The organism is Microbacterium sp. RU33B, from assembly GCF_900155915.1.
Lineage (GTDB): Bacteria > Actinomycetota > Actinomycetes > Actinomycetales > Microbacteriaceae > Microbacterium.
The window spans coordinates 56,223-511,429 of the sequence record NZ_FTPO01000002.1 but is presented as its reverse complement, the minus strand read 5'-3'; the positions used below and the strand labels follow the sequence as shown (position 1 = coordinate 511,429).

428 protein-coding genes, 7 tRNA genes and 2 pseudogenes (2 of these 437 cut by a window edge) are annotated in these 455,207 nt (G+C 69.6%); 214 read left to right on the top strand and 223 right to left on the bottom strand.

Features of this window, described 5'->3' with window-relative positions; genetic code table 11:
* The 3 genes in view from B0B14_RS12040 to hutI are tightly spaced (each overlapping or abutting the next) and all read left to right on the top strand, a layout consistent with a single transcriptional unit that may run on beyond the window.
* Positions 1-369: the final stretch of an allantoate amidohydrolase gene (locus tag B0B14_RS12040; protein WP_076682116.1), read on the top strand. The gene continues 831 nt to the left of window position 1, outside the view; the window shows 369 of its 1,200 coding nt (coding positions 832-1,200); its start codon lies off the left edge, out of view; its stop codon occupies positions 367-369.
* A complete protein-coding gene (locus tag B0B14_RS12035) occupies positions 366-1,673 on the top strand; it encodes a formimidoylglutamate deiminase (RefSeq protein ID WP_076682114.1) in 1,308 nt (435 codons plus the stop codon). Before B0B14_RS12040 ends, B0B14_RS12035 begins: the two co-directional genes overlap by 4 nt.
* Entirely contained in the window at positions 1,670-2,830 is a 1,161-nt protein-coding gene (gene hutI, locus B0B14_RS12030; protein WP_076682112.1) for an imidazolonepropionase, read from the top strand. Before B0B14_RS12035 ends, hutI begins: the two co-directional genes overlap by 4 nt.
* A gap of 64 nt (positions 2,831-2,894) precedes the next feature.
* Here the strand turns inward: hutI and B0B14_RS12025 are convergent, their stop codons facing one another.
* Positions 2,895-3,455 (bottom strand): GNAT family N-acetyltransferase, encoded by a 561-nt coding sequence (locus B0B14_RS12025; protein WP_076682111.1) that lies wholly within the window; start codon positions 3,453-3,455, stop codon positions 2,895-2,897.
* A gap of 165 nt (positions 3,456-3,620) precedes the next feature.
* Positions 3,621-4,079 carry a MarR family winged helix-turn-helix transcriptional regulator gene (locus B0B14_RS12020; RefSeq protein ID WP_076682109.1) on the bottom strand — a complete coding sequence of 153 codons (459 nt, stop codon included), beginning with the start codon at positions 4,077-4,079 and terminating at the stop codon, positions 3,621-3,623.
* 58 nt (positions 4,080-4,137) lie between these two features.
* On the opposite strand from B0B14_RS12020, the gene B0B14_RS12015 reads away from it, so the two are divergent.
* Positions 4,138-4,506: a VOC family protein gene (locus B0B14_RS12015; RefSeq protein ID WP_076682107.1), complete on the top strand. Its 369-nt coding sequence runs from the start codon at positions 4,138-4,140 to the stop codon at positions 4,504-4,506.
* A 551-nt stretch (positions 4,507-5,057) separates the two neighbouring features.
* Positions 5,058-5,924 carry an AraC family transcriptional regulator gene (locus B0B14_RS12010; RefSeq protein ID WP_076682716.1) on the top strand — a complete coding sequence of 289 codons (867 nt, stop codon included), beginning with the start codon at positions 5,058-5,060 and terminating at the stop codon, positions 5,922-5,924.
* 65 nt (positions 5,925-5,989) lie between these two features.
* Here the strand turns inward: B0B14_RS12010 and B0B14_RS12005 are convergent, their stop codons facing one another.
* The 4 genes from B0B14_RS12005 to B0B14_RS11990 form a co-directional block, all read right to left on the bottom strand.
* Positions 5,990-6,394: a VOC family protein gene (locus B0B14_RS12005; RefSeq protein WP_076682105.1), complete on the bottom strand. Its 405-nt coding sequence runs from the start codon at positions 6,392-6,394 to the stop codon at positions 5,990-5,992.
* Positions 6,395-6,476: 82 nt separating this feature from the next.
* Positions 6,477-6,902 (bottom strand): NAD(+)--rifampin ADP-ribosyltransferase, encoded by a 426-nt coding sequence (arr, locus tag B0B14_RS12000; protein ID WP_076682103.1) that lies wholly within the window; start codon positions 6,900-6,902, stop codon positions 6,477-6,479.
* A 183-nt stretch (positions 6,903-7,085) separates the two neighbouring features.
* Positions 7,086-7,811, bottom strand: a complete 726-nt coding sequence (locus tag B0B14_RS11995; RefSeq protein WP_143733714.1) for a leucine-rich repeat domain-containing protein — start codon at positions 7,809-7,811, stop codon at positions 7,086-7,088.
* Positions 7,812-8,136: 325 nt separating this feature from the next.
* Positions 8,137-9,171 carry a zinc-binding dehydrogenase gene (locus B0B14_RS11990; RefSeq protein ID WP_076682099.1) on the bottom strand — a complete coding sequence of 345 codons (1,035 nt, stop codon included), beginning with the start codon at positions 9,169-9,171 and terminating at the stop codon, positions 8,137-8,139.
* A gap of 88 nt (positions 9,172-9,259) precedes the next feature.
* On the opposite strand from B0B14_RS11990, the gene B0B14_RS11985 reads away from it, so the two are divergent.
* Genes B0B14_RS11985 through B0B14_RS11975 form a run of 3 tightly spaced genes read left to right on the top strand, consistent with a single transcriptional unit; the run spans position 9,260 to position 11,767 of the window.
* A complete protein-coding gene (locus tag B0B14_RS11985) occupies positions 9,260-9,448 on the top strand; it encodes a DUF2256 domain-containing protein (RefSeq protein WP_076682097.1) in 189 nt (62 codons plus the stop codon).
* Positions 9,441-11,027 carry a cryptochrome/photolyase family protein gene (locus tag B0B14_RS11980; RefSeq protein ID WP_076682089.1) on the top strand — a complete coding sequence of 529 codons (1,587 nt, stop codon included), beginning with the start codon at positions 9,441-9,443 and terminating at the stop codon, positions 11,025-11,027. The genes B0B14_RS11985 and B0B14_RS11980 overlap by 8 nt, the downstream gene beginning before the upstream one ends.
* Positions 11,024-11,767 (top strand): SDR family NAD(P)-dependent oxidoreductase, encoded by a 744-nt coding sequence (locus B0B14_RS11975; RefSeq protein WP_076682088.1) that lies wholly within the window; start codon positions 11,024-11,026, stop codon positions 11,765-11,767. The genes B0B14_RS11980 and B0B14_RS11975 overlap by 4 nt, the downstream gene beginning before the upstream one ends.
* A gap of 15 nt (positions 11,768-11,782) precedes the next feature.
* On the opposite strand, the gene B0B14_RS11970 is transcribed toward B0B14_RS11975, so the two are convergent.
* Both B0B14_RS11970 and B0B14_RS11965 read right to left on the bottom strand, forming a co-directional pair.
* Positions 11,783-13,000: a MinD/ParA family ATP-binding protein gene (locus tag B0B14_RS11970; protein WP_256714374.1), complete on the bottom strand. Its 1,218-nt coding sequence runs from the start codon at positions 12,998-13,000 to the stop codon at positions 11,783-11,785.
* Between the two features lie 117 nt (positions 13,001-13,117).
* On the bottom strand, positions 13,118-13,552 hold the full coding sequence (locus B0B14_RS11965; RefSeq protein WP_076682084.1) for a hypothetical protein: 435 nt from the start codon (positions 13,550-13,552) through the stop codon (positions 13,118-13,120).
* A 161-nt stretch (positions 13,553-13,713) separates the two neighbouring features.
* Here B0B14_RS11965 and B0B14_RS11960 point away from each other — a divergent pair, with 161 nt between their 5' ends.
* A complete protein-coding gene (locus B0B14_RS11960) occupies positions 13,714-15,561 on the top strand; it encodes an AMP-dependent synthetase/ligase (RefSeq protein WP_076682082.1) in 1,848 nt (615 codons plus the stop codon).
* Between the two features lie 14 nt (positions 15,562-15,575).
* The gene (locus tag B0B14_RS11955; protein ID WP_076682080.1) at positions 15,576-16,481 is read left to right on the top strand and encodes a DUF1295 domain-containing protein; all 906 of its coding nucleotides are present in this window, start codon (positions 15,576-15,578) and stop codon (positions 16,479-16,481) included.
* Between the two features lie 21 nt (positions 16,482-16,502).
* Here B0B14_RS11955 and B0B14_RS11950 read toward each other — a convergent pair whose 3' ends face one another.
* Positions 16,503-16,793 (bottom strand): hypothetical protein, encoded by a 291-nt coding sequence (locus B0B14_RS11950; RefSeq protein ID WP_143733713.1) that lies wholly within the window; start codon positions 16,791-16,793, stop codon positions 16,503-16,505.
* Positions 16,794-16,835: 42 nt separating this feature from the next.
* On the opposite strand from B0B14_RS11950, the pseudogene B0B14_RS16965 reads away from it, so the two are divergent.
* The 3 genes and pseudogenes from B0B14_RS16965 to B0B14_RS11940 all read left to right on the top strand — a co-directional run.
* Positions 16,836-17,606, top strand: a pseudogene (locus B0B14_RS16965) (alpha/beta-hydrolase N-terminal domain-containing protein); the annotation flags it as partial.
* Positions 17,607-17,665: 59 nt separating this feature from the next.
* Complete coding sequence (locus B0B14_RS16220) at positions 17,666-18,622, top strand: alpha/beta-hydrolase family protein (RefSeq protein ID WP_306169507.1); 957 nt, start codon at positions 17,666-17,668, stop codon at positions 18,620-18,622.
* A gap of 14 nt (positions 18,623-18,636) precedes the next feature.
* On the top strand, positions 18,637-19,386 hold the full coding sequence (locus tag B0B14_RS11940) for an EI24 domain-containing protein (protein ID WP_076682714.1): 750 nt from the start codon (positions 18,637-18,639) through the stop codon (positions 19,384-19,386).
* Between the two features lie 14 nt (positions 19,387-19,400).
* Here the strand turns inward: B0B14_RS11940 and B0B14_RS11935 are convergent, their stop codons facing one another.
* The gene (locus B0B14_RS11935) at positions 19,401-19,835 is read right to left on the bottom strand and encodes a DUF6855 family protein (RefSeq protein WP_076682076.1); all 435 of its coding nucleotides are present in this window, start codon (positions 19,833-19,835) and stop codon (positions 19,401-19,403) included.
* Between the two features lie 151 nt (positions 19,836-19,986).
* On the opposite strand from B0B14_RS11935, the gene B0B14_RS11930 reads away from it, so the two are divergent.
* Positions 19,987-20,733: a YqjF family protein gene (locus B0B14_RS11930; protein ID WP_076682075.1), complete on the top strand. Its 747-nt coding sequence runs from the start codon at positions 19,987-19,989 to the stop codon at positions 20,731-20,733.
* Between the two features lie 162 nt (positions 20,734-20,895).
* A complete protein-coding gene (locus tag B0B14_RS11925; RefSeq protein ID WP_256714373.1) occupies positions 20,896-21,336 on the top strand; it encodes an SRPBCC family protein in 441 nt (146 codons plus the stop codon).
* Positions 21,337-21,383: 47 nt separating this feature from the next.
* On the opposite strand, the gene B0B14_RS11920 is transcribed toward B0B14_RS11925, so the two are convergent.
* Positions 21,384-21,971: a TetR/AcrR family transcriptional regulator gene (locus tag B0B14_RS11920; protein WP_076682071.1), complete on the bottom strand. Its 588-nt coding sequence runs from the start codon at positions 21,969-21,971 to the stop codon at positions 21,384-21,386.
* A 60-nt stretch (positions 21,972-22,031) separates the two neighbouring features.
* Positions 22,032-22,772, bottom strand: a complete 741-nt coding sequence (locus B0B14_RS11915) for a glucose 1-dehydrogenase (RefSeq protein ID WP_076682069.1) — start codon at positions 22,770-22,772, stop codon at positions 22,032-22,034.
* A gap of 868 nt (positions 22,773-23,640) precedes the next feature.
* On the opposite strand from B0B14_RS11915, the gene B0B14_RS11910 reads away from it, so the two are divergent.
* The gene (locus B0B14_RS11910; RefSeq protein WP_076682066.1) at positions 23,641-24,558 is read left to right on the top strand and encodes a DUF3800 domain-containing protein; all 918 of its coding nucleotides are present in this window, start codon (positions 23,641-23,643) and stop codon (positions 24,556-24,558) included.
* 1,043 nt (positions 24,559-25,601) lie between these two features.
* On the top strand, positions 25,602-26,249 hold the full coding sequence (locus B0B14_RS11905; RefSeq protein ID WP_256714372.1) for an N-acetyltransferase: 648 nt from the start codon (positions 25,602-25,604) through the stop codon (positions 26,247-26,249).
* A 71-nt stretch (positions 26,250-26,320) separates the two neighbouring features.
* On the opposite strand, the gene B0B14_RS11900 is transcribed toward B0B14_RS11905, so the two are convergent.
* The 4 genes from B0B14_RS11900 to dnaB form a co-directional block, all read right to left on the bottom strand.
* Complete coding sequence (locus tag B0B14_RS11900) at positions 26,321-26,752, bottom strand: hypothetical protein (RefSeq protein ID WP_143733712.1); 432 nt, start codon at positions 26,750-26,752, stop codon at positions 26,321-26,323.
* 29 nt (positions 26,753-26,781) lie between these two features.
* On the bottom strand, positions 26,782-27,027 hold the full coding sequence (locus tag B0B14_RS11895; protein WP_076682060.1) for a hypothetical protein: 246 nt from the start codon (positions 27,025-27,027) through the stop codon (positions 26,782-26,784).
* A gap of 46 nt (positions 27,028-27,073) precedes the next feature.
* Positions 27,074-27,565: a hypothetical protein gene (locus tag B0B14_RS11890; protein WP_076682058.1), complete on the bottom strand. Its 492-nt coding sequence runs from the start codon at positions 27,563-27,565 to the stop codon at positions 27,074-27,076.
* 381 nt (positions 27,566-27,946) lie between these two features.
* The gene (gene dnaB, locus B0B14_RS11885; protein ID WP_076682056.1) at positions 27,947-29,323 is read right to left on the bottom strand and encodes a replicative DNA helicase; all 1,377 of its coding nucleotides are present in this window, start codon (positions 29,321-29,323) and stop codon (positions 27,947-27,949) included.
* A gap of 591 nt (positions 29,324-29,914) precedes the next feature.
* Between dnaB and B0B14_RS11880 the strand changes: the two genes are divergently transcribed.
* A complete protein-coding gene (locus B0B14_RS11880) occupies positions 29,915-30,826 on the top strand; it encodes a hypothetical protein (protein WP_083710573.1) in 912 nt (303 codons plus the stop codon).
* A gap of 84 nt (positions 30,827-30,910) precedes the next feature.
* Positions 30,911-32,200, top strand: coding sequence for a chaplin family protein (locus B0B14_RS11875; protein WP_076682054.1), 1,290 nt, complete (start codon positions 30,911-30,913; stop codon positions 32,198-32,200).
* Between the two features lie 193 nt (positions 32,201-32,393).
* Here the strand turns inward: B0B14_RS11875 and rplI are convergent, their stop codons facing one another.
* The 5 genes from rplI to B0B14_RS11850 all read right to left on the bottom strand — a co-directional run bounded on the left by rplI (position 32,394) and on the right by B0B14_RS11850 (position 35,449).
* The gene (gene rplI, locus B0B14_RS11870; RefSeq protein ID WP_076682052.1) at positions 32,394-32,846 is read right to left on the bottom strand and encodes a 50S ribosomal protein L9; all 453 of its coding nucleotides are present in this window, start codon (positions 32,844-32,846) and stop codon (positions 32,394-32,396) included.
* An 11-nt stretch (positions 32,847-32,857) separates the two neighbouring features.
* Entirely contained in the window at positions 32,858-33,112 is a 255-nt protein-coding gene (gene rpsR, locus B0B14_RS11865; RefSeq protein ID WP_005054609.1) for a 30S ribosomal protein S18, read from the bottom strand.
* Between the two features lie 65 nt (positions 33,113-33,177).
* The gene (locus B0B14_RS11860) at positions 33,178-33,708 is read right to left on the bottom strand and encodes a single-stranded DNA-binding protein (protein WP_076682050.1); all 531 of its coding nucleotides are present in this window, start codon (positions 33,706-33,708) and stop codon (positions 33,178-33,180) included.
* Positions 33,709-33,713: 5 nt separating this feature from the next.
* A complete protein-coding gene (gene rpsF / locus B0B14_RS11855; protein WP_076682048.1) occupies positions 33,714-34,097 on the bottom strand; it encodes a 30S ribosomal protein S6 in 384 nt (127 codons plus the stop codon).
* Positions 34,098-34,255: 158 nt separating this feature from the next.
* Entirely contained in the window at positions 34,256-35,449 is a 1,194-nt protein-coding gene (locus tag B0B14_RS11850; protein WP_076682046.1) for an acyl-CoA dehydrogenase family protein, read from the bottom strand.
* Positions 35,450-35,514: 65 nt separating this feature from the next.
* Here B0B14_RS11850 and B0B14_RS11845 point away from each other — a divergent pair, with 65 nt between their 5' ends.
* Both B0B14_RS11845 and B0B14_RS11840 read left to right on the top strand, forming a co-directional pair.
* Entirely contained in the window at positions 35,515-36,528 is a 1,014-nt protein-coding gene (locus tag B0B14_RS11845) for a hypothetical protein (RefSeq protein ID WP_076682710.1), read from the top strand.
* Positions 36,525-37,718 (top strand): hypothetical protein, encoded by a 1,194-nt coding sequence (locus tag B0B14_RS11840; protein WP_076682044.1) that lies wholly within the window; start codon positions 36,525-36,527, stop codon positions 37,716-37,718. The genes B0B14_RS11845 and B0B14_RS11840 overlap by 4 nt, the downstream gene beginning before the upstream one ends.
* Positions 37,719-37,721: 3 nt before the next feature.
* On the opposite strand, the gene B0B14_RS11835 is transcribed toward B0B14_RS11840, so the two are convergent.
* The 5 genes from B0B14_RS11835 to B0B14_RS11815 form a co-directional block, all read right to left on the bottom strand.
* Positions 37,722-38,111: a DUF779 domain-containing protein gene (locus B0B14_RS11835; protein ID WP_076682042.1), complete on the bottom strand. Its 390-nt coding sequence runs from the start codon at positions 38,109-38,111 to the stop codon at positions 37,722-37,724.
* Between the two features lie 64 nt (positions 38,112-38,175).
* Positions 38,176-39,723 carry an acetaldehyde dehydrogenase ExaC gene (locus B0B14_RS11830; RefSeq protein WP_076682040.1) on the bottom strand — a complete coding sequence of 516 codons (1,548 nt, stop codon included), beginning with the start codon at positions 39,721-39,723 and terminating at the stop codon, positions 38,176-38,178.
* A gap of 90 nt (positions 39,724-39,813) precedes the next feature.
* Positions 39,814-41,196 carry a GAF domain-containing protein gene (locus B0B14_RS11825; RefSeq protein WP_076682038.1) on the bottom strand — a complete coding sequence of 461 codons (1,383 nt, stop codon included), beginning with the start codon at positions 41,194-41,196 and terminating at the stop codon, positions 39,814-39,816.
* 164 nt (positions 41,197-41,360) lie between these two features.
* A complete protein-coding gene (locus tag B0B14_RS11820; RefSeq protein ID WP_076682036.1) occupies positions 41,361-42,788 on the bottom strand; it encodes a CCA tRNA nucleotidyltransferase in 1,428 nt (475 codons plus the stop codon).
* Positions 42,789-42,797: 9 nt separating this feature from the next.
* Entirely contained in the window at positions 42,798-44,342 is a 1,545-nt protein-coding gene (locus tag B0B14_RS11815; protein WP_076682034.1) for a DUF7059 domain-containing protein, read from the bottom strand.
* Between the two features lie 102 nt (positions 44,343-44,444).
* On the opposite strand from B0B14_RS11815, the gene B0B14_RS11805 reads away from it, so the two are divergent.
* From B0B14_RS11805 to B0B14_RS11785, 5 genes are all read left to right on the top strand, one after another.
* Complete coding sequence (locus B0B14_RS11805; protein WP_143733711.1) at positions 44,445-46,640, top strand: DUF6049 family protein; 2,196 nt, start codon at positions 44,445-44,447, stop codon at positions 46,638-46,640.
* A complete protein-coding gene (murJ, locus tag B0B14_RS11800; RefSeq protein WP_076682028.1) occupies positions 46,637-48,226 on the top strand; it encodes a murein biosynthesis integral membrane protein MurJ in 1,590 nt (529 codons plus the stop codon). The genes B0B14_RS11805 and murJ overlap by 4 nt, the downstream gene beginning before the upstream one ends.
* A gap of 85 nt (positions 48,227-48,311) precedes the next feature.
* A complete protein-coding gene (trxB, locus tag B0B14_RS11795) occupies positions 48,312-49,316 on the top strand; it encodes a thioredoxin-disulfide reductase (protein WP_076682026.1) in 1,005 nt (334 codons plus the stop codon).
* A gap of 78 nt (positions 49,317-49,394) precedes the next feature.
* Positions 49,395-49,718, top strand: coding sequence for a thioredoxin (gene trxA / locus B0B14_RS11790; RefSeq protein WP_076682024.1), 324 nt, complete (start codon positions 49,395-49,397; stop codon positions 49,716-49,718).
* 199 nt (positions 49,719-49,917) lie between these two features.
* A complete protein-coding gene (locus B0B14_RS11785; RefSeq protein ID WP_076682708.1) occupies positions 49,918-50,346 on the top strand; it encodes a YciI family protein in 429 nt (142 codons plus the stop codon).
* Between the two features lie 20 nt (positions 50,347-50,366).
* Here the strand turns inward: B0B14_RS11785 and B0B14_RS11780 are convergent, their stop codons facing one another.
* Positions 50,367-50,714: a tryptophan synthase subunit alpha gene (locus B0B14_RS11780; RefSeq protein ID WP_076682021.1), complete on the bottom strand. Its 348-nt coding sequence runs from the start codon at positions 50,712-50,714 to the stop codon at positions 50,367-50,369.
* A 38-nt stretch (positions 50,715-50,752) separates the two neighbouring features.
* Here B0B14_RS11780 and B0B14_RS11775 point away from each other — a divergent pair, with 38 nt between their 5' ends.
* Positions 50,753-52,057 carry an RNA polymerase sigma factor gene (locus B0B14_RS11775; protein WP_076682019.1) on the top strand — a complete coding sequence of 435 codons (1,305 nt, stop codon included), beginning with the start codon at positions 50,753-50,755 and terminating at the stop codon, positions 52,055-52,057.
* On the opposite strand, the gene B0B14_RS11770 is transcribed toward B0B14_RS11775, so the two are convergent.
* From B0B14_RS11770 to rpmH, 8 genes are all read right to left on the bottom strand, one after another.
* Complete coding sequence (locus B0B14_RS11770; RefSeq protein WP_076682018.1) at positions 52,042-53,034, bottom strand: ParB/RepB/Spo0J family partition protein; 993 nt, start codon at positions 53,032-53,034, stop codon at positions 52,042-52,044. The genes B0B14_RS11775 and B0B14_RS11770 overlap by 16 nt on opposite strands.
* Positions 53,034-53,954 carry a ParA family protein gene (locus B0B14_RS11765; protein ID WP_083710570.1) on the bottom strand — a complete coding sequence of 307 codons (921 nt, stop codon included), beginning with the start codon at positions 53,952-53,954 and terminating at the stop codon, positions 53,034-53,036. Before B0B14_RS11765 ends, B0B14_RS11770 begins: the two co-directional genes overlap by 1 nt.
* Positions 53,955-55,454: 1,500 nt before the next feature.
* Positions 55,455-56,096 (bottom strand): 16S rRNA (guanine(527)-N(7))-methyltransferase RsmG, encoded by a 642-nt coding sequence (rsmG, locus tag B0B14_RS11760; RefSeq protein ID WP_076682016.1) that lies wholly within the window; start codon positions 56,094-56,096, stop codon positions 55,455-55,457.
* A 22-nt stretch (positions 56,097-56,118) separates the two neighbouring features.
* On the bottom strand, positions 56,119-56,628 hold the full coding sequence (locus B0B14_RS11755) for a Jag family protein (RefSeq protein WP_076682014.1): 510 nt from the start codon (positions 56,626-56,628) through the stop codon (positions 56,119-56,121).
* Between the two features lie 28 nt (positions 56,629-56,656).
* The gene (gene yidC, locus B0B14_RS11750) at positions 56,657-57,793 is read right to left on the bottom strand and encodes a membrane protein insertase YidC (protein WP_143733727.1); all 1,137 of its coding nucleotides are present in this window, start codon (positions 57,791-57,793) and stop codon (positions 56,657-56,659) included.
* A 6-nt stretch (positions 57,794-57,799) separates the two neighbouring features.
* Positions 57,800-58,156, bottom strand: a complete 357-nt coding sequence (gene yidD, locus B0B14_RS11745; RefSeq protein WP_076682010.1) for a membrane protein insertion efficiency factor YidD — start codon at positions 58,154-58,156, stop codon at positions 57,800-57,802.
* On the bottom strand, positions 58,153-58,488 hold the full coding sequence (rnpA, locus tag B0B14_RS11740; protein ID WP_076682008.1) for a ribonuclease P protein component: 336 nt from the start codon (positions 58,486-58,488) through the stop codon (positions 58,153-58,155). Before rnpA ends, yidD begins: the two co-directional genes overlap by 4 nt.
* Positions 58,489-58,496: 8 nt before the next feature.
* Positions 58,497-58,634, bottom strand: a complete 138-nt coding sequence (gene rpmH / locus B0B14_RS11735) for a 50S ribosomal protein L34 (protein ID WP_026302947.1) — start codon at positions 58,632-58,634, stop codon at positions 58,497-58,499.
* A 316-nt stretch (positions 58,635-58,950) separates the two neighbouring features.
* On the opposite strand from rpmH, the gene dnaA reads away from it, so the two are divergent.
* The 10 genes from dnaA (at position 58,951) to B0B14_RS11685 (ending at position 69,669) form a co-directional block, all read left to right on the top strand.
* Entirely contained in the window at positions 58,951-60,360 is a 1,410-nt protein-coding gene (gene dnaA, locus B0B14_RS11730) for a chromosomal replication initiator protein DnaA (protein ID WP_076682006.1), read from the top strand.
* 441 nt (positions 60,361-60,801) lie between these two features.
* Positions 60,802-61,953, top strand: coding sequence for a DNA polymerase III subunit beta (gene dnaN, locus B0B14_RS11725; protein WP_076682004.1), 1,152 nt, complete (start codon positions 60,802-60,804; stop codon positions 61,951-61,953).
* A 57-nt stretch (positions 61,954-62,010) separates the two neighbouring features.
* A complete protein-coding gene (gene recF / locus B0B14_RS11720; protein ID WP_076682002.1) occupies positions 62,011-63,183 on the top strand; it encodes a DNA replication/repair protein RecF in 1,173 nt (390 codons plus the stop codon).
* The gene (locus tag B0B14_RS11715; RefSeq protein WP_076682000.1) at positions 63,176-63,685 is read left to right on the top strand and encodes a DciA family protein; all 510 of its coding nucleotides are present in this window, start codon (positions 63,176-63,178) and stop codon (positions 63,683-63,685) included. The genes recF and B0B14_RS11715 overlap by 8 nt, the downstream gene beginning before the upstream one ends.
* Before the next feature lie 123 nt (positions 63,686-63,808).
* Positions 63,809-65,845 (top strand): DNA topoisomerase (ATP-hydrolyzing) subunit B, encoded by a 2,037-nt coding sequence (gene gyrB / locus B0B14_RS11710; RefSeq protein WP_076681998.1) that lies wholly within the window; start codon positions 63,809-63,811, stop codon positions 65,843-65,845.
* 47 nt (positions 65,846-65,892) lie between these two features.
* On the top strand, positions 65,893-68,532 hold the full coding sequence (gyrA, locus tag B0B14_RS11705; protein WP_076681996.1) for a DNA gyrase subunit A: 2,640 nt from the start codon (positions 65,893-65,895) through the stop codon (positions 68,530-68,532).
* The gene (locus B0B14_RS11700; RefSeq protein ID WP_076681994.1) at positions 68,529-68,930 is read left to right on the top strand and encodes a DUF3566 domain-containing protein; all 402 of its coding nucleotides are present in this window, start codon (positions 68,529-68,531) and stop codon (positions 68,928-68,930) included. Before gyrA ends, B0B14_RS11700 begins: the two co-directional genes overlap by 4 nt.
* 49 nt (positions 68,931-68,979) lie before the next feature.
* Positions 68,980-69,053, top strand: a tRNA-Ile gene (locus B0B14_RS11695).
* A gap of 16 nt (positions 69,054-69,069) precedes the next feature.
* A tRNA-Ala gene (locus B0B14_RS11690) sits at positions 69,070-69,142 on the top strand.
* A 104-nt stretch (positions 69,143-69,246) separates the two neighbouring features.
* Entirely contained in the window at positions 69,247-69,669 is a 423-nt protein-coding gene (locus B0B14_RS11685; protein ID WP_076681992.1) for an NUDIX hydrolase, read from the top strand.
* A 22-nt stretch (positions 69,670-69,691) separates the two neighbouring features.
* On the opposite strand, the gene B0B14_RS11680 is transcribed toward B0B14_RS11685, so the two are convergent.
* Positions 69,692-70,111, bottom strand: a complete 420-nt coding sequence (locus B0B14_RS11680) for an aminoacyl-tRNA deacylase (RefSeq protein WP_076682706.1) — start codon at positions 70,109-70,111, stop codon at positions 69,692-69,694.
* A 68-nt stretch (positions 70,112-70,179) separates the two neighbouring features.
* Positions 70,180-70,770, bottom strand: a complete 591-nt coding sequence (locus B0B14_RS11675; protein WP_076681990.1) for a DNA helicase — start codon at positions 70,768-70,770, stop codon at positions 70,180-70,182.
* A gap of 96 nt (positions 70,771-70,866) precedes the next feature.
* Between B0B14_RS11675 and B0B14_RS11670 the strand changes: the two genes are divergently transcribed.
* Complete coding sequence (locus B0B14_RS11670; protein ID WP_076681988.1) at positions 70,867-71,424, top strand: peptidylprolyl isomerase; 558 nt, start codon at positions 70,867-70,869, stop codon at positions 71,422-71,424.
* A gap of 11 nt (positions 71,425-71,435) precedes the next feature.
* A complete protein-coding gene (locus tag B0B14_RS11665; protein WP_076681986.1) occupies positions 71,436-72,359 on the top strand; it encodes a rhomboid family intramembrane serine protease in 924 nt (307 codons plus the stop codon).
* 84 nt (positions 72,360-72,443) lie between these two features.
* On the opposite strand, the gene B0B14_RS11660 is transcribed toward B0B14_RS11665, so the two are convergent.
* Positions 72,444-72,680, bottom strand: coding sequence for a cell division protein CrgA (locus B0B14_RS11660; protein ID WP_076681984.1), 237 nt, complete (start codon positions 72,678-72,680; stop codon positions 72,444-72,446).
* Between the two features lie 94 nt (positions 72,681-72,774).
* Here B0B14_RS11660 and B0B14_RS11655 point away from each other — a divergent pair, with 94 nt between their 5' ends.
* The 3 genes from B0B14_RS11655 to B0B14_RS11650 are packed head-to-tail and all read left to right on the top strand — an operon-like array spanning position 72,775 to position 74,311.
* Positions 72,775-73,533, top strand: a complete 759-nt coding sequence (locus B0B14_RS11655) for a class E sortase (protein ID WP_076682704.1) — start codon at positions 72,775-72,777, stop codon at positions 73,531-73,533.
* A complete protein-coding gene (locus B0B14_RS16590) occupies positions 73,533-73,688 on the top strand; it encodes a hypothetical protein (RefSeq protein ID WP_179085315.1) in 156 nt (51 codons plus the stop codon). Before B0B14_RS11655 ends, B0B14_RS16590 begins: the two co-directional genes overlap by 1 nt.
* On the top strand, positions 73,685-74,311 hold the full coding sequence (locus B0B14_RS11650) for an anthranilate synthase component II (protein ID WP_076681983.1): 627 nt from the start codon (positions 73,685-73,687) through the stop codon (positions 74,309-74,311). Before B0B14_RS16590 ends, B0B14_RS11650 begins: the two co-directional genes overlap by 4 nt.
* 13 nt (positions 74,312-74,324) lie before the next feature.
* On the opposite strand, the gene pknB is transcribed toward B0B14_RS11650, so the two are convergent.
* The 7 genes from pknB to B0B14_RS11615 all read right to left on the bottom strand — a co-directional run bounded on the left by pknB (position 74,325) and on the right by B0B14_RS11615 (position 83,207).
* On the bottom strand, positions 74,325-76,025 hold the full coding sequence (gene pknB, locus B0B14_RS11645; RefSeq protein WP_083710568.1) for a Stk1 family PASTA domain-containing Ser/Thr kinase: 1,701 nt from the start codon (positions 76,023-76,025) through the stop codon (positions 74,325-74,327).
* A 92-nt stretch (positions 76,026-76,117) separates the two neighbouring features.
* Positions 76,118-77,839: a protein kinase domain-containing protein gene (locus tag B0B14_RS11640; RefSeq protein ID WP_083710567.1), complete on the bottom strand. Its 1,722-nt coding sequence runs from the start codon at positions 77,837-77,839 to the stop codon at positions 76,118-76,120.
* Entirely contained in the window at positions 77,836-79,293 is a 1,458-nt protein-coding gene (locus B0B14_RS11635) for a peptidoglycan D,D-transpeptidase FtsI family protein (protein ID WP_076681981.1), read from the bottom strand. Before B0B14_RS11635 ends, B0B14_RS11640 begins: the two co-directional genes overlap by 4 nt.
* 1 nt (position 79,294) lies before the next feature.
* A complete protein-coding gene (locus B0B14_RS11630; RefSeq protein WP_076681980.1) occupies positions 79,295-80,692 on the bottom strand; it encodes an FtsW/RodA/SpoVE family cell cycle protein in 1,398 nt (465 codons plus the stop codon).
* Positions 80,689-81,927: a PP2C family protein-serine/threonine phosphatase gene (locus B0B14_RS11625; RefSeq protein ID WP_076681979.1), complete on the bottom strand. Its 1,239-nt coding sequence runs from the start codon at positions 81,925-81,927 to the stop codon at positions 80,689-80,691. Before B0B14_RS11625 ends, B0B14_RS11630 begins: the two co-directional genes overlap by 4 nt.
* Before the next feature lie 18 nt (positions 81,928-81,945).
* Complete coding sequence (locus B0B14_RS11620) at positions 81,946-82,473, bottom strand: FHA domain-containing protein FhaB/FipA (protein WP_076681978.1); 528 nt, start codon at positions 82,471-82,473, stop codon at positions 81,946-81,948.
* Positions 82,470-83,207 (bottom strand): FHA domain-containing protein, encoded by a 738-nt coding sequence (locus B0B14_RS11615; protein ID WP_076681976.1) that lies wholly within the window; start codon positions 83,205-83,207, stop codon positions 82,470-82,472. Before B0B14_RS11615 ends, B0B14_RS11620 begins: the two co-directional genes overlap by 4 nt.
* A 157-nt stretch (positions 83,208-83,364) precedes the next feature.
* Between B0B14_RS11615 and B0B14_RS11610 the strand changes: the two genes are divergently transcribed.
* Positions 83,365-83,448: transfer RNA gene (locus tag B0B14_RS11610), tRNA-Leu, on the top strand.
* A gap of 52 nt (positions 83,449-83,500) precedes the next feature.
* Here B0B14_RS11610 and B0B14_RS11605 read toward each other — a convergent pair.
* Positions 83,501-83,992 carry a GNAT family N-acetyltransferase gene (locus B0B14_RS11605; RefSeq protein ID WP_076681974.1) on the bottom strand — a complete coding sequence of 164 codons (492 nt, stop codon included), beginning with the start codon at positions 83,990-83,992 and terminating at the stop codon, positions 83,501-83,503.
* Positions 83,993-84,030: 38 nt separating this feature from the next.
* On the bottom strand, positions 84,031-84,672 hold the full coding sequence (locus B0B14_RS11600; protein WP_076681972.1) for a GntR family transcriptional regulator: 642 nt from the start codon (positions 84,670-84,672) through the stop codon (positions 84,031-84,033).
* A 323-nt stretch (positions 84,673-84,995) separates the two neighbouring features.
* On the opposite strand from B0B14_RS11600, the gene B0B14_RS11595 reads away from it, so the two are divergent.
* Positions 84,996-85,202: a cold-shock protein gene (locus B0B14_RS11595; RefSeq protein WP_076681970.1), complete on the top strand. Its 207-nt coding sequence runs from the start codon at positions 84,996-84,998 to the stop codon at positions 85,200-85,202.
* Between the two features lie 109 nt (positions 85,203-85,311).
* On the opposite strand, the gene B0B14_RS11590 is transcribed toward B0B14_RS11595, so the two are convergent.
* Genes B0B14_RS11590 through B0B14_RS11580 form a run of 3 tightly spaced genes read right to left on the bottom strand, consistent with a single transcriptional unit; the run spans position 85,312 to position 89,365 of the window.
* Positions 85,312-87,387 (bottom strand): bifunctional lysylphosphatidylglycerol flippase/synthetase MprF, encoded by a 2,076-nt coding sequence (locus B0B14_RS11590; protein ID WP_076681969.1) that lies wholly within the window; start codon positions 87,385-87,387, stop codon positions 85,312-85,314.
* 24 nt (positions 87,388-87,411) lie between these two features.
* The gene (locus B0B14_RS11585; protein ID WP_256714371.1) at positions 87,412-88,668 is read right to left on the bottom strand and encodes a hypothetical protein; all 1,257 of its coding nucleotides are present in this window, start codon (positions 88,666-88,668) and stop codon (positions 87,412-87,414) included.
* 1 nt (position 88,669) lies between these two features.
* On the bottom strand, positions 88,670-89,365 hold the full coding sequence (locus B0B14_RS11580) for an HAD hydrolase-like protein (RefSeq protein WP_076681965.1): 696 nt from the start codon (positions 89,363-89,365) through the stop codon (positions 88,670-88,672).
* Positions 89,366-89,461: 96 nt separating this feature from the next.
* Here B0B14_RS11580 and B0B14_RS11575 point away from each other — a divergent pair, with 96 nt between their 5' ends.
* Positions 89,462-90,754 carry an alpha/beta hydrolase gene (locus B0B14_RS11575; protein WP_076681963.1) on the top strand — a complete coding sequence of 431 codons (1,293 nt, stop codon included), beginning with the start codon at positions 89,462-89,464 and terminating at the stop codon, positions 90,752-90,754.
* Positions 90,755-90,761: 7 nt separating this feature from the next.
* Here the strand turns inward: B0B14_RS11575 and nucS are convergent, their stop codons facing one another.
* Together nucS and B0B14_RS11565 are read right to left on the bottom strand one after the other, a co-directional pair.
* Positions 90,762-91,457 carry an endonuclease NucS gene (gene nucS, locus B0B14_RS11570; RefSeq protein WP_076681961.1) on the bottom strand — a complete coding sequence of 232 codons (696 nt, stop codon included), beginning with the start codon at positions 91,455-91,457 and terminating at the stop codon, positions 90,762-90,764.
* A 29-nt stretch (positions 91,458-91,486) separates the two neighbouring features.
* Complete coding sequence (locus B0B14_RS11565; RefSeq protein ID WP_076681959.1) at positions 91,487-92,719, bottom strand: MFS transporter; 1,233 nt, start codon at positions 92,717-92,719, stop codon at positions 91,487-91,489.
* A 60-nt stretch (positions 92,720-92,779) separates the two neighbouring features.
* On the opposite strand from B0B14_RS11565, the gene B0B14_RS11560 reads away from it, so the two are divergent.
* The 7 genes from B0B14_RS11560 to mnhG all read left to right on the top strand — a co-directional run bounded on the left by B0B14_RS11560 (position 92,780) and on the right by mnhG (position 100,220).
* On the top strand, positions 92,780-93,826 hold the full coding sequence (locus B0B14_RS11560; RefSeq protein WP_076681957.1) for a LacI family DNA-binding transcriptional regulator: 1,047 nt from the start codon (positions 92,780-92,782) through the stop codon (positions 93,824-93,826).
* Positions 93,827-93,943: 117 nt separating this feature from the next.
* Positions 93,944-96,886, top strand: coding sequence for a Na+/H+ antiporter subunit A (locus B0B14_RS11555; protein ID WP_076681955.1), 2,943 nt, complete (start codon positions 93,944-93,946; stop codon positions 96,884-96,886).
* Positions 96,886-97,443 carry a Na(+)/H(+) antiporter subunit C gene (locus tag B0B14_RS11550; protein ID WP_076681953.1) on the top strand — a complete coding sequence of 186 codons (558 nt, stop codon included), beginning with the start codon at positions 96,886-96,888 and terminating at the stop codon, positions 97,441-97,443. Before B0B14_RS11555 ends, B0B14_RS11550 begins: the two co-directional genes overlap by 1 nt.
* Positions 97,440-98,999, top strand: a complete 1,560-nt coding sequence (locus tag B0B14_RS11545; RefSeq protein WP_076681951.1) for a Na+/H+ antiporter subunit D — start codon at positions 97,440-97,442, stop codon at positions 98,997-98,999. Before B0B14_RS11550 ends, B0B14_RS11545 begins: the two co-directional genes overlap by 4 nt.
* Positions 98,996-99,589: a Na+/H+ antiporter subunit E gene (locus B0B14_RS11540; RefSeq protein ID WP_083710566.1), complete on the top strand. Its 594-nt coding sequence runs from the start codon at positions 98,996-98,998 to the stop codon at positions 99,587-99,589. The genes B0B14_RS11545 and B0B14_RS11540 overlap by 4 nt, the downstream gene beginning before the upstream one ends.
* Positions 99,586-99,861, top strand: a complete 276-nt coding sequence (locus B0B14_RS11535) for an MrpF/PhaF family protein (RefSeq protein ID WP_076681949.1) — start codon at positions 99,586-99,588, stop codon at positions 99,859-99,861. The genes B0B14_RS11540 and B0B14_RS11535 overlap by 4 nt, the downstream gene beginning before the upstream one ends.
* Positions 99,858-100,220, top strand: coding sequence for a monovalent cation/H(+) antiporter subunit G (gene mnhG / locus B0B14_RS11530; RefSeq protein WP_076681947.1), 363 nt, complete (start codon positions 99,858-99,860; stop codon positions 100,218-100,220). Before B0B14_RS11535 ends, mnhG begins: the two co-directional genes overlap by 4 nt.
* A gap of 33 nt (positions 100,221-100,253) precedes the next feature.
* Here the strand turns inward: mnhG and B0B14_RS11525 are convergent, their stop codons facing one another.
* The 7 genes from B0B14_RS11525 to B0B14_RS11495 form a co-directional block, all read right to left on the bottom strand.
* Complete coding sequence (locus B0B14_RS11525; RefSeq protein ID WP_179085314.1) at positions 100,254-102,863, bottom strand: penicillin acylase family protein; 2,610 nt, start codon at positions 102,861-102,863, stop codon at positions 100,254-100,256.
* A 143-nt stretch (positions 102,864-103,006) separates the two neighbouring features.
* Positions 103,007-104,824, bottom strand: a complete 1,818-nt coding sequence (locus B0B14_RS11520) for a YhgE/Pip family protein (protein ID WP_076681946.1) — start codon at positions 104,822-104,824, stop codon at positions 103,007-103,009.
* The gene (locus B0B14_RS11515; protein WP_076681944.1) at positions 104,821-105,471 is read right to left on the bottom strand and encodes a hypothetical protein; all 651 of its coding nucleotides are present in this window, start codon (positions 105,469-105,471) and stop codon (positions 104,821-104,823) included. Before B0B14_RS11515 ends, B0B14_RS11520 begins: the two co-directional genes overlap by 4 nt.
* Positions 105,471-106,091 (bottom strand): helix-turn-helix domain-containing protein, encoded by a 621-nt coding sequence (locus tag B0B14_RS11510; protein ID WP_076681942.1) that lies wholly within the window; start codon positions 106,089-106,091, stop codon positions 105,471-105,473. The genes B0B14_RS11515 and B0B14_RS11510 overlap by 1 nt, the downstream gene beginning before the upstream one ends.
* Before the next feature lie 42 nt (positions 106,092-106,133).
* On the bottom strand, positions 106,134-107,576 hold the full coding sequence (gene argG / locus B0B14_RS11505) for an argininosuccinate synthase (RefSeq protein ID WP_076681940.1): 1,443 nt from the start codon (positions 107,574-107,576) through the stop codon (positions 106,134-106,136).
* Between the two features lie 66 nt (positions 107,577-107,642).
* The gene (locus tag B0B14_RS16585) at positions 107,643-108,680 is read right to left on the bottom strand and encodes a Pr6Pr family membrane protein (RefSeq protein ID WP_076681938.1); all 1,038 of its coding nucleotides are present in this window, start codon (positions 108,678-108,680) and stop codon (positions 107,643-107,645) included.
* Complete coding sequence (locus B0B14_RS11495; protein ID WP_076681936.1) at positions 108,673-109,365, bottom strand: Pr6Pr family membrane protein; 693 nt, start codon at positions 109,363-109,365, stop codon at positions 108,673-108,675. The genes B0B14_RS16585 and B0B14_RS11495 overlap by 8 nt, the downstream gene beginning before the upstream one ends.
* Before the next feature lie 130 nt (positions 109,366-109,495).
* Between B0B14_RS11495 and B0B14_RS11490 the strand changes: the two genes are divergently transcribed.
* Together B0B14_RS11490 and B0B14_RS11485 are read left to right on the top strand one after the other, a co-directional pair.
* Entirely contained in the window at positions 109,496-110,782 is a 1,287-nt protein-coding gene (locus tag B0B14_RS11490) for an adenylosuccinate synthase (protein WP_076681934.1), read from the top strand.
* Complete coding sequence (locus B0B14_RS11485) at positions 110,783-111,958, top strand: lactonase family protein (RefSeq protein ID WP_076681932.1); 1,176 nt, start codon at positions 110,783-110,785, stop codon at positions 111,956-111,958.
* Positions 111,959-112,139: 181 nt separating this feature from the next.
* On the opposite strand, the gene B0B14_RS11480 is transcribed toward B0B14_RS11485, so the two are convergent.
* Entirely contained in the window at positions 112,140-113,327 is a 1,188-nt protein-coding gene (locus tag B0B14_RS11480) for an AI-2E family transporter (protein ID WP_076681930.1), read from the bottom strand.
* An 82-nt stretch (positions 113,328-113,409) separates the two neighbouring features.
* Here B0B14_RS11480 and B0B14_RS11475 point away from each other — a divergent pair, with 82 nt between their 5' ends.
* Positions 113,410-113,721, top strand: a complete 312-nt coding sequence (locus tag B0B14_RS11475) for a chorismate mutase (protein ID WP_076681928.1) — start codon at positions 113,410-113,412, stop codon at positions 113,719-113,721.
* 41 nt (positions 113,722-113,762) lie between these two features.
* Positions 113,763-114,842, top strand: a complete 1,080-nt coding sequence (locus B0B14_RS11470) for an ATP-binding protein (RefSeq protein ID WP_076682695.1) — start codon at positions 113,763-113,765, stop codon at positions 114,840-114,842.
* Positions 114,843-114,902: 60 nt separating this feature from the next.
* Here the strand turns inward: B0B14_RS11470 and B0B14_RS11465 are convergent, their stop codons facing one another.
* The 7 genes from B0B14_RS11465 to purL form a co-directional block, all read right to left on the bottom strand.
* On the bottom strand, positions 114,903-115,589 hold the full coding sequence (locus tag B0B14_RS11465; RefSeq protein WP_076681926.1) for a hypothetical protein: 687 nt from the start codon (positions 115,587-115,589) through the stop codon (positions 114,903-114,905).
* Positions 115,586-116,500, bottom strand: a complete 915-nt coding sequence (locus B0B14_RS11460) for an ABC transporter ATP-binding protein (RefSeq protein WP_076681925.1) — start codon at positions 116,498-116,500, stop codon at positions 115,586-115,588. The genes B0B14_RS11465 and B0B14_RS11460 overlap by 4 nt, the downstream gene beginning before the upstream one ends.
* A complete protein-coding gene (locus B0B14_RS11455) occupies positions 116,497-116,883 on the bottom strand; it encodes a GntR family transcriptional regulator (RefSeq protein ID WP_076681923.1) in 387 nt (128 codons plus the stop codon). The genes B0B14_RS11460 and B0B14_RS11455 overlap by 4 nt, the downstream gene beginning before the upstream one ends.
* Positions 116,884-117,033: 150 nt before the next feature.
* Positions 117,034-117,951, bottom strand: a complete 918-nt coding sequence (locus tag B0B14_RS11450; protein WP_076681921.1) for a hypothetical protein — start codon at positions 117,949-117,951, stop codon at positions 117,034-117,036.
* A gap of 39 nt (positions 117,952-117,990) precedes the next feature.
* Positions 117,991-118,839: a hypothetical protein gene (locus B0B14_RS11445; protein ID WP_076681919.1), complete on the bottom strand. Its 849-nt coding sequence runs from the start codon at positions 118,837-118,839 to the stop codon at positions 117,991-117,993.
* Positions 118,840-118,858: 19 nt separating this feature from the next.
* Positions 118,859-118,990, bottom strand: a complete 132-nt coding sequence (locus tag B0B14_RS16800; RefSeq protein ID WP_256714370.1) for a hypothetical protein — start codon at positions 118,988-118,990, stop codon at positions 118,859-118,861.
* Positions 118,991-119,119: 129 nt separating this feature from the next.
* A complete protein-coding gene (gene purL / locus B0B14_RS11440; RefSeq protein WP_076681917.1) occupies positions 119,120-121,456 on the bottom strand; it encodes a phosphoribosylformylglycinamidine synthase subunit PurL in 2,337 nt (778 codons plus the stop codon).
* A 122-nt stretch (positions 121,457-121,578) separates the two neighbouring features.
* Here purL and B0B14_RS11435 point away from each other — a divergent pair, with 122 nt between their 5' ends.
* Both B0B14_RS11435 and B0B14_RS11430 read left to right on the top strand, forming a co-directional pair.
* Positions 121,579-121,947, top strand: a complete 369-nt coding sequence (locus tag B0B14_RS11435; protein ID WP_076681915.1) for an ArsR/SmtB family transcription factor — start codon at positions 121,579-121,581, stop codon at positions 121,945-121,947.
* Positions 121,948-121,949: 2 nt separating this feature from the next.
* Positions 121,950-122,930 carry an SRPBCC family protein gene (locus tag B0B14_RS11430; RefSeq protein WP_076681913.1) on the top strand — a complete coding sequence of 327 codons (981 nt, stop codon included), beginning with the start codon at positions 121,950-121,952 and terminating at the stop codon, positions 122,928-122,930.
* A 58-nt stretch (positions 122,931-122,988) separates the two neighbouring features.
* Here the strand turns inward: B0B14_RS11430 and B0B14_RS11425 are convergent, their stop codons facing one another.
* On the bottom strand, positions 122,989-124,095 hold the full coding sequence (locus B0B14_RS11425; protein WP_076681911.1) for a fatty acid desaturase family protein: 1,107 nt from the start codon (positions 124,093-124,095) through the stop codon (positions 122,989-122,991).
* Positions 124,096-124,248: 153 nt separating this feature from the next.
* On the opposite strand from B0B14_RS11425, the gene B0B14_RS11420 reads away from it, so the two are divergent.
* Positions 124,249-125,142 (top strand): TerC family protein, encoded by an 894-nt coding sequence (locus B0B14_RS11420; RefSeq protein ID WP_076681909.1) that lies wholly within the window; start codon positions 124,249-124,251, stop codon positions 125,140-125,142.
* 109 nt (positions 125,143-125,251) lie between these two features.
* Here the strand turns inward: B0B14_RS11420 and B0B14_RS16205 are convergent, their stop codons facing one another.
* The 10 genes from B0B14_RS16205 to B0B14_RS11370 form a co-directional block, all read right to left on the bottom strand.
* Complete coding sequence (locus B0B14_RS16205; RefSeq protein WP_083710565.1) at positions 125,252-126,217, bottom strand: hypothetical protein; 966 nt, start codon at positions 126,215-126,217, stop codon at positions 125,252-125,254.
* A gap of 161 nt (positions 126,218-126,378) precedes the next feature.
* Positions 126,379-127,056 carry a response regulator gene (locus tag B0B14_RS11410; RefSeq protein ID WP_076681907.1) on the bottom strand — a complete coding sequence of 226 codons (678 nt, stop codon included), beginning with the start codon at positions 127,054-127,056 and terminating at the stop codon, positions 126,379-126,381.
* Complete coding sequence (locus tag B0B14_RS11405) at positions 127,053-129,566, bottom strand: DUF4118 domain-containing protein (RefSeq protein ID WP_076681905.1); 2,514 nt, start codon at positions 129,564-129,566, stop codon at positions 127,053-127,055. The genes B0B14_RS11410 and B0B14_RS11405 overlap by 4 nt, the downstream gene beginning before the upstream one ends.
* A 13-nt stretch (positions 129,567-129,579) precedes the next feature.
* Positions 129,580-130,191: a potassium-transporting ATPase subunit KdpC gene (gene kdpC, locus B0B14_RS11400; protein ID WP_076681903.1), complete on the bottom strand. Its 612-nt coding sequence runs from the start codon at positions 130,189-130,191 to the stop codon at positions 129,580-129,582.
* Positions 130,192-130,215: 24 nt separating this feature from the next.
* Positions 130,216-132,372 carry a potassium-transporting ATPase subunit KdpB gene (kdpB, locus tag B0B14_RS11395; RefSeq protein ID WP_076681901.1) on the bottom strand — a complete coding sequence of 719 codons (2,157 nt, stop codon included), beginning with the start codon at positions 132,370-132,372 and terminating at the stop codon, positions 130,216-130,218.
* A 1-nt stretch (position 132,373) separates the two neighbouring features.
* Entirely contained in the window at positions 132,374-134,056 is a 1,683-nt protein-coding gene (gene kdpA, locus B0B14_RS11390; protein ID WP_076681899.1) for a potassium-transporting ATPase subunit KdpA, read from the bottom strand.
* Positions 134,056-134,145, bottom strand: coding sequence for a potassium-transporting ATPase subunit F (locus tag B0B14_RS16380; protein WP_076681897.1), 90 nt, complete (start codon positions 134,143-134,145; stop codon positions 134,056-134,058). Before B0B14_RS16380 ends, kdpA begins: the two co-directional genes overlap by 1 nt.
* A gap of 259 nt (positions 134,146-134,404) precedes the next feature.
* On the bottom strand, positions 134,405-134,875 hold the full coding sequence (sufU, locus tag B0B14_RS11380; protein ID WP_076681896.1) for a Fe-S cluster assembly sulfur transfer protein SufU: 471 nt from the start codon (positions 134,873-134,875) through the stop codon (positions 134,405-134,407).
* On the bottom strand, positions 134,872-136,176 hold the full coding sequence (locus B0B14_RS11375; RefSeq protein ID WP_076681894.1) for an aminotransferase class V-fold PLP-dependent enzyme: 1,305 nt from the start codon (positions 136,174-136,176) through the stop codon (positions 134,872-134,874). The genes sufU and B0B14_RS11375 overlap by 4 nt, the downstream gene beginning before the upstream one ends.
* Positions 136,177-136,215: 39 nt before the next feature.
* Positions 136,216-138,297 (bottom strand): APC family permease, encoded by a 2,082-nt coding sequence (locus tag B0B14_RS11370; protein ID WP_076681892.1) that lies wholly within the window; start codon positions 138,295-138,297, stop codon positions 136,216-136,218.
* Between the two features lie 86 nt (positions 138,298-138,383).
* Between B0B14_RS11370 and B0B14_RS11365 the strand changes: the two genes are divergently transcribed.
* Positions 138,384-139,460 (top strand): VanZ family protein, encoded by a 1,077-nt coding sequence (locus B0B14_RS11365; protein ID WP_076681889.1) that lies wholly within the window; start codon positions 138,384-138,386, stop codon positions 139,458-139,460.
* Here B0B14_RS11365 and B0B14_RS11360 read toward each other — a convergent pair.
* The 3 genes from B0B14_RS11360 to B0B14_RS11350 are packed head-to-tail and all read right to left on the bottom strand — an operon-like array spanning position 139,429 to position 143,443.
* Positions 139,429-140,643 carry an amidohydrolase gene (locus B0B14_RS11360; RefSeq protein ID WP_076681885.1) on the bottom strand — a complete coding sequence of 405 codons (1,215 nt, stop codon included), beginning with the start codon at positions 140,641-140,643 and terminating at the stop codon, positions 139,429-139,431. The genes B0B14_RS11365 and B0B14_RS11360 overlap by 32 nt on opposite strands.
* Positions 140,644-140,682: 39 nt before the next feature.
* Positions 140,683-141,702, bottom strand: a complete 1,020-nt coding sequence (locus B0B14_RS11355) for a LacI family DNA-binding transcriptional regulator (RefSeq protein WP_076681882.1) — start codon at positions 141,700-141,702, stop codon at positions 140,683-140,685.
* Positions 141,703-141,751: 49 nt separating this feature from the next.
* Entirely contained in the window at positions 141,752-143,443 is a 1,692-nt protein-coding gene (locus B0B14_RS11350) for a glycoside hydrolase family 13 protein (protein ID WP_076681879.1), read from the bottom strand.
* Positions 143,444-143,498: 55 nt separating this feature from the next.
* On the opposite strand from B0B14_RS11350, the gene B0B14_RS11345 reads away from it, so the two are divergent.
* Entirely contained in the window at positions 143,499-144,017 is a 519-nt protein-coding gene (locus B0B14_RS11345) for an adenine phosphoribosyltransferase (protein ID WP_076681875.1), read from the top strand.
* A gap of 6 nt (positions 144,018-144,023) precedes the next feature.
* On the opposite strand, the gene B0B14_RS11340 is transcribed toward B0B14_RS11345, so the two are convergent.
* Positions 144,024-145,421 carry an amidohydrolase family protein gene (locus B0B14_RS11340; protein ID WP_143733710.1) on the bottom strand — a complete coding sequence of 466 codons (1,398 nt, stop codon included), beginning with the start codon at positions 145,419-145,421 and terminating at the stop codon, positions 144,024-144,026.
* Between the two features lie 205 nt (positions 145,422-145,626).
* On the opposite strand from B0B14_RS11340, the gene B0B14_RS11335 reads away from it, so the two are divergent.
* Entirely contained in the window at positions 145,627-147,132 is a 1,506-nt protein-coding gene (locus B0B14_RS11335; protein ID WP_083710563.1) for a nucleobase:cation symporter-2 family protein, read from the top strand.
* Between the two features lie 58 nt (positions 147,133-147,190).
* Here B0B14_RS11335 and B0B14_RS11330 read toward each other — a convergent pair whose 3' ends face one another.
* Genes B0B14_RS11330 through B0B14_RS11310 form a run of 5 tightly spaced genes read right to left on the bottom strand, consistent with a single transcriptional unit; the run spans position 147,191 to position 150,338 of the window.
* Complete coding sequence (locus B0B14_RS11330) at positions 147,191-147,850, bottom strand: peptidylprolyl isomerase (protein WP_076681872.1); 660 nt, start codon at positions 147,848-147,850, stop codon at positions 147,191-147,193.
* Between the two features lie 30 nt (positions 147,851-147,880).
* Positions 147,881-148,792, bottom strand: coding sequence for a factor-independent urate hydroxylase (gene pucL / locus B0B14_RS11325; RefSeq protein ID WP_076681869.1), 912 nt, complete (start codon positions 148,790-148,792; stop codon positions 147,881-147,883).
* A gap of 2 nt (positions 148,793-148,794) precedes the next feature.
* Entirely contained in the window at positions 148,795-149,154 is a 360-nt protein-coding gene (gene uraH, locus B0B14_RS11320) for a hydroxyisourate hydrolase (RefSeq protein ID WP_076681866.1), read from the bottom strand.
* Positions 149,151-149,672, bottom strand: a complete 522-nt coding sequence (gene uraD / locus B0B14_RS11315; protein WP_076681864.1) for a 2-oxo-4-hydroxy-4-carboxy-5-ureidoimidazoline decarboxylase — start codon at positions 149,670-149,672, stop codon at positions 149,151-149,153. Before uraD ends, uraH begins: the two co-directional genes overlap by 4 nt.
* A 51-nt stretch (positions 149,673-149,723) precedes the next feature.
* Positions 149,724-150,338, bottom strand: coding sequence for a helix-turn-helix domain-containing protein (locus tag B0B14_RS11310; RefSeq protein ID WP_076681861.1), 615 nt, complete (start codon positions 150,336-150,338; stop codon positions 149,724-149,726).
* Between the two features lie 186 nt (positions 150,339-150,524).
* Between B0B14_RS11310 and B0B14_RS11305 the strand changes: the two genes are divergently transcribed.
* The 7 genes from B0B14_RS11305 (at position 150,525) to B0B14_RS11275 (ending at position 159,740) form a co-directional block, all read left to right on the top strand.
* On the top strand, positions 150,525-152,177 hold the full coding sequence (locus B0B14_RS11305; protein WP_076681858.1) for an NCS1 family nucleobase:cation symporter-1: 1,653 nt from the start codon (positions 150,525-150,527) through the stop codon (positions 152,175-152,177).
* Complete coding sequence (locus B0B14_RS11300; RefSeq protein WP_076681856.1) at positions 152,174-152,899, top strand: aspartate/glutamate racemase family protein; 726 nt, start codon at positions 152,174-152,176, stop codon at positions 152,897-152,899. The genes B0B14_RS11305 and B0B14_RS11300 overlap by 4 nt, the downstream gene beginning before the upstream one ends.
* Before the next feature lie 178 nt (positions 152,900-153,077).
* Complete coding sequence (gene allB, locus B0B14_RS11295; RefSeq protein WP_076681853.1) at positions 153,078-154,454, top strand: allantoinase AllB; 1,377 nt, start codon at positions 153,078-153,080, stop codon at positions 154,452-154,454.
* Positions 154,455-154,487: 33 nt separating this feature from the next.
* Positions 154,488-155,579 carry an acetamidase/formamidase family protein gene (locus B0B14_RS11290; RefSeq protein ID WP_076681849.1) on the top strand — a complete coding sequence of 364 codons (1,092 nt, stop codon included), beginning with the start codon at positions 154,488-154,490 and terminating at the stop codon, positions 155,577-155,579.
* Entirely contained in the window at positions 155,572-157,179 is a 1,608-nt protein-coding gene (locus B0B14_RS11285; RefSeq protein WP_256714369.1) for an AtzH-like domain-containing protein, read from the top strand. Before B0B14_RS11290 ends, B0B14_RS11285 begins: the two co-directional genes overlap by 8 nt.
* Positions 157,179-158,441, top strand: coding sequence for a pyridoxal-phosphate-dependent aminotransferase family protein (locus B0B14_RS11280; protein ID WP_076681846.1), 1,263 nt, complete (start codon positions 157,179-157,181; stop codon positions 158,439-158,441). Before B0B14_RS11285 ends, B0B14_RS11280 begins: the two co-directional genes overlap by 1 nt.
* A 3-nt stretch (positions 158,442-158,444) precedes the next feature.
* The gene (locus tag B0B14_RS11275; RefSeq protein ID WP_076681843.1) at positions 158,445-159,740 is read left to right on the top strand and encodes an allantoate amidohydrolase; all 1,296 of its coding nucleotides are present in this window, start codon (positions 158,445-158,447) and stop codon (positions 159,738-159,740) included.
* A gap of 46 nt (positions 159,741-159,786) precedes the next feature.
* Here B0B14_RS11275 and B0B14_RS11270 read toward each other — a convergent pair whose 3' ends face one another.
* The 7 genes from B0B14_RS11270 to B0B14_RS11240 form a co-directional block, all read right to left on the bottom strand.
* Positions 159,787-160,692, bottom strand: a complete 906-nt coding sequence (locus B0B14_RS11270; protein ID WP_076681838.1) for an ABC transporter permease — start codon at positions 160,690-160,692, stop codon at positions 159,787-159,789.
* Complete coding sequence (locus B0B14_RS11265; protein ID WP_076681834.1) at positions 160,689-161,495, bottom strand: ABC transporter permease; 807 nt, start codon at positions 161,493-161,495, stop codon at positions 160,689-160,691. The genes B0B14_RS11270 and B0B14_RS11265 overlap by 4 nt, the downstream gene beginning before the upstream one ends.
* Positions 161,496-162,317 carry an ABC transporter ATP-binding protein gene (locus B0B14_RS11260; protein WP_179085313.1) on the bottom strand — a complete coding sequence of 274 codons (822 nt, stop codon included), beginning with the start codon at positions 162,315-162,317 and terminating at the stop codon, positions 161,496-161,498. It abuts the gene before it with no gap.
* Positions 162,318-162,322: 5 nt separating this feature from the next.
* Complete coding sequence (locus B0B14_RS11255) at positions 162,323-163,432, bottom strand: ABC transporter substrate-binding protein (protein WP_076681831.1); 1,110 nt, start codon at positions 163,430-163,432, stop codon at positions 162,323-162,325.
* A 109-nt stretch (positions 163,433-163,541) separates the two neighbouring features.
* Entirely contained in the window at positions 163,542-166,295 is a 2,754-nt protein-coding gene (locus tag B0B14_RS11250; RefSeq protein ID WP_076681827.1) for a molybdopterin-dependent oxidoreductase, read from the bottom strand.
* The gene (locus B0B14_RS11245; protein WP_076681824.1) at positions 166,292-167,116 is read right to left on the bottom strand and encodes an FAD binding domain-containing protein; all 825 of its coding nucleotides are present in this window, start codon (positions 167,114-167,116) and stop codon (positions 166,292-166,294) included. Before B0B14_RS11245 ends, B0B14_RS11250 begins: the two co-directional genes overlap by 4 nt.
* 45 nt (positions 167,117-167,161) lie before the next feature.
* Entirely contained in the window at positions 167,162-168,217 is a 1,056-nt protein-coding gene (locus B0B14_RS11240; RefSeq protein WP_076681820.1) for an XdhC family protein, read from the bottom strand.
* A 50-nt stretch (positions 168,218-168,267) separates the two neighbouring features.
* Here B0B14_RS11240 and B0B14_RS11235 point away from each other — a divergent pair, with 50 nt between their 5' ends.
* Positions 168,268-168,831 (top strand): nucleotidyltransferase family protein, encoded by a 564-nt coding sequence (locus tag B0B14_RS11235; RefSeq protein WP_076681817.1) that lies wholly within the window; start codon positions 168,268-168,270, stop codon positions 168,829-168,831.
* Positions 168,832-168,841: 10 nt separating this feature from the next.
* Here the strand turns inward: B0B14_RS11235 and B0B14_RS11230 are convergent, their stop codons facing one another.
* A complete protein-coding gene (locus tag B0B14_RS11230) occupies positions 168,842-169,762 on the bottom strand; it encodes a 2-hydroxyacid dehydrogenase (RefSeq protein ID WP_076681814.1) in 921 nt (306 codons plus the stop codon).
* A gap of 84 nt (positions 169,763-169,846) precedes the next feature.
* Here B0B14_RS11230 and B0B14_RS11225 point away from each other — a divergent pair, with 84 nt between their 5' ends.
* Positions 169,847-170,278 (top strand): DUF1761 domain-containing protein, encoded by a 432-nt coding sequence (locus B0B14_RS11225; protein WP_076681811.1) that lies wholly within the window; start codon positions 169,847-169,849, stop codon positions 170,276-170,278.
* Positions 170,279-170,319: 41 nt separating this feature from the next.
* Here B0B14_RS11225 and purQ read toward each other — a convergent pair whose 3' ends face one another.
* Positions 170,320-171,027 (bottom strand): phosphoribosylformylglycinamidine synthase subunit PurQ, encoded by a 708-nt coding sequence (gene purQ / locus B0B14_RS11220; protein ID WP_076681808.1) that lies wholly within the window; start codon positions 171,025-171,027, stop codon positions 170,320-170,322.
* A complete protein-coding gene (gene purS, locus B0B14_RS11215) occupies positions 171,024-171,272 on the bottom strand; it encodes a phosphoribosylformylglycinamidine synthase subunit PurS (protein WP_076681805.1) in 249 nt (82 codons plus the stop codon). Before purS ends, purQ begins: the two co-directional genes overlap by 4 nt.
* A 244-nt stretch (positions 171,273-171,516) precedes the next feature.
* On the opposite strand from purS, the gene B0B14_RS11210 reads away from it, so the two are divergent.
* The 6 genes from B0B14_RS11210 (at position 171,517) to B0B14_RS11185 (ending at position 177,668) form a co-directional block, all read left to right on the top strand.
* A complete protein-coding gene (locus tag B0B14_RS11210) occupies positions 171,517-172,794 on the top strand; it encodes an ABC transporter substrate-binding protein (RefSeq protein ID WP_076681802.1) in 1,278 nt (425 codons plus the stop codon).
* 88 nt (positions 172,795-172,882) lie between these two features.
* Positions 172,883-173,911 carry a carbohydrate ABC transporter permease gene (locus B0B14_RS11205; protein ID WP_076681799.1) on the top strand — a complete coding sequence of 343 codons (1,029 nt, stop codon included), beginning with the start codon at positions 172,883-172,885 and terminating at the stop codon, positions 173,909-173,911.
* Positions 173,908-174,822, top strand: a complete 915-nt coding sequence (locus B0B14_RS11200) for a carbohydrate ABC transporter permease (protein WP_076681795.1) — start codon at positions 173,908-173,910, stop codon at positions 174,820-174,822. Before B0B14_RS11205 ends, B0B14_RS11200 begins: the two co-directional genes overlap by 4 nt.
* Before the next feature lie 7 nt (positions 174,823-174,829).
* Positions 174,830-176,329, top strand: a complete 1,500-nt coding sequence (locus tag B0B14_RS11195) for a GH1 family beta-glucosidase (protein ID WP_372236636.1) — start codon at positions 174,830-174,832, stop codon at positions 176,327-176,329.
* A 20-nt stretch (positions 176,330-176,349) separates the two neighbouring features.
* A complete protein-coding gene (locus B0B14_RS11190) occupies positions 176,350-177,366 on the top strand; it encodes a LacI family DNA-binding transcriptional regulator (RefSeq protein WP_076681789.1) in 1,017 nt (338 codons plus the stop codon).
* Between the two features lie 80 nt (positions 177,367-177,446).
* Positions 177,447-177,668: a tautomerase family protein gene (locus tag B0B14_RS11185; protein ID WP_076681786.1), complete on the top strand. Its 222-nt coding sequence runs from the start codon at positions 177,447-177,449 to the stop codon at positions 177,666-177,668.
* A 25-nt stretch (positions 177,669-177,693) separates the two neighbouring features.
* Here the strand turns inward: B0B14_RS11185 and B0B14_RS11180 are convergent, their stop codons facing one another.
* The 4 genes from B0B14_RS11180 to B0B14_RS11165 form a co-directional block, all read right to left on the bottom strand.
* Positions 177,694-178,575, bottom strand: coding sequence for a VOC family protein (locus B0B14_RS11180; RefSeq protein WP_076681782.1), 882 nt, complete (start codon positions 178,573-178,575; stop codon positions 177,694-177,696).
* A 107-nt stretch (positions 178,576-178,682) separates the two neighbouring features.
* Positions 178,683-180,002, bottom strand: coding sequence for a uracil-xanthine permease family protein (locus B0B14_RS11175; protein WP_076681780.1), 1,320 nt, complete (start codon positions 180,000-180,002; stop codon positions 178,683-178,685).
* Between the two features lie 84 nt (positions 180,003-180,086).
* Positions 180,087-181,031 (bottom strand): phosphoribosylaminoimidazolesuccinocarboxamide synthase, encoded by a 945-nt coding sequence (locus tag B0B14_RS11170; RefSeq protein ID WP_076681776.1) that lies wholly within the window; start codon positions 181,029-181,031, stop codon positions 180,087-180,089.
* An 18-nt stretch (positions 181,032-181,049) separates the two neighbouring features.
* Positions 181,050-181,388 (bottom strand): hypothetical protein, encoded by a 339-nt coding sequence (locus tag B0B14_RS11165; RefSeq protein WP_076681773.1) that lies wholly within the window; start codon positions 181,386-181,388, stop codon positions 181,050-181,052.
* A 71-nt stretch (positions 181,389-181,459) separates the two neighbouring features.
* Between B0B14_RS11165 and B0B14_RS11160 the strand changes: the two genes are divergently transcribed.
* From B0B14_RS11160 to B0B14_RS11150, 3 genes are all read left to right on the top strand, one after another.
* A complete protein-coding gene (locus B0B14_RS11160) occupies positions 181,460-182,083 on the top strand; it encodes a PadR family transcriptional regulator (protein ID WP_076681769.1) in 624 nt (207 codons plus the stop codon).
* Complete coding sequence (locus tag B0B14_RS11155) at positions 182,080-183,642, top strand: MFS transporter (RefSeq protein ID WP_076681766.1); 1,563 nt, start codon at positions 182,080-182,082, stop codon at positions 183,640-183,642. The genes B0B14_RS11160 and B0B14_RS11155 overlap by 4 nt, the downstream gene beginning before the upstream one ends.
* A gap of 75 nt (positions 183,643-183,717) precedes the next feature.
* Positions 183,718-184,221 carry a hypothetical protein gene (locus tag B0B14_RS11150; RefSeq protein WP_076681763.1) on the top strand — a complete coding sequence of 168 codons (504 nt, stop codon included), beginning with the start codon at positions 183,718-183,720 and terminating at the stop codon, positions 184,219-184,221.
* Between the two features lie 36 nt (positions 184,222-184,257).
* On the opposite strand, the gene purD is transcribed toward B0B14_RS11150, so the two are convergent.
* The gene (gene purD, locus B0B14_RS11145; RefSeq protein ID WP_076681760.1) at positions 184,258-185,529 is read right to left on the bottom strand and encodes a phosphoribosylamine--glycine ligase; all 1,272 of its coding nucleotides are present in this window, start codon (positions 185,527-185,529) and stop codon (positions 184,258-184,260) included.
* A gap of 87 nt (positions 185,530-185,616) precedes the next feature.
* Here purD and B0B14_RS11140 point away from each other — a divergent pair, with 87 nt between their 5' ends.
* A complete protein-coding gene (locus B0B14_RS11140; RefSeq protein ID WP_076681757.1) occupies positions 185,617-185,973 on the top strand; it encodes a sterol carrier family protein in 357 nt (118 codons plus the stop codon).
* Positions 185,974-186,098: 125 nt separating this feature from the next.
* Positions 186,099-186,473, top strand: coding sequence for a potassium transporter Trk (locus tag B0B14_RS11135; protein ID WP_256714368.1), 375 nt, complete (start codon positions 186,099-186,101; stop codon positions 186,471-186,473).
* Between the two features lie 12 nt (positions 186,474-186,485).
* Here the strand turns inward: B0B14_RS11135 and B0B14_RS11130 are convergent, their stop codons facing one another.
* Positions 186,486-187,097, bottom strand: coding sequence for a zinc-binding alcohol dehydrogenase (locus B0B14_RS11130; protein ID WP_076682683.1), 612 nt, complete (start codon positions 187,095-187,097; stop codon positions 186,486-186,488).
* A gap of 177 nt (positions 187,098-187,274) precedes the next feature.
* Between B0B14_RS11130 and purM the strand changes: the two genes are divergently transcribed.
* Genes purM through B0B14_RS11110 form a run of 4 tightly spaced genes read left to right on the top strand, consistent with a single transcriptional unit; the run spans position 187,275 to position 191,495 of the window.
* On the top strand, positions 187,275-188,318 hold the full coding sequence (gene purM / locus B0B14_RS11125) for a phosphoribosylformylglycinamidine cyclo-ligase (protein ID WP_372236645.1): 1,044 nt from the start codon (positions 187,275-187,277) through the stop codon (positions 188,316-188,318).
* 33 nt (positions 188,319-188,351) lie between these two features.
* A complete protein-coding gene (gene purF / locus B0B14_RS11120) occupies positions 188,352-189,815 on the top strand; it encodes an amidophosphoribosyltransferase (protein ID WP_076681750.1) in 1,464 nt (487 codons plus the stop codon).
* 37 nt (positions 189,816-189,852) lie between these two features.
* Positions 189,853-191,079, top strand: coding sequence for an MFS transporter (locus tag B0B14_RS11115; protein ID WP_076681748.1), 1,227 nt, complete (start codon positions 189,853-189,855; stop codon positions 191,077-191,079).
* Between the two features lie 50 nt (positions 191,080-191,129).
* Complete coding sequence (locus B0B14_RS11110; RefSeq protein ID WP_083710560.1) at positions 191,130-191,495, top strand: TIGR02611 family protein; 366 nt, start codon at positions 191,130-191,132, stop codon at positions 191,493-191,495.
* A gap of 3 nt (positions 191,496-191,498) precedes the next feature.
* On the opposite strand, the gene B0B14_RS11105 is transcribed toward B0B14_RS11110, so the two are convergent.
* Positions 191,499-191,699 (bottom strand): DUF3073 family protein, encoded by a 201-nt coding sequence (locus tag B0B14_RS11105; RefSeq protein WP_076681744.1) that lies wholly within the window; start codon positions 191,697-191,699, stop codon positions 191,499-191,501.
* 160 nt (positions 191,700-191,859) lie between these two features.
* Between B0B14_RS11105 and B0B14_RS11100 the strand changes: the two genes are divergently transcribed.
* Positions 191,860-192,396, top strand: a complete 537-nt coding sequence (locus B0B14_RS11100) for a universal stress protein (protein WP_076681740.1) — start codon at positions 191,860-191,862, stop codon at positions 192,394-192,396.
* Between the two features lie 111 nt (positions 192,397-192,507).
* Here B0B14_RS11100 and B0B14_RS11095 read toward each other — a convergent pair whose 3' ends face one another.
* Both B0B14_RS11095 and B0B14_RS11090 read right to left on the bottom strand, forming a co-directional pair.
* On the bottom strand, positions 192,508-193,122 hold the full coding sequence (locus B0B14_RS11095; RefSeq protein ID WP_076682680.1) for a PadR family transcriptional regulator: 615 nt from the start codon (positions 193,120-193,122) through the stop codon (positions 192,508-192,510).
* Positions 193,122-193,964: a DUF4097 family beta strand repeat-containing protein gene (locus tag B0B14_RS11090; RefSeq protein WP_076681737.1), complete on the bottom strand. Its 843-nt coding sequence runs from the start codon at positions 193,962-193,964 to the stop codon at positions 193,122-193,124. Before B0B14_RS11090 ends, B0B14_RS11095 begins: the two co-directional genes overlap by 1 nt.
* 179 nt (positions 193,965-194,143) lie before the next feature.
* On the opposite strand from B0B14_RS11090, the gene B0B14_RS11085 reads away from it, so the two are divergent.
* Positions 194,144-194,902: a MerR family transcriptional regulator gene (locus B0B14_RS11085; protein ID WP_076681734.1), complete on the top strand. Its 759-nt coding sequence runs from the start codon at positions 194,144-194,146 to the stop codon at positions 194,900-194,902.
* A gap of 59 nt (positions 194,903-194,961) precedes the next feature.
* On the opposite strand, the gene B0B14_RS16580 is transcribed toward B0B14_RS11085, so the two are convergent.
* Positions 194,962-195,126, bottom strand: coding sequence for a hypothetical protein (locus B0B14_RS16580; protein WP_179085312.1), 165 nt, complete (start codon positions 195,124-195,126; stop codon positions 194,962-194,964).
* A 170-nt stretch (positions 195,127-195,296) separates the two neighbouring features.
* Here B0B14_RS16580 and B0B14_RS11080 point away from each other — a divergent pair, with 170 nt between their 5' ends.
* The 3 genes from B0B14_RS11080 to B0B14_RS11070 are packed head-to-tail and all read left to right on the top strand — an operon-like array spanning position 195,297 to position 197,091.
* Positions 195,297-196,268 carry a DNA topoisomerase IB gene (locus B0B14_RS11080; protein ID WP_076681730.1) on the top strand — a complete coding sequence of 324 codons (972 nt, stop codon included), beginning with the start codon at positions 195,297-195,299 and terminating at the stop codon, positions 196,266-196,268.
* Between the two features lie 9 nt (positions 196,269-196,277).
* Positions 196,278-196,700 carry a fluoride efflux transporter FluC gene (locus B0B14_RS11075; protein ID WP_256714366.1) on the top strand — a complete coding sequence of 141 codons (423 nt, stop codon included), beginning with the start codon at positions 196,278-196,280 and terminating at the stop codon, positions 196,698-196,700.
* 13 nt (positions 196,701-196,713) lie between these two features.
* Entirely contained in the window at positions 196,714-197,091 is a 378-nt protein-coding gene (locus B0B14_RS11070) for a fluoride efflux transporter FluC (protein WP_076681727.1), read from the top strand.
* Positions 197,092-197,095: 4 nt separating this feature from the next.
* On the opposite strand, the gene B0B14_RS11065 is transcribed toward B0B14_RS11070, so the two are convergent.
* The gene (locus B0B14_RS11065; protein WP_076681724.1) at positions 197,096-197,497 is read right to left on the bottom strand and encodes an AMP-binding protein; all 402 of its coding nucleotides are present in this window, start codon (positions 197,495-197,497) and stop codon (positions 197,096-197,098) included.
* A 283-nt stretch (positions 197,498-197,780) separates the two neighbouring features.
* Between B0B14_RS11065 and B0B14_RS11060 the strand changes: the two genes are divergently transcribed.
* Positions 197,781-198,404: a TetR/AcrR family transcriptional regulator gene (locus tag B0B14_RS11060; protein ID WP_076681722.1), complete on the top strand. Its 624-nt coding sequence runs from the start codon at positions 197,781-197,783 to the stop codon at positions 198,402-198,404.
* A 122-nt stretch (positions 198,405-198,526) separates the two neighbouring features.
* The gene (locus B0B14_RS11055) at positions 198,527-201,754 is read left to right on the top strand and encodes an efflux RND transporter permease subunit (protein WP_076681718.1); all 3,228 of its coding nucleotides are present in this window, start codon (positions 198,527-198,529) and stop codon (positions 201,752-201,754) included.
* 28 nt (positions 201,755-201,782) lie between these two features.
* On the opposite strand, the gene B0B14_RS11050 is transcribed toward B0B14_RS11055, so the two are convergent.
* Complete coding sequence (locus B0B14_RS11050; RefSeq protein ID WP_076681715.1) at positions 201,783-202,406, bottom strand: antibiotic biosynthesis monooxygenase; 624 nt, start codon at positions 202,404-202,406, stop codon at positions 201,783-201,785.
* 58 nt (positions 202,407-202,464) lie between these two features.
* Complete coding sequence (locus B0B14_RS11045) at positions 202,465-203,286, bottom strand: hypothetical protein (RefSeq protein WP_076681712.1); 822 nt, start codon at positions 203,284-203,286, stop codon at positions 202,465-202,467.
* Positions 203,287-203,757: 471 nt separating this feature from the next.
* On the opposite strand from B0B14_RS11045, the gene B0B14_RS11040 reads away from it, so the two are divergent.
* Positions 203,758-206,007: a DEAD/DEAH box helicase gene (locus tag B0B14_RS11040; RefSeq protein ID WP_076681709.1), complete on the top strand. Its 2,250-nt coding sequence runs from the start codon at positions 203,758-203,760 to the stop codon at positions 206,005-206,007.
* A 54-nt stretch (positions 206,008-206,061) separates the two neighbouring features.
* Here B0B14_RS11040 and B0B14_RS11035 read toward each other — a convergent pair whose 3' ends face one another.
* The gene (locus B0B14_RS11035; protein ID WP_076681706.1) at positions 206,062-206,562 is read right to left on the bottom strand and encodes a hypothetical protein; all 501 of its coding nucleotides are present in this window, start codon (positions 206,560-206,562) and stop codon (positions 206,062-206,064) included.
* 74 nt (positions 206,563-206,636) lie between these two features.
* Entirely contained in the window at positions 206,637-207,701 is a 1,065-nt protein-coding gene (locus tag B0B14_RS11030; protein WP_076681703.1) for an Rv2578c family radical SAM protein, read from the bottom strand.
* A gap of 216 nt (positions 207,702-207,917) precedes the next feature.
* On the opposite strand from B0B14_RS11030, the gene B0B14_RS16795 reads away from it, so the two are divergent.
* Together B0B14_RS16795 and B0B14_RS11020 are read left to right on the top strand one after the other, a co-directional pair.
* Positions 207,918-210,038 carry a D-alanyl-D-alanine carboxypeptidase family protein gene (locus B0B14_RS16795; RefSeq protein ID WP_256714365.1) on the top strand — a complete coding sequence of 707 codons (2,121 nt, stop codon included), beginning with the start codon at positions 207,918-207,920 and terminating at the stop codon, positions 210,036-210,038.
* 189 nt (positions 210,039-210,227) lie between these two features.
* A complete protein-coding gene (locus tag B0B14_RS11020) occupies positions 210,228-211,391 on the top strand; it encodes an acyl-CoA dehydrogenase family protein (protein WP_076681700.1) in 1,164 nt (387 codons plus the stop codon).
* Between the two features lie 57 nt (positions 211,392-211,448).
* On the opposite strand, the gene B0B14_RS11015 is transcribed toward B0B14_RS11020, so the two are convergent.
* Positions 211,449-212,126 (bottom strand): GNAT family N-acetyltransferase, encoded by a 678-nt coding sequence (locus B0B14_RS11015; protein WP_076681697.1) that lies wholly within the window; start codon positions 212,124-212,126, stop codon positions 211,449-211,451.
* A 168-nt stretch (positions 212,127-212,294) separates the two neighbouring features.
* Here B0B14_RS11015 and B0B14_RS16665 point away from each other — a divergent pair, with 168 nt between their 5' ends.
* On the top strand, positions 212,295-213,137 hold the full coding sequence (locus B0B14_RS16665) for a hypothetical protein (RefSeq protein WP_143733709.1): 843 nt from the start codon (positions 212,295-212,297) through the stop codon (positions 213,135-213,137).
* Between the two features lie 140 nt (positions 213,138-213,277).
* Here the strand turns inward: B0B14_RS16665 and B0B14_RS11005 are convergent, their stop codons facing one another.
* The 6 genes from B0B14_RS11005 to B0B14_RS10980 all read right to left on the bottom strand — a co-directional run bounded on the left by B0B14_RS11005 (position 213,278) and on the right by B0B14_RS10980 (position 219,239).
* The gene (locus B0B14_RS11005; RefSeq protein ID WP_076681690.1) at positions 213,278-214,492 is read right to left on the bottom strand and encodes an LCP family protein; all 1,215 of its coding nucleotides are present in this window, start codon (positions 214,490-214,492) and stop codon (positions 213,278-213,280) included.
* Between the two features lie 113 nt (positions 214,493-214,605).
* The gene (locus tag B0B14_RS11000) at positions 214,606-215,442 is read right to left on the bottom strand and encodes an energy-coupling factor transporter transmembrane component T (protein WP_083710558.1); all 837 of its coding nucleotides are present in this window, start codon (positions 215,440-215,442) and stop codon (positions 214,606-214,608) included.
* Positions 215,439-217,235: an ABC transporter ATP-binding protein gene (locus tag B0B14_RS10995; protein WP_076681687.1), complete on the bottom strand. Its 1,797-nt coding sequence runs from the start codon at positions 217,233-217,235 to the stop codon at positions 215,439-215,441. The genes B0B14_RS11000 and B0B14_RS10995 overlap by 4 nt, the downstream gene beginning before the upstream one ends.
* Before the next feature lie 68 nt (positions 217,236-217,303).
* A complete protein-coding gene (locus B0B14_RS10990) occupies positions 217,304-217,855 on the bottom strand; it encodes an ECF transporter S component (protein ID WP_076681684.1) in 552 nt (183 codons plus the stop codon).
* Between the two features lie 55 nt (positions 217,856-217,910).
* Positions 217,911-218,900, bottom strand: coding sequence for a pirin family protein (locus B0B14_RS10985; protein WP_076681680.1), 990 nt, complete (start codon positions 218,898-218,900; stop codon positions 217,911-217,913).
* A gap of 12 nt (positions 218,901-218,912) precedes the next feature.
* Positions 218,913-219,239: a GNAT family N-acetyltransferase gene (locus tag B0B14_RS10980; protein ID WP_076681676.1), complete on the bottom strand. Its 327-nt coding sequence runs from the start codon at positions 219,237-219,239 to the stop codon at positions 218,913-218,915.
* Between the two features lie 109 nt (positions 219,240-219,348).
* Here B0B14_RS10980 and B0B14_RS10975 point away from each other — a divergent pair, with 109 nt between their 5' ends.
* The 5 genes from B0B14_RS10975 (at position 219,349) to B0B14_RS10955 (ending at position 227,141) form a co-directional block, all read left to right on the top strand.
* Entirely contained in the window at positions 219,349-222,009 is a 2,661-nt protein-coding gene (locus tag B0B14_RS10975; RefSeq protein ID WP_083710557.1) for a DEAD/DEAH box helicase, read from the top strand.
* Entirely contained in the window at positions 222,006-222,542 is a 537-nt protein-coding gene (locus B0B14_RS10970; RefSeq protein WP_076681673.1) for a DUF1697 domain-containing protein, read from the top strand. The genes B0B14_RS10975 and B0B14_RS10970 overlap by 4 nt, the downstream gene beginning before the upstream one ends.
* Positions 222,543-222,573: 31 nt before the next feature.
* A complete protein-coding gene (locus tag B0B14_RS16570) occupies positions 222,574-223,209 on the top strand; it encodes a hypothetical protein (RefSeq protein ID WP_076681670.1) in 636 nt (211 codons plus the stop codon).
* 94 nt (positions 223,210-223,303) lie between these two features.
* A complete protein-coding gene (recQ, locus tag B0B14_RS10960) occupies positions 223,304-225,313 on the top strand; it encodes a DNA helicase RecQ (protein WP_076681667.1) in 2,010 nt (669 codons plus the stop codon).
* 46 nt (positions 225,314-225,359) lie between these two features.
* Positions 225,360-227,141 carry a glycoside hydrolase family 3 protein gene (locus B0B14_RS10955; protein ID WP_256714364.1) on the top strand — a complete coding sequence of 594 codons (1,782 nt, stop codon included), beginning with the start codon at positions 225,360-225,362 and terminating at the stop codon, positions 227,139-227,141.
* On the opposite strand, the gene B0B14_RS10950 is transcribed toward B0B14_RS10955, so the two are convergent.
* Entirely contained in the window at positions 227,138-227,932 is a 795-nt protein-coding gene (locus tag B0B14_RS10950) for a glycoside hydrolase family 16 protein (protein WP_179085311.1), read from the bottom strand. The two genes, B0B14_RS10955 and B0B14_RS10950, sit on opposite strands and share 4 nt — an antisense overlap.
* A 221-nt stretch (positions 227,933-228,153) precedes the next feature.
* Between B0B14_RS10950 and B0B14_RS10945 the strand changes: the two genes are divergently transcribed.
* The 15 genes from B0B14_RS10945 (at position 228,154) to B0B14_RS10875 (ending at position 252,973) form a co-directional block, all read left to right on the top strand.
* Positions 228,154-230,259, top strand: a complete 2,106-nt coding sequence (locus B0B14_RS10945) for an acyl-CoA dehydrogenase family protein (RefSeq protein ID WP_076681664.1) — start codon at positions 228,154-228,156, stop codon at positions 230,257-230,259.
* 49 nt (positions 230,260-230,308) lie between these two features.
* Positions 230,309-230,881 (top strand): DNA-3-methyladenine glycosylase I, encoded by a 573-nt coding sequence (locus tag B0B14_RS10940; protein WP_076681661.1) that lies wholly within the window; start codon positions 230,309-230,311, stop codon positions 230,879-230,881.
* 76 nt (positions 230,882-230,957) lie between these two features.
* Positions 230,958-231,560 carry a TetR/AcrR family transcriptional regulator gene (locus tag B0B14_RS10935; protein ID WP_076681657.1) on the top strand — a complete coding sequence of 201 codons (603 nt, stop codon included), beginning with the start codon at positions 230,958-230,960 and terminating at the stop codon, positions 231,558-231,560.
* Between the two features lie 11 nt (positions 231,561-231,571).
* Positions 231,572-233,821, top strand: coding sequence for an LLM class flavin-dependent oxidoreductase (locus B0B14_RS10930; RefSeq protein ID WP_076681653.1), 2,250 nt, complete (start codon positions 231,572-231,574; stop codon positions 233,819-233,821).
* 164 nt (positions 233,822-233,985) lie between these two features.
* Positions 233,986-234,219 (top strand): CopG family transcriptional regulator, encoded by a 234-nt coding sequence (locus tag B0B14_RS10925; protein ID WP_143733706.1) that lies wholly within the window; start codon positions 233,986-233,988, stop codon positions 234,217-234,219.
* Complete coding sequence (locus tag B0B14_RS10920; RefSeq protein WP_076681647.1) at positions 234,216-234,644, top strand: TA system VapC family ribonuclease toxin; 429 nt, start codon at positions 234,216-234,218, stop codon at positions 234,642-234,644. Before B0B14_RS10925 ends, B0B14_RS10920 begins: the two co-directional genes overlap by 4 nt.
* A gap of 176 nt (positions 234,645-234,820) precedes the next feature.
* Positions 234,821-237,166, top strand: a complete 2,346-nt coding sequence (locus tag B0B14_RS10915; protein WP_076681644.1) for an ATP-binding cassette domain-containing protein — start codon at positions 234,821-234,823, stop codon at positions 237,164-237,166.
* A 171-nt stretch (positions 237,167-237,337) separates the two neighbouring features.
* Complete coding sequence (locus tag B0B14_RS10910; protein ID WP_076681641.1) at positions 237,338-243,391, top strand: Ig-like domain-containing protein; 6,054 nt, start codon at positions 237,338-237,340, stop codon at positions 243,389-243,391.
* Positions 243,392-243,445: 54 nt separating this feature from the next.
* On the top strand, positions 243,446-244,417 hold the full coding sequence (locus tag B0B14_RS10905; protein ID WP_076681638.1) for an AAA family ATPase: 972 nt from the start codon (positions 243,446-243,448) through the stop codon (positions 244,415-244,417).
* Positions 244,417-245,664, top strand: coding sequence for a DUF58 domain-containing protein (locus B0B14_RS10900; RefSeq protein WP_076681634.1), 1,248 nt, complete (start codon positions 244,417-244,419; stop codon positions 245,662-245,664). The genes B0B14_RS10905 and B0B14_RS10900 overlap by 1 nt, the downstream gene beginning before the upstream one ends.
* The gene (locus B0B14_RS10895) at positions 245,661-248,078 is read left to right on the top strand and encodes a transglutaminase-like domain-containing protein (protein ID WP_083710556.1); all 2,418 of its coding nucleotides are present in this window, start codon (positions 245,661-245,663) and stop codon (positions 248,076-248,078) included. The genes B0B14_RS10900 and B0B14_RS10895 overlap by 4 nt, the downstream gene beginning before the upstream one ends.
* Positions 248,075-249,178: an RDD family protein gene (locus tag B0B14_RS10890; RefSeq protein WP_076681631.1), complete on the top strand. Its 1,104-nt coding sequence runs from the start codon at positions 248,075-248,077 to the stop codon at positions 249,176-249,178. Before B0B14_RS10895 ends, B0B14_RS10890 begins: the two co-directional genes overlap by 4 nt.
* Positions 249,175-250,032, top strand: coding sequence for a PP2C family protein-serine/threonine phosphatase (locus B0B14_RS10885; RefSeq protein WP_076681628.1), 858 nt, complete (start codon positions 249,175-249,177; stop codon positions 250,030-250,032). The genes B0B14_RS10890 and B0B14_RS10885 overlap by 4 nt, the downstream gene beginning before the upstream one ends.
* Positions 250,029-251,309, top strand: coding sequence for an FHA domain-containing protein (locus B0B14_RS10880; protein WP_076681625.1), 1,281 nt, complete (start codon positions 250,029-250,031; stop codon positions 251,307-251,309). The genes B0B14_RS10885 and B0B14_RS10880 overlap by 4 nt, the downstream gene beginning before the upstream one ends.
* Positions 251,306-252,973, top strand: a complete 1,668-nt coding sequence (locus B0B14_RS10875; protein ID WP_076681623.1) for a serine/threonine-protein kinase — start codon at positions 251,306-251,308, stop codon at positions 252,971-252,973. The genes B0B14_RS10880 and B0B14_RS10875 overlap by 4 nt, the downstream gene beginning before the upstream one ends.
* Before the next feature lie 52 nt (positions 252,974-253,025).
* Here B0B14_RS10875 and B0B14_RS10870 read toward each other — a convergent pair whose 3' ends face one another.
* The 3 genes from B0B14_RS10870 to B0B14_RS10860 are packed head-to-tail and all read right to left on the bottom strand — an operon-like array spanning position 253,026 to position 256,285.
* Positions 253,026-253,484 carry a recombinase family protein gene (locus tag B0B14_RS10870; protein ID WP_076682665.1) on the bottom strand — a complete coding sequence of 153 codons (459 nt, stop codon included), beginning with the start codon at positions 253,482-253,484 and terminating at the stop codon, positions 253,026-253,028.
* A gap of 52 nt (positions 253,485-253,536) precedes the next feature.
* Positions 253,537-255,267, bottom strand: coding sequence for a cation:proton antiporter (locus tag B0B14_RS10865; protein ID WP_076681620.1), 1,731 nt, complete (start codon positions 255,265-255,267; stop codon positions 253,537-253,539).
* 7 nt (positions 255,268-255,274) lie between these two features.
* On the bottom strand, positions 255,275-256,285 hold the full coding sequence (locus B0B14_RS10860; RefSeq protein WP_076681617.1) for a malate dehydrogenase: 1,011 nt from the start codon (positions 256,283-256,285) through the stop codon (positions 255,275-255,277).
* Between the two features lie 88 nt (positions 256,286-256,373).
* Between B0B14_RS10860 and B0B14_RS10855 the strand changes: the two genes are divergently transcribed.
* Both B0B14_RS10855 and pip read left to right on the top strand, forming a co-directional pair.
* Entirely contained in the window at positions 256,374-257,249 is an 876-nt protein-coding gene (locus B0B14_RS10855) for a KPN_02809 family neutral zinc metallopeptidase (protein WP_076681614.1), read from the top strand.
* Positions 257,246-258,220 carry a prolyl aminopeptidase gene (gene pip, locus B0B14_RS10850; RefSeq protein WP_083710555.1) on the top strand — a complete coding sequence of 325 codons (975 nt, stop codon included), beginning with the start codon at positions 257,246-257,248 and terminating at the stop codon, positions 258,218-258,220. The genes B0B14_RS10855 and pip overlap by 4 nt, the downstream gene beginning before the upstream one ends.
* Positions 258,221-258,399: 179 nt before the next feature.
* Here the strand turns inward: pip and B0B14_RS10845 are convergent, their stop codons facing one another.
* The 7 genes from B0B14_RS10845 to B0B14_RS10815 form a co-directional block, all read right to left on the bottom strand.
* Complete coding sequence (locus tag B0B14_RS10845; protein WP_076681610.1) at positions 258,400-260,094, bottom strand: GMC family oxidoreductase; 1,695 nt, start codon at positions 260,092-260,094, stop codon at positions 258,400-258,402.
* Positions 260,091-261,905 (bottom strand): aldehyde dehydrogenase family protein, encoded by a 1,815-nt coding sequence (locus B0B14_RS10840; protein ID WP_083710554.1) that lies wholly within the window; start codon positions 261,903-261,905, stop codon positions 260,091-260,093. Before B0B14_RS10840 ends, B0B14_RS10845 begins: the two co-directional genes overlap by 4 nt.
* 94 nt (positions 261,906-261,999) lie before the next feature.
* Positions 262,000-263,436: an MFS transporter gene (locus tag B0B14_RS10835; protein ID WP_076682659.1), complete on the bottom strand. Its 1,437-nt coding sequence runs from the start codon at positions 263,434-263,436 to the stop codon at positions 262,000-262,002.
* 127 nt (positions 263,437-263,563) lie between these two features.
* Entirely contained in the window at positions 263,564-264,808 is a 1,245-nt protein-coding gene (locus tag B0B14_RS10830) for a kynureninase (RefSeq protein ID WP_076681608.1), read from the bottom strand.
* Complete coding sequence (locus tag B0B14_RS10825; RefSeq protein WP_076681605.1) at positions 264,798-265,769, bottom strand: amidohydrolase family protein; 972 nt, start codon at positions 265,767-265,769, stop codon at positions 264,798-264,800. Before B0B14_RS10825 ends, B0B14_RS10830 begins: the two co-directional genes overlap by 11 nt.
* Positions 265,766-266,644, bottom strand: a complete 879-nt coding sequence (gene kynA, locus B0B14_RS10820) for a tryptophan 2,3-dioxygenase (protein WP_256714363.1) — start codon at positions 266,642-266,644, stop codon at positions 265,766-265,768. The genes B0B14_RS10825 and kynA overlap by 4 nt, the downstream gene beginning before the upstream one ends.
* A gap of 33 nt (positions 266,645-266,677) precedes the next feature.
* Positions 266,678-266,941 carry a glutaredoxin family protein gene (locus tag B0B14_RS10815; RefSeq protein WP_076681599.1) on the bottom strand — a complete coding sequence of 88 codons (264 nt, stop codon included), beginning with the start codon at positions 266,939-266,941 and terminating at the stop codon, positions 266,678-266,680.
* A 149-nt stretch (positions 266,942-267,090) separates the two neighbouring features.
* Here B0B14_RS10815 and B0B14_RS10810 point away from each other — a divergent pair, with 149 nt between their 5' ends.
* From B0B14_RS10810 to B0B14_RS10790, 5 genes are all read left to right on the top strand, one after another.
* Positions 267,091-268,155 (top strand): ABC transporter substrate-binding protein, encoded by a 1,065-nt coding sequence (locus B0B14_RS10810; protein WP_076681594.1) that lies wholly within the window; start codon positions 267,091-267,093, stop codon positions 268,153-268,155.
* Positions 268,152-268,916 (top strand): ABC transporter ATP-binding protein, encoded by a 765-nt coding sequence (locus B0B14_RS10805; protein ID WP_076681591.1) that lies wholly within the window; start codon positions 268,152-268,154, stop codon positions 268,914-268,916. Before B0B14_RS10810 ends, B0B14_RS10805 begins: the two co-directional genes overlap by 4 nt.
* Positions 268,913-269,779 (top strand): ABC transporter permease, encoded by an 867-nt coding sequence (locus B0B14_RS10800; protein ID WP_076681589.1) that lies wholly within the window; start codon positions 268,913-268,915, stop codon positions 269,777-269,779. The genes B0B14_RS10805 and B0B14_RS10800 overlap by 4 nt, the downstream gene beginning before the upstream one ends.
* Positions 269,780-269,855: 76 nt before the next feature.
* On the top strand, positions 269,856-270,308 hold the full coding sequence (locus tag B0B14_RS10795; protein WP_076681587.1) for an RrF2 family transcriptional regulator: 453 nt from the start codon (positions 269,856-269,858) through the stop codon (positions 270,306-270,308).
* An 80-nt stretch (positions 270,309-270,388) separates the two neighbouring features.
* Positions 270,389-271,534, top strand: a complete 1,146-nt coding sequence (locus tag B0B14_RS10790) for a glycosyltransferase (protein WP_076681582.1) — start codon at positions 270,389-270,391, stop codon at positions 271,532-271,534.
* Positions 271,535-271,547: 13 nt separating this feature from the next.
* On the opposite strand, the gene cysN is transcribed toward B0B14_RS10790, so the two are convergent.
* From cysN to B0B14_RS10775, 3 genes are read right to left on the bottom strand one after another with little or no spacing between them, the layout of a single operon-like run.
* Positions 271,548-272,792 (bottom strand): sulfate adenylyltransferase subunit CysN, encoded by a 1,245-nt coding sequence (gene cysN / locus B0B14_RS10785; RefSeq protein ID WP_076681578.1) that lies wholly within the window; start codon positions 272,790-272,792, stop codon positions 271,548-271,550.
* Positions 272,792-273,712 carry a sulfate adenylyltransferase subunit CysD gene (cysD, locus tag B0B14_RS10780; protein WP_076681577.1) on the bottom strand — a complete coding sequence of 307 codons (921 nt, stop codon included), beginning with the start codon at positions 273,710-273,712 and terminating at the stop codon, positions 272,792-272,794. The genes cysN and cysD overlap by 1 nt, the downstream gene beginning before the upstream one ends.
* Entirely contained in the window at positions 273,712-274,467 is a 756-nt protein-coding gene (locus tag B0B14_RS10775; RefSeq protein ID WP_179085310.1) for a 3'(2'),5'-bisphosphate nucleotidase CysQ, read from the bottom strand. Before B0B14_RS10775 ends, cysD begins: the two co-directional genes overlap by 1 nt.
* Before the next feature lie 191 nt (positions 274,468-274,658).
* On the opposite strand from B0B14_RS10775, the gene B0B14_RS10770 reads away from it, so the two are divergent.
* From B0B14_RS10770 to B0B14_RS16790, 5 genes are all read left to right on the top strand, one after another.
* Positions 274,659-275,702, top strand: coding sequence for a sulfite exporter TauE/SafE family protein (locus tag B0B14_RS10770; protein WP_076681575.1), 1,044 nt, complete (start codon positions 274,659-274,661; stop codon positions 275,700-275,702).
* Positions 275,699-276,880 carry an adenylyl-sulfate kinase gene (cysC, locus tag B0B14_RS10765; RefSeq protein ID WP_083710553.1) on the top strand — a complete coding sequence of 394 codons (1,182 nt, stop codon included), beginning with the start codon at positions 275,699-275,701 and terminating at the stop codon, positions 276,878-276,880. The genes B0B14_RS10770 and cysC overlap by 4 nt, the downstream gene beginning before the upstream one ends.
* Positions 276,881-277,025: 145 nt before the next feature.
* Entirely contained in the window at positions 277,026-278,522 is a 1,497-nt protein-coding gene (locus B0B14_RS10760) for a carbohydrate binding domain-containing protein (protein ID WP_083710552.1), read from the top strand.
* Between the two features lie 45 nt (positions 278,523-278,567).
* Complete coding sequence (locus tag B0B14_RS10755; protein ID WP_083710551.1) at positions 278,568-280,001, top strand: Wzz/FepE/Etk N-terminal domain-containing protein; 1,434 nt, start codon at positions 278,568-278,570, stop codon at positions 279,999-280,001.
* 138 nt (positions 280,002-280,139) lie between these two features.
* Entirely contained in the window at positions 280,140-287,435 is a 7,296-nt protein-coding gene (locus B0B14_RS16790) for a PKD domain-containing protein (RefSeq protein ID WP_256714362.1), read from the top strand.
* 104 nt (positions 287,436-287,539) lie between these two features.
* Here the strand turns inward: B0B14_RS16790 and B0B14_RS10745 are convergent, their stop codons facing one another.
* Together B0B14_RS10745 and B0B14_RS10740 are read right to left on the bottom strand one after the other, a co-directional pair.
* Positions 287,540-288,424: a sulfotransferase family protein gene (locus B0B14_RS10745; protein ID WP_083710549.1), complete on the bottom strand. Its 885-nt coding sequence runs from the start codon at positions 288,422-288,424 to the stop codon at positions 287,540-287,542.
* Positions 288,421-289,959, bottom strand: coding sequence for an oligosaccharide flippase family protein (locus tag B0B14_RS10740; protein ID WP_076681559.1), 1,539 nt, complete (start codon positions 289,957-289,959; stop codon positions 288,421-288,423). The genes B0B14_RS10745 and B0B14_RS10740 overlap by 4 nt, the downstream gene beginning before the upstream one ends.
* Before the next feature lie 110 nt (positions 289,960-290,069).
* On the opposite strand from B0B14_RS10740, the gene B0B14_RS10735 reads away from it, so the two are divergent.
* From B0B14_RS10735 to B0B14_RS16365, 6 genes are all read left to right on the top strand, one after another.
* Positions 290,070-290,675: a hypothetical protein gene (locus B0B14_RS10735; RefSeq protein WP_076681558.1), complete on the top strand. Its 606-nt coding sequence runs from the start codon at positions 290,070-290,072 to the stop codon at positions 290,673-290,675.
* Between the two features lie 302 nt (positions 290,676-290,977).
* Complete coding sequence (locus B0B14_RS10730) at positions 290,978-291,961, top strand: aminoglycoside phosphotransferase family protein (protein WP_143733705.1); 984 nt, start codon at positions 290,978-290,980, stop codon at positions 291,959-291,961.
* On the top strand, positions 291,958-292,926 hold the full coding sequence (locus B0B14_RS10725; RefSeq protein WP_218642084.1) for a sulfotransferase family protein: 969 nt from the start codon (positions 291,958-291,960) through the stop codon (positions 292,924-292,926). Before B0B14_RS10730 ends, B0B14_RS10725 begins: the two co-directional genes overlap by 4 nt.
* The gene (locus tag B0B14_RS10720) at positions 292,923-293,834 is read left to right on the top strand and encodes a glycosyltransferase family 2 protein (RefSeq protein ID WP_076681556.1); all 912 of its coding nucleotides are present in this window, start codon (positions 292,923-292,925) and stop codon (positions 293,832-293,834) included. Before B0B14_RS10725 ends, B0B14_RS10720 begins: the two co-directional genes overlap by 4 nt.
* On the top strand, positions 293,831-295,186 hold the full coding sequence (locus tag B0B14_RS10715) for a hypothetical protein (protein WP_076681555.1): 1,356 nt from the start codon (positions 293,831-293,833) through the stop codon (positions 295,184-295,186). Before B0B14_RS10720 ends, B0B14_RS10715 begins: the two co-directional genes overlap by 4 nt.
* Positions 295,187-295,418: 232 nt before the next feature.
* The gene (locus B0B14_RS16365; RefSeq protein WP_218642083.1) at positions 295,419-296,105 is read left to right on the top strand and encodes a LamG domain-containing protein; all 687 of its coding nucleotides are present in this window, start codon (positions 295,419-295,421) and stop codon (positions 296,103-296,105) included.
* A gap of 18 nt (positions 296,106-296,123) precedes the next feature.
* On the opposite strand, the gene B0B14_RS16960 is transcribed toward B0B14_RS16365, so the two are convergent.
* From B0B14_RS16960 to B0B14_RS10685, 6 genes are all read right to left on the bottom strand, one after another.
* A complete protein-coding gene (locus tag B0B14_RS16960; RefSeq protein WP_372236644.1) occupies positions 296,124-296,522 on the bottom strand; it encodes a glycosyltransferase in 399 nt (132 codons plus the stop codon).
* A 176-nt stretch (positions 296,523-296,698) separates the two neighbouring features.
* Positions 296,699-297,214: a glycosyltransferase family protein gene (locus B0B14_RS10705; RefSeq protein WP_083710604.1), complete on the bottom strand. Its 516-nt coding sequence runs from the start codon at positions 297,212-297,214 to the stop codon at positions 296,699-296,701.
* Between the two features lie 58 nt (positions 297,215-297,272).
* Positions 297,273-298,802 (bottom strand): sugar transferase, encoded by a 1,530-nt coding sequence (locus B0B14_RS10700; protein WP_076681553.1) that lies wholly within the window; start codon positions 298,800-298,802, stop codon positions 297,273-297,275.
* A 249-nt stretch (positions 298,803-299,051) separates the two neighbouring features.
* Complete coding sequence (locus B0B14_RS10695) at positions 299,052-302,765, bottom strand: SCO7613 C-terminal domain-containing membrane protein (protein WP_076681552.1); 3,714 nt, start codon at positions 302,763-302,765, stop codon at positions 299,052-299,054.
* Positions 302,762-303,028, bottom strand: coding sequence for a helix-turn-helix domain-containing protein (locus tag B0B14_RS10690; RefSeq protein ID WP_076681551.1), 267 nt, complete (start codon positions 303,026-303,028; stop codon positions 302,762-302,764). Before B0B14_RS10690 ends, B0B14_RS10695 begins: the two co-directional genes overlap by 4 nt.
* Entirely contained in the window at positions 303,028-303,504 is a 477-nt protein-coding gene (locus B0B14_RS10685) for a DUF2975 domain-containing protein (RefSeq protein ID WP_083710548.1), read from the bottom strand. Before B0B14_RS10685 ends, B0B14_RS10690 begins: the two co-directional genes overlap by 1 nt.
* 154 nt (positions 303,505-303,658) lie before the next feature.
* On the opposite strand from B0B14_RS10685, the gene B0B14_RS10680 reads away from it, so the two are divergent.
* The 3 genes from B0B14_RS10680 to B0B14_RS10670 are packed head-to-tail and all read left to right on the top strand — an operon-like array spanning position 303,659 to position 307,106.
* Positions 303,659-304,963 carry an aminotransferase class I/II-fold pyridoxal phosphate-dependent enzyme gene (locus B0B14_RS10680; RefSeq protein ID WP_218642082.1) on the top strand — a complete coding sequence of 435 codons (1,305 nt, stop codon included), beginning with the start codon at positions 303,659-303,661 and terminating at the stop codon, positions 304,961-304,963.
* Positions 304,960-305,862, top strand: coding sequence for a dihydrodipicolinate synthase family protein (locus B0B14_RS10675; RefSeq protein ID WP_076681550.1), 903 nt, complete (start codon positions 304,960-304,962; stop codon positions 305,860-305,862). The genes B0B14_RS10680 and B0B14_RS10675 overlap by 4 nt, the downstream gene beginning before the upstream one ends.
* The gene (locus tag B0B14_RS10670) at positions 305,859-307,106 is read left to right on the top strand and encodes an MFS transporter (RefSeq protein WP_218642081.1); all 1,248 of its coding nucleotides are present in this window, start codon (positions 305,859-305,861) and stop codon (positions 307,104-307,106) included. Before B0B14_RS10675 ends, B0B14_RS10670 begins: the two co-directional genes overlap by 4 nt.
* Here B0B14_RS10670 and B0B14_RS10665 read toward each other — a convergent pair.
* From B0B14_RS10665 to B0B14_RS10655, 3 genes are all read right to left on the bottom strand, one after another.
* Positions 307,089-307,691 (bottom strand): DUF2812 domain-containing protein, encoded by a 603-nt coding sequence (locus B0B14_RS10665; protein WP_076681549.1) that lies wholly within the window; start codon positions 307,689-307,691, stop codon positions 307,089-307,091. The genes B0B14_RS10670 and B0B14_RS10665 overlap by 18 nt on opposite strands.
* Positions 307,688-308,014: a PadR family transcriptional regulator gene (locus B0B14_RS10660; RefSeq protein ID WP_076681548.1), complete on the bottom strand. Its 327-nt coding sequence runs from the start codon at positions 308,012-308,014 to the stop codon at positions 307,688-307,690. Before B0B14_RS10660 ends, B0B14_RS10665 begins: the two co-directional genes overlap by 4 nt.
* A gap of 74 nt (positions 308,015-308,088) precedes the next feature.
* Complete coding sequence (locus tag B0B14_RS10655; RefSeq protein ID WP_076681547.1) at positions 308,089-308,739, bottom strand: GntR family transcriptional regulator; 651 nt, start codon at positions 308,737-308,739, stop codon at positions 308,089-308,091.
* A 168-nt stretch (positions 308,740-308,907) separates the two neighbouring features.
* Between B0B14_RS10655 and B0B14_RS10650 the strand changes: the two genes are divergently transcribed.
* Positions 308,908-309,273 carry a hypothetical protein gene (locus tag B0B14_RS10650; RefSeq protein ID WP_076681546.1) on the top strand — a complete coding sequence of 122 codons (366 nt, stop codon included), beginning with the start codon at positions 308,908-308,910 and terminating at the stop codon, positions 309,271-309,273.
* Between the two features lie 24 nt (positions 309,274-309,297).
* A complete protein-coding gene (locus B0B14_RS10645; protein ID WP_076682643.1) occupies positions 309,298-309,690 on the top strand; it encodes a DUF5684 domain-containing protein in 393 nt (130 codons plus the stop codon).
* 52 nt (positions 309,691-309,742) lie between these two features.
* Here the strand turns inward: B0B14_RS10645 and B0B14_RS10640 are convergent, their stop codons facing one another.
* From B0B14_RS10640 to B0B14_RS10595, 10 genes are all read right to left on the bottom strand, one after another.
* Positions 309,743-310,390 (bottom strand): VOC family protein, encoded by a 648-nt coding sequence (locus B0B14_RS10640; RefSeq protein WP_076681545.1) that lies wholly within the window; start codon positions 310,388-310,390, stop codon positions 309,743-309,745.
* Between the two features lie 121 nt (positions 310,391-310,511).
* Positions 310,512-310,685: a CsbD family protein gene (locus B0B14_RS10635; protein ID WP_076681544.1), complete on the bottom strand. Its 174-nt coding sequence runs from the start codon at positions 310,683-310,685 to the stop codon at positions 310,512-310,514.
* Positions 310,686-310,724: 39 nt separating this feature from the next.
* A complete protein-coding gene (locus B0B14_RS10630; RefSeq protein WP_076681543.1) occupies positions 310,725-311,339 on the bottom strand; it encodes a hypothetical protein in 615 nt (204 codons plus the stop codon).
* Entirely contained in the window at positions 311,336-311,920 is a 585-nt protein-coding gene (locus B0B14_RS10625) for an Asp23/Gls24 family envelope stress response protein (protein ID WP_076681542.1), read from the bottom strand. Before B0B14_RS10625 ends, B0B14_RS10630 begins: the two co-directional genes overlap by 4 nt.
* Positions 311,917-312,312 (bottom strand): hypothetical protein, encoded by a 396-nt coding sequence (locus tag B0B14_RS10620; protein ID WP_076681541.1) that lies wholly within the window; start codon positions 312,310-312,312, stop codon positions 311,917-311,919. Before B0B14_RS10620 ends, B0B14_RS10625 begins: the two co-directional genes overlap by 4 nt.
* Positions 312,312-312,500, bottom strand: a complete 189-nt coding sequence (locus B0B14_RS10615) for a DUF2273 domain-containing protein (protein ID WP_076681540.1) — start codon at positions 312,498-312,500, stop codon at positions 312,312-312,314. Before B0B14_RS10615 ends, B0B14_RS10620 begins: the two co-directional genes overlap by 1 nt.
* Positions 312,497-312,988, bottom strand: a complete 492-nt coding sequence (locus B0B14_RS10610) for an Asp23/Gls24 family envelope stress response protein (RefSeq protein WP_083710547.1) — start codon at positions 312,986-312,988, stop codon at positions 312,497-312,499. The genes B0B14_RS10615 and B0B14_RS10610 overlap by 4 nt, the downstream gene beginning before the upstream one ends.
* Before the next feature lie 135 nt (positions 312,989-313,123).
* Complete coding sequence (locus B0B14_RS10605) at positions 313,124-313,441, bottom strand: hypothetical protein (protein WP_076681539.1); 318 nt, start codon at positions 313,439-313,441, stop codon at positions 313,124-313,126.
* Positions 313,438-314,028 (bottom strand): Asp23/Gls24 family envelope stress response protein, encoded by a 591-nt coding sequence (locus B0B14_RS10600; RefSeq protein ID WP_256714361.1) that lies wholly within the window; start codon positions 314,026-314,028, stop codon positions 313,438-313,440. The genes B0B14_RS10605 and B0B14_RS10600 overlap by 4 nt, the downstream gene beginning before the upstream one ends.
* The gene (locus B0B14_RS10595) at positions 314,025-314,588 is read right to left on the bottom strand and encodes an RNA polymerase sigma factor (RefSeq protein ID WP_076681537.1); all 564 of its coding nucleotides are present in this window, start codon (positions 314,586-314,588) and stop codon (positions 314,025-314,027) included. Before B0B14_RS10595 ends, B0B14_RS10600 begins: the two co-directional genes overlap by 4 nt.
* 207 nt (positions 314,589-314,795) lie before the next feature.
* Between B0B14_RS10595 and B0B14_RS10590 the strand changes: the two genes are divergently transcribed.
* From B0B14_RS10590 to B0B14_RS10580, 3 genes are all read left to right on the top strand, one after another.
* Positions 314,796-315,785, top strand: coding sequence for a bile acid:sodium symporter (locus B0B14_RS10590; RefSeq protein WP_076681536.1), 990 nt, complete (start codon positions 314,796-314,798; stop codon positions 315,783-315,785).
* An 86-nt stretch (positions 315,786-315,871) separates the two neighbouring features.
* Complete coding sequence (locus B0B14_RS10585) at positions 315,872-316,471, top strand: GNAT family N-acetyltransferase (protein WP_076681535.1); 600 nt, start codon at positions 315,872-315,874, stop codon at positions 316,469-316,471.
* Between the two features lie 447 nt (positions 316,472-316,918).
* Positions 316,919-317,989, top strand: a complete 1,071-nt coding sequence (locus tag B0B14_RS10580) for a phospholipase D family protein (RefSeq protein ID WP_076681534.1) — start codon at positions 316,919-316,921, stop codon at positions 317,987-317,989.
* Here B0B14_RS10580 and B0B14_RS16955 read toward each other — a convergent pair.
* Complete coding sequence (locus B0B14_RS16955) at positions 317,986-319,281, bottom strand: DNA adenine methylase (protein WP_372236643.1); 1,296 nt, start codon at positions 319,279-319,281, stop codon at positions 317,986-317,988. The two genes, B0B14_RS10580 and B0B14_RS16955, sit on opposite strands and share 4 nt — an antisense overlap.
* Before the next feature lie 407 nt (positions 319,282-319,688).
* On the opposite strand from B0B14_RS16955, the gene B0B14_RS10565 reads away from it, so the two are divergent.
* Together B0B14_RS10565 and B0B14_RS10560 are read left to right on the top strand one after the other, a co-directional pair.
* Positions 319,689-320,858, top strand: a complete 1,170-nt coding sequence (locus B0B14_RS10565) for a site-specific DNA-methyltransferase (RefSeq protein WP_143733703.1) — start codon at positions 319,689-319,691, stop codon at positions 320,856-320,858.
* A gap of 47 nt (positions 320,859-320,905) precedes the next feature.
* Positions 320,906-323,104, top strand: a complete 2,199-nt coding sequence (locus B0B14_RS10560) for an NACHT domain-containing protein (RefSeq protein ID WP_218642080.1) — start codon at positions 320,906-320,908, stop codon at positions 323,102-323,104.
* Positions 323,105-323,514: 410 nt separating this feature from the next.
* Here the strand turns inward: B0B14_RS10560 and B0B14_RS10555 are convergent.
* The 3 genes from B0B14_RS10555 to B0B14_RS10545 all read right to left on the bottom strand — a co-directional run bounded on the left by B0B14_RS10555 (position 323,515) and on the right by B0B14_RS10545 (position 323,836).
* Positions 323,515-323,587, bottom strand: a tRNA-Phe gene (locus B0B14_RS10555).
* A 74-nt stretch (positions 323,588-323,661) separates the two neighbouring features.
* A tRNA-Asp gene (locus B0B14_RS10550) sits at positions 323,662-323,735 on the bottom strand.
* Positions 323,736-323,760: 25 nt separating this feature from the next.
* Positions 323,761-323,836 (bottom strand) — tRNA-Glu (locus tag B0B14_RS10545).
* Between the two features lie 219 nt (positions 323,837-324,055).
* On the opposite strand from B0B14_RS10545, the gene B0B14_RS10540 reads away from it, so the two are divergent.
* Positions 324,056-325,390: a M23 family metallopeptidase gene (locus B0B14_RS10540; RefSeq protein ID WP_256714360.1), complete on the top strand. Its 1,335-nt coding sequence runs from the start codon at positions 324,056-324,058 to the stop codon at positions 325,388-325,390.
* Between the two features lie 71 nt (positions 325,391-325,461).
* On the opposite strand, the gene B0B14_RS10535 is transcribed toward B0B14_RS10540, so the two are convergent.
* Positions 325,462-325,995 (bottom strand): inorganic diphosphatase, encoded by a 534-nt coding sequence (locus tag B0B14_RS10535; RefSeq protein ID WP_076681529.1) that lies wholly within the window; start codon positions 325,993-325,995, stop codon positions 325,462-325,464.
* Between the two features lie 122 nt (positions 325,996-326,117).
* Between B0B14_RS10535 and tilS the strand changes: the two genes are divergently transcribed.
* The 4 genes from tilS (at position 326,118) to B0B14_RS10515 (ending at position 329,773) form a co-directional block, all read left to right on the top strand.
* Positions 326,118-327,113: a tRNA lysidine(34) synthetase TilS gene (tilS, locus tag B0B14_RS10530; protein WP_076681528.1), complete on the top strand. Its 996-nt coding sequence runs from the start codon at positions 326,118-326,120 to the stop codon at positions 327,111-327,113.
* A gap of 31 nt (positions 327,114-327,144) precedes the next feature.
* A complete protein-coding gene (locus B0B14_RS10525; protein WP_143733702.1) occupies positions 327,145-327,417 on the top strand; it encodes a hypothetical protein in 273 nt (90 codons plus the stop codon).
* The gene (locus B0B14_RS10520; RefSeq protein ID WP_076681526.1) at positions 327,414-329,300 is read left to right on the top strand and encodes an alpha/beta hydrolase; all 1,887 of its coding nucleotides are present in this window, start codon (positions 327,414-327,416) and stop codon (positions 329,298-329,300) included. The genes B0B14_RS10525 and B0B14_RS10520 overlap by 4 nt, the downstream gene beginning before the upstream one ends.
* Positions 329,301-329,362: 62 nt before the next feature.
* On the top strand, positions 329,363-329,773 hold the full coding sequence (locus tag B0B14_RS10515) for a hypothetical protein (protein WP_076682638.1): 411 nt from the start codon (positions 329,363-329,365) through the stop codon (positions 329,771-329,773).
* Between the two features lie 3 nt (positions 329,774-329,776).
* Here B0B14_RS10515 and B0B14_RS10510 read toward each other — a convergent pair whose 3' ends face one another.
* Positions 329,777-330,316 (bottom strand): DUF937 domain-containing protein, encoded by a 540-nt coding sequence (locus B0B14_RS10510; protein ID WP_076681525.1) that lies wholly within the window; start codon positions 330,314-330,316, stop codon positions 329,777-329,779.
* Between the two features lie 104 nt (positions 330,317-330,420).
* Between B0B14_RS10510 and hpt the strand changes: the two genes are divergently transcribed.
* The 11 genes from hpt to lysS all read left to right on the top strand — a co-directional run bounded on the left by hpt (position 330,421) and on the right by lysS (position 340,799).
* On the top strand, positions 330,421-330,972 hold the full coding sequence (gene hpt, locus B0B14_RS10505) for a hypoxanthine phosphoribosyltransferase (RefSeq protein WP_076681524.1): 552 nt from the start codon (positions 330,421-330,423) through the stop codon (positions 330,970-330,972).
* Between the two features lie 145 nt (positions 330,973-331,117).
* Positions 331,118-333,124 (top strand): ATP-dependent zinc metalloprotease FtsH, encoded by a 2,007-nt coding sequence (ftsH, locus tag B0B14_RS10500; RefSeq protein ID WP_076681523.1) that lies wholly within the window; start codon positions 331,118-331,120, stop codon positions 333,122-333,124.
* A gap of 9 nt (positions 333,125-333,133) precedes the next feature.
* On the top strand, positions 333,134-333,727 hold the full coding sequence (gene folE, locus B0B14_RS10495) for a GTP cyclohydrolase I FolE (protein ID WP_076681522.1): 594 nt from the start codon (positions 333,134-333,136) through the stop codon (positions 333,725-333,727).
* An 11-nt stretch (positions 333,728-333,738) separates the two neighbouring features.
* Positions 333,739-334,551: a dihydropteroate synthase gene (gene folP, locus B0B14_RS10490; protein ID WP_076682636.1), complete on the top strand. Its 813-nt coding sequence runs from the start codon at positions 333,739-333,741 to the stop codon at positions 334,549-334,551.
* A complete protein-coding gene (folB, locus tag B0B14_RS10485; protein WP_076681521.1) occupies positions 334,524-334,970 on the top strand; it encodes a dihydroneopterin aldolase in 447 nt (148 codons plus the stop codon). The genes folP and folB overlap by 28 nt, the downstream gene beginning before the upstream one ends.
* On the top strand, positions 334,967-335,500 hold the full coding sequence (gene folK / locus B0B14_RS10480; RefSeq protein WP_076681520.1) for a 2-amino-4-hydroxy-6-hydroxymethyldihydropteridine diphosphokinase: 534 nt from the start codon (positions 334,967-334,969) through the stop codon (positions 335,498-335,500). Before folB ends, folK begins: the two co-directional genes overlap by 4 nt.
* Positions 335,497-335,964 carry a DUF3180 domain-containing protein gene (locus B0B14_RS10475; protein WP_076681519.1) on the top strand — a complete coding sequence of 156 codons (468 nt, stop codon included), beginning with the start codon at positions 335,497-335,499 and terminating at the stop codon, positions 335,962-335,964. The genes folK and B0B14_RS10475 overlap by 4 nt, the downstream gene beginning before the upstream one ends.
* 148 nt (positions 335,965-336,112) lie before the next feature.
* Positions 336,113-336,610, top strand: coding sequence for a PH domain-containing protein (locus tag B0B14_RS10470; protein WP_076682633.1), 498 nt, complete (start codon positions 336,113-336,115; stop codon positions 336,608-336,610).
* Between the two features lie 248 nt (positions 336,611-336,858).
* A complete protein-coding gene (locus B0B14_RS10465) occupies positions 336,859-338,484 on the top strand; it encodes a PH domain-containing protein (RefSeq protein ID WP_143733701.1) in 1,626 nt (541 codons plus the stop codon).
* Positions 338,481-339,197, top strand: a complete 717-nt coding sequence (locus B0B14_RS10460) for a DUF2520 domain-containing protein (protein ID WP_076681518.1) — start codon at positions 338,481-338,483, stop codon at positions 339,195-339,197. Before B0B14_RS10465 ends, B0B14_RS10460 begins: the two co-directional genes overlap by 4 nt.
* Before the next feature lie 78 nt (positions 339,198-339,275).
* Positions 339,276-340,799, top strand: coding sequence for a lysine--tRNA ligase (gene lysS, locus B0B14_RS10455; RefSeq protein ID WP_076681517.1), 1,524 nt, complete (start codon positions 339,276-339,278; stop codon positions 340,797-340,799).
* A 9-nt stretch (positions 340,800-340,808) separates the two neighbouring features.
* Here lysS and B0B14_RS10450 read toward each other — a convergent pair whose 3' ends face one another.
* Positions 340,809-342,005 carry a DUF4192 family protein gene (locus tag B0B14_RS10450; protein WP_076681516.1) on the bottom strand — a complete coding sequence of 399 codons (1,197 nt, stop codon included), beginning with the start codon at positions 342,003-342,005 and terminating at the stop codon, positions 340,809-340,811.
* Between the two features lie 133 nt (positions 342,006-342,138).
* Here B0B14_RS10450 and B0B14_RS10445 point away from each other — a divergent pair, with 133 nt between their 5' ends.
* The 3 genes from B0B14_RS10445 (at position 342,139) to B0B14_RS10435 (ending at position 344,684) form a co-directional block, all read left to right on the top strand.
* Positions 342,139-342,345 (top strand): hypothetical protein, encoded by a 207-nt coding sequence (locus B0B14_RS10445; RefSeq protein ID WP_076681515.1) that lies wholly within the window; start codon positions 342,139-342,141, stop codon positions 342,343-342,345.
* A gap of 56 nt (positions 342,346-342,401) precedes the next feature.
* The gene (gene cls / locus B0B14_RS10440; protein WP_256714359.1) at positions 342,402-343,868 is read left to right on the top strand and encodes a cardiolipin synthase; all 1,467 of its coding nucleotides are present in this window, start codon (positions 342,402-342,404) and stop codon (positions 343,866-343,868) included.
* Positions 343,869-343,961: 93 nt separating this feature from the next.
* Positions 343,962-344,684 carry a hypothetical protein gene (locus B0B14_RS10435; RefSeq protein WP_076681514.1) on the top strand — a complete coding sequence of 241 codons (723 nt, stop codon included), beginning with the start codon at positions 343,962-343,964 and terminating at the stop codon, positions 344,682-344,684.
* A 116-nt stretch (positions 344,685-344,800) separates the two neighbouring features.
* Here the strand turns inward: B0B14_RS10435 and B0B14_RS10430 are convergent, their stop codons facing one another.
* Both B0B14_RS10430 and B0B14_RS10425 read right to left on the bottom strand, forming a co-directional pair.
* Positions 344,801-345,037, bottom strand: a complete 237-nt coding sequence (locus B0B14_RS10430) for a helix-turn-helix domain-containing protein (RefSeq protein ID WP_076681513.1) — start codon at positions 345,035-345,037, stop codon at positions 344,801-344,803.
* Positions 345,037-345,660: a hypothetical protein gene (locus B0B14_RS10425; RefSeq protein ID WP_076681512.1), complete on the bottom strand. Its 624-nt coding sequence runs from the start codon at positions 345,658-345,660 to the stop codon at positions 345,037-345,039. Before B0B14_RS10425 ends, B0B14_RS10430 begins: the two co-directional genes overlap by 1 nt.
* Before the next feature lie 192 nt (positions 345,661-345,852).
* Between B0B14_RS10425 and B0B14_RS10420 the strand changes: the two genes are divergently transcribed.
* Positions 345,853-348,375 carry an ATP-dependent Clp protease ATP-binding subunit gene (locus B0B14_RS10420; RefSeq protein ID WP_076681511.1) on the top strand — a complete coding sequence of 841 codons (2,523 nt, stop codon included), beginning with the start codon at positions 345,853-345,855 and terminating at the stop codon, positions 348,373-348,375.
* A 54-nt stretch (positions 348,376-348,429) separates the two neighbouring features.
* On the opposite strand, the gene B0B14_RS10415 is transcribed toward B0B14_RS10420, so the two are convergent.
* From B0B14_RS10415 to B0B14_RS10400, 4 genes are all read right to left on the bottom strand, one after another.
* Positions 348,430-349,407 (bottom strand): zinc-binding metallopeptidase family protein, encoded by a 978-nt coding sequence (locus tag B0B14_RS10415; RefSeq protein WP_256714358.1) that lies wholly within the window; start codon positions 349,405-349,407, stop codon positions 348,430-348,432.
* Between the two features lie 71 nt (positions 349,408-349,478).
* Positions 349,479-350,369, bottom strand: coding sequence for a transglutaminase family protein (locus B0B14_RS10410; protein ID WP_076681510.1), 891 nt, complete (start codon positions 350,367-350,369; stop codon positions 349,479-349,481).
* Positions 350,366-352,876 (bottom strand): circularly permuted type 2 ATP-grasp protein, encoded by a 2,511-nt coding sequence (locus B0B14_RS10405; RefSeq protein ID WP_256714357.1) that lies wholly within the window; start codon positions 352,874-352,876, stop codon positions 350,366-350,368. Before B0B14_RS10405 ends, B0B14_RS10410 begins: the two co-directional genes overlap by 4 nt.
* 26 nt (positions 352,877-352,902) lie before the next feature.
* A complete protein-coding gene (locus tag B0B14_RS10400; protein ID WP_076681508.1) occupies positions 352,903-356,262 on the bottom strand; it encodes a transglutaminase family protein in 3,360 nt (1,119 codons plus the stop codon).
* 72 nt (positions 356,263-356,334) lie between these two features.
* On the opposite strand from B0B14_RS10400, the gene B0B14_RS10395 reads away from it, so the two are divergent.
* Complete coding sequence (locus B0B14_RS10395; protein WP_076681507.1) at positions 356,335-356,916, top strand: amino-acid N-acetyltransferase; 582 nt, start codon at positions 356,335-356,337, stop codon at positions 356,914-356,916.
* Positions 356,917-356,997: 81 nt separating this feature from the next.
* Entirely contained in the window at positions 356,998-357,681 is a 684-nt protein-coding gene (locus tag B0B14_RS10390; protein ID WP_256714356.1) for a hypothetical protein, read from the top strand.
* A gap of 70 nt (positions 357,682-357,751) precedes the next feature.
* Here B0B14_RS10390 and B0B14_RS10385 read toward each other — a convergent pair whose 3' ends face one another.
* Positions 357,752-359,290 carry an amino acid permease gene (locus B0B14_RS10385; RefSeq protein WP_076681506.1) on the bottom strand — a complete coding sequence of 513 codons (1,539 nt, stop codon included), beginning with the start codon at positions 359,288-359,290 and terminating at the stop codon, positions 357,752-357,754.
* A gap of 154 nt (positions 359,291-359,444) precedes the next feature.
* Here B0B14_RS10385 and B0B14_RS10380 point away from each other — a divergent pair, with 154 nt between their 5' ends.
* The 6 genes from B0B14_RS10380 to B0B14_RS10355 all read left to right on the top strand — a co-directional run bounded on the left by B0B14_RS10380 (position 359,445) and on the right by B0B14_RS10355 (position 365,336).
* On the top strand, positions 359,445-360,800 hold the full coding sequence (locus B0B14_RS10380; RefSeq protein ID WP_076681505.1) for a glutamine synthetase family protein: 1,356 nt from the start codon (positions 359,445-359,447) through the stop codon (positions 360,798-360,800).
* Positions 360,781-361,548, top strand: a complete 768-nt coding sequence (locus B0B14_RS10375; protein WP_083710541.1) for a gamma-glutamyl-gamma-aminobutyrate hydrolase family protein — start codon at positions 360,781-360,783, stop codon at positions 361,546-361,548. The genes B0B14_RS10380 and B0B14_RS10375 overlap by 20 nt, the downstream gene beginning before the upstream one ends.
* Positions 361,545-362,903, top strand: coding sequence for an aldehyde dehydrogenase family protein (locus B0B14_RS10370; RefSeq protein ID WP_076681504.1), 1,359 nt, complete (start codon positions 361,545-361,547; stop codon positions 362,901-362,903). The genes B0B14_RS10375 and B0B14_RS10370 overlap by 4 nt, the downstream gene beginning before the upstream one ends.
* A gap of 88 nt (positions 362,904-362,991) precedes the next feature.
* Positions 362,992-363,765, top strand: a complete 774-nt coding sequence (locus tag B0B14_RS10365) for a 3-oxoacyl-ACP reductase (protein WP_076681503.1) — start codon at positions 362,992-362,994, stop codon at positions 363,763-363,765.
* A gap of 115 nt (positions 363,766-363,880) precedes the next feature.
* Complete coding sequence (locus tag B0B14_RS10360) at positions 363,881-364,597, top strand: FadR/GntR family transcriptional regulator (protein WP_076681502.1); 717 nt, start codon at positions 363,881-363,883, stop codon at positions 364,595-364,597.
* 322 nt (positions 364,598-364,919) lie between these two features.
* Positions 364,920-365,336, top strand: a complete 417-nt coding sequence (locus B0B14_RS10355) for a dehydrogenase (protein ID WP_076681501.1) — start codon at positions 364,920-364,922, stop codon at positions 365,334-365,336.
* Between the two features lie 3 nt (positions 365,337-365,339).
* Here B0B14_RS10355 and radA read toward each other — a convergent pair whose 3' ends face one another.
* Positions 365,340-366,707, bottom strand: a complete 1,368-nt coding sequence (gene radA, locus B0B14_RS10350) for a DNA repair protein RadA (protein WP_076681500.1) — start codon at positions 366,705-366,707, stop codon at positions 365,340-365,342.
* Positions 366,708-366,777: 70 nt separating this feature from the next.
* Between radA and B0B14_RS10345 the strand changes: the two genes are divergently transcribed.
* Positions 366,778-367,239, top strand: coding sequence for an SRPBCC family protein (locus tag B0B14_RS10345; protein ID WP_076681499.1), 462 nt, complete (start codon positions 366,778-366,780; stop codon positions 367,237-367,239).
* 47 nt (positions 367,240-367,286) lie between these two features.
* Here B0B14_RS10345 and B0B14_RS10340 read toward each other — a convergent pair whose 3' ends face one another.
* The 3 genes from B0B14_RS10340 to B0B14_RS10330 are packed head-to-tail and all read right to left on the bottom strand — an operon-like array spanning position 367,287 to position 370,141.
* Positions 367,287-368,240, bottom strand: a complete 954-nt coding sequence (locus tag B0B14_RS10340) for an L-lactate dehydrogenase (protein ID WP_076681498.1) — start codon at positions 368,238-368,240, stop codon at positions 367,287-367,289.
* A 43-nt stretch (positions 368,241-368,283) separates the two neighbouring features.
* Positions 368,284-368,715, bottom strand: a complete 432-nt coding sequence (locus B0B14_RS10335) for a hypothetical protein (RefSeq protein ID WP_256714355.1) — start codon at positions 368,713-368,715, stop codon at positions 368,284-368,286.
* A gap of 52 nt (positions 368,716-368,767) precedes the next feature.
* Positions 368,768-370,141 (bottom strand): MFS transporter, encoded by a 1,374-nt coding sequence (locus B0B14_RS10330; RefSeq protein ID WP_076681497.1) that lies wholly within the window; start codon positions 370,139-370,141, stop codon positions 368,768-368,770.
* Between the two features lie 78 nt (positions 370,142-370,219).
* On the opposite strand from B0B14_RS10330, the gene B0B14_RS10325 reads away from it, so the two are divergent.
* Positions 370,220-370,309: transfer RNA gene (locus tag B0B14_RS10325), tRNA-Ser, on the top strand.
* A 153-nt stretch (positions 370,310-370,462) separates the two neighbouring features.
* On the opposite strand, the gene B0B14_RS10320 is transcribed toward B0B14_RS10325, so the two are convergent.
* On the bottom strand, positions 370,463-370,876 hold the full coding sequence (locus B0B14_RS10320) for a tyrosine-type recombinase/integrase (RefSeq protein WP_083710540.1): 414 nt from the start codon (positions 370,874-370,876) through the stop codon (positions 370,463-370,465).
* Positions 370,877-371,150: 274 nt separating this feature from the next.
* Here B0B14_RS10320 and B0B14_RS10315 point away from each other — a divergent pair, with 274 nt between their 5' ends.
* Positions 371,151-371,684, top strand: coding sequence for a hypothetical protein (locus B0B14_RS10315; RefSeq protein WP_076681496.1), 534 nt, complete (start codon positions 371,151-371,153; stop codon positions 371,682-371,684).
* Positions 371,685-372,023: 339 nt separating this feature from the next.
* Here B0B14_RS10315 and B0B14_RS10310 read toward each other — a convergent pair whose 3' ends face one another.
* The gene (locus B0B14_RS10310) at positions 372,024-373,268 is read right to left on the bottom strand and encodes a glycoside hydrolase family 1 protein (RefSeq protein WP_076681495.1); all 1,245 of its coding nucleotides are present in this window, start codon (positions 373,266-373,268) and stop codon (positions 372,024-372,026) included.
* A gap of 235 nt (positions 373,269-373,503) precedes the next feature.
* Here B0B14_RS10310 and B0B14_RS10305 point away from each other — a divergent pair, with 235 nt between their 5' ends.
* Genes B0B14_RS10305 through B0B14_RS10290 form a run of 4 tightly spaced genes read left to right on the top strand, consistent with a single transcriptional unit; the run spans position 373,504 to position 378,907 of the window.
* Entirely contained in the window at positions 373,504-375,078 is a 1,575-nt protein-coding gene (locus B0B14_RS10305) for an ABC transporter substrate-binding protein (RefSeq protein ID WP_076681494.1), read from the top strand.
* Positions 375,079-375,132: 54 nt separating this feature from the next.
* Positions 375,133-376,074, top strand: coding sequence for an ABC transporter permease (locus B0B14_RS10300; RefSeq protein ID WP_256714354.1), 942 nt, complete (start codon positions 375,133-375,135; stop codon positions 376,072-376,074).
* Entirely contained in the window at positions 376,071-378,068 is a 1,998-nt protein-coding gene (locus tag B0B14_RS10295) for a dipeptide/oligopeptide/nickel ABC transporter permease/ATP-binding protein (protein ID WP_083710539.1), read from the top strand. Before B0B14_RS10300 ends, B0B14_RS10295 begins: the two co-directional genes overlap by 4 nt.
* A complete protein-coding gene (locus B0B14_RS10290) occupies positions 378,065-378,907 on the top strand; it encodes an ATP-binding cassette domain-containing protein (protein ID WP_076681493.1) in 843 nt (280 codons plus the stop codon). Before B0B14_RS10295 ends, B0B14_RS10290 begins: the two co-directional genes overlap by 4 nt.
* Positions 378,908-378,920: 13 nt before the next feature.
* Here the strand turns inward: B0B14_RS10290 and B0B14_RS10285 are convergent, their stop codons facing one another.
* On the bottom strand, positions 378,921-379,832 hold the full coding sequence (locus B0B14_RS10285; RefSeq protein ID WP_083710537.1) for a LysR family transcriptional regulator: 912 nt from the start codon (positions 379,830-379,832) through the stop codon (positions 378,921-378,923).
* Between the two features lie 156 nt (positions 379,833-379,988).
* On the opposite strand from B0B14_RS10285, the gene B0B14_RS10280 reads away from it, so the two are divergent.
* The 5 genes from B0B14_RS10280 to B0B14_RS10260 are packed head-to-tail and all read left to right on the top strand — an operon-like array spanning position 379,989 to position 385,442.
* Positions 379,989-380,534, top strand: coding sequence for a quercetin 2,3-dioxygenase (locus B0B14_RS10280; protein WP_076681491.1), 546 nt, complete (start codon positions 379,989-379,991; stop codon positions 380,532-380,534).
* Positions 380,535-380,538: 4 nt separating this feature from the next.
* Positions 380,539-381,309 (top strand): alpha/beta hydrolase, encoded by a 771-nt coding sequence (locus B0B14_RS10275; protein WP_218642079.1) that lies wholly within the window; start codon positions 380,539-380,541, stop codon positions 381,307-381,309.
* A gap of 32 nt (positions 381,310-381,341) precedes the next feature.
* The gene (locus B0B14_RS10270; protein WP_076681490.1) at positions 381,342-382,298 is read left to right on the top strand and encodes a nucleoside hydrolase; all 957 of its coding nucleotides are present in this window, start codon (positions 381,342-381,344) and stop codon (positions 382,296-382,298) included.
* Complete coding sequence (locus B0B14_RS10265) at positions 382,295-384,562, top strand: alpha-L-rhamnosidase (protein WP_076681489.1); 2,268 nt, start codon at positions 382,295-382,297, stop codon at positions 384,560-384,562. Before B0B14_RS10270 ends, B0B14_RS10265 begins: the two co-directional genes overlap by 4 nt.
* A complete protein-coding gene (locus B0B14_RS10260) occupies positions 384,555-385,442 on the top strand; it encodes an alpha/beta hydrolase fold domain-containing protein (protein ID WP_256714353.1) in 888 nt (295 codons plus the stop codon). Before B0B14_RS10265 ends, B0B14_RS10260 begins: the two co-directional genes overlap by 8 nt.
* A gap of 15 nt (positions 385,443-385,457) precedes the next feature.
* Here B0B14_RS10260 and B0B14_RS10255 read toward each other — a convergent pair whose 3' ends face one another.
* On the bottom strand, positions 385,458-386,273 hold the full coding sequence (locus B0B14_RS10255) for an IclR family transcriptional regulator (protein ID WP_076681487.1): 816 nt from the start codon (positions 386,271-386,273) through the stop codon (positions 385,458-385,460).
* An 18-nt stretch (positions 386,274-386,291) separates the two neighbouring features.
* On the bottom strand, positions 386,292-386,846 hold the full coding sequence (locus B0B14_RS10250) for a carboxymuconolactone decarboxylase family protein (RefSeq protein WP_076681486.1): 555 nt from the start codon (positions 386,844-386,846) through the stop codon (positions 386,292-386,294).
* A 125-nt stretch (positions 386,847-386,971) separates the two neighbouring features.
* Here B0B14_RS10250 and B0B14_RS10245 point away from each other — a divergent pair, with 125 nt between their 5' ends.
* From B0B14_RS10245 to B0B14_RS10215, 7 genes are read left to right on the top strand one after another with little or no spacing between them, the layout of a single operon-like run.
* The gene (locus tag B0B14_RS10245) at positions 386,972-387,763 is read left to right on the top strand and encodes an SDR family NAD(P)-dependent oxidoreductase (protein WP_083710536.1); all 792 of its coding nucleotides are present in this window, start codon (positions 386,972-386,974) and stop codon (positions 387,761-387,763) included.
* Positions 387,764-387,792: 29 nt separating this feature from the next.
* The gene (locus B0B14_RS10240) at positions 387,793-388,572 is read left to right on the top strand and encodes an SDR family NAD(P)-dependent oxidoreductase (protein ID WP_076681485.1); all 780 of its coding nucleotides are present in this window, start codon (positions 387,793-387,795) and stop codon (positions 388,570-388,572) included.
* Positions 388,573-388,603: 31 nt separating this feature from the next.
* The gene (locus tag B0B14_RS10235; RefSeq protein WP_076681484.1) at positions 388,604-389,479 is read left to right on the top strand and encodes a fumarylacetoacetate hydrolase family protein; all 876 of its coding nucleotides are present in this window, start codon (positions 388,604-388,606) and stop codon (positions 389,477-389,479) included.
* Positions 389,476-390,324: a fumarylacetoacetate hydrolase family protein gene (locus B0B14_RS10230; protein ID WP_076681483.1), complete on the top strand. Its 849-nt coding sequence runs from the start codon at positions 389,476-389,478 to the stop codon at positions 390,322-390,324. The genes B0B14_RS10235 and B0B14_RS10230 overlap by 4 nt, the downstream gene beginning before the upstream one ends.
* A 50-nt stretch (positions 390,325-390,374) precedes the next feature.
* Complete coding sequence (locus B0B14_RS10225) at positions 390,375-391,187, top strand: nucleoside hydrolase (RefSeq protein ID WP_179085307.1); 813 nt, start codon at positions 390,375-390,377, stop codon at positions 391,185-391,187.
* Positions 391,184-392,422 carry an alpha-L-rhamnosidase N-terminal domain-containing protein gene (locus tag B0B14_RS10220; RefSeq protein ID WP_076681481.1) on the top strand — a complete coding sequence of 413 codons (1,239 nt, stop codon included), beginning with the start codon at positions 391,184-391,186 and terminating at the stop codon, positions 392,420-392,422. Before B0B14_RS10225 ends, B0B14_RS10220 begins: the two co-directional genes overlap by 4 nt.
* A gap of 49 nt (positions 392,423-392,471) precedes the next feature.
* Positions 392,472-394,439, top strand: a complete 1,968-nt coding sequence (locus B0B14_RS10215) for a glycoside hydrolase family 30 beta sandwich domain-containing protein (protein WP_076681480.1) — start codon at positions 392,472-392,474, stop codon at positions 394,437-394,439.
* 49 nt (positions 394,440-394,488) lie between these two features.
* Here the strand turns inward: B0B14_RS10215 and B0B14_RS10210 are convergent, their stop codons facing one another.
* From B0B14_RS10210 to B0B14_RS10190, 5 genes are all read right to left on the bottom strand, one after another.
* Positions 394,489-395,523 carry a family 43 glycosylhydrolase gene (locus B0B14_RS10210; protein WP_076681479.1) on the bottom strand — a complete coding sequence of 345 codons (1,035 nt, stop codon included), beginning with the start codon at positions 395,521-395,523 and terminating at the stop codon, positions 394,489-394,491.
* Positions 395,520-398,156 carry a glycoside hydrolase family 78 protein gene (locus B0B14_RS10205; protein ID WP_083710534.1) on the bottom strand — a complete coding sequence of 879 codons (2,637 nt, stop codon included), beginning with the start codon at positions 398,154-398,156 and terminating at the stop codon, positions 395,520-395,522. The genes B0B14_RS10210 and B0B14_RS10205 overlap by 4 nt, the downstream gene beginning before the upstream one ends.
* A 1-nt stretch (position 398,157) precedes the next feature.
* Positions 398,158-399,033 (bottom strand): carbohydrate ABC transporter permease, encoded by an 876-nt coding sequence (locus tag B0B14_RS10200; protein WP_256714352.1) that lies wholly within the window; start codon positions 399,031-399,033, stop codon positions 398,158-398,160.
* Positions 399,034-399,036: 3 nt separating this feature from the next.
* Complete coding sequence (locus B0B14_RS10195; protein WP_076681477.1) at positions 399,037-399,921, bottom strand: carbohydrate ABC transporter permease; 885 nt, start codon at positions 399,919-399,921, stop codon at positions 399,037-399,039.
* 75 nt (positions 399,922-399,996) lie between these two features.
* Positions 399,997-401,310 (bottom strand): ABC transporter substrate-binding protein, encoded by a 1,314-nt coding sequence (locus tag B0B14_RS10190; RefSeq protein ID WP_256714351.1) that lies wholly within the window; start codon positions 401,308-401,310, stop codon positions 399,997-399,999.
* A gap of 187 nt (positions 401,311-401,497) precedes the next feature.
* Here B0B14_RS10190 and B0B14_RS10185 point away from each other — a divergent pair, with 187 nt between their 5' ends.
* Positions 401,498-402,547, top strand: a complete 1,050-nt coding sequence (locus tag B0B14_RS10185) for a LacI family DNA-binding transcriptional regulator (RefSeq protein WP_076682609.1) — start codon at positions 401,498-401,500, stop codon at positions 402,545-402,547.
* 37 nt (positions 402,548-402,584) lie between these two features.
* On the opposite strand, the gene B0B14_RS10180 is transcribed toward B0B14_RS10185, so the two are convergent.
* Positions 402,585-403,256, bottom strand: coding sequence for a glycoside hydrolase family 16 protein (locus tag B0B14_RS10180; protein WP_143733698.1), 672 nt, complete (start codon positions 403,254-403,256; stop codon positions 402,585-402,587).
* Between the two features lie 688 nt (positions 403,257-403,944).
* On the opposite strand from B0B14_RS10180, the gene B0B14_RS10175 reads away from it, so the two are divergent.
* A complete protein-coding gene (locus tag B0B14_RS10175) occupies positions 403,945-407,127 on the top strand; it encodes a glycoside hydrolase family 3 C-terminal domain-containing protein (protein WP_083710532.1) in 3,183 nt (1,060 codons plus the stop codon).
* 73 nt (positions 407,128-407,200) lie between these two features.
* On the opposite strand, the gene B0B14_RS10170 is transcribed toward B0B14_RS10175, so the two are convergent.
* Complete coding sequence (locus tag B0B14_RS10170; protein ID WP_076681473.1) at positions 407,201-407,683, bottom strand: alpha/beta hydrolase; 483 nt, start codon at positions 407,681-407,683, stop codon at positions 407,201-407,203.
* A gap of 331 nt (positions 407,684-408,014) precedes the next feature.
* On the opposite strand from B0B14_RS10170, the gene merB reads away from it, so the two are divergent.
* Positions 408,015-408,419, top strand: a complete 405-nt coding sequence (merB, locus tag B0B14_RS16660; protein WP_306169505.1) for an organomercurial lyase — start codon at positions 408,015-408,017, stop codon at positions 408,417-408,419.
* Positions 408,420-408,457: 38 nt separating this feature from the next.
* Positions 408,458-408,670, top strand: a complete 213-nt coding sequence (locus B0B14_RS10160) for a three-helix bundle dimerization domain-containing protein (RefSeq protein ID WP_076681472.1) — start codon at positions 408,458-408,460, stop codon at positions 408,668-408,670.
* A gap of 9 nt (positions 408,671-408,679) precedes the next feature.
* On the opposite strand, the gene B0B14_RS10155 is transcribed toward B0B14_RS10160, so the two are convergent.
* Together B0B14_RS10155 and B0B14_RS10150 are read right to left on the bottom strand one after the other, a co-directional pair.
* On the bottom strand, positions 408,680-408,886 hold the full coding sequence (locus B0B14_RS10155; protein ID WP_076681471.1) for a three-helix bundle dimerization domain-containing protein: 207 nt from the start codon (positions 408,884-408,886) through the stop codon (positions 408,680-408,682).
* Between the two features lie 124 nt (positions 408,887-409,010).
* Entirely contained in the window at positions 409,011-409,886 is an 876-nt protein-coding gene (locus B0B14_RS10150; protein ID WP_076681470.1) for a helix-turn-helix domain-containing protein, read from the bottom strand.
* Positions 409,887-409,986: 100 nt separating this feature from the next.
* Between B0B14_RS10150 and B0B14_RS10145 the strand changes: the two genes are divergently transcribed.
* The 3 genes from B0B14_RS10145 to B0B14_RS10135 are packed head-to-tail and all read left to right on the top strand — an operon-like array spanning position 409,987 to position 412,777.
* Positions 409,987-411,210 carry a multidrug effflux MFS transporter gene (locus tag B0B14_RS10145; RefSeq protein ID WP_076681469.1) on the top strand — a complete coding sequence of 408 codons (1,224 nt, stop codon included), beginning with the start codon at positions 409,987-409,989 and terminating at the stop codon, positions 411,208-411,210.
* A 13-nt stretch (positions 411,211-411,223) separates the two neighbouring features.
* On the top strand, positions 411,224-412,243 hold the full coding sequence (locus tag B0B14_RS10140; RefSeq protein WP_076681468.1) for a zinc-dependent alcohol dehydrogenase family protein: 1,020 nt from the start codon (positions 411,224-411,226) through the stop codon (positions 412,241-412,243).
* Between the two features lie 9 nt (positions 412,244-412,252).
* Positions 412,253-412,777, top strand: coding sequence for a cyclophilin-like fold protein (locus B0B14_RS10135; RefSeq protein WP_143733697.1), 525 nt, complete (start codon positions 412,253-412,255; stop codon positions 412,775-412,777).
* A gap of 9 nt (positions 412,778-412,786) precedes the next feature.
* Here B0B14_RS10135 and B0B14_RS10130 read toward each other — a convergent pair whose 3' ends face one another.
* Positions 412,787-413,245, bottom strand: coding sequence for a GNAT family N-acetyltransferase (locus B0B14_RS10130; protein ID WP_076681466.1), 459 nt, complete (start codon positions 413,243-413,245; stop codon positions 412,787-412,789).
* A 225-nt stretch (positions 413,246-413,470) separates the two neighbouring features.
* On the opposite strand from B0B14_RS10130, the gene B0B14_RS10125 reads away from it, so the two are divergent.
* Entirely contained in the window at positions 413,471-413,752 is a 282-nt protein-coding gene (locus B0B14_RS10125) for a hypothetical protein (protein WP_076681465.1), read from the top strand.
* A 10-nt stretch (positions 413,753-413,762) separates the two neighbouring features.
* Here the strand turns inward: B0B14_RS10125 and csrA are convergent, their stop codons facing one another.
* From csrA to B0B14_RS09985, 28 genes are all read right to left on the bottom strand, one after another.
* Positions 413,763-414,005 carry a carbon storage regulator CsrA gene (gene csrA, locus B0B14_RS10120; protein ID WP_076681464.1) on the bottom strand — a complete coding sequence of 81 codons (243 nt, stop codon included), beginning with the start codon at positions 414,003-414,005 and terminating at the stop codon, positions 413,763-413,765.
* Between the two features lie 18 nt (positions 414,006-414,023).
* Positions 414,024-416,072 (bottom strand): flagellar biosynthesis protein FlhA, encoded by a 2,049-nt coding sequence (locus B0B14_RS10115; protein WP_076681463.1) that lies wholly within the window; start codon positions 416,070-416,072, stop codon positions 414,024-414,026.
* The gene (locus B0B14_RS10110; protein WP_076681462.1) at positions 416,069-417,160 is read right to left on the bottom strand and encodes an EscU/YscU/HrcU family type III secretion system export apparatus switch protein; all 1,092 of its coding nucleotides are present in this window, start codon (positions 417,158-417,160) and stop codon (positions 416,069-416,071) included. The genes B0B14_RS10115 and B0B14_RS10110 overlap by 4 nt, the downstream gene beginning before the upstream one ends.
* Positions 417,157-417,918, bottom strand: a complete 762-nt coding sequence (locus B0B14_RS10105; RefSeq protein ID WP_076681461.1) for a flagellar biosynthetic protein FliR — start codon at positions 417,916-417,918, stop codon at positions 417,157-417,159. The genes B0B14_RS10110 and B0B14_RS10105 overlap by 4 nt, the downstream gene beginning before the upstream one ends.
* A gap of 1 nt (position 417,919) precedes the next feature.
* A complete protein-coding gene (fliQ, locus tag B0B14_RS10100; RefSeq protein WP_076681460.1) occupies positions 417,920-418,195 on the bottom strand; it encodes a flagellar biosynthesis protein FliQ in 276 nt (91 codons plus the stop codon).
* Positions 418,192-419,052 (bottom strand): flagellar type III secretion system pore protein FliP, encoded by an 861-nt coding sequence (gene fliP / locus B0B14_RS10095; RefSeq protein ID WP_076681459.1) that lies wholly within the window; start codon positions 419,050-419,052, stop codon positions 418,192-418,194. The genes fliQ and fliP overlap by 4 nt, the downstream gene beginning before the upstream one ends.
* Complete coding sequence (locus tag B0B14_RS10090; protein WP_083710530.1) at positions 419,049-419,456, bottom strand: FliO/MopB family protein; 408 nt, start codon at positions 419,454-419,456, stop codon at positions 419,049-419,051. The genes fliP and B0B14_RS10090 overlap by 4 nt, the downstream gene beginning before the upstream one ends.
* Positions 419,457-419,505: 49 nt before the next feature.
* A complete protein-coding gene (gene fliN / locus B0B14_RS10085; protein ID WP_076681457.1) occupies positions 419,506-420,165 on the bottom strand; it encodes a flagellar motor switch protein FliN in 660 nt (219 codons plus the stop codon).
* Positions 420,162-421,088, bottom strand: coding sequence for a flagellar motor switch protein FliM (locus B0B14_RS10080; protein WP_143733696.1), 927 nt, complete (start codon positions 421,086-421,088; stop codon positions 420,162-420,164). The genes fliN and B0B14_RS10080 overlap by 4 nt, the downstream gene beginning before the upstream one ends.
* Before the next feature lie 76 nt (positions 421,089-421,164).
* Positions 421,165-421,980: an OmpA/MotB family protein gene (locus tag B0B14_RS10075; RefSeq protein WP_076681456.1), complete on the bottom strand. Its 816-nt coding sequence runs from the start codon at positions 421,978-421,980 to the stop codon at positions 421,165-421,167.
* On the bottom strand, positions 421,977-422,780 hold the full coding sequence (locus B0B14_RS10070; RefSeq protein ID WP_076681455.1) for a motility protein A: 804 nt from the start codon (positions 422,778-422,780) through the stop codon (positions 421,977-421,979). Before B0B14_RS10070 ends, B0B14_RS10075 begins: the two co-directional genes overlap by 4 nt.
* Complete coding sequence (locus B0B14_RS10065) at positions 422,780-422,998, bottom strand: flagellar FlbD family protein (RefSeq protein WP_076681454.1); 219 nt, start codon at positions 422,996-422,998, stop codon at positions 422,780-422,782. Before B0B14_RS10065 ends, B0B14_RS10070 begins: the two co-directional genes overlap by 1 nt.
* 123 nt (positions 422,999-423,121) lie before the next feature.
* On the bottom strand, positions 423,122-424,279 hold the full coding sequence (locus tag B0B14_RS10060; RefSeq protein WP_076681453.1) for a flagellar hook protein FlgE: 1,158 nt from the start codon (positions 424,277-424,279) through the stop codon (positions 423,122-423,124).
* A gap of 27 nt (positions 424,280-424,306) precedes the next feature.
* Positions 424,307-424,729, bottom strand: coding sequence for a flagellar hook assembly protein FlgD (locus B0B14_RS10055; protein WP_076681452.1), 423 nt, complete (start codon positions 424,727-424,729; stop codon positions 424,307-424,309).
* A 13-nt stretch (positions 424,730-424,742) separates the two neighbouring features.
* Positions 424,743-426,125 carry an NlpC/P60 family protein gene (locus B0B14_RS16355; protein WP_076681451.1) on the bottom strand — a complete coding sequence of 461 codons (1,383 nt, stop codon included), beginning with the start codon at positions 426,123-426,125 and terminating at the stop codon, positions 424,743-424,745.
* Positions 426,122-426,544: a hypothetical protein gene (locus B0B14_RS10045; RefSeq protein WP_076681450.1), complete on the bottom strand. Its 423-nt coding sequence runs from the start codon at positions 426,542-426,544 to the stop codon at positions 426,122-426,124. The genes B0B14_RS16355 and B0B14_RS10045 overlap by 4 nt, the downstream gene beginning before the upstream one ends.
* Positions 426,541-427,839 (bottom strand): FliI/YscN family ATPase, encoded by a 1,299-nt coding sequence (locus tag B0B14_RS10040; RefSeq protein WP_076681449.1) that lies wholly within the window; start codon positions 427,837-427,839, stop codon positions 426,541-426,543. The genes B0B14_RS10045 and B0B14_RS10040 overlap by 4 nt, the downstream gene beginning before the upstream one ends.
* Positions 427,839-428,447 carry a FliH/SctL family protein gene (locus B0B14_RS10035; RefSeq protein WP_076681448.1) on the bottom strand — a complete coding sequence of 203 codons (609 nt, stop codon included), beginning with the start codon at positions 428,445-428,447 and terminating at the stop codon, positions 427,839-427,841. Before B0B14_RS10035 ends, B0B14_RS10040 begins: the two co-directional genes overlap by 1 nt.
* Positions 428,437-429,441 (bottom strand): flagellar motor switch protein FliG, encoded by a 1,005-nt coding sequence (fliG, locus tag B0B14_RS10030; protein WP_076681447.1) that lies wholly within the window; start codon positions 429,439-429,441, stop codon positions 428,437-428,439. The genes B0B14_RS10035 and fliG overlap by 11 nt, the downstream gene beginning before the upstream one ends.
* Positions 429,438-431,075 carry a flagellar basal-body MS-ring/collar protein FliF gene (fliF, locus tag B0B14_RS10025; RefSeq protein WP_076681446.1) on the bottom strand — a complete coding sequence of 546 codons (1,638 nt, stop codon included), beginning with the start codon at positions 431,073-431,075 and terminating at the stop codon, positions 429,438-429,440. The genes fliG and fliF overlap by 4 nt, the downstream gene beginning before the upstream one ends.
* Positions 431,075-431,377 carry a flagellar hook-basal body complex protein FliE gene (gene fliE, locus B0B14_RS10020; protein ID WP_076681445.1) on the bottom strand — a complete coding sequence of 101 codons (303 nt, stop codon included), beginning with the start codon at positions 431,375-431,377 and terminating at the stop codon, positions 431,075-431,077. Before fliE ends, fliF begins: the two co-directional genes overlap by 1 nt.
* Positions 431,377-431,769 (bottom strand): flagellar basal body rod protein FlgC, encoded by a 393-nt coding sequence (locus B0B14_RS10015; protein ID WP_076681444.1) that lies wholly within the window; start codon positions 431,767-431,769, stop codon positions 431,377-431,379. The genes fliE and B0B14_RS10015 overlap by 1 nt, the downstream gene beginning before the upstream one ends.
* Entirely contained in the window at positions 431,766-432,110 is a 345-nt protein-coding gene (locus tag B0B14_RS10010) for a flagellar basal body rod protein FlgB (RefSeq protein ID WP_076682605.1), read from the bottom strand. Before B0B14_RS10010 ends, B0B14_RS10015 begins: the two co-directional genes overlap by 4 nt.
* Positions 432,111-432,206: 96 nt before the next feature.
* Positions 432,207-432,485 carry a hypothetical protein gene (locus tag B0B14_RS10005; protein ID WP_076681443.1) on the bottom strand — a complete coding sequence of 93 codons (279 nt, stop codon included), beginning with the start codon at positions 432,483-432,485 and terminating at the stop codon, positions 432,207-432,209.
* Positions 432,482-432,871 carry a flagellar export chaperone FliS gene (gene fliS / locus B0B14_RS10000; protein ID WP_076681442.1) on the bottom strand — a complete coding sequence of 130 codons (390 nt, stop codon included), beginning with the start codon at positions 432,869-432,871 and terminating at the stop codon, positions 432,482-432,484. Before fliS ends, B0B14_RS10005 begins: the two co-directional genes overlap by 4 nt.
* Before the next feature lie 2 nt (positions 432,872-432,873).
* Positions 432,874-434,250, bottom strand: a complete 1,377-nt coding sequence (gene fliD, locus B0B14_RS09995; RefSeq protein WP_076681441.1) for a flagellar filament capping protein FliD — start codon at positions 434,248-434,250, stop codon at positions 432,874-432,876.
* Between the two features lie 75 nt (positions 434,251-434,325).
* On the bottom strand, positions 434,326-435,150 hold the full coding sequence (locus B0B14_RS09990) for a flagellin N-terminal helical domain-containing protein (protein ID WP_076682603.1): 825 nt from the start codon (positions 435,148-435,150) through the stop codon (positions 434,326-434,328).
* Positions 435,151-435,231: 81 nt separating this feature from the next.
* A complete protein-coding gene (locus B0B14_RS09985) occupies positions 435,232-436,029 on the bottom strand; it encodes a sigma-70 family RNA polymerase sigma factor (protein WP_076681440.1) in 798 nt (265 codons plus the stop codon).
* A gap of 213 nt (positions 436,030-436,242) precedes the next feature.
* Between B0B14_RS09985 and flgN the strand changes: the two genes are divergently transcribed.
* The 9 genes and pseudogenes from flgN to B0B14_RS16950 all read left to right on the top strand — a co-directional run.
* Positions 436,243-436,725, top strand: coding sequence for a flagellar export chaperone FlgN (gene flgN / locus B0B14_RS09980; protein WP_076681439.1), 483 nt, complete (start codon positions 436,243-436,245; stop codon positions 436,723-436,725).
* A gap of 13 nt (positions 436,726-436,738) precedes the next feature.
* Complete coding sequence (gene flgK, locus B0B14_RS09975; RefSeq protein WP_076681438.1) at positions 436,739-438,142, top strand: flagellar hook-associated protein FlgK; 1,404 nt, start codon at positions 436,739-436,741, stop codon at positions 438,140-438,142.
* A 26-nt stretch (positions 438,143-438,168) separates the two neighbouring features.
* Positions 438,169-439,050, top strand: coding sequence for a flagellin N-terminal helical domain-containing protein (locus tag B0B14_RS09970; RefSeq protein WP_076681437.1), 882 nt, complete (start codon positions 438,169-438,171; stop codon positions 439,048-439,050).
* Positions 439,047-439,418, top strand: coding sequence for a flagellar assembly protein FliW (locus B0B14_RS09965; protein ID WP_076681436.1), 372 nt, complete (start codon positions 439,047-439,049; stop codon positions 439,416-439,418). The genes B0B14_RS09970 and B0B14_RS09965 overlap by 4 nt, the downstream gene beginning before the upstream one ends.
* 104 nt (positions 439,419-439,522) lie before the next feature.
* Positions 439,523-440,362, top strand: coding sequence for a helix-turn-helix transcriptional regulator (locus B0B14_RS09960; RefSeq protein ID WP_076681435.1), 840 nt, complete (start codon positions 439,523-439,525; stop codon positions 440,360-440,362).
* Positions 440,363-440,472: 110 nt separating this feature from the next.
* A complete protein-coding gene (locus tag B0B14_RS09955) occupies positions 440,473-441,405 on the top strand; it encodes an SDR family oxidoreductase (protein ID WP_076681434.1) in 933 nt (310 codons plus the stop codon).
* A 43-nt stretch (positions 441,406-441,448) separates the two neighbouring features.
* Positions 441,449-442,129 (top strand): PhzF family phenazine biosynthesis protein, encoded by a 681-nt coding sequence (locus B0B14_RS09950; protein ID WP_076681433.1) that lies wholly within the window; start codon positions 441,449-441,451, stop codon positions 442,127-442,129.
* 40 nt (positions 442,130-442,169) lie between these two features.
* Positions 442,170-444,065 (top strand): amylosucrase, encoded by a 1,896-nt coding sequence (locus B0B14_RS09945; protein ID WP_083710528.1) that lies wholly within the window; start codon positions 442,170-442,172, stop codon positions 444,063-444,065.
* Between the two features lie 296 nt (positions 444,066-444,361).
* Positions 444,362-445,369: pseudogene (locus tag B0B14_RS16950) on the top strand (sodium:proton exchanger); the annotation flags it as partial.
* 207 nt (positions 445,370-445,576) lie between these two features.
* Here the strand turns inward: B0B14_RS16950 and B0B14_RS16945 are convergent.
* From B0B14_RS16945 to B0B14_RS09925, 3 genes are all read right to left on the bottom strand, one after another.
* Complete coding sequence (locus B0B14_RS16945) at positions 445,577-446,494, bottom strand: cytochrome P450 (RefSeq protein WP_372236642.1); 918 nt, start codon at positions 446,492-446,494, stop codon at positions 445,577-445,579.
* Between the two features lie 282 nt (positions 446,495-446,776).
* On the bottom strand, positions 446,777-447,955 hold the full coding sequence (locus tag B0B14_RS09930; RefSeq protein WP_076681431.1) for an NAD(P)/FAD-dependent oxidoreductase: 1,179 nt from the start codon (positions 447,953-447,955) through the stop codon (positions 446,777-446,779).
* Positions 447,952-448,143 (bottom strand): ferredoxin, encoded by a 192-nt coding sequence (locus B0B14_RS09925; protein WP_076681430.1) that lies wholly within the window; start codon positions 448,141-448,143, stop codon positions 447,952-447,954. The genes B0B14_RS09930 and B0B14_RS09925 overlap by 4 nt, the downstream gene beginning before the upstream one ends.
* Positions 448,144-448,256: 113 nt before the next feature.
* Between B0B14_RS09925 and B0B14_RS16910 the strand changes: the two genes are divergently transcribed.
* On the top strand, positions 448,257-449,135 hold the full coding sequence (locus B0B14_RS16910) for a helix-turn-helix transcriptional regulator (protein ID WP_143733693.1): 879 nt from the start codon (positions 448,257-448,259) through the stop codon (positions 449,133-449,135).
* Between the two features lie 55 nt (positions 449,136-449,190).
* On the opposite strand, the gene B0B14_RS09915 is transcribed toward B0B14_RS16910, so the two are convergent.
* A complete protein-coding gene (locus B0B14_RS09915) occupies positions 449,191-449,412 on the bottom strand; it encodes an Rv0909 family putative TA system antitoxin (RefSeq protein WP_076681428.1) in 222 nt (73 codons plus the stop codon).
* A gap of 189 nt (positions 449,413-449,601) precedes the next feature.
* Here B0B14_RS09915 and B0B14_RS09910 point away from each other — a divergent pair, with 189 nt between their 5' ends.
* Both B0B14_RS09910 and B0B14_RS09905 read left to right on the top strand, forming a co-directional pair.
* Complete coding sequence (locus tag B0B14_RS09910; protein ID WP_076681427.1) at positions 449,602-450,105, top strand: thioredoxin family protein; 504 nt, start codon at positions 449,602-449,604, stop codon at positions 450,103-450,105.
* A 10-nt stretch (positions 450,106-450,115) separates the two neighbouring features.
* Positions 450,116-450,856, top strand: coding sequence for a cytochrome c biogenesis CcdA family protein (locus B0B14_RS09905; protein WP_076681426.1), 741 nt, complete (start codon positions 450,116-450,118; stop codon positions 450,854-450,856).
* Between the two features lie 12 nt (positions 450,857-450,868).
* Here B0B14_RS09905 and B0B14_RS09900 read toward each other — a convergent pair whose 3' ends face one another.
* From B0B14_RS09900 to B0B14_RS09890, 3 genes are all read right to left on the bottom strand, one after another.
* Positions 450,869-452,020 carry a sensor histidine kinase gene (locus B0B14_RS09900; protein WP_076681425.1) on the bottom strand — a complete coding sequence of 384 codons (1,152 nt, stop codon included), beginning with the start codon at positions 452,018-452,020 and terminating at the stop codon, positions 450,869-450,871.
* Positions 452,007-452,750 carry a response regulator transcription factor gene (locus tag B0B14_RS09895; RefSeq protein WP_076681424.1) on the bottom strand — a complete coding sequence of 248 codons (744 nt, stop codon included), beginning with the start codon at positions 452,748-452,750 and terminating at the stop codon, positions 452,007-452,009. The genes B0B14_RS09900 and B0B14_RS09895 overlap by 14 nt, the downstream gene beginning before the upstream one ends.
* 104 nt (positions 452,751-452,854) lie before the next feature.
* Complete coding sequence (locus B0B14_RS09890; protein WP_076681423.1) at positions 452,855-453,262, bottom strand: NUDIX hydrolase; 408 nt, start codon at positions 453,260-453,262, stop codon at positions 452,855-452,857.
* A 156-nt stretch (positions 453,263-453,418) separates the two neighbouring features.
* Here B0B14_RS09890 and B0B14_RS09885 point away from each other — a divergent pair, with 156 nt between their 5' ends.
* Together B0B14_RS09885 and B0B14_RS09880 are read left to right on the top strand one after the other, a co-directional pair.
* On the top strand, positions 453,419-454,900 hold the full coding sequence (locus B0B14_RS09885) for an SDR family oxidoreductase (protein ID WP_076681422.1): 1,482 nt from the start codon (positions 453,419-453,421) through the stop codon (positions 454,898-454,900).
* Entirely contained in the window at positions 454,894-455,112 is a 219-nt protein-coding gene (locus tag B0B14_RS09880; RefSeq protein ID WP_083710527.1) for a putative acetyltransferase, read from the top strand. The genes B0B14_RS09885 and B0B14_RS09880 overlap by 7 nt, the downstream gene beginning before the upstream one ends.
* Positions 455,113-455,116: 4 nt before the next feature.
* Here the strand turns inward: B0B14_RS09880 and paaI are convergent, their stop codons facing one another.
* Positions 455,117-455,207: the end of a hydroxyphenylacetyl-CoA thioesterase PaaI gene (paaI, locus tag B0B14_RS09875; RefSeq protein ID WP_076681421.1), read on the bottom strand. Its footprint extends 344 nt past the window's final position; 91 of the gene's 435 nt are visible here — the last part of the coding sequence; its start codon lies beyond the right edge, outside the window — the gene reads right to left on this strand; the stop codon is at positions 455,117-455,119.

Here is a 455,207-nt window from a genome sequence, read left to right as displayed (position 1 = left end):
GCATGGCTCGACGTGCGCGCCGACTCCGAGAAGGACACGCGCGACATCGTGGCGGAGATCGCGGCCGGCGTGGCGGAGGCCGCCGCGGCGGAGGGGTGCGAGGCATCCGTCGTGGAGGAGTCGTACACCGGCGAGGTCTCCTTCGACCCCCGGCTCCGCGATCGCCTGGACTCCGCCCTCGGCGGCGTTCCGGTGCTCCCGACCGGGGCGGGGCACGACGCCGGTGTGCTCGCGGCGCACGTGCCGACGGCGATGCTGTTCGTGCGCAATCCCTCGGGCATCTCGCACGCACCGGAGGAGGGCGCCGACGACGCGGCGATCGACGCCGGGGTCGACGCGCTCGTGTGCGCGATCGAGGAGCTCGCGTGAGGGTCTGGGTCGACCGGATGCTGCGCGGCGGCGAGGTCATGCGCGGGGTGCTGTTCGACGCGGATGCCACCGGCACCGTCGTCGCCGAGACCTCCGGGGTGCCGCGTCCGGACGACGCCGTCGCACTCCAGGTCGCCGCACCGGGTTTCGCGAACGCGCACTCGCACGCGTTCCACCGGGCGCTGCGCGGCCGCACGCACGAGTCCGGATCGTTCTGGACCTGGCGCGAGCTCATGTACCGCGCGGCCGGGCGGCTCACGCCGGACCTCTACCGCGAGTTCGCGACCGCGGTGTTCTCCGAGATGGCGGCGGCGGGGTGGACGAGCGTGGGCGAGTTCCACTACGTGCATCACCGACCCGACGGCACGCCGTATCCGGATCATGCGATGGAGATCGCACTGGCGGATGCCGCCGAGGCGGCCGGCATCCGGCTCGTCCTGCTCGACACGCTCTACCTGGCAGGGGGCATCGGCCGTCCGCTCGCGGCGGAGCAGCTGCGGTTCGGGGGTGGATCCGTGGATCGCTGGCTCGAGCGCTGGCACGCCCTGCGCGCCGAGCTCGACGGCCGGTCGCCGCTGGTGACGATAGGCGCCGCGCTGCATTCGGTCCGCGCCGTGCCGCGCGACGCGTTGTCGGCCGCGGTGGGCGGGCTGCCGGCATCCGTCCCGCTGCACATCCATCTCTCCGAGCAGCCCGCCGAGAACGACGCGTGCGTCGCCGCGCACGGCCTCACGCCCACCGCTCTGCTCGCCGCGGAGGGCGTGCTCTCCCCCCGCCTCTCGGTCGTGCACGCGACCCACCTCACCGAGGCCGACATCCGGATGCTGGCGGATGCCGGAGTGACCGCGGTGTTCTGCCCGACCACGGAGGCCGATCTCGGCGACGGCATCGGGCCCGCCCTCGAGCTGCATGACGCCGGAGTGCGCATCGCCGTGGGGTCGGATCAGAACGCCGTCGTCGATCCGCTGCTCGAGCTGCGCGCGCTGGAGGCCGGAGAGCGCATGCGCTCCCTCCGCCGGGGCCGGTTCACACCTGCGCAGCTGTGGCGGATCGGCTCGGACGACGGGTACGCCGCCCTCGGCCTCCCGGCGCCGGCGCGCCTGGGCGGACCGCTGGATCTCGTCGAGATCGACGCCCGCACCGTGCGCACCGCGGGCGGAGCGCTCGAGCAGCTCCCGCTCACCGCTACCGCCTCCGACGTGCGCCGCACCGTGATCGGCGGCAGAGTGGTGTCACGCGACAGCGACGACACCGCCGACGCGCTCCAGCGCTCGATCGCATCGCTCTTCGGGGAGGCGCCGTGACCACCGAACTGCTCACCGGCATCGCCGAGCTCACGACGAACGATCCGCGGTTCGGTGGGGTGACCGGGCGCCTGCTTGACGCGGCCGTGATCCTCGACGGCGAGACGATCGCGTGGGTCGGACCGGCTGTGGACGCTCCCGCCGCCGATCGGCGCACCGACCTGGGAGGCCGGGCCGTGCTGCCGGGTTGGGTCGACGCGCACACGCATCTCGTGTTCGCGGGAGATCGGTCGGACGAGTTCGAGCATCGGCTCGCAGGCCACGCGTATGAGGCCGGTGGCATACACACCACGGTGGCCGCCACGACCGCTGCCTCCGATGAGGAGCTGCGCGCGAGTCTCGCCGCCCGCCGGGCGGTTGCGACGAGCGCCGGCACCACGACGATGGAGATCAAGACCGGCTACGGACTGGATGTCGCGCAGGAGGCACGCCTCGCACGGCTTGCTGCCGAGGTCACCGAAGAGGCCACATTCCTCGGCGCGCATGTCGTTCCGCCGGGCATCGACGCCGATGGGTACGTCTCGCTCGTCACCGGCGACATGCTCGCCGCGGTGCGCCCGTTCGTCCGCTGGATCGATGTGTTCTGCGAGCGCGGGGCGTTCGACGCCGACCAGTCCCGTGCGGTGCTCGAGGCTGGGCGCGCCGCCGGTCTGGGCCTCCGCGTGCACGGCAATCAGCTCGGCGAGGGACCGGGAGTCCGCCTCGCTGTCGAGCTGGGCGCGGCATCCGTCGACCACTGCAACCATCTGTCGGCCCAGGATGTCGACGCGCTCGGATCGTCGTCGACCGTCGCGACGCTGCTGCCGGCCTGCGACCTGAGCACGCGGGAGCCGTTCCCGCCGGCCCGCGAGCTGCTCGCCGCCGGAGCCACCCTCGCGCTCGCGAGCAACGGCAATCCCGGCACCTCGAACACCACATCGATGGCCTTCTGCGTGGCCACCGCGGTGCTGCAGATGCGCCTGACCGTGGAGGAGGCGGTGTGGGCCGCGACCGCGGGAGGTGCCCGCGCGCTGCGACGCACCGATGTGGGGGCGATCGTGTCCGGGAACCGCGCCGACCTCCACGTCATCGACGCGCCCTCCGTGTCGCACTTCGCGTACCGCCCGGGGATGCACCTGACGCACGCGGTCTGGGAGCGCGGTCAGAGGGTGGTCTAGGTCCTCTTCGCCGAGACTTGCGAGAGCTGTTCACCGCTGGACATCGTGTCGTGCGACGGCGTGGTCACAGCTCCCGCCGCATCACCCAGCGCTGGGCGCCGCCCGAGTGTGCGTCCGTCGCCTGATGCCGGACGAAGCCGTGGGCCTCGAAGAGACGGACCGTTCCCACGTAGCCGGAGATCGAATCCACCCGCTCACCGGTATCGACCGGATACCCCTCGACGATCGCCGCGCCGCTGGAGCGCGCATGGTGGACCGCCCCTTCCAGCAGGTCATGCATCAGCCCGCGCTTGCGGAACCCGGCCTTGACGACGAAACAGACGATGGACCACGGGTCGCGATCCTCGTCGAGATGCGGGATGGTGCGCGAGTTCATGAGCCGCCGATAGGTGGACTTCGGAGCCACCGAGCACCAGCCCGCGACCTGGTCTTCCATATAGACGAGCACCCCCGGACCCGGGGTGGTCGAGCACTCGGCGCGCATGTAGTCGATGCGCTCCGGCATCGCCAGGCGCGCATCCCGGTAAGACATGCAGACGCACCCACCGGCTCCCGGTTTGCGCGGCACCATGAAGGTCGCGAAGTCGTCCCAGTGGTCGGTGGCGGGCAGAACCTGAACGGACATGAACGAACGCTAGTGGGCACCACGGACACGCACGATGAGCTGATGTCCGATGCGGCAGAAGTCACCCACCTCGTGTGCTGTCGTGTCGACAGTGGCGCGTCGGGTTCTGTGGCAGTGCGCGTCCAGCTCGATCAACTCGCGCACATTGACCGCTTCGCGACCGGGCTACGCGCTCTTGCCGTCGTTCCGCAGGGAGTGGGTCATGGTGTGAAGGATCTTGAATGCAGTGGTCTGTTCGTCCTCCGTCAATCCGCTCAGCATCCGCATCTCGACAGCTCGGACCGCGACGGTCGCCGTCGCCAGGCTGCGCCGACCACGAGGAGTGAGTGTGGTCGGAAGGGCCTTTCCCACCGGCGCTTCCGTGGCTCTGGTCACGTAGCCATCTCTCTCCAACGCCTGAAGGAGGACGTTCATCGACTGTCGCGTCACAAAGGTTCCACGTGCCAGATCGGAGTTGGACAGGCCCGGTCGCTGCTCCAGCAGTTCGAGGCAGGCGTAGTGCGTGATGGTCATGCCGAGCGGACGGAGGACCGTCTCCATGGCTGCGCGGAGAGCGCTGGCGGCCTCCTTGAGCAGATATCCCAGCGAGGTCTCCAGGTCGATGCCGACGTGGTCTTGACTCATGTCAGTATTCTGACATACAGTACGGTGTAAGTTAACTGACACGAAGAGGACGTTCCCCATGCCGGTCACAGGCCCAGACTTCATCTCCCTTCAGGTGCGCGATCTCGACGCGTCACAGGCGTTCTACGAGAACTACCTCGGCCTCGTCCGCTCTCCGGCCGGACCGCCACATGCCGTCGTCTTCCAGACAGCCCCCATCGCGTTCGCGCTGCGAGACATCGTCCCCGGCACGGATCTGACCTCCGTCACTCAGCCCGGGATAGGCACTGCGATCTGGCTGCACGCCACGGATGCGCAGGACATTCACGATGCCTTGGCCGCCGGCGGCCACCGAATCGTCTCCGCCCCGATCGACGGCCCGTTCGGTAGAACATTCACGTTCGCCGACCCCGACGGCTATCACGTCACTCTCCACGATCGCGCGTGAGCCGCGGGGCGGCGTTTGGTGCGCTCGGCGAAGAGACTCGACAGTCACAGCGAACTCGTGAGGCGACCCATCGAGCATCCCAGCGCGAAGTCCGAGAGATTCCGTTCGAGGATCCGTCGCATGGTGGAGGCAATTCTCCTCGTCGTTGCATAGCGTGATGGGCGGAGGCGACTGATGCAAAGCACATGGGCAGCGAAGATCTTCGGAGATCGGGAGGATCCGCGGAGGAGACTTCAGGTCCTCTTCGGCGGCGAGATACCGGCCGGTGGGCAACCGCCCGCGCCCGCGCTCACGTGGGCGCTCAGCGTCGTACCGGCTGATATCGCGACAGACAAAGACACGGTGGCGGCCACCAAGCACCTGCGCGCCGCCGAACCTCGCCTGACACTGCGTGCGGCCACTTTCCTCGCTCACCACATCGCGACGTAGCGACAGCGCGATGTGGTGAGCACGGCGTGACGTCCTCACATCGAAGCCGATGATCAGAGCGGACCGCGATAGTAGGGTGCCCGGCGAGGCCACCCGGAAGTGTGGATGTCGAAGGGGGCACCATGATCGCGGAGCTGAACAGGCTGATCGAGTTCGTCGAGACGCATCTCGACGACGACATCGATGCGACGTCGTTGGCGACCGCTCTCGGCACCACGGAGTACCACCTGAGGCGGATGTTCTCGTCACTGTCGGGGATGCCGCTGTCGGAGTACATCCGGCGACGTCGGATGACCGTCGCAGCGGCGGAGATCCTCGGGAACGACGAGATGCTGAGCATCGCGGTGCGCTACGGCTACGGCTCCACCGAGGCGTTCAGCCGAGCGTTCCGGGCCGTGCACGGTGTGGCGCCGGGTGACGTCCGACGCGATGGGGGCCCCCTTCGAACACAACCACAGATCAGGTTCCGCCTGACCGTCGAAGGGAACATCACCATGGACACTCGCATCGTCGACCGGCCGGCATTTCGCCTTGTGGGGCATGCCGTCCGACTGCCCCTCATCCACGAAGGCATCAACCCGCACATCCACGCACATATCGCATCACTGCCTCCGGCCGCGCACTCCCGCCTGAAGGCCCTGAGCGACACCGAGCCGAGCGGTCTCCTCCAAGTGAGCGCAGATGTCGACCCGGACTACGCCGAAGGCACCGAACTCACGTATCTGCACGGCGTGGCGATCTCCGCGGAGACCGACGCACCCGATGATCTCGACGTCATCGAGGTCCCCGCAGGCACGTGGGCGGTGTTCCGCACCGAAGGCGACCACCCCGGCGCGCTGCAGGCGGGATGGGCTGCCACGGCGACCGATTGGTTCCCGTCCAACCCGTGGCGACTTCGCCCCGGCCCGTCCCTCGTCGCCGTGCTCGACCGCGCCGAGGACTTCAGCACCGCGACCTGTGAGCTCTGGCTTCCCGTGGAACGTGCCTGACCGAGCGCGACCCGCCACGCGCGGCGCACCGCCGGCGGGATGGCGAGCACGTGGATTCTTGTCGTTCAGGAGCTGCTTGGTCCGGGGTTGTGCATGAACTCGATGCGGATGCCGTTGTCTTCCTCGACGAAGGATGCGTAGTAGCGATCGTTGAACCGGGGATAGTTCTTCGGTTCCCGGACGACGGTCCAGCCGGCGGCTATCGCGATCGCATGCAGGCGATCGACCTCCGCTCGGGAGCTGACCGCGAACGCGAGGTGCTGCCATCCGACCTGGCCGTGCCGGTGCACCGTGCCGACGGACTCACGTGCGAGGCGAACGATGAACTCGGTCTCGCCCTCCGCGTACCAGGAGGCTCCGTCTTCGCCGTCGGTGCGTTCGAGGCCCAGCGCCGTCAGGATGGGATCGAACTGACTGATCGCACGGGCGACGTCGTTGACACTCACACCGAGGTGATCGAAGAGAGGCACCCCTGCAGTCTGTCGCGATCCCCGGCCCCGATCTACCGCGAGCGACAGCGCCGCCGCCCACGGGACGACGAGTTGTGTTCATCTAGTTGATGATCTCGGCGTCGCTTTCTCGCAGCGCGGCCAGCCGCGCCCGCCAGGTGTTGAGCGCTTCGGGGCTCTGCCGTGTCCACTCGGTGGTCTCTTCGACGACGATCAGGGGCGCGGCCGTGCGGAAGGAGCGGGTCGGATTCCCCGGGAACTTCTTGTCCGTTACGTTCGGGTCGTTCTCGAACTCGCCGGTCGGCACAACGACGTAGACGTGGGGGCGGGCACCCGCGGGACCGAGCATCGCCGCGATCTCCGCCGCAAGTCCCGCACCGTCGCGGAGCGCGGTGAAGTAGATGTGGTTCATGATCACCTCGGGCTTGTAGTTCGAGGGGTAGCCCGCGGTGAGCCGGTCGCCAGGTCTGAGCGCAGCTCGCGTTCCGTGGAAGAACGGGCCTTCGTCGAGAGGAGGGGTCTCAGCCATCGCGCAATTGTGGGTCCGAGGTCAACGCCCTCGCAAGTGAGCGCCTGCGCTTCCCCCGTCGACGGCCGCCTACAGCCCTCACCGTGCGATGCCCGTTTTGGGGATCGCTCATCGGGCCTCGCACCGAGTACTCCTAGTCCCTCTGCGACTATTCGGTTCGAGCTGTCTGCGTGAGTCTTGGAGCTACTCAGTGTCGGCTAGGTCGTATCGGTAGAGGTAGATCTGGTCGTCCTCGTCCCGCCGGTAGTCGCCGATGCGTTCCCCACGGTACCACTCGTACGTCCGGCCTGCCTTCCGGTCCTCGCGCGCACGTTGGAGGCCGGGGAGCGCCCACTCGAGATCGACCATGCTTGGGGTCATCGTCTTCCGAATCTTCTCGATGGCGCTGACCCACATCTCCTCGACCCACACCAGCTCCAGGAGGGGGCTGTAGTCGAGCTCGTCTGGGATGAGCATCAAGTCGAGCCGGCGGAGCGCTCGCAGACTGGTGAGGAACTCGAGGGATCTCGTGTGCTGCCGGATGTTCGAGTGTCCTCCACCGATGCGCAGTTGGCGCAGCCCGACAAGGGTTCCGATGATCGAGTAGTCGTCGAGTCGCCACGTGCCGCCGAGCTCGAGATCCTCCAGTTTCGTCAACGCGGCAAGTGGAGCGAGGTCAGTGACAGAGGTGGCAGACTCGAGATGAAGGTCAATGAGTTCAGTCATCCCTTCCAAAGCGCCGAGGTTGTCGTACACCCCCCACGAAATTCCGAGGCTACGCAGTTGAGTTTGGGCTGACAGTGCGTCAAAGAGCCGCTTCGGCATCCGCATGTCGAATGCGAGATCCCAGATACCGGTCGGGCCGCTCTCGAAGAACTCACACCAGTCGTCGATGAGCCGCGCCTGCTGCCTGGAACTCAGCTCAGGCAAGCTCCATGTCGACACCGTAACGGCCGCCTGGCCGGAGTAGTGCTCCGGTCGCCCCAACACTGCCGCACCACGTCTGCGAATGGTCAACTGACACTCCAAGACTCGGCGCAAAGGGTTGCCGCCCTCAAGAGGATGGAAACAGGGTATCCGTGCTGGGCCGATGCAGCCGCCCGATTTGCCTGTGACGGAACCACGTATGCCGTCGCTCGTGGTTGCGCTTGCGGGCGCGCATCCCAGGTAACGGGGATGTCTCCACGCAACGATGACACCGCACCATATGGACATGTCGAGCCGATGGCCCCACTCGGCTGCTCCCGCACCCGCCTCAGAGGCGCGGATCGACCATCGTCATCCCCACCGGCGCAGCGCGGTCGAGCACGGGGAGGCGCGCGGCGGCCTCTTCGAGCGAGATCGTCTCGTGGATCAGCTCCTGCGGGCGGAGGGTCCCGGAGGCGATGAGCGCGAGCATCGCGGGGTAGTCGGCGGCCGCCATGCCATGGCTCCCGAGGATGTCGAGCTCCCACGCGATCGCGCGCGCCATGGGGATCGGGGAGAGCCCGGATGCGGTGGGAAGAAGACCGATCTGCACGTGGCGACCGCGCCGGCGGAGGCTGTGGACAGCGTCGGCCGACGTCTGCTCGCTGCCGACGGCGTCGATCGAGACGTGGCTGCCGCCCGTCAGGGCGTGCACCTCGGACGCGACGTCGCGTCCGTCGGCCACGACCACGTGCTCCGCGCCCAAGGCCCGAGCGGTATCGAGAGCCGCGGGCGTGCGGTCGACGGCGACCACCCGAGCGCCGAGGGCGTGCGCGATCATCACGACGCTGAGTCCGACACCGCCGGCACCCACCACGGTGACCCATTCCCCCGGCTGTACGCGCGCTCGCCCGGTGAGTGCCCGGAACGCCGTCGCGAAACGGCATCCGAGCGCGGCAGCGGCCTCGAACGACACCGCATCCGGGATCGCCACGAGATTCGTGTCGGCCGCGTGGAGGGCGACCCGCTCGGCGAACGAGCCCCAGTGCGTGAAACCGGGCTGCTGCTGATCCGGACACACTTGCGCGTCGCCCGCGCGGCACCACTCGCACCGGCCGCATCCGCAGACGAAGGGAACCGTCACCCGGTCGCCGCGCGTCCAGCCGCGCACGCCGGCTCCGACGTCGACCACGACGCCGGCGAGCTCGTGTCCGGGCACGTGCGGCAGGGCGATGTCCTCATGCCCGACCCAGGCATGCCAGTCGCTCCGGCACAGACCGGTCGCGCGCACCTCCACGACGACGCCTCCCTCGGGGGCGACGGGCTCGGCGACATCGCGCACCGACAGCGGTGCGCCGACGGCATCCATCATCAGCCCGCGCATGGGTGTCCTCTCGAGCGTCTTGCGATGTCTCCACGCTAGCGACCCGGGCCCCGGCCCCGGCCCTCTCTGCCGCACCTAAGCTGGCCCCATGGCGCGCGCCCGCTCCGATTCCGCCCCCGGATTCCGGGGCAACAAGGCCGCGCTTCCGAGCAAGACGTGCGCGACCTGCGGGCGCGAGATGACCTGGCGACGCCGCTGGGCCTCGAACTGGGACGAGTTGCGTCACTGCTCCGAGAGATGCCGTCGCGAGCGCACCTCCAGGAACGCCGATGGATGACGCCGGAGCGGGGCCGCGGCGGCTCGTGGTCGTGCTCGGTGACCAGCTCGACCCCGAGGCGAGCGGCTTCGACGGATTCGATCCGGCGCTCGACGCCGTGTGGATGGCGGAGGTGGAGGATGAATCCACCCACGTGTGGAGCAGCAAGCCCCGCACCGCGCTGTTCCTCACGGCGATGCGCCACTTCGCCGAGGAGCAGCGAGCCGTGGGGCGGACGCTGCATTACACGGCACTCGACGACCCGGAGAACCGGGGGTCGCTCGCGACCCAGCTCGCCGCCGACCTGACGCGGCTGCGGCCCGAGTCGATCGTGATGACGGCCCCCGGCGAATGGCGGGTGCTGCAGGCCATGCGCGAGACGGCCGCCGCCGCCGGCATCCCGCTGGATGTGCGTGAAGACCGGCACTTCCTCTGTTCCGTCAGCGAGTTCGCCGCCCACGCACGCGGCCGGAAGAGCCTGCGGATGGAGTACTTCTACCGGGAGATGCGGCGTCAGCACGGCATCCTGATGACGGCGGACGATCGCCCGGAGGGCGGGGACTGGAACTTCGACGCCGAGAACCGGCGCCCGTTTCCGGCGCAGGGGCCCGGGCTCGTGCCGCCCCGCGCGACCTTTCCGCCGGATGCGATGACGCGCGAGGTGCTCGCCCTCGTCGAGGAACGGTTCGCCGAGCATCCGGGGAGCCTCGACACCTTCGCCTGGCCCGTCACCCGCGCGCAGGCGCAGGAGGCACTCTCCCTGTTCGTCGAGGAGCGCCTGCCCGGCTTCGGCGACGCCCAGGATGCGATGTGGCCGGGCGACCCCTGGCTGTGGCACGCGCATCTATCGGCGGCGATGAACCTCAAGCTGCTCGACCCGCGCGATGTCGTGCAGGCCGCCGAAGCCGCCTACCGCGACGGTCGCGTGCCACTGGCGGCTGCCGAGGGATTCATCCGCCAGATCCTCGGGTGGAGGGAGTACGTGCGCGGGGTCTACTGGACGCAGATGCCCGGCTACGTGCAGCGCAACGGCCTCGACGCGCACGAACCGCTGCCCGACTGGTACTGGACGGGCGAGACGCCGATGGCATGTCTGCGGGATGCGATCGGCACGACCCTCGAGAACGGGTACGCGCACCACATCCAGCGCCTCATGGTCACGGGCCTCTACGCGATGCTGCTCGGCGTGGAGCCGGCCGAGGTGCATCGCTGGTATCTCGCGGTGTACGTCGACGCCGTGGAATGGGTGGAGCTGCCGAACACCCTCGGCATGAGCCAATATGCCGACGGCGGTCTGATGGGTAGCAAGCCCTATGCCGCGACGGGCAAGTACATCGCACGGATGAGTCCGTACTGCCGCACGTGCCCGTTCGACCCTGCGAAGCGCATCGGCGACGACGCCTGCCCGTTCACGACGCTGTACTGGGACTTCCTCATGCGCAACGAAGACGTGCTGGCAGCGCAGCCGCGGATGGCGCTCCAAGTGCGCAACCTCGCGCGCATCGACGAGGGCGAGCGCGAGGAGATCGCGGCGCGCGCCGCCATGATCCGGCGAGACGAGATCCCCGTCCCCGCCCACAGAGAATCGGAGCGAGCATGACCGACACCGACAGCACCATCGCCCTCGTGACCGGAGCGCGGGGCGGCATCGGCCGCGCGCTCGTCGCCCGCCTGAAGGCCAGGGGACTGCGGGTGGCGGCGGTGAGTCGCGACGCCGCGGGCCTTGCGGATGTCGACGCCGACGCCCGGATCGGCGCCGACGTGACGACACCCGAGGGGGCGGCCGCGGCGATGGAGGCGTGTCGCGCCGAACTCGGCGGCGCGCCCGCGTGGCTCGCCCACGCCGTCGGCAGCACCCTCATCGCGCCGCTGCACCGCACGAAGCCCGACGATGCCCGCGAGATCCTCCGCGTCAACCTCGAGAGCAGCATGTGGGTGCTCCAGGCCTGGATCGGGGCCCTCGGCGGCGAACCGGGGGCGGCGGTCTTCGCCAGCTCGGTCGTGGCGCGGATCGGGGTGGCCAATCACGAAGCCATCGCCGCCGCGAAAGGCGGGGTCGAGGCCCTCGCGCGCAGCGCCGCCGCCACGTATGCGGCGAAGGGAGTGCGCGTCAACGCCGTGGCGCCCGGCATGACCGACACTCCGTTGACGGCCGGGATGCTGCGCGCCCCGGTCATGCGCGAAGGCGCCGCGAAGCAGTACCCGCTCGGGGGTGTGCAGACCGCCGACGAGGTCGCCGCCGTCATCGACTGGCTGCTCTCGCCCGCCGCAGCGCGGATCACGGGCCAGGTGATCCCCGTCGACGGGGGGTTCACCAGCATCCGGCCCCTCGTCAAATGACGAGCGGCCCTCCGACTAGAGGCGGCCGGCGATCGTCGCGGCCACCGTCAGCCACGCGTCGCGCGTCTCGGGCGACAGCGACTCGAAGTCGATCGGACCGCCGTCGACGAGGGTCGAGTCGTAGGGCACGTGCAGGACACCCGAGGTCACCTGTCCGAAGTGCGAGTCGAGACGCGCCTTCAACCGGCGATCGGGCTTGCTCGACGGGGAGGCCAGCACGGTGACCGCTTCGTCGATCTTCTTGCCGAAGCCCTTCTCGCGCAGGCCGTCGAGCAGCCAGGCCGCACTGGCGGCGGTGTCTTCGCGCACCGTGGAGACGATCACAAGCTGGTCGGCGGCGGCGACCGCGGCCACCCAGTTCGAAGCGCGCATGTTGTTGCCGGTGTCGATCACGATGAGCCGGTAGTACCGCGACAGCATGCCGTGCAGGCGGTTGAACGCGTCGGCGTCGATCGTGGAGGATGCCGCGGCATCCTCGTCCGACGCCAGCACGTCGAAGCGGGCGTCGACCTGCGTGCGCACGTAGGTGTCGAGGTTCGCCAGGCTCGCGCGGCTCATGTCGGCGAACCGATCGAGGTTCTCCAGCAGATCGACGGCGGTCTGGTGGTGCGGAGTGCTCTGGGCGCGCCAGCCGAGCGTTCCCCGGGTCTCGTTGTTGTCCCACGCGAGAGTCGACCCGCCGCGCAGCGTGCCGAGCGTCGCCGCCAGGAGCAGCGTGCTGGTGGTCTTGTGCGCGCCGCCCTTGGGATTGAGGATCACGATCGTGCGCGACCCGTCGAGGCGCCGCTGCACAGCCCGCTCGCGTTCGAGGCGCGAGCGCTCGCGGCGGTTCGGGCGCGGCGAGATCTTGCCGCCGGTCATGCGGCGCAGCGCCCCCTGCCAGCCGATGGTCGCGCGATCCTTCGGCGGCCCGCCGCGCGAGGCGAGCAGATCGTCGACGGTGGGCTTGCGCGTCGTCGGCGCCTCGGCCGCAGGCTGCAGCGCTCCGGCGGCCGTGAGGGGTCCGGGCTCGGCGGCGGGCGCCGTGGTGCGCGCGGGAGCGCCGACCGCCGGCTCGCTGAACGAGCCGTCGGGCTGAACGATGAGGGCCGACTGGGCCGAGCCCTCGACGATCGTGGCCGTCACCGGCTGGCCTGCGGATGCCGCGCGCAGCCGGACGAACTCGACGATCCGCTCGTGCAGGGCACGGCTGTCGGCGGCGACGATCTGCTCGACGTCCTTCCCGACGCTCACCTCCGCAGAGGTCCCCGAGAGGATTCGTACGATCGGTTCCGCTGTGTTCGAGTCCACGAACGCTCCTTGCTCCCACGGCTCTCCGCGTGCGCGGGGGCCCTGAACAGCCTAGAGCGGTCAGGAGACGGCCGCCTGGACGAGCGCCGCGAACTTCTTCTCGACGGCAGGCGACCACGCCAGTACGGCGAACGCGACGGGCCAGCACTCGCCGTCATCGAGGTTCGCGGGGCCCTCGAAGCCGATCGTCGAGTAGCGCGTCTTGAACTTCGACGCGGGCTGGAGGAAGACGACCATCTTGCCGTCGGCGTTCGCGTAGCCGGGCATCCCGTAGTACGTCTTCGGGATCAGATCGGGGGCGACTTCGCTCACGACCTTATGGAGGCCCTCGGCGAGCGCCGCGTCGGCGGCGTCCAGCTTCGCGATCGCCTCACGCACCGAGGCCAGGCCCGCCTCGCGGTTCTTGCCGGCCTTCTGCTGCGCCCTCAGCTCCTTCGCGCGCTCCTTGACGGCATCCCGCTCCTCCTTGCTGAGCCCGTCGGACTTCTCGGCCATCGCCTTCTCCTCTCGCGTGACGGGGCGGTCATCGCCCGTACTGCCACGCTAGGGCGGGGAGGACGCGCGTGCTTCTCCGATCCTGATCGATCCGAACGACCGAGGGTTCCGAATGGGAGAGGGCGCCTGCCGACCGCGCCCCGACCGAGGAGGAAGAGCAGATGGGTGAGTCGACGACTCCGTCGCTGGTGGACCTGGACGGCTACCGCAACGTCACCGACCTGCTCCTCCGTCGCGCAGCGGCCGCACCGGACCACATCGCGTTCGAGGTGTCACAACCGGATGCCGCACCCGGGGCGCCGTGGCGCCCGGTCACGACCGCCGAGTTCACGGCGCAGGTGCAGGCTCTCGCCAAGGGCCTCATCGGCGCCGGCGTGCGCGCGGGTGACGCCGTCGCGATCATGGCGCCGACCCGCTACGAATGGGCGGTCGCCGATCTCGCCGCCTGGTTCGCGGGAGCCGTCGTGGTGCCCGTCTACGAGACGTCGTCGCCGTCGCAGGTCGACGCCATCGTCGCCGACGCCGAGGTGCGGCTCGCGATCGGCGGCGGCATCCGTCACACCGCGCTGCTGCAGACCGCACTCGCCCGCACGCCCGGCGAGACCCTCGGCGCGTGGACGATGGACGAGGCGGCCTCCGACGGCGACGCGTCGGGCACGCTCTCGGACCTCGCGGCGCGCGGCGCGACGGTGTCGGATGCCGAGCTCGAGCAGCGCCGCACATGGGCGGACCGGCACGACGCGGCGACGATCGTCTACACCTCGGGCACCACCGGCGAGCCCAAGGGCGCCGTGCTGACGCACGAGAACTTCCTCGGTCAGGTGCTCAACATAGCGGCCGCGTATCGCGAGATCGTGAACGACGGCGGCAATACCGTGATCTTCCTGCCGCTCGCGCACGTGCTCGCCCGCGGACTCCAGCTCATCTGCCTCGCCAGCGGGATGCGCATCGCGCACCTGTCCGATCCGACGACCGTCGTCGCGACGCTCGACACCCTCCGCCCGACCTTCCTCGTGGTCGTGCCCCGCGTGCTGCAGAAGATCCGCGCGGCGGCAGCCGGAAAGGCGGCAGACAAGGGACTGTCGCGCCTGTGGGCGGCGGCGGAAGCCACGGCAGTGGCGTGGGGCCGCCGGTCGGAGGGCGCCGACGCAGGCGATCCCGCCGCGGGGATCGGCCTGCGCCTGCGTCATCGGTTCTTCGACGCCCTGTTCTACCGGCGCCTGCGCGCCGTGATGGGCGGCCGGGTGGGCTACATCCTGTCGGGCGGCGCCGCGCTCGACGCCGAGCTGTCGCTCTTCTTCCGCGGGATCGGGGTTCCCGTGATCGAGGGCTACGGACTCACCGAGACCACGGCTCCGCTCACGGGCAACCTCCCTGGTCGCATCGCGTCGGGGAGCGTCGGCTCTCCGCTGCCCGGACTGACCGTGCGCATCGCCGACGACGGCGAGGTGCTCGCGCGCGGACTCGGGGTGTTCGCGGGCTACCGCAACCCGGCGCACAACGAGGGCGCCTTCCTCGACGGCTTCTTCCGCACCGGCGACCTCGGACGCCTCGACGAGGACGGTCGGCTGACGCTCGTCGGCCGCGTGAAGGACGTCATCGTCACTTCGCACGGCAAGACCGTCGTCCCGACCCGCTGGGAGAGCGCCGTGGAGGCGAGCCCGCTCGTCTCGCACGCGGTCATGGTGGGAGAGGGCAAGCCGTACCTGTCGGCCCTCCTCGTGCTCGACCCCGAGGAGACGCGGGCCTGGGCCGCGACCCAGGGCGCCCGCATCCCGTTCGAGGCCGCCCCCGGCATCCGCACCATCGACGATCCCGCCCTGCGTGCCCACCTGCAGCGCGCCGTGGATGCCGCCAACCTGCTCGTCGCCCGCAGTGAACAGGTGCGGCGATTCAGCCTCGTCTCCGCCGATCTCGAGGATCGCGGCCTCGTGACCCCCACGATGAAGATCAAGCGGAGCGTCGTACTCGATCGCGCCGCCGCAACGGTCGACAGCCTCTACCTCTGACCACGAAAGACATCATGACGACACCGGCCCCCTCCGCAGCGACCACACGATCGTCGCGCACCTCGCTGATCACGATCGTCGTCGTGCTGGTGATCGGCGCCCTCCTCGCCGTCGCCGGCAGCCAGGGCGGCGCGACCATCGGCGGTGTGCCGATGTTCGCCGCGGCCGTCACGGCAGCGTTCGCGATCCAGTTCCTCGCCTTCGTCCCGGCCGCGATCCTCCGGAGCGAACGCTTCTTCGACCTCACCGGCAGCGTCACGTTCGTCGTGATCTCCGTGGCGCTCGTGCTCCTCGCGCCGGCGCCCGACCTGCGCAGCGTGATCCTGGCGGCCATGGTCATCGTCTGGGCGCTGCGCCTCGGGTCGTTCCTCGCGATGCGGGTGCACGCGGCCGGCTCGGACGGACGCTTCGACGAGATCAAGGGCTCACCCCTGCGCTTCCTCCAGGTGTGGGTCATCCAGGGACTGTGGGTCTCGGTGACCGCCGCAGCCGCCTGGATCGCGATCAGCGCGGATGCCGGGGGTTCCGCACCGACCGACTGGCTCACGATCGTCGGCGTCGTCGTCTGGGCGGTCGGACTGACGATCGAGATCGTGGCGGACGCGCAGAAGTCGGCGTTCCGATCGGATGCCCGCAACAAGGGCGAGTTCATCCGCACCGGTCTGTGGTCGCGTTCGCGCCACCCCAACTACTTCGGCGAGATCGTGCTGTGGGTCGGCGTCTTCCTCGTCGCCGCCCCCGTGCTCTCGGGGTGGCAGTGGATCGCGATCCTGTCTCCCGTGTTCGTGATCCTCCTGCTCACCCGGGTCAGCGGCATCCCGCTCCTGGAAGCGCGGGCCGACGAGAAGTGGGGCGAGAGGGCCGACTACGTGGAGTACCGCGACACCACGCCCGTCCTGATTCCGAAGCTCGGCCGCTGACCAGGGCCCAGGCGGAGTCCGTCATCGGCGCCGGCTGCGAGGCACGTCGACGAGGGAGCCGGCCTGCAGGCGTTCACGCACCGCCTCCTCGACGTCTGCGGGGATCACCAGAGGCACGCCTCCCGTGGAGGCCTCCCATTCCGCGACCAGCATGACGCGGAGGCGAGCAGCGCTCAGCCCGGGGAACTCGTCGCCGAGGCGCCGCAGCGCCCCCCGGGTGTCGACCACGTAGGTGCCGTCGATCTCCACGGCGCTCAGCCCCTTCCGTCGCGGAGAGCCGCGCGCATCCGGAGCGCCGAGACGCCTTCGCATGCGTCGTCGTCGACGACCAGGACTGTCTCCGTACGCCGCGACATGGTGCTCCTCGCTCCCCGGGTGCCTCCGCCATCGGCTGATGGCGTGCGTCTCGCTATAGGTACGTTCCGCCGGAGGCGCGATTTCGGATGCACGAAGGCGCAGCGAGCCTTCGCTAGTGTGCAGTGCATGCCCCGCCTTCCACGGTCTGACGAACGTGGACCGACGAGACGCCGCTGGTGGCACCTCGATCCCGCGGGGGCGCTGTTCGGTCTGGCAATGGCGATCGCGTCGGTGACGCCGTCGCTGCTTCCCCGGCCCGCCCTGTTCCAAGGCGTCATCACCGCCGTGGCCTTCGCCGCGGGCTATCTCCTCGGCGTGGCGATCGGGAGCCTCGTGCGCCGCGTCGTTCGCGTGAGCCCGGCACCTCGGTGGCGGCGCGCTCTGTGGATCGGCTACATCGTGCTGTGGATCACGGCGACGGTCGTCCTCTCGGCGGCGGCGCTGACCTGGCAGAACGAGGTGCGTCGACTGGTCGAGATGCCACCGCTCGACGCGGCCGACATCGCCGCCTTCTTCGTCGCCGCCCTGCCGGCGGCGGCGCTGCTGATCGCGCTGGGAGAAGGCATCCGTCGTCTCTTCGGCTCGCTGCGACGCAGGATCGGCCCGCCCGTCGCGCTTCTCGGAACGGCGGCGGTGATCGTGGCCGGCGTGGCCGGCCTTACCGTCGTGGTGACGACCGCGATCGATGCGATCTACCTCGAGCGCAACGGCGATCCGGACGAGCTGCTGGTGGAGCCGCCGTCCGACCATCGCTCGGCCGGACCGGAGTCCGCGATCGCCTGGGAAGACCTCGGCAGGCACGGCGCTGACTTCATCGCCGGGGGCCCCTGGCATCCGAGATCTCCGCTCTCACCGGCGTCGAGGCGCGAGAGCCGATCCGGGTCTACGCGGGACTCGAGTCCGCCCCGACGATGCGCGAGCGCGCCGCGCTCGTCGTGGCCGAGCTCGAGCGCACGGGCGGCTTCGAGCGATCGGTGCTCGCCGTCGCGACGACGACCGGGTCGGGCTGGCTCGAGCCGCAGACGGTCGACGCGCTCGAGTACCTCCACGCCGGTGACACGGCGATCGCGGCGATGCAGTACGCGTACACCCCGAGCTGGGTCTCGTTCGTCTTCGATCCCGACGCCCCCGTCGATGCGGCGGCCGTGCTGTTCGACGCGATCGAGGCTCGGTGGCAGCAGCTCCCCGCGGACGATCGCCCGATGCTGGTCGTGTACGGCCTGAGTCTGGGAGCCCACGGAAGCCAGGCCGTCTTCGACGACGTCGACGAGCTCCGCTCGCGCACCGACGGCGCTCTGTTCGTCGGATCGCCCGGTGGCGCGCCGATGTGGCAGACCCTGCAGGCGGCTCGGGATGCCGGCAGCCCGGCCTGGCAGCCGGTGCTCGACGGCGGTCGGGAGGTGCGGTGGCTCTCGCGCGACGGCGATGACATCTCCGGCGTATGGGACAGGCCGCGCGTGCTCTATCTCCAGCACGCCACCGACCCTGTCACGTGGCTCGTGCCGGAGCTCCTCTGGAGCGCACCCGAGTGGCTCGACGAGGCACAGCGCGGCCCGGACGTCAGCCCGTCCATGCGATGGATGCCGGTGATCACCGCCGTGCAGGTCACGATCGACATGCTCGGCGGCGAAGCGGTGCCCGCACGGCACGGGCACAACTACGGCGACGTCGTGACGACGGCATGGCGCGCGGTCACCGGCGACGCCGGCCTCGACGCCGACGCGGTGGAGCGCATCCGCGACCTCATCGCGACCTACGCCTCCATTCCGCCCTACGCCGAGTGACCGAGGCGACGACGATGAGCGAGTTCACCCGCGGGATGGCCCTCCTGGGCGGAGGCTTCCGCTACTGGCGCCGGCGGCCCCGGCTCATGGCCCTCGGACTGATCCCCGCCGCGATCGTCGCGCTCTTCCTGCTGTCGGGTCTGATCGCGCTCGGGTTCTTCCTGCCCGGCATCACGGTCGGCCTCACGCCGTTCGCCGACGGCTGGCCCGGGCTCTGGGCCTCCGTCATCCGCATCGCCGTCGGGACGGCGCTGATCGGCGCCGCTCTCGTCGTCGTCGCGATCTCGTTCACCGCGCTTACGCTGCTGCTCGGCGAGCCGTTCTACGACCGCATCTGGCGGGCGGTCGAAGTCGAGCTCGGCGATCCGCCGCCCCCGGCGGACGGCGGCTTCTGGCAGTCGGTCGTCGACGGTGCGCGGCTCGTGGTGCGGGGCATCGGGGCCGCCCTCATCGCCGCGCTCCTGGGCCTCGTGCCCGTGGTCGGCGGAGCTCTCGCCACGGTCGCCGCGGTCGTGCTCACCGGACTCCTCCTCGCCGACGAGCTCTCCTCCCGCGCCCTCTCCGCGCGGGGGCTCGACGCGCGGGCGCGACGAGACCTGAGGCGGCGGCGACGCGCGCTCGTCCTCGGCTTCGGCGTCGCGACGCAGCTGTGCTTCATGGTGCCCGGCGGCGCGGTCGCGAGTATGTCGGCAGCCGTCGCCGGATCGACGCTCCTGGCGCGCGAACTGGTGGGCGCGCAGGAGCCCGTCGCTCCCGGCGGGTAGCGGAGACGTGGCGGCTAGGACGTGGCGTCGCCGACGGCCCTGATGCGATTGTTGCGCGGCTGGTGCTCGAGCTCGGCCAACCCCAGGGCCTCGAGAAGCGGCGGGAGATACATCCCGAAGCGACCGCGATAGCCCTTGCGCTGGCCGTACCAGCCACCGACGGGGTTGTCGGCGGATCGTCCCCACGCCTCGACCGTGTCCGGCGCCGGCTCCTTCTTCTCGTCCGAAGCGCCCAGCAGCATCCAGTCGCCCCGCCGCAGAAGCTCCGCGTGGAGATCGTCGATCGCCCGGGCGAGGTAGGTGAGCCTCGTCGACCCGACCTGGCACACGAGCAGCGCCGGATCGCTCTCGTCGTCGCGGTGGATCGTGTACTCCGACGACAGCGGCGCCGTCTTCAGAACCCAGGGATCGTCGGCGGTGCCCGTCCCGGACCAGTGCTGCGCGGTCATCGTGATGCTCCTGTCGTCGTGCGGTCGCGTTCCGGGGGTCGCGCACCTCGATTGTCGACCCGTGGGGGCGGCGGCGCCACCCCAGATCAGCGGCGGGCACCACCTGCGGCGTCACGACCCCGGACGGTCCGGAGCGCGCCAGGATCGACGTATGACCCCCACCGCGGACGCACCGCCCCTCCCTGGGCGGGCCGTGATCGAGCAGCGCTGGAGCGACGCCGTCTTCCTGCACTGGCGGGTGGATGGCGCGGAGGTCGAGCGGATGCTGCCCGCGGGCGTACGCGCCGACACGTTCGACGGCTCCGCCTGGATCGGACTCGTGCCGTTCGTGCTGTCCGACTTCCGCTTCCTCCCGCTGCCGCCCGTGCCCCTGATCGGGACGTTCGCCGAAGTGAACGTGCGCACGTACGGGATCGACGGCGACGGGCGCCGCGGAGTCGTCTTCCGCACTCTCGAGGCGGAGCACCTCCTCCCCGTCGCGGCTGCGCACGCTCTGTTCGGTCTGCCCTACCGCTGGGCCCGGATCGGTCGGAAGACGACAGACGACGGCCGCGTCATCGAGTACCGCTCGCGGCGACGCCGGGTCGACGGGCGATCCACCGGACCCGGCACACGGATCGCCGTTCGACGAGGCGACTCCGCCGTCGACACCGCGCTCTCGAGATTTCTGACGGCGCGATGGGGGTTTCACGAGACGCATCTCGGCCGCACGCGCTGGGCCGCGAACGAGCACATCGCGTGGCCCCTCGTCGACGCCGAGCTGCTCGATCTCACGGACGATCTCGTGGCCGACGCCGGACTCGGTGCTCTCGCTCGACGCCCACCGGACTCGGTGCTCGCGATGCCGGCCGGACACCCCGGGTTCCGCACCCGATTCGGTGCGCCGATCGCGCTCTGACGCGGCGACGGAGCGCATATCGGAGACCCACGTCCGCCGCCGAGGAAATGGAGGAAGGCGACGATGAGCCAGATCGGATCGCCGGACTGCCGTTGCGGTTGCTCGCTGCGTGGCTCAGGCGCGAGTCTTGTACGGCAGACCAGGGGAGGCCGGTTGTTCACCGTGAGCGAGACCGTGACCGTCGCGAGAGCTCGCGACGAGGTCTTCGCGTTCCTGATCGACGGGCGCAACCGACCGAGATGGGACGTCTCGGTCGTCTTCGAGAAGCTCACCTCTCCGCCGCCCGTGGGCGTCGGGAGCAGCATCCACTCCCGCCTGCGCGCGATGGGACGTGAGAGCGACTTCCACTGGCGCGTGACGCAGTTCGACGCCCCACGGCGCATGGCGACGCGGAGCACGTCCGGTCCCGTGCAGACATCCGTCGTCATGGACTTCGACGATCAGGATGCCTCCACGATGGTGCGGGTGACGCTGGAGGTGGAACCGGCCGGCCTCCTGCGCCTGGTCGAGCCGATGATCGCCGAGAACGTCCGCTCGACGCTGATCGCCGGCCTTGCGCGCGCCAAGGCGTTGCTCGAAGGTGCGGGCCCGCTCCCGAAGTGAGCGATCGCCGCGAGGCCCGGGGTGGACAGCCCGGCCGCCGGACGCCGTCACCCTCGCGGCCACCAGCGCGGCAGGAGCGCCGTGATCCGCGCGCCGGCATCGATGACATCGGCGTCGTCCGAGAGCGTCCAGACGTCGATCACGCCGACGAGGGCGCCGGCGATGAACGCCGCCGCCTCCGCGCGCTCGCGGGGGTCGTCGGGGACGCCCACGACGCGCTGCCGCGCGAAGACGCCGAGCGCCTGCTCGGCACGAGCCCGAAGGCGCCCCTCGAGCGCGGCACGGAAGGAGCCGCGCGAGTCCGAGGTCAGAAGCGCCCGGTAGACCGTGCGATCGTCGACGAGGTGGGTCAGCAGGTTGCGCAGCGAACCGAGATACCGGCGCGCGACCTGATCGGGTGTCTCTCCTTCTGCGTCGACGGCGACCGTCGCGATCCGGTCGAGATCGGCGGCGAACTCGGCGACGGCGAACTGACGCACGCCCGGCGCGTGGCCGTAGAACGTGGTGCGGTGCACTCCCGCCGTCACGCACAGCAGGGAGACGGAGACGTCGTCCAGCGTGTGCGTGGACAAGAGAGAGCGCAGAGCGTCGCGCAGCGCCAGCCGGGTGCGCGTCGTTCGCGGATCCTCAGCCATGGCTGCCTTCCTGGCGGCGGGTGGATGCTGCGGAGTCACGGCATCCACCCGATCATGATGTCAGGATCCGTAGTGCGCGAGACCGGCCGTCTCGCCGCCGTCGGCGACGAACTCCGCGCCGGTCGAGAAGCTCGACTCGTCGGACGCGAGGAAGAGGATCAGGTTCGACAGCTCACTCGCCTCGCCCATGCGGTGCAGCGCGACGTGGTTCTGCTCACTGGGCAGACCCTCGGTCATCGGCGTGCGGATGGCACCCGGGTGCACCGAGTTCACGCGGATGTTGTACTTGCCGAGGTCGAGTGCGGCGCCCTTGGACAGCCCGCGAACGCCGAACTTCGCCGCGTTGTAGCCGGGCAGCGCCTCGTAGCCCTGCAGGCCGGCCGTGGACGACACGTTGATGATCGAGCCCTTGCCGCTCTTCTTGAGCGGTTCGATCGCCGCTTTCGTGCCGTAGAAGACGCCCGTGAGGTTGATCGCGATCATCTTGTCCCAGTCCTCGAGGGAGTACTCCTCGATCGAGCCGAAGTTCGCGATGCCGGCGTTGTTGACGACGACGTCGAGTCCGCCGAATTCGTCGACTGCCGTCTGGACGGCGGCTTCCCATTGCGCGTAGTCGGTGACGTCGAGATGGACGTACCGTGCGGCGTCGCCCAGTTCGGCGGCGAGTGCCGTGCCCTCGTCGTCGAGGAGATCGCCGATGACGACCTTCGCGCCCTCTGCGACGAGCAATCGTGCGTGGGAGGCTCCCATTCCGCGGGCTCCGCCGCTGATGAGGGCCACTTTGTTGCTGACGCGTGCCATGGTGTGCAGCTTTCTCCTGGAGGAGTCCCGGATGCTGTCCGGGCCGTCGCTTCGTGAGCGACCGGATCTATTCTACATCTGTCGATTAGAGCGAGGCCGTGTCGGTCACCGATCACTGATCAGGTCGACTTGTCCGCTGAGGTCGTGGGAGACGCGGCTTGCCGTAGCGGTTGTTGGTGCGGGCCTAAAGCCGTTCGAGCAGGATCTCGATCGGCAGCGTTAGGGCAACCACCGCTGCGAACGGTCGTAGAAGCATCCGCATTCGGCATCGCCCGGCGTGGGGACGTGAGCGCGCGGTCCAGGGGCAGTCGCTCGAGTCCAATGCCCTCCGCCGGCGCGCGCGCTATGGTCAGCTGCCGACGACGACCAATCCATCCCCTGCGGTGAGTACGGTTCAACGGTGACGTCCGACACCGACGACCTCGCCGACATGGCGCTCACGCTGCGTTCACGCATGACCGCTGCGGGACTGGGAGTGGCGCCTGCGCCACCGTCATCCACCCGACCGCCGGACATATCGGCGTGGGGCTAACGACAGCCGTTGCAAGGCTTCGCGACGGCCACGCTGCGGCTTTTTGTCCTGCCCGGAGGCATATATGTCAACTATCTCGTGAACTGGGAGTTCACTGAGAACCCCTCCTCTCGCGGCGTGGCACCGGAAAACGCACGCGGGCGGTCTTTAGGATCCGATAGGCCGTAGGTCGCTCTTGAATCGGATCCTAAAGACCGCCCGCCCCCAACGTTGGTTGCCACCCCCGGCTTGGCCGGGTATAGTTCTTACCGGTAGCGAGTTCCACCGCGAGCCACGCGCCGTTTCCGAAAGCCCACCCTCCGGTGGGCTTTCGTGTTGTGGCGGTAAGTTTGAACCGTGCTGCTGGCGTATATCGATGAGTTCGGGCATATCGGCCCGTACATTTCGGAGTCCCACGCCAAGTTCAACGATCACCCGCTTTTCGGGTACGGCGGTTTTGTCCTCCCAGCCGATAACGTTCGCCACTTTGGAGGGCACTTCGAGTACCTCAAGGAGCGACTCCTTGAGTTCGAGATTCGGCGCGATGGGGCGCACGCGAGGCGATGGGAGAAGAAGGGTTCGTCGCTTCTCACGACTCGTAATCACGACAAGTACGGTCCGGAGATCAAGCGCACGCTCATCCGACTCGCCCGAAAATTGAAGTCACTCGACGGTCGGGCTTTCTATTACGGACAGGTGAAGCCCATCGGCTCTGCCAAGGAGACGGGCGAGACCTCGTCAGCCCGAAGCCTGCATGCGCTCCGGCAGGCGATCTTGAGGCTTAGTCAATACGCTGACCATCGCGATGAGAGCATCATGATCTTCACGGACTCCGTCGATAGTGGCCCGCGGCTGGAGGCAGTAATGGCGAGCGCTTCGTTCATCTATTCTGCGCCTCGACCCGAGTTGCGTCGTGTTGTCGAAGTGCCGATGCAGCTCGAGAGCCATCTCTACGGAACAACCCAGTACGCCGATTGGGTTTGTGCGTTGCTATCTAGGTCGACCCATCATCACCTCACCGCAGACTCTGAGTTCGCGTGGGCGCCGAAGCTCTTGCGTCAGACCGTGGGGTACAACTGCACGCCTGAGTCAAAGATTCGCGGTGGAGCCGGGGGGCGGGATCTTTACGCGAAGGATCTGTGCAAGAACGAGAGTGCTCTTGACGCGCCCGTCAGACTGCCCGCCCCGCGGCCGCGCGAGAGAACGCCACGAGGAATCGGGCAGCCAATCGGGATCGCACACCCCGAGCTGGCGGCGTTCCGCGACGCTCTGTGAACGACCTCATTAATCAATTCCATCTCCGCGGGCGTGGTCGGTGAATGGACTATGCCGGTCGCGCGCGATCGGCATAGTCCATCGGTGGCATCACTCCATGACGAACCTTCACCGCGCAGCGCCCGGGAGGGGAGGGCCCGAGCATCGGAATTCTCGCCCTCGGGCCGTTGCCGCGGCGTCTAAAGTGATGATTCTTGAGGCACCGCATTGCAGTGACCGGGGCTGGTCGCGGCGTTCTCCGCGCCGGCTCAGGATTCACGATAGGCGTGAACGTCGACTACTTCTGAGGTCAGGTGATGTGTGTCCTGCGTAAGCGGGCCCTTGTTCCCCTCCTTTCTTGTTCTGTTCGGAATCGGCTTCCTCCTTTTTGGGGACTGGTTCACGCAGTTGTTCACGCGTTGGAATGTTGCGGCGGGTGGTTGGCGTGTCGACTACGGGCGCAGCGTTCCCCGCTGGGCCGGGTATCTGTTGGGTGCTGCCAGCGCTCCGCTTGGTCTGGCGCTGATCGTGCAGTGGCTCATTCATTGCGGGCCCGGGATCGGTGACTTTTCTGCCACGGCGTGGTTGTTGGCGGCCGCGACGGTGGTGTTGGTGTTCGCCATTGTGTTCGCCGCGCTTCGGAGGAAGGCTGGGCGAGGGCGCGTGGATGGCGACCTGGTCGGGAATCCGCAACGCGGCGATGAAGTGTCAGAGTCGTCCGAGACCGTCCGCAGGGCTTTGGTCCAGCGGCGCACGGACGTGCTCTGGTATGTCGCCTTTGGGCTGTGTCGTACTGGTTCTCGTCGCGAACTCGGTGAGTGTCAGTCTGTGAAGTCACGGCGCATTCAATGCCCTGGAGCGCACGGGCCATCTTGCGAAAACCTGCGAATGGCTCGGGGAGCGGTCGGCGATCGAGCGTTTCCTTAGGACGGAACTGGTCACCCGTTGCATCCGCTCTATCGGGGGTCCGTGAGCAAGCGTCCCCGAGGGCATGGGTGACCGGTGCTCGCCTCGGACGGGAGAATTGATGCATGTCGCGACGCAAAGACGGTAGGCCTCGGTCGGTGACGCCCACAACGGGTCAGCATCCGACTGGCACGATCACCGGAAAGGCGACTGAGGTGCACACACGTGTGTCGATAACCGATCCCAAGCGCCGTGTCCCCGCCGGACTGAGGACCGACGAGTTCTTCTTGCGCCCCATCCTGGCCACGGACGCGGCGCGTGACCATGAGGCTGTCATGGAGACGCGTCTTGATCTGCGGGTTTGGGAGCAGTCTTCCTGGCCGGAGGACGACTTCACCGTCGAGGCGAACGGCCGAGATCTCGCCGACCTGGAGCGACGCCACGTGCAGCGTCGAGCGTTCACCTACACGGTGCTCGACCCTGGCGGCACCCAGTGCCTCGGCTGCGTCTACATCTTCCCGTCAACCGCCACGATCACCGCCGTGGCCGAGGACCCACGATGGGCGGAGGTCGACGCGGTCGTCTACTTCTGGGTCCGCAAGTCCCGGGTCTCCTCCAACATGGACGCCCGACTTCTCACCGCGATCAGGACGTGGATGGACGAGGACTGGGCACTCGCGCGCACCGTGTTCGTGACGAACGAACAGTTCGAGCGACAGGTTCACCTGCTCGACCAAGCGCAGCTGCAGCTGAAGTTCGAGCTCCGCGAGCCAGATAAACCCGGTACGTATCTGATCTATGGATGAGGCACCCCCGAGCAATCGAAACGATAGGCGAGCCGGTCAGAAGCCGGTCCTCCCGCGAACGCCTCAGATGTTCAGGTCGCGTTGTGCCGGGTGAACAGTTCGTCGAGCAGCGATCGCAACCGAGTGACCCCGGTGTGCGCTGGCAAAGACATGATCGCGTGCGCCTCGTTGGCATCGCCGGTTTCCTCGCCAGCGAGAAGATCCTCCAGGGTGACGCCGTCGAAGCGGATGTCTTCGAGCCTCGCGTCTGCTCCAAAGCCTGCCTGAATGTTCAGGTCCGTACAGGCCCCCTCATCCCCGTACTGGATCGTCGGCGCCAGATCTGGAAATCGTTGCCGAAACTCGTCGTGCGGAGCGCAGTAAACGATTCCGATCTTCTCTCCGACGCCCGACTGGCCCGCAAGGAATCCGTTTGCGGTCATCACCGGATCTAGTTCAGCGCAGATGAGATCGGCGAGGTCTTCTGGCGCTCGCTGACTTCCCACACGACGATCTTCGCGCATGCGTCTCTCCCATGCACGTTGCCAGTGGTTCACCGAACGGCAGGACGCTCCCTGGCGAGGAGAGCGAACACGAACGCGCCCACTGCGACGAGGGTCACGACCACTGCCACAGCCATCACGGTTGCGTCACCGGGGAGCATTGCGCATCCCGCCGCCGTGTCTTCGTAATCGCAGGTGCGCCACGGTTGGAAGAAGTAGACGACGGCCGCTATCGCCCCGACGAGGGCAATGAGTCCACTCCCGGCAACCAACCACCCACGCACTTTCGGGTTCACGTTTCGAGCCTACGACCCACCCGCTCCTGGGCACGCAGCCGGTGGTTCAGTGCTCGATTGTAGACGCGAGATCGTTCCGAAGGCTGGTGTAGAGGGAGCGCATGGTTTCAGGTTCACCGGGCCCGTCGAGCGGCAGCTCGAGCCGTCCAGCCTCCTGATACCTGAGGATCAGGCTGACTGCGCCGGGCCACTCGGCGAACGCGTCCTGCTCAAAGACACTCCCTCGAGCGACGAGGCGCACCGACTGGAGTGAGGACCGAGGGTAAACGTTGGTTACGAAGTCGGCGTCGTCATCCTTGGCTTTCGCGACCAGCGACTCGATCACAAGATGCTCAGTGAGCACGACGACCTGGCCCTTTCGATCACCGTAGCGAGCCGATAGGTGTTCAACAGCGAGCCCCTCGACGGCGAGAGTGAGCTCGGACAGCATCCGCCCGTACCAAACGGGCGGATGCGATGCGGTCAACGCTTGGAACCCGGCGTTCTTCTGAATCGCCGAGTTGAGGTCGCGTGCGAGGTTTCTCAACTCTTCGATCACGATGAGCGTCTCCTTTGGGTAACGGACAGTTCGAACCATAGCCCGTGCGACTTTGATCACGGGACAACGACAGCGCCTTACCGCCCCGCAGCGGCCGCGCCCGCTCGCGCCCGCAAGCAGGTCGACCTGCGTGCAGAACGGTCGATCACCGCGACGCTGCCGCGCGAACCACCTCGAGCAAGGATCCCGCGTCCCTCACGGAGCAACTGGGTTCGCGCAAGACCCGCCCGTAGCGGATTCGCAGTTGGGTGCGTCAAACGCAACACATGCGCTGGCGACGACACGATCGCAGAAGTGTGCCGAAAGGCCTTCGCCGGCGCTCGAAGTATCTATCCGGGCCTCGCGTGGACGAGTCTCCCTCTAAATGGACGGCCCGCCGCGTCAGGCGAAGTCCCCGCCCGGAGCCATGTCGGTGAAGCGCGAGAAGTGGCCCTGGAACGCCACCGTGATCGTGTCGGTGGGGCCGTTGCGGTGCTTGGCCACGATGAGGTCGGCCTCGCCTGCGCGCGGGGAGTCCTTCTCGTAGGCGGCTTCGCGGTGGAGGAGCACGACCATGTCGGCATCCTGCTCGATCGAGCCCGATTCACGCAGATCGGAGAGCGCCGGCTTCTTGTCGGAGCGCTGCTCGGCACCACGGTTCAGCTGCGAGAGCGCGACGACCGGCACCTGGAGCTCCTTCGCGAGGAGCTTGAGCGCACGCGAGAACTCCGAGACCTCTTGCTGACGCGACTCGACGCGCTTGCCCGAGGTCATGAGCTGGAGGTAGTCGATCACGACCATCTTGAGCCCGACGCGCTGCTTCAGGCGGCGGCACTTCGCGCGGATCTCGACCAGCGTCATGTTGGGGCTGTCGTCGATGTAGAGCGGCGCGTCGTTGATGCGCCCGCGGGTGGAGGCGACCGTCGTCCAGTCGCGGTTGTCGAGCATGCCCTTGCGCATCGACTGCAGCGGGATGGAGCCCTCCGCCGAGAGCAGACGCATGGCGATCTCGCTGCGCCCCATCTCGAGCGAGAAGAAGATCGTCGGCTTGTCGTGCTTGATCGCCGCCGTGCGCGCGAAGTCCAGCGCGAGCGTCGACTTACCCATGGCGGGTCGCGCGGCGATGATGATCATCTGGCCGGGGTGCAGACCGTTCGTGAGCTGGTCCAGACCCGAGAAGCCGGTCGGGATGCCCGTCATCTGGCCGTCGCGGCCGCGGGCGGCCTCGATCTCGTCGACCGCGGCATCGACGGCGATCGTCAGCGGCACGTAGTCCTCGGTCGCCTCTGTGCCGGTGACCGAATAGATCTCCGCCTGCGCGTTGTTGACGAGATCGAGCGCCTCGCCCTGACCGGAGTACCCCATCTGCACGATGCGCGTGCCGGCGTCGACGAGACGTCGCAGGAGCGCGCGCTCCGACACGATCGACGCGTAGTAGCCGGCGTTGGCCGCCGTCGGGACGATCGAGGTCAGGGTGTGCAGGTAGTCGGCACCGCCCGCGCGCTGCAGCTCACCCGTCTTGATGAGCTCGTCGGTCACCGCGACCACATCGGTGGGCTCGCCGTGCGAGTAGAGGGTCAGGATAGCTTCGTAGATCAGCTCGTGCTTGGGGACGTAGAAGTCGACCCCGCGCAGCGTCTCGATGACGTCGGCGACCGCATCCTTCGACAGGAGCATCCCGCCCAGCGCGCTCTGTTCGGCGAGGAGGTCGTGAGGGGGCGTGCGCTCGGGCTGGCGCGGCCCGCCGAGACGTTCCTCGGAGATGTCGGCGATCGACATGCGGCATGTCCTCCAGGAAAGTCTCGGTCGTGCGGGTGCCCGGTCGGGCGTGCGGGCGCGGAACGACGTGGATGCCTCAGCATCGGCGTTCTTCGTGCGTGCCCAGCCGAACACCGGGCTCCGACATCCGCTCCCCTGCGATGTCGCGCGTCACCCTCGACGGGTCGGAGCCCACGCTAGAAGAGGCCCTCCGGGGGTGCAAGTCAGCCTGTGGATAACGTTGTGGAGAGCCTGCGCGAAACGCCGTGCGCCCTGTGAACAACACCTGTGGACAACTTCGGTGGAACTCCTTGATATAGAAATTATTAGGCATGCCGACCAGCTGTTTTTCTTCGCACAGGCTGTGGATGGCGATGTGGTTGAAGTCCGGCTTGAAGGTTGTGATGTGCATCAGGGTTTTGCACAGGCAGGCGGTTCCGGGCTGCTGCTTCCCGGGGTGCGATCGCGCTCGCGTAGGCGGGGCCTGCCGTGTCCCCCTTTCGGCGGGAGGGGTGGACAGACCGAGCGGTCATCGCTAGCGTCGGACGTCCAGGCACCCATCAGGCGCTCCTCCGTGAGCGCGTCAACGTTCTTCTATTTCGGGAGCAGAACGTGGAGATCGTCACCTGGCGCGGGTTCGCATCCCTCGCTCGCCTCGCCCTCATCGGCGTCGGCGTCGCATTCGCGTGCGCGGTGATCTCCCTGCTCGTCGGAGTCGGCGGTGCGTCAGCGCATGCCGACGACGGAGAAGAACGCGGACTGCTGGGTGCCGTCACAGACCTCGTCGACGACACGACGTCACTCGTCGGCGCGACCGTCACCGAGGTCGACTCCGCGACCACCACGATCGTCGAGACCGTGGTCGCGGTTGTTCCGGCGCCCGCGCAGGCGCCTGTGCAGGCGGTCACGCAGACGGTGGGGGACGTCGCGGGTGTCGCCGTGGCCCCCGTGCAGCAGACCGTGTCGAACGGCGTCGTGGGCGCTCTCGCGCAGCCCGTGGTCGAGCTCGCGGTGCGGGTCCCCGTCGTAGGGGAGGTCGTCACCGGCCTGAGCCTCGACGCCGCCGTCTCGGCGGTCGGGGCGAGCGCGGACGACCTCCTGCGCACCTCCGTCGGCGCGCTCTCCGCCACGCCATCGGCGATCGGATCCCCCCGGCCCTCCGACACCGACGCGAACAGCGCAGCGGCCGGCCTCGCGCCGACGCCCGTGCTGGCAGCGTCGGATGCCGCCGCATTCGCACGGGCGGATGCCTCGGCACGGCCCTCGTCGCACGCGACCGCCGGTGCCCCCGGCCGGGCACCCGCCGTCGCGCCCATCCGCGACGACGCCCCCACAGACCCGAGGGGTGCGGTCTGCCCCTCCTCCCTCGTCGGCTCCTCCGCCGGCGGGATCGGCGCGGGCGCTTGGGCGCTCGTCGGACTCCTCCCCTTCGCCGCACACCGTGCCTGGGTGCGTCGAGCAGGGGCGGCGGACGATGACGCACCCCCACCGCCCTTCTTCGCCACCGACGTCTCTCCCGACTGAGTCGCTCGCAGCCGCCCATAGGGCGGCACGAGCATCCGTGCGCGCCGCGCACACCATCCGACTCACTCAACGGGAGACATCATCATGAACACCTTCATCTCGCGCGCCCTGTGGGGCACGCTCATCGCCGGCGGCGTCACGCTGCTCGGCGCGACCACCGCCCACGCGGCGGAGACCACCGGCGAGGGCGGCCTGCTCTCGGGGACGCAGGCCCTCGTCGAGGTCGCCCTGCCGATCACGATCAGCGGAACCTCGATCTCGCTGCTGGGCGACACGTCCAGTGAGACCGCGGCCGCCCCGGCACCCGCCGCCCCGGCACCCGCCGCCCCGGCACCCGCTGCGCCGGCCGTCACGACCAGCGGAGCGGATGCCGCGGCATCCGGCACCCAGGGCATCGTCTCGGTCGCCGTTCCGATCACCGTCAGCGGCAACGCCGTGTCGGTGGTCGGCGACAGTGCGAGCGAGTCGGCCGCACCCGCGGCGGCCCCCGCGCCCGCGGCTCCCACCGCATCCTCGACGACGGGTGCCGACGGCGTGCTGTCGGGCACGCAGGGGATCGTCCCCGTCGACGTGCCGATCACGCTGACGGGCAACGCGGTCTCGTTTCTGGGAGACAGCAGCTCGGCGGTCGCCCCGTCTCGGGTTCCGGATGCCTCGGCCCCGGCCACCGGCCCGGCCCCGGCCACCGGCCCGGGCGCGACCACGGACGGGGAGGACCGCGTCCTCTCCGGCACCCAGGTCATCGCCCCCGTCACAGCGCCGGTGAGCGCCACGGGAAACGCGATCTCCGTCCTCGGCGACAGCTCGTCGGCGGGCGGTGCCGCCCCGGCAGCCACGGCCGCAGCGGTCACCGGCTCGAGTGCGACGACCGACGGTGACGACGGCATCCTCTCCGGCACTCAGGTGGTCGCGCCCGTCGCGGCGCCGGTGACGGTCACCGGAAACGCGATCTCGGCGATCGGCGACAGCTCGTCGGAGGGCGCACGCGCTCCCATCGCGGCGGAAGAGTCCACGGAGCCGATGACGTCGGGTGAGGACTCCCTCGCGGGTGGAACGCAGCTCGCCGCACCGGTCGCCCTGCCGATCACGCTCAGCGGCAACGCGATCTCGGTCGTCGGCGACAGCACCTCGTCGACCCCGGCCACGCCGGTCGACCCCGGAACGCCGATCGACCCCGGAACGCCGGGGAACCCGGCGGGGCCGGGAACGACGGGCACGTCCGGCGTGGGCGCGAACGCGTTCACCGCGGGCTCGGGTTCGGCCGCCCTCGCAGCGACCGGCGGCGAGAACCCTGCGCTGCTCCTGAGCGCAGCGCTGGCGCTGTGCGCAGCGGGCACGCTCGCCCTCACCGTCCGCCGCCACGCCACCGCGTAGGGCGCCTCACGTCCGCGTGGGGACGGGGCCGTGCCTGGACCCGCCCCCACGCGGCGCTCGAACGACGCTCATGCCGCGAGCCCCCACGGGCCCGCGGCATGAGTCGCGCCCGCCGCAGACGACGGATGCCGCGACCCCCGAGGGGATCGCGGCATCCGTTCAGCCCTTCGACGGGCCCAGGTGTCGACGCGGATTACTTCGCGGCGACGACCTGCAGAGTGATCACGGCGGTCAGGTCGTCGCGGAGACGGACCGTGGCCTCGTGCTCGCCCACCGACTTGATGGCCGAGGGGATGGAGATCTTGCGCTTGTCGAGCTCGCCGAGCCCGGCCGCCTTGACGGCGTTCGCCACGGCCTCGGTCTTGACCGAGCCGAAGAGACGCCCTTCGGCGCCGGCCTTGACGGCGAGACGCACCTTGGTGCCCTCGATCGCGTTCTTGAGTGCCACGGCCTCTTCGTGGTCGTGGATCGCGCGCGACTCGCGAGCAGCGCGGATCGACGCGACCTGCTTCTCGCCACCGCGCGTCCATGCCACTGCGAAGCCCTGCGGGAGGAGGTAGTTGCGGGCGTACCCGTTCTTCACCTCGACGACATCGCCTGCGCCACCGAGGCCGTCGACCTCGTTCGTGAGAATGACCTTTGCCATGTCGCTACCCCTTACCGGCCGGCGCCGGCGTAAGGCAGGAGCGCCATTTCGCGCGCGTTCTTGATCGCCTTGGCGATCAGACGCTGCTCCTGCACCGAGACACCGGTGATACGACGGGCGCGGATCTTCCCGCGCTCCGAGATGAACTTGCGAAGAGTGGCGACGTCCTTGTAGTCGATGACGCCGACACGGATCGCCTTCGCGGGGGCCGCGTTCTTCGCGCCCTTCCGCGGCTTCCGACGGTCGCCGGTTGCCTTTCCAGCCATGGTGTTTCCTTAGTTTTCGTGCCGGATGCCGGGTGTCCGGGCATCCGTGATTCGAATGTGTGAGATCAGAACGGAGTGTCGTCGCCGTAGGCGCCGGGGGCTGCCCAGGCGTCGCCGCCCGCTGCGCCACCGGTGGACCCGGGGGTCGACCACGGCTCATCGGCGACCTGGCCGCGAGCCTGTCCGCCGCCGTTGCCGCCGCCGAACTGTCCGCCGCCGCCACCGCTGCCGCTCGCGGCGCGCGTGACCTGTGCGGTCGCGTAGCGCAGCGAAGGACCGATCTCATCGATCTCGAGTTCGATCGAGGTGCGCTGGTTGCCTTCGCGGTCCTGGTAGCTGCGCTGCTTGAGACGCCCGGTCGCGATGACGCGGGAGCCCTTCGTCAGCGAGCCGGCCACGTGCTCGGCGAACTCGCGCCAGACGCTCGCGCGGAGGAACAGCGCTTCGCCGTCCTTCCACTCGTTCGCCTGACGGTCGAACGTGCGCGGCGTCGACGCGATCGTGAAGTTCGCGACGGGGAGTCCGTTCTGCGTGTAGCGCAGCTCGGGATCGGCCGTGAGGTTTCCCACAACGGTGATGATCGTCTCGCCGGCCATGAGCCTTACGCGTCCTGCTTGACGGGCTTGGCGGGACGGGCCGCCTTGCGGGCCGCCTTCTCCTCCGAGCGCTGCTTCTCGGACTCGATCATGGCGATCGCCTCTTCGGCCCGGAGGACCTTGGTGCGCATGATCTGCTCGCTGAGACCGAGCTGACGGTCGAGCTCCTGGGTGGCCTCGCTGGTCGCCGTGAAGTTGACGACGGCGTAGATGCCCTCGGTCTTCTTCTGGATCTCGTAGGCGAGACGGCGCTTGCCCCAGATGTCGATCTTCTCGATGGTTCCACCATCGGCCGTGATGACCTTGAGGAACTTGTCGAGGTTGGGCGCCACCTGGCGCTCGTCGATCTCGGGGCTCAGGATGACCATGAGTTCGTACTGGTGCGTCACTAACCCACCTCCTTCGGACTAGAACGGCTGCCGGGCATTTCCCGACAGCAGGAGGGTGTGGTGCACGTGTCCAGGGCTTCCGCGCACAGGGGCGCTGCCGGACAACCCTCCTATGCTACCGGATGCCCGGTCAGGCGGCGAATCCCGCCTCGACGGGCTCAGCGGAATGCGGCGAGACCCGTGAGGTGCTGACCGAGCACGAGCGTGTGCACCTCGTCGGTGCCCTCATACGTGCGCACCGACTCGAGGTTCGCCGCATGGCGCAGCGGCGAGTGCTCGAGCAGGATGCCCTCGCCGCCGAGGATCGTGCGGGCCTCCCGGGCGATGGTGAGGGCTTCGCGCACGTTGCCGAGCTTGGCGAGGGAGATCTGCTCGGGCGTCAGGATGCCGGCATCCTTCCTCCGTCCGAGGTGGAGGGCGAGGAGCGTGCCCTTCTGGATCTCGACCGCCATGTCGGCGAGCTTCTGCTGCGTGAGCTGGAAGGCGGCGATCGGCCGGCCGAACTGCACGCGGCGGAGGGAATGGCGAAGCGCCGCCTCGAAGCTGTCGCGCGCCGCACCCATCGCGCCCCACGCGATGCCGTAGCGCGCCTCGCCGAGACCGGCGAACGGTGCGCGCAGTCCACGCGCGCCGGGCAGCTGTGCGGAGGCGGGCAGGCGCACGTCGTCGAAACGCAGCTCGGTCTGCACCGACGCGCGCATCGACAGCTTGGGCCCCAGCACGGCGACGGAGAGCCCCGGAGCATCCGTGGGGACGAGGAATCCGCGCACGCCCTCGTCGGTCTGCGCCCACACCACGGCGACCTGCGCGATCGAGCCGAGACCGATCCAGCGCTTCGCTCCGGAGAGCACCCAGTCGTCCCCCTCGCGGCGGGCGAACGTCGCCATGCTCGCAGGGTCCGACCCGGCCGTCGGCTCGGTGAGGGCGAAGCTCGCGATCGCCCGACCGCTCGCGAGTCGGGGCAGCCACTCCTGCTTCTGCTCCTCGCTGCCGAACCGGTGGATCGAGCTCATCGCGAGGGCGCCCTGCACCGAGACGAACGTCCGGATGCCGGAGTCGCCGGCCTCGAGCTCCATCGCGGCGAGGCCGTACTCGACGGCGGAGCGACCGGCGCAGCCGTACCCGTCGAGGCTCATGCCGAGCACACCCAGCTCTCCGAGCATCGGCGCGAGTTCGACGGGGAAGACGGCGCGCTCGTACCAGTCGGCGATGTGCGGTCGGATCTCGGCGTCGACGAACGCGCGCACGCGATCGCGGGTGGCCCGCTCCTCCTCGCTCAGCAGATCGTCGATGCCCAGGATGTCGGCAGCGGCGCGCAGTGCGGCGAGGTCGTCGGGGTCTCTCGCGGGCATGTGGGCCTCCTCGCCGTGCGGATGCCTCCATCTTGCCGCGCACGGCGCCGGGTAGCGTGGGCGGCATGGAGTGGACCGACGACGTCTCAGCCGGTGACTGGATCCGCGAGCGGCTCGTCGCCGACCACGAGGACTGGTCGACGATGCACATGGTCGTGCCGCGCGGCTTCGCGGCCTATGCGCGGATCTTCCACCCCGCGTCGCGCGACCGGCCGGTGGGCGAGGCATGGCCGGGTCTCCCCTATGCACAGCATCGCCGTGACTGGGATGCCTTCCAGAAGCGCAATCCCGAGATCGTCACCGAACGGGTGACCTGGCGTGAGACGGCACGTGCCCTCGGCACCACGATGCATCCACTCGCGCAGTGGGACCGCCTGGTGGCACCGGGCATCATCGTCGAGAACGAAGACGGACCCCGCGATGCCGCGGGCTGGCGCTACGGCGCGCCCCGCATGGGCGACCTCGAGCCCGACGTCGTCGCGTCGATCGCGCGACACCTCGCGGCGCACACGACGACCCCGGATGCCGGATTCGTCGCCCTCTGGGAGGGGTTCGGCGGAATCCTGGGCTTCCTGGGCGAGCATCCGTCGCGCGCGTTCTTCCAGATCGACGAGAGCTCGCCGGGAGACGTGACGTACGCGCCGCTCGCCACCCACAACGAGATGCTCTCCCGCTCCACGAAGGACCCCTTCAACAAGGTCTTCGCTCAGCCCACATGGCAGGAGGGCATCCTGTCGCGTGAGATCTCCGAAGGCCCGCGCCTGCAGCTGCCGCACCGCGCGCACGTCCTGTTCCGCGGGGGGATCGCCGAGCTGACCGACGACGACTGGGTGCTCCGGATGCCGTGGCGCGACGTCGTCGCGGAGTCGCACGGATTCCCGCCCGACGCGCACGCGCCGAGCCTGGTGTGGCCCGACGATCACGCCTGGGTGCTCGTGACGGAGGTCGACTACGACTCCACGATCGTCGGGGGCTCTCCCTCGCTCATCGCGGCGATCCTGGACGACCCGCAGCTGGAGGCGCTGCCCGTCTCCGAAGGGGCCGAGTTCGCCTGGACCGGCGACGAGGCCGGCTCGTGAGCGAGGGCGGCCGGCCGGCATCCGTCGCGTTCGACGCGCGCCCGCTCGTCGACCCGGTCGACCGGCAGGCGGTGCGCAGCTTCGCGCAGGAGCTTCGGGCGCGCGGGCTCGTCGGCTCGTCGTTCGGCGGCGCGACATCCGTCATCGCCATCGTGGTGATCTTCTTCGTCGTCTCGCTGTTCGGCAGCGTGTTCTTCACGGTCATCACGAGCGTGTTCGCCATGGCGTCCCGCGGCGGCACGGGCACGGTCTTCTCCGTCGCCGCGACCGTGATCCCGCTCCTGGTCGTCGGGGGCGCGGTCACGGTGATCGTCCTCACGCTCGTGCGCCGCTGGAACGGGTCGCGGGAACGCTGGTTCCGGCTGGACCGGTTCGCGCGCAGCAACGGGATGTCGTACCTTCCGCAGCTGGCCGACCCCGCCCTCCCGGGCATGATCTTCTCTCAGGGCGGCTCGAGGATGTCGAGCGACCTCGTGCGGGGGGACCGACCGCGGTTCGTCGAGTTCGCGAACTACCGCTACACGACGGGCTCCGGGAAGAACCGCACCACCCACGCCTGGGGCTACGTCGCCGTGAAGCTCGACGTGCCGCTCCCGCACATCGTGCTCGATGCGCAGAGCAACAACGGCCTGTTCGGCTCGAACCTGCCCACGACGTTCGACAAGGACCAGCGCCTGAGCCTCGAGGGCGACTTCGACCGGCACTTCGCCCTGTACTGCCCTGCGGGATACGAGGCGGACGCCCTGTACCTCTTCACGCCCGACATCATGGCGCGCTTCATCGACAACGCCGCCGCCCTCGACGTCGAGATCGTCGACGACTGGCTGCTCCTGTACGCCAAGCGCGACTTCTCCACGCTCGATCCGGCCACGTGGGCCTGGCTCTTCGGTGCCGTCGGGGCTCTGCTCGACAAGCTCGCCCAGTGGGCGCGGTGGCGCGACGACCGGCTCGCCTCCGTCGCGGCGGCATCCGTCTCGGCGGCGCCCGTCTCGGCCGCGCCCGGAGCACTCCCGTTCGCTGCGCCCGCCGCACTGCTGCGCCCGCCGCCGGGGGTCGCAGCACCGGGTCGACGGCTCAAGCGCGGGGTGCCGTGGGTCGCCATCATCGTGATGGGCGTCTTCGCCGTCCTGTGGCTGTTCCCTCAGATCCTCGGATTCTTCGGAGCCTTCGTCGGCGGGTTCCTGCGCTGACCCTCAGCGGAGCCCGAAGTACTCCAGCTCGGCGTCGTTCAGCATCCGCGAGCGGATGATGAACCGGTGGCCCGTCGGGCCCTCCACCGAGAACCCGGCGCCGCGACCGGGAACTTCGTCGATCGTGATGTGCGTGTACTTCCAGTACTCGAACTGCGCTTCCGAGATGTAGACCTCGATCGGATCGAGGCCGGTCACCTCGAGGGTTCCGAGATGCACGTCGCTCGGACCGGTGAGGAACATCCCGACCGGGAAGCACATCGGGGCGCTGCCGTCGCAGCAGCCGCCCGACTGGTGGAACATGAGCGGGCCGTGCTGCACGGTGAGCTGCCGCAGCAGCTCGCCCGCGGCATCCGTCACCGCCACCCGCTGATACGTGCCGATACTGACCATCGTGGTGTCCTTCCGGACGACGGGCGCCGCGCTGGGGTCGCGGCGCCCGTCCCTAGGGAGCGGATCAGAAGAAGCCCATGGCCCCTTCGGCGTACGAGACGAGGAGGTTCTTCGTCTGCTGGTAGTGGTCGAGCATCTTGAGGTGGTTCTCGCGACCGATGCCGGACTGCTTGTACCCGCCGAACGCCGCGTGTGCGGGGTACTGGTGGTAGGTGTTGGTCCACACGCGACCGGCCTCGATCGCGCGCCCGGCACGGTAGGCGGTGTCGCCCGAGCGGCTCCACACGCCGGCGCCCAGGCCGTAGAGGGTGTCGTTGGCCGTGTGGATCGCGTCGCCGAAATCGTCGAACGAGGTCACCGAGACGACGGGTCCGAAGATCTCCTCCTGGAAGATCCGCATGCTGTTCTGACCCTCGAAGACGGTCGGCTGCACGTAGAAGCCGTCGCTGAGGTCGCCGCCGAGGTCGACCCGCTCCCCGCCGGCGAGGACCTTCGCCCCCTCCTGCTTTCCGATGTCGATGTAGCTCAGGATCTTCTCGAGCTGATCGTTGGACGCCTGCGCTCCGATCATCGTCGCGGGGTCGAGCGGGTTCCCCTGGATGATCTTCCCGACCCGGTCGAGCCCGTCGCCGAGGAACTGGTCGTAGATCGAACGCTGGATGAGCGCGCGGGAGGGGCACGTGCACACCTCGCCGCCGTTGAGGGCGAAGAACGTGAAGCCCTCGAGCGCCTTGTCGTAGTAGTCGTCCTTCGCACGGGCGACGTCCTCGAAGAAGATGTTCGCGCTCTTGCCTCCCAGCTCCAGCGTCACCGGGATGAGATTCTGCGACGCGTACTGCATGATGAGGCGGCCCGTCGTCGTCTCGCCCGTGAACGCCACCTTGCGGATGCGCTTGTGCTGGGCCAGCGGCGCCCCCGCCTCGATGCCGAAGCCGTTCACGATGTTCACGACGCCCGCGGGAAGCAGATCGCCGATGATCTCGAAGAGGAACAGGATGCTGGCGGGCGTCTGCTCCGCCGGCTTGAGCACGACGCAGTTGCCGGCGGCGAGCGCCGGGGCGAGCTTCCAGGTCGCCATGAGGATCGGAAAGTTCCAGGGGATGATCTGGCCCACGACGCCCAGCGGCTCGTGGAAGTGGTACGCCACGGTGTCTTCGTCGATCTGGCTGAGCGAGCCCTCCTGGGCGCGCAGGACCCCGGCGAAGTAGCGGAAGTGGTCCACGACGAGCGGGATGTCTGCCGCCAGCGTCTCGCGCACGGGCTTGCCGTTGTCCCACGTCTCAGCCACCGCGATCGCCTCGAGGTTCTCCTCGATGCGGTCCGCGATCTTGTTGAGGATGTTGGCGCGCTCGGCCGGGGTGGTCCTCTTCCACGACTCGAACGCCCGCCACGCGACATCCACCGCACGGTCGATGTCTTCCACGGTGCCGCGTCCGACCTCGGTGAACGGCTTTCCGTTGACCGGACTGATGTTCTCGAAGTACTGGCCCTTGACGGGTTCGACGAACTCGCCGCCGATGTAGTGGCCGTAGCGCGGGCGGTACTCCGCGACCGAGCCGCGCTGTCCGGGGGGTGCGTAGACGCTCGAGACGCCCTCTTCGACGATGGTCATTGCTGTCTCCTTCGACGCTGTGACCGCGACTTCGGTGTCGCGTTGCGTCGACGGTAGGCCGCGCGACGTTGCATCGCGTTGCGCGTCGGATCAGGACCGTTCGAGTCTCTCCACGCGGGCCACGAGCCCCGCGCGCTTCGGCGATCTCGCCGGGAGCATGCCGAGGGCGAGTCTGAGCAGCTCCGCGTCGTCGGCGCCGGCATCGGTGTCGCAGAAGGCGAGGAGCACGTCGACGGATGCCTCGGCCATGAGCGCTTCGCGCAGCGCGGTGCGCACGGTCTCGCGGAACTCCTCGACGCCGGGCGCGGTGGAATCCGGCAGTGCGTCTCCGCGGTAGGCGGCGAGCGCTACCCGGTGCGCGCCGCGGTCGAGGAGCGACAGCACCTGGTGCGCGTCGGTGTCGAGGTCGGCGTCGATCCGATACGGCCGGGAGGCCGGCACGAGGTGCGGGGCGTGGCGTTCCAGCACCTTCCGCAGGCGCACCATCTCGGCGCGGAGGGTGACGGTGCCGTCGGCGCCGCCGTAGACGAGCTCACTGAGCCGCTCGGCCGACAGCCCCTGCCGATGCGTGGCGAGCACGAGGAGCAGCTCCGCGTGGCGGAGGCTCAGTTCGGACACGGTCTCGACACCGCCGCCGGAGAGCTCGAGGAGCGCCCGGTCACGACCCAGGACGCGCAGCGTCGCCCGGGGGGTCTCCGCCCGCGGCCGTGTACGGTGGCGCCGCGCGCCCCCGTCCGGTCCCGGAGCGCCGTCCGGCCCTTGAGCGCCGCCCGGCCCTTGAGCTTGTCGAAGGGCCCGCTCCCGCATCCGCGCGAGCAGCAGCTCGCCCTCGACCGCGCGCGCCGTGGCATCCACCAGCAGCTGCGCCTGCGGCGTGACCACGGTGTCGCCGCCGGTGACGTCGATGACGCCGAGGATGCGCCGCGTCTCGGGGTCGTGCACGGGCGCGGCTGTGCACGACCACGGCTGCACGTGCCGGTTGAAGTGCTCCGCGCCGCGGATCTGCACCGAACGGTCCAGCCGGATCGCCGTGCCGGGCGCGGCCGTGCCCACGGCATCCTCCGACCAGTCCGCTCCCGCGACGAAGCCCATGTCGCCCGTCAGCCGCCGGACCCCTCGATCACCCTCGACCCAGAGCAGGCGGCCCGACGCGTCGCCGACCGCGACGGCGACGCCCGACTCGCCGGGGTCGCCCGGGATGAGGAGGCTGCGGATCATGTCCATGACGCTCGCCAGCGGATGGGTGAGCCGCAGCTCCTCGAGTTCCTCGAAGGTGAGGGCAAGGGGAGGCAGCCCTTCGGCGCCGACGAGGCTGTCGATCGAACGGCGCCACGAGTCGCGCACGAGCGGACGCACGTCGAGGAGTCGGCGGTCTCCGTCGTTGCCGGCGACGAGCTCCTCGTGCGCGCGCTCGATGAGCAGGCGCGAGTTCTCGGGCGAGGCGTCTCGGCGCGGCGTCCACGGTGACGACATGGGGGCTCCGATCGGGAGCGGAGAGCGTGCGTCCAGTGTAGGTCGGCGTGCGGTGGGGAGGCCTGTGCCGTCGAGAACCGGAGGAGGAATACGCGTATCGACCCGCGCGGCGCGTGCGGCTCGGCGATTCTCCTGCGGTTCTCGACGCGGGGCGCGTCGGCGGCTCAGCCGCGGGCGGCCCACCACGCGCGCAGGCGCCGCTCGGCCTCGTCTTCGTCGAGCACGCCCTCGTCGAGCCGCAGCTCCAGCAGGAACCTGTACGCCTCGCCGACTTCGCGCCCCGGACGGATGCCGAGCACCTCCTGGATGCGGTTGCCGTCGAGGGCCGGGCGCATGGCGTCGAGCTGCTCCTGCTCGGCGAGCTCGGCGATGCGTCGCTCGATGTCGTCGTACGCCGACCGCAGCCGCGCGGCCTTCCGGCGATTGCGCGTCGTGACGTCGGCCCGCGTGAGGATGTGCAGTCTCTCGAGCTCCGGCCCGGCGTCGCGCACGTAGCGGCGCACGGCGGAATCGGTCCACGCGCCTTCGGCATAGCCGAAGAAGCGCAGGTGCTGCTCGACGAGCTGCACGACCGAATCCGTGGTGTCGGAGTCGAACCGCAGAGCCTGCAGGCGCTTGCGCGCGAGCCGCGACCCCTTCACGTCGTGATGGTGGAACGTCACGCCCCCGCCGGGCTCCAGGCGGCGGGTCGCGGGCTTGCCGATGTCGTGCAGCAGCGCCGCGAGCCGCAGCGGCACGTCGGGTGCGGTGTCCGGATGCCGCTCCCGCTCGAGCTCGATGGCCTGCTGCAGCACCGTCAGCGAGTGCTCGTACACGTCCTTGTGGTGGTGGTGCTCGTCCACCTCCAGGCGCAGGGCGGGGATCTCGGGCAGGAACTCGTCGATCAGACCCGTTTCGACGAGGATCCGGATGCCGCGCACGGGGTCGTCGGTCTGGAGGAGTCGCACGAGCTCGCTCTGGATGCGCTCGGGACTCACGATCGAGATGGTGCCGCGCAGCTGCGCGATCGCGTCGAGGGTCTCGGGGTCGACGTCGAATGCCAGCTGCGCCGAGAAGCGGGCGCCGCGCAGCATCCGGAGCGGGTCGTCGCCGAAGCTCACCCGCGGATCGGCGGGTGTGCGCAGGATGCCGCGCACGAGGTCTTCGACGCCTCCGGTCGGATCGACCAGCGACCGCCCAGGCACCCGGAGCGCCATCGCGTTGACGGTGAAGTCACGGCGGGCGAGGTCGCCCTCCAGCGTGTCGCCGAACTCGACGGTGGGCTTGCGGGTCGTGCCGTCGTAGCTGTCGGCGCGGAACGTCGTGATCTCGACCTGTTCGCCGGCGACCCGGGCGCCGATCGTGCCGAACGCCCGGCCGATGTCCCACTGCGCGGTGCTGATCGGGGTGACGATGCGCAGGATGTCGTCGGGACGGGCATCGGTCGTGAAGTCGAGGTCGTTGGTCTCACGACCGAGCAGAGCGTCGCGCACCGGTCCGCCGACGATCGCCAGATCGAACCCGGCGTCGGCGAACGCGCGGGCGACCGTCGCGACGACGGGAGACTCGGCGAGCGCGCCGAGGCGCTGCACGCCCTCGGCCATGTTGAGCATGGATCGAGCCTACCCAGCGCCGCCTGTGGCCACCGGCTCGGCGAACCGCAGCATCCCCGCGAAGACGAGCTCGCGCACCCGCGGCAGGAGGTCGGCGCGGAGCGCACCGGCATCCACCTCGAGCAGCTCCGCGATCGCGTCGACGAGCACGCCGACGCCGAGGTCTCCGTCGCACGCCCCCACGAGCGCGGCGAGGCCGGGATCGACTTCGAACGAGCGTCCGAAGCCTCCGCCCTGGCGCAGCTCGATGACGGTGGGGGCCTCGGCACCCGGCAGGTGGTGCCGCGCCTCGGTGACATCGCCGGCGACGACCAGGGCGGCCCGGGCGAGCTCGGCGTCCGTCATCGACGCCAGCACGTCGTGGGCGGCGAGCGCATCGGCGAGGTGCGGCCCGAGCTCTCCGCGCACGGGCTGCGGCAGTCGCTCGAATCGACCGAGCGTCGGCTCTCCGCCGACGGGTCGGCGCAGCAGCACGTACCCGAAGCCGATGCGCGAGACATCCCGCTGGGCGAAGTCGTCGAGCCAGGCGTCCACGAGCCGGGCGTACGCGGGCGTTCCGGGCAGGGTCGCGCCGTCGCGGATCCAGAGCTCGGCGTACTCCAGGGGCTCCAGGGTCTCGCGCTCGATCACCCAGGCATCCAGCGGCACCGCCGACCCTGCGACCCATGACCGCACGCGCTCGAGGCCGTCGACATCGCCCCGGGTCTCCCAGTTGCCCAGGAGCTGGGCGACGCCGCCGGGCTCCAGGTGCACCCCGACCTCCGACACGAACGCCTCGACGAGCGCGTCGCCGACGAGCCCTCCGTCGCGGTACTCGTAGGCCGGCACGCCCGCCGCCCGCGGGGTGATGACGAAGGGCGGATTCGACACGATGCGCTCGAACCGCTCGCCGGCCACGGGCTCGAACAGGCTGCCGGCGCGCGTCTCGATGCCGTCGACGCCGTTGAGGAGCGCGTTGAGCCGAGCGAACCGCAGTGCGCGCTCCGAGACGTCGGTCGCCACGACGGCGTCGCAGAATCTGCGCGCCCGCAGGGCCTGGATGCCGCATCCGGTGCCGACATCCAGCACGGATGCCGCGGGGGTCGGCAGGAGGAGTCCGGCGAGGGTGAGCGAGGCTCCGCCGACTCCGAGCACGTGATCCTCGGGCAGCGCCGAGCCGAGCGCGGCCTCGTCGAGGTCGCTCGCGATCCACCACTCGACGCTGCCGGCTTCGTCGGCGAACGCCTGGGGCCGCAGCAGCGCCGTCGGTGCGATGTCGCCGGCGGATGCCTCGGCCAGCCCGAGCCGTGCGAGTCCGTTGGTGCCGCACGCGGGAAGAGCCGCGGCGACGTCGGCGGTCGGCTGCGGCATCCCGAGCACGAACAGCCGTGCGAGCACCGCCAGCGGGTCGCGCCGACCATCCAGGGCGCGAAGCGCGGGGCCTCGGAGTCCCCGGACGATCGCCGTGTCGGCCGCTGCGCCCCACGCGGCGCGGATCGTGTCGGAGTCGAACCCCGCGGCGGCGAGGTCGGCGGCGAGCGCGCGGGACAGGGCGGGATCGGCGGTGGGGAGCACGAATCCATTCAACCGTGCCGGGCGTCCGGGGTGCTCGGAGGCGGGGACCGTAGAATCGCCTCGACCGTGCGGTCCGGAATCGCACAGGAGCGAAACCCATCCATGACCGTGACCCCCACGCCGCGCAGAGCGCCCCGACGAGCACCCAGCTCACGATGGGCGGCCGCCGTCCTCGCCGTCGTCGCGCTGCTGGCCCCCGTGACGATCGGCTCCCCGGCGATGGGCGCCGCCGCTGCGACGACCCCGTCGCCCACTCCGAGCGCCACTCCGTCGGGTGAGACCACGTTCACGCTGTCACCCGTCGGGAGCGGCATCGTGCGCCCCGGCGACGCGCTGACCGTGTCGGTGACGCTCGACAACGACACGTCTGCGGAGCTTCCGGCGACGCCGGTGACCCTCTCGCTCGGGGCGACGCCGCTGGCCGACCGCGCCGCACTCGCCGCCTGGCTCGCGGGAGACGGCGCGGGGCCCCTCGTTCCCGTGGGCTCGACCACGTTGGTCGCCGTCGCCCCGGGCGAAGCGGAGACCACGGGCGTCATGGTGGCCGCGACCGACCCCGTGCTCGCCGGACGACTGCCGGGTGTGTACCCCCTCGTGGCGACGTACGACGGGCCCGACGGGCTCCTCTCCTCGACGAGCGCGATGATCGTGCCCGATCCCGCCGCCGCCGAATCGCCCCTCGGCGTCGTCGTGCCGATCACCGCCGCCGCGCGCACGACGGGGCTGCTCACGACGGATGAGCTCGCGGCCCTCACGGCGCCCGAGGGAGCGCTCACGAGCGCCCTCGACGCGGTCGACGGCACGACGGCGATCCTCGCGATCGATCCCGCGATCCCGGCGGCGATCCGCGTGCTCGGCACGGCCGCACCGGCGTCGGCGACCGATTGGCTCGAGCGGCTGCTGGCGCTTCCCAACTCGCGGTTCGCGCTGCAGTTCGGCGATGCGGACGTCGTCGCCCAGCTCCAGGCCGGACTCCCGCGCCCCGCGAAGCCGACGTCGCTGCGATACGCGATGCTGTCGAGCACGTTCGCGGCGCCGTCGCCGTCACCCACCCCGACCCCCACCGCGACCACCGACCCCAGCCGTCCGACGTACCCCTCGCTCGACGAGCTCCTGTACATCGGCCCGGAGCGCACCGCCGTCTTCTGGCCCGGCGACGGCACGGCGACGGCGGCCACGGTCGCGACCCTCGGCGGCATCACCGTCGAGGATCAGCGGTCCCTCACGCTGCTCCCGTCCACCTCGACCACGGCGGGAGCCGCCGGCGCGACCGTCACGGCGCACCACACCGCGGCCGAGGCCGACGTCCTCGTCTACGACGCCGCGGTCTCCCGCGCCCTGCAGCAGGCATCCGTGCTCGATGACTCCGCGCTGCGCGGTGCCGAGCTCACCGTGGCCACCGCCTACCTCGCCTTCGCCCAGAGGGATGCCGGCGGCGCCGCCCTGCTGGTGTCGCTCGGACGCGAGACCGAGCGATCGCGGGTCGCGATGGGGGCGACTCTGCTCGCCGCGACGCAGGCACCCGGCGTCGTGTCTGCCGCACTGAACGCTCTCGAGCAGTCTCCGGCCGGCGTCGCGGAGGTGTCCGACGGCGTCACCGATCCGCAGCGGTCGGCGGCGGCATCCACTCTGTTCTCCGAAGAGGAAGGGCTCGGCCGGTTCGCCACGATCCTCGATGACCCGAGCCTGCTCACGGGCCCGGAGCGCACGGCGATCCTGCAGCTGCTGGGCGTCGGCTGGCTCCGCGACTCCGCCGCGTGGGCGACGGCCGTGGCCGACCACCGCGTTCAGACGACGGCCACGCTGTCCTCCGTCGGTCTTCTCCCGGTGCCCGACATCCAGCAGATCGGCCCGAACGCCGACATCCCGGTCTGGGTGCGCAACGATCTGCCGTTCGAGGTCAACGTCGTGCTGCACGCGAGTCCCGACGACCTCCGCCTCGACATCGAACGGTCGACGCCCGTGCGAGCCCGCCAGAACAGCAACACGCGCGTCCTGATCCCGGTGAACGCCCAGATCGGATCCGGCGAGGTGCAGGTCTCCCTCGAGCTCAGCAGCCCCACGTTCCAGCCCGTCGGGCAGGCGCAGGTCGCCCTCGTCACCGTGCGCGCCGACTGGGAGCGGTACGGCATCATCGCGCTGGGCACGATCGTGGCCGGCCTGCTCGTGATCGGCGTCATCCGCACGCTCCGCCGTCGGCGCGCGCGCAACAGCGGCCGCACGGTGGCCACCGACGCACCGCCGACCGACGGCGACGACCCGGAGGCTCGTGCCCCGCACTCCGAGGACGCCCTGTGAGCCTCGGTCGCGCGAGCGTGCTGATCGGAGCCGGCACGCTCATCTCCCGTGTGACAGGGCTGCTGCGGGCCATCGTGCTCGTCGCGGCGCTCGGCGCCGCCGCATCCGCCGACGCGTTCTCGGTCGCCAATTCACTGCCCACGAGCATCTACATGATCGTGTCGACGGGCATCCTCACCGCCGTGATCGTGCCGCAGATCGTCACCGCGTCGAGAGCCGACGACGGCGGCCAGCGCTTCATCTCGAAGCTCTTCACCCTCGGCACCGTCATCCTGCTCGCCGTCACCGCCGCCGCTGTGGCGAGCGCACCGCTTCTCGTGCGCCTCTACGCCGGGGAGTTCTCCGACACCCAGATCGAACTGGCCACGGTCTTCGCGTACTGGTGCCTTCCCCAGATCTTCTTCTACGGTCTCTACGCCCTCGTCGGCGAGACGCTCAACGCGCGGCGTATCTTCGGTCCGTTCACGTGGGCGCCGATCGTCAACAACATCGTGTCGATCGCCGGCTTCGGGCTGTTCATCGCGCTCTTCGGCGGCGGAGCGAAGGCCCCGGATGCCTGGACCTCCGGCATGATCACGGTGGTCGGAGCGAGCGCGACGGCCGGCATCGTCATCCAGACCCTGGTGGTGCTGCTCTTCTGGCAGCGCACGGGCCTGCGTCTGACGCCGGACTTCCGCTGGCGCGGGATGGGGCTGGGCAACATCGCCCGCCTCGCCGGCTGGACGTTCCTGATGGTCCTCGTCGGCCAGCTCGCGGCGATCGTGCAGTCCAACGTGTTCGCGACGGCGTCGGGCGAGGGTCCGGCGCAGACGATCGCCGGCAACGCCGGACTCATCTTCATCCTCCCCTACTCGATCATCGCCCTCTCGATCGGGACGCCGTACTTCACCCAGCTGAGCGAGCACGTCGCCGACCGACGCTTCGCGGAGGTGCCGAAAGACGTGTCCGCCAGTGTGCGGGTCACGTCGTTGCTCATCGTCTTCTCCACCGCCGCCCTCGCCGCGGCGTCGGTGCCGATCTCGCGCGTGTTCACGCAGTCGCAGGATCAGGCGGTGGATGCCGCGGTGGTGCTCCTGGGCTACCTCGTCGGCCTCATCCCGCTCGGCATCCTCTTCACGGTGCAGCGCACGTTCTACGCCTACAACGACACCCGCACGCCGTTCTTGTTCACGCTCGTGCAGGCGGTCGTCGCCGTCGTGCTCGCCCTGGCGGCCCTCCCGCTCCCGCCGGAGATCCGCGCGGCAGGCGTCGCGCTCGGGCAGTCGATCTCGATCCTCGTGCAGGTCGTGATCGCCACGGTGCTGCTGCGCCGCATCGTGGGGTCGCTGCGGGTGAGGATGTGGATGCTGTCCCTCGCCCGCTTCCTGGTCGCCGCGGTGCCGGCGGGCGCGGCGGGATGGGGGACCTTCGTGCTGCTGGGCGGTGCGGAGGGGTGGACGACGTCGTCGATCGTGCTCGGCGCCGTCGGCGCGATGCTGATCGCCCTCGTCGCCGCCGTGGTGTACTTCGGCGTGCTCATCGTGCTCCGCGCTCCGGAACTCGCCCCCGTGGGCACGATGCTGCGCCGTTTCCTTCCCGGACGCTGAGCATCCCGCCCCCGGACACCGCGAACGGAATGCACCGCGGGTACCCTGTGTTGAGTCTTCAGGAAGCAAACGTGAGGGGGCGCTGGTGCGTCAGGTCATCATCATCGGATCGGGTCCGGCAGGCTACACGGCGGCCATCTACGCCGCGCGCGCGAACCTCGCTCCGCTCGTCGTTGCGAGCTCGGTCGAAGCCGGCGGCGAGCTCATGAACACGACCGAGGTCGAGAACTTCCCCGGGTTCCCGGAGGGCATCATGGGGCCCGACCTCATGACCAAGATGCAGGAGCAGGCCGAGCGCTTCGGCGCCGAGGTGCTCTACGACGACGCGGTCGAGCTCGACATCGACGGTCCCGTGAAGCGCGTCATCCTCGGGTCGGGCAAGAGCTACGAAGCCGACTCGCTCGTCTTCGCCACCGGCTCCGCGCCCCGCAAGATCGGCATCGACGGCGAGACCCGCCTCTCCGGTCGCGGTGTGTCGTACTGCGCCACGTGCGACGGATTCTTCTTCCGCGAGAAGGTCATCGCCGTCGTCGGCGGCGGCGACTCCGCGATGGAGGAGGCCACGTTCCTCACGAAGTTCGCGTCGAAGGTCTACGTCATCCACCGTCGTGACGAGCTGCGCGCCTCCAAGATCATGCAGGAGCGCGCGTTCAAGAACGACAAGATCGAGTTCGTCTGGAACAGCGAAGTCGTCGACGTCCTGGGGACGGATGCCGTCACCGGCGTCACCCTCGAAGACACCGTCGACGGCACGCGCCGCGACCTGGCGCTCGACGGCGTGTTCGTCGCGATCGGCAACGACCCGCGCACGCACCTCGTGCACGGCAAGCTCGATCTCACCCCCGAGGGCACCGTGTGGGTCGACGGCCGTTCGTCGCGCACGTCGGTCCCCGGGGTGTTCGCCGCCGGTGATGTCATCGACCCGACCTACCGTCAGGCCGTGACGGCTGCCGGCAGCGGCACGGTCGCCGCCCTCGACGTCGAGCACTTCCTCGCCGCTCTCGGCGAGGCGGGCGCCCCCGCTGTGGATGCCTCGGAGATCGACGGACTTCCGGAGGTCGACGGCCGTCGCGCCGTCGACGCGGCCTGACGACCGACCGACGCGCGGAACAATCCTCCCGGATGCCGCGTTCCACCCTGTAGACGACTTTTCGACAAGGAGATCGACATGACCGCCAAGGCCACCACTTCCCGCACGTGGGACGAAGACGTGCTCAACGCCGAGGGCCCCGTCCTCGTGGACTTCTGGGCCGAGTGGTGCGGGCCCTGCCGCATGGTCTCGCCGATCCTCGACGAGATCGCCGCCGACAACCCCGACAAGATCACGATCCTGAAGCTGAACGTCGACGAGAACCCCGATCTCGCGATGAAGTACCAGATCACCTCCATTCCGGCGATGAAGGTCTTCAACAAGGGGCAGGTCGAGACCACGATCATCGGCGCCAAGCCCAAGTTCGCCCTCGAGCAGGACCTCGCGGCGTACATCGGCTGATCCAGCGACGCGTCGAAGCCCCGTTGACCTTTCCCAGGTCAGCGGGGCTTTCGCGTCCATGCCGTTCGCGGCATCCATCGAGTTTCCGACCGATGTGCGCCAGGATGTCGATCTGGGCTCCCGCCGTTCGACGTACGGGATGAGGCGGCCACGAGGGCATCGCCCGGGCCCGCGGGTCCACACACGAATGGAGCACGACATGCGCTGGATGCTGATCATGAACGTGGAGCCGGAGGCGGCGAGGATCGCCGCCGAGACCATGGACATGGCCGAGATGTTCGCCATCATGGGCGCCTACAACGCAGAGATGCAGAAGGCGGGCGTGTTCCTGAGCGCCGAAGGGCTCAGCGACCCGAAGGAGGGGTTCCACGTCGACTTCTCTTCGCAGCCGCCGGCCGTGACCGACGGTCCGTTCGCCGAATCGACGGAGTTCTTCAACGGCTACTGGATCATCGAGGTCGCCGACCGCGCCGAGGCGGAGCACTGGGCGCGGAAGTGTCCGCTCGGACCGGGTACGTCACTCGAGGTTCGCCGGATCAACGACCTCGCCGACTTCGACCTCGGGGAATCGGGAGCGGGCGCGGAAGCGCTCGCGAAGGAGCAGGAGTGGCGCGCCGCGAACGCGTGATCACCCTCTCCTGCGGTCTCTCACGACGCGTCGAGTCGCACCGTCGCATCCCAGCGACGGTGCGTCTCCCCGTCGCCGAGCAGCCGCCAGACGGCACGCGTCAGCGGCGGGTAGTCGAGCGCGATCTGTCGCAGGACCCGGTACTGGCGGGCCTTGTTGGGACGCACACCGCCGTTGGCCTCAATGTTCTCCGCCCGGAGCAGGAACACCACGAGCTCGTCGATGCTCGGCAGGTCCTCCATGAAGTCCCAGGGGTCCTCCCCTTCGCGGAGGCGCTCGGCGATGATGGCGGAGAGTTCGTCGGCGGCTTCGGCACGCAGGAGCTCCAGGCTCGCGCGGCGGCGCGGCTGGGGCTCGTGCGGCTGCATTCCTCCAGCCTACGACGGGTCGCCGACGAGGTGGCCCGATGACCGCGGGCTCGGATCCGGGATCCGGTCAGGCCTCGTCCGCCGGTGCGATCCGGGCCACCGAGATCGTCTGGCGAACCGAGTCCGCGCGCATCGTGGCCGCGCTGACCCGCTATACGGGCGACTTCGCGTGGGCGGAGGATCTTGCGCAGGAGGCGCTCGTCGAAGCCCTGGCGGCCTGGCCGTCGACGGGCATCCCCGACTCTCCGGGCGCCTGGCTGCTCTCCGTCGCCAAGCGCCGGGCGATCGACGGATGGCGGCGCCGCGAGCGGCTCGAGGCACGCGAAGGGCTGTTGGCCCACGATCTGCGGCTCGACGAGCGGGAGCATCCCGTCGAGAGCGCCGGTGACCCCGATGCGATCGACGACGACGTCCTGCGGCTCCTGTTCGTCGCGTGCCACCCGGTGCTGCCGGCTCCGGCGCGCCTCGCGCTGACCTTGCGCACCGTGGGAGGTCTCACGACCGAGCAGATCGCGCGGATGCTGCTCATGGGCGTCCCCGCGGTGCAGCAGCGCATCGTGCGCGCCAAGCGCGCCCTCGCCGACGCGGCGATCCCGTTCGAGGTCCCGGATCGCGCAGAGCGTCCCGCACGGCTCGCGAGCGTGCTCCAGGTCGTGTACCTGCTCTTCACGGAGGGCTACTCCGCCGCCGACGTCGAACGACCCCTCCGGCCGGACGTGGCCCGCGAGGCCGTTCGACTCGCCCGTCGGACCGCGGCTCTCGCCCCGCGTGAACCCGAGGTGCACGCCCTCATCGCCCTCATGGAGTTCCAGTCCTCGCGGTTCGCGACGCGCGTGGATGCCGAGGGCATCCCCGTCATGCTCGCCGACCAGGACCGCGCACGGTGGGATCGCGCGGCGATCGGCCGCGGTGACTCTGCACTCGCGAAGGCCCAGTCGTTCGGGCGCGGTCTGGGGTACTACGGGCTGCAGGCGGCGGTGGCGCAGTGCCATGCTCTCGCGCCGTCGATCGAAGCCACGGATTGGCCGCGCATCGTCGCGCTCTACGACGCTCTGGCCGCCCTCGCCCCGTCACCGGTGATCACGCTCAACCGCGCGGTGGCGGTGGCGATGGTCGACGGACCGGAACGCGCGCTCGAGATCGTCTCCGAGCTGGAGCCCGAACTCCGCGGCTTCCGACCCTTTCAGGCTGTCCGGGCGGAACTGCTGGAGCGGTCGGGGCATCCGGATGCCGCGGTCGCGGCCTTCCTGGCCGCCGCCGAGCTTCCGGGAAACCGCGCCGAGGCGACCGCGCTCCGGCGTCGCGCCGAGCAGATCTCCGGGTTCGGTCAGGCGGAGCCGTAACCCGACTCGCCAACTTCCTCGAGGATGCGGTTGAGATCCTGAATGGTGGCGAAATCGATCACGACCTGGCCTTTTCTTGCGCCCAGAGTGATCTTCACGCGCGTGTTGAGCCGATCCCCGAGTCGTTCGGCGACCTCGTCGAGGTGCGCGCGGCGCGCGCCGGCCTGCGGCTTCACGGTGCGGCGGGCTCCGGCATCCGGCGCCTTGGCCGCTGCCTCCGCCGCCCGAACCGACAGATCTTCGTTCACGATCTTGTCGGCGAGGCGCTGCATCGCCTCGACCTCGTCGAGCGCCAGGATCGCACGCGCGTGGCCGGCCGTCAGGACGCCGGCCGCCACGCGCTGCTGCACCGGGACCGGGAGCTTGAGAAGGCGGATCGTGTTGCTGATCTGCGGGCGCGATCGGCCGATGCGAGTGGCGAGCTCCTCCTGCGTGATGCCGAAGTCCTCCAGAAGCTGCTGGTATGCCGAGGCCTCCTCGAGCGGATTCAGCTGCGAGCGGTGCAGGTTCTCCAGGAGCGCGTCGCGCAGCAGGAACTCGTCCGCCGTGTCGCGGACGACGGCGGGGATCGATTCGAGTCCTGCTTCGCGAGCGGCGCGCGTGCGCCGCTCCCCCATGATGAGCTCGTAGGTGCCGTCTCCCGTGTCACGGACCACGACGGGCTGGAGCACGCCGAACTCGCGCACGCTGTGCACCAGTTCGGCCAGATCGTCGGCGTCGAACACCGAGCGGGGCTGACGCGGGTTCGGCACGATCGCGTGGGGGTCCAGGTGCACGAGACGCGCTCCGGGAACCTCCAGCAGCTCGACGACATCCTCGGGCGCATCGGCGACGGTCTCCGGTGCGGCACTCTCCTCGGCAGCCTCGGGCGTCGGAGCCCCGGGGAAGAAGACGTCGACGGGGCGCGCCTCGGTGGATGTGTCGCTGGTGGGGATCAGCGCGCCGATTCCCCGGCCGAGACCCGTTCGCTTGGCCATCAGGAGACCCCTTCGCTTTCTGTGGCGGATGCCTGAGCCTGCGTCGGCTCGGGTTCCGATGTATCTGGACCGGCGGCGGCTCGGCGAGCGAGCTCCACGGCGGCTTCCCGGTAGGCGACCGCGCCGGCCGACTGTCCGTCGTACGCGATCACCGTCTGCCCGAAACTCGGCGCCTCCGACACGCGCACGGAGCGCGGGATCACGGTCTTGAGCACCTCTGCCGGGAAATGCTGGCGCACCTCCTCCGCGACCTGCTGCGCGAGGCGTGTGCGCCCGTCGTACATCGTCAGCAGGATCGTCGAGAGATGAAGTGTCGGGTTCAGGTGCTTCTGGATCATCCGCACCGTTCCGAGCAGCTGGCTGAGGCCTTCCAGCGCGTAGTACTCGCACTGGATCGGGATCATGAGCTCATTCGCGGCAGTGAAGGCGTTGATCGTCAGGAGTCCCAGCGACGGTGGGCAGTCGATCAGCACGAAGTCGAGGTGCTCGGGGTGAGTCGCGAGATAGTCGTCGAGCGCCGTCTTCAGCCGGTGCTCGCGCGCGACCTGCGATACGAGCTCGATCTCGGCGCCCGCCAGATGGATCGTGCTCGGAGCACAGAGGAGGTTGGGGGATTCCGGGCTGACCTGGATGATGTCCGCCAGCGGGAACTCGTCGATCAGCACGTCGTAGACGCTGGGGATGTCCGCCGTGTGCGGCACTCCCAGCGCTGTGGAGGCGTTGCCCTGCGGATCGAGATCGATCACGAGGACGCGAGCGCCGACCGATGCCAGCGCTGCGGCGACGTTGACGGTGGTCGTCGTCTTTCCCACGCCGCCCTTCTGGTTCGACACCGTGAACACGCGGGTCTTGCCCGAGAAAGTCAGGTCGACACCGTCGAGAACCTTGCGGCGCGCCGTGAGATCAGCGAGTTCGCGCATGATCGGGCTGTCGTCCAGGGAGAAAGGTGCCGAGGCTGGGGATTCCTCGGGGTGAGTCACGTGTCCTGGTTCCTTCCGAAAGCGTGCGACGAGCGTGTTCCACTCTATGCGCTCGCTCCGACGCCCACTTCCCCGTTCGGCGTTGTTTCACGTGGAACATCAGGGTTCGGAAACCGGTGCGGGGGTGTTTCACGTGAAACGCACGATGTGACTGGCGTCGAACCGCGACGCGCGGTGATAAGCGCGCCCGCCCGCCGGGGCGGCCTATCCCGTCGGTGATCTCGCCGTGGAGTGTCGGGTGCGGTGTGTTTCACGTGAAACATTCCTTCGCCGCGACGCGGAGACCTGGCGGCGACGGGGTGCGGTTGTGCCATGACACAATCACGGAGCCGTGCTGAGCAGACGTGAGGCTGGCGCCACGTGGAGCGTGGAGCGAGTGTGCCGCAGTGAAGGACGCTGACGTAACCCAGAGTGAGCTCAGCAACGGCCAGGCGCCGGGAGCCGTTCAGCCGCGAGAAAGCGGTGGGAACCACCACGGCGCTCGCTTCCGCGAGCAGGCGGTACGACGCATGTTTCACGTGAAACACCGGCCCCCGCAGCCGGTACCCCCGCGATTCGTTCACGGCCCCACCTGCCATGGGACACAGTGGCGACGAGGTGAAGGCCGCTCGCTCTCGGGGAGGACTGGCCCTGGCCGAAGCGATGCTCGCGAGAGGCAGAATGCGCGTAGCGAAGTCAAGCACACCCCCAAGGCGTGTTTCGCGTGGACACAGAGCGGCCACGCAAAGCGCACCGGGTCGAGATATGCGCTGGGCGCCGCGCGGCCCACGCAAGAAGAGGTCTCTCAGGCAAGTGCGGTGGTCGCGCCGACCGCGCGCGGCGCGGGGTGTGTTTCTGGTGAGACGTCGCAGCCCCGCGGCCTCGCCGAGTGCTTCACGTGAAGACACCACGCGTACCTCTGCCTCCGCAGGAGAGCAGGCGCGATCGCCCCACGCCCCACCTCACCCACGGCCGACGACCCCATCGGTGCTCGCGGCATCAGTGCGCAGAATGCTCGGTATTCCGCGGGAGGTGGTCTCGCAGGATCCGACCGGCGCGACGAGGAGTGTCAGTCCGCGAGAAAGCACCAGTTTGAGCCTCGAGCCCTTGTCAGGTGTGCGGTCGAGCCATCCGTGTGTGCGTGAAGGGAGCACGGCGTTGACAACCAGATGTTTCACGTGAAACGCAGCGATGAACCACGCAGACCGGCGTGCGGCGTGGAGCCGAGTTCACAGGTCTGGGTCCCGCGTAGTGCGCTCAAGACCCGATATCCGACGTCGAGAGAGTCAGCGGAGGAATCACCTCACTGCGCAGCGCCTCTGGTGCTGCACTGTCGGCATCTCCACTGACGGCGGCGACGGCGACGCCACGACGCCGCGATGTTTCACGTGAAACGAAGGAGTTCGTCCCACGCCGCGACCGCCGGACGACGAACGGCGCGAAGGTGATTCACGTGAAACGTCAGTGCGCGGCGCGTACCGTCCCGCGGAACACGCGGGTGGGCTCGTCGAGCAGGTGGGCGCCCACGACCTCGACGCGGGCATCGGTCACGCGATGGCGCTTCAACTGCTTCGCAGCGGTGTCGATCTCCGCCTCGACGCTCGCGCCCTTCAGGAGAATGAGTTCTCCGCCATCTCGGACCAGGGGAGCCGTCACCGGCACCAAGGTCCGCAGCGCGCTCACGGCACGGGCGGTCACCGCATCCAGCGACGGGCCGGCCTTCCATTCCTCCGCGCGCGCGCGCAGAACGACGACGTTGTCGAGGCCGAGCTCCGAGACCTGCTCGTTCAACCAGGCCACCCGCCGTTCCATCGGCTCGATCAGCACCCACTCGACGTCTGGTCGGGCGATCGCGAGTACGAGGCCGGGCAATCCCGCCCCCGATCCGACGTCTCCGACGCGTCCCGTGAACAGGGGGGCGACCACGGCGCTGTTGAGGATGTGGCGCGACCAGAGGCGTGCGGGCTCGAGCGGACCGATGAGGCCTCGTTCCTCACCGAACCGCCCGAGCGCATCCGCGAAGGCCCGAGCCGGCTCGATCCGGTCGCCGAAGATCACCGCGGCCGCTGCCGGCTCCGGCTCGATCTCGATCAGGGAGGTCATGGATGTTTCACGTGAATCGGGATCAGGCGCGGCGAATGACCGTGTGCCGGTCGGCGCCTTCGCCGTACGACTCCGAGACGAAGCCGCGCTCTGCCACGACATCGTGCACGAGCTTCCGCTCGTAGCTCGACATGGCGGGCAGCGACGCCTGCGTGGCACCTTCATCGAGGCGCGCGATCGCGCGATCGACGAGCTGGGCCAGCTCCTGCTGACGCGTGTCGCGTGAGCCGCCGACATCAAGGATGAGACGTGAGAAGCGCCCGGTGCTGTTCTGCACCGCGATTCGGGTGAGCTCCTGGAGCGCCTGAACGGTCTCGGGATCGGCGAGGCGCGCGACCGAGCCGCCCTCGGGGGCCTCGATGGAGACATAGGCGCGTCCGGAGCGCACATCCAGCGCGAGGTCGCCATCGATATCGGCGATGTCGAGGAGCTCCTCGAGGTAGTCCGCTGCGACGTCGCCCTCCTGCTCGAGCTGAGCGACGGTCGGGGGAGTGCGCTCAGCGGAGGCCGAGTCGGTGATGGTGTCGGTCATGAGTTCCTCAGATGACGGGAGTCGTTGGTCAGGAGGGGGTCGATCCGGACGGCGAGGCATCCGGCTTCTTGCCCTGGGTGTTGCCGGGAGCGCCGGAGCCGGGCTTCTGACCCTGCTTCTTGGCACGCTGCTTGCTGACCGGCTGCTGGCGCTTCGGTGCCGCGGCCCGGGCCTTCTCAGCCTCTTCGAACAGACGCTGCTGCTCGGCCTGGTACTTCTCCATCGGCACGACCTTGCCCGACGAATCCAGGGCCTTGCCCTTGCGTGCGAGACGCTCCTCCCGCGCCTTCGCCGCGTCCGAACCCGGGGTGGGCATCTCGCGGATGACGAGGAACTGCTGCCCCATCGTCCACAGGTTCGACACGAACCAGTAGATGACGACGCCGAGCGGGAAGAAGACGCCCGAGAAGATGAAGCCGAGGGGCAGTACGTAGAGCATGATCTTCTGCATCTGGTACGCCTGGCCGGTCTTGGCCTCGGGGGAGAGGTTCTTCGAGATGATCTGGAGCTGCGTGTAGAACTGCGATGCGATCATCAGGACGACGAGAACGACCAAGATGATGACGGCCGTCGTGTTGGAGGAGTTGACCGCGTCGATCAGCGTCTCGTGCAGCGATGCGATCCCGAACAGCTTGGCGTCGTAGAACTGCTTGGTCAGCTCGGGACTCAGCAGACCGACACCGCCGATGCCGCTCTCGGCGTGCTTCTTGACGTCGCTGAGCACACTGAAGAGGGAGAAGAAGACAGGCATCTGAACGAGCAGCGGCAGGCAGCTCGAGACCGGCGTCGTGCCGTGCTTCTTGTACAGGGCCATCGTCTCGCGACTCATGGCCTCGCGGGAGAGCTGATCGCGCTTGCCTTTGTACTTCTCCTGGACTTTCCGCAGTTCAGGCTGGATTTCCATCATCTTGCGCTGGCTCTTGATCTGCCGCACGAACAGCGGGATAAGGGCCGTGCGCACGACGATGACGAGGCCGACGATCGACAGCACCCACGTGATGCCCTCGGCCTCGCCCATGCCGATCGCGGTGAAGAGCCAGTGCCAGGCGACGAGCACGAGCTCGACCAGCCACTTGAGAGGCCACAGGATGATGCCGAAGAGATCGAAGCCACCTCCGCCCGCGGCCGGCGTGGGGGAAGGTGTGGCGGTGGCGAGGAGATCCAGCAAGGATCAGTCCTTTCTCATGGGCACGACGAACCCGTGCGGGGTGAGGTCGTGACGGAAGTTCCTGTGGGGGCGCACATCGTCGATGCCGCCCTTCGCCCAGGGGTGGCAGCGCGCGAGGCGCGCCGCCGTGAGCACCGCACCCTTCACCGCGCCGTGCTGCTGCACCGCCGTGACGGAGTACGCAGAGCAGGAGGGGTAGTACTTGCAGACATCTCCGTACGTATGGGAGATCGTCGCGCGGTAGCCGTGCAGGAGGGCGAGCACCGCATTGCGCGGGAGCAGAGGCATCGACCGCAGCAATGACGACGTTTCGAGGTGGCCGTTCCCGGTCGCAGACACGGGAAGCGTGGCGGAACTCACGCCGCCCTCCGCTGCAGACAGCGGGACACTTCGTCGCGGAGCTCTCCGAAGGGAAGCGTGGCCGTCTCGGGCAGAGCCCGGATCACGATGTCGGCACCAGGCCGCAGCGTCGGAAGCGCCTCGGCGCAGACGGCCTTGAGTCGCCGGCGCACGGTGTTGCGCACGACGGCCGACCCCACCTGCTTGTTCACGATGAAGCCGAACCGCGGCGCGCGGGGATCATCGGATGCGAGGACGTACGTCACGGTGTGCGCGGCGGCACACCGACGGCCCCGACGGACGACGGCCTTGTATTCCGCTCCGCGGGTGAGCCGGTTCGGCCTCGCGAGCACCGCTCGGGTCAGGCCGAGAGCTCGGTGCGGCCCTTGGCACGACGGGCCGAGAGGATCGCACGACCGGCACGCGTGTGCATGCGGGCGCGGAAGCCGTGCTTCTTGGCGCGGCGGCGGTTGTTGGGCTGGAACGTGCGCTTGCTCATGAGATCACTCCGGATCGGGGGGTCACCCGAACGCTCAGACCGGGGACACGGCTACAGGGACTGCCAGAAGGCATAAGTCAACCGATTTAGGGTACGTCCGAATGTGCCAGAACTCAAACTGAGAGCCCGGGCGGGCATTATCCACAATGCGAACGTACACCCGTGGCACCGACACGCGGCGCGCGCCTACAGTGGAGTTTGCTCCCGGAAGGCCTGCTGACTAGCGTGGCTCTCCGGCAGTTATCCACAGGCTGGACGTGAGGCATCCTCCGGCGACCCGCAGACCTGAGGCGCATCATCACACCCCGGGGGGGACATGTCACCGCACGAGATTCCAGACGTGCCGATCTGGGCAGCCGTGCTGGAGGAGCTCTCCTCCGACGATCGCGTGACCCCGCAGATGCAGGGCTTCCTCAATCTCGCCGTGCCTCAGGGCATCATGAGCGGCACGCTCTACCTCGATGTGCCGAACGATCTCACCGCCGCGCAGATCAACAAGCGCATGCGGACGCCGATCATGGAGGCCATCACCCGTGCCGCCGTCGACGGCGAGGTGTCCACGTTCCGCGTCGTGGTCAATCCCGATCTGGCCGACGCCCAGCTCACCGCGCCGATCACGGTGCAGGAGTCGATGCCCGTCAGCGTCGCGCGCGCTCCGCTCGAAGAGGTGGCGGAGCCTGTCGCCACGCGCAGCGACACGCGACTGAACCCGAAGTACACGTTCGACAACTTCGTCATCGGGCAGTCCAACCGCTTCGCGCACGCGGCGGCCGTCGCCGTCGCAGAGGCGCCGGCGAAGGCCTACAACCCGCTGTTCATCTACGGAGACTCCGGGCTCGGCAAGACCCACCTCCTGCACGCCATCGGCGATTACGCGATGAGCCTGTATTCCGGCATCCGCGTCCGCTATGTCTCGAGCGAGGAGTTCACGAACGACTTCATCAACTCGATCGCGAACAACCGCGGCTCGGCCTTCCAGGCGCGCTACCGCGACGTCGACATCCTCCTGATCGACGACATCCAGTTCCTCCAGGGACGCGCCGAGACCCAGGAAGCCTTCTTCCACACGTTCAACACCCTCCACGACCACGACAAGCAGGTCGTGATCACGAGCGATGTCCCGCCGAAGCACCTCACGGGCTTCGAAGACCGCATGCGCAGCCGGTTCGAGTGGGGTCTGATCACCGACGTCCAGGCACCCGACCTCGAGACGCGCATCGCGATCCTCCGCAAGAAGGCGCAGAGCGAACGTCTCCACATTCCCGACGAGGTGATGGAGTACATCGCCACCGTCGTGTCGTCGAACATCCGCGAACTCGAGGGCGCCCTCATCCGGGTCTCGGCGTTCGCGAGCCTCAATCGCTCGACTCTCGACATGTCGCTCGCTCAGACCGTGCTGCGCGACATCGTGGACCAGGACGACGCCAACGTGATCTCGCCGACCGACATCATCACCGCGACCGCGGCCTACTTCAAGCTGTCCGTCGACGACCTCTACGGTTCGAGCCGGTCGCAGGCCGTCGCCACCGCGCGTCAGATCGCGATGTACCTGTGCCGCGAGCGCACGAGCCTGTCGCTGCCGAAGATCGGCCAGCTGTTCGGCAATCGCGACCACACGACGGTGATGTACGCGTACAAGAAGATCAGCGACCTCATGAAAGAGCGGCGCTCGATCTACAACCAGGTCTCAGAGATCACCACGCAGCTCGGCCGCGCCGGCCGCTGATCCTCCGGCCCTGCCGCGGATGCCGCGAGGAACATGACCTGCGCCGTCATATTCCTCGAAAAGTGCTTGACGCGCGTCGAGAACGACACCATCATGTGCGTTCTTCACAGTGTGGATAACTTGTGGATAACCCGTGCAGCGAGCACTCAGGCTGTGCAGAGCTGTGGATGACGCAGGGATCGCGACGATGTGTCCACAACCCGACCGGATGTGTTCACCACGGCGATTCCACATCTCACACGCGTGTAGTTCCCATGCGTCGGCAGGGATCGCCGGAGTTGTCCCCAGTTTCCACAGCGGTTAACACCATGACAAGAATTCTTCTTTGATCAATCCGATCCGATCACCTCTACGGGAAGCAGTGCGAAACACCTGGCGCATTCGCTTCGAAGCGGGCGGGCACTAGCATGGGGAACCCAGCCAGTAGTCGAGGGAGCATTCGTGAAGTTCCACGTCAATCGCGATGTGTTCAGCGAGGCCGTGTCGTTCGTTGTGAAGCTTCTTCCGCAGCGCAATCCGCAGCCCATCCTCGCCGGCGTGCTCATCGAGGCATCCGCCGATGGCCTGTCTCTCTCCGCCTTCGACTACGAGGCATCGGCGCGCACCACGATCGAGGCCACCGTCGACGAGGCGGGCACCATCCTCGTCCACGGCCGACTGCTCTCCGAGATCGCCAGCCGTCTGCCCAACGCTCCGATCCAGATCGAGGTCGACGACGACGGCGGCATCGTGCTGTCCTGTGGTTCCGCGCGATTCACCCTCGCATCGATGCCGGTGCAGGAGTACCCCGCGATCCCCGAGGTCTCCGGCGACTCGGGTGTCGTCCCGGCCGAGGACTTCGCCACCGCCATCGCGCAGGTCGCCTTCGCCGCGTCGCGCGATGACGTCACACCCGTCCTCACGGGTGTGCAGCTCGAGGTCAGCGGCACCAAGCTGAGCCTCGTGGCGACCGACCGCTACCGCGTCGCACTGCGCGACATCCCCTGGGATTCGGGCACCACGGCCACCGACGAGGCCACCACGGCTCTGGTCCCCGCCCGCACGCTCACCGAGGTCGGCAAGACGTTCGCGCACGGCGGCGACATCTCGATCGCGTTCTCCGGGTCGGGCGATCGCGAGATCATCGCCTTCACCGCCGGCAACAAGACCGTGACCTCGCTGCTCATCAAGGGCAACTTCCCGCCCGTCCGCCGTCTGTTCCCCGAGCAGACCGAGCACCACGCCGTGGCCAACACCGCCGAGCTCGTCGAAGCGGTCCGCCGTGTCGCACTCGTCCTCGACCGGTCCGCGCCGCTGCGCTTCACCTTCACGGCCGAAGGCGTGTCGATGGACGCGTCGGGCACCGAGCAGGCGCGTGCGACGGAGTCGGTCGACGCGACGCTTCTCGGAGAAGACGTCACCCTCGGCCTCAATCCGCAGTACCTGCTCGAGTCGCTCGCGGCCGTGAAGAGCGAGTTCGTGCGGATCACGTTCACGTCGAGCGACAACGCCAACAAGCTCAGTCCCGTCCTGATCACTCCGCAGACGTCGGTGGAGAAGTCGGGCGAGCAGTCGTTCAAGTACCTCCTGCAGCCCAATCTCCTCCTCCGCTGAGCGGGACGGCCACCTCGGCCGCCTGATCATGTCGGAGGCCGGAAGGAAGGTTGACCAGTGATCGTGGAGCATCTGAGTCTGGTCGACTTCCGCAACTACGCGGTCGCCGACGTGACGCTCGGTTCCGGTCCGAACGTCTTCGTGGGGCGCAACGGCCAGGGCAAGACGAACCTCGCCGAAGCGATCGCCTTCTTCGCGACGCTCGGCTCGCATCGCGTGTCCCAAGACGCGCCGATGGTGCGCGACGGGGCGGATGCCGCGATCATCCGGGCTCGGCTCGCCCACGGAGAGCGTCGCGTGCAGCTCGAAGTGCAGCTCAACAAGCAGGGATCGAACAAGGCCCGCGTCAACGGGGCGCCCGTGCGCACCGCGGAGCTCCCCCGTTATGCACAGGTCGTGCTCTTCGCTCCCGAAGATCTGCAGATCGTCCGCGGCGACCCGTCGTCGAGACGTCGTTTCATGGATCAGCTGCTCGTCCAGCGCTCGCCCCGGTTCGCGGGCGTGCTCTCGGACTACGACAGGGTGCTCAAGCAGCGCACGGCGCTGCTGAAATCCGCGAAGGCTCGGGGAATCCGGGGCGACGCGCTCTCGACGCTCGACGTCTGGGACGACAAGCTCGTCGCACTCGGCACCGAGCTCATCGAGGCGCGGCTCTCCTTGGCGGCCGACCTCTCCCAGCCGTTGGCCGCGGCCTACACGGCGATCGCCGGCGCGGACCATGAGCCTCGCATCGAGTGGGATCTCTCGGTCAGCGGCGCCGATCCCGAAGACGGCTCCCAGCGGCCGACGGCTCCGGATGCTGCGGGCGACGAGGCATCCATCGCCGATCGGTTCCGCACGGCGCTGGCCGCGCGCCGGTCGGCCGAACTCGATCGCGGTCTGACGCTGGTGGGTCCGCACCGCGACGATCTGATCCTGCGGGTGCGCGGACTTCCGGTGAAGGGCTATGCGTCCCACGGCGAATCGTGGTCGGTGGCCCTCGCCCTGAGACTCGCGTCCGCTGAACTGCTGCGCGCGGATTCCCGCCTGGGTGACCCCGTGCTCATCCTCGACGACGTGTTCGCCGAGCTCGACACCGATCGCCGAGCCCGGCTCGCTTCGCTCGCCGGAGACTACGAGCAGGTCATCGTCACGGCAGCGGTCGAGGAAGACGTGCCGACGGGGCTCCGCGCGCGCCTCGTCCGCGTGGAAGCCGGCACGATCAGCGCCACGGAGGAATCCGATGCGTGACATCTCCTCGGCATCCGGCACCGACGACGTGCCCGAGACGATCGCGACGTATCTGAGGCTCCGGGGTCTCGAGCCGTCGGCCCGCTCCTTCCGCCGCAAGCGCAGGGAGCGCAAGACCGCCGATGAGAACGAGCCGTTCACGTCCGGACGCGATCCGCGAGGAGTGGGCGATGTGCTGGCAGACCTCACCCGGCAGTCCGGGTGGGACTCGCAGCTCGCCCGCGAAGACGTCGTGCGCTCGTGGGAGGAGGTCGCCGGCGAAGACACCGCGCGTCACACCCGGCCGGTCGCATTCACCGACGGAACCCTCACGGTCCAGGCGGACTCGACGGCGTGGGCGAAGCAGCTGCAGATCATGCGCGCGCAGATCCTCTCCGAGATCGTGCGGAGGTTCCCCGCGGCCGGCGTCGAGAGCATCCGCTTCATCGGGCCGGACGTTCCCTCGTGGAAATGGGGTCCTAGAACGATTCCAGGGCGTGGCCCGCGCGATACCTACGGCTGAGACCAGTCAGATACCCTCCCGATCGATTTGAGGGCCTCAGAAGGCCGCAGAATGTTCCGAGAACGGGCTCGAGAAGGTAGACTCGAAAGGTAGTACGACCGACTTTTTGGAGCGCTCGAGCATATGACGTCCGTGAACCCCGACAGCGAGTCCGCCGAACCCGAATCGCGACCCGCTGGGGAGGTTCCCCACGAGTACGGCGCCGACGAGATCCAGGTCCTGGAAGGACTGGAGGCGGTCCGCAAGCGACCGGGCATGTACATCGGATCCACGGGTCCGCGCGGTCTGCACCACCTCGTGCAGGAGATCGTCGACAACTCCGTCGACGAGGCCATGGCCGGCTACTGCGACACGATCCTGGTGACGATCCTCCCCGACGGCGCCGTGCGCGTCGTCGACAACGGCCGTGGCATCCCGGTCGACATGCACAAGACGGAGGGCAAGTCCACCGTCGAGGTCGTCCTCACCGTGCTGCACGCCGGCGGAAAGTTCGGCGGCGGCGGATACGCCGTCTCCGGCGGTCTGCACGGCGTCGGCTCGTCCGTCGTCAACGCCCTCTCCACGCGCCTCGACGTCGAGGTCCACCGTCAGGGGTACGCCTGGCGCCAGACCTACACGAACGGCGGCTTCCCGGTCTCGCCGCTCGAGCGCGGCGAGGAGAGCGACAAGACGGGCACGACGATCACCTTCTGGCCCGACGACACGATCTTCGAGTCGGTGCACTTCGACTACGACACGCTCCGCACCCGCTTCCAGCAGATGGCCTTCCTCAACAAGGGCCTGCGCATCGACCTCGTCGACGAGCGACCCGACGAGGCGGCCGAGGTCGAGGTCGACGGAGCGCTCGTCCTGCAGCAGCCGAGCGACTCGTTCCTCTACGAGCGCGGACTCGTCGACTACGTCGAGTACCTCAACAAGACCCGGCACGCCGAGGTGGTCAACGACGAGGTCATCGAGTTCGAGTCCGAAGACCTCGTGCGCAAGATCTCGGTCGAGGTCGCGATGCAGTGGACGACGAGCTACACCGAGAACGTCTTCACCTACGCGAACGTCATCAACACGCACGAGGGCGGCACGCACGAGGAGGGGTTCCGCGCTGCGCTCACGACGCTGGTCAACAAGTACGCCCGGGCGAACAACCTCCTCAAGGAGAAGGACGAGAACCTGTCGGGTGACGACGTGCGCGAAGGACTCACCGCCGTCATCTCGGTGAAGCTCTCCGAACCGCAGTTCGAGGGTCAGACCAAGACGAAGCTCGGCAACACCGAGGCGAAGGCGTTCGTCCAGAAGATCGTCGGCGATCAGCTCGGCGACTGGTTCGAGCGCAACCCGGGGCAGGCCCGGCTCGTGGTGCGCAAGGCGATCGATGCGGCGACCGCCCGCATGGCCGCCCGCAAGGCGCGCGAGACGGCTCGACGCAAGAGCGTCTTCGAGAGCGCGTCGATGCCCGACAAGCTCAAGGACTGCACGTCGAAGGATCCCTCGATCAGCGAGATCTTCCTCGTCGAGGGGGACTCGGCCGGCGGTTCCGCCGTCCAGGGCCGCGACCCGCACACGCAGGCGATCCTGGCCCTCCGCGGCAAGATCCTCAACGTGGAGCGCGCCCGACTCGATCGCGCCCTCGGCAACAACGAGATCCAGGCGATGATCGCGGCGTTCGGCTCCGGCATCGGCGAGGACTTCGACATCGCTCGCGCCCGGTATCACAAGATCGTCCTGATGGCGGATGCCGATGTCGACGGCCAGCACATCACGACCCTCCTGCTCACGCTGCTGTTCCGCTACATGCGCGGACTCATCGAAGCCGGGTACGTGTACCTCGCGATGCCGCCGCTGTACCGCCTCAAGTGGTCCAACGCACCGCACGAGTACGTGTACAGCGACGTCGAGCGCGACGCACTGCTGGCCGACGGCGTCGCGAACGGCAAGCGCATCCCGAAGGACAATGCGATCCAGCGCTACAAGGGTCTGGGCGAGATGAACGACAAGGAGCTCTGGGAGACGACGATGAATCCCGAGTCCCGCACGCTCCGTCAGGTCACGATCGATGACGCGGCCGCCGCCGACCTCATCTTCACGACCCTCATGGGCGAAGACGTCGAGTCCCGCCGCCAGTTCATCCAGAAGAACGCGAAGGACGTCCGCTTCCTCGACATCTGATCGCCGCCGCGATCCGAGCAAGCGACACTTCGACCGAAAGTAGAGACATGGCTGACGAAGAGAACCCCACCGACGTCCCCGGCCACAACCACGGCCGCATCGAGCTCGTCGATCTCCAGGGAGAGATGCAGCGCAGCTATCTCGACTACGCGATGGCGGTCATCGTCGGGCGCGCGCTACCCGATGTGCGCGATGGACTCAAGCCCGTGCACCGCCGTGTGCTGTACGCGATGTACGACGGCGGATACCGCCCCGACAAGTCGTTCTCCAAGTGCGCCCGCGTCGTCGGCGAGGTGATGGGTCAGTACCACCCGCACGGCGACACCGCGATCTACGACACCCTCGTGCGTCTCGTCCAGCCGTGGACCATGCGCTACCCGCTGGCCCTCGGTCAGGGCAACTTCGGCTCTCCGGGCAACATGGGCGCGGCCGCCCCGCGCTACACCGAGACGAAGATGGCTCCCCTCGCGCTCGAGATGGTGCGCGACATCGAAGAAGACACCGTCGACTTCCAGGACAACTACGACGGACAGACCCAGGAGCCGACGGTCCTGCCGGCGCGGTACCCGAACCTGCTGGTCAACGGATCGGTCGGCATCGCGGTCGGCATGGCCACGAACATCCCGCCGCACAACATGCGCGAAGTGGCCGCGGGCGCGCTCTGGGCACTCGAGAACCCGGATGCCTCCCGCGAGGAGCTGCTGGAAGCGCTCATGCAGCGCATCAAGGGACCCGACTTCCCCACCGGTGCGCAGATCCTCGGGGTGCGCGGCATCGCCGACGCGTACCGCACGGGGCGCGGGTCGATCAAGATGCGCGCGGTCGTCGCCGTGGAGGAGATCCAGGGCCGCACGTGCCTGGTGATCACCGAGCTGCCCTACCAGGTGAACCCCGACAACCTCGCGGTCAAGATCGCCGAGCTCGCTCGCGAGGGCAAGATCACCGGGATCGCCGACATCCGCGACGAGACGTCCGGTCGCACCGGCCAGCGCCTGGTCATCGTGCTCAAGCGCGACGCCGTCGCCAAGGTCGTGCTCAACAACCTGTACAAGCACACGCAGCTGCAGGAGAACTTCGGCGCGAACATGCTGGCGATCGTGGACGGCGTGCCGCGCACGCTCCCGCTCGACGGCTTCATCTCGCACTGGGTCACTCACCAGATCGAGGTCATCGTCCGCCGCACGGCGTATCGCCTCCGCGAAGCCGAGAAGCGCATGCACATCCTGCGCGGCTACCTCAAGGCGCTCGATGCGCTCGACGAGGTCATCGCCCTCATCCGCCGCTCGCCCACGGCCGACGACGCGCGCACCGGACTGATGGAGCTGCTCGAGGTCGACGAGCTGCAGGCCGATGCGATCCTCGCGCTCCAGCTGCGCCGCCTCGCGGCGCTCGAACGCCAGCGCATCATGGACCAGGCCGCCGAGCTCGAGCGACTCATCGCCGACTACCACGACATCCTCGCGACACCGGCGCGCCAGCGCTCGATCATCACCGAAGAGCTCACCGAGATCGTCGCGAAGTTCGGCGACGAGCGCCGCACGGCGATCGTGCCGGGATTCGACGGCGACATGTCGATCGAAGACCTCATCCCCGAAGAGGAGATGGTGGTCACCGTCACCCGCGGCGGCTACATCAAGCGCACGCGCAGCGACAACTACCGCCAGCAGCACCGCGGCGGCAAGGGCGTCAAGGGTGCGCAGCTGCGCGCTGACGACGTCGTCGAGCACTTCTTCGTGACGACCACGCACCACTGGCTCCTGTTCTTCACCAACAAGGGCCGGGTGTACCGCACCAAGGCGTACGAGGTGCCCGAAGCAGGGCGCGACGCCAAGGGTCAGCACGCGGCGAATCTCCTGGCCCTCCAGCCGGGTGAGGAGATCGCTCAGATCCTCGACATCCGCGACTACGAGGTCGCACAGTACCTCGTGCTCGCAACCCGCAACGGCCTGGTCAAGAAGACGCGCCTGACCGATTACGACACGAACCGTCAGGGCGGGATCATCGCGATCAAGCTGCGCGGCGAGGCATCCGATGAGGGCGAGGAGTCCGACGACGATCTCGGCGACGGCATCGACGAGCTCGTGAGCGCGCTCCTCGTCGACGAGGGCGACGACATCTTCCTCATCAGCCGCCACGGCATGTCGCTCCGCTTCGAAGCGACCGACGAGGCGCTGCGTCCGATGGGACGATCCACGTCGGGTGTGAAGGGGATGTCGTTCCGCGAAGGCGACAGTCTGCTGTCGGCCTCGGTTGCGACCGAGGACGGTTTCGTGTTCGTCGTGACGGAGGGCGGCTACGCCAAGCGCACCCGGCTCGAGGAGTACCGCGTGCAGGGACGCGGCGGCCTCGGCATCAAGGTGGCCAAGCTGAACGACGATCGAGGGGTTCTCGCGGGCGGTCTGATCGCCTCCGAGGACGACGAGGTCTTGGTGGTTCTTGCCAGCGGCAAGGTGGTACGCTCTGCCGTGGCCGAGGTACCCGCGAAGGGCCGTGACACCATGGGTGTCGTGTTCGCCCGTCCCGACGACGACGATCGCATCCTTGCGATCGCGCGCAACGGGGAGCGTGGGCTCACCGAGATCACCGACCCGGATGCCCCCGCGGCCACCGAGTCCGGCCCCGAGGCCGAGTCCGTCGAAGGATCCGAGTCCTCCCCCGAGACCCCCGAGGAAAGTACTGACGCATGAGCACGGTAGCCGACAAGCTCGCCAAGAAGTCGACGAGCAAGACGAACGCGAAGCAGGTGCGCCTGCGCCTGGTCTACATCGACTTCTGGTCGGCAGTGAAGCTGTCGTTCCTGGCGGCCGTCGCGATCGCGATCGTCACCGTCGTGTCGTTCTTCCTCGTGTACCTGATCATCGACACGACCGGTCTCATCGGCAAGATCGATGAGTTCTTCCAGGGGATCACCGACGGCGCGTCCATCCGCGCCTTCCTGGGCCTGCCCCAGGTGATGGCGTTCGCAGCCATCGTCGCGATCCTCAATCTCATCGTCGTGACGGTCATGGGTGCCGTCATCGCCGGCATCTACAACCTCGCGGTGAAGGTCACGGGAGGCCTGCTCGTCGGCTTCACCTCCAACTGACGTCGATTTCGAGATTGCCCGCGAATCGGGTAAAGTCTTGGAGGTTGACGGGGGTATAGCTCAGGCGGTTAGAGCGCTTCACTGATAATGAAGAGGTCCCAGGTTCAAGTCCTGGTACCCCCACACATCACCGCACTACGGGGCCTTAACTCAGTTGGTAGAGTGCCTGCTTTGCAAGCAGGATGTCAGGAGTTCGAATCTCCTAGGCTCCACACGAAGAAGCCGCTCCGCGAGGGGCGGCTTCTGCCGTTCTCCGAGTTCTCCACGGTTGCGCGGTGGTCCGTCACGCGCGGTTCTCCGCTCGTTAGGGTGAAGCATGGATATGCGGGTGGCTGCTTACGCCGTCATCACCGACGATGACGGCCGCATCCTCCTGGCGCATTGGAACGAGGGCCGACGAGCCGCGTGGACGATGCCCGGAGGGGGTCTCGAACCGGGTGAGGATCCCGAACGCGCTGCTCAGCGCGAAGTGCGCGAGGAGACGGGGTACAAGGTGACGATCGGCGCCCTGCTCGGCATCCACTCGCGCGTGATCCCGCCCGGCCGTCGCATCGCCGAGGCGACGGATCCGCTGCACGCGCTGCGCATCGTGTACCGGGCCTATGTCACGGGTGGCCGTCTCCGCAATGAACTCGGCGGCTCGACCGACCGTGCCGAGTGGTTCACGCTCGCCGAGGTGAAGACCCTCCAGAGGGTCAAGCTGGTCGACATCGCCCTGGGCATGGCAGGCCTGGCCTAGGAGCGGTCCTGCGGGAGCGGTCCTACGGGAGCGGCTGCGAGATGTCGGCGACGACGGCGCCGTACGCGCGGATCAGGTCGTCCGCGTCGACGAAGAGGCTGTACCCGTGGGCACCGGCGCCCATCGCAACGCGCTCACCGACGATGCGCTCGTCGGCGTAGAGCGGCCAGTCGTGCGTGCTTCCGACCGGTGTGATGGTGCCCCGTTCGTATCCCGTCGCGGCGAGGGCGCGCTCCGGATCAGGGAGCTGCAGCTTGTTGACGCCGACGACGGCGCGCAGCTTCGGCCAGGAGATCGAACGATCCCCCGGCACGAGGGCGAAGAGGTAGGTGTCGTCACTGCGCTTGACGACGAGCGTCTTCACGATGCCCGCGGCCGGGATGCCGAGGAGCGCAGCGGCCTCCTCGAGACTGCCCGCTGCGGGCCGCTCGCGGATCTCGATGTCGAGCCCGCGAACGGATGCGGCCTCCGCGACGCGCTGCGTCGCGGAGGCCTGTCCTGCGTTCGAGGTCACGCGTCGGGAGCGCGCAGCGGGTCGTCGGCGACCCAGAGCTCATCGTCGGCGCGCAGCGTCTGCCAGGCCGCGTAGAGCACACCGGCTGCCGCGGCGATGCCGAGGACGATGGCGATGACGCTGCCGGCGCTCATGCTCTTCTTCGGAGCGGGGATCGAGACGGCGTTGACGCGCTTGGCCATCTTCTTCGACGCGGCGTTGCCGTACTTCTCGGCGCGCTTCGCGAAGTCCGACCAGTCGATCGACGCGGGGGCGCGACCGGCGGCGAGACGCTCGCGGGTGTCGGTCGCAGCATCCCATACCGACAGAGCCGAACCGACGATCGCGCCGGCAGCGGGGACGATGCCCTTGTTCACGACCTGCTTCGACACGGCCACGCCCTTGTCGACGTACGGCGCGGCGTAGCGTCCGTAGGTCTCCTGGACCTGGGGGACGACCTGCTCGCGGCTGTAGTTGCCGAGCTGACGACTCGCTTCGCGAGCGACGTGCGAGGCTTCACCCACGATCACCTGCTGCGACTCCCAGAGCTTCTGCGCCTGGTTCTGGAGTTTGCGGAGTTCCTTCTTGCGCTTACGGCTGAGGCTCACGGGGCTCTCCCTGCTGCTCGTGACGGTGGACTCTCCATCCTGCCAGACATACACGCGAGCGGGAGAGTTCCTACAGAACTCTGAGAGAATGGCCGTATGCCTCAGCACAGCGCGGTTGCGACCCTGCACACGAACCACGGCGACATCGTCGTCAACCTCTTCGGCGACCAGGCCCCCCTCACGGTGAAGAACTTCGTCGGCCTCGCCGACGGCACCGGCGCCTGGACCGACCCGGCCACGGGCAAGCCCGGCGAGGGCCCGCTCTACAAGGATGTCGTCTTCCACCGCATCATCCCCAACTTCATGATCCAGGGCGGCGACCCGCTCGGTCAGGGCGTCGGCGGACCGGGATACACGTTCAACGACGAGATCCACCCGGAGCTCACGTTCTCCCAGCCCTACCTCCTCGCGATGGCCAACGCCGGCCTCCGCCGCAACGCCATCACGGGCAAGGCCGAGGGCACGAACGGCTCGCAGTTCTTCATCACGACCGACCCCACCCCGTGGCTCAACGGCAAGCACACGATCTTCGGCGAAGTGGCCGATGACGCGTCGCGCGCCGTCGTCGATGCGATCAGCGCCGTCAAGACCGCTCCGGGCGACCGGCCGATCGAGCCCGTCGTGCTCGAGTCTGTCGACGTCGTCTCGGTCTGACACCCCCGCCCGTGTCGTCGGCCGACTTCTCCCGCAATCCCGACAACTTCTGCTACCGGCATCCGGATCGGCAGAGCTTCGTGCTCTGCCAGCGGTGCCTGCGCACGATCTGCCCCGAGTGCCAGACGCCCGGGGCGGTCGGCGTGATCTGCCCGGAGTGCATGGGTGAGCAGCGGAAGTCGGCGACGCCGGCGCAGAAGAAGGCCGCGCGGCGCGCGCACCTGCAGCCCGTCGCGATGCGCGACTCGCGGCCGCTCGCGACCTACGCGATCATCGGGATCACGGGCGTCTTCTTCCTGCTGCAGCAGATCCCCGGGTTCGGCCGCATCGTCGAGAACGCCCTCCTGTTCTGGGCGCCGCTGCTGTACCCGAATCTCTCCGGCACGTTCGAGCCCTGGCGGCTCGTGACAGCTGCGCTCCTGCACTCGGGGTTCTGGCACGTCGGGCTGAACATGCTCGCGCTGTGGATGATCGGCCGGAGCCTCGAGCCGCTGCTCGGCCGCAGTCGATTCCTCACGCTCTACGTGCTGAGCGTCATCGGCGGTTCGGTGGGTGTCGCGCTGCTGTCGTTCGGCACGCCCGTCATCGGCGCCTCCGGCGGCATCTTCGGCCTCTTCGGAGCACTGCTCGTGATCGGGCGTCACATCGGGGCGAACATCCGCGGCATCGCGATCATCATCGTGATCAACTTCGCTCTGCCGTTCGTGTTCGCGCTGGTCGGCGCGATCACCACGGGATCGTTCGCCGGCGCGCTGGATGCGATCCGCATCTCGTGGCAGGCGCATCTCGGCGGATTCGTCGCGGGGGCCGCCGTCGGCTTCATCTACGCGCGCACCCGCGCCGTACGTCAGCGCGGACTGCAGATCGGTCTGCTCGTGGGCTTCACGATCGCGATCCTGGCACTGCTGCTGGTGCCGGCATTCCTCTACCGCTGAGCACCGCACCGGATGCCGCGGCCTGCGCGGTGGGAAAGTTATCCACAGCTCTATCCCCAGGTGGGGAGAACTACACCGGTGTAATTAGCGCCAGCGGGTGGTCATCAGGAATCCGATGAACGCGATCCCGAAGCCGACGACGAGGTTCCACGGCCCGATGTCGGGGATCGGGAACGCCATGCCGCTGAGGTAGAACACCAGGACCCACACAAGTCCCAGAAGCATCAGGCCGATCATGATCGGCTTGAACCAGACGGGATTGGGCGCCGCATCGCCTTCGCTGCGTTCGACGAGTTCCTCGTCTTTACCTGATCGGGCCATGCACGAGATTCTACCTGCCCAGGCGCGACACAGTTTGCGCTCCTAGAATCGGAGTGTGAACGACACGGTGGGGGTCCGTGCGGGGGACGTGAGCATGCCCGCGAACACGCGTGCGCGCCGGGGCACCTCGGTGGTCGGCGTGCTCGGTGAGCTGCTCATCACCGCCGGTGTGCTCGTCCTGCTGTACGTCGTCTGGCAGCTGTGGGTCGGCGATTGGATCTTCGCCGCCCAGCGCAACGCCGAGGGCCACTCCCTCTCCCAGCAGTGGCAGCAGGAGTACGAAGACGCGCTCGTGCCCACCGCGGCGCCGGATGCCTCCGCCCCGCCGACGCCCGAGGTCGTCGAGCCGCCCGTCATGGCGCAGCCCGCCGACGCGGAGATCTTCGCGACGATGCTGATCCCGCGCTTCGGTGCGGACTACGCCGTCAACGTCGCCGGCGGCGTGTCGCGCGCCCGGACGCTCGACAAGATCGGGATCGGCCACTACCCGGGCGCGCCGATGCCGGGCGAGGTCGGCAACTTCGCGCTCGCCGCGCACCGCACCACGTGGGGCAAGCCGTTCAATCGCATCGCGGAGCTCCGCGTCGGCGACGCGGTCGTCGTGGAGACCGCGGACGGCTGGTACACCTACCGCTTCCGCACGCTCGAGTACGTGACGCCCGATGAGGTCGAGGTGCTGCTCCCGGTGCCGCAGATGCCCGACGTCCCGGCGGGTGAGCGGTTCTTGACCATGACCAGCTGCAGTCCGTTCTTCTCCATGGCCGAGCGGATCGTGGGGTACAGCGTCTTCGAATCGTTCACCCCCCGCTCGGCGGGACCGCCCGCCTCGCTCACGGACGGAGTCGACGCCTGATGTACGCCGCACTGTGGAACGTGCTCCCGGGACCCTGGTTCGTGCGGGTGCTCATCCTGCTCGTCGTGCTGGCGGCGGTGCTCTACGCGCTCGCGTTCTGGGTCTTCCCGTGGGTGTCGATGATCGTGAACCCCCAGGAAGTCATCGTCGAGTGACGATCCTCGTCGTCGACAACCACGACAGCTTCGTCCACACCCTCGTGGGCTATCTCCAGGAACTGGGCGCCGAGACGCAGCTGATCGAAGCCGATGCGATCGATTCGGATGCCGCGGCATCCGTCATCGCCTCCTTCGCCGGAGTGCTCGTGTCGCCGGGTCCGGGTTCGCCGGCCGACGCGGGCGCGTCGATCGCCGTCGTGCGGGCGGCGGCGGAGTCCGGCATCCCGCTCCTCGGCGTCTGCCTCGGACACCAGGCGATCGCCGAGGCCTTCGGGGCTCGTGTGGATCACGCGCCCGAGCTGATGCACGGCATGACCTCGGAGGTGCATCACGACGGATCGTCGCTGTACACCGGTCTGCCGGAGGCATTCGTCGCGACGCGCTATCACTCGCTCGCCGTCGTTCCCGAATCGGTTCCCGAAGACCTCGTCGTCACGAGCCGCACCGCCGGGGGCGTGATCATGGGCCTCTCGCACCGACGTCTGCCGGTGCAGGGAGTGCAGTTCCACCCCGAGAGCGTGCTCACCGAAGGCGGCTATCGGCTGCTCGGCAACTGGCTGGAGGGGGTCGGTGTGACGGATGCAGCCGCCCGCGGCGCGGAGCTCGCCCCGCACCGCTGAACAGTCGGCCGGGTCAGGGGCCGGTGCAGTATGCGAGCGAGACCGTCGACTTCACCGGCGCCTCGCCGGGAGCGATCGACTGCGACGCGACGGTGGCGCCGCCGGGGCTGGCCGTGCAGTTCGGATCGGCGAGGGTCTCGACGATGAGCTGCAGGGCTTCGAGCTCGCGCGTGGCGGCTTCGATCGTGTAGCCCGTGACATCGACCACGACGACGCGTCCGGTCGCGACCACCAGGTTGACCGTCGTGCCGACCGGGACTGTCGCGCCCTCGCGCTGGTCGACGGAGATCACGATGCCGGCGGTGAGGGACGGGTCGTTGCGCTGCAGGACCGTGCCCATCTCGAGCCCGACCGCGACGAGCGCGGCCTCCGCGGCGTCCTGGGTGAGCCCGGTGAGGGTCGGGACGATCGCGGTCTCCTCGCCCTCGGACACGTAGACCTCGATGCGCTGACCCGGGGAGAGCGACGCGCCCGCGGCCGGATCCGTGCGGATGACGTTGCCCTCCGCGACATCGCCGTTCGCCTCGTCGATGCGGAAGGCGACCAGATCGTTCTCGCCGAGGATCGTGGCGGCGCGCTCGTAGGTCATCGACGTGACGTCGGGCACGATGCGCGCGCTCGGCGGCACCGTGTTCTCGGCGGTGCGCAGCGTCAGCACCCAGAACAGGACGGCGATGAGGAGGACGGCGAGCAGTCCGACTCCCGCCCAGATCCACGCGACGGGCGGTCCCGCCTGCGTGCGCTTCATAGTGGTGTCGGTGCTGAGCTGGCGGAGCGACCGGGCGGTCTCGGCGGCCTGACGGGGGTTGGGCCCGTAGAGCTCGCTCGTGAGCGCGCCCACCTTGCGCTTGGACGGGGACTTGCCGTCGACGGTGGCGTCGAGCGCCTCCCGGAAGCCCGCGGCATCCTGATACCGCTGGAACGGATCCTTGGCGAGAGCCCGCAGCGTGACGGCGTCGAGCGAGCGTGGGATCGCCTCGTTGACCTCCGACGGCGCGAGGGGCGCTTCGCTCACGTGCTGGTACGCCACCGCCACAGGGGACTCGCCGCGGAACGGCTGACGGCCGGTGAGCAGCTCGTACAGGACGATGCCCGCGGAGTAGATGTCGGCGCGCGCGTCGACCGGCTCGCCCTTGGCCTGCTCGGGCGAGAAATACGCCGCCGTGCCGAGGATCGCCGTCGTCTCGGCGACGGTGGACGAGGAGTCCGACACGGCACGGGCGATGCCGAAGTCCATGACCTTGATCTGTCCGGCATCCGTCACCATGACGTTGCCCGGCTTGATGTCGCGGTGGACGACCCCGGCGCGGTGCGAGTACTCCAGGGCCTCGAGGATGCCGTCGACGTAGCGGATCGCGTCGTCGACGGAGACCGGACCGTCGGCCACGAGATCCTTCAGGAGTGCGCCGTGGACGAGCTCCATGACGATGAACGGCACCGGATGGACCGACCCGTCGGGATACGTCTCGCTGTCCTCGCCGGCGTCGTACACGCGGACGATCGCCGGATGCGCCATGCGCGAGGCCGCCTGGGCCTCGAGGCGGAAGCGGGTGCGGAACGCGTTGTCGTTCGCCAGGTCGCGATTCAGGACCTTGACGGCCACCTGGCGCCCGAGCGTCTCGTCGTAGCCTCGATAGACACTGGCCATGCCACCGCGGCCGATGAGTTCATCGATGCGGTAGCGCCCCGAAAGCACGCGCGGCTCAGCTGTCACACTCACTCCCTGGATGGAACAGAGCCCAGCCTAACCGACGACGGCCCGACCCCGCGGTCGGCAGGATCGGGCCGTCGTGCGTCAGGCGCCGCTCAGGGTGCTTCGCCGCCCTCCGGCGGAGCGGGAGCCGCCGCCTGGATGAGCGCGGTGACCTCTGGCGACGAGTCCGTCGTCCGAGCACCGCCCGAGCCGCCCGTGCAGGTGACGGTGTACTTCACGATGAGCGTCTGACCGTCGGCGTTGGTCGCGGTGATCTGACCGTTGCGGTCATTGGGGCCGAACGCGATGTTCGACTGTCCGTTCGCGAACGTGCCGTTCGTCGCCGAGAACCCGTAGGCGCTGACCTGGCCCGTGCCCGACGGGCAGGAGTAGCCCGCCCAGGTCAGGGTGAGCGCGCCGTTCGGCTCGACCGTCGCCGCCGAGAGCGTCGCGGCTGCGGGCGGCTGGAGCGAGGTCTCCTCGCCGAAGCACGTCAGAGTCAGTTCGTTCTCCGGAAGGAGGTTGCCCGTCGGGTTGATCGACTGCACCGTGCCGACGTCGCCCGCTGTGGGGGCCGCCGGAGCATTCTGGGCGACGTTGACGACCAGGATGCCGGCATCGCGCGCCGCCGTCTGGGCTGCGCCGCACTCCATGCCGACGAGACCGAGGGCGTCGACGTTGATGCGCTCCACCGTGGGTGTGGGTGTGGGCGTCTCCGACGGCGTCGTGCTCGCCGAGGTCGAGGTCGACGTGTCGGGCGCCGGCTCCTGGTTGGAGAAGATCGCGAAGAGCGTTCCGCCCAGCACGAGCACCAGGATCACGATGAGCGCGATGAGGGGCCACGTCCACGGGCTGCGCTTGCGCTCGGTCTTCTCCTCGTCCACCGGCGGCGCGCCCGGCGACGGCAGGATGCGCGTCGCCGCCTGCGTCTCCGAGGGGCCGAGCAGCTGAGTGAGGTCGTCGCCGGTGGATTCCCCGGTCGCGACCGCGGGCACCGCGGCGGCCGCGGCGGCGACATCCCCGCGGCGCAGCGCCGTCGCGGCGCGGGCGACGGCCGCGGACGATGCCGGCCGTTCTTCGGGCTTCTTCGCGATCATCGCCATCACGAGGTTCTGCACCGGCACGGCGACGGTCGGCGGGAGCGGCGGCGGCGGCTCGTTGATCTGCGCCATCGCGATCGCGACCTGGGACTCGCCCGTGAAGGGCCGCTTGCCCGCAAGGCACTCGTAGGCCACGATTCCGAGCGAGTACGTGTCGGTCGCCGGCGATGCCGGGTGTCCGGATGCCTGCTCGGGCGAGAGGTACTGGACGGTTCCCATCACCTGGCCGGTGGCGGTGAGCGGCACCTGGTCGGCGATGCGGGCGATGCCGAAGTCGGTGATCTTCACGCGACCGTCGGGGGTGATCAGCAGGTTGCCGGGCTTGATGTCGCGGTGCACGAGGCCGGCGGCGTGCGCCGACTGCAGCGCCGCGGAGGTCTGGGCGACGATGTCGAGGGTCTTGTCGGTCGAGAGCGACCCTTCGCGCTCGATGATCGTCGACAGCGCTTCGCCGGGGACGAGCTCCATCACCAGGAAGGCGGAGCCGTTCTCCTCGCCGTAGTCGAAGACGCTCGCGATGCCCTCGTGGTTGACGAGCGCGGCGTGGCGGGCCTCGGCGCGGAAGCGCTCGAGGAATCCCGGATCGCCCATGTACTCGTCTTTGAGGATCTTGATCGCGACGGTGCGACCGATCACGTGATCGGTCGCCTCCCACACTTCGCCCATACCGCCGATGGCGATCCGCGAGTCCAGCTCGTAGCGGCCGCCGAAGGTCACTCCCTGCGTCGGTCTCATCTTCCCAGCACCGCCTCCATGACCTGTTTCGCGATCGGCGACGCGATCGCGTTACCGCTTCCCGACTGCCCTCTGCCTCCGCCGTCTTCGACGACGACGGCGACGGCGACCTGGGGATCGTCGGCGGGGGCGAAACCGGTGAACCACAACGTGAATGGCTTGTCCGACCCGTTCTCCGCAGTGCCGGTTTTCCCGGCCACGTCGACGCCGTCTATTCTTGCACCCGACGCCGCCCCGGTACTGACATTGGCGACCATCATCCGCACCATCTCCTCGGCCAGATCCGTCTCGAGCGCTCGCCCGAACTCGGTGTTCTCGAACGTCTGCTGGACGGTGAGGTCGGGGGCGACCACCTGGTCCACCATGCGGGGGTTCATCACGACGCCCCCGTTGGCGATCCCCGCCGACACCATCGCCATCTGAAGCGGCGTGGCCGTGACCCTGCCCTGCCCGAAACCGGTGAGCGCCGTCTGCGGGTCATCGAGCGCCCGCGGGTAGCTCGACGCCGTCGAGGCGAGCGGGGTCGCGAACGACATGTTGAATCCGTACTTCTCGGCCTCGTCGCGGATCGCGTTGTCGCCGAGCTGCAGCGCGAGCTCGGCGAAGGGGACGTTGCAGCTGAGCCGGAGGGCGTCGGCGAGAGTCACCGTCTCGCCCGGTCCGCACGTGCCGCCGCCGGCGTTGTAGACGATGTTGTTCGACTGCGGCAGCGGGAACGAGGCCGGGTTGGGCAGCGTCGACGTGGAGGTCCAGTCGCCCGACGCGAGAGCGGCCGACGCGACGACGAGCTTGAACGTCGAACCCGGGGGGTTGAGGTCGCCCCCGATGGCCCGGTTGAACAGCGGATGCTGCACATTCGCCTCGAGCTGGTCGTAGTAGGCGTTCACGGCGGTGGCGTCGTGCGAGGCCAGCGCGTTCGTGTCGAACCCGGGGCTGGACACCATGGCGAGGATGCGCCCGGTCGACGGCTCGATCGCCACGACGGCGCCCTGCAGCTCGCCGAGCGCCTCGAAGGCGGCCTGCTGCACCACGGGGTCCAGCGACAGTGCGACGTTCGACCCGCGCTGGGGCTGACCGGTGACGATCTGCTCGAGGCGCGAGAGGAACTGCGATCCCGCCGTGCCGCTGAGCTCCTGGTTCATCGCCTGCTCGATGCCGGTCGTCGAGCCGAGGACGGGATTGATCCACCCCGTCACCTGGCCCCACATCGCGGCATCCGGATACGTCCGCTGCCAGGTGTACTTGTCGTTCGACGGAGTCGAGACGGCGATCGCGGTGCCGCTGGCGACGATCGCCCCGCGCTGCACCTGGTACGAATCCAGCAGCGCGCGCTCGTTCCGGGGATTCTCGGCGAGGGCCTCGGCCCGCACGACCTGGATCCAGCTCGTCGAGGCGAACAGGGCGACGAACATGAGCAGCATCAGGATGCTGAGGCGTCTGAGCTCTTTGGTCATGTCAGCCGATCACCACCCGGGGGCGGCTGCGCACGACATCCGAGATGCGCAGCAGCAGCGCGACGATGATCCAGTTCGCGACGAGCGACGACCCGCCGGCCGCCAGGAAGGGCGTCGTCAGACCCGTCAGCGGGATGACGCGGGTGACGCCGCCGACCATGATGAACACCTGCAGCGCGATCGTGAAAGACAGCCCGGTCGCGAGCAGCTTGCCGAAATCGTCCTGGCCGGCGAGACCGATCCGGATGCCTCGACTGGTGAACACCATGTACAGGCAGAGGATCGCGAAGACGCCCACGAGTCCGAGCTCCTCGCCGAGGCTCGGGAAGATGTAGTCGCTCTGCGACAGCGGGGTCAGGTAGGGCCGGCCCTGGCCGAGCCCTGTGCCGATCAGACCGCCCTGCGCGAGGCCGAAGATGCCGCCGACGAGCTGGAAGCTGCCCCCGCTCGCGTCGATCACCTCGGGGTTGAAGGCATCCAGCCAGTTCGTGAAGCGTCCTCTGACGTAGGGAAGCACCTGCGTCGCCGCGAGCGCACCCGCGACGGCGAGCACGACGCCGATCAGCACCCAGCTCGTCTTGCCGGTCGCGACGTACAGCATCGCGACGAACATGCCGAAGATGAGGAGCCCGGTTCCGAGGTCGCGCTGGAGCACGATGATGCCCATCGAGACGAGCCACAGCACCAGGAGCGGGCCGAGCTCTCGGGCGCGCGGCCAGGTCATGCCGAGGAAGCGGGTGCCGGTCGAGGTGAGCGACTCCCGCGTTCGCACCAGGTAGCCGGCGAAGAAGATCGCGAGGCAGATCTTGGCGAGCTCGCCCGGCTGGAACGAGAAGATGCCGAGGTCGACCCAGACGTCCGCGTTGGCGTCGGCGCCCAGACCCGGGATCACCGGCAGCAGCAGCAGTGCGATACCCGTGAACCCGGCGACGTACGTGTACCGGAACAGGAGGCGGTAGTTCTTCAAGGCGAGCACGACGGCGATCGTCGCGACGAGGGCGATCGCGACCCACGCGAGCTGACGCGTGGATGTGGCATCCCACCCGTGCACGTCGCGCTGGATGTCGATGCGGTAGATCATCGCGATGCCGAGCCCCGTGAGCAGCGTCGCGATGGGCACCACGAACGGATCCGCGTCGCGTGCCCGCAGTCGCAGCACGATGTGCAGCGCCAGGACGAGGGCCGTGAGCGCGCCGCAGTAGATGAGGAAGGTCGGCTCGATCTCTCCGAGCGCGCCGAGCTGCACCAGCGCGACGGAGGCGGCGTTGATCGCGAAGGCGAACACGAGCAGGGCGAGCTCGCGGTTGCGCTGCGTCTGCGGAACCCGGATGCGGCGCAGGGCCCGCACCACCGCGGTGTCGGAGCTCAGCGCGGCGGTGAGGTTCTCGGTCCCGCTCATCCTCCACCTCCCGATACCGTGCGGAGATTGTCGACGATGCGCTGCGCGTCGGCGAGCGAGCGCGCCGTGATCGTCCCCTCCACCGTCATGCGGTCGAAGTCGGGCAGGTCGGCGAGCACGATGCCGGTGTCTTCGTAGGCCACCGACAGCCTGATCGGCCCGATGTCCTGCTGAAGCCCGCGGAAGATCACGACGGTGTCGTCGTCGGCGCCGACGAAGTAGCGGGTCTGCGTCCACTGGTAGCCCGCGACCGCCGCGCCCGCCAGCAGTGCGAGCACCACGACGAAGCCGACGATCCATCCGATCCGCCGGCGGCGCGCCCGGCGGTGGTCCTCTTCGATGAGCTCCTCGAGGAACTCGGCGGCCGGCTCGAAGTGCGTCGGCTCGTTCGCCGCCTGACGGTTGGGGTGCAGCCAGCTCGTGCGGCCGGGCCGCGCAGCGGGGACCTCCACGCCGATCGGATTCGACGCCGAGCCGACGATGGTCGGGGTGCCCGAGAAGAGCGGATGCTGGCCGCCTACGTCGACGAGCACGATCGTGACGTTGTCGGGCGCACCGCCGTCGAGGGCCTGCTTCAGGAGCATGTCGGCGGTGCGGCCGGGCGCCAGTCCGACGCCGAGGGCCTTCGCGAGGTGCGGTTCGTCGACCACGCCCGACAGCCCGTCGGAGCACAGCAGCCAGCGGTCGCCGGGCTGCGTCGGCATGATGAACGTGTCGACCTCGGGATCGGGATCCATGTCGCCGAGCACCCGCATGAGCACGGACCGACGCGGGTGGTAGCGCGCCTCCTCCGGCGTGATGCGGCCCGAGTCGACCAGTCGCTGCACGAACGTGTGGTCGGTCGTGATCTGCGTCAGGGCGCCGTCGCGGTAGAGGTAGATGCGGGAGTCGCCGATGTGCGCGATGACGGCGTACTCGTCGACCATGATGAGCGCGCTGACCGTCGTTCCCATGCCCGCGAGCTCGGGTCGCAGGTTCACGGTCTCGATGAGCTCCGTCGCGGAGTCGGCGATGCCGTTCCGCAGCTCGCGCTCGGCCTCGGACGTCGACGCGTAGGGGTGGTCGAGGCGCTCCAGGAGGGCGATCGCGAGGCTCGAGGCGACGTCGCCGCCCGCGTGTCCGCCCATCCCGTCGGCCACGACGAACAGATTGGAGCCGGAATACCCGGAGTCCTGGTTGTTGGAGCGCACCTTGCCGGTGTGCGAGATCGCGACGCTCGAGCCCTGGAAGACCATCTGTGCGGGGTCCGCCCGCTACTTCCGCAGCTCGAAGGTCGTGGCGCCCACCTTGATGGGGGCCCCGACCTTGACCGGGACGGGAGCGGCGACACGGGCGCCGTCGTGCCAGGTGCCGTTGGTCGAGTCGAGGTCCTGCACCATCCACTGATCGCCCCACAGGACGAGGCGGGCGTGGTGGCTCGAGGTGTAGTCGTCGCGCACGACCAGGCCGGATTCGCTCGAGCGCCCGATGGTCAGCGGCTCGGCGCCGAGGGGCAGCTCGATGCCCGCCTTGGGTCCGCTCGTGACCACGATCCGCGAGACGGTGGAGGTGGTGGCCTTCGCGCCGGCACCGGATGCCGCGGCCGGGGGCGCCGCCTTGGGCACCACGGGAGCGGTCACCTGCGCGGCGGGTGCTGCGGTCGGCGCGGCGGCGGCTTCGGGTATCTTGCGCACCTTCACGCCGAACAGGTCGGAGCGCAGCGAGTAGACGACGGCGAAGACGAAGAACCACAGCAGCAGCAGGAAGCCGATGCGCAGGAGGAGCAGAGTGAGTTCGCTCACAGGGGACCGCCGCCTCGCAGGTCGAAAGCGCGCGTGACGTCGGCGGGGAGCGGCGGCTTGGGCGGCGTCGCCTGCGCGACGACGCGGAACACGATGTCGGTGCGGCCGATCGTGACGGTCGAGTCCGGGGCGAGCGGCGCCTCGACGACCTTGCTGCCGTTGAGGAGGGTGCCGTTGGTGGAGTTCATGTCGCGCACCATCGCGCGCTCGCCGTCCCAGAGGATCTCGACGTGCTTGCGGCTGGTGCCGGCATCCGGGATCGTGATGTCGGCGTCGCTGCCTCGGCCGATCACGGTGCGGCTCTTGACCAGCGGATGACGCTTCCCGTCGATGTCGACCACGCCGCGCCACGACACGCGTCCGCCCTGCGCCGTCTCGGACTGCACGCGCAGCGTGCCGGTCGAGAGCTGATCGTCCCGCACGATCGAGATCGTGACGGGTCCGGCGAAGGAGTACCCCTGCGACTTCGCGTGGGTGTGCACGAGCGTGTCGAGTTCGTCGCCCAGCGCCGGACCGATCGCGCGCATCTTCTCGTCGTCGGCGGGCGAGAGTCGCACGGTGAACGCGTTGGGGGCCAGGATGCGGTCGCGCGAGACGACGGCAGCCTTGGTGTCGAGCTCGCTGCGCAGGGCCGAGGCGATCTCCACAGGTTGGATGCCGCTGCGGAAGGTCTTCGCGAACGCGCTGTTGACGGCGCGCTCGAGACCCTTCTCGAAGCTGTCAAGTAGTCCCACGCGACTCCTCTGGCAGTCTGGCCGGTTCGGTACATGCTAATTGCACAGGCTGTGGACAGTGCGACGGTTCGTTCTGGACGTCGCCGATTCCGGCGGGGCGTGCCGTGCGTGATATCCTCGGGAGGTTGAGTACGCGACGTCTTCGGATGCCGCGGACGCGCGAGTGGCGGAATAGGTAGACGCGCTGGCTTCAGGTGCCAGTGCCCGCAAGGGCGTGGGGGTTCAAGTCCCCCCTCGCGCACCGACAAGAAGGCCCCCGGATCCCCGGGGGCCTTCGTCGTCGGCGGGTGCGCTCACACTCCGTCGAGAGCGGGGAGCAGGGCGTACACGATCTCCTCGGTGTCGCGTCCCAGCCCCGGGGCGAAGTCGACGTCGCGCGAGACCTCGGTGAACCCGTTCTTCTCGAGCACCGCGATCGATCGGACGTTGTGCGTGGCCACGCGTGCGAACAGCGGTCGCTCCGCCTCGCGGGAGACGAGAAGACGCAGAGCTTCGGTCGCGACGCCGCGGCCCCAGGCGTGGCGCGCGATCCAATACGACACTTCGCGGTCGCCGTCGATCGTGAAGGCCGCGATCGTGCCGGCGAACCCTCCTCGCTCGGTCACCACGAAGTAGGCGACATCGGGGTTCGGGCGCTGGCGTCCGATCCAGGCGTCGAAGGCCGCACGGTCGTCGGGATCCTCGGCGGTGAAGGCGGCCGCCTCCACGGACTCGGGGTCGCGCATCATCTCGAAGACGGCATCCAGGTCGTCGTCCTCGACGGGGCGGAGATCGATGTGACTCACCTCGTCAACGCTAGCGAGCCGGACTGTCGCGGGAAAGGTCACGCCGGAGTGTGAAGCGCACGCAGGAGACGCTCTGCTTCGTCGCCGTCGCGTGCCGCCAGAGCGTCGCGGAATCGCTCGAAGGCGGCGGATCTGTCGATCGGGCACGAGATCGCGGGGCGCCATGCGGCAAGGCTTCGACGGATGGCGAGCTCGCCTTCGCGCATGACGCGGAGGATCGCGGCGTTGTCGGCGATGTAGGTGAGGCGTTCGAACATCGCCGAACTCGCACGCAGGATGCCGGACATGTCGTCTTTCCTCGACGCGTCGATGACGTCATCCATCAGGGCGATCACCTCGGCGAGCTCCTCAGCGGTGCAGCGGGGCAGGGCGAGACGGGTGACATTACCCATCAGATGGACGAGGAACTCATGGGTGTCGGCGAGCACCTTCGGATTCGGAATGGACACGCGCGTGTAGCGGTTGGGAGCGACCTCGACGAGGCCCGCACGCTCGAGTCGCTGCAGAGCTTCGCGCACGGGCGTGCGGGAGACGCCGAGCCGCGCAGCGAGCTCATGATCGCGCAGATGCTCGCCGGGCTGGAGGGTGCCGTCGAGGATGGCTTCTCCGATGCGCGCGTACACCTCGTCGCCGAGGACGGCGCCGCGCGGATCGACGGGGGCGAAGTCGGCGATGGTCACAGTGCGATCAGTGTACGACTCCGTGAGACTCTCCTCAGATAAGCCTCTGCGATGTGTGCACAACCCGATATATCGGTAGAGTGTGGCAGTCACGCTCAGGCGTGACCTATCCGGGGGGATCCGTCGACGCCCGGGCCTGTGAGTCTCCGACTCGGCCCGGGCGTCCGATGGTCCAGGGGTCCGCGAGCACGGACCTTCCGGGGGGCGATGCAACGTTTGTGTCACCTTCCGTGACTTTTCCCTGCGGTTTCCCTGCTGATTGCCCTAGTGTCGGACCTGATCGGCGCGCACTGCGCCGGCAACCCAGCAAGGAACGGCAATTCATGAGCACGACCGGCACTGTCAAGTGGTTCAACTCCGAAAAGGGCTTCGGCTTCATCGCCCCCGATGAGGGTGGCGCAGACGTCTTCGCGCACTACACCGCCATCGAGGCGAGCGGCTACCGCGCGCTCGAAGAGAACCAGCGTGTGGAGTTCGAAATCGCGCAGGGTCCCAAGGGCCTCCAGGCAGAGAACATCCGCCCCATCTAAGACACCTGCTCCTGTCGATCGTCAGTCGACCTTCAGGGGCAACGCAGTACCCGAACGGGACACCGACGCATCGCGTCGATGTCCCGTTCTCTCGTTGCGGGCGGGTGGATCACTTCTCCGAGCCGCGGATGAGCTCGAGACCCGCTCCGGCGAACTGACGGATCGTGGCGTCGGGCAGGAAGGCCCGCGTCAGAGCCGCGCCGATGCGGGTGAGGTCGGCCTCGTCGCGGAAGAGGAGGTACATCGTCTCGTACCGAGGGTGGAACTTCTCCTTGAACCGGTGCAGCGACGCGAAGCCGTAGACGGGTTCGAGTGCGTCGGCGAGCTTGTCGCTGAGGTCGGCGATGACACCGGCGTCCGGCGGATACTCGTGGGCCAGCGGCGCGCCGGACAGCGACATGATCTGCGCTCCCTCTTCGGAGAACTGCTTCGCGGACGATCCGATGAGGAACTCCATGACGGGGCCGAACCCGCCTTCGCGCCGCCGCATCAGGTCGAGGGTCCATCCGTGCGCGACGCCGTCGGCGCCGTACACCGGGAGCCAGGACAGGAATCCGTCGACGTCGCCCTTCGGCGATAGGGCGAGGGCCAGCCGCACCTCGGGGTCGGCCGCCTCCTCGAGGGTTCCGAGGGTGAAACGCATCTCGGGGAGGTCCTTGTCTCCCACCCACATCTCCGAGATGGCGCGCACCTGCTGCTGCACGCCCCAGGTCTCGTCGGAGAGCCGGGTCATCCGGAAGGTCATCTCCTCGCGCTCGCCGCGATTGAGCGAGGTGCGCACCGCGCCCCACTGCTTGCCCGTGAATTTCAGGCCCGGCAGGTCGACGATCGTGTCGTCGGCCACGACGAGGCTGCGCCAGGACTCCCCGACGGCGCCCCGCGTCGCCTCCCCGGCGCTGAAGAAGCACGGCACGAGGCCGGCCGCCTGCGCGGCGTCGACGAACTCGTTCACCGACTGTGCGCGGGATGCCTCGGGACCGAGCGGATCGGCCAGGGCGAGCGCGACTCCGGCGCGCCGCTGATACGCGACGATCCCGTCGGTCGCGCGGAAGTAGTCGTTTCCGTCCCATGTGGTCATCCAGGACAGCGTGCCCCCGCCGTGGGTGCGCAGCATGTCCTTCACCTCGTCGAGCGAGGGAGCCGGCGCGGTGCCGAGCGTGGACTTGCGGCGCGCCCGGAAGGCGGCCCGCACCCACACGAGGTACACGAGGTAGAGCAGCCACATGATGCCGCTCGCGAGGGCGAGCTCGGTCTCGCCGTCGATGAAGCCCTCGATCCGCGCCTGGGACGCGATGACGATCCCGACCAGCACAAGCGCTCCGAGGAGGATGTTCAGCGATGCGACGACGATCGCGACGATCCACGCCCATCGCCGGCCGCGTCGGAGGCCGTTCGCGATGAGCAGGATGACCAGCAGGTCCACGGCGAGGTCGAGGAATCCGCCGGACACCGGCTCGGTCGGGCCGAAGGGACCGTCGGTGGGGACGATCGTCGTGACGATCTCGACCGAGCCGAGGACCAGGATGCTGGCGAGGGCGACGAGCCGCTGCTCGCGGACCGTCACGCGCTGCACCCGCAGCGTGCGGTCGACGAAGAGCACGAGGAGGACCGCGCACAGGTGCTCCAGATCGGCGAGCGATCCCCAGAAGAGCATCGCGATGAAGACGAAGCCGATCAGCATGAGCCAGGCGCGGACGCGCCAGGGCGCTGCGAAGAGCCCCACGGCCGCGGCGATGCAGGCCATCGTCCCGCCGGAGGCGCCGACGTCGAGCTGCGTGGCCTCGAACTGCGCCCACGCCCAGGGCGCCATCGACGCCAGCCACAGCAGCAGCGCCGTGGCGAAGATCGCGAAGAGCTGGCCGATCGTGAAGTACGCGAGGGCGACGCGCGAGCCGCGCTTCACCTCGAGGTACCCCATGCCGAGGAATCCGGCGATCGTGAAGATGTAGACGAAGGGCTGGTTGACGAAGAACGTGCCGGTGATCGGCGTCCACCACCGCCCCTCGAGCAGGGCGGGCAGGCCGTAGGCCACGGCGTCGAAGGTGGGCGTGTCTTCGAACGGACGCCACAGGCCCTGCCAGATGACGCCGACCGCGAGGATCGCGACCACCAGAGACAGGGTCGCCGGGATGCGGCGCGCGACCGAGAGGACCGGATGCGGGGGCGGGGGCGCGGTCTCGCTCATGTCTTCACGATAGCGATGCCCGCCTCAGGAGTCGGTCAGACGGGCGTAGTCCACGAGAGCCCACGCGTCCTCCGCATGCCGCAGAGCCCGTCGGGCGATGTCGAGGGCCTGGACCGGATCCGCGGACTGTCGCGCGGCCGCGAGGTCCTGCTGTGCCGAGCCGAGGCGCACGCGCGCATCTGCTCCGGCCCGGGCGTGCGCGACGGCCGCCTCGGCCTGCGCGATCGCGCTGCGGGCTGCTGCGAGCGTTCCGGGGAGTGCGGTGCGCGCGCCGCGCAGGCGCTGCTGAGCGGTGCGCGCATCCCCGAGCGCGAGGTCGAGGCGATCCCGCAGGCGGGCGACTCTGTCGACGGTGCGGGTCGGGCGTCGCGCGGCATCCTTCTCCAGCGCGGTGAGCTCGGCCTCGCAGGCCCGCAGCTCGGCCCCGAGGCGCTCGGACTCGGCCGGCTCGAGCTGCTCGCGGATCGTGAACGCCTGCCGGAGGGCGGCGCGCGCGGCGCCGATCTCACCCGGCACGGCCTGGGACGCCTGCGTCACGAGGCGATGCGTCTCCTCCAGCACGCGCACGTCGGCCTCTGCGCCGCGCAGAGCCCGTTCGGCGCGGGCGAGCTCGGGGAGCGCGTCGCGCGTGGGGTCGTCCGCCAGGGCGGCGGCGGCGTCGAGCAGCCGCTCGGCCTCGATCGTCTCGGTGACGGCGGTACGGGCTGCCGCGGCGGCGGGCTTCCACTCCGAGGCGTCGAAGTGCTCCGCGAGCTCGGCGACCAGGGAGTCGGGATCGCCCATGGTCGCTCGGAGGCGGTCGAGTCGCGTCCGCGCCGACGCGACCTGCGCCGCTGCCGACACATGCGTCCGCATCCAGTCCCGGTGCTCGGCCCGCGCACGCTCGATCGTCGCCAGCGCTTCGCCCGCGCGCCGCTCGATGCGGAGCGAGACGCGACGCACCTCGGAGGGGAGCGGGTCGGCATCCGTCAGCGCACGGTACTCGTCGAACGATTCGTCACGCACGTGCTGCGCGGTCAGCCGCGCTCGGCGGAGAGAGGACGGCGCCCCACCGCCGTAGAGGGCACCGGAGAGCCCGACCTCGACCTCGAGTTCGTCGACGGCGTCGTCGAGGCGCACGAGGGCGGATCCGGCCCGCGTGCGCTCCGCGGTCGCCGCGGCGACCGCCCTCGGGGAGCGGCGCGCACGGCGCAGCGCCCAGATCCCGACCGAGATCGCGATCGCGGTCACGCCGAACACGACGACCACCGGGATCACCCAGTCGAGCAGCGCGCCGAGCACGTCAGACCCTCGTCCCCGCAGGCGGGTCGTCGACGAGCAGAAGGGCCCGCAGCTCGTCGGCGGTCGACACCGTGGCCGCCGATCCCTCCGACTCGTGCGGCCAGCTGAACCCCCACCGCACGAACACGACGGGCACGCCGTTCGCGGCGCCCCCCTCGATGTCGTGATGCCGGTCGCCGATCAGCACGGGTCTGCTCGTGTCGGCGCCGGATGCCTCGAGACGACGGAGCGACTCGGCCACGATGTCGGCCTTCGTCGCCAGGGTCTTCTCATCGGGAGTGGCCCCGACGATCGCCGCCAGGTGCGGGGCGAGTTCGAAGTGGTCCATCAGCGCCGCGACCTGGAGCTCCGGCTTCGAGCTCGCCGTGGCCTGAGCGATGCCGGCGGCCGCGATCTCGGCGATGAGCTCGCCGATCCCGGGGTAGAGCTTCGCGCCCGTGGTGTACCCGTCGGCCTTGCCGAGCGTGCGGTACCAGCGCACCGCTTCCTCGGACTCGGCCGGCGTCATGCCCACGTTCGCCTGGAACGAGTCGTACATCGGGGGACCGATCCAGTGCACGAGCTCCGCGCGCGTCGGCGGTGTCTTGCCGAAGTGGTCGAGCGTGATCGTCAGGCGACGGAGGATGCCGTCCGACGCATCCACGATCGTGCCGTCGACATCCCACAGGATGCAGGTCCAGGGCGAGCGTGACGGCATGGTGTCCAGCCTAGGCATTGTCCTGCGGGCGGGATCGATTCTTCCCCGGCGGGCGCGCGCGGGTTAGTGTCGAAGTCCCCCACGCGAGGAGGAGCCATGTCGGCCTTCTGGAGCATGCCGGTCATCGACGGACCCCTTCCCTGGATCGTCTTCGCGGTCGCGCTCGGCGTTCTCGTCTGTCTGCTGTGGCGCCGATGGACGGCGCGCACCGCCCTGGTCGCCGCGGTCGCCGCCGCCGCCGGCGCCCTTGTCGCGCTCGCGGTGTATTTCGTGTCGAACGCGACCGGCGCCTTCGGCGACCCGCTTCCGCAGGAGGTGCTGTGGTGGGCGATGGGCGCATTCGCCGCGATCGGGCTCGCCATCGCGTCGCTGTGGGGCTCCGCGACCTGGCGCCGGATCGTGGCCGCGTTCGGCGTGGTGGTCTTCGCGATCGCGGGGGTGCTCGGCGTCAACGCCTACTACGGACTGAATCCCACGCTCGGCAGCATCTTCGGCATCGTGGTCGAGAATCCGATCGACATGCCGACGCCGGACCCGGATCAGACGACAGATGCCGGACCGCTCTACCAGTCGTGGAAGCCGCCGGCAGACATGCCCTCGAAGGGGCAGCGGGGCACGCAGGTCATTCCGGCGACCGTCTCGAGGTTCGACGCGCGGCCCGCGGGGATCTATCTCCCTCCCGCAGCGCTCGGGGAGGACGCGCCCGTTCTCCCCGTCGTGATCCTCATGATGGGATTCCCTGGAAACCCCGACGTGAGCTATGCCGCAGACATCCTCGACGACTACGCGGCTCGGCACGATGGGCTGGCGCCGATCGTGGTCGTGCCCGACCAGATCGGTCCATCCGGATCGGATCCGGCCTGCGCGGATTCGAAGGCCGTGGGCAACGCGATGACCTACATCACGGAAGACGTCGTCACCTGGATCAAGGGCAACCTCCGGGTATCTGCGGATCCGAAGGAGTGGGTGATCGCGGGCTATTCGAACGGAGGGGGCTGCGCGTTCAAGTACATGGCATCCGACCCGGATCTCTGGCAGAACCTGCTCGATGTCTCGGGAGAGGAGTTCCCCGGGTCCGAGGACATCCCGGCTGTCACGGCGTCGATCTTCGGCGGTGACGCGGCCGCCTTCGAGGCGTCCAAGCCGGAGAGCATCATGGCCACGAAACCGGGCCAGTACGAGGGGGTGACCGCCGTCTTCACGATCGGCGCGGTGGATCCCTGGTTCGTTCCGGCGTCCCAAGCCGCATCCGCGGCCGCGAAGGCAGCAGGGATGTCCGTCACCTACATCGAGATTCCCGGAGCGGACCACGGGGTGAGCGCCCTGACGGGTGGGCTCCAGCAAGGGCTGAAGCTCTTCTATCCCGTGCTCGGACTCTCCGCCCCGTAGCAGCAGGTCAGAACAGGCGCGGAGCGCCGGACTCGATGCCCTTCATGCCGTCGTAGTCGAGCGTGACGCACCGGATGCCGCGGTCCGTCGCGAGCACGCGGGCCTGCGGCTTGATCTCCTGGGCGGCGAACACGCCCGACACGGGGGCGAGGTGCGGATCGCGGTTGAGCAGTTCGAGGTAGCGCGTCAGCTGCTCGACACCGTCGATGTCGCCGCGCCGCTTCACCTCCACTGCGATCGTGCCCCCGGCCGGGTCGCGCAGCATGAGGTCGACGGGTCCGATCGCCGTGGGGAACTCGCGTCGCACGAGTGTGAGGCCGTCGCCGATGACGTCGACCTGCTCGGCGAGGAGACGCTGCAGGTCGGCCTCGACGCCGTCCTTCTGGAGTCCCGGATCGATGCCGAGCTCGTGCGACGAGTCGTGGATCACCTCGTAGATGCGCACCAGGAGCGCATCGCCGGTCTTGGCGTGCGTGACGCGCCAGTGCTCGACCACGCCCGCCGAGGCCGAGTCCGCGTCGGGAGCCTCGACGGTCAGGGTGCAGGGCGGAGACATCCAGTTGAGCGGCTTGTACGACCCGCCGTCGGAGTGCACCAGGAGCGATCCGTCGCCCTTGTGCACCAGCAGGCGCGTGGCCAGGGGCAGGTGGGCGGTGAGGCGACCCGTGTAGTCCACGGAGCAGCGGGCGATGACGAGACGCACCCGATGAGCCTAACGGCCGAACACGGGGCTCAGTGGTGGCCGGCGCCGACCTTCGAGCCCGCGATCGGCTTGGCCGCGCCGGAGGCGAGGCCCGACAGCGCGATCAGGCCCACGATGATCCACAGTGTCGGCAGCAGCCCGATCTGGTGGCTGATCCAGCCCAGGACCGGCGGACCGCACAGGAACGCGACGTAGCCGATGGTGGCGGCTGCGCTCACGGATGCCGCGGCCTTGGTGGGATCGTCGGCCGCAGCCGACATCCCGAGCGGGAAGCCCAGCGACGCCCCGACCCCCCACAGGGCGACGCCGATGAGCGCGATCGGGAACGACGGGGCCAGGATGAAGAGGATGAGGCCGGCGCCCGCCGTGATCGCCAGGATCCGCAGAGTCCAGACGCGACCGAACCTGTCGACGAGCGGTCCGCCGATCGCGCGGACGACGGTCATCGCGATGGAGAACACCGTGAGGGCGATCGCGCCCTGCGCCTGCGTCCCGTCGTGACCGTCGACGACGGCGAGCGGCAGCCAGTCGTTCGCCCCGCCCTCGGCGAACGCCATGCCGAGCATGATCGCCCCGATGAAGTAGATGCGCGGCTCGCGCCAGACGGCGAGCGTCGCGCGGAGGCGCTCCCGCCGTGTCGCGGGCGCCGCGTCGTCGTCGACGGGATCGTCGGTCGATTCGCGAAGCGGCACGAACGTGACGGCGACGACCGTGGAGGCCGCGACGACGGCCGCGACCGTCCACAGGTGCACTCCGACACCGATGCCCCACGCCGTCACGACGATGCCGAGACCTGCTCCGGCGACGGTGCCGAGGCTGAACAGGGCGTGGAACAGCGGCATGATCGTGCGCGACAGCTCCTGCTCGACCGCGGCGCCTTCGACGTTCATGACGATGTCGGTCGCCGCCATGCCGAGTCCCATGGTGCCCAGTCCCACGGCCGCCAGTGCGTAGGACGGCACCGCATCGGTGCCGAACCCCACGATCACCATCCCCGCCGAGAACGTCAGGAGCGCCAGGAGCAGGCTCCGCCGGGCGCCCCACCGCACGAGCATCAGGGGGGCGAGCGAGAGGCCCACGAGGGACGCGCCTCCGGACACGAACAGCAGGATCCCGACCTCGAAGTCGTTGATGCCGAGATTGACCTTGGCCGCCGGAATGCGCGACGCCCAGGCGGCGAAGCCGAGCCCGAGCACGAAGAAGACCGTGAAGATGGCGTTGCGCCAGGCCACGATCTTCGTCCGGGTGAGCGTCTCCTGCATCGCGCCAGAGTATCGAATCGATTCGACGCCTGCAAACCCGGTGGGTTACCATCGGGGGTCATGAGCACGCGCCGCGCAACCATCGCCGACGTCGCGCGCGAGGCCGGGGTCTCGCCGTCGACGGCGTCCGTCGTGTTCAGCGGCAAGACGCCGGTGTCGGATGCCACGAAGCAGCGCGTGCGGGATGCCGCGGCATCCCTCGGCTACACCGGACCCGACCCGCGCGCGGCATCTCTCCGTCGCGGCCGATCCGGGATCGTCGGAGTGGTCTTCGAGGAGCACCTCGGCCGCACGTTCCAGGATCCGGTGAAGATCCTCATGATGGACGGCCTCACCGCGGCCGTCGCTCCGCTGGGTGCGGGTCTGCTGCTCCTGCGCGATCGCGACGAGACGGCCGGAGCCCCCACGCTCACGACCGCGCCCCTCGACGCCGCCGTGCTGGTGGGCTGCAGCGGGATGCTGCGCGAGTCCCTCGATGCGGTGCGCGCTCGCGGCATCCCCGTGGTCGTGATCGAGGGCGATGCCGGTGAGGGCGTTCCGCAGATCGACCTCGACAACCGCGACGCCCAGCGCAGGGCGCTCGCGCATCTGCGCGCGCTCGGCCACGAGCGCGTCGCGATCGCGGCCCTGCCGGTGCGCGCCGGGTGGGAGCGCGGATGGCTCGACGGCACGGAGCGGTTCACGATCGACGTGACCCGTGATCGCCTGGCCGGGGCCCGCGATGAATACCCCGACGCCCCTGCGTTCGCCGCGGCGGCGAGTTCGATCGACGAGGGGCTGCTCGCGGGACGGGCGATCCTCGCCGATGCCGACCACCGACCCACCGCGATCGCCGCGCAGAGCGATCTGCTCGCTGCCGGTGTCGTGCGAGCGGTGGAGGAGGCGGGCCTGCGGGTTCCCGAAGACGTGAGCGTCACGGGGTTCGACGGGATCGTCGTCGACGGGCTCGCGCCGTACGAGCTGACGACGCTCGTCCAGCCGGCCGTGGAGAAGGGCCGGGCGGCCGGCGAGGCCGTCGCGGCGATGCTCGCGGGTGAGGATGCCGCGTCGCTCCGGTTCACGTGCGTCTTCCGCGTCGGCAACACCACCGCTCCGCCGCCGGACTGATCGTTCCGTGACGCCGATTTCGCTCCGCGGGAGAACGGCGCACCGGCGCGCCGGTAGAGTGGACACGAACCCCGAACGCCCGCGCCCTTCGGCCGCGACCCCCTGAGGAGGCCGCGCATGCTCGCACTGCTGGCCGCGTTCGCCATCCTCCCGCTGGTCCTCCCGTGGCTCGTCGGCCGCATCGGCGTCCGGGCGTTCTACGTCGCCGCGGTCCTGCCCGTCGTGGCGTTCGTCCAGGCTGCGCTCCAGGGCGGAGTCGTCATGGACGGCGGCGCACCGTTCGAGTCTTACGACTGGATCCCCGCTCTCGGCATCCAGCTCTCGATGCGGATGGACACGCTCGCGTGGGTCATGACGCTCATCGTGACCGGCGTCGGTGCGCTCGTGATGATCTACTGCCGCTGGTACTTCCGCGGCAAGACCGAGGGTGTCGGGCAGTTCTCCGCCGTCCTCCTCGCGTTCGCCGGAGCCATGTACGGACTCGTCCTGGCCGACGACATCGTGGTGCTGGTGATGTTCTGGGAGATCACGAGCGTGCTCTCGTATCTCCTCATCGGCTACTACAACGCGCGTGCGGCGAGCCGTCGCGCGGCCCTCCAGGCGCTCCTCGTGACGACGCTCGGCGGACTGGTCATGCTCATCGGCGTCGTGCTGATGGTCGTGGAGGCGGGGACGTCGAGCCTGTCGACGATCCTCGCCGAGGTCCCCACGGGGCCCATGGTCGACACCGCTCTCGTGCTCATCCTCGTCGGCGCGCTGTCGAAGTCGGCGATCTTCCCGTTCCACTTCTGGCTGCCCGGCGCCATGGCCGCGCCCACGCCGGTCAGCGCGTACCTCCATGCCGCGGCGATGGTCAAGGCCGGCATCTATCTCATCGCCCGCCTCGCACCGTTCTTCGCGGACTCCCCGGTCTGGCGGCCCATCGTCATCTCGCTCGGCGTCTTCACGATGCTGCTCGGCGGGTACCAGGCCCTGCGCGAGTACGACCTGAAGCGCATCCTCGCGTTCGGCACGGTGAGCCAGCTCGGCTTCCTGACGGTCGTGATCGGCTACGGCACGCGGGATGCCGCGCTCGCCGGCCTCGCGCTGCTCATCGGTCACGCGCTGTTCAAGTCGGCGCTGTTCCTCGTCGTCGGCGTCATCGATCGGCAGCTGTCGACCCGCGACATCCGCGAACTGAGCGGCCTCGGACGCCAGGCTCCCGTCACGGCGACCGCGTCGATCATCGCCGTCGCCTCGATGGTCGGCGTGATCCCCACGATCGGGTTCGTCGCCAAGGAGGCGGCGCTGACCGCCCTCCTGCACGAGGCGGTCGGCGGCGCACCGTGGGGCATCGTCGCGCTGATCGGCGTCGTCGTCGGATCGGTGCTCACGGCGGCCTACGGCATCCGGTTCCTGTGGGGAGCCTTCTGGACCAAGAAGGACCGGGACGGCGCGAAGATCGAGGCGACCCCCTGGCCCGACCCGCCCATCGGATTCCTCGGAGCCCCCGTGCTCCTGGCCGGCATCACGCTCATCGCGGGGTTCGCCTCGCCGCTGGTCGACGCGTCGCTGGCTCCCTATGCCGACACGGCTCCCGCGTCGACCCCCGGTGTCGCCGCACCCGAGTACGCGTACCACCTGGCCCTCTGGCACGGACTCGAGCCGGCACTGTTCCTCTCGCTGGGATCGATCGCTCTCGGCGTCGTCGTCTTCTTCCTCACGCGCAGGTTCGCCCTGCGCCGGGCGCTGCCCTTCACGGCATCCGATGTCTACAACGGCGTGCTGCGGGGCATCGCGAAGCTCTCGGTCTTCACCACGAGCCTGACCCAGACGGGTTCGCTGCCCGTCTACGTCGGCACGATCTTCGTCGTGTTCGTGGCGGCGGAGGGCACGGCGCTGTTCGCGAGCGCCGAGCTGCGAGCCCAGCTCGACGCGTTCCAGACGCCCATGCAGCTCGTGGTCGCTCCGATCATGATCATCGCCGGCCTCATCGCCGTCCGCGCCCGCAAGCGCTACACCGGCGTCGTGCTGGTGTCGGTCACCGGTCTGGGCATGGTGCTCCTGTTCGCCACCAGCGGCGCCCCCGACCTCGCACTGACGCAGATCCTGATCGAGACCGTCACCCTCGTCGCGTTCGCCCTCGTGCTGCGGCGCATCCCCGCGCGGATGGGCGAGCACAACGCGTCCGTGTGGCCCGTGGCCCGCGCGGTGCTCGGTGCCGCGGTCGGTGTCACGATGGCCGCCGTCGCCCTCGTCGCGACGGGCGCCCGGGTGGCCACGCCGATCTCGGAGCGGTTCCCGTCGCTCGCCTACGAGCTCGGCCACGGCAGGAACGTCGTCAACGTGGCCCTCGTCGACCTCCGCGGGTGGGACACGATGGGGGAGCTGTCGGTGCTGATCCTCGCGGCGACGGGCGTGGCATCCCTCGTCTTCGTCACCCACCGCTCCGATCTGCTCTCCGAGGTCAATTCGCTGCCGACGGCGGCGAACCGCACGCGCAGGCCCCTCGTGGAGACGTCGGAGGGCGTCCGCCCGCAGACGGCTGCGAACCAGGGCAACCGCCAGGCCTGGCTGATCGGCGGCCAGCGGGTGCGGCCGGAGAACCGCTCGATCATCCTCGAGGTGATCGTGCGCATCCTCTTCCACACGATCATCGTCGTGTCGCTCTACGTGCTCTTCGCCGGGCACAACCTCCCCGGCGGCGGCTTCGCGGGCGGCCTGATCGCCGGTATGGCGCTCGTCATGCGGTACGTCGCCGGCGGGCGCTACGAGCTCGGAGCCGCAGCTCCCGCGGATGCCGGCCGACTCCTCGGCGTCGGAATGGCCATCGCCGTCGCGTGCGCCATCGTCCCTCTGCTGTTCGGGCTCGCACCGCTGCAGAGCTGGTTCTGGGAGGCCACCGTCCCCATCCTCGGTCACATCGAGTTCGTGACGTCGACCCTGTTCGACATCGGCGTGTACCTCGTCGTCATCGGCCTGGTGCTCGACGTGCTCCGCAGCCTCGGCGCCGAGGTCGACCGGCAGACGCAGGCGCTCCGGCAGTCCCAGGAGTCGCGGGGCCGGGGGGTGAGCGCCTGATGGATGTCTCCCTGACCCTCATCGTGATCATGGCGGTGCTCTTCGCGTGCGGCGTGTACGCGATGCTCGAGCGCAGCCTCACCCGCGTGCTCATCGGGTTCCTGCTGCTCGGCAACGCCGCCAACCTGCTGCTGCTCATCGTGATGGGCCAGCCGGGGATCGCCCCCTTCTTCGGGGCGGGCGAGGTCGACGAGATGTCCGATCCCCTCCCGCAGGCGCTCACGCTGACCGCCATCGTCATCACCTTCGCCGTATCGGCGTTCCTCCTCGCGCTCATCTACCGCTCGTGGCAGCTCGGTCAGGCCGACACGGTGTCGGATGACGAGGCGGATGCCGAAGTGCGCGAGCGCAGTCTCGCCGCCGAAGAGGCGATGGACGACGAGGCGGATACAGACGCCGACGACGCCACGGACTTCGTCGGGACCGAGGCGGCTCCGATCCGCATCCTCGGGCACGGCGACTTCGCCGGTCTGCTCGACGACGCGCCCTCCGATCTGCCCGACCGCGGCCGCACCTCCGAAGGGCCGACCGCCCCGGGGAAGGGCGGTGACGCATGAGCGCCCTCGTGCCCCTGCTCGTCACGCTCCCCCTCCTGGGAGCGGCGATCGCCCTCATCGCCGGGCGCTACCGCCGGGTGCAGGTCGGGGTGTCGATCGCGACCCTCACGATCGTTCTCGTGATCGCCGCCGTGCTGCTGTACGCCGTCGACGTCGGCGACCAGGCGATCGCGGTGTCGGTGGGCGGCTGGCCGGTGCCGTTCGGGATCGTGCTGTACGTCGACCGTCTCGCGGCGCTGCTCGTCGTCGTGTCGAGCATCGTGCTGCTGGCCGTCCTCCTCTTCTCCGTCGGCCAGGGAGCCGCCGACAACGACGACGACACGCCGGTCTCGATCTTCCACCCCTCGTATCTCATCCTCGCCGCGGGCATCTTCACCGCCTTCATCGCCGGCGACCTCTTCAACCTCTACGTCGGCTTCGAGATCCTGCTCGTCGCGTCGTACGTGCTCATCACGCTCGGCAGCACCGAGAACCGCATCCGCACGGGCGTCGTCTACATCGTCGTCTCGCTGGTGTCGTCGGTGCTGTTCCTCGCGGCGATCGCGATGATCTACGGCGCCCTCGGCACCGTGAACATGGCCCAGATCGCCGACCGGATGACCGAGCTCCCGCAGGACACGCAGCTCGTCCTGCACCTCATGCTCCTGCTCGCTTTCAGCATCAAGGCGGCCGTCTTCCCGCTGTCGTTCTGGCTTCCCGACTCCTACCCCACGGCGCCGGCTCCGGTCACGGCGGTGTTCGCCGGACTCCTGACGAAGGTCGGCGTCTACGCGATCATCCGCACCGAGACCCAGCTCTTCGCAGACAACGACGTCAACTTCCTGCTGCTCATCGTGGCCTTCGCGACCATGATCGTCGGCGTTCTCGGCGCCGTCGCCCAGGCGGAGCTCAAACGCATCCTGTCGTTCACGCTCGTGAGTCACGTCGGCTACATGATCTTCGGTCTCGCCATCGCGACGCCGGCCGCGATCGGCGCCACGATCTACTACATGGTCCACCACATCGTGGTGCAGACCACTCTGTTCCTGGCCGTGGGTCTCATCGAGCGCCGGGCGGGCTCGACATCCATCCTCAAGGTCAAGGGACTCATGAGGGCGGCGCCCGTCATCGCGGTGCTGTACTTCATCCCGGCGATCAACCTCGGCGGGCTTCCTCCGTTCTCCGGCTTCATCGGCAAGTTCGCGCTGTTCGACGCGGCGGCCGAGGTGGGCACGCCCATCATGATGGTGCTCATCGTGGCGGGCATCGTGACGTCGCTGCTGACGCTCTACGCGCTCATGCGGGCGTGGAACCTGTCGTTCTGGCGCGAGGAGGACGACTCGGCCGAGACCGAGGCTCGCATCTCGTACCTCGGCGCTTCGCCCGCCGCGACCGAGACCGAGACCGAGCGGCGCGTCATCCCGAAGATCATGACCGCCGCCACGGCGGGCATGGTGGGCATGACGGTCGCGCTGACGGTCTTCGCCGGTCCGCTCTACACGCTGTGCGAGCGCATCGGCGACGCCCTGCTCCAGCCGGTCAGCATCTCGCAGATCCAGCAGGAGGCGGACGAGTGACCCCGGAGTTCGCGCACCGCCCCGCCAAGCGGGTGTTCCTGGCGGTCTGGCGTCAGCTGCCGTTCTTCGTGTGGCTCATCGCGCTGTGGATGCTGCTGTGGGGCCAGTTCACGGTGGTCGCGTTCCTGACCGGACTCGTGATGGCGATCTTCGTGACGCGGATCTTCCAGCTGCCGCCCGTCGAGCTCTCCGGCCGCGTGAACCTGTGGTGGGGACTCGTCTTCGTCCTGGAGTTCCTCGTCGCACTGGTCGTCGGCTCGCTGACGGTCACCTGGCAGGTGTTCGATTGGCGGCGCCGGCCGGGCACCGCGATCATCGCCGTGCCGCTGCGCACCGACGACGACCTCATCATGACCCACACGGCCGTGACCGCCTCCCTCATCCCCGGCTCGCTCATCGTCGACGCCGACCGCGACCGCCGCATCCTGTATCTGCACGTGCTCGGCGTGCGCAACGAGCGCGACCTCGAGAAGCAGCGCGCCGCCGTGGCGCACTGGGAGGAGCGGATCGTGCGCGCGGTCGGGTCGCGTGCCCAGCTGGCGTCGATGCGCAATCCGTCGCCCGCCCTGTCGAGGGGAGGACAGCGATGAACGTCCTGCTCATCGCCATCTACGTGGTCTTCGCCGTCGCCGCCCTGCTCACGCTCGTGCGCATCGTGATCGGACCGTCGATCCTCGACCGCGCCGTGGCATCCGATGTGCTCCTGACGCTCGTGATGTGCGCCCTGGGTGCCGAGATGGCGATCAATCAGCACACCCGCACGCTCCCGCTGCTGCTGATCATCGCCGCCGTCGGCGTGTTCGGGTCGATCTCGATCGCGCGGTTCGTCGCGCGTCGCGACCAGGAGGGGAGCCGCTCATGACGTGGGATGCCGCGCTCGATCTCACCGCGCTCGTGCTGATCCTCATCGGCGCGCTGCTGTGCCTGACGGCCGCGATCGGACTGCTGCGGTTCCGCGATGTGCCTACCCGCCTGCACGCCGCGACCAAACCGCAGGTGCTCGGGCTCGTGCTCATCTGCCTCGCCGTGGCCCTGTCGCTGCGGTCGTGGCCGGTGGTGGCGTTCCTCGTGCCCGTCGTGCTGATCCAGCTCGCGACGGCCCCGCTGTCGGCGCACATGGTCGGCCGGCAGGCCTACCGCAACGGCACGATCGACGAGGTCGGCCTGTACGTCGACGAGCTCGCCGACTCCAAGCGCACCCCGCCCGCGTCCGGAGGCTGAATCCGCCCCGGCGGAGGCGCCGAGCCCGACGGGTCAGCCCGCCGGAGTCAGCACCAGGGTGTTCGTCGTCGCCGCGTCCACGGCCTCGGGCGAGAAGGCCCACGGAGTGAGCTCGACGCGCTGCCACGCCGCCGTCTGGTCGATGTAGTTCGGGTGGAAGGCGTGGCCGCTCGTGCCCGTGAGGTGGTTCCACTGCGATGCGTCGAAGTCGGCCAGATCGACGATCATGCGCATCGAGGGCACGGTGGAGGTCGCGAACCCGCCGCCGATGCTCCACCCGGTGGCGTTCACGACCGATGAGCCGCCGCCGACCGGGAACGGCCCGCGATTGAAGAGCCACTCGATGGGGGCGATGCCGGACGCGCCGAACGTGTCGCTCGTCAGCTCGATCGCGTGCAGATCACCCCACTTCCAGTTGGCCGGGGTGTCGCCCTGCAGCTCCACGAGCCGGTCGTAGGCGTCGGTCGCGGCGAGGGCGAGCATCTCGTCGCGTCCGTCGACGCCGAGCTCCTCGTTCGTCCACCATGGCGACGTCGGATCGTCCAGGAGCGTGTCGACCAGCAGGAAGAGGCGGCCCTGATCCCCGTTCGGTGCGGGGTTCTCGCGTCCGCGGACGAAGAGGTCCTGCACGAGCTCGCTCCACAGGACGTTCGCATACGCGGCCGCCGCCGAGTCAGCGTCGTTCTGGGCGTCCCACTGCGCGAGGAGGTCGAGCGCGTCGCGCTCGGGACCGTCGACGTCGAGGTCGGCGGTCGCGGCGATCAGACGCTTGCCCATCCAGAACTCGTTGTCGGCCTGGATGTCGCGCAGGTCGGTCGCCGTCAGCGGACCGACGGCGATCTTGCGCTCGAGCAGATCGACGATGCGCGCGGCGCGCCATCCGTAGTCCCAGTCCGACGTGAGCGCGTACGGATACGTCGTGTCGACGATCGCGTTGTTGGCCGTCACGATGTATCCCTCGGGCGGGTTGTAGACCACGGGGAGGTCGTCGAACGGGATGAATCCCGACCAGTCGTACGTCGAATCCCAGCCCGGCTGCGGCAGCGAGCCGTCGCCGGCACCGCGGACGGGGAGCTTGCCCGGGGTCTGGTAGCCGATGTTGCCGTCGACGTCGGCGTAGATGAGGTTCTGCGCCGGCACGTCGAACCGGGCTGCGGCGGCGCGGAAGCCCGTGAAGTCCTGAGCGAGGTTCAGCGCGAAGATCGCCTCCGCCGTCGTGCCGGGGGTGAGCGCCGTCCACTGGAGGGCGACGGCGTACTCGCCGTCGAGGTCGTCGACAGGCGGCGCGGAGGTGCCCACCGAGCCCGTGTAGGGGTCGTCGGCGATCGCGGTGAAGTCGTCGGTCAATCCCGACACGATCGGTCCGTGCACGGTGGAGCGGATCTCGAGCTCGACGTCGTCGCCCCCGGCGACCTTGAGCGTCTCGGTGCGCGTCTCCAGCGGCACGAGGGCGCCGTCGCGCCAGTACTGGTCGCCCTCGATCTTCTCGAGGTACAGATCGGTCACATCGGTGGTGAGGTTGGTGAAGCCCCACGCGATGCGGTCGTTGTGGCCGATGATCACGCCGGGCACGCCCGAGAAGCCGAACCCGGCGACGTCGAACGGGCACGTCGCGGTGACGTTCTCGCAGCGGAGCCCGATCTGGTGCCAGACGCTGGGGAGGGATGCGCCGAGGTGCGGGTCGTTGGCCAGCAGCGGCATCCCGGTCTCGGTGAGATCTCCCGACACGACCCACGAATTGGATCCGATCCCCTCGCCCGCGTCGCCGACCAGGGCGCTGACGGCTTCGATCACTCCGTCGACCTGCTCCCACTCGATCGAGGCCGTCGCGACGTCGGTCGCGTCGGTCTGGAGCGAGGCGGGTTCGGCCTCCGCCCCGGGGATCGCGGAGATCTTCGGGACGATGACGGGATTGCGATCGAACGGATACGCGGGGTACAGCTCGGCGAGCTCGTCGGCGGTGTAGTCGGGAGCGAGGAGGGCGCGCTCGGTCTCGTCCTCGATGTTCGTGCGGAGGTCCCAGGCCATCGCCTTCAGCCAGGCGACCGAGTCGGCAGGCGTCCAGTCCTCGATCTCGTAGTCGGCGTTCTGCAGCCCGAGGACGGCGTACTCCAGCGACGCATCCGCACCCCGGTGGTCGGCCAGGTAGGCGTTGACACCGGCGGCGTAGGCCTCGTAGTACGACAGCGTCGCTTCGTCGAGGTTCTCGACCTCCTGCTCGGCGACCTCGCGCCACCCGAGGGTCCGCAGGAACTTGTCGGTGGCCAGCTGCGACTCGCCGAAGAGCTCGGAGACGCGGCCGCTCGTGACGTGGCGACGGAAGTCCATCTCCCAGAAGCGGTCCTGCGCGTGCACGTAGCCCTGGGCGAAGAACAGGTCGTCGGTCGTCTTCGCCGTGATGGAGGGGATGCCGAGGCTGTCGCGCTGCACGGTGACGGCGTCGCCGAGCCCGTCGACGGCGACGTCGCCGGCGACCTCGGGGAAGGAGCGCTGAACGGTCCACACGCCGACGGCGGCGGCCGCGACGGCGATCACGATCAGGCCGGCGAGGAGGCTGAAGAGCGAGATGCCGATGATCCGCCCGATCGATCGCTTCGGGCGCGGCTGCTCGACGGCATCGGGATCGTTCGTGGTCTTCGACATTGAAGTGCTCTTTCGAGGGATGCTGCCGTCCGGACTCGATTCCACCCAGAGTGAGCCCGGGTCTCGCGTGTTCGGGTCGCGCGGGACGACTTGCATCGTAACCCGAGGCGGCCGGATGCCGCGTCCCCGGTGGCGATCGGAGGTCAGCCGATCAGGCTCGGCTGCAGATCCCTCAGGGTCCGCCGGTGCGTCATGCGCGTGACCCCGATCGCCGCGAGCGCCAGCGCGCTCAGCATCCACAGGGCGAGAGCCAGCACGTCGCCGCCCACGCGTGCGATGTCGCCGCCGTACATCAGCTGGCGCATCGCGTCGACGACGTACCCCATCGGGAGCACGTGGTGCAGTGCCGCGAGCGGAGCCGGGAGCGTCTGCCACGGGAACGTGCCCCCGGCGGTCACGAGCTGCAGCACCATGAGGACGAGCCCGAGGAACTGCCCGACCGATCCGAGCCACACGTTGAGCGCGAGGATGATCGCCGCGTACGTGAACGAGGCCAGGACCATGACGCCGAGCGTGCCGAGCGGATGCACGAAGCCGAAGCCGAGCGCGAGGGAGAGCACGCCGAACAGCGCGATCATCCCCACCGCACCGAGGAGCGCGGGCGTGAGCCAACCGGCCACCGTGATGCGCACGGGCGAGTGCAGCGCGGTGACGGCCCGGCGCGAGACCGGCTTGACGATGAGGAACAGGGCGTAGATGCCGATCCACCCCGCGAGGGCGGCGAAGAACGGGGCGAGGCCCGCGCCGTAGTCCTGCGCGGAGGCCAGCGCGTCGCTCTCGACGGCGACGGGGTCGGCGATCGTCGCGGCCTGCTGCGCGCGGAGGTCGGCCGAGGAGTCGGGGAGGGCGGAGACCCCTGAGGCGAGTCCGTCGCGCAGCTGCACGGCGCCGCCGTCGAGGGCGCCGAGGCCGCCGGCGAGGGCGCCGGCCCCCTCGTTCAGACGTGCTGCTCCGGATGCCGCGGCATCCGCTCCGGCCGCGACCTGCGCCGCGCCCGCCGCGACCTGCCCCGCACCGGCGGCGAGGGCGTCGACCCGGTCGACGGCGGCCTGCACGCGGGAGTTGCCGCGCTCGACGGCGGCGGCGAGCGGATCGAGCTCGGCCAGCACGGCGTCGATCTGCGCCTGATCGAGCCCCCGGGCGGCGAGGGCGGCGGCGAGATCCGCACGTGCCTGCGGCAGCGCAGCCACGGCATCCTGCGCTGCGGATCCGGCGCGATCGGCGTAGCCGGCGAGCGTCTGTGTGCCCGCGGCGACCTGCGCGCTGCCGTCGGCCACCTGCGCCGCACCCGAGGCGAGCGTGCCCGTGCCGGTCGCGAGGTCGGCCGACCCGGTGCTGAGCTGCGTCGCGCCGTCGAGCGCCCGGGCGGAGCCGTCGGCCAGCTGCGCGGCACCGTCTGCGGCCTCGATGAGCTGTCCGCGGATGTCGGAGATCGCCGTCAGCAGTCGGGTGGCCGCCTCCGTTCCGACGAGCTCGGCCACCGAGCGCCGGATCCGCTCGACGGCCTGCGTGCCGATCGTGGAGGCCAGGTAGTTGTTCGCGTCGTTGGTCTCGAGGGAGATCGTGGCCTGGCGCGGGGCGTCGCCCGCGACGCTCGCGAGAGCCTCCGAGAAATCGGACGGGATCGTCACGGTGAAGTCGACGTCGCCGTCGCGGAGGGCGTCGGCGGCGGCCTGCCTCGACATCGGCCGCCAGTCGAACGCGGCGCCCTCGAGCAGATCCTCGGAGATGCGGTCGCCGTAGTTCGCCGCGGGCTCGTCGGCGGTCGCCGCGACGCCGGCGTCGTCGTTGATGAGGGCGACCGGGATGTCGCCGAACCGGCCGTACGGGTCCTGGTTCGCCCACAGGTACAGGCCGCCGTAGAGCACGGGGACGAGCATCAGCGCGATGAGCGCGATGACCGACATGCGCGTGGAGGTGAGGCGTCGCAGCTCGGCGGCGATCAGAGCGGGGATCTTCACCGCCGGCCTCCCGCCGCCAGGCGACGGGTCGGTCGCAGCCGCACCCGTGCGGTGCGCGGGCTGGGCGGCGCCTCGGCGACGACGGAGGCCGCCGCATCCCCGGCGATCACGAGCACCGCGAGACCGCGGGAGGCGAACTCCTGCGCGAGGCGCCACCAGTCGCGCGGGTCGCCGCCGTGGCGGTCGGGCGAGACGAGCACCGCGCCCTCCACGCCCGGTCGAAGGGCGGCGAGCTCGAGGAGGAGGCGGACGCGCACGGTCGGGTCGACGGCCGCGATCGGTACGCGCGCGAGAGCGCGCACGCCGTGCTCGTCGAGCCACCCGCGCACGGCCAGCGGGTCGGAGCGGTGCCCGGCGAACATGAGCTCCTCGCCCACGACGCCGGCCACGATGACGTTCGGCGCGGGATCGGAGACGTCGGGCGCATCGACGAGCGCCACACGCCGCCGCAGCGCCCCGGCATCGGGGACGCCGTCGATCGTGACGATGCCGGCCGACGGCCGCATCCGGCCCGACGCGATGAGACCGAGCACCGTGGGGCGCTGCTCCGTCTCGGCGACGGCGAGGCTGGCGCGGCCCGACGCGAACGCGACCGAGGTCGGCGGGAGAGCGCGGCCCTTGGCGACCTTCGTCAGCTCGACGCGCATCAGACCAGCACCTCGGGGTGTGCGTTCAGCAGTGCGTCGGCCTCGCGCCACGACATCCCGGCGATGCTCAGCACGGCGCGCACGGCGAGCGAGCGCGCCTCGGGCGACGAGGCATCCATCCGCGTGATCACGGCGCGTGCGGTCTCCTCGATCAGCCGCGCGAGCGTGGGGGCGGCGACGTCGGTGCGGAGCAGGTCGTCGTCTTGGCCGCGCCGCACGATCGCCACCACGGTGCGCCTCAGCGGCGCCAGGGCGTCGGCCGTCTGGTGAACGTGTGCATCGTCGAGCGCGATGGCCGCCGCGACCTGCACGTGGGACGCCTCCTGCCAGAGCAGGGAGGCGAGGCGGGCGAGGGCGAGCCGGGGGTCGGAGTCGTCGACGCGGAGGGCGATGTCGTTGAAACGGCGTGCGCCCGAGGCGACGACTTCGCGGATGAGGGCGTCGCGGTCTTCGAAGTGTCCGTAGAGCGCGCGTCGGGTGAGCCCGGCGGAGCGCGCGATCGCATCGATCGAGGCGTGCGGGTCGCGGGCGATGGTCTCGGTTGCCGCCACCAGGATGCCGGCGCGGTTCTCACGGGCATCCCTGCGTGGGCGTCGCGGAGCGGGGTCGAGTGTCGTCACTCACCCCACGGTAGTAACTTGCACACGAATGTGCAAGTTATATCAGTCGGCGCCGAAGTCGAACGACGCGGACTCGGATGCCTCGTCCACGGCGCCCGCGAGTCGCTCGCGCTCTGCGTCGTACGGCACCGCGTGCTCGGTGATCTCTTCCGCCCCGCCGGATTCGAGGGTGCCGAACAGCGCACCCGTCGGTCCGCCGATCAGACCCATCGCCGCGTACTGCTCGAGACGGGTGCGCGAGTCCGCGATGTCGAGATTGCGCATCGTCAGCTGGCCGATGCGGTCGGTCGGACCGAAGGCCGCGTCGCCGACGCGCTCCATCGAGAGCTTCTCCGGTCCGTACGACATCACGGGGGCCGTGGTGTCGAGGATCGTGTAGTCCTCGCCGCGGCGCAGGCGCAGCGTCACCGTTCCGGTGATCGTCGAGCCGACCCACTTCTGGATCGACTCGCGCAGCATGAGCGACTGCGGCTCGAGCCACCGTCCCTCGTACATGAGACGGCCGAGGCGGCGGCCCTGCTCGTGGTAGGTCGCGAGGGTGTCCTCGTTCAGGATGCTGTTCACCAGGCGCTCGTACGCGATGAACAGCAGCGCCATGCCCGGCGCCTCGTAGATGCCGCGCGACTTCGCCTCGATGATGCGGTTCTCGATCTGGTCGCTCATGCCGAGGCCGTGACGGCCGCCGACCCTGTTCGCCTCGAGCACGAGGGCGACGGGATCGGCGAACTCGACGCCGTTGATCGACACGGGCCGGCCCTGCACGAACGCGACCGTGACATCCTCGGTCTCGATCTCGACCGCCGGGTCCCAGAAGCGGACGCCCATGATCGGCTCGACGGTTTCGAGCGACACGTCGAGGTGCTCGAGCGTCTTGGCCTCGTGCGTCGCCCCCCAGATGTTCGCGTCGGTCGAGTAGGCCTTCTCGGCGGAGTCGCGGTACGGGAAGTCGTGGGCGACGAGCCATTCGCTCATCTCCTTGCGGCCGCCGAGCTGGGTCACGAAGTCGGCGTCGAGCCACGGCTTGTAGATGCGCAGCGACGGGTTGGTGAGCAGCCCGTAGCGGTAGAACCGCTCGATGTCGTTGCCCTTGTAGGTCGAGCCGTCGCCCCAGATGTCGACGCCGTCCTCCTTCATGGCGCGCACGAGAAGCGTGCCCGTGACGGCACGTCCGAGCGGCGTCGTGTTGAAGTACGTGCGTCCGCCCGAGCGGATGTGGAACGCGCCGCACGCGAGGGCGACGAAGCCCTCCTCGACGAGGGCGGTCTTGCAGTCGACCAGGCGCGAGATCTCGGCGCCGTACTCGAGCGCGCGCCCGGGGATCGCATCGATGTCGTCTTCGTCGGGCTGACCGAGGTCGGCGGTATAGGTGCACGGCACGGCGCCCGAGTCGCGCATCCACGCGACCGCGACGGAGGTGTCGAGACCTCCCGAGAAGGCGATGCCGACGCGCTCGCCGACGGGCAGGGAGGTCAACACATTCGACATGGGAGCCAGTCTAGTTGGGCGCGTTCCCGCGCGAATTCCGGGCCGCGGGCTGCGTTCTCGCGGCGGTCAGCCGTCGCTGCGATCCTCGGATGGCTCGGGGGTCTCCGTGTCGGGCTCGACGACTTCCGCCTCGACGGCGTCCGGTTCGACCATCTCCGCCTCGACGATCTCCGCCTCGACAGCGTCCGGCTCGACCATCTCCGCCTCGACGATCTCGACCCGGACGACGTCCGGTTCGACCATCTCCGCCTCGACGATCTCCGGTTCGACGACCACCGTCTCGGCGGCGGGCAAGGGAAGCGGGGCGGGGAGCACGGGGTCGGCGACAGCCGCCGCGACCGCGACCGACGGCAGAGCGACCCCGACCGCCTCGACTGCTCCGATCGGCTCGGCCCGCACGTCCTTCCGGCGTGCGCGCAGCCGTCCGATCCAGACCACGATGAGGGCGACGACAGCGGTTCCCACCGCGATGCCGCCGAGGGAGAGCAGGAGCGCGGGTCCGCTGTTGCGGTGGGGATCGAGGAACGGATACGGGTACCACCACGGATCGCCGGTCGTCGGATTCGTGATGAACGACGCCCGCACGAGCGTGTAGAGCACCCAGACGATCGGGAAGACGATGATGCCGACGACCGCCCCCCACGGGAGACGCCGGCGGCGGGGCCCGAGGAACAGGTCGAGCACGAAGAACGCCGGTCCGGCCAGGTGCAGGATCTCGTTCGACCACGGCACGACCGCACCGGGCTCGAGCTGGTAGCCGCGCAACAGGAGGTTGTAGACGACGCCGGTCACGATCATGTACGTCGTCACGCTCGCCAGCGCGAACGCGAGTGCACGGGGTTCGGATGCCGACCGCCGGCCGCGCGTCCAGAACCACACCACGGCCCACAGGAGCACGAGCACCGCGAGCAGGTTGGAGAGGATCGTGAAGAAGCTGAAGAAGTTCCCCACGATGGTCGGGACGTGGCGACCGTTCTGGACCGCACCGGTGAACGACTGGAAGGCCTGGGCGACGATCGCGGCCGCGATGGCGAGAGCCGCGATCAGCCGCAGCACCGTCCAGATCCGCGCCCCGGCGCCCGATCCGGTCGTCGGGTCAGGCATCGCTCCGCCGTGCCGCCCGGAAGCGACCGACCCAGATCACGAGCAGGCCGACTCCGATGATCGCCACGGCGATGCCCACGACGTAGCCGGCGACGCCGAGGAATCCGCCCGGCACCAGATGCGGATCCAGGAACGGATAGGGGTACCACCACGGGTTGCCGTTGGCGGGCGCGATGATGAGGTTCGCCCGCACGAGGGTGTAGACGACCCACACGATCGGGTAGATCACGATGATCCACACCGCACGCCACGGCAGCGCCCGCCGCTTCGGAGCGATGAACAGGTCGACCAGCAGGAACAGCGGGATCACGACGTGGAGGACCTCGTTCGACCAGAGCACGGTGACGCCCTGATCGAGCGCCACACCGCGCAGCAGGGTGTTGTAGACGATCCCCGTGATGACCATGTAGGTCGTCACGCATGCCAGGAGGATCGCGAACCAGCGCGGTTCCTCGGGCGACGAGCGATGACGCAGCATCCAGATCCCGCCGATGGCGAGGGTCACCGCCGCCGCCACGTTCGACTGGATCGTGAAGAAGCTCAGGAAGTTCGCGACGACCGTGGGGACGTGCCCGGCGTAGTCGGTGGTCGCCTCGAGCGCCCGCGACACGGTGCGGATGAGCTGTGCGACGATCGCGGCGACTCCCAGCGCCGCGGCAGCCAGTCGGACGTATGCGTAGACCATGGAGCCTCCTCGTGCGTTCACGCTAGCGGGCGATCTCGTCACCCGGGCGGATTCGCGCCGCACCGTGCGACGATCTCCGCCCCCGATAGGATGGGGTGTAACCCGTCCTCGAACGCCCCGGGGGGCTCTCATGCCAGGAATCGTCATCGTCGGAGTCCAGTGGGGAGACGAAGGAAAGGGCAAGGCCACCGATCTGCTCGGTGACCGCACCGACTGGGTCGTCAAGTTCAACGGCGGCAACAACGCCGGTCACACGGTCGTGATCGGCGATGAGAAGTACGCGCTGCACCTCCTGCCGTCCGGCATCCTCTCGCCCGGCGTGAATGCCGTCATCGGCAACGGCGTCGTGGTCGACCTCGAGGTGCTGTTCGCCGAGCTCGAAGCACTCAACGCGCGCGGCCTCGACACGTCGCGCCTGCGGGTCAGCGCGAACGCGCACATCATCACGCAGTACCACCGCACGCTCGACAAGGTCACCGAGCGGTTCCTCGGCAAGCGCATGATCGGCACGACCGGCCGCGGCATCGGCCCGGCGTACGCCGACAAGATCAACCGCGTCGGCATCCGCATCCAGGACCTCTTCGACGAGAACATCCTCCGCCAGAAGGTCGAGGGGGCGCTCGACCAGAAGAACCATCTGCTGCTGAAGATCTACAACCGTCGTGCGATCGCCGTCGACGAGATCGTCGACGACCTGCTGTCGTACGTCGACCGGATCCGTCCGCTCGTCGCCGACACCTCGCTGCAGCTCAACGAGGCTCTGGATGCCGGTGACGTCGTCGTGTTCGAGGGCGGACAGGCGACGATGCTCGACGTCGACCACGGCACCTACCCGTTCGTGACGTCGTCGTCCGCGACGGCGGGGGGCGCGGCGACCGGCTCGGGCGTCGGACCCAATCGCCTGGACCGCATCGTCGGCATCGTGAAGGCCTACACGACCCGCGTCGGATCGGGCCCGTTTCCCACCGAGCTGTTCGACGAGCAGGGGGAGTGGCTGCGCTCGCGCGGGTTCGAGTTCGGCACGACCACCGGCCGGCCCCGCCGCGTCGGCTGGTACGACGCTCCCATCACGCGGTACGCGACCCGCATCAACGGCATCACCGACCTCGTGCTGACCAAGCTCGACATCCTGACGGGGCTCGACGAGATCCCCGTGTGCGTGGCGTACGACGTCGACGGTGTGCGGTTCGACGAGGTTCCCGTCAACCAGTCCGACTTCCACCACGCCAAGCCGATCCTGGAGTACCTGCCCGGCTGGAAGGACGACATCTCGACCGCGCGCACGTTCGACGACCTTCCGATCGAGGCGCAGGACTACGTTCTCGCTCTCGAGGCCATGAGCGGCACCCGCATCTCGGTGATCGGCGTCGGCGCCGCGCGCGACGCCGTCATCGTGCGCCACGACCTCATCGACTGAATGCGGTTCCTCCTCGGCGGGTACACGGCCGACATGGGCGGCGCCGCCTCGGGCATCGGGGTGCTGCTCGCCGGGTCGGCCGATGACGCCCTCGCAGGCGGCTCCCTCGGCTTCACGGGCGATGCCGTGTCCACCGGGGGCTCGCCGTCGTGGGTCGCGCCGCATCCGTCTCTCGACGTCGTGTACGCGGCGCTCGAGGCATCCGGCGCCGTGCAGGCGTTCCGTCGCACGGGCGAGACGAGCTTCGCGGCGCTCGGCGCCCCGGTGCCGACGGGCGAGGCCACATGCCATGTCTCGGTCGCGCCCGACGGCGGCTCGCTGATCGCGTCGTGCTGGGGCGACGGCCGGGTCGTGCGCGTGTCGCTCGATCCCACCGGGCGTCCGTCCGCGCCCGTCGTCGCGGCGCCCGCGGTCGATCCGTACGGTCCGGATGCCGTCGCCCACGCCGAGTTCGCGGGCGACATCGATCTCGCCGCGGCGTCGCGTGCGCTGCGCGCCGCCGCGGGCGAGCAGTACGCGCATCTGCTGCCCGACCACGAGGCTCCCGCGCCTCCGCCCGAAGCCGTCGAGGGAGCGCGGCCGTCGCGGGCGCATCAGGCGCTCCACCTGCCCGGCGGCATCGTCGCGACGACCGATCTCGGCCTCGATCTGGTGCGGTTCTGGCGTCCGTCCGGAGGCGGGCTCCGGGCCACGCACCAGGTGTCTCTGCCGAAGGGCACCGGCCCCCGGCACATGCTGTGGCACCCGAGCGGACACCTCTACGTCGTGACGGAGCTCTCCTGCGAGCTGTTCGTGCTCGCGCCGGATGCCTCGGGCGCCTGGCGCATCGTGTCGGCGACGCGGCTCTCTCCCGCCACGACCCCGGGTGTCGACGTCGCGGCCGAGATCGCGGCCTCCCGCGACCACGCCGTCGTGTACGCCGGTGTGCGCGGCAGCAACACGATCGCGGCGCTGCGCGTGCGCGGCGACGGAGGAGAGCTCGAGTCGCTCGCCCTCGTGGAGTCGGGCGTGGACTGGCCGCGCCATCACAACGTCGAGCGCGACACGCTCCTCGTCGCCGGCCAGCGCTCGGACGAGGTCGCCTCCCTCGGGCTCGATCTGCGCACCGGCGTGCCCGGCCGGGTGCGGCACCGCGCGGCTGCGCCGTCGCCGACATGTCTCGTGCCGCTGCGCTGACGCCCGGCATCCGCGACTCGTGCACATCGACCCGACATCTGGGCCGAGGTGACCTTCCGCGACCGCAGCTCCTCAGTTCTCGCCGCGCCCCGGCGTGTCCGGCCCGCGACACGCCCGGTCCGCTCGATTCGTGAGGAGTTGCGGCGCGCGAGGGTGACCCGGCGGGAAGAGCCGGCACGAGCTAGGTCTTGGCGTCCTGCCTCGGGATGAAGACCTGCTTGATGATGAGCAGGATCGACGCCGTGACCGGGACGGCGACGAGCGCGCCCAGCAGCCCGAGCAGCGTGCCCCCGATCAGCGCGCCGATCACGACGAGCGAGCCGGGGATCGAGATTGCCTTGCTCATGACCCTCGGCGTGATCACGTACGCCTCGATCTGGATGTAGACGAGGTACGCGATCGCGAAGATGAGCGCCGCGATGGGGCTCGTGAACAGCGCCAGCACCGACGCGACGATCCAGTACAGCACCGGACCCACGAGCGGGATGATCGTGATCGCGAACGCCAGCACCGCCATCAGCAGCGGGAACGGCAGCTGCAGGAAGAAGTGCAGCAGGAATGCCACGATCGAGTTGAAGAACGCCAGCACGACCATGCCCATGAGGTAGCTGCCGACCGAGTCGGTGATCTCGTTGGTCATGGAGCGCACCTTCGGGCGGCTGCGGGCGGGGGCGAACTGCGTCAGCGCCTCCTTGATCGCGGGCAGCGACGCGATGAAGTAGAGCGTGAGCACGACGACGATCAGCCCGCCCGAGATCGCCGTCGCGATGCCGGCGCCCACCTGGAGAAGGCCCCCCGAGATCGCCGCGATGTTCGCCGGATTCGTGATCCAGGTCTGCAGGTCGGTGACCAGCGTGCCGAGTCCGTCGCCGAAGATGCTCTCGAGCCACGAGAAGAAGTCGGACTTCGTGAAGTTCGTGATCGTGGACGGGATGCTCGTGATGAACGCCGAGATCTGGCTGACCAGCGTCGGCACGACGAGCATCATGAGGCCCGCCAGCAGAACGCCGAACGTGAGGAAGACGATCGTGATCGCCCACGCGCGCTTCACGTTGCGGCGCATGAGCCACTTGATGATGGGATCGAGGCCGAGCGCGGCGAACATCGCGAAGGCGATGTAGATGATCACGGTGGAGATGTTCGCGATCGCAAGGCCCAGGAGAAGGGCCGCGAGACCGCCGAGCGTGAGCAGGAACCCGACGGCGAACGGACTGTCGAGGCGGGCCCAGAAGGGCTTGCCGCCATGATCGCTCGACGCGGTGGCCGCCGCCATGACGTCGGCGGCGTCGGCATCCGTCGTGTCGGCGGTCTGTGCGCGTACGGCCTCGGAGCCCGGCACGGGCTCGGAGGCGGGGGTCCCGTCCGTCATGGTCACACTCTAGAGCCGCGCACACTCGCGTGAGAGACACTGCGACCCCGGACGGCGACCGAGCCCGCGATAGGGTCGACGCGTGGACACCGCCGACAACACCGACGCAGAGGCGCTGCAGACGCTGAAGAGGCTCCGCGGGAGCATCGACAACATCGACGCCGCCCTCATCCATCTGCTCGCGGAGCGCTTCAAGGCGACGCAGCAGGTCGGCATCCTGAAGGCGGAGCACGGGATGCCCGCCTCCGACCCCGCCCGCGAGGAGCGTCAGCTGACCCGCCTGCGCGAGCTCGCCCTCGAGGCCGACCTCGACCCCGAGTTCGCCCAGAAGTGGTTCAACTTCGTCGTGGCCGAAGTCATCCGTCACCACACCGCGGCGGCCGACGGCCGCTGAGCTCTGGCGCCGGGGAGCCGATGAGCCCTAGCGTGGGCGTCATGGCCGACCTCCGCATCGGAACCCTGCTCGAGTCCGAGGAACACACGCCGGCGCATCTGCTGGCCAAGAGGCTCAACCGCCACACCTTCTGGTGCGGTCAGAGCGGATCGGGCAAGACCTACGCGCTGGGCGTGCTGCTGGAGCAGGTGCTGCTGCATACGAGGCTCCCCCTGGTCATCCTCGACCCCAACTCCGACTTCGTGAAGCTGTCCGACGTCCGCCAGGACGCGCCGGTCGATGCCGCAGATGCCCTCGGCTCCCGTGACATCCGCGTCTTCCGTCCCGGAGGAGACAACCCGCTGAAGATCCGGATGCTCGACATGCCGCTGCGATCGCAGGCGGCGGTCGTGCATCTCGATCCGATCCTGGACGCCGAGGAGTACAACGCGATGCTCTCCCTGGCGACCGAGTATCCGCGCATCAAGGACCATCACCTCGTGCCCCATCTGCGGGCGTCGGGGGCTGAGGTGATGCATCGGCTCGCGCTCCGACTCGAGAATCTCGGCGTGGCCGAGTGGGGTCTGTGGGCGTGGGGCGGCCGGTCGGTCACCGACGACATCGATGAGCGTCCCGACGCGACCGTCGTCGACCTGGGCGGGTTCGCCACGCAGGCCGAGTCGCGAGCGGCCGCTCTCGCGGTGCTCGACCATCTGTGGACGCACCGCGAAGAGCGCGTCGGTCGCCTCATCGTCATCGACGAAGCGCACAACCTCTGCTCCCCCGACCCGGTGAGCGCCGTCGATCAGCGACTGACGGAACTCATCGTGCAGATCGCCGCGGAAGGCCGAAAGTACGGGCTGTGGCTGCTGCTCTCGACGCAGCGGCCGTCGAAGGTGCACCCGAACGCGCTGTCGCAGTGCGACAACCTCGCCCTCATGCGCATGAGCTCGCCGCGCGATCTCGACGAGCTCGCCGAGATCTTCGGCTACGCACCGGGCGCGCTGCTGGAGCGCTCGCCGATGTTCGCGCAAGGACAGGCGCTGTTCGCCGGCGGCTTCATCGCCCAGCCCAGCCTCGTGCAGATGGGCGACCGCCTCACGCACGAGGGCGGCATCGACGTGCCCGTGCCGATCCGCTGACACCGTACGACGACGGATGCCCCGGACCCGTGCGGTCCGGGGCATCCGTCGTCGATGGATTCAGGGGATCGCGCGGCGCAGCGTCGCGAACGACACCGCGGCGAGCGCGGCGGCGAGCACGAGACCCCACAGCGTCAGGCCGAGCGCGCCCTGCACGAGGATCCACGTGATGACCTGCTCCCACACCTCGAGCCGCGTGATGAGGAAGATCGCGCCGACGAGGAGCGCGCCTATGCCCACGATGACGACGGTCAGCCAGAGCGTTCCGAAGCGCTTGAAGATCGTCGCCGCCCAGAAGCCCGTGATGAAGAACAGCATCGCGAGGACGAAGAACACCAGCAGAGCGCCCCACGGACCCGCGGCCCACAGCCAATCGAGGTGGAAGAACCAGCCGTTGACGCCCCATCCGCCGGTGGCGAGCTCGATCAGTCCGCCGATCACGAAGATGACGCTGAGCATCGCCGACGTCGCGGCCGCCGTCAGGAGCGTGCCGAGGAAGTACTCGCGCCGCGTGACGCTCATCGCCTGCGAGAACGGGAAGGTGCGGGTCAGAGCCTGGACGCCGACGGCGAGGAAGTACCAGAGCGGGGCGAACGAGCCGCCGCCGGCCTTCGGGCCGTCGAAGGGGATCATCGCGAAGATCGCGATGCTGAGCAGCCACGAGCCCGCGAGGACGATGAGCGGCACCCAGACGTAGGTCTGTCGGTTGACCAGCTGCATCCGGACGACGTTCAGCGTGCGGTTCATCGGAGTGCTCCTTCCGAGGTCATGTTCTCCGCCGCGGATCCGGCGGTGTGCTGGGTGGTGCGCACGATCAGCTGCTGCAGCGACACGGGAGCCGCATCCAGGCCCGCCGCCGTGAGGGCGGCCCGGTCGTCGGGCGTCAGGGCGCCGAGCACCGTGACCGACGAGACGCGGCCGAGGCTCTCGCGGTGGATGACCTCACGCCCGGCGACGAAGGCATCGACCGCGGCCGAGTCGCCGACGATCGTCGCAGCACGGTCGCGCACGGCATCCGTCTCCTCGTCCATGATGATGCGGCCGCGGTCGATGACGATGACACGCTCGAGGAGGTTCGAGACCTCGTCGATCAGGTGGCTCGAGAGGATCACGGTGCGCGGATGCTCGGAGTAGTCCTCGAGCAGCCGGTCGTAGAAGATCTGGCGGGCGACGGCGTCGAGTCCGAGGTAGGGCTCGTCGAAGAACGTGATCTCGGCGCGGGAGGCGAGGCCGATGATGACCCCGACGGCCGAGAGCTGTCCGCGGGAGAGCTTCTTGATGGCCTTCTTCAGGGGGAGCTGGAACTCCGCGACGAGACGGTCGGCGAACGCCTGGTCCCAGTGCGGGAAGAACAGCTGCGCCATCCGGAAGGCGTGCCGCGCCGTCGCATCGTCGGGGTACTTCTGCCCCTCGCGGACGAAGCACATCCGTCTGAGCACGCGAGCGTTCTCGTAGGGGTTCTCGCCGAAGACGCGCACCGTGCCGCTCGTGGCGAAGTTCTGCGCCGTGAGGATCGACATGACGGTGGTCTTGCCGGCGCCGTTTCGACCCAGGAGGCCGTAGATGGTGTCCTTCTCGATCGAGAAGCTCACATCGTCGGCGGCGAGGGTCTCGCGGTAGCGCTTGGTGAGGTTCTTCACCTCGATGACGGCGGTCATCGGCTGGTTCCTTCCGTGTCGGTGGATGCGGCCGCGCGGTCGCGGATGAGAGCGGCGAGATCGTCGGGACCCAGTCCCAGCGTCCGCGCCTCGGCGAGGAGCGGATCGATGTAGCGGTCGGCGAAGGCATCGCGGCGTTCCCCGAGCAGGCGGGCGCGCGCGCCTTCGGCGACGAACATCCCGATGCCGCGCCGCTTGTACAGCACGCCCTTCTCGGTGAGCATCGCGATTCCCTTCGCGGCCGTGGCGGGATTGATGCGGTGGAATGCGGCGAGCTCGTTCGTCGACGGCGCCTGGCTCTCTTCGGCCAGGGATCCGTCGACGATCGCCCCCTCCACGCTCTCCGCGATCTGGAGGAAGATCGGCTTGCCGTCTTCGATCACATCGTCCCCACTCAGTTGGTTAGTTACTTGACCAACTAACCATGCAACGAAGACAGCGATCTGTCAACCCTCGAGTGGGACGTGCGTCAGGAGCACGCGAACCGAGGATCGGCTCGCGGCGAGGCCTGCTGATGCTGAGGTGCGGTCAGGTCAGCGCGTGGTGCCGGGCGGCGTCTCGGGCAGCGGCTTGTGCTCACGCGAGGGCACGGGCCACTGCGCGGGTCGCTGAACAGGGAGCGGCTCGGGCGCGGGCGTCGCGGCGGGAGCGGCGGGCGGCGCGGCGGACGCGGATGCCTCCGGCGCGGCATCCGCGTCGGAGCCCGTCGTGATCTGGAGTGCGACCTGCTCCTCCAGGACGACGATCGCCTCATCGGAGAGGGAGATGAGACCGTCGAGCTCCTGGCGCACGCGGCGGTAGGCGAGCTGGCGCTCCGCCGGAGTCGCGGCCTGGTCGATCGCGATGGTCAGAAGCTGCTTGGCGGTGTCGAGGCGCTTGCGCTCGACCTCGCTGAACGTCGTGTCCTTGATGCGGCGGGCGTCGCGCTCGGCGAGGTCGAACGCCACCTCGTAGTCGGTCACGGCGGAGCGGTACTCGGAGAACTGCTCGTGCGTGAGCTTGGCCTTGGGCGATGCGGGGCGCAGTCCGTCGGCCACCCTCTTGGCCCGCAGATACGCGGCGGTGAGCGGCTGCCGGCCATCGCTCATGGCCGGGAAGGCGATCATCTTGGCGACGTCGAGCTCGTACTCGAGCCAGCGCTTGGTCACCGCGTCGTGCTCGGCGAACAGCCGCGACAGCTGGTCGGCCTGCGTGTCGCCCGTGGCCGTCGGCCGGGGGCTCGCTCCGGCGGCGACGGCGGCATCGATCGCCTGTGTGACCGGCGACGCCTGGCCGCTGCGGGCGGCGATCTGCGCCGTCTTCACCTGCGCCTTCGCCTTGATCACCTCGAGGCGGCGCTGGTGCCGACGCTTGGCACCGCGCTCCCAGGCATTGCCGACGCCCGCCAGCACACCGAAGAGGGGGAAGGCGAGCCACCAGTATTGCCCGATGAAATCGAACAGAGGCTCCACCCTGTCATGCTAACCGTCCGGGCGGCTCCTGGCTTGCGGTCAGGTCGGAGGAGGCGTCGCGCGCGTGCGCCCGGGCACGGGCCACACGGGCCGGGTGTCGGAGACCGGGGCGGACGGATGCCTGGCTCCCTCGCTCTCCGCGCGGGCCCGCTCCGCTGCGTCTCTCGTCTCGCGCGCGGCCGCCTCGGCGGCATCCCGCGCCTGCACGTGCCGGGCACGGGCCTCTTCGGCGCGCCGCTCTCGGGCAGCGACCTCGCGACGGGCGTCTTCTTCGCGGGCGAGCTGCCAGGCCGCCTGCTCCGCGGCGACGAAGGCCGCGTCGAGGGCGGACACGGCGTCGCGGTAGGCCAGGAACTGCTCCGCCGTGATGCGGGCCTCGGGTCCTGCGGGGCGCAGATCGACCGCGATGCGCTGCTGTCGCACGAACACCGCCGTCGGGGGGTGGCGCACATCGCTCATCGCGGGGAAGGCGATGAGCTTGGCGGCATCCGTCTCGTACGTGAGCCAGCGCGCCGTCACAGAGTCGTGGGCGGCGAGAACCTGCGCGAGCGGCAGCGTCGAGGCATGCCCGCGGGAGGCGAGCCGGGCGATGTCGATGCTCGCACGGCGCGCCTCGGCCGCGGCGACCGCGGCGCGCACGGCGCGGCGGGCGTTCGTGTAGCGCGCGTGCGCCGCGAGCACGTCGCGGAAGGTGGCTCGCCCGCCGAAGCGGTCGGCGCGGGCCGTCAGCAGCTCGGCCTTGGCCGCCTTCGCGGCGGTGCGTGCCGCCAGCACGGCCTGCTGTGCCCGCTGGTGCTCGAGCTTGGCGAGCGCGACTCCCAGATTGCGCGCTGTGGCGGGGCGTGACGGACGACCGCGGTCCGCCGGGTCACCCGTCCACGCCGTCATGACACAGGGAGGGGGTCGGTCACCCGAAGATCAGGGCGAACACGGTGGCGCCGCCGCCGACCAGGATGAGGGAGACGATCACGACCCACGCGATGATCTTGGTGCGCCTGGTGCGTGCGTCTGCGAAACCCGCGTAGTCGTCGTCGCTCATGCCCTCAAGTGTACGTCGGAGCACCGCGTGCAGCGGATGCGGCATCCGCTGCAGGTTCCTGCCAGCGCTTCGTCGCGCGACGGCGCACTCGCAGGAATCCGCCGCGGCCGCGCGGCGAGCACCCCTGCGTCAGCCGGCGACCGGCTCCGACACCGTGGCGCCGAACACGCCGGGGAGCGTGCCCTGCGAGAGGTCGCGCAGCTCGGTCAGCGGCACGGTGAAGACGCCCTGCACCTCGAGCGCCGCGGCATCCCCGTCGGCGGCCGCATCCGTCACGCCGATGCGGAGCACGGGGTAGCCGCGCCCGTCGCACAGGCCGCGGAACTTCACGTCGTCCTCGCGCGGCACCGACACGATCGCGCGACCGGTCGACTCCGAGAACAGGGCGGTCGCGGCATCCACTCCGTCGCGCTCCATGATCTCGGTCAGCCACACGCGCGCCCCGACGCCGAAGCGCATCGCGGCCTCGGCGAGCGACTGGGCGAGCCCACCGGAGGACAGGTCGTGCGCGGCCGATACGAGCGACTGCTGGCCGGCGGCGTGCAGCAGCTCGGCGAGCTTCTTCTCGTTCGCGAGGTCGACCGCCGGCGGCCGTCCGCCGAGGTGGCCGTGGATCGTGCCGGCCCAGGCCGAGCCGCTGAGCTCGGTGGCGGTGACGCCGAGGAGGTAGATGTTCTCGCCCGGATCCTGCCAGCCCGAGGGGATGCGGCGTGCGACGTCGTCGATCACGCCGAGCACGCCGACGACCGGCGTCGGGAAGATCGGCACGTCGCCGGTCTGGTTGTAGAACGAGACGTTGCCGCCCGTGACGGGGATGCCGAGTTCGAGGCATCCGTCGGCGAGGCCTTCGACCGCCTGCGAGAACTGCCACATGACCTCGGGGTTCTCGGGGCTGCCGAAGTTGAGGCAGTCGGTGACCGCGGCGGGTGCGGCGCCGGTGACGGCGACGTTGCGGTACGCCTCGGCGAGGGCCAGCTTCGCGCCCTGGTAGGGGTCGAGCTGACAGAAGCGGCCGTTGCAGTCGGTGGCGATGGCGAAGCCGAGGCCGGAGTGCTCGTCGACACGGATCATGCCCGCGTCATCCGGGAACGACAGGGCGGTGTTGCCCATGACGTAGTAGTCGTACTGGTTCGTGATCCACGCGGTGTCGGCCAGGTTGGGGCTCGCCACGAGCTGCAGGAACTGGCGGCGCAGCGTGTCGCCGTCGAGATCGCGCGGGAGAGCGGATGCCGAATCGTCGCGGAGCGCGTCGAGCCATACGGGGTAGGCGACCGGTCGCTCGTAGACAGGTCCGTCGACGGCGACCGTGGAGGGATCGACGTTGACGATCTCCTCTCCGTGCCAGAAGATCTGCAGGCGGCCGTCTCCGGTCACTTCGCCCAGAACGCTGGTCTCGACGTCCCACTTGCGCACGACCGCGAGGAACGCATCGAGCTTGTCGGGCGCCACGATCGCCATCATGCGCTCCTGGCTCTCGCTCATGAGGATCTCCTCGGGCGTGAGCGTGGGGTCGCGCAGCAGCACGTTCTCGAGGTCGACGCGCATGCCCGAGCCGCCGTTGGCGGCGAGCTCCGAGGTCGCGCACGAGATGCCGGCGGCGCCCAGGTCCTGGATCGCCTCGACGAGGTCGTCGCGGTAGAGCTCGAGGCAGCACTCGATGAGCACCTTCTCGGCGAACGGGTCGCCCACCTGCACCGCGGGGCGCTTCGTGGGGCCGCCGTCGGCGAACGTGTCGGACGCGAGGATGGATGCTCCGCCGATGCCGTCGCCTCCGGTGCGGGCGCCGAACAGCACGACCTGGTTGCCCGCGCCCACCGCGTTGGCGAGCTTGAGGTCTTCGTGGCGGAGCACGCCGACCGCGAGGGCGTTGACGAGCGGGTTGCCCTGGTACACCGAGTCGAACACCGTCTCGCCGCCGATGTTGGGCAGGCCCAGGCAGTTGCCGTAGAACGAGATGCCGCTCGTGACGCCGTGCACGACACGTGCCGTATCGGGGTGGTCGATGTCGCCGAAGCGGAGCTGGTCCATGATGGCGACGGGGCGCGCCCCCATCGAGATGATGTCGCGCACGATGCCGCCGACGCCCGTCGCCGCTCCCTGGAACGGCTCGATGTAGCTCGGGTGGTTGTGCGACTCGACCTTGAAGGTGACCGCCCACCCCTCGCCGATGTCGACGACGCCGGCGTTCTGCCCCATCCCCACCATGAGGTTCTTGCGCATCTCGTCGGAGACCTTCTGCCCGAACTGGCGCAGGTAGATCTTGCTCGACTTGTAGGAGCAGTGCTCGCTCCACATCACCGAGTACATCGCCAGCTCGCCCGACGTGGGGCGGCGGCCGAGGATCTCGCGGATCTGGGCGTACTCGTCGGGCTTGAGACCGAGGGCCGCGTACGGCTGCTCCTTCTCGGGAGTCGCGAGGGCGTTTTCGACGGTGTCGGCCACGGGGGCCGAAGGAGGGGTGGTCACGCGGCTCAGCTCCAGGATTCGGGGATGCCGGACAGGCTCAGTCTAGTTCTCCGCCGCGGTCGGCCGATGTCTGCGCGATCGGGGGTTGCGCTCGCGGCATCCGGGGTCTAACGTACAACCAAATGGTTGCACAACAGGAGCTCAGCGATGTCGAGATCGACCGTGTCTTCCACGCACTCGCCCAGGCGACGAGGCGTGACATCCTCCGCCGCACGATCGAGGGCGAGCGATCGGTGTCGACGCTCGCCCGTCACTACGACATGTCGTTCGCGGCGGTGCAGAAGCACGTGGCCGTGCTCGAGGCCGCGGGGCTCATCGTCAAGCGGGCCGAGGGCCGCGAGCGTCTCGTCCGGGCGGATCCCGAGATGATCGCCCGCGCACAGGCGCTGCTGCGCCACTTCGAAGACCTCTGGCGTGCCCGCATCGACCGCCTGGACGTACTGCTCGCCGAACCGGCATCCGAAACCAGCACCACCACCGAAGGAGAGTGACCATGCCCGTCACCGACGTCACCACCGACCCCGAGACCCTCACGCTGACGATGACGGCGGACTTCGCCGCCCCCGTCGAGAGGGTGTGGGGAGCATTCACCGAGCCGCGTCAGCTCGAGAGGTTCTGGGGCCCTCCCGGCTACCCCGCGACCTTCCCCGCCTTCGACTTCGCCGTCGGCGGTGTGGCGCGGTACTACATGACCAGCCCCCGGGGCGAGCGTCACCACGGCCGCTGGGAGTTCCTCGCGATCGAGCCGACGTCGTCCTTCTCGATCCTCGACTCGTTCGCCGACGAAGACGGCCGGCCCGTCGACGACCTGCCGGCGACCCGCACCGTGTACGCGTTCGAGGCGACGGCCGACGGTGCGCGGGTGGTCTCGACGTCGTACTTCCCCTCGGTGGAGGCGCTCGAGCAGCTCGTCGCGATGGGCATGGTCGAAGGTCTCACGATGGGCGTGAACCAGCTCGACCTCGTGCTGCAGGGGCTCCGCGACTTCGCGCAGGGCAAGGGCACGCAGACCGAGCTGCTCGACGACACGCATGTGCGCATCACCCGGCTCATCGACGGGCCGATCGATCTCGTCTGGCGCGCCCATCAGGAGCCCGAGCTGATCCAGCAGTGGCTGCTCGGACCCGACGGCTGGCGCATGTCGGCGTGCGAGGTCGACCCGTCGGTCGGCGGTCGCTACCGCTACGAGTGGGAGCCTCTCGACGCCGCAGCGGGTGAGCCGTTCGGATTCGACGGCGAGACCCTGCTGAGCGAGGCCCCGCGCCGAGCGGTCACCACCGAGCACATGACCGGCACCGACTTCCCGTCGACGCTGAACGACCTCACCCTCTACGAGGAGGACGGGGCGACGCTCATCACGCTGCTCATCGAGTATCCCGACCGCGAGACCCGCGACATGGTGCTGGCGACCGGGATGACCGACGGCATGGAGGCCAGCTACGCGCGCCTCGAGCGCACGCTCGTCACCGCCTGATCACGCGAGAACGGCCCGGCACCCGCATCTGCGGGGCCGGGCCGTTCGTCGTGGAAGCTCAGACGCTGCGGAACTGGCCGATCATCGGGCAGTCGAACGGATCGCGGGCGGACAGGCCCACCCGGTTGAGGTACGCGATGACGATCGCGTACGACTCGATGAGGCTCGTCTCGGTGTACGGGACACCGCGGGTCTCGCACTGCTCCTTGACGATCTCGCGGGTCTTGGCGAGGTGCGGGCGCGACATGCTCGGGAACAGGTGGTGCTCGACCTGGTAGTTGAGGCCGCCCATGAGGATCGTCGCCCACCAGCCCCCGCGGATGTTGCGCGACGTGCGCACCTGCTTGGAGAAGAAGTCGAGCTTCGCGTCGGCCGCGATGATCGGCATCCCCTTGTGGTTCGGAGCGAACGACGCGCCCATGTAGACGCCGAAGACGGCGAGCTGCACGCCGATGAACGCGAACGCCATGCCGAGCGGCAGGAACAGGAAGATCGGGGTGAAGAACAGGGCGAAGCGCAGCACGACGAGGCCGAGCTCCGTCCAGCGGCCCTTGACCTCGCCCGGGGAGAGCAGGTGCTTGAGGCCGAGGAAGTGCAGGTTCAGACCCTCGAGGGTCAGCAGGGGGAAGAACAGCCAGCCCTGGTGGCGCGTGATGACGGCGTGCAGGCCCTTGGCCTTGGCGGCATCCTCTTCGATGAATGAGATCGTGTCGATCTCGATGTCGGGATCCTTGCCGACCCGGTTCGGGTTGGCGTGGTGGCGGTTGTGCTTGCCGGTCCACCACGAGAGGCTGATGCCGACGACGCCGCTCGCGAGGATGCGGCCGAGCCGGTCGTTGGCGGGGCCCGAGCTCAGGATCGCCCGGTGGGCGGACTCGTGGGCCAGGAACGACACCTGCGTGAACAGGATGCCGAACGCCGCGGCGATGAGCAGCTGGAACCAGCTGTCGCCGAGCAGGATGAAGCCGGTGATCGCTCCGCCGAAGCCGACGGCGAGCAGCGCGCCGACGCCGATGTAGAACCACGGTGCGCGGGCCAGCAGGCCCGTCTCGCGGACGACCTGCGCCACTTCGGTGTAGGCGCGGGCGACGGGCGGGAAAGTTCCGGTGCCGGCGTACGTCTGGCGTACGGGGCCGAGTCGAGCTTCCGGGGCGATGGTGGCCATGAAGGCACCTACTTCGTTCGGATGCCGGCCTGGCGGCCGACGCTGAGCTACAGGCGGGTGCCCTTCACTGTCAGCAACGCTACGGGGTGCGTATTACCCGGCCGGAATGCATCACGCCTAGGTGAGCGGCATCGGCGCCCCTACGATCGATCCGTGGACTTCTCCTTCGCTTTCACGCCCGACCTCATCGCGGTGTTCCTGACGCTGTTCGTCCTCGAGATCGTCCTCGGTGTCGACAACGTCATCTTCATCTCGATCCTCGCCTCCAAGCTCCCCAAGGAACAGCAGGCCAGGGCGAGAAACCTCGGCCTCACGCTGGCGATGCTCATCCGCGTCATCCTGGTCTTCTTCGCCGGGTGGATCATCACGCTGAAGGAAGACGTCGTCGTCTGGTTCGGCATGGGCTTCTCGTGGAAGGACTTCATCCTCATCGCGGGAGGGCTCTTCCTCGTCTACAAAGCCGTGACCGAGATTCACCACAAACTCGAAGGTGCGGAGGAGGAGCACGGCACCGGCGGCGGCCGAAAGGCCATCACCTTCGGATCGGTCATCACGCAGATCCTCCTGCTCGACATCGTCTTCTCGCTGGACTCGGTGATCACGGCGGTCGGCATGACGGAGAACCTCGTCGTCATCATCACGGTCGTCGTGCTGTCGTTCGGGATCATGCTGTTCGCGTCGCGCTTCATCTTCAGCTTCGTCAACAAGCACCCCACGGTGAAGATGCTGGCGCTGTCGTTCCTGCTGCTCATCGGCGTCTTCCTCATCGCGGAGGGCTTCGGCATCAAGATCGACAAGGCATTGATCTACGCGCCGATGGCGTTCGCGATCCTCGTCGAGGCGCTCAACCTCATCTACTCGGCGAACAAGGCCAAGCGTGAGCAGAAGCGGCTGCACGCGGTGCAGCTGCGCCCGCAGTACCCCGACGTCGACGAGTCCGTCGCCGTCGCCGCGGCGCTGTCGAAGGGCGCCGGGTCGGTCGGCCTCTCCCGCAAGCCCGTCGCCGGCGACACCCCGGCGGGCGAGGAGCGCGCGGGCCTGGGCTGACCGTCAGGGGCTGGCCGATCTCGCGATCTCCCCGTGACCGCTGCAGATTCCTGCGAGGGCTGCGTCGCACGAAGGCGCGCTCGCAGGAAACTGCCGCAGTCGCATGGCCTCACCTGCCGGGACGCGGTCGCGCGGTCGGGAGTCCTGCGGAGCGGAGGATGTCGTAGAGCCGCTGTGGTCTCGTCAGAGCGGGCGTGCGCCACCGGGAGAAGGCGGAGACCTGCCGTCGGAGGTCGTCTTCACGATCCTTCTCGGCGAGCACGGCGTATTCGGGCGGACCGCCACCCCGGAGAGCAGGGTCGAGATACTTGCCAGCCCCGTCGAACTCGCCGATGTGCCGGTGATCGCGCCAGAAGAAGTCGACATAGGCATCCGACCCGCTGGAAAGGCGGAAGCATGTCTGCAGTTCGGGCGCGGGGAACCCCTGCACCGCAATGAGGACGCGGCTCTGAGACTCGCGGACGCTGTCGGCGAGGGACGTCGAGAACTCCGCGGCTCGCACGGCTCTGGCGGCCCCGCGACCCTGCCGATCCGCGGTGGCGGCGAGGAGAGCCGGTCGATCGACCGCGGCACCACCGGGGCGTCTCGCCCAGAGCGCCTGATCGGCCACCGCCACGGCATCGGTGAACCGCATCGCGGCGATCAGGTCGACCGTCGTCTGCAGCGGGGTCGTGACCGCATGCTCGCCCCAAGTGACCGAAGCGACGGCACCGAGTCGGCGCGAATGGCGACGGACGCCGCCGCTCGAGCGACCGCCCGAACTCGAAGCGATGCTCACGTCGATCGCATCCGGCCACGGCCCGAGGATGTCGATGCCGTGGAGCGCAGCCGCGGCGAAGTGCGAGAACACCTGACCGCGCTGCAACCGCGCGCTCGCTTCCCACACCCGTTGGGCGTGTCGAGCGAGCGGGGTGAGAGCGTTCCACGCGGAGCTCTCGACGAAGCTCCCACGCGCGATGCGGACGATCCTGCCCGCCTCGATCTGTGCGCGCAGACGGCGGTCGTTCACCGGTTCGCCGTCGTTCTCACGCCGCCGGTACACCGTGTCGAGGGGTGCACGTGCGATCCAGTTCATGCGAAGAGCGTCGCCCTTCGCGGCATCCGCTCTCACCCGGGCGATCGGGATCGGGGACTGCGTCCGACCGCTACGGGCTGTGGAGGACCCAGCGGACCGCCGAGTGCCCCACTCGCAGGAGACGGGCGCAGTCGGGCGTGCGGCGCCTTCGTCAGGACCCGTCAGGGCTCGAGGACGAGCCGGTACCCCATCCCCTGTTCGGTGATCAGGTGCGCGGGGTGCGCGGGGTCGGGCTCGAGCTTCTTGCGCAGCTGCGACATGTAGAGGCGCAGATACCCCGAGTCGCTGACCTGCTCGCTGCCCCAGATCTCCTTCAGCAGCGTCTGCCGCGTCACGAGCGCGCCCGCGTTGCGCGCGAGGAACTCGAGCATGCGCCACTCCGTGGGCGTGAGGTGCACGCGCACGCCGGCCCGGGTGACCGTCTTGGTGGCGAGGTCGATCGTCACGTCGGCGAACGCCACGGCGGGGGAGACGGATGCCTCGACCGCCCGCCGCGACAGGGCGCGCAGGCGCGCGAGCAGCTCGTCCACCTGGAACGGCTTGGTGACGTAGTCGTCGGCCCCGGCATCCAGCGCCTCGACCTTGTCGGCCGAGCCGGTGCGACCCGATACGACGAGGATCGGCGCGGCGCTCCACCCCCGCAGGGCGTGGATCACGCCGACACCGTCGAGACGGGGCATGCCGAGGTCGAGCATCACGAGGTCGGGATGCTCCTTGGCCGCGAGGGCGACCGCCGCCGCGCCGTCGGGGGCGGCGACGACGTCGTAGCCGTGCGCGGAGAGCGTGATGCGCAGCGCCCGCACGAGCTGCGGATCGTCGTCGGCGATGAGGATCTTCACGTCGGCGGCCTCTCGTCGGGAGTCACGGCGACGGGGAGCGAGATCACCATGGTGAGACCGCCGCCGGGGGTGTCATCGGGGGTCAGCGTACCGCCCATGCCTTCCGCGAACCCCTTCGAGAGCGCGAGGCCGAGGCCCAGGCCGACCGTGTTGTCGGTGTCGCCGAGGCGCTGGAACGGCGCGAAGATGTCTCCCCGGCGTTCGGGCGGCACGCCCGGACCGCGGTCGACGATGCGGATCTCGGCGGTGGCTCCGAGGCTGCTCGTGGTGATGAGCACGGGAGACCCGGCCGGGCTGTGGCGCTGCGCGTTGGCGAGCACGTTGACCAGCACGCGCTGCAGCAGCACGGGGTCGGCCTGAAGCGGACCCAGCTCGGGGTCGAGGGCGAGCTCGACGTCATCGGGACCGAGGGCGAGCTCGTCCAGTGCCGAGAGCACGCTGCCGGCCGCGTCGACGGGGGCGAGCGAGATCGCGAGCACGCCGGCTTCGACGCGACTCACGTCGAGAAGATCGGTGACGAGGCGCGACAGCGTGGTCAGGCTCTCGTCGGCCGTCGCGAGCAGCTCGCGGCGGTCGGCATCGGAGAGCTCGGAGCCGGCCGCGCGCAGCCCGCCGATCGCGGCGACCGCTGCGGCGAGCGGTCGGCGGAGGTCGTGGCTGACGGCGGAGAGGAGCGCGGAGCGCACCTGGTCGGTCTCGGCGAGGGCGTCGGCCTCTCGGGCCGTCGCGGTGAGGTCGGTGTGCTCGAGCGCGGCCGAGAGCTGCGCGACGATCGCGTCGACGAGGCGGCGCTCCGAGGCGTCGAGCGCTCCTCCGTGCAGCTCGAGCGAGGCGCGCGGAGTGCCGTCGGCGCTGCGGCCGACGGGCAGCACCTCCGTCTCGCCGCCCGGCTCGCCGTCGGTGGCGAGCACCGTGCCGTCGGCGGCGACCAGCCGGACGCCGGCGAGACTGAGCGATTCGCGCGTGCGGGCGATCATCGCGGGAACGGCGCTGCCGCCGCGGAGCACACTGCCGGCGACGGTGGCGAGCAGATCCGACTCCGCTGCGGAGCGGCGAGCCGCCCGCGCGGCCCGGGCGGCGCGGTCGACGACGAAGCTCACGAGCACCGCGATGACGACGTACAGCGCGAGGGCCCAGGCGTTGCGGGGATCGGCGACGGTGACCGTGTAGAACGGTTCGACGAAGAAGAAGTTGAGGGTGAACCCCGACATCACGGCCGCGAAGACGGCGGGCCAGATGCCGCCGACGAGGGCGACGACCACGACGAGCAGCTGATACGCCAGGACGTCGCTCGTGATGGTGTCTTCGGAGCGGATCGTCACGAGCAGCCAGGTCAGGAGGGGTCCGCCGGTCAGCGCGAGCGCGAGGCCGAGGAGGCGGCGCTTGAGGCTCAGCGCGCCGCCGGACAGCCGGGGGAGACGAAGGCCGCCGGCGGAGCCGTGCGTGACGATGTGCACGTCGATGTCGCCCGACTCGCGCACGACCGTCGCGCCGATGCCGGGCCCGGTCAGGGCCGCCGCGAGCCGGCTGCGGCGGCTCACGCCGATCACGAGCTGCGTGGCGTTGACGGATCGCGCGAAGTCGACCAGGGTGCGGGGGATGTCGTCGCCGACGACCTGGTGATACGTGCCGCCGAGGGACTCGACGAGCGACCGCTGGGTCGCCAGGTCGCCCGGACTGCCGGTGCGCAGGCCGTCCTGGCTCGAGACATGGACGGCGAGCAGCTCGCCGCCGGCCGACCGCGCGGCGATCCGGGCGCCCCGGCGCACGAGGGTCTCGCCCTCCGGCCCGCCGGTGAGGGCGACCACGACGCGTTCGCGCGCCTGCCACGTGCCGTCGATCCCGTGCTCGGCGCGATACGAACGCAGGGCGCTGTCGACCTCGTCGGCGAGCCAGAGCAGCGCGAGCTCGCGCAGCGCGGTGAGGTTTCCCAGGCGGAAGTAGTTCGAGAGGGCGGCGTCGATCCGCTCCGCGGGGTACACGACACCGGCCGCCAGCCGATCGCGCAGCGACTGCGGTGCGAGGTCGACCACCTCGACCTGATCGGCGGCGCGCACGACCGCATCCGGTACGGTCTCACGCTGCGGAACGCCGGTGATCTGCTCGACGACGCCGTTCAGTGATTCGATGTGCTGGACGTTGACCGTCGTGATGACGTCGATGCCGGCATCCAGGATCTCCTGCACGTCCTGCCAGCGCTTGTCGTTGCGCGAGCCGGGGGCGTTCGTGTGCGCGAGCTCGTCGACCAGGGCGATATCGGGCGCGCGCGTCAGCACGGCGTCCAGATCCATCTCGGTCAACTCGACCCCGCGGTGCGACACGACGCGACGCGGGAGGGCGGGGATCCCCTCGGTGCGCGCCGCGGTCGCGGCACGGCCGTGGGTCTCGACGACCGCGACGACGACATCGGCCCCGTCGTCGAGCAGCCGGCGGCCCTCCTCGAGCATCTCGTACGTCTTGCCGACGCCGGGGGCGGCGCCGAGCAGGATCCGCAACCGCCCCCGCTTCATCGTCTTCAGCCTCTCAGCCCTGCAGGTCGTCGAGCGCGAGGTTCAGCTCGAGAACGTTCACGCGGGGCTCTCCGAGGTATCCGAGGTCCCGTGACTGGATCTTAGACTCCACGAGCGCGCGGACCTCGTCCTCGCCCAGTCCGCGGGCCTCCGCGACGCGCGCCACCTGCAGCAGCGCGTAGGCGGGGCTGATGTGGGGGTCGAGCCCCGATGCCGATGCGGTGACCGCGTCGGCGGGGATGTCGGCGGAGTCGACGCCGTCGCGCTCGGCGATCGCCGCCTTCCGCTCCTCGATGGACGCGATGAGGTCGCCGTTCTCCGGACCCAGATTCGAGCCGCTCGAGGCGCCCCCGTCGTAGCCGTCGCCGGCGGCCGAGGGGCGGGACTGGAAGTACTCCGGCAGCGCCTCGCCGTCGGCATCCGTGAACGATTGGCCGAGGAGGGCGCTGCCCACCGCCGTGCCGGCATCGTCGCGCACGATCGAGCCGTTCGCCTGCCAGGGGAGGGCGAGCTGCCCGATCGCGGTGATGAGCGCCGTGTAGCCGACGCCGAGGACGAGGGTGAAGACGAGCATCGCGCGGACGGCGACGCCGGCGGTGCGGAGGGTGGTGCGGGTGCGGGACATGTCCGTATCTCCTGGGAGGCCGGGTCAGAAGCCCGGGATGAGGCTCACGACGAGGTCGATGAGCTTGATGCCGACGAAGGGGGCGACGATCCCGCCGAGACCGTAGATCAGGAGGTTGCGACTCAGGATCTGCGACGCGCTCGCCGGGCGATAGGCGACGCCGCGAAGCGCCAGCGGGATGAGCACGACGATCACGAGCGCGTTGAAGATGATCGCGCTGGTGACGGCGGATGCCGGGGAGCTCAGCTGCATGACGTTGAGCGCCGCGAGGCCCGGGAAGATCCCCATGAACATCGCGGGGATGATCGCGAAGTACTTCGCGATGTCGTTGGCGAGCGAGAACGTGGTGAGCGCGCCGCGCGTGATCAGCAGCTGCTTGCCGATGCGCACGATGTCGATGAGCTTCGTCGGGTCGCTGTCGAGGTCGACCATGTTGCCGGCCTCCTTCGCCGCCGACGTGCCCGTGTTCATCGCCACGCCGACGTCGGCCTGCGCGAGTGCCGGCGCGTCGTTCGTGCCGTCGCCGGTCATCGCGACGAGGCTCCCGCCCTCCTGCTCGCGCCGGATGAGGGCGAGTTTGTCTTCGGGGGTGGCTTCGGCGAGATAGTCGTCGACGCCCGCCTCCCGTGCGATCGCCGCCGCGGTGAGCGGATTGTCGCCGGTGATCATGACGGTGCGGATGCCCATCGACCGCAGTTCCGCGAAGCGCTCGCGGAGGCCGTCCTTGACGATGTCCTTGAGGTGCACGACGCCCAGCAGCGTGCCCGATCCCGACGGGTCGAGGGTCGCGACCACCAGAGGCGTGCCGCCCGACTGCGCGATCGCGTCGGCCTCGCCGGTGAGCTGCGCCCGCGTGCCCGCGGGGACGGGAGCGCCGGCCGCCTCGAGCCAGGCCAGCACGGCCGATCCGGCGCCCTTGCGCACCTGCGTGCCGTCCGAGAGGTCGAGCCCGCTCATGCGCGTCTGCGCGGTGAAGGGGACGATGGTCGCGCTCGGCGGCTGGGTGACCCGGATGCCGCGGGCGGCCGCCAGCTCGACGACCGACACCCCCTCGGGTGTGGGATCGGCGAGCGACGACAGGGCTGCGGCGCGGGCGAGCTCATCGTCGCCGACGCCCGGCATCCGCACGAAGTCGGACGCCCGGCGGTTGCCGTAGGTGATGGTGCCGGTCTTGTCCAGGAGCAGCGTCGTGACGTCGCCGGCGGCCTCGACGGCCCGCCCCGACATCGCCAGGACGTTGCTCTGCACGAGACGATCCATGCCGGCGATGCCGATCGCCGACAGCAGGGCGCCGATCGTGGTGGGGATGAGGCACACGAGCAGCGCCACGAGCACGGGGATCGACACGGGGGAGGCCGCGTACGACGCGATCGGGTTGAGGGTGAGCACCACGACGACGAACACGATCGAGAGGCTCGCGAGGAGGATGTTCAGCGCGATCTCGTTCGGGGTGCGCTGGCGCGAAGCCCCCTCGACGAGCGCGATCATGCGATCGACGAACGTCTCGCCGGGCCGCGACGTGATGCGCACCACTATGCGGTCCGACAGCACGCGCGTTCCACCGGTCACCGCCGAGCGGTCGCCGCCGGACTCGCGCACGACGGGGGCGGACTCGCCCGTGATCGCCGACTCGTCGACGGTCGCGATGCCGTGGACGATGTCGCCGTCGCCCGGGATGAGCTCTCCGGCCACCACGACGACGACGTCGTCGAGGGCCAGGTCGGAGGACGACACCTCCTCGGTCTCGGCGGCCGCGGCCGCGGCATCCGTCGACGCGTCGTAGGAGCGCACGCGCCGGGCCATCGTGCTCGTGCGCGTCTTTCGCAGCGACGCCGCCTGCGCCTTTCCGCGGCCCTCGGCGACCGACTCGGCCAGGTTCGCGAACAGCACGGTGAGCCAGAGCCAGACCGCGATGCCCCACGTGAAGCCGACCGGCACGCTGCTGCCGCCGGAGGCCTCGGGTCCGCCGAGGAACGGCTCGGCGATCGCGATCGCGGTCGTGAGCGCCGCCCCGACCCACACGAGGAACATGACGGGGTTGCGCCACAGCTCGCGGGGGTCGAGCTTGCGGAACGCGCCGGGGAGGGCCGCGACGAGCTGCGACCACCCGAACGAGCGCGCGGGAGTGCGGGGGGACGCGGCGACCGAATCGGGGACGGGGGTGAGAGTGGATGTGGACATGTCAGACGAGACCTTCCGCCAGGGGACCCAGCGTGAGAACGGGGAAGTAGGTGAGTGCCGTGATGACCACCGAGACGACGGCCAGGAGGCCGACGAACTGAGGGCGGTGCGTGGGGAGCGTCCCCGCTGTCGCGGGCACCTTCTCCTGCGCGGCCAGGGATCCTGCCAGAGCGAGGACGAGCACGATCGGGAGGAAGCGGCCCAGCAGCATCGCCACTCCGAGCGCCGTGTTCAGCCACGGCGTATTGGCCGTGAGCCCGGCGAAGGCGGAGCCGTTGTTGTTCGCTGCGGAGGTGAACGCGTAGAGCACTTCACTCAGGCCGTGCACACCCGGATTCCAGATCGAGGTGGACTCCATGTCGCTGCGGACCGCGGGGATCGCGAAGCTCAGCGCCGTGCCGGACAGCACGAGGATCGGCGTGACGAGGATGTAGAGGCTCGCGAGCTTGATCTGCGTGGGACCGATCTTCTTGCCGAGGTACTCGGGCGTGCGGCCGACCAGCAGACCGCCGACGAAGACGGCGATCACGGCGAGGATCAGCATCCCGTACAGCCCCGACCCGACGCCGCCGGGGGCGACTTCGCCGAGCATCATGTTGATCATCGGGATCATGCCGCCCAGCGCGGTGTACGAGTCGTGCATCGAGTTGACCGCGCCCGTCGAGGTGAGCGTGGTGGCACCGGCGAACAGCGTCGAGCCGAAGATGCCGTACCTGACCTCCTTGCCCTCCATCGCGCCTCCGGCGAGCTGGGGCGCGGTGCCCTGGCCGAGGGCCTCCAGCAGCGTCACCGCCGTGATCGAGACGACCGCGATGCCGGCCATGACGGCGAGGATCGCGTAGCCCTGGCGGTCGTCGCCGACCATGCGGCCGAAGGCACGGGGCATCGCGACCGGGATCGCGAGCAGCAGGAGGATCTCGAGCACGTTCGTCCACGGCGTCGGGTTCTCGAACGGGTGGGCGGAGTTGGCGTTGAAGAACCCGCCGCCGTTCGTGCCGAGCTCCTTGATGGCCTCCTGCGACGCGACGGGGCCGCCCGGCAGCACCTGCGTCCCCCCGGAGACGGTGGCCACCTCGGTGAAGCCGTTCACGTTCTGCACCACGCCCGCCACCATCAGGGCGATCGCGGCGACGACGGCCAGCGGCAGCAGGATCCGGGTGATCCCGCGGGTGAGGTCGACCCAGAAGTTGCCGATCGTGGCCGAGCCGTGCCGCGCGAAACCGCGGACGAGCGCGACGGCGACGGCCATGCCGACGGCGGCGGAGACGAAGTTCTGCACCGCGAGGCCGGCGAGCTGCACGGTGTAGCCCATCGTCAGCTCGGGCGAGTACGACTGCCAGTTCGTGTTCGTGACGAACGACACCGCGGTGTTGAACGCGAGGCCCTCCGGAACGGCGGGCAGGCCCAGGGAGTAGGGCAGAACGGCCTGGAAGCGCTGCAGCGCGTAGACGAAGAGCACGCCGACGAGGGAGAACACCAGCACGCCGCGGGCGTACGCCCGCCACGTCTGCTCGGCTCGAGGGTCGACGCCCACGACGCGGTAGAGCCCGCGCTCGACGCGGGCATCGCGCTCGCTCGAGTAGACGCGGGCGATCCAGTCGCCCAGAGGACGGTACAGCAGGCCGAGGATCAGCAGGACGGTGGCCGCCTGGAGGATTCCGGCCCAGATCGACGAGGAATCCATCAGAACCTCTCCGGCTTCACGAGGGCGATGACGAGGTAGACGACGGCAGCGACGCCGAGGGTGGCCGCGATGATCGAGAAGACGATCACAGCTTCTCCACCGCCGTGGCGATCAGTCCGACGATCGCGAACAGCGCGATCGTGGCAGCGAGGTAGAGGACATCCAGCACAGGAATTCCGCACAATCGGATCGGGTGGCCGCGCGACTGCTGTGGCGCGGGTGCCGTGGGGGCACGGAATCCGATGCAACACCGCCGCTCAGGGCTCGATCGGCATCCTCACGCAATCCATACGCGGGAGCGCACGACCCTCACGGTTCCTGCACGGAGGGCGGTCGGGTGGAGCCCGATCAGGCGGATGCCTGGGCCATCGCATCCTCGAGCGCGACCCAGGCGAGCATCGCGCACTTGACGCGCGCGGTGTACTTCGAGACACCGCTCAGGGCGGCGGCGTCGCCGAACTCGTCCTCGTCGAGCTCGATCGTGCCGCGCGAGCGCAGTGCCTCGCGGAATCGCGCGATGAGGGCGGATGCCTCGTGCTGCGTCAGCGTCCGGGGGGCGCCGTCGGCGTCGACCCGCGAGATCTCGGCGAGCATCGATGCGGATGCTTGCGAGATCGAGCAGCCCGAGCCCTCCCAGGTGACCTCGCTCACGGCGTCGCCGTCGACGCGCGCGCGGAGCGTGATCTCGTCTCCGCAGATGGGATTGCGCTGGTGGCTCGTGCCCGAGTGCGCGGTTTCGGCATCTGCGAGGCCGAAGCCGACGCGGCGCTTCGCGTGATCGAGGATGAGCTCCTGGTAGAGCGCTTCGAGGCCGCTCACGAGGCGACTCCGAAGAACGGGCGGATGCCGGCCACGGCATCGAGGAATGCGTCCACGTCGTCCTCCGTGTTGTAGAGCGCGGCGCTGGCGCGCACCGACGCGGTCATGCCGAATCGGCGGTGCAGGGGCTGCGCGCAGTGATGGCCGACGCGCACTGCGATGCCTCGGGCGTCGAGGAACTGGCCGGCGTCGTGGGCGTGCACACCGTCGACGTCGAACGACGACAGCGCGACCCTCTCGACCTCGCCGGTCCCCGACCCGCTCGCGGTCCCGGAGCCCGTCGAAGGGTCGCCGAGCAGCCGGATCCCCGGGATCTCCCGCAGGCCCTCGCGCATCCGCCGCTCGAGCAGACGCTCGTGGGCGTGGACGGCCTCCATCCCGATCGCGTCGAGGTAGCGCACGGCGGCCGCGAGGCCGATCGCCTGCGACACGGGCTGAGTGCCCGCCTCGAAGCGCTGGGGCGGCGGGAGGTAGTCGGCTTCGTCGAGGGTCACGGTCGTGATCATCGAGCCGCCCGTCAGGAAGGGGGGCAGGGCCTCGAGCACGTCGGACCGTCCGTAGAGTCCGCCGATCGCGTACGGACCGAGCATCTTGTGGCCCGAGAACACCGCCAGATCGACGCCGAGCGCCGGCAGGTCGAGCGGAAGGTGCGGGGCGGACTGGCAGGCGTCGAGGAGCGTGAGGGCTCCGGCATCCCGCGCCATCGACACGAGCCGGTCCACCGGGTTCACGATCCCGAGCACGTTCGACACGTGCGGGAAGGCCACGAGCCGCGTGCGACCGCCGATGATCTCGCCGGCGCGGTCGAGGTCGAGCGTGCCGTCGTCGTGCACCGGGATGTGGCGCAGTACGGCGCCGGTGCGGGCGGCGAGTTCGATCCACGGGATGAGGTTCGCGTGGTGCTCGCTCTCGGTCAGAACGATCTCGTCGCCCGGAGCGAGGGCGAAGCGCGTGCTGGCGGGCGCGCCGCGTCCGAGGGTGGCGTTGCCGATCGCGTACGCGGCGAGGTTGATCCCCGCAGTCGCGCCGCTGGTCCAGACGAGCTGCTCGGGCCGTGCGCCGACGAAGCCGGCGACGGTCTCACGGGCGTCCTCGAACAGCTCGGTGGCCTCGGCCGCGAGCGTGTGGGCGCCGCGGTGCACGGCGGCGTTCGCCGTGGTGAGGAATCCGACCTCGGCGTCGATGACCGCCTGCGGCTTCTGGCTCGTCGCGGCCGAATCGAGGTACACCAGCTCGGGCTGCCCCGCCAGCAGCGGGAAGTCTGCGCGCAGGGCCACGGGGTCGAGGGTCGCGGTGCTCACCCCTCCAGGCTACGCGGGATGCCGCGCCGGGGCGCGGGCTCAGTCGTCGGGGCGCTCGAGACTCGACCGCTCGACGACCGGCAGCACGTCGCCCGACGTGTCGACGAAGCGACCCGCACGGTCCTGCCCGGGAAGCGGACGCGACCGGCGGCCGTAGATGAGCTCCGACGAGTCGAGCAGCCAGGGCACGAGCGTGATCGTTACGCCGTGCATCATCATGAGCTGCTGCGCGATGCGTCGGGAGCGACGGTTGTGCAGGAACGTCTCCCACCAGTGCCCGACGATGTACTGCGGCAGGTACACCGTCACCACCGACGGGCCGTGCTTCTCGCGGTAGGCCCGGATGAAGGCCTCGATCGGCTGCGCGTAGTGGCGGAACGGCGATTCGATGATGACGAGCGGCACGGGGACGCGATGCTCGTCCCAGTCCTTCTGGACCTCGTCGGCGTCCTCCTTCGACACCGCGACATGGATCGCGAGCGTCTTGTCGTGCGTCGCGGCCAGGGCGTAGTCGATCGCCTTCGCCACGGGCTTCTGCAGGCGGTTCACCAGGATGAGCGCGAGGTCGCCGGTCGACCCGTAGTGCACGTCGTCGTCCATACGGGTCTCGTGCGCGACGTCGCGGTAGTAGCGGTGCACGCCGATCATGAGCGTCGCGAGGATCGGGATGGCGATGAAGACGAGCCACGCGCCGTGAGTGAACTTCGTCACCGTCACGATCAGCAGCACGAACACCGTCATGCCGGCGCCGATGCTGTTGATGACCAGGCCCGTGACCGCGGAGCGGCGTTCCACAGCGGCCCGCGGATCGCGCTTCGCCTCGATGCGGGTCGTCTCGCGCAGCGCTCGTCGCCAGTGCCGCACCATGCCGAGCTGCCCCAGGGAGAAGGAGACGAACACGCCGATGATGTAGAGCTGGATGAGGGTCGTCAGCTGCGCCTGGTAGATCACGAGCACCGCGATCGCGACGACGCCGAGGATGATCATGCCGTTGGAGAACACGAGCCGGTCGCCCCGCGTGTTGAGCGCCTTCGGCGCGTAGCCGTCGCGCGCGAGCACCGAGCCCAGGAGGGGGAAGCCGTTGAACGCCGTGTTCGCCGCGAGCAGCAGCACGCACGCCGTCGCGGCCTGCACGACGAAGAACGGGATCGAGCCCGCGCCGAACGTCGCGGACGCGACCTGGGCCATCAGGCTCGGCTGGGGGGTGGAGCAGTCGAAGCCGATCAGGGTGCAGGGGTTCTCGGCGTAGCGCACCCCCGCCAGCAGGGCGAGGAGCGTGAGCCCCGAGAACAGCAGGATCGCGATGATGCCCATGAGGCTCAGCGTCGACTGCGCGTTGCGCACCTTGGGCTTGCGGAAGGCGGGGACGCCGTTGGCGACGGCTTCGACGCCGGTCAGGGCGGAGCATCCGCTGGAGAACGCCCGCAGAACGAGCAGGATGACCGCGGCCTGCGACAGGCTCTCGGCCTGCACCGCGTACTGCGCGCTCTCGGCGACGGGGGTGTCGCCCAGCAGCCACCGGCCGAGGCCCACGACGACCATGACGGCGACCGACCCGATGAAGAGGTACGTCGGGATCGCGAAGACGAGGGAGGCTTCGCGGACGCCGCGGAGATTGACGATGATGATCAGGATGACGAAGCCGACCGCGAGCTCGACGCGGAACGGATTGAGCCCGGGGACGGCGGAGATGATGTTGTCGACACCGGAGGCGACCGACACGGCGACGGTCAGCACGTAGTCGACGAGCAGCGCCGACGCCACGACGACGCCGGGCACCTCGCCGAGGTTCGTGCGCGCGACCTCGTAATCGCCGCCGCCGGACGGGTAGGCCTTGATGAGCTGGCGGTAGCTGACGACGACCACGAAGAGCACGACGACGACGGCCACGGCCACCCACGGACTGAACGCGAGGAACGCCGTGCCGCCGATGAGCAGGATCATGAGCAGTTCCTGCGGTGCGTAGGCCACCGAGGAGAGGGCGTCGGAGGCGAAGATCGGCAGCGCCATCTTCTTGGGAAGCAGCTGATCGTCGAGCTTCTCCGACGTGAGCGGATCGCCGATCAGGATCCGCTTCGCCAGCGGCGTCTCGACGACCGATTCCGGGCTTTCGTCTGTCACGGCGTTCGACGCTACTCGTAAGGAAAGCGTGAGGACGGATCGATCGCGACATCCTCACGAAATCCTTACGCCCCTAGGCTCGGGGCGTGGATCAGATCTCTCTGGGCGTCCTGGCGATCGCCCTCGGGGTGGCGGCCGGGTTCGTCCTCTTCGTCCCGTTCGTCGCGGTCAGCTATCGCCGGCGCGGAACGCTCACGTTCGGGCGGTTCGCGCTGTGGGCGGCGTTCCTCGTCTACTTCCTCGCGATCTGGACGTACACCCTGCTCCCGCTGCCCGACCCCGACACCCTCCGGTGCGTCGGAACGAACCTGAACGTGCTCGAGTTCGTCGAAGACATCCGCGGCGCCGTCGCGCGACCCGGCAACACCCTCACCGATCCCGCCGTGCTGCAGCTGCTGTTCAACGTGCTGCTGTTCCTGCCGCTCGGCTTCTTCCTGCGGGTGCTCGGCGGACGCGGCATCCTGACCGCTCTCCTGGTGGGCCTCGGACTCTCCCTGTTCATCGAGACGACGCAGCTGACGGGCGTGTGGGGCCTGTATCCCTGCGCCTATCGCGTGTTCGACGTCGACGACATGCTCACCAACACGACGGGGGCGGTGCTCGGTTCGCTCGTCGCATTCGTCGTGCCCAAACGGCACCGGGGCTACTCGGCGGTCGCCGATCCGGATGCCCCGCGGCCCGTCACCCGCGGTCGCCGGTTCGTCGCGATGCTCTGCGACTGGCTCGGCACAACGATCGTGACGCTCGCCGCCGGCGTGGGCGTGCAGCTCTGGCTGGAGTACGTCGTGGGCGACCACGACGCCGTGCTCGACGGGCGCATCTCGGCGACGGTCGCCGCGGCGGCTCCGCTCGTGGTCTGGCTGGTGGTCGTGCTCGTGACGGGAGGCACGATCGGCGATCTCGCGGTCGAGCTGCGGTACCGCGGCGGACCCCTGCCCGCCGCCGTGGCGCGTCCGCTGCGCTTCGTCGGAGGAATCGGCGGCTATCTGCTGCTCGGGCTGGTCCCCGACTGGAGCGGGATCCTCGTGACGCTGTTCGGCGTCGTGAGCATCGTGCTGCTGTTCACCACGAAGAACGGCCGCGGTCTCCCCGGAGTGCTGTCGGGCCAGGCCGTGGTCGACGCCCGGGGGATCAGTCGAGGAACTCCCGTGCCGCCACGATGAGCGCGTCGACGCCCCGTTCGAGGGTCGGGTGGATGACCGGGGCGAAGAACGGCGAGTGGTTGGTCGGGATGTCGACCTCCACGCGCCCGGCGGCGGTCGCCGCCGCGAACTTCTCCGGGTCGACGCCGCCCCAGAACCAGTAGACGAGCGGTGCGCCGGACTCGCGTGCGAACCACGACACGTCTTCCGAGCCGGTGAACATTCCGGGGTCGATGACGGTGCCGTCGCCGAAGGCGCGGTCGAACGCGGTGACGAGCCGCTCGGTCGCCGCGACGTCGTTGATGGTCGGCGGGAGGGTGTGGTCGGTCACGATGACCGGCTCCTGCTCCGCACCGGATGCCTGGGCCTCGGCGCGCACGATGCGCTCGACCTTGGCGAGCACGCGCTCGCGGGCCTCGTCGTCGGGGTAGCGGAGGCTGAGCTCGAGCTTCGCCTCGGCGGGGATGATGTTGTTCTTCAGTCCGGCGTGGATCGAGCCCACCGTGACCACGGCGACGTGCCGCGGGTCGACCTCGCGCGAGACGATGGTCTGCAGGCGCATGACGGTGGCGGCCGCCATGACGACGGGATCGATCGTCGAGTGCGGGCGCGAGCCGTGGCCGCCCCGCCCGAGGAGCGTCACGGTGAGGCCGTCGGAGGCCGCCATCTGCGTGCCGCTGCGCACGCCGATGGTGCCGGCCGGAAGCGGGGTGACGTGCTGGCCGAGCACGATGTCGGGCTTCGGGAACCGCTCGAGCACGCCGTCGGCGATCATGGCCTGTGCGCCGGCGCCGTACTCCTCGGCCGGCTGGAAGACGGCGACGATCGTTCCGGACCATTCGTTCCGGGTGTTCACCAGTCGCTCGAGCGCACCCAGCATCGCGGTCACGTGCATGTCGTGCCCGCACGCGTGCATGACCGGCACGTCGGTGCCCGACGGGTCGGTGCCGCGGGCGGTGCTGGCGTAGGCGAGCCCGGTCTGCTCGGGCACGGGCAGGCCGTCGGTGTCGGCGCGGAGCCAGACCACGGGCCCGTCTCCGTTGCGGATGACGGCGGCGATGCCGGTCTTGCCGATGCCCTCCTCGAACTCGATGCCGAGATCGGCGAGGTGCTTCGCGATGACCCCCGCCGTGCGGGTCTCCTGGAACGAGAGCTCCGGATGCCGGTGCAGGTCGATGTACAGCGCCTCGAGGTCGATCGTCATGACCCGAGCCTATCCGCGCCGCCGCCGCCGGCGAGCGGGTCAGCCGTGGAGGCGGGCGGTGGACCCGCGCACGATGAGGTCGTACGGCAGCGAGCCGGGAGCCACGGGGAGTGCACCGCCGTCCTTCGCCTCGAGCTCCGCGAGGATCGCGTCGGCGGCCCGCTCGCCCTGGCCGAGGGGGAACTGGTCGACCGTGGTGAGGCGGAAGAACTCGCCCAGCTCGTGGCCGTCGATGCCGACCACCGAGAGATCCTCGGGCACGCGGTAGCCGAGCTCGCGCGCCGCCAGCAGCGCGCCGATCGCCATCTCGTCGGAGGCGGCGAAGATCGCCGTCGGGCGTTCGCCCGGCCTGCCGAGGAGCTGCTTCGCGGCGCGGAAGCCGCCCGCGACGGTGAAGTCCGCCGCTTCGTACAGCGACGTGCGCGCCGGGATCCCGGCATCCGCCAGCGCCTGCTCGAACCCCTGACGGCGGTGCGTGGGGATGTGGAAGTCGATGTCGTACTCGTGGCTGGCGCCGATGTGCGCGATCTCGCGGTGCCCGAGGGCGAGGAGGTGCTCGGTCGCCAGGCGGGCCACCGCGACGTCGTCGACGGTGAGCGTGGTCAGGCGCGGATTCGGTCCGCCGATCGCGATGACCGGGATGTCGAGCTCGAGCAGCCGGTCGGTCTCATCGTGGCCGAGCTCGATGGAGATCGCGATGACGCCGTCGACGCGCTGGCGGCGCAGGAAGGTCTCGAAGATGCTGCGGCGGGCGTCGTGGTCGGCCGTGAGGTTGTACAGCGTGATGTCGTAGCCGCGGCGCATGAGGGCGGAGGCGACCCCGCTCAGCACGGTCGAGAAGAACCAGCGGTCGAGGTAGGGCACGAGCACCCCCACGTTGCGCATGCGACCCGACGCGAGGCTGGATGCCGACGCCGAGACGACGTACCCCAGCGCCTGCGCTGCGGTCTCGACGCGGGCGCGCGTCGCCTCGGAGACGTGACCCCGACCACTCAGCGCGCGCGACACGGTCGCCGTCGACACGCCCGCGTGCCGGGCGACCTCGTCGATGCTGACCACGGTGTCCTGCCCTCGTCTCGGTGCGGAGGCCGGAGCTTCCGCGGGAATGTCAGTCGATCACGAACCATACCGTTGTATCGGACTCGACGGAGACGCCGTCGACGGGCGCGCTCGACGCGACGATCCGCACCGACCCCTCGACGGGCAGGGCGAACGGCTCCGTGCCGAGGTTGGCGGCGACGAACAGGCGCTCGCCGCGTCGGAGCGCGACGACGTCGACGCCCCAGTCGAGCCACTCGAGCGCGACCGACTCCTCGCCCAGCCGCTCGCCGGCGCGCACTGCCAGCAGGTGCTGGTAGAGCCGGAGCGTCGAGGCGTCGTCGGCCTCCTGCACGTCGCGGGCGTGCGATGCCCACTCGGCGGGCTGGGGCAGCCACGAGGCGCCGGACGGGCTGAAGCCGAAGGCCGGGGCATCCGCCACCCAGGGGAGCGGCACGCGGCATCCGTCGCGGCCGTAGCGCTCGCCGTCGGTGCGGAACCACGTCGGATCCTGGCGGGCTTCGTCGGGGATGTCGATGGCCTCGGGAAGGCCGAGTTCCTCGCCCTGATACAGGTAGGCCGAGCCCGGCAGCGCGAGCATGAGGGCCGTGGCGGCGCGGGCACGGCGCAGCCCCACCTCGGGGATCGGCTGGCCCGGCGAGTGCGGACCGATGCCGTGACCCTGCGGGTTCTCGGCCGTCAGCGCGAGACGCGACGCGTGGCGCACGACGTCGTGGTTCGACAGCACCCAGGTGCTCGGGGCGCCGACGGCGGAGTACGCGCGCAGCGACTCCTGGATCACGGCGCGGAGCTTCGCGGCATCCCACTCGGTCTCGAGGTACTCGAAGTTGAACGCCTGGTGCATCTCGTCGTGGCGCACCCACAGCGCGGTCTTCTCGATCGTGGGCAGCCACGCCTCGGCGCACAGCGCCCGGTCTCCGTCGTACTCCGCGAGAACCTTGCGCCAGTCGCGGTACACCGCGTGCACTTCGGGCTGGCCCCAGTAGGGGACGGATGCCGCGTCGCCGCCCATCGACCCGGCATCCGGGTCGGGCGTGTAGTCGGGCAGCCCGTCCTCCTTCATCAGCCCGTGGGCGACGTCGACGCGGAAGCCGTCGACCCCGCGGTCGAGCCAGAAGCGCAGGACGCGACGGAACTCCTCCCACACGACCGGGTTCGACCAGTCGAAGTCGGGCTGCGACGAGTCGAACAGGTGCAGGTACCACTGGCCCGGACGGCCGTCGGCCTCGATGACCCGCGTCCACGCCGGGCCGCCGAACACGGACTCCCAGTTGTTCGGGGGGAGTTCGCCGTGCGCGCCCTTGCCCTCGCGGAACATGTAGCGGGCGCGCTCGGCGCTCCCGGGAGCCGCGGCCAGGGCCTCCTGGAACCACACGTGCTGGTCGGACGAGTGGTTCGGGACGAGGTCGACGATGACCCGGATGCCGCGGGCGTGCGCAGCGGCGAGCATGTCGTCGAAGTCGGCGAGCGTGCCGAAGAGCGGGTCGACGTCGCAGTAGTCGGCGACGTCGTAGCCGGCGTCCTTCTGGGGTGAGCGCATGAACGGCGAGAGCCAGATGGCGTCGACGCCCAGCCGGCGGAGGTCGTCGAGGCGCTCGGTCACTCCGGGCAGGTCGCCGATGCCGTCACCGGAGCTGTCGGAGAACGACCGGGGATAGATCTGGTAGATCACGGCGGAGCGCCACCATTCGGAGCCCTGCTCCGAGCGGGCGGCGTGGTCGACGACGAGGGGAGAAGCCATCGGACCAGAGTACTGCAAGCGCTTGCAGTCGCACCTGCCCGCGTAGGGTGGTCCCGTGCAGAACGCCGAGCTCGCCCGTGCCGAATCGCTCATCACGACGATCCCCGATTACCCGGAGCCGGGAGTGCTCTTCCGCGACATCACACCGCTGCTGGTCGATGCCGCCGCCCTGCGTGCGGTGATCGACGCCATGATCGAGCCGTTCGCCGGTCGGTTCGACGTCGTCGCCGGCATCGAGGCCCGCGGCTTCCTGCTGGCCGGCGCCGTCGCCACCGCGGCGCAGGTGGGCCTGGTGCCCATCCGCAAGGCGGGCAAGCTGCCCCGGCCCGCGGCATCCGTCTCGTACGCGCTGGAGTACGGCACGGCCACGATCGAGGCGCACGACGACATGACCCCCGGCACGCGGGTGCTGCTGGTCGACGACATCCTCGCCACGGGCGGCACGATCCAGGCCGCCCACGAACTCGTCCCGGCGCTCGGCGGCGTCGTCATCGGCACGAGCGTGCTGATGGAGCTGTGCGCCCTGGGCGGGCGCGACGTCGTGGGCGACGTGCACGCGCTGTTCGAGGTCTGACCCGGATCACTCGGGCCCGGCGACCCGCCGTCCGCGCACGTGGACGGCGGCGACGGATGCCTCGCGCATCCCCATGAGCAGCGTGAACAGGTGCGCCTCCGGGCCCTGCTCGGCCGCGAACGACAGCGTCTCGGCGAAGCCGTCCTGTCGCGTCGGGTCGACGATCACGAAGTCGGCCTCCTTCCCGACGTCGAAGTTGCCGAACACGTCCTCCTGATCGAGCGCGCGAGCCCCCGCGAGGGTGCCCAGGAACAGCAGCTGTGCGGGATCGATGGCCGTGGCGAGCAGGCCCTCCTCGCTCATGTGCACCTTGAACGCGTCGTTGAGCACACGCGGGATCAGCCACTCGTCGCCCGCGCCGATGTCGGAGCCCATCGCGATCGTCACGCCCGAGCGCACCGTGCGCCGCCACGGCATCGTGCCGCTGCCGAGGAACTGCTGCGACGTCGGGCAGTGCGCGATCGAGGACCCGGTCTCGGCGAGGCGCCCGAGCTCGCGGTCGTGCGTGTGCACGGCGTGGGCCAGGATGCTGCGGCGCCCGAGGAGGGTCTCCCCGCCGCGCTGCGAACCGGTCAGGAAGAGACCGTCGTACGTGTCGAGGTAGTCGCGCACCCCGAAGACGTCTCGCACCGCGGCGATCTCGCCGTCGTCGGGGCGGTCGTTCTCGTTGAGGTGGGAGTGGAAATAGACCCCCTCCGCGCGCACCTCGCCGTAGAGATCGCCGAGTCGGCGCAGGGTCTCGGTGGTGACGGAGAGGCTGAACCGCGGCACGACGGCGACCTGGGCGAGGGCCCGTCGCGCCTCGACCGCACGACCGCTCGCCTCGACGCCGTGCCAGCGGTCGATCTCGTCGCGGGTCAGCGCGATCGCCTCGTCCTCGCCGGTCAGGAGGGCGGCGGCGGAGGGCGATCCGACCGTCTGGATGCCCCGGCCGCTCACGATGCGCAGACCGGCCTCCAGCGTCCGCCCGAACAGCGCGTCCTGCGCGGCGGGGAAGGCGGAGCCGAACACGAGCGCGGCGGTGGTGCCCACGGCCACACGACGGCGCACGAACGCCCGCGCGACGACATCGGCGTAGGCCGCGTCGCTCAGCCGTGACTCGGCGGGGAACACGCAGTGCTCCAGCCACTCCAGCAGCTGTCCGCCGCCGAACGCATCGGTCGTGAAGGTCTGCGGGAAGTGCAGGTGCGTGTCGACGAACCCCGGGAGGAGGCACCCGCCGGTGCGGATCACCGTGTCGCGCGCGAAGGCTGCGGGCACGTCGGCCCACGACCCCGCGTAGGCGACCCTCCCGGCGGCGTCGACGACGAGCGCGCCGTCCGGCTCCGAGACGAGATGATCGCGCGAACGCGGGAGCGACGGGGCGCCGGCGATGTGCACGAGGTGGCCGCGGTAGATCGTCATGCGTGCGCCTCTCCGGCCGATCGCGGTAGCGAGCCGACGTGTCGAGTGTCGAAGAAGTGGATTGCCGACATGTGACGTGACGGTTAATCCTCTGCGACAGGTGGGCCGGATGCCTCGCGGGCACGCGGTCTGTCCTTCTAGTCTCCACGGTAGCGACGAGGCGGATGCCCGCACCGGCGCCGCCTCCCGAGAGCAGGGAGAGCCGATGACCACGACGGAACGCGCGGCGCAGGACGCCGCCGACAAGGCGGCGAAGCGGGCCGCGCGCAAGGCGGACAACTCCGTCGACGGCATCCCTCCGCTCGCCCGGCTCTTCCCCCTCGGCCTGCAGCACGTGCTCGCGCTCTATGCGGGCGCCGTGGCGGTGCCGCTCATCGTGGGCGGGGCGCTGGGCTACTCCGCCGGCGACCTCGCCTTCCTCATCAGCGCCGACCTGTTCATCGCCGGGGTGGCGACGATCGTGCAGTCGGTCGGGTTCTGGCGCTTCGGTGTGCGGCTCCCGCTCATGCAGGGCGTCACCTTCGCCGCAGTCGGACCGATGATCGCCATCGGGACGCAGCACGGCATCACGGCGATCTTCGGTTCGGTGATCGCGTGCGGTCTGTTCATGGTGCTGATCGCGCCCTTCTTCGCGCAGCTGCTGAGGTTCTTCCCCCCGATCGTGACGGGGACGGTCATCCTGATCATCGGCCTGTCGCTCATGCGTGTGGCCGCGGGATGGATCGTCAGCGGCACGACGCCCGAAGAGCCCGGTGCACCGCCGATCAACGTCGCCTTCGCGTTCGGCACGCTCCTGTTCATCGTGCTCGTCGAGCGCTTCGCCCCGGCCGCGCTCGCACGGGTCTCGGTGCTGCTGGGTCTCGTGTTCGGCACGATCGCCGCACTGTTCGTGCCCGGGATGGTCGACTGGACCGGTGTCGGCGACGCCGGATGGTTCGCCTTCGTCACGCCGTTCCACTTCGGGCTGCCCACCTTCGAGCTCGCCTCGATCGTGTCGATGATCATCGTCGGCATCGTGATCATGACCGAGACCACCGGCGACATGATCGCCGTCGGAGAGATCGTCGACAAGCCCGTGACGCGTCGTCAGCTCGCCGACGGCCTCCGCGCCGACGGTCTGGGCACCGTGCTCGGCGGTGTCTTCAACACGTTCCCCTACACGGCATTCGCCCAGAACGTGGGGCTGGTCTCGCTCACCGGTGTGCGCTCGAGGTACGTCGCGACGATGGCGGGGGTGATCCTGGTGGTCCTCGGCCTCATCCCCAAGATCTCGGCGATCGTCGAGGGGGTGCCGCGCGCGGTGCTGGGAGGGGCCGGGATCGCCCTGTTCGGCATGGTGGCCGCCTCCGGCATCCGCACGCTCGCGAAGGTGCGGTTCAACAACAAGAACGTGCTGATCGTCGCGATCTCGGTCGGCGTCGCCCTCCTGCCCACGGTCACGCCGACGATCTACGACCGGTTCCCGGACTGGTTCCAGCTGATCTTCGACTCGGGCATCAGCGCGGGCGCCATCGTGGCGATCCTGCTGAACCTGCTGCTCAACACCGAGGAGATGCGACGCGAGCACGCGGACGATCCTGCGATCGGCGCCTCCGACGCCGTGCGCGGCCCGGCGGCGGCCGCGCTCGTGCACCCCGAGGCCGAGGGCACCGGGCTCATCGACACCGTCGTGCTCGACGAGAAGAAGACCACCGAGCCCGGAAAGGGCTAGGAGAAGGTGTGGTGGGGATGCCCGGGCCCGATCCGGGCGTCCCCACCCAAGGGCCGGATCAGCCGATCGTGACTGCGTCGATCACGACGGGGGTGGCGGGTGCTCCGCCGCCCGCGCCGCCCTCGACGCCGGCATCCGCGATCGCGCGCACGACGTCGAGGCCCGCGGCGTCCATCTGCCCGAAGACCGTGAACGACGGCGGGAGCTGCGTGTCCTCGTACACGAGGAAGAACTGCGAGCCGTTCGTGTCGGGGCCGGCGTTGGCCATGGCCAGCGTGCCCGCGGGGTAGGTCTCCGACCCGGAGAGCTCATCGCCGAACCGGTAGCCCGGGCCGCCCATGCCCGTCGCCGACGGGTCGCCGCACTGCAGCACGAAGATGTCGGAGGTCGTCAGCCGGTGGCATTCGGTGTCGTCGAAGTAGCCCTGCTCGGCGAGCGACACGAAGCTGCCGACCGTGCACGGCGTCGCGTCGGCGTCGAGGGTGAGCGGGATCTCACCCGCCGACGTGGTCATGACGGCGGTCACGGTGCCCGAGACCTCGGGCTCGGCCGGCGGCGGCGTCACGTCGCGGACGGCTCCGGGAGCCTCGGCGTAGGCGCAGGCGCCCGACGGCGCGGTCGTGGCATCCGGAACCTCCGCCGGAGTGCTCGTGGCGCACCCGGAGACCAGGCCGAGACCGAGGACGAGGAGGGAGATCGAAGCGAGGTGTGCGCGCATCCGACCAGCGTAGTTCGAGGAGCGGGCGACTCAGATCGACGACGGGATGTCGAGCCAGGCATCCGGAGCGCTGTCGACCCCTGCGCGCACCACGGTGCCCTCGATGAGTCCGTACGGTCGGTCCGCCGCGATGAACACCTCACCCGGATTCTCCAGGCCGAAGGGGGCGAGGTCGTAGACGAAGTGATGCTTGTTGGGCATCGCGAACTTCACCTCGGCGATCTCGGGGCGCGCCTCGATCGCCGCCTTGCCCATCGCGAAGAGGGTCTGCTGAAGCGCCAGGGAGTGCACCGTCGCGAACGTCGACAGCAGCACGGCGCAGACCTCGTCGTAGAGAGCGTTGTAGTCGATGCCCGCCTCGACGGCCGACGGCAGGAACCGCCACCGGCCGGTGATCGAGGTGGCCATGATGCGGTCGTCGGTCTCGACGAGCGTCGTGTACGCGTCGCGGGGGAATCCCGCGAACGCGCTGCCGGTCGATTTGAGCACCGTCAGGTCGGTGACGCCGCCCGTGACGTGCGTGGCGCCGTCGACGACCTGCACCGCCGCCAGCCGTGTGCCCTGGCCCCGGCGCACGAACGAGTGGTCGTGCGGTGCTCCGTCCGCGACGATGCGATCCCACTCGTACTGCTCGGCCTGCCAGAGCCCGCCGTCGATCCAGTCGAACGAGCCGACGAAGTGCTCCGAGAGCTTCAGGAGATACTCCTCGGGCGACGGGATGCCGTGCTCCTTGGCGAACGCGAACGCCGTGTTCTTCTGCGTGTCGGTCGCCACGACGAGCGCGTTGTCGCCCAGCAGGTACGAGTCGGCCAGCGCCGCGCCCCGCAGCTGCGAGGTCACGTTGAGGTCGATGATCTCGTGCCGGGCCGTGTCGCGCACGATGCGCACGACCCGGTTCTCGGCCTTGCCGTACTTGTTGGCGCCGAGACGGACGTCCACCATGGCTAGCTCCCTCTGTAGGTCGAATACGCGAACGGGCTGAGCAGCAGCGGCACATGGAGGTGCTGCGGCGAGCCGTCCGCGACGTCGACGCTGAACGTCACGGAGATGAAGGGGTGGAAGGTGCGCGTCCCCGTCCGGGCGAAGTACTCGCCGGTGAGGAACGTGAGCGAGTAGTCGCCGGGGTCGAGGGCGTCCGGCCCGATCGCGAGTCGGCCGTCGGTATCGGTCGTGCCGTGCGCGAGCACCGCGCCGGGGGTCTCGGCCAGGGCCGAGACGCCCGTGATGGCGGACAGCACGACTCCGACGTCGCTCGCGGGCCGGCCCGTGGAGGCGTCGAGGATGTGCGTCGTGATGTGGCTCATGGGGAGCTCCGATCGGGGGTGTCGTCGGTGACGGTCGTGCGCAGTCGCAGGAGCGCGATCTGGGCGAGCTGGTCGAGGGACTCGGATGCCTCGTCGTCGGCGTCGTTGCCCAGGCGCCTCTCGAGCTCCGCCAGCATCTCCTCGGGCGAGCGGCCGGCGGCGCGGATGAGGAAGACGCGGCCGAAGCGCTCCTCGTAGCGGGCATTGCCCGCGGCGATCCGGGCGGCGACCCCGCGCGCGGCGGAGCCCATCGACGCCTGTTCGGAGCGCGACGCCGCGGCCTCCGCGCCGGCGCCGGCGGGGGTGTCGCCGATGCGCGGATGGCGAGCGAGGGCGGTATCGAGGTCGGCCCGCGTCCACTGCGCGGCGCCGCGCCGGGCGGCGGCGTCGAGGTCTGCGACGCTCGCGTACGGGCGCGCGGTCACGAGGGCGTCCACCCACGCCGGGACGGCCGCCCAGACGCCGACGACGGCCGATGCCTCGGCATCCGTCAGCGCGTTGAACTCCGCGAGGTCCATGGGGCGAGGCTAGCCCCGGCGGATTTCCCCGGGATTACGGTGTGGGCACGATCAGCGGTCGGCGTGCACGATGAGCCACTGCGCGACGGCGTCCTCGGAGCCGGTGTTGTGGATGCGATGCGGATGCGAGCACGGGAAGCTGATCGCGTCGCCGGGCCGCAGGACGACGCGCTCGTCGTCGAAGTCGATCGTCAGCTCGCCGGAGATCATCGTGCCCACCTCGTAGCCGTCGTGCGTGAACAGCTCCGTCTCGGCGTGCGCGGTGGCGCCGGGCGGATAGGTCGATTCGAAGTAGTCGACGCCCGGCGTGCGCCCGGGCGACAGGCGACGGAACGTGATGCCGCTGTCGAGCACGACGGCCGAGGAGTGATCCGCCCGCTGCAACGCGAAGCCGCCGGCCGCCGCCTGGGCCTCGGCGACGGGGTCGGCGCGCGCGTCGAAGACGGCGGCGAGGGGGACGCCGAGCGCGTCGGTGATCGCGATGAGGCGCGACACGCTGGGCTGCAGCACGCCGCGCTCGATCTGCGACACGGCGCTCGCCGAGATGCCGAGCTTGTCGGCGAGGGCCCGACCCGGCATCCCCTGCTGCTTGCGCAGTTCGCGCAGGCGTGCGCCGACGTCGCCCGAGGCGTCCAGGCGGGCGGGCTCGGCGACGGCTTCGGGCATGTCCCGATCATAAGAGACGCGAATCGTGAAGGGGGAACTTCACACAGGCGTTACACGGCAGAAATCCGCACGCGAAGGTGAACCAATAGCTTCACATCAAGCACCACCAGGCCGCGGACTCCACGTCGAGGTCTTCCATCCCATGACCCGAGGAGCCGTTCGGCTCCCCACCTGGAAGGTACTGCCATGACAACCACACCCGCCCCCGCGGACCTCACGGGTCCGCACGACATCGTCGAGGCCGCCGGTCACCCGGTCGGCGGCGGCAACATGAAGCCGGAGTACGATCCCCGGCTCGCCAACGAAGACCTCGCTCCGCTGAAGAAGCAGAAGTGGACCTGGTACAACATCTTCGCGTTCTGGATGTCGGACGTGCACTCGGTCGGCGGCTATGTGACCGCAGGCTCGCTGTTCGCCCTCGGCATCGCGGCGTGGCAGGTGCTCGTCGCGCTGATCGTCGGCATCGTGATCGTGCAGGTGTTCACGAACCTCGTCGCCAAGCCGAGCCAGAAGACCGGGGTGCCCTACCCGGTCGTCAACCGCGCGATCTTCGGCGTCAAGGGCGCCAACATCCCCGCCATCATCCGGGGCATCATCGCGATCGCCTGGTACGGCGTGCAGACGTTCCTCGCCGCGCAGTCGCTCAACATCATCTTCCTGAAGTTCATCCCCGGCTCCGAGGCGCTGCTCGATGTCGGATTCCTGGGGCTCTCGGCCCTCGGCTGGATCTCGTACGCGATCCTCTGGGTCGCCCAGGTCGCGCTGTTCTGGAACGGCATGGAGGTCATCCGGCGCTTCATCGACTGGGCGGGACCGGCGGTCTACGTCGTCATGATCGCCCTCGCGGTCTACCTCGTGTCGCAGGCGGGGTGGGAGAACATCGACTTCAACCTCTCCGACCCGAACCAGGCTCCGCACGACTTCTGGGGCACGATCGGGCTCATGGCGATGGCCGTCGGCATCGTGGTGGCCTACTTCTCCGGGCCCATGCTGAACTTCGGCGACTTCGCGCGCTACGGGAAGTCGTTCGCGGCGGTGAAGAAGGGCAACTTCTGGGGTCTCCCGGTCAACTTCCTGTTCTTCTCGATCCTCACCGTGCTCACTGCGGCCGCCACGCTGCCGGTGTTCGGCGAGCTCATCCTCGATCCCATCCACACGGTCGAGGCGATCGACACCCCGTTCGCGATCCTGCTCGGCGGCCTGACGTTCGTCACGGCGACGGTGGGCATCAACATCGTGGCCAACTTCATCTCGCCGGCCTTCGACTTCTCCAACGTCGCGCCGCAGAAGATCTCGTGGCGCATGGGCGGCATGATCGCCGCGGTCGGCTCGGTGTTCCTGCTGCCGTGGAACTGGTATTCGAACGCGACGGCCATCCACTACTCGCTCGGCGTGCTGGCCGCCCTCATCGGGCCCCTGTTCGGCCTGCTGATCGCGGGCTACTACGTCGCCGCCCGCCAGCGCATCAAGACCGACGAGATGTTCACGATGTCGGAGACCGGTCCGTACTGGTACAAGAACGGCTACAACCCCAACGCCATGAAGACGCTGCTGTGGGCGGGGATCCCGACGATCCTGCTCGCGGTGCTGCCGAAGACCTTCGCCGACATGGGACTGTTCGACATGTCGTGGATCGGCAACTTCACGTGGTTCATCGGGTGCGCCCTCGGCTACGGGCTGTTCGTGCTGTTCGAGAAGCTCGACCCGCAGGTGCCCACGTTCGAGGGCGAGACCGACGGGATCTCCGACGGCACCCTCGACGGCGCGGCGGCGACCCCCGCCTCCGAGCCGTCGCCGATCTCGGCCGAGATCCCCGTCGTGACGCAGGAGAAGGCGTGAGGATCACGCTCCTCAACCCGAACACCTCCCGGGCGATGACCGCGAAGGTCGCGGCCGCCGCCCGGGAGGTGGCCGGACCCGACGTCGAGATCAGCGCGGTGTGCCCGGATGCCGGACCCGACGCGATCGAGAGCCACGTCGACGAGGTGTTCGCGGCCGCAGCGGTGCTCGACCTGGTCGAGCGCGACCTCCTTGCGGGCGGGAGCGACGCCTACGTGATCGCGTGCTTCGGCGATCCGGGTCTGGACGCGGCCCGCGAACTCGTCGACGTGCCCGTGATCGGCATCGCCGAGGCCGCGATGCACGTCGCGACCCTGTCGGGGCGGTCGTTCGGCGTCGTCACGACCCTCACCCGCACGCTCGGGCGGGCGCAGGACCTGCTCGAGCGCTACGGGATGACGCGGGCCTGCGCCTCGCTTGCCGGGTCGGGCATCCCGGTGCTCGACCTCGAGGACACGTCGTCGGCGTCGTTCGAGACGATCGCCCGGCTGTGCGCCGAGGCCGTCGCCGGCGGAGCGGATGTCATCGTGCTGGGCTGCGCCGGAATGACGGATCTCTGCCAGACCCTGGCGGTGCGGGTGGGCGTCCCGGTGATCGACGGCGTCGGCGCAGCCGTGGGCCTGGCGACGGCGATGGTGCGGATGGGCGTGGGCACGAGCAAGCGCGACGAGTACGCGCTGCCGCCGCGGCGTGCGGCGCTGGCGGGGTTCGCCGGTGCGTGACTCCTCAGGAACGGCGTGCGCGCCGCGTGTCGCCCGCCCGACCCGCCGAGCCGTCGGCGTTCTTGCGGAGTCACGCACCGCGGGCGGGCAGGGGCGGCACCGTTCACACCCCGGAAACGCGTGGTCACGGACCCGTCACCCGCATGCGTCAGGCTGAGCATCCGAGCAAGGAGTCGATGTGTCGCGATCGTCACTGACCGTACGGGCCGCACGTGCGTGGATCGACGGGCGGTTCCAGCCCGCGCAGATCCGCGTCGAGGACGGGGTGGTCGTCGCGGTCGGCCCCGTGTCGGGCGCCGCGCGTCGGGCGGTCGTGGTGCCCGACGACGCCGTTCTGCTCCCCGGGCTCGTCGACTCCCACGTGCACGTCAACGAGCCGGGCCGCACGGAGTGGGAGGGGTTCACCTCGGCGACGCTCGCCGCGGCGGCCGGCGGGGTGACCACCATCGTCGACATGCCGCTCAACTCCCTGCCGCCGACCACCACGGCCGAGGCGCTCGCGATCAAGAAGGCGGCGGCCGCGCCGTCGGCCTTCGTCGACGTCGGATTCTGGGGCGGGGCCGTGCCCGACAACCTCGGCGCCCTCGCCCCTCTCCACGCGGCCGGCGTCTTCGGGTTCAAGTGCTTCCTCTCGCCGTCCGGCGTGGACGAGTTCCCGCACCTCGACCGCGCGCAGCTCCTCGCCGCGATGACCGAGATCGCCGCGCTCGGCTCCCGACTCATCGTGCACGCCGAAGACCCGGCGCTCCTGGCGGCCGACGGACCGCTGGGGCGCTCCTACGATGCCTTCCTGGCGTCGCGCCCCGCGGCCAGCGAGCAGTCGGCGATCGACGCCGTGATCGACGCGGCGCGGCGCACCGGCGCCCGCGCCCACATCCTGCATCTGAGCGATGCCCGTGCGCTCCCCGCGATCGCCGCGGCGAAGGCCGACGGGGTCGCCCTCACCGTCGAGACCTGCCCGCACTACCTGACGATCGCCGCGGAGGAGATCCCCGACGGGGCGAGCGAGTTCAAATGCTGCCCGCCGATCCGCGAGGCCTCCAACCGCGACCTGCTGTGGGGCGGCATCCTCGACGGCACGATCGACGCGATCGTCACCGACCACTCTCCGAGCACGGTCGATCTGAAGACGACCGGCGACGGCGACTTCGGCCTCGCGTGGGGTGGGATCGCCGGTCTGCAGGTGGGGTTCTCCGCGGTGTGGACCGAGGCGCGGCGACGCGGCATCCCGCTCGAGGTGATCGTGCCGCTGTTCACCACCGGGCCGGCCCGCGTCGCGGGGCTCGACGGCGCCGGGGTCATCGCGGTCGGCGCGCCGGCGCACCTCACGGTGTTCGGCCTGGATGATGCGATGACGGTCGATGCGCGACGCCTGCGGCACCGCAACCCGATCACGGCCTACGACGGCCGCGAATTCGCCGGGCGCGTGCGTCGCACGTGGCTGCACGGCCAGTCCGTCTTCGACGCCAGCGAGGGCGGCGCCGGCGAGGCGCCGTGGTTCCGCGGTCCCGCCACCGGACGCCTCCTCTCCGCTCCCGTCCGCGCCGCGGTGTGAGCGGATCGCCCGACGATCGGATTCACTGAGAACATGACCCCCACCATCCTGCAGCCCGGCATCGGAGCCGTCGCGGGCGACCACTACCTCCCGGCCTCGCCCGCGACCGTCCTGTGGGGACGTCTGCCGTGCGCCGACGATGCGCCGGTGCTGACGATCGCCTCCGGCGACACCGTGACGATCGACACCGTGAGCCACGAGGGCATCCTGGAGGACCAGGGGAAGGATCCGGCCGCCTTCTTCGGTGCGCACGGCGTCCCGGCAGACCACGTGCTCGCCGACGCGATCGAGATCGCGGCCGCCCTCTCGCGCGACCCGGCCGGCGACGGACCGCACGTCGTCACGGGCCCGGTGCACGTGACGGATGCCGCGCCCGGCGACCTGCTGAAGATCACCGTCGTGCGGCTCGAGCCGCGGGTGCCGTACGGCGTGATCTCGAACCGGCACGGCAAGGGCGCGCTGGTGGGGGTGCTGCCGCGGTCGGGGCGCACCGTCAGCGTCTTCACGCCCGTCGAGGAGCGCGGCGGGGAGGTCGTGGGAGTGCTCCCGGTCGTCGAGGGCGGCGACCGGGTGGTGGAGTTCCCGCTCGCGCCGTTCCTCGGCACGATGGGGGTGGCGGTCGCCGGATCCGAGCGGCCGCACTCGGTGCCGCCCGGCGCGCACGGCGGGAACATCGACATCAAGCTGCTCGTCGAGGGGAGCGCGCTGTACCTGCCCGTTCAGGTGGCCGGCGCCCTCGCGTACGTCGGCGATCCGCACTTCGCCCAGGGCGACGGAGAGGTCGCCCTCACGGCGCTGGAGGCGTCGCTGCGCGCGACCCTCCGCTTCGAGGTCGTGCCGCGAACCGAGGCGCTCGCCGAGTTCGGCGACGTGCTCGGACCTCTGGTGCGCACCGACGAGTACCTCGTGCCCACCGGCCTCGACCCCGACCTCGGCGAGGCGATGAGGAGGTGCGTCCGCGCGGCGCTCGACCTCCTGCAGGCGCGCTACGGCATGGACGAGCACCTCGCCTATGCGTATCTGTCGGCGGCCACAGACTTCGACATCTCCCAGGTGGTCGACATCGTGTGCGGCGTGCACGCCCGTATCCGCGAGGCCGACTTCGCGGGGGTCGACCGTGACTGAGCACGGCATCCCCGACGGCATCCCCGCCGACCTGTTCACGGCGTTCGACGACTACGAGCGCGCGATCCTCTCGAACGACGTCGACACCCTCGACGCGTTCTTCGCGCCCGGACCGCAGACCCTGCGCGGCGATGCCGCCGGGCTCCTCGTCGGCCACGATGCGATCAGCGCGTTCCGCGGCCTGCGCGGCGGAGTGCCGTCGCGGAGCATCGAGCGCGTCGAGTACCGTCCGCTCGGACCGGATGCCGCGCTGCTCGTGTCGGTGTCGCGCTACGCCGGCGGCGGCACCGGACTGCAGACCCAGCTCTGGCAGCGGATCGACGGGCGCTGGCTCATCACGGCCGCACACGTCACTCCGCGGGCCGCCGCGTTCGACCGGTCGGTGTGGCGGACGGTGGGCGACCCGCTGTGGCAGGGCGCGTGGGAGGGACCGCTGGCGGGCCTGACCGTGGCGGTGAAGGATGTCTTCGCGATCAAGGGCTACCGCATCGGCGCCGGCAACCCGGCGTATCTCGACTCCGCTCGGGCCGAGACCACGACCGCGCCGGCCGTCAGCGACCTGCTGCGAGGCGGAGCCTCGCTGCGCGGCATCGCCCGCACCGACGAGTTCGCGTACTCGATCGCCGGCGACAACGTGCACTACGGGACTCCTCCGAATGGAGCCGTGCCCGGCGCGCTCCCCGGCGGCTCGTCGAGCGGACCGGCATCCGCCGTCGCCGCCGGGCAGGCCGACGTCGCCCTCGCGACCGACACCGCCGGGTCGGTGCGGGTGCCCGCGTCGTATCAGGGCCTGTGGGGTCTGCGCACGACGCACGGCCTCGTGCCGCGCCAGGGCCTGCTGCCGCTCGCGCAGAGCTTCGACACGGTCGGGTGGCTCACCCGCGACGGCGCGACGCTGCAGCGCGTCGTGGACTGGTGCCTCAGCTACGACGGGTCGGATTCGACCGAGAGCGTCCTCGGCGAGTCCGCGACCGACCTGCCGTGGCGCCTCCTCGTGCCCGACGAGGCGCTCGCCGCGTGCGAGCCGGCGACCCGGGCGGCGTTCGACGCGCTGCTGACGCGGCTCGCAGCGCGCGACGACGCCCCGCGCCTCACGCGGATTTCGCTGGGAGACCTCGACGCGTACTACGAGCCCTTCCGCACGGTGCAGGCCGCCGAGGCGTGGCGCAACAACGGCGCCTGGCTGCGCGAGCACCCCGGCGCGGTCGGACCCGCCGTCGCCGAGCGCTTCCGGCTCGCCGCCGCCGTCACCGCGCCGCAGGAGGCCGCCGCCCGCGACGCCCTCGATCCGCTCCGCGAGCAGCTCACCGGGTTCGTCCGCGACGCCGTGCTCATCCTGCCGACCGTTCCCGGCCCCGCTCCGCTGCGCACCGCGCGGGGCGAGCGCGTCGACGCCGTCCGGCAGGCCACGCTGCGCATGACCACCCCCGCCGCCATCGCGGGCCTTCCCGCCGTGTCGGTGCCGCTGCTGAGCGTCGCGGCGTCGCGCGGATCCGCGCCGGTGGGCGTGTGCCTGGTCTCGCGCGCCGGCACCGACATCGCCCTCGTCCGCCTCGCGCGACGCCTCGCCGCCCTCGTCGCCGATCGATCGGAGTCCTGATGCCGACCACCCTCCCCGGGCCCATCGACCCGCCTGCCCGCCTGCTCATGGGCCCCGGTCCGATCGGCGCGTATCCGAGCGTTCTCCGTGCCATGTCGGCGCCGCTCGTCGGCCAGTACGACCCGTTCATGACGGGTGCGATGTCCGAGACGCAGGAGCTCTACCGTGCGGTGTGGGCCACCGGCAACGAGGCGACCGTGCTCGTCGACGGCACGTCGCGTGCCGGCATCGAGGCCGCCATCATCTCGCTCGTGCGCCCGGGCGACCGGGTGCTCGTCCCCGTCTTCGGACGCTTCGGCCACCTGCTCGCCGAGATCGCCGAACGCGCGATGGCCGAGGTGCACACCATCGAGACGGAGTGGGGGCAGGTGTTCCCGGCATCCGTGATCGAGGAGGCGATCGTCCGCGTGAAGCCGACGCTGCTCGCACTCGTGCAGGGCGACACGTCGACCACGATGCTCCAGCCGCTCGAGGAGATCGGGGAGGTGTGCGCCCGGCACGGCGTGCTGTTCTACAGCGACGCCACGGCCTCACTCGGCGGCAACGCGTTCGAGGCGGATGCCTGGGGACTGGATGCCGCGACGGCCGGACTGCAGAAGTGCCTCGGCGGACCCTCGGGGTCGGCGCCGCTCACACTCTCGCCCCGAGCGGTGGAGGTCGTGCAGTCCCGCAAGAAGGTGGAGGCCGGCATCCGCGAACCCGGCGATCCGTCGGCGGCCGACTTCGTGCGCTCGAACTACTTCGACCTCGGCATGATCCTCGACTACTGGGGTCCGCGCCGCCTCAACCACCACACCGAGGCGACGTCGATGCTGTACGCCGCGCGCGAGTGCGCGCGCGTGCTGCTGCTCGAGGGGCGGGATGCCGTCATCGAGCGTCACCGGGTGGCGGGCGCCGCGATGCTCGCCGGCGTGCAGGGCATGGGGCTCGCCACGTTCGGCGATCTCGCGCACAAGATGAGCAACGTCGTCGCCGTCGAGATCCCGGGCGGCGTGCCCGGGGATGCGGCCCGCCAGGCGATGCTGGAGGACTTCGGCATCGAGATCGGCACGTCGTTCGGGCCGCTCCACGGCCGCGTATGGCGCATCGGGACGATGGGCTACAACGCCCGCAAGGACGCCGTGCTCACGACCCTCGTCGCCCTCGAAGCCGTGCTGCGCCGCTTCGGCGCGGCCGTTCCGGTCGGCGGTGGCGTCGAGGCCGCGGCCGATGTCTTCGCGGTGTCCTCCGCGCCGGCGGGCGACGGCAGCGAGGAGGCCTGAGGCGTGGCATCCCCCCTGCTCGACGCATCGCCCGACGCGATCGCGGCGGCCGCACGACGCGTGATGGCCCGCTGCGACGAGCTCGCGCGCGTCACGGCGACGCCCGGCGAGATCGAGCGCGTGTACCTGTCTCCCGAGCACGCGAGGGTCAACCGGCTCGCAGCCGAGTGGATGCGCGAGATCGGCATGCGCACCTGGCAGGACGCCGCAGGCAACCAGCTGGGCCGGCTCGACCCCGCGCAGACCCGCGAGGCGCCCGCGCTGATGCTCGGCTCGCACCTGGACACCGTGCTCGACGCCGGACGCTTCGACGGCATCGTGGGCGTGCTCATGGGCCTGGAGGTCGTGCGCCTGCTCCGTCGTCGCGCCGACGACGCATCGTTCTCGCCGTTCCCGTTCGCACTCGAGGTCGTGGCGTTCTCCGACGAGGAGGGCACCCGGTTCGGCAAGGCGCTGCTCGGCTCCAGTGCCGTCGCCGGCACGTGGGACGAGGACTGGTGGGACCTCGTCGACGCCGACGACGTCACCCTGCGGCGGGCCTTCCTCGAGTTCGGCCTCGATCCGGCGCGCATCGGCGAAGCGGCCCGGCATCCCGATGAGCTCGTCGGCTATCTCGAGGCCCACATCGAGCAGGGTCCCGAGCTCGACCGCCGCGGCGAATCGCTCGCGGTGGTCTCGTCCATCGCGAGCGCCCGCCGATTCCAGCTCGAGGTCGAGGGGGAAGCCCGGCACGCGGGCGGCACGCCCTACGACATGCGACGCGACGCGCTGCTGGGCGCGAGCGAGGCGGCGCTCGCCGTGGAGCGCATCTGCCGCGCAGAGCACCACATCATCGGCACGGTCGGGCAGTTCGAGGCCTTCCCGGGCGCGGTGAACGTCGTGCCGGGCGAGGTGCGCTTCAGCCTCGACCTCCGCGGCGAGTTCGACGGCGAGCGCGACCGGGTGTGGGGGGCGATCACGAACGACCTCGACATGATCATGGGTCGTCGCGGCCTCCGCTGGCGCGCCCGCGAAGTGCACAGCGCGCCGGCCGCGCACTGCGCGCCCCTCTTCCAGGACATCGTGCGCGAAGGCATCCTGGCCACCCTCCCGCCCGGCGCCGACGATCCTGCCGTCATCTTCAGCCGTGCGGGTCACGACGGCATGGCGCTCGGCGCGATCACCGACATCGGGATGCTGTTCCTCCGCAACCCCGATGGGGTGAGCCACCACCCCGACGAGTCGGTGTCGAGCGCCGACGTCGCGCTCGGCATCCGGGCTCTCGCCGAAGCGGTGCTCCAGCTCGCCGCCGACCGCTGACCCGCCCGCCCCTGTTTCGGCGTCAGCAGGGAGAGGGCGGGGGCGGTCAGCGGTGCGACGTCGACATGCCCATGCGCACCAGGACGATGTTCTCGACGATCTGCACGAAGTTGTAGAGCAGCAGCGTGATCAGGGTGATGAGGGCGATCGAGGTCCACAGCTGCGCGAACTGCGCCTGCGCGTTGAACTTCAGGATCGCCCCGCCGATGCCCTGGCCGGTCGAGAGCCACTCGGCCAGGAGCGCGCCCGTGACCGCGCCGGGCACCGACACGCGCGCCGCGGCGAAGAGCGACGGGCCGGCGCCGGGGATGCTGACCTTGCGCAGGGCGGTGAGTCGCCCGCCGCCGAACACGTGCACGACGTCGATGCTCTGCCTGCTGGCGCGGCTGAGGCCGAACAGGATGCTGGCGAGCGCCGGGAACAGCACCACGATCGTGCCGATGACGGCGACGGATGCCACGGTCCCCCGGCCCGTGATGAGGATGATGACGGGCGCGATCGACACGAGCGGGATCGTGCGCAGGAGCAGCACGAGGGGCATGACGCCGGCCTCGACGGACTTCGACAGGCTGAACAGCACCGCGAGCACGACCGCGGCGATCATGCCGAACACGAAGCCGATCGCCGAGTCGATGAGCGTCTGGCCGACGAGGGGCGCCATGGCGGCCCGGTGCGCGGCGGCATCCTCGTCGGTGAACAGGAACGCCCACACGTCGAGCGGTCCCTTCGCCACGAACGGCGAGATGCCGCTGAAGCTGATGATGGCCTGCCACAGCAGGAGCACGACGGCGAACGTGATCGCCGCGTTTCCGAGCGAACGGCCGATCGTGCGGCGCACGGCGCGGCGGCGGTCCGCGGCCAGGCTCGCCTGCGCCGCCGGATCGGCCGACAGCGCGAGCTTCCCGGTGACGGGCGCAGGCGGATTCGCCGTGTCGACGATCTTCTCCGTCATGACGCGCTCCCCGAGACCCAGGGCGTGACGAAGCGCACGACGAGCCCGACGAGGCCGTAGGCGACGAGCGCGAACACGGCGCACAGCAGGAAGACCGACCAGACGCCCGCGGCATCCAGCTGACCCTGCAGGCGGATGAGGGTGGGGCCGACCCCCGCGGTGACCGCGCCCAGGTACTCGCCCAGCACCGCCCCGAGGAAGGCCGTCGGCACGGCGATCTGCAGGGCGTTCAGGATGGCGGGGAGGGCTGCGATGAGCCGCACCTTGCGCAGCTGCGTCCAGGAGCTCCCGCCGAAGACGCGCACCACGTCGAGCGACGACCGGTCGGCGGATTTGAAGCCGAGGATCGCCCCGACGACCGTCGTGAACACGCACACGAGGGCGGAGAGGAAGATGGCCGTCGCCGACGGATCACCCGGCGACTTCGCGCCGCCGAGGACGACGACCGAGATGCCGCCGACCGCCACGATCGGCAGGCAGTAGCTGACGACGGCGATCTGGGTGATCACGGTCTCGGTCTTCGGGAACACGAGAACGAAGGAGGCGAGCACGAGCGCGATGCCGTTGCCCCACAGGTAGCCGATCGCGGCGGCCGTGATCGTCGGCTGGAAGACGCCCCACGCCCCCGCGATGTTGCCGTCGACGAACAGCCAGGCGAACACGGCCCAGGGCGAGGGCACCGGGGTGAAGCTCGTCCCCGCCTGCACCTGGAAGGCCGTCAGGGAGAACAGCCACCACGCCAGGATCAGCACGGCGGCGCCGATGAATCCGGCCGCCCAGGTGGGGACGCGCACGCGGGCCATTCACGCCTCCGCTTCCGCGCGTCCGTCCGAGCCGAACAGCAGCTCGGATGCCCGGTCGACGTACGCGTGGAACTCGGGCGTGCGCATCATGTCGGGAGTCCGGGGACGCGGCAGGTCGATCTCGATGATCTCCTTGATGCGTCCGGGCCTCGGAGACATGACGGCGACGCGGTCGGCGAGGAAGATCGCCTCGCTGATGCCGTGGGTCACCAGCAGGGTCGTCGCCGGCTTCTCCGTCCAGATGCGCAGCAGCTCGAGGTTGAGGTTCTGGCGGGTCATGTCGTCGAGCGCGCCGAACGGCTCGTCGAGCAGGAGGACCGAGGGCTTGAGCACGAGCGCGCGGGCGATCGACGCCCGCTGGCGCATCCCGCCCGACAGCTGGGCGGGCTTCGCGTTCGCGAAGTCCTTCAGCCCCACGAGCGAGATGAGCTCGTCGACGTAGTCCTTGTCGACGCGTCGCCCGGCGACCTCGAACTGCAGCTCGATGTTCTTGCGCACGCTGCGCCAGGGGAGCAGGGCGTGGTCCTGGAAGGCGATTCCGAGCTCACTGCCCGACCGCATCTGGTCGGGGGTCTCGCCGTCGACGAAGGCGGTGCCGGTCGTCGGATGCTCGAGGGCGGCGAGGATCCGCAGGATCGTGGACTTGCCGCAGCCCGACGGTCCGAGCAGGGCCAGGAACGAGCCCTTCTCGGTGTGGAGGTCGGTGTCCTGCAGCGCGAGGAGGGACGTGCCGCCGCGCAGCGCGAACGACTTGGAGACTCCGGTGATCTGGATGCCGGTGCCCGTGCGGGCACCGGCATCCACGTTCGACGAGATGGTCATGATCCCTACGGGAGGTAGGCCTTGAGCTCGGGGAACTCCTCGTAGATCTCGTCGATGATCGTCGTGTCGAAGAGCTGGTCGGCCGAGATCTCCCAGCCGGAGGTGGCCAGCGATGCGAGCGTCTGCTCCTTGAGCTCGTCGGAGATCGTGAACAGTCCGTTCGCCTCGGTCTCCTCGGTGGAGATCAGCAGGGCCTGCGCCGCGAGGCCTGCGGCGACCTTCTCGGGGTCGAGCTCGCCGAACGTCAGGTCGCCGGCGGCGGCCGACTCGTTGTAGTACTCGGTCACCAGCGCGACGGTGTCTTCGGAGGACTGCGTGAACGTGTCGGTCCAGCCCTTGATCTCGGCGATCAGGAAGGCCTTGATGAGCTCCTTGTTCTCCGCGAGGTACTGGTCGGTCACGGTGAACGTCTCGGCGACGTACGGCAGGCCGTTCTCCGCGTAGGCGAGGTTGGTCACCGGGTATCCGGCCATCTCGACCGTGATCGCCTCGTTCGTGAGGTAGGCCATGAATCCGTCGACCTCGCCGTTGATGAGCGGAGTCGGGTCGAAGTCCACCGGCACGATCTCGAGCTCGCTCGCGTCGATGCCGTTCGCGGCGAGGAGCGCGGCGAAGACCGATGCGTTGGAGTCCTGCACGCCGATCTTCTTGCCCTTGAGGTCTTCCGGGGTGGCGATGTCGGCGCCGTCGGCGAGCGACAGGATCGTGAACGGGTTCTTCTGGAACGTCGCTCCGATGATCTTCAGCGGCGCGTCCTGCTCGGCCACCGCGGCCCCGACCGATGCGGCGTCGCTGAGCGCGAACTGCACGGTGCCCGACAGCAGCTTCGCCACGCCCGTGTCGGGGCCGGCGATGCCGGTGACCTCGGAGAATCCGGCCTCGTCGTAGTAGCCGTTCTCGTAGGCGTAGAACTCGCCCGCGAACTCCTCGTTCTTGATCCAGGAGTACTGGACGCTGATCTCGCCGAGCGATGCGGACTCTCCCTCGCCGGTGGTCGCGCTGGGCGTGGTGCCGCCCGCGCAGGCCGAGAGGACGAGCGCGGCGGCCGCGGCGAGGCCGATGAGCGAGGCGGATCGGATGCGGCGACGGCGCGCCGGGGTGCTGTGGTTTTCCATCGGGTGCCCTTCGAGGGGAGTGTGATCAGGGCGACGCTATTCCTCGCACGTTTCAGCACGGGAGTCGATGTGTTTCCTTCGCGTGACGTGTCGCGGGAAGGGGGTCGGCTCAGCCGGCGCTCTGCGCGAGGCGCCACACGCGCTCGCGCGTGAAGGGCTGCTCGAACGGGCGCGATCCCAGGGCGCGGGCGATCGCGTTGCCGACCGCCGGGGCGACGGGGTTGTACGGCGACTCGCTCATCGACTTCGCGCCGAACGGACCGAGGGCGTCGGAGGTGTCGGCGAAGAGCACTTCGGTCTCGGGGATGTCGGCGAACTGCGGCACGCGGTAGAGCCGGAAGACCGGGTTGGTCACGCGCCCCTCCTCGAGGAGCACCTCCTCGTAGAGCGCGCTGCCGTAGCCCTGCGCGACGCCGCCCTCTATCTGCCCGATGCACTGGGCGGGGTTCATCACGAAGCCCGCGTCGGCCGCGTGCACCGACTGCAGCACACGCACGGTCCCGGTCGACTCCTCGACCGCGACGCGCACGGCGTGCACGTTGAACGCGAGCGATCGGCGCGCCCCGTGCTCGCTGCCCCGCGCCACGAGGCCCTCCGGCGAGCACTCGTCGGCGGGGGCGGCCGCCACGATCCGGTCGAACCCGACGAGTCCCCTCGGGGTCTGCACGCCGTCTGAGCCGAGGACCGCCTGCTCCGGCCGGGTGCCGGTGAGCTCGGCGGCCAGGGCAAGCATCCGGTGTCGCAGCTGGACGCACGCGGCGTGGAGGGCCTTGCCCGCGACGGTGATGCCCGCGGAGGCGAAGTTGCCGGTGTCGTGCGCCACCGCGTCGGTGTCGGAATGCCACAGGTCGAGACGGTCGAACGATGCCGACAGCACGGATGCCGCGATCTGGCGGTGCACGGTCGTGGTACCGCTGCCGAACTCGGGGGTGCCCGCCGCCAGCAGGAAGGTGCCGTCGGGGCGCAGCGTGGCGGTCGTGTGGGCGTGATGGCCGCCCGGCGCCATCGTGGCGATCATGGCCACGGCCATGCCTTCGCCGACGCGCCAGCCGTCGGGGGCGGCGACGCCGTTGCCGCGGCGCAGCGCATCCTGGGCCAGATCGAGGCACTGGTCGAGGCCGTAGCTGCCCCACACCAGATCCTCCTCGTACTCGTCGTCGTCCGGCGTCTCCTCGGGGTGGAAGGGATCGCCGTCGCGCACGGCGTTGATGCGCCGCAGCTCGAAAGGATCGATGCCGAGCTCCTGTGCGAGCAGGTCCATCGCGGACTCCACGCCGAGCATGACCTGACCGAGCCCGTATCCGCGGAAGGCCCCGGACGGCACGGTGTTCGTGTAGACCGCCTCGGCGTCGATGCTGCGCACGGGGCAGCGGTACACCGTCGTCGACTCGGCGCAGCCGTGGAACATCACGCCGATCGCGTGGTTGCCGTACGCGCCCGTGTCGCTCAGCACGTCGAGCTTCATCGCGGTGAGCACCCCTTCGGCGGTGGCGCCGAGCGTCACGGTCACCCGCATCGGATGCCGCACGGTGGCCCGCTGGAACTCGTCGGTGCGGCTGAACTCGTACGCCACCGGGCGCCCGGTGCGGAGCACGGCGAGGGCGACCAGGTCTTCGGTGAACATCTCCTGCTTGCCCCCGAAGCCGCCGCCGACCCGGGCGGTCACGACGCGCACGCGGTCGGGGTCGAGGTCGAACACGTGGGCGAGCTCGTCGCGCGTGAGGAACGGCACCTGCGTGGAGGAGCGGATGACGAGACGTCCGTCGTCGTCGAGCCAGCCCACGGAGCCGTGCGTCTCGAGCTGTGCGTGCACGACGCGCCCCGTCCGCCACGTGCCGGTCACCGAGACCGCGCTCGCCCGCAGGGCCTCGTCGGCGTCGCCGCCGGTGCGCTCGCGCAGCGTCGCCACGACGTTGCGTGCCGCGTCGCCGACGCGCTCATCGGGAGTGCGGTCGGGATGCAGCAGCGGAGCCCCGGAGCGGCGCGCCTCCTCGGCGTCGAACACGGCGGGGAGGATCTCGTACTCCACCTCCAGCAGGCGGCACGCCTCTTCGGCCGCGCCGGCGGTCTCGGCGACGACGGCCGCGACGCGCTGGCCGACGAAGCGCACGACATCGTCGAGCAGCAGGGTGTCGTCGGGATCGTCCTCCCGATGCTCGTGGCGCCCGCTCGAGTACCGCTTCGCGGGGGCGTCCTCGTGCGTGAAGACGGCGACCACGCCCGGTACGGCGCGGGCGGCGGTGGTGTCGATGCGCACGATGCGCGCGTGCGGATGCGGTGATCCGGCCACGCGGAGCACGAGGGCCCCCTCCACCGGATCGTCGAACGTGTAGGGCTCGCGCCCCTGCACGACGCGGCGGCCCGCCGGGGGCTTCGCCGACGCGCCGACTCCTTCGTCCGCCGTCGCTCCCCGGCCGGTCTCGCGCACGGGACCGAGGACCGCCTCGCGGATCGCCTCCCGGGCCGGGCGGTACCCCGTGCAGCGGCAGAGGCTCCCCTTCATGCGGCGATCGAGATCGTCGAGGTCGTCGGCGCACAGTGTCGATGCCGTCACGCTCATGCCCGGGGTGCAGAATCCGCACTGGAAGCCGAAGTGCTCGATCAGCGCCTCCTGCACCGGGTGCAGGTCGTCGCCGTCGGCGAGGCCGGCGGCCGTCGTCACTTCGGCTCCCTCGAGCCTCATGGCGGGAACGATGCACGAATGCACGGGCACGCCGTCGACGAGTACGGCGCACGCGCCGCAGTCGCCCGCGTCGCACCCCTTCTTGACCTCGGTGTGGCCGTTCTCCCGCAGGAGGGTGCGCAGGCACTGGCCCGCACGGGGCTCGGCCTCCACCGGCGCGCCGTTCACCCGCATCCTCATGCCGCCAGCTCCGTCCTGATGCGCTCGGCGAGCTCGATGCTCACGCCGCGCCGCCAGTCGGCCGCGCCGAGCGAATCGGTGTAGAAGCCGGGAGCGTCGCCCACCGCGGCGGCGAGGGAGGCGGCATCCGGGAGCGACGCGAAGCGCAGCACGACCGGGCGGAGCGTGGCCGCGGTCACGGTGAACACGGCCGCTGCGTCGCCGTCGACGCGACCGGTCACCACCGCGCCCGAGCGTCCGAGCTCGGCGAGCGCGATCTTGCGCAGCAGCACGCGCGATTCCAGCGCGTGCGCCGGGAGCTCCACCGACCGCAGCACCTCGCCCGGCAGGAGGGCGTTCTCGGCGTTGCCCGTGATCAGCTCGGCGACGGGGAGCACGCGTTCGCCTCCGTCGGGCTGCCAGACGCGGGCGACGCCGTCGAGGGCGACCGCGAGCGAGATCAGGGCGCCGGCGGCGAACGACTGGCACACGTTGCCGCCCACCGTCGCGGTGTTCCAGATCTTGAACGACGCGAGCAGGGCGTTCGCGGCATCCGGGATCATGGCCACGGCGTCCCACGCCTCCGGCACCGGGATCTCGTGGGCGCCCCGCGACCACGCCACGAGCGTCGCGATCGTGCAGGTCGCGCCGATGCGCAGCCCGCCGGCGGCGATCTCGATGTCGGGCCAGCCCATCGTCGTCACGTCGACGAAGCCGGTCGTTCCCGGCTGCGGCTCGCTCATGAGCCACGTGCCGCCCGCGAGGATCACCTCGCCGGGCGCCAGTGCGAGGTCGTCGCGGGTGCGCGCGCGGCGGTAGTGGGAGACGGTGGTGATGTCCATGTCAGCGGCGCTCCCCGCGGACCGCGCGCCCGACGCCCTCGCGGATCACCGCACGCCCGCGATCGTGCAGGATGCCGCGGCATCCGTCGTCGACGCCCTGCCGGCGTGCACCGGACCGGCGAGGTCCCGCAGGGGCAGTCCCGTCGCGCCGTGACGGGAGGCGACGATCTCGGCGAGGATCGCGAGGGCCGTGTGCGCCGGACTCGCCCCGCCCAGATCGAGTCCGATCGGCGAGTGCAGGCGTGCGAGGGCCGCATCGTCGACCCCGGCCTGCCGCAGGAGAGCGGCGCGACGGTCGACGGTGGAGCGGGCGCCCATCGCACCGACGAACCCCACGGGGAGGCTCAGGGCGGTCCGCAGCGCGGGCACGTCGAGGCGCTCGTCGTGTGTGAGGACGCAGATCGCCGTGCGCTCGTCGAGAGCGTCGGGGTCGAGCGCGTCGAGGAAGAGGTGCGGGTACTCCTCGACGAGCAGGTCGGCGTCGGGGAAGCGCTCCGCGGTGAGCAGGAGCGACCAGGGATCGCACACGGTGACGGAGAATCCGGATGCCGCGCCCACCCGGCACAGCGCGGCGGCGTGCTCGCCCGCGCCGAAGACGAGGAGCCGCGGCGTCCGTTCCGACACGACCGCCAGGACGTCGTGTCCGTCGTATGCCGCGTCGAGCATGTGCGTCTCGCTCCCCGATCCGATGGCGACGACCCGCCCGGCATCCGGGCCGGCGGCGACGATTCCGAGGGTCGCCGACTCGCCGCGGGCGGTCCGCTCCATCGCCGCGACCGCGAGCGAGTCCGGGCGCACGACCGACACGACCACGTCGACCGAGCCTCCGCACGCGAGGCCCGCGGCATGCGCCTGCTCATCCGTGAATCCGAACCGCCCCGTCGCGCCCTCTCCCGTGGTCAGAGCGTGGCGGAGCAGCAGCACGGTGTCGCCCTCGACGCATCCGCCGGAGATCGACCCGATCACGCGGCCGTCCTGCGTGAGCGCCATCGCCGCTCCGGCCCCGCGCGGTGCGCTGCGGGCGACCCGGGTGACCGTCGCGACCGCGACCGACTCCCCGTTGCGAAGGAGCGGGAGCAGATCGGTCGCGAGTTCGAGCATCCTCACATGCTAGGTCGAGCACGTTACGCCGTTGCTACGCTGTCGTGACCATGGATGGCTCGGTGCTCGGCGTCGTCCTCGCGGCGGGAGCCGGATCGCGATTCGGCTCGCCCAAGGCCCTGGCCCGCACGGCGGACGGCGAGCCGTGGATCGCCCGTGCCGTCGAGGCGCTGGAGGGCGGCGGATGCACCCGCGTCGTGGTCGTGCTCGGCGCCGCCGCAGCGACGGCGACCGCGTTCGTCCCCCGCGGGGTCGAGAGCATCGTCGCCGCGCGATGGGCGGAGGGCGTGTCGGAGTCGCTGCGCGCCGGCCTCGCACACGCCGACGAGGGTGGCGCGCAGGCGGTCGTGATCGTGCCCGTCGACACCCCCGACCTCCCCGCCTCGGCGGTGGCACGCATCCTCGCCGCGACGTCGTCACGGGCGGATGCCCTCGTGCAGGCCGTCTACGCGGGCGTTCCGGGGCATCCGGTCCTGATCGGTCGAGACCACTGGGGCGCCGTGGCAGCCGAGTCGACGGGAGACCGTGGCGCGGGTCGCTACCTGGCCGCGCACGGGGCGACGCGTGTCGAGTGCTCCGACCTGTGGTCGGGCGCCGACATCGACACCCGGTGACCGCGGGCGCTCAGCGCTTGTCGACCACCACGTTGACGGGCTCTTCTCCGGCGAGCATCCGTTCGACCTGGCGACGGACGAGCGCCGCGATGCGGGGGCGCATCGCGGTCGACGCTCCGCCCACGTGAGGGGAGATCAGGATGCCGGGGGCGCTCCACAGCGGGTGATCGGACGGCAGCGGCTCGGGGTCGGTCACGTCGAGCCCGGCGCGGATGCGCCCCGCCTCGGCATGCCGCACGAGCGCGTCGGTGTCGATGAGCGGGCCGCGGCCGACGTTGACGATGAGCGCGCCGTCGGGGAGCGCCGACAGGAACGCGTCGTCGACGATGTGCCGCGTCTCCTCGCCGCCCGGAAGGCTCAGGATGACGATGTCGGTCTCGGGGAGGAGCTCGGGCAGCTCCGACACGGCGTGGACCGGCATCCCGTCTTCGACGCGCGCCCGTGAGGCGACCGCGCGCAGGGTGACTTCGAAGGGGGCCAGGCGGGCGGCGACCGCCTTGCCGATCCCGCCGTACCCGACCAGCAGCACGCGGCGGTCGGCGAGGCTCTCCGCGAAGACCGACGTCCATTCGCCCTCATCCTGCGCGCGGACGAAGCCCGGCAGGTGACGCTGCACCGCGAGCGTCAGGGCGACGGCGAGCTCCGCGGTCGAGGTCTCGTGGACCGACGACGCGTTGGCGAAGCGGTGCCCCGCAGGCAGCGCGTCGGAGATGCCCTCGTATCCGATCGACTGACCCTGCACGAGGCCGGTCTCGAGCCCGTCGAGCAGGGGGAAGATCTTGCCCGCGTTCATGTACGGCGGGACCACGATGTCGATGCGCGCGCGGGGGGCGGGCGAGTCCATCCGCCATTCGACGATCTCGATGCGATCGGTCAGGTCGGCGAGGTCGTCGGCGAGGGTCTGGGCGGGCACGGAGAGCACGAAGGTCACGGTTCGACGCTACCCGGTGCGCGCCGCCACCCGGCAGAGCGACGGCAGGAGTAGCCTCGCGCTCGAAACGAAGGGGAGGCGATCATGGGGATTCCCGAGATCAACTACTGGGCGGTGCTGCTCGCGACGCTGTCGAGCATGGTCGTCGGCACCGTCTGGTACTCGCCGAAGGTGTTCGGCACGAGGTGGGAGAAGCTGGCGCGGGTCGATCGCACCGCGAACTCGAGCGCCGTCCTGCCGATCATGGTCACTGTCGTGGTGAGCTTCCTCACGGCCTGGGTGCTCGCGGGATCGACCGCGATCGCCTGGCACTTCTACGGTGGCGGCTACCTCATCTCGGCGATCGTCACGGGTGTGACGCTGTGGGGAGGGTTCACCGCCGCCCGCTTCATCACGCACGACGTCTTCGAGGGCCGGCCGTCCCAGCTGACCACGATGAACATCGCGCACGAGCTCGTGACCGTCGTCGTCATGGCCCTCATCATCGGCGTCTGGCCGCCCGCAGGCACAGTCTGACCCCGTGGCCCTCAGGACAGGTCCCTGAACTCGTCGAAGGGTCAGGCCGCAGCGGCGACCACGGCGGAGATCGCCGAGGTGAAGAACGCGAGCCCGTCGATGCCCGAGCGCATCGCCTGCGGGGTGTCGGGTCCGAAGCCCTCCTCGACCGCGTGCTCGGGGTGGGGCATGAGTCCCACCACGTTGCCGCGCTCGTTCGTGAGGCCGGCGATGTCGTCGAGCGAGCCGTTGGGGTTGACGCCCAGGTAGCGGAACGCCACGAGACCCTCGCCCTCAATGCGCTCGAGCGTCTCGGCGCTGCAGATGTAGCCGCCGTCGGCGTTCTTGAGCGGGATGATGATCTCCTGGCCGGCCTCGAACCCGCTCGTCCACGCGGTCGAGGCGTTCTCGACGCGCAGGCGCTGATCGCGGCGGATGAACTGCTGGTGCGCGTTGCGGATCAGGCCGCCGGGCAGCAGGTGGGCCTCCACGAGCATCTGGAATCCGTTGCAGATCCCGAGGACGGGCATGCCGGATGCCGCGGCATCCTTCACTTCGGCCATGATCGGCGCGAGAGCGGCGATCGCGCCGGCGCGCAGGTAGTCGCCGTAGCTGAAGCCGCCGGGGAGGACGAGGGCGTCCACGCCCTCCAGATCGTGCGAGCCGTGCCAGAGGGCGACGGGCTCGGCTCCGGCGAGGCGGATGGCCCGCTGGGCATCGACGTCGTCCAGCGAACCGGGGAAGGTGATGACGCCGATGCGGACGCTCACTCGACGACCTCGATCGAGACGACGTCTTCGATCACCGAGTTGGAGAGGACGTCGTCGGCGAGCTGGCGCACCTGGGTCAGGAGCGCATCGTCGACCTCGCCCTCGACGGTGAGCTCGAAGCGCTTGCCGATGCGGACGCCGGCGAAGGAGTCCACGCCCATCCGGGAGAGTGCTCCGGACACGGCCTTCCCCTGCGGGTCCAGCAGCTCGGCCTTGGGCATGACGTCGACGACGATGGTGGGCATTCGAGGCTCCGGATGTCGCTGGTGGGTGTGCCGTCCCAGTCTAGAGCGCGCGCGCCCCGCGCTCCGTCCGCGGGCGGCGGATGCTGTGATCAAACCGTGACCGGCCCTTTGGGAGCGCTCTCTTGACATCGTGGGAGCGATCCCATAGCGTCATGTGCGTTCGGTGAGAGCGCTCCCATCCCCCCGGGACAGGACGCGATCCACGCACTTGCACGACCCGAATCAATCACACAAAGGAGTGAACGTGAATTCACGCGCACTGCGTCGCATCGGCCTCGTGGCCGGCGTCGCAACAACCTCCGCGATCATCCTCGCCGGCTGCGCCGGTGGTGGCGGCGGCACCAGCACGGAAGGCGGTGGCGACGGCGAGATCACGCTGACGCTGGCCACCTTCAACAACTTCGGCTACACCGATGAACTCCTCCAGGAGTACATGGACGAGAACCCGAACGTGAAGATCGTCCACAACAAGGCGGCCGAGTCCGGCGACGCCCGTGCGAACTTCTTCCAGAAGCTCGGCAAGGAAGGCCTCGCCGACATCGAGGCCGTCGAGATCGACTGGTTCGCCGAGGCGATGCAGTACTCCGACCTCCTCGCCGAGGTTCCCGAAAGCGCCAAGGGCCGCTGGCTCGACTGGAAGGAAGCCGGCGCCACCGACGGAGACGGACGCCTCGTAGGCTTCGGCACCGACATCGGACCGCAGGCCATCTGCTACCGCGCCGACCTGTTCGCCGCCGCAGGCCTCCCCTCGACCCCCGACGAGGTCGCCACGCTGTTCGACGGCGACTGGGGCAACTTCTTCGACGTGGCCGACAAGTACAAGGCCGCCACCGGCAAGCCGATGATCGACGCGGCCAACTCGGTGCTCCAGGGCATCGTGAACCAGATGGAGTACACGTACACGGAGCCCGACGGCACCGTCATCGCCACCGAGAACCCCGAGATCGAAGAGGCCTACAACCTCGTCGTCGAGCGCGCCGTGCCCAACGCCGCGTACTCGGGCCAGTGGAGCGACGACTGGAACGCGTCGATGGCCAACGGCGAGTTCGCCACGATGCTCTGCCCCGGCTGGATGCTCGGCATCATCTCGGGCAACGCTCCCGACGTCACCGGCTGGGAGGTCGCCAACGTCTTCCCGAACGGCGGCGCCAACTGGGGCGGCTCGTACCTGACCGTTCCCGAGAACGGCAAGAACGTCGAGGCGGCGCTCGCGCTCGCCGACTGGCTGACCGCTCCCGAGCAGCAGGCCAAGACGTTCGTCAACGCCGGACAGTTCCCGAGCGCGATCGAGGCCCAGAGCGACCCCGCGATCACCGACTCGACGAACGAGTTCTTCAACAACGCGCCGACCGGTCAGATCTTCGCCGAGCGGTCCGAGGCCATCACGGTCACGCCGTACAAGGACGCGAACTACTTCAAGTACCACGATGCCCTCCAGAACGCGGTGAACCGCGTGTTCGATGGTGTCGAGGACCAGAAGACGTCGTGGGAGACGTGGGTCGCTGAGGTCTCGGCCTTCTGATCCCTGACAGCGATGCGGGCCGCGCCCCGGCGGCGCGGCCCGCATCGTTGATTCCACCCTCGTCCACCCCGCCGATACGGAGCCCATCGTGACTGCGACCGACACCCGCGCCAGCGCCTCATCCAGCCGGCGCGCTCCTTCCCCGGAGCAGCCGAGACCCGCCCTCTCCTTCCGCAACAAGGTGAGCCGCTGGGATCTGAAGTACTCCCCCTACGTCTACATCGCGCCGTTCTTCATCCTGTTCGCGATCGTGGGCCTGTTCCCCATCGTCTTCACCGCCGCGATCTCGTTCCAGGAATGGGACCTCGTGCGCAACTCCGGCGAATTCGTCGGATTCGAGCAGTACATCTGGATCCTGAACGACCCGAAGTTCTGGACCGCGCTGCGCAACACCTTCAGCATCTTCCTGCTGTCCTCGGTGCCCCAGCTGGTGCTCGCGATCTTCATCGCCGCCATGCTCGACCGCAACATCCGCGCCAAGACGTTCTGGCGCATGAGCGTCCTGCTGCCCTTCGTCATGGCACCGGTCGCCGTCGCCCTGATCTTCAGCAACATGTTCGGAGACAACTACGGTCTCGTGAACAACATCCTCAGCAACATCGGCCTCAGCCCGATCCCGTGGCACAAGGACCCGTTCTGGAGCCACATCGCCATCGCGACGATGGTCAACTTCCGCTGGACCGGGTACAACGCGCTGATCCTTCTGGCCGCCATGCAGGCCGTCCCGCGCGAGTACTACGAGGCCGCCACCGTCGACGGCGCGAACGCCTTCCGGCAGTTCTGGAGCATCACGCTCCCGTCGCTGCGCCCCACGCTCATCTTCGTCATCATCACCTCGACCATCGGCGGTCTGCAGATCTTCGACGAGCCGCGCATGTTCGACAACACGGGCCAGGGCGGTTCCGCCCAGCAGTGGCTGACGATCACGCTGTACCTGTACAACATCGGCTGGGGCGAGTTCAACTTCGGTCGAGCCGCAGCGCTGGCCTGGATCCTGTTCATCATCATCGTCGTGATCGGGCTCATCAACCTGCTCATCACGCGGCGCCTCGTGCGCGACGAGGGCGGACGCGGCGTCACCGCGCCCCGCCGCACACGGAAGGGAGTCCAGCGATGAGCATCAGCACACCGCCCCTCGCGATCGTCGAGGAGGGCATTCCGAACGCCAAGCGCAGCCGTCGGGGCGCGCGCACCACCAAGATCCGCGGCGTCCGCGCCGGGTTCTGGGTCTACATGGGCCTGGGCGTCGTCGCCGTGTCGGCGATCTTCCCCTACTACTGGTCGTTCCTGATCGGCTCGGGGGACTCCTCGACGATCAATGACCCCGACATGTCGTGGCTGCCCGGGGGCAACTTCATCCCCAACGCGCTGTCGGTGATGAACGATCCCGCCGTCAACTTCTGGCTCGCGCTGTGGAACTCGATCTTCAGCTCGACCGTGATCGCGGCATCCGTCGTCCTGTTCTCCACGCTCGCGGGCTGGGCCTTCGCCAAGCTCCGCTTCCGCGGCGGCAAGTGGCTGCTGGCCTTCGTCGTGGCGACCATGGCGGTGCCGATGCAGCTCGGCGTCGTGCCGCTGTACATCCTGTTCGCCGATCTCGGCTGGACGGGCAACATCGGCGCGGTCATCGTCCCGGCCCTCACCAGCGCGTTCGGCGTGTTCTGGATGACGCAGTACCTCCAGCAGTCGGTCCCCGACGAGCTCATCGAGGCGGCCCGCGTCGACGGGGCGTCCATGATCCGCACGTTCTGGACGGTCGGCGCCGTCGCGGCGCGACCGGCCGCCGCGATGCTCTTCCTGTTCACGTTCGTCGGCGCGTGGAACCAGTTCTTCTGGCCCTTCATCGTGCTCGACCGCCAGAGCCCGACCCTCCCCGTCGCGCTCTCGCTGCTGCAGGCGAACTACTTCGTCGACTACTCCATCGTGCTCGCCGGCGTGCTGCTGGCGACCATCCCGCTCCTCCTGCTCTTCGCCTTCGCCGGCAAGCAGCTGGTGAGCGGCATCATGGCCGGCGCCGTCAAGGGCTGATGCCGAGATGAGCACCACACACAGTCAGGAATCTGCGCTCATGCAGTCGCACGCCCCCCGCCCCTTCCCCGCCGACTTCCTGTTCGGAGCGGCCACCGCCGCGTACCAGATCGAGGGCGCCGCCCACGAGGACGGCCGCCGGGATTCGATCTGGGATGCCTTCTCCCGTGTGCCCGGTGCGGTGATCAACGCCGACAACGGCGATGTCGCGTGCAACCACTACCACCTCTACCGCGACGACGTCGCTCTCATGAGGTCGATGGGGCTGCAGACGTACCGCTTCTCGACGTCGTGGTCGCGCGTGCGGCCCGACGGCGGGGCGCTCAACCCGAAGGGCGTCGACTTCTACAGCCGCCTCGTCGACGAGCTGCTCGAGGCCGACATCCTGCCGTGGCTGACGCTGTACCACTGGGATCTCCCGCAGGCGCTGCAGGAGAAGGGGGGCTGGACCAACCGGGCCACCTCCGACCTGTTCACCGAGTACGCGCTCGACATGCACGACGCGCTCGGCGATCGCGTGAAGGTGTGGACGACGCTGAACGAGCCGTGGTGCTCGTCGTTCCTCAGCTACACCGCGGGTCTGCACGCACCGGGCCACTACAGCGTCGAGGAGGGCCTCCTCGCGGCGCACCACCTGCTGCTCGGCCACGGCCAGACCGTGCGCGAGCTGCGCGCCCGCGACTCCTCGCTCGATCTCGGCATCACGCTCAACTTCACGGTCGCCGACCCGAAGGATCCGGCGAACCCGGCCGATGTCGACGCCGCGCGGCGCCTCGACGGCCAGCACAACCGCTGGTTCCTCGACCCGGTGTTCCGGGGCGAGTACCCCGCCGACATCGTCGAAGACATCCGTGCCGTGGATGCCGCAGCCGTCGCCGCCCTCGAAGCGGCGATCCTCCCCGGCGATCTCGAGGCCATCTCCACGCACATCGACGCGCTCGGCGTGAACTACTACCACGGCGACCTGGTGAGCGCAGAGGCGCCCGCGGTGCCCGTGAAGGGCGGCGACGCCCCCACCGACCGGCCGGGTCGGTCTCCGTTCCCGGCGGGCAGCGGTCACTCCAACGAGCGCGGACTCGCCCGCACCAACATGAACTGGGAGGTGCAGTCCGAAGGGCTGACCCGCCTCCTCACGCGTGTCTGGAACGAGTACGCCGAGCCCGCCGGCACGGTCCTCTACGTCACCGAGAACGGTGCCGCGTACGACGACGAACTCGTCATCGACGACGGAGAACCCCGCGTACACGACGAGGAGCGCACGGAGTTCCTGCGCGCGCACCTCGGCGCTACGCTCGACGCAGCCGAGGCCGGCGTCGACGTGCGGGGCTACTTCTACTGGTCGATGCTCGACAACTTCGAGTGGGCCTGGGGGTACGAGAAGCGCTTCGGCATCATCCGCGTCGACTACGACACCCAGCAGCGTTCGATCAAGGACAGCGGCCGCGAGTACATGCGCATCATCGCCGACCGATCGCTGAACCCCGCGCCGGTCGGCGCCCTGAGCTGAACTTCGGAGAGAATCATCGGATGAGCATCGACGCGCTGCGTGACACCGTCACGATCGAGGAGGTCGCCGCTGCTGCGGGGGTCTCGCGATCGACCGTGTCGCGCGTCGTGAACGGCTCGACGGCCGTGAGCCCCGCGGCCCTCGAGTCGGTCCAGCGCGCGATCGCCGCCTTGAACTACGTGCCCAACCGCGCTGCCCGCTCGCTCGCGAGCCGGCAGACGCACGCCCTGGCGCTCATCGTGCCCGAAGACACCACGCGGTTCTTCGGCGACCCCTTCTTCGCGGCCATCGTGTCGGGCATCAACGCCGAACTCGGTCGCTCGGACTACGTGCTGAACCTCTTCATCGCGAGCGACGACCCGGGCGACAAGACCACGTCGTACATCCGCTCCGGCGCCGTCGACGGTGCGTTCATCGTCTCGCACCACACGAGCGACACCTACATCGACCGCATCGCCGCCGCGGTGCCGGTCGTGTACGGCGGTCGCCCGGCGCGTGAGCGCGAACGCGACTACTACGTCGACGTCGACAACGTCGAGGGCGGGCGGCTGGCCACGCAGTACCTGATCGGACGCGGGCACCGGCGGATCGCCTCGATCACGGGTCCGCTCACGATGCCGGCAGGGCTCGACCGGCTGCAGGGATACCGCGAGGCCATGAGCGCCGCCGGGCTCCCCGAGAGCGATGTCGAAGAGGGCGGCTTCACCGCCGACGGCGGCGCCGCGGCGATGCAGCGGATCCTCGATCGCGGCGGCGAGCTCCCCGAGGCGATCTTCGCGGCCAGCGACCTCATGGCCCGCGGTGCCCTGCAGGTGCTCGCCCGCGCAGGGCTCCGGGTGCCCGACGACATCGCGATCATGGGTTTCGACGACTCCCCGGTGGCCACGACGGTGCGCCCTCAGCTCACCACGATGCGCCAGCCGTCGTTCCTCCAGGGCGAGCGGATGGCGTCGACACTGCTGGGTCTGCTGGCGGGGCAGTCGCCGCGCCACGTCACGATCCTCGACACCGAGCTCGTGGTGCGCGACTCGGCCTGACCCTCCACGTCCGCCGACTCGCCGTGGCATCCGGCGGGATCGATAGCCTGGGGCCGACACAGTCGGACCGAGGAGGACGCATGCCCAACATCACCGTCGAGCTGCTGACGGGTCGCACCACCGATCAGCGGCGGGCCTTCGCCGAGCGCGTGACCGAGGTGGCCGTCGCCGAGCTCGGGGCGCGCGCACAGGACGTGCGGATCGTCTTCACGGAGATCGCGGCCGATCACGTGGCCAATGGCGGTGTGCTCACGAGCGAAGACGCCTCGCGTGCGGCGGTGACCGCGAGCTTCGGGAGCTGACCCGCGCGGTTCAGGATGCCGCGGCTCAGGATGCCGCGGTCGCGAGGATCGCGTTGCGCCAGGGATCGTCGAATGCGAGGGTGCGCCCGTCGTCGCGCACGGCGAATCCGTGGTGCTTCAGGCGCTCACCGAGGGCTCCGAGTCCGTCGGCGTCCGGCAGGGTGAGGTCGACGCGGCCGAGGCCGAGGGCAGGCATCCGGGGCCCTGCGCCGCGCGAGTTCCACACGTTCATCGCCATGTGGTGGTGGTAGCCGCCCGCACTCACGAACAGGGCGGTGTTGCCGAGCTCGGCGGTCGTGTCGAACCCGAGCGCGTCGACATAGAACGCGCGCGCTGTCGCGACGTCGCCCACCGACAGGTGCACGTGGCCGATGGATGCCGCCTCCTGCGCCGTACCGCCGGCGAGGACGTCGTCGGAGAGGTGCTCGTCGAGGAAGGCGTTCGGGTCGAGGTGCAGCGTCGCCATCTCCACCTGGCCGTGCGTCCACGACCAGGCGGTGCGAGCGCGGTCCCAGTACAGCTCGATGCCGTTGCCCTCCGGATCGGTGAAGTAGAACGCCCGGCTCACAAGGTGGTCGGCGCTTCCGGTGAAGGTGCCCGGTGCGCGTCGGGCGACCGAGTACAGGGCCGCGGCCAGCGCGGCCTGCGTCTCGAACAGGATCGCCGTGTGGAACAGGCCGGCCGACCCGCCGGGCGCGTGTCGCAGCGCCGGCTCGTGGCGGAGGACGACGAGGGGGCGCCCCGCGCGGCCGAGGGTGACCGTGTCGCCCTCGGCCGACAGCACGCTCAGCGTGACGACGTCGCGGTAGTACGCCGTCATCGCGTCGAGATCGCCCACGAGCAGCGTGACCGCGCCCATCGCCGTGTCCGCGGCGAGGCGGTCTGCGGCCGGGGATGCATCACTCATGCGACACCACAACCTCCGCCGTCGCGTCGCCATTCCCGGGCACGGGTGCGCGCCGCAGCGCTTCGCGGGCGCGGACGGAGAGCGGATGCCGCGTCGGGCCCTCGCGGCTACTGCGGGTCGCCGCCGAGCGGGCCGATGACGGGCAGCGGACCGCCGTCGTCGGCGCCGGTCCTGCGGGCCCGGGCGATCGCGTTGCCCACGTGGTAGATCACGAGTGCGGCGGCCGCACCGAGCACGATCGCGCCGAGCTGGAAGTCGCCCCACTGCATCTGGAAGCCGGCGATGGCGATGACCAGCGCGACGGCCGCGGTGTACTGGTTGACCGGACGCGAGAAGTCGACGCGGTTGTCGACCCAGATCTTGATGCCGATGATGCCGATCAGGCCGTACAGCGCCGTCGTCACCCCGCCGAGCACGCCCGCGGGGATCGAGTTGAAGACCTCGCCGACCTTGGGGGACAGCGACAGCAGCACGGCGGTGATGCCGGCCACCCAGTACGCGGCGGTCGAGTACACACGCGTCGCGGCCATCACGCCGATGTTCTCGCCGTACGTCGTCGTGCCCGACCCGCCGAAGAAGCCGGCGAGCGTCGTGGCGGCGCCGTCCGCGATGAGTGCGCGACCGGTGTGCTGGTTGACCGAGGCATCCGTCATCGTCGCGACGCCGCGCACGTGGCCGACGTTCTCGGCGACGAGCACGAGGACCACGGGGAGGAACATCGCGATCGCGCTCCACGTTCCGGGGGAGGCGAAGTCCGCGAGCTCGAACGTCGGGAGCCCGATCCAGTCCGCCGCTTCGACCTTCGAGTAGTCGATCTCCCCGCTGAGGGCGGCCACGACGTAGCCGACGATCACGCCGAGGAAGATCGAGATGCGTCCGAGGAATCCGCGGAAGAGGACGGCGAACAGGATGACGGCCGCCAGCGTGATGCTCGCGGTGAGCGGCTGCACCTGGAAGTTCGCCCACGCGACGGGCGCGAGGTTGAAGCCGATGAGCGCCACGATGGCTCCCGCGACGACGGGGGGCATCAGCTTGTCGATCCAGCCGAGGCCGGCGAACTGCACGACGAAGCCGACCGCGGCGAGCAGGATGCCCACCGCGACGATGCCCGCGAGGGCCGAGCCGGTGCCCGCGCTCGCGGTGGCCGCCGTGACGGGGGCGATGAACGCGAAGGACGATCCGAGGTAGCTGGGGAGCTTGTTCTTCGTGATGACGAGGAACAGCAGGGTGCCGATGCCGGAGAAGAGGAGCGTCGTCGAGACCGGGAACCCCGTGATCGCCGGCACCAGGAAGGTCGCACCGAACATGGCGACGACGTGCTGCACGCCGATCGCGATCGTCGCCGGCCAGCCGAGGCGCTCGTCGGGCTTCACCACCTCGCCGGGGGCGAGCGTGCGGCCGTTGCCGTGTAGGCGCCAGATGGGCATGGTGTTGCTCCTCGCGTGGGGGTCGATCCGCCCGCCAGCTTATCTGGGAGTTCGCTGAGAGCCCTTGGACAGGCTCGGGGAGCCCTACGCGCCGGAGGTGAGCAGCTCCAGGAGTTCGCGGTAGCGGGCCGCCGTCCGCTCGACGATCTCCGTCGGAAGCTCGGGAGGGGTTCCCTGCTTGTCCCAGTTCGCCGCGAGCCAGTCCCGCACGATCTGCTTGTCGAAGCTCGCCATCCGCTCGTCGGGGGTGGTGCCGGCACGCCAGGCCTCGGCATCCCAGTAGCGAGACGAATCACTCGTGAGAACTTCGTCGGCGAGCGTCAGCACGCCCGCGTCGTCGGTGCCGAACTCGAACTTGGTGTCGGCCAGGATCACGCCGTGCTGCTCGGCGGTGCGCGCGGCCCGCTCGTAGATCTCGAGAGACACGTCGCGCAGCTGCTCGGCGCGCTCCGCTCCCACGAGCTCGACCGTCTGCTCGAACGAGATGTTCTCGTCGTGCTCGCCGAGGGGCGCCTTGTAGGCGGGGGTGAAGATCGGCGCCGGCAGCCGATCGCCGTTGCGCAGGCCCTCGGGGAGGCGGATGCCGCACACGGTCCCGTTGTCGACGTACTCGAGCCATCCCGATCCGGTGAGATAGCCGCGCACGACGCACTCGACGGGCAGCATGTCGAGGTTGCGCACCACCATCGCGCGCCCGGCCACGGCATCCGGGATCAGATCGACGCGGTCGTCGCCGGCGAGCACGGCCGTCGCGGCGAGATGGTTCGGGATGCCGCGCCCTCCGTCGCCGCCGGCGAGCCGGTCGAACCACCAGAGGCTCAGCGTGGTGAGCAGCGTGCCCTTGCCCGGGATGCCGGGCGACAGCACGTGGTCGAACGCGCTGACCCGATCGCTCGCGACGACCAGCATCCGCCCCTCGAGGGCGCCGTCGTCGTGGACGGGGCCCGTCGATGCGTCGGGCACGAACAGGTCGCGCACCTTGCCGGAGTAGACGTGTCGCCAGCCGGGCAGGTCTTCGGGGGAGCTCACCCAGCCATCATCCCAGGCTCAGGGCGTGATGCCGTCGACGAAGACGAACGCCTCCTCGACGAGCGGGCGCCAGTGCTCCGCGGCATCCGGCCCGACCAGCGCCCACTCCTTCATGGGGCGATCGCGCATCACCATGCGCTCCGCGGTGCCCTCGGCCTCGAGGGCGTCGATCCGCTCGCGCGGCAGCTTGACGATGAGCGACGCGTCGAACCCTGCGAACGCGAACACCTTGCCGCGGATGCGCAGACCCTCGCTGCCGAACATCGGACCGATGTCGACGCCCTCCCGGCGCAGGAGGTCGACGGCGATGGGGTCGAAGATCGCGTGGGCCCGTGCGTGCGCAGCCTCGTCCTTCATGGGGGCCACGCTAGTCCCGGCGTGCGACAGAGTGTATAGTCCATCTGGACTAATCGACACGGAGTAATCGAATGACGGACGCCGCCGCACGGCTCACCCCCCTCGGGGTCATGATCCTCGCGCTGCTCGCCGAAGACGACATGCACCCCTACGAGATGATCCGCCTCATGCGCCAGCGGCAGGACGACCGGCTCGTCGCCCTCACGAACGGCACGTTCTACCACACCGTCGCGCGCCTGGAACGGGCCGGACTGCTCGCCGAGGTCGGCGTCGCTCGCGAGGGCAACCGGCCGGAGCGCACCACCTACACGCAGACGGATGCCGGAGCCGCCGCCGTCGGCGACTGGGTGCGCCGCGAGCTGCCGCGCATCGACCACCCTGTGGAGTTCCGCATCGCGCTCGCGGAGTCGCACAACCTCGAGCGAGACGAGGTCATCGCCCTGCTGCGCGAACGGCGGGTCGCCCTCGAGGCGTCGCACGTGCGGCATCGCGACGGACGCCTGTCCGCGCTCGCGAAGGACGTCCCCGAGCAGTTCCTCGTCGAGATCGAGCGCGAAGCCGCGCTCGCCCAGGCCGAGCTCGACTGGCTGGACGCGCTCATCGAGCGCCTCGAGCGACACGACTTCGAATGGGGCGGCAAGACCGCTCCCCGTTCCGAACGCTATCTGGCACAGAGAGAGGCCGCACGATCATGACCGACCCTTCGACAAGCTCAGGGCCCGCGACAGCGGCGCCCACCCGTGCCGCGCGTCGGAACGCCCCGGCATCCGTCCCGAATCCCCCCGCGCGCAGCCCGTGGCCTGCGCTCTGGGCGCTCGTCATCGGCTTCTTCATGATCCTCGTCGACACGACGATCGTGTCGGTGGCCAATCCCGCGATCAAGGCGGCGCTCGATCCCGACACCAACAACCTCGACAACGTCGTGTGGGTCACCTCGGCGTACCTGCTCGCCTACGCCGTGCCGCTGCTCATCACGGGCAGGCTCGGTGACCGCTTCGGGCCAAAGAACATCTACCTCATCGGCCTCGCGGTCTTCACGTTCGCCTCGCTCGGCTGCGGACTGTCGGGCACGCTGGAGATGCTCATCGCGTTCCGCGCGGTCCAGGGCCTCGGCGCCGCCCTCATGACGCCCCAGACGATGGCCGTCATCACGCGCACGTTCCCGCCGAACCGCCGCGGGGCGGCGATGGGCCTGTGGGGGGCCACCTCCGGCGTGGCGATGCTCGTGGGCCCGCTCGCCGGAGGCCTGCTCGTGGACAGCCTCGGCTGGGAGTGGATCTTCTTCGTGAACCTCCCCGTCGGCGTCGTCGGCTTCGTGCTGGCCTGGATGCTCGTGCCGAAGCTCGAGACGCACCCGCACCGCTTCGACATGCTGGGCGTCTTCCTGAGCGCCATCGGTCTGTTCCTCATCGTCTTCGGCCTGCAGGAGGGCGAGAAGTTCGACTGGGCCGTGTGGGTGTGGGCGATGATCGCCCTCGGCGTCCTGACGATGGCCGTGTTCGTCTGGCAGCAGGCGAAGACGAAGAGCGAGGCGCTCGTGCCCCTCGATCTGTTCCGCGACCGCAACTTCTCCATCGCGAACCTCGGCATCGCCACCGTCGGCTTCACCGTCACGAGCATGTCGCTGCCGCTCATGTTCTTCCTGCAGCTCGCGCGGGGACTCACCCCGACCGATGCGGCGCTGCTGCTCGTTCCGATGGCGCTGGCGGCGGGCATCCTGTCGCCGCTCGCGGGGAAACTGCTCGATCGCACCGACCCGCGCTTCCTGCTGGTGCCGGGCCTGCTGCTCGTGTCGATCTCGCTCGTCTGGTACGCCGCGCTGATGCATCCCGACACGCCCATCTGGATGTTCCTGCTCCCGTCCTTCCTCATGGGCGTCGGCAACGCCGGAATGTGGGGTCCGCTCGCGACCACCGCGACCCGCAACCTCCAGCCGCGCCAGGCCGGCGCGGGCGCCGGCATCTACAACACGACGCGCACGATCGGATCGGTGCTGGGCTCGGCCGCGATCGCCGCCTTCATGCAGGGACGGCTCGAGGCGAACCTGCCCGGCGCCTCCGATGCGGACGCCGGGTTCGGGGGCGGGCAGCTCCCTCCGGCCATCGCCGACGGATTCGCCACGGCCATGGCCCAGGCCACGCTCCTGCCCGCCGCCGTGATGCTCGTGGGCGTCGTCGCGGTGCTGTTCCTGCGGCGTCCGCCGCAATCGGCCACGTCGGACTGGTCCGAGCCCGCCGCGGCGGTCGGCCACTGACGCGCTGAGGGTAGCCGAGCGGTCGCCGCCGCGGAAGGCCGGGACGTGGCCGGACGCCGTGCCTAGCGTGGAGGCATGAGATCGTCACGCCGACTCGTCGCCACTGCCGTCATCTCCGCCGCCTCCGCCCTCGTGCTCCTGGGCTGCACCGCCGCCACGGACACCCGGTCGGAGACCTCGGCGCCGCCGAGAACGCCGACGGCGGAGGCATCCGCCGCCCCGTCGCCGAGCGCCACGATCGACATCCCCACCGAGCCCGTCGCAGGCGAGATCGCCTCCGCCGTGAGCGATCGGCTCTCCACACCCTCGTCGAGCTCGTCGGTCGCGGGTCCCGGGATCATGGTCGCCGACCGGCCGTTCTCGATCGAAGGCGAGTGCCTCGGCACGCGCGCGGACTATTCGCTGACGACCGCCGACCCCGCCGATGCCGGTCGCGTGCTGGTCGAGGGGACGATCGAGTGCGGCGCCCCGATGACGAGCAGCGTCGGCTCCACGGCGGGCTACGCCGGGGTCGTGCAGCTGTCGTTCACCGACACCGACGGTATCGACCGCGCCTGGCTGCGGGTGGTCCAGCCGTAGCCGGTCCGCGGTCACGGTGAGCGCCTCCCGCGCGCGTCAGCCCTCGACGACGCCGGCGGCGATGTCGGTGCGGAACTGCCCGCCCTCGAGGCCGATGGCGTCCAGCGCGCGGTAGGTGCGCTCGCGGGCCTCGGCGAACGTCGTGCCCAGGCCGACGACGTTGAGCACCCGGCCACCCGTCGCGACGAGAGCGTCGTCCGATCCGGCGGTGGCGGCGTGGGCGAGGTGCACGCCGTCGACGGCGGCCGCGGCATCCAGCCCCGTCAGCGCGCGGCCCGTGATCGGGGCCTGCGGATAGCCCTCGCTCGCCAGCACGACCGTCACCGCGACGGCATCGGCGAACGCGGGGCGCGCCAGATCCTCGAGGTGCCCCGACGCGGCGGCGAGCAGCAGTTCGGAGAGCGGGTCGACCAGCCGCGGCAGCACGACCTGCGTCTCCGGGTCGCCGAAGCGCGCGTTGAACTCGATGACCTTGACGCCGTCGTCGGTGAGGATGAGTCCGGCGTACAGCAGGCCGATGAAGGGCGTGCCCTCGGCGTCGAGCTGGCGGATGACGGGCTCGGCGACGTCGCGCGTGACGAGGTCGACGAACGCGTCCTCGCCGCCGAAGCGCTCGAGCAGCCAGGGCAGCGGCGAGTACGCGCCCATGCCGCCCGTGTTGGGGCCGGCATCGCCGTCGCGCAGGCGCTTGAAGTCCTGCGCGGGGCTGAGGGGCAGCACGTGGTCGCCGTCGCTGAGGAAGAAGAGCGAGACCTCGGGGCCGGAGAGGAACTCCTCGACGAGGACGGCGCCGTGGGGGAGGTACGTGTCGGCGTGGGCCAGCGCCTCGTCGCGATCGGTCGTGACGATGACGCCCTTGCCCGCCGCGAGGCCGTCGGCCTTCACGACGTAGGGGGCGCCGAACTCGTCGATCGCCGCCTCGACCTCGGCGCGCGACACGGCGCGGGCGGCGCGTCCGGTGGGGACGCCCGCGGCCTCCATGATGCGCTTCGCGAACGCCTTCGATCCCTCCAGCTGAGCGGCGGCCTTCCCGGGTCCGAAGACGGGGATGCCGCGGGATCGCAGCGCGTCGGCCACACCGGCCACCAGGGGCGCCTCGGGTCCGATGACGACCAGGTGGATGTTCTGCGTATTGGCGTAGGCCGTCACGGCGACCGGATCGTTCGCGTCGAGATAGACGATGATCGCGTCCTGCGCGATGCCCGCATTGCCCGGTGCGGCGAAGATCTCGTGCCCCGCCTCCTCCGAGAGGAGCGAGAGGATGATGGCGTGCTCGCGTGCGCCCGAGCCGAGGACGAGGATTCTCACGCGACCAGCCTATCCGGGGGCGTTCGGCGCCGAGGGTGCAGCAGATCCGGCGCCGGCAGGTCCGGAAGGCGGGCGTAACGTGGGCGCATGCCGAAGAAGATCACGACCGACGCGGGGCGCGCCGCGCTCGCCGCAGTCGCGGCATCCGACGCCCCCGCCCGCACCGACCTCGCGACCGCCGTGCGCTACCTCCTGCAGCTCCTCGCCGAGAAGGCGCCGGGCAACTCCGTCGAGATGCGCGTGCCGCCGTTCGGCGCCGTGCAGGTGGTGGAGGGTCCGCGGCACACGCGGGGCACACCGCCCAACGTCGTGGAGACCGACGCCCGCACGTGGATCGCCGTCGCGACGGGTGTCGAGCAGTGGGCGGATGCCGCCGCCTCCGGGCGCATCGTGGCCTCGGGGGTGCGCTCCGACCTGTCGGACCTCCTCCCTCTCAGGCCCTGACGTCCTGGCGACGCCCCAGGTCGGTGTCCCACTTCACGTGGGTGTACGGGCGATGCACCCGCACGTACTGGGACACCAAACGCGGAGACGGGCCGCGGATGTCGGGACGGTGAGACAATGGAGGCATGGCCGACCAGGCGCTCACCCCTCCCGAACCGGATGCCGCGGCATCCGCCGCCCCTCGGCGCGTCGTGGAGGACCACATCGAGACGCTCCAGGTGCGCCGCGCCCCCAAGTACGGCGTGTTCCTCAGCGTGGGGGGCGCGCTCGGCATCATCGCCGCGATGATCCTCACGTTCTCGTTCACGGGCTCCCTCTTCGAGAGCCCGAACACGGGGATGGTCTATTCGCAGGGGCAGGTCTTCGGATTCCTCGCCCTGATCTGCATCTCGGTCGGCATCCTCGTCTTCGGCGTGCTCGCCCTCGTGCTCGACCGCGTGATGAGCCGCAAGACGCGCGACGTCACGGTCGATCGCGAGACCGTGCACCTCGAGCCCTGAGCCGGGCAGACCTCAGGCGAGCTCGGCGATGATCGGGTGGATCGCGGTGTCGAAGGCCGCGACATCCCCGCGCAAGCCGTCGGTCACAGCGATCGTGAGCGATCCGATCCACCACACTCCGCGCTGGGACAGCGGCAGCACCTGGACGTTGAGCTCGAACGAGTGCGCCCGCCGGCCCACCCGCCGCTCGTGCTCGGCGATGGCCCCGGCGTAGGCGCGGTACGAGACGCCGGGCTTGGCGGCGGCGTCGCTGCGGTACCGCTCGTGCGCATGCCGGGCGAACTCCACGGCCTCGGCCGCGTGCGGCGTGATCGCGGCGATCAGCGTCTCCGAGCCCGTCGTCGGAAGGGCGACGAGCGTCTGGAAGCCGTCGACGAGGTCGAGGGGCACCGGCGACGGGTGCGCCGTGGGCTCGACCGTCATCGCCCAGTACTCCCGCCACTGCCGTTCGAGGAGCGCCTGCGCATCGTCGCTGCGGTCGTTGACCCGCGGCGGGATGCCGCGCAGGTGCGGCAGCTCATCGGGGGAGCGGATGCCGAGCACCTGTCGCAGGTAGAGGGCGACCAGCACCGGCTGACCCGCGTCCTCGCGGATCACCCACTCCGGTGCTCCTGTGCCGCCCATGCCGTTCATTGTAGGTCCGCGATCGTCGGGCGCGGCGGAGCGGCCGGAGCCGGGGCATCCGCCGCCCCGGCCCGCCGGTAGGCTGTTGCCGTGGCCGCAGACTCCCCCGAAGCCCCGGTGAATCCCTATCAGCAGGCCGGTGTCGACACGGCGGCCGGCGACCTCGCGGTCGAGCTGATGAAATCCGCCGTCCGGCGCACGCACGGGCAGGAGGTGCTGGGAGGCGTGGGCGGCTTCGCCGGTCTCTTCGACGCCTCCGCGCTGACCTCGTACGAGCGTCCGCTCCTGGCCAGCAGCACCGACGGCGTCGGCACGAAGGTCGCCATCGCGCAGGCCATCGACAAGCACGACACGATCGGTCTCGACCTGGTCGGAATGGTCGTCGACGACATCGTCGTCGTGGGGGCGAAGCCGCTCTTCATGACGGACTACATCGCGTGCGGCAAGGTCTTCCCCGAGCGCATCGCCGACATCGTACGCGGCATCGCCGCCGGCTGCGCGGAGACGGGCACCGCCCTCGTGGGCGGCGAGACGGCGGAGCATCCCGGTCTGCTCGGCATCAACGACTACGACGTCGCGGGGGCGGCGACCGGAGTCGTCGAGGCCTCCCGCATCCTCGGGGCCGACCGCGTGCACGACGGCGACGTCGTGCTGGCGCTGGCCTCCAGCGGCCTGCACTCCAACGGCTACTCGCTCGTGCGGCACATCGTCACCGGCGCGGGCATCCCCTACGCCAACCACGCCGCGGAGTTCGGGACGACGTGGGGCGAGGCCCTCCTCGAGCCGACCCGGCTCTACACGCGTCCGCTCCTGCGCCTCCTCGCCCAGCTCGGCGACGACGTGCACTCCCTCAGCCACGTCACCGGCGGGGGCATCGCGGCCAACCTGGCGCGCGTCATCCCGCAGGACACCTGGGTGGAGGTCGAGCGCTCCACGTGGTCGCCGCCTCCGGTGTTCCGGGTGCTCGCCGATCTCGGCGATCTGACGCTGGAGAGCACCGAGGGCACCTGGAACCTCGGCATCGGCTTCATCGCGGTCGTGTCGCCCGAGAAGGCGGATGCCGCGATCTCGGCGCTCGCCGAAGACGGCATCGCCGCCTGGCAGGTCGGCGTCGTGCGTTCCGGCGCGCGTCCCGCCGGCGAGTTCGAGCAGGGCGCCAAGGGCGTCGACGGCGGCGCCGTGCGCCTGGTCGGCTCGTTCAGCGACGTCCACTCCCACTGAGACCCCACGAGACAGACGGAGCGAGCAACACCCATGTGCGGAATCGTCGGAATGGTCGGACGGGGCCCCGTCAACCAGGAGATCTACGACGCCCTGCTGCTGCTGCAGCACCGCGGCCAGGACTCCACGGGCATCGCGACCGCCGAGCGCAGCGGCATCTTCCACATCGCGAAGGCGAAGGGCCAGGTGCGCGAGGCCTTCCGCACCCGCGACATGCGGGCCCTCCTCGGCGAGATCGGCCTCGGCCACGTGCGCTACGCCACCAAGGGGACCGCGTCGAACGAGGAGGAGGCGCAGCCGTTCTACGTGAACGCGCCGTACGGCATCGTCCTCGTGCACAACGGCAACCTCACCAACACCCGCGAGCTCACCCAGGAGCTGTTCCACAAGGACCGGCGCCACCTCAACACGACGTCCGACACCGAGCTGCTCGTGAACGTGCTCGCCAATGAGCTGCAGTCCTCGATCTCGGGCCTCGAGCTCGGCCCCGACGAGGTGTTCCAGGCGGTGAGCCGCGTGCACGAGCGCGTCGAGGGGTCGTACGCGACCATCGCGCTCATCGCGGGCTACGGTCTCCTGGCCTTCCGCGACCCGTTCGGCATCCGTCCCCTCATCATCGGCACGCGCGTGTCGGACGAGGGCGGCTACGAGTGGATCGTCGGATCCGAGTCGCTCATCCTCGAGAACGCGGGCTTCGAGGTCGTGCGCGACGTCGAGCCGGGCGAAGCGGTGTTCATCGACCTCGAAGGGCACCTGCACACGAAGCAGTGCGCCGAGGCACCGCAGCTCACGCCGTGCTCGTTCGAGTACGTGTACCTCGCGCGCCCCGACTCGATCATGAACGGCATCTCGGTGTACGAAGCGCGACTGCGGATGGGCGAGCGGCTCGCCGACACGATCGCGAAGTACACCCCGGCCGGGTCGATCGACGTCGTGATGCCGATCCCCGACTCGTCGCGCCCCGCCGCGATGCAGGTGGCCCGCAAGCTCGGCCTCGAGTACCGCGAGGGCTTCTACAAGAACCGCTACGTCGGCCGCACGTTCATCATGCCGGGCCAGGCGGTGCGCAAGAAGAGCGTGCGCCAGAAGCTCAACGCGATGTCGAGCGAGTTCAAGGGCAAGAACGTGCTCCTGATCGACGACTCGATCGTGCGCGGGACGACCTCCAAGGAGATCATCCAGATGGCGCGGGATGCCGGGGCCAAGTCGGTCACGTTCGCCTCCGCCGCGCCGCCGGTGCGCTTCCCCCACGTGTACGGCATCAACATGCCCTCCCGCCAGGAGCTCGTGGCCCACGGTCGGACGATCCCGGAGATCGCCGAGGAGCTGGGGGCCGACTACCTGGTGTATCAGGAGGTCAGCGACCTGAAGGCCGCGATCCTCGAGGGGTCGCCGGATGTCGAAGACCTCGACATGAGCTGCTTCGACGGCCGCTATGTGACGGGGACGGTGTCGGACGAGTATCTGGCATGGGTCGAGGGCTCGCAGGAGTCGTGACCCACCGGGGCGGGATCCTCGCCCCTAGGCTGACCTGATGAGCTCCGCCGCACCGCTTCCGCTGTGGCGCGGGCGCACCCTGGCCCTGCTGGGCATCGTGCTGTTCGCGTTCTCGCTGCGTTCGGCCGTGGCATCCCTCTCGCCCGTCATCGACCACATCGACCGCGACTTCGCCCTCTCACCGGCGATCGTGGGGCTCATCGGCACCGCGCCGCCCGTCTGCTACGCGGTCTTCGGGCTGCTCACACCGCAGCTCGAGCGCCGTCTCGGTCTCGAGCGGCTCGCGGTGATCGCGATGGCCGTGGCCGCCGTCGGACTCATCGCGCGTGGCTTCTCCTCCTCCGGACTGACCCTGCTGGGCTCGACCGCGATCATCTTCGCCGCCGTCGGCATCGGCAACGTGCTGCTGCCGCCCCTCGTGCGCACGTACTTCCCCGACCGCGTCGGCCTCGTCACGACCCTCTACTCGATGCTGCTCGCCGTGTCGACGTTCCTGCCTGCGCTCGTGGCCGTGCCGGTAGCCGATGCCGTGAGCTGGCGTGCGTCGCTGGGCATGTGGGCGGTGTTCTCCCTCGCGGCGATGATCCCGTGGATCGCGCTCCTCGTACGGACGCGGAACTCGGACGACGGCCGACTCGAAGGGGCGAACGCCGCGGTCTTCGGACGGATGTGGCGCCTTCCGCTCGCGTGGGCCCTGGTCGTCGCCTTCACCGTCTCGGGGACGCTGGCCTACGTCTCGTTCGCGTGGCTGCCGCAGATCCTCGTGGAGATCGCGGGCGTGACCCCGGCGCAGGCGGGCGCGCTCCTGTCGCTCTTCGCGGCGATGGGGCTGCCCGCCTCGCTCGTCGTCCCGATCCTGGTCGCGCGGTTCCACGCCACGAGGGCGCTGTTCGCGGTGTCGGTCGTGACGGGGCTGGCGGGCGTCGGTGGGCTCCTCGTCGCACCCGCCACGGCGACGTGGCTGTGGGTCGCGCTCCTCGGGCTCAGCCCGCTGCTCTTCCCGTTGACGCTCGTGCTGCTCGGGCTCCGTTCCCGCACCCACGAGGGCGCGGTCGCGCTCAGCGGCTTCGTGCAGAGCATCGGCTACGCCATCGTGGCGGTGTTCCCGGTCTCCGTCGGCATCCTGTACGACGCCACGGGGTCGTGGACGGGGCCGCTCGTGGTGCTGGCCGTGGTGGTGAGCGCCGCCGTGCCGGCGGGGATCGTCGCAGCCCGCCGCCGCACGGTCGAGGACGAGTGGGAGAGCCGTCACGGCTCCTGGTGATCCGGGAAAGCTCACAGCTTCATCGCGATATATCGTGTTAGGTTCGGCACATGTCCGATGCTTCCCTGGAACGCACCGTCCGCGCCGAGATCGCGGAGGGGGAGCGTCCCGACCGTCCGATCCGCCGCGTGCTGCGCTCCGTGCGCGCGTGGGTGGCCCGGCATCCGCGTCTCGACGTCGCCTACCGCGCAGCGGTGGGCGTCTTCGGCGGAGTGCTCACCGTCGGCGGCCTGCTGCTGGTGCCCCTCCCAGGGCCCGGCTGGCTCGTCGTGTTCCTCGGCCTCGCGGTGCTGGGCACCGAGTTCCACTGGGCCCGTCGCGTCGCGCAGTGGCTCAAGCGTCAGCTCGACCGGTTCTGGACCTGGTGGCGAGCCCGCCGCGCTGCGCGCGCGGACGCACGGAACTCCGCCGCGTAGGGCTTATCGAGCGGACTCGACCTCGGACTTGCGTCCGCCTTCGTCTTCGCCCTCGTCGTACTGGTCGGCCCACTTGTCGACGTACTGATCGTCGGACGGGTGGCCGAGCTCACGCTCGAGCGCGGAGTAGTTCACGCTGTACGTGTCGTACTTGAGTTCGCGCGCGATCTTGGTGTGCTTCGCCTTTTGACGGCCACGCCCCATGCGAGACCCCCTCATTTCTGAGTCGCGGGCTGACTGCGGGCATTCCGCTGTCCGAAGCCCGGGCAATCAATATCCGGCTGTAGCCGGTAAGAGTAGCATTCAGAATAACACGGAGCTTCCGGGCGCCGGCGGCTCCGCACCGGGGCGAGAGGGGCGATCCATGTCGGATGAGGCATTCGAGGTCACGGACGCGGGCGCGAAGGATGCGGCGCACGGTGCGGTGATCGTCGGGGTCGTGCCGAAGCTGCCGTCCCGCGTCGTGAGAGAAGCCGCGAGGTACGCGAAGCTCCTGCGGGTGCCGCTTCTCGTGGTGCACGTCGACGTGTCGCGCTTCGTCACCTACGAAGACCCCGACGGATACGTCCACTCCGCTCCGATCGACATGAACATCGCGGCCGGGGAGAGCGATCTCGCCGCCGTGAAGGCGGAGACGGCCGCGACCCTCGACGGCGTCGAGGTCGAGTGGAGCGTGCGGCAGCTCGTGGGCGACCCCGCCCTCGCGATGAAGCACCTCGCCGAGCAGCTTGACGCGAGACTCCTCGTCGTGGGGACGCGCCGCCGCGGGATCGGCGAGTCGATCCGCGAGTTCTTCACGGGCTCCGTCGCCGCGCGCCTCGCGCATCGCCAGCACCGGCCGATCCTGGTCGTCCCGCTCGGCGAGCCCGTGCCGGACGACGAGGAGATCTGGCCCGTCTGACGCCGTCGCGGCCGATGTGCCGCGCGACGCCGTCGAAGATGTAGGACGACACGCCGTCCGGCCGCGGCCGAGGGCGTGTCGTCCTGGAATCTCCTCCGGTCTCCGACCCGATCAGCCGCCGCGCAGCATCCGGGTGAGGTTGCGCGAAGCCTCGTCGAGCGCACCGGTGAGGTCGTCGACGACCGAGGCCGCCAGCTCGCCTCCGCGCGCGAGGTGCGTGCGGAGGTCGCTGCGGACCTGTGCGCGGAACTCGGCGATGGATGCCTCGGCGCGGTGCATCTGCTCGCGACTCTGCACCCGGGGGTCGTCGCCCGGCGGAGGAGCGGAGGCGGCGGCCGCACGCTCGTCGCGCGTCGCCGCAGCCAGATCGGCGCGGAGGCTCTTCATCGCCTCGCGCACGCTTCCGCGGACCTCGTCGGCGATGAGGCGCACGCTGTCGGTGAGCCCCGCTTCGATGCCTTCGAGGTCGCCCGCCCGCGAGGCGACTTCGGCACGGCCGGCCTCGGTGATCTCGTAGACGGTCTTCCGCCCGTCGATGGACTTGGTGACGAGCCCTTCCTCCTCGAGCTTGGCGAGGCGGGGGTAGATCGTTCCGGCGCTGGGCGTGTACGTGCCGCCGGTGCGGTCCGACAGGGCCTGCATGATGTCGTACCCGTGCCGCGGGCCCTCGTCGAGCAGGTTCAGCAGGTACAGGCGGAGGTCGCCGTGCGAGAAGACGGGACTCATCACCATTCCCCCTCTTCCACGACCGGGGCGGCGGCGACGGGGCGGCGGAGCACGGTGATGTCTCCCGACACGGAGTTCGCGCGCACGTCGGCGAACATGCCGCTCAGCTCGCCGACGGAGTCGACGTAGTTCGTCGGCGTCGAGGTCGAGCGCTTGACGCCGTCGATCTGCACGCGTCCGCTCACGCTGCGGGTGACGTAGTTTGCGGGGAAGCCCTCGTCGAGGCGGATCGTCGAGCCGCCGGAGACGGTGTTCAGGTTGACGGTGGCGATGGGGCCGCTCGAATCGACGAGCATCGCCCCGGAGACCGTGTCGATCGTCGCCTTGCGGATCGTGCCGGTGGCCGCGACATCGCCCGAGACGCTGTTGGCGCTCAGGGCGCCTTCGAGACCGCGCACCTGCACGTCGCCCGAGACGGCGTTGACCGACAGGTCGCCGCGGAGGCCGTCGACCAGGATGTCGCCCGAGACGGTGTTGAGCTTCGCGTCGGTCGACAGGCCTGCCACCAGGGCGCTGGCCGAGACGACGCCCAGGGTGAGGGCGACGGAGCGGGGGACCGCGACGCTGATCTCGGCCTTGGGGCCGCCGGCGCCGAAGTTGCGGAACACCTCGAGGAAGTTGTCCCAGCGCAGCTGCGGGTGGTCGATCTCCACGACGTCGCCGGACACCTCGATGCGGAGGTCCTTGACGGTGACGCCGTGCACTTCGATGCGGGCGCCGGGTTCGTCATGGGCGACGACGTCGATCTGGCCGCCGACGAGGCCCACCTTCAGGGTCCGGACGGCCTCCACGTCGATGACGCGGGTCTCGCCGGGGTGGATGATCCACTTCTCGAGAGTCATTGTTCCTTCTCCCTGTCGGGTTCTGTTGAGGGTCGTTTCGCGATATATCGTGATGTGATGAGAGTAACACGATATATCGCGAGTTAGTCAAGCCATGTCGCCCAACTCCCAGGAATCCGCCTTGACCTTGACGCCACGTCAACCTTTAGCGTGGTGCTCACACGAGAGGAGGAGCCGACATGGAGTGGTCGATCCAGCAGATCGCGAAGATCGCCGGCACGACGAGCAGAACCCTGCGCCATTACGGCGAGGTCGGACTGCTCGCGCCGTCGAGCATCGGCCCGAACGGATACCGCCACTACGACGAGGCGTCCCTGGTGCGGCTGCAGCGCATCCTGCTGCTGCGGGACCTCGGGCTGGGCCTCTCGCAGATCTCCGAGGTGCTCGCTCGCGAGACCTCGGAGGAGCGCGCGCTCGTCGGCCACCTCTCGTGGCTGCGCGAGGAGCAGCACCGGCTGTCGCGGCAGATCGCGGCGGTCGAGTCCACCATCGAGGCGATGAGAGGAGGTGAACGACTCATGGCAGAGAAGATGTTCGACGGCTTCGACCACACGCAGTACCGGGACGAGGTCGAACAGCGCTGGGGCGCCGACACGTACGCGCGGAGCGACGCGTGGTGGCGGTCGATGGACGCCGACGCGCAGTCGGCGTTCAGGGGGCGCGTCGCCGACCTCCACTCGGACTGGATCGTCGCGGCGGATGCCGGGATCGCGCCGGATTCCGAGGAGGCGCAGGCGCTGGCCGGGCGGCACGTCGAGTGGCTGACCGGCATCCCGGGCACGCCCGCAGCTGAGCCGGGCGACGACGCGAAGGCGTACGTCGCCTCCATCGGCGACATGTACGTCGCGGATCCGCGCTTCGCGAAGAACTACGGCGGCCCGAAGGGCGCCGAGTTCGTGCGCGATGCGCTGCGGGTGTACGCCGCGACCCGCATGTAGGGCGCGGAAACCACGGATGCCCCGACCCTGAGGGGCCGGGGCATCCGTCTCTTCGAAGATCAGGTGCGGTTGCGACCGCTGATGACCCGGAAGAGGAAGGCGATGAGGGCGATGACGGCCACGACGAGCGCGACCCACAGCAGCCAGTTGAGTGCGGCGTTCAGCCCGCCGACGATGGCGAGCACGACGGCGACGACGATGATGATGATGAGGGCGATGTTCAAGGGGGCCTCCTAGTCTTGGCCGCCGGGGTGGGGCGGCGTGCCTCTCGGGCAGTGCTTCCACGTTGGCACGATCGAGGGGCCCTTCGCGGGGGGTTGACGGGCCCTTGGCGACGGTGATACCGGCTGTCAAGCCCCACTTTCCGTGAACTTGCACGGCGTAGCGTGCAGGGATGGCCGGTCTCGTGCGTGTGCGGCCGGGCGACGACCCCGGCTTCCGCCGCCTTCGCGCGGGAGCAGGCTTCCGCTACGTCGACGCCCGCGGGCAGGCGGCGTCGGACGAAGATCGCGAACGCATCCACGACCTCGTGATCCCGCCCGCGTGGGTCGACGTGTGGATCGCGCGCGATCCCCAGGGGCATATCCAGGCGGTCGGAACCGACGAGGCGGGCAGGAAGCAGTACCTGTACCACGCGGGCTGGCGGGCCCGACGCGACCGGGGGAAGTTCGCGCGGGCGCTGCAGCTCGCCGAGGCCCTGCCCCGTGCCCGCGGGAAGGTGACGACGGGGCTCCGCCGCGCAGAGCTCGATCGGGAGCGCGTGCTCTCCGCGGCGTTCCGCCTGCTCGACCAGGCGGCGCCCCGCATGGGATCGTCGCGCTACCTGGAACGCCACGGCAGCCGCGGTCTCACCACGCTGCAGCGACGGGACGCCGTGGTGGAGGCATCCGTCATCACCCTGTCCTTCCCGGCCAAGAGCGGGAAGCGCGCCTTCCTCGAGGTGGACGACGCCGACCTCGCCGCCGCGATCGAGCTCCTTGCGGCGGGACGCCGGGGGTCTCCGCTGCTGGCCTACGACAAGGGCCGTCGACGCTCCGCGCTCTCGCCGGGCGACGTCAACGCGCACATCCGGGCCCTCACCGGAGGGACCTTCACGGCGAAGGACTTCCGCACCCTCCGCGGCACGATCCTGGCGGCGGAGGCGCTGGCGCGGATCGGCACCGTCGACACGGCGCGCGACCGCAAGCGCGCCGAGAACCTCGCGGTGCAGGCGACGGCGGAGGCCCTCGGCAACACGCCGGCCGTCGCGCGGAGCTCGTACATCGACCCGCGGGTGTTCGCCAGATACGAGAAAGGCCGACTCCTGGAACTCGGGGTCTCGCCGGAGTCCGCGATCCGCGCGCTGCTCAGAAAGGGATCGGCGTAGCCTGACGCCGTGCCTTCCGTCCGCGCCGTGTCGATCCCGTCGCTGCTGATGGTGATCGCCGGCGGAACGATCGGCGTCGCCCTGCGTGCCGCGGTGGTGCTGCCGTGGGCCGCCGACGCCCACCCCCTCGCGGTGCCGTCGGTGACGCTCGCGGTCAACCTCCTCGGCTCGTTCGCGCTCGGCCTCGTCGTGGCACGCCTGGGCGACACCCGCCCACGGCTGCGCGCCTTCCTCGGCACCGGCGTGCTCGGCGGGTTCACCACCTACAGCGCGTTCGCCGTGCAGACCGTCGACGTCTTCACCGCCGCACCCCTGGTCGGCCTCGCGCTCGCCGCGGTGTCGGTCGTCGGCGGCGTGGCGTGCGCCGCTCTCGGACTGCGCGTCGGACGCGGGGGCGCCACCCCCGCGGCGATTCCGGAGGACGCCGAGTGAGAGGACGCACGCGATGACCGGCTGGCCGCTCTTCCTCGCCGTCGCGATCGCCGGAGGCCTCGGCGCGGGGCTTCGGTACGTCGTCGACGCGACCGTGATGCGGGGGCGGACGGATGCCTTTCCGCTGGGGATCCTGCTCGTCAACGTGTCCGGCTCGTTCGTGCTCGGGCTCGCGACCGGAATCGCCTCGACGTTCGCCGGCGACTGGATCGTCGTCGTCGGCACGGGGCTGCTGGGCGGCTACACGACGTTCAGCACGGTGTCGGTCGAGACGGCGCTGCTCGCGCAGCGCGGGCGACGGTCGTGGGCGTCCGCGAATCTGATCGCGACGCTCGTGCTCGCGGTCGTGGCCGCAGCCGTGGGGCTCGCCGTCGGGCGGCTCTTCTCGTAGCGGTTCAGGCCGCGGCGTCGTGGACCACGTGGTCGACCGTCGCGACGACCGCCACGAGCCCGCGGGCGATCGTCCGAGCGGGATCGACGCCGCGATCGACCACCAGGAGCGCGGCTGCCGATGCGCGCACGGCACGCGTCGTCGCGACCGGCCCTTTGGCGGGGTCGATGAGCGCGACGCTGGCCCCGAGCCGTCGTGCGGCGAACACGAGCACGAGCACCTCGCCACGATCGGAGAGCCGGGCGGCCACGACGTCTCCCGTCGTGATGCCGTAGTCGAGCAGCGTGCGCTGGGTGGCGTCCACTCGCCGCGCGAAGAGCACGTCGGCGAGGTCGCCCGACGCACTCAGCAGGCGCGCATCGCTCGTCTCGGGGATCACGGTGTCGGGAGTGTCTCTCACCAGCATCAGTCCTCCTTCGGAGCGGATGTGGATCCAGCGGGGCGGCGTCGTCCCCCCGGATACGCCTGCCCCGCCGCCGCGCCGGCCGGAGCCGGCGACGGATTCGGACCCACGGCGCCGGTGCGCGATGCGCGGTCCGGCGCCATCCGTCCGATGGCCAGGGATCAGCAGATCAGAAAACTGGACGAATGACAAGTGTTCTTTGGACAAGTGTCTTGATCGTGACCTGAAGATCATGAAATCTGCTGGTCGGGGGGCGTATCATCGCCCTGAGGAGGTCGCGGGGATCATGAGCACAGCGATGGAGCGTGCGGACCGAGCCAGTGTCGACAAGTTCGGTCAGCGCCGACAGATGCTTGCCGCCTCCGCCCTCGCCGCGATCGCGGAACGCGGATATGCCCGCACGGGCATGCGTGACATCGCCCAGCATTCCGAGCTCTCCCACGGATCGCTCCACTACTACTTCGACGACAAGGACGACCTGGTCGCCCTCGCGGTGTGGAACTACAAGTCGGAGTGCGCGCGGCGTTACGACCCCATCATCGAGACGGCGCAGACGAGCGAGGAGTTCGCCGAGCGCTTCGGGCTCGAGATGTCGACGACGATGCGCGACGAGGCATCCCTGCATCGTCTCTGGTACGACCTTCGCAACCAGGCGCTCTTCACGGAGGGGTTCCGCGACACGATCGTGCGGATCGACGCCCTCCTGCACGACATGGTCTGGGCGGTGGTGGTGCGCTACGCCGAGCTCGAAGGTCGCGCACCGGCGCTGGCTCCGACACTCGCCTACGGCCTGTTCGACGGCCTGTTCCAGAACACGCTCATCCGCTACCTGCGGGGGGATGCCTCGGCGGTCGACGAGCTGCGGGAGGCCGCGCCCGCGCTTCTGCGCACGGCACTGCAGCCGACCTGACGACTCCGCGGAGATTCCGGGCGAGAACACAGGATGCCCGATGGGATACTGAACCCGATACACCCGCGTATCGACCGCCCACAGCAACCCGGCGGCGCCCACCTCCTCCTGCGAAGGCCCTCGTGTTCAATCTCGCCGTCCTGAGTCTCAAGAACCGTGCCCTCATCGCCCTGGTGACCATCGTCGCCGCCATCTTCGGCGGCCTCGCGCTCACGAGCCTCAAGCAGGAGCTGATCCCCTCGATCGAGTTCCCGCAGCTGTCGGTCGTGACGACCTATCCCGGTGCGTCGCCGGATGTCGTGAACAACGACGTGTCGACGCCCATCGAGACCGCCATCCAGGGCATCCCCGGACTCGAGTCGACGACGGCCACGAGCACGACGAACGCCTCGATCATCCAGGCGTCCTTCACGTACGGCACCGACCTCGCGACGGCCGAGCAGAAGATCCTGCAGGCGATCAACCGCATCAAGAGCACGCTGCCCGAGAGCGTCGAGCCCAACGTGGTGTCGTTCTCGATCGACGATCTGCCGGTCATCCAGATCGCCGTCACGGGCTACGACGACGAGGAGACGATCCAGGCCCAGCTCGAGGCCTCCGCCATCCCCGACATCGAAGACATCGACGGCGTGGGCGCTGCGCAGATCGTCGGAGGCCGCGGCCAGCGCATCACGATCACCCCCGACCCGGCGCTGCTGGCCGAGAAGGGCTACTCCCAGGAGGCGATCACCGACGCGCTCGATCAGAACGGCGTGCTGTTCCCCGGCGGCACCGTGACCGAGGGCGACCAGACCCTCACGGTGCAGACCGGCGCGAAGATCACCTCGGTCGACGAGCTCGCCGCCCTCCCGCTCGTGCCGTCGGATGCCGCGCAGTTCCAGGCCGGTGCCGTCACGATCGGCGACGTCGCCGCGGTCGTCCAGGCGCAGGATCCCGTGACCTCGATCTCGCGCGTCGACGGCGAGCCGGCCGTCACGATCGCCGTCACGAAGCTTCCCGCCGCGAACACCGTCGACGTGTCGCGCGCCGTCACCGCAGCGCTCCCCGATCTTCAGGACGCGATCGGGTCGGAGGCGCAGTTCACGGTCATCTTCGACCAGGCGCCGTTCATCGAGCAGTCGATCGAGGCGCTCGCGCAGGAGGGCCTGCTCGGCCTCGTCTTCGCGGTCATCGTGATCCTGATCTTCCTGATGTCGGTGCGCTCGACGCTCGTGACCGCCATCTCCATCCCCACGAGCGTGCTCATCACGTTCGTCGGCATCCAGGCGTTCGGCTACTCCCTCAACATCCTCACCCTCGGCGCGCTCACGATCGCGATCGGACGCGTCGTCGACGACTCGATCGTCGTCATCGAGAACATCAAGCGCCACTACGTCGGCACGGCCGACAAGAAGGCCTCGATCCTGCTCGGCGTGCGCGAGGTCGCCGCCGCGATCACCGCGTCGACCATCACGACCGTGGCCGTGTTCCTTCCGATCGCGTTCGTCGGCGACGTCACGGGCGAGCTGTTCCGCCCGTTCGCGCTCACGGTCACGATCGCGATGCTCGCATCGCTCTTCGTGGCGCTGACGATCGTGCCCGTGCTGGCCTACTGGTTCCTCCGCCCCGGCAAGCCGCTGCTCGACGACGCCGGCCAGGAGATCGATCCGGAAGACCCCGCCGCGCCCCCGTCGCGACTGCAGCGCTCGTACCTGCCGATCCTCCGCTGGACGCTCAGGCACTCGTGGGTGACGCTGCTCCTCGCCGTGCTCGTCCTCGCCGGCACGGCTGCGGCCGCGCCCTTCATGAAGCTCAACTTCCTCGGCGACTCCGGCCAGAACACGTTCACGATGACGCAGGAGGTCGGCCCGTCGGCGAGCCTCGACGCCGAGGACGCCGCCGCGGCGAAGGTCGAAGCGGCCATCGTCGACATCGAGGGCATCGAGAGCGTGCAGACCTCGATCGGCTCGTCCGGATCGGCCCTGCGCGACGCGTTCTCCGGCGGCGGAAGCGGTGTGACGTACTCGATCACGACCGATCCCGACGCCGATCAGGATGCCGTGCGCACCGCCGTCCAGGAGGCCGTCGCCGACCTCGACGACGTCGGCACGATCACGGTGGCCGCCGGTGGCGGAGGGTTCGGATCGAGCGACATCGAAGTCGATGTCACGGCACCGGATGCCGCCACCCTGCAGGAGGCGACCGACCTGGTCGTGACGGCTCTCGATGGCCAGGACGGCTTCGACCAGGTCACCTCGAACCTCGCCGCATCCCTTCCGTACGTCGCCGTGACCGTGGATCGCGACACGGCCGCCTCGCTCGGCCTCTCGGAGGTCGCCGTCGGGGCGCTCGTCGCGAACACCATGCAGCCCCGCTCGATCGGCACCGTCGAGATCGACGGCACCGGACTGACGGTGTACCTGGCGAAGGACGCCGTGCCCGCGACGATCGACGAACTCCGGGCGCTCGAGATCCCGAGCGCGACCGGTGTGATCCGCCTCGATGCCGTCGCGACGGTCGAGGAGAGCCAGGGCCCGACCTCGATCACGACGCAGCGCGGCCAGCGCACCGCGACCGTCACCGTCACGCCCAGCGGCGACGCGCTGAACGAGGCATCCGCCACCGTCACGACCGCGCTCGCCGACGTCGATCTGCCCACGGGCGCAGACGCCGAGCTCGGCGGTGTCGTGACCCAGCAGCAGGACGCGTTCGCGCAGCTCGGGCTCGCGATGCTCGCCGCGATCCTGATCGTCTACATCGTCATGGTCGCGACCTTCAAGTCGCTCCGCCAGCCGCTCCTCCTGCTGATCTCGGTGCCCTTCGCGGCGACCGGAGCGATCCTGCTGCAGATCATCACGGGCGTGCCCCTCGGCGTCGCCTCGCTCATCGGTGTCCTGATGCTCATCGGCATCGTCGTCACGAACGCGATCGTGCTCGTCGACCTCGTGAACCAGTACCGCGAGAAGGGCCTGTCGGCCTACGACGCGACGATCGCCGGCGGCGCGCGACGCCTCCGCCCGATCCTCATGACCGCGCTCGCGACGATCCTGGCCCTCACCCCGATGGCGATCGGCATCACCGGGCACGGCGGGTTCATCTCGCAGCCGCTCGCGATCGTCGTGATCGGCGGACTCGTGTCGTCCACGGTCCTGACGCTGCTCGTGCTCCCGACGCTGTACAACCTCGTCGAGGGCGCGAAGGAGCGTCGTGCGGCCCGCAGGAACGGCGGGACGGATGCTGCGCAACTCGACGGCCGGGATGCTCCGGATGCCGGGCCGTCCGCCGGCGAGCCCGCCCTCGCGGGGGGCCTGCCCTCCTCCGCGCCCGTCGTGCAGGAGCGCCGGACGCGTCGCGACCTCCGCCGCAGCTGATTGGGCGCGCCGCCGGCTCGGACCGGGGCTACGCGCGCCCGCGCTGCAGCCAGGGGCGGAGCATCCGGGTCACCCAGGGGAGCACCGCGTACGTCATGACGGGTGTGAGGAGCACCGTCGCCAGCAGCACGCGGGCCCACAGCGGCCACTCGACGAAGCCGGGGACGAAGCCCAGCAGCCAGGAGGCGAGCAGGTTCGTCGGGAAGAACCCCAGCCAGATCGTCACGGCCTGCTTCCACCGCGGAGGCGCTGCCGGGATGGGCTGCTGGATCGGACCCGTCGCCGGGGCGGCATCCGTCGTCGTCCGCGATTCGATGTGCGTGGCGAACGGGGCGTCGAACCAGCCCTCGATGCCCGTGCGTCGCTCGACGCGCACCTCCCGCGCGAACGCGTGACCCGACTCGAGCCACCATTCGCGCTGGGGCGACTGCTCCCAGGCCTCGAGGGTCGGGATGTCGCGGAAGCGGTAGAGCATGTACCAGAGGTCGCTCGTCTCACCGGCGCGCACCCAGCCCGAGCCGAGGAAGCCGGTGAAGCCCGCGGCGAGGTCGGTGCCGGCCTGCATCCAGCTCGTGGCCTCGATCGCCCGGGTCGGGTCGATGCGGCGCTCGATGGCGACGGTGATGGGGTGGGATGCCTCGGACTCGACCATGCATCCATTGTCGGTCGCGCGTGTGACGCGCGTGTGTCCTGCGGGCAGTGCGGGGCGGTCAGCGACGAGCGCTGACGCCGCGCGACCGGGAGGCTCGGGGTCCGCCGCGGATCGAGCCGCGGGCCGCCTGGTGTGCTCGCACGGTCCGGCGGGGCGGGCGGGGAGATGACACCGGGCGCACGTGGTGCACGCGGCGCGGGGCGGTCGCCGGTCCGGAGAGCACGACGGAGGCGCGCGGCACCTGGTGGGAGGGAGTGCGGGGGGCGCGGACGGACGGGGCCGTCGCCGGCTCGGCGGACTCGGCCGGCTCGTGGGCGCGGACCGGCAGGGCCAGGGGCAGACGGAGGAGCCAGACGCCCATGGTGCCGAAGGCGGCGAGCTCGTAGGCCGCGAGGGTGATGACGTGGCTGAAGAGGAGGATCATCCCCGCGATGAGGATGATCAGTCCGATCAGCGCGAAGCGCTGGAACTCCCGCGTCAGGCCGGTGCATCGCACGGAGGAGGCGATGAGGGAGACGAAGGAGAGCACCAGTCCGAGCGCGATCATGTCGTGCAGCGGAGGGCAGAGGGGGATGGGAACGAGGCCGACGAGCGACAGGAACGCGCCCGCAGAGATGAGCGATCGCTGGATCCAGAGCTTGCGGCGTCGGGTCATGGTCGCGGGGAGATCGGCGCCGATCACGGTGCCGTAGGCCGACAGCAGGATGCCGGCCGCCAGGGTCGCTCCGTTGAACAGGCGCGAGGAGGTGTCGCCGAACGTGCCGAGCTGGGAGAAGTGCAGACCCCACCAGACGGAGTCGCGGGTCGTGAGGATCGCCAGGAACACGCCGACGACGAGGATGGCGGTGGCCCAGCGGGCGAGCAGATGAGACGGAGGCATAGGAGAGGCGCGCGTCGGCGGCGCGATGGCCGCTTTCGCTCGCAGGACGAGAGCGGGAGGGTGCGGGGAGATGTCGAGAAGGCTCAAGGGGTCACCGGGGGGGTGTGTATGCGGCAACAGTCCCATCCGGAGCCTCCGCCTCCCCAGCAGCGGTCCCGATGTGACAGTGTCGCCGGTGGCGGGCAGGGCTCCCCAGCGGTGACGGCTTTCACCGACCCTGACAGCGTACCGCGATGAGGCTCGATAAATGCAGGGAGGCTTTCTCTCAGGTGCCCCCGGTAGTGTAGGGCGGTCGGCTCTGGACCCCGCGACGAGATCGCGGAAGGGTGTGTGAGTCCTGAGGGCCGATGGTGAGCACCGATCAGGTGTGCATGAACCATCACTGTGAATGGCCCCGGCCGACGAATGTTCGGGTTGCCCGCATGCGTGCGGGCGCTGTTCTCGTGCGCAGAGAACCCAGAAGGACACCCCATGCCCAAGAGCAAGAAGCCGGCCGGCGGTCGAGCCGCCAAGAACTTCGAACCGCGCTACGGCGCGAAGACCTCGTACCAGGACCGCAAGCGTCGTCCGGGTGAGGCGTCCGCCGGCACCACCGGCAGCAGGAGCGCCGGCCACCGCGGGTACCGCCCCGAGGCCGAGGACGCCCCGGCGAAGCGCCGCTGGACCGCGCAGGAGCGCGCGGGCCGCGACGAGTCGCGCGGCATCCGCTCCCAGGCCCAGGGCGGTCGCGGCGACCGTGACGACCGTCCGCGCCGCGATGCCGGTGGCGAGCGTCCGCGTTCCTCTCGCGACGAGCGTCCCGCTCGCCGCGAGTCCGACGCCCGCGCACCGTACTCCCGCGATGACCGCGCCCCGCGCCGTTTCGACGACCGCGCGCCCCGCCGTTTCGACGACCGCGCCCCCCGGACGGGAGACCGCGCGCCGCGCCGCGACGCCTCGGAGCGCCCTCGCACGAACGATCGCTGGACCGAGCGCCCGGCGCGCAAGGAGTTCGGCGACGCGCGTCCGCCCCGCGACTTCGGCGACCGGCCGCGTCGCAGCTTCGACGAGCGCCCGCCGCGCTCGTTCGACGACCGTCCTCGCCGTGATGCGGGCGACCGCCCGGCGCGTACGGAGCGGCCCCGCTACGACCGCGATGACCGTCCGCGCACGGAGCGTCCGGCTCGGTCGTTCGACGACCGTCCTCGCCGTGATGCGGGCGAGCGCCCGGCGCGTACGGAGCGGCCCCGCTACGACCGGGATGACCGTCCGCGCACGGAGCGTCCGGCTCGGTCGTTCGACGACCGTCCTCGCCGTGATGCGGGCGAGCGCCCGGCGCGTACGGAGCGGCCCCGCTACGACCGGGATGACCGTCCGCGCACCGACCGTCCGGCTCGGTCGTTCGACGACCGTCCGCGCACCGACCGCCCGCGTCGTGACAACGAGCGCCCCGCGCGTTCGGACTGGGCGGCCGAGACGAAGCCGAAGGCGCACCAGGACCACGTCGACGTCGTGCACGAGCGTCTCCAGGCCGAGGCCATCCAGGCCGGTGAGGTCGCCGACACGACCTTCGGCGATCTGGGCCTCGGCGACAACATCGTCCGCGAGCTGAGCGACATGGGCGCGGCGACGCCGTTCCCGATCCAGGCCGCCACGATCCCCGCGATCCTCGACGGCAAGGACGTGCTCGCGCGCGGACGCACCGGCTCGGGCAAGACGATCGCCTTCGGAGCCCCCCTCGTGGAGTCGATCCTGAAGAGCCAGAAGGGACAGCGTCGCGAGTTCGGCCGTTCCCCGAAGGCACTGATCCTCGCCCCGACCCGCGAGCTCGCACTGCAGATCGACCGCACGATCCAGCCCATCGCGCGCTCGGTCGGCCTCTTCACGACGCAGATCTACGGTGGTGTCCCCCAGGCGCGCCAGGTGGGCGCACTGAAGAAGGGCGTCGACATCATCATCGGCACGCCCGGTCGCATCGAAGACCTCGAGAAGCAGGGCAAGCTCGACCTCTCCGACATCCGGATCACGGTGCTCGACGAGGGCGACCACATGTGCGAGCTCGGGTTCCTCGAGCCCGTGCAGCGCATCCTGCGCCTGACGGCCGACGGATCGCAGAAGCTCCTCTTCTCCGCCACGCTCGACCGCGAGGTCGCCTCGCTCGTCGACGAGTTCCTCGTGGAGCCCGCCGTGTACGAGGTCGCCGGCGAAGACCAGGACTCCGGCACGATCGAGCACCGCGTGCTCGTGATCGATCACCGCGACAAGGCGGAGATCCTCACCTCGCTCGTCGACCGCCCCGGCAAGACGCTCGTGTTCACGCGCACCCGCGCCTACGCCGAGATGCTCGCCGAGCAGTTCGACGACGTCGGCATCCGCGCGCTCGCCCTGCACGGCGATCTGAACCAGGCCAAGCGCACACGCAACCTCGAGCGCATGACCTCGGGTCGTGTCGACGTCCTGGTGGCGACGGACGTCGCCGCGCGCGGCATCCACGTCGATGACATCGACCTCGTGATCCAGGCCGACCCGCCGGACGAGTACAAGACCTACCTGCACCGTTCGGGCCGCACGGGTCGCGCGGGTCGCGCGGGCACGGTCGTGACGCTCGTCACGCGTCAGCGTCGCCGCCGGATGTCGGAGCTCTTGGAGCGCGCCGAGATCGATGCGCCGTTCGACGAGATCCGTCCGGGCGACGACGTGATCGAAGAAGTCACCGGACGCCAGGTCGACCCGGTCGCCTGAGCATGCTGCCGAAGCCGGTCCTGCCCTGAGGGCGGGGCCGGCTTTCGCGTGGGGTCAGATGTCTTGGACGGTGACGAAGACCGAGGTGATCGAGGTGCCGTCGAGGCCGAGCTGGCAGGTCGCCGCGAAGTCGGGGGCGTCGCCGTACGCGCGCACGATCCAGTTGAACCACACCACGGTCTCTTCGGAGCGTCCCGATGTGGAGGGGGCGGGATCGATCGAGCCGCCGGGGAAGTTCTCCGCGAGGGCAGTCTGGCAGCTGCCGGTGACGGCGTTCTTGTCGAGCCCGAACCAGTCCAGCGACGCGGGGTCGGTGCTCGGGATCGGCTGCGGGGGGCCGTCCGGACCCGGATCGACGGGTTCGCTCTCGGCGGGTGCGGATTCGTCGGGGGCGGGCGTGGCGGTGGCCGTTGCGCTCGCGGTCGGCGACGGGGTGCGACTCGCGGTCGCCGACGGTGGGCGTGAGCCGGACTCCGAGGGTGCGGGCGCCCCGCACGCCGTGAGCGCGAGCACGAGGGCGAGCGGGACGGCGAGGAGGAAAGGAGCGCGGCGCATCCGGTCATGGTAAGCACGCGGGCGGGCTCCGGGGCAACCCCTGGCAGGAATGCCCCGGGGTGTGCCGCGCACGATCAGAAGAGGCGGGCCGCCTCCTCCGCCGCGCGCCCGCGCGACGTCGTCACGACGGCGCGCCGCGCGGCGAGGCCCGGCACCGCCGACCGACGCGGCGCGTCGTCTTCCTCATGGCCGTCGAGTCCGTGCACCCGCAGCAGCGGACGCACCCGCTTCGCGAGCCACGAGCGGTACGGTTTGGGTGCGGTGACGGAGGCGCCGGGGTACAGGCCGAGATACGACGAGACCAGCTCCGGATGCTCGCGCCCGAGCCACTGCAGGAACCACGGCTTGACGCCCGGGCGCAGATGCAGGGCGCCGAAGACGACGCGCGCCGCGCCGGCGGCCCGGATGCGCGCGAGTGCGTCGTCGAGCGCCGAAATCGAGTCGGTGAGGTGGGGGAGGATCGGCATGAGGAACACCGTCACGCGGAAGCCGGCCTCCGTCGCCGCGCGCACCGTGTCGAGCCGGGCGGCAGCCGTCGGCGTGCCGGGCTCGACGACGGCCTGGAGCGCGTCGTCGAAGACGGCGATCGACAGCGCGATCGACACGGGCACGGATGCCGCGGCATCGCGCAGCAGCGGCAGATCGCGCCGCAGCAGCGTGCCCTTCGTGAGGATCGACAGCGGCGTGCCCGACTCGGCGAGGGCCGAGACGATGCCCGGCAGGAGCCGGTAGCGTCCCTCCGCGCGCTGGTACGGATCGGTGTTGGTGCCGAGCATCACGGGGTCGCGCGCCCACGTCCCCCGGCGCAGCTCCTTGGCCAGCACGTCGGCGACGTTGACCTTCACGATGATCTGAGAGTCGAAGTCGCGGCCGGCGTCGAGGTCGAGGTATTCGTGCGTGCCGCGGGCGAAGCAGTACGTGCACGCGTGGGTGCAGCCCCGGTAGGGGTTCACGGTCCAGTCGAACGGCATGGCGGAGGCGCCCGGAACGCGGTTCAGGGCGCTCTTGGCCATGACCTCGTGGAACGTGATGCCGGCGAACTCCGGAGTGGTCACCGACCGCACGAGTCCGTCGAGGCGTTCGAGGCCCGGCAGGGCCGCGGCATCCGCCGTTCCGAGCTGCTGACCTTGCCACCGCATCGATCTAGGGGAACAGATCTTCGATCATCTGTCAACAGCATTCGAACACAAAGACGAAATGTGAGGACACCCTCATGGCCGCGGTCGTGGGAACCTCGCGCGACAGAGGAGAATGGCCGAGTGACGGCGAACGGCCCGAACCGACCCCCGCTCTCTCGTCGCTCCGCCCGGCACAGCGACGAGACGATTTCGCCTGCCCTCGGCACGGATGACGACGTGCTCCCCCGATGGGTGACGGATGCCGCGGCCGGTTCGGCGGAGGCCGCCGCCGGCGCCGAAGAGCGCTCGACGCCGCGCCGGGCCCGCTCGACGTTCACGACGGAGCGGAAGCGGCCCCACGCCACGAGCAAGCCGCTTCCGCCGCTGGAGCCCGTCGTCCCCGACATCGATCTCACCGACCCCGTCGTCCGCGACCGCCCGGCGTCGGCCATCTCGCCGGTACGCGCCCGGGTGGCCGTGTCGCCGACCCGCGATCCGGAGGCGCCCCTCGTCACGGGTGAGGTGCCGGTGGCCGCGGGACTCGTCGACACCGCGCCCGCGACGACTCCGCCCGCGGAGGTCGACTCTGCGGCGGTGACCGCCGCGGAGGATGATGTGGCACCCGACGCGACGGTCGAACGGGTCGAGATGCCCGCACCGGCGTGGGCTCCGCCGTCCGCACCGGTGCAGATCGTCGTCCCCCCGCGCCCGCCGCTGCCCGAGGTGCCCGCCGACGAGCTTCCGACGCGTCGCCAGCGCCGGGCTCGCTCCGTCGAGGACCCGATCGAGGCCACCGCCGAGCCGATCGCGCTCGACGCGCGGGGGCAGACCGAAGACGTCGTCGCCCCGCAGAGCGCCGCCGATGCGGTCGCTCCCCCCGGAGAGGGCGAGCAGGCCGTCCCTGCGGAGTCCGAGACCGCGGACGGCGCAGCTGCCAGCCCGGAGGACGAGCCGCGCGTGCCGCTGCTGCGCCGCCTCCGCCGCCGGATCACGGGATCGGACGACGACTCTCGCACGCCGACCGACCTCGCGGACACGGCGACTCCCGCGCCGGATCCGGTGTCCGAGTCCGAGTCGATCCCCGATGCCGAGGCCGCGACCGACGAGCCCGCTCCCGAGTCCGTCCCGGAGCCCGCTCCCGAGTCCGCCGACGAGTCCGTCCCTGAGCCCGCTCCCGAGTCCGCCGACGAGCCCAAGCCCTCCGCACCCTCCCCGCGTCCGACCCGTCGGTCGTCCCGCGCCGCCGGGCCCGCGTCCGCCCCCATCCCCACCCCGGTCGCACCGGAGCCCGAACCCCTACCCGATGCCGACCCGGAAGCACCCGAAGAGGGGGTCGAGCCGTCACCGGCATCCGTCGCGGCCCCCGACGATCTGCTCCCGAAACACGCCCAGACGCGCCGCTCCGCGCGGATTCGCGCCGGGCTCGGGATGCTCGTCGCAGCCGTGCTCGTGATGGGATCGGCTGCGGCGGTGACGGCCGCCGTCACCGGCGAGCCGGTGGCGGAGCCGCCAGCCGCCCGCGTCGTCGCGGAGGAGAGGGCCGTCGAGACCGAGGCATCCGTCGCCGTCCCGCTGCCGGCGCCCGCGCAGTCCATTCCGGCACCGGACGTGACCGCGGCGGCGGCCTTCGTCGATGTGTGCTCCGACCCCGCGTTCACCGCGGCCATCGCCGCCGGCGACGATGCGGGGGCGATCGCCCTCGCGGGCGGCGGTGAGCTGTTCCGCGCGGCCGTCGCCTCCGGAAGCGCCCCCTGCGTCCCCCTGAACGATCCCTCGCGCGTCTGGGTCGTGATCAACAAGCTCCGACCCTACGAGCCGATCGACTACTCGCCGCCGGAGCTCGTCGTGCCCGTCGGTGTCCGAGACCTCGCCGGCAGCCCGCTGCGCGTCGACGCGGGCGCCGCGCTCGCGGCCATGATCACCGCCGCGGCGGGAGCGGGCGCCGGGGAGATCGCCCTCTCGAGCGGCTACAGGTCGTACGGCGTGCAGCGATCCACCTACGCGTCGCAGGTGAGCGCCCGCGGAACCGACGGCGCCGACCTCGTGAGCGCGCGCCCCGGCTACAGCGAGCACCAGTCGGGACTGGCGGCGGATGTCGTCGCGTGCGCCGACGGCGGATGCGGCGGTCTCGACACGTTCGCCGGCACCCCTCAGGCCGCCTGGGTGGCCGAGCACGCGTGGGAGTTCGGCTGGGTCGTGCGCTACGAGGACGGCGCGACGGGCGTCTCCGGCTACTCGCCCGAGCCCTGGCATCTGCGCTACCTCGGCACCGAGCTCGCCGCCGCGTACCACGCGGGCGGCTTCCACACCGTCGAGGAGTTCCTGGGCCTTCCCGCGGCGCCGAACTACGCCGACTGAGGCGTCTGCCGTCGCCGGGATCGGCCGGAGTGAGGCATCCCACAAATCGCGGTACCGAGTGCCGCATTCTGTGGGATGCGATGTCACACGTGCTCCGGTCCTGAGCCCTCGGTGATCTAGGATCGCCTCACGGCGACGGGGCTCAGGCGAGCCCGCGTCCGACGCTTTTCACGAAAGGACGGGCTCACCATGGAGCGCGACATCTACGACGAGGACCACGAGGCGTTCCGCGAGGTCGTCAAGGAGTTCATCAAGCGGTTCGCCACCGAGGACAAGCGCAAGCAGTGGGACCGCGACGGCGAGATCGATCGCGCGACCATGCTCGCCGCCGGTGAGGCCGGCATCATCGGACTCTCCGTTCCCGAGGAGTTCGGCGGCGCCGGGATGCTGCAGGACTACCGCTTCCGCTCGATCGTGCTCGAAGAGGTCATCGGCGCCGGGCAGGGATCGCTCGCCGGTGCGCTCGGCATCCAGGACGACCTCGCCGTGCCGTACATCGCGCACATGGGCACCCAGGAGCAGAAGGAGAAGTGGCTCCCGCGCATGGCCACGGGCGAGATCCTCGGCGCCCTGGCGATGACCGAGCCGGGAACGGGGTCCGACCTCCGCGGCATCAAGACGACCGCCAAGAAGGTGGACGGCGGCTACGTCGTCAACGGCGCGAAGACGTTCATCTCGTCGGGGAAGACCGCCGACATCGTCGTGACGTTCGTCAAGACCGGCGAGGGGACGCGACCGGATGCCTTCAGCCTGCTGATCCTCGAGGACGGCATGGAGGGCTTCGACCACAGCAAGAGGCTCGAGAAGATGGGCTTCCACGGCTGGGACACGGCCGAGATGTCGTTCACGGACGTCTTCGTGCCCGAGGAGAACCTCATCGGCGGCAAGGAGGGGCTCGGCTTCATCCAGCTCATGATGAACCTGCCGCTGGAGCGACTGTCGATCGGCGTCGCCGCGGCCGCAGCCGGAGAGGCGGCGTACGTCTGGACCCGCGACTACACGCTGAGCCGCGAGGCCTTCGGCCAGCCGATCGCCGACTTCCAGAACACGCGCTTCAAGCTCGCCGACATGGCGACCACCGTCGATGTCATGTGGGCGTACATCGACCGCGCGATGATGCTCTACAAGGACGAGAAGCTCACGGCCGAGGAGGCCGCGAAGGTCAAGTTCTGGGCCACCGACCGCGAGTGGGAGCTGCTCGACACGGGCGTGCAGCTGCACGGCGGCTACGGCTACATCACGGAGTACCCGATCGCCCGCGCGTTCCTCGACGCCCGCGTGCACCGCATCTACGGCGGCACGAACGAGATCATGCGCGACCTCGTCTCGCGCCAGATCGTCGGCAAGCGCTGACGAGTCCCGGCGCGCCTCGACCCGCCCGGGTCGGGGCGCGCCGTCGTGTGCGCGCGGTCAGGAGGCGTCGAGCACGGCGCGCAGGCGCTCGGTTCCGAAGAGCTCGACGTCCGCTCCCAGCCGCGCCAGATTCCTCTCCCGCACCTCGAGCCACCGCTCCCGGGGCAGGAGGAAGTTGCGGTGCGCGACGGCGGCGCCTTCGCGCGGATGGCTGAGGACGCCGTTGTCGAGGTAGCCGACCGCCCGTGACACCGCGGCGGACGCCGGATTGTCGGCGAACGCGCCGGAGGTGGCCTCCTGCGCGCCGAGGCCGTCGAACAGCAGCTCGAGCATGAGCACCCGCATCCGGGTGCCGATCCCCCGGCCCTGATGCTCCTTCCCGAGCCACGACCCGGTCTCGGCGCTCCGCAGAACGCTCCACTCCTTCGCGCTCGCGCCCTGGACGCCCACCGGAACGCCGTCGACGAGCACCCCGAGTTCGAGCACCCACCGGGCGGAGCCCACTTGCGAGCGGACGTCCCACTGGTACGCGAGGACCGATCGGGCCACCTCATCCGGCGTGCCGCGCGTCCACGGCGTCGCGAAGGGCATCCGATCGGCGTCGTGGATGCCGCGTCCGGCGACGCGTGCGAGGTCGACGAGCAGGTCGTCGTCGATCCAGCGCAGCTCGAGGTCGCCCGCGCGGGCACGGATTCCGGCGGCTGGCCAGAGGTCTTCGACGGCGTGGGAGGGCATGCCGGTCAGTATCCCAGGCGGCATGGGAGGACTGAACCTCAAGATCCGCTCAAGACGGCCTCAGGAGACGGTGAATCGCGAGAATTCCGCGTGATCGAGGGCGCGGTGCGGCATCTCATCAGTGCCGGCCACTCGGGGCCGCGCCTTTCGACACTCTGGGAGAACCCAATGCGCACTTCTCGCTTCGCCCGTCTCATCGGGGCATCCGCCGTCGCCACCGCTGCCGTCGTGGGCGGATCGATCGCGTTCGCCGCGCCCGCATCCGCGGGGGCGCCCTCGATCACCGACCTCTCGAACCAGACCTGCACGGCCGACGGCAAGGTGAACCTGACCTGGAACATGGGCAAGGTCTTCGCCGACGGCGCCCGGATCGAGATCGAGCAGTCGCTCCTCGGCGAGGACGGCGTGTACTCCGCCACCGAGGAGGACTTCGCGACGGAGGCATCGTGGGTCGACGGCTCGCTGACGCTCACGGTGTTCGACGTGCCCGCCGTCGACCAGGCGATCTTCCTGGTGCTCGGATGGGATGCGCAGGGCGGCGAGGGCATCGCGAGCATCGCGGGGGCCATCACGGTGGACTGCACGGTCGAGCCCGAGGTCCCGGTCGAGCCCGAGGTTCCGGTGGAGCCCGAGGTTCCGGTGGAGCCCGAGGTTCCGGTGGAGCCGGAGGTTCCGGTGGAGCCGGAGGTCCCGGTGGAGCCCGAGGTCCCGGTCACGCCGGAGGTTCCCGTCGCCCCCGTCGCCCCGGTCGCCCCGGTCGCCCCGGTCGCCCCGGAGGCGCCCGTGACGCCGCAGGTCGTCGAGCCCCGTACCGAGGTGCCGGCGCCGGCCGCGCTGCCTCTGACGGCTCCCGCTTCGCTGCCCGCGGCGGCAGTGACCGCGCTCGCCGCCACGGGCGGCGGTGTCCCGGCATCCGTCGTCGTCGCCGGCGGTGCGACCCTGGCTGCGGGGCTCGCGGCGCTGGTGATCGCGCGCGTCCGCGCGGTGCGCGCCGCGCGTGCGGAGCGCTGAGCTGCCCGACCCACGTCTCACAACCTCGGAGATTCTCACCGGATCGGGCCGAACATGCGGATCTGATCCGAGGTTGCGTGGATCTCCGAGATCGTGAAACGCGGCCGGGCAGGCCGCGGGCACGCACCGGTCGGGGCAGATCAGCGGTTGCGCGCGCTGCAGGTCTCCTGAGCCACCGTCGAGCCGGTGATGCTCGAGGGGAGGGCGACGACCTCTTCGACCGGCGCCGTCGGATCGGGAGTCACCGCCGGAGCCTCCGGCGTCACCTCGACGACGGCGCCGTTGGCACCCACCTTGCCGGTGAGCTCGAGGCGCAGGTTGGTCTCGAGCGCCGCCCACAGGGCGGTCGCGGCGGACTGGTTGGGGACGACCTTGTTCGGGTCGCTGGGTGAGCCGAGGGTCGGATACTGCACGAGCACGATGTCCTCGAAGGGCACGTCCTTGACCGCCAGAGCGATCTGCGCGAGGGTCATGGGATTCTTCAGCGTCGTGGACGGGGTCACGTTCGACAGCGACACCGAGGCGAGCTTGTACAGCGTCGCCGGGTTCGAGAGCACTTCCTCGCTCACGAGCTTGCGGGCCAGCCGTGACATGTACTGCTGCTGGTTCGACACGCGTCCGAGGTCGCTGCCGTCGCCGACGCCGTAGCGCGTGCGCAGGAACTGCAGCGCGGTGATGCCGGAGACGGTGTGCGTGCCGGCGTCGAGATCGAGCCCGGTGTTCCGGTCGCGGATGGGGTCTTGCAGGCAGACGTCGACTCCGCCGATCGCGTCGGTGATCTTGATGACGCCGCCGAAGGTGACCATGGCGGCGAAGTGGATGTTGAGACCGCTCAGCTGCGACACCGTCTTGACGACGCACGACAGTCCGCCGTAGGTGTAGGCGGCGTTGATGGGCTCCGTGCCGCTGCCGGTGCGCGATCCGTCCGGGCGCGTGCACGACGGGATCGGAACGATGAGGTCGCGGGGGAACGAGATCACGGTGATGCGGCGCGGCGCGTCGGAGATGTGCACGAGCAGGTTGACGTCGTTGAGCTTGCCCGAGGCATCCGGACCCTTGCAGCGGGCTCCGAAGAGGTAGGCGAACTCCTCCTCGCACTCGTCGATGCCGGTCACGAGCAGATTCACGCCGCCCTCGATCGCGCCGATGTCGGGCGGGACGGGGGCCTGGTCCTCGAGCTCGACGGCTTCGGCGGCGAAGCTCTCGACGAGGTCGTAGCTGGCGAAGGCGGCGACCCCGCCGGCGCTCACGAGCACGACCGCGACCATGACGGCGACGATCGTGAGGAACTGCGCGAAGGGATGCGGTGACCGCAGTCGCGCGTGACGCGCCACCGTGTGCCGCTTGCGTGCCATGACGTGGACCTCTGCTCCGGGGGTGAGGGGAGTCTACCGAGCGGTGCGCGACTCCCGCGGGAGGCGGGGGATGCCGCGATTCACCCCGGCGTGCACCCGGCGTCGGTGCGCTGTCACGCGAGGCCCCACGGGAAGAAGACCCAGAAGACGGCCGCCGAGACGACCCAGAGGGCGACGACGAACACCGTGTCGCGCGCGCGCCAGGGCACGAGATGCCGCTCGGTGCGATCGGGGTGGGCGCCGAAGGCGCGGGCATCCATCGCCAGGGCCACGCGCTCCGCGTGGCGGATCGCGCCCGCCAGGAGCGGCACGACGTAGCCCGTCCAGCGGGCGATCGCCGAGAACGGCCCCCGCCCGCCGTGCGCTCCGCGCACGCGGTGGGCCTGACGGATGACGTCGAGCTCGTGGCCGAAGCGCGGCACGAAGCGGAACGCGGCGAGGGCGGTGTAGCCGATGCGGTAGGGCACGCGGAGCTGCTGCACCATCGCGCGGACGAGGTCGGGACCCGTGGTGGAGAGCCCGGCGATGAGGGCGAGCGAGAGGATGGCCGCCAGACGGAGCGCCGTGGCGAACCCGATCAGCAGCGCGCCCGTGTACATCGTCCACCCGCCGATCTGCCAGGCGACGGCCGACTCGTCGACGCGGGCGGCGTCGGTCCACAGCGAGAATCCGAGGCCGATCGCGAGCACCGCCGCGGGGACGGCGAGGAACAGGATGCCGGCCAGACGCGCGGAGAACCGCACCCCCACGAGCACCACCGCGTACGCCACCACGACGAACGCCAGCGGGGTCGCGACGTCGCGCACGAACACGAGGACGAGCATCGCCGGGAGGGGGGCGAGGAACTTCGCGAGGGGGTTGAGTCCGTACAGGAACCGGATCGCCGGGGCCGGTGCCGCGTCGGCGTACGGATCGACGGATGCCCGACCCTGCGTCGGGGCGACGGTCATGCCCGGGCTCCCGGGAGGTCGGACAGCCGCGCGACGCGCGCGAGCTCCGGGTGGCCCGTGACGTTCTGGAGCGCACGCACCAGCGGGGGTAGGCGCAGCCCCGAGCGTTCGATCAGGCGCGCGTCGGAGAACACCTCGGCGGTCGGCCCGTTCGCGACGACGCGGCCGTCGGCCAGCACGACGGTGCGGTCGGCGTACTCGGTCACGAGCTGCATGTCGTGTGTCACGACGATGACCGTCGTGCCGTCGCGATTGAGCTCCTGCAGCAGGCTCAGCAGCTCGTCGGCGCGAGCGCGGTCCTGGCCGAAGGTGGGCTCGTCGAGCGCGAGCACCGGGGCGCCCGCCACGAGCGCCGTGCCGACGGAGAGACGCCGCTTCTGCCCGCCGGAGAGGAGGAACGGATGCGTCCGCGCCTTCTCGGTCAGGCCGAAGCGGGCCAGCAGCGAATCCACGCGCTCTCGGATGTCGTCGTCGGACAGGTGGCGGCCGCGCAGGCCGTGGGCCACTTCGTCGAAGACAGTGTGGGCGATGAACTGGTGCTCGGGGTTCTGGAACACGAAGCCGATCCGCGTCGCCAGCCTGCGCGCGTGGGTGCGGGCGATGTCGAGCTCGCCCATGCGCACCGTGCCGCGCGGGGCGGGGACGACCCCGGCGATGGCCTGCAGGAGGCTCGTCTTGCCGGCGCCGTTGGCTCCGACGACGGCGACGAACTCGCCCGCGCGGATGTCGAGGCTCACGCCGTGCAGCACGTCGACCCTGCCGCGGCGGAGGTGCAGGTCGCGGACCGTGATGAGCGGTGGCGCGTCGTCCGGTCGCTGAGCGGCATCCGGTCCCTGAGCGCGTCGAGGGGCCGTGGTCGAGGGCGGAGGCTCGGGGGCCGGGGCAGGCTCCGGCGCCGGCGCGGCATCGAGCGCTGCGTGCAGCTCGTCGGGAGTGAGAGGGAGCGGGTCGAGCACGAAGCCCGCCTGCCGCAGCCGCAGGGCGGCGATGGCGGAGATCGGAAGCCAGACCCCCCTGTCGTGCAGTTCGTCCGCGCGGGCGCGGAGCACGGCATCCACCGATCCGTCCGCGACGACACGACCGGCCGCATCGAGCACGACGACGCGATCGACGAACCCGACCGCGGCGTCGAGGTTGTGCTCGACGAGCACGATCGCCCGGTCGCCGGCGGCGACGAGTTCAGCCAGTGCCGCATAGACCTCCTCGATGCCCTGAGGGTCCAGGTTCGCCGTGGGCTCGTCGAGCACGAGCAGCGGCGACCCCATCGCGAGCGCACAGGCGATGGCGAGCCTCTGGCGACCACCACCGGAGAGGCGGTCGGGGTTCTCGGCGCGACGCTCCCAGAGCCCCACGCGGCGGAGGGCGTCCTCTGCGCGGGCGAGCACGTCGGCGACGGGAAGGCGGAGGTTCTCGGGTCCGAAGGCGACCTCGTCGAGGAGCGTGCCCGTGACGAGCTGGGCATCGGGATCCTGGAACACCATGCCGACGTGCGTCGACAGCACCGAGACCGGGGTGGTGGCGGCATCCCGTCCGCCCACCTCGACCGTCCCGGTGACGGTGGCCGGAACGGCGTGCGGAATCAGCCCGTTGAGAGCGAGCGTCAGCGTCGACTTGCCCGATCCGCTGGGGCCGAGCAGCAGCACGACCTCTCCGGCCTCCACGTCGAAGGTGACGGATGCCGGGGTCGCCACTTCCTCTCCCTCGTGCGTGATCGCGAGATCGCGCACCCGCAGCAGAGGGGGCGCGGATGCCGCCGCGGGTACGGCGGAGGCGTCGCGGGCGGGAGCGGTCACGGGTCTTCCAGGGAGAGGCTGCTTAGTCTCTCCTAACCTAGCCGCCCGCTCTCGGCGCGGGCGCGGCGTCAGGCGCTGATGCGACGCGCGACTCCGGCGCGACGGAGCGAGGCGCCGACGCCGAGCGCGATCGCCGTCCAGACCACCGGGCCGAGCACGGCGAGCACGAGATACGCGATCTGCGCCCAGATCGCGAGCGTCGACAGGTGCACGACGAGGGCGACCACCACGGCGACGACGACGCCGATCACGACCGCCGAGATGAAGAAGCGCCACGCGGCCCACACCCGGTAGCGCGTGAGCGCGGCGACCAGCTCCTGGATGGCCCCGAAGAGCAGGGCCGTGCCGATGAAGCGGGCCGTCCACCAGGGAGCCATCGCGCTCGCGGCGAGCGCGGCCATGAGGTGCGCCAGCAGCGCGACCCAGGGGAGCCGCAGCACCTCCTGCGCGATGATGCCGGGGATCACGTGGACGCCGAGCACGAAGCCGTAGAGGGGTGCGGCACCGGCGATCACCACCGGCGTGATCCACCCCGCGACACCGCCGATGAGACCCGTCGCCACACCGATCGCGGCGCAGATCAGCAGGACGCGGGTCGAGAGAGCGGTCGGGCGGGCCACACCGTCAGCTTACCCTTGCCTTACCTGCAGCCGGTCGGCCCGGAGCCGGGAGAAATCAGGGCGAGAACCGGCGGCGGCGCTGGGTGAGACGCACGCCCGGGAGGGGCGGTGCGGGGATGCGCACGTCGCCGTGCCCCTCGACCCGGCCGAAGCGCGCTGAGCCCGCCTCCCACTCCTCGCGGGCCTCGACGATCTCCTCGTGCGTGCGGCCGACGAAGTTCCACCACATGACGATGTCGTCTTCGAAGGGGGCCCCGCCGAGGAGGAAAACGGTGGCGCCGGCATCCGATCGCACCGTGATGCCCTCGCGGCGGATGCCGAGGTACAGCAGGTGCTGCGGCTCGAGCGCGACGGGCTCGGCATCCGTCTCCACATCGAGGGTGCCGTCGACGCCGCCCAGCGCGTACTCCCAGTCGGCGTGGAGCGGCAGGGTCACGCGACTGCCCGGCGGGATGCGGATCTCGGTGCCGACGATCGGCGTGTGCACCGTGGCGGGCGAGGTCGTGCCGGCGAACTCGCCGAGCACGACGACCGCCGCGGCATCCGTGCCCTCGTCGGCCGGCAGATCGATCACGGGAAGGTCGTCGTGCCGCTCGAAGGCCGGCTCGCCGTGGCGGCGCGACTCGGGGAGGGCGACCCACAGCTGCAGGGCGTCGAGGGCGACCTCCTCCTCGCCGAGCGAGTACTCGGAGTGCGAGATGCCCGCACCGCTGGTCATGAGGTTGAGCGCGCCGCGACCGATGAGCACATCGCTGCCGAGGGAGTCGCGGTGGCGGACGGTGCCGATGAACGGCCAGGTCACGGTCTGCAGACCGATGTGCGGATGCGGCTCCACCCGCATCTTCGTCTCCTGCGGTCCGAAGCGGTCGAGGAAGCACCACGCACCCACCATCGGCAGGTCGCGCTGGGGAAGGCTGCGGTGCACCTCCATGGCGCGCACGCCGCCGAGCGGCACCTCCCGCGCGGTCAGCAGAAGCGCGCGGGGTCCGTCGCAGGGCTCCGACACGTCGATCACTTCGGCGTCGCCGGCATCGAGCCTGGTCATGGGCGTCTCGCGTCAGTCGACGGGCGCGCCGTCGAGCGTCGGCCAGTGCACGTCGAGGCCCGCGACTTCGTTCTCGCGCAGGTACCGCCGCACGAAGCTGCAGCGCGGGACCACGGTCTCTCCCCGCGCGGCGACGTCGGCCATCGCCTTGCCCACGAGCACCGCGCCGAGGCCGCGTCCTGCGAAGGCGGGATCGATCTCCGTGTGCGGGAAGACGAGCCGGCCCTTCTCGTCGGGCTCGAACTCGGTGTATCCGGCCATCACGCTGCCGACCCGGATCTCGTAGCGGCTCTCGGGGTCGTCGCGGTAGACGGTGAGTTCGTCGTCGGTATCGGGCATGGCACTGCCTTTCGCTCGGTCGTCTGTGCTCCAACCTAAGTCGCCGCCCGGGTGTTCCGCGACCGTCCGGCGCAACCGCGGAGCCGCCGCACAGGGCAGACTCGAACCGATGACTCTCCTCGACACGATCGCCGCGGCGGCTGCGGCATCCGGAAACACCGACGTGTCGGACGCGCCCGATCCCGACGCGCTGTACGACGCGTTCGTGGAGTGGGCCGCCGATGCGGGGTTCTCCCTGTACGCCGCTCAGGACGAAGCGGTCATCGAGCTCGTGTCCGGTGCGAACGTCGTGCTGTCGACGCCCACGGGCACCGGGAAGTCGCTCGTCGCGATCGCCGCGCACGCCGCGTGCGTCGCCCGCGGAGGGCGCACGTACTACACGGCGCCCATCAAGGCCCTCGTGAGCGAGAAGTTCTTCGCGCTCGTCGAGGTGTTCGGCGCGGAGCGCGTGGGCATGGTCACGGGCGACTCGTCGGTCAATCCGGATGCCCCGATCGTGTGCTGCACCGCGGAGATCCTCGCCAACATCGCCCTGCGCCAGGGTTCCGACGCCGACGTCGATCAGGTCGTCATGGACGAGTTCCACTACTACGGCGACCCCGAGCGGGGATGGGCGTGGCAGGTGCCGCTCCTCCTTCTGAATCGTGCGCAGTTCCTCCTGATGTCGGCGACGCTGGGCGATGTCACGCCGATCGCGGACGACCTCCAGCGCCGTACCGGCCGCCCGGTCGCGCTCGTGACCGGCGTCGAGCGCCCCGTGCCGCTGACGTTCTCGTACGTGCGCGAGCCCGCGCACGAAGTCGTGCAGAAGCTCATCGACGACCGCGAGGCGCCCGTCTACATCGTGCACTTCTCGCAGGCGGCGGCGATGGAGCGGGCGCAGGCGCTCGCGTCGGTGAAGATCACCTCGCGCGAGCAGCGCGACGCCATCGCCGACGCGATCGGCGGATTCCGCTTCACGACCGCGTTCGGCAAGACGCTGTCCCGGCTCGTGCGGTCGGGCATCGGCGTGCACCACGCGGGGATGCTGCCCCGTTATCGCCGCCTCGTCGAGACGCTCGCTCAGCAGGGCCTCCTGCGGGTCATCTGCGGCACCGACACGCTCGGGGTCGGCATCAACGTCCCGATCCGCACCGTCGTGGTGACCGCGCTGTCGAAGTACGACGGCACCCGGATGCGGCAGCTCAGCGCCCGCGAGTTCCACCAGGTCGCCGGCCGCGCCGGCCGCGCCGGCTACGACACGCACGGCAACGTCGTCGTGATGGCGCCCGAGTGGGAGATCGAGAACGAGGTCGCCCTCCGCCGTGCCGGCGACGACCCGGCGAAGCGCAAGAAGCTCGTGCGCAAGAAGGCGCCCACCGGCGTCGTCAACTGGGGCCTCGGATCGTTCGAGCGTCTCGTCGAGGCCTCCCCCGAGCCGCTCGCTCCGCACATGCAGCTCACCGCGGCGATGCTCATCAACGTGATCGGACGGGGCGGCGACGTGTTCGGCAACGTCCGGGCGCTCGTGTTCGGCAACCACGAGCCGCGCGCTCGGCAGTTCGAGCTCGCTCGCCGGGCGATCGACATCTTCCGCACCCTCCGCATCGCCGGCATCGTCGACGTCGTGGAGCGCGACATCCGCCTCACCGTCGATCTGCAGCCGAACTTCGCCCTCAACCAGCCGCTCTCGCCGTTCGCGCTCGCCGCGATCGAGCTGCTCGATCCCGCGTCGTCTGCCCGCCCCTTCCGCTCGCACACGAATCTCGGAGAGTTCGACGAATCTCGGACTTCCCAGCCGGATTCCTCCGAAATCCGTGCAGATCTCCGAGGTTCGGACGGCGATTCGGACGCCGGCACGGGCGCCGGGAGTGTCGGCACGGGGCACTACGCGCTCGACGTGGTCAGCGTGATCGAGGCGACGCTCGACGACCCGCGCGCGATCCTGTCGCAGCAGGAGTACAAGGCGCGCGGCGAAGCCGTCGGGGCGATGAAGCGCGACGGCATCGAGTACGAGGAGCGCATGGCGCTGCTCGAGGAGGTGACGTACCCGAAGCCTCTCGCAGCACTCCTCGCGCAGTCGTTCGAGGTGTTCGCGTCGAGCCAGCCCTGGGTGCGCGATTTCGAGCTCTCGCCCAAGTCGATCGTGCGCGACATGTACGAGCGGGCGATGTCGTTCGGCGAGTTCGTGTCGTTCTACCAGCTCGGCCGCAGTGAGGGCCTGGTGCTGCGCTACCTGTCGGACGCCTATCGCGCGATCCGCCAGACCGTGCCCGCTGAGGCGCGCACGGAGGACCTGCTCGATCTCATCGAGTGGCTCGGAGAGCTCGTCCGTCAGGTCGACTCGTCACTCGTCGACGAGTGGTCGGCGCTGGTCAATCCCGCGGCCGACCCGGATGCACCCGTCGTCCCGCCGGCGCCGCCGTCGGTGCTCACCAACCGCCGGGCGTTCCTCGTGCTCGTGCGCAACGAGCTGTTCCGCCGGGTTCAGCTCGCCGCCCTGCAGGCCGACGACGAGCTCACGGCGCTCGATCCGGGAATCGACTGGCCCGCCGTCCTGGACTCCTACTACGACGAGCACGACATGATCCTCACCGGCGGTCCCGCGCGCTCGCCGAGCCTGTGCGCCATCGATGAGACGGATGCCGCGAACGGCGTCTGGACCGTCGACCAGACGATCGACGACCCCGAGGGGAACCACGACTGGCGCATCCGCGCGGTCGTCGATCTCGCCGCCTCCGAGGAGGAGGGCACGGCCGTCGTGCGGGTGACCGAGGTGCTGCGGCTGTGACGACCTACCTCGCCTTCCTCCGCGCGATCAACCTCGGTCCGACGCGGATGTTCCCCAAAGACGACATCCGTCGTGTCGTCGAGGAGACGGGCTTCGAGGATGTCGCCACGCACATCAACACGGGCAACGTGCGCTTCACGTCGGCGATGCGCTCACGAGCACGGATCGAGGGGCGTCTGGAGGCTGCGTTCCAGGCCGATCGCGGGTTCGACGTGCCGACGATCGTCTTCACGGCCCGGGAGTTCGCCGACCTCGCCGCGGAAGCCGTCGCGCTGTCGTCGCCCGAGTACGTGCGGCACTACGTGTATCTGCTCAAGGACGAGCCGTCGGCGACGGTGCGGGATGCCGTCGAGGCGACGAGCTCGGAGCGGGGTGACATGATCGTGCGCGGTCGTGCCGTGCACGCGCTCCTCCGCCCCGGGTACCAGGACGGGGTGGTCGATCCGCTCGGGGCCGCGAAGCTCCTCGGCACCGCGACGAACCGCAATCTGAACGTCGTCAAGACCCTCGCGGACAAATGGTGCGCGGCGTAGCCTGACAGCACTTCAGCACGGGAGGTTCGTCATGGCCCTGTGGGACCGTTTCCGACGTCGTCGCGCCGAGCCCTACGCGGCCGTGACCGAGGAGGAGCGCATCTCTCGGTACCTGTACCTGCTCGGGACGCTCCCTCCCAGCGTCGTCGAGAACGCCCACCGGGCCGCCTTCGCGGAGCTCCCGCCCGAGAAGCGGCGCGAGATGTTCGAGGAGCTCCGTCCCTTCATGTCACCGGAGGAGCAGCGCGAAGCGCCCGAGCCGTCGCTGCTGGCCCGGGTGATCGGGCGGGCGCAGGCCAACGGCACGACCACCACGGCGGTCCTCGAGCGCGAGGCGACGCAGGCCGGCACCCGCCCGGATGCCGGTGATCAGCCTCTCGGATTCCTCTTCCGCAACCCCGTGCTCGTCGGGCTGGTGGCCTACCAGTTCCTCGCGTCGCAGTCGCTCGTGGCGTACTTCACCGTCGGCGCCGGCTCGATCGGGATCTCCGGAGAGCCCGGCTGGGTCGGCGAGATCGGTGGGGTGTCGCCGACCGACGGCGCGATGGGCGTCGACGGAGCGGGCTTCGACGGCGGAGGCTTCGACGGCGGAGGATTCGGAGGGGGCTTCGACGGGGGTGGTTTCGGGGGCGGCTTCGGCGGGGGTGACGGCGGAGGCGGCTTCTGAGCAGCGCTTCCTCCCCACCGCGGACAGGTGCGCCGTCACCCCGGGCACGCCGGAGCCGGGGATCGCTGTCGTCACCCGCGGTTAGGGTGTTCGGATGGCCACGACTTCTGGATGGGATGCCGATCCCTACGCGGATCTCGTGTGGAGCCCCGACGACATCGCCCCGCCCGACGACTTCGAGGCGCCGCCCGAGGAGTACGCGGCACACCGCGCACCCGCCCCGGCTCCGTCGCCCGCCCCGGCTGCCGGCCCTCCCCGGCGCGACTTCACGGGTGCCGATCCCGCCGCCGTTTTGCGCGAGGTGTTCGGCTACGACGCCTTCCGCGGCGAGCAGGCCGCGATCGTCCAGCAGGTCGTCGACGGCGGCGACGCGGTCGTGCTCATGCCGACCGGCGCCGGCAAGTCGATCACGTACCAGGTGCCCGCCCTCGTGCGCCGCGGCACCGGGCTCGTCATCAGCCCGCTCATCGCCCTCATGCACGACCAGGTCGACGCCCTCATCTCGAACGGCGTCCGTGCGGCCTACCTGAACTCCACTCAGCAGGCTGCCGAGCGCGCGGCCGTCGAGCGCGCGTACCTCGCGGGCGAGCTCGACCTCCTCTACGTGGCGCCCGAGCGCCTGAACTCGGGTCAGACGACCGCCTTCCTCCAGCGGGGCACGCTGAGCGTGATCGCGATCGACGAAGCGCACTGCGTGTCGCAGTGGGGCCACGACTTCCGCCCGGACTACCTCGCCCTGAGCGACGTCGGCGAGCGGTTCCCCGGGGTTCCGCGCATGGCCCTCACGGCCACCGCCACCCGCGAGACCCACCGCGAGCTCACCGAGCGGCTCCGGCTCCCCGATGCCCGGCACTTCGTGTCGAGCTTCGACCGTCCGAACATCCAGTACCGCATCGACGCCAAGGTCGATCCGCGCCGCCAGCTCACGGCCTTCATCTCGTCGCTGCACCAGGCGGCCGCGCCCGGCGAGAGCACGGCCGGCATCGTCTACGCCCTCAGTCGCAAGTCGGTCGAGCAGACGGCCGAATACCTGCGCGCTCAGGGGATCGATGCCCTGCCGTACCACGCAGGGCTCGACGCCGCGGTGCGCTCTGCCAACCAGAGCAGGTTCCTCCGTGACGAGGGCGTCGTGATGGTCGCGACGATCGCGTTCGGCATGGGCATCGACAAGCCCGACGTGCGCTTCGTCGCCCACATCGACCTGCCGAAGTCGGTCGAGGGGTACTACCAGGAGACGGGCCGGGCGGGCCGCGACGGCGATCCCTCGATCGTGTGGATGGCGTACGGGCTCGGCGACGTCGTGCAGCAGCGCCGGCTCATCGACCAGTCGCCCGGGGATCGTGCCTTCAAGACCCGCATGGGTCAGCACCTCGACGCCATGCTCGCCCTGTGCGAGACGGTCGGATGCCGCCGCCAGAACCTGCTCGGGTACTTCGGCGAGGCATCCGAGCCCTGCGGCAACTGCGACACGTGCCTGGAGCCGCCCGAGACCTACGACGGTCTCGTCCCCGCGCAGAAGCTCCTGTCGACCATCGTCCGGCTGCAGCGCGAGCGCGGTCAGGCGTTCGGCGCCGGTCACCTGATCGACATCCTCCGCGGCAGCTCCACCGAGCGCATCCGGCAGCAGGGCCACGATGCGCTCGCCACGTACGGTCTGGGAGCGGATCTGTCCGAGCAGGACTGGCGCTCGGTCGTGCGACAGCTGCTCGCCCGCGGGCTTCTCGTCGCTCAGGGCGAGTACGGCACGCTCGCGCTCGGCGAGGCGGCCGCGGGCGTGCTCCGCGGCGAGACCGCCGTCCCGCTGCGTCGCGACACGATCGGCCGCACCGGGGGAGCCTCCGCCCGCGCCCGGAAGGCCGCCGCCACCGACAGTCTCGACGCGGGTGACCGGAGTCTGTTCGAGGCGCTCCGCGCCTGGCGTGCCGAGCAGTCGCGCGCGCAGGGTGTTCCGGCCTACATCGTCTTCGGCGACGCGACGCTGCGCGCGCTGGCGGAGCATCGCCCCGCGACCATGGCCGACCTCGAGGGCATCGCGGGCATCGGGGCGAAGAAGCGCGAGGCCTATGGAGAAGCGGTGCTCGCTGTCGTCGCGGCCGACGCGTAGGACATCCCTTGAAAACCTAGTGACCACTAGGTTTATGATGGCCAGCATGAGCGATGATGCTGACCGTCCCTGGTTCGACGCGAACCGCACGCCCGACGAGCGACTCGAGCTGCTGCTGGCCGAGATGTCTCTCGAAGACAAGGCGGGACAGCTCTTCCACGCGATGATCACCGCCGGTCCGGGCGGCACTCTCGCCGAGGAGCAGGCCGCGTTCGGCCTCCCCTCGAACGCGGCCGCCGTCGAGGGACTGCGCATGACGCACTTCAACCTGTTCGGCGCTCAGGACTCCGCCGCAGACATCGCCCGCTGGCAGAACGCCCTGCAGGCGCTCGCCCGCAGCACGCGCCTCGGCATCCCGGTCACGATCTCCACCGACCCGCGCAACCACTTCAGCGACAACCCCGGCGCGGCGATCCTCGCCGGCCCCTTCTCGAAGTGGCCGGAGACGCTGGGGCTGGCCGCGCTCCGCGACGCCGCCCTCGTGCAGCGCTTCGCCGACATCGCGCGCCAGGAGTACACCGCCGTCGGCATCCGGGTGGCGCTGCACCCGCAGGTCGACCTGGCGACCGAGCCCCGCTGGGCGCGGCAGCTGCAGACGTTCGGAGAGGACGCGGCCCTCACGTCCGAACTCGGCGCGGCCTACATCCGCGGGTTCCAGGGCGACGCGCTCGGCGCCGACTCGGTCGCGACCATGACGAAGCACTTCCCCGGGGGCGGGCCCCAGAAGGACGGGGAGGATCCGCACTTCGCGTACGGCCGCGAACAGGTCTACCCCGGCGGCCGGTTCGACCTGCATCTGCTCCCGTTCGAGGCCGCGTTCGCCGCCGGGACGAGCCAGATCATGCCCTACTACGGGATGCCGGTGGGCACGGAGCACGACGAGGTCGGCTTCGCGTTCAACAAGAGCGTCATCACCGGTCTGCTGCGCGAGCACTACGGCTTCGACGGCATCGTGTGCGCCGACTGGGGAGTGCTCAACGACCGGCCGATCATGGGCCACCCGTATCCCGCACGCGCCTGGGGCCTCGAACACCTCACACCTCGGGAGCGGGCGCTCGCCGCACTGGACGCCGGCGTCGATCAGTTCGGCGGCGAGTCCAGCCCCGATCTCATCGTCGAGCTCGTGCGCGAGGGTCTGCTCGACGAGGCCCGTCTCGACGTCTCGGTGCGCCGCCTCCTCCGCGAGAAGTTCCGCCTCGGACTCTTCGACGACCCGTTCGTCGACGTCGACGCCGCGGCGCGCATCGTCGGCAGCGAGCAGTTCCGCGCGGCGGGCGAGGCCGCCCAGCGCGCGTCGATCACGGTGCTCACGAACCGATCAGACGATGCCGGGCCCATGCTGCCGCTGCGCCGCGGCATCCGGTTGTACGTCGAGGGGATCGATCGCGAGGTGGCCGCCGCCTACGGCGAGGTCGTCGAGCGGGTGGAGGACGCGGATGCCGCCGTGATCCGCCTGCACGCACCCTACGAGGTGCGCGGGACGCCCTTCGAAGACCACTTCCACGCGGGATCGCTCGAGTTCGCGCCCGAGGTCGTCGCGCACGTGACCGGGATCGCCGCCGCGGTCCCGACCGTCGTCGACGTCTTCCTCGATCGCCCGGCGATCCTGGCCCCGCTGGTGGAGGCCGCGGCCGCCGTCACGGCGAACTGGGGAGCATCCGGCGCCGCACTGCTCGACGTGCTGACCGGCGCGGCGACGGCGCGGGGGCGGCTGCCCTTCGACATCCCGCGGTCGACGGCAGCGGTCGAGGCATCCCGCCCCGACGTTCCCTTCGACACGGAGGATCCGCTGTTCCGGTTCGGACACGGGCTCGACCTGGGCTCCTAAGCCGGCGGGAAGCTGCGCACGCGCTCGACGCGGAAGCGGTGCGGCAGCGCGGCGGTGTCGCGCGGACGATCGGCCGAGGGCAGCTCGTACAGGTCGAGCATGAGCTGCACGGGGTAGTCGATCGCCTGCCGGACGGTCGCCACCCGCCGGCCGTCGATGAAGAAGCGCAGGCGATCCGGCATCCATTCGACCGCGTAGTCGTGCGGCCGGGTGAGATCGCCGTCGACGCGCACTCTGTCGAACTCCCTCGTGAGCCGTGGATCGTTCTGCGGCTTCACCCCGACCCCGACCCACCCGCCCTCGTCGTCGAGATCGGAGCCGAAGATCTCGGCGATGCAGATCTCGCCGCAGTCCTCGGGTGCGTCTTCGAACCCGATCGCCCACAGGGCCACCATGGCGTCGGGATGCCGGACGGCGCACAAGCGCGCCTCGATGACGCCGAAGTGCGGCAGCCAGAGCCGATGCTCCGGCTGCTCCTCGCGCACCACGAGTCCGCTCCGGAAGCGGTGCTGACCCGCCCCGCTGCCGAGCGGCCCCGACCTTTGCCCGGTCTGCAGATGGGACACCCGCACGTCGCCGTCCCATTCGGGAGCCCACGGGGGAGTGTCTTCGTCGATGCGCAGCTCGAGACCGTCGTCGACCGAGAACCGCGCCGCGGATCGTGCGCGCGATGACCAGTGCGGCGTGTAGTGCGGCCACCACCGCGACGCATCGAGCTCCGTACCCGCGAAGCGCTCGTCGACATCCGCGATCCGGTCGGACAGATCGAGCGGCGCGTCGTCGTGTTCCATGCGCCCGGCTCCCTTCGTCTCCGACATCCTCCGACAGGCCCCCGACATTCCGCCGGTCTGAACGCGGGCTGTGCGCCCTGTCGACACCGCACAATCCCGCCGACCGACGAGGGTGCGGCCCGTTGTCGAGGAGTCACAACCGAGTTGGGTCGGCGTTGTGGGACACCTACCGTGATAACTGATCTTCCCCCCGCCGAGACTCACAGCCGAGAGGTGTTCCGATGGCCGACGCCGCCGTTCGCTCCAAGAAGCCCGCCACCAGCAAGCGCACGCCCGCAGGTGGCGCGCCCACCGCGCCGCACACGGCCGAAGAGGCCCACGAGCCCCGCATCGATGTGCCCGCCGTGACCGATCTCCTGCTCGGAACCTGGGCCGACACCCGCCGTGAAGCGCGCGAGATGATCAAGGACCCGGCCTTCTGGCGCATCGAGGGCATGCCGATGGCCGAGCACCGCGAGCGCGTGATGTCGCAGCTGCACCTCCTCGTCGAGCACGGCGGGTCGCGTCGCGCATTCCCCGAGGAGTACGGCGGCCTGAACGACAACGGAGCGAACCTCGCGGGCTTCATGGAGCTGGTGCTCGCCGATCCGAGCCTGCAGATCAAGTCCGGCGTGCAGTGGGGACTCTTCGGCTCGGCGGTGTACCAGCTCGGCACGAAGCCGCACCACGACGCCTGGCTCGAGGGCATCATGGACCTCACCATCCCGGGTGCGTTCGCGATGACCGAGACCGGCCACGGATCGGATGTCGCAGCGATCGGAACGACGGCGACGTACGACCCCGACACGGAGGAGTTCGTCATCCACACGCCGTTCCGCGGGGCGTGGAAGGACTACCTCGGCAACGCCGCCGTGCACGGCAAGGCGGCGACGGTCTTCGCGCAGCTCATCACCGGCGGCGTCAACTACGGCGTGCACTGCTTCTTCGTGCCGCTGCGCGACGACGAGGGCGCGTTCCTGCCCGGCGTCGGCGGCGAGGACGACGGTGTCAAGGGCGGCCTGAACGGCATCGACAACGGTCGCCTGCACTTCGATCACGTGCGCGTCCCGCGCGAGAACCTGCTGAACCGCTACGGCGACGTCGCCGCCGACGGCACCTACTCGAGCGAGATCGACAGTCCCGGCCGTCGCTTCTTCACGATGCTCGGAGCGCTCGTCCAGGGGCGCGTGTCGCTCGACGGCGCGGCGACCACCGGCACTGCCCTCGCGCTGTACATCGCCCTGACCTACGCGGGTCAGCGTCGCCAGTTCGACTCGGGCACCGGATCGGACGAGGTCGTGCTGCTGGACTACGGCAAGCACCAGCGCCGCCTGCTGCCGCTCCTCGCCCAGAACTACGCGCAGTTCTTCGCCAACGACGAGCTGCTGAAGAAGTTCGACACCGTCTTCAGCGGGAAGAACGACACTCCGCGGGAGCGCGAAGACCTCGAGACGCTCGCGGCGGCCCTCAAGCCGCTGTCGACGTGGGCGGCGCTGGACACGATCCAGGAGTGCCGCGAGGCGTGCGGCGGCTCCGGCTTCCTCGCCGAGAACCGCTTCACGAGCCTGCACGCCGACCTCGACATCTATGCGACGTTCGAGGGCGACAACAATGTGCTGCTCCAGCTCGTCGGCAAGCGGCTCCTGTCGGACTACGCCACGCAGTTCAAGAACGCGGATGCCGCCTCCCTCGCCAAGTTCGCGGTCGGACAGACCGCCGGCAAGCTCTTCCACGGCGCGGGCCTGCGTCAGCTGGGCCAGACGGTCGCCGACTTCGGCTCGACCGCGCGCTCGGTCGAGCTGGGGCTCCGGGCCGACCAGCAGCACGATCTGCTCGCCGGTCGCGTGCAGCAGATGATCTCGGATGTCGCCGCCGCGCTGCGCCCGGCCGCCAAGCTGTCCCCTGCCGAGGCCGCGGCGCTGTTCAACGCGCACCAGGCCGAGCTCATCGAGGCGGCGCGGGCGCACGGCGAGCTGCTGCAGTGGGAGGCGTTCACCGACGGTGTGAACCGCGTCCAGGACGCCGGCACGAAGCAGGTGCTCACGTGGCTGCGCGACCTGTTCGGTCTGTCGATGATCGAGAAGCACCTCGCGTGGCACATGATCAACGGTCGGCTGTCGACGCAGCGCGCGGCATCCGTCTCGCGCTACATCGACCGTCTCGCCCTGCGGCTGCGGCCCCATGCGCAAGACCTCGTCGACGCCTACGGCTTCGAGCCCGAGCACGTGCGCGCCCCGATCGCCTCGGGCGCCGAGAAGGCGCGCCAGGACGAGGCGCGGGCGCACTACGCCGCACTGAAGGCGTCGTCGGACGCGCCCGTCTCGGAGAAGTCGCTCAAGAAGAAGTGAGCGCGGCCGTCGAGCCGAGGGTGTCGGCGCCCGGTCGTACGCTGAGCCGATGAGCATCCGCATCGGGGACGACGGGATCGCGCGGTGCGCGTGGGTGGGCGCCGACGCCGAGTACGCGCGGTACCACGACGAGGAGTGGGGCCGTCCGCTGCACGGCGATCGCGCGCTGTTCGAGAAGATGTCGCTCGAAGGGTTCCAGGCGGGGCTGTCGTGGATCACGATCCTCCGCAAGCGTCCGCGGTTCCGCGAGGTGTTCGACGGCTTCGACCCGTCCGCGGTGGCCGCCTTCGACGAGGGCGACGTCGAGCGGCTGATGCAGGATGCGGGCATCATCCGCAATCGCGCCAAGATCCTGGCGACGATCTCGAACGCGCAGCTCGTCCTCGACATGCGGCCGGGGGAGCTGGATGCCTTCCTGTGGTCGTTCGCTCCGGATGCGCAGCAGCGCCCGGCGTCGTTCGCCGACGTGCCCGCCACGACCGCGGAGTCCGACGCGATGAGCAAGGCGCTCCGAAAGCGGGGCTTCCGCTTCGTCGGCTCCACGACGATGTACGCGCTCATGCAGTCCTCCGGGATGGTCGACGACCACGTCGCCGGCTGCTGGCGCGCCGGAGCCGCCTGACCCCGTCTGTGCAGGAGCGCCGTACCGGTACCGCATAAACGGATAGATCATCCGTTTATGCGGTAGCATCGACGTCATGAGTCCTCGAGCCGATGCCGTACGCAGTCGCGAGCGCATCCTGGCGGTCGCCCGCGAGCACGACGCGCGGGCGCTGCGTCTCAACGACGTCGCCCGCGACGCCGGGGTCGGGATCGGCACGGTCTACCGGCACTTCCCGACGGTGCACGCCCTCGTCGAGGCGCTCAGCGTCGACTCGCTGACACGCCTCACGGCCGCGGCGGCCGCCGCCGCGGACGAGCCCGACTCGTTCGCCGCTCTTCGCCGCTTCCTCGGCGTCGCGCTCGATCTCCAGCTGCACGACGCCGGCCTGGAGGCCGTCCTCACCGATCTCGCGCGCGCCGACCCCGCCGTGCACAGCGAGTGCACGGCTGCGCGGGCCGAGGTGTTCGCCGGCTACGCCACCGTCCTCACGCGCGCGCAGCGCGACGGAGTCGTGCGCGCCGACCTCTCGCCCGCCCAGCTGCAGCGCCTCGTCTGCGGCATCGAGCACGCGGTGCGCCTCGGCGACTCGGCCGACCGCGCCGTGCTGCTCGACGTTCTCCTGTCGGGCATCCGCCCCGCATCCCCTTCGCGCATCGGCACGCATGATGCGCAGGCCGCCCTCGCGGCGGCGAGCTGAAAGGACAGTCCATGGACTACGGACACCGGCTCGAGTTCGGAGCCTTCCTCACCCCCGCCGCCGGCGATCCGTCGGTCCCCGTCGCTCTGTCGCAGGTTGCCGAGGCATCCGGACTCGACCTCGTGACGTTCCAGGACCACCCGTATCAGCCGTCCTTCCTCGACACGTGGACGCTCATGAGCTTCGTCGCGGCGCGCACCGACCGCATCAGGATCGCGCCCAATGTGCTCAACATCCCGCTGCGCCCTCCGGCCGTCGTGGCGCGCAGCGCCGCCAGCCTCGACCTGCTCTCGGGCGGCCGGTTCGACCTCGGTCTCGGGGCCGGCGGATTCTGGGACGCGATCGAGGCGATGGGGGGCGGCCGCCTGACGCCCGGCGAGTCCGTCACGGCTCTCGAAGAGGCGATCGACGTCATCCGCGAGCTGTGGGACACGAGCGAGCGCCGCGGCGTGTTCACCGATGGCACGCACCACCGGGTGCACGGCGCGAAGCGCGGTCCGCGGCCCGCCCACGACATCCCGATCCTCGTCGGCGCCTACAAGCCGCGCATGCTGGCCCTCACCGGACGCAAGGGCGACGGCTGGCTGCCGTCGCTGGCGTACATGAAGCCCGGCGACCTCGACCGCGGCAACGCCGCCATCGACGCGGCCGCCGAGGAGTCCGGCCGCGATCCGCGCGAGATCCGTCGTCTGCTGAACGTCGGGCAGCTCGCGACCGACCCGCGGGAGTTCGCCGAGCGGCTCGCCCGGCTCGCGATCGACGACGGCATCAGCACGTTCATCCTCGCGAGCGACGATCCCCGCGGGCTCCGCGAGTTCGGTGAAGACGTGGCCCCGGTAGTGCGAGAGCTGGTCGCCCGAGAGCGGGCGCAGCGCGGCACCGCCGAAGCGTCCGGCCGCTCCGCGGCGGCGCTCTCCGCTCGACGCCCGGGCATCGCCTACGACGACATCCCCGCCGGTCTCGCGGCCATCGAGCCGGGCGACTTCGGCTATGCGGACGTGCGCGCCACCTACATGCGCGGCGGCTCGCCCGGCATCGTTCTCCAGCCCGATTCGCCGCAGCAGGTGGCCGACGCGATCGCGTTCGCGCGCCGGCATCCGCAGCTCCCGCTCGCCGTGCGCAGCGGCGGCCACGGCATCAGCGGACGCAGCACGAACGACGGCGGCATCGTGATCGACCTGCGACGGCTCGACGGCATCGACGTGCTCGACGAGGAGCGGCGCCTCGTGCGCGTCGGGCCCGGCGCGCGGTGGACGCACGTGGCCGATGTGCTCGGCGAACGGGGCTGGGCCCTGTCGTCGGGCGACTACGGCGGCGTCGGCGTCGGCGGCCTCGCGACGGCGGGCGGCATCGGCTTCCTCGCTCGCGAGCACGGCCTCACGATCGATCACCTCCGCGCGGCGGAGATCGTGCTCGCCGACGGCTCCCTCGTCCGAGCGGATGCCGAGGAGAACCCCGAGCTGTTCTGGGCCGTCCGCGGCGCCGGGGCGAACGTGGGCATCGTGACGTCGTTCGAGTTCGAGGTCGACGACGTGGGGCAGGTCGGCTGGGCGCAGCTCGCCTTCGAGCTCGACGATCCGGCCGCGTTCATCGAGGGGTACGGCCGCATCGTCGAAGCGGCACCGCGCGACACGACGCTGTTCCTGCTCATGGGCGCTCCCCGTCGGGGGCAGCCGCAGATCGCGCAGGTGTACGGCGTGATCGATTCCGACGACCCCGACACGATCATCGCGCGGCTGCAGCCGCTGGCCGAGCTCGCACCGCTCGTGCAGCAGTCGGTCGCCTTCACGACGTATCCGCGGATCATGGCGAACGCCGACCTGGGCCCGCAGCGTGAAGTCGGCGAGCCGCACTCCCGGTCGGGCCTGATCGAGCACGTCACGCCCGAGTTCGCCGCCGCGGCGACGCGGATGCTCGCCGGCGGCGACAGCTACTTCTTCCAGCTGCGCGCGGTCGGCGGTGCCGTCGCCGACGTGGCGGAGGAGGCGACGGCCTACGCCCACCGCTCGGCGAACTTCTCCGTGGTGGCTCTCGGCGGAGATCCGGCGCGGCTCGATGCGGCCTGGTCGACGATCGCCTCGCACGTTCAGGGCATGTACCTGAGCTTCGACAGCTCGCTGCGGCCGGAGCGCATCGCCGAGGCGTTCCCTCCCGCCACCCTCGCGCGGCTGCGGGCGATCAAGGCGGCGGTCGATCCCGACGGAGTCTTCCGCGACAACTTCGCCGTCGCGATGCCGCCGGTGGCGGACGCCGCGGCCTGACCGCCGCCCTTGCGCACCTCCGCATGTTCCGCGCCGGTGCGGCGCGTCGGCGCCTCTAGACGCGCGGGATGCTCCGCCCGTGCGGAGTCGTGCACCCGACAGCCATTCGCGCCTGCGACCTCGGTCTCGTTGACAGCTGATGCGTGATGCGTGATGCTCGATGCATGCGCACCACCTTGTCGATCGACGACGACGTGCTCGCGGCGGCGAAGCAGTTCGCCGACTCCCGCGGGATCACCCTCGGCGAGGCGATCTCGCAGCTCGCCCGTGCCACCCTCACGGAGCGGCGGCGGCACGGCGGCACGCGCAACGGGATCGTGCTGCTGCCCGGGCCGTCATCGCCCGTCCCCGCCGCGACGCTCGACGACGTGGTCGCGCTGCGGGACGACGCGCCGTGACGCGCCATCTCCTCGACGTCGACGTCGTGATCGCGCTGATCGATCCGAACCACGTGCACCACGACCGCGCCCACCGCTGGTTCGCGTCGCGCGCAGCCGCGCCCTGGCACACGAGCCCGACCGTGCAGAACGGCGTCGTACGCGTCGTCAGCGATCCCGACTACCCCAACACCCAGCCGGCCCCCGTCGTGCTCGCGAGTCTGTCGAGCCTGGTCGCCCATCGCGACCACGTGTTCCTCCCCGACGCCGTGAGCCTGCTGGATGCGTCGGTGCACACCGAGCGCCTGCTGGCGAGCTCGCAGGTGACCGATTCGTACCTCCTCCACCTCGCGGCATCCAACGACGCGAAGCTGGCCACGTTCGACACGCGCATCGTGACGACGGCCGTGCCTTCGGGCGGGGACGTCGTCCGCCTCATTCCCTGACGACTCGCGTCGAGAACCGTAGGAGAATCCGCGGAGCCGGACAGTCTCAGGCGCACGAGTCGGCGTGTCTCCTACATCCTCGACACCGCAGGCACCCCCGAACCGAGCAGGATTCAGGAAGCAGGATGTCCGCGAGGCGGTGCACACTGTAGGGTCGCACCGATCCGAGGGGGAACATGTCCGACCACCACATCGCTGACTCGCACGAGGTCATCCGGGTCATCGGCGCCCGGGAGAACAACCTGAAGAACGTCAGTGTCGACATCCCGAAGCGTCGCCTGACGGTCTTCACCGGGGTCAGCGGGTCGGGCAAGTCGTCGCTCGTCTTCGGCACGATCGCGAACGAGTCGCAGCGGCTCATCAACGAGACGTATCCGACGTTCGTGCAGCAGTTCATGTCGCAGCTCAGCCGCCCCGAGATCGACGGCCTGGAGAACATCAGCCCGGCGATCATCGTCGATCAGGAGCGGATGGGCAGCAATTCCCGCTCGACGGTCGGCACCGCCACCGACGCGCACGCGATGCTGCGGATCCTGTTCAGCCGGCTCGGTCAGCCCCACGTCGGATCGCCCCAGGCGTTCTCCTTCAACATCCCGTCGGTCAGCGGCGCGGGAGCCGTGACCTTCGAGAAGGCCGGCAAGACCGTCAAGGAGCGCCGCTCGTTCGAGGTGACGGGCGGCATGTGCCCGCGCTGCGAGGGCCTGGGAGAAGTGAGCGATGTCGATCTCGACGAGCTCTTCGACAAGACGAAGTCGCTCGCGGACGGTGCGATCACGATCCCCGGCTACACCGTCGACGGGTGGATGGTGCGCGGCTTCACGGAGTCGGGCCTGCTGGACCCGGACAAGCCGATCCAGGACTACACCGACCAGGAGCGCGAGGACTTCCTCTACAAGGAGCCCACGAAGGTCAAGATCCAGAACATCAACATGACCTACGAGGGTCTGGTGCCGAAGATCACGAAGTCGTTCCTCACGAAGGACCGCGACTCGCTGCAGCCGCACGTGCGCGTGTTCGTCGACCGGGCCGTGAAGTTCATGGCGTGCCCCGACTGCGGCGGCTCCCGTCTCAACGAGGGGGCCCGCTCGGCGAAGATCAACGGGATCAACATCGCGGATGCCGCGGCCATGCAGATCACCGACCTCGCGGCGTGGCTGCGCACGGTCGACGACCCGTCGGTCGCGCCGCTCCTGCACACGCTCCGCCACACGATCGACTCGTTCGTCGACATCGGACTCGGCTACCTCTCCCTCGACCGCTCGTCCGGCACGCTGTCGGGCGGCGAGGCGCAGCGCACGAAGATGATCCGCCACCTCGGCTCCCCCCTCACCGACATCTCGTACGTGTTCGACGAGCCGACCGCAGGTCTCCACCCGCACGACATCCAGCGCATGAACGCGCTCCTGGGGCTCCTGCGCGACAAGGGCAACACCGTGCTCGTCGTCGAGCACAAGCCGGAGGTCATCGAGATCGCCGACCACATCGTCGATCTCGGGCCGGGTGCCGGTCGGCACGGCGGCGAGATCCAGTACACGGGGGATGTCGCGGGCCTCCGCGCCTCCGGCACGATCACCGGTCGCCACCTCGACCACCGCGCGAAGCTCAAGGACGCGACGCGCACGCCGACCGGCAAGCTCGAGATCCGCGGCGCGACGCAGCACAACCTCAAGAACGTCGACGTCGACATCCCGCTCGGCATCCTGACCGTGGTCACCGGGGTCGCGGGCTCGGGCAAGTCCTCGCTCATCCACGGCAATGTGCCGGCGTTCGACGACGTCGTGGTCGTCGACCAGGCGCCGATCAAGGGCTCGCGCCGTTCGAGCCCCGCCACCTACACCGGGCTCCTCGACACGATCCGTGCGTCCTTCGCGAAGGCGAACGGCGTCAAGCCCGGGCTGTTCAGCGCGAACTCCGAGGGGGCCTGCCCCGCCTGCAAGGGACTCGGCGTCATCATCACCACGCTCGGCTTCACCCAGACCGTCGAGACGAACTGCGAGCTGTGCGGCGGCACCGGCTTCAGCGACGATGTGCTGGAGTACCTCCTCGACGGAAAGAACATCGCCGAGGTGCTCGCGATGTCTGCGTCGGAGGCGGCCGACTTCTTCACGAAGGGTCCGGCGCAGACGACGCTCGCGCGGATGATGGATGTCGGCCTGGGCTACATCACTCTCGGTCAGGCGCTGAACACACTGTCGGGCGGGGAACGCCAGCGACTCAAGCTCGCGATCTCGATGGCCAAGAAGGGCGCGATCTACGTGCTCGACGAGCCGACCACCGGCCTCCACCTCGCCGACGTCGACAACATGCTCGGGATGCTGGACCGCCTCGTCGCGGCCGGCAACTCGGTCATCGTGATCGAACACCATCAGGCGGTCATGGCGCACGCCGACTGGATCATCGACATCGGCCCGGGTGCCGGCCACGACGGCGGCACGGTGGTGTTCGAGGGGACGCCCGCCGACCTCGTGTCGCAGGGCGCGACGCTGACCGCGCAGCACCTCAAGACCTACGTCGGCGGCTGACCGCGCACACCGTCAGCGTCCTCCCAGGAGTGCGGAAGAAGACGGTCCATACCACTGGATGGTGCGGGTTAGGGTTAACGAACCACCACACCTGTTGTGTGGAGCGCCCGGCACGGAGCCGGGGCCCGACGCTTCGCAGAGGAAACGTGCCTGGGGGAGGCTCGAGCTCACATGAAGTCGTTCGCATGGTTGCGCGCGCGCCCGCGCACCCTGGCGTCGGCCGGCGTCGTCACGGCATCCGCCCTCACGATCACGCTGCTCGCCGTCGGCTACGAAGGCTTCCCCACGACCGAGGTCGACCTGCACGACGGCGGGGTTTGGGTCACCAAGAGCTCGGCGATGCTGGTCGGACACTTCAACCACGAGTCGCAGGTGCTCGACGGCGGCCTGCGTACGACGGGCGACCAGTACGACATCCTCCAGTCGGGTGAGACCGTTCTCGTCGTCGATTCAGGCGATGCCACCGTCACCACGATCGACCCCGCGATGGTGGTCCTGACCGATTCGGCCCAGCTTCCGGCGGGAGCCGAGGTCGTCCTCGGCGGACCGACGGTGGCGGTGATGAACCCGTCGTCGGGCGATCTCTGGGTCGTGCCGTCGGAGGGCATCGACGCGTTCGAGTTCCAGGGCACCGACCCCGTCGCCACGCTGGGCGAGGGCGCCGCGGTGACGGTCGGCACCGACGGCACCGTCTTCGCGGTGTCCGGCGCGGACGCGACGATGCTCACGATCCCCGTCGACGCCGAGGGTTCGCCCGGCGACGTGTCGTCGCGCGACATCGACGCGGAGGAGCTCCGCGACGTCTCGATCACGGCGGTCGGCTCCGTCGCGGTCGTGCTCGACGGCGCCTCGGGTGCCCTCTACACGTCGGAGGGCCGCACGTTCGAGATCGCCGAAGGCGACAGCGCCGTGCTGCAGCAGCCGTCGGAGGCCGCCGACGCGGTGACGCTCGCGACGGCATCGTCCCTCGTGCGGGTGCCGTTCGACGGCTCCGACCCCTCGATCACCGACGCCGACGCCGACGGCGTCCCCGCCGCGCCCGTGTGGCTCAAGGGCTGCGCGTACGCGGCCTGGTCGGGCTCGGCGACGTTCGCCCGCGACTGCGTCGGCGAGGCATCCGATCTGAAGGGCGCCGTCGACGGCGCGGCCGCCGAGTCCGTGCTCCGCTTCCGCGTCAACCGCGACGTCGTCGTGCTCAACGACATCATCGGCGGCGCCGCGTGGATGGCCAGCGAGAGCATGCAGCGCGTCGACAACTGGCAGGACGTCACGCCGCCCGAGGGCGAGACCGAAGAAGACGAGCAGACCACGGAGGAGTCCGTCGAGACGACGCTCCCCGAGCGCAGCGACATCAACACGCCGCCGATCGCCAATCCCGACGAGTTCGGCGTGCGCCCCGGTCGCACCACGTCGCTGCCCGTGCTCGACAACGACAGCGACGCCGACGGCGACGTGCTGACGGCATCCGCCTCCGGCGGCGGCCCGGGCTTCGGCACGGTGCAGCCCGTCAACAACGGCGCGGCCCTGCAGATCGCGGTGCCGGCGGATGCCGAGGGCTCGACGACGTTCTCGTACGAGGTGGATGACGGCCGCCAGGGCCGGGCGACGGCCACCGTCACCCTGAACGTGCATGGGTTCGAGATGAACTCCGCACCGACGCAGAAGCGCACGACGACCGTGACGGTCGAGTCGGGGGCATCCGTCACCTACAACGTGCTGCCCGACTGGATCGACCCCGACGGCGACGACGTCTTCTTGAAGTCCGTCGTCGCGACGGACGGCGACGAGGCCGACTTCACGTCCGACGGCCGCATCACCTACCGCGCGTTCGGCGGCACGCAGGGTCGCAAGGAGGCCGCGATCGTCGTGTCGGACGGCACCGACGAGGCTGCAGGCGTCGTGCGCTTCGACGTGCGTCCGGTCGGGTCGACGGTTCCCGTCACCAACGCCGACCACGTCGTCGTGCGCACGGGGCAGACGATCACGATCTCGCCCCTGGTGAACGACACGAGCTCGGGGCGTGAGCAGCTGCGCCTCGCCCGCGTCGATGAGACCCCCGGCGCCACGATCGTGCCGGACTTCGCGAACAAGACCTTCACGTTCAGCGCCGAGGTCGCCAAGGTCTACTACGTGCAGTACCTCGTCTCGGCGGGCGCCAACGCCGTGCCCGGACTCGTGCGCGTCGACGTCATCGACGGACCGGGGGACGACCTTCCGCCGATCGCGGTGCGCGACGTCGCTCTGCTGCCCAGCGGCGGCGAAGTGCTCGTCAACGTGCTCAGCAACGACACCGATCCCGCGGGCGGCATCCTGGTCGTGCAGTCGGTGACGGTCGAGCCCGGCACGGGCGTCGCCGTCGCCGTGCTCAACCACGAGACCCTGCGCATCGCCGATCAGACGGCGCTCGCGGAGCAGGTGCGCATCACGTACCGGATCTCGAACGGGTCGAAGACCGCCGAGGGCGAGGTCGTCATCATCCCCGTCCCGGCGCCCGCGCAGCTGCGGCCGCCGGTGGCCAACGACGACACCGCGGTCGTCCGCGCCGGCGACGTCGTGACGATCCCCGTGCTCGAGAACGACTACCACCCCAACGGCGACAAGATCCACGTCGCCCCGGCACTGGTGGCGCCCCTGCCCGATGCGGCCGACGGCGAGATCTTCGTGTCGCAGGACACGGTCCGCTTCAAGGCGAGCGATGAGCCCGGGACGGTCTACGCCACGTACGAGGTCGTCGACAGCACGGGGCAGAAGGATGCCGGATACATCACGATCCAGGTGCTGCCGGTCAACGTCGAGACGAACGCCGCGCCGCGCCCGCGCGACCTCACCTCGCGGGTGCTGAGCGGATCGCGCGTGCGCATCGCGGTGCCGCTGGACGGCATCGACCCCGAGGGCGACTCCGTGCAGCTCGTCGGCGTCGACAGGGCGCCGACGAAGGGCCGCATCGTCGAGACGGGCGCCGACTACCTCCTGTACGAGGCGTTCGAGGGCTCGACGGGTGTCGACGCGTTCACCTATCGCGTGCGCGACCGCCTCGGCAAGGAGGCGACCGCGCCCATCCGCATCGGCATCGCACCGGCAGAAGGCGTCAATCAGGCGCCCTACGCCGTGAAGGACGCCGTCATCATGCGCCCGGGTCGCACCGTGGCCGTGCCGGTGACCGCGAACGACTCCGACCCCGACGGCGACCGCTTCGGCCTCGTCGCCGACGGGCTGGTGCTCCCCGACGTCGACGGCTTGACGGCCGTCGTGCAGGGCGGGGATCGCGTCGTGGTCACCTCGCCCGACCGCCCGGTCGAGACGTCGCTGCAGTACACGATCCGCGACGCGCGCGGCGCCGAGGCGATGGCGGTGCTGCAGATCACGGTCGCCGAAGACGTGCCGCTGCAGCGCCCGATCGCGCGCGATGACCGCGTCCTCGCGCAGGACCTGACCGAAGACGACACGGTCGACGTCGAGGTGCTGGCCAACGACGAAGACCCCGACGGCACGCGCGAGGCGCTCGAACTCACGGTGCAGGGCGACGCCGCCCGCGTGCTCGCGAACAACCGCATCCGCGTCACCCCGGGCGAGACCGATCAGCTGCTGACCTACACGATCACCGACCAGGACGGCCTCGCGGCATCCGCGTTCATCTTCGTCCCGGCGCTCGGCTCGGTGCCGCCCGTCGCGAAGACCGACGGCGTCGAAGTGCGCAGCGGCGAGACGATCGAGATCCCTCTGGCCGATCACGTGCAGGCCGCGGGCGGCAAGCAGGTCGTCATCACCGAGGCCGAGCGCGTGTCGGCGGTGCACGCCAATGGCGCATCGCTCGTGAAGGACGAGAAGACGCTCGTCTACACGTCGGCCGACCGGTACTTCGGCCAGGACGCGATCACGTTCGAGGTCACCGACGGCACGAGCCCCGACGACCCGAAGGGTCGCAAGGCCACGCTGTCGATCCCGATCACGGTGCTGCCGCCCGAGAACCAGCAGCCGTCGTTCGTCGACGGGCAGATGGATGTCGCACCCGGCGAGGACGCGACGTCTCTCGACCTGCGCGCCCTGACGACCGATCCCGATCCCGACGACCTCGCCGGCATGTCGTACCGACTCGTCGGCTCGGCGCCCGGCGGCTACTCCGCCGCGATCGACGGTGCGAGCCTGCGGGTGTCGACCGAGGCTGCGACGGCTAAGGGCTCGACCACGGTGCTGACCGTGGAGATCTCCGACGGCGAGACCGAGCCGATCCGCGGAAGCGTCACCGTGCGGGTCACGGCGTCCACGCGTCCGCTCGCGACCGCCAACGACGACACGGTCGCCGAGGCGTTCCAGGGCCGCATGACGCCGGTCTCCGTGCTCGCGAACGACTTCAACCCGTTCCCCGACACTCCGCTCGCGCTCATGTCGGCATCCGTGGAGACCGGTGTCGGGACCGCCCGCGTCGCCGGCGACCGCGTCGAGGTCGTACCCGACGACGACTTCTTCGGCACGATGGTCGTGCGCTATCGCGTCGCGGATGCCACGAAGGATCCCGACCGCGAGGTCGAGGGCCGCATCCGGCTCACGGTGCAGGGCCGCCCCGACGCCCCCGGCACGCCGACGGTGTCGAGCGTGCAGGACAAGACCGTCGTGCTGGCGTGGAGCCCGCCGCCGAACAACGGCGCCGTCATCACCGGCTACACCGTGACCTCGGTCGCGGGCAACGCCTACACGCGGGAGTGCCCCGCCACGACCTGCACTCTGACGGGACTCACGAACAACGTCGAGTACAACTTCGTCGTGACGGCGACCAACGCCGTGGGCACGAGCGAGCCGTCCGCGGCATCCGAGACGGCGCGTCCCGACGCCCGACCCGACACCCCGAACCCGCCCACCCTCGCCTTCGGCGACCGGAGCCTGGACGTCGCGTGGCAGACGCCGACGACGCCGGGCTCGCCGGTCGAGTCGTTCACCCTCGAGATCTCGCCGGCACCGCCGTCGGGCATCGCTCAGAAGACCAACGTCACCGGCAACACCACCCGGTGGGAGGGTCTCGAGAACGGCGTGAACTACCAGGTGCGGGTGCGCGCGCACAACCGGGCGCCCGAGCCGTCGACCTGGAGCGGGTACTCCGCCCCGATGGTCCCGGCTGCTCCCCCCTCCGCCGCCGGCGCGCCGACCACCACGCGCCTGGAGCCCGTGCCGCCGCGCGCCCAGATGCAGGTCGCCTGGAGCCCGCCGGCCAACAACGGCGACCCGATCGACGAGTACCGCCTCAACATCATCCGCGGCGGTTCGGTCGTCTCCACGATCACCGGGATCGCCGGCAGCCAGACGACGCAGGCCGTGTCGATCGACGCGTCGACCACCGACTACACGTTCACCGTCGCCGCCCACAACAAGGCCGGATGGGGTGCCGACAGCGCGGCCTCCGCTCCGCGCCGCGCGTTCACGGCGCCGGGTGCCCCGACGGGCGTCACCGCGTCGACCCCCGCGCCCGACAGCGCCATGGTCGTCTCGTACACCCCGGGCGCCGCCAACGGCGCGAACACCGGCGAGATGCGGTACGAGTACAACGTCGGCGGCGGCTGGGCCGCGCTCAACGGCAACCGGATCACGGGACTGTCCAACGGCACGAGCTACACGGTGCGCCTCCGCGCGGTCACGACGCTCGACGGCGTGACGTACTACGGCGCGGAGTCCGCCCCGTCGGGCGCCGCGGTTCCGTACGGCGTGCTCGGCGCCCCGAGCGTGAGCGCGACGAACCTCGGCACGTCCGTCCGGCTGAACTGGGCGGCGCCCGCGGGGAACGGCCGCACGCAGCAGATGTACATCAGCATCAACGGCGGCGGCTGGCAGGCGGTGGGTGCCAGCGGCAGCCAGACCCACGGCAACGGCTACGACCAGACGTACTCGATCAGGGCGCGCGTGACCGACAACGCCAACCCGGCGCAGGCGGCCGAGAGCAACACGGTGAGCGCCAAGACGGACTCGCCGCCGCCGCCGCGACAGTGGTACATCACCGCGCCGACGTACGCGACGTGCATCCAGCCCGACTTCAGCTACAGCCGCTACAACGCGAACGGACCGTCGTGCTCGTCGTACTGGCTGCGCGCGAGCGACGGGCCCCAGCGCGTGGACTGCTACATCAACAACTGGAACGTCGAGAGCGACACCGTGTGGTTCCGGATGCCGGACCGCGGCGGTCACTGGATGAGCCGTGCAGGCACCTCGGGCGACATGTCCGGCATGCCCACGTGCTGACCCTCCCGGCGTCGCCTGTACGACGACTCGAACGATGAGAGAAGAGAACGACCGATGACGATGACCCCCGAACAGGCGGCCTGGTTCCAGAGCACCTTCGCCCGCCTCGTCGACAACGTCGACCGCGCCCTCATGGGCAAGCGCGAGGTCGTGGCCCTCGTGCTGTCGGCGATGCTCGCCGAAGGGCACGTGCTGCTGGAGGATGCGCCGGGAACCGGCAAGACGAGCCTCGCGAAGGCGCTCGCCGCCACGGTGCAGGGCACGAGCAGCCGCATCCAGTTCACGCCCGACCTGCTCCCCTCCGACGTCACCGGCGTCACGATCTACGACCAGGGGCAGCACAGGTTCGAGTTCCACAAGGGGCCCGTGTTCGCGGCCATCGTGCTCGCCGACGAGATCAACCGCGCCTCGCCCAAGACGCAGTCCGCACTCCTGGAGGTCATGGAGGAGTCGCGCATCACGGTCGACGGCATCACGCACGACGTGGGCCGGCCGTTCCTCGTCATCGCGACGCAGAACCCGATCGAGCAGGCTGGAACGTACAAGCTGCCCGAGGCGCAGCTCGACCGCTTCCTCATCAAGACCTCGATCGGCTACCCCGAGCTCGCCGTCGAGGAGCGCATCCTGGCGGGATCCGCGGAGCGCAACCCGTCCTCGCTCCTGCAGCCGGTCATCACCACCGGGGCGGTCGCCGACATGGCCGACCTCGCCGCATCCGTCCACGCCGACCCGGCCGTCCTCCGCTACACCGCCGAGCTCGCGCGCGCGACGCGCGACGACCCCTCGACCCGCCTGGGCGTCTCGGTGCGCGGCTCGCTCGCGATGATCCGTCTCGCGAAGGTCTGGGCTGCGGCCCAGGGCCGGCACTTCCTCACCCCCGACGACATCCGCGAGCTCGCCGCTCCGGCGTGGACGCACCGCCTCGTGCTCGACCCGGAGGCGGAGTTCTCCGGAACCACCGCCGAGACGATCATCGCGCGCTCCCTCGAGCAGGTCGCCGCGCCGCAGGCGAGGTCCGTGGCCTGATGTCGGGGGAGACGCTCACCAGCACGGTCGCCGCGCGCGACGGACGCGAACGCGCAGAACGCATCGCCCGCGCGGCGACGTCGTCGGCCGCTCGCGTGCTGTCGGTCGTGCGGCCGATCGCGTGGGCGCTCCTCGTCACTGCTGCCGTGCTGTGGATCGCCGGAGGGCAGCTGGGCTGGTGGGAGCTCATCGTCGCCGCGGTCGTGCTGACGGTCGTGCTGGCGCTCTGCCTCCTCTTCCTGATCGGTCGCACGACCTACGACGTCGGCCTCGACCTCACGCGCACCCGCGTGGTGGTGGGCGAGCGTGCCGTCGGCGCGCTGACGCTGTCGAACACCGGCCGCCGCGCCCTCCTCCCCTCCCGTGTCGTGCTGCCGGTGGGCTCCGGCCGCGGCGAGTTCGAGGTCGGACGCCTCGCCCCCGGCGAGAAGGCGGAGGAGCTCTTCGCGATCCCGACCACCCGCCGCGGCGTGCTGGCGGTCGGTCCGGTCAGCGTCGTGCGCGGCGATCCGCTCGGCCTGTTCGAGCGCGTGCATCGCCGCGACGAGCCTGTCGACCTGTTCGTGCATCCGCGCACCGTGGCGTTCGACGGGCAGTCGCTCGGCTTCCTCCGCGACCTCGAGGGCCTCCCGGCCACCGATCTGTCGCGCGACGACGTGTCGTTCCACGCGCTGCGGGAGTACGCTCCGGGCGACGACCTGCGCCACGTGCACTGGAAGTCGACCGCCCACACGGGCACCGTGATGGTGCGGCAGTACGAAGAGACCCGCCGGTCGCACTTCGTCATCGCCCTCAGCACCAATCGGGCCGAGTACGCCTCCGACGACGAGTTCGAGCTCGCCGTCTCCGCCGCGGGATCGCTCGGCCTGCGCGCCCTCCGCGACTCGCAGCGCGTCGAGGTGCGGGTGCAGGCGCGGGAGCTGCCGGCATCCAGCGGCAAGCAGTTCCTCGACTCGCTCGCCGCCCTCGAGGCGACCCGCCCGCGCGACGGCGGCGTGGCCGAGCTCTCCGGCATCGTCGCCGCGACGCTTCCGACGGCGAGCGTCGTCGTGCTGGTGACGGGGAGCGTCGTGGATGCCGCGGCCCTGCGCGAAGCCTGCGCGCGTCTGCCGTACGGCGCCCGCACGCTCGCCGTCGTCGCAGGCACCGGCGAGGCGCCGACGCTCCGCCGGATCGGCGAGGCCGACGTGCTCACGCTCGGCGCGCTCGAGCAGTTCCCCGCCGCCGCCCGGAAGGTCCTGTCATGACGACTCCGGCCGCGCCCGCGCTCCCGCTGCGCCGCCAGGTGCTCGACCTCGGCGCCGCGCTGCTCCTGCTCGCCGTGCCGATCCTCGGCTTCTGGCCGACGTTCGACGGCCCGCAGTACCTCATCGCCGCGGGCGGAGCACTCGTGCTCGGCTTCGCGATCGCGTGGCTCGGCGCCCGTCTCCGCTGGGGCGTCCTGCTGCTGGCCGCCGCGACGATCGCCGCCTACTTCCTGTTCGGCGGCGCGCTCGCGCTGCCGCACACCGCGCTCGCGGGCGTCATCCCGACGATCGAGACCCTGCGTCAGCTCGCCCTCGGCGTCGTCACATCGTGGAAGCAGCTGCTGACGACCGTCGCCCCCGTCGCGGCCTCCGACGGGCATCTCCTCGTGCCGTTCCTGCTCACGCTCGTCGCGGCCGTCGTCACCGCGAGCCTCGCGCTGCGCCTCCGCCGGGCGTGGTGGGCCGTGGGCGCGGCCGCCCTCTTCCTCGGCGCCGAGATCGCGCTCGGCACGTCGCAGCCGATCGTCCCGGTCGTGCAGGGCGTGTCGTTCGCCCTCGTCGCGGTGGTCTGGCTCGCGGTCCGCCGCGCATGGGAGCCGGCCCGTACGGCCGTCTCTCTCGGCGACGGCGCGGGAGCGACTCCTGCGCGCACCGCCCGGCGGGTCGTCATGGGCGGTGCCATCCTCGCGGTGGCCGCGGTCGCGGGCGTCGCCGTGGGAGCCGCCGCCCAGCCGCCGACGACGCGCTACGTGCTGCGCGACGTGGTCATCCCGCCGTTCGACGTGCGCGAGTACCCGAGCCCGCTGCAGAGCTTCCGCGGCTATGTCCGCGACGACGACGGCGAGGCGCTCTTCACCGTTACGGGTCTGCCCGAAGGAGGGCGTGTCCGCCTCGCGACGATGGATGCCTACAGCGGAATGGTCTACAACGTCTCCGACGAGGGCGCGGGCTCGTCGAGCGCCTTCACGCCGGTGCGCGGCAACATGTCGGCCGAGGCCGAGGGCACGCCGGTCACCCTGCGCGTCGAGATCGGCGCGCTGCAGGGCGTGTGGATGCCGGATGCCGGGGCCGTGCGCTCCGTGACCTTCGACGGCGACCGCGCCGATGATCTCCGTCGCTCCGCGCACTACAACGAGAGCACGGGAACGGGCGTGGTCACGCTGCGCCTGCAGGAGGGCGACGCGTACACGCTCGAGACCGTGCTGCCGTCCGAGCCGTCCGACGAAGCACTCGCGTCGACGGAGTTCGCCCCGCTCCGGATGCCGAAGCAGGTCGGTGTTCCGCAGTCGTTCGCCGACACGGCATCCGCAGCCGTCGCCGAGGCGACCACGCCGATCGAGCAGGTGCGCGCGCTGCAGTCGATGCTCGCCGACGGCGGCTATTTCAGCCACGGCCTCGAGGGGCAGCCCCTCTCGCGGGCCGGCCACGGTGCCGAGCGCATCACGTCGCTGCTCGACTCCCAGCAGATGGTCGGCGACGACGAGCAGTACGCGACCGCGATGGCGCTGCTCGCCCGTGAGCTCGGCATCCCCGCCCGCGTCGTCATGGGCTTCTACCCCAGCGAGGACGAAGCCGGGCTCCCGGTGTTCGAGGCCCGGGGCGACAATCTGCACGCGTGGGTCGAGGTGGCCTTCGACGGCGCCGGCTGGGTGACCGTCGACCCGGCGCCGCCCGAGGACAAGCTCCCCAACGACCAGACCACCAAGCCCCGCGCCGACCCGAAGCCGCAGGTGCTTCAGCCGCCGCCGCCCGAGCAGGAGCCCGTCGACCTCCCGCCCACGATCCCGGACGACCGCGAGTCGGAGGATGAGAAGCCGGCCGACGCCGGGCCGCTCGTCATGATCCTGCTCATCTCCGCCGGGGTGCTGGGGGTGCTGTTCCTGCTCGCGCTGCCGTTCCTCGTGATCGGGGCGATCAAGGCCGCGCGCCGCCGCTCGCGCCGCCGGGCCGAGCGCGCCGCCGACCGCATCAGCGGCGGGTGGGACGAGCTCGTCGACCGCGCGACCGACTACGGCACCCCGGTGCGCACCGGGGCGACGCGCGGCCAGGACGCCGCGATCGTCGAGGCGGCCTTCGCCGAGCCGCGCGTCGCGACGCTCGCCCGCCGCGCCGACGTCGAGGTGTTCGGGCCGACCGAGCCCACCGACGCCGACATCGACGAGTTCTGGCGGCAGGTCGACGAGCTGGTCGGCGGGATGGGGGCCAAGCGCACGTTCTGGCAGCGCATCCGCGCCCGCCTGAGCCTGCGCTCCCTGCTCGCGGGCACCCGCTTCGCGCGACCTCCGCGCGCCGTCCGCCCGGCGCCCGCCGGTGCGGCCCCGGTCGGAGCCCTGTCCGCGCCGACCGAGCACCCTTCCGCTGACCCCGCATCGCCGACGCAGCCCGACGGCGCGGCCCCGCAGGAGGATCGATGACGCGCTCGACGCCCCCGTCGGCTCCGCCGGCACCCACCACGCTCGGACGCCGAGTCGGCGCGTATGCGATCGACGTCGCGGTGCCGTCGGTGCTGCTGGGCGTCGTCGCCGGCATCGGGGCGGGCGCCGTCGCCGGGGTCATCCGCCCCACGACTCCCGAGCAGGTGCTCGGTGCCCTCGCCATCGTCTACGGCGTCCTGTTCGCCGCGGCGATCGCGTGGCTGCTCGTGTACACGGCCCTGCAGGCGGGTCGGGGATCGATCGGCCAGCGGCTCCTCGGCATCCGTCTCGCCGACGTCGAGACCGGGGCTCCGATCGGCTTCGGCCGGGCACTCCTGCGCAACCTCGTGTGGGGCCTGGCCGGCGCGATCCTCGTGGGCTTCTTCTCACCGCTCTTCGACAGCAGTCCACGGCGGCAGGGCTGGCACGACAAGGCCGCGCGCGGGTTCGTGGGCGACGCGAAGACGGTCGAGGCACCCGCGCCGGTCGAGGCACCGGCGCCCGCCGTCGAACCCGTCGACCCCGCCCCCGTCCCGCAGGCCCCGGTGGTCGGCCCCCCGCCGCGGTTCACGTCGGGCGCCGTCGCTCCGGTGGCGAACCGCACGGGCGCCGTTCCGCCGGTCACGCCCTACGGTCTGATCTCGGTCGTGCCCGGTGTCGGACGCTCCGAAGAGGTCGAGCCCGCCGGCGTCGAGCCGGTCGCCTCGACGCCGGAGCCACTCGCGCGCGTGGTCCCCGTCGCGGACGATGCGACCGTGGCGGCACCCCCGCGACGCCGCGCGGTCGCGGCGTTCACGTGGGACACCGGTGAGCGCGTCGCGGTGTACGGCACGACGCTGTTCGGCCGCAATCCGTCGGCCGAAGACGGGGCCGCCGTCGTCGCGGTCCGCGACGAGACCCTGTCGCTGTCGAAGACCCACTTCGAGGTGGGGGCGGATGCCGAGGGCCCATGGATCGTCGACCGGCACTCCACGAACGGCTCGGCGCTCGTGCGCGACGGAGTCCGCACGCCCCTCGAGCCCGGGCTGTGCGTCTCGCTGCGCCCCGGCGACCGCCTCGAGTTCGGCGACCGCAGCCTGCACATCGGGGAGGCCTCGTGACCGAGGCCGCCGACCTCATCACGACCCGCGCGGGCTCGGCGAGCGACGCGGGGCTGCGCCGAGCGATCAACGAGGACTCGATGCTCGCCGCATCCCCGCTGTTCCTCGTCGCCGACGGCATGGGCGGCCACCACGCGGGCGAGATCGCGAGCGGCACCGTGATCGACGTCTTCGCCGCCCACGTCGGACGCGACAGCCTCTCGATCGACGACGTGCAGACGGCGCTCGCGCAGGCGCGGAGCGCGGTGGCGCAGCTCCCGGCCGGCACCAGCGCCGGCGCGGGCACCACGCTCACGGGCGTCGTCGTGGCGGATGTCGGCGACGAGGGCTACTGGCTCGTGTTCAACATCGGCGACTCGCGCACGTACCTGCTCAGCGACGGCGTGTTCGAGCAGATCAGTGTGGACCACTCCGTCGTGCAGGAGCTCGTCGACAGCGGACAGCTGGATGCGGCGGCGGCCGCGGTCGACGCCCGCCGCAACGTCATCACGCGCGCCATCGGCGGCGGCGGTGACTCCGACGCGGACTTCTGGCTGATCCCGGCCGATGCCGGCGACCGCGTGCTAGCCTGCTCCGACGGACTGCCGGGGGAGCTGTCGCGCGCCGAGATCGAGGCGATCCTGCGGAGTGAGACCGTGCCGCAGGATGCCGCGGAGCGGCTCGTGCGCGAGGCCGTGCGGCGCGGCGGTCGCGACAACATCACGGCCGTCGTCGTCGACGCGCTGTCGGTGCGCTCGCGCGCGGGCGGCGCCGACATCCACAGCACACTCCCGTCCGCGGCGCGCAGCGCCGAGGCGGACCCGTTCGACGCCGACACGCGCCCCCGCGTGGCGGCGGGAGGAGACAGGCGATGACGCGCGCCACGACGGCTTCGGCCCACTACACGCCCGGAGACTGGCGCGCCGCCGTCGTGCCGTCGGGAGCCGTCGTCGTCGACGGCGCCGCCGCCCCGGCCCTCGTCTCCCGCCTGTGGGACGCGCTCGGCGACGACGGCGGCCTGCACGGGCTGCTCGATGCGCTGACGTCCGCTCACGCGGGCGCCTTCTCCACCCTTCCGCCGTTCGCGGTGGTCCTGAGGGAAGACGGTGCGACGCGCATCGCCGTGCGCGGTGAGGTCACCGTCGCGGTGGCCGGAGGTCCGACGCTCTCCGGCGCGGGCGTGACGACATGGACGGAGCAGCTCATCCCGGGCGACGGCGCCGTGCGCGTCACGACCCCGGGCGCCGCGCCCGACGCGCTCGACCTCGTCGTGCGCGACGGCATCGTGCTCGCCTCCGTCGTGGAACTGCGGTGGACGACGGATGCCGCGCCCGCAACGGCTGCAGCGCCCTCGGTCGTCGACGAACAGGTCGCCGCCCCTGCCGTGCCGCCCCTCGAGGTCGCGGTCGACGCGCCCTCCGCGGCGGAGCCCGCACCCGAGCCGGAACCGGCACCCGTCACGGCGCCGGAACCGGCATCCGTCGCCGCTCCCGCGCCCGACGCGGAGCCTCTGCGCTCCGCGGACCCCCTGGCCGACGGCTGGCTCGTCGACTCGCTCCCCGCGTTCGGTGCTCCGCTCCCGCAGGCTGCGCCCGATCCCGACATCGCTGACACGCGTGTCGTGACCACCCACGATGACGCGCTCACGCGCGACCCGTTCGAGGTCGCCGCCCCGATCGAAGACATCGTGGTGGAGCGGCTCGGCGATCACGACGGGGAGACCATCTCGCTCGCCCAGGCGCGGGCCCTGCGTGAAGCCGCGGCCCGCTCGGGAGACACGGTCCCGCCGCTCGCTCCGCCGCGCATGCCTGCTCCTGGACGGCTGCGGCTGTCGACCGGGGTGATCGTGCCGCTCGATCGCACCGTCGTCATCGGTCGACGGCCGCGGTCGACGCGGGTGTCGGGCACCGATCTCCCGCGTCTCGTCGCCGTCGACAGCCCCCAGCAGGACATCTCTCGCAGCCACCTCGAGCTGCGCGTCGAAGGCGACACGATCGTCGCCACCGACCTCCAGACCACCAACGGCACGCTGCTGCTGCGCGCCGGCTCGTCGCCCACGCGTCTGCATCCGGGCGAGCAGACCGTCGTCGTCCCTGGCGATGTGCTCGACCTCGGAGACGGGATCACGGTCGACGTGGAGGAGCTGGCGTGAGTGCCCGACGCGCGCCCATGGCGCCCCCCGAGCTCGCGGGGTTCACGTATCTCGACCTGCTCGGATCGGGCGGCTTCGCCGACGTGTTCCTCTACGAGCAGCACCTGCCGCGTCGGCGGGTGGCGGTCAAGGTGCTGCTGCCCGAGCGCATGACGAGCGGCTCCGTCGCGGAGTTCACCGCCGAGGCCAACGTCATGGCCATGCTGTCGACGCATCCGGCGATCGTGACGATCCACCAGGCGAGCGTCGCCGACGACGGCCGCCCGTACCTCGTCATGGAGTACTGCCCGAAGCCGAACCTCCAGGTGCGCTATCGGCGCGAGCCGTTCTCGGTCGCCGAGACGCTGCGCGTGGGCGTGCAGGTCGCCTCGGCCGTGGAGACCGCGCACCGCGCCGGCGTGCTGCACCGCGACATCAAGCCGGCCAACATCCTCGTCACCGAGTACAACCGTCCGGCCCTCACGGACTTCGGAATAGCGTCGACGACGACGGCGGTCGAGAACGAGGCCGAGGGGATGTCGATCCCCTGGTCGCCGCCGGAGTCGTTCGCCGACGTGCCCACCTCGGATGCACGCTCCGACGTGTACGCGATCGCCGCGACGCTCTACACGCTGCTGGCGGGCCATTCGCCGTTCGAGCTGCCGGGTCAGCGCAACACGAGCGTCGATCTGATCGATCGCATCGAGCGGCTCGCCGTGCCCCCTCTCGGTCGTCCTGACGCCCCGCTCTCCCTGCAGCGCGCCCTCGAACGAGCGATGGCGAAGTCGCCCGGCGAACGCCAGGAGAGCGCCCTCGCTCTCGCCCGCGCGCTGCAGAAGGTGCAGATCGAGCTGTCGCTCTCGGTCACCCCGATCGACATCCTGGATGACTCCCCATCGCCGGATGACGAGGGCGACGAGGGCGAGGACTTCACCCGCGTCCGCGGGGTCGTCAGCATCGACCCCGAGACCGCCCCGGCGGCCGGGGCCACGCGTCCGGCGCGGGGCGCGGAATCCGTCGACGACACGACCGCCGCCGGGGTTGCCGACACGATGCGCCGTGACGACGTCGCCGAGACGCTCCTGCGGCCACCGGTGCGGCTGAGCGGCGCCCAGCGCCCTGTGTACGCAGCGCCGGCCATCCCCGCACCCGCTCCGACACATGTCCCTGCACCCGCACCCGCGCCGACGCCCGCATCCGCGCAGTCGCCGGCCGGCGTGGAGGAGGACGTCGCACCGGGCGATGCGCCCGCAGACTCCACGCCTCGCCCGCGCCGGAAGGTGCTCCCGTGGGTGCTGACCGGGGTCGGCGTGCTCGTGGTGGCCGCCGTGATCGGCGTGGCGTCGATCGTCGGGGGAGCGTCGCCGCAGCCGACCGCGTCGGCCGAGGTGACGGCCGAACCCCTCGACCCCGTGGGCGGGACGGTGTCGCCGGCGGCCGACGTCGTCGGAACCCCGACCGCGGACGGGTCCGTGGCGTTCACCTGGGTCAACCCCGACCCGCAGGACGGCGACTACTACCTCTGGAACGTCGTGACGCTCGACGACGCCAACCCCGCTGTCGAGCGCGCCGATGCCCCCACCGTGCTCGTTCCCGCCGCCGCCGCGGGCGAGACGTGCATCGAGGTCACGGTGGTGCGCGAGAACGGCCGGGCGTCCACCCCCTCGCGAGGGTGCTCGCCCTAGGCCGACGCAGCGCCGGCAGCGCTCCGAGCTGCCGAACGCGGTCGCGAGCTCGTCAGATCTCGGCGTCGTGCAGGTGGCGCTCGCCGTGGCTCAGCACCTTGACGATGACGCCGCGGGCGCGGAGGTCGCGCAGCGTGCGGGTCTCCTCGTCGGTGTTGCGGCCGAGGGCGTGGATGTTGGCGACGACGAGCACATCGCCGCGGGTCAGGCGGGGGAAGAGGCGCGTGAGGCGCTCCTCCCACGACTCGAGCGTCTCGGGCGCGGGGTGGCGGAAACCTTCGATCGGAACGCCGAACCGCGCGAGGTCGTTGCGCTGGTCGACGACCGACGGCATGTCGTCGCGCGAGACGACGAGTCCGACGAGGCGTGCGCCGGTGGGACGCGCGGCCCACCAGGTGCGGTCGCTCTGCAGCTCGGTGAAGCACTTCGGGCACCCGGCGGCGGGGTGCGGGACCGCCAGCGCGCCGGTCTCGGAGGTCACGGCCGCCGAGGCATCCGTCATCTCCGACATGACCACCTCCCAGGGGTCCTTCTATTGTGCACTGCGCGCACACCCCGCGTGGTCAGTCTTCGCCGGTGCCGCTCATCCGCAGCTCGATGCTGATCTGATCCGCGTCGAGGCCGTCGAGGGAGCGGCGCAGCGTCGCACTGGAGAACGTGCCGTCGGACGAGAGCTCGAGCAGCCGCGCGCGCTGCACCTCGATGAGTGCGAGGCGCAGCCGGAGCATCTGGCGCTCGACCTCGGTGTCGACGGTCTCGGGTGGATCCTCGAACCGCGGGGCCACAGCCGACATCAGCTCGGGCGGGAACGGCTCGCCGTCGCCGGCCCGAAGAGACCGGGTGGAGATCGCGTCCGCCGCGGCCTGCCGCAGTTCGCCGCGGAGCCGTTCGTGCTCCGCGTGATCGAACTCCCCCGCCGCGGCGTCGTCGATGCGGAGCCATCTCACGACCATCGGCAGGGTCACGCTCTGGAAGAACAGGCTCCCGGCGGCGACGAGGAACGCGATGAAGATCAGCGTGGGGCGCTCGGGAGCGTCGCGCGGGAGCGTCTGCGCGGCGGCGAGAGTGACGACGCCGCGCATCCCGGCCCACACGATGATCGTGCCGTGCTTCCACCCGATCGGCGAGGCGCGGTAGTAGTCGAGGTCGGCGAAGGCGCGCGCGAGGCGGGCGCGCACGCTCGCGATGCTCCTCCCGCGCATCCGCTTCTTCAGCTCTTCCGGGCTGTGCTCCGCGGCGTGGTGGAAGCGCCGGCCGAACTGCTCCAGATGCGTGCGGCGCCGACTGCGGGCGCGGGAGCTCTGCGCCCAGACGAGGATCGACACCCAGATCGCGCGCACGAGGAGGATCAGCACCAGGGCCAGGCCCGCGAGCGCGGCGGCGCGGAGGATGCCCGACTCCGACTGGCCGAGGGCGGCGAGTACGCTCTCGATCTCCAGGCCCATGATGAGGAAGACAGCGCCCTCGAGCATGAGCTCGATCGTGCGCCAGTTCGCCGCATCCGAGATCCGCTGCTCCGGGGTGAACCTGCGGGCCGCGCCCTGGGCGGTCACGAGGCCCGCGACGACGGCTGCGACCAGTCCGGAGCCGCCGAGCTGCTCGGTGGGGACGTACGCGGCGAACGGCACGATGAACCCGATCGCGGTGTTCGCTGCGGGGGCGCCGACCCACGCCCGCAGCCGCAGGTTGATCCAGCCGACGATGCCGCCCACGACGAGGGCGATCAGCACGCCGCGCACGAAGATCCAGATCACGTCGCCGCTGCCGTGGCCGTTCGTGAAGGCCGCGACCATGGTGGTGACCAGCACGAGCGCCGTCGCGTCGTTCAGCAGGCTCTCGCCGTCGAGCATCGTCGTGACCCGACGCGAGATGCCGAGCCGCTTCACGATCGAGGTCGCGACGGCATCGGTCGGGCTGAGGATGGCGCCGAGCGCGATCGCCAGGAAGACCCCGATGACGGGGATGAAGTGGAGGAAGACGACGCCGAGCACGGCCGACGACAGCACGACCAGCACGACGGCGAGCCCCGCGATGGGGGCGAGGTCGCGGCGGAACTCGATCGCGGGGAGGGAGATCGCCGACGAGTACAGCAGCGGCGGCAGGATGCCGACGAGGATGATCTCGGGATCGACCTGGATCAGCGGCACGGCCGGGATCAGGCTGATCACGATCCCCACGACGACCAGGAGCACGGGGGCCGGGAGCCGCAGGCGCGGCGCCACGGCGGAGGCGAGGGCGATGAGGAGGACCGCGCCGATGCCGATCAGGATGATCTCGAGGGGCTCCGCCGTCATGGCAGGGTCACAGCACGCCGAGCGCCCGGACGGCGTCGCGTTCGTCCTCGAGTTCGGCGACGGATGCCTCGAAGCGGGCGCGGGCGGCATCCGACAGCGTCAGCCCTTCGACGATCCGGTACGTGCCGTCGTGGCTGGTCACGGGGTAGGAGCTGACGAGCCCCTCGGGCACGCCGTACTCGCCGTGCGACACGACGGCGGCAGACGTCCAGCCGCCGCGCGTGCCGAGCACCCAGTCGCGCACGTGCGCGAGCGTCGCGTTCGCGGCCGAGGCCACCGACGACGACCCGCGCACTGCGATGATCTCCGCTCCGCGCTTAGCGACCCGCGGAATGAAGGTGTCGTCGATCCACGCGCGGGCAGCCTCCGCGCCTCCGAGCCGTTCGGCGAGCACCTCGGTCACGAGCCGTGATCCGACGCGCGCGTGCGAGACGTCGGGGAACTGGGTCGCGGAATGGTTGCCCCAGATCGCGACGTCGCGGATGGCCCACACCGGCGCGTCGAGCGCCTCGGCGAGCTGCCCGAGCGCGCGGTTGTGGTCGAGCCGTGTGAGCGCCGTGAAGCGGTCGTCGGGCACGTCGGGTGCGGCCGCGCGTGCGATGAGGGCGTTCGTGTTCGCCGGGTTGCCGACGACGACGACGCGGATGTCGTCTGCCGCGCCGGCGCCGATCGCCGCGCCCTGCGGGCCGAAGATGCCGGCGTTCGCGGCGAGCAGGTCGCCGCGCTCCATGCCGGGCCCGCGCGGACGGGCGCCCACGAGGAGGGCGATGTTGGTGCCGTCGAACGCGGCCCTCGGGTCGTCGGTGATGTCGACACCGGCGAGCAGATCGAAGGCGCCGTCCTGCAGCTCCAGCGCCGCGCCCTCGGCCGCCTTCATGCCCTGCGGAATCTCGAGCAGCCGCAGTCGAACGGGGCGGTCGGAGCCGAGCATGTCGCCGGCCGCGATGCGGAACAGCAGCGCGTAGCCGATCTGCCCGCCGGCTCCGGTGATGGTCACGGTCGTGGGTGAGGACGCCATGAGGCGAGCCTATTGCCGCGGTCGGCGCGAGGCGGTCCCGACCTGCGATTTCCCGGCGCTCGGGGCCTTCGGGCGGTACCGTGAGCGCATGACGTTCAACGACAACGCCACGCTCGGCGGCGGCGGGGCCCAGCGCCGCGGCCCGGGTGGCGCCATCGCCGCGGGCGGCGGGATCGCGGGCCTGGGCGCCATCGCCGTGCTGCTGCTCAATCTGTTCACCGGCGGCGACTTCTCCGGGCTGCTCGGCGGCGGGGCGCCGCAGGGCGGGAGCTCGGAGGCCACCGCGCTGGAGGGGTGCGATACGGGAGCCGATGCCAACGCGCGCATCGACTGCCGGATGGATGCCGGCGCCGAGGCGATCAACCAGTACTGGAGCGCCAACGTCGACGGCTACCGGGCGCCGGGCCTCGTCATCGTCGACGGCTCGACCTCGACGCAGTGCGGCACGGCATCCAACGCGGCGGGCCCGTTCTACTGCCCGCCCGAGGAGACCGTCTACATCGATCCGACGTTCTTCGAGCTCATGCAGCAGCGCTTCGGCGCGTCAGCACAGTCGCTGGCCCAGCTCTACGTGCTCGCGCACGAATACGGCCACCACGTGCAGCAGATCACCGGCATCATGAGCCGGTACCCCGACAACGGCGCGGGCGAGGACAGCAACGGCGTGCGCACCGAGCTGCAGGCCGACTGCTTCGCCGGCGCGTGGATCGGCGACATGACCGAGCAGGTCGACGCGAACGGGGTGCCGTATCTCGAGGCCCCCACCGAGCAGCAGCTGCAGGACGCGCTCGATTCGGCGCGCACGGTCGGCGACGACGCGATGCAGCAGCAGGCCGGCGGCTCCGTGAACCCCGAGGTGTGGACCCACGGCTCGAGCGAGCAGCGCCAGCGCTGGTTCGCCCGCGGCTACCAGTACGGCCTCGCGTCGTGCGACACGTTCGTGGTCGCCGGGGGCGACCTGTGAACGGCCCTGCGCACCTCGACGACATCCTCTATCCGCCCCTCGAGCCGTACGAGACCGGGGAGCTCCTGGTCGGCGACGGCAACCGCGTGTACTGGGAGCAGTCCGGCAATCCCGCGGGCAAGCCCGTCGTGTTCCTCCACGGCGGTCCGGGCGCCGGCACGTCGCCGTGGCAGCGACGCTTCTTCGACCCGGAGAAGTACCGGATCGTGCTGTTCGATCAGCGGGGCTGCGGCCGTTCCACACCGCATGCGAGCGACCCGGCGGCCGATCTCCGGCACAACACGACGTGGCATCTCGTCGGAGACATGGAGCTCCTCCGCCGCAATCTCGGCATCTCCGCCTGGCAGGTGTTCGGCGGTTCGTGGGGGAGCGCCCTCGCCCTGGCGTACGCCCAGGCGCACCCCGATGCCGTGTCGGAGCTCGTGCTGCGCGGCATCTTCACCCTGCGCCGCCACGAGCTCGAGTGGTTCTACGAGGGCGGCGCGGCGGCGGTCTTCCCCGACCTGTGGGAGGGCTTCATCGCCCCGATCCCCGTGCTCGAACGGTCGCGCATGATCGAGGCCTACCACCGGCGTCTGTTCGACGCCGATCCCGCGGTGCACATCCCCGCGGGGGTCGCGTGGACCACGTGGGAGGCCTCCACGCTCACCCTGCTGCCCGATCCCGACCTCGTGTCGTCGATGGCCGAACCAGCCGCCGCCACGGCGTTCGCCCGCATCGAGAACCACTACTTCGTGCACAACGGGTGGTTCGAGGAGGGGCAGCTGATCGCGGGCGTCGACGCGATCCGCGACATCCCGTGCGTCATCGTCCAGGGCCGCTACGACATGTGCACGCCGTTCATGACGGCGTGGGACCTGCACCGGTCGTGGCCGGAGGCGCGGTTCGTGGTGGTCCCGGATGCCTCGCACTCCGCCACCGAACCCGGGATCGCCCGCGCGCTGCGCGAGGCCGCCGACTCCTTCGTCTGAGCCCCGCCCCGCAGAGACCAGCATCGGCTGAGCCGTCCTCGCCGTGCCGAGCCGGTCTTGCGGAGTGGAGACGGCTCGCCTCGTCGAGGATGTAGGAGACACGCCGCCGGTGAACGACGCTGAGGCTGCACACGACTGGTTCTCCTACGGTTCTGGACAGCAGACCGCCCGTCCGCCCGTCAGAAAGTGGGCTGTTCGCCTGCTCCGCGCACGAGGTCTGCAGCGACTTCGCCGATGACGATCGCGGGGGCATTGGTGTGGCCGCGGATCACGGTGGGCATCACCGAGGCATCCGCGACCCGCAGACCGCGCACGCCGCGCACCCTCAGCGACGGGTCGACGACGGATGCCTCGTCCTCCCCCATGCGTGCCGTACCGACCGGGTGGTAGAGCGTGTGCGAGTACCGGCGAAGCGAGAGCTCGGCCCGCTCGAGCGGCGTCATTTCCTCCCCGCCGTCGGGCTGCACCCACGAACCGGTCGTGACCCTGCGGAGCGCATCGGTGGCGATGAGTCGCTCGCACTCGGCGAGACCGGCCAGGATCGTCGCCTCGTCGATCCCGTCGGGATCGGTCAGGTACGCCGGATCGATGACGGCCTTCGCCCACGGGTCGGCCGATGCGAGCCGGATCGTTCCGCGACTGCGCGGACGCAGCAGGATCGCCCCCACGGTGATGCCCTCGGCGGGAAGCGGCACGAGGCCCTCGCCCACATACGGAGCCGCGGCGAAGATGATCTCGATGTCGGGGAGGTCGCCCGGGACGCCGGCCCGATCGGCCATGGCCGTGCGTACGAATCCGTACGCCTCGGCGACGTTCGACGACAGCATGCCCTTGCGCCCCGTGAGGTAGCGCACGAGCTGTGCGGGCGTCTCGGCGCCGTAGAGGGTGCCGGGCACGGCACCCGGAGCCAGGCCGGAGACGAGGTGGTCCTGCAGGTTCTCACCGACGCCGGGAGAGTCGACCACGACCGGGATGCCGTGCTCCTCGAGGTGGGCGGCGGGACCGATGCCCGACAGCATGAGCACCTGCGGAGTGTTGATCGCGCCGCCGCAGAGGATCACTTCGCGGTGCGCGACGGCGTGCCGGGTGATCCCGTCGATGTCGACGTAGACGCCGGTCGCCCGGGGCTGATCCGGGGTCCCCGAGTCCGCCCCCGCCGCGGTCCCCGAATCCGCCCCCGCCCCCGTCGAAGGGTCGAACGTCACGCGACGGACGAGCGCGCCCGTCACGATCCGCAGGTTGCGACGCCGCCGCGCAGGCCGAAGGTAGGCATCCGCCGTCGAGGCGCGTGCGCCGCGCGTCGTCGAGGTCATCGTCTGCGAGAACCCCTGGCCCTCGGGGAGGTTCGCCGACGTGACCCGGTGTCCGGCCTCGCGGGCGGCCTCGAGGAAGGCCGCGGTGTGCCGTCGGGGGTCGCGCTGGCGCTCGACCGACTGCGCGCCGTCGGTGCCCTGCGTGTCGTCCGCCGCGTCCTCCGTGCGCTCTACCCGCCGGAAGTACGGCACGAGCGACTTCCATGACCAGCGGTCGCCCGCGGTCTCGGCCCACTCGTCGTAGTCGGCCGCGAAGCCGCGCACCCACATCATCGCGTTGAGCGACGACGATCCGCCCAGCGTCTTGCCGCGCGGCCAGAACACCGTGCGACCGCCGAGTCGCTCCTGCGGCACGGTGTCGTAGTTCCAGTCGTACTCGCCGCGGAACAGCTTCGAGAAGGCGGCGGGCACGTGCAGCTCGAGGGCCTTGTCGGGACCGCCGGCCTCGAGCAGCAGCACCGAGACCGTCGGGTCTTCGCTCAGCCGCGCGGCGAGGGCCGCGCCCGCCGAGCCCGCGCCGACGACGATGTAGTCGGCGGCGAGATCGCGCGGGGCGCTCATGCGCGGAACGCCTGGGTGAACGTCGCGACGAGCTTCGCCCAGTTGCCGTCGATCCGGAAGCGGGTGAGTCCTTCGCTGACGGCGGCCCCCGTGCGGGACGTGACGAACCAGGGCGGCTTGGGGAGCACCGAGCCCTTCGACAGGCTCCGGGAGCGGAGGACGGTCGGGACGTTGCGCGGGAACGGGCGGAACGGCCCGCGCGTGATGGAGCGCTCGACGCCGGAGAGCAGCAGGGCGTTGTGCACGATGCCGATGCCGCTCTGCACGTCTTCGCGTGTGCCGCCGGGGAAGCCGCCCCAGGTCAGGTTCGGGGTCAGGAACGCGAACGCGGTCCAGGAGTTGATCGAGATCGCCCCGTACCTCAGGGCGGCGATCGCCCGCTCGAATCCGCCGCCCAGGGCGTCTTCGGTGACGGGGTCGATCAGCAGGTTCGCGCCGAGCGTGCCCGCCAGTCGGTCGTTGGAGTACGCCACAGCGGCATCCAGGAAGAGCTGTCCGTTGCCGGGGAGTTCGACGACGCCGAGCACGGGCGCGAAGTACTCGGTGGTCTCGAGTGCGGTCGCGTCATCGCCCTGCTCCAGCTCGACGATCGCGCGCGTGCCGTCGGCGCCCCACCGGGCGGACGGATACGCCGCGGCGGCGTCGGCGAGCTTCTCGCCGCTCTTCGGATACCAGACCGGACGCCGGGGCGCCGCGTCGTACGCGCGCTCGAGTTCGCGCAGGAACGCGTCGCGCTGCGGCCATTCCGAGCTCAGGATGACGACCTGCCCGGCGATGCAGTTGTGACCGCTGTTGTACAGGCGCATCGTGGTGACGTGCTCGGCGTGGAAGCGCAGGTCCGCCTCGGTCCACTCGCCCGGGAGGACGATGATGGGCGAGACGCCGCCCAGTTCGGCGGTGATCGGTGTGCGCAGCTGCGGCGTGCCCGTGCGTCGGCGCTCGACCGCGTCGTCGCCGACACCCCAGACGATCGCGTCGAACGTGGGGGCGGCTCCCGTGATGTGCACGTGGTCGATGCCCGGATGCTGCGTGAGGTAGGCGCCGACCGCGCCGTCGCCGGTCGTGATGCGCACGAAGCCCGGTTCGATCAGCGGGGCGAGAGCGCGCTCGAAGACGGGCACGAGGGCGTCCTGCGTGGGGTTGACCTTGAGCAGCGCCGTGCGGTTGTGCGCGAGGAGCTCGTAGAAGACGTCGAGCACGGGGATCGAGGCCACATTGCCCGCGCCGAGCACGAGGCCGACGCCTCCCGGAGTCGTCGGGTGCAGCTGCGCGAGTCCGGCGGAGCGGCGGGCCTCGGCATCCGTCACCCCCGGCTCGAACCAGACCTCGCCCGAGTACCCCGACAGGAGCAGGCCGTCGAGGGGATCGAGCGGGAACGCGTGGGCGCGGAGCCGCCCGCCGGGGGCGGCGGAGGTGCGGACGCCGTCGAGCGGGCCGGCGCCCTGCGCGAGCTTGCCGAGCGACCGGCGGTACGCGTCGAGCGCCGTGATCGTGGCATACGGACCCGACAGCCACTCCTCTCCGCGGAGCGGATGCCCCGGGGTGAGCCCTTTCGACGTCGCGGCGACGTCGGCCCACTCCTCGGCGACGGCGCCGACCGTCGCGCGGACGCGCTCGAGCAGACGCGATCGCTGGTCGAGCGTGAGGTGCGACCAGGCGATCGCTCCCGTGCGCAGGTCGGAGATCGCCGTGTCCAGAGCGGGGGCGGATGCCGGCGCGGTCGCGGGGGTCTTCTTCGCGCGGGGCTTCTTCGGGGCGCGCGTCGCAGGCGCGGCCGGCGCGGTCTCGGGGGTCTTCGCGGTGGGCGGCACAGCGCTCTCCTTCGGGCGGTCAGCCGTGCAGACGGGATCTCAGCATACGCCGCGGCACCGGTCGTCCCGCTGGAACCGGATGCCACGGCATCCGCTACCGGGTATCGCCCTCGACGTCCGCTCGACGCAGGCGGTACCGCGAGAGCGTCAGCAGGCTGACGGCGATGAGGGCGGCGGGCACGATGCTGAAACTCAGCACGATGCCGGTGACGGCGGTCGGCGACTGCGTGACGGTCTCGCCCGCCGTCGACGACACGTAGCCGGTGAGGGCGAGGATGATCGAGAGCGTCGTCGCGCCGAGGGCGAAGCCCACGGTCTCGCCGGCGGTCCAGACACCGCTGAACGACCCCGCCTGGCCGGGTCCGGTCGTGCGCTCGTCGTGCGAGATGACGTCGGGGAGCATCGCCATCGGAAGCGATTGCATGCCCGCGTACGCGATGCCGGCGATCGCCACCGGCGCGTAGATCCAGGCTCCCGGCGCCCACACCGCCCCGACGATCGTGAGCGCCGCGACCGCGAAGGCGATGCTCGCCACGGCGAAGGTGCGCTCCTTGCCGACGCGCTTCGCGGCGACGCCCCACAGCGGTGCGGCGAGGAGGGCCGGGGCGATCAGAGCGAGGAAGAGGAGCTGGATGGCATCCTCCGACCGCAGCACCCACGTCGCGACGTACTGCGCACCGGCAAGCATGAGCCCCGTCGCGAGGGCCTGCAGCAGGAAGGTGGCGAGCAGTGCGCGGAAGGGCGCGCTGCGGCGGAGGGTGCGGATGCCGGCGGCGTAGTGGTCCCGGATGCTCGTCCGCGCGATCGCCGCGGCCCCTCCCGTCGCGTTTCCCGGTCCTCCCGTCCCGCGCCCTGAGCCTGTCGAAGGGACGACCGTCCGCCGCGCGACGGCCGTGGAGACCAGCATCCCGACCGCGATGACCACGCCCGCGATGACACCCATCACGAGGTATCCGAGCGTCGGATCGTCGGTGAGCCCGCGGAGGGCGGGGCCACCCGCGCCGAACAGGAGGATCGCGAAGGTCAGCACGACGACGCGCCACGACAGCAGGCGCGTGCGCTCGTCGTAGCTCGGGGTCAGTTCGGCGGGCAGCGCGATGTACGGCACCTGGAACAGGCTGAACGCCGTCGCCGTCAGCACGAAGGCCACGAGCACCCAGACCGCGCCGACCGTCGGGCCGAGCGCCGGCGGTGCGGCGAACGTGAGCGCGAAGAACACCGGAAGCGCGACGGCTCCGATGATCATGAGCCGTCGACGGCTGCCGTGACGGAGCAGGTCGCGATCGCTGAGGGCCCCGATCACGGGATCGATGACGACGTCCCAGATCTTCGCGACGGTGATGACGACCCCCGCCAGCAGCGCGGCCACGCCGAGGCTGTCGGTCAGGTAGTACGTCAGCACGAGCCCGGGCAGGGTCGCGAACCCGCCCGTGCCGAGCGATCCGGTGGCGTAGCGCGCGATCGTCGCGGATGACAGGCGGGTGCGGGGGGCGGCGGGCGCGTCGGGATCGCGCCGAGCAGCGTTGCTCATGCGGGCCAGCGTACTGCGGTCGACGCCGGTGGAATGCGCGGCGCCCACTGCGCACGACTCCTCACGAACGGTGCGGACGGGGCGCGCCGCGCCGGCGACGCGCCGACCATCTCCCGAGCGTGAGGAGTTACGTGCCGGAGAGGCCGCGGACGGCGCGCTCCACGGCCCGCATCCCGTCGACCACCTCGGCGAACGACGTCGACAGCGGAGACAGTCCGATGCGCAGTCCGCCGGGGTCGCGATAGTCGGGGATGACGTCGTGCTCCCACAGCCGGGCGGTCACCTCGCGCATCGACGGATGCGAGAGCGTCACATGCCCGCCGCGGAATGCGGGGTCGCGGGGAGACGCGACCGCGACGCCGAGCGGAGCCAGCAGCTCGTCGGACAGGCGCACGGCGAACTCCGTCAGCGCGGTCGACTTCGCGCGGATCGCCTCGATGCCGGCATCCGCGATCATCGCGAGCGTGTCCTGCATGGCCAGCATCCCGATGATGGGCGGGGTGCCCGACAGGAACCGGCGCATGCCGTCGGCGGGGGCGTAGACGGGCCCCATCGAGAAGACGTCGGCGGCGCCCATCCATCCCTGGATCGGCTGGGCGAGGGATGCCTGCAGCCGGCCGGCGACGTAGGCGAACGCGGGCGAGCCCGGCCCGCCGTTGAGGTACTTGTACGTGCAGCCGACCGCGAGGTCGACGCCCCACTCGTCGAGGGCGACGGGCACCGATCCGGCCGAGTGGCAGAGGTCCCAGACCGTGAGCGCGCCCGCGTCGTGCGCGATCCGCGTGAGGGTCGCGGTGTCCGCCAGGAAGCCCGAGCGGTAGGCGACCTGCGACAGCAGCACGACCGCGGTCTCGGGTCCGACGGCGGCGGCGAGCCCGTCGGCGGTGACGCCAGCCGACAGGTCGACGTCGATCCAGCGGACGCGTCCGCCCCGCTCGGCGGCGATGCCCTCGACCAGGTAGCGGTCGGTCGGGAAGTTGTCGCGGTCCACGACGATCTCGACTCGCGCGGGGTCCTCCGCGTGCCGGGCGTCGAACGCGGCGCGCAGGAGCTTGTACAGCAGCACGGTCGTCGAGTCGCCGACGACGGTCTGACCCGGCGCTGCGCCGATCACCGACCGGCCGATCTCGTCGCCGATCTCGAACGGCAGCGACATCCACGATTCGTCCCAGCCGCGGATGAGGCGCCCGCCCCACTGCTCGGCCACGAAGGCCGGAAGACGGTCAACGGTCGCCTTCGGCGGGCGCCCGAGCGAATTGCCGTCGAAGTACACGAGCGGGGTCTCCGAGCCCACGAAGCGGTCGCGGAAGCCGTGGAGCGGATCGGCGGCGTCGAGGCGCTGCGCCTCGGCGTCCCAGGGGTCAGGTGTCATCGCGGAGGAGCTCCTCGTCGGGGACGACGGTGGCGCGCGCCAGCCACGCGGGAACGTCGTCGAGTGTCGTGGGGATGTCGCCGGGAACGAAGGTCGCGATGCCGTGCGCGCGGTGGTCGAGCGGCCACGGGTCGGTCAGGGCGGCGATCAGGGCGGAGCCCCGGATGCCGGCGGCGTCGAGCGCCGAGAGCTCGTCGCGCTGGATGCCGACGTCGCGGTCGCCGTTGCCGAGATCCGTGCCGTAGAGCACGCGCCCCCCGGCATTCGCGAAGCCGGCGAGGTTGCGGGTCGCGCGTGCGCGGTCGGAGTCGTCGTGGATCGACAGCGTCGAGATCCACACCTGCCCGAGTGCCACCGCCTCTGCCGCGACCGCCTCCGGCACCGTCTCGCTGTACGGGGTGTGGGCGAGGGCGGAGACACCCGCGTCGAGCGCCCGTCGCGTCATCCCGTCCCCCTCCACGTGCGCGACGACCGGCAGGGAGTGCCCGTCGGCGGCTCGGACCACGGCGGCGAGCACGACGGCATCGAGCACCGGACCGGCGTCCGCGTTGAGGGCGACCTTGACGACGGATGCCCCGAAGGCCGCCTGCTCGTCGACCGCTGTGGCGGCGCCTCCGGAGACGCCGGGATGCAGCGAGGCATCCGTCACCTCCCGGGAGATCGCGGTCGGCGCCCACGAGCGGCCGACCGGGTAGCCGCCGGGCGCCGTGAGGAAGGCTCCGGCATATGCCACGTGCGGCATGGCACCCTTCGGCAGCTGCGCGAGCGCGACGGGATCGCCGCCGAGGTCGACCACACCGGCGATGCCGCCCTCGGCCAGTGCGTGCGCGTCGATGAGGTGCAGGTGCACGTGATGGTCGACGAAAGGCGGAAGGGCGACGCCGTGCTCGCCCGTGAGAGCGCGACGGCAGGGCGTGGCATCCGCCCCGACGAGATGGCGCAGGGCGGATGCGTCGATCACGGCGTCTCCCGGTGCGGACTGTCGCGGATCTCGGTCCGCACCGAGAAGAGCTCGGGGAAGAACGTGAGGCTCAGCGCGCGCTGGAGGAACGGCACGCCGCTCGAGCCGCCCGTGCCCGTCTTGAAGCCGATGATCCGCTCGACCGTCTTGAGGTGCCGGAACCGCCAGAACTGGAAGTTGTCCTCCAGATCGACCAGCTCCTCGCACGTCTCGTACGCGGCCCAGTTCGCCTGCGGGTCCTCGTAGATCGCCGTGAGGACCGGCACGAGCTCGGGGGTGAACTCCCACGCCTTCGTGACGTCGCGGTCGAGCACCGCCTCCGGGATCGCGTAACCCGAGCGGGCGAGCATCCGCAGGAACTCGTCGTACAGACTCGGCGCCGTCAGCGCCGCGGAGACGAGGGCGTGGGTGGCCGGGTCGCCCTCGAACACCTTCAGCATCGCGGCGTTCTTGTTGCCGAGCGTGAACTCGACCGCGCGGTACTGCGCGGACTGGAACCCGCTCGCATTGCCGAGCACACCGCGGAACTGCGCGTACTCGGCGGGCGTCAGCGTCGCGAGCACCGACCACTGCTCGGTCAGCGTCTTCTGGATGTGCTTGACCCGCGCGATGCACTTCAGCGCGGGGGCCAGCTGATCGGCGCGGAGGTAGGCGCACGCCGCCCCGAGCTCGTGGAGCACGAGCTTGAGCCACAGCTCGGTGGTCTGATGCTGCACGATGAACAGCAGTTCGTCGGGGTGCTCCGGATCCGACAGCGGATGCTGCGCGGAGAGCAGCGTGTCGAGCTCGAGGTAGCCCCCGTAGCTCATGCGGTCGGTGAAGTCGGTGACGACCGACCCTTCGATCGTGCGGGTGTTGTGCTCGACGCCGTCCACGAGCCTCAGCCTACTGAGCGGCGTCGACGCGCATCAGATGAGGGCGAGCTCGCGGAGCTTCGTCTCGACGTCGGCGTTCGACGGCTCGACGTGGTGGCTGGCATCCGGGTACACGACGACGGGGATGTTGGTGCGTCCGGAGATCTCGCGCGCGACGTCGGCGGCCTCGGGCACGGCGACGAGATCGACGTACTCGTACGCGATGCCGAGCTCGTCGAGCTGCTTCTTCGTGCGGACGCAGTCGCGGCACCAGTCGGCGCCGAACATCGTGATGGTGGGGGAGTCGTTCGAAGTCATGACTCCATTGTCGTGGACGGATGCTGGGGGGAGGGTGGACGGCTCTGTGTCGCCCGAAGACTACTATCCCTATAAACCACACCAAATCTGTGGTATTAATTCCCTATACATTCGAACCGGCTTGGGGGCCGGAGACTGGGGATTCACGAATGCGTTCATTCCGCATGCTCGCCGTGGCGGCTGTCGCCATCGGCGCTTTCACACTCTCGGCGTGCGCCGGGGGCACCACCGAGCCGGCCGCGGGGGCGGCCGAGGAGGACGGTCTGTCGGTCGACACCGTCAGGATCGGCTACTTCCCGAACGTGACGCACGCGCCCGCCATCATCGGGCTCGCCGACGGTCAGTTCCAATCGTCGTTCGGCGACGACGTCACCATCGAGACCGCGACGTTCAACTCGGGCACCGAGGAGATCGAGGCGCTGTTCGCCGGAGGCATCGACATCGGCTTCATCGGCCCGAGCCCGACGGTCACCGGCTGGCAGAAGAGCAACGGCCAGGCGCTCCACGTCATCGCGGGCGCAGCCGCCAACGGCGCCGCGCTCGTCGTGCGCGAAGGGATCGACACGCCCGCCGACCTCGAGGGCATGACCATCGCCACGCCGAGCCTCGGCAACACGCAGGACGTCGCCGCACGCCACTGGCTGAAGGAGGAGGGCTTCTCCACCGATACGGAAGGCGGCGGCGACGTCCAGATCCAGCCGCAGGACAACGCGACGGCCCTCACCGCACTGCAGATCGGCGACATCGACGGCGCCTGGGTTCCGGAGCCGTGGGCCACCCGCATGGTGGAGGAAGCGGGCGCCCACGTGCTCGTGAACGAGCCCGACCTGTGGGAGGGCGGCCAGTTCGTCACCACGAACGTCATCGTCCGCACGCAGTTCCTCCAGGAGCACCCCGACGCCGTGGAGGCGTTCCTCGCGGGCCTCCTCGACACGATCGACAGCATCGAGGCAGACCCGGCTGCGGCGCAGGCGACCGTCGCCACGGAGATCGGGAAGATCTCCGGGTCCACGCCCAAGGCCGACCAGCTCGCGAAGGCGTGGGAGAACGTCGTGTTCACCGCCGATCCGCTGCCGGCGACCCTCCGGGAGCAGGCGCAGCACGCGATCGACCTCGGGCTCCTCGAGGAGACCGATCTGGACGGCCTCTACGTGCTCGACCCCCTCAACGCGCTGCTGAAGGAGCGCGGCGAGAACACGGTGGACGACGAATGAGCACCTCGACGGCACCTGCCGCCGTCCGCATCGAGCACCTCTCGATGCGGTACGGCCGCTCCCCGGTCCTCGCCCTCTCGGATGTCGACATGGTCGTGCACGAAGGTGAGTTCGTCTGCTTCCTGGGTCGTTCGGGATGCGGCAAGAGCACGCTCCTGTCACTCGTGGCCGGACTGGAGGAGCCCACCGCCGGGACGATCGACCACGGCGGCCGCCGTGTCGGGATGATGTTCCAGGACTCCGGGCTCTTCCCGTGGCTCACCGTCCAGGGCAACATCGAGCTCGCGCTGCGGCTCTCGGGGGTTCCCCGGTCGACGTGGAGCGCTCGCGTCGCCGAGCTCCTCGACGTCGTGCGCCTGCCGGGCGTGCAGAAGAAGCGACCCCACGAGCTCTCCGGCGGCATGCGCCAGCGGGTCGCCCTCGCCCGCACGCTCGCCCAGGACTGCCAGGTCCTGCTCATGGACGAGCCCTTCGCCGCGCTCGATGCGATCACCCGCGACGCGATGCACGACGAGATCGAGCGGATCGCCGCGGAGCGGGCGCTCACCGTCCTCTTCGTCACGCACAACGTGCGCGAGGCGGTGCGACTGGGCGACCGCGTGATCCTGATGCAGCCCGGCCCCGGTCGGGTGGCGAGCGAGCTCGACGTCGAACTGGCGCGACCGCGCCGCATGGACGATGCGGAGATCGCGGTGCGTGCCGCCTACCTCCACGATCTGCTCGATGAGCAGGCCGGATCGAAAGAGGAGAAGGCAGCATGACCGCCGTCGTCGAACGTCCGACCACCCCGCCGGTGAAGACTCCGGCCGTGGTCGTGAAGGAGCGGCGCGGGACGCCGCTGGGCCGGAGGATCTGGGCGAAGTCGTGGCCGCCGCTGCTGGCGGTCGCGATCGTCCTCGTCGCCTGGCAGGCGCTGGTGCTCGCGGGAGTCAAGCCGTCGTACGTGCTCCCCGACCCGCTCACCGTCATCACCCGCCTGGGCGAGCTCGCCACCGAGCCCTCGTTCTGGGTGGGCGTGGCGACCACGATGACCCGCGCGGTCTTCGGCTTCGCCGTCGCCCTCGTGATCGGCACGGTCCTCGGTGCCGCCGTCGCCCGGTCGCGCATCCTGCGGTCGGCGATCGGCGCCCTGCTGTCGGGCCTGCAGACCATGCCCTCGATCGCGTGGTTCCCCCTCGCGATCCTGTTCTTCGGGCTCACCGAGCAGGCGATCCTGTTCGTCATCGTCCTCGGGGCGGCGCCGTCGATCGCGAACGGCCTCATCTCGGGCATCGACGACGTGCCGCCGTCGCTGCTGCGTGCGGGTCACACGCTCGGCGCGCGCGGATTCCAGATGCTCCGCTTCGTGATCCTGCCCGCGGCCCTGCCGACCTACGTCGCGGGCCTGAAGCAGGGCTGGGCGTTCGCGTGGCGTTCGCTGTTGGCGGGCGAGCTGCTCGTGACGATCTCGCAGGTGACGGCGCTCGGCGTGCTCCTCTCGAACGCCCGCAGCTTCGCGGACGCCCCGACGCTGCTGGCCGTCATGATCGTGATCCTCATCATCGGGATGCTCGTCGACGGCGTCTTCTCGTCGATCGCCAACGGCATCCGACGGCGGCGCGGGCTCGGCTCCGTGCGGCTCTGAGCCCTCACGCCCTCGACTCCGCCCGCTCGGTCGCTCCGACTAGAGTGGGCGGAGATCGTCGGGGCGGTGATGCAGAGTGCAGATCACAGCACGCGCAGACTACGCAGTCCGCGCGCTCGCTGAGCTGGCGGCGCGCACCGGGAGTGCCACGCGGGTCGAGCTCGCGGAGGCGCAGGACATCCCGGCGAAGTTCCTCGAAGCGATCCTCAGCGACCTGAAGAAGGCCGGCATCGTGGTGGCGCTGCGCGGCTCCGGAGGCGGGTACGTCCTGGCGCGTCCGGCCGAGACGGTGTCGATCGCGGATGTCGTCCGCGCCGTCGACGGCCCGCTCGCGGCCGTCCGGGGGCTGGCGCCCGAAGCGATGCGCTACGACGGCCCGGCCGAACCTCTGCGCGATGTGTGGGTCGCGCTCCGCGCCAGCATCCGGGCCGTCCTCGAGAGCGTCACGATCGCCGATCTCGTCGCAGGACGACTCCCGACCGAAGTGCAGACCCTTCTCGACGTCGACGACGCGTACCGCAGACGCTGACGCCCCGGACGCGCGCCGCTCCCGGATTCGCGTGAAACGATGGACGTCACACGGAACTGACGCTCAGCCGGACACAGGACATGCAACTCACCATCATCGTGCCCACCTTCAACGAGGCTCCCAACGTCGCGGAGCTGGTTCGGCGCGTCTGCGCAGCCGTCGACGGTGTCGATGCGGAACTCCTGTTCGTCGACGACAGCACGGATGACACGCCCGACGTCGTGCGGGAGGCCGCGCGCAGCGCCGCCATCCCTGTCCGGCTGATCCATCGCGACAGTCCGACAGGCGGGCTGGGCGGCGCGGTGCTCGAAGGCATCCGAGATGCACGGGCCGACGTCTGCGTCGTGATGGATGGCGACCTCCAGCATCCGCCTGAGAAGATCCCCGAGCTGTACGAGCGCATCCGGCAGGGGGATGTCGACGTGGTCGTGGCATCGCGGTACGTCGGCGGAGGCGCGGCGACGGGGCTCGCCGACCGAGCACGGGTGGCGGTCTCGGCCACGTCGACGGCGATCACGAAGGCGATGTTCCCGATCCGGCTGAAAGACGTCACCGACCCGATGACGGGCTTCTTCGCCGTCGACCGCTCCCGGATCGACATCGGAGGGCTCCGCCCGCGCGGCTTCAAGATCCTGCTCGAGATGCTCGCGCGCCGGAGCATGCGGGTCGCCGAAGTTCCGTTCCGCTTCGCACCGCGCCACGCCGGCGATTCGAAGGCGTCGTTCCGGCAGGGCATGCACTTCCTCGCGCAGCTGACGGCCCTGAGGTTCGGCAAGATGTCGCTGTTCGCCGTGATCGGCGGGCTCGGCGCGCTCGTCAACCTCGGGATCGTCTGGGCGCTGACGTCCTTCGGGATGCACTACCTCCCGGCGGCCGTGATCGCCGCCGAGGCCACGATCCTCGGCAACTTCGTCCTGCAGGAGCGGTTCGTCTTCCGCGACATGACGGGCGAGGCATCCGGTGTCTGGAGCCGCTTCGCGAAGTCGTTCACGTTCAACAACGTCGAGCTGCTCGTGCGCATCCCCATCGTCGCGCTGATGGTCAACACCGGCCACCTCACGGCGGTCGTGGCGACCGCCATCACCCTCGTGCTCGCGTTCATCGTGCGGTTCGTCTTCCACTCGCTGGTGGTCTACGCGCCGCGTACGCCGTCCGCCAAGAAGTCGACCGTCCGTCGGTCGCTGGAGAGCCTCGACGATCAGGCCATGGCCCCCGGCGAGCTGTAGGACGCCACCCGCGTCAGTTCTCGGTGATGAACCCCGCGCCGACGGTGCGGTTGCTCGCCTCGTCGATCAGGATGAACGATCCGGTCTGACGGTTGCGGCGATACGGGTCGACCATGAGCGGGAGCGTCGTGCGCAGCGTGACGCGTCCGATCCCGTTCAGCGGAAGCGAACCCGGCTCGGGCTCGCGCTGGAGCGAGTTGATGTCGAGCTCGTACTGGATGCCCTTCACCAGAGCGCGCACGGTGCGCGTCGTGTGCTTGAGCGCGTACTTCGCCCCGATGGTCATCGCCGTGGGGTCCATCCAGCACACCATCGCGTCGATGTCCTGCATCGCCTCCGGCTGGTTGTTGGGCCTGCTCAGCATGTCGCCGCGGGAGATGTCGACTTCGTCCTCGAGCTGGACCGTGATCGACATCGGCGGGAAGGCCTCGGTGAGCTCGCCGTCGGCGGTGCTCACGGAGCGCACCCGGCTGGGCAGACCGCTCGGAAGGGCGATGATCTCGTCGCCCGGACGGATCACGCCGCTGACGAGCTGACCCGCGAAGCCTCGGTAGTCGCCGCGGCCGTTCTGGGGCCGGATGACCGTCTGCACGGGGAAGCGCACGTCGACGAGGTTGCGGTCGCTGGCGATGTAGACGTGCTCGAGGTGGTGCAGCAGGGCGGAGCCCTCGTACCAGGGCATGTGCGCCGACCGCTCGACGACGTTGTCGCCGGTGAGGGCCGACATCGGGATCGCCGTGACGTCGGAGAAGTCGAGGCGTGCGGCGAACTCCTGGAAGTCCGCGCTGATCTCCTCGTACACGTCCTGCGACCAGTCGACGAGGTCCATCTTGTTGATGGCGAGCACGACGTGCGGGACGCGCAGCAGCGACACGATCGTCGCGTGGCGGCGGCTCTGCTCGAGCAGGCCCTTGCGGGCGTCGATCAGGATGATGGCGAGGTCCGCCGTCGAGGCGCCGGTCACCATGTTGCGCGTGTACTGGATGTGACCGGGGGTGTCCGCGATGATGAACTTCCGCAGCGGAGTCGAGAAGTAGCGGTAGGCGACATCGATCGTGATGCCCTGCTCGCGTTCGGCGCGCAGGCCGTCGGTCAGCAGAGCCAGGTCGGTGTAGGAGTCGCCGCGCTGCTCGCTCGTGCGCTCCACGGCCTCGAGCTGATCCGTGAAGATCGACTTGGAGTCGTAGAGGAGGCGCCCGATGAGCGTGCTCTTGCCGTCGTCGACGGAACCGGCCGTCGCGAATCGCAGGATGTCCATCAGAAGTACCCTTCCTTCTTGCGGTCTTCCATCGCAGCCTCGCTGACCCGGTCGTCGCCGCGGGTCGCCCCGCGCTCGGTGATGCGCGTCGATGCGACTTCCTGGACGACCTCTTCGGCCGTCTTCGCGGGGGAGAGCACGGCCGCGGTCAGGGTGGCGTCGCCGACGGTGCGGTAGCGCACCGTCTCGACGAAGGTCTCTTCGCCGGCCTTGGGCTGGCAGTGCTGGTTGACGGCCATGTACATGCCGTTGCGCAGGAAGACCTCGCGCTCGTGGGCGTAGTAGATCGAGGGGATCTCGATGCCCTCGCGCGCGATGTACTCCCAGATGTCGAGCTCGGTCCAGTTCGACAGCGGGAAGCAGCGGATGCTCTCGCCGTTGTGGATGCGGCCGTTGTAGAGCGACCACAGCTCCGGGCGCTGGTTCTTCGGGTCCCACTGGCCGAACTCGTCGCGGAACGAGAAGACGCGCTCCTTTGCGCGGGCCTTCTCCTCGTCGCGGCGCGCGCCGCCCATGAGGGCGGTGAGGCCGTGGTCTTCCGCGGTCTGGAGCAGCACGGGGGTCTGGATGCGGTTGCGCGAGCCGTTCGGCTCTTCGCGCACGCGTCCGGCGTCGATGGCGTCCTGCACCGATCCCACGATGAGGCGCACACCGAGCTCGGCCACCTTGCGATCGCGGTACTCGAGCACCTCGTCGAAGTTGTGGCCCGTGTCGACGTGCACCACCGGGAACGGAACGGATGCCGGAGCGAAGGCCTTGATCGCGAGGTGCAGCATCACGATCGAGTCCTTGCCGCCGGAGAACAGCATGGCGGGACGCTCGTTCTCCGCGACGATCTCGCGGATGATGAAGATCGCCTCCGCTTCGAGATAGTCCAGCTGGGTGAGCCCGTAACGGGGGGCGTCGGCGAATTCGCTCATCAGGATTCCCTCTCCATGAGTGCGTCGAGGCGGCGCAGCAGATCGTCCGCGAGCAGGGGATTGCAGACTACCAAGTCGGGTAGGTACGGGTTCTCGCGGTTGTACTCCAACGGGGAGCCGTCGACGCGAGACGTGAAGAGGCCGGCCGCACGCGCGACGGCGACCGGTGCGGCGGAGTCCCATTCGTACTGACCGCCGGTGTGGACGTAGGCATCCACATCGCCGCGGACGACCGCGGCGACCTTGAAGCCGGCCGACCCCATCGGAACGAGTTCGGCGTCCAGTTCTTCGGCGAGCGCCTGCACGAGCGCCGACGCACGGCTGCGCGAGACGGCGAGGCGGATGCGCGCGGGGCGCTCCCATTCCTGGGCTGCATCGGCGGCGGAGAGGACGATGTCTTCGGCGGGGAGGGACACGGCGCCGGCCGCGAGCTCGCCCCGCTCCCAGAGCGCGACGTGGACGGCCCAGTCGTGCCGGTTCTCGGAGAACTCCCGCGTTCCGTCGAGCGGATCGATGATCCACACCCGATCAGCGCTGAGGCGGGCGGAGTCGTCCGCGGCTTCCTCGGAAAGCACGGCGTCGTCCGCGCGGTGCTCGGTGAGAGCAGTCGCGAGGAACTCCTGGCTCACGCGGTCGCCGCGATCCTTCAGAGCCGCGGTTCCGATCTCGGCCGGCTCGGCCGACCTCTGCACTTCGAGGAGCCGTGCTCCCGCATCGCGCGCCAGTTCGGCTGCGAGTTCGTTGTCGTCGATCATGTCCCCCAAGGATCCGATCAGGTGTGAAGGGGATGCCGCGCACGACAGAACTGCCGAACCCGCTGCGCCCCAGCACAGCGATGGCAGAAGTACATGCCCCCAGAGCATGAGTCCCCGGCTACACCCTACAAGAGAGCGCGGCCGACGCGAACGGCGAACTGCCCTTGTGACGCTGTGGAACAATGCCAGACATGGACTGGGGCCTCATCATCGGCGCATTCGCCGTCGGCATCGTCGTCGGATTGACGGGGATGGGCGGCGGCGCGCTCATGACGCCCATGCTCGTGCTGTTCTTCGGAGTCTCTCCGCTGACGGCCGTCTCGAGCGATCTCGTCGCCAGCGCCGTCATGAAGCCCGTGGGTGGATTCGTGCACCTCCGCCGCGGAACGGTGAATCTCAAGCTCGTCGGCTGGCTCTGCGTCGGCTCCGTGCCCTCTGCGTTCGCCGGCGTGTTCGTGCTCAAGGCCCTGGGCGACGGCGAGCAGGTGCAGGAGGTCGTCAAGTACGCGCTGGGCGGTGCGATCCTCTTCACGGCGACGATGCTCATGGTGCGGGCCTATATGCGCCTGGTCGAGCGTGCGCGCTCCCGTGACGGCAAAGGCGAACCGCTCCCGCAGGAGCGACCGGAGGTGCGGGTCAGGATCATCCCGACCGTCATCCTCGGCATCGTGGGCGGCCTCATCGTCGGCATGACCTCCGTGGGGTCGGGCTCCCTCATCATCATCGGCCTCATGCTGCTCTACCCCGGCCTCAAGGCCAGTCAGCTCGTCGGCACCGACCTGGTCCAGGCCGTGCCGCTCGTCGCCTCCGCGGCGATCGCGCACGCGATGTACGGCGACCTCGACATGGGCATCTCCATCCCGCTCATCATCGGCAGCGTGCCCGGTGCGTTCATCGGAGCGCAGCTGTCCGCACGGCTGCCGGGCGGCATCATCCGGCGCGCGCTGGCCTTCGTCCTGCTCGCGTCGGGTCTCAAGCTCCTCGGCGTGAGCAACGAGATCACGGGGATCATCCTCATCTCGGCGCTCGTGCTCGGCCCGGTCGTGTGGATGCTGATCCGCCGCCACTACGGGTTCCCACCGCTGGCGAGCACGGAGTTGCGCGAAGCCCGAGCGGCCAAAGCACGTGCTCAGGCTCAGCAAAGCGGCGATCCACATGAGAAAGAAGCAGCGCCGCCACCCGGACCTGAATCAGGGGACGACTCGAGAAGACCTGCCAACGGGCCTCGATCATGACTGTGAATGTGCCTCAAGCGGTGCTGGAAGGTGAACGACTCGAAACGCTGGAGTTCCTTCTGCTGGGAATTGCGGGGGCGGACCGCTCGTACAAGCTCCCGGCCGCGGATCGCGAGGGACTCACCGCGTCCCTGAGGGTCGAGGCGGCGGTCGCCGAGACTGCCTTTTCTGCCGGTCGACTGCGCATCGCCGACCCCGACAACACTCCGCTCGCAGAACTCGTCGTCGAGGGGCACAAAGCGGATTCGGCAGGAGTGTGGCTGGCGGGACCTGTGGTGGGTCTGCGCACGCCGGAGCACGGGCCCGCACGGGGCCACAGGTTGGGCGGCCTGGACGCTTTGAGCGGGAGGGAGGTCGTCCTGTTCGGGGGTCGCCTGCGACCCGCCGATGTCGTCGCTCTCGTCGCTCACTCGGAGCCTCTCGCTTTCGTCGTGGAGGAGTCGAGCGACCGTCGGTCTTCGCTGGAGATTCTTCGTCAGCTTTCCGAATGTGCAACTCTGATGTCGGACGCGCGGATCGCGTTTCTGCCGGAGTCAGATCTCGGCTCAGGGAGTCGCGACCGAAGCATGGCCATCCTGAGCGCTGCGGGGGCGTCCTCGATCGTTGATCGGCGGCTGGCCCCGATCGAGACCTCTCAACGCGGCGCAGTGATCGTCTTCACGGGTCTCTCCGGAGCGGGAAAGTCCACGGTGGCCCGAGCCCTCGCCGACGATTTGCGCGCCGCTGGGGGTCAAGGCGTCGTGCTACTGGATGGCGATCATGTGCGTGCAGAACTGGCCTCAGAGCTGGGTTTTGGAAGGCAGGACCGCGAGCGGAACCTGAAGCGTCAGGCGTGGGTCGCCGCTCGGGTTGCGGAGGGTGGGGGGCTTGCAATATGCGCCCCCATCGCGCCGTTCACCGAGTCTCGCCTCCAGATGAGGGCGAAGGTCGAGCCGCAGTACCCGTTCATTCTCGTCCACGTTTCGACGTCGCTCGAGGTCTCCGAAGCGAGGGACCGAAAAGGCCTGTACGCAAAGGCGAGAGCCGGTCTGATCCCCGACTTCACAGGCATCGATTCTCCTTACGAAGTTCCCTCCGACGCGGATCTACAGATCGACACTTCCAACACGGAAGTTGCTGCGTGCGTAGTGAAGATTCGGGAGCTTCTCGAGGCGCGCGGCATTGTGAGAGCGGTATGAGACCCTTCTCATCGGGCCGGAAGTGACCTAGGGCTGCACATAGCCTGCACGAGGACCTCCGCGCAATAGCCGCTGGAGAGTCCGTACCCGAATTGATACACCGCTGGCCTGCTATCGGCCGCGGGATCCTTGCCCGAGGAGATCCATGCATAGTGCCCATCATCGCGCGCCCAGAACCTGGCGTCTCCATACAGCGGTCCTCACCGCAGTCCTGCTCGTCCTCACCCTGACCCCGCTTGCTTCCGCCCAGGCTGCAACCTCTGCGCCCGGTGAACTCGTCGTGAACGGCGATTTCTCGAAGGGCTCGCAGGGTTGGCGGGTCAATAAGCCGGCTGCGCACTCGCTCGGAGTTGAGAGCGTGGGACCGAACGGTTCCGCTGCCGCTGTCCTGCGTACATCCGACCTCTCGACCGTCGTCCTGAATGACGCCCTCGACTCTGTGAAGAACGCCGCGAAGGGCACGAGCTACACGTTGTCGGCCTGGGTGCGGGCCGACAAACCGAACGCCGTGGCGTCGGTGAAGGCACGCGAAAGCGCAGCCGGGGGGAGTTACACGCATGAGAAGCGGGTGAAGCTCTCCAGCACATCGTGGACGCAGATCACGCTGGAGTTCACCACGCGATTCGCCGGTTCCACGCTCGACATCAATGTTCTCTTCTGGGGATACCAGAGCAGGTCCTTGCTGAGTGTCGACTCGGTCTCACTCGTCGATGCCACCGCGGTCGTCCCCCCGGTCGAGCCTGCCCCTCCTACTCAGCCCGTGCCCCCGACAAATCCTGAGCCCGGGCTGCCCGCCCAACCGGGAACGCCGGAGAAGTGCACGAGACCCGCTCCTACGGGCACTCAGTTCGGCTCGAGTATCTCCACGGGCAGTCAATCGCATGCTCAGGCGTTGGCTGAGGTTGACGGACTATTCGGAAAGCTCCCGATCGTCCGCGTGTTCGACCCCGGGATGCCTTTCGCGTGGACGCACTCGCGTGCTCCGATGATTGCGGGCCGCGATCTGGTCCTCTCGTTCCGTCCTATGCCTCAAGACGTCCTGTCTGGCAAGCACGACGCAGAGTTCCGCCGCTGGTTCACGGAGGCTCCCGCGGATGTCACCATCTACTGGAGTTACATCCACGAGCCGGAACCGATGATCGACCAGGGGAAGTTCACCGCTGATCAGTACCGTCGCGCATGGCAGCGCATCGACGCCATCGCGGATGAGGTGTGCAAGAAGAACATGTACCCGACTTTGATCCTGACGCAGTGGACGACTGTGGCCGCGTCAAAGAGGGACTGGCGCACCTACTATCCCGGTGCAGACGTCATCGATGTGATGGCGTTCGATCCGTACAACGGTGTCCACGACCCGACACGCGACTACTACGCATCCCCTGCCGACCTCTTCGACTCGGTCGTGCGCGTCGCACAATCTGCCGGCAAGCCCTACGCCATCGCCGAGACGGGGTCACGCAAGATCCCCAGCGACGCGACCGGAAGCAAACGCGCAGAATGGCTCAACGCTGTGGCGGACTACAGCAGGAAGAACGGAGCCCTCTTCGTGACGTATTTCCACTCCACGCGGGATGCGGACTGGCGCCTTCTCGACGGACCCTCGAAAGAGGCGTGGCGCCAGGCGGTGCTCTCGTCCCGCTGACCACCACATGCTGAAGGCCCGCTCGGCACCGAGCGGGCCTTCAGCATGTGGTCCGTTAGAATTGCGGTTCGTGCTTTGGGGGAAACGCAGATGACAGACGTACGCGGCGCGCAGTCGTCGATCGACCTCGGACGATATTGGTCCGCCGTGGTTTCTCGTTGGCCCATGATTCTCGCGACTACAGGTGCGGGACTCCTTGCCGCGGCGGTCTACCTGGTGGCTGTGCCGCAAACGTACATCGCGACGACCACCGTCGCCGTGTTTCCGATCTCGTCCGACCCTTATGCTTCCAACCGAAATGCATCCAACATCCTCGACATGACGGCGGAGGCGGTCACCGCCTCCTCATTCAAAGTCGCGAACCTTGCTGTCGAGAGTTTGGGCGAGCAGTGGAACGCCAGCGAACTGAGAAAGAGCACAACGGTATCCGCTGGCGCTGACAGCACGACGATGACGATCGCCGTCAGCGCTGACCGTGAATCTCGCGCTCGGGACGGCGCTGGAGCGCTCGCGGAGGCCTACCTCACCGCGCGGTCGGACCAAGCCGCAGCTAGCATCGACAGCGTCGTGCAGAGGGACCGGGATCGCATCGGGGATCTTCGCCAGCAGCTTACGACGGCCATCGAACGACTGTCCGTGGAGCCTCCCGGTAGCCCGGCCGCTTCTGAGGCCAGTGCTGATCAGCAGATCCTGAACCTTCAGATCGCAGCTCTGCTATCACGGATCAGCTCTCTCGAAGGTGTGGACACGACCGGTGGATCGGTTCTCAATCCTGCATCCATGACAATCGTGGCGGTCGAGCCGTCCCGCACACTCGCGCTAGCGTCCGGTGTTGCCGCCGGCTTTGCGGTCGGTGTGATCGCCGCATTCGTCACGCACTCGCGGCGCAAGACGGTGCGCGGCGCCAGTGACCTCGTCCGGGATCTCGAGGTAGACGTCCTGGGATCCTGGGACAAGCCCGCGGACGCCATGGGCGCGATCGAGGTTGCCACTCAACGGCTTCTTCGAGTGGCTAGTGTGCACGAAGCTCGATCGATCGCTTTCGTCTACGAACGCGGAGCCGAGTGGCCTTCGCCCCTCGCGGCCACATGCGCCACCCTCTTCCGAGACAACGGAGTGGAGACCACGGTGGTCTTGGCGGACTCCGCTGGCGCAGCGACGCCCGGGGTCCTCCAGCTCGTGCATGTGCCCCCCACCACACGCACCGCCGACAAACTGGCGGCCCTTCGCGTATCCGACCTCGTTGTCGTTGTGGTCGCCAGAGCGGTGACCCGTATCGCCGATATCCAGGCGACTCTGGAGGCTGCCGACGAGATGGATGCCCGGGTCGTTGGCGCTCTTCTCACGCCAAGGGTTCCGGAGGACACGACAGGCCCGGCCCCGCAATCGGAGCCAGCGGATAACGTCGGGAACGCGTCGCAGGCAGCTCCGAAGCGAGAGAGAGTTGCGCGAGACGCTCGATCCGTCGACGCAGGTTGACAACTAGGGCCATCACCTGCGATTATTCGCTGAGCGCCAGGTGCACGTGTGGGACGTGCGCCAATGGGGAAGTTCCGATTGGAACAGGCGCAAGTGCGACGCTGGGGGTTGCTGATGTTTTCTGCTGTGCGTGCTCGGATGAGCAGGACGACCGCTGCTATTGCTATCGGCGCGATCTTCGCGTCGGGCCTTGTGCTCGCAGTCGCGCCGGTCGCGACTGCTGCGACGCCCGAGGAGCTTGCGACCGAGTTCCTCGATCCTGCCGCTTACACCGGCATGACCATGGACACAGCAGGCGCATCCTGTTGGGAGATCAAGCAGCTCAACCCGACTTCCGAGTCCGGCGCATACTGGGTGCTGACGCCCTCGATGCCTCGTCCCGTCCAGGTTTACTGCGACATGGTCACCGATGGTGGCGGATGGGTCAAGGTCGGTCAGGGGCGTGAGAGCCTTGAGACGAAGTACATCGGTAAGGGCAGCGACGCTACGCTGCTCCAGCCAGCGGCCCCGACGGGAACTACTGCTCAGATGTCGGCGTCGACGATCGACGCCCTTCTCGACGGTACAGCCGTATCTGCGCTTGCTGATGGTGTGCGGCTGCGCCGCGCTACGACGATCGACGGCTCTGCATGGCAGGAGGTCCGGGTCAAGTTGGCGAAGGCCAAGGGCTGGAAGTGGACCTGGGGGAGCGTGGAAGGAGTCTCAAGCTTCTCCTTCGACGGCCAGGCCGGCACGGGCGGTACCGTTGGCAACTACGGCTTCGACAGCTCGTTCCGTCGGGTCGACTCGAGCCTGAAGACCGACCAGAACTACACGTGGGGGTTCGCGTACGGCAGCCAGGTCCGCGGAACTCCGGACGCCTCGAGCTACTTGTGGTCCTCGACGACGAGCATGGGGTATGCCAAGCCGGTCACAGAGATCTACGTGCGACCCAAGATCTCAAACTTCAGTGCGCAGTTCAGTCGCATTCCTGACACGGGGACGGCCGTGGCGCAGAACCGCAAGCAGCCATCGTCCTTCGCTCTGACGAACCCGTGGGGTGTCGGCGGACTTGCTGGATCAGAGACGCACATGAGCTCTGTCGAGGTGCAGGCGTTCGCACAGATCGGCAACACGATGTACGTGGGCGGCAACTTCGCCTATGTGCAGCGCACATCGGCCGGCTCCGGGCGCGTCGATCGCCCGTTTCTCGCAGCTTTCAACGCGACCACCGGTGAATTCATCCCGAGTTTCGCGCCCGTACTGAACGAACAGGTTCACGCTCTTGCGGCGCTCCCCAACGGCAACCTTTTCGTAGGTGGACGCTTCACAACGGTCAACGGTCAGCCGGCGGTGGGAGCGGTGTCGTTGAATCCCGCAACGGGAGCCGTGGCGGCGGGCTGGAATCTCACGATGGAGAACGCAGTCGGGGGTGGTGTTGTCGTCGTTCAGACGGCGCAACTCTCCGGCGACCAGCTCTACATCGCCGGAGCCTTCACCCACGGAACCGGCTCAGCGGGGGGGCGTGTGTACAGCCGCAACCTTATGCGGATCGACTCTGACGGACGCCCCGACACCAACTGGCGCGCCGAGGTCAAGGGCGGAGTCCGCGACGTCGATGTCTCCGCGGACGGTGCGGTCGCGTACCCGGCGGGCAACTTCACGTCGTACCGCGACACGACGACTTCGAATGTCGCAGCAGTGTCCACTGCGCCGGGTGCGGACCTCGTCGTCGATTGGATCCCGACCTGGAGTGCCGCGTCCAGCTACCAGCAGGCAGTCGAGCAGGTGGGCGATAGGGTCTGGGTCGGCGGTTCCGAGCACGCGAACTTCTCTTTCGACGACGCCACCTACGAGCGACTGAGCGGCGACATCACGGCTACGCAGGGCGGCGACTTCCAGGCATACGGTACGACCGGGACTGAACTCTTCGGTACCTGCCACTGCCGTCAGTTCTCCTACTCCGGCTCGTACACGTGGCCGAACGTCGGCAGCAGCTGGACCGAGGTCAATGACATCCACTGGGTCGCCGCGTGGGACACGACCACCGGCGCCTACATCCCCACCTTCAACCCGAACCTGAGCACGCGGGCAGGCAGCGGACCTTGGGCTGTGCAGGTGGGCAGCGCTGACGAGACGGTCTGGGTCGGCGGAGATATCACCGGCGCACGCACCTCCGCGAGCGGATCAGCCTGGTTGGGCGGATTCGCCCGCTTCCCACAGGCTGATGTCACTGCGCCTGGCGTGCCGACGAACTTCCGCATGACAGCTCAATCGGCGACGACGACCACCCTCGCGTGGACGGCACCGTCCGGCGGCCTCGGCACCGGAACCGCCGGCACCTATCAGATTCTGCTCGACGACCGCGTGGTTGCGGAGACCCGATCGACCAGTGTCATCGTCCCGCTTAAGGGTGAGCGCCGGTACTTCGTGCGAGCCATCGATTCCGCAGGGAACATCTCAGCGAGCACCGGTGCGCTCACTGTCCCGGGCGGAATCTCGAAGCCCTCCGCCGCATTCACGAACGCACCCGCCGGTCTCAGCGTCGCGTTCGATGCAAGCTCGTCGCTGTCTTCCGTGGCCGTTGAGGACTACACCTGGGTATTCGGTGACGGCGAGTCAGTCACGACGACTGGTCCTACTGTGGTCCACGAGTACGTCGGGGGTGGCCAGTACAGCGTGACGCTCTACGTACGTGACATCAACGGCGCCTACGGGCGAACAACGTTGGCACTCGTGCTCGAGCAGCCGCGCCCCGTCGATGCATATGGCGGAGCAGTCTTCGACGAGGAGCCTTGGGCCTTCTGGAGACTCGCCGAGACTTCCCGTGATGTGGCGGCGGACAGTGGCAAGTCGAACAACAGGGCCGTGTACCAGCAGGGTGTCGCGCGCGGTCTGGACGGGATCGTGAGCGGAAACACGGCGGCTCAGTTCGACGGCGCGGATGACGTCGTTGTGTCTACCACGCCGGTCAGTAACCCGACCACGTACTCGACCGAGGCATGGTTCCAGACGACTACCAACCGCGGCGGGAAGATCATCGGCTTCGGCACGGCCCCGTCCGGTCGCTCCAACAGCTACGACCGTCACGTGTACATGCAGGACGACGGTCGGCTCGTCTTCGGCGTCTACACGGGCGTGGAGAACAAGATCACCTCGTCGGTCCCGTACAACGATGGCCGATGGCACCACGTGGTTGCCACGCAGTCTTCCGAGGGTATGCGTCTGTACATCGACGGTGTTCTCGCTGGCACTCACCCCCAGACTGGCGCTGAGAACTACACAGGCTATTGGCGCGTGGGCGGCGACAACACGTGGGGCTCGTCGTCGGCCTATTTTGCCGGGCGCATCGACGAAGCAGCCGTGTACACCACAGCACTGAGCGCGGCGAAGGTTGCACAGCACTTCACACTGGGAATCGACCTGCCTCCTGTCGTCACTGACGATGCTTACGCGCGGACTGTTCTCGCGAACACTCCCAGTGCGTTTTGGCGACTCGACCAGTCGAAGAACGGAATTGTTCAGGATGCGTCGGGCAATGGATTCGGCGCGGGCACGGTCGCTGGGCCGACCACGAATTCCGCATCCGCGGTCGTCGGCGGCCTGGGCTCGCTCTCCTTCAACGGACAGGGCCAGGGCGTCGCTGCCGACGCCCTGATCGATGGCCCGACGTCTTACGCGACGGAGGCCTGGATCCGCACCACGACGACTGCCGGTGGCAAGATTATCGGCTTCGGCAACGCTCGCGTGGGCAGCTCTAACAACTACGATCGGGCGGTCTTCATGCTTCCCGACGGCCGACTCCGGGCCGGAGTCTGGACCGGTCAGGAGACGACGGTCACCACCGCGACCGCTCTCAACGACGGCGAATGGCACCATGTCGTCGCACAGCTCGGCTCTGGTGTGCTGCAACTGTTCGTCGATGGCGTCTTCATTGGGGAGACGACGTTGCCCGCGCCGGCTCAGGCTTACAGCGGGTACTGGCGACTCGGGGGCGACTCGACCTGGGCGGGTGCACAGTACTTCGCTGGTGGCATCGACGAATTCGCACTGTACTCCGCGCCTCTCACAGCGGCGCAGATCGAGCGGCATTATCTCGTGGGAACGGGGCGCGACAACGTCGCACCTACTGCGAGCTTCACCTCTGCCGTCGAGAATCTGACGGTCTCGGTCGACGGTTCCACCTCGAATGACATCGATGGGAACCTCGTCGCGACTAGCTGGGACTTCGGTGACGGCTCTGCCTCCGTCACTGGGGTACTCGCCGCAACGCACACCTACGACTCTCCCGGCACCTACTCGGTCACGTTGACGGTCACGGACGACCGGGGGGCGTCTGCAACCTCGATCGCTCAGATCACTGTCACGGCCCCGCCCAACGTGCCGCCGGTCGCCGCGTCCACCGTCTCCATCGTCGACCTGACGGTGACGGCAGACGGAGCGGGTTCCGCGGACTCGGATGGAACGATCGCGTCCTACGTCTGGGACTTCGGCGACGGAGCCACAGCGACAGGTGTGAACGCCACGCACACGTACGCATCAGCCGGTATCTTCACGGTCACGCTCGTCGTCACCGATGACGACGGCGCTCAGCACTCTGTGCAGCGGACAGTGGCCGCGGTCGCGCCGAATGAGGCGCCCATCGCCTTGATCGCGACGTCAATCGAGTTCCTCGAGGTCTCATTCGACGGATTGGGGTCATCGGATTCCGACGGCGACGTCGTGTCCTACCTCTGGGACTTCGGAGACGGTGGCACGTCGACGCAGGCGACACCCGCCCACAACTACGCCGCTGGCGGAACCTATTCGGTGTCGCTCACGGTGGCCGACGATGACGGCGCGACCGGCACGTCGACGGCGACCATAGCCGTCGAGCCCGCGAACGCGCCTCCCGTCGCTGTCATCGGCTCGGTGGCGACATACCTGACTGTCGCCTTCAGCTCAGCTGGCAGTGTCGACATCGACGGCACCATCGAGTCGTACTCGTGGAACTTCGGAGACGGAGCGACGTCGACGGAATCCAGCCCGACCCACGCATACAGCTCGGCTGGTACCTACGATGTGACGCTCTCAGTCACCGATGACGACGGCGAGGAAGGCGTCGTGACGGCTTCCGTCACGGTCGCGCCTGCCAACGTCGGTCCGACCGCTGTGATCGGCTCTGTCGCAACGGGCCTGTCGGTCACGTTCACTGCAGCCGACTCGACTGACTCGGACGGATCGATCGTGTCGTACCAATGGGTCTTCGGCGATGGTGAGACATCGACGGATGCTGGGCCCACCCACGTCTACGCGGCGTCCGGGTCCTACACGGTCTCGCTCACGGTGACGGATGATGACGGCGCGACCCACACGGCATCGACCGTGGTCACGGTGGCAGCAGCCAACAACGCGCCGACGGCGCTCTTCGAAAGTTCGATGTCCGGACTGACCGCGACGTTTGACGCGGCCGGCTCGACTGACTCCGACGGGTCGATCTCGTCCTACGGATGGTCGTTTGGTGACGGAGGTACGTCCGAACTGATCGCTCCCGTCCACACGTACGCGTCCGCGGGTTCCTATGAAGTGACGCTGACAGTGACGGACGACGACGGTGCCGTGGCAACCGTTGTGAAGACGATCACCGTCGCCGCACCGAACAATGGCCCTACGGCTGTGATCGGATCGTCGGTCATCGGCCTGCAGGTGGCGTTCTCCTCCGCCGGTTCTGCGGACGCTGATGGTTCGATCATCGGTTACTCGTGGAGCTTCGGCGACGGTCAGACGTCCACGTCGGCGAACCCTTCGCACACTTATGCGTCGGGCGGCACGTTCACGGTGTCGCTCACGGTGACCGACGACGACGGGGCGGCGACATCGGTGTCTGCCTCCGTGACGGTCGCGCCTGTGAATCAGGTTCCGTCTGCGGTGATTGGGTCGCTGGTTTCGGGTCTGTCGGTGGCGTTCTCGGGTGCGGGGTCGTCGGATGCTGATGGTTCGATCGTTTCGCACGCGTGGAACTTCGGCGATGGTCAGACGTCGTCGGAGGTGAGCCCGTCGCACACGTACGACGTCGCGGGTTCTTACACGGTGACGTTGACGGTGACGGATAACGCTGGCGCAACCGGTGTGGCGACGTCGGTCGTCTCGGTGGGCACTCCCACGACAGCGGAGATCGTCGCGGAGAACGCGCAGTGGTCGTACTACTACGGTGTCGCGGCGCCATCGGCGAATTGGAAGTCGTTGACGTTTGATGCAACGTCGTGGTCTTCGGGTGCGGCGCCGATCGGTTACGGGTCTTCGTTGGTCTCGACGACGCTGAACGTGGCGGCGGCAACGGACACCCGGCCGCGGGCTGTGTACTTCCGCAAGGAATTCTCTCTGGCGGATGCGTCGAAGGTTGTGTCGCTCGATTTGTCGTCGGTCGCCGATGACGGTGTCGTGATCTACGTCAACGGTGTCGAGGTCGTGCGATCGCGCATGCCTTCTGGGACCATCACGCACACGACGTTCGCCTCGCCGCAGCCGCCCCGTACGACGGCAGCCAACGCGAGCCCTGTCACGGTGACGGTTCCGGTCGACTTGCTGGTCGATGGCACCAACGTGATCACTGCTGAGACGCACGTCAACTACCGCGGCACGCCCGACCTGTCATTCAAACTCCGTGCCACGGCCGTCTTGGGTGGAACATCTGTGAATCAGGTTCCGTCTGCGGTGATTGGGTCGCTGGTTTCGGGTCTGTCGGTGGCGTTCTCGGGTGCGGGGTCGTCGGATGCTGATGGTTCGATCGTTTCGCACGCGTGGAACTTCGGCGATGGTCAGACGTCGTCGGAGGTGAGCCCGTCGCACACGTACGACGTCGCGGGTTCTTACACGGTGACGTTGACGGTGACGGATAACGCTGGCGCAACCGGTGTGGCGACGTCGGTCGTCTCGGTGGGCACTCCCACGACAGCGGAGATCGTCGCGGAGAACGCGCAGTGGTCGTACTACTACGGTGTCGCGGCGCCATCGGCGAATTGGAAGTCGTTGACGTTTGATGCAACGTCGTGGTCTTCGGGTGCGGCGCCGATCGGTTACGGGTCTTCGTTGGTCTCGACGACGCTGAACGTGGCGGCGGCAACGGACACCCGGCCGCGGGCTGTGTACTTCCGCAAGGAATTCTCTCTGGCGGATGCGTCGAAGGTTGTGTCGCTCGATTTGTCGTCGGTCGCCGATGACGGTGTCGTGATCTACGTCAACGGTGTCGAGGTCGTGCGATCGCGCATGCCTTCTGGGACCATCACGCACACGACGTTCGCCTCGCCGCAGCCGCCCCGTACGACGGCAGCCAACGCGAGCCCTGTCACGGTGACGGTTCCGGTCGACTTGCTGGTCGATGGCACCAACGTGATCACTGCTGAGACGCACGTCAACTACCGCGGCACGCCCGACCTGTCATTCAAACTCCATGCCACTGTCACGGCCCTGCCGTAGCGGAGCAACTCCTGGCACGGAACGACCGTTGGCCCCTCCCCACAGGGGCCAACGGTCGACACATGGTCGGCACCGACCGTAGCGAGTTCAGCTCAGAGGCGAGCTCACCAGGGGGCTGACTTGCCGACTAGTTCCTCCACCTCGGCACGCAGCGGCTCGTAGACGGCCGCGAGACGGTTGGTCTCCGTCTCTGGAGGCAGATCAGACGTGCGCCAGGTCGAGTTAAAGGACTTCTTCGTCGGCATTGCTATCCGCGGAATCTCAAGAAAGTCGCAGACCTCTGAGAACGTCGACTCGGTGTTCCTGTAGAGGTCCTCCGCGTAGACAATCAGGAGCTGTTCCCGCGGAAAGTGCTCCAACCAGTTGCGGATCTGTGGTGCGTAGTCTCCGCGCGAACGGTAGCTGTAGAAGTCGTGTGCCGGACTGTAGTAGCTCGGGTCCGCGAGCATCCGCTCGACCTCACCTTCGAGGCGAGCGTCTTCCGCATCCAGTGCGTCTGCGAAGCTCAGCGGTTCGACTTTGTTCTGAACACGTTCCTGGTAGTGCGACCATGCGCGCCGAACAGGCTCGCGAAGCAGGAGAATACTCTTCACCTCGGGAGCCACATCTCGCACCTTGCCGGCGATGCGGGGGTCCCAGACATAGTAAGGCGACGCCTCACCGGAAAGCGGCCGGTAGCCGAGGTTGCGCTGCAACGACCTTCTGTGGCGTTCGGAAGGGAAGTGCGAGCGGTACCAACGCTCCGAGCGACCTGATCCTTTGAAGAAGTAATCGGTGCTCTTCGTCCCACGAATCTCGGGGTACATGTGCATCACGCCTGGGTGACGTACGAGATAGTTGAACATTGATGTCGTGCCACCGCGCTTGCAGCCGATGATCAGGTAATCGGGGAGAGGACGGTCTGCTGCTGTCGCCATCGCCCATCCGCGTGTCGTGACATTCGCGATGTCCTTCATCCACGCCGGCGCGCGATCCTTGATGCTGCTCATGAAGATTCGCCCTTTCCGAGGCTCTGCTCACTACGAGGCGGGCGCCTGAGCGAGGCGAGCGCTTCGTCAAGCGCAAACCATCGCCGTGTGAGAAAGAGGCAGACTGTCCACAGTACGACGGCCGCAGCCGCGCCCGACACCAGCGCAATGAGTGTCTCGCCGAACACCAGGCGTGCGATGACGGAGGGAACCGCCGCGGCGGTCGCCGAGACTGCGATTGCCAACAGAATGCGGCTCGCACTCAATCGGACACCGACCCGCAATCGGACGGTGACAGTTGCAAGAAGTGCATCGAGAATCATCGAGACGGTCCACGCGACCGCTGCGCCGGTGAGGCCACACAGCGGGATGAGGGTGAAGAGCAGCGTCAGGCTGACCGCTAGCACCACGATTTTGTTCACCGCGGCTCGGCCACTCAACCCACTCATAAGGAGAAGGGACTGCACGTTGCCGGTACTCGAGTTGATCGCCGCGCCCAGACACATGATCGTCAGGGCTGGCGCCCCAAACTCGAATCCGGGCCCGAAGATGTCGAGGACCGGGACTGCTAGCACGGAAAGCAGGACGTACACCGGCATGCTCAGGAGAACGATCCATTGCGTCGTGCGCAGGTAGAGATCCTTCAAGGCGGCATGTCGTTGCTGATGAAGCATGCGCGAGAACTGCGGAGCGACGACGATGCGCATCGCAGTCGAAGGCATCGTCCCAGTCTGTATGAGCCTGGACACGACCGCGTAGATGCCTGCGAGGGCAGGACCGGTCAGTAGCCCGACGATGATGACATCCAGCCAGAGGAGAGCCTGCTCGATCGACGACGAGAGAGCCCGCGGCCCACTATAGGTCGCGACCTCGCGTGCGAGGAGCCGTCGCGTTGAAGCCAAACCGGACCCTCCCCTCGCGCGGCGCACGCCATCGTGAACGCGGATCAGCGCGATGATCAGGATGATCGGCAGCAAAGCCAGCCAAGCGATGCCGGCGGCGAACGCGCCTCCGGCGAACGATGCCGCGATGGCGACGGCGATCAGGCGACCGGCGGGCAGAGCGATAGACCCGAGGAGGACGAAGTCGCGGATGCCGCCAAGCCCGCGAGTGACTGCCAATGCGACCGTGAGAACTGAAGCCACCGGAAGGAATGCAGCTGACCAGCGGATGAGCAGTGCGAGCTGCGGACCCCCGGCAGCCAGTAAGGGTGCGAGAATGAGAACGACGAGGGATGCTGCTACGCCGCCCGCCAGTGCGCCCAGAAGGAGCAGAGCCGTGACACGGGAAATGTCACCCCGTCGATCGATCGTTAGACGCGGCAGCATCCACACTGCGGTCGTATCCAGACCGACTTTCGCGATGGCTCCTGCGATCGTGAAGACTGCGATCATCTGGAAGACCACACCAGTGGCGGTCGGCCCGAGTGCGCGACCGAGGATCAGCGCGAGGGCGAACCCTGCGAGCCCTGTCGTGATCGCGCCGATGAAGCTGATCACCGAGCTGCGGGCAGCGTCTCCCAGCGCACCACGGCTCTCGACGTCGCCTGACTTCACAGCAGGCCCTCCCCCAGTCGTCCATCGCCAGTATACGGGCGACTGTCAGTCACCCCAGTTCTCCCCTGCTCTACAATGAACACCGGGGGTCATCGACTTGGGGGGTAGCGATGAAACGTGCCCGTATCCTCTGGATCACGGCAGGCGCGTCCGCAGTGGTGGCGTTGATCGTCGGCGTACTCATCGCGGCGGCGCTTCAGCGCGAGGATGCGACGATGCCCGACGCTGCTGAGGCATCGACGTCGTCTGCATCTCCGTCTCCTGTTCCGGTCGCCACTCTTCCGGCGGCGGCCGTCGAAGGCGATGTTGAGCCCGGGTCGGATGCCTCCAGCATCGTCGTGGCACCCGTCGCGGCGCTCAATCAGGCGCTCACCGACCCGACCGTGCCGGTTGACCTCTCCATGGTGGCCGACGGAGTGGCTCTCGCCGACTTCCGCGACGAGGTGGAGCAGACGGCTATGGAGGGCTGGCGGATCGAGGGCGAAACTGTGCTGATCTCAGCCCTCGTCGTCTCTCGCACGCCCGATTCGGATCCACCGTCCATGGTGGTTGACGTCTGCCTCGATCGGTCGGGGGTCACCGTACTCGACACACAGGGAATGGCGGTTCCCAACGCAATGTCACCGACGCGTGTTCTGACGCGCTGGACCATGTCGCTCCTCGACGGCTCTTGGAAGGCTACGAATAGGACTTTCACGGATGAGCCTGAGTGCTGATGCCGCACGAGGAGATGGATCCGTTCACCTTTGACTCTCGCCTCGGACGACACGTCGCCTACCTCGCCGAGCAGATGTGGGGTCCTGCTATCCGGCGTGGAGACGTAGCAGTTGTCGCCGGACCGCACGGAGATCCTGCGTACTCAGCACACCAGAGCTTCTGGGTTATCCCGAGCTTCTCGCGAGCGAAGTTCCTCGTGCCCCGGGACTTTAAAGTCGCGTCCCGTTCGTTGAGGGAATATGCGCTCCTTCGCTCGCTTCGGACGCGGGCCGTGCGGCGCGTTCTGTCCGCCCTCGCTCTGATGCGCATTCCACTCTCGAACGACGTCGTGACGGTCTCGAGCACGGTCTCCACCGGAGACATCATCCAGGCGGTCGGAGCAAGTGTCGGCCATGCGAAGGTGCGAGCTTCACTCGGGGTTCGTTCCGCTGCCAACGCCAAGCCGACGCTCGAGCTCAGGTCTACCTGCGGCGACATCCTCGGCTTCGCCAAGCTCGGATGGAACGGCATCACGATTCCCTCGATCGACAACGAGGCCCGCGCTCTTCGAGAGCTCGCGCCGTACGCCGTGACCCCTTTTCGAGCAGCTGGCGTGATCGCAGAGGGCACGGTGCAGGACCGGCGATTCGTCGTTACCGAGCCGATGCCGATCCGCGTGCGTGACGTTCCCCCGCGCGCACATTCGTTGAGCGCGTCCGAGGCGCGCGGTCCCGCGCCATTGGTGGGAATGCACCCTTGGTCCGCGCTCGCCCAGGTGACGTCGGTCGTGTCGACGGTTTTCGACGACGATCAGACTACGCCGCCCGCGCTCGCAGTAGAAGTTCGCCGCGTGGTCGACCGCATTCTGGATCAGGCGCCGGTGCTCCCCGCGGCCGGCTTCTGGCACGGCGACTTCGTCTGCTGGAACCTCGCCCGCGATGGTGACGGAGCGCTCTGGCTTTTCGACTGGGAAACGGCCGAGGAGGACGTGCCTGCCGGCATGGACACCATGCACTGGTACTCCAACGCACAGGGTCCGGTGGACCCGAAGCGCACCAGAGAGCGTGTCGCTGCGGCGTTCGAGACAGCGAAGCCGGTGCTCCGATCAATGGGGTATTCCTCGCGGACGATGCGTTACCTGGGAGCGTGGTACTCCGTGACCTTGGTCGCTCGGGCTATCAGGCTCGCGCGTGCCCTCGAGGGATGGGAAAGGGTGGCGCTGAAGCCTGACACTCTGGCCGAACTCCTCACATGGGCCAACCAGATCCTTGACAACGCCACACCGCAGAAGGAGGCCCGACGATGAGTGCACAGGCGCAGTCCGTGATGTCTGAGCAGGAGAGGATGAGATATGTCGGGCCTGTGCTTTACATCGCAGGTTTAGGTCGCAGTGGCTCGACGATGCTTGAGTGCGTCCTGGGATCGCATCCCGAGGTGGCCGCTCTCGGTGAGGTGCTGCACCTGTGGGATCGTGGAATCGTGAAGGACGAGCTGTGCGGATGTGGGGCGCCGTTCTCCGCCTGTGATTTCTGGCTGGCAGTCGGCGATCGCGCCTTCGGAGGTTGGGCGCGCGTCGATCTCGAGAGAGTCTCAGTGCTGCATGATGCCGTCGACCGCCACCGTCGCATCGCGAAGGTGCTTTCGCCGATCCAGACGAGCAACTACCGTCGACTCATACGCCTCTACAACGATCTGTACCTGCGGATCTACGACGCCGCAGCGGAAGTGTCGGGCGCTCGCCTCGTGATCGATTCCGGCAAGCACGGCAGTCTGGCGGCATCCCTCGCCAACAGCGATGAGATCGACCTTCGCGTGCTCCACATCGTGCGTGATGCTACTGCCGTCGCTTTCTCCTGGTCGAAGGCCGTACATCGCCCGGAAGCCCAGAGTGAGGAGGATGCTCTCATGGTTCGTTATTCGAGTCCCTTGAGCAGCGCGCTGTGGATGCTTCAGAATCTTGAGGTGGAGGCCCTTCGCGCGAAGGGCGTGACCCCCGTTCGGCTCCGTTACGAAGACCTCGTCGCTCAGCCCCCCGCGGCCCTCTCGCACACGCTCAAGCGGCTTGGGCTGAGCAGCTTCCGGCCGGCCGTCGAGGGTCGTGTGCAGTTGCGCACGCAGCACACTGTGGCCGGGAACCCCATGAGGTTCAGTCGAGGGGTGCTCACCCTTCGGCGGGATGATGCCTGGAAGGCATCCATGGCCACGCGTGAGCGTCGAATTGTCAAAGCGCTGACAGCGCCTCTGCGAGCGGCATACGGGTACAGCGGATGAACGATCGGGCACTGAGTGTCGTCATTGCGACGCGGAACCGTCCAGATTTCCTGCGCGATGCAGTTCGCGCGGTGAGTGCGCAGGAGGGCGTAGGCCGAATCGAGATCATCGTTGTCCATGATCAGAGCGAAGTGGACCCGAGCGTCGCTGAGGTCGCTCCGGAAGCTGACGTGCGTGTAGTCCCGAATGTGCACGCTGTCGGTCTCGCAGGGGCACGGAACACCGGAATCGAGCTGGCGGAGGGAGAGTTTGTCGCCTTCTGTGATGACGACGACGTTTGGATGCCGGGAAAAGCCCGCGCACAGGTCGGCGAGTTACGGCGTAGACCCGAATCCGATCTGGTTGCGACGGGCATCGTCGTTGAATACGACGGCGAGAGCCACCCTCGTTACCTGCCCACAGATACGATCCTGCTCTCAGACCTGGTGCGAGACCGTCACACGGAACTGCACCCATCGACATTTCTCTTCCGTACCTCTGCGCTTCGGGACTTGGGGATGGTGTCCACCGCGGTCCCGGGAGGCTTCGGCGAAGACTACGAGCTTCTTCTTCGGACCGCACGTAGAGCGCCAATCGCGAACATTCCGCGTCCCTTCGTCAGCATCAGGTGGCATCAGTCATCGTTCTTCTTCGAGCGGTGGTCGACGATGGCGTCCGGACTCGAGTATCTCCTCGATCAGTATGAGGAGTTTCAGGACGACCCCAAAGGCCTTGCGCGGATCCAGGGTCAGATCGCGTTTGCGCGCGCATCCGAAGGTCGTCGTCGTGACGCCGTTGCGCTATCTTTCGCCACCCTTCGATCGTCGATGACCGAGTTGCGTGCGCCGCTCGCGTTGCTCGTGGTCGCCCGCGTGGCGAAACCGGAGTGGATCATGGTCCAGCTGCACAGGTTCGGCCGCGGAATATGACGCGTCTGCACGGGCCTCGCGGCGACCGCTCCGAGGCTCGCCCGGAGCTGCCGGCGTGGCCTATCGCCTGGCTATTCGTCGGCTATCCGGTCTGGTGGATTCTCGGCCTCGGGGAGGCTGCATGGATTCTCGCCGCGGCGGCAATGGCGTATTTCATCGCAAAGACTGGCAGGCGCCTCGTTCCCATTGGGTTCGGTCTCGTTCTCGCCCTTCTGATGTGGATCGCACTCTCCGGAGTCGCGATCGACTCGTTCGGGAGGCTTCTGGGATTCGCCTTCCGATTTGCCCAGTACGCCTCGTTCGCCGTCTTATTCGTCTATGTCTACAACGCTCGACCGACCGTCAGCCTGAACAGGCTTCTGGCGTACTTGACCGCGTTCTGGGGCTGGATCATCGTCGGCGGGTATCTGGCCTTGGCATTTCCGACAGCAGTCATCCGGACACCTCTTTCCTACGTACTGCCGGACTCGCTTCTCGGAAACGACCTCATCCAGCAGATGGTCGTGCGCCGACTCACTCAATTCAACCCCGAAGCGTGGGCGTACATTGATCCTCGCCCGTCTGCGCCATTCCTCTATACCAATAACTGGGGGAACGCGTACAGTCTTCTGCTTCCTCTCGTCCTGCTTTTGATCACTCGCATGCCGGCTGGGTGGAGGCGGTGGGGTCTCATCGTGGCGGTGCCTGTCTCGGCGGTGCCCGCTTTCCTCACACTCAACCGCGGAATGTTCATCGGGCTGGGTGTCGTCGCGTTCGTCATCGCGGTGCGCCTGGCTCTTCAAGGACGGACACGCGCAGTTCTGGGTCTCGCCGGGCTCGGTGGCGCGGGTCTTTTGTTGGTGTGGCTCCTGCCGGTCGCCGACCGGCTATCGAACAGGCTCGAGATCAGCGGAACTAACGACGATCGTTTGGGAGTCTATTTCGAGACCATCGCACGCACGGCGACATCGCCGTTGTTCGGGTTCGGAGCACCCCGCCCTGCGGAAGCCAGTTCCGGATTTGCTCCGCCTGTTGGTACGCAGGGACAGATCTGGATGGTTCTCTTCTCTCACGGTTATATCGGTCTGCTGCTATTCATCTCCGTGCTCGTGTGGATGACGGTGCGCGCTTTCAAATGGCCTGACTTGGCGGGAATCGTCGCGTCGGGTGTGCTCTGTGCGCTCCTGGTCGAGGTTTTCTACTACGGCGTGCTCGGTGCTGGGCTCGCCATCGCCTTCGTTCTCGGCGCGTTGGCGATGCGTGAGTGGCCCTTATCGCCGCCCGATGAGCTCACCAACGTCCTTCGCGATCCGATTGCGCATGGTTCGACGCGCTCCAGAGTGAACGGTGACGACGCACGCGCGATCGCCTGATCACTGGCCACATTCGCTGTCAGGCAACGGAGACAATCACCTTCTGGTGGGAGTGGAGTTCGGTGGTCGATATCACACTCTCGCACCCGATTCGAGGGGGCCGTGTTGATCAGGGAAATGCAGGAGCATGGGAAACGATCTCGCATACGGCCTGGAGGCGAGTGACCTGAGGAAGGGACCTGACGTGCGCAGACTTAGAGCTGTCGGCGGAACGGTGACTCTCGTAGTCTCCGTGCTGCTGGCTGCATCCACGAGCACGACGCCCGTTGGAGTCACTCTCAAGATGGATGGCAACCTGACCAATGTGTCGGGCAGTGCGTCGGTAAGGGCCCAGACGGTGAGTGCCGCGGGCGGCAAGATCGTCCTGCAATCGAGGCCAGGCAACGGCGATGCCGCTGTCTACCCCTCGGTCGGGTCCGAGACTGGAGCGGTCCTGGCCGTTACAAATGCCACCGGGACGGACGTCCTTGCGCCCGGTACGCGTGACTTCTCCTTCGGCGCGGACTTTCGAACCGTCTCGGGCGGCAAGAACGATGGCGACAATCTCATCCAGCGCGGTCTGGCTGACGACTCGGGCCAATACAAGATAGAACTGGATTCCGGTTCAGCCGTTTGCGTTGTGAAGGGAAGTCGAAAGACAGCCACTGTTCGCATCGGGCATGTCATTGCCCCCAACGTGTGGTACCGCGTCAATTGCAGCCGGACGGGGTCGGAGATCGCACTGACGCTGACGCGCATCGACTCGGGTGCGGAATGGCGATCGCGTACCAACTCCGTAGTCGGTAGCGTGGCGACGAAATCAGTAGGCACGCCGCTCACGGTCGGAGGAAAGCTCACGCCAAAGTTGGCAATCGCTGCGTGGGAGCCGGATCAATTCAACGGGACGATTGACAACGCCTTCATGCGCGTCAATCGCTGACGCTCCGCATCACCCGGGTTACTCAGGGTCGCGCCAGCGGGGCCTGCGCAACAGGGGGAAAGTCCTGCGTGGGGCTCGTCCGCTCCTGAGGACGCGGAGCTTCTCCCCGAATGACGCCACGGAGGCGGCGACCTGAGCGGCGGGGTGGGCGGCCGTTGCACCCTTCATGGATCCGTTCCGTCCGATGGCCTCTTCCAACTCAGCGGTGTCATCGACCACGATACCGAGGCCGCGCTCGTGGGCCCATTTGGCGAAGCGCAACTGATGTTCGTCGACATGCTCTCCGAGTGCCGGGTCGCGCGCAAGAACGATCGGCATTAGGCCAGCCGATCGGACCGTAGCTATCGTCCCAGGTCCTCCGTGCGTGATGACGAGATCGGCCTCAGCGAGCGCGTCTGACAGGTCTGCCGGCGCCATCATCTTCACGGAACGCGCGATCTGGGGACCAGTGCTGAATCCGTACTGCACGACGACATCATCGCCGGGGTGAGCTGCCGCCCAGTCGTCTGCCCATGCGCACAGCCGATCGAATGGATGCGTGTCCGTGCCCGTGATGACGAGCACAGCTCTCCGACCGGGCACCCAATCGATTCTCACAGAAGCGGTCCGATCGTCACGGTGTCTCGGTACAGTCGGCGCTGCTCATCCCACTGAACTGCGAAAAGGTCGGTGAACGGGCTGCACAGGCGAGCAGTGAGAGTCGGGCTGTCAACCCGGTCGTAGACCTCGATATAGGCGGTTCGCGCACCGAAGAAGCGGCTGAGGATGAAGTAGGGGAGGGCCACCGCTGCTCCTGTGGAGATGACCACGTCCGGGCGACGAGAGCGCATCAAATGCCAGGCCTGCAAGGTGTTGCGGAGAAGGTTCGGGAGGTTCCTCGTGGTCGGGTAAGAAGCCCAGACCACATCGGACTCCTCGGACAACGCGCCGGTGGCGTCGGTCGTGGGAAATGTCACCCAGGATCGGTCGTCGTGGTGAAACAGATCGCGGAGTGGAAGCAGCTGCGCGAGGTGCCCGCCGGAGCTGCCGACGAATAGCACGCGGCCGAGCCGAGTATCGGCGACCTTCTTCTTGGAATGCTCGGGATCATTGATGGCCGAACTGTTCATCACGCCATTCTCCCCGATCGGCCGAGACCGCAGGTGAGCGCCACGGAACCGCAGTGAATCAATACGCGCCGTCGGGACGGATCATCACCTTGGCCGTCCGCCACATGATGATGAGGTCGCCGATGACCGACCAGTTCTCGACGTAGCGGAGGTCGAGCCGGACGCTCTCCTCCCACGAGAGGTCGCTGCGCCCGCCCACCTGCCAGGGGCCGGTGATGCCCGGCTTGATGTAGAGGCGACGGATGACGGTGCCGTCGTACGCGGTGACCTCGGCGGGCAGCGGCGGGCGAGGTCCCACGACGCTCATGTCGCCCACGAGTGCGTTCCAGAACTGAGGGATCTCATCCAGCGAGTACTTGCGCAGGATGCGTCCGACGCGCGTGACACGTGGATCGTCGTGCATCTTGAAGAGGGGTCCGGCGCCCTCGTTCGAGGCCATGAGCGTCGCGAGCTGGGCTTCGGCGTCGGTGCGCATGGAGCGGAACTTCACCATCCGGAACTCCTGGCCGTCGCGCCCGACGCGGCGCTGCAGGAAGAACACGGGGCCGGGCGAGTCGAGCTTGATCGCGAGCGCGATCAGCGCCGCGAACGGGGCGAACAGGATCAGTGCGACAGACGACACCACGATGTCGAGGGCCCGCTTGAACGCGTGCGAGCCGCCCTCGAAGTCGGGGATCTGCACGTGGATGAGCGGAAGGCCCTCAACGGGCCGCAGCGACATGCGGGGGCCCGCGATGTCTCCGAGCCGGCTGGAGAGCACGAGCTCGGCCGCGGTGCCCTCCATCTGCCATGCGAGGTGCTTGATGTAGTCGGGCTCGCCGCTGGGCTGGCTCGCCACGATGATCGTGTCGGCCTCGAGCGTCGGGGCCTGCGAGACCCACGTGGTGCTGTGCATGAGGGGATACGACACCGAGTCGACGTTCAGCGTGCCGATCTCGTCGTCGAGGATCGCGGCCCCGACGACCCGGTAGCCGAGGACGCCCTTGTCTCCGAGGGTGCGGACGACGTGCTCGACGTCATCGCGATTGCCCACGACGATCGTGCGTGAGGCGTAGCCGCCGTAGACGCGCTGGCGGAGCAGCCAGCGACGCCACATCCAGCGACTGAAGATGAGCAGGGCGACGCCGACGGGGAGCGCGAAGAACAGCTGCGTCCGCAGGCCCTCCCACTGGAAGACCACGAAGGCGATCGCCACGAACCCGAACGCCATCGCCGTGGCGTGCGCGACACGCTTGTACTCGGTCGCGCCCGTTCCCATGACGGCCGGCTGGCGGGTGCTGAACAGGCTGAGCATGAGGAGCCAGCCGAACGCAGTGACGAGAGGGATGCGGGCGAGGATCCACGGGTCGGTGCGCAGGAGGGCGGGATCGATGAGGAACAGCGAGATGAGGGATGCCAGGGTGCACGTGAGCAGCGCGATGACCGTGTCGTTGATCCGCAGGCGCGTGCGGTACGCGCGCTCCCAGACCCGACGGTCCTCGACCGCACGCGACGTGCGCGGCGTGATGAGCGTCCTGGTGTTCGGCTTCTCCGCGCGCGGCGCAGCGACCGGTGCGAACACACCCGTCGTGTCGTCGATCGCGGTCATCGTTCGACCGACACGATCGGCTCAAAAGCATTGCTCGGCATGTCTTCCCCAGAAATCGCCGACGGCCTGACGAATCAGTCCGTACTCCCCAGTGCGCAATGTGGACCCCAGATCCGACAAAGCGAAGATTCCCAATCTCCGCGACTGCGCGTTTTCACTCTACCCCCGCACCGCCGCTGATGGGTAGTGGTCGGCGTCCTGAATGCGACACCGAATGTTAAGAGTGTGTTACCCGCTGGTTGATACCCCTCACCCCAGGTCGCGCAGTCGCGCCGCGATCCCGGCGCTCTCGCCGTCGCGTCGCTCGTACGTCACGGCGATGATGAGCAGCACGGCCCCGACGACGGCGAGCGTGATCCACCAGGGCATCGACTCGATGCCGCGGCCGATCTGCACGACGAAGGCGAGGACGTTCTCGACCGGGAGCACGACGATGCCGATGAGGAACGGCGCTGCCAGGCGGCGTCCCGAGCCGACGAGGATCGCCACGAGTGCGAGGGCGATCACGAGGATCGCGCGCCATGTGGTGGGGTCGGTGAAGGTCGCGGCGATCGACGCGCTGAGCATCACGACCAGTCCCGGGCCGAGGAGGGGCCACGACCCCGGCCATCCCGCGGGCCACGACGCGATCGTGCGGCGGGCCGAGGCATCCGTCTTCAGGTGCAGGGCACCGGCGATCAGGAGGAAGGCGCCCAAGGGGAGGGAGAACCATTCCACCCTCAGCTCGCGAGGGCTCCACGCGACGACGGCCGTGACGAACGCCAGCGTGAACGCGAACCACACCGGCGGAAGGGTCGTCGCTCTGCCGCGAGCGCGCCACGACGTCACGACCACGAGGGCGAGGAGGACCAGCATGAGGCTCCACATCGCCCAGATCGTGAACCAGTCCCGCTCGATCGAGGCCCACGCGGCCACGGCCACGTACGCGATCGCGGGGGCGGCCAGCCAGCGCGAGCGCGCGAGAGCGGATGTCGGCAGCGCCGATGTGCGCAGCCCTCGGGCCGAGAGCGCGGCAGGGACGGCGCCGAGCAGCCCGAGACCGAGGCACGTGAGGAACAGGGCGTCGGGCGCGGTGTCGAGTCCGAGCCCGAAGCGCACGCCCTGGACCGCGCTCGCCGCAGCGGCGACGACGGCTGCCGCGAAGGTCGGGATGCGGAGCGCGCGCAGACGCCACGCGTGCCGCCACATCCCACCGGTGCGCCGCGCGACCGCTCCGAAGGCGAACCCGATGGCGACCAGGAGCCAGGATGCCCCGATGAGGCCGAGCGCACGGGCGGGCGGCCCGTCGACGGCCGAGAGCGCCAGCAGCGGGACGATCCCCACTGCCAGGCCCGCCGTGTACAGCGGGACGCCGCGCTTCGCCCGGGCCGTCAGCACCGCGCCCACAAGTGCGGCGGCCACCGCCGGAGGGAGGAGGTAGGGCTCGATCTCGGTGACGCCGGCGATGCCCCACACGCACCACAGTGCTCCGGTGAACGCGGCTCCGGCCAGCCACCACGCGTAGCGACGGCGGGTCGTCAGGCCGGCGGCGACCGCTCCGGCGCCGATGATCGTCAGCACGAGGAATGTGGTGCCGAGTCCGGCCGCCTCGCGCACGAGGGCGAGGGCGACCGCGATCGCCGTGGTGATCAGGGTGGATGCCTCGATCGCGAGGCGGACGCGCACGGCATCGTGCTCGCCGATCCGCGGGGCGAGGCCCCGTCGCACAGTGTCGGTGGTGGGGAGCACGATGGCCACCACGACCGCGATGACGGGGAGGACCACGGGTGATCCGCTGCCCGCGAGGAGCTGGGCGCCGAGGCACACGACGACCACGGCGACCGACGGCACGAGCACCGCCGCGGCCAGGCTGCGCACGGCGATGCCCAGGCCCGGGCGCGACGTGATCACGAGCGTGAGGGCGAGGGCGAAGATGAGGCCCGTGGAGAGGGCCGTCCAGCCGCTGCGCTCGAAGACCACCTGCACGATGCCGAGCACGAACGGCACGGAGGTGACGACGAGGATCGCGTACCACGCGCGCGCGCCGACCCGGGAGAGGAAGGTCGCCGCGATCGCCACGAGAGCACCGGCGGACGTCGTCAGGCAGACGACCGCGAGGGCTCCGACGCCCTGCAGGGTGAGAGCCGTCGCGAAGACGACGAGCGCATAGGCGTAGCCGACGCCGACGTGCACGAAGCGCGTCCGCGCCGGCAGTGCGAGCGAGATCACCGCGAGGGCGCCCACGATCGCGACGCCCGCTCCCACCACGAGTTCGGGGTCGCGCCACGAGAGGATCGCGGTGAACGCCACGAGCGCGTGCGCGGAGACCACGACCGGGACGCGCACGGCGAGGTTCGCGGTGCGCAGGCGGGGGATGCCCGATACCGCGGCGCCGGCGGCGACGGCGAGGGCGAGGCCGATCGCGATCCGACCCCACAGCGTGATCGCGGGGGTCGACACGAGCGTCAGGGCGGCGAGACCGGCGTACCAGAACCCCAGATACCCGAGCCAGCGCGTGCCGATCGGCGCCGCGCCGAGGAGGACGGATGACTCGGGGATCGTGGGCTCGGCATCCGGCAGCGCCGGAGCATCCGCCCCGACCTGCTCGCTTCGCGGCGCCCGCCGCTCCTGCAGCCAGGAGAAGGCCGGGAGCCCGACCGCGAGTGCCGCGAGACCGACCGTGACGCCGCCGACGGCGTTCGCATCGGTCGCGTCGCCGATGAAGCCCGAGACGCCGAGCAGGGTGGCGAGCACGATTCCGGCCGACATCGCGCTCGTCACGACCGCGCTCACGGCGACACCGACGATCGCACCACCGAGGAACGCGGAGCGGCGCACCGCCGAAGGAAGAGGGATGCCCCCCACCACGAGGAGCCCGATGACCCCCGCGAGCGGGATGACGGCGGGAAGCCAGGTCGTGATCTCGACGCGGGGAAGGGCCGCCACTGGCAGCACGACGAACGTCATCACGGCGGCCCCGCCGGCGGCGAAGCTCCAGAAGCCGCTCCACGGGTGCCGGGCCGAGAACCCCGCCAGCACGGCGACGGCGGCGAACAGCCCCACGTAGGTCCACATCGACAGGGAGAGGAGCTCGGAGGTCAGCGTGGCCGCGAACGTCAGCGGGAGGGCGACGAGCTGCACGATCGACAGCGTCACGCCCTCGGCCCGCAGCCGTCCTCCGAAGCGAGCGGCCACGAACCGGCGCGCCTCGATGAGCAGGCTCGCCGCCACCGCGGTGCCGAGCCACCCCAGCACGCCGGCGAAGCCGCCCGGTCCTCCGAAGCCGAACATGACGGGAACGCACGCGAGCGCGAGGCTCGCGCACCACAGCCAGACGCGGATGCCGAACCGCACGGCCAGGGTCGCCAGGGCGGCTCCCGCCAGCAGGGTGCCGATCGCGGCAGCGGTCCACGGCGAGTCCGAGGAGATCTCCGCCACCGCCGCGACGTCGAGGGCCACGAAGACGATGCCGAGCGCGCCGACGGCCTCGGCCGAGAACCGCAGCCCGCGGCCGACGAGCACCCGCGCGCCGCCGAGGAAGAGGAGGGTGACCGTCGCGATGATCGCGTTGCGCACGCCCCGGTCGGTGAGGTCGGGGGTGAAGAACGTGAAGACGATCGCCGCGACCGCCACGAGGCCGGCGCCGGCGACGGCGAGCACGGACTGCACCGTGGCGCTCGAGCGCGGGGCGGCCGCGGCGCGCACGGCCACAGGTGGCGCGACGGGTGGTGCGACCGGGCGGGGCGCCACGACGGGCACCCGGTCGAGCACGGCCTGGCGGGCGCGGAGCGCGGTGACGGCCGACTGCGAGGCATCCCACAGCTCGGCCCCGACGCCGCCCGCGAAGTCGGCTCCGCATTGGCGGCATCGCTCGGAAAGGACCTGGCCGCGTCCGCACAGCGGGCAGGTCGTGGTGTCGAGCAGGCGGCGGATCGCGACCTCGCTCCACAGCGGCTCGCGCGTCCGCGTCGCGACGCCGCTCATGCGCCGGCCCCCGTGTCGGCCGGTCGGGCGTCGATCGTTCCGAGTCCCTCGGCATCCGCTTCGGGGACCCACACGAGGATGTCGCCGGGCTGGCACTCCAGCACCCGGCAGATCGCGTCGAGGGTGGAGAAGCGGATGGCCTTCGCCCGGCCGTTCTTGAGCACCGACACGTTGACGGGCGTGATGTCGATCGCGGCGGCGAAGTCGTTCACCGACATCTTCTTCTTCGCGAGCTCGACGTCGAGGTTGATGATGATGGGCATCAGACCACCTCGGAGAGGTCGCGCTCGAGCTGAGATGCCTTGCGCAGGAGGCCACGCAGCACCACGAGCAGCAACGAGAGGCCCGCGCCGACGATGGCGCCGATGAGGCACAGCAGCGAGATCGACGGCGGACTCGCGCCGGCGCTCATCAGAACGACGAGGGCCACGACCACGAGCACGGTGGCGAGAGCCACGGCGCCGAGTGCGACATCCACCCAGATGAACGCGCGCTCGCTGAAGATGCTGTCGACGCGCACGAGGGTCACGAGGCGCCACACGCATACGAGCAGCACCTGGGCGCACAGGGCGAACACGCCGCCCACGAGGATCCCCGGGGCGACGAGCTGCGAGAACTCGGGGTAGACCGTGGCGAGGCCGGCGACGGTCTGCGGGATCACGACGACCTGGCAGAACAGCAGGAGGGCGAGAAGGATCGCGATGAGCGTCTTCAGGACGACGATCGTCGTGCGGTTCATGGGGCAGCGCCTATCGATAAGCGGTCAGTGTCTATCGATAAACAATACATACCTACCGAGTTTCGACAAGCCTGCGAGCTCAACGATCGCCGTGAACCGGATGGAGAGCAGACGTATCTGTTTGTCATAGGACAACCCGCGATACCGTGTCGGCGTGAGCAGCATCACGGGAGCCACCGCCGCCGACATCGCGACGTCGATCCGCGACCAGGTCGATTCCGGCGCGCTCGACGTCGGATCTCCTCTGCCGACGATCCGCGCGCTCGCCGCCGATCTCGGCGTGAACCGCAACACGGTCGCCGCCGCGTACGCCCACCTCGCGGCATCCGGCGTCGTGTCCGCACGCGGACGCGCAGGAACCATCGTCCGCGCCCGGGAGTTCGCTCCCCGCGAGGGCATGGAGTCCGCCGCCGGAGTGGTCAATCTCGCGGCCGGCAACCCCGATCCCGCCCTGCTTCCGGGCATCGGCGCCGCCCTCCTCGGCTACGAGCCCCTCGTGTACGGCGACCGCGTCGTCGAGGACGCACTCGTGGCGTGGGCGCAGGCCCGCGCCGGGGGAGACGTTCCGGCATCCGCGTCCGTCGTCATCACGGCGGGAGCGATCGACGCCGTCGAGCGCCTGCTCACAGCGCACCTCGTGCGCGGCGACGGTGTCGCCGTCGAGGATCCCTGCTTCCTCTCGAGCGCGGGGGTGCTGCACGCGAACGGATTCGCGGCGCTTCCGATGGGGATGGATGCCGAGGGCGTGCTCCCCGACGAGCTCGAGGCGGCGCTGGTCGCCGGCGCGCGCGCGGTCGTGCTGACGCCCCGCGCGCACAACCCCACCGGGGCCACGATCACCCCGCGCCGCGCGGGGATGCTGCGCGAGGTGCTGGCTCGCCATCCGTCGGTGCTCGTGATCGAAGACGACCACTTCTCCGCCATCGCCGACTCGGCGTACGCGCGCGCCACCCCGCCGGATTCCCAGCGCTGGGCGCTCGTGCGGTCGGTGTCGAAGTTCCTCGGGCCCGATCTGCGGCTCGCCGTCGTGCACTGCGATCCCGGCACCGAGGCGCGCCTGGAGGCGCGGCTCGGCGGTGCGGTGTGGGTCAGCACGATCCTCCAGCGCATCGTGGCGGGGATGCTCGGAGATCCCGCGACCCGGGAGCTGCTGGCCACGGCGCGTCGGGCGTATCGCCGCCGGGGCGCGGCCCTCGCCGACGCACTCGCCGCGCGCGGCATCCCCTTCCTTCCCCCGGCCGACGGCCTCAATCTGTGGATCCCGCTCGATCGGCCCGAGCAGGCTGTGGTGGAGGCGCTCCACCGGCGGGGATGGCTCGTGCGCGGCGGCGCGGACTTCGCCGTGGCATCCGATCCTCCTCCCGCCCTCCGCGTCACGACCGCGACCCTCGTGCCCGAGCACGCCACCTCGTTCGCCGGCGACCTCGCCGAGCTCCTCTTCGGAACGGAGACCCCATGACCATCACCGGCCTCAGTGCCTTCCCCCTCACGCCGCTGCACGACGACCGCGTCGACGAGCGCGCCTTCGCCGGGCTCGTCGAACGAGCGGCGGCTGCCGGCGTCGACTCGATCACCGCACTCGGCTCGACGGGTTCGTACGCGTACCTCACCGCCGACGAGCGCCGCCGGGTCGCGCGTCTCGCGCTGGCGCACGCCGGATCCACACCGGTCTTCGTCGGAGTCGGGGCGCTGCGGACATCGCACGTGCTGGCTCTGGCGCGCGATGCGCAGGATGCCGGTGCCGCCGCGGTGCTCGTCGCCCCCGTGTCATACCAGCCGCTCACCGACGACGACGTGTTCGGGCTGTTCGACGAGCTGACCGCCGCCGTCGAGGTGCCGGTCATCGTCTACGACAACCCCGCGACGACCCGGTTCGACTTCACCGATGCGCTCTACGCCCGCATCGCCCAGCTGACGGGCGTCGCGTCGATCAAGATCCCGGGGGTCCCGGCGGATCCGGATGCCGCGCGGGCTCGGGTGGACGGCATCCGCGACGCGGTGCCGCCCGGCGTGACGATCGGCGTGTCGGGCGATGCGTCGGCGGCGACCGGACTGAACGCGGGCTGCGACGCCTGGTATTCGGTGATCGCGGGGACGCTGCCGGGGCCGGCGGTGGCGCTCACGCGGGCGGCCCGCTCGGGGGATGCCGCGGCCGCCGTCGCCGCGTCCGACCGGCTTCAGCCGCTGTGGGAGCTGTTCGCCGAGTTCGGCGGCAGCTTCCGGGTGATCGCCGCGATCGCCGAGATGGCGGGCCTCGTGCAGCCCGACAGCATCCCGCGTCCTCTCCGGGGGCTCGACGCGGCGGCGCGAGAGCGTGTGGGCCGGGTCGTGAGAGACCTCGGCCTCCTTCCGTCGTGACCGGCGGGCTCCAGACGGACGACCTCGCAGGCGCGCGCGGGACGCGCACCGCCGGCGGCCTCGCCCGGTACGTCGCCGCCGCGACGCTCGCCCGCACCGCCGATGGCGGCGGGGTGGTCGCGATCGTGCTGCTCGTCACCACGGCGGGCGGTGCGGGCTGGGAGGCGGGCCTGCTCGGGGCGAGCATCACGGCGCCGCACCTGCTCGGCCCCTTCGTCGCGCGCCGACTCGACACGGCCCGCGACGGGCGCACGGTGATCGCCGTCGCGTGCATGGTGCACGGAGCGACGCTGGCCGCAGCCGTGCTGCTGTTCCCGTGGGTGTGGACGGGGGTCACGGCTCTGCTGCTGGTCGCGTCGGGGCTCGTCGGTCCGCTGCTCACCGGGGGGATCTCGAGTCGCCTGCCGGCGATCGCGGGCCCTGATCTCGTGCGCCAGCGACGAGCGCAGGGCTGGGATGTCGCCACCTACGGGCTCGGCGGCACGATCGGCCCGAGCATCGTGGCGGCGGTCTCGGTGTGGATCTCGCCCACGACGGCCGCTCTCGTGCTCGCGGTGATGACGTTCGCCGCCGCGGCGCTCGTGCGGATCCTCCCGACCTCGCCGCCGGCCGGTGCGGGAGACGTGCCGAGACCGCTGCGCACCCTGGGGATCATGCTGAGCAGCGGGCCCCTGCGCCGGACGCTGTACCTCACGGTGACCGTCGCGCTCGCCGTCGCTGCGCTTCCGGTGACCGCCGTCGTGGTCGCGCCGAGCCTCGGGGCGCCCGCCGCGACGGCCGGAGCGCTCACGGCGGCCTACGGGCTGGGTGGGCTCGTGGCTTCGGTCGGCGTGATGGTGCGCCCCTCCCGCGCCGACGCCGATCCGCTGATGAGCCGGCTCGCTCTGTGCGTCGCGCTGGCCCTCGCGGGAGTCGCTCTGGCCGCCTCGATCGGCTGGATGATCGCGGCGTATGCCGTTGCCGGCATGCTCAACTCGTTCTTCTTCGCGGCGACGCTCGCGGCCCGCAGCGAGTACTCGCCGCTCGAGGCGCGGGCGCAGGTCTTCGTCTGGGTGGGGGCGCTCAAGATCACCGCGGGCTCTGCCGGGGTCGCGGCATCCGGAGCGCTCGTCGAAGGAGCGATCCGGATGCCGGTCTGGCTCGGCGTCGGCCTCGTTCTCGCCGCCGTCCTCGCCTCGACGTTCGATCGTCTGGGCGCCGGTCAGCGAGCCGATGCCGGACTTGGGTCAGACCCTGGTCGGTGAGAGAGCCCGCCGGTAGAGGACCCACTGGTAGACGATCTGCACGGCGAACGCGACGCACGCCCCGATCAGCACGACGGGTCCGGCGATGCGGAGAAGCATGAACGGCGTCTCGAAGGCGAACGCTCGCACGAACTGCCACCCCTCCATCTCCCACAGTCCGGGAGTGAGGTACAGGTCCGGCGACAGCAGTCCCTGGGGCCAGAGTGCGACCGTGATCACGAAGAACGGCAGGAGCAGCGCCGAGGTCATCGTCATCGCGCGCTGATAGCGCTGAGCCTTCGATGCCGGGTCGGAGAAGATGTCGGCGTCCGCATCGCGCGTGATCGACGCGAAGTACTGTGCGCCGCTCCACCGCGATCCGGCGACGTGGCGCCAGCCGGCATCCCAGAAGAGGTTCCGGTAGTCGTCGAAATCGCCGGCGCTCATCGAGGGGCGGTAGTCGACCCGCACGACGGCCGAACCGGGAGCGATCGGGGCGAACGTGTACAGGAATCCGGCGCCGACGAGACCCCATCCCTCCGCGGCCTTGCGGTTCAGCCACGCTTCTTCCTTGTCGAAGTCGACGAACATCTTGAAGGTCTTCATGAGTGCTGAGCACCCCCTCGGGTCTGTTCGAAGATGCGCACCATGTGCGACATCCGTTCGGCGTCCTGCGCGAGGGTCGCGTACCCCTCCTGCGTGATGACGTACACCTTCCGACGCGGGTCGGGACTCTCCACCCGCACGATCAGGCGCTGCTTCACGAGGTTCTCGAGTGCGCCGTACAGCGTGCCCGGGGCCAGGCGCACGGCTCCGTCGCTCATGGCCTCGACGCGCGACATGATGACGTAGCCGTGAGCGGGCTCGATCAGCGCGAGCAGGATGTAGTAGACCGTCTCGGTGAGCGGCAGCTGCGGATTGCGGTTCATCGCGACCTCCTGTTCAGTATGACTGTACAGCCCGACGATATACAGTGCAACTGACTATCAGAATGCCGGCACCGTCACTCCTCCGCGTCGGTCTCCAGACGGTGCCAGATGTCGAAGGCGACGATCGAGGCGCTCTCGGCGTCGCCCCCGGCCAGGAGGTCGATGAGCTGATCGTGCGCCGCCACGGACGATTGCCCGTAGCGGGTGAAGCGCTGCCGTTCGGCTCGACGCACGAGCGGGTCGAAGTGCTCGAGCACCGACTCCACTGCCTTGTTTCCGAGGGCTTCGACCGGGATGCGGTGCAGCTCTTCGTCGGCGTCGAGCGCCGCGTCGATGTCGCCGGCGTCGACGGCAGCCGCGAAGCGCCGATTCGCGTCCCTCATCCGCTCGAGGTCGTCGTCGCCGAGGCTCCCCGCCATCTGCCGCACGGTCATCGCGTGCATCGCCCCGATCACGTCGCGTGCGTCGGCTGCCGCCTGGGCATCGATCGCGGTCACCGTCGTCGATCGGCCCGGCACGGCCACCACGAGTCCGCTGGTGCCGAGGCGCAGCAGCGCTTCGCGGATCGGCGTGCGGCTGACGCCCAGCCACTCCGCGAGGTCGCCGTCCTTGAGCTGCTCGCCGGGCTGGAAGGTGCCGTCGACGATCGCGTCACGGAGGCGCCGGAACACGTCGTCGCGCAGGAGCGAGCGGTCGACGCCGGCGGATCCGTGGGGGATGGGCATGCAATATGTTGCGCACACGCCGCCGGGCCTGGCAAATCATCCGCGCACGGGGGGCATGGATCGGAGCACGCGCGGTGTTGTGCCTCAGACGCCGGGTTCCACCGGCGAGAGCCTCAGCCCCGCGCGGGCGGGGGCTGTGGCAGCCGCGCGTCCTGAAGGAGACATCCCATGACCGACACGAACAATGACACCGCCTACGCCCCCGATGATCTCCCTCCGGTCGTCGTCCGCTTCCTCGAGGATCACACCGACCCGGAGAGCAGGCGCGACATCGCCGATCTGTTCGCGTCTGACGGGCGCGTCGTCGACGAAGGCATCGAGTACCTCGGGCTCGAGGCGATCGGCGGATGGCTCGGCAAGGCCGCGTCGGCGTACACGTACACCACGACCATGCTCGGGCAGAGCGCTGAGGAGGACGGTCGGTGGGTCGTGTGGGCGCGCCTCGAGGGGAACTTCCCGGGAGGTGTGGCAGATCTGCGGTACCGGTTCGCCACCAAGAATGGTGTGATCGCCGATCTCGTCATCGCGCCGTAGCACCCGGCCCCTATGCTGTGGGGCGTGAACGCACTCACCTCCATCACGTCGCAGACCGACGTCACCGCCCTCCAGTCCGTCTCGGGCGTCTTCGCCCTCATCTGGTACGTCATCCTCGTCATCGCACTGTGGAAGGTCTTCTCCAAGGCCGGCTACCCCGGATGGCTCGCCATCATCCCCATCGTGAACATGTTCGTCCTCGTGAAGATCGCGGGCTTCTCGGCGTGGATGGGACTGCTGTACCTCATCCCGATCGTCAACATCGTGTTCCACATCATCGTCTCCCTGCGCATCGGCAAGGGCTTCGGTCAGGGCGCCGTGTTCTCGGTCTTCCTGCTGTGGCTCTTCTCCGCGATCGGATTCCTCATCCTGGGCTACGGCTCGGCACAGTACGACAAGGCCCGCGTCACCGCGTGATCCCGCTCGAAGCGGCCGGAGCCCCACGGGCCCCGGCCGCTTCGTCGTGCGGTCAGCGGAAGGCGACGTGGCCGCGCGGACCGGAGACGATCAGCTCGAGCCCGGGCTCATCATCCTGTTCGACGACGATCTCGGCGCCGACCGCCGCGAGCAGAGTGCGCACGTGCTCCGGGTCCGGATGCCGGATCGTGAAGCGCTCGAGCTCGAGCAACGGCAGGTCCTGCAGAGCCGGGTGCGGCGTCGAACCCCAATCGATGAGGAACGGGATCTCCGGGGACTGACCCGACGGCGGAAGAGTGAGCCGCCACTCGAGGAGATCGCCGGTCGGCGTCGTGCGCGAGTACGGGCTCACATCCCCCAGGTCGAAGCCCGCCGCCTTCGCCGCAGCGGCGTGCACGTCGATGTCGTCGGGGTGCAGCGCGTAGGCGACGACCCGAGGCGCGGTGAGGTGGCGGATGCCGAACGTCTCGACGTCGGCCTGAGCGACGCCGGATGCGGCATCCGGCCCGATCAGTTCGAGATAGTGGCGCGAGCGCTCCCCGCCGACGGTGAAGGCGACGAGGGCGTTCGCGGTCCCGGTGGGATGGCGTCCGCCGGGCTTGGCTCGGACGCCCGTGCGCTCCTCGACGAGCGCCACCGCATCGTCGAGCGAGGGAGCGGCGAGAACGACATGGTCGAGGGCATGGGGGAACGCGGTCACCCCCCCACTCCATCAGCTCCTGGCCGTCTGCGCGCGATGCGGGTCACGGAGCGAAACCTCCGGCGCGCGCATACGAGAAGGGGGGAAGGCGACACCGTCGCCCTCCCCCCTTCGGGTCGGATCACTTCTTGAAGGCGTCCTTGACGTCTTCGCCCGCCTGCTTCACGTCGGCCTTGGCCTGGTCGGCCTTGCCCTCCGCGACGAGCTTGTCGTTGTCGGTCGCCTTTCCGAAGGCTTCCTTCGCCTTTCCGGCGATGTCTTCGGCAGCGTTCTTGATCTTGTCATCGAGGCCCATGGGGGTCTCCTTTCTGTTGGGGTCGGGGGTCTGAACCGGTCAGGAGAGCCGGCTGCGGTCGTGCGCGAGCTTGGCGCGCAGTCCGGAGTGGACGGACACGTAGGTGGCCGTCTCCTGCCCGGTGAGGGTGACGAGGTTGGTGAGGAGCTGATCCACGCGCTCCACGACCTGTCGCGGCGACGTGTTCTGCCTCGGCGTGACGCTCACGTGGAGCACCGGCACCTTGCGGATCGTGTTGGCCGTGACGCTCGTCGAGAGCAGATCATCGTCGGCGTCGAGCGAGTTCTTGATCGCATCCGACACGAACGACTCCGTCACCGTCACGCGTCCGAGGGGGTTCTGCGCCCCCGACGAACGGAGGAGCGTCTTCGACCGGCGCCCGCTCACGCTCGTGAGCGCGAGGATCAGGAGCACGATGACGAGGAGGATCGCCGCGACGGCCCCCACGCCGATCCAGGTGGCCGAGGTGCCCGCGATGAGGGTGGTCTCCGCGGTCTGTGCGAGCCATCCGTCGGCGGACTCGCCCGCCGACGTCCAGACCTCGCCCGCGGCGGGCCACGTCGACACCGCGATCACCACGGCTCCGAGTGCGAGGAACACGAGTCCGATCACGAACAGGACGATGCGGTTGAGGGCGCGGTTCGTGTTGTTCATTCGTCCCACTCGCTTTCCTTCGGGCGCTCGACGCGGACGCGGGTCTTGACGCGGCGCGACAGCTGGTAGGAGTCCACGGCGGCGTCGGCGATCGACTGCACGTCGTCACGCTCGAGCGGGATGCCGGCCCCCGGCCGAACGGTCACATCGATCGTGCGGTGGGCGACGCCCACCACGACGGCGTCGCGCTGAAGCCCCGTCTCGTCGCTGACGTGCTGCGCGAGGGATGCGGCGATCACGCCGTTGTCGACGACGACCGCTCGATCGCCCCACGTCATCTGCTGCTTCGACAGTCGTCCCGGTGTCACGGCGAGCACGATGAAGACGAGGCCGACGAGGGCGAGCACCGCAGCGCCCGCGATCGCGATGCCGCCGCCCTGCCCCGAGGGCAGGCCGACGAGCCATGCGAGTCCGGCGCCGGGCCCGAGCAGGAGCGCCGGCTGGGCGGCGAGATACAGGATGATCTCGAGACCCACGTAGGCGAGCGCGAGGATCAGCAGGATGACGGCGACGAACATCGCCACGGTGCGGGGCGAGTGGGTCTCGCGGCGCACGACGCGTGTGAGTGCGGGACTGCTCATCTCACTCGCCTCCTTTCGGGGATGGTCGCACCGGTGATGGTGAGGTTGATCTTGACGATGTCGCGCCCGAGCAGGTGGCCGAGCCGCTCGCGCAGCTCTTCCTGGAGCTGCGCGGCGCGCTCGAGCACCGGCGCCGTCGCGCGGATGGCGTCCGTGTCGTGAAGGGCCGGAATGGGGAGCGGAGTCGCCAGTCTCAGCGCGATCCCGTTGCGGAAGTCGGCGACGGCGACCGAGACGTCGCTGCGCTTGACGCCGATGAGGGCCGACGAGGCCTCCTGGGCGACCTTGACGAGTACCCGCTCCTGGACATCGATGCGGCCCGCCACGGCGGCCTTCCCGGCGGCGACCCGCGAGAGGTCGCCACCGGAGGTGCCGTACTCGTCGACGCGCATCAGGAGGTGCGCCGACCCGTGAAGGCGTCGGTCACTGCGCGCACGTCGAGCTTGCCCGACGCGATCCGGCCCACGAGGGCTCCGATCCCCATGAAGAGGGCGACCAGGAGGAATCCCCAGAATCCGAACACCAGTGCCGAGGCGGCGAGGATGGCGCCGAGGACGGCGCCGGTGGTGGTGGCGGTCATGAGACGCGGGACTCCTCGCTGGCCGTGTCGTCGCTGGGCAGGTGCACGTCGTTGACCTCGACATTGACCTCGACGACCTCGAGGCCGACCAGGCGCGTGATCGCGGCGGCGACGGCCGAGCGGACGTTCGCGGCCACTTCGTGGACCGGCATCGGGTACTCGACCACGATCGTGATGTCAGCGGCGGCCTGCGTCTCGCCGACCTCGACCCGCACGCCCTGCGTGAGGTCGGTCGCGTTCACGACGTTGCGGATCGCGCCGAGTGCGCGGGCTCCGCCGCCGCCGAGCGCGTACACGCCGGCGACTTCGCGTGCGGCGATGCCGGCGACCTTGGCGACCACGCCGTCGGCGATCACGGTCGAGCCCGCGGCCGAGACGTCGCCCGCGAGGTGCGCGGTGCCGACGGAGCGGTCGACGCGCGACGTCGAGGCGATCGTGGGGGTGCTCGCCGAGGTGGCGGGGGTGTTCTTCTGGTCTTCGGTAGCCATGATGGATGCCTATCTCTCAAGTCTTCGCCGCACCCGGTGGGTGTCGACCGAGGCCGTCTCTTTCGGCCTCACACATAAGAGGGGTGAGCGTCCGGATTCGTCACAAAAAAGTTCCGACGAGTTTTCCGACGCCTCTCAGTGGATGCGTGCGACCTGGATCGTGATGGCGGCATCGGGCGGCGTGCTGGCCAGGAGCGCGTCGGCGACGCGCCGTGCGGCATCCGCTGTGCTGTCGGCCACCGATGTCGCGATCCGTGCCGCCACGACGGGCACTCCGTCGCGGATCGAGACCGCGACCTCGGCGAGTCGGTCGTCCGAGGCCCCCGTGGCGGCGGCGATCAGGCCGGGGATCCGCGTGAGCGCGCTGTGCGGCGAGTAGACGTCGGTGACGCCGTCGACGGCGCGCACGCGGGCGACGAGGTCGGCGCTCGGTTCCGGTGGTGTCGTGCTCATCGTCGTTCCCCCTGGTCGGCGATGCCGTGCAGCTCCTCGACGGAGACGTTGACGGCGGTGACATTCAGCTCGGTGTGCTCGGCGAGCACCCGGTAGACGAGGGTGCGCAGCGCGTCGGTGAGGTCGGGGATCGATCGGCCCCAGGCGACGGATGCCGTGAGGTCGATGTGCACGGGCGCGCCCGGGGTCTCTGCGTCGCCGACGATCTCGGTGCGGCCGATGTAGATGCCGTCGAGGGCGTCCGCGGTGGAGCGCACCAGCGAGCGGACCGCTCCTTCGGTGACGGTGATCGAGACGCGCGGATCGGGGTGGTGGATCGGGAAGCTCCGCCCCGAGCGCAGCTCGGAGTGGATCGCGGACAGGATGCCTTCGAACCAGCTCTCCGGGGGGCGGGGCAGGTGGGCGGCATCGTCGGCGATCATGTCGCGCGACAGCTGCCCGACGCGCTCGAGAGCCTCGATGGCGTTGAGGCATTCGGGGCACGTCTCGATCTCCGGATCGAACGGGAGGCGACCGCGGTCGACGTACTCGCTGAGCTCTTCGATGGTGCGACCGCAATCGAGGACGGTCGAGTCGTCGTCGGTCATCGCCATCCCTCCATCTCGATCGCGATGCTGGCCCGCGCACGGGAGAGCAGGCCTCGGACTGTGCTCTCGGAGATCTCCATCTGGTCAGCTATCTCGGCGTAGCTGCACTCCGCGATCTCTCGCAGGAGCCAGCAGCGGCGTTGATCCTCCTTCAGCTTGTCTAGTGCATTCGAGAGCGCGGCGAGCTGCGCGTTGCGGATCGCCGTCTGCTCGGGCTGACCCTGCGTCGCGGCCTTGCCCAGACGCTCGTCGAGCTCTGCGTCGGCGGGCCGCCTGCCCACGAACGCGAGGGCCTCCCTGCCGGCGATGCGCATGAGCCACGCCTTCACCGCCGTGGCATCCCGCAGCGTCGGCAGCTGCCGCCACGCGATCACGAATGCCTCCTGCACGACGTCGTCGGTGTCGGACATCGACCCCACGATCCGATACACGTAGGCGCGCATCAGAGAGGAATGGCGTCGGATGAGCTCCGTGAACGCGGCGGCGTCGTTGTCGACCGCGCGTTCGACCAGGATGCGGTCGGCGAGGCCCTGCAGACCCGTGCGCGATGCGAGCATCATGCGTCACGCCCGCTGACTCGCGGCGTGGAGGCATCCCCCGACGTGGTGTGCACGAGACCGAACATAGTCGCCGCCCGTGCCGGGAAGTGAGGCTTGTCAGGGGGGATGCGGGGTGCTAAAACCTCCTTCGCGGATGTGCCGGCCGCAGCGACCGCGACGACGTTCGGACCGGTCAGCTCTCACCGGGAATCCTGGGAGGCTAGGAGGATGCGGGCGAGCGTCGAGTGGATGGAGCGGGCGCAAGTCGCCCTATACCTCGCCGCGCTCGGACTCGGCGCCGTCGTGGGCCTGCTCGTGCCGGCGATCGCGCACCCGGCGGAGCTGGCGATCACTCCGGTGCTGGGCCTGTTGCTCTATGCGACCTTCCTCGGGGTGCCGTTCGCCAAGATCGGGCAGGCGCTCCGCGACGAGCGGTTCCTGTCCACGGTCCTCGCGGTCAACTTCGTCCTGGTTCCGGTCGTGGTGTTCGTGCTGTCGCGGATCGTCGCACACGACCAGGTGCTCCTCGTCGGGGTGCTCTTCGTGCTGCTGACTCCGTGCGTGGACTACGTGATCGTCTTCACCGGCATCGCGGGCGGAGCGAAGGATCGTCTGCTCGCCGCCGCACCGCTGCTGATGATCGCCCAGATGCTCCTGCTCCCGCTCTATCTATGGCTGTTCGCCGGCGCCGAGTTCGTCGGAGCCGTCGACCTCCTCCCCTTCGTCGAGGCGTTCCTGCTGCTCATCGCGCTCCCCCTCGCCGCCGCCGCGCTCACCCAGACCGCCGCTTCGCGCACCCGCGCGGGAGCGGCCGTCCAGGAGATCGTGCTGGGGGCGATGGTGCCGCTCATGATGGCCACGCTCGCGGTGGTGGTCGCGTCCCAGATCGCCGGCGTGGGTCGGCAGCTGGGAGCGCTTCTCCTCGCGATCCCCGTCTTCATCCTCTTCGCGGCGGTGATGGTGCCGGTCGGGGCCGCGGCCGGCCGCGTCGTCGGTCTCGACGTCCCGGCGCGCCGGGCGGTCGTGTTCAGCGGCGTGACCCGCAACTCCCTCGTGGTGCTGCCGCTCGTCCTCGCACTGCCGGCCGCGTTCGACCTTGCGCCGCTCGTGGTCGTCACCCAGACCCTCGTCGAGCTCGTCGCGATGGTGATCCTGGTGCGGCTGCTCCCGCGGATCATCCGTGAGGCGAGGGCCGACGGCGGGGGGAGGGCGGTGTAGATCGCGTGTGCTGACGCGTCTGCCGGAGCGATTCGCCGCGGGGCGGCTCTCCAGCCGTCTCTTCCGCCTCGCGCTAGCGTCATCGCATGGACTTCGCCGATCTGATCTCCGTGCCCGAGCGGCTGACGACGCCGGAGTTCGTCCTGCGCCCCCTCGTCGCCGCCGATGTCGAGCTCGACTTCGACGCCGTGATGGCCAGCCGCGACCAGTTGAGGCCGTGGGAGCAGTCCGGCTGGCCCGCCGACGATTTCACGATCGAGGAGAACCTCTCCGACATCGAGGAGATGGAACGGGGGCACCGCGCCGGTCGGCGGTTCACCTACACGGTGATGACGCCGGACGAGTCCGAGTGCCTCGGTTGCGTCTACTTCATGCCCGGTGATGCACGTTCGTACGTGACGGCGGAGATCACGCCCCTGGCCGGTGGCGGGTGGGATCGCGTCCGCGGAACGGTGAGCTTCTGGGTGCGCACCTCACGGCTCGACGATGGACTCGACCGCCGCCTGCTCTCGGCTCTGCTCCGCTGGATCGAGGAGGACTGGGGACTTCATGACCTGGTCGTCATGACGAACGAGGAGGTCCCTCAGCAGGTCGCGGTACTCGAACGGGCCGGCCTCCGCCCCGTTTTCCGGGTGCATCAGCCCGGGCAGTCCGGCGCCTATCTTGCCTACGCCGAGGTGCCCTGACGGCGTTCGTCCATCGGACAAGCCGAGGTCGCCCGGGCAAAGCAAAACCCCCGCCATGTAGAAGCTAGGCGAGGGTTTCTGGGACCGTTGTAACGACGGTCCGTGTGGCTCCGACGGGCGTCGATCCCGTGACCTCACGATTTTCAGTTGTATGACACGGGTTTACGGGTGCCAGCTGATACTCGACTGCCGCAGGATTCCGCGGAACTCATGCTCGTCCGTCATGGCTGGTTCTCGATGGTTACAACCGAGTTCCCGGCCCAGGACGGGCCCGGCTGATCGCAAAATCCCCAGGGATCCGCCCACTGGCGGGGCTGAGATACCGTCCCCGCTGGGACCGGCGATGCTGCTCTCGCACGTCAGCCGAGACGAGGATCGTTCCGCCTACGAGGTCCTCCGATGTTTCGTTAGTGTGGGCGCAAGGGTCCAACGACGAATAGGCAACCTATGCTGCAGTTTCAGCTTCCTGGTGCGCCGGGCGGGAATTTGCTCGAGCACCTGCTGCTCGAGTCGATTGGCGCAGTCCGTGGCGGGGGAATCTTCGCATGGGCGAATGCGTCTGGAGCGCGCACGTTCCTGGACGATGTAGTGATCGAGGAGCTTCTCCAGAGATCAGAGTTTCGGCTGATTGTGGGCACCGACACGATCACGGACAGTCGCGCGATCGCGAAACTCTCCGAGATTGAAACCCGGCGGCCCCGACTTCAAGTCCGGGCATTCTTGAGCCCCGTGTCTTCGTTGTTTCACCCCAAGCTTGCCTGGTTTGAGCACAGCGACCACTTGAGTCTTATCGTGGGCTCGGGAAACCTCACGATGGGTGGTTTGCTGTCGAATTGGGAAGCGATGGTCGTCAACAAACTGACCGGCGCGGAGGCAACGGAAGCCCTAGACGCGATTCAGAGTTTCGTCACCCATCACGCTGCATCACTCCTTCCGCTGAGCGACAGCCGCATCATCAACCGCGTCGCCGCAAACGATGGCAACGAGCGCAGCCTGCGACCCGACCCGCGCGTCCCGATCCCCTCCCCGCCAGCTCCAGCGGCCGCAGTAGGCGAGGACGAAGTCTTGGTCGCCGAAATACCGGCGGCCGGAACGCGTTGGAAGCAAGCGAATTTCGATCGGGCGAATTATGAAGGATTCTTCGGAGCGAGGGTGGGCTCACAGCGTCGAATTGTCCTGCAGAGCGTTTCCAGTGATGGTCACCTTGGCGACATCGAGAGTCGGCAAAGTGTCGAGGTCGCGAGCCAGAACTATCGATTCGAACTGTCGGCCGCGGGCGGCCTTCCTTACCCGACCGACGGGCCACCGATCGGCGTGTTTGTGCGGCTGGCGACCGGTCAGTTCCTCTACACCCTTGTACTTCCAGGTCAGCCTGGTTACGGAGAGGCGGCTTCATTCCTCTCTCAAAAGTGGAGCGGCCCCGCTCGCGAAAAGCGACGAGTCCGATCAACTGTGTCGGAGTTCCGTGAGGCATGGAACAATTCACCGCTGTGGACTACCCAGCTGCCTGATCTTTAAGGGCGGGCGACGATGAGAACCTCAGCATCGTCTGGGGTCTCGCCGTGAAGATCGGTTCGGTTGAACCGGCTATGCACTGAGGTGTCTATCGGCACAACGTAGACCTCAGAGAAACGCGCGCGCGCTGCGGCAGCGATCCGATCGATAGTCATCAGTCGTGTTTCAGGGCGGGCGCGAGTTCCACTTCCTTGCGGCGAGTATGACAGAACCAAGGGGATAGCCCGTTGGCCCGCTGACTCAAAGAGCACATTGAATGCGCTCGCTACCTGAGACCGAATACTGAAGGGAGACTGGTGTCTGCTGAGGCGATATAGGCCACGACTCGCTTGGTCTGACCCAGGCGCCGTCGTTACGCCCGGGTCATCACCGACTGCGATCGTTTCGAGCACGTGGTAGAACCGGCTGTAGTGGTCTCGGGTATAGGGCGGGTCGGCATAGATTGCGCCAACGTCGTCTCCGATAGTGCCGAGGACAGCGCGAAAGTCCGACGTCACCGTACTGCACGCGAACTTCGTTGGATCGAGTGCGGCATATCGACGGAGCCACAGTTCGTACGACACAAGGACAGAGGCGGACCGAGCGCGAATAGTCTTCACGATCGAGGAGACTTTTGGTTCGCCCGTCCTCGCACGGAGTCGAGTGGGTTGAGCGAAGTGGCTTCCCACTGTCGAAACAGTGTCGCTGGCAACACCGAGTAAAGCTGCGACCGCTGTCGCTTCCGCCGGAGTTGCGTGGCTATGGCCGATCGCCGCCATCAGCGCGTCAATCTCGAGCGCCTGACGGTACGAAAAGTAGACACCTCCGTAGTAGGAGGTAATCACGGCACCTGCTGTCGTTAGGGCAGCTAGGGCGTCCGCCTTCGCCGATGAGAGCGCCGGGTCAGTCGCATTAGTGCGAGTGAGAGACCCTTCCTCTGTCAGAAGCACGAAGAGGCTGGGTTCGGTATTGGCTCCGTCCGTCACCATGGATTCGTAGTCGAGTAGAGCGGAGACCTCAGAAGGCAATGCATCTAGCCAGTTGCGAGCACGCTCGACGATCTGCGTCCGTTCGCGAGCGTCGTACTTGCGCGGTGAACAGAGCGCCTGCGCCAGCGTCGCAGAATAGGCCTGGACGTCGACGGATGTGACTTGACGTGCTTTGGCGAGCTCCCTTGAGACGACGCCCGTGCCGGCGAACAAGTCGATCACCGAGGTTCCCGGTGCGGCCAGCCCCAACACAGTTGACACGATGGGTCGAAGGTGGCGCGACTTATTCCCCAGGTAGTGGATGGGTCGCAGCGGAGTAGCTGTCATCGGAGCCAACCCATGGACGCGCGCGTGTCGGAGGTCGAACATATGTTTGAAGGATGCACCAGGTTAGCCCGCGTCACTGTTCGCGATCACGTCTGCGGCCTCGGCGAAGACGCGCCACAGGGGGCTGTCCGTGCGGTTGTAATACACGCGATTCCCGCCCTCACTTCTTTCCTCGACTAGCAGTCCAGCCCTCGCCAGACGAGCCAGCTCCTGCCTGACGGCGGTCGGCGGCCCAAGTTCTGCGGGAGGCTCCGACTGATAGAACCGCCCTGACTCTCGGCTGAGCACCCAAAGGGCGACGGGCAAGCGGCATCCGCGGCCGAACAAGTCAGCGCTTACCCGCATCGGATCCATCGCTCACCTTTTACATCAAGCCTGTGTCTTGTATATTAAAACATGAAAGTTAGGTGGATGTATTGACTCTTGAAGCTCTCGACCTCGCAAGCCTGGGTGTTTCGCAGTCGGCGCGACTAGATCCGCGCCATCAAGTGACTGGGGATCGCGGCATCCCGAGCATGGTCTGCGGCGAGCTTCTCGCTGGCGTCGTCATCGTCGGGGATGCGGGCTCTGCTCTCGGTTCCCTCTCTACTGTGGTGCCTGGCGTTGACTACAGCGGTCGGGTGAAGCTTTGCTATCTCGATCCGCCCTATAACACCGGGGAGCGGTTCGCCTACTATGACGATCGCCGTCACTCGGATTCGTGGCTCGATGAGCTTCGCGACAACTTGACGGCTGTCCTGCCCCTACTTGCACCTAATGCAAGCGTCTGGCTCCACTTGGACGATTCCGAGCAGCATCGCGCCCGCTCTGTCATGGATGAGGTGTTCGGACGTGAGGCATTCGTTGCAACGGTCATTTGGCAGAAGCGCCTCACCCGGGACAACCGAACGGCCTTTAGCTCGATGCACGACTACATCCACGTGTACGCCCCGGACGGACCCCGCGCTTGGAAGCGCGTCCGGAATGGGGTGTCTGACGACGGGGCATTTGCGAATCCGGACGATGACCCGCGTGGACCCTGGCGTTCGGCGCCGATGACCGTGCAATCGGGGCACGCCACACGGAGTCAGTTTTATACCGTCGTGACGCCTACCGGTGCCCACCACGAGCCGCCGCCCGGACGATGCTGGACCTACACGGCAGAGCGGCTCGCTCAACTAGACATGGAAGGGCGTGTCTATTGGCCACGAGGTGGCAACGGAAAGCCGCGCTTGAAGCGATACCAGAACGAATCTGGAGGTCTTGCACCCTTCACAGTGTGGGGTGCTGCTGAAGTGGGAGACACCTCAAGCGCGAAGAAGGCACTCCTCCGACAGTTCCCCGATCGTCCAGCGTTCGATACGCCCAAGCCGCTGGCACTTCTCGAACGCATTGTGGAGATCGCGACAGATCCTGGCGAGCTTGTCCTCGACTTCTATCTTGGGTCCGGGACGACGGCGGTCGCCGCGCAGAGGCTCGGTCGCCCCTGGCTTGGCGTTGAGAAGAGTTCGGAAGTCGTCGAAGCTTTTGTTCTTCCAAGGCTTCAAGCGGCCTACAACGACGGCGCCCGCGCGGGATTCGGTATTTCCCGGCCTTGAACGAGTAAAGACTAGCTTCCAGAGTTGCGATAGGAGGGGGAAGCGACGTGGGCTGGCAAAGTGTAGAAGAAGAGGTTCGTGCCATCGCCGAGGCGGTGTGGTCGTCACCCTGCCGCAGCGAGCAGGTCGCCGGTACACAGTGCGACGGGGTCGTCCACGTCCGGAAGGATTACCTCGTCCTCATCGAGATATCCGTTCGTGACGATCTTGCGAAACTGCGTGACGACGTCACGAAGCTGGCCCAGATGAAAGCGGCGCTCATGTCGCAGGGAAAGTATGCCGAAACATATTTCGTGACGTCGCAGAACAACCATCCCTCGCTTACTGCCGCAGCTGATGCGGCTGGCGTGGAGTTTCACACAATCGAGTCGTTCGCATCAAAGTTTCTTGCTTCCAGTCAATATGTTTATGAACGATCGCGACGACCCTTCGGGAGCGCAGTAGAGCCGCAGACTGGCGTATCTGACGAGTCGCCGTTCACGCCGATCTCATATGTGGACCCGAAAGGGAAAAAGTACAGCGTGGAGGACATTTCTGCCGCCCTCGCTGGCAAGAAACGGATCATTCTCCTAGGCGAGTTTGGTACCGGCAAATCCCGTTGCGTCAAAGAGACGTTCCGTGCACTCTCCGACACCTCGGACTCATTCACACCCATTGCCATTGACCTGCGGGACAACTGGGGATATCGCCGTTTCGATCACATGGTCCGCAATCATCTGGATGCGCTCGGACTCTCCGATTTTGCCGACAACTTAGTAAAGAGTGTGCGGCGCGGAAATCACCCGCTTCTTCTCGACGGTTTCGATGAGATTGGCTCTCAGTCGTGGTCTGGCGATGCCGCGATGCTCGCCGAGGTCAGACGGAAGAGCCTCGAAGGTGTGCGAGACGCCGTTCAAAGCAGCGGTGGAGCCGGTCTTGTGATCACAGGCAGAGACCACTACTTCAGTTCCGACACCGAGATGCTCGAGTCGCTCGGGCTCGAAGCCGACACCATAGTGCTGCGATGCCCTGAGGAGTTCAGCGAAGCGGAGGCAGCCAACTATGTAGCGACTCACTCGAACTCGACATCGGTGCCGGAGTGGATGCCGCGAAAGCCCTTGATCTGCCAGCTGCTGGTCTCCCTCGACCCCGCAGAGCTGGTTCTCCTGCAGGAAAGCGCCGACGGCGAGGTGGACTTCTTTGAGAAAGTCGTTGATGCGATATGCCATCGGGAAACTCGCATCAACGCCGCGATTGACGCATCGACAGTCAAACGCATTCTTCTCCGACTCGCTCAAGTTTCCCGGACTCAGCCTGATTACGCTGAGCGGCTTACGCTCCAGGCGTTGAACGAGGCATTCTTTGCCGTAACGGGGTACGCGCCAATCGATGAGTCGGCCATATTGCTACAGCGTCTTCCCTACCTAGGGCGGATTGGTGCCGAGAGCTCAGACCGCACGTTCATCGACCCGTACGCGAAGGGAGGTTTGCGCGGGCTCGCGGTGGAGCATTCATTCGCAACCTCGGCGATGGAGGCCGCGCGCGAGATTTGGGTACAGCCGCTGGACGATTTTGGTATGAGAGTTTGGTCGCGTCGTTTGGTGAAGGACGCTTCGCCGCTCAAATTTGTCAGGCAATGTATCGCTCACGGGAACATGCAAGCAGCCGCTGACTACGTGGCTACACGTTTGCTATCAGATGATCAAGAGATCGACTTCGAGAAGCTGAGCATCGATGGCGGTGAGATGACCTCCCTTTCGTTCGTAGATGTGTCAGTCAAGAACTTGACCATCACAAACGTGCATGTGTCTGAGTTGACCTTCGACAATGCCCGTTTTGACAACGTGTTCATCGATGACTGCCTCGTCGACCGGTTAGTCGGCGTGAGCTCCAGAGAAGATCTTCCGACAGCTTTTGGAACGAAATTTTTCGTGGAGGAGTATGACGAGGCTCTATCGTCTGCGCGCATTAGCACTTTGAACCTCACCAACTCTCAGAAGACCCTGATGGCACTTGTGAAAAAGCTCTTCTTCCAGCCTGGTTCCGGACGGCGGGAAGAAGCCCTCGTCAGGGGCACCGAGTCGTATTGGGACAAGACAGTCGCCGATAAGGTCTTACGGCAGTTCGTAACCGAGGGTGTCCTGCACAAAGTTAAGGGAGACCAGGGCTGGGTCTACATTCCCCAAAGGCGCTACACGAAGCGGATGGCATCTCTGGTCGCGGAGCAGAAGCTCTCGCAAGATCCTTACTGGGAGTTGGTGAGCTAACCTGCGGCAGTCTGTGGGCTGGCCTGAGTCAGCGCCCGGGGGTGGGACGCCGGTCTCCTCGACGGCGGGCGAACAACTCCCTCAATCGGTTCAGGCTGCGAACCCTTCGGATTTGGGCATCTGCGGCCTCAGTCAGGCTATGAGTGGGTCTCGTTAATGCCGCGAGCCGAGCGCTGTTGCGCAGGGAGGGAAGCATGGCAGAGACCGGCCCCAGACCGGCCCAACCCGATGCGCGACGGCGGTTTCTGGCCCATTCTCTGCTGACGTGTCGCCTTGTCACGCCAGCACACCGACCGTCACCGCGGCGGACCCGGGCGCCTCGGAAAGAGACCCTAACCAGGGCAAAGCGAAACCCCCGCCATGTAGAAGCTAGGCGAGGGTTTCTGGGACCGTTGTAACGACGGTCCTTGTGGCTCCGACGGGCGTCGATCCCGTGACCTCACGATTTTCAGTCGTGCGCTCTACCAACTGAGCTACAGAGCCGCGCGGCATCCGGAATGAACAGATCTGCCGCGTCCTAGACGAAAGCCCCTCCGAGAAGGGGCTGTCGCTCGGAGCGACCCTGACGGGACTTGAACCCGCGACCTCCGCCGTGACAGGGCGGCACGCTAACCAACTGCGCTACAGGGCCATGCGTATTAAGTTGTGCCGGTAAGTGGTGACCCCAACGGGATTCGAACCCGTGCTACCGCCGTGAAAGGGCGGCGTCCTAGGCCGCTAAACGATGGGGCCGAGCGAACCGTGGAGGCTCACGCTTACCGAGGGACAAGCATACGCAATCGCCCACGGATTCGCCAATCGAGGGCGCGCCCGCCCGGTCGGCGCGAAGGAGCGGGGCAAGATTGCCGGTGCGTGTGCCGCCGATCGGAGGCACACTTAATTCGGGCAACCGTTGCGTCTGTGACTCATGTTGCTAGTGTGAAAGTTGTGAATCGGCGACGGGAGGCTCCTGTGGAGTCCCAGAAGACGTTCGACACGGATGGCGCGCGCGCCTCCGGAGAGCGACGTCTGCGCTGGCCCGCCGTCGATCGCCGCACCGCGCTCGGGCTCGGCATCCTGGGCATCGTGGGCGCCGCCGCCCTCGGCTCCGCTTACGTTCCCCGTGCGTTCGCCGCCGACTACCCCTCGTGGGACGACGTGCAGCGCGCTCGCCAGAACGAGACCGCCAAGGCCGGCGAGATCTCCCGCATCGAGGGACTGATCGCGTCGCTGCAGGCGGAAGTCGCACGCACGCAGGCCGTGGCCGAGCAGACCGCGGACGCGTACGCCGTCGCGCAGGAGGAGTACACCGCCGCCGCAGAGCGCGCCGTCGACCTCCAGAGCCAGGCCGACACGAAGGCCCAGGAAGCGCTGACCGCCGCCAACAAAGCCGGCCGCGTCGCCTCCCGCCTGTATCGCAACGGCGGCGACGACACCGCTCTCGAACTCTTCTTCGCGGGATCCGCCGCCGACGCCGACGACCTCCTCGCGCGCCTCGGCACGATGGACAAGCTCCTCGAGCGCAACCAGTCGGTGTACGCCGACGCCACGTCGGCCCGCAACTCCGCGCAGAGCCTCGGCCTCCAGGCAGAGGACCAGCGCGTCGAGCGCGACCGCCTGCAGAAGATCGCCGAAGCCAAGATGATCGAGGCGCAGAACGCGGCCGCGGCCGCGGAAGCAGCGCTCGCCGCTCAGGAGACGCACCTCGTCGAGCTGCAGGCTCAGCTCGTGGCCCTCAAGGACGCTTCTGCCAAGACGCTCGCCGACTACCAGGCCGGCGTCGAGGCCGAGCGTCAGCGCAAGGCGGCCGAGGCGGCGGCCGCAGCAGCCGCCGCGGCCGCGGCTGCGCAGGCCGGCAAGGCGCAGGGCGGCGGTGTGCCCCAGGCATCCGGATGGGCCCGACCAGGAACGGGATGGCTCTCGTCGGGCTACGGTCCGCGCACGCCGACGTGTGGCGGCGGGCGGTGCGGCAGTACCTTCCACCGCGGCATCGACCTCGCCGCCGGTGCATGGTCGCCGATCTACGCGGCTGCTGCGGGCACGGTCGAATACTCCGGCTACACCGGTCCCGGCTTCGGCAACTGGATCAAGATCAACCACGGCGGCGGCATCGCCACGAGCTACGCGCACATCGTGGACGGCGGTCGGTACGTACGCGCGGGCCAATGGGTGAACGCCGGACAGAACATCGCCGGCGTCGGGACGACAGGCAACTCCTTCGGCAACCACCTCCACTTCGAGGTCTACGTCAACGGCGCGCAAGTCGACCCCATCCCGTTCCTCCGGGCCCGCGGCGTCAGCGTCTAGTTCCTCCGGAGAAGACGAAGGGGCGGATGCCGCAGCATCCACCCCTTCTCCTGGCCCTCAAGACCGGGAACTCACAGCGTCGACGGAGCGATGCCCTCACCCTGCGTCTTGGTGACGCCCTCGTGCTCGGCGAAGCGCTCGAACGCCTCGCCCACGAGACGCTCGGCCTCGGCGGCGTCGGCCCATTCGTCGACCTTGACCCACTTGGGCGGCTCGAGGTCCTTGTAGTGCTCGAAGAAGTGCGCGATCTCGTCGCGCAGGTGCTGGCCGATGTCGTTCACATCCTGGATGTGGTCCCAGCGGGGGTCGCCGGCGATGACGGCGACGACCTTGTCGTCGCCGCCCTTCTCGTCGCTCATCTTCAGCACGCCGACGGGGCGCACGCTCGCCAGGATGCCGGGGTGCAGGTCGTAGTCGAGGATCACGAGCACGTCGAGCGGGTCGCCGTCTTCGCCGAGGGTGTTCTCGAAGAAGCCGTAGTTGGTGGGGTAGCCGAACGCCGTGTAGAGCACACGGTCGAGGAAGACCCGGCCCGTGCCGTGGTCGACCTCGTACTTGACGCGGCTGCCGCGCGGGATCTCGATGACGGCGTCGTACGCGCCCATGGGTGCTCCTTCGATCGGTGGATGCCGCCGATAATCCTAGTCGCGCCGCCTCGACGCCGATGGTGCGGGAGGATTGCTCCCCGCCCGCTTCGTCGGCGGGGGTGGGCCGTTACCGTTGTCGGATGACCCACCGTCCGAGCCTGCATCCGTCCGTCGCCGAGGTGCGGTCGGCTGTGCGCCGAGCACTCGAGCCGATCGGTGCCGATGCGGTCGTCGTCATCGCCCTGTCCGGTGGTGCGGACTCCCTCGCCCTCGTGGCCGCCACGGCCTTCGAAGCGCGCCGAGCGGGGGTGACCGCCGTCGCCGTCACGGTCGACCACGGGCTGCAGGAGGGGTCGGCGGATGTCGCGGCGGCGGCCGCCGCTGCGGCCGAGGGGCTCGGCCTCGAGGCCGTCGTGGTGCGCGTCGAGGTCGGCGCCGACGGCGGACCCGAAGCCGCCGCCCGTGCCGCGCGCTACGCGACCCTCGCCGCGGAGGCATCCCGGCGCGGGGCCGTGGCGGTGCTCACCGGGCACACGCTCGACGACCAGGCCGAGACCGTGCTGCTCGGACTCGCCCGCGGGGCCGGATCCGCGAGCCTGCAGGGCATGGCCCCGCGCGCCGAGCTCGCCCCCGGCATCGCGCTCGTGCGGCCGCTCCTCGCCGTGCGGCGTGCGACGACGCGCGCCGCGTGCGCGGCGGAACAGCTCGAACCGTGGAGCGATCCGCACAACGCCGACCCCCGCTTCGCCCGCGTGCGGGTGCGCGAGACCGTGCTGCCCGTGCTCGAAGCCGAGCTCGGACCGGGCATCGCCGAGGCCCTCGCGCGCACCGCCGAGCAGGCCCGCGAAGACGCGGAAGCCTTCGCCGACATGATCGAGGAGACGATCGAAGACATCGTCGAGCACGCCGAGGCGGGCATCTCGGTCTCGGTCGCGGCTCTGGCGGCCAACCCGGCGGCGCTGCGCCACCGCATCATCCGCACGGTCGTCGCGGCCGAGTTCGGTCAGAGCCTCACGCGCGCGCAGACGCTCGAGGTCGCGCGCCTGGTGACGGACTGGTCGGGGCAGGGCCCGCTCGACCTGCCCGGATGCCGTGCAGCCCGCGTGGGGGCGCGGCTCGAATTCACCGCCGGATGACGTCTATCGTGGAGACGGGGAAGGGGGAGTGGTGAGCGGAGACCTGCACATCACGGATGCCGACATCGCGGCATCCGCTTCCCGTCTGCGCACGGCCGCCGAGCCGGTGGCGGACTCGTTCTGCTTCTCCTCCGTCGTCACGGGGTCGGCCGACGTCGCCGCAGCCCTCGACGGGGCCGACAGCCTGATGCGGCGCCTCATGGGGGCGCTCGCCGCTGTCGTGCTCGACACGGCGACGGATGCCGAGGCCATCGGGGCGACGCTCGGCGATGCCGACTCCCAGCTCGCGGCCGGAGCGTCATGACCCTCCCGGGCATCGACGGCGACCCGGGTGAGGGCGACCCGAGCGGCATCCGGTCGTTCGCCGACCAGTTCTCCACCCGCGCCTCGTCGCTCACCGCACGGGCCGTGTCGGCCCGCGCCGGCCTGACCGCCCTGGGGCCGCTCGAGAGCGAGGCCGTCGACGCCCTGCGCCCGCGCATCGTGGCGGTAGCCGCCAAGCTCGACGACGCGTCCGCCGCGGCGACGGAGGTCGCGGGCATCCTCGACGGCTATGCGACGGCGCTCGACGGCATCCGTGCCCGCGCCGCCGCGGCCATCGCCCACGCCCACGACACCTATGGGCGCATCTACGAGCGGCGGGCGGAGGCGCTCAACGCGGCATCCGAGTTCGTGACGGGCTGGGCCCTCGGCTGGGACGACGTGCTGCCCTCGTGGATGTACCTGAGCGACCACAGCTATCTGGTGCGGTGGCAGGGTGCCATCGACGACTACATCGACGCGCGGTCCGCCTTCCACAGCCTCCAGAGCGAGCGGGACGAACTCGACCGCCAGACCGCCGCGAGCCTCTCCGGGATCTCGCTGTTCAGCGAACTCACCTCCTCGAAGGGATCGGGGGCGACGCTGGCCGCCGCCTCCCTCTGGGCAGGAGACGTCGCCGGGCTCACGGCCGACGATCTCGCGGCGCTGGGCGATCCCGATCTGATCCGGCAGGTGTGGAACGGCATGGAAGACGAGCAGCGCGCGGCGCTGATCGCGGCCGCTCCGCTGGTGATCGGAAACCTCGACGGCATCCCGATCCGCGACCGCGTCGCCGCCAACAAGATCAACATCGAGAACGAGATCGCCCGCCGCGAAGCCGAGATCGAGAAGATCGAGCAGCAGCGCGACGACGCCGTCGATCGCTCCTACTACGGCGACCAGGGCGTCGCGGCGCCCTATGACGGACGCATCGCAGAGCATGAGGCGTTCATCGAGTACTACCGGAGCCTCCTCGCGCAGAAGGTGACGTGGCAGGACGAGAACCGCGTCACGCACGTCGACGACGGCGCCCGCGTCGTGGTCTTCGATCCGCGCATCGACGCGATCGCGACGTACCAGGGGCCGATCGACCCGCAGACCGGCGACATCCCGTCGTGGGTGCGCCACGTCGCGGTGTCGGTTCCCGGGACGGGCACCACGATGACGGACTTCGCCGACTCGCGGGGGCGCGACCTCTACGCCGCGGCCGGTCCTGACAGCGCGATCTTCCAGTGGGCGGGCGGCGAGTTCCCCGGCACCATTCCCGAGGCCACCCAGTCGAGCTACGCCAACGCCCTCGCCCCGCGGCTGCGCGACTTCGCCGCCGGGATCTCGGTGCCGGAGAACGGCACGCTCACCGTGCTCGGCCACAGCTACGGCGGAGCGACGGTGGGTCTCGCCGAGCGCGACGGCCTGAAGGCCGACCGCATCCTGTACGTCTCGGCGGCGGGCATGGGCAGCGGCGTGGGAGGGCTCGACGACTTCCCGAACACGAAGGATGTGCCGCACTACTCCCTGATGGCGCGCAACGACCTGGTCGTGGGGCTCATCCAGGGCACCGGCCCCGGCGACATGCACGGCCAGTCGGCGCTCACCGCCGACGGCGTCACGCGCCTCGAGACGGGATTCGTGACGTCGGGGGATGCCTCGACGGGCGGCCTCGAGGACTACAACGTCGCCGGGAACGGCACGCCGCCGGCGATCGACGCGCACGGCACGGTGTTCAAGGTCGGCACGGGCGCGTTCGACAACATCGTCGGCGTCATCACGGGCGGCGAGGTCGAGCTGTTCGCCCCCGACCAGACGATCATCGCCGGGCGCTCCGTCATCACGATCGACGGCATCGATCGAGACGACTACTCGCCGACCTACGCGGGCGTCGAATGATGCGCCGCATCGTGGCCGCGACGGCGGCCCTCACGTTCGCTCTGCTTCTGGGAGGATGCGCCATGGCCACGGAGAGTCGACTCGACGAATACCGGGTCGAGGCCGAGAGGCTCTCGGAGGAGCTCGCCGGTCTCGTGGGGTCGGACGGCGACGACATCGTCGATTCCGCCGCCCGCTCCGACGTCGGCACCGACCCCTCCGATCCCGCCTGGTGGCAGGTGTCGCGCACGCTCGACCTGGGGGTGGCGACGGATGCCTCCGCCGACGCGGCCCGCACGGTCTCCGAGTCGCTCACGTCCGACGGCTGGGCCTCGGAGCGCGTGCGCGAGACGGCGGGCGGCACGAGGATCGCCGACGGCTTCCGCCGCGACGAGTGGTACGTCGAGGTCACCTGGGTGACGTCGGAGGAAGGGAAGTCCGAGCCGCTCGAGATCGTCGTCGTGAGTCCGACGACGACCCGCGGCGGGGCCTGACCGCTACTTCCTGCCGCCCAGGAGCCCGCCCAGCAGCCCGCCGATGTCGAGGCCGCCGCCGGATGACGCGCCGCCGCCCGAGCCGCCTCCCAGCAGGCCCCCGATGAGCCCGCCGATGTCGAAGCCTCCACCGGAAGCGTCCTGCGCGGGTGCCTTCTGCTGCCCCTTGGCGAGGATGCCCATGACGATCGGGGCGAGCATCGGGAGCAGCTTGCCGAAGTCGATGCCCGCGGTCTGAGGCTCGTCGGTGAGCTTGGCGGCGACCTCCTGCTCCTTCCCGCCGAAGACGTGATTCAGGATCTTCTCGCCGTCGGCGGTGTCGACGGCGTCGAGGTCGACCGCATCGGGCTGCGACGCATGCTTGCCGAGGGCCTTCTCGATCGCGGCCGAGCCTCCGGGCGTCTGCGCATTGCGCTGCAGACCCGAGAGGATCGTCGCCCCGCCCTCCTGCACGGCCTGGCGCGCGACATCCGGGGCGACGCCCAGCTGCTTCGCGATCTGATCGATCGGGACGGACTTCAGGATGTCGTCCATGGCGGCCATACGCAGGTTCCCTCGCTCGCGGCGGGCCCCGTCGCCCGCTCGCGCCCAGACTAATCCCGGAGCGCGGGGCTCGCACCAGCCGCAGTCCTCTCTAGACTCTGAGAATGCGCGCGGCCGACGTCGAGAACCAGATCACGAAAGTCCTCGTCACGGAGGAGGAGATCCAGCGGAAGCTGGAGGAGGTCGCGGCGCGGGTCGTGGCCGACTACGAGGGCAAGGAGCTGCTGCTCGTCGGCATCCTCAAAGGCGCGGTCATGGTGATGGCCGACTTCGCTCGTGCCCTGCCGCGCGAGATGGAGATGGACTGGATGGCGGTGTCGTCGTACGGCGCCGGCACGAAGTCCAGCGGCGTCGTGCAGATCCGCAAGGACCTCGACTCCGACCTCAGCGGCCGCCACGTGCTGATCGTGGAAGACATCATCGACTCGGGCCTCACGCTGAGCTGGCTGCTGGAGAACTTCGCGTCGCGCGGTGCGGCATCCATCGAGGTCTTCGCCCTCCTCCGCAAGCCCGAGGCGGCCAAGGTCGTCGTGGACTGCAAATACGTCGGCTTCGACATCCCCAACGACTTCGTCATCGGCTACGGCCTGGACTACAACGAGAAGTTCCGCAATCTGCGCGATGTCGCGGTGCTCGCGCCGCACATGTACTCCTGACCCTTCCCGGCTGGTTCTGTGTACGCCGTCGGCGAATGCACAGAGACCCCACGGTGAGCCCGCGATACCCTGAATCCACGTCGCCGCGGCATCCGTCCCCGCGCTGACGGCTCGCCGACGAAAGGGAACGGGCCACGCCCGAACCATGAACTTCAAGAAGATCACCCGCAGCCCGCTGTTCTACGTCCTCGTGATCGGGGTGCTGCTCATCGTCGGCTTCTCGCTCATCTCGAGCCTCCAGGCGGCCAAGCAGATCTCGACCCAGCAGGGTCTCGAGCTGCTCCAGGGCGGCACCGTCAGCGAGGTCGTCACGACCGACGGTGATCAGCGCGTCGACATGACCCTGTCGAAGGCGTTCGAGGGCTCCACCGAGGTGCAGTTCTACTACGTCTCGGCGCGCGCCGATGAGGTGGTCGCGGCGATCGACGCCGCCAACCCGTCGGACGGCTTCAACGATGCCGTGCCGCGCGCGACGTGGTTCGACGGATTCCTGTCGCTGTTCCTCCCGATCATCCTGCTCGGCCTGCTCTTCTGGTTCCTCATGTCCAGCGCCCAGGGCGGCGGCTCCAAGGTCATGCAGTTCGGCAAGTCCCGGGCGAAGCTCGTCACGAAGGAGATGCCGCAGGTCACGTTCGCCGACGTCGCCGGCTCCGACGAGGCGATCGAGGAGATGCAGGAGATCAAGGACTTCCTGAAGGACCCCACGAAGTTCCAGGCCGTGGGCGCCCGCATCCCGAAGGGCGTGCTGCTGTACGGCCCTCCCGGAACGGGCAAGACGCTGCTCGCCCGCGCCGTCGCCGGTGAGGCCGGTGTGCCCTTCTACTCGATCTCGGGGTCGGACTTCGTCGAGATGTTCGTCGGTGTCGGCGCGAGCCGTGTGCGCGACCTGTTCACCCAGGCCAAGGAGACCTCTCCCGCCATCATCTTCATCGACGAGATCGATGCCGTCGGACGACACCGCGGTGCCGGAATGGGCGGCGGCCACGACGAGCGCGAGCAGACGCTCAACCAGATGCTCGTCGAGATGGACGGCTTCGACCCCAAGGTCAACGTCATCGTGATCGCGGCGACGAACCGTCCCGACATCCTCGACCCCGCCCTTCTGCGTCCGGGCCGCTTCGACCGTCAGATCGGCGTCGACGCGCCCGATCTCAAGGGCCGCCAGAAGATCCTCGAAGTGCACGGTCGCGGCAAGCCGCTCGCGGACTCGGTCGACCTCGAGGTGGTCGCGCGCAAGACGCCCGGCTTCACCGGCGCCGATCTCGCGAACGTCCTGAACGAGGCCGCGCTGCTCACCGCGCGCTCCAACGCGCAGCTCATCGACAACCGCGCCCTCGACGAGGCGATCGACCGCGTGATCGCGGGTCCGCAGCGTCGCACGCGCGTGATGCGCGACAAGGAGAAGCTCATCACGGCGTACCACGAGGGTGGACACGCGCTCGCGGCGGCGGCGATGAACGACACCGACCCCGTCACGAAGGTCACGATCCTGCCGCGCGGCAAGGCCCTCGGCTACACGATGGTGCTCCCGCTCGACGACAAATACTCCGTCACGCGCAACGAGCTGCTCGACCAGCTCACGTACGCGATGGGCGGGCGCGTCGCCGAGGAGATCGTGTTCCACGACCCCACCACCGGCGCCTCGAACGACATCGAGAAGGCGACCAACATCGCCCGCAAGATGGTCACCGAGTACGGCATGACGACGCAGGTCGGCCCCGTCAAGCTCGGCTCCGCGTCGGGTGAGGTCTTCATGGGCCGCGACATGGGTCATGGCCGCGAGTACTCGGAGCGGGTCGCGGAGAGAGTGGATGCCGAGGTGCGCGCTCTCATCGAGCAGGCGCACAATGAGGCCTACGAGGTCATCAACGCGAACCGTCACGTGCTCGACAAGCTCGCGCTCGAGCTCCTCGAGAAGGAGACCCTCGACCACCTCGAGCTCGCCGAGATCTTCAAGGACGTCACGCGTCTGCCTCCGCGGCCGCAGTGGCTCTCCAGCGAAGACCGTCCGGTCTCGACCCTTCCGCCCGTCGACGTGCCGCGTCGCCGTGAGGATGCGGGTCTCGCCGCGTCGGTCGAAGCCCCGAGCGAAGCGGCCGGCAAGGCGACCGTGCGGCGTCCGTCCGGACAGGCGCGCCCCGCGACCGCGTAGGCTCGGCCCGTGGCCGTCGATCGGGAGCGCGTCGCCGCGCTCGTGCGTGAGCTGCTCGAGGCGATCGGGGAGGACCCGGATCGCCCCGGGCTGCGTCAGACGCCCCAGCGCGTGGCGGACGCCTACGCGGAGTTCTTCGCCGGTGTGGGAGAGGATGCCTCGGCGCCCCTCGCCCACACGATCTCGATCGCGCACGGCCCCGCCCCGGAGACGCTTCCCTCGGGTGCGGTGATGCTGCGCGACATCCGGTTCCGTTCCACGTGCGAGCACCATCTGCTTCCCTTCGCCGGGTACGCGCACATCGCGTATCTGCCGCGCGAGCAGGTCGTGGGTCTGGGTGCTCTGCCGAAGGTCGTCGACGTGCTCGCCGCACGCCCGCAGGTGCAGGAGCGGCTCGGCGAGCAGATCGCCGATGCGATCGCCACGTCTCTCGACACCCAGGGCGTGCTCGTCGTGCTCGACGCGACGCACGAGTGCGTCACGATGCGCGGCCAGCGGCAGCCGGATGCCGCGACCGTCACGATCGCCGCCCGCGGGGCGCTCGCCGATCCCGCCGCCCGCGCGGAGCTGATCGCCCTGATCGGCACAGGGCACCGCGCGTGACGACGCTCATCATGGGGATCGTCAACGTGACGCCCGATTCGTTCAGCGACGGCGGACGCTTCCTCGATTCGGATGCGGCTGTGAGCCACGGCCTCGCCCTCCGCGCCGCGGGGGCTTCTCTGCTCGACGTCGGCGGCGAGTCCACACGTCCGGGTGCCGAGCGCGTCGAGCCCGCCGTGGAGCGGGATCGTGTGCTCCCGGTCGTCGCGGCGCTCGCCGCGGCCGGCGCCGTCGTCAGCATCGACACGATGAACGCCGAAACGGCCGTTGCCGCGGTGCGGGCGGGTGCGCGGATCGTGAACGACGTCTCGGGCGGTCTCGCCGACCCCGACATGCTCCCCGCGGTGGCCGAGACCGGTGCCGATGTCGTTCTCCAGCACTGGCGCGGAGCCTCGGCCGACATGTACGCGCGCGCCGCGTACGTCGACGTCGTCCGTGAAGTGTCGGCGGAGCTCACCGCACGCGTCGCCGCCGCGGCCGCGGCTGGCATCGCACCCGACAGGGTGATCGTCGACCCCGGCATCGGATTCGGCAAGCGCGGCGATCAGAACTGGGTCGTGCTGCGCGACCTCGCGCGCATCGCCGGACTCGGGCACCGGGTGCTGGTGGGCACGAGCCGCAAGCGGTTCCTCCTCGATGCCCTCGGTGAGGATGCCTCGACCGAGCGGCGCGACCTCGCGACCGCCGTCACGAGCGTGCTGGCCGCGCAGGCGGGGGCCTGGGCGGTGCGCGTGCACGATGTCGCCGCGACGCGCGACGCACTCCAGGTCGCCGCGAGATGGGAGAGTGGGGATCCATGGACTTCGCCGACGAGATCACACTGACGGGACTGCGCGCCTTCGGGCGTCACGGCGTGTACGACGAAGAGCGTCGGGACGGCCAGTACTTCGTCGTCGACACGACCCTGTACCTGAGCACCACGCGTGCGGCCGAGACCGATGACGTGGCCGACACGGTGCACTACGGCGAGGTCGCCGAGCGCATCGTGGCGCTCGTGCAGGGCGAGCCCGTGAACCTGCTCGAGTCGCTCGCCGACGCGATCGCGCGCGACATCCTCGCCTCCTACGAGCTCGTGCGCATGATCGCCGTCACGATCCACAAACCCGGGGCGCCGATCACGGTGCCGTTCGAGGACGTCTCGGTCACGGTGCGTCGGGCGCGTGAGGCGCCGTCGGCCGATGAGGACATCGACGAGCTGGTCGACGACCTCATCGAGGACGCGCTGTTCGGAGGCGACGAGTGAGCAGGCGTCTGACCGAGCCGTTCGCCGGCGACGCGCGGCGCGTCTCACGACCGGCGACGGTCGCGGTCGTCGCGCTCGGGGCGAACCTCGGCGATCGCGACGCGACGCTGTCGGCGGCGGTCGACGCGCTGCGCGCGCTGCCGCTCGTCGACGACGTGCGCGTCGCCGAAGCGGTCGAGTCCGTCGCGCTGAAGCCGGACGGACCGGATGTCGAGGCCCCCGCGTACCTCAACTCGGTCGCCCTCGTCACGACGCGCCTCGCCCCGAGCGTGCTCCTCGGCTACCTGCATGCGATCGAGGCGCGGCACGGCCGCGAGCGTCGGGAGCGGTGGGGCGACCGGACGCTGGATCTCGATCTGATCGCGTACGGCGACGTCGTCAGCGACGACCCCGCCCTGACCCTCCCGCATCCGCGCGCCGCCCAGCGGGCGTTCGTCCTGCTGCCGTGGCTCACGCTCGACCCCGAGGCGGAGCTGCCCGGCGTCGGACGGGTGGAGAGTCTCCTCGAGCACCTGCGGGACACCCCGTGACGCGCACCCGTCCCGGCATCCTGATCGTGGCCGCCATCCTGGGTGTGGGGGTGGGGTTCCTCGTCGACCAGCTGCTCACCGCCTCCGGTCGCCCGACCTTCACGCCCGCGGTGACGATGCCGATCCTGCTCGCGGTGCTCGGCGGTTTCGTCGTTTTCCTGGCCTGGCCGATCCGTCGTGCCACCCGCGGAGCGTCGGGGTCACCGGTCAACCCGTTCCGCGCGGTGCGTGTCGCCGCGCTGTCGAAGGCCTCCAGCATCCTGGGCGCGCTGTTCACGGGGTTCGCCGGCGGACTCGCCCTCTTCGTCGGGACGCGACCCGGCGACCCTTCGTTAGGCTCGTTGGGCACGGTGATCGCCACCGCCGTCTGCGGGGCACTCCTCGTGGCCGCCGGCCTCGTGGCCGAGTACCTCTGCACCATTCGGAAGGACGACGATGACGAACAGCCCGGGAGCATCTCCTGACGGGGTCGTCCCCCGCCCCTCCGGCCCCTTGACGAACGACGCCCCGGATGCCGCCCCCTCCGCCGCCGAGGACGTGGCGCCCGTCGCCGTTCCGGTCGCGGATGCCGAGACCCGGGGAGCCCTCGACGACGGAACGTTCGACCGGGTCATCGAGCCCGCCTCACCGAACCGGCTCGAGCTCGAGAACGGCCTCTGGCACCAGGTCTCGCCCAAGTACGTGTGGGTCCAGCTCATCTCGATGGGCAGCGTCCTGCTCATCACGGTCGTCGTCGCCCTGGTGCTCGCCCTCGTCCTGCACCAGGCGTGGGTGTGGATCCCCGGCGGGATCTTCCTCGTCATCCTGGTGTGGATGATCGCCATCACTCCGCGGCAGGCTCGCGCCATCGGCTACCAGCTCCGAGACGACGATCTCGTGTTCCGCCGCGGCATCCTGTGGCAGCGCCTGGTGGCCGTGCCGTACGGCCGCATGCAGCTCGTCGACATCACGCACGGTCCCCTCGACCGCGGGTTCGGCATCGCCCAGCTCAAGCTCGTGACGGCCGCCGCGGCCACCGGCGTCACGATCCCCGGGCTCCCGCAGGCGACCGCCGAGTCGCTGCGCGATCACCTCGTGGCGGTGGCCGAGAGCCGCCGAACCGGGCTATGACCGACCCTTCGCTTCCGTCCGATCCCGGGCAGGGTCGGCCTCCCGGCGGGTTCCCGCAGCAGCCGCCCGCGGGACCGCCCGTGGCGGGGCCCCCGCCGCAGCCGCCCGCGGGACCGCCCGTGGCGGGGCCCCCGCCGCAGCCGCCCGCGGGACCGCCTGTGGCCGGCCCCCCGCTGCAGTCGCCACCGGAGGGAGCTCCGCATGGTTCGCCGCAGCCCTCCGGCGACCGGGCGCCCGCGGGTGCTCTCGTGCGCTCACCCCTCAGCGACGGGGAGTGGCATCGGCTGCATCCGCTGACGCCGCTCCTGCGGGGCGGACTCTTCCTCCTCGTCATCATCGGCATCATCGTGTCGAACCTGCGCGATCGGCTGGTCTACATCTTCCTTCCCGGTCTCGTGCCCGATGTCTCCGCCGAGGAGGTCGCGGAGTGGGAGTCCAGCGGCGACCCGATCGACTGGATCATCGTCAACGAGCTCTACGTTCTGGCGATCGTCGCGGTGCTCGCCGTGCTGCTCATCCTGTTCGGCGTCTTCTACATGTCGTGGCGCTTCCACCAGTTCCGCATCACCGAAGACGTCGTCGAGGTCAAGAGCGGCATCCTGTTCCGCACCCAGCGTCGAGCTCCGCTCGACCGCGTGCAGGGCGTCAACCTCACCCGCCCGATGATCGCGCGGCTGCTCGGTGCCGCCAAGCTCGAGGTCGTCGGAGCCGGCACCGACGGCAACGTCAAGCTCGAGTACCTGTCGACCTCGAACGCCGAAGAAGTGCGGGCCGACATCCTGCGTCTCGCCTCGGGTCGCCGGCTCGCCGAGAAGGGCGCCGCACGGGATGCCTCGGCGCTGCCGGGATCGCGCACGGCGGCGATCGCCGGCACCGTCAGCCGGGGGATCACGGGCATGATCGCCGGCGACGACCTCGCCACTGCCGAGCCGGAGTCCGTCGTCGCGATCCCCGTCGGCCGGCTCATCGCCTCCCAGGTCATCAGTCCCGGAACCGTGGGCCTGCTCGTCGGCGTCACCGCCGTCATCGTGGGTGCCGTCAACGGCATCCCCTGGCTGCTCTTCGGCTTCATCCCCGCCCTCATCGGTTTCGGCGCATACTGGGTGCGTCAGATCGTCAAGTCGCTGCGCTATTCGATCGCGCCGACGCCCGACGGCGTGCGCATCACCTTCGGCCTCCTGACGACGATCACGGAGATCGTGCCCCCGGGACGCGTGCATGCCGTCGAGGTCTCGCAGTCGATCCTGTGGCGCGGCTTCGGCTGGTGGACGATCCGGATCAACCGGCTCACGGGCCGCAGCATGGCCGATTCGTCGACCGACCAGTTCACGACGGTGCTGCCCGTGGGCACCGCCGCCGACGTCGAGCGGGTGCTCCGCCTTCTCCTCACCGACGTGCCCGAGGACGAGTGGCCGATCCTGGTGCGCGACGGCGTGCTCGGAGGTCCGCAGGACGGCGACTTCATCGTCACGCCGAAGCGCGGTTGGTGGGTGCGCCCGCTGTCGTGGCGCCGCAACGGCTTCCGTCTCGCCGACGACGTCCTGCTCCTGCGTCGCGGCCAGATCTGGCGCAAGCTCACGATCCTGCCCTTCGCCCGGCTGCAGAGCATCGCGATCCAGCAGGGCCCGCTCGATCGCCTCGCGCGCATCGCCTCGATCAACGGCCAGACCGTGACCGGCCCGGTGATGGCGTACCTGGCGGGTGTCGACCGCGACGCCGCGCTCGGCCTGTTCGAAGACGTCGCGCGACGCACGGTGACGGCGAGCTCGGACGATCGCTCGCACCGGTGGGGCGCGGAGGCCGATGCCGTGCCCGCATCGGTGCCGTGGTCCGATTCGGGCGCCGGCGGCGACGAGCCGAAGGCGATCGGATGACCACGCGCGAGGGGCGTCTCGGCGTCGGCATCATCGGCGCAGGCCGGGTGGGGCCCGTGATCGGGGCCGCGCTCGCCGGAGCCGGTCATGCGCTCGTCGGCATCACCCACGGCTCCGACGATGAGCGCGTCGAAGGGATGCTCCCCGGCGTGCCGATCCTCGACGCCGTCGAGGTCGTGCGCCGAGCCGAGCTCGTCGTGATCGCCGTCCCGCGTGCCGAACTCGCCGGCCTCGTGGCCGGTCTGGCCGAGATCGACGCCTGGCAGCCGGGTCAGCTGGTCGTACACACCGACGCGGCCCACGGCACCGGCATCCTGAGTCCTGCCGTCGCGAAGGGCGTGATCCCCCTCGCCGTGCATCCCGCGATCACCTTCACCGGCACCTCCGTCGACCTGCGCGTCCTCGCGAGCGCCTACGCGGCCGTCACCGCACCCGCCGGCGTGCTCCCGATCGCCCAGGTGCTGGCCGTCGAACTCGGCTGCGAGCCCATCGTCGTCGCCGAGGAGAACCGCGCGACGTACGCGGAGGCGATCTCGACGGCGACCGAGTTCTCGCGCTCGATCGTGGCGCAGGCCGCCGCCCTTCTGACGGAGGCCGGGGTGGAGCATCCGGGCTCCTATCTGGCCACTCTCGTGCACTCCGCCGTCGACGGCGCCCTGCAGACCGCCGGGCGGGCCGATCCGGCTCCGCTTCCCGAACTCGACGTCGAGTGACCCCCACGCCGCGGAGCAGCGGCCGCCCAGCGCCCCCTCGGTAGACTCAGGGGTCGACTTCCGAGGAGCCCCGCGAACATGACCGATACGAACGCGCCCGACGCTGCCCCCGAACCGTCCGAAGAGGACGTCTTCGAGCAGAAGGCCGTCCGCCTGGCCAAGCGCGAGCGACTCATCGCCGAGCGGACGGATGCCGCGGGCGGCGCCTACCCCGTGGCCGTGCCGATCACCGACACGATCCCCGCCCTGCGCGCGCGGTTCGGTGCACTCGAAGCCGGCGCCGAGACCGGCGAGGTCTCGGGGGTGGCCGGCCGGATCGTGTCGAGCCGCAACACGGGCAAGCTCTGCTTCGCGACACTGCAGGCCGGAGACGGCAGCCGTATCCAGGCCATGGTGTCGCTCGCGAACGTGGGCGAGGAGTCGCTGCAGGAGTGGAAGGAGCTCGTCGACCTCGGGGATCATGTCTTCGTGGCGGGCGAGGTCATCTCGAGCCGTCGCGGCGAGCTGTCGATCATGGTCTCCGAATGGGCGATCGCCGCCAAGGCGATCCTGCCGCTGCCGAACCTCCACAACGAGCTGAGCGAGGAGAACCGGGTCCGCAGCCGCTTCCTCGACCTCATCGTCCGCGACCGCGCGCGGGAGACCGTCGTCGCGCGGGCGAAGGTCAACGAGAGCCTCCGTCGCACGTTCTCGGACCGCGGCTTCCTCGAGGTCGAGACGCCCATGCTGCAGGTGCAGCACGGCGGGGCCTCGGCGCGCCCGTTCGTCACCCACTCGAACGCCTTCGACACCGAGCTGTACCTGCGCATCGCGCCGGAGCTGTTCCTCAAGCGCGCCGTCGTCGGCGGCATCGACCGCGTGTTCGAGATCAACCGCAACTTCCGCAATGAAGGCGCGGACTCGACGCACAGTCCCGAGTTCGCGATGCTCGAGGCCTACGAGGCCTACAGCGACTACAACGGCATCGCCGACCTCACACAGGAGCTCATCCAGAACGCCGCGATCGCGGTGACCGGTTCGACGACGGTGACGTGGGCCGACGGCACCGTCTACGAACTCGGCGGCCAGTGGGACCGCCTGTCGATGTACGGGTCGCTCTCCGAGGCTGCGGAGCGCGAGATCACGCCGCAGACCCCGCTCGACGAGCTCATCGCCCTCGCGGAAGCGGAGGACGTCGAGCTCCCGCCGCATGCGACGCACGGGAAGCTCGTGGAAGAGCTCTGGGAGCACTTCGTCAAGCCGGGCTTGGATCGACCCACGTTCGTCATGGACTTCCCGCTCGACACGAGCCCGCTCGTGCGCGAGCACCGGGCGATCGGCGGCGTCGTGGAGAAGTGGGACCTGTACGTGCGAGGCTTCGAGCTCGCCACGGGGTACTCCGAGCTCGTCGACCCCGTCATCCAGCGCGAGCGCTTCGTCGAGCAGGCGAAGCTCGCAGCGCGCGGCGACCTCGAGGCCATGCGCATCGACGAGGAGTTCCTCCGTGCGCTCGAGCACGGCATGCCGCCCTCGGGCGGGATGGGCATGGGCATCGACCGCCTGCTGATGGCGATCACGGGCCTCGGCATCCGCGAGACCATCCTCTTCCCGCTGGTCAAGTAGCACGCGGACTCAGAGCGCCGGCCGGCGGAATGCCCAATCGGGCAGGTGCCCGGCCGCGACGAACGAGCGCACGATCTCGGCGAGGCCGTGCTCGGGATCGATGTCGCAGGCGCGCACGGCGTAGCTCTCGGCGTGGGTGGATCGCCCGAGAGCCCACGACAGCCACGCGGCCGTCGCGAGCGGTCCGGCGCGGTGGGTGACGGGCGCCACGGCGGCCGCGCGGCGGACGACGTCGAGCGCGCGCTCCAGCCGATCGGGATCCGGCCGCTCTCCTTCGCCCCACATCTGCATCGCCAGACGAGCCGGGTACTCCTCGCCCGCCTCCCACCGCAGCTGCGCATCGAGGGCATCGTCGCCCGCCTGGATCCCGCCGCACCATCCGACGAGCGCGACATCGCGCAACGAGGGGCGTGACAGCGTCCATACGAGGACGGCGGCATCGAACGGCGCAAGGCTCTCCGGATCCCACTCGAGGGCCTCTTCGAACAGGCAGGGCAGGTCGTCGAGCAGGCAGAGGGCTTCGAGGGCCCGGGGATCGATCCTGCTCGCGTCCGGATCGGCGTCGGCCGAGGAGGGATCCACCGGGGCGCCCGCCGTGCCCGCGCCGGAGAGGCGCGATGCGGTGCCGGGTCCGGCGTCGGGTCCGCAGACGACGCGCACCGCAGCATCCAGCGACACGAGGGCGCGACCCACCCGCTCGCGCTCGGCGAGGTCGGTGGACGGAAGCTCGGCACCGGTCGACTGGTCTCCCGGGGCGACGGCGAGGTGTCGCGCGGACTCCGCGACGTCGATCTCGCCGAGGGGTCGACCGAAGGGCGGTGCGTCCGGGTCGAGGTACGAGCCCCACGCGTCGGCCGCGACGCAGAGCGCGTCGGTGAGACGGAGCCCGCACTCGTCGGCGCGATCTGCCAAGGAGGCGGCGAGCGCCCGATGGGGCATCCCCTCGGCGAACGACTCGTCGGTGTACGCGATGCAGGCCAGGGCGTCGGCATCGGGGATGCGGCAGAGCATTCCCATGACGGTGGCCGCGATGCGCGCCAGTTCGTCGGCGTCGTCGGTGACGGGAAGGTCGAAGCGCAGCGCGCCCAGACTTCGCGACCCTGCGAACGGCACCACGACGAGGCTGCGGGAGGGCTGGTAGCCCACCATCTGAGGGACGAGGGACAGGAACTGAGCCGCATCGGCGGCTCTCACGATGGTCGTCATGCGCCGAGCCTCGCGGTGCGGGAGCGGTCGATTCCGTGAAGGACATCGTCTGGGGAAGCTCGACGACGCACGATGCGCGGGGGAGGAACGGATGCCGGGGACCCGCACAGCCCCGCGCGGGTATCCTGGATGCGTGGACAACTACTGGGTCGCCGTCTTCTGGTCGCTTGCGCCGACCGTGGTGGTCAGTGGACTGTTCTTCTACGTGCTCCGCAGCATCATGCGCGTGGACCGCACCGAGCGACGCGTGTATGCGCGCATCGAAGCCGAGGAGCGCGCGAAGCGCGGACTCCCGCCGGTCGCGCCGCAGGCCGCCGCGCCCGGTGCGCGCGAACACTGACTGTCGGCGCTCTCACTAGGCTGAGCTGAACACGCCCCGAGCCGAGAGCAGTCACCGTGGTCCAGATCACCTTCGATACGACGTGGTGGGTCTGGGTCGTCATCGCGTTCGACCTGATCGTGCGCATCACCGCGATCATCGTCGTGCCGCGCAACCGCCGCCCCACGGCGGCGATGGCCTGGCTGCTCGCGATCTACTTCATCCCGCTCATCGGCGTGTTCCTGTTCCTCCTGATCGGCAATCCGCGCCTCCCGCGCAAGCGCCGCAAGAAGCAGGAGCAGATCAACGAGTACATCCACGACACGAGCGAGAGCCTCGATTTCGGAACGCTCCGCCCGCACGCCCCCGCCTGGTTCACGTCGCTGGTGACCCTCAACCGCAACCTCGGGGCCATGCCGCTCGCCGGCGACAACGCCGCGCACCTGATCTCGGAGTATCAGGAGAGCCTCGACGCGATGGCCGACGCGATCCGCGAAGCCGAGCGGTACGTGCACGTGGAGTTCTACATCCTGCAGGCGGATGTCGCGACCGACAACTTCTTCCGGGCGCTCGAAGAGGTCAGAGAGCGCGGCGTGACGGTGCGCGTGCTGATGGACCACTGGGCCAACCGCGGGAAGCCCTTCTACAAGACGACGCTGCGTCGTCTGGACGCGATGGGCGCGCAATGGCACCTCATGCTGCCGGTGCAGCCGCTGCGGGGCAAATACCAGCGCCCCGATCTGCGCAACCACCGCAAGCTCCTCGTCGTGGACGGCCGCGTCGCCTTCACGGGCTCGCAGAACGTCACCGATTCGACCTACAACCTCAAGAAGAACATCAAGCGCGGCCTGCACTGGGTCGACATGATGGTGCGCTTCGAAGGCCCGGTCGTCGCCTCCGTCAACGCGGTCTTCCTCTCGGACTGGTACAGCGAGACCGACCAGATCCTCACCGACGAGATCGATCTGTTCGACGTCAGCTCCGGCCCCGGCGACCTCGACTGCCAGATCATCCCGTCGGGGCCCGGCTTCGAATTCCAGAACAACCTCAAGCTCTTCGCCGGCCTGCTCTACGCCGCCCAGCAGCAGATCATCATCGTCAGCCCGTACTTCGTCCCGGATGAGGCCCTGCTCCTGGCGATCACGACGGCATGCCAGCGCGGCATCCACGTGGAGCTCTTCGTGTCGGAGGAGGGAGACCAGGCGCTGGTCTACCACGCGCAGCGCAGCTACTACGAGGCGCTGCTGCGAGCCGGCGTGAAGATCTGGATGTACCAGAAGCCGTACATCCTCCACTCGAAGTCCATGACGATCGACAACGAGACGGCCATCGTCGGCTCGAGCAACATGGACATGCGCTCGTTCGGTCTGAACCTGGAGATCTCCATGCTCGTGCGCGGCGAGGAGTTCACCCACCAGATGCGCACGGTCGAGGCGAAGTACCGCGAACTGAGCCGCGAACTGACCCTCGAGGAATGGGAGCAGCAGCCGTTGCGCTCCACCGTCCTCGACAACCTCGCCCGTCTCACGTCTGCCCTGCAGTGATCCGCGCGTCGATTGCGAGACGATCGCGGCATCCACGACACTGATCACGAGAGGGGATGCTGCGGCATGCCCCGATGACGAACGGAGACCCCCATGGCACGACGCACCACTTCAGTCCTCGCCGGATTCGGTGCCCTCGCGGCATCCGTCCTCCTTCTCGCCGGGTGCGCCTCGACGCCCCAGGGAACGGCCACGCCCGACGGCGACGGCGACGACATGGCGGCGGAGTTCGAGGTCGACGCGGCCTGGGTCGCCGACGGCACCATGATCGGCATCGTGACGCAGGGCAGCTCGACGTGCGTGCCCGAGGCGGAGAGCGCGGAGTACCAGAACGGGCTCCTCACCGTGACGCTCGCGGATGCCGACCCCGACGCCGCCTGCACGCGCGACCTCGTTCCGCGGGTGTCGCTCGTCGCCGTGCCCGACGGAGTCGACCCCACGCAACCCCTCGAGATCCAGGTGTCGTACAACGATGCCTCCGGTGACACCGACCTCGACGGCGTCGCCGGTCTCGGCGGCATGGCCGAGGAGGGAGCGCCGAGCGCCGGATGGGCCGACGACGACCAGATCGTCCTGGTGACCTACGGCTCGGGATCGCGCGCCTGCTACCCCATCGCGGAGTCCGTCGTCGCCGAGGCCGGCGTCATCACCGCCACGTTCGCCGAGCCCGCGGCCGACCAGGTCTGCACGACCGACTACCGCGCGCAGGGGACTCTCCTGTTCGTGGAGGGTGCGGACTCCGACGAGGCGTACGAGCTCGTGCTCACCGGCTTCGGCTTCGAGCCCGAGGTGCGCATCCCCGTCATCGGCGACTGACCCGGACCGATTCGCTCGGAGGATCCCGCTTCGGTCGGAGGATTCGGTCAGGATCCTCCGACCGAAGGCGCATTCTCCGACCGAAGGCGCACTCTCCGCGCACGGGATTCCACCCGTCAGTCGGCGCGCACCAGGAGGTCTCCGACCTCGCAGTCGAGGGCACGGCAGATCGCTGCGAGCGTCGAGTAGCGGATCGCGCGGGCGCGGTCGTTCTTGAGCACCGACAGGTTCACGATCGACACCCCGACGAGTTCGCTGAGCTTCGTGAGCGTCATGCCGCGCTCGGCGAGGAGCTCGTCGAGCCGGCAGTGGATGCCGGAGGGGCCGTCGTCGTCGAGGTCGGCCGGGCTCATCAGACGAGTCCCTTCGTGTCGCGCTGCAGGCGGTCGCCGACGGCGAAGACCGTCGATGCGAGGGCGGCGACGAAGCCGGCGAGGAGGAAGACGGCGAAGTCCGAGCCCTGGACGGGGAAGCCGATGCGGTCGGCGTCGAGCTGGGCGAACGCTTCGCCCGCGGCCATCGTGCCCAGGAACGGGACCGTGAACAGGTACGCGATCCCGATGAATCCGGCGACCGTCACCAGGATCGTGTTGCGGCGACTGAAGATGCGATCGCGGAGCACCGCCCACGACAGTCGCACGAGGCAGACGGCGAAGGCGATCGACAGCAGCGCTGCCAGCACCTGCTGCAGCACGATGATCGTGATCCCCGCGCCGGAGAGCGTGGGCACGGTGAGCCATCCACTCATCATCTCGACGGGGACCGCGGCCCCCTCGCCGCCGATCGGCGCATCGACAGGTGTCCACGCGAACTGGGCGAACACCGGCACGTCTCGCCCGCCGGCGACCTGCAGGATGCGCCCGACCGCCGAGACCACCGCCCAGGCGGCGAGGGCTGCGCCGAGGATCACGAAGACCCAGATCCCTGCCCGGTCGCCGGTCGACACGGTGCCGGTCCGAATGGTCTCGCTGCTCATATGATCACGTCCTTAACGTTTATCGTTGTTATCGATTACCGCTAACGTAACGAATCTCGATAACCACCGCAACCCCCGTCGCGGTATGCCGACGGCGAACACGGGCATACGGCATCCGTGGCCTGGTTACCCTCGATGTAACGCGCCAGGACTGCGTCCCAGGCGCCACGAGGCCCAGGCCGGAGGATGGAAATGTTCGAGAGATTCACGGATCGTGCTCGCCGCGTCGTTGTGCTCGCCCAAGAAGAGGCGAAGATGCTCAACCACAACTACATCGGCACGGAGCACATCCTGCTCGGTCTCATCCATGAGGGTGAGGGTGTCGCGGCCAAGGCTCTCGAGAGCCTCGGCATCTCGCTCGACGCCGTGCGCGAGCAGGTGCAAGACATCATCGGCCAGGGTCAGCAGCAGCCGACGGGGCACATCCCGTTCACGCCGCGCGCCAAGAAGGTGCTCGAACTCTCGCTGCGCGAGGCGCTCCAGCTCGGCCACAACTACATCGGCACGGAGCACATCCTGCTCGGCCTGATCCGCGAGGGCGAGGGCGTCGCCGCCCAGGTGCTCGTCAAGCTCGGCGCCGACCTCAACAAGGTGCGCCAGCAGGTCATCCAGCTCCTGAGCGGCTACCAGGGCAAGGAGCCCGCCGCCGTCTCCGGTGCCGCCAACGAGTCGCAGCAGGCCGCTCAGGGCGGCTCCGCCGTGCTCGACCAGTTCGGCCGCAACCTCACGCAGGCCGCGCGCGACAACAAGCTCGACCCGGTCATCGGGCGCGAGAAGGAGATCGAGCGGGTCATGCAGATCCTCTCGCGTCGCTCGAAGAACAACCCCGTGCTGATCGGCGAGCCCGGCGTCGGCAAGACCGCCGTCGTCGAGGGCCTCGCCCAGGCGATCGTCAAGGGCGACGTGCCCGAGACGCTCAAGGACAAGCAGGTCTACTCGCTCGACCTCGGCTCGCTCATCGCCGGCTCCCGGTACCGCGGAGACTTCGAGGAGCGCCTGAAGAAGGTCACCAAGGAGATCCGCACCCGCGGCGACATCATCGTCTTCATCGACGAGATCCACACGCTCGTGGGGGCCGGTGCCGCCGAAGGCGCGATCGACGCCGCATCGATCTTGAAGCCGCTCCTCGCCCGCGGAGAGCTGCAGACGATCGGTGCGACCACGCTCGACGAGTACCGCAAGCACTTCGAGAAGGATGCCGCGCTCGAGCGGCGCTTCCAGCCGATCCAGGTGGCCGAGCCCAGCCTTCCTCACTCGATCAACATCCTGAAGGGCCTGCGCGACCGCTACGAGGCGCACCACAAGGTGCAGATCACCGACGGCGCGATCGTGGCGGCGGCGAACCTCGCCGATCGGTACATCTCCGACCGCTTCCTGCCCGACAAGGCGATCGACCTGATCGACGAAGCCGGCGCCCGCCTGCGTCTGTCGATCCTCTCGAGCCCGCCGGAGCTGCGCGAGTTCGACGAGAAGATCGCCAAGGTCCGCCAGGACAAGGAGCAGGCATCCGAGGACCAGGACTTCGAGAAGGCCGCGTCGCTGCGCGACGAGGAGAAGTCGCTCCTCGCCGAGCGTCTGCGCCTCGAGAAGCAGTGGCGCTCGGGTGACGTCGCGACGCACGCCGTCGTCGACGAGGGCCTGATCGCCGAGGTGCTCGCCCAGGCCACCGGCATCCCCGTCTTCAAGCTGACGGAGGAGGAGTCGAGCCGGCTCGTCTTCATGGAGAAGGCGCTGCACCAGCGCGTCATCGGCCAGGAGGAGGCGATCGCCGCCCTCGCGAAGACGATCCGTCGTCAGCGCGCCGGCCTCAAAGACCCGAAGCGCCCCTCGGGCTCGTTCATCTTCGCCGGCCCCACGGGCGTCGGAAAGACCGAGCTCGCCAAGGCGCTCGCAGAGTTCCTGTTCGACGACGAGGCGGCCCTCATCTCGCTCGACATGTCGGAGTTCGGTGAGAAGCACACGGTCTCGCGTCTGTTCGGTGCCCCTCCCGGGTTCGTCGGCTTCGAAGAGGGCGGCCAGCTCACGGAGAAGGTGCGCCGCAAGCCGTTCTCGGTCGTGCTGTTCGACGAGATCGAGAAGGCGCACCCCGACATCTTCAACTCGCTCCTGCAGATCCTCGAAGAGGGACGACTGACCGACGGTCAGGGCCGGGTCATCGACTTCAAGAACACGGTCATCATCATGACGACCAACCTCGGCTCGTCGGCGATCGCCGGCGGACCGGTCGGGTTCCAGGTCGAGGGCAACTCGGCGACGAGCTACGAGCGGATGAAGGGCAAGGTCGACGAGGAGCTCAAGCGCAACTTCAAGCCCGAGTTCCTCAACCGTCTCGACGACATCATCGTGTTCCCGCAGCTGTCCAAGCCCGAGCTGGTGCAGATCGTCGATCTGTTCACGAAGCGCCTGGGCGACCGCCTGCTGGACCGCGACATGACGATCGAGCTGTCGCAGTCGGCCAAGGAGCGTCTCATCGAGATCGGCTTCGACCCCACACTCGGCGCACGGCCCCTGCGCCGCGCGATGCAGCGTGAGATCGAGGACCGCCTCAGCGAGAAGATCCTCCACGGCGAGCTGAACGCCGGCGACCACGTCAAGGTGGATGCCCACAACGGAGAGTTCGTGTTCGAGAACGGCCCGCGCGGCGAGAAGGTCGCCATCGGCGTCATCGCGGCCGGCGAGATCGCCGTGACGCCCGACCTCGCGGCCGGCAGCTAGAAGATCACATGACGAGGAGCGGATGCCTGCGGGCATCCGCTCTTCGTCGTCTCATCAGGCCGCGGGTCGCAGCGACGCGACGAAGTCGAGCTTCTCGAGGACGGCGTCGGCCAGGACGAACGGGTACAGATCGTCCTTGCCCATGGAGCGGTTCACGAGGTTGAGCGCCGTCGACAGCGGCACCCACACGTCGCTCACGAGATCGCGGAAGCGCGCGCGGCCCAGCAGCTCGGCGGCGGGGACGAGTCCGAACGAGACGGCCGTCTCGAGCGTGTCGCAGATGTGCAGGTAGTGCGCCCAGGTCTCGGCGAAGTCCTCGTAGGGGTGCATCGTGGCGTACGAGGAGATGTACGCCAGGCGCCAGTCCGTCGGCGGGCCGTTCTGGTAGTGCCGGTCGACTGCTTCCTGGTAGTCGGTGGTCTCGTCTCCGAAGAGCTCCCGCGCCCGCGCGAGCAGGCCGGGGTCGCCCGCGAGCTCGACGAGCTGCCACTCGTAGTAGTGGCCGACCTCGTGCCGGAAGTGGCCGAGCATCGTGCGGTACGGCTCGTCGAGCTGGCTGCGCACGCGCTCGCGGTGCGAATCGTCGCCCTCGGCGAGGTCGATCGTGACGATGCCGTCGTTGTGCGCGATCATCACCTGGCCGAGCGTCGAGGACAGCAGGTCGAAGGCGAGTCCGTTGACGGCATCCTGGTTCTTGCCGACCAGCGGGAAGCCGAGTGAGTCGAGCTCGACGATCAGGTGCCTCTTCGCGCGTTCGGCCAGAGGGAAGTTGGCGAGGCCGGCGGCATCCGCATCGTTCGGTCGGGTGCGGGTGAGATCGCAGCTCACGCACTGGCCGCCCTCGAGGGGGGCCAGCCACGTGCATCCCGACAGCCCGAGATTGTGGCACACGTGCCAGATCCAGCCGTCGGCGTCGACATAGACCCCGCTCGCATCGACGGGCACGATCTCGCGCTCCGCCCGCGCGTAGCCGAGCCCGGTGCCGCACGACACGCAGACCGAGTTCTCGAAGTAGAGGGGGTTGCCGCACACGCGGCAGCGATAGGCCTTCACTCCCACAGCCAATCACACGCGCGCGAGGTGGCTGCCGGGGTTGACACGGTCTACACCTGGGCGGGCTCGAGGGGAGCGACGTCGACCGACACGCGCAGCGTCGACTTCTTCGCCTTCGTGTAGATGATGCCCTTCACCGGCGACACGTCGCCGTAGTCGCGGCCCCACGCCACCGTGACGTAGCGGTCATTGGCCCACTGGTTGTTCGTGGGGTCGATCGCGAGCCACTCGTCGGACGACGGCATCCACACCGCGAGCCAGGCGTGCGAGGCATCCGCCCCCACGATGCGCTCCTTGCCGGGAGGCGGCTGCGTCGCGAGGTAGCCGCTCACGTACCGCGCGGCGACACCGTGGCCGCGCAGGCATGCCAGCGCGAGGTGCGCGAAGTCCTGACACACGCCGGCGCGCGTGCGCATGACGTCGGCCACCGTGCTGGTGACGGTGGTGGCGGTGCTGTCGTACGCGAAGTCGGCGTGGATGCGGTGCATCAGGTCGGTCACGGCGTCGCCGATCGGCCGACCGGGGAGGAGCGACGCCGCCGCGTATGCCGTCGCCTCGTCGACGTGCCCGGCGCGGGCCGACTCCAGGGCGAACTCGGTGGCGCGCCACGCGCTCGGGGCCGAGGAGTCCAGGAGAGGACGGGATGCCTCCCACGGTGCGGCCAGGGCACCGGGGTCGTAGGCGGGCTTGTCGGCGATGACCTCGCTGGTCGAGGTGATGACGAGCGAGCTGTGGGGCTCGGTCACGTGGAAGTACGTCGACGAGTTGCCGAAGTAGTCGAGGTCGCGGCTGATGTCACCCGGGAGCGGGGCCACCTCGACGTCGCTCGCGAGCACCTGCTGCCAGGGGAGCTCCCGAGGGATGAGGTGGAAGAGGCCGACGCTGTCCTGCACGGGCTTGCTGTACGTGTAGGTCGTGCGATGCGAGACGCGGTACCTCATGCGCTGGCCTCGATCTCTTCGACGAGGGCGAGCGCCGAGATCGGAACGGGCGGCGGGCCCGCTTCGAAGTGCTGCTGGTCGATGGCCTCGCCCAGCTGCTCCAGCTGGGCGATCATGTCGGCGATGAAGTCGTCGAGCGCGCGACGGCGAACGTCGCTCGTGGCCGTCAGCTCGTAGACGTCGATCTCGGCCAGCGCCGACTCGAGTTGCTCGAGCAGGCGCTCGGGACGGGTGGAGCCGGTGGACGCGGGCATGGCGGCGAGGTGCTGACGGAGCTCGCCGAGGGCGAAGAGGAGCGAGCGCGGGTTGTCTCGGTCGACGAGCAGGAGCTCGAGCGCGTCGGCGACCCGCACCGATCCGCGGTAGCGGCGGCGGTGGGTCACGATGCTCTCGGCGGCGGTGAGGAGCGTGTCGAGCACGTCGCGGTCGGTGCGGTACGCACGGCGGTCGACGGCCGTCGCGGCGAGCAGGTGGCACAGCTGCAGTCCGCGCTCGAGCCAGCGGCCGGCCTCGATCATGTGCCAGCCGGCGTCGCGCATCATGCTGCCCGTGATGCCCTGCAGCGAGAGGATGCACGTGAGCATGCGGCCGCCCGACTCCGCCGTCCGGTGCGCGCGCGCCGACGAGCGCAGGGCCTTGCTGGCGCGCTCGATGCCGGAGAACACGCGCCAGGTGTCGCCCGACAGCTGATCGCGCACGCCCTCGAGCGAGTTCCGCAGGCGCACGATCGAGTGGGCTGCCGAGCCCTGCCTGCGGGCGTCGAGCAGGAGCGAGCGGAACTCCTCCTCGGGGTCGGACGAGCGCGAACCTGCGAGCCGGTGCAGGGCGCCGAGCATGACGCGTGCGCTCTCGTTCGCGGCGCCGGGGTGCGCGCCGAGCTGATCGAGCTGCGCCTGCGTGGTCAGCACCAGGCGCAGGAGATCCTCCGTGCGCTCGGCGTACCGGCCGGCCCAGAACATGTCCTTCAGCGCGCGCGGCGACAGGCTCGGCACGGTGCGGCTGAACGGCAGCGGCGTGATCTCGGCGAGGCCCTGATCGGCATCCGCTTCGTCGCCCTTGAGCACCCAGACGTCCTTCGTGCGCGGTGCGGCGCCCGGATGCGCCCGCACCGTCGCGAGACCGCCGACGAGGGGGCGGTAGGCCGAACCGTAGCGCAGCGTGAACGTCCGCAGCACGAGCGGCTGGGCCGACGCCATGCCGAGCGGACTCCACACCGGCGCCTGCGACAGCGGCAGGAGGTCCTGCCCGACGAAGCGGTGAGGGGCTGCGATGATCCGCGCGCTCAGCTCATCGGGGTGGAGCCCCGCGACCGAGTCGCGCGGGAGGTCGATGGGCCGCACGAGGAGTCCGTCGTCGCGCGCCGCGAGGCGCGCCAGCACGTCCGCGCGGTCGTCGGGGTCGCCGCACCAGAGGGTCGGCACTCCGGGAAGCCGCAACTGCTCGCCGAGGAGATGCTCGCACGCCGCCGCCATGAACGGGACGAGCGCGGGATTCTCCAGCACGCCGGTGCCCAGTCCGTTGACCAGACGCACGCGGCCGCGGCGCACGGCCTCAGCCAGACCCGCGACACCCAGGCGGGAGTCGGCGCGCAGCTCGAGGGGATCGCAGAACTCCGCGTCGACGCGGCGCACGATGACGTCGATGCGCTCGGTGGGGACGACCCCGGGCCAGCGCGCGGGCTTCGTCCACACCCAGCCGTCGTGCACGACGAGGTCGCTGCCCTGCACCAGCGGGAAGCCGAGGGCGTTCGCGAGGAAGGCCTGGTCGAACGCGGTCTCGGAGTGGGTGCCCGGCGAGAGCACGACGACGCGCGGCTCGCTGACGCCCTCCATGGCCGATCCCACGAGCGCCGCCCGCAGCGCCGCGAAGTAGGGCTCCATACGGTGCAGGTCCGACTCCTGGTAGAGCTCGGGAAGCACCTGCGAGATGACGCGGCGGTTCTGCATCGCGAAGCCGAGCCCCGACGGGGCCTGCACGCGGTCGGCCAGCACGCGCCATTCGCCGTCGGCGTCGCGGCCGAGGTCGGTGCCCGAGAGCAGGAGCGGCTGGGGGTCGAACGCGCTCGTGCGGGCGGCGGGCCGGGCGAACCCGGAGTGGCCGAAGATCGCGGCGGCCGGCACGATGCCCGATCGCAGAAGGGTCTGCGCGCCGTACAGGTCGACCAGCAGCGCGTTGAGCAGTTCGGCCCGCTGCGCGAGCCCGATCTCCAGGCGCGCCCACGTTGCCGCGTCGAGCACGAGCGGCACAGGGTCGAGCTGCCACGGCTGGGGTCCGGCATCCGGGGTCACATAGGTCACGCCGTCGTCGGCCAGGAACCGCGTGATCTCGCCGTCGACGCGGTGCAGCTCTTCAGGGGTCAGCGACAGCGCGGACTCGGCCATCGCCTTCCACGCGGGGCGGAGCCCCCCGTCGGGGGCGACGACCTCGTCGTAGCGCAGCACCGAGTCGAGCGCGAGGCTCCCGTTCACCTCCGAGGGCACGGCGAACGGCAGTGTCGCCTGGGACACTGCCGTGGCATAGTCGCGGAGCACCGTCACGCCTCGAGAACCCTCCTGAGGTCGAGCGTACGGGGGTAATCGGATGTCGCCGCACGGCGACCCGCCTCACGGGCGCGCGCGACGTCGAAGGCGCCTGCGGTGTGGCCCTGCGGCTCGAACCTGCCGGAGCGCCGTGCCTCGGCCTCGTTGGCGTTGACCGGCGGATGCTCGTACGCCCGGCCGCCGGGATGCACGACGTGGTACGTGGCTCCGCCGAGGCTCGCCTCGGACGGGATGTCGACGACCTCGAACGTGAGCGGGGCGTCCACCTCGATGGTCGGATGCAGCGCCGACCACGGCTGCCAGGCGCGATAGCGCACGCCCGCGTAGTACTCGCCCGCGTTGCCGGTCGACGTCAGCGGCACCTCGACGCCGTTGACCGCGACGAGATGCCGGGCGGGGTCGATGCCGCGCACGGTGACCTGCACGCGCTCCACCGACGAATCGACGTACCGCGCGGTCCCGCCCGCCGTGGCCTCTTCGCCGAGCACGTGCCACGGCTCGATCGCCTGCCGCAGCTCGAGCTCGATCGACGCCGCACCGGCGCCCGCGCCGAATCCGGTCCAGCCGTCCTCGGCCTCCGTCGCCTCGACGGGCTCAGGCGCCGGGGAGGCGGCGATCCGCGTCATCCCGATCCGGGGGAAGCGGAACTCGGTGAAGGAGTCGAGCCACGTCTGCTCGAACGCGATGCCGTGCGCGCGCAGATCCGCGACGACGTCGCCGATGTCGCGGATCGCGCCCTGCGGCAGCAGGAAGTCCTCGTGCAGCGCCGTGCCCCACCGCACGAGGGGCGCCGTCAGCGGAGCCTCCCAGAACATCGCGACGAGGCTGCGCACGAGCAGCGCCTGCACGAGGGCGAGCTCGGGATGCGGCGGCATCTCGAAGCCGCGCAGCTCGAGGAGTCCGAGACGGCCGCGGCTGGAATCCGGGCTGTACAGCTTGTCGATGCAGAACTCGGCGCGATGGGTGTTGCCGGTGAGGTCGGTGAGCAGGTGCCGGAGGGCCCGGTCGACGATCCACGGACTCGGCGCGGCGGCCTCTTCGACGGGCTGGGCGTCGGCCGCGGCCGAGCTCGCGGTGAGCCGTCGGATCTCCTGGAGCGCGATCTCCATCTCGTAGACGGCCTCGGGCCGCCCCTCGTCGAAGCGCGGAGCCTGGCTCGTCGGTCCGATGAACCGGCCCGAGAACAAGTACGACAGGGACGGATGCCGCTGCCAGTACGTGATCAGCGAGGCGAGCAGGTCGGGACGGCGCAAGAGGGGCGAATCGATAGGCTGCGCACCCCCGAGCGTGATGTGGTTGCCGCCGCCCGTGCCGGTGTGGGTGCCGTCGACGTCGAACTTCTCGGTCGACAGGCGGGCCCGGCGGGCCTCGTCGTAGAGCGTCAGCGTCAGGTCGCGCTGCTGCGCCCATGACGACGTCGGCTGGACGTTCACCTCGATCACGCCCGGATCCGGGGTCACGATGAGCTGGGTCAGGCGCGCGTCCGGCGGGGGACCGTAGCCCTCGAGCACGAGGCGGATGCCGGCATCCGTCGCCGCCCGCTCGATGACGTGCAGCAGCGACGTGTACGAATCGAGATCGGTCGTCGGCGGCAGGAAGACGTGCACGAACCCCTCGCGGGCCTCGAAGCTCAGCGCCGTCGTGAGAGCGCCCTCGGGATCGACGACCTCGACGGACGGGATACCGGTCTCCGGCGGAAGGCCCGCCTCGAGGTACGACGGCTCCCCGGCGAGATCGGGGTCGGTCCACGCGATGGCGTCGAGGGGGAGGCGCAGGCCGATCGCGCTCGACCCGGGGATCAGCACGAGCCGGCCGCGACGGAAGCGCCAGGCGGGGCTCGTCCAGCGCTCGCCGGTCGTGATCGGCAGCACCCAGCCGGCGATGTCGCGGTTCGCCCTGTCGAGGGCCGCGACGGTCGCGGCATCCGGCTCCTCACCCGGCCGCTCGCCCGTGGGCTGACGAAGATCGGCGGCGATCGCGGCGAGCGGGTCTTCGTACGCGGAGAGCACCTGCCCGATCGGCAGGCCCATCAGCACGGCCACGCGGTGGGCGAGCTCCGACGCGTGCGCGTGGGCCTCGGCATCCGTCTCGGAGCCCCAGGGATCGGCGAAGAGCGAGGGATCCGCCCACAGCGGGGCTCCGTCAGTGCGCCACTGCAGCGCGATGTTCCAGCGGGGGAGCGGCTCGCCGGGGTACCACTTGCCCTGCCCGCGGTGCACGATCCCGCCCTGCGCGTACGTCGCGCGCAGCCGCTCGGCGAGCCCGTTCGCCAGCGCGCGCTTCTCCGGGCCGTCGGCGTCGGTGTTCCACTGTGCGCTCGTGGCGTCGTCCAGGGCCACGAACGTCGGCTCGCCGCCGATCGTGAGGCGCACGTCTCCGCGGCGCAGACGCTCGTCGACGGCTTCGCCGAGGGCATCGATGCGCTCCCACTGCCGATCCGTGTAGGGCTTGGTCGTGCGCGGATCCTCGTGGATGCGGCGCACCTCGTTGTGGAACGCGAAGGTCACCTCGACCGGCTCGGTCGCCCCTTCGATCGGCGCGGCGCTGGAGGGATGCGGCGTCGCGCTGAGCGGGATGTGGCCCTCGCCGGCGAACAGGGCGCTCGTGGGGTCGAGCCCGATCCATCCGGCGCCGGGGATGAAGACCTCCGCCCACGCGTGGAGATCGGTGAAGTCGGCCTCCGGCCCGCTCGGCCCGTCGAGCGACTTCTGGTCGGCGGTGAGCTGCACGAGGTATCCCGACACGAAGCGCGCCGCGAGTCCGTACTGGCGGAGCAGGCTCACGAGGAGCCAGGCGCTGTCGCGGCACGAGCCGATGCCCGACGCGAGCGTGAAGTCGGGCGACTGCACGCCTGCCTCCATGCGCACGCTGTAGGCGACATCCCCGTTGACCGCGCTGTTGAGCCGGGCCAGGAACGTGACGGTCGGAAGACCCTCGGGCGGAAGAGCCGGGAGGTGCGAGCGCCACTCGGCGGCGCGTTCGCTCTCATCGACGGGGCGGAGGTACGGCGCGAGATCGGCGGCGAGGTCGGCCGTGTAGGCGAACGGGAAGCTCTGCGCGTACTCCTCGATGAAGAAGTCGAGCGGATTGATCACCATCATGTCGGCGACCAGTCCGACCGTGATCTCGAGCTTGTCGACCTTCTCCGGGAACACGATCCGGGCCAGCCAGTTGCCGAACGGATCCTGCTGCCAGTTGAGGAAGTGATTCTTCGGGCGGATGTCGAGCGTGTACGCCTCGATGGGCGTCCGCGTGTGCGGGGCGGGCCTCAGCCGGACGACGTGGGGTGCGACGGAGACCGGACGAGAGAACTCGTACGCGGTGTAGTGCTCGAGAGCCACCTTGATCGACATGACCCCAGCTTGGTGCCTTCCTGTTGCGCGTGGGTTACAAACCCCTCGTCGGGTGCGGAATAGGGTTGCCGGGTGACGACACTTCCGCCGGATGCCGCGGCCCCGAGGCCCGGCTTCACCGTGCGCGCGGCCCGCACGACCGATGTTCGTGCCATCCGCGCACTGCTCGACCCGTTCGTGCAGCGCCGCATCCTCCTCGGCAAGGACCTCGTCGTGCTGTTCGAGGCCGTGCAGGAGTTCGTCGTGGCGGAGGATGCCTCCGGCGCCCTCGTGGGCTGCGGTGCGCTGCACGTCATCTGGGAGGACCTCGGCGAGATCCGCACGCTGATCGTCGCCGACGCCTGGCTGCACCGCGGCGTCGGGCGCGAGATCGTCGAGGCGCTCGAGGCCAACGCGCGCGAGCTCGGCCTCTCGCGGCTGTTCTGCCTCACGTTCGAGGTCGACTTCTTCACGCGCCGCGGCTTCTCGCCGATCGGCGAACAGGTCGTCGACCCCGACGTGTACAGCCAGCTCATCCGGAGCCCTGACGAGGGCATCGCGGAGTTCCTCGACCTCGCGCACGTCAAGCCGAACACGCTCGGCAACACTCGCATGATCAAGGAGTTCGCATCCGAGCCGGCATCCCGTCCCGCCGAGAAACCCCGCAACGCGTGAGACTCCCCGCGTCGCCGGGTTTCTGACGCGTTGCGGGGTTTCTCAGCGGGTGGGTCAGGTGGGCCGACGTACCCTGAAGAGGTGAGCGTTCCGACCGGGAAGAAGCGTCCCTCGCCGGCGGTGTACCGGCGTCGGCGTCTGGTCCTCCTGCTCGGCGTCGTGATCGTCGTGGGTCTGATCGTCTGGCTCTTCGTCGCGCAGCCGTGGAGCGGCGCATCCGTCGCCGCCGTGAAGCCGACGCCGAGCGCGTCCGCCTCGTCGCCCGCGGCGACGCCGACCCCCACCCCGACCGTGACGGAGGAGCCCGCGGCACCGCCCGTCGACGCCGAGCCCACGGCCCCGGCGATCGGCACCGCCAAGCCCTGCGTCGCCGCCGATGTGACGGTGCTGGCGATGACGGATGCCGAGACCTACTCGGCCGCGCAGACTCCTCTTCTGTCGATCAGCCTCACGAACAACGGCGCGAAGGACTGCACGATCAACGTCGGCACGACGAGCCAGAAGTTCACCATCATGAGCGGGAACGACACGTGGTGGCGCTCCACCGACTGCCAGACCGAGCCGAGCGACATGATCGTGACGCTGGCCGCCGGCCAGACCGTCACGAGCGCGACGCCGCTCACGTGGGACCGCACACGCTCGTCGGTGTCGACCTGCGCCGACACCGACCGGCCGCGCGCGGCCGGCGGCGGCGCGTCGTACCACCTGACCGTGGAGATCGGCGGCATCCCGTCCAACGGCTCGCGGCAGTTCTTCCTCAACTGACGCGCTCCGCCGCAGGAGAAGGGGCCGGCGCGTCCCCCCGAACGACGTCGACCCCTCCGTCTCAGCGCGGTCAGGACTTCTTCGATCCGCCGAACAGATCGCCCTCCATGGCGTCGTAGCCCTCGCTCTGCGGGTCGCCGTGCTCGCCGCCCGACAGGGCGTACTCCTCCTCGGGCGAGAGTACCAGGCGGTGACGGAAGAACAGCGCGAAGCCGATGAGGATGACGATGTACACGACCGCGATCGCGATGATCGCGGGGCGTGCGGGCTCGTTGATGAAGAAGCCGAAGAAGATCAGCACCGAGACCACGAGAGCGATGACGGCGCCGGGGACGCCCCACGGGCTGCGGTACGGACGGTTCACGTTCGGGAATTTGCGGCGCAGGATGATGAACGACACCATCTGCAGCGCGTAGGCGATGACCGCTCCCCAGATCGCGATGTTCAGCACGATGGCGCCTGCGACGCCGCCCGATCCGCCGAGCGAATCGACGAGCACGAGGGCGATGAAGCCGATCACGGCGCCGACGGTCAGCGCCACCCACGGCGTCTGCCGACGGCCGGTGAGCGAGAGGAACCTCGGGTAGTAGCCCGCGCGGGAGAGGGAGTACATGTTGCGGCCGTAGGCGAACATGATGCCCTGGAGCGAGGCGAGCAGCCCGATCAGGGCGAAGAGGGCCAGGACCGCGGCGAGCTCGTCGCCGACGATCGCACGGAAGCCGTCGAGCAGCGGCTCGCCGGCGACGCCGGTCGCCTCGGCGCCGATGACGCCCGTGTTCAGGAACAGCACGAGCAGGCCCGTGATGATCAGCGTCGTGCGGGCGATGAACCCCGCGCGCGGGATGTCGCGCGTCGGGTTGTGCGACTCCTCGGCCGCGAGCGGCAGCTCCTCGATGCCGAGGAAGAACCACATCGCGAAGGGGAGGGCGAACAGGATCGGCAGCACGCCGTGGGGCAGGAACGCGGTCTGGCCGGGGTCGGGCGCGATGTCGAAGAGCTTGTCCCAGCTGAACTGCCCCGAGAACAGCGCCATCGCCGAGAAGACGAGGATGATCGCGATCGAGATGATCGACACGACGATCGCGAACCGGAACGAGATCGCGGCGCCGGCGGCGTTGAGGGCGATGAACGCGACGTACAGGATGATCCACCACACCCACGTCGGCATCGAGAAGTCGAGCAGCTCGCTCGTGATCGCATCGGCGTACGACGCGGAGAAGTACACGATCACGGCGGTGGTCGCGACGTACTCGATCGTCTCGGCGAGGCCCGTCACCAGACCGCCCCACGGGCCCATCGCCGAGCGGGCGAAGGAGTACGCGCCGCCGGTGTGGGGCATCGCAGCCGCCATCTCGCCGATCGCGAAGATCATGCCGTAGTACATCGCCACGAGGATCACGAAGGCGATCAGCATCCCGCCGAATCCGGCGTAGGCGATCCCGAAGTTCCAGCCCGAGAAGTCGCCCGAGATCACGGCGGCGACCGCCAGACCCCACAGACCCCAGATGCCGGCCGACCTCTTGAGGCCGCGCTTCTCGAAGTATTCCTGACCGGCTCGGGTATAGGTCGCGCCCGCGACCTTCCGGGACTCGCTGCTCGCTTGGGACATCGCACATCCTCCATGCGTCGGGTGAGGGCGCGGGGGCGCCATGCGGATGATTGTGATGCCTATTGGTAGGGCCTGTCTACCTTTGGATGTAAGTTCCTCGTTACAGTTGTCCCACCCACGGTCGAAGCGCCCGTGACGGCGGAAGGGGAGTCGGATGCCGGGAAACCTCACGGTCGCAGAACTCGACGCGGCCATCGCGGCACGCGAGATCGACACCGTCGTCATCGCGTTCGCCGACGCGCAGGGGCGCATGGTCGGCAAGCGGGTGTCGGCGCGACTCTTCCAGGAGGAGGTGCGCGACCACGGCGCCGAGGCCTGCAACTACCTGCTGTCGGTCGACGTCGACATGAACACCGTCGACGGCTACGCCATGTCGAGCTGGGAGACCGGGTACGGCGACATGCTGCTGCTCCCCGATCCGGCCACGCTCCGCCGCATCCCGTGGCTCCCCGGCTCCGCGCTGGTCATGGCCGACCTCGCCTGGGAGGAGGGTCGCCCCGTCTCGCAGTCGCCGCGCGACATCCTCAACGTGCAGCGCGCGCGCCTCGCCGAGCGCGGTCTCGTGGCCTACTCCGGCACCGAGCTCGAGTTCATCGTCTTCGACGACACGTACCGGGATGCCTGGGCCAAGGGCTACCGCGACCTCAAGCCGTCCACCGACTACAACGTCGACTACGACCTGCTCGCGTCGGGGCGGCTCGAACCGCTGCTGCGCGACATCCGCCTGTCGATGGACGATGCGGGGCTGTACACCGAGGGCGTCAAGGGCGAGTGCAACCTCGGCCAGCAGGAGATCGCGTTCCGCTACGCCGAGGTGCTCGAGACCGCCGACCAGCACACGATCTACAAGAGCGGCGCCAAGGCGATCGCCGAGAAGCACGGCAAGTCGCTCACGTTCATGGCCAAGTTCAACGAGCGGGAGGGCAACAGCTGCCACATCCACCTCTCGGTGCGCGGCGAGGACGGATCGGCCGTCATGGCCGGCGACGAAGACAACGGATTCAGCCCGCTGATGGGCCACTGGATCGCCGGCATCCTCGCCACGATGCGCGAGTTCTCGCTGCTGTACGCACCGAACATCAACTCGTACAAGCGGTTCGCGCTCGGTTCGTTCGCCCCGACGGGCATCGCGTGGGGCGTCGACAACCGCACGTGCGCCCTGCGCATCGTGGGCCACGGTGCGTCGCTGCGCGTGGAGAACCGCGTGCCCGGCGGCGATGTGAACCCCTACCTCGGCATCGCGGCGATCATCGCTGGTGGCCTCCACGGCATCGAGAACGAGCTCGAACTGCCCACGCGTCTCGACGGCAACGCCTACACCGCGGGAGTCGAGCACCTGCCGACCACGCTGCGCGAGGCTGCGCGACTGTTCTCCGAATCGACGATCGCCCGATCCGCCTTCGGCGACGACGTGGTCGAGCACTACCTGAATCAGGCGCGCATCGAGGTCGAAGCCTACGACGCCGCCGTCACCGACTGGGAGCGGGTCCGTGGCTTCGAACGACTCTGACGATCTGGCACACGTGCGCCGCCCGGTCATCGGCCTCACGACGTATCTCGAACAGGCGAAGCAGGGCGTCTGGGATGTGCGGGCGGCGTTCCTGCCCCAGCAGTACTTCACATCGGTGACGGATGCCGGCGGCATCGCCGTGCTGCTGCCTCCGCAGCCCTCGCCCGAGGAGGCGGCGCTCGCCGTGCTCGACGGACTCGACGGGCTCATCCTCACCGGAGGGCTCGACGTGCAGCCCGAGCTCTACGGCGCGGAGCGGCATCCGCTCACCGACCCCGCCCGGCCCGATCGCGATGCGTGGGAGCTCGCGCTGTTCCGCGGAGCCGAAGCGCGGCGCATCCCCGTGCTCGCGATCTGCCGCGGCCTGCAGCTCGTGAACGTCGCGCGCGGCGGCACGCTGCACCAGCACCTGCCCGAAGCGCTCGGCACCGAGAGGTACCGCATCGGCGGCGGCGTGTTCGCGACGAACACCGTCGAGGTCGCGGAGGGGTCGGCGCTCGCCGCGATGGTCGGCGCCGGCGGATACGACGTGCACAGCTATCACCACCAGGGCATCGATCGCCTCGGCGAGGGTCTCGTCGTGACGGCGACCAGCGACGGCCTCGTCCAGGCCTTCGAGGCGGAGGGCGACGCGTATCTCGTGGGCGTGCAGTGGCATCCCGAGGAGAACGCCGACGACAAGCGACTGTTCGCGGGACTCGTGGCCCAGGCATCCGCGTACGCCGCTCGACGCAGGGAGACCGCATGACCAGCTTCACCCTCATCGACCCGACGACGGGCCAGGCGTTCCGCGACGTGCCGCGGGCCACGCTCGACGACGTGGATGCCGCGATCGCCCGCGCCGTCGACGCGCAGCGCGGCTGGGCGGCCCTCGCCCCCGTCGCCCGTGCCGACGCGCTCCGCGCCTTCGCCCGCGCGGTCGAGGACCACGTCGACGAGCTCGCCGCCCTCGAGGTGCAGAACTCCGGGCACCCGATCGGTTCGGCCCGCTGGGAGGCCTCGCACGTCGCGCAGGTGCTCAACTTCTCCGCCGGCGCCCCCGAGCGGCTCAGCGGTCAGCAGATCCCCGTCGCGGGCGGGCTCGATGTGACCTTCCACGAGCCGTACGGAGTGGTCGGCATCATTGTGCCGTGGAACTTCCCCATGACGATCGCGTCGTGGGGCTTCGCCCCGGCGCTCGCCGCAGGCAACGCCGTGGTGCTGAAGCCGGCCGAGCTGACCCCGCTCACCGCCGTCCGCCTCGGCGAGCTCGCGCTCGAAGCCGGGCTCCCCGCGGGGCTCTTCCAGGTGATCACGGGATCGGGCTCGCTCGTCGGGCAGCGGTTCGTGACGCACCCCGACGTGCGCAAGGTCGTGTTCACCGGGTCGACCGAGGTGGGGGTGGAGGTCGCGGCCGGCTGCGCGCGCGGACTCAAGCCCGTCACGCTCGAGCTCGGGGGCAAGAGCGCGAACATCGTCTTCGCCGACGCCGACCTCGAGAAGGCGGCGGCGGCTGCGCCGGGCGCCGTGTTCGACAACGCGGGGCAGGACTGCTGCGCCCGCAGCCGCATCCTCGTGCAGCGGAGCGTGTACGACCGCTTCCTGGAGCTGCTCGAGCCGGCGGTGACGGCGTGGCGGGTGGGCGATCCGTCGCGCGACGACACCGATATGGGCCCGCTCATCTCGTCAGCCCACCGCGACACCGTCGCCTCGTTCCTGGACGGCGCCGACATCGCGTTCCGCGGCTCGGCGCCCGACGGAGACGGGTGGTGGTTCGCGCCGACCGTCGTGCTCGCCCAGCCGGAGGACCGCATCGCGCGGGAGGAGGTCTTCGGCCCCGTCGTCGCCGTGATGCCGTTCGACGACGAGGCCGATGCGATCCGGCTCGCGAACGACACGATCTACGGCCTCGCGGGATCCCTGTGGACCGAGAACCTCGGCCGCGCCGTGCGCGTCGCCCGCGGGGTGAAGAGCGGAGTGCTGTCGGTGAATTCGCACGCCTCGGTGCGGTACTGGACCCCATTCGGGGGGATGAAGGCATCCGGTCTCGGTCGTGAACTCGGCCCCGACGCGGCGGAGCACTTCACCGAGACGAAGAACGTCTTCTTCGCGACGGACGCCTGATGCGCCCCCTGATGTCCCGGAATATCCCGCAACACCCCCGCCGTACCGACCGAATTCGGGGCATGCGTCCCGAGGAAGGAGACCGATGATGGATCTCACCCAGCGACTCGAGGACCGGGTCGCGATCATCACCGGCGGCGCGTCGGGCATCGGTCTGGCGACCGCCCGGCGCTTCGCCGCAGAGGGCGCGCTCGTCGTCATCGCCGATCTCGATCCGGCGACGGGGGAGGAGGCCGCGACCGAGGTGGGCGGCGTCTACCGCCACGTGAACGTCGCGGAAGAGGCATCCGTCAACGCCCTGTTCGACGGGGCTTTCGATCAGTTCGGCCGCCTCGACATCGCGTTCAACAATGCCGGGATCTCGCCGCCGGACGACGACTCGATCGAGACCACGGAGCTGCCGGCGTGGGATCGCGTGCAGGACGTCAACCTCAAGTCGGTGTACCTGTGCTCGAGGGCGGCGCTGCGGCACATGGTCCCGCAGGGGCGCGGGTCGATCATCAACACGGCGTCGTTCGTCGCGCTGCTGGGCTCGGCGACGTCGCAGATCTCGTACACCGCCTCCAAGGGCGGCGTGCTCGCGATGACGCGCGAGCTCGGCGTGCAGTTCGCCCGTCAGGGCGTGCGCGTCAACGCGCTCTGCCCCGGTCCGGTGAACACGCCGCTGCTGCAGGAGCTGTTCGCGAAGGATCCGGAGCGCGCGCAGCGCCGGCTCGTGCACGTTCCGATGGGCCGGTTCGCGCAGCCCGAAGAGCTCGCGGCCGCCGTCGCCTTCCTCGCTTCCGACGACGCGTCGTTCATCACCGCGTCGACCTTCACCGTGGACGGCGGCATCACGAGCGCCTACGTCACCCCGCTGTAGGCCCCGACATGCGCACAACTCCTCCCGTTCGGGCGACGCATCGGCGAGTCGCGCCGCGCCGCGCCGGGGCGACGCCGTTCTCGAGGAGTCATGCGCACCACAGGGGGGTGCCCGCATGACGGATGCCCCGCTCCACCACGTGCGCCGCGCGGTGTACCGGCCCGTGCGCGAGGGCAATGCGCTCGAAGACACCGTCGCGCGGCTCGTGCAGACCGTCCGGCTCGGCGTGGTCGCGCCGGGGGAGTCGCTGCCGGCCGAGCGCGAGCTCGCCGCGCTGTACGCGGTGAGTCGCGACACCGTGCGCGAGGCGATCCGCGAACTGGCGGATGCCGGGTACCTCGTGCGCCGGCGAGGCCGCTACGGCGGCACGTTCGTCGCCGACCCGCTGCCACGCCCGGCCGATCCCGGGGTGGTGCCGAGCGAAGAGCTCGAAGACGTCCTCGGTCTGCGCCGCGTGCTCGAGGCGGGGGCCGCCCGAGCTGCGGCAGGCCGCACCCTCACACCGCAGGTGCGCGAAGAGCTGTGGGCGCGGCACGAAGCCGCGTGCGAGGCGGACGAAGACGAGTACCGCCGGGCCGACACCCTTCTGCACCTCACGATCGCCGAGGTGGCCGGCATCCCGTCTCTGGTCGCGCTCGTCGCCGAGAACCGCGCACGGGTGAACGCGTGGCTCGACACGTTTCCTCTCCTGCCGCGCAACATCGAGCACTCCAACGCCCAGCACGAGCAGATCGTCACGGCGATCCTCGCCGGGCGAGCGGATGCCGCGGAGGCGGTCGTCCTCGAGCATCTCGCCGGGTCGGAGGCTCTACTGCGCGGATTCCTCGCCTGACCCGCCCGCACCGCTGCGGGGTCGACGCACCTGCGCCTGAGCTCCGCCCTCTGCGCCTGAGCGCCGCCTCTACGTCTGAGCTCCGCCCCGGCGCAGGTGCTCCGCCCCGGCGCAAGTACTCCGCCCCGGCGCAGGCGCTCCGCTCCGGCGCAGGTGCTCCGCCCCTCCTCCCCCCGGACGCAGGCGATCAGCCGGCGACAGGCCGTCTCCGGGTGGATCAGCCTGTCGCCGGCAGATGCCCTGTCTTCGGGTGACGGCCGTAGCGACGGCCGCGCCCGCGGACGGTCTTCGGGCCGAAGCTCCGCGCGGCTACCCTAGACGGATGGCCGGCAAGAAGCGCGATGCACGCAAGGGCAGCAAGGCGCCCCTCGAGTTCCGCAACCCGCAGCTCGGCGACGCCCTGCAGACCCAGGACATGGCCGCCGTCGCGTTCGCGCTGCGGCACGGTCCGACGGTCGTCCCGCTCATGAAGCCCGGTCAGCGAGACAATCCGCTCGACGTGGGCGAGGTGTGGACCTACCGCGACGCGACCACGGGCGATGTGGCGCTGCTCCTGTTCAGCGATGCGGCGCACAAGCCCGAGAGCCTGCCTTCCGCGGTCGCTCTGCAGTCGCCAGCCGCGCTGCGCGCATTCCTGGGCGCGCACGGCACCGCGATCACGACGGTGTTCTTCGACATCGCGGGTCCGAACCCGATGCAGGCGACGCCGGACGACGTGATCGCCGCGCTCGACGCCTGACCCTCAGAAGTCGGGGATGCCTTCTCCCCGCGCCGGTCGGGCCCGGGCGGTGAGGTCGTCGAGCGCTCCGCGCAGGGTCTTCGAGGAGGCATCCACCACCGTGCGATACCCGAGCCGTGTCGCTTCGGCCCGCCGCTGCGCGCCCTGCGCGACGGTGCGGACCTCGCCGGCGAGACTCAACTCCCCGATCGCCACCGCCGTGCGCGGCACCGCGCGGTTCTTGACGGCTCCGGCGACCGCGATCGCGATGGCGAGGTCGGCGGCGGGCTCGACGAGCCGCACTCCGCCGACGGTCGACACGTACACGTCTTGATCGGAGACCTTGATGTCTCCGCGCTTCTCGAGCACGGCCAGCACCATCGCCACCCGCGCGGCGTCGACACCGCTCACGATGCGCCGGGGGTTCGGGGCGCCGGTGGCGATCGTCAGCGCCTGCACTTCGACGGGCAGCGCGCGCCGACCCTCGAGTGCGATCGTGACGCACGTGCCGGGCACGGGGTCGCCGTGGCCCAGGAACAGCGCCGACGGGTCGGGCACCTCGGCGATGCCCGCTCCGGTCATGTCGAAGCATCCGACCTCGTCGGTGGGACCGAAGCGGTTCTTGAGGGCGCGCACGAAGCGCAGCGACGTCTGGCGGTCGCCTTCGAAGTGGCACACGACGTCGACGAGATGCTCGAGGATGCGGGGACCGGCGATCGATCCGTCTTTCGTGACGTGCCCGACGATGATGACGGGCAGCCCGCGGTCTTTCGCGACCCGGATGAGAGTCGACGCCACTTCGCGCACCTGCGACGGATGCCCCGCCATGCCCTCCGACATCGACGACGACACCGTCTGCACGGAGTCGACGATGAGCAGCTCGGGCTGCACGTCGTCGACGTGGCCGAGGATCGTGGCGAGGTCGGTCTCGGCCGCGAGGTACAGCTCGTCGTGGAGGGCGCCCGTGCGCTCGGCGCGCAGGCGCACCTGTGCCGTGGACTCCTCGGCGCTCGCGTAGAGCACGCGCCGACCCGACCGGGCGGACTGCGCCGCGACCTCGAGCAGCAGCGTCGACTTGCCGACCCCCGGCTCGCCGCTCAGGAGGATGGCGGCGCCGGGCACGATGCCGCCGCCGAGCACGCGGTCGAACTCGCCCACACCGGTGGTGCGCCGAGGCGCCTCGGTGCTGTCGAGGTCGGTGATCGGGCGGGCGGCGCGGCCGGCCGAGGGGGCGATGGCCGACACGGAGCGCACGATGCCGGTCTGCTCCGCGGCCTCGACGACGGTGCCCCACTGCTGGCATTCGCCGCAGCGACCGACCCACTTGAGCGTCGTCCAGCCGCACTCGGTGCACCGGTACGGCGCGGTCGTGGTGGGGCGTTTCGCGGCCATGGGTTCAGGCTAACGCCGGGGCACGACATCCCTCCTCGACCCGCGGTGGATGCACCTCTAGCGTGGAGGGATGGGACGCACCGACACGGCCTCGCGCGTGATCGCGACGCCTCCAGCCGAGGTCTGGAGGGCGTTGATCGATCCCCTCGCGGTCGTCGAATGGCTGCCGCCGAACGACATGACGGGGCGCATCGACGAGTGGGATGCCCGCCCGGGCGGCGTCTACGCGATGACGCTCACGTACGCCGAGCCCGGCCACGGCAAGTCCACCTCCGACAGCGACGCCGTGACCGGACGCTTCGTCGAGCTGGTTCCGGGCGAGCTGTTCGTGCAGGACGCCGACTTCGACTCCGACGATCCCGCCTTCGCCGGGACGATGCGGATGTCGTGGACCCTCACCGCGGTCGACGGCGGCACCGAGGTCGTGATCCGCGCCGACGACGTGCCGTCGGGCATCTCGCCCGAGGATCACGCCGAGGGCCTCGCCGCGTCCCTCCAGAATCTGGCCGAGTACCTCACGCCCCAGCCGTGAACGACGGATGCCCCGGCCGGGGTGGCCGAGGCATCCGTCGTCGTCGATCAGCGCAGGGAGTCGGCGACCTGCCGGAGCGCATCGGCGGAGTGGCGGAACAGTCCCGCCTCCTTCTCCGAGAACGTGGTCTCGGGGATCGGCAGCGCACCCGAGGCCGACACGATCGACGGCACCGAGAGGGCCACGCCGCTCACCCCCTGGAATTGGTCGAGCACCGTCGAGACGGGCATGACGGCGTGCTCGTCGTTGAGGACGGCCTCCACGATGCGCGCGCTCGACAGGCCGATGGCGTAGTTGGTCGCGCCCTTGCCCTGGATCACCTTGTAGGCGGCGTCGCGCACGTCGACGGCGATCTGGTCGAGCTCGTCGGGGGTGAACGTGGGCTGGCCGTCGAGGGGCACCCAGTCGAGGATCGGAACGGTGCCGATCGTCGCGTGCGACCACAGCGGGAACTCGGTGTCGCCGTGCTCGCCCACGATGTAGGCGTGCACGCTCGAGGTCGAGACGCCGGCGCGCTCGGCGAGCTTCCAGCGCAGACGCGATGTGTCGAGCACCGTGCCCGACGCGAAGATGCGCTCGTAGGGGAGTCCCGTGGTCTCCTGGGCGAGGACGGTGAGCACGTCGCACGGGTTCGTGACGATGACGTACACGGCATCCGGGGCCACCTCGAGCAGCTGCGGCATCATCGACTTCAGGATGCCGGCATTCACTCCGGCGAGCTCGGTGCGGGTCTGGCCCGGCTTCTGCTTGGCGCCGGCGGTGATCACCACGACGTGGGACCCGGCGGCGACGGAGATGTCGGACCCGCCGATGATGTCGCTCGATCCGGTGAACTGGGTGCCGTGCGAGAGGTCGAGCACCTCCGCCTCGGTCTTCTCGGTGGCGATGTCGTACAGCGCGACGTGTCGCGCGGATCCGCGGATGAGGGCGGCATAGGCGACGCTGGAGCCGACTGCGCCTGCGCCGACGACGGTGAGTTTCGAGTTCTCGATCACGCTCATGCGCTCAGTCTGGCAGGGCCGGATGCCACGGGCTACCCGGCGCTCAGGCCTCGGGTGCCTCGTCGTCGGTGAACAGCCCGAGCATCAGGAGCACCAGGCCGATCTCGGCGAGGCCCGCGGCGAAGTAGATGGCCTGCAGCACCGTGAAGGGGATGAACACCATCTGCACGAAGATCCAGATCAGCAGGGCGAAACCCGCCACGGCCGAGGCGAAGACGCTGCCGTGGGAGCGGCGCTTGAGCATCAGGAAGGCGGTGAGGTGGATCCCGCCGACGACGACGGCGAGCAGGATGCCGGGCACCAGGTACGACGTGAAGGGGGATCCTTCGAGATAGTCGGCGCGGAGGCCCTGCACGAAGAGGTTCTCGCCGGCCGTCGCACCCACGATGAGCGCGCCGCCGCCGAGCAGCGACGTGAGGGCGATCACCGCCTGCACGGCGAGCAGGATCTTGCGGGCGAAGGCGGGCATCTCCATGCCTCCAGCGTGGCCTACCGGCGCAGCTCCCGCGAGTGCGGCATCCGGAGCGTCACGCCTCGACGGACTGCGGGTCGGGAGTGCGGATGCCGGCGAACGACACCAGACCGCCGACGACCATCAGCACGGCGCAGAACACGATCGCGCGCCGGAATCCGTCGAGGTCGAGGGTGCCGGCCGCGACGATGGCGACCATCGCGACCGCGATGAGTCCGGCCACCCGCGAGACGGCGTTGTTGACGGCCGAGGCGATGCCCGAGCGTGAGGTCTCGATCGATCCCAGGATCGCGGAGGTGAGCGGGGAGACGGTGAGGGCGAGTCCGAGGCCGAACACGACCATCGCCGGGAACACCTGCCACCAGTACGCGAACTCCGTCGACACGGTGAGGAGGAGGAGGCATCCGCCGGCCATGATGATCGGACCGACCGTCATGAACACGCGCGGACCCCACCTCCCCGCCCACGCGCCGGCGCGCGAGCTGAGGAGCACCATCATCACGGTGGTCGGCAGGCTCGCGAGGCCCGAGGCGGTGGCGGACAGGCCGATGCCCTGCTGCAGGAAGACCGCCACCACGAACCCCTGCAGCGACAGCGCGGCGTAGATCAGGGCCGTCGCGACGTTGCCGGTCCAGAAGTTGCGCACCCGGAACAGGTTGAGGGGGAGGATCGGCGAGCGGGCCGTGCGCTGATGCAGCAGGAACCAGGTGAACAGCACGACGCCCGCCGTCAGCGGACCCCAGACCACGGGCGAGTCCCAGCCGCGGATCGGCTGCTCGATGAGCGCGAAGACGAACCCGCCGAGTCCGAGGGTGCAGAGTGCGGCGCCGAGCCAGTCGACGGATGCCGCGGGCGCCCGCACGTCCTTCACCCCGGTGCGGGGCAGCAGCCAGATCGTCACCGCGATCGGGATCACGTTGAGGAGGAACACGAGGCGCCACGAGAGGAAGTCGACGAACAGCCCGCCGAGCACCGGGCCGACGAGCATCGCCGCCGTCGTGAGCGCCGTCCACTGCCCGATCGCCTTCGCCTGCGCCGAACCCCGGAACGTGGAGGTGATGAGGGCGAGTGAGCTCGGCACGAGGAACGCGCCGGCGGCGCCCTGGAGCGCGCGCGCGATGATGAGGAACAGCGCGTCGGGTGCCGCGGCGATGGCGACGGATGCCACTCCGAACCCGATGAGGCCGACGCGCATGATCAGGATGCGGCCGAACGCGTCGCTGAGCGAGCCGGCGAGCAGGATCAGCGCGCCGAGCGTGATCAGGTAGGCGTCGACCACCCACTGCTGCGTGACCAGTCCGCCACCCAGTTCGCGGCTGATCGCCGGAAGCGCGACGTTCACCACGGTGCCGTCGAGGAACGACACGAACGAGGCGAGGATCGCGACCGTCAGGACGACGCGCTGGGTGCCCGTCGGTGCGTCGCTCATCTCGCCAACCTATCCCCGCTCAGGCGCTCGTCGGCGTTCGATTCGCGAGTCCGCGCGGCGTGACGTAAACTCGTCGGCGGTGACGTGTCCGAGCGGCCGAAGGTGCAACACTCGAAATGTTGTGTAGGTTCACCCCTACCGTGGGTTCAAATCCCACCGTCACCGCCATCGCCGAAGCCCCGAGATCCCTTGTAAACACTGGGATCGCGGGGCTTTCGTCTTTCTCGAAACGGGCTCGTGAGTAAGGAACGAGCAAAACCGCGCCGGAACGCGCGTCAAAGGGCCTGGCCGGCCCAGGGCGCCGGGGCCTCCGCGGAAGCGCTACGAGTCGAGGGTGCGACCGTGACCAAGCTCTCGGAAGCCGCCGGGATCCGTGGTCGGACCCTCGGCAATCAAGACAGTTCGCTGGGCGCTGCGAGCTCGACTGAGTGCGTCGGCCACGTAGTCGAGGTCGTCATCGAAGAGGTCGGCATAGGTGTCGAGCGTCATTGCGGCGCTGGCATGACCGAGCATTCGCTGCACAGCCTTGACGTTGGCGCCGGCGCTGATCGCGAGACTTGCCGCGGTGTGTCGCAAGTCGTGCGGTGAGATGCGAGGAAAATCGGGGTCTGTCCGCTGGGCGCGGCGGACCGCGCGGGCAAACCAGCCGTCCTGTGAGTTCGGGAGCCGCAAATGATCGTGGCCGTTCCCGAACATCAGCTGCTTCGGTGACTTGCCGCGCAGATCGATTCGCACGAATCCTTCGAGGAAGTCTGGGTAGGGAACGGATCGGTTCGAATGTGTTTTCGGCGTGCCCGTCCTCTAGAGAAGATGCTCGAGTCGGGGCTGCTGATCGCGGACCCGCCTCGGGCCGAGTGGGAGCGCGGCGGGCGAGTGAGATACAGCGTGAATGGGGAACTGGTCTCGCTGCTCTATCTGCAGCTGGGCCAGGCGCTCCGGATTCTGTGAGTACGTCGGAAGTTGCGAGTACCGTGAGATTCACGCTGAGTGGGTCGGTGAGGTGATCGGAATGGACGAAATCACGTTCGGTCAGCTTCTCCTCGCGAACGGGATGCTGGTGACCATCGTCAGCGCGGCGCTAGTGGTGCTGGCCGTAGCGTTGCTTGTGCGACGGCGTCGCCGATTCCGACGGATGCCCACGACGATCGACGGAGTCCGGATCGAGCCTCAAGGCGCCGTCGTCGATGAGGATCTCGTGATCGAGCAGAACTGGCGGATCACACTGCTGATGCACAACGTCACCCGCAAGCCAGCGGCTGTGCCGGCGCTCAGGCCACGGGCCGTAGTGGCAGCGGGGCATAATCAGTACGCCGCGACCGTCTACCTCGAGCGCGAAGTGCGTGAGCTCAATCCGGGTGACGCTCTGGTGGTCTGGGTGCTCGTCAGGCTGAGCGGTGACGAGGAGCCGCGGTTTGTCGAACTGGAGCACACGCCAACGGGGGTGGGTGGTCGCGTGGTGACGCTCCGAAGCCGATCGATCGCATCGCTGGCGACGCCGCCGAATCGGCACGTCGCCCCGCGCGCCTCTGGGCGTGGACACTGACTCGACGTTGGCAGCTGCGCCGCAGAGAAGGCGGTGAGATGCGCTACTTCCTCAATTCTCACTCGCGGGCTGGTTGATGGGCATGTGAAACGTCGATCCCAACGCGGAACCGCGGGGATTCGGCCGCAAAACCTACGGTGGGAATCTGCCCCACCGCAACTGTCCTCCGACCAGTCAAGATCGCGGAGCTCGTCCGCGGAGCGTCATAGTAGATGGCGCGTCGAGCGTCTTCGCATGTCGTGGCAACGTTGTGGGCCCGCCGTGGCGCGATCCCTCTACGCGATGTGCGTGTCGACTCGATCGGGATATGCTGCCCGCCGGTGAGTCACTCCTGCGCCTCTACAGGGCGCGAGCTTTTCGCACCAGCTCCGCGTACACGCCCGCGCTCGGCTTCGCCGTGCGCTCGTAAGTCTCGCGGTTCACCTCGTGCAGGCCGAGCTTGGGGCCGTAGCCGAAGATCCACTCGAAGTTGTCCATAAGCGTCCAGTGGCAGTAGCCGAGGACTGGGACGCCATCGGCGATCGCCTGTGCAAGACCCTCGAGCGACGGAGCGATGAAGTCGGCACGGATGCGGTCATCCGGCGTGCTCACGCCGTGCTCGCTCACCAGCACGGGCACGCCGCTGACGTCGTGCGCGTAGACGACGGCACCCCGCAGCGAGTCCGGCTCGACGGGCGTGCCCATCCCGTTGACGACCGCACCCTCGGCAGCGGGCACGAGCCCGTCCGGCCCGTAGGTGAGGCGCTCGTAGTTCTGCACGCCGACGAAGTCGTCGTCGCGCGCGAGTTCGAGCCAGTAGTCGTACACCTCGGCGCGCTTGCGGTCGCGGACCGCCTCTCCACCCGGCACGGCGACGTCGTCGCACATCGCGAGCGAGAGCCCCACGGGCAGGTCGGCGCGGCGTCGCTTGATGGCTGCCTTGCCCGCGACGTGGGCGTCCGTCATGCCGGCACGCATGCCGGGGAAGTCTTCGTGCAGCATGACGTTGCCTGCGCGGTAACGATCGACTCCGGCCTCACGTGCGGCGGCGTCCAGCGTCGCCGCCTCGAGTTCGACGATGAAGTCGGGCAGCCCTGCCCAGGTCAGCATTTCGGGCAGATCCGGCTCGTTGAAGGTGACGGCGAGGCGGATGCGGTCGCCGAAGCGGTCCATCACCACTCCGCAGTAGCGGGCGAACAGTTCGGGTGCCTCGGGGTCGAGCCATGCACCGCGCGCGGCGAACCAGTGCGGCGACGTGAAGTGGTTGAACGTCACGATCGGCGCGAGGCCGCGGGCGAGGCATCCGTCGATCACCGCTTCATAGTGCGCGAGGGCGTCCTCCGAGAATTCGCCTTCAGTGGGCTCGACGCGTGCCCACTCGACCGAGAAGCGGTAGGCGTTGAGGTTCATGCCGGCGACGAGGTCGAGGTCGGACTCCCAGAGTTCCCACCCGTTCGTGGCCCTTCCCGAACGCTCGCGGAACACCGTCGGCGTGACGTTCTCAAGAAACCAGGTGTCACTGGTGGTGTTGTCGCCCTCGTTCTGGTGGCCGGCGGTAGCGACGCCCCACAGGAAGTCGGCGGGAAAGGCGGAAGAAGTGGGCATGAGTGGTCCTCTCTGAACGCTCGCACCATAGCCGAATAGTTGTTCATTGAATGAAAGCATGTTTCACTAGGAAAAGTGAAGCGCAGCAGAATGTTAGGCGCTCGCTAACGCACCACCGAGTGGTTCCGAATGGCCAAACGGCCCCGCGGCACTCACTCTGTAAACGAAGGATCGCTCCCGAAAGCGGTCCGCGACACCGAAGTCCGCAGCAGCTAACCGATCACAGGAGATCAGGATGTCTCGTAGAACCACAGCACGTGGCGCCGCCGTCATTGCGGCGCTCGCCGTATCAGGACTCGCGCTCAGCGCGTGCACCGGCTCGGGAACGACCGACGGAGGCAGCGGCGAACCCGCCGACGCCTCGGTCCTCGTCATCGGGCTCGACTCGGACCAGGCCGCGCTCGGCTATGACCCGCTGCGTTATGGCTCCGGCCAGCGCATGTTCTTCGAGGGCATCTACGACTCCCTCTTCGTTCTCGACGAAGAGGGCAAGGTCATCCCCGACCTCGTCACGAACTTCGAGTACAGCGAAGACCAGACCCAGTTGACCCTCGACCTCGACACCACCGCGACCTTCGCGGACGGATCGACGGTCACCGCCGACCTCGTCAAAGAGAACCTCGACTTCCGCGGCGACCCCGACCTCTCGGCCTACAGCGGCTTCGCCGAGGGCGGCGAGCAGGCCATCAGCGACGTCACGGTCGTCGACGACGACACCGTCACCCTGACCTTCGCAGCCCCTCAGCCCGGGTTCGAGGCGAACCTCGTCATGCCGGCCGGCGCGATCGTGGGTCCCGCCGGCATCGCCGACCGTGGCAGCCTCGACGCCACAGCAGATGGTTCCGGCCCGCTCGAGATCGACGGCGACGCCACCATCAAGGGCAACTCCTACGTGCTTGTGAAGAAGGCCGACCACCCCGATGTGGACGCCTATCCGTTCGAGTCGTACGAGTTCCGGCCCATCCTCGACCCCGTGGCGCGTGTCAACGCGGCGATTTCGGGTGAGGTCGACACGGCGTACATCACCTCTGCCACCACGGCGCAGGCCGAGTCCGGCGGAGTCGCCGTGGTCGCCAACGGGGGTGTCGTGCAGAACCTGCTGCCGTTCGACAAGAAGGGCGCGCTCGCGCCGCAGTGGGGCGACGCTCGTGTCTGGAACGCGCTCTCGATCGCCATCGACCGCGAGACCTACGTCGCGGCGATCCACCCCGGCGACATCCCGACGGCCAACGTCCTGCCTGCCGACAGCCCCGGGTACATCCCCGAGCTCGAAGAGGAATTCGCCTACGACCCCGAAGCGGCCAAGGACCTGCTGGCCGAGGCCGGTTACGGTGATGGGTTCGCATTCGAGGTCATCGTCAGCGCACAGAGCCAGCGCGACTGGGAGGCGATCCAGCCGTACTGGGCCGAGATCGGTGTGGACGTCACCCTGAAGAACGCGTCGTCGACGGAAGAACAGTTCGCCGCCGTCCAGACCACGCCCGTGGGTGGCCCGATCGCGCTGACCTGGACGAACCCTCCGGGCAACGTCTTCGGAGTGCTGTTCGGCTTCGCGAACTTCCACAAGGCCGATAACCCCGCGATCCAGGGTGCCGCAGGGGCCTTCGGTGCCGCCGCAGGTTCGGGTGACGCAGATGCCCAGGCCGCCGCCCTCACCGATCTGAACCGCTCGATCGCCGAGTCGGGATGGCTGATCCCACTGTTCGAGCAGCTGTCGCCGTGGGCCTACAACGAGTCCGTCATCGACGAGCCGACGTTCCCCGGTACGGATTCGTTCCCGCTCCTGTCGACGCTGACGCCCGCGTCCTGACCACCTGACCCGGTGCCGACGACTAACGTCGGCACCGGGTCTCTGGGAGTGATGATGCTCACCTTCACTGTGAAACGGATCGCCTTCGCGATCCTCACGCTGTTCGTCGCGACCTTCCTCGCTTTTGTGCTCGTCCATCTGTCGGGCTCCACGCCCGGTGGTGTGGCGCTCGGTCAAGCTGCAACGCCCGAGCAGGTCTACGAGTACAACGTGAGCGTCGGCTGGTTCGACCCCTGGATCATCCAGTACGGCAACTGGGTCGCTCAGGTCCTGCAGGGCAACCTGGGCGTCTCGCTGATCGACGGGCGCGACATCGCCGATGACATCTCGAAGCGGCTCCCTGTCACGGCGGCACTCGCCGTCTTGGGCACTCTCCTCAGTGCAGTCCTCGGCATCGTGATGGGCGTCACCGCCGCTGTCCGCGGTGGGGCCGTCGACAGGGTGATCACCGTGCTCTCCGGCATCCTTCTCTCGCTGCCGGCCTTCTGGGTCGGCGTGCTTCTCGTCTACGTCTTCGCGGTCCAGCTGCGACTGCTGCCCGCGACCGGCTTCGTCCCGTTCGATGTGAACCCCGAGGCCTGGGCGCGGTCGCTCGTGCTGCCGGTCATCACGATCGCGTTGACGTCCATGGCCGGAATCGCCCGGCAGACGCGCGCATCGATGGCCGAGACCCTCACGCAAGAGCACATGCGCACGCTGCGCGCGGTCGGCACTCCGACGCATCGCATCATCTACGTGCACGCGCTGCGCGGAGCCAGCCTTCCGATCCTCGCGAGCGTCGCGATTCAGTTCATCATCCTGTTCGGCGGCTCGGTCATCATCGAGGTCCTCTTCGCGCTCCCCGGCATCGGCCAGGCAATGCAGGTGGCCACCGGATCCGCCGACCTGCCGTTCGTCCAAGCGCTCGTCCTCGTCGCGACCTTCGTGGTCGTCCTCGTCAACCTGGCGCTGGAGTTGCTCACCCGCACCCTCGACCCGAAACTGCGTGCGTCATGACCGTCTCGACGACCTCTATCCTGCAGCACCGCGCGCGGCCCCCGCGTCGCATCCGCGGCCGCGTGTTCCGTTCTCCGACCGCGATCGTCGCGATCGTCTGGTTGGTCGGGCTGGTCATCGCCTCGCTCACCGGACCCCTGTGGCTCCGCTACGGACCGCTCGAGCAAGATCTCTCGGCGGTCCTGCAGGGTCCCTCTGCGGCGCACCTCCTCGGTACCGATGAGCTCGGCCGCGACATGCTCTCCCGCGTCGTCACTGCGGCAGCGCCGACCCTGCTCGTCGCGCTGATCACGCCGATCGTCGCCGTCCTGATCACGGTGCCCATCACGCTCTGGGCGGCTCGGCGCGCGCGTGCCGAGACCGTCGTCAACCGCGTCAGCGAGATCGTGCTGTCGCTTCCCGGCACCGTCATCATCCTGGCGTTCATCGCCGCGGTCGGCACGAACATGCCGCTCGTGATGGCCGCGTTCGGTGTTCTGGTCTTCGGTGCGATGTATAAGGTCTTCTTCGGCCAGGCCAAGTCGCTGCACAAGCAGCTCTACGTGGAGGCCGCGGCCGTCGACGGTGTCCGGCCGATGGCCGCGAGCATCCGGCACGTCCTGCCCAACATGTCCACCACGGTGATCGTGCAGTTCGTACTGCTGTTCGGTGCGGCGATCGGGCTCCAGGCGGGCCTCGCCTTCATCGGCCTCGGCCCCCAGCCGCCCGAGCCGACGTGGGGCGGAATGATCCAGACCGCGTCGAGCTTCATCTTCCAGCAACCCTGGCTGATGGTTCCTACGGGTGCGGTGCTCGCCCTCACGATCATCGCCGCGAACGCGCTGGCCGACGTCCTCGCGGGCGGCACGGCGATGCCGCCACCGCTCATCTCGATCCGTCGGAAGAAGAACCGGGCGGATGCTGCGCCCTCCACGTCGACGATCGCTCACGTTCCCACGGAGGTGGCGGCATCCGTCGTTGCCTCCGTTCCCGCGGAGGAACGCGAACTGATCGTCGAGGACCTCGTCATCGGTGTCGACGACGGACCGGCGCTGGTCACCGGAGTCTCGCTGCGCGTGCGACCCGGAACCGTCATGGGCCTTGTCGGCGAGTCCGGCTGCGGAAAGAGCGTGACGTCGTACTCGCTGCTCGGACTGCTCTCGCCCGGACTTTCGGTACGCTCCGGGCGCATCGCCTGGGGTGGAGTCGACCTTGCGGGGGCAGGCGAGAAGACCCTGGCGAAGGTGCGCGGGCACGAGATCGCCTACATCTCGCAAGAGCCCACGCGCGCCCTCGACCCGATGTTCACCATCAGTTGGCAGCTCTCGGCAGCGATCAAGCGCCTGCGCCGCGTGAGCGGGGCAGAGGCGAAGCGGATCGCCGCCGAGCTGCTCACCAACGTCGGCATCGTCGATGTGCCCCGCGTCCTGAAGAGCTACCCGCACCAGATCTCGGGTGGAATGGCGCAACGCGTCGCGATCGCCCTCGCCCTCGCCGGCACCCCGCACCTGCTGATCGCCGACGAGCCGACCACGGCGCTCGACGTCACGGTGCAGGCCGAGATCCTCGGTCTGCTGCGACGACTCATCGCCGAGCGCGGCATGTCGATCATCCTGGTGACGCACGACCTCGGTGTGGTCGCCGACCTCTGCGACGAAGTGTCGGTGATGTACGCCGGGCAGATCGTCGAGACCGGGCCGGTACGCGATGTGCTCCTGCAGCCCGAGCATCCGTACACGATGGCGCTTCTCGCGGCGGACCCCCACGCGATCCTCAATTTCGAAGGCACCACGAGGTTGGCGTCGATCCCCGGTCAGGTTCCGCTGCCGGGATCGATGACGAGCGGATGCCGCTTCGTCGAGCGGTGCCGGTTCGCCCAGGACGTCTGCAGCACGACGATCGACCTTCAACCACGCGCCGAGGGAGACGGTGCCGTCCGCTGCATCCGTCGCGATGAGGTTCGCGGCCGACAGGACGAGTGGCGAGAGCCGATCACGATCGGAGAAGAACGATGACCGACGACCAGACACCGCTGCTCGAGGTGCGCAACCTCGTCATCCGCTACAGCAAGAGTGGGCCGAACGCGGTGGACGACGTGTCGTTCACGATCGCACGGGGCGAGACGATGGGCCTGGTGGGGGAGTCGGGCTCGGGCAAGACCACGATAGGCCGGGCGATACTCGGACTGCAGCCGGTCACCGAGGGCCAGATCATCTTCGAGGGCCGTGACATCACGCACGCCGGCGCGAAGGAGCGACGTAGCCTCCAGGGCGACCTTCGCGCCGTGTTCCAGGACCCGTTCTCGTCCTTGAACCCCCGACGTCCGATCGGCGACGCGATCACCGAGCCGCTGCGCGTCGCGGGTGTCGCGCGCGCCGAACGCGACCAACGGGCTCGCGCCGTCGTCGAGTCGGTGGGTCTTCCGGCGAACTCGATCCAGCGGTACCCCCGGCAGTTCTCGGGTGGCCAGCGCCAGCGCATCGCGATCGCGCGCGCGCTCGTCACCGACCCTCGCCTGGTCGTGTGCGATGAGGCGGTCAGCGCGCTCGACCTGTCGACGCAGGCGCAGGTGCTGAATCTCCTCGCCGACCTCCGCGCGGGACGCGATCTCGGCTACCTGTTCATCGCCCACGATATGGCGGTCGTCGAATTCCTCGCCCAGCGGGTGATCGTCCTCAATCGTGGACGCATCATGGAGCAGGGTGTCACGTCCGAGGTCATGAACAATCCGCAGCATCCGTACACTCGCGTGCTCATGGCAGCCTCACCGGTGCCCGATCCTGACGAGCAGGCGCGACGGCGTGAAGCGTGGAAGGTGCTGCGCTCCGAGGCGAAGGCCGCCGCGGCGGCCTGACGCGAGTCCTGTCTCAGTGGAATGCGGCGTCGACCAGCGGCGACAGCGACTGAGCGGTCTCGCGGAACGTCTTGACCATGGGGTTCGGCGAGTCGCTGAGGCTGCAGAGCACGATCGTCGCCGGCTCGATGTCGGAGACCGGGATGAACGCGAGCTCGTCCCGTCGATACTGACGCGACGCCGACTGCCCCGCGATGTTGACGCCCGCGCCGGCCGCGACGAGCTCGAACAGGCCGTCGACGCTGTCGGCCGTCGGACCGCGCCTCGGGCGCGTGCCGTCGGGTCGCGGATCGACGATCCACCAGTTCACGACCTCCGGGACGCCGCCGGCGACCGCCACGAAAACCTCGTCGTTCGTCTCGAGGATCGACACGGAGTCGCGGCCCGCGAGCGGATGCTCTGCGGGGACGACGAGGACCCGCGGCTCGAGCCACAGCGGCTCGATGCGCATCCGCGGCGGCAGCGGCATCGGAGACGGGGCGAACACGACGTCCACACGACCGCTCTCAACTTCCGTCGCGACGTCGAAGAAGCCGAGGCGGCGCATCTCGATGCGCGCCTGCGGGATGGCCTGCATGGTCGCCGAGATCGCCGCGGTGGTCAGCGCCCCTGCACCTGCGGCGACGACGCCGACCCGCAGCAGCGGGGTGCGCTGGTCGCGCTGCACCGAGCGACCCCATGCCAGCAACTGATCGTGGTCGTCCTGCACCCTTCGAGCGAGGGGGAGGAGCTCGCGGCCGTAGACCGTCAGCTCGACTTTGCGCGGGCTGCGGTCGAAGAGTTTCACGTCGAGTTGCTGCTCGAGCCGACTGATCTGCTGACTGAGCGAGGGAGGCGTGATCGACAGGCGCTCGGCGGCTCGACCGAAGTGCAGCTCTTCGGCGAGCACACAGAAGTATCGGACGACGTGAATAGGCACATCCATGCCCTGATCTTAGCCTCAGGCTAACGCCGAGTAGGGAGTACGAACTTCCGCGAGGTCAGCATTCTCGCGAGACTTGAGACATCTGGAGCGAGTCATCGGAACGGCCCGAGAGCTCCTGTTGCCTAACGGCATCCGCACACTTACAAGGAGGTAAGCATGACCACTTTCCCCACCGACGACCCCGACAAGGTGGCCTTCGCCGGGATTCTGCCGGCGGCTCCGAAGCCGTACGTGCTCGGCAATGGGCAGGGTGAGAAGTCGCTCGTCTTCGACCAACTGTTCGAGATCCTCGCCTCCGGCGACGAGACGAGCGATCAGTATGGAGCATGGACGATGAAGGCTCCTCGGGGCGACCGCATCCCCGCGCACATCCACCACCGCACGCACGAATTCTTCTACGTCGTCGACGGCGAGATCTCGGTGTGGATGGACGATCAGGCCGATTACCACTCCAAGACGACCCTCACGACCGGCGACTTCGCCTTCGTGCCCGCGGGTATCGTGCACGCGTTCAAGATCGAGAACACCACCACAGTGTTCGGCGCCGGCACGGCGGGCTTCGAGCGCTTCTTCCACGCGATCGGCCAGAAGACCGACGCCACCGAGCCGCAGGGGGTCTTCGTCCCGGACTTCTCCGTCATGCGCGCCGCGGGTGAGAAGTACTGGACGCAGTTCATGCCCGAGTTCCGATTCCGCGACTGATCCCGTGCCTGCGATCCTCGAGATCGACTACGTCCAGTGGGAGGAGTTTCGGCCTCTCTCGCTGGATCTGCGCGCGCCCGATGTCGACGGTGCGCCCGTCGTCGTCTTTCTGCACGGCGGTGGCTGGCTCCGCGGCAGCCGCAAGGTCTTCACTCCGGGCCTCAGCGATGCACAGTCCTTCGACCGCATCGTGGCCGCCGGGTTCGCCGTCGCGTCGTGCGAGTACCGACTGAGCGGCGAGGCGCGGTTTCCGGCGCAGCTCGACGATGTCGAGACGGCGATCGAGTGGCTCGCTCGGCACGGCGGAGAGTACGGGGTGGATGCTTCGCGCCTCGTGCTCTGGGGGGTGTCTGCGGGTGCGACCCTGGCCGCGCTCGCGGGGCTCGGCCGCGATGATGTGCGCGGGGTCGTGGACTGGTTCGGACCGGCCGATCTTTTCGCGATGGCCGACCACCCGATGGGCGACGCCCCCGAAGACACCCGCGAGGCGCGCTGGCTGGGGGGGCCTGCGGCATCCGTCCCGGCTCTCGCGCGTGCCGCGAGTCCGGCCCTCCAGGTGCACGCCGCAGCGCCACCGTTCCATATCGCCCACGGGACGGCGGATGAGCATGTGCCGTTCGCGCAGAGCGCGGCACTCGCCGCCGCGCTGCACACGGTCGGTGCGGACGTCGAGCTGCTCGCGGTCGAGGGAGGCCGCCATTTCTGGCAGGGGCTCGACGACACAGATCTGGTGTTCGACCCCGCACTCCGGTTCGTGGACCGGGTCACTCGCTGAACCGCCATCGACACTGACCAAAGGATCCCTCGATGCCAGCACGCGCCCGAGTCATCATCGACAACGACTTCGCCGGCGACCCCGACGGACTCTTCCAGCTCGCCCACCATGTACTGTGCTCGTCCGTCGAGGTCGTCCAGGTGATCTCGTCGCGGCTCCCGGATGTGATGATCTCGCCCGACCGCGATGCTGTCGGCGAAGGCGTGGTGGCGGCGGACGAGGTCCTCGCGCTGTCGGGCAGCTCCTTGCGGGCGATGCGCGGCGCACGAGAGGCTCTCGCGCTGTCTGCGGCGCCGGCCTCGTCGGTCACCACCCGGGCGATCATCCGTGAAGCGATGCGCGACGACACCGACATCCCTCTGTTCTACGCCGCGGGAGGTGGCTTGACAGACCTCGCGTCCGCCTACCTTCTGGAACCTCGCATCGCGGAGCGACTGACGCTGGTGTGGATCGGCGGCATGGGGTACGAGAGAGCAGCAGGCGACCCGGAGTTCAACACGAGCACGGACCTGCGAGCGGCGCAAACCCTCTTCCGCTCCGCCGTGCCGATCTGGCAGGTGCCCGAACCCACCTATGCGCAGTGCCTCGTCTCGTGGTCCGAGCTGGATCGTGACATCGCCCCCTTGGGCCCCCTCGGCGCGCACCTCGTCGACCGGTGGCGCACTTTCACCGATCGCATCGAGCGCATGCTCGGTGCGAGTCTCGGCGAATGCGCCGTGCTGGGCGACAGTCCCCTCGTGCTGCTGACGGCACTGCGGGGAACTTTTCGCGCGGAGCCGTCGTCCTCACCGTCGCATCTCGTGGCGCGGATGCCGATCCTCGACGACGGATCGTACGGCGAGCCCCTTCCGGGGCTCCCTCCCGTCCGCGTGTTCACAGGGATCGACATGCGACTGATGTACGCCGACCTCGTCACCACGTTGGCGGTCCGCGCACACCGCGCGGGCCACGACGTCCATGCCTACTCACCGGGAAGCGGATCACGATGACCCACGCGAAGATGATCGCGCCCGACAGCCCCACCGAAGCCGCACCGCTGCTGCGGACCGAGTTCGCCCTCGATGCCGGCCACGCAGACGTGGCCCGAGCGACGCTGCGCACCAGCGCGCTGGGCGCTGTCGAGGCGTGGGTGAACGGCATCCCGAGCTCCGACGAGCTGCTCGTGCCCGGGTGGACCAGTTATGAGTGGCGCGTGCGGGTGGTTGAGCATGACGTGACGGATGCGATCACCGAACGCACAGTGCTCGCTCTGCGCCTCGGCAACGGATGGTGGCGCGGATGGCTGGGCTTCACCGGCCAGCGCGCCGTCTACGGCGACGAGCGCGCAGGGTACGCCGAGCTCGAGATCGTCTTTGCCGACGGGCACGTGCAGCGGGTCGTGACCGACGAGTCATGGCGCTCATCGCACGGCGACGTCCTCGCCGACGACCTCTACAACGGCGAGACCATCGACGCACGGCTGCGCGAGGACTCGTGGTTGCTTCCCGGGTTCGACGACAGCGAGTGGGGGGCCGTTCACGCTGCCGATTTCGACCTCGAGAAGCTCGTAACCGAGGCATCCCCACCCGTCCGCCGCCTGAGCGAGTTCGCCGTCGAGCGTGTCTGGACGTCGCCCGCCGGCAAGACACTGGTCGACTTCGGGCAGAACCTCGTCGGCTTCGTGCGCGTCGCGGTGAGCGGGCCCGCGGGCACCGAGATCACCCTGCGGCATGCCGAGGTCATTGAGAACGGCGAACTCGGGACGCGCCCGCTGCGCCGCGCAGAGGCGACCGACCGGTACATCCTGAGCGGCGGCGAGGATGTCTTCGAGCCGACGCTGACCTTTCACGGGTTCCGCTACGCGGAGGTCACCGGGTGGCCCGGAGAGCTGGACCCCGCCGCACTCACCGCCGTCGTCATCGGCACCGACATTCCCGAGATCGGATTCTTCGAGTGCTCGGATTCCGAGCTCAACCAGCTGCACCGCAACGTAGTGTGGGGAATGCGCGGCAACTTCCTGAGCGTGCCGACCGACTGCCCGCAACGTGACGAACGCCTCGGGTGGACCGGCGACATCGCGGTCTTCGCGCCGACGGCGGCGTTCTTGGGCGACGTCGAGTCGTTCCTCGCGGACTGGCTGGTCGACGTCGAACTCGAGCGTCGCGCGACGCCGGAGGCGTCGGTGCCCGTCGTCGTGCCGAATGTCATGAAGTACCTGAACACCGGGTTCCCCGAGCCGGGCGCCACCGCGATCTGGGGTGACGCGGCGGTGTGGGTGCCGTGGGCGCTGTGGACCGCGTACGGCAACGAGCGCACGCTCCGGTCGGCGTATCCGCTGATGACCGCGCACCTGCGATCGGTCGCGGCGCTGCTGTCGCCCGAGGGGCTGTGGGACACCGGATTCCAGTTCGGGGACTGGCTGGATCCCGATGCCCCGGCCGACGACCCGGGCAAATCCAAGGCCCCCTCGGCGGTCGTCGCGACGGCCAGCGCCTACCGCACGGCCTCGGTGATGGCCGAGGCATCCGCCATTCTCGGTGAAACGGCCGACGCCGCAGAGTTCGCCGCCGTCCGTGACCGGATCGGGGAAGGATTCCGCGCGCACTACGTCGAAGACGGCCGGGTGCACAGCGACAGCGCCACCGCGTACGCCCTGGCGATCGCCTTCGGCATCCTCGCCCCGGACGACCGTCAGCGGGCCGGTGACCGTCTCGCCGAGGTCGTGCGCGCCGCCGGTCATCGCATCAGCACGGGGTTCGCCGGCACCCCGTTCGTCGCCGACGCCCTGACGCAGACCGGGCACCTGGACGATGCGTACGCGCTGCTCCTGCAGCGCGAAGCTCCCTCGTGGCTCTACGCCGTGACCATGGGCGCCACGACGATCTGGGAGCGGTGGGATTCGATGCTTCCCGACGGTTCGATCAACCCCGGCGAGATGACCTCGTTCAACCACTACGCCTTCGGTGCCGTGGCCGACTGGATGCATCGCACGGTGGCGGGTCTCGCTCCGTTGGAGGCCGGCTACCGTCGCATGCTCATCGCTCCACAGCCCGGTGGCGGGCTGACGTGGGCGGGCTCGAGCCTGCAGACGCCGCGCGGCACCGCCGCGGTGCGGTGGGACCTCGATGGGCCTGATCTCCGGGTCGAGGTCACCGTGCCCGAGGGCGCAGAGGCCGTACTGCGCCTCGCGCGACGCGAAGATGAGGCACTGGCGCCCGGCATCCATGTCCGAACGATCCCGATGTACATCCCCGAAGGAGAAACCCGTGGTTGACACGTATGACGTTCCGCTCGAAGCCGCCGGCTTCGACTTTCGCGTGAGGGTCTACCCCGCCGATTCACCGAACGGCACGGCGCTGGTATGGCTGCACGGCGGGGCCTTCATGTTCGGCACGCTCGAGATGCCCGAAGCGGATCAGGTCGGACGCAGGCTCAGTGCGCTCGGCACGACCGTCGTCTCGGTCGACTACACGCTCGCGCCCCTCGACGCCGTGTCGGCGCTGGGTCCGCCTCCCGAGGATTCGGGGGCGCCCTCGCCGGAAGAGATCCGTGCCGAGATCGAGGCAGCGGGTCCTCGCGCCCGATTCCCGGTCGCGTCGGTGCAGACGGTGGCAGCCTTCGACTGGGCCGTCGAGAATGCCGCTGCGCTGGGCGCCCTTCCGACCCGGATCGCGCTCGGTGGCGCCAGCGCAGGCGGCAATCTCTCGACCGGCGCCACCATGCGGCTGCGAGATCGGGGCACGTCGATGCCGAGCCTGCTCGCGCTGGTCTACCCGTCTCTGCACGACGGGATCGTGGCTGCGAACGCCGAGCTCACCGAATTGCTGAAGGGCGTCCCCGCGTCGCGGATCTTCACCCCGGAGTCTCGTGACGGGATCAACCGCAATTACCTCCCCGACGGCGACGACCCCGACGGCTACGCGTTTCCCGGCGGTCACGACGTGGCGGGTTTCCCGCCCGTGCTCATGGTCAATGCCGAGCTCGACAGTCTGCGCGCCTCGGGTGAGGCCTTCGCGTCCGAACTGGTGCTGGCGAGCGTCGATGTGCACGTCGTGCGCCAACGCGGAGCCATGCACGGGTATCTCAACGAGATCGGGCATCCGTCCGCGGAACGCACGCTGTCGCTCATCGGCACCGCCGTTGCGGGGCGCTGAACCGCGGCTTCGGCGTCAGGTCGCGCGCAGCAACCGCGAGATGTCGTCGGCCGTCGCGCGCACGCGCTCGAGCAGGGGGCCGCGCAGCGACTCGAGGTCGTGCCGCGACGACGCGACGGCGATGTTGATCGCGGCCGCGGGCCTGGCGGAGTCTCGTCCGAACACCGGCACCGAGACCGAACGCAGCCCGGCGGCGACCTCTTGATCCTGCAGCGCGTAGCCCTGCTCTCGGATGACCGCCAGTCGTTCGCGCAGTTCGGTGAGCGAGCGCGCGGCGTTGGGTCCGGCATCCCTCGCGAAATCATGACCCGCAAGGGCGCTCGCGAGTTCGGATTCGCTGAGGTAGGCCAGCAGGAGCTTGCCCATCGAGGTGTACGCGGCCGGAAGAGTCGATCCGACCTGGATGTTCGCCGTCACGAGGTCGGAGTTGCGCAGGCGGGCGAGGTAGAGCACCTGATCGCCGACGAGCACACCGAGGTTGACCGTCTCGCCGGATTCTTCGGCGAGGTGCCGCAGGGGCTGTTCGCTCAGCTGCACGATGCTCGACCCGCGCAGTGCGGCGGAGCCGAGCAGCAGGACCGAGACGCCGGGACGGATGCTGCCGTCCGGAAGCCGTTCGAGGTAGCCGCCTTCTTCGAGGGTGGCGACCACGCGGAAGGCGGTGGGCATGGGGATGCCGGTGCGGTCGCAGATCTCGCGAAGCTTCAGCGACGTGGCCGACTCGTCGAACAGCCGCAGCACATCGAGGCCCTTGGCGAGCGCCTCGATGCGATAGCGACTGCCGGTCTTGGCGGCCTCGGAGCCACCGTCCGTCGTGTCATCGGCTTTCATAGAGTGAAACCGTATCATTCACTCGACGCGGAACACGCGCAGTTGCAGGGCCAGCGTCGAGTAGTAGCCCACGAGCGCGGTGAGTTCGAACACGCCGCCGATGCCGAGGGCGGCGGATGCCTCGGACCACGCGACGTCCGACAGATCGCCGTCCAGCAGGGCGATGACCACGGTGCCGACGAGACGCTCCTCGCCCTCGAAGACATCGACGTCCAGGGCGCGGATCGCCGCCAGTTCGACATCGGTGAACCCACTGGCGCGGGCGATCGCTTCGTGCGATTCGCGCTCGAACGCGCTGTTCCAGTGGGCCGCCACGAGGAGGATCGCGAGTTCGCGTGCGCGATCCGTCAAGGCCGTGCGATACCGGATCGCAGCGCCCAGCTCTTGCTGCGCTGCGCCGACGGCCGGCGATCGCAGCATGAGGTCGAAGGGCCCGCGCAGCGATCCGTCCGCCGCCGTCAGCGCGAAGTGCTGGACGCCCTGTGCGCGGGGGCCGCTGGTGATCGTGGTGTGAAGCGCGCGCTGCTGCGCGTCCAGTTCGCCGGGCGTGAGCGGGCGGATGCGGTGGGTCATGCGCGCCTCCTTCTGCAGGTGTCTCTTCGGCTCGGATTGACAGCCTTCACCTTAGCGGGTTACATTCACTTAGCGAAAGTTACTTTTGCTGAATGAACAGACCACGAGATGGCAAGGAGGCGTCGATGTCGATCGAGGCCCAACTCGACACCCGCGCCGACGCGAACTGGCTCGGATTGACCGGTGCCCGTGTGCTCATCGCCGGCGCGGGCGGAATCGGCGGCGCCTGCGCGCTCGCGTACGCCCGGGCGGGGGCATCCGTCGCCGTCATCGATCGCGATCAGCGTGCTCTCGACGCGATCGGCGCCGAACTGGGGGCGCTCGGCTCCCGCCACGAGCTGCTTCAGGCAGACCTGACCGAACACGGCTCGGGGCAGCGCGTCGTCGCCGAAGTCGTCGACCGGCTCGGCGGGCTCGACGTCATGCTGCACGCCGTCGGCATCAACGACCGCCGGCCGATCCTCGAGTTCACCGAAGACGAATGGGACCACATCCTGCGCGTCAACCTGTCGTCGGTCTTCGGGCTCGCTCAGGCCGCGGGCCGCCACATGGTCGACCAGGGCTACGGCCGCGTACTCGCGCTCTCGAGCGTCTCGGGTCTGCTCGCTCACCACTCGCACGGACCGTACGCGGCATCCAAGGGCGGCATCAACCAGCTGCTGCGCGTGATGGCGCGAGAGTGGGCGGCATCCGGAGTGACCGTCAACGCACTCGCGCCCGGCTACATCGAAACCCCGCTCACCGCGGGGGAGCTCGCCAAGCCCGGCAAGCGAGCCGACCTCGAGAGCCTGGTTCCGGCCGGCCGCCTCGGCACCCCCGACGAACTGACCGGCCCCGCGCTGTTCCTGTCGTCACGTCACGCCGGCTTCATCACCGGCCACGTGATGTACATCGACGGCGGCCGCACCCTGGTCTGAGACCTACCGAGACGACAGGAGACACCCCCATGACCCAGATCTTCCCCCGCTTCGCGGGCAAGACCGTGCTCGTCACCGGCGCCGGCACCGGCTTCGGCGCCGAGATCGCCGTGCGCGCCGCACAGGAGGGCGCGAAAGTCGCTGTGCACTACCGCTCGTCGAAAGCAGGTGCCGAAGCGACGCTCGAGCGCATCCGCGAGGCCGGCAGCGACGGCATCCTCGTACAGGCCGACATCGGCTCGTGGGACCAGATCAAGGAGATGGCCGATGAGGTCTGGGCTGCGTTCGGCACCCTCGATGTGCTCGTCAACAACGTCGGTGATGTCTCAAGCGAGCAGATGAACTGGGACGCGCTGACCCAGGAAGCCCTCGACGCGGTCATCGACATCGACGTCAAGGGCACGCTGCTCATGACCCACGAGTTCGGTGAGCGGATGCTGAAGCAGGGGCACGGCAACATCGTGCAGGTCGGCTCCACCGTGATCGTCCGCGGCTCGGCCCGCGCTCCTCAGTACGCCGCGGCGAAGTACGCGATCCTCGGCATCACGAAGTCCTACGCCAAGGCGTTCGCCCCCGCGGTGCGCGTGAACACGTTCGCGCCGGGCTTCATGGAGACCGAGCGGCTGATCAATCGCGAGGACTGGAAGGGCGGTCGCCGCGAGGTGCTCATCTCTCAGACGCCGATGGGCGTCATCCCGCCGCCCGAGTTCGTCGCCGGCGCGTGCTTGTGGCTCGCGACCGACGAAGCAGCTCACCTCACGGGTGGCTACATGCTCGCCGACGGCGGCTTCAACATGGTCGGCGCCTGAGCGCGCCACCGAGATCTAGGAGATAACGACAATGAAGCTCATCACTTTCGACGGCGGCCGGGTCGGCCGTTTGGAACTCGAAGAGGGGACCGTCATCGAACTCGACGTGCCCTCGACGCGCGAGTACTTCGAGCGCGGTGGCCATGTCACCGAGACCGGCGAACGGCTCGCGTATGCCGACGTGAAGCTCGAGGCGCCGATCCGCCCGAAGAAGTTCTTCCACACCGCCGGCAACTTCGCCGACCACCACAACGAGCTCACCGCCGTGGACTGGTCGCACCCGGTGCACAAGGGCATCGTGTTCTTCCAGAACATCGATGCGATCATCGGCCCGGACGATGAGATCGTCTACCCCGAGGGCCTCACGAAGGAGCTGGACTACGAGCTTGAGCTCGGCATCATCATCGGCAAGTCGGGCAAGTTCTTCGGCCCCGACGAGGCGGACGACTACATCGCGGGCTTCACCGTGTTCAACGACATCACCGCGCGCGACATCCAGCGCAAGGAGATGGAGTCGGGCGTCTTCTCCTTCTCGAAGGGCATCGACACGTTCTGCCCGATCGGCCCCTGGATCGTCACGCGCGACGAGGTGCCCGACATGCATGAGCTGCCTATGCAGCTGCGCGTGAACGGCGAGGTGCGTCAGCATGGCAACACGAACCAGACGCGCATCAAATTTCCGCACCTGGTCGCGTACCACTCGCCGCAGATCTACAGCGCGGGCGACATCATTACGACCGGCACCATCTCAGGCGTCGCCGCCGTGCAGCCGAACCCCTTCGACTTCTACTTGAAGCCCGGCGATGAGATCGAGGCCGAGATCACCGGCATTGGGACGCTGCGCAATAAGGTCATCTCGTGGGAAGAGCGCTACGGCGAGCCCGCGCCGCAGCGGGTCGACTGGTGAGAATCGCGAACCTCGGCGGTCGCGCCGTCGTCATCACGGAAGCGGGCGCGATCGATGTCGAGCGGGCGTCGGACGGCCGCTTCGGCCCCGATCCGCAGGATCTGGTGGAAGCGTGGGCGGAGTTCTCCGCCTGGGCGGGCGACGCTCTCTCCGAGTTCCAGGAACGCATCGCCTTCGAGGCGGAGCTGCTGTCCGCACCTGTCCCTCGCCCGCGCCAGGTGTTCGCGATCGGTCTGAACTATGCCGAGCACGCGGCGGAGGCAGGCTACCCGCCGGACTCGATGCCGGTGACGTTCACGAAGTTCCCGTCGTCGATCGTCGGCGCCGACACCGTGGTCGCTCTTCCTGAGGGCAACGTCGACTGGGAGGTCGAACTCGTCGTGGTGATCGGCCGTGAGGGGTACAAGCTAGATCGCGAGAGCGCGTGGGACCACGTCGCCGGCCTCACGATCGGACAGGACATCTCCGAGCGCATCACGCAGATGCAAGGATCTGCCCCGCAGTTCAGCCTCGGCAAGTCGTTCCCGGGCTTCGGGCCGACCGGGCCGTGGCTTGTCACGCCCGACGAGTTCGCTAACAAGGACGACCTCGCGATCGCGTGCAGTCTGTCGGGCGAAGGGATGCAGTCCTCGCGGACCTCGATGATGCTCTACGACGTGCCCGAGCTGCTCGTGCGGCTGTCGGCCGTTTGCCGACTGCTGCCGGGTGACATCATCTTTTCGGGGACCCCTTCCGGCATCGGCAACCGCCGCATCCCGCAGCGCTTCATCGGACCGGACGATGTGCTGGTCAGTGAGATCGAAGGAATCGGCACGCTGACCACGCGGTTCACCGCCGGCGACTGAGCCCGTCCGGCTCGAATCGAGGAGGCACCATAGCAGGGCTGCGATGGCGGGTGATCGTCGACAACGACTTCGCCGGTGACCCGGACGGGCTGGTCTCGCTCGCGCACGTCCTGCTGACCGACGACGTGCGGGTGGAGCTCATCACCTGCTCCCCGGTCGATCCGGTGCTCGCCCACCTGGCGGGCATCGACGCTTCGGCGACGGCATCTCTCGGGGCGCGCACCGCCCACGCCCTGCTCGGGGTGCTCGACAGGGCCCACCACGACATCGTGGCCGTCGCCGAGGACTTCACCGCCGGCGGCGAGCCGTCGGACGCCGCGCGGGCGATGGTCGAGGTGTGCGTGCGCGAGTCGGACACCCCCGAGTCCGGCGTACCCCTCGCGATCCTCTGCGGCGGACCGCTGACCAATGTGGCGGCGGCGCTCGCCCTCGAGCCGACAATTCGTGAACGCGCGACCCTCGTATGGATCGGCGGGAGCTCCAGTGGTGGCCCCGAGTACAACCGCGATACGGATGCTCCGGCCGCAGCATCCGTCCTCGCGTCGGGCATTCCGGTGGCGCAGGTTCCGCTCGAGACCTACGAGCGCCTGCGCGTGTCGGTCGCCGAGGTCCGGGCTGATCTCGCCCACGCCTCGTATCCGGGCAGTTGGCTGGCCGATCGCCTGCTCGACCTTCCCGCGTTCGTCACCCTCCACGGCGTCATCACACTCGGCGACAGTGCACTCGCATCGGTCGTCGCGCTCGACCCGGGTTTCCGGCCGGATGCCGGCGGTCGCGTGGTCGCAGACTTCGACATGCGGCTGCTCTGGGGTGACCTCCTGGCGAAGCTCCGGCTTCACCATCGCGAAGCGGACTCCGGGTGAGCGCCGTGCACGACCTCCGCGTCGAGTACCTGCAGTCCCCGATCGGGATCGGTACGCGCACACCGCGGTTCTCGTGGATCGCGGACCACGCCCAGGACGCGTATGAGCTCGTGGTCACCGCCGGCGATCGCGTGGTGTGGCACACCGGCGTCGTCGAGAGCGCCGAATCGTCGCTCATAGATTACGCGGGTGAACGGCTCGCCTCGAACACCGCGTACCGGTGCCGCGTGCGCAGCCGCGCAGGCGACGCATGGACTGACTGGGTGACATCCGCGTTCGACACGGGGCTGTTGGATGCCGACGACTGGGTCGCCTCGTGGGTCGAGCCCGCGCAGCAGGACGCAGTCGTGGAGCGGTGGAGCATTGTGGACTGGATCCGCGGGCTCGGACCTCAGACGCCGCCCGAAGAGCGTCTGCGCCCACCGCAGCTGCTGCGGCAGCAGTTCGTCGTGCGCGAGGAGCTCGTGCGGGCGCGGCTCTATGCCACCGCGCGCGGCGTGTACTCCGCGTTCGTGAACGGGCGGCCCGCCGACGACCAGGTACTCGCGCCGGGCTCGGACTCGTACGAGCACCGCATCAGCGTGCAGTGCTACGACGTGACGGCTGCGCTCGTGGAGGGTGAGAACGTGCTCGGCGTCGCGCTCGCCGACGGGTGGTGGGCCGGCCGGCTCGGACTCACCGGATCGAGCGCGCAGTTCGGCACGCGCACGTCGGCGATATGGCAACTGCACCTCGAGTACGTCGACCGCACGACCGAGGTCACCGCCTCGGGCGCCGACGTGCGCAGCACGACCGGGCCGTGGGCGTACGCCGATCTCTTCGTCGGCGAGCACTACGACCGGCGCGCCGTGCCCACGGCGTGGGATCGCGCGGGTTTCGACGACGGTGAGTGGATGCCGGTCGCCGAGGTCGGTCGGGACCACGACGTGCTGCGGTCGTTCATCGGCGAGCCGATCCGCCGGGTGCTCAAGCGTGCGGCGGTCGAGGTCGTCGAGACCCCCGAAGGTGCGATCGTCGATTTCGGCCAGGTGATCGCGGGCCGCGTGAGGCGAGGTCCGCGTGATCAACTACGAGGCCGACCCCGCGCGCGACTCCGTCTTCATCGACGACGGGCTGCCGTACTCGCACGCGCACTCGGCGTTTCCCGCAATCGAGTACGGGTCAGCGGCGATAACCATCGGATCCAGAGCCTTACTGCGATAGACACCGGGGCGCCCGCCGCCTATTCTCATTGAAACGTCCAAATGGGCTGCGCCCTGCTCGTTCGTCTCAAGGAGGAGATCAATGGGGTTGAGGATTGAAGCGCTTCACTCACGGTTGCTTGCCGGGCTGACGGCCCTGGCTCTCTTGGGAGCGATTGTCGTCGTCTCCGCGGATTCGAGTAGGGCTGAGACGCCGGTCGCGGAGGTCACCTGGAGTTCGGAGGATGGGCAATACGCGGTCACCGCGCGGCCGGATTTGCCGCTTGCGGCGACGGGGTCTGCTGTGCCGGACACTCTCATCGATGTCGATCCGGGGGCGGAGTATCAGCGCGTCTTCGGTCAGGGCCAGTCGCTGGAGAGCAGCAGCGTGTGGAACATTGCACGCCTCTCACCGGCGAAGAAGGAGGAGGTGCTTCAATCGCTGTTCAGCCCCACCACCGGAAACGGCTATGACTTGATCCGGCTCTCCCTCGGATGCGCCGACTTCTGCTCCGAAGAGTTCTACACATACAACGACACCCCCCCGGGGCAAACGGATGAGTCACTTTCCGGGTTCTCCATTCAGAAAGACATCGACGCCGGCATCATCTCGATCGCCCAGCGAGCACGTGAGATCAATCCCGGCGTCCGGTTCTATTTGTCGATGTGGTCGGCGCCGGCGTGGATGAAGACGAACGGCAGCCTGATCAACGGTGGGTTCGTCAAGCCTGAGTACTACGACGAACTTGCCCGCTACCAGCGACTGGCGATCCAGGCCTATGAGTCGCACGGCGTCCCGATCGCGGCGATCACACCGCAGAACGAGCCACGGGTGATCATCAACTATCCGACCGGCGAGTGGACCGGCGAGCAGATGCGTGACTACATCAAGGGGCATCTCGGCCCGGAACTGGAACGCGCGGGCCTGGGCACCCAGATCTGGGTCGGTGACGACAACCCTCCTCGGCTCCGCGACTTCGTTCCCCCGATTCTGGATGACCCGGCCTCGGCTCAGTACGTGGATGGCGTCGCGATCCACGACTACAGCGGCGATGACCCCTCCGTGCTCTCCGAATTCGCGTTGCGGTATCCGGGGATGCCGATCCACCTCACGGAGCGCAGCTATTACGGGATCAACGGGGAGGCGAACAAGGTCGACGGCAACTGGCAGGCGGGGCTACGACGGGTGATGGAGCTATACCGTAACGGGCTGCAGAGCTGGACCTACTGGCTCAGCTTCCTCGACACCACGGGCGAACCCAACACCGGCCCTCTCCGCGCGGAATGCTGCTCCCTCCCCTTCACGGTTCCCGCCGGGAACCTGGACTCCGTGACCGCAAACCGCGACTACTACCTCTACGGACAGCTCTCCCGCTTCGTCCGCGCCGGTGCTGTACGCATAGGGTCCAGCCAGACATCCACCGATATCAGCAACGTCGCCTTCCGGAACCCGGACGGCACGATCGTGGTCGTCGTCGCCAATGGGGCAGCCAGCTCGCGGACCGTCGCGCTCAGGTCGCCGGATGGTGTGGTCACCGACACGTTGCCGGCCATGACCGTCGGCACCTACCGCTGGGACTCGTCGGTGACCCAGACGGACGAGCGCCTGGGAACCTTTCAACTGGTGAACAAGGCGTACCCAGACCTGGCGGTGCAGAACACCCGCGACGCCTACCTCGCGAATCCCGACGCCACGCATGCCGTCGCGACACCGAGCGCATGGAACACCATCGAGCAACAGTGGGTGATCACCAGCGCAGGCGACGGCTACTACCGCCTCACCAGCCTCAGTTCGCCAACGCGGGTACTGCACACCACCGGGGAAAACTACGCCGGCTGGTCGACCGTGTGGAACGTCGCTGCCGTGTCCAGCTCGCTCGGTTGGGACGAGCAGCTCTGGCAGATCGTGCCCTCCGGCGATGGCTACTACCGGCTCCTGAACAAAGCCCGAGGCACCGCGCTTCAGGTCACCGGGGAGCGCTACGGATCCTGGCCGAACGTGCACCCACTGGCAAGCGGTCCGGCCAGCTGGAACATCCCGGAACAGCAGTTCCGTCTGGTAGGCGGCTGACGTCCGCGGTGACGTAAGTCATCGCGACTGAATGCGCGTCACGCGGGTCTCAGCGGTCCTCGTACTCGTCAGGGCTCCACTCCTCCCGCCAGTCGATGATGGGGCGGTTTCCCTCGAACCGGATCGGGAGCCACACGTAGTCCGCGACGGACGTGTCGACATGGGCGAACTCCTCCATCGGCTCGTCTCCGTCGTTCCCGGGGGCGAAGTGGTCCGCAAACGCCTGGTGAGCGCGGGCCCCGTGGTCCAGGTAGCCGGGAAGCCACCGGTCGGCGACGGCGATGTAGAGGTCCTTCTTACCGGGGTGGCGGAACACCGAGGAGATCTGCGAGTGAAACGACGTACGCGACTCGTCGGCCGGATGCAGATCACCGAGCACCTCGAACGGGCCGTGGTAGCTGCGGGAGAGGGCCGCCTCCGACGGATTCGGGTAGTAGCCCGTCGTGCCACTGGTGAGCAGATAATGAAGCCGGTGACGGGTGAAATACGCCGGTGCTTCCCGAACGAACGGCGGCTGCGGCTGCGGGAAGTGCGTCGAGTAGTACCCTGTGACATCCGTGAAGTCGCTGGTCAGATCTGCGCAGATCATCTCCGAGTGAACCCGCTCGAAGTAGTAGTAGCCCTTGCCGTCGTGAGGATCCACCACCAGATCGAAGTCGCCGGCGCTCATATCCAAGGGCCGCAGCCAGCTGCGAGCGATCTCGTACGGGCCGAGGATCGAATCGGCAGTGAGGACCGTCGACCGCTGGATCGACCCCTTCGTCATCACCTTGATCCAGCACACGTACTTCCTTGTGCGCGGGTTGAAGATGATGTGCGGACGGTCCAACAGCTGCGCAGGATGCAGCGGCGAGTCGGGGTCGTGCTCGTCGGGCGGGATGATCAGGCCGCGGTCCTGCCAGCTGACCAGATCACGTGAGGAGTAGCAGCGGACACCCCAGTGCCAGATGCCGCTGCCGGGTGTGGAGCGCTCCTTGTTCTCGCCGTACCAGTAGAAGGTGCCGTCGACCTCCATCACGGATCCGCCGTGCGCGTGGATGCGGTTGCCGTCCGTGTCAAACCACGGCACTCCGGGACGGATCATGCGTCCACCTGCTGCTCGCGCCGCCAGCCGAAGAACGGCGCCGCCGGATCGTCGGCGACGTCACGGAAGGGGGTGGTGACGGTGTGCCGTCCGGGCCCGACGACGATGTGCTCTTCACTGCCGGGCAGGACGATCACACCCTCGGATGCGGGGGGGACTAGCACCGACACCGTCAGCGTGCCCTCCTCGCGCTTCCATTGGCAGGAGGCTGTCCCGAGAACGCTGTCGTAGCGCGCCGATGCGTGGGTCAGCCCACCGCCGGGTTGCGGAGCGAACCGGATTTTGGCCCACCCGGGCGCGGCCGGGGAGAGCCCGGCGACTCCGCGGTGCAGGAAGTCCGCGACAGCCCCGAGCGCGTAGTGGTTGAAGGAGGTCATGTCTCCGGGGTTGATGCTTCCGTCCGGCAACATGCTGTCCCATCGTTCCCAGATCGTGGTGGCGCCCATCGACACGGGGTAAAGCCAAGAGGGCAGTTCATCCTGCAGCAGCAGGTGATACGCGTAGTCCACGGCCCCGGCCCGCACCAATGCGTCGCAGATGATCGGTGTCCCGACGAATCCGGTGCTGATGTGGAACCCCCCGTGACCGACCAGGTGCAGCAACCGCTCACCCGCGCGGCGGACCTGATCGTCGTTCTGGAACAGGTCGAAGACGAGAGCAACCGCGATGGAAGTCGCGGTGTCGCTGACAACGCGGCCGGAGGGGCTGATGAATTCGGCCTGGAAGGCGCGCGTCGCCCGTTCGGCGATGGCGGTATACGTGGTCGCGTCGTCGGTGCGACCGAGGAGGATCGCGGTTTCGGCGAGGATCCGTGCGGTCTTGACGTGGTACGCCGTGGCGACCAGGTAACGGTCGGTGTGGGAGTCGCCGGGACTGTCGGGCGGTGCGGTCGGATCCAGCCAGTCACCGAGCTGGAAACCCGAGTTCCACAGCCCGGTGTGACCGGTGAGCCCGTCGACGAGATCGACCCACGCGCGCATGCTGTCGTACTGGGCGACCAGGATGCCGGTGTCGCCGTCGTTGAGATACATCTCCCACGGCACGATCACCGCGGCATCCCCCCACGCGGCGGTTGGGAAGTTGGGGAAGCCGCATTCCACCCACGGGACGAAATTGGGCACGTGCCCATGTTCGGCCTGCTCCGCGGCGAGATCGCGAAGCCACCCGGTGAGGGTGCCATGAGCGGCGTACAGGCTGAGCGCCGTCGGCGCGAAGACCTGGATGTCGCCGGTCCACCCGACACGCTCGTCACGCTGAGGGCAATCGGTGGGCAGGTCGACGAAGTTGTCACGCATGCTCCACACCACGTTGGAGTGCAACTGATTGAGCCCCGGGTGGGAGGAGTCGAAGCATCCCGTGCGCCGCATGTCGGTATGCAGCACGACCGCTTCGACATCGCCGTCCTCAAGATCGCCGACCCACCCTTCGAGTTCGGCGTATTGGAACCCGTGGATCGTGAACCGCGGAGCCCAGGCCTCGTCCGAGGCGCCGGCACTGATGTAGGTGTCGATCGAGGCCGCTCCCCGGAGGGGGCGGGTGCCGAGCAGTCCGTCTTCGATCACTTCGGCATGATGCAGGCGCAGTGTGGTGCCGCGAGGAGCCCGGGGCCGGATGCGCAAAACCCCTGAGATGTTCTGTCCGAAATTCAGCCGGATGCGGTCGCTGGCGACGCGCTGCACGGAAACCGGCGTGAGCGTTTCGATTTCACGCACGGGCAACGCGGTGTGAGCTTCGATGCTCCCGCTGAACTGGGTGCGGTCCAGCCGGTGTGCGGGTACCCAACCGGTGGCGTCGAAGCTGGGCTCCGACCATCCGGGCGGCAGCAGACGCGCATCGTACGTTTCGCCTTCGTAGAGTCCGACGCCCACGATCGGGGATTCCTGCGCACACCAGTCATCGAGATCTACGACCAGATGGCGACCGTCGGACATCGTTACTTCGAGCTGAAGGAGCAGCGAGACATCGGCTCCGTAGATGTCCCACAGCCCGCCGTCGAAGCCGATGTGTCCGCGGTACCACCCGTCAGCCAACCACGCACCGACCACGTTCTTCCCGCCGCGCATGGAGGAAGTGACATCGAGCGTCCGGTAGCGCAGCCGGTGCCGGTAGCTGCTCCATCCCGGTGCGAGACGATCATCCGCCGCCGGGGTGCCGTTTACCTCGAGCTCGTAGACCCCGTGGGCTGTGACGTAAATCCGTGCACGCGCCACCTCGGCAACATCCACGCCCATCGCTTCGAGATCGAAGACAGCGCGCATCAGGTACGCGGGCCGGATGGTGCCGTGCGGGGCGCGGAGAGAGGGTGACATGAAATCGGCGCGCCAGTCTCCTCCGAGGCCTCTTTCCACCCGTATCGGCGCAGACCAGGCTTCCGCACCCGCGACACGAATCCGAAGGTCCCCGCCTTCACGGGCGGCCAGCGCCTCGAAAGGCCAGGCGACCAACCGGCTGCCGCTGACGGTCACGGTTGTCGTTGTGGTGCCCCCTGCCGGGTCGTCACGGCCCAGCTCCAGCTCGAATGCGGGTGCTGGCTCGGACGGAATGAACGAGATCCGCGGCGCCGGCTCGTCGATGCCGAGAAGCGTGCCTCCCCGTCGGTTCTCCAGCCAGACCTCTGTGATTGTCCCGGTCATCTCAGCCTTTCACCGATCCGGCCGTCAGACCCTTCATGACCCGTTGGTTGAGGAACAGGTAGATCAGGAGTGTGCCCAACACGCTGACCGAGATCGCCGCGAATGTCGGCCCGTAGTCCACCGCGCCGTACTCACCGGTGAAGTTGAGGAGTCCGACCTGGATGGTGCGCAGGTCCTGGCGGCTGGTGAACGTGAGGGCGATGAGGAGGTCGTTCCAGATGAAGAAGAACTGCACCAGGCCGACGGTGAAGATGGCGTTGCGCATCAGAGGAAGCGCGATCGACCAGAACATCCGGTACACGCTCGCCCCGTCGATCGCGGCCGCCTCGAAGATCTCCCGCGGAATCGCCCGCATGTAAGTGGCCATCATGAACACTGTCAGGGGCAGCCCGATCGCGATGTAGGTGATGATCAGCGGCCAGAGCGTTCCGGTCAGTCGCAGATTGAAGTAGATCGTGAACAGCGGCAGCAGGATCATCTGGACCGGGACCATGATGCCGATCAGGAAGGCGATCAGCACGGTACCGCGGCCTTTCCACACCATCACCTCAAGCGCGAAACCAGCTGCTACGCCGAGCAGGATGATCATCGCCAGGGACGGGAAGACGGCGATCACGCTGTTTCGGATGTAAATGCCGAGCCCGCCGTCGACGAAAGCCGAGATGTAGTTGTCGAGGTTCCACTGCTGGGGCAGGCTCCAGAAGGGCTCGTTCAGGAACTCAGGTTGGGTCTTGAACGATCCGAGGAACATCCAGATGACCGGGTAGATCATGATGATCAGCAGCAGCGCAACGCCGATCAACAGCGGCAGCCGTCGCAGGCGGCGAGAGAAGGGCACCTTGCGGTCGGTGCCGACGGTCGAAGTCAGGGCAGACAAGGTTCAGCCTTTCATCGGGTCGCGGCGCGTGGACCGGAAGATGACTACCGTCACGAGAAGGCACAGGATGGTGAGCATCATCGCCACCGTGGAGCCGTAGCCGAACTCGCCGTAGTTGAAGGACGTGCGGAACATGTAGAGCGTCAACGGGGTGGTCGCCGTCCCGGGTCCGCCGTTGGTGAGGGCGATGACGGTATCGAACACCTTCAGGGTGCCGTTGATACTGAAGATGATCGCCGATAGCAGCACCGGCAGCGAGAGCGGGATGACGATCGAGCGGACCAGTCGGAACCCGCCGGCGCCGTCGAGCCGGGCAGATTCGATGATGTCCTCGGGGATCTCCACAAGGCCGGCGTAAAGCAGCACGGCATAGAAGCCCATCGACCGCCAGAGATCCATCAGGATGATCACGCCGAACGAAGCGGCCGGCTGTCCGAACCAGTCGACGGCGCTCAGACCCATGGCTTCGAGGACGACGTTGATCGGCCCCACCGTTGGCGCTGCCTCGAACAGTTTCTGAAAGAGCAGCGCGACCGCGACCGTGGGAAGCACCACCGGAAAGAACACGACCGTGCGGATGAAGGCGGAAGAGCGGCGCAGGTAGAAGATATACAGCATGGCGAGGAGGTAGCCGAAGGCCACCTGCAGGATCGTCATGATGAGCGCATACCGGATCGTGAACCAGACGGCTTCCCACGCGGTCGGGTCCTGGAAGAACTCGACGTAGTTGGCGAGGCCGACGAACTCGAAGCCGCGGACCGCGTTGCCGTCAAGGACGGTGTACCCGGCCGACCAGAAGATGGGCACGAGCATGATCGCTGTGTACAGCAGCAGCGCCGGTCCGAGCAGGACGAGCACGGCGCGCCGATCACCGAGAAGCTTCAGCATGACAATCGATTCCTCGTCAATATGACACCGGGGGCGGGTAGTGGCACCCGCCCCCGGCATGTTGGAGAGAGTGGATCAGCCTTCGTTGGCAGCCTGGACGAGTTGCATGAACTCCTCGCCGCTGAGGGTGCCCGAGGCAAGTCCACCGCCGTTGGTCTGGCTGACGGTGGTGCCTTCCGGGCTGAACGCCGACTCGAACCACAGCACGCTGCCGGAGGCTCCGGCGATCGTGTCCTGCACGAGCGTGGTCAGTTCCGGCAGATCGCTCGGCGCCTCATCGATGGCAAAGCCGGTGATCACCCCCGACTCCTCCAGTGCCGTGTCGCCGTAGCCTTCCACAACGCATTTGAGCCACTCGGCGGTCTCGTCGGTGTAGTCCTGGGTGGTGAACATCACCGGGATGCCCGCGTTGGCGGGAACCTCGTTGATGTCGCCCGCGCCGCCCTCGACGGCAGGGAAAGGGGCGAAGCCGATGTTCTCGACGCCGATCTGATTCTCTTCGGGGTTGTTGAAGTTGCCCAACGCCCAGCTGCCCATGTAGAAGAACGCGCCGCCGCCCGTGAGGAACTGGTTCATCGCGGTGGTGTAGTCGATCGATCCGGGTGCGGCGCCGAAGTAGCCTGCAGATCCCAGCGCCGCAACGGCGTCTGCGCCGGCGACGTACTCGGGGTCGGTCAGGCTGGCGTCGCCGTCCGCGACCTTCTGCAGCGCGTCGGGTCCAAGGTCGCGCAGGATGTAGTTGCCGACCAGGCGAGTGACCGGCCACCCGTCCTGCCCGGCGGCGATGAACGGCTGCACACCGGCCGCCTTCAGCGTCTCCGCTGCGGCGACCAGGTCACTCCATGTCTCGGGCGCCGCAACACCGTTGGCCTCAAGAATCTCCTTGTTGTACCAGAAGCCCTCGATGTTCAACTCTGTGGGTAGCGCGTACAGGTCTTCGGAGTCGTAGAGGGCCTTCAGCGTCGAGTCCGCGGCCGGCAGGATCTTGTCCGCGACACCAAGCTTCTCGAGCTCCTCAGACAGGTTGACGACCTGATCGTTCTCGATGAACTCCTTCATCAGCGATGGCGTCCCCGCTGCCATGCTCATGTTCGACAACGCGCCTTGGCCGGCGAGAAGCTGAAGCTGCTGATCCCAGTTGGCTCCCGGAATCGAGTCGGCTGTCAACGGCGCCGCCCCGCTCGCATCGCTGCAGACTCCGTCCGCGAGGGATTCCAGAGTGCCGATGATGGTGGTGTTCTCGGTCTGTCCGAAGTACGTGAACTCGCCAGTGCTGCCTCCGCCGGTCGAGTCCGCGCTGCCGGTGCAGCCCGCGAGGACAAGCGCTCCCGCCCCGAGCACCGCGAAAGCGGGCATCAGGCGCCGAAGGCGGGTGGTTGCTGTGGTCACAATTCCTCCTTGAATGCGACGCCTCGTTTTGAAGCGCTTCATGAGCAATATTGCACCTCCGTGCATCCAGGTCAACTCGCCGTTACCAATTCGTGAAACGCTTCACAGAGGTAGCACCCGGGCTGGCGGCGCAATACTGTCGAAAGCAGGCACACCATGGCGCCGCAAAACCCTCAGGAGGATGATCATGGCCACCGACCGAAGGGCCCACAGCCGCTCCCAGCCGAGCATGGCTGACGTCGCGGCACACGCCGGCGTGGCCCTGGGAACCGTGTCGAACACCCTGAACAGTCCTCAGAAGGTAACCGAACGGACGCGGCGCAGGGTCCTGGCCTCGATCGCAGAATTGGGGTTCGTGCGCAACGACGCCGCCCGATTCCTCGCCGCAGGCACCAGCACGGCCGTCGGTCTTGTCGTCGCCGACCTGGGCAACTCCTTCTTCGTGGACATCGCCCGGGGCGCCGAAAAGGTCATGCGCCGTCAAGGGATGAACGTGTTGATCGTGAACAGCGACATCGATCCCGACAGAGAGGTCCGCAACCTCCAGCTCTTCGAGCAGGCACGAGTCGCAGGCATTATCCTGGCACCCCTTGACACTGCGCTGATTCGCTCGGAGCGACTCCCTCTGCAGAGCACGCCGACCGTGCTCGTGAATTTCGAGTCCCCCAGCCACGCCTACGCCGGCGTGGTCGTGAACGAACGCCACGGCGGCGCTCTAGCAGCACGACACCTGCTCGACCTCGGCCGTCGCCGGCTTCTGTTCGTCGGCGGCCCTCTCTTTCTCGGCGCCGTGAAAGATCGGTATGGCGGAGCCTCTGCCGCAGTCCGCGAAGTTCCGGATGCGTCGCTGGAGGTCCTGGAGACGCGTGGTCTCCAGATTCGGCACGGACGCCAGCTCGCTGAGGAGATCCTGTCGATGGGTCCCGGCCGCTATGACGGAATCATCGCCGCGGCCGACCTGCTGGCGATCGGACTGATCGAGACGCTGTCCCCAACCGAAGGGTTTCGCGTACCGCAGGACCTGGCCATCACCGGATACGACAACAATCACTTCGCGTCCGAAAGTGCGATCCCCGTCACGACGGTGAGCCAACCGGGCGAAGAGATGGGAAGCGCGGCGGCCGATCTCCTGCTCGATCGGATCGCTGCCCCGGAGTCTCCACGCGAAACTGTGATCCTCGAGCCCCACTTGATTGCCCGACGCTCATCGCTCGGCGACATCTGGCTGCGGGATTGATCGACCCGGCTTCCCACACTGCCGACGAGTTCTTCGGCTAGCTTGCGCGTTGCTCGAACCGCACGAAATCAACGACTGCGTACGGGTCGATCTCATTGCCTGCTTCGTCTCGCGGCCATGTGGTGGCGTCCACTGGCCCCGACAGGTGAGACCCGACGGTCAGTACGATCGTGATGAAAAAGGGCTGATCGAAGGGCCAGACCGCAGCGGCTCGCGGGTCGGACGCTTCCGCGACATGGTAAATCTGTCCGTCGATCGCCCAGGTGATGCGGCCAGGTTCCCACTCCAGGACGTGCTCGGCCCAGCGATTGACCAAGGACGGGATATCCCCTGTGACAGAGATCGGTGAACCGCCGGAGTAGCCGGGACCGTGGATCGAGGCAAACGGAGAGGTCGGTCGCGCCAAGGCAATCTCCGTGGCGTCAATCTCTCCGCAACCCGGCCAGCCGACAGCGTCAATGTCAGCGCCGTACAGACATACGCCAAATCCGAGACCGTGTCCCGGTCCCAACAGCTGCCTCGTGGTCAACCGACCATACGGGCCCACGGTCAGCTTGTCTTTGGAGGAGATGCTCCCAGCGACGTAAGGGTAGCCATTTCGCTCCTGCGCACGCGCATGAAGAACAAGATTGCCTTCTTCCAGCGCGACCATTGCGGGATCGTTGTAATGCTGTTCGTTCAAGTCCCGATTGCCGCCGTAGTCCGCCAACGTCCACACCCGAGGATCTAACGTTGGTCCTGCGAAATTCTCCTCCCAGACGACATTCCACTCAGACCCAGCAGTATCCGGAGATGGGGCCGGATCTGGGGACGCAGTTGTCGTACTGCTGTTCCGTTCCTGAGCTGGGCTGCACGCCGAAGCCAGGGCGGATGCGATGACCAGCCCGCCCGCCCCAAGAACGGTTCGCCGAGATACGCGTAGCCCGCGCGGACCCTGCTCATGAAATCCAGCCACTCATTACTCCCGTCCGACCGTGCAATCGTCTGCCCTGCAGCCTTTACCGCAAGAGCTCTGTTGTCAGTGCGGCGGCAAAGCGCCTGTCGGCCGCACACATGCCGAGCCTGTGTGCCGGTGCCCTCCAGCGCATCGATTACGAGGGTCCAATCTACAGCGTTCATTCGCTCGTGCTGGGGGCCCGCCGGTGGTGGGCCGTCCGGCTCGCGGTCACCGCGCTGGGGCGGTCTGGAGCATCAGCCGGCGCGCATTGAATTCCTTGATGCGTTTCAAAAAAGTCGGCCCGAGGGGTTGTGGCGGCGTCATCGGTCTGCGTATTGTCTTGCCTGTTCGGCCGCAACCTCGCCGTTCAGACCTCGCGGTCTTTTGAGTATGTACATGTCTGGGTGTCGAAGAAGACCAACAGGACTCCATCGCTGCCCCCCATTCAAAGGGAAAGCTGATGATCAACTCCCGAGCACGTCTCGTATGGATGGGAGCGGCTGTTCTGGCCGCCGTGATCGCGGTGGGGCCGGTGGCACCGGCGGTGGCCGCGGTCGACGATCCGTGGATGGATACTTCACTTTCGCCCGATCAGCGCGCGGAGTTGCTGGTGGATGTGCTCACACTGGAGGAGAAGGTGACGCTTCTCATTCAGTCCGGGGGGCCGGGTCTGCCGCAGTACGGCGTCCCCGCGATCCGGGGTAAGGACGGATGCTGCGGGGTCGCCGCGACGGACACGGATTCAACGGCGCTGCCGGTCGGTATCGCGCTGGCGTCGACGTTCGACCTGGGAGCGGCGGAGGCGTACGGCGCTGTCGCCGCCAACGAGGCGCGGGCGTTCGGCTTCAACGGGCTCGCCGGGCCGACGATGGACCTGCTGACCACACCGCTGAACGGTCGCATGTGGGAGGCATTCGGGGAGGACCCACTGGTCAGCGGTGAGTTCGCCGCCGCGCAGACGATCGGCACGCAGAGCCAGGACATCTCTGTGATCGCGAAGCACTACAACCTGAACAACCAGGAAACCCGCCGCGGGCATGTGGACGCGGTGGTCGATGAGCGGACCCTGCAAGAGGTCTACACGCGCCCATGGGAGACCCTGGTCCGCGACTCCGACCCGGGCGCCGTGATGTGCGCGTTCAACAAGGTCAACGGCGAATACGCCTGCGGCAACGACGAGCTTCTGAACGGCATCTTGAAGGGCCAGCTCGGCTTCCAGGGCTACGTCTCCTCGGACTTCAACGCCACCCACTCCTTCGCCGACTACGAGGCCGGTCTTGACGTGTCCGGACCCGGCACCGAGTTCGCCGGGGGGAACCTCGTCGCGGCCGTGCAGAACGGCCAGGTGTCCGAGGAGCGGGTCACGGACGCCGCCCGCCGGGTGCTGCGGACATTCTTCGCGCTGGGCATCATCGACAACCCGCCGCCCGGATCGTTCGAGAACCCGCAGCCGGCGAGCACTCCCCTGGACGCGCAAACCATCGCTGACCACGATGCGGTCGCCCGCGCCGTGGCGGATGCGTCGGCCGTGCTGCTCACCAACGACGGCACCCTCCCCCTCGACGACGACGGCGGGTCAATAGCCGTGATCGGCTCGGACGCCGACTGGTACATCGACGGCGGCGGAAGCGGCGCGATCCAGCGCCCCGCCCAGCTGACCACCATCCTCGACGGGATCACCGACCGGGCAGCAGCCGACGTCACCTACTCGCCGGGCACCGACGCCGTGTCACTCGCTGACACCCTCCCCGGTCCCGTGCCGGTACCCTCATCGGTGCTTCGGCCTTCCAGCGGCGCCGACGAGGACGGCCTGTCCGCGTTCTATTGGTTCGGATTTGGGTTCCAAGGCGAGCCGAGGCTGATCCGCACCGAGCCGCAGGTGAACTACCGGACCGGCATCTCGAACGACCCGATCAACACCTCACAGGTACCCAGCCCTGGAGTCGGCTTCGCCGTTCAACCGATCTCCGTCGTCTGGAGCGGCACATTGACTGCTCCGGCCAGCGGCTCGTATGAGCTGTCCCTCAGCCACCTCGGATCTGGCAAGTTGCTTGTCGACGGCGAGACGATCATCGACGACCCCGGAACCACTTACGGCACGCAGTCCGTCGCGATCGACCTCGTCGAAGGGCAGGAGTACTTCGTCGAGATCAGCTACCAGACCGACGCGCCGAATCAGCTCAATGGCGGTCTGAACGATCAGCCAGGGGCGATGGTGCGCTTCGGCTGGGTACCGCCGGCCGGTGTCCTGAACCCGACCATCGAGGAGGCCGTCGCTGCCGCCGCAACCGCGGACACCGCGGTCATCGTCGCCCGCGACTACACGGGAGAGGCCGCCGACCGCGGGTCGCTCGTACTTCCGCAGGACCAGGACGCCCTGATCGAGGCGGTAGCCGCCGTCAACGACAACACGATCGTGGTGCTTGCCACCAGCGGACCGGTCGCGATGCCGTGGATCGACGACGTCTCGGCGGTGCTCGAGGCGTGGTACCCCGGTCAGGCGCAGGGCCGGTCGGTCGCCGGGCTGCTCTTCGGCGACGTGAACCCGTCCGGCAAGCTGCCGGTGACGTTCCCGGTCGACGATGCACAGGTCGACGCCGTCGGAGGTGACCACCAGCATCCCTTCACACAGATCACCGAGGTCGACCCGACCACCGTGTACGACGAAGGTATCTACGTCGGTTACAAGGCCTACATCGAGCAGGGCGCAACGCCGCTGTTCCCGTTCGGTCACGGCCTCTCGTACACATCCTTCGAGTACGCGGACACCGCAACGGCCGGACCGGTCGACCCGAACGCAACCGACCCGGTCGCTACGACGGCGACCGTCACTGTCACCAACACCGGCGACACCGCGGGCACCGAGGTCGTCCAAGCGTACGTCGGCAACCTTCCGACGGACGTCGAGACGGTGGATCTCGCCCTGGCCGGTTTCGCCCGGGTGAGCCTGGATCCCGGTCAAAGCGCAGAGGTCGCCATCCCGATCGATCGGCGCTCCCTGCAGTACTGGGATGTCGAGACCGACTCGTGGGTGACCCCCTCGGGGTCTGTCCCGCTGCACGTCGGAAGCTCGTCGGCGGATATTCGCGCCACCGGGACCATCACTGTCGAGGAACCCGACGTCACCGCGCCGACCCTCACGGTGACCGCCGACCCCGCGACACCGAACGGCGACAACGGTTGGTACACCGCCCCGGTCACTCTGACGTTCACGGCAGCCGATGAGACTGACCCCGCGCCGGTGGTCGAGGTGAGCATCAACGGTGGCGAGTTCGCCGTGCAGGACGGCCCGCTCACCCTCGACCAGGATGGCGTGTACACCGTCACCGCCCGAGCGACGGATGCCGCCGGCAACGTCTCCGAGCCGGTCACGACGGAGGTCAAGATCGACGGGACAGCCCCGACCGTCACCGCCGAACGCAGCCGGCTGCGGGTGTTTGCGACGCTCACGGCAACCGATGAGACATCGGGCGTGGCCAGCATCGAATACCGGTACAGCATCCGGGTCGGCAACCGCACCGTGACGACCCCCTGGCGGACCTACCGAGGACCGGTGCTCGCGGCAGGAGGATCGCGGATCGCGTTCCAATACCGGGCTACGGACAACGCCGGGAACGTCAGCGAGACCGGAACACTGCGCTAGGGCACGCCGCGCGCATCGTGCAAATTATCGCGCAACACGGCGGCTGAAACGCCATCGATCGGATGCCTCGGGGTCAACGACCCCGAGGCATCCCCACGTTCCAAGCCGCCGACCGGTAACGAGTAGCGCAATCATGCGGGGCCGTTTCTGGTGCCTGGCCGCGCATAATGTTGGCGAAGCGACCAAAGCGATAACGATGCTGACGGTCCTGAGCTGATGGGCACGATGCGAACGGTGCCGCCGCCACCACTGACCAGATCTGCTGTGACACCGAGCGATAACAGAACACCGCCAAAGACCGACCAACTCCACAGTCCAAGGCTGCGGGAGCGCGGTGCTCGGGCGCCAGTCGGTAGGAAGGTGCGATCACGGTGGCGCCGAGATCGTGCGCGAGCGCGATGTTCGTGCGGTCGTCCACCGTCGGCGTGCCGCTGACCAGCCCGCCGCCGTGAATCCAGAAGACCGTCGGACGGGGTCCCGGCACGCCGACGGGCTCGAAGAGCCGAGCCTTCTGTTCGAAGACGGAACCGGGGAGATCGAGAGTCCGCGTCGTCACAGACGCGGTCGACGGTCGTTCGGGCAGGCTGAAGCGCCAGAAGCGCAGGGTCCGCCGACCCACTCCGAAGCGCGGCAGCTCTCACCCCCACCGCGGAGCGCGTCCGTCACCGCATCTACGCGCGCTTCGCCGAGTCCGGCGGCATCCCCACCCACGACCTGCTCGCCGCGGACCTCGCGCTGAGCGACGAGGACTACTGCCGTGCGCTGTCCGAGCTCGCCGCAGCGCGTCACGTCGTGCTGCGCGACGGCGAGATCGAGATGGCGCACCCGTTCGCCACGCGGTCGTTCGGCTTCTCCGTGATGGGCCCGCGGACGCTCTGGTGGGGCGGATGCGCATGGGACTCCTTCGCGATTCCCCACCTCGTCCCTCACTCCCCGCGCCCACCACATGCCCGGCTTGCGAACGCCCGCACGCGTGGGTCGTGACCGATCAGGCGCCACCGGAGGGCGAACAGGTGGCGCACTTCCTCACGCCTGCCGACCGCATCTGGCCCGATGCCGCTCACGCGTGCGACAACCAGTCGATCTTCTGCGACGAGGCGTGCGTGGCGGAATGGCTGTCGCTCACGGGCAACGGCCGCGGCCACGTCATGTCGCTCGAGACGCTGTGGAACCTCGCGGCGCACTGGTACGAGGGCCGGCTCGACACCCCCTACGTGCGACGCGAGCCGGTCGCGGCCGCCGACTATTTCCGGAGCGTCGGCCTCAGCGGTTCGTTCTGGGGACTGGACTGAGGGTGGCCGGATGCGCGGAATCGGCGCATCCTGGGATCATGAGCGTGACGCGGCCCGCGGATGAGTACGAGGAGCTCGTGCACATCGTCGACCGGATCGCGCGCCGGTACCCCGAGGTCGACGAGTCGACGCTGTTCGAGATGGTGGCCGACGAGCTGACGGGATTCGACGGAGCGCATCTGCGCGACTACGTGCCCGTGCTGGTCGAAGGCCGCGTGCTGCGGGCTCTTCGGGCACGCGCCGCCGGGTGACGGCGGCGGTCAGCGCTTGCCCTTCAAATGGGCTTTGGCTTCCTTCTCGATGAGAACCGGCACGAAATCACGGACCTTCGCGCCGTCGAACGAGGCACGGGCCTCGTCGATGGCGGCGACGATCTCGGCCGCCGGCTTGTCGGGGAAGCGCTCTTGCAGGCGTTCGGCGATCTCGGCGACAGCGCGATCCTCGTCGATGGACCTGTCCTCGGGCATGGGAGGTTCCTCTCGCGGTGCCGGACAGGTGCATCCGGCTCGGGGCGACTCTAGCGAACCCGAGTGAACCACGGAACGAGGGGATGCCTCACCTCGTCGCCCGATCATCGCCGCGCCGCTCTGCTCAGCCCGGAGGGCGGGCGGGCGCGGACTCGGCGGCCCACGACGCCAGGAGCCGCAGGCGCTCCGCCGAGGGAGAGCCGGGCTCTGCGGTGTAGATGAGCAGCACGCGACCCGGGTCGGCCGTGAGCGCCAGCTCCTCGTAGACGAGCGTGACCTCCCCGACGACCGGGTGCACGAACCGCTTGGTGCCCGTCCCGTGGGTGCGCACGTTGTGGGCGGCCCAGAGCGATCGGAACACGTCGCTCCGCGTGGAGAGCTCGCCCACGAGGTCCTGGATGCCCGTGTCGTGCGGGTCGCGGCCGGCCTCGGCGCGGATGACGGCGACGCACATGTCGGCGAAGGTCTCCCAGTCGGGGTAGAAATCGCGAGCCGCGGGGTCGAGGAACTGGAAGCGGGCGAAGTTCGGCGTGCGCCCGCCGTCGCCGATGAGCGGGGAGTAGAAGGCGCGGCCGAGCTCGTTGAACGCGATCAGGTTCTGCCGCTGATCGCGGACCACCGCGACGGCGTCGGTGATCGAGGCGAGCGCCCACTCGAGGCTGGCGCGAGGGGGCCCCGGCTTCGTGGAGCGGCGGCGCCGGCGCCCGGACGAGGGGATGCCGTCGGCATTCCGGGCCAGGTCGAGCAGGTGCGCGTGCTCGGCGTCGTTCAACTGGAGAGCTCGCGAGACGGCATCGAGCACGGCCCCCGATGCGCCGGCGATGGCACCTCGCTCGAGCTTCGCGTAGTACTCGACGCTCACTCCGGCCAGCAGGGCGACTTCGCTGCGTCGCAGCCCCTTGACGCGACGGTGGGCACCCGCCGAGATCCCGGCCGCGTCGGGGGTGACCCGCTCGCGGCGGGTCATGAGGAACTCGCGCACCTCTTCTCGGTTGTCCATTCCCCTACGGTAGATCGGCCGATCCTCCCATGGGGTGCCCTGGCGGTACACCTCTCAGCAGGGACTCCCGCGGCGATCCCCCCGGCATCAGGCTGGGTCCATGACCGCAGCCCCCACCGCGACGACCGTACGGGCACCCGTCCTGCCCGCACTGCTGCTCCTGCTGACGGTGTTCGGCCCCATCTCGATGGACCTCTACCTCCCGGCCCTCCCGGCGCTGTCCGTCGAGCTCGGGGCGGTCACCTCCGTCGCCCAGCTCACCGTCACCGCCTGCCTCATCGGACTGGCCGCCGGACAGCTCATCGCGGGACCGCTCTCCGACAGGTACGGTCGGCGAGGCATCCTGCTGTCGGGAATCGTCGCGTACATCGCGACATCCGTGCTGTGCGCGATCAGCCCGACCGTGGAACTGCTGATCCTCGCCCGTCTCGTGCAGGGCCTCGCCGGGGGCGTCGGCATCGTGATCGCACAGGCCGCCGGCCGCGACATCTACTCCGGCCGTTCGCTGATCCTCTTCTACGGCAGGCTCACGGTCATCGGTGGCTTCGCTGCGATCCTCGGACCGCTCCTGGGCGGCGTGCTCGTCGCGATCACCGACTGGCGAGGGCTCTTCGTCTTCCTCGCCGTGATCGGCGCCGGCATCCTGATCGTCACCCTGATCGTGTTCCGCGAGACCCTTCCCGCCGATCGGCGGACGTCCGGTGGGCTCGTCGAGACGCTCCGCGACTTCCGCGCGCTCGCGACCGATCGTCAGTTCCTGGGTGCGGTGTTCACCCAGGGATTCCTCTACGCGGCGCTGTTCGCCTATCTGGCAGGCTCCACGTTCGTCCTGCAGGACGTCTACGGCCTCACTCCGCTCCAGTACGCACTCGCATTCGGACTCAACTCGGCGGGCTTCATGGTCTTCGGGTATCTCGCGGGTCGAGCGTCGGAGCGCTGGAGCATCGCGGGCACGCTGGCGCTCGGCGTCGCCGTCGCCGGCGCCGGAGCCGCCGGCCTGCTCCTGGCGGGCGTGTCCGCGATGCCGCTGTGGCTGGTGATCGTCGCGCTGTTCCTTCTCGCGAGCGGGGTGGCGATCTCCTCCCCACCCGCCACGACGCTGGCCCTCGCCGACTACCCGCAGATGGCCGGCACAGCCTCTTCGCTGCTGGGAATGGTCCGCTTCGGGTTCGGCGCCGTGGCGGCACCGCTCGTGGGCGTCGCCGGTGCGACCAGCATCCTCCCCCTGGGTGCGGTCACGGTCAGCGCCGTGGTTCTGGCGGGGGCTTCCCTCGTCCTCGCCGGTGCACCGACACCGGCACGCCTCCCCCTCACCGACAACTAAGGAGAACACCACCATGCGTGGAGTCATCATGCGCGCACCCGGCGACGTCCGGGTCGAAGACCGCGAGAACCCGACCATCCTCGAGCCGACGGACGCGATCATCCGGATCACCGCCTCCTGCATCTGCGGATCCGACCTCTGGGGCTACCGGGGAGCGGAGCCGGCGGACCACACGCCGATGGGGCACGAGTACGTCGGCGTGGTCACCGAGGTCGGCGCGGACGTGACGACGGTGGGCGTCGGCGACTTCGTCGTCGGGTCGTTCTTCGCCTCGGACAACACGTGCGAGATCTGCCTGTCCGGCTATCCGTCGCGGTGCGTGCACGCGCAGCCGATGGGTGCCATCGGGACGCAGGCGGAGTACGCCCGCATCCCCCTCGCAGACGGCACACTCGTCGCGACGCCGGGTCAGCCCGATCCCGAGCTGATCCCGTCGCTCCTGGCCGCATCCGATGTGCTCGGCACGGGGTGGTTCGCGGCCGTCGCCGCGGAGGCCGGCCCGGGCAAGACGGTCGCCGTCGTCGGCGACGGTGCCGTGGGGCTCCTCGGCATCCTCGCGGCGCGCGAACTCGGCGCCGAGCGGATCATCGCCATGTCGCGCCACGCCGACCGTCAGGCTCTCGCGCGGGCGTTCGGGGCGACCGACATCGTCGAGGAGCGCGGCGATGCCGGTGTCGCCGCGATCAAGGAGCTCACCGGCGGCCTCGGCGCGCACAGCGTGATCGAGGCCGTCGGCACGCAGGAGTCGATGATGCAGGCCATCCGCGCGACGCGGCCCGGCGGTCACGTGGGCTACGTCGGCGTCTCGCACGGCGTCTCGCTCGACGGACTGGAGCTGTTCTTCTCGGGCATCCACCTGCACGGCGGCCCCGCGCCCGTGCGCCGGTTCCTGCCCGAGCTCATCCAGCTCATCTGGGACCGGAAGATCGACCCCGGTCTGGTCTTCGACCTCGCTCTGCCACTCGAGGACGCCGCCGAAGGGTACCGGGCCATGGACGAACGACGCGCCATCAAGGTCCTGCTGACGCCGTAGGAGGCATTCGTGAGTCGTCGTACCGCCCTCACCGCCTGCGCGGTCGTCCTCGCTGCGCTGACGGGATGCGTGGCCACCCCGCTGGCCACGCCCGTGCCGAGCGGGTCCCCCGTGTCGTCCCCGGCATCCCCGACGCCGCTCGACACGAGCCGGAGCCCCGGAGCAGCCATGCCGCAGACCACCACGCGGATCACGATCGACATCGGCGGATCGGAGATCGTCGGAACGCTCGACGCCTCGACGATCGCCGCCTCGATCGCAGCGCAGCTGCCGCTGACCCTGTCGTTCGAGGACTACGGCGGCCAGGAGAAGATCGCACCCCTGCCCGTCGCACCCGATACGTCCGGGGCCCCCGCGCGCAGCAGCGCGCCCGTCGGCACGATCGCCTACTACGCGCCGGCGAAGTCGATCGTGCTCTCCTACGCCGACGTCGGCACCTTCAGCGGCATCATGCCGATCGGCACGTTCGACGATCCGGCCGCGCTCCGGGCGATCACGACCGACTTCACGGCGACGATCCGCGCGACCGGCTGAACGCGTCGCTCAGCGCAGGCGCTTGCGCAGGAACACCTGCGCCGTGCCGTCGCCGTGCTCGACGCGCTCGCTCTCGGAATACCCGCAGCGCTCGTAGAGACGGATGTTCGCCTCGCTGAGGCTGCCGGTGAACAGCTCCGCCCACTCGGCGCTGCTGTGCTCCTCGGCCGCCTCGAGCAGCATCCTCCCGACGCCCTCTCCCTGCACGTCGGGGGCGATCGCGATGCGTCCGATCAGCAGCACGCCGTCGGCCTCGCGCGACCGGATCGCACCGACGAGGCGGGGGCCGATGCGGGCGACCCAGCCGTCGGCATCCGTCAGCTCGGCCTCGAGCTCCTCGAGCGTCTGCGTGAGAGGAGGCATGTCGGCGTTGCCGTACAGGAGCGCTTCCGAGACGAACGCGGCGCGCTGGATCGTGAGCACCTCGCCGGCATCGGCGGCCGTGATGCGCGAGAGGGTGACCGACATGGGATCTCCGATCGAAAGGGGGCTCACCCACCATGGTGGACCGCGACGTGCGCGGAGAGGCCGTGGACAACGGGGAAGTGACCGCGTATGTTCCGCCGCTCCCGCCCGCACGCGTGGCACACCCGGCGCGCGGAGACAACCCCCGTGCGTGCGCGGCCGAGGCGGGAGAGGCTGACATGGCGGGAGTCTCAGCTCTCCCGCGCGAGGAGAGGTGAGGAGGTCGTGATGATGCGAGCGAACGCCATCGAGCTCGAGGTCACCGGCCCCGGTTCGTGGAGGGTGTGCGATCGATCGGTCGCACGGGATGACTCCCGGCACATCATCGCGACCGTGGCAGGCGGCGCGGACGGCTACGAGGTGACCTGGATGCGAGGAGACCGCCCGCAGACGCGGTTCGACTCGCTCGACGACGTGCTCGGCGAGATCCACGCCTTCCGGCATCGGCATCGCAGCGCCGGACCGACCCGACCCATCCCGATTCCGCACCGGCCGCCGCACCGCGGCTGAGCGACCGACCTCAGGTCTCGCGGCGGCGCCGGGCGAGGGCGTCGAGGATCGCGGCCTCGTCGCCGACCGCGGAGCCGGTCGCTGCGAGGTTCTCGGTCTCGACGGCCGCCACGATCTCCGCGCGCTGGACGCGGGTCTCCCGCGGTGCCTGGATGCCGATGCGCACGCTGTCGCCCTTGACGTCGAGCACCGTGATCTCGATGTCGTCGCCGATGAGCACCCGCTCACCGATCCGCCTCGTCAGCACCAGCATCCGCCCAGCCTACTTCCGTCAGGGCGCGCCGATGGGGCGCGGCTCGACGACCGCGTCACGCACGATGCCGACAGTGTCGATCGCGAGCGCCCCGGCGGTCGCTTCGCTGTACGACAGCACGGGCAGGCCGTCGGTCTGAGCGGAGAGGAGCCGGCGCACCGCGGGGCGCAGCGACGGCGCGCACACGAGCACGGGCTCGGACCCCGGACCGGCCGATGCCACAGCCGCCTTCGCCGACTCGATCACGGCCTCCATCCGGTGCGGATCGAGCACGATCTGCACACCGTCCTCGCTCGGACGCAGCGCCTCGAGCATGCTCTGCTCGAGGAGGGGGGTGATCATGACCACGCGCAGCCGGCCGTTCTCGGCGAAGCGCGTCGCGATCGCCGGGCCGAGCGCGGCGCGCGCCGCCTCGACGAGTCCCTCGGGCTCGGACGACGTCTTCGCCCGGAGCGCCAGCGCCTCGTAGATGCGCACGAGGTCGTTGATCGGGACGCGCTCGGCGAGCAGGCCCTGCAGCACGCGCTGCACTTCGGCGAGCGAGAGCAGCGCGGGCGTCAGCTCTTCGACCGCCGCGGGGCTGATCTGGCGGAGCCCGTCGGTGAGCTGGCGCACGTCCTCCCGGCTGAGCAGACGCGCGGCGTGCGTCTGGATGACGCTCGAGAGGTGCGTGATGATGACCGAGGCGCGGTCGATGACCGTTGCGCCGGCCAGCTCGGCGCTGTGGCGCATCTCGAGCGGGACCCACTTGCCGTCGATGCCGAACACGGGGTCGGGGGTGGAGGGGCCTGGCAGCGTCTCGAGCCCCTGGCCGAGGGCGAGCAGCGCGCCGCGGGGCGCGACGCCGCGGCCCGCTTCCACACCGGCGACGCGGATGACGTAGGTGGTGGGCGGGAGCTCGATGCTGTCGCGGGTTCGCACGGGCGGCACGACGAGACCGAGCTCGCCCGCGGTCTTGCGGCGCAGCGCCTTGACCCGGGCGAGCAGATCGTCGGGACCGCCCGTGACGAGGTCGACGATGTCGGGGGCGAGGAGGATCTCGAGGGAGTGCACCCGCATCTGCTCCATGAGCTCGTCGGTGCCGTCGACCGCCGCCGGTTCCGCCTCGGGGGCGTCGTCGGCCTTCTTCGCGTCGGCCGCGCGGACCCGCTGGGCCGCCAGGAGCAGCAGGGCGCCGACCGCGAGGAACGCCAGCATCGGCATCCCGGGGATGAAGGCCATCACGATCGCGGCGCCGCCGGCGATGATCAGCGCGTTGCGCGACTGGCCGAGCTGCGACGAGGCCGCCTCGCCCATCTCGGACTCGGCGTTCGAGCGGGTCACGATCATGCCCGTCGAGACGGCCATCAGCAGCGCCGGGATCTGGGTGACGAGTCCGTCGCCGATCGTGAGGAGCGCGTACGTGTTGATCGCCTCGTCGAAGGTCATGCCGCGCGAGACCATGCCGATCGCGATGCCGCCGACCAGGTTGATGATGATGATGACGAGCCCGGCGATCGCATCGCCCTTCACGAACTTCGACGAGCCGTCCATCGCCCCGTAGAAGTCGGCCTCGGCGGCGACCTCCGCCCGCCGGGTGCGCGCCTCGGCGTCGGTGATGAGCCCGGCGTTGAGGTCGGCGTCGATGGCCATCTGCTTGCCCGGCATCGCGTCGAGGGTGAAGCGCGCCCCGACCTCCGCGACGCGCTCCGCTCCCTTGGTCACGACGACGAACTGGATCACCACGAGGATCAGGAACACGACGATGCCGATGATGAGCGAGCCGCCGACGGCGATCGCGCCGAACGCCTCGATGACGGCCCCTGCGTGCGCCTCGCCGAGGATGAGGCGCGTCGAGGCGACGTTGAGACCGAGGCGGAACAGCGTCGCTACCAGCAGCAGCGACGGGAACACCGAGAAGTCGAGCGGCTTGCGCACGAACATCGTGGTGAGCAGCACCACGAGGCCGAACATGATGTTCACGATGATGAGAACGTCCAGCAGCGCCGGGGGGATCGGCACGACGAGCAGCATGATGATGCCCACCACCCCGACGGGGACGGCGATGCGGGGCAGCAGATTCCTCATGGTTCCCTCCTCGGGGGAAGTGAGTGGACACCGCGCGCGGCGCCCCGGCGGGTGAGGGAGTCGACGAAGACGAGCACGCGGGCGACCGCCGTGTAGAGCTCGGCCGGGATCTCCTGGCCCAGTTCGCACGCCGCGTTGAGCGCGCGGGCCAGCGGGATGTCGCGGACGAGGGGGACTCCGGCATCCGTCGCCCGGTCTCTGATGCGCTCGGCGATGACGCCGCTGCCCTTCGCCACCACGCGCGGCGCGGACTTGCCCGCCTCGTAGCGCAGCGCCACCGCGATGTGCGTGGGGTTGACCAGCACGACGTCGGAGCCGGCGACGGCGGCGATCATGCGGTTGCGGCTCATCGCCATCTGCCGCGCGCGGCGCTGCGAGCGGATGAGGGGGTCGCCCTCGGAGTTCTTGTGCTCGTCGCGCGCCTCCTTCTTGGTCATGCGCGTGTGCTGCCGGTTGCGGCGCATCACCACGAACACGTCGACGGCGGCCAGCACGATGCCGACGGCGATCGCGGTCCACAGGAGCAGGCCGACCCCGGATGTCGCGGTGTCGAGCAGGCTCACGAGCGACTGCGACCCGCTCGCGGTGAGCAGGGGCACGAGGCCGGCGATGACGAACCACAGGGCCAGTCCGATGGCCGCCGTCTTGAGAAGGGCCTTCGCGCCCTCCCAGAGCGACTGCATGCTGAACAGGCGACGGATGCCGGCGCCGAGGTCGAACTGCTCGAAGCGCGCCGGCACCCCCCGCAGATGCACCCCGCCCTGGATCACCGCGCCCGCGAGCGTCGCGATCGACACCGCGATGAGCATCATGCCGAGTATCGTCGGAAGCGACTCCATCGACGCCGTCAGGAACGCCCAGGCGGTCTCCGGATCGGGATGGCGGATGACGGAGGTCACCCCGATGAACTGCTCCGTGCCCGCCGCCGCTCCCGCGAGCATCGCCGCTGGGATCGTGAGGGCGGCGGCGCCGATGCCCAGCCATGCGGTGAGGTCCTGACTCCGGGTGATCTTCCCCTTGCGGCGCGCATCGCGCAGGCGCCGTTCGGTGGCCTTCTCGGTGCGCTCGCCCGCGTCGCTCCCGCTCACGGTGCGACTCCGCGCAGCATCCGGAACGCGTCCTCGGCGAGGGCGCCCACGAGGGAGGGGAGGGTGATCATGACGGCGCCGGCGAGGATCAGGGTGAGGAGGATCTTCACGGGGAAGCCCATCGCGAACGCGTTGAGCGCCGGGGCCACGCGCGTGATGAGGCCGAGCCCGACGTCGGCGAGGAAGAGCACGAGCAGCAGCGGGCCGGCGATCTGCACGGCGGCGAGGAACATCTGCGACACCGCCGTGATGAGCGCGGATGCCGGATCGGCGAGGCCGACCATGCCGTCGACGGGCACCGCGTCGAAGCTGCGGACGAGTCCGGCGAGGATCAGCTGGTACCCGCTCGAGGCGAACAGGAGCGCGAGGGCGGTCATCTGGAACAGACGCGTGAACTGGGCGCCGTTGACGAGCATCTGCGGATCGAACGCCTGCGCGAGCTGGAACCCTCCGAAGACGTCGATGAGGCTTCCCGCCGCCTGGATGGCCGAGAAGCAGACGAGCACGAAGAAGCCGAGCAGCGCCCCGATGATCGCCTGGGCGGTGAGCGCGAGGAGGAATCCGCCCGTGTCGAGGGGTTCGTAGCCGGGGGCGACCGCGCCGCTGACGGCGAGGGCGAGGCCGATGCCGAGCATCGCCTTCACCCGGGCGGGGATCGCCCGGTACGAGAACGGCGGCGCGATGACGAGGAACGTCGTGAGCCGCACGGCCGCGAGACCGGTCGCCTCGAGCCACGCGAAGTCCACGGGGATGTTCACCTCAGCCGCCCGAGAGGAGCTGGGGGATGCGGTCGAACATCGTGTGCGTGAACGCGATCGCCTCGGCGATCATCCAGTTCCCGGCGATGAGCAGCGCGATCCCCACGGCGATCGCCTTGGGGACGAAGGACAGCGTCACCTCCTGGATCTGGGTGATCGACTGCAGGAGCGAGATCGCGAAGCCCACGACCAGCGCCGTCACGAGCAGCGGGGCGGCGAGCTTCGCCGCGATCGTGAGTCCCTCGAGCCCGATGTCGAGAACGGCCTCGGGCGTCACGGGACCCCTCCGTAGCTCTCCACGAGCGACGTCACGATGAGGCCCCACCCGTCGACGAGGATGAACAGCAGGATCTTGAACGGCAGGGAGATCATCACCGGCGGGAGCATCATCATGCCCATCGACATGAGGGCCGCCGCGACGACGAGGTCGATCACCAGGAACGGCACGAAGATCACGAAGCCGATGATGAACGCGGCCCGCAGCTCCGAGATCATGAACGCCGGGATGAGGGTCTGCAGCGGGACCTCCGACGCGTCGGCGGGATTGGGGAGCGAGGCGATCCGCGTCATGAGCGCGAGATCCTCTTCGCGCGTGTGGCGGAGCATCCAGGCGCTGAGCGGCTCGGAGCCCAGCTGAGCGGCCGCCGCGAAGGTGATGTCGCCGTCGATGTAGGGCTGCACCGCGATCGTGTTGATGTCGGCCAGCACCGGCCACATGATGAACAGCGACAGGAAGAGCGCCAGGCCAGCGAGCACGGGATTGGGCGGGATCGTAGGCAGCGACAGGGCGTTGCGCGTCATCGCGAGCACGACGAAGATCTTCGTGAACGACGTCATCATGAGCAGCAGCGCCGGGGTGACCGACAGCAGCGTGATGCCCAGGAGGGCGAGGATCGACGCCGACGGCGACCCGTCGATGCCGTTGATGTCGATCGTCACTCCCGTGCCGGCACCGGCGGGCGGTGTCGCCGCCGGGGTGGGGGGCGTCGGCTCGACCACGCCGAGGGACGGCGCGGAGGCGGATGCGTGCGCGGGCTCGGCGAAGAGCATCGGGCTCAGGATGCCGATGAGCAGCACGAGGGCGGCGAGACCCACCGCCCGACCGAGCGCGAGCGATGCCCTGCGGGCGCTCATCGCGTACGACGCAGCGCTTCCGCGGTCTGACGCCAGGTCGCCGAGGAGAGGATCGAGCCCCGCAGCGGGTCCTGCCGGCGGCGCTCGCGCAGCCGGGGGACGACGGGTGCGTCGTCGGGGTCGCGGACGAGGGTGAGGATGCGGTCGAAGCCCTCGTCGTCGGCGCCGTCGCCGGGGTCGAGCGCGGCGAGGGGAGCGACGCCCGGACGCGGCAGCCGGTCGACGACCGAGATGCCGCGCTCCGTGACGCCCAGCACGTAGCGGGAGCCTTCGATCTCGACGACGACGACCTTCGCCTTCGGACTCAGCGACTGACGGCCCAGCACGCGCACGGTCTCGGTGCTCTGGCGACGCTGAGCGCCGCGGGCGAGGCGGCGCTGCAGGAACCACAGCGCGCCGAGCACCGCTGCGAGGGAGAGGAGGACGCGCAGGCCCAGGAGGAGATCGTCCAGGTCACGACTCCGTGTTCTCGATGATGCGCGTGATGCGCACCGCGTAGTCCTGGTCCACCACGACGACCTCGCCGTGGGCGATGAGGCGCCCGTTGAGCTTCACGTCGGCGGGGGCGCCCGCCGAGCGATCGAGCTCGATGATGCGGCCGGGCTCGAGGTCGAGAACGTCGCGCACCGTCATCCGGGTGCGGCCGATCTCGACCGTGAGGTCCATCTCGACTCCGGCGATGCGGTGCAGCCGCCGCGACGACGCGGCGGCCGCGGCGCGGGTCACCCGCACGGCCAGGCGCCCGATCGTGCGGTCGGCCTCGTCGACGAGGTCGTACACCTGCACCGACGGGTGCGAGAACAGCGCCGAGGCGTCGCCGACGACGGGCTCGCCCAGCACGCAGGGCCCGAGCGCGCTCGCCGCGGACTCGAGGGCGTCGTGGAGGCGTTCGGTGAGCGGCGCCTCCGCGCTGCCGTCGACGAGGGCGGAGGTGTCGAGCAGCTGGACCGCGATCTCGGCGCTCACCTCGCCCACCGACGACACGATCACGGCATCGCCGGTGTCGCCCGAGGAATGGGAGGGGCGGATGCCGGTGCGGCCCGCTGTGGGCAGCCGCGCGGCGAACGCGGCGGCCGCGGCGGACTCGGGAACGGTGGTGGTGGTCGTGGTCACTGCGACTCCTCGGAGAGGGCGGGGGAAGGATGTGCGGAGGTCACGACGCACGCGAGCCGGGCGCCGTTGGTGCCGACGGCGGCGGTGGCCACGACGTGCTCGCCGATGGCGAGGTCGAGTGGGCGATCCTGGCCGTGCGGGAGGGCGAGCACGTCGCCGACCGCCAGGCCGAGCACGTCGCCGGGTCGCACCGGCCGGGTCGCAATGCGCAGGGTCAGCTCCACCGGCGTCTCCTCGACCTGCATCCGCACGACGGCGGGATCGGCGGACTCGTGGGTCGCGGATGCCGTGCGCGACAGGCGCTCCAGCACGATCGTGGCCGGGAGGGCGACGGTGGCCGCCTCGGTCCGATCGCCGAGGCGCATCGAGAACCGGGCGACGACGAACAGGTCCTGCGCGGAGGCGATCTGGGCGAACGCGGCGTTGTACTGCACCGAGCCCGCCGACATCCCGCCTGTCAGCAGCACACCGAGGGCGGTGCTCAGGTGCGCCAGCGTGTCGTCCATGAGCGCGCGCAGCAGCGACTGCTCGAGCGCGGTGAGCGCACGGCCGTCGAGCTGCTGCGGCACCTCGCCGCCCACCATCCGCGCGATCCACGACAGGGCGGTGGGGACGGGGAACTCCACGATCCCGCGGTCGTCCGACCCGCCGATCGTGCACACGACGAGGGTCGTGGTCGACGGCAGGGTGAGCGCGTACTCGTCGTACGTCTCGAGCGTGACGCGCTCGACGGCGATGTGCGAGCGGACGCGGATCTTCGAGGTCAGCTGCATCGCCCACTGGCGTGCGAACGCGTCGAAGGCGCCCGCGAGGGCGCGGGCGTGCTCGCGCGAAAGCGCCGCAGGCCGCCCGAAGTCGTACAGCTCGGGCTCGGCTGCGACCAGGGCGCGCTCGTGCGCAGAAGCATGCGCGATGTCGTCCACGAGTCGCACTATCGGGCAGCGGAGGACGCCCGTAAGGAGGGAGCCCGCGTGGATCGGGCTCGGTGCGCAGAAGGTGTCAGGACCGGTTGGCGACCTCCGTCATCACGGTCGGGAGCAGTTCGCGCACCGACTCGTCGGCATCCGACAGGACGACGATGTCGACCCGCCGGTTCTGGGCGAGTTCGGCGTCGCTGACCCCCGGTGCGATCGGACGGGTCGAACCGAATCCCACGGCCTGGATGCGCTCGGGGGCGACCCCGCTCGACTCGACGAGGAAGCGGAGCACTCCGGTGGCCCGCCCGACCGACAGCTCCCAGTTGGTGGGGAAGGGCGCCCCGGGCGAGCGGTAGTCGGCGTGGCCCTCGACCGAGATCTCGTTCGGCTGCGTCGCGAGCACCCCGCCGAGCGCGCCCAGGATCGCGCGGGCCTTGTCGCTCAGGTCGGTGCTGTTGGAACCGAAGAACGTCTCGGCGCTGACGAGACCCACGGTGAGTCCGCGCTCGTCGATCGTGAACGTCGCCGCGTCGCCGAGGCCCTGCGCGTCCAGGGTCGCCTGCAGCTGCACGCGCAGCGCCTCCAGCGAGTCGTACTCCGTTGCGGCCTCCGTGAGCGCCACCTTCGTGAAGCCCTCGCCGGCGGCGTCGAGGAGCTCAGGGGGCACCACCACGCCCTCCGAGACATCCGTCAGCTCGGAGGGATCGGCGCCGAAGCCCGTCGCGAGCGACGCGCGGAGCGCCTCGAACTTGCCCTGGTCGACGGTGGACATCGCGAACATCACGATGAACATGCACATCAGGACCGTGATCATGTCGAGGTACGACGCCATCCAGCGCTCGTCCGGACCGTCGTGGCCGTGCTCGGCGGCCACGCGCCGGCGTCGACGCACGCTCACGGGATCTGCTCGATCGAGGGGGCGTCGCTCGTGCGGCGCGAGCTCTTCTTGGGGGCGTCGGGGGCGAGGGCCCGCAGGCGCTCCTCCACGAGGTGCGGCGCGCTGCCCGACTGCACGGCGAGCATGCCCTCCATGAGGAGCGTCATGCGGTCCACCTCGAGCTCGGCGAGTCGCTGCAGGCGCCCGCCGATCGGCAGCCAGATGAAGTTGGCCGACAGCAGACCCCACAGGGTGGCGACGAACGCGGCGGCGATGAGGGGGCCGAGCGTGTCGGGCTTGTCGAGCTGCTCCAGCACGTGGGTGAGGGAGACGACCGTCCCCACGATGCCCACGGTCGGGGCGTAGCCGCCCATCATCGTGTAGAACCGCGACGCCGTGCGGTTGCGGGCCGCGGCCGAGGTGACCTGGTCCTCCATGATGAGGCGGAGGTCTTCGGCATCCGTCCCGTCGGCGATGTTCTGCAGCGCCTGGCGCAGGAACGGGTCGCGCTCGTCGTCGACCGCGCTCTCCAGCGCGAGGAGACCTTCGCCTCGTGCGGTCTCGGCGTAGCCGACGATCTTGCGGATGAGCGCGTCGGAGGAGGCGCCGCCGATGCCCTTGAATGCACGGGGGAGGGCCGAGACGGCGGAGATCGTGTCGCGCACCGTTCCGCTCGCGACGCCGATCGCGATGGTCGCGCCGAACACGAGGATCATCGGCGCGGGGTGCAGGAGCGCCTCGACGTGCGCGCCCTCCATCGTGATCATCGCGTAGAGGGCGCCGAAGGCGGCCAGGATGCCGAGGATGAGCGCGATGTCCATCAGAGGACCTCTTCGGGCTCGTGCTGTTCGCCGACGGCCGACAGCACGCGGGCGCGGAAGCGGACGACGCTCTCGATGACGTCGTCCATCGATTCGGAGACGACGAAGGTCGCTCCGTCCACCATGACGATGGTCGTGTCGGGCGCCGCCTGGATCCTCTCGATGAGGTCCGGATTCACGGCGAACCGGCTGCGGTTCAGACGCGTGAGGACGATCATGGGCTCCATCCTGGAAGTTCCGCCCCGTACATCCTGTGCGAGGCATCCGGCCCGTCCTGGGCCTTCGAGGGTGACTGTCGGCCGCCGGCGCGCTGCCGTTAGGCGGCGCCGACGGCCGGTTCGTCAGCGCTTCAGGTTCGTCAGCTCCTGGAGCACTTCGTCGCTCGTGGTGATGATGCGGGCGTTGGCCTGGAAGCCGCGCTGCGCGACGATCAGGTTCGTGAACTCCTGCGAGAGGTCGACGTTCGACATCTCGAGCGCTCCGCTGACCAGCGAGCCGATGCCGTCCGCGCCCGCGGGGCCCACGGCGGGATCGCCCGAGTTGGCGCCGGAGCGGTACTGCGACGCACCGGCCTTCTCGAGCCCCTCCGGGTTGTCGAAAGAGGCGAGAGCGAGCTGGGCGAGCACCTCGGACGCCCCGTTGCTGAACGCGCCGATGAGGCTGCCGTCGGCGGAGATCGAGTACGACAGCAGGCTTCCGGCCGCCCGGCCGTTCTGCCCGGCGATCGCGACGGTGCGGAGGTCGGCGTAGCCGGTGACGTCGGAGAGGTCGACGGTCACGCCGCCGGCGGTGAGCGAGGCGGGGCCGGTGAGCTCGCCGTCCGTGAATGTCAGGCTCGTCGTGGCGGTTCCGTCGGTGACGTCCCAGCCGGTGGCCGTGCGGGTGAAGGTCAGCGAGAGCAGGCTCGCCGTCCCCTCGGCGTCGTGCACGGTGATGTCGCGCGCGAGCGTGTCGCCGACCGCGGCGTCCGAGGGGAGGTTGCCGGCGACGCGCGCCGTGGTCGTCGCCGTCGCGGGGGAGGTGGCCCCCACGGGCAGGCTGATGTCGGAGAGCGGTCCGCCCGTGGCGATCTGGCCGTTCTGCGCGGCCCAGCCCTGCACGAGGGCTCCGTCTGCGGTCACCATGCGGCCGGCGGCGTCGAAGCCGAACGAGCCGTTGCGCGTGTAGAGCGTCTCGGCGCCCGAGCGAACGACGAAGAATCCGTCGCCGGCGATCATCAGGTCGGTGGGGACCCCGGTCGCCTGCGTCGAGCCCTGCGCGAAGTTCGTGCGGATGCCGGCGACCTGCACGCCGAGACCGACCTGCGCGGGGTTCGTGCCGCCGGCATCGGCCTGCGCGACGCGCGAGTTCTGCACGATCTGCGACAGCGAGGTCTGGAACTGCACGGCGGATGCCTTGAAGCCCGTCGTGTTGACGTTGGCGATGTTGTTGCCCGTGACGTCGAGCATGGTCTGGTGCGAGCGGAGCCCGGAGATTCCGGCGTAGAGGGAGCGGAGCATGGCGTGGCCTTTCTGAGGGATGCGGAATCAGGCGGCGGAGAGGCCGGAGAGGGAGTCGAGGGGAACCGAGGCGTCGCCGATCACGACGAGGGGGACGCCGCCGTCGGCGAAGGAGACGCGCGAGACGACGCCCGTGCGCGTGACGCCCTCGGCGTCGACGTACGAGGCCTCGTGTCCGATCAGCGCGGCAGCGGTCTGGCGCATGCTGAGTGCGAAGGACTCGGTCGAAGTGGTGGTCAGCGCGGTGAGCTGCTCCATCATCGCCAGCTGCGTGGTCTGCGCCATCATCTGGTTGGTGTCCATGGGCGAGCTCGGATCCTGGTTGGAGAGCTGCGTCACGAGGAGCTGCAGGAAGACCTCGGCATCCATGGCCTGCTTCTTCGCGGGGGGTGCGGTGTCGGCGGTCGCGGCGGCGCGGCTCGCAGCGGAGATCGAATCGACGGTGGGCATGGAGTCCTCTCGGTCAGGCGTAGAGATCGATGCCGGCGCCGGCGGCGACCGGGACGGACGGGACAGCGGATGCCTCGGCATCGGCATCGGAACCGGCGTGCGGCGTGCGCGCGGCGCCGGAGGACGACGCGCCGGGGTGCCCCGGCTGGCCCGACGACGTCGAGCCCGAGCCCGAGCCCGTCGACCACCCGGCGCCGGGACCGGTGGAGCTCTGGCCGGACGCGCCGTCGCCGGTGGGCGCGACGGTGAGCGAGGAGTGCGCGACGAGGCCGGCGAGGTCGCGTCGCAGATCGACGAGCAGGGTGCGCAGCGCGTCGCGGCCGGCGTCCGAGGGGGCGACGAGTTCGACGTGGATCGCGCCGCCCGAGATCTGGGCGCGGACGGTGACCGGCCCCAGGTTCTCCGGCGTCACCCGCAGCGTCAGGGTGTGCTCGCCGTCGGGCGCCCTGGTGAGGTTCAGGACGGGCGCGGCGACCTGCGAGTACAGCGGAGGCCGTGCGGCCGTAGGGGTGGTGGACGCCGGTGCGGCGACGGCATCCGGCGCGGTCGACGCCGTGCCGGCGAACGCCGCGAACGCCGCCGTGACGGCCGCATCGGCCGACGCCGGCACCCCGCGCCCGGTGCCGGCGGAGGCCGAGGAGGCGAGCGTCGACAGCACGGCGGAGAGCGGCGCGGAGGCCGTCGACGTCGCGGAGGACAGTGCCGCGGAGACCGGCCCGATCGGCGCCGGCGTGGAAGCGGGCAGGGAGACGGGCGCCGGAGCGGATGCCGCTGCGGTGAGGGACAGTGCGGGCGCGAGGGGAGCCGGGGAGCCGGCTGCCGGCAGCACGAAGGAGCTCGCACTCGCGCTCGCGGTGGCGCCGGCTGAGGGAGCGACCCGTCGGATCGTCGAGATGTCGGCATCCGTCAGGTAGTTCTCGACCAGCCGGACGTCCTTCCCCGGACGCGGGGCGTGGATGATCTTGCCTTCTCCGGCGTAGATCACGATGTGGGTGTTCCCGTTCGTCACCAGCAGGTCGCCCGGCTGCGCCTCCGCGAGCGAGGGCACCTCGACACCGAGTCCGGCCTGGCCCGACACGAGCCGCGGCGACTCGATCCCGAGATCGCCGAGCACCCGCTGGACGAGCCCTGAGCAGTCCATTCCGCTCTCGTCCTCGCCGCCGAAGACGTACGGCACTCCGAGGTACTTCTCGGCCTGCGTCACGATGTCGGACCCGGTGACGCCCCCGGCGGTCGGGGTCGCGAGGCCGAGCACGCCCTCCAGCGCCGACGCGAACGCTGTGGCGGCCGATCCCGAAGCCAGACCCGCCGTTTCGGACGGCGGGGTCTTCGTCCAGAACGTCTGGATGCGCTGCTGGATCTCATCGACGCGCGCCAGCGCCGCCGGAAGGCTCATGTCGTCTCCTCGGTTCGGGGGCGGAGGGCGATCTCGTCGAGCTCGGTCTGCTCGGCCTGCAGATCACGCGCGTGCTCGCGCCGCGCGTGGGCGTCGGCCAGGCGCGCCAGTCCGCGCTCGTCGCGCCGCGCGGCGGCATGGGCGTGCCCTGCCTCGTCGAGCGCCGCCTGCTGGATCTCGCCGAGGGCCCGCAGGTCGGCGAGCATGCTGCGGGCGGCCACGCGGCTCGCCGCCAGCGCGGTGAGCGAGCGCACGTCGCCCACGTCGTCGGGCGAGGCCGACAGCGCGGCGCGCACCTGACGCTCGCGCGCCTCGGTCTGCGCGCTCTGGATGTGCGCGCGCGAGAGGCGCTCCGCAGCGGCGCGCTCCTGGAGGCCGCGGACGCGCAGGAGCCCCGCGAGCGAGAACTGCCGGCTCATGAGAGGTCTCCGAACGCGGCGACCAGCGCGCGCAGCTGCTGCCACGACGCCTCGCTCGGCGCCTGCTCGTCGAGCCGCTGCGTGAGGAACGCCTCGATCGCGTCCTCGTGGGCGAGAGCGGCGTCGACGCGCGGGTTCGCGCCCGCCTGGTAGGCGCCGATGCCGATGAGGTCGTGCGCGTCGCGTCGCGCGGCGAGCACCGTGCGCAGGGCGGTCGCGAGTCGCCGCTGCTCGTCGCCGGTCACCTTCCCGGCGAGGCGCGAGACCGATCCCAGCACGTCGATCGCCGGGTGGTGTCCGGTCAGGGCGAGGGAGCGGTCGAGCACGATGTGCCCGTCGAGGATCGAGCGCACGGTGTCGGCGACCGGCTCGTTGTGGTCGTCGCCGTCGACGAGCACCGTGTACACGCCTGTGATCGAGCCGCGGTGGTCGGTGCCCGCTCGCTCGAGCAGACGCGCGAGCACGGGGAACGTCGACGGCGGATAGCCCCGGGTCGCGGGAGGCTCCCCCGCCGCGAGGCCGATCTCGCGCTGGGCCATCGCGACGCGGGTGAGGGAGTCCATCATGAGCGTGACGTGCGCGCCGTCGTCGCGGAAGGCCTCGGCGATGCGGGTCGCCGTGAACGCGGCGCGCAGTCGCGCCATGGCGGGCTGGTCGGATGTCGAGACCACGACGACCGATCGCGCGAGGCCCTCGGGCCCGAGGTCGTCCTCGATGAACTCGCGCACTTCCCTGCCGCGCTCGCCGACCAGCGAGATGACGTTCGCGTCGGCCGACGAGCCGCGCGCGATCATCGACAGCAGCGACGACTTCCCCACGCCCGACCCGGCGAACAGGCCCATGCGCTGGCCGCGCCCCACCGGCGTGAGGGTGTCGATCGCCCGCACGCCCAGGGCGAGCGGCTCCGAGATGCGCGTGCGGGTCATGGCCGAGGGGGTCTCGTGCTCGAGGCCGACGAGGGGGGCCACGATCGGTCCGCGGCCGTCGATCGCGCGTCCGAGCCCGTCGACGACGCGGCCGAGCAGGCCGCGCCCGACCGGTACGCGGAGGCGACCGGATGCCGCGACCACGCGGTCGCCGACCCGCAGACCGCTCGACGGCGACAGCGGCATGCAGCGCAGGGCGTCGCGCTCGGCCGCGACGACCTCGGCCGTCACGCCGTCGCCGATCGACACGAGCCCGCCGACGGCGCTCGCGATGCCGCGCACCTCGACGCTCAGACCGACGATGCGCGACACCGTGCCGGACCGCTCCGGTCGTGCCGCCTCGAGCACCGCCCCCCACGCGCCCGCCATCAGGGCGCCTCCGAGAGTGCGGCACGGGCGCGGGCGAGGGCGGCGCCCACCCGCAGGTCGACGTCGCCGTCGGCGAGGCGGACCACGGCGTCGCCGGGTGCGAGATCGTCGGAGCCCTCGAGGGCGACACCGTCGGGCTGTGCGCCCAGTCGCTCCAGGGTCGCGAGGTCGCGGGTGCTGACGACGACCACGGGAGCCGCATCATCGCCGGCGTCGATCGCCGTGGCCGCCCGCAGCGACGCGACGAGAGCGGAGCGCACGTCATCGGCGAGCTCGCGCTCGAGGATCGTCTCGGCCAGCTCGACGGCGTGGGCGAGCACGCGCTCGAGAGCGACGAACGCGACGGTCTCGACGCGGTCCGCGAGCGCGACCGCCGCCGTGTCGAGCGCGGTCGATGCGGAGGCGGCGACGACGGCGGCCGCATCGTCGGCGGAGCGGCGCAGCGCGAGCGCTTCGGCAGCCGCGCGCTGCGCGTCGGCGCGTGCGATCCGCATCCCCTCGGCGTGTCCGTCCGCATAGCCGCGTGCCCGTGCGCGTGCGCGCTCGGCGGCGTCCGCGGCGCTGCCGATGCGCGGGAAGGAGACCATGGCGAACGTCTCAGGCGACATACTCGTCCTCGTCTCCGCGCTGGATCCGGATGTCGCCGTCGGCTTCGAGAACGCGGATAGAGCGCACGATCTCCGCGCGCGCCTCCTCCACCTGCGACACGCGCACGGGGCCGAGGAGCCGGGTCTCCTCGTCGAGGCTCTCCCGGTTGCGCTCCGACATGTTGCGGCGGATGACGTCGGCGACGGCCTGCGGCGCACCCTTGAGCGCGAGCGCGAGGATGCGGATGTCGATGCCGCGCAGCACGCGCTGGGCGTCGCGGTCGTCGAGCATCACGAGGTCGGCGAAGGTGAACATGCGCGAGCGGATGTCTTCGGCGAGCACGCTGTCGCGGGCCTCGAGGCTTTCGAGCAGGGCCTTCTCGACCGTTGCGCCGGAGCGGTTGATGATGTCGACGAGCGGCTGCACGCCGCCCAGCGTCTCGGGGGCGTCGCGCGTCGCGAAGACCCCCGTGCGCGCCCGCAGCGAGTCGGCGACGATAGCGACGGCATCCTGCGAGGCGGTGCCCATCGTCGCGATCGCCTGCGCGACGTCGGTGCGCAGCGGATCGGCGAGCTCGGCCAGCACCGCCGCTGCCCGGTCGACGGGCATGTGGGCCAGCACGAGGGCGGTGGTCTGGGGCAGCTCGCCGTCGACGAGTCCCGCGATCTGCGTGGGTTCGACCGACGTGAGGAAGTCGAACGACGACCCCGTCATGGCCGACGACACCCGGGTGAGCACACCGGCCGCGCGCTCGGCGCCGAACGAGGCCTCCAGCAGCCCCGCGGCGATGTCGCGACCTCCCCGTGCGGGCGGCAGGTGCCCCTGCACGATGCGATGGAAGTCCGACAGCGCGCGCGCCGTCGTCTCGGCGTCGAGGCTGCGCAGGCGGATGATCTCGCCCGCGATGCCCTCCGCCTCGGGCTCGCTGAGGTGGCGCATCACCTCGATGGCCTGCGCGTGGTCGAGGTTCATCATCACGACCGCGGCGGTCTGGATGCCGGTGAGGGCGCTCATGCGTCCTGCCGATCGCCCATGAGGCTGCGCAGCAGCTCGGCCGTGCGCGCGGGATCGCGCCGCGCGAACTCGCCCAGCTCGGCCCGCCGACGGTCGAGGCTGATCTGGACGGGCTCGGGGTCGGGCTCGGGCTCGGGCTCGAGGAGTGCGGTCGCCAGCCCTGCGGTGCGCGCCTCGAGCTGCGCGGTGGGGGTGGTGTGCAGGAGAGCGGCGAAGGAGTCGGTCGGTTCGTCGATGAGGAGCGAGGCGACCTTGCCGCCCTCGAGCTCCGCGGTGCGTGCCCGGCGGCGCGAGACGCTGATGCCGCTGATCACGGCGGCCACGAGCACCAGCACGACGGCCCCCGCGATCACCGCGACGCGCACGATCTCGGCCATGCGCTCGGCATCCGCCTCGATCCGCGCGGCCTCCAGCGCCTCCTGCGCCGTGACGGCGGCGGTGTCGCTGAACGCGACGACCTCCACGTTCACCTCGTCGCCGCGCGCCAGGTCGATCCCGGCCGCGGTCGACACGAGATCGCGGATCTGCCCGACGCCGATCGCCCCCGCCGCCGCTTCGTCGACGGCGACCGACACGGTCTGGCGGGTGACCGATCCGGCCGGAGTGGTCGTGGTCTCCACCGAACGGTTCAGCGCGTTGTTGCGGATGGTCTCGGTCGACTCGTACGTGCCGTCGCCGTCGCCCGACGGCACGGCGATGTTGTCGGGGCCGAGCACGCCGGCTTCGGTGCCGCCGGCGCCGCCGGTGTACTTCTCGGTGCTGCTCTGCTCCGACGAGGGAAGCACGCCTTCGGCCGGCGCATACGTCTCCTCGACGCGCTCGCTCGTCGCACGGTCGATCTCGGCCGCGACCGTCACGGTGGAGTTGCCGGCGCCGACGACCGTGTCGAGCATCTGCTGGATCCCGGCCGCGATGCGCGCCTCGTGGTCTCCGGCCTGCTGGTCGGCACCGCCGGTGGCGCCCACGCCCACCGCGGAGAGGGTGCGTCCGGCCTGGTCGACGACGGCGACGTTCTCGGGCTTCATCCCGCTGACGGCCGCGGAGGTCAGGTGCACGATCGCCTCGACCTGCGCGGAGGCGAGCGCTGTGCCGTTGGTGGTCTCGACGAAGACGGATGCCGTGGGATCGATCGTCTCCGCCACGAAGACGCTCTCCTCGGGGATCGCGAGCTGCACCGACGCGGTGCCGACGCCGTCGAGCGCGGCGATCGTGCGGGCGAGCTCGCCCTCGATGGCGCGCTTGTAGGTGACCGACTGCTGGAACTCCGAACTCGTCACCCCCATGTCGTCGAGCAGGGTGTAGCCGTCGGAGCTGGCGCTGGGCAGACCGGATGCGGCGGCGGCCAGGCGCTGCTCGTATACGGCTCCTTCCGGCACGAGCACGGTCGATCCTCCGTCGGCGAGCTCGTACGCGACCCCGGAGCCCTGCAGCTGCTCGACGACGGCGCTGGCATCGGAGGCGCTCAGCCCGGTGAACAGGGGCGACAGCGACGGGCGGGTGAGCCAGGTCGCAAGGGCGAAGCCGCCCATGACGAGTGCGGCGATGCCGATGAGGGCGATCGTGCGCTGCGCGACGCTGAACCCGTCGACCGTGCGGCGCATCCGCGCGAAGAGCGAGCTGACGGCGGCGGGCATCAGGCCTGCATCCGCATGATCTCGTTGAACGCGTCGACGCCCTTGTTGCGCACGGCCGAGATGAGCTCGAGCGTGACGGAGGCGCGGGTCGACGCGATCATCGCGCTGTGGATGTCGTCGAGGTCGCCGGTCACGGCGGCGACGGCGAGCTCATTGGACTGCGACTGGAGGCCGCGCAGCTCGTCGACGGCGCCCGTGATGCTCTGCGCGAAGGAGGTGTCGTCTCCCGTACCGGTGCCGACGCGCGCAGCGGTGGGGAGCGTGATGGGGGAGCCGATGCCCTCGATTCCGGAGACGGGCATCAGCTGCGCCCGATCTGGAGGGCCGCTTCGTAGCCGGTCTTCGCACGGTCGACGACGGCGGCGCTGGCCTGGTAGCCGCGCTGGGCGAGGATGAGCTGGCTCATCTGGTCGCCCAGGTCGACCGACGGGTAGCGCACGTAGCCCTCCGCGTCGGCGAGCGGGTTGTCGGGCTCGAAGACCAGACGACCTTCGGCATCGCCCAGTGCGGTGCCGGCGACGTAGACGCCGGGCGACTCCTCGCCGGCGCGCACGGCGACGTACCGCTGCCGGAAGACGTCCTCACCGGGCGCGGCGGCCGTGTTGATGTTCGCGATGTTGTCGCTGATCGCGTCGAGCCACTTGCGGTGCGCGGTCAGGCCCGTGCCGGCGATGCCGATGGCGTCGAAGGTCATGACGTGGTCCGGATCGCCGTGCGCACCGACGCGAACGCGCCGCCGACGGCCTGGGTGGCGAACTGGTAGCGCAGCAGCGTGTCGACGTTGGAGAGCGTCTCGGTGTCGAGGTTCACGTTGTTGCCGTCGGTGCGCGTCGGCTCGAGCGACGTCTTGACCGTCGGCGTGACCCTGCCGTCACCCTGCGCGACCGAGGCCGCGAGGGCGTCCTCGAATGCGACGCGCTTCGCCTGGTAGCCCGGGGTGTTGATGTTCGCGATGTTGTCCGCGATCGCGCGCTGGCGCTGGGAGAGACCGTTCAATGCGCTCGTGAGCGCGGAGACCGTCACTGATTCGAACACGAAGCTGCTTCCGTCGCTGAAGACGTGGCCGATCCGTGGCCGAGGAGGCGAGCAATCCGTGCTCGAGATCATCTATCGGCTGGGCGCTCCGAGGCGTTAGGCGTCTCGTTCGACGTAGGCCGCCGTGATCGTGCGCGACGGAGGCACGAGATCGAGGGCGGCGAGGTGCGCGCGCGTGTCGACGAGCTCGGCGTGCAGGAGCGACATCCGCTCCGCCTGCCGCGCCACGAGCGCCCGCGCCCGATCGACGAGGTGCGGAGGCAGCGGAGTGCCGAGCGGATGCCAGTCGCCCGCCGCGTCTCCTGCCGTGTCGAGGTCGTGCTCGAAGCGGTCGAGGAGGGCCGTCCACGCGGCGTCGCCGGCCGCTGCGGTCACGCCGGCACCTTCTCCGCGAGCGCGGCGGCAGCGGCGTGCCAGGCATCCCGGATCGGGGCGATCAGCTCGCGGCACTCGTGCGTGCGCTCCGGGTCGCGGCCGATGTTGGCGCCGATGAGGGTGCGCGTGAGATACGCGTAGAGCGCCCGCAGGTCGGCGGTGCCCGCCCATCCGCCCGAGAGCGATCCGGCGAGCTCTGCGACGATCGCCTGAGCGTGCTGCAGCTGCTCGTGGGCGGCCGGCCAGTCGCCGTCGCGCTGCGCCCGCTCGGCTCGGTCGACGTCGAGGAGGAGGCGGTCGTACAGCATCGTCACGATGCGCTCGGGACTGGCTGAGAGGATCGCCTCGTCGCGGTACCGCTGCTGTGCCTTGAGTACGTCGTTCATTCTCACTTCCCCGTGTCGTAGGTGGGCAGGCTCGCCAGCTGCGTCGTCAGGTAGGACGACTGAGACTGGAACTTCGCGAGCATCGTCTCCAGTGCGGCGTACGTGCGCTCCAGCGTCGCTCTGCGCTGCTCGAGGCGGATGTCCCAGCGCTCCATCTGGTCGGCGATGCTGCGCACCTCGGTCTCCTGCCCGGTGATCCGAGCCGTGAGGAGGCCGTCGTATTTGTCGCTGTACCGGTCGGCGACCTCGGAGACGCGCGTGGCCAGGCCGGAGAACACCTCCTCGACCCGTGTCGGGTCGCCCGCGAGGGCCGCCGCGAACTTCTCCTCGTCGAAGGCGAGCACCCCGTAGCGGTCGATCGAGATGCCGATGCTCGAGGGGGAGACGCCGTCGACGGGATACTGCACGGCGTCGGCGAGCGCGTTGCGGAGCGCGCGCACGGTCGAGTCGCCGGTGAAGACGCCGAGTGTCGTGGTCTCTCCCGCGCCGGTCGCCACGGTGGCCTTCGAGCCGTTGGCCAGGCCCTTCAGGATCGAGGCGATGCGGTTCACGAAGTCCTCGGCCGCCGTCGCCCGTGCGTCGGCGTCGGCGCCGGCGGTGATGGTCACCGGGTCGGCCGATGCCTTCGAGACGGAGACGTCGACACCGGGGAAGAGATCGTCGAACATGTTGACGGCAGAGGTGACGGTCTGCTCCGCCGCCGTGCCCGCCCACAGGCGGATGACGGCATCCTGGCCCTCCGCGATCACGGCCGCACCGGGCTCTGCGGCGAGGTCGCTCGCGGTGCCCGCCGTGACGGCGGTCTCGTCTCCCAGGTGGAGGCGGAACGCTCCGGCCGCACCGGACGCGGTCGCGGTGACCTGCAGGCGGAACAGCCGGTTGCCGTCGCCGTCGACTCCCGCGCCGACGATGCTCGCGGTGACTCCGGCATCGGCGGCGGTGATCGCCTTCGCGACGTCGGAGGGCGAACCGGATGCCGGGGTGATCCGCACGAGCTCGCCCGCCGCGTTCTCGACGGTGAGCACGAGGGGCACGTCGGAGAATCCCGTGGTGGCGGCGGTGACGATCGTGTGGGCGGTGGCGGTGCGGTCCACCACGATCCGCGTGTTCACGGGGCCGGCGCCCGGCCCCGCCGTGACCACGACGGAGGGGTCGGAGCTCGTGGTCGTCATCTGCGCCAGCGCCGACGGGCCGGCTGCGGTCTTGGCGGCGGTGAACAGCTCCTGCAGCTTCGTGTTCAGCGACTGCAGCTGGGAGATGATCGCCTTCTTGTCGTCGGACTTGCCGCTCAGAAGGCTCCGGGGGATCTCGGCGACGTCCATGAGCGCGTCGATGATCTCCGCGGTCTTCAGTCCGGATGCGAGCCCGTCGATCTTCATCGGCTCTGGTTCCCTTCGACGGCGTGGTGCGAGAGGAGCCCCGCACCCAGGCGGTGCGGGGCTCCTCTACAGGGTTCAGCGCAGGAGCTGGAGAACGCCCTGGCCGGACTGGTTGGCCTGCGCGAGCATGGCCTGCCCCGCCTGCGCGAGGATGTTCGAGGCGGTGTACTTGACCATCTCCGCCGCCATGTCGGTGTCGGCGATGCGGCTGTTCGCGGCCGCCAGGTTCTCGCCGGCGACGTTGAGGCTGTTGATCGTCGACTCGAAGCGGTTCTGCGACGCACCGAGGTTGGCGCGGGCATCCGACACCTGGCCGATGGCCGTGTCGGCCGCCGTGATGGCCGCCTGCGCGGTCGCGGCGTCGGTCACGTCGAGACCGGCGATCGTCGCACCGAGGCCCGAGAAGTCGGTCAGGGTGACCGCGATCTGGTCCTCGGCCGAGACGTCGCCTGCGCCGACCTGGAAGGTCAGCGTGTTGCCGCCGGAGAGCAGCTTGATGCCGTTGAAGTTCGTGGCCTCCGCGACACGCGTCAGCTCCGCGCCGAGCTCGTCGATCTCGAGCTTGATGGCGGCCCGCGACTCGGCGTTGTTCGAGTCGTTGGCACCCTGCACGGCGAGGTCGCGGACGCGCTGGAGGATCGAGTGGACCTCCGTCAGCGCGCCTTCCGCCGTCTGCAGGACCGAGATGCCGTCCTGCGCGTTGCGGGCGGCGACCGCGTTGCCCGAGATCTGCGACTTGAGCCCCTCCGAGATCGCGAGACCGGCGGCGTCGTCGGCGGCGCGGTTGATGCGCATGCCGCTGGAGAGCTTCTCGAGCGACTTCGACAGATCGTTCTGGTTGCTCGCCAGGTTGCGGTAGGCGTTCAGCGCCGAGACGTTGGTGGTGATCTGCATTCCCATGATGTGTTCCTCCGTGAGTGGGATGTTCCGGAGCCCGTCCGTGGGCTCCACCATCCGCTATCGGCAGGAATGCGGGGTGCGTTAGGCGCTCGCCGCGGGCTCTCGTGCGGACGCGGCGTCGCCGCCTGACTCGATGCGGTCGAAGTAGGCGTCGCGGGTCGCGGGAGACACCCGCGACGTCACCTCAACGGGCGTGTCGCCGTCGGAGAAGAAGCGGTCGAGCGCGTCGCGGAGGAGCCGGATGGCCTCCGATCGCTGCTGCGAGACGGCCGAGTGCGAGACGCCGAGCTCTTCCGCGACATCCTTCACCGGCCGCTCCTCGATGTAGATCGCCTGCACGATCGCGCGCATGCGCTCGGGGAGCGCGGCGACGGCGCGGGTGAGCACGTCGCGGCGGGCCCGCAGCTCGGCGGACTCCTCCGGGAACGGGATGTCGGCCGCGATGTCGAGGACGGACTCGTCGTCAATCGTGGTCACCGTGCGTCCGGCATCCGCCAGCGCCTCGACGACGTCCGCGCGCGGCAGGCCCATCGTCGTCGCGATCTCGTCGGCGGTCGCGGTGCGTCCGAACGCCGCGGTGAGCGTCTCGCGCACGGCGGTGACCTCCTTGATGCGCTTGCGGATACCGCGGGAGGCCCAGTCCATCGAACGCATCTCGTCGGCGAACGCGCCGAGGATGCGACGACGCGCGTAGGCCCCGAACGGCACACCGAGCGACGGATCGAAGGCGTCGGCCGCGGTCACCAGCGCGAGCGCGCCGACGGAGGCGAGCTCCTCCTTCGGCACGTGCGTCGCACGCGCATGGAGGTCACTGGCCAGGTATCCGACCAGGGGAAGGTTCGCCTCCACGAGGCGATTGCGCTCAGCACGGTCGACCATCAGCGGTGCGCACCTCTTTCCTGGGGGATCCGCTCTGCGGGGATGGGGGGTCCGTCGCTGCGGTGTACGTCGAGCACATGCTAGTTGTATGAGAACCCTCTCATAAAACTTTCATTACCCTGAGACGTCCGCCGCCGATAGGAGTAGGTGAGCCGCGCCCGGGTGCGGCTCGTGTCTGGGGATACGGCAGGAAACGAAAACTGGGGAGGAAACATGGGAGCCAACGAGCTGTCCATGAGGCTGTGGCACGAGCGCGAGCTTCTGGAGATGCTTCTGTTCAAGCTCGAGGAGCAGCGACTGCTCCTCGAGTCGGGAAGCATGCGCTGGGTGCACTTCGCGACCCGCGAGGTCGAGCAGGTGCTGGACCGTCAGCGCGCGTCGGGACTGTCGCGCGACGTCGAGGTGGCCTCGGTCGCCCGCGAATGGGGGGCGCCGGAGGCCGCGACGCTCTCGGCGCTGATCGACGTGGCGCCGACGGATGCCTGGCGCGACGTCCTGACGGAGCACCGGAACGCCCTCGCCGCCCTGATGGCTGAGGTGGCGCGCCTCAAGGACGCCAACGAGATCCACCTGCGCACCGCGGCGCTCGCCGTCGAGGAGACGCTGACGGGCTTCGCCGCCGGTACGGGCGAGTACACCACCCACGGTGAGCGCAAGCGCGACGACACCGCCCGCATCGTGGACCGGAAGATGTGATGAGAAGGGCACGATGTCGACTTTCAGTGGGCTGAGCACGGCCGCGACGGCGCTGAACGCGGCCCGGCGGGGGATGGATCTGGTGGGCCAGAACATCGCCAACCAGACCACGCAGGGCTATACGCGCCAGAGGCTGGAGACGTCGGCCCTCAGCGCGGTCGCGCTGTCCGGCCGGTTCAGCACCGGACCGGTCCCGGGGCAGGGCGTGTCGATCGACGGCATCGCCCGCCTCGGGGACGGCGTGCTCGACGCCCGCGTGCGTGACACGCTCGCGGCGTCGGGCTACTGGTCGACGAAGGCGAACGCCGCGGCGACGGCGGAGTCCGCGCTCGCCGAGCCCACCACAGACGGGCTGGCCGACCGCCTCTCGCGGTTCTGGGCGGGATGGCAGGACCTCGCGAACACGCCGGACTCGCCGGCATCCGCCGCCGTCCTCCTCAGCAGCGCCGAGGGGCTCGTCGCCCGCATCGCCGACGGCTACCGCGACGTGGCCGCCCAGTGGTCTGCGGCGCGCACGTCGGCCGACCGGATGGTCATGCAGATCCACACCGCGGCGACCGAGATCGCCCAGCTGAACGGCGCGATCCGCGAGTCGATTGGCTCCGGAGCACCGGCGAACGAGCTCATCGACCGGCGCGATCTGCTCGCGCAGAACGTCGCCCGGCTGTCGGGGGCCGTTGCGAGCAGCGAACCGGACGGCACCCTGACGCTGCGCGTCGACGGCAACGCCCTCGTCGCGGGCACGAGCGCCCGGCGCCTCGTCGTCGAGGGGCCCACCTCGATCGAGGCGGGTCAGCCGGTCACGATCGCGTGGGAGACCGGCGGCGCGGCCGTCGTCGCCAGCGGTGAGCTCGGCGGCCTGCTGTCGGTGCTGGCCCCCGCAGGCGAGGGCGGCGTGCTCGGCGAACTCGCCTCGTCGTACAACGCGCTCGCCGCGAACCTCGCGACCGCCGTCAATGCCCAGCACCAAGCCGGATTCACCCATGACGGCACGCCGGGCGGCGCGTTCTTCTCGCAGACGGTCGGCGTCCCGGCCGCCCTCGGGCTCGTCGTCGTGCCCACCTCCCGCGACGGGCTCGCCCTCGCGGGCCCGGGAGGCGGACCGCTCGACTCGTCGAACGCCGATGCGCTCGCCCGCATCGGCGAACAGGCCGGCGGCCCCGACGCGGTGTGGGAGGGCGTGGTCTCGTGGCTGGCCGTCGCGACCGCGGGAGACGCGCGCCGCGCGAGCCTCGCAGAGACCAGCGCGGTGGCCGCCGCGACGGCCCAGCAGTCGGTCGCCGGCGTCGACGGCGACGAGGAGACGCTGACCCTGCTCACCTACCAGACCGCCTACCAGGCGGCGGCGCGCGTGCTCACCGCGGTCGACGAGGCCCTCGACGTGCTGATCAACCGCACCGGCGTCGTCGGACGCTGAGACCGAACCCGATCCGGAGGACCGACATGATCACCCGAGTGACGTCGCAGACGATGACCCAGACGGCGATGCGCCACCTGCAGGGCGGCCTGAGCGATCTCGCCCGCCTCCAGGCCCAGGCCACGTCGCAGCGGGCGTTCGCCGCTCCCTCCGACGACCCGTCCGCCGCCTCGATGACGCTCGGCCTCCACGCCGCGCAGCGGCGCACGGAGCAGTACTCCCGCAACATCGACGACGGCCTCGCGTGGGTCACCACGGTGGATGCCGCGATCTCGTCCTCCACGGCGCTGCTCGGCCGCGTCCGCGATCTGACGGTCCAGGGCGCCAACTCCGGCGTGATGGACGCCCCCGCCCGCGAGGCGATCGCCGTCGAGCTCGAGGGGCTCCGCGACAGCCTGCGCGCTCAGGCCAACACGACCTATCTCGGCCGATCGGTGTTCGCGGGCACCTCCGACACGGCCGCGTTCGCCTCGGACTACACCTTCAGCGGAGCCGCGGGCGCGGACGTCCGCCGCCGCGTGTCCGACGCGGAGAGCGTGCGCGTGGACGCCGACGGCGCCGAGGTGTTCGGCACCGGCGCGGGCTCGATCTTCGCCCTCGTCGACACGATCGCCGCCGAGCTGCGCGCCGGCACCAACGTGGGCCCGCGCCTCGGGGAGATCGACTCCCGCCTGCAGGCTATGCTCGGTGCCCAGGGCGCCGTGGGGGCGCGGCAGCTGCAGATCGAACGCGCGAAGGAGGCGGCCTTGGACTCGACGGTCGCACTCGAGACGCGCCGTGCGGCGGTCGAAGACGTCGACGCCGTGGAGGTGCTCGTGCAGCTGCAGGCGCAGGAGCTCGTCTACAAGTCCGCACTCGCCGTGACCGGCCGCGTGCTGCAGCCCACTCTCCTGGACTTCCTCGCGTGAGCGCCGTCCTCCAGTTCGTCGCACCGCCGCCGGGGCTCTCCCCGCACACCGCGTTCGAGCTCGACCAGGTCTCCGAAGTCGATGGCCTCTTCTCGCTGCAGGCGCTGGAAGACGCGTCGGTGCGGCTGTTCCTCGTCGACCCTCGCGACGTGGCGCCCGACTACGCCCCCGTCCTCTCCGACGAGCAGACCGATCTGCTCCTGCTCCTCTCGCCCGACGACGCGCTGCTGCTCGTCGTGGCGCAGCTCACGGCGGATGGGCTCGGGGTGAACCTGCTCGCCCCGGTCGTGGTGAACCAGCGCACCGGCGTCGCCGCCCAGCTGATCCTCGAAGGACAGGACTTCCCGCTCCGCGCCCTCCTGCCCTGACGCCCGCGCGGTCTCATCGGCCGGCTGGCGGCCCAGGGGCGGATCGGCAGTGACTGGCTCGCCGCCGCCCGCCACGGTAGGAAGGAGTCGACGGGAGGGGCGACATGATCGACCGGGAGGGTCTGGCGGAGTTCCTCCGTCGGCGACGCGAATCGCTGCAGCCCGAGGACGTCGGCCTGACACGCGGTCCGCGCCGGCGCACCGACGGACTGCGCCGCGAAGAGGTCGCCGTGCTCTGCCACATGTCGACGGACTACTACGCGCGGCTCGAACGCGGGACGGGCCCGCACCCGTCCGAGCAGATGACGGCGGCGATCGCCCAGGGGCTGCACCTCTCGCTCGCCGAGCGCGACCACCTGTTCCGCCTCGCCGGGCACCACCCACCAGCCCGCGGCGTCTCCAGCGAGCACATCAGCCCCGGTCTGCTGCGCATCTTCGACCGCCTCGCCGACACGCCCGCCGAGATCGTCACGGAGGTCGGCGAGACGCTCCGCCAGACCCCGGTGGGGATCGCCCTGACCGGGCCTGCCTCACAGCGCGAGGGGCCGGAACGCAGCATCGGCTATCGATGGTTCACCGACCCCTCGGCGCGGGCTCCGTACCCGGCCGACGAGCAGGAGGTGCTGTCGCGGGTCTATGCGTCGGGCCTGCGAGAACTCGTCGCCGTGCGCGGCCCGGAGTCGCGCGTAGCGCACCTGGCGGATCTGCTGCTCGCCCGCAGCGACGACTTCCGCCGCCTGTGGGCGACGCACGAAGTCGGCGTCCGCCCGCCCGAGATCAAGCGCTTCGTGCATCCCGAGGTGGGCGCACTGGAGCTGAGCTGCCAGACGCTCCTCGACCCCGATCAGTCCCATCGCCTGCTCGTCTACACGGCGGAGCCGGGGAGCGAGAGCCACAACAAGCTGCGCCTGCTGGCCGTGATCGGCACGCAGACCCTCGCCTGAGACCGGAGGGGTGGATCGGCGATCCACGGATCCACGGGCACTGCCTCCGGACGGCCGGCGCGGAGACGATGGATCGCAGACCGACTCCGCCTCGCTCGAAGGACCCCGCCATGGCTCGCACCCCCGACATCCGCATCCCCGACCTGCACGGCACGCGCGCCGTCGTCACCGGCGCCAGCGACGGCATCGGGCGGGTCATCGCCGAACGCCTCGCCGCCGCAGGCGTCGACGTCGTGATGCCCGTGCGCTCACCCGCCAAGGGCGAGGCGGTCCTCGCCCGCATCCGCGGCGCGGTGCCGGATGCCGTCGTCTCGACCCGCGCCCTCGATCTGTCCTCTCTCGACTCGGTCGCCGCGCTCACGGAGGAACTCCGCGCGGAGGGTCGTCCGATCGACATCCTGATCAACAACGCCGGCGTCATGACTCCGCCCACTCGCCAGACGACGAAGGACGGGTTCGAGCTGCAGTTCGGCACGAACCATCTCGGCCATTTCGCGTTGACGCTGGGCCTTCTGCCCCTGCTGCGAGCCGGGGGCGCACGGGTGACGCACCAGACGAGCATCGCCGCGCGCACGGGAGAGATCGACGTGAGCGACCTCGATTCGGAGCACGGCTACGACGGCATGACGGCCTACACCCGGTCGAAGATCGCCGTCGGGCTGTTCGCCCGCGAACTCGACGCACGCAGCCGCGCGGAGGGGTGGGGCGTGAGCAGCAATCTGTCGCACCCGGGCGTCTCTCCCACGAATCTGCTCGCCGCCCAGCCCGGGATGGGGCGCGAGAAGGAAACCGGCGGGCGACGGATGGTGCGTCTGCTGTCGCGCCTCGGCATCGCCGGCACGATCGAGAGCGCGGCGCTGCCGGCACTGGTGGCCGCGACCGATCCGACCGCGCGAGGAGACGAGTTCTACGGCCCCACCCGGGTGGTCGGCGGTCCGCCCGCACGACGCGAGCTGTGGGCTCCGTTCACCGACGCGGATGCCGCCCGCCGGCTCTGGGACGCATCCGAGGCGCTGGTCGGCACGCGGTTCGCGCTCTCCTAGGCGGCTCGCCCGCACGGGGCCGGGTCTGACAGACTCGGCTGTCGTGAGCCTCCTCGTGAACGTGGTCAACGTCTTCGTCGACGACAGCGGAATGCACGGCAACCCGCTCGGCATCGTCTGGGCCTCGCCGGCGACGCACCGCCACGAGCAGGAGATCGCGGCGGATCTGGGCTTCAGTGAGACGATCTTCATCGACGCGATCGACGGTCGATCGGCGCGGGCCCGCATCTTCACCCCCGCCCGCGAGCTGCCGTTCGCGGGGCATCCGACGGTGGGTCTCGCGGCCTGGCTGCACCGCAACGGCGACGAGGTCGAGGCGCTCGACGTGCCGGCGGGCCGCGTGCGGGTGCGCGTCGACGGCGAGCGGGTGTTCGTCACGGCGCTCGCGGAGTGGGCGCCCGATTTCGAGCTCGACCGCCTCGACTCCCCCGGGGAGGTCGCCGCCGTCGACCCCGACGCCTACGGGCTCGGGATGCACTACGTGTGGGCCTGGAGCGACGAGGCATCCGGAGCCGTCCGGGCGCGCATGTTCGCCCCCGAGCTCGGCATCCGAGAGGACCAGGCGACCGGATCCGCGGCGGTGCGGCTGTCGGCCGAGCTCGGCCGCGACCTCGACATCACGCAGGGCGAGGGGTCGCGTCTGCAGACCCACGTGCGCTACCTCGGGCAGCAGGTGGAGGTCGGAGGACTCGTCTCCCCGGCGAGGATCACCGAGCTGCGCTGAGGATGCCCACGGATCCGCGCACGTGCGAGAGAGTTGACCCATGTCGCATCTGACCGCCGACGGCACCGAAGACATCGCCCGGATCCTCGAGGCGCTCCGCGCGCAGGGCGCCGACGACGACTTCCTCTTCCGCGCGCGCACGCACCTCCCGCGTCTGCATCGACTGTTCTCCGAGCTGTACGGCGACCACCCGCACGGATTGGAGCGGCTCGGGGAGGTCTGCTCGCTCGCCGCGTCGTCGTGGGCGACACGGCCGCTCGAGCTGAAGGCGCTCGACGCTCAGCGCGAGGCGAATCCGACATGGTTCGAATCCGAGCGCATGCTCGGGGGCGTCTGCTACGTGGACCGGTACGGCGATGGGCTCGACAGCATCCGTCGTCAGATCCCGTACTTCCGCGAACTGGGCCTGACGTATCTGCACCTCATGCCGCTGTTCGAGAGTCCCGAAGGCAACAGCGACGGCGGCTATGCGGTCTCCAGCTACCGGCGCGTGAATCCGGCCCTCGGATCGATGGAGGAGCTCGCCGCGCTCGCCGCGGAGCTGCGGCTGGCGGGCATCTCGCTCGTCGTCGACTTCATCTTCAACCACACGAGCAACGAGCACGAGTGGGCGCGGAAGGCGGTCGCCGGCGAACCCGGCTTCGAGGACTTCTACCTGATCTTCCCCGACCGCACCATGCCCGACGCCTACGAGCGGACGACCCGGGAGATCTTCCCCGACGACCACCCGGGGTCGTTCGTGCAGCTCGCCGACGGGCGGTGGGTCTGGGCGACGTTCTACCACTTCCAGTGGGATCTGAACTACGCGAACCCCGCCGTGTTCCAGGCGATGGCCGGCGAGATGCTGTTCCTGGCGAACCAGGGAGTCGAGATCCTGCGGATGGATGCCGTGGCGTTCATCTGGAAGCGGCTCGGCACCGCGTGCGAGTCGCTCCCCGAGGCCCATCTCCTCCTGCAGGCGTTCAATGCCGTGCTGCGCATGGCGGCGCCGAGCCTGCTGTTCAAGTCGGAGGCCATCGTGCACCCCGACGAGGTGGCGGAGTACATCTCGCCCGACGAATGCCAGTTGTCGTACAACCCGCTGCAGATGGCGCTCACGTGGGAGGCGCTCGCGACCCGCGACGCTCGCCTGCTGCAGCAGGCGCTCGAGCGCCGCCACGCGCTTCCTCCCGAGACGGCGTGGGTCAACTACGTGCGCAGCCACGACGACATCGGATGGACGTTCGCCGACGAGGATGCCGCGGAGCTCGGCATCGACGCGTTCGGGCACCGCCGCTTCCTCAACGACTTCTACGTCGGGCGGGCACCCGGCACGTTCGCGCGCGGCGTGCCCTTCCAGGAGAACCCGAAGACCGGCGATGCGCGGGTGGCGGGGACGACGGCGTCCCTGGCCGGTGTCGAGGCGGGCGACCCCGCAGGCGAGGACCGCGTGGTGCTCGCGCACGCGCTGGCGATGTCGACGGGCGGCATCCCGCTGCTCTATCTCGGCGACGAGGTGGCGCAGCTCAACGACTACTCCTACGCCGACGACCCCGACGAGGCGGGCGACAGCCGGTGGGTGCATCGCCCGCATCGTCCGGAGAAGAACTACGCCGAACGGACGGATGCCTCCACTCCCGCCGGCCGGATCTTCGGGCGGCTGACCGACCTCCTCTCGATCCGCCGTGCGACGCCGGAGTTCGGCGGAAACACGCTGTGGCCGTTCGACGCGCACAGCTCCGCGGTCGTCGGATTCGTGCGTGCGGATGCCGCGCAGTCGAAGGTGCTCGTGCTCGCCAACGTCGGCGATCACCCGGCGAGGATCGACGCGCTGACCCTCTCGGGCTGGGCGCCGACGGCGGCCGACCTGGTGACGGGCGACTCGGTGTCGCTGTCGGACGGACTCGACCTCCCCGCCCACGGGTTCCGGTGGCTGCGGGTGTCCGACCGGTCCTGAGCGACGGCGGCACCGCGCGTCATCGTGTCGGCGCAGCGGATCCGGCCACCCGAAAACCTGCGAATCCCTCCCGTCGGCTGGGTTCCCGCCGTCTGATCGGGCAGGCTGGAAGGAGCGAAGGGGAGTAGCTCCGAGCCGATCAGGCTCGTGGTGGTGTCGACATGCTGGCGTTCACGATGAGCGCCCGGTGCCCCGCCCGGCGGTGATCCGACGGACGAGCGAGACCTTCGGCCACTGCATGGCCGACCCCTCCCGACGCATCCGTCACCGGTCATGCCTGACCGGAAGGATCCCCCATGCCTCGTTCGCTCGCGGGCCGGATCGCGCTGTGCGCGGCCGTCGCCCTGCCCGCCCTCATCCTGCGATTCACCGGAACGTCGGCTCCGCCGGTCATCGAGATGCTGCTGTTCGGAGCGGCCGTCGTGGCCGCGAGCTTCCTGCTCGCGTGGGCGGCGGAGGCCGCGCAGAAAGACATCTCCGGAGCCCTCGCCATCGCGCTCCTCGCGCTGATCGCCGTGCTGCCCGAGTACGCGGTCGACCTCTACTACGCGTTCCAGGCAGGGGGCGATGCGTCCTATGCCGCGTTCGCCGCGGCGAACATGACGGGCTCGAACCGGCTGCTCCTCGGATTCGGCTGGCCGCTCATCGTGATCGTCGCGCTCGTGGTCGCCCGTCGGCGATCGGCTCCGGTGCGGGGCTTCCGCCTCGTCATCCCCGAGAACACGCGGATGGATGTCGGCTTCCTCGCCGTCCTCGGGCTGGCGGCCTTCGCGATCCCGCTCCTGGGGGCCATCCCGATCTGGTTCGGCGTCCTGCTGATCGTCGGCTTCGGCCTCTACCTGTGGCGCGCGAGCCGCACGGAGGGCGACGAGCCGGAGGAGTTCGTCGGTGCCGCCGCCGACATCGCCGCGCTGCCGACGACAGCCCGTCGCACCCTCGTCGTCGCGCTGTTCGCGGGCGCCGCGGCCGTGATCCTGATCTGCGCCGAGCCCTTCGCCGAGGCGCTCGTCGGCTCGGGCGGGGCGCTGGGCATCGACAGCTTCTTCCTCGTGCAGTGGCTCGCGCCTCTCGCATCCGAAGCGCCGGAGTTCATCATCGCCGTCCTGTTCGCCCTCCGCGGTCTCGGCGGCGCGGCGATCGCCACGCTGATCGCGTCGAAGGTGAACCAGTGGAGCCTGCTCGTCGGATCGCTGCCGATCGCGCACTTCTTCGGCGGCGGGGGAGGCCAGCTCAGTCTCGACGCCCGTCAGATCGAGGAGTTCGTCCTCACGGCGACGCAGACGATCCTGGGCGTCGCCCTCATCCTGGCGCTGCGCTTCCGGGTGTCGTCGGCGGTGCTGCTCGCGGCGCTCTTCGCCGTGCAGTTCTTTGTCACCGACACGCAGGGCCGCCTCGTGCTGTCCGGCATCCAGCTGCTGATCGCCGGTGGCTACCTCATCGCCCACCGGCGCGAGATCGTCCCCACCCTCGCGTGCGCCGTTCCGCCGATCAGCACCGCCGGCGCTGCGGACTCAGTCCCACGCGACGAGCACTTCGCCGGCCTCGTAGGTCGCGACGGGGTGGGCGAACGGCATCGGGGCGAGCTGCTCGGCGGAGACGAGTCGGAGACCCGGGAAGCCCGTCATCAGTGCGCCGATCGCCTCGGCCACTTCTCGACGGGCGAGCTGCTGGCCGACGCACCCGTGCGAACCGTGCCCGAAGCCGAGATGGCCGAAGCTGTCGCGCTGCACGTCGAACCGGTCGGGCTCGTCGAACCGCGAGGGATCGCGGTTCGCGGCCGCGGCCGAGACCGACACGGTCTGGCCGGCGCGCACGGCGAGGCCGTCGAGTTCGAGGTCTCGCACGGCCGTGCGCGGGAAGAGGGTGACGAACATCGCGCCGAAGCGCATGATCTCCTCGACCGCTCCCGGAACGAGCGACGGATCGCGGCGCACGGCGTCGAGCTGATCGGGGTTCGTAAGAAGGGCGACCGTGAGCGTCGAGATCATGTACGCCACCGAGTCGCGGCCGCTCGTCATGAGCACCATGACGAGTCCCTCGATCTCGGCATCCGTCAGCTCGGAGGAGAGCAGGTCGCTGACGACGTCCTCTCCCGGGTCACCGCGACGCTCGTCGAGGACGGCGCGCACGAAGTCGGCCTTCTCCTGACTCGTCGACGGATCGGCGAACAGTCGGTCGAAGTCGTCGATCCGATGATCGGGGATGCCGAGCACGAGCGCGTGCACCGCCACCGAGATCGGTCGGGCGAAGTGCTGGAACACGTCAGCCGGCGATCCGAGCGCGCGCAGGCGCGCCGCCGCGGCGGCGACGATGGCGGCGATCTCCTCGGTGCGCGACCGCACGGACCGCACCGAGAACCGGCTCGTGATGTGCCGGCGCAGCCGCACATGGTCGGGCTCGTCCAGCGCGAGCAGGTTCGCCGCGCGCATGGCCGCCTCGCCCCGCTCGTCGAGCGGATCGGCGGGTGCGTCGGGCCAGGGGGCCGTCATCCGTTGCGGGAGCTGACTGAACTCCGGATGAGAGAGCACGGTCTGGGCGAGCGCGTGATCGGTGACGATCCAGCCGTCGTGGCCGTCCGGATAGTGAAAGGGGGTGGCCGGGGCCTCCGAGCGCCACTGCGCGAACCGGGGCGACGGCGCGAGCGGCGTGCCGTCCAGCGGCAGCGTGCGGTGCGCGGGGCAGGCGGGTGGCGGGGTGACGATGTCCATGGGCTACTCCTGGGCGACGGCGGGGGAGGTCGGGGTTCGGGCATCGGAGAGCGCTGACCGCGCCGAGCGGAACTCACGGGGAGCGTTCCACCCGATGAGGCCGTGCATGCGACCGCGTGCGTCTTCGGCGACGGCGACGAAGCGGTCGGTGCCGGGATGCAGCATCCGGAGCACCACCCCCTCGGGGAAGTCGCCGAGCGCCTGCACGCGGGTGCCGCCGAGCTCCGACCAGAAGTAGGGCAGCCCCGGCGGAGTGCGGTCGCCGCCGGTGAGCGTCGCGGCGACGGCGTGCGACTCCTCGATCGCCGACGTCTGATGCTCCACGCGCCGGGCGGACGGGTCGTCGCGGGCGCCCCAGCGCGCCACGTCGCCGACGGCGAAGACGCCGTCTGCGGCTCGGCCGTCCGCGTCGCAGACGACACCGTCGCGGATCTCGAGGCCGGAGCCGTGGAGCCAGTCCGTGGCGGGATCGCACCCGATCGCGCCGATGACGACATCGGCGACCACGCGCGTGCCGTCGGACACGTCGAGCGCGGTGGAGTCGCCGCCGAGCGACGCCGCTGCCAGCACGGCCCCGTCGTGCACCACGATCCCCTGCCCGGTGAGGAGAGACCGCAGGGGGCCGGCGAGCAGATCGCGGGTCGTTCCGAGCCGCAGCCCGCTGCGGGTCACCAGCGCGACGCGCGCTCCGCGCCCGCGGCACGCCACCGCGAGCTCGGCGGCGAGCACGCCCCCGCCGACCACGGCGACCTGTGATCCCTCGCGGACGGCGGAGCGCAGCCCGAGCGCATCATCGAGCGTGCGGAAGGTGCGGGCCGCGGGGAGGCCGTCCGGTCGTCGCGGCGCGGCGCCGGTGGCGATCACGACGCGGTCGGCGCGGTGCTCGTCGCCGCCCGCGACGACCGTGCGGGAGCGGGCGTCGAAGGCGGACGCCCGTGCTCCGGTGATCAGCCGGATGCCCCGCTGCTCCAGTGCCGCCCGCGACGTGAGCGCCGCGGCATCCGCGCTCCACCGGCCTGTCAGCACCTGCTTCGACAGGGCGGGTCGCCGGTACGGCACGTGCGTCTCGTCTCCGATCACCGTGATCGAGAGCGCGGGCGCTCGTTCGCGCAGCGCCTCGGCCGTGGCGAGTCCGGCGATGGAGGCGCCGACGACGAGGACATCCGACCGGGTGGCGGTCACGCACTCACCGTGATCGCGCGCGCCGGGCAGAGGCCCGCGGCGCGGCGGGCGAGCGGCTCCTGCGAGGCATCCGGCTCGGGCTCCAGGAGCTCGACGAGACCGTCGTCATCCTGATCGAAGAGCTCTCCGGCGATGAGGGCGCACTGACCCGCTCCGACGCAGGCATCGCGGTCGACGGTGATGTTCATGGGAGCTCCTTCGCAGCCGTTGTCCGACGGTACGGCGCGGCGAGGGTGGGGCGCCATGCGCGAGGTGAGCGATGTATGGATATTTCGATCAGGTCGGCGGTAGCTTGATGTTCGTGGACGCGTGCCCGGCTGGTCGGACCGACGACCCTGATGGAGGATCCGCCGCGCTCATCGGCGCGAACTGGTACCGGTTCCGTGCCGGGGAGAGCGTCTCCCATGCCCGCGTGATGAGCGTCTGCTTCCTGTGGGTGCTGCAGGGCCGCGGTCTCGTGCGCTCGCGGGGGAGCGAGTTCCGCCTCGACGCGGGATCGATCCTCCGGCTCCCGTGGCAGCACGACGTCGCGTACGCCGCCGACGTGCGCACGCCCTTCCACGTCGGCACGGCGCACGTCGTCCCGCGACACCGCCACGACCACCCGGTGGCGCCCCACGTTCCGCATCGAGCGGGCGATCCGCTGCTCGACGCGCCGTGGCGCACGGGAGCGGCGGAGGAGGAGCCCCGGCTCCTGCCCGCCGCCTCGATCGCCGGTCAGCGGATCATCTCGCTCGCGTCGTACGGGGTCGAGCGCTTCCTCGAGGGCGCGCCGTCGGAGGAATCCCTGCGCGCCCTCGGGGTTCTCCTCGCCGACGCGGACGCGGCGGCGGCGGCCGAACCCGCGCCCCTCCAGCCCGTCGCGCTCCGGGCGATGATCGACCACATCGTCGAGCACCTCGACCGCGCACCCGATGTGGCGGAGATCGCCGCGATCGGCGGGTGCAGCGTCACGACCGCCGAACGGCTGTTCGCGCGCTACACCGGCACATCTGTGCTCGCCTGGGCCCGTCGGCGCCAGCTCGACGAGGCCGCGCTGCTGCTGCGCACGACGAGCCTGTCGGTGGGGGAGGTGGCACGGCGCACGGGGTTCTCCGACCCGCTGTACTTCTCGCGCGTCTTCCGCGCGGCGTTCTCGGTGCCGCCGAGTCGGTACGCCACCGATCGCCTGCGCCCCTGAGTGCGCGCAGATCGGCCGTGCGCTCCGTCCTCGGAGCGCACGGCCGACCGTCTCACTACTTGTTGTTGCTGCCGATCGCGTCGTCGGCGGCGTTGCGCACGTTGTCCACGTGCTCGTCGATGGAGTCGGGCGCGACCTTCTTGACGAAGTCGGCGGCCGCGTCGAGCACGTTGTCGCTCACATCCTCCGCCTGGTCCGACTTGAGTGCCTCGCTGATCTTCTCCTTGTTCTGCTCCAGGAACTCTTTCCCCTGGTTCACGATGTCTTCGATGCCCATATGCTCCCCTTCAGGTCCTGGCCGCTCGCTGCGGCACGGCACCAGTGTGGCGTGCGCGCTCGAACAGGGGAAGAGCGTGGCACAGACCCGTCGTTCGCAGACGGTAATCATTGCGGGGCCTGCGCCCGAGCCGTCGTCAGTACCGTGATGACCAGCAGCCGCCACCGGCTGCGGAAGAGGACGGATGCCATGCACAGGCGACTGATCGGGGCCACGGCGGCCGTCGCGGCGGCCCTCCTGCTGGGCGGATGCGCGAGCGCGGCGACGGGCACGACCGCCACCCCGGACGCGATGTCGACGCCGACGCCGAGCGCCACGGCGGAACCCGCCGAGACCGCCCCGGCGGAGTCCGAGACCCCGGTCCCGGCCGAGCCCGAGCCGATGGCCGCGGGCGCGTACCTCGACTACGAGGACGGCATCATCGCCCGCACCGCAGGGCCGAAGGTGCTGTTCTTCCACGCCACCTGGTGCCCGAACTGCCGGCAGCTCGACGAAGAGCTGCGGGCCGCTGGTGCTCCCGAGGGTCTGACGGTGTTCAAGGTCGACTACGACTCCCGCACCGATCTGCGCCGGCAGTACGGTGTGACGCTGCAGACGACCGTGGTCTTCGTCGACGACGACGGCACCGCGATCTCGTCCCGCGTGCTCTACGACGACCCGTCGATCGCGGCCCTGGTCGCGGCGCAGCCGTAGCGGGCCCCTCATGATCGCGATGCTCGGGCTCGCGCTGGCCGCCGGCATCCTGACCGTCGCCGCCCCGTGCGTGCTGCCGCTCCTGCCGGTCATCGTCGGCGGATCGGCCGTCCGCACCGGCGACGAACGGCGGGCGAGGTGGCGGCCGTTCGTCATCGCCGGCTCCCTGGCCGTGAGCGTCGTGGTGTTCACGCTGCTGCTGAAGGCGACCACCGCGCTGCTGGGCATCCCGCCGCAGGTGTGGCAGATCGTCTCGGGCGGCATCCTGGTCATGCTCGGTGTCGATCTGATCTTCCCGGCGCTGTGGGATCGCGTGTCCACGGCCCTGCGCCTCCAGTCCCGCAGCGGAGCGCTCCTCGACCGCTCGGTCGCCCGGCAGAGCGTGAGCGGCGACATCCTGACCGGCGCCGCCCTGGGGCCCGTCTTCTCCAGCTGCAGTCCGACCTACGCCCTGATCGTCGCGGCCGTGCTGCCCGTGTCGTTCGTCGAAGGCCTGCTCGCGATCATCGCCTATGCCGTCGGGCTCGCGGGGATGCTGCTGCTCATCGCCCTGCTCGGTCGCACGCTGGTGCGCCGACTGGGCTGGCTCGCCGATCCGCGGGGATGGTTCCGCAAGACGATCGGCGTGATCTTCGTGCTCGTCGGCATCGGAGTGATCACGGGGTTCGACAAGCAGGTGCAGACCTGGGTGCTGGATGCCGGATGGTACGACCCGATCGAGCGGCTCGAGGAGATCCTCGGCGGTCGCTGATCCCGGGTGAGTTCAGCCCGCGGGGGTCGGCAGCACGAGGTCGAACCGGCATCCGTCCGCCACGTTGTGCGCGGTCACCTCGCCGCCGTGGGCAGCGGCGATCCCCTGCACGATCGCGAGTCCGAGGCCCGCCCCGCTCGACAGCAGCGTGGCCCCGGGGCGGTCCAGCGCCTGCGGCGTGCGGGCCGGTGCGCCGCGCCAGCCCGGGTCGAAGATGCGCGGGAGGTCGTCCTCATCGATCCCGCCCCCGGCATCGGTCACCGACACCGACGCGAAGCCGTCGGAGACGGACGCCGCGACGGTGATCGGGGTCCCCTCGGGAGTGTGCTGGAGGGCGTTGAGCAGCAGGTTCGCGACCGCGCGGGAGAGCTCTCGCGGATCGGCCTGCACGACGACCTGGCTGTCGGGCCGCGAGGCGATGCGGATCTCCCGACCCTGCGAGAGCGGACGCAGGTCTGCGACGGTGTCGGACACGAGATCGTAGAGCGACACCGGCTCGAGCGAGAGCCGGAGTGTCCCGGAGTCGATCTTGGACAGCTCGAACAGGTCGTCGACCATCGCCGACAGCCGTGTGATCTGCTCGCGCATCTGCCGGTGATAGCGCGCAGGGTCGGAGGCGACGTCGTCTTCGAGGGCTTCCGCCATCGACATGATCCCGGCCATCGGCGTACGCAGATCGTGGGCGATCCAGGCGACGAGTTCGCGGCGCGACTCCTCGGCCAGGCGCTGCCGCTCGCGCGCCTCCGCCAGGTTCGCGCTCGTGGTGACGAGGTCGCGAGCGAGCGCGGCGAACTCCGCGCTGGAGCCGGCCGCGACGGCATCGACCGTCTCGCCGGCGCCGATCCGCTGGGCGGCGCGCGAGAGCGCACCCGCGTTCCGCACGACGACGGTGCCGAGGCCGACGAACAGGGCGAGCGAGACGAGGCCGGAGATGACGGCCGCGTTCACGGCCACCGTGAGGTCGTGCGGCGAGAGGTACATGAGCCACGACGCCCCGACCATGCTCGCCACGACCGACAGGACCGAGCCGACGAACAGGACGCAGATCTGCAGCACGAGCGACGCGTGCCGGAGCAGCACGAGGGCGACGGCCGCTGCGCCGCCGATGACGATCGTGATCGCGAGCGACAGCCCGGCGACCTGCAGGATCTCAGGCCAGCTCATCGGCGCGCTCCTCGATGTCGAGGCGGTAGCCGACACCCCACACGGTCGTGAGGAGGGCGGGATGCGTCGGGTCGGACTCGATCTTCTCGCGCAGCCGCCGCACGTGCACCGTCACGGTGGAGGGGTCGCCGTGGGTCCACCCCCAGACGGCGGGCAGGAGCTCCTCGCGGCTGAACGCGCGTCGCGGATGACGCACGAAGAACACGAGCAGATCGAACTCGCGCACGGTGAGCGCGAGTTCGCGCCCGTGCAGGCGCGCCACCCGCGCTGACGGGTCGATCTGGAACGGGCCGCGCCGCAGGACCGACTCCGGAGCGAACTCGGTCACCGAGCGGCGCAGGATCGACTGCACGCGCAGCACGAGCTCGCGCGGGGAGAAGGGCTTGCTGAGGTAGTCGTCGGCGCCCGCCTCCAGGCCGCGGATGCGGTCCTCCTCGGCGCCGAGCGCTGTGAGCAGGATGATCGGCGTGGAGGAGTGCAGGCGGATGCGGCGACAGGCCTCGACGCCGTCGATGCCGGGGAGCATCCGATCCAGCACGATGAGGTCGGGCGAGATCCGAGCCGCCGCGTCGATGGCCGCGAACCCGTCGGCGACCACGTCGACCACGAATCCGGCCGCCTTCAAGTAGTCCGCCACGACCTCCGCGACGGTCGGGTCGTCGTCGACGACGAGCACGCGCCGATCGACGAGGTCGTCGTTGGCGACGACGCGCGACACATCCGTGCTCACGCCCTCAGGGTACGCCTCGTGTCCGGCGGCATCGGGCGCGCCGGCGGATTCGTCCGCGGACCGTAAGCAGTTCCGGGGTCGACGGCCCGAACCCCCGGGCGCGCTCAGCGCGGGAGGAAGTTCTCCCGCGCCAGCGGCGCCACCTCGAGGTCGTCGGCGTCGGCCCGCGTGATCCACCGCAGCTCGGCGATCTCGGCCGCGATCCGGGGGGTCTGATCGGCGATGTCGACGGCGAACACGTCGGCCACGACGAGGAATCCGGGCTCGTTCGCCGCGGACGCCGTGAACTCCCCGAGCGGCCGCATGTCGGCCGGCGCGATCCGGATGCCGAGCTCCTCCTCGAGTTCGCGGCTCAAGGTCTCCGCGCCGCTCTCACCCGGTTCCGGCTTGCCGCCGGGCTGCATGAAGGCGCTCGTTCCGGCCTTGCGCACGAGCAGCAGGCGTCCGTCGGCGTCGTGGATCACGGCGGCGGACACGTGGATGCGGCGGGGAGCGGCGTCGGAGGAGGTCACCGTCGCACGCTAACAGGTGGTCCGCTCCCGCCCCCGGTCGGAGAATCGCGCGAGATTCGGACGAATCCCCCTGAATACTCCGAACGTCCGAGGATTCTCCGACCGAACGCACTGACCTCGGTGCGAACGGACAGGCCGCGCGACGTAGAATCGCGTGTGCCCGACGAGACCGCATCCACGCCCGACCTGCCCCCGAGCGGCATCGATCCGGCCGACCTGGAAGCCACTCTGCGGGTGCTGAAGAGCATGGCGGGTCTCGACGAGACGCACCCCGACTTCGTCGCCGTCCGCCGCGCGACGGCTGCGATGTTCAAGGCGGTCAAGCGGGTGCGCCGCCGTGAGATCCGCGAAGCGATCGCCCAGGCCGACCGCGAGGTCGTGGCGGCCACGGCGACGGGCGCACCCGATCGCATCGACGACGAGACGCGCGGCATCCCGATCAGCACCGCAACGACGGCGCCGACCGCCGGCACGCTGCTGAAGGCCCGCGCCTGCTACATCTGCAAGCAGCCGTACACGCTCGTGGACGCGTTCTACCACCAGCTCTGCCCGAGCTGCGCGGCGATGAGTCACGCGAAGCGCGACGCCCGCACCGATCTGACCGGCAAGCGCGCGCTGCTCACCGGCGGCCGCGCGAAGATCGGCATGTACATCGCGCTGCGCCTCCTGCGCGACGGCGCCCACACGACGATCACGACCCGCTTCCCGCGCGACGCCGTCCGCCGCTTCACGAGCCTGCCCGATTCTCCGGAGTGGATCGACCGGCTCAAGGTCGTCGGCATCGACCTGCGCGATCCCGCCCAGGTGATCGGGCTCGCGGAGGACGTCGCCGCGGCGGGGCCGCTCGACATCCTGATCAACAACGCCACCCAGACCGTGCGGCGCTCCAAGGGCGCGTACCAGCCGCTCGTCGACGCCGAGCTCGCGCCGCTGCCGAACGGCCGGCTCCCCGAGCTCGTGACGTTCGGTCACACGAACGACCAGCATCCGCAGGCGCTCGAGCGCTCCGTGTCGGCGCACCCGATCCTCGCCGCAGCGGCATCGCGGGCCGACGAGCTCACCGAGCAGGCGATGGCGGCGGGCTCCAGCTCGCTCGAGCGCCTCGCCGCCGGAACGGCGATCGACGCGGGTGGGCTCATCCCCGACGAGGACCACATCAACTCGTGGACGCAGAAGGTCGAGGAGGTGGATCCCCTCGAGATGCTCGAGGTGCAGCTCGCCAACACCACGGCGCCCTTCCTGCTCATCTCCAAGCTCCGGCCGTCGATGGCCGCGAGCCCCGCACGGCGCACGTACATCGTGAACGTGTCGGCGATGGAGGGCGTCTTCAACCGCGGCTACAAGGGTCCGGGGCATCCGCACACCAACATGGCCAAGGCCGCCGTCAACATGCTCACGCGCACGAGCGCGCGCGAGATGTTCGAGTCCGACGGCATCCTCATGACGAGCGTCGACACCGGCTGGATCACCGACGAGCGCCCGCACCACACCAAGGTGCGCCTGGCCGAAGAGGGCTTCCACGCTCCGCTCGACCTCGTCGACGGCGCCGCCCGGGTGTACGACCCGATCGTGCGCGGAGAGGCCGGCGAAGACCTCTTCGGCGTCTTCCTCAAGGACTACGCCCCCGGCGCATGGTGAACCTGCCCGCACCCGGCCACCGGGTCGTGGTGCGCTACCTCCTGCCGTCGGGGCAGGCGACGGATGCCTTGGGCGAGCTGCTCAGCGCGGATGACGACACGATCGTGGTCGACGGCGTGCGCGGCGTCGAGCGGATTCCGCGGGGCGCCGTCATCGCGGCGAAGGAAGTGCCGCCGCCCCACGCGCCGCGCCCGCGCCGCACGTCCGGCTGACGCGTCAGGCGAATCGCTCCCGGGTGGTGTGCGACCGGCCGCGGAACTCTGCGACGACCTCGCCGGAGTCATCCGTCACCGTCACGTCGTACACG

What these genes read in the sequence shown, in the direction of transcription:
- B0B14_RS11595 (WP_076681970.1), top strand. Translation starts at nt 84,996, where the DNA reads ATGAGCACGACCGGCACTGTCAAGTGGTTCAACTCCGAAAAGGGCTTC.
- B0B14_RS11095 (WP_076682680.1), bottom strand. Translation starts at nt 193,122, where the DNA reads ATGAGTCCCGTCTTCTCGCACGGCGACCTCCGCCTGTACCTGCTGAAC.
- B0B14_RS10665 (WP_076681549.1), bottom strand. Translation starts at nt 307,691, where the DNA reads ATGAAGACCTTCAAGATGTTCGTCGACTTCGACAAGGAAGAAGCGTGG.
- B0B14_RS10145 (WP_076681469.1), top strand. Translation starts at nt 409,987, where the DNA reads ATGACCGCAGCCCCCACCGCGACGACCGTACGGGCACCCGTCCTGCCC.
- B0B14_RS11670 (WP_076681988.1), top strand. Translation starts at nt 70,867, where the DNA reads ATGCCTCAGCACAGCGCGGTTGCGACCCTGCACACGAACCACGGCGAC.
- B0B14_RS16585 (WP_076681938.1), bottom strand. Translation starts at nt 108,680, where the DNA reads ATGCCTGACCCGACGACCGGATCGGGCGCCGGGGCGCGGATCTGGACG.
- B0B14_RS11560 (WP_076681957.1), top strand. Translation starts at nt 92,780, where the DNA reads ATGAGCACGCGCCGCGCAACCATCGCCGACGTCGCGCGCGAGGCCGGG.
- B0B14_RS10870 (WP_076682665.1), bottom strand. Translation starts at nt 253,484, where the DNA reads ATGTCGGAGATGACGGATGCCTCGGCGGCCGTGACCTCCGAGACCGGC.
- B0B14_RS11875 (WP_076682054.1), top strand. Translation starts at nt 30,911, where the DNA reads ATGAACACCTTCATCTCGCGCGCCCTGTGGGGCACGCTCATCGCCGGC.
- B0B14_RS11860 (WP_076682050.1), bottom strand. Translation starts at nt 33,708, where the DNA reads ATGGCCGGCGAGACGATCATCACCGTTGTGGGAAACCTCACGGCCGAT.
- B0B14_RS11985 (WP_076682097.1), top strand. Translation starts at nt 9,260, where the DNA reads ATGGCGCGCGCCCGCTCCGATTCCGCCCCCGGATTCCGGGGCAACAAG.
- B0B14_RS11110 (WP_083710560.1), top strand. Translation starts at nt 191,130, where the DNA reads ATGTCCGATGCTTCCCTGGAACGCACCGTCCGCGCCGAGATCGCGGAG.
- B0B14_RS11495 (WP_076681936.1), bottom strand. Translation starts at nt 109,365, where the DNA reads ATGGTCTACGCATACGTCCGACTGGCTGCCGCGGCGCTGGGAGTCGCC.
- B0B14_RS10430 (WP_076681513.1), bottom strand. Translation starts at nt 345,037, where the DNA reads ATGAGCCCGGCCGACCTCGACGACGACGGCCCCTCCGGCATCCACTGC.
- B0B14_RS10980 (WP_076681676.1), bottom strand. Translation starts at nt 219,239, where the DNA reads ATGCCCGATACCGACGACGAACTCACCGTCTACCGCGACGACCCCGAG.
- recQ (WP_076681667.1), top strand. Translation starts at nt 223,304, where the DNA reads ATGGCCACGACTTCTGGATGGGATGCCGATCCCTACGCGGATCTCGTG.
- argG (WP_076681940.1), bottom strand. Translation starts at nt 107,576, where the DNA reads ATGTCGAATGTGTTGACCTCCCTGCCCGTCGGCGAGCGCGTCGGCATC.
- B0B14_RS10810 (WP_076681594.1), top strand. Translation starts at nt 267,091, where the DNA reads ATGCGTTCATTCCGCATGCTCGCCGTGGCGGCTGTCGCCATCGGCGCT.
- B0B14_RS11535 (WP_076681949.1), top strand. Translation starts at nt 99,586, where the DNA reads ATGAACGTCCTGCTCATCGCCATCTACGTGGTCTTCGCCGTCGCCGCC.
- folP (WP_076682636.1), top strand. Translation starts at nt 333,739, where the DNA reads ATGGGGATCGTCAACGTGACGCCCGATTCGTTCAGCGACGGCGGACGC.
- B0B14_RS11430 (WP_076681913.1), top strand. Translation starts at nt 121,950, where the DNA reads ATGCCCGTCACCGACGTCACCACCGACCCCGAGACCCTCACGCTGACG.
- B0B14_RS11485 (WP_076681932.1), top strand. Translation starts at nt 110,783, where the DNA reads ATGCGGTTCCTCCTCGGCGGGTACACGGCCGACATGGGCGGCGCCGCC.
- B0B14_RS10745 (WP_083710549.1), bottom strand. Translation starts at nt 288,424, where the DNA reads ATGAGCAGCATCAAGGATCGCGCGCCGGCGTGGATGAAGGACATCGCG.
- B0B14_RS11160 (WP_076681769.1), top strand. Translation starts at nt 181,460, where the DNA reads ATGACGGACGCCGCCGCACGGCTCACCCCCCTCGGGGTCATGATCCTC.
- B0B14_RS11115 (WP_076681748.1), top strand. Translation starts at nt 189,853, where the DNA reads ATGAGCTCCGCCGCACCGCTTCCGCTGTGGCGCGGGCGCACCCTGGCC.
- B0B14_RS11140 (WP_076681757.1), top strand. Translation starts at nt 185,617, where the DNA reads ATGCCGAAGAAGATCACGACCGACGCGGGGCGCGCCGCGCTCGCCGCA.
- purF (WP_076681750.1), top strand. Translation starts at nt 188,352, where the DNA reads ATGTGCGGAATCGTCGGAATGGTCGGACGGGGCCCCGTCAACCAGGAG.
- purS (WP_076681805.1), bottom strand. Translation starts at nt 171,272, where the DNA reads ATGCCCACCATCGTCGTCGACGTCATGCCCAAGGCCGAGCTGCTGGAC.
- gyrB (WP_076681998.1), top strand. Translation starts at nt 63,809, where the DNA reads ATGACGTCCGTGAACCCCGACAGCGAGTCCGCCGAACCCGAATCGCGA.
- B0B14_RS11960 (WP_076682082.1), top strand. Translation starts at nt 13,714, where the DNA reads ATGGGTGAGTCGACGACTCCGTCGCTGGTGGACCTGGACGGCTACCGC.
- B0B14_RS10705 (WP_083710604.1), bottom strand. Translation starts at nt 297,214, where the DNA reads ATGAACAGTTCGGCCATCAATGATCCCGAGCATTCCAAGAAGAAGGTC.
- uraD (WP_076681864.1), bottom strand. Translation starts at nt 149,672, where the DNA reads ATGGACCTCGCGGAGTTCAACGCGCTGACGGATGCCGAGGCATCGGCC.
- B0B14_RS10425 (WP_076681512.1), bottom strand. Translation starts at nt 345,660, where the DNA reads ATGAGCAGCGAGACCATTCGGACCGGCACCGTGTCGACCGGCGACCGG.
- B0B14_RS10340 (WP_076681498.1), bottom strand. Translation starts at nt 368,240, where the DNA reads ATGAGCGTGATCGAGAACTCGAAACTCACCGTCGTCGGCGCAGGCGCA.
- rpmH (WP_026302947.1), bottom strand. Translation starts at nt 58,634, where the DNA reads ATGAGCAAGCGCACGTTCCAGCCCAACAACCGCCGCCGCGCCAAGAAG.
- B0B14_RS11000 (WP_083710558.1), bottom strand. Translation starts at nt 215,442, where the DNA reads ATGACCGTCGCCCCGACGCAGGGTCGGGCATCCGTCGATCCGTACGCC.
- tilS (WP_076681528.1), top strand. Translation starts at nt 326,118, where the DNA reads ATGACCCACCGTCCGAGCCTGCATCCGTCCGTCGCCGAGGTGCGGTCG.
- B0B14_RS10700 (WP_076681553.1), bottom strand. Translation starts at nt 298,802, where the DNA reads ATGACCGCGATCGACGACACGACGGGTGTGTTCGCACCGGTCGCTGCG.
- B0B14_RS10410 (WP_076681510.1), bottom strand. Translation starts at nt 350,369, where the DNA reads ATGAGGTACCGCGTCTCGCATCGCACGACCTACACGTACAGCAAGCCC.
- B0B14_RS11630 (WP_076681980.1), bottom strand. Translation starts at nt 80,692, where the DNA reads ATGAGCGGGACCGAGAACCTCACCGCCGCGCTGAGCTCCGACACCGCG.
- B0B14_RS11975 (WP_076682088.1), top strand. Translation starts at nt 11,024, where the DNA reads ATGACCGACACCGACAGCACCATCGCCCTCGTGACCGGAGCGCGGGGC.
- B0B14_RS10235 (WP_076681484.1), top strand. Translation starts at nt 388,604, where the DNA reads ATGAAGCTCATCACTTTCGACGGCGGCCGGGTCGGCCGTTTGGAACTC.
- B0B14_RS10210 (WP_076681479.1), bottom strand. Translation starts at nt 395,523, where the DNA reads ATGATCCGTCCCGGAGTGCCGTGGTTTGACACGGACGGCAACCGCATC.
- B0B14_RS10800 (WP_076681589.1), top strand. Translation starts at nt 268,913, where the DNA reads ATGACCGCCGTCGTCGAACGTCCGACCACCCCGCCGGTGAAGACTCCG.
- B0B14_RS10515 (WP_076682638.1), top strand. Translation starts at nt 329,363, where the DNA reads ATGGCCACGGAGAGTCGACTCGACGAATACCGGGTCGAGGCCGAGAGG.
- B0B14_RS10290 (WP_076681493.1), top strand. Translation starts at nt 378,065, where the DNA reads ATGACCGACGACCAGACACCGCTGCTCGAGGTGCGCAACCTCGTCATC.
- B0B14_RS10715 (WP_076681555.1), top strand. Translation starts at nt 293,831, where the DNA reads ATGACGCGTCTGCACGGGCCTCGCGGCGACCGCTCCGAGGCTCGCCCG.
- B0B14_RS11480 (WP_076681930.1), bottom strand. Translation starts at nt 113,327, where the DNA reads ATGACGGACGGGACCCCCGCCTCCGAGCCCGTGCCGGGCTCCGAGGCC.
- B0B14_RS10735 (WP_076681558.1), top strand. Translation starts at nt 290,070, where the DNA reads ATGAAACGTGCCCGTATCCTCTGGATCACGGCAGGCGCGTCCGCAGTG.
- B0B14_RS10725 (WP_218642084.1), top strand. Translation starts at nt 291,958, where the DNA reads ATGAGTGCACAGGCGCAGTCCGTGATGTCTGAGCAGGAGAGGATGAGA.
- B0B14_RS09900 (WP_076681425.1), bottom strand. Translation starts at nt 452,020, where the DNA reads ATGAGCTGGCCTGAGATCCTGCAGGTCGCCGGGCTGTCGCTCGCGATC.
- dnaA (WP_076682006.1), top strand. Translation starts at nt 58,951, where the DNA reads ATGTCACCGCACGAGATTCCAGACGTGCCGATCTGGGCAGCCGTGCTG.
- fliD (WP_076681441.1), bottom strand. Translation starts at nt 434,250, where the DNA reads ATGAAGATCGACGGGCTCGCATCCGGACTGAAGACCGCGGAGATCATC.
- B0B14_RS10985 (WP_076681680.1), bottom strand. Translation starts at nt 218,900, where the DNA reads ATGACCAGGCTCGATGCCGGCGACGCCGAAGTGATCGACGTGTCGGAG.
- B0B14_RS10915 (WP_076681644.1), top strand. Translation starts at nt 234,821, where the DNA reads ATGTCCGACCACCACATCGCTGACTCGCACGAGGTCATCCGGGTCATC.
- B0B14_RS11765 (WP_083710570.1), bottom strand. Translation starts at nt 53,954, where the DNA reads ATGCGCGAACTCGCTGATCTCACGGCGCGCCGCAAGGTTCTCGACGGT.
- fliP (WP_076681459.1), bottom strand. Translation starts at nt 419,052, where the DNA reads ATGAGCGCCCGCAGGGCATCGCTCGCGCTCGGTCGGGCGGTGGGTCTC.
- B0B14_RS10510 (WP_076681525.1), bottom strand. Translation starts at nt 330,316, where the DNA reads ATGGCCGCCATGGACGACATCCTGAAGTCCGTCCCGATCGATCAGATC.
- B0B14_RS16960 (WP_372236644.1), bottom strand. Translation starts at nt 296,522, where the DNA reads ATGGCGCCGGCAGACCTGTCAGACGCGCTCGCTGAGGCCGATCTCGTC.
- B0B14_RS10300 (WP_256714354.1), top strand. Translation starts at nt 375,133, where the DNA reads ATGCTCACCTTCACTGTGAAACGGATCGCCTTCGCGATCCTCACGCTG.
- B0B14_RS11175 (WP_076681780.1), bottom strand. Translation starts at nt 180,002, where the DNA reads ATGCCCATCTGGCGCCTACACGGCAACGGCCGCACGCTCGCCCCCGGC.
- B0B14_RS10590 (WP_076681536.1), top strand. Translation starts at nt 314,796, where the DNA reads ATGCGGGCGAGCGTCGAGTGGATGGAGCGGGCGCAAGTCGCCCTATAC.
- B0B14_RS10240 (WP_076681485.1), top strand. Translation starts at nt 387,793, where the DNA reads ATGACCCAGATCTTCCCCCGCTTCGCGGGCAAGACCGTGCTCGTCACC.
- B0B14_RS11405 (WP_076681905.1), bottom strand. Translation starts at nt 129,566, where the DNA reads ATGAAGCGGGGGCGGTTGCGGATCCTGCTCGGCGCCGCCCCCGGCGTC.
- B0B14_RS11030 (WP_076681703.1), bottom strand. Translation starts at nt 207,701, where the DNA reads ATGCGGTGGCAAGGTCAGCAGCTCGGAACGGCGGATGCCGCGGCCCTG.
- B0B14_RS11060 (WP_076681722.1), top strand. Translation starts at nt 197,781, where the DNA reads ATGAGCACAGCGATGGAGCGTGCGGACCGAGCCAGTGTCGACAAGTTC.
- B0B14_RS11830 (WP_076682040.1), bottom strand. Translation starts at nt 39,723, where the DNA reads ATGACCATCGTCGAAGAGGGCGTCTCGAGCGTCTACGCACCCCCCGGA.
- B0B14_RS11655 (WP_076682704.1), top strand. Translation starts at nt 72,775, where the DNA reads ATGCCCGCGAACACGCGTGCGCGCCGGGGCACCTCGGTGGTCGGCGTG.
- B0B14_RS11640 (WP_083710567.1), bottom strand. Translation starts at nt 77,839, where the DNA reads ATGAGACCGACGCAGGGAGTGACCTTCGGCGGCCGCTACGAGCTGGAC.
- B0B14_RS11310 (WP_076681861.1), bottom strand. Translation starts at nt 150,338, where the DNA reads ATGCCCGAAGCCGTCGCCGAGCCCGCCCGCCTGGACGCCTCGGGCGAC.
- B0B14_RS10140 (WP_076681468.1), top strand. Translation starts at nt 411,224, where the DNA reads ATGCGTGGAGTCATCATGCGCGCACCCGGCGACGTCCGGGTCGAAGAC.
- B0B14_RS09955 (WP_076681434.1), top strand. Translation starts at nt 440,473, where the DNA reads ATGGCTCGCACCCCCGACATCCGCATCCCCGACCTGCACGGCACGCGC.
- B0B14_RS09925 (WP_076681430.1), bottom strand. Translation starts at nt 448,143, where the DNA reads ATGAACATCACCGTCGACCGCGATGCCTGCGTCGGAGCGGGTCAGTGC.
- B0B14_RS10855 (WP_076681614.1), top strand. Translation starts at nt 256,374, where the DNA reads ATGACGTTCAACGACAACGCCACGCTCGGCGGCGGCGGGGCCCAGCGC.
- B0B14_RS10690 (WP_076681551.1), bottom strand. Translation starts at nt 303,028, where the DNA reads ATGCCCATCATCATCAACCTCGACGTCGAGCTCGCGAAGAAGAAGATG.
- merB (WP_306169505.1), top strand. Translation starts at nt 408,015, where the DNA reads ATGCGCATGGGACTCCTTCGCGATTCCCCACCTCGTCCCTCACTCCCC.
- B0B14_RS10760 (WP_083710552.1), top strand. Translation starts at nt 277,026, where the DNA reads ATGCATAGTGCCCATCATCGCGCGCCCAGAACCTGGCGTCTCCATACA.
- B0B14_RS11700 (WP_076681994.1), top strand. Translation starts at nt 68,529, where the DNA reads ATGAGCACGGTAGCCGACAAGCTCGCCAAGAAGTCGACGAGCAAGACG.
- B0B14_RS10895 (WP_083710556.1), top strand. Translation starts at nt 245,661, where the DNA reads ATGACGACTCCGGCCGCGCCCGCGCTCCCGCTGCGCCGCCAGGTGCTC.
- B0B14_RS10815 (WP_076681599.1), bottom strand. Translation starts at nt 266,941, where the DNA reads ATGACTTCGAACGACTCCCCCACCATCACGATGTTCGGCGCCGACTGG.
- B0B14_RS11070 (WP_076681727.1), top strand. Translation starts at nt 196,714, where the DNA reads ATGACCGGCTGGCCGCTCTTCCTCGCCGTCGCGATCGCCGGAGGCCTC.
- B0B14_RS11715 (WP_076682000.1), top strand. Translation starts at nt 63,176, where the DNA reads ATGCGTGACATCTCCTCGGCATCCGGCACCGACGACGTGCCCGAGACG.
- B0B14_RS11080 (WP_076681730.1), top strand. Translation starts at nt 195,297, where the DNA reads ATGGCCGGTCTCGTGCGTGTGCGGCCGGGCGACGACCCCGGCTTCCGC.
- B0B14_RS10950 (WP_179085311.1), bottom strand. Translation starts at nt 227,932, where the DNA reads ATGGAACACGACGACGCGCCGCTCGATCTGTCCGACCGGATCGCGGAT.
- B0B14_RS11950 (WP_143733713.1), bottom strand. Translation starts at nt 16,793, where the DNA reads ATGCGAAGGCGTCTCGGCGCTCCGGATGCGCGCGGCTCTCCGCGACGG.
- B0B14_RS10345 (WP_076681499.1), top strand. Translation starts at nt 366,778, where the DNA reads ATGGGACGCACCGACACGGCCTCGCGCGTGATCGCGACGCCTCCAGCC.
- B0B14_RS11005 (WP_076681690.1), bottom strand. Translation starts at nt 214,492, where the DNA reads ATGGCACGCAAGCGGCACACGGTGGCGCGTCACGCGCGACTGCGGTCA.
- lysS (WP_076681517.1), top strand. Translation starts at nt 339,276, where the DNA reads ATGACCGATACGAACGCGCCCGACGCTGCCCCCGAACCGTCCGAAGAG.
- B0B14_RS11425 (WP_076681911.1), bottom strand. Translation starts at nt 124,095, where the DNA reads ATGGCCACCATCGCCCCGGAAGCTCGACTCGGCCCCGTACGCCAGACG.
- B0B14_RS11020 (WP_076681700.1), top strand. Translation starts at nt 210,228, where the DNA reads ATGGAGCGCGACATCTACGACGAGGACCACGAGGCGTTCCGCGAGGTC.
- B0B14_RS11090 (WP_076681737.1), bottom strand. Translation starts at nt 193,964, where the DNA reads ATGACTCTCGAGAAGTGGATCATCCACCCCGGCGAGACCCGCGTCATC.
- hpt (WP_076681524.1), top strand. Translation starts at nt 330,421, where the DNA reads ATGCGCGCGGCCGACGTCGAGAACCAGATCACGAAAGTCCTCGTCACG.
- B0B14_RS16355 (WP_076681451.1), bottom strand. Translation starts at nt 426,125, where the DNA reads ATGAGCCTTCCGGCGGCGCTGGCGCGCGTCGATGAGATCCAGCAGCGC.
- gyrA (WP_076681996.1), top strand. Translation starts at nt 65,893, where the DNA reads ATGGCTGACGAAGAGAACCCCACCGACGTCCCCGGCCACAACCACGGC.
- B0B14_RS11195 (WP_372236636.1), top strand. Translation starts at nt 174,830, where the DNA reads ATGAGCACCACACACAGTCAGGAATCTGCGCTCATGCAGTCGCACGCC.
- B0B14_RS11775 (WP_076682019.1), top strand. Translation starts at nt 50,753, where the DNA reads ATGACCGCGGGCTCGGATCCGGGATCCGGTCAGGCCTCGTCCGCCGGT.
- B0B14_RS10185 (WP_076682609.1), top strand. Translation starts at nt 401,498, where the DNA reads ATGGCCACCGACCGAAGGGCCCACAGCCGCTCCCAGCCGAGCATGGCT.
- rsmG (WP_076682016.1), bottom strand. Translation starts at nt 56,096, where the DNA reads ATGACCTCCCTGATCGAGATCGAGCCGGAGCCGGCAGCGGCCGCGGTG.
- B0B14_RS11550 (WP_076681953.1), top strand. Translation starts at nt 96,886, where the DNA reads ATGGATGTCTCCCTGACCCTCATCGTGATCATGGCGGTGCTCTTCGCG.
- B0B14_RS10660 (WP_076681548.1), bottom strand. Translation starts at nt 308,014, where the DNA reads ATGAACCGCAATCCGCAGCTGCCGCTCACCGAGACGGTCTACTACATC.
- B0B14_RS10360 (WP_076681502.1), top strand. Translation starts at nt 363,881, where the DNA reads ATGACGGATGCCCCGCTCCACCACGTGCGCCGCGCGGTGTACCGGCCC.
- B0B14_RS10175 (WP_083710532.1), top strand. Translation starts at nt 403,945, where the DNA reads ATGATCAACTCCCGAGCACGTCTCGTATGGATGGGAGCGGCTGTTCTG.
- B0B14_RS11255 (WP_076681831.1), bottom strand. Translation starts at nt 163,432, where the DNA reads ATGGAAAACCACAGCACCCCGGCGCGCCGTCGCCGCATCCGATCCGCC.
- B0B14_RS11805 (WP_143733711.1), top strand. Translation starts at nt 44,445, where the DNA reads ATGACCGTGACCCCCACGCCGCGCAGAGCGCCCCGACGAGCACCCAGC.
- B0B14_RS10295 (WP_083710539.1), top strand. Translation starts at nt 376,071, where the DNA reads ATGACCGTCTCGACGACCTCTATCCTGCAGCACCGCGCGCGGCCCCCG.
- B0B14_RS11015 (WP_076681697.1), bottom strand. Translation starts at nt 212,126, where the DNA reads ATGCCCTCCCACGCCGTCGAAGACCTCTGGCCAGCCGCCGGAATCCGT.
- B0B14_RS11935 (WP_076682076.1), bottom strand. Translation starts at nt 19,835, where the DNA reads ATGACCGCGCAGCACTGGTCCGGGACGGGCACCGCCGACGATCCCTGG.
- B0B14_RS16790 (WP_256714362.1), top strand. Translation starts at nt 280,140, where the DNA reads ATGAGCAGGACGACCGCTGCTATTGCTATCGGCGCGATCTTCGCGTCG.
- B0B14_RS11250 (WP_076681827.1), bottom strand. Translation starts at nt 166,295, where the DNA reads ATGAGGATGCGGGTGAACGGCGCGCCGGTGGAGGCCGAGCCCCGTGCG.
- fliG (WP_076681447.1), bottom strand. Translation starts at nt 429,441, where the DNA reads ATGAGCGCCCTCACCGGCATCCAGACCGCCGCGGTCGTGATGATGAAC.
- B0B14_RS11545 (WP_076681951.1), top strand. Translation starts at nt 97,440, where the DNA reads ATGAGCGCCCTCGTGCCCCTGCTCGTCACGCTCCCCCTCCTGGGAGCG.
- B0B14_RS11490 (WP_076681934.1), top strand. Translation starts at nt 109,496, where the DNA reads ATGCCAGGAATCGTCATCGTCGGAGTCCAGTGGGGAGACGAAGGAAAG.
- B0B14_RS11625 (WP_076681979.1), bottom strand. Translation starts at nt 81,927, where the DNA reads ATGGTCTTCCAGGGCTCGAGCGTCGCGATCTCGCACACCGGCAAGGTG.
- B0B14_RS10905 (WP_076681638.1), top strand. Translation starts at nt 243,446, where the DNA reads ATGACGATGACCCCCGAACAGGCGGCCTGGTTCCAGAGCACCTTCGCC.
- purM (WP_372236645.1), top strand. Translation starts at nt 187,275, where the DNA reads ATGAAATCCGCCGTCCGGCGCACGCACGGGCAGGAGGTGCTGGGAGGC.
- B0B14_RS11580 (WP_076681965.1), bottom strand. Translation starts at nt 89,365, where the DNA reads ATGCCGTCACGCTCGCCCTGGACCTGCATCCTGTGGGATGTCGACGGC.
- B0B14_RS10380 (WP_076681505.1), top strand. Translation starts at nt 359,445, where the DNA reads ATGCCGGGAAACCTCACGGTCGCAGAACTCGACGCGGCCATCGCGGCA.
- kdpC (WP_076681903.1), bottom strand. Translation starts at nt 130,191, where the DNA reads ATGTCCCGCACCCGCACCACCCTCCGCACCGCCGGCGTCGCCGTCCGC.
- B0B14_RS10955 (WP_256714364.1), top strand. Translation starts at nt 225,360, where the DNA reads ATGAGCGATGATGCTGACCGTCCCTGGTTCGACGCGAACCGCACGCCC.
- B0B14_RS10015 (WP_076681444.1), bottom strand. Translation starts at nt 431,769, where the DNA reads ATGACCTTCGACGCCATCGGCATCGCCGGCACGGGCCTGACCGCGCAC.
- B0B14_RS11565 (WP_076681959.1), bottom strand. Translation starts at nt 92,719, where the DNA reads ATGCAGGAGACGCTCACCCGGACGAAGATCGTGGCCTGGCGCAACGCC.
- B0B14_RS10460 (WP_076681518.1), top strand. Translation starts at nt 338,481, where the DNA reads ATGACCACGCGCGAGGGGCGTCTCGGCGTCGGCATCATCGGCGCAGGC.
- B0B14_RS10615 (WP_076681540.1), bottom strand. Translation starts at nt 312,500, where the DNA reads ATGACCGCCACCACCACCGGCGCCGTCCTCGGCGCCATCCTCGCCGCC.
- B0B14_RS10775 (WP_179085310.1), bottom strand. Translation starts at nt 274,467, where the DNA reads ATGATCGACGACAACGAACTCGCAGCCGAACTGGCGCGCGATGCGGGA.
- B0B14_RS11955 (WP_076682080.1), top strand. Translation starts at nt 15,576, where the DNA reads ATGACGACACCGGCCCCCTCCGCAGCGACCACACGATCGTCGCGCACC.
- B0B14_RS12015 (WP_076682107.1), top strand. Translation starts at nt 4,138, where the DNA reads ATGCCGGTCACAGGCCCAGACTTCATCTCCCTTCAGGTGCGCGATCTC.
- B0B14_RS10305 (WP_076681494.1), top strand. Translation starts at nt 373,504, where the DNA reads ATGTCTCGTAGAACCACAGCACGTGGCGCCGCCGTCATTGCGGCGCTC.
- B0B14_RS10385 (WP_076681506.1), bottom strand. Translation starts at nt 359,290, where the DNA reads ATGTCCCAAGCGAGCAGCGAGTCCCGGAAGGTCGCGGGCGCGACCTAT.
- pucL (WP_076681869.1), bottom strand. Translation starts at nt 148,792, where the DNA reads ATGGTGGACGTCCGTCTCGGCGCCAACAAGTACGGCAAGGCCGAGAAC.
- B0B14_RS10625 (WP_076681542.1), bottom strand. Translation starts at nt 311,920, where the DNA reads ATGAGCAGTCCCGCACTCACACGCGTCGTGCGCCGCGAGACCCACTCG.
- B0B14_RS11290 (WP_076681849.1), top strand. Translation starts at nt 154,488, where the DNA reads ATGACCCCCACCATCCTGCAGCCCGGCATCGGAGCCGTCGCGGGCGAC.
- B0B14_RS11155 (WP_076681766.1), top strand. Translation starts at nt 182,080, where the DNA reads ATGACCGACCCTTCGACAAGCTCAGGGCCCGCGACAGCGGCGCCCACC.
- B0B14_RS11185 (WP_076681786.1), top strand. Translation starts at nt 177,447, where the DNA reads ATGCCCAACATCACCGTCGAGCTGCTGACGGGTCGCACCACCGATCAG.
- B0B14_RS09960 (WP_076681435.1), top strand. Translation starts at nt 439,523, where the DNA reads ATGATCGACCGGGAGGGTCTGGCGGAGTTCCTCCGTCGGCGACGCGAA.
- B0B14_RS10420 (WP_076681511.1), top strand. Translation starts at nt 345,853, where the DNA reads ATGTTCGAGAGATTCACGGATCGTGCTCGCCGCGTCGTTGTGCTCGCC.
- B0B14_RS10845 (WP_076681610.1), bottom strand. Translation starts at nt 260,094, where the DNA reads ATGAGCGCCCCGCGCGATCTCGCCGCCGACTACATCGTCGTCGGCGCG.
- B0B14_RS11270 (WP_076681838.1), bottom strand. Translation starts at nt 160,692, where the DNA reads ATGACGGAGAAGATCGTCGACACGGCGAATCCGCCTGCGCCCGTCACC.
- B0B14_RS10355 (WP_076681501.1), top strand. Translation starts at nt 364,920, where the DNA reads ATGGCCGGCAAGAAGCGCGATGCACGCAAGGGCAGCAAGGCGCCCCTC.
- B0B14_RS10755 (WP_083710551.1), top strand. Translation starts at nt 278,568, where the DNA reads ATGTGGTCCGTTAGAATTGCGGTTCGTGCTTTGGGGGAAACGCAGATG.
- rpsR (WP_005054609.1), bottom strand. Translation starts at nt 33,112, where the DNA reads ATGGCTGGAAAGGCAACCGGCGACCGTCGGAAGCCGCGGAAGGGCGCG.
- B0B14_RS10580 (WP_076681534.1), top strand. Translation starts at nt 316,919, where the DNA reads ATGCTGCAGTTTCAGCTTCCTGGTGCGCCGGGCGGGAATTTGCTCGAG.
- B0B14_RS11305 (WP_076681858.1), top strand. Translation starts at nt 150,525, where the DNA reads ATGACAACCACACCCGCCCCCGCGGACCTCACGGGTCCGCACGACATC.
- B0B14_RS10730 (WP_143733705.1), top strand. Translation starts at nt 290,978, where the DNA reads ATGCGCATTCCACTCTCGAACGACGTCGTGACGGTCTCGAGCACGGTC.
- B0B14_RS11245 (WP_076681824.1), bottom strand. Translation starts at nt 167,116, where the DNA reads ATGGACATCACCACCGTCTCCCACTACCGCCGCGCGCGCACCCGCGAC.
- B0B14_RS10130 (WP_076681466.1), bottom strand. Translation starts at nt 413,245, where the DNA reads ATGTCGGTCACCCTCTCGCGCATCACGGCCGCCGATGCCGGCGAGGTG.
- B0B14_RS11065 (WP_076681724.1), bottom strand. Translation starts at nt 197,497, where the DNA reads ATGCTGGTGAGAGACACTCCCGACACCGTGATCCCCGAGACGAGCGAT.
- dnaB (WP_076682056.1), bottom strand. Translation starts at nt 29,323, where the DNA reads ATGTCGATCGCCGACATCTCCGAGGAACGTCTCGGCGGGCCGCGCCAG.
- B0B14_RS11240 (WP_076681820.1), bottom strand. Translation starts at nt 168,217, where the DNA reads ATGCTCGAACTCGCGACCGATCTGCTCCCGCTCCTTCGCAACGGGGAG.
- folB (WP_076681521.1), top strand. Translation starts at nt 334,524, where the DNA reads ATGGACTTCGCCGACGAGATCACACTGACGGGACTGCGCGCCTTCGGG.
- B0B14_RS12025 (WP_076682111.1), bottom strand. Translation starts at nt 3,455, where the DNA reads ATGTCCGTTCAGGTTCTGCCCGCCACCGACCACTGGGACGACTTCGCG.
- B0B14_RS11820 (WP_076682036.1), bottom strand. Translation starts at nt 42,788, where the DNA reads ATGCTCAACATGGCCGAGGGCGTGCAGCGCCTCGGCGCGCTCGCCGAG.
- B0B14_RS10255 (WP_076681487.1), bottom strand. Translation starts at nt 386,273, where the DNA reads ATGAAAGCCGATGACACGACGGACGGTGGCTCCGAGGCCGCCAAGACC.
- B0B14_RS10065 (WP_076681454.1), bottom strand. Translation starts at nt 422,998, where the DNA reads ATGATCGTCCTCACGCGTCTGAACCGCAGCCGGTTCGCCGTGAATCCG.
- B0B14_RS10315 (WP_076681496.1), top strand. Translation starts at nt 371,151, where the DNA reads ATGGACGAAATCACGTTCGGTCAGCTTCTCCTCGCGAACGGGATGCTG.
- B0B14_RS10635 (WP_076681544.1), bottom strand. Translation starts at nt 310,685, where the DNA reads ATGGGCCTCGATGACAAGATCAAGAACGCTGCCGAAGACATCGCCGGA.
- B0B14_RS10195 (WP_076681477.1), bottom strand. Translation starts at nt 399,921, where the DNA reads ATGCTGAAGCTTCTCGGTGATCGGCGCGCCGTGCTCGTCCTGCTCGGA.
- B0B14_RS10215 (WP_076681480.1), top strand. Translation starts at nt 392,472, where the DNA reads ATGGGGTTGAGGATTGAAGCGCTTCACTCACGGTTGCTTGCCGGGCTG.
- B0B14_RS09905 (WP_076681426.1), top strand. Translation starts at nt 450,116, where the DNA reads ATGATCGCGATGCTCGGGCTCGCGCTGGCCGCCGGCATCCTGACCGTC.
- B0B14_RS12020 (WP_076682109.1), bottom strand. Translation starts at nt 4,079, where the DNA reads ATGAGTCAAGACCACGTCGGCATCGACCTGGAGACCTCGCTGGGATAT.
- B0B14_RS10205 (WP_083710534.1), bottom strand. Translation starts at nt 398,156, where the DNA reads ATGACCGGGACAATCACAGAGGTCTGGCTGGAGAACCGACGGGGAGGC.
- B0B14_RS10115 (WP_076681463.1), bottom strand. Translation starts at nt 416,072, where the DNA reads ATGAGGAATCTGCTGCCCCGCATCGCCGTCCCCGTCGGGGTGGTGGGC.
- B0B14_RS09915 (WP_076681428.1), bottom strand. Translation starts at nt 449,412, where the DNA reads ATGGGCATCGAAGACATCGTGAACCAGGGGAAAGAGTTCCTGGAGCAG.
- csrA (WP_076681464.1), bottom strand. Translation starts at nt 414,005, where the DNA reads ATGCTGGTGCTGACGAGGCGGATCGGTGAGCGGGTGCTCATCGGCGAC.
- B0B14_RS11660 (WP_076681984.1), bottom strand. Translation starts at nt 72,680, where the DNA reads ATGGCCCGATCAGGTAAAGACGAGGAACTCGTCGAACGCAGCGAAGGC.
- B0B14_RS10805 (WP_076681591.1), top strand. Translation starts at nt 268,152, where the DNA reads ATGAGCACCTCGACGGCACCTGCCGCCGTCCGCATCGAGCACCTCTCG.
- B0B14_RS10450 (WP_076681516.1), bottom strand. Translation starts at nt 342,005, where the DNA reads ATGACGACCATCGTGAGAGCCGCCGATGCGGCTCAGTTCCTGTCCCTC.
- B0B14_RS10155 (WP_076681471.1), bottom strand. Translation starts at nt 408,886, where the DNA reads ATGCCCGAGGACAGGTCCATCGACGAGGATCGCGCTGTCGCCGAGATC.
- B0B14_RS09910 (WP_076681427.1), top strand. Translation starts at nt 449,602, where the DNA reads ATGCACAGGCGACTGATCGGGGCCACGGCGGCCGTCGCGGCGGCCCTC.
- B0B14_RS11335 (WP_083710563.1), top strand. Translation starts at nt 145,627, where the DNA reads ATGACCACGACGGAACGCGCGGCGCAGGACGCCGCCGACAAGGCGGCG.
- B0B14_RS11465 (WP_076681926.1), bottom strand. Translation starts at nt 115,589, where the DNA reads ATGAACCGCACGCTGAACGTCGTCCGGATGCAGCTGGTCAACCGACAG.
- B0B14_RS11035 (WP_076681706.1), bottom strand. Translation starts at nt 206,562, where the DNA reads ATGCGCCGCGCTCCTTTCCTCCTCGCCGTCCCGCTCGCCCTCGTGCTC.
- B0B14_RS11835 (WP_076682042.1), bottom strand. Translation starts at nt 38,111, where the DNA reads ATGGTCAGTATCGGCACGTATCAGCGGGTGGCGGTGACGGATGCCGCG.
- B0B14_RS16800 (WP_256714370.1), bottom strand. Translation starts at nt 118,990, where the DNA reads ATGAGCGACGACGACTACGCGGGTTTCGCAGACGCACGCACCAGGCGC.
- B0B14_RS10630 (WP_076681543.1), bottom strand. Translation starts at nt 311,339, where the DNA reads ATGAACAACACGAACCGCGCCCTCAACCGCATCGTCCTGTTCGTGATC.
- B0B14_RS11590 (WP_076681969.1), bottom strand. Translation starts at nt 87,387, where the DNA reads ATGAGCGAGACCGCGCCCCCGCCCCCGCATCCGGTCCTCTCGGTCGCG.
- B0B14_RS10040 (WP_076681449.1), bottom strand. Translation starts at nt 427,839, where the DNA reads ATGGCGGGCGCGTGGGGGGCGGTGCTCGAGGCGGCACGACCGGAGCGG.
- B0B14_RS11045 (WP_076681712.1), bottom strand. Translation starts at nt 203,286, where the DNA reads ATGCCTCCGTCTCATCTGCTCGCCCGCTGGGCCACCGCCATCCTCGTC.
- B0B14_RS16955 (WP_372236643.1), bottom strand. Translation starts at nt 319,281, where the DNA reads ATGACAGCTACTCCGCTGCGACCCATCCACTACCTGGGGAATAAGTCG.
- B0B14_RS10535 (WP_076681529.1), bottom strand. Translation starts at nt 325,995, where the DNA reads ATGGGCGCGTACGACGCCGTCATCGAGATCCCGCGCGGCAGCCGCGTC.
- B0B14_RS10060 (WP_076681453.1), bottom strand. Translation starts at nt 424,279, where the DNA reads ATGCTCCGCTCCCTCTACGCCGGAATCTCCGGGCTCCGCTCGCACCAG.
- B0B14_RS11360 (WP_076681885.1), bottom strand. Translation starts at nt 140,643, where the DNA reads ATGACGATCGACCTCGAGGCGCTGTACATCGACCTGCACCGGCATCCG.
- B0B14_RS10910 (WP_076681641.1), top strand. Translation starts at nt 237,338, where the DNA reads ATGAAGTCGTTCGCATGGTTGCGCGCGCGCCCGCGCACCCTGGCGTCG.
- B0B14_RS10045 (WP_076681450.1), bottom strand. Translation starts at nt 426,544, where the DNA reads ATGAGCCGGCAGTTCTCGCTCGCGGGGCTCCTGCGCGTCCGCGGCCTC.
- radA (WP_076681500.1), bottom strand. Translation starts at nt 366,707, where the DNA reads ATGGCCGCGAAACGCCCCACCACGACCGCGCCGTACCGGTGCACCGAG.
- B0B14_RS11165 (WP_076681773.1), bottom strand. Translation starts at nt 181,388, where the DNA reads ATGAAGGACGAGGCTGCGCACGCACGGGCCCACGCGATCTTCGACCCC.
- B0B14_RS10890 (WP_076681631.1), top strand. Translation starts at nt 248,075, where the DNA reads ATGACGCGCTCGACGCCCCCGTCGGCTCCGCCGGCACCCACCACGCTC.
- flgK (WP_076681438.1), top strand. Translation starts at nt 436,739, where the DNA reads ATGTCGACTTTCAGTGGGCTGAGCACGGCCGCGACGGCGCTGAACGCG.
- B0B14_RS10605 (WP_076681539.1), bottom strand. Translation starts at nt 313,441, where the DNA reads ATGAGCACGACACCACCGGAACCGAGCGCCGACCTCGTCGCCCGCGTG.
- B0B14_RS10880 (WP_076681625.1), top strand. Translation starts at nt 250,029, where the DNA reads ATGACGCGCGCCACGACGGCTTCGGCCCACTACACGCCCGGAGACTGG.
- B0B14_RS10830 (WP_076681608.1), bottom strand. Translation starts at nt 264,808, where the DNA reads ATGACACCTGACCCCTGGGACGCCGAGGCGCAGCGCCTCGACGCCGCC.
- mnhG (WP_076681947.1), top strand. Translation starts at nt 99,858, where the DNA reads ATGACGTGGGATGCCGCGCTCGATCTCACCGCGCTCGTGCTGATCCTC.
- B0B14_RS11685 (WP_076681992.1), top strand. Translation starts at nt 69,247, where the DNA reads ATGGATATGCGGGTGGCTGCTTACGCCGTCATCACCGACGATGACGGC.
- B0B14_RS11755 (WP_076682014.1), bottom strand. Translation starts at nt 56,628, where the DNA reads ATGACCGACACCATCACCGACTCGGCCTCCGCTGAGCGCACTCCCCCG.
- B0B14_RS10125 (WP_076681465.1), top strand. Translation starts at nt 413,471, where the DNA reads ATGATGCGAGCGAACGCCATCGAGCTCGAGGTCACCGGCCCCGGTTCG.
- B0B14_RS10975 (WP_083710557.1), top strand. Translation starts at nt 219,349, where the DNA reads ATGACTCTCCTCGACACGATCGCCGCGGCGGCTGCGGCATCCGGAAAC.
- B0B14_RS10655 (WP_076681547.1), bottom strand. Translation starts at nt 308,739, where the DNA reads ATGCCCATCCCCCACGGATCCGCCGGCGTCGACCGCTCGCTCCTGCGC.
- B0B14_RS10055 (WP_076681452.1), bottom strand. Translation starts at nt 424,729, where the DNA reads ATGCCCACCGTCGATTCGATCTCCGCTGCGAGCCGCGCCGCCGCGACC.
- B0B14_RS16945 (WP_372236642.1), bottom strand. Translation starts at nt 446,494, where the DNA reads ATGCGCGCGGCGAACCTGCTCGCGCTGGACGAGCCCGACCATGTGCGG.
- B0B14_RS11260 (WP_179085313.1), bottom strand. Translation starts at nt 162,317, where the DNA reads ATGACCATCTCGTCGAACGTGGATGCCGGTGCCCGCACGGGCACCGGC.
- B0B14_RS11100 (WP_076681740.1), top strand. Translation starts at nt 191,860, where the DNA reads ATGTCGGATGAGGCATTCGAGGTCACGGACGCGGGCGCGAAGGATGCG.
- B0B14_RS10280 (WP_076681491.1), top strand. Translation starts at nt 379,989, where the DNA reads ATGACCACTTTCCCCACCGACGACCCCGACAAGGTGGCCTTCGCCGGG.
- B0B14_RS11460 (WP_076681925.1), bottom strand. Translation starts at nt 116,500, where the DNA reads ATGACCGCCGTCATCGAGGTGAAGAACCTCACCAAGCGCTACCGCGAG.
- B0B14_RS11225 (WP_076681811.1), top strand. Translation starts at nt 169,847, where the DNA reads ATGGGGATTCCCGAGATCAACTACTGGGCGGTGCTGCTCGCGACGCTG.
- B0B14_RS11990 (WP_076682099.1), bottom strand. Translation starts at nt 9,171, where the DNA reads ATGCGCGGGCTGATGATGGATGCCGTCGGCGCACCGCTGTCGGTGCGC.
- B0B14_RS09945 (WP_083710528.1), top strand. Translation starts at nt 442,170, where the DNA reads ATGTCGCATCTGACCGCCGACGGCACCGAAGACATCGCCCGGATCCTC.
- B0B14_RS10770 (WP_076681575.1), top strand. Translation starts at nt 274,659, where the DNA reads ATGGACTGGGGCCTCATCATCGGCGCATTCGCCGTCGGCATCGTCGTC.
- B0B14_RS10925 (WP_143733706.1), top strand. Translation starts at nt 233,986, where the DNA reads ATGCGCACCACCTTGTCGATCGACGACGACGTGCTCGCGGCGGCGAAG.
- B0B14_RS10335 (WP_256714355.1), bottom strand. Translation starts at nt 368,715, where the DNA reads ATGGAGATGCCCGCCTTCGCCCGCAAGATCCTGCTCGCCGTGCAGGCG.
- B0B14_RS10370 (WP_076681504.1), top strand. Translation starts at nt 361,545, where the DNA reads ATGACCAGCTTCACCCTCATCGACCCGACGACGGGCCAGGCGTTCCGC.
- B0B14_RS10365 (WP_076681503.1), top strand. Translation starts at nt 362,992, where the DNA reads ATGGATCTCACCCAGCGACTCGAGGACCGGGTCGCGATCATCACCGGC.
- B0B14_RS10270 (WP_076681490.1), top strand. Translation starts at nt 381,342, where the DNA reads ATGCCAGCACGCGCCCGAGTCATCATCGACAACGACTTCGCCGGCGAC.
- B0B14_RS11930 (WP_076682075.1), top strand. Translation starts at nt 19,987, where the DNA reads ATGACCCCCACCGCGGACGCACCGCCCCTCCCTGGGCGGGCCGTGATC.
- rplI (WP_076682052.1), bottom strand. Translation starts at nt 32,846, where the DNA reads ATGGCAAAGGTCATTCTCACGAACGAGGTCGACGGCCTCGGTGGCGCA.
- B0B14_RS11770 (WP_076682018.1), bottom strand. Translation starts at nt 53,034, where the DNA reads ATGGCCAAGCGAACGGGTCTCGGCCGGGGAATCGGCGCGCTGATCCCC.
- B0B14_RS10600 (WP_256714361.1), bottom strand. Translation starts at nt 314,028, where the DNA reads ATGACCGACGACGACTCGACCGTCCTCGATTGCGGTCGCACCATCGAA.
- B0B14_RS11845 (WP_076682710.1), top strand. Translation starts at nt 35,515, where the DNA reads ATGGAGTGGACCGACGACGTCTCAGCCGGTGACTGGATCCGCGAGCGG.
- B0B14_RS11470 (WP_076682695.1), top strand. Translation starts at nt 113,763, where the DNA reads ATGGCCGACCTCCGCATCGGAACCCTGCTCGAGTCCGAGGAACACACG.
- B0B14_RS11200 (WP_076681795.1), top strand. Translation starts at nt 173,908, where the DNA reads ATGAGCATCAGCACACCGCCCCTCGCGATCGTCGAGGAGGGCATTCCG.
- B0B14_RS09880 (WP_083710527.1), top strand. Translation starts at nt 454,894, where the DNA reads ATGGTGAACCTGCCCGCACCCGGCCACCGGGTCGTGGTGCGCTACCTC.
- B0B14_RS11525 (WP_179085314.1), bottom strand. Translation starts at nt 102,863, where the DNA reads ATGTCGAAGACCACGAACGATCCCGATGCCGTCGAGCAGCCGCGCCCG.
- B0B14_RS10250 (WP_076681486.1), bottom strand. Translation starts at nt 386,846, where the DNA reads ATGACCCACCGCATCCGCCCGCTCACGCCCGGCGAACTGGACGCGCAG.
- B0B14_RS10695 (WP_076681552.1), bottom strand. Translation starts at nt 302,765, where the DNA reads ATGAGCGGCGTCGCGACGCGGACGCGCGAGCCGCTGTGGAGCGAGGTC.
- B0B14_RS10790 (WP_076681582.1), top strand. Translation starts at nt 270,389, where the DNA reads ATGCAACTCACCATCATCGTGCCCACCTTCAACGAGGCTCCCAACGTC.
- B0B14_RS10070 (WP_076681455.1), bottom strand. Translation starts at nt 422,780, where the DNA reads ATGGACATCGCGCTCATCCTCGGCATCCTGGCCGCCTTCGGCGCCCTC.
- B0B14_RS09970 (WP_076681437.1), top strand. Translation starts at nt 438,169, where the DNA reads ATGATCACCCGAGTGACGTCGCAGACGATGACCCAGACGGCGATGCGC.
- B0B14_RS11180 (WP_076681782.1), bottom strand. Translation starts at nt 178,575, where the DNA reads ATGAGTGATGCATCCCCGGCCGCAGACCGCCTCGCCGCGGACACGGCG.
- B0B14_RS11980 (WP_076682089.1), top strand. Translation starts at nt 9,441, where the DNA reads ATGGATGACGCCGGAGCGGGGCCGCGGCGGCTCGTGGTCGTGCTCGGT.
- B0B14_RS10150 (WP_076681470.1), bottom strand. Translation starts at nt 409,886, where the DNA reads ATGGACAACCGAGAAGAGGTGCGCGAGTTCCTCATGACCCGCCGCGAG.
- B0B14_RS11130 (WP_076682683.1), bottom strand. Translation starts at nt 187,097, where the DNA reads ATGGGCGGCACAGGAGCACCGGAGTGGGTGATCCGCGAGGACGCGGGT.
- B0B14_RS10900 (WP_076681634.1), top strand. Translation starts at nt 244,417, where the DNA reads ATGTCGGGGGAGACGCTCACCAGCACGGTCGCCGCGCGCGACGGACGC.
- B0B14_RS11235 (WP_076681817.1), top strand. Translation starts at nt 168,268, where the DNA reads ATGGATGGCTCGGTGCTCGGCGTCGTCCTCGCGGCGGGAGCCGGATCG.
- B0B14_RS11105 (WP_076681744.1), bottom strand. Translation starts at nt 191,699, where the DNA reads ATGGGGCGTGGCCGTCAAAAGGCGAAGCACACCAAGATCGCGCGCGAA.
- B0B14_RS11785 (WP_076682708.1), top strand. Translation starts at nt 49,918, where the DNA reads ATGCGCTGGATGCTGATCATGAACGTGGAGCCGGAGGCGGCGAGGATC.
- fliS (WP_076681442.1), bottom strand. Translation starts at nt 432,871, where the DNA reads ATGAACGACGTACTCAAGGCACAGCAGCGGTACCGCGACGAGGCGATC.
- B0B14_RS11445 (WP_076681919.1), bottom strand. Translation starts at nt 118,839, where the DNA reads ATGACGGCGTGGACGGGTGACCCGGCGGACCGCGGTCGTCCGTCACGC.
- arr (WP_076682103.1), bottom strand. Translation starts at nt 6,902, where the DNA reads ATGGCTGAGACCCCTCCTCTCGACGAAGGCCCGTTCTTCCACGGAACG.
- B0B14_RS10400 (WP_076681508.1), bottom strand. Translation starts at nt 356,262, where the DNA reads ATGTCGATCAAGGTGGCTCTCGAGCACTACACCGCGTACGAGTTCTCT.
- B0B14_RS10720 (WP_076681556.1), top strand. Translation starts at nt 292,923, where the DNA reads ATGAACGATCGGGCACTGAGTGTCGTCATTGCGACGCGGAACCGTCCA.
- B0B14_RS11190 (WP_076681789.1), top strand. Translation starts at nt 176,350, where the DNA reads ATGAGCATCGACGCGCTGCGTGACACCGTCACGATCGAGGAGGTCGCC.
- B0B14_RS11515 (WP_076681944.1), bottom strand. Translation starts at nt 105,471, where the DNA reads ATGCGCGTCGAGCTGACGAAGGTCGCCAAGGGCCGCGCTCTCCCGCCG.
- B0B14_RS11085 (WP_076681734.1), top strand. Translation starts at nt 194,144, where the DNA reads ATGGAGTGGTCGATCCAGCAGATCGCGAAGATCGCCGGCACGACGAGC.
- B0B14_RS11555 (WP_076681955.1), top strand. Translation starts at nt 93,944, where the DNA reads ATGCTCGCACTGCTGGCCGCGTTCGCCATCCTCCCGCTGGTCCTCCCG.
- B0B14_RS11940 (WP_076682714.1), top strand. Translation starts at nt 18,637, where the DNA reads ATGAGCGAGTTCACCCGCGGGATGGCCCTCCTGGGCGGAGGCTTCCGC.
- cysC (WP_083710553.1), top strand. Translation starts at nt 275,699, where the DNA reads ATGACTGTGAATGTGCCTCAAGCGGTGCTGGAAGGTGAACGACTCGAA.
- fliE (WP_076681445.1), bottom strand. Translation starts at nt 431,377, where the DNA reads ATGCCCGTCTCCGGAATCGAGGGCATCGGCTCCCCCATCACGCTCCCC.
- B0B14_RS10930 (WP_076681653.1), top strand. Translation starts at nt 231,572, where the DNA reads ATGGACTACGGACACCGGCTCGAGTTCGGAGCCTTCCTCACCCCCGCC.
- uraH (WP_076681866.1), bottom strand. Translation starts at nt 149,154, where the DNA reads ATGAGCCACATCACGACGCACATCCTCGACGCCTCCACGGGCCGGCCC.
- B0B14_RS10245 (WP_083710536.1), top strand. Translation starts at nt 386,972, where the DNA reads ATGTCGATCGAGGCCCAACTCGACACCCGCGCCGACGCGAACTGGCTC.
- fliF (WP_076681446.1), bottom strand. Translation starts at nt 431,075, where the DNA reads ATGCCCGCCGCCGTCAGCTCGCTCTTCGCGCGGATGCGCCGCACGGTC.
- B0B14_RS11780 (WP_076682021.1), bottom strand. Translation starts at nt 50,714, where the DNA reads ATGCAGCCGCACGAGCCCCAGCCGCGCCGCCGCGCGAGCCTGGAGCTC.
- B0B14_RS11330 (WP_076681872.1), bottom strand. Translation starts at nt 147,850, where the DNA reads ATGCGCGCACACCTCGCTTCGATCTCCCTCCTCGTCCTCGGTCTCGGC.
- B0B14_RS11280 (WP_076681846.1), top strand. Translation starts at nt 157,179, where the DNA reads ATGCCGACCACCCTCCCCGGGCCCATCGACCCGCCTGCCCGCCTGCTC.
- B0B14_RS10585 (WP_076681535.1), top strand. Translation starts at nt 315,872, where the DNA reads ATGGACTTCGCCGATCTGATCTCCGTGCCCGAGCGGCTGACGACGCCG.
- B0B14_RS11900 (WP_143733712.1), bottom strand. Translation starts at nt 26,752, where the DNA reads ATGCGCGAAGATCGTCGTGTGGGAAGTCAGCGAGCGCCAGAAGACCTC.
- B0B14_RS11635 (WP_076681981.1), bottom strand. Translation starts at nt 79,293, where the DNA reads ATGACCAAAGAGCTCAGACGCCTCAGCATCCTGATGCTGCTCATGTTC.
- B0B14_RS11435 (WP_076681915.1), top strand. Translation starts at nt 121,579, where the DNA reads ATGGTTGCACAACAGGAGCTCAGCGATGTCGAGATCGACCGTGTCTTC.
- B0B14_RS10620 (WP_076681541.1), bottom strand. Translation starts at nt 312,312, where the DNA reads ATGCGCGTCGACGAGTACGGCACCTCCGGTGGCGACCTCTCGCGGGTC.
- B0B14_RS11920 (WP_076682071.1), bottom strand. Translation starts at nt 21,971, where the DNA reads ATGGCTGAGGATCCGCGAACGACGCGCACCCGGCTGGCGCTGCGCGAC.
- flgN (WP_076681439.1), top strand. Translation starts at nt 436,243, where the DNA reads ATGGGAGCCAACGAGCTGTCCATGAGGCTGTGGCACGAGCGCGAGCTT.
- B0B14_RS10860 (WP_076681617.1), bottom strand. Translation starts at nt 256,285, where the DNA reads ATGGCGTCCTCACCCACGACCGTGACCATCACCGGAGCCGGCGGGCAG.
- trxA (WP_076682024.1), top strand. Translation starts at nt 49,395, where the DNA reads ATGACCGCCAAGGCCACCACTTCCCGCACGTGGGACGAAGACGTGCTC.
- B0B14_RS10945 (WP_076681664.1), top strand. Translation starts at nt 228,154, where the DNA reads ATGGCCGACGCCGCCGTTCGCTCCAAGAAGCCCGCCACCAGCAAGCGC.
- B0B14_RS10160 (WP_076681472.1), top strand. Translation starts at nt 408,458, where the DNA reads ATGAGCGTGACGCGGCCCGCGGATGAGTACGAGGAGCTCGTGCACATC.
- B0B14_RS10310 (WP_076681495.1), bottom strand. Translation starts at nt 373,268, where the DNA reads ATGCCCACTTCTTCCGCCTTTCCCGCCGACTTCCTGTGGGGCGTCGCT.
- B0B14_RS16570 (WP_076681670.1), top strand. Translation starts at nt 222,574, where the DNA reads ATGGCCCTGTGGGACCGTTTCCGACGTCGTCGCGCCGAGCCCTACGCG.
- B0B14_RS09990 (WP_076682603.1), bottom strand. Translation starts at nt 435,150, where the DNA reads ATGGGAATGCAGATCACCACCAACGTCTCGGCGCTGAACGCCTACCGC.
- ftsH (WP_076681523.1), top strand. Translation starts at nt 331,118, where the DNA reads ATGAACTTCAAGAAGATCACCCGCAGCCCGCTGTTCTACGTCCTCGTG.
- B0B14_RS11340 (WP_143733710.1), bottom strand. Translation starts at nt 145,421, where the DNA reads ATGACGATCTACCGCGGCCACCTCGTGCACATCGCCGGCGCCCCGTCG.
- B0B14_RS12010 (WP_076682716.1), top strand. Translation starts at nt 5,058, where the DNA reads ATGATCGCGGAGCTGAACAGGCTGATCGAGTTCGTCGAGACGCATCTC.
- B0B14_RS10835 (WP_076682659.1), bottom strand. Translation starts at nt 263,436, where the DNA reads ATGAGCAACGCTGCTCGGCGCGATCCCGACGCGCCCGCCGCCCCCCGC.
- B0B14_RS10330 (WP_076681497.1), bottom strand. Translation starts at nt 370,141, where the DNA reads ATGAGCGACGCACCGACGGGCACCCAGCGCGTCGTCCTGACGGTCGCG.
- B0B14_RS10035 (WP_076681448.1), bottom strand. Translation starts at nt 428,447, where the DNA reads ATGTCGCCTGAGACGTTCGCCATGGTCTCCTTCCCGCGCATCGGCAGC.
- kdpB (WP_076681901.1), bottom strand. Translation starts at nt 132,372, where the DNA reads ATGTCCACATCCACTCTCACCCCCGTCCCCGATTCGGTCGCCGCGTCC.
- B0B14_RS10265 (WP_076681489.1), top strand. Translation starts at nt 382,295, where the DNA reads ATGACCCACGCGAAGATGATCGCGCCCGACAGCCCCACCGAAGCCGCA.
- B0B14_RS11915 (WP_076682069.1), bottom strand. Translation starts at nt 22,772, where the DNA reads ATGGCACGCGTCAGCAACAAAGTGGCCCTCATCAGCGGCGGAGCCCGC.
- B0B14_RS11350 (WP_076681879.1), bottom strand. Translation starts at nt 143,443, where the DNA reads ATGGCTTCTCCCCTCGTCGTCGACCACGCCGCCCGCTCGGAGCAGGGC.
- B0B14_RS10610 (WP_083710547.1), bottom strand. Translation starts at nt 312,988, where the DNA reads ATGGCTACCGAAGACCAGAAGAACACCCCCGCCACCTCGGCGAGCACC.
- B0B14_RS16205 (WP_083710565.1), bottom strand. Translation starts at nt 126,217, where the DNA reads ATGAACTGGATCGCACGTGCACCCCTCGACACGGTGTACCGGCGGCGT.
- B0B14_RS10285 (WP_083710537.1), bottom strand. Translation starts at nt 379,832, where the DNA reads ATGGATGTGCCTATTCACGTCGTCCGATACTTCTGTGTGCTCGCCGAA.
- B0B14_RS10865 (WP_076681620.1), bottom strand. Translation starts at nt 255,267, where the DNA reads ATGACGGCGGAGCCCCTCGAGATCATCCTGATCGGCATCGGCGCGGTC.
- B0B14_RS11265 (WP_076681834.1), bottom strand. Translation starts at nt 161,495, where the DNA reads ATGGCCCGCGTGCGCGTCCCCACCTGGGCGGCCGGATTCATCGGCGCC.
- B0B14_RS11040 (WP_076681709.1), top strand. Translation starts at nt 203,758, where the DNA reads ATGCCCAAGAGCAAGAAGCCGGCCGGCGGTCGAGCCGCCAAGAACTTC.
- kdpA (WP_076681899.1), bottom strand. Translation starts at nt 134,056, where the DNA reads ATGGATTCCTCGTCGATCTGGGCCGGAATCCTCCAGGCGGCCACCGTC.
- B0B14_RS11825 (WP_076682038.1), bottom strand. Translation starts at nt 41,196, where the DNA reads ATGTCGTCACCGTGGACGCCGCGCCGAGACGCCTCGCCCGAGAACTCG.
- B0B14_RS10685 (WP_083710548.1), bottom strand. Translation starts at nt 303,504, where the DNA reads ATGAACCGCACGACGATCGTCGTCCTGAAGACGCTCATCGCGATCCTT.
- B0B14_RS11850 (WP_076682046.1), bottom strand. Translation starts at nt 35,449, where the DNA reads ATGCCCGCGAGAGACCCCGACGACCTCGCCGCACTGCGCGCCGCTGCC.
- B0B14_RS11135 (WP_256714368.1), top strand. Translation starts at nt 186,099, where the DNA reads ATGGCCGACCAGGCGCTCACCCCTCCCGAACCGGATGCCGCGGCATCC.
- B0B14_RS10935 (WP_076681657.1), top strand. Translation starts at nt 230,958, where the DNA reads ATGAGTCCTCGAGCCGATGCCGTACGCAGTCGCGAGCGCATCCTGGCG.
- B0B14_RS10650 (WP_076681546.1), top strand. Translation starts at nt 308,908, where the DNA reads ATGACCGACACGAACAATGACACCGCCTACGCCCCCGATGATCTCCCT.
- B0B14_RS16665 (WP_143733709.1), top strand. Translation starts at nt 212,295, where the DNA reads ATGCGCACTTCTCGCTTCGCCCGTCTCATCGGGGCATCCGCCGTCGCC.
- B0B14_RS10435 (WP_076681514.1), top strand. Translation starts at nt 343,962, where the DNA reads ATGGCACGACGCACCACTTCAGTCCTCGCCGGATTCGGTGCCCTCGCG.
- B0B14_RS11575 (WP_076681963.1), top strand. Translation starts at nt 89,462, where the DNA reads ATGTCGGCCTTCTGGAGCATGCCGGTCATCGACGGACCCCTTCCCTGG.
- B0B14_RS11150 (WP_076681763.1), top strand. Translation starts at nt 183,718, where the DNA reads ATGAGATCGTCACGCCGACTCGTCGCCACTGCCGTCATCTCCGCCGCC.
- B0B14_RS16590 (WP_179085315.1), top strand. Translation starts at nt 73,533, where the DNA reads ATGTACGCCGCACTGTGGAACGTGCTCCCGGGACCCTGGTTCGTGCGG.
- B0B14_RS11965 (WP_076682084.1), bottom strand. Translation starts at nt 13,552, where the DNA reads ATGGCCGAGAAGTCCGACGGGCTCAGCAAGGAGGAGCGGGATGCCGTC.
- cysN (WP_076681578.1), bottom strand. Translation starts at nt 272,792, where the DNA reads ATGGACATCCTGCGATTCGCGACGGCCGGTTCCGTCGACGACGGCAAG.
- B0B14_RS10595 (WP_076681537.1), bottom strand. Translation starts at nt 314,588, where the DNA reads ATGATGCTCGCATCGCGCACGGGTCTGCAGGGCCTCGCCGACCGCATC.
- B0B14_RS10940 (WP_076681661.1), top strand. Translation starts at nt 230,309, where the DNA reads ATGAGCATCCGCATCGGGGACGACGGGATCGCGCGGTGCGCGTGGGTG.
- B0B14_RS10520 (WP_076681526.1), top strand. Translation starts at nt 327,414, where the DNA reads ATGACCCTCCCGGGCATCGACGGCGACCCGGGTGAGGGCGACCCGAGC.
- cysD (WP_076681577.1), bottom strand. Translation starts at nt 273,712, where the DNA reads ATGAGCGAATTCGCCGACGCCCCCCGTTACGGGCTCACCCAGCTGGAC.
- B0B14_RS10675 (WP_076681550.1), top strand. Translation starts at nt 304,960, where the DNA reads ATGACCATCACCGGCCTCAGTGCCTTCCCCCTCACGCCGCTGCACGAC.
- B0B14_RS09985 (WP_076681440.1), bottom strand. Translation starts at nt 436,029, where the DNA reads ATGGTCGACCGTGCTGAGCGCAATCGCCTCGTGGAGGCGAACCTTCCC.
- B0B14_RS11050 (WP_076681715.1), bottom strand. Translation starts at nt 202,406, where the DNA reads ATGGTCGAGTCCGAGGCATCCCACCCCATCACCGTCGCCATCGAGCGC.